Consider the following 461373-nt stretch of genomic DNA (forward strand, 5'->3'; position numbering starts at 1 on the left):
GTCGCAGCGTGCGAGAGACGCTTCAGAAGAGAGCCTGCATGGCGGACGTCATGCGGGCTTTTCTGCTTTTGTCTTCGCCCCGCGGAGCTGCGCCTCGCTGGGCTGGCCGGCCGGGGCGCCCGAGGGGGCCTCGTTCTTCGCGCCACGTACAGGCCTCGGTGAGCTGACCGGCCCGAGGAGACCGTGTTTGACGCCCGACGAGACGGGGCTTCCCGCGCGCGAAGGACCGGGGCCCGGGTCCGATGCGCGCCTCGGCGCCGGACGCGGCCGCGCACCGCCTCGTGCTGCGCGGGGCAAGTTTTCCACGCCGGTTCCGGATGTACGGCGCGCTGCAGGTGCGACTATGGTCGACGCATGCGACCTCTGAGGCAGTGGCCCACGCAGACGGCGCAACGCGTCGAGCCGCGATGGGAATCCGAGCGCCGCGAGCCTTCCAACGGCGCTCGCCTCGGTGACGCGAACCCTACGGCGGAAGCGGGGCTTCCGGCCGGAACCATGTAGTCGAGGGCGCGAAGCACGATGACGACGCACGTAGAAACCACGCTGCCGGAGGAGCAGCGAGCTGAACCGTCCGCTGGGGCATCGGCAGGGCAGGGCGCGGCGGAGGACGCCGTGGAGCGCGCTCCGTCGCTGCCACGTGAGGCGGTGCGCAGGCTCGCCTCGGTCTGCTTCTGGATCACGATGGCGCTCTGCTTCGCGCTGCTGGCGTGCAAGACGGTGGTGCGCTTCGACCTGACGACGCTCTGGGACGACGCGTACATGTTCCAGCGGTACGCGCACAACATCATCGCCGACCACAGCATCGCGTGGAACCCGAAGGGGCCGCCGTCCTACGGGCTCACCTCGCTCGCCTTCATCGTCGCTGCCGTGCCGTTCCACCTCATCGCCGGCGGCAACACGAGCCTCGCGGCGATGCTCCAGAGCCTCGTCTGGGGTCCCGTGCTGCTCGTCCTGCTCGCCCTGCTCGTCCTGCGGGCGGCCGGCGACAGCAAGGTCGCGCGCCTGTCCTGCTTCGCCCTCGTCGCGTTCTGCGCCGCCCGGTCCACGCTGACCGACCACTTCGTGAGCGGCATGGACACGTCGTTCGGCCTCTGCTTCCTCACGGCGTACCTGCTCCTCACGCTGCGGCTGCTCGGCACGGCCCGGCTCGCCGGCGGGGTGGCGCTCGGGGCGTTCGGCGGCCTCGCCTTCTCGGTGAGGCCTGAGCTCACGGCCTACGCCGTCCTCGTCCCGCTCGCGCTCGTCGCGCTCGAGCGCGACCGTGACCGCCGGCGCTTCGGGCTCGCCGCCCTCGCCGCGACGGCGGGTGTCCTCGCCATTCACCTCGCGGCCGCCAAGCTGTACTTCGGCTCGCCCCTCCCGCTCCCGTTCTATGCCAAGTCGACGAACCTCTACGGATCAGGGATCCTCCGCGCCTACCGCGGCCGGCCGACCATCGATCTCGTCGACTGGCTCGAGTTCTTCTGGCCGCTCGTCACCGTCATCGCGCTCGACGTGCTCGTGGGCCTCGGCGCGCGGCAGGCGAGCCCCGGCGCGCCGGCAGGCGAGGGGAGGAGGAGCGGCCCCAGGGCCTTCTGGGCGGAGTCCTCGGCGTTCGACAAAGGGGTCCTCGCCGCGACGCTCCTGTGCCTCGCCTACTCGTGGCTGTTCGTCGTGCCGATCATGGGGTTCTCGCAGAGGTTCTATTACGCGCCGCTGCCAGGCCTCATCTACCTCGCTTGCCGGAGCGCCGCCCGGCTCGCGCGGACGCTCTCCGACTCGATCGGCCAACCCGCGCCGGCCGCCCTGCCCCTGGCCGGCGTGGCCGCGCTGGCGATCCTCTGGCTCCAGCTGTCGACTCCCCTCGCCGCGGCTGGCAGGGACCTCGCCGGCGCCGTCGCGGCGAAGCGGCTCGGGCATTTCAACATCGTCAAGCACGGCAACACCTCGGGACCGCAGAAATACTGGTTCGCGATCGATCGCGTCTCGAAGCTCCCCGACGACCTCGTCATCGCCACGACCGAGGTCGGGATGCTCGGCGCGATGAACCTCAACAAGACGATCATCGACATGGCCGGCCTGAACGACCGGCGCTTCGCGCTCGAGCCGTTCTCCGCGGACAGGTTCTTCGAGGCCTACAAGCCCGATCTCATCTACATGCCACACCCGCATTACGTGCAGATGACCGAGGATCTGACGGCCCACCGCGAGATGTCCGGCTATGTCGTCTACTCGAAGTCGAAGCTCGGGACATCGCAGTTCGGCATCGCCGTCCGGCGTGACAGCCCGTATTTCGATCGGTTGCAGCAGATCGTGAAAGAGAAGATGGGCTCGAAATGACGTCGCGCGCCGCGCGGTGCGCGCGGTGGGGGACAGCCCGCCCGCCGGCTGGCGACCACGCATGCCGCCGACCGTCTCCGGCGAGGCGATCGACGCTCTTCCCGCGATCCGGGGCGTCTGATACCATCGCTCCCGACCGCGGCGGACGCCGCACTGGAGCATGACGTGAACTGTCCGAAATGCACGGGCTCGATGGATATCGTCACCTTCGGCGGGATCGATGTCGACCGGTGTACGGCGTGCGGCGGGATCTGGTTCGACAGCCGCGAGAAGGAGTCCCTCAAGGCCATGGACGGCTCCCAGCAGATCGACACCGGCGACCCCTCGGTAGGGCGGAAGAACAACCAGATCCGGCGGGTGCCGTGCCCGCGCTGCTCGACGCCGATGGTGCGCATGGTCGACCCGCAGCAGTCGCACATCTGGTACGAGAACTGCAGCGTCTGCGGCGGCGTCTACTTCGATGCCGGCGAGTTCCGCGATTACAAGGAGCACACGCTGAGCGACTTCTTCCGGGACCTGTTCGCGCGCCCGCGCAGCTAGAGCGGCGGTCACCCGCTTCGGATACGGGCCCATCTCGTCGTTTTCGGTGCTCAGCGCACAGGAGTGCGCTTCCGCGCCGAAAACGCCGATCTGGACCCGTCTCCTGTGCGGGAGACCGCCGCTCTGCGTCGCGTGCACCAGAGGCGGGGGCGGGAACCGCTCTAAGGAGCCCGTCCGTCCGCTCCCGGGAGCGTGCTCGGCCCGGGGAGCTCGGGGCCGGAGCCCTCGCGGGCCTCGGGGAACGTCGCCAGGAGCTCGCCGGCGCGGAAGACCCACAGCGTGCCGGGCGTCGCCTTGAGCCAGAGCTCGTCGCGCGTGAGCGGCTCGGTGGCCACGACGGCCATCCGCGCGTCGGGGCCGACGCCGTGGAGGTCGTTGAAATTCACCTTGAGATCCGCGTCCACGAGCGTGGCCTCGCCGAACGGGGCCTGGCGCAGGATGCAGGACAGGTGGTCGCCGCAGCGGGCGAAGAGGTGCTCGCCGTCCGCGAACAGGAAGTTGAAGACGCCATCGGCGCCGAGCTCGTTCCCGAGCTCGTACAAAAGGCGCCCCAGCTCCCGCGCGTCGCCCGGGTACCTCTCGCCGAACGCGCTCCGGATCGCCTCGAGGAGGATGCAGAAGGCGTGCTCGCTGTCGGTGTCGCCGACCGGCGTCTCGACGTGGAGCTTCCGATCCCTGACCGTGGGCAAGGTGCCGTTGTGCGCGAACACGATGTGCCGGCGGTGGAGGACCCGCATGAAAGGGTGCGTGTTCTTCAGGGCTGCTCCCCCGCGCGTCATCTTGCGCACGTGCGCGATGGCGAGGGCCGAGTGGATCGGGTTCTCGCGGATGAACCGCGCGAGCGGGCTCGAGAAGGCCGGGTGAGGCTCGAGGAACGTGCGCGCGAACAGCCCATCGTACAGCGAGACGCCCCAGCCGTCCGCGTGCGGCCCCGTCTGCCCGCCGCGGAGCGCGAGCCCCGTGAACGAGAACACGATGTCCGTCGGTACGTTCGACACCATGCCAAGCAGCTCACACATGACGGGCACCCTCCCGAGGCGCGCGCGCGCCGTCGACGATCACGAGCCCCGTGACCCCGCCTCCCGCGGAGACGTTGCTGACCTCCGAGGCCGAGAGCCGGACCATGGCGCCCTCCATGCGCGTGGTGAAGGTGGAGAGCGGGCCCTCCACGCCGCGGGCGAAGACGAAGGGGCAAAGGTCGAAATAGACCTGCTCTTCCTCCACGGCGCCGCCGCGGAACGTCGGCATGCGCGCTGTGCGCGGGCGGCGCCGCTCCTGCACGATCCAGGGCTGATCCGCGGCGGCCCGGACTGCCTCTCTCCAGGCCCCCGGCGTCGCCGTCCACCCGAGCATCACGCCTTTGCCGCCGTACTCGTCGTTCGGCTTCAGCACGAAGCTCTCCTGCTCTCCGAGGAGGAGCTCGACGAGATCCACCTCGCGGCCCCGCCACGCGGCGCGGCCCGCGGTCACCCGGCGCGTCCAGGGGACGTGCTCCGCGATGGCCGCGCGCTGCTCGGGCGTGAACAGGCCCGAGAACATGGGGTTGCTCAGCACGGCGAACGCCGCCTTCTTGTTGAGGGGCCTGATCCGGAACGAGTTCGCCACGTACGCCGCGCGATCGCAGTAGGCGCGGATCAGGGGGTGATTGAGGCCGCGCCGCCCGACGAGCTCCTGCGTGATCACGCGCCGGTAGACGAGATCGATCCGCTCCCCGCCCGCTCCGAGGCGGCGGCCGTCGTACGTGAGCTCGTCCGGATCGACGATCGTCGTCCGGTGCCCCTCGGCCGAGAACAGGTCGGCGAGCACCCTGAGCTCGGCCGAGGTGTCGACCGTGGTCCAGTCGACGATGGCTATCGCGGGCCGCGCCTCGCGCCCGCCCCACGCGGCGTAGCCCTCGCGCAGGGCGCCGAGGAGCGCCCGGTGCGGCGCCGGCGTGCGCAGGCCATGCCCGTCCCGGAGCGGCGCGAGGTGGGGGAGCGCCATCAGCGTCCGCTCGACGAGGATCTGGTCGGTGAGGCCGGCGGGGGAGTCGGCGTTGTACTCGATGAAGGAGAAGCCGCCGTCGGTGATCAGCATGTCGAGGCGCCCGACCGAGTGGAGCGGCCCCGGACCCGGCACGATGGCCGCGAGGGCGCGCTCGTCCGCGGAGAGCCCGACCTCCTCGGCCAGGAAGTCGTCCCGGATCGCGCGCTGCGCGACCCTCTCCAGCGCGGAGGCGATCTGCTCGGCCGCGCGGGCGATCGCGGCGAGGTCCTGCTCGGCGATGAGGTAGGGCCGCAGGTAGCGGCACAGCGGGCGCGCGCCGTGGACCAGCCCGAGCCGCCGCTGGGCCTCGAGGAACGCCTCGAACCGCGCCGCGTCCATCGCCCCCGGCGCGGCGAGCCGGGCGTCGAGCTGCTCCGCGAGGGATCTCGTGGCGTCCTGGCTCATCGGCGACCTCATGTCGCGCCCGCGCGCGGGGTCCCCCAGGCGTGCACGGGCGCTCCGGAGTCGACCTCGGCCATGTACCGCTCCAGCATCTTCTTCAGCGCCTCCTCGCGCGACGCGGAGCCCATCTCCAGCGCCGAGAGCGCGCGGAGCTGCCATGTGGCGCCGGTGATGCCTTTGGCGACCCGCGCCTCGAAGATCTGGAGATAATGGCGGACCTCGTCCCCGTCGACCCCCGCGGTCACGAGCCCCTCCTCGACCCGCGGCAAGAGCGAGAGGAGGAGATCGCGAGCGCGGACGCACCTCGGCGCGGCCCCCGGTACGGCCGGCCAGACGAGCTCGGCGTCGAGGCCGTAGTGCGCCGCATGGTAGAAGTTCCTCACGGCGAGCTCGAACGGGAACGACGGCAGGAGCTCTGCGATGGAGGGCGCGAGCGCGAGGATGCCCCCGAGCAGGAAGCTCCCGTTCGCGAGCATGTCATCGAGCGTGGGCCCGGACGGCAAGGCGCGAAGCTCGATCCGCAAGTGGCCGTCGCCGGCCGGATCGTACACGGGTCGATTCCAGTTCCAGACGGTGCCGTGGTGCAGGCGGAGCTCGTGGAGCTGCGGTATCCCCCCGGCCCGCGCGCAGCCGACGACGTCCTCGTCGCCGCACACGGGGAGGATGGGCTCGTGCAGCGCGACGCTCTCCATGAAGAGCTCCGCCGCGCCGTCGCGCACCCAGCCGGTCCCGAAGCCGATGCGGGCCGGCATCTTCCAGTCCGCGCCGGGCGCCGGCGGGCGATCGTCGCCGGCCTGCTTGAACACCGCCACCCGCGTCTCGTGCCACAGCCTGTGGCCGAGGAAGGTGGGCGAGTTGCACGAGGCCGCGAGCGCGGGCGCGGTCATCATCATGGCGGCGTTGAACAGCCGCGCGAAGGCGTCGGGCGTGGCCCGGAGGTGGATCTGAAAGGCGGTGTTCGCCGCCTCCATCGCGGGGTCGTCCGACGTGAGCTCCAGCGGCTCGGCGCCGTCGATCTGGATATGGAAGGGCGCCCTGCGCAGCCTGCAGAGCCCCGCGGCGAGCGCCCGGTACCGGGGCAGGTTCGTGATCGTCGCAGGGCTGAAGTCGCGCCGCTGGAACGTCGGCAGGATGCTGACCGGGACCACGCGCGCGCCTCGCGCCGCCGCGCGCTCGCGGATTGCCTCGACGGTCGCGCGCATCTGCTCGCGCAGCGCCGAGAGCGGCCTGCCAGCGAGCGGCACGGGCTGGGTGCTGAGCTCGATGTCGAACGCGCCCATCTCCGGCGTGATCATCGGGCTCGCCGCGGCGCGCGCGATCTCCGCCCCGATCGGCACGGGGCGCGCCTCGCGATCGACGAGGAACATCTCGAGCTCGGTGCCGATCGTCGCTTCTCCGTGGCCGAACCCCGGCCGGGCGAGCACCATCTCCAGCGCCGCGAGGTTCTGCTGGAGCCGCGTCTTGAAGAGCCGATAATCGACGGTCTTGAAGTGGTCTTGCTGGATCTCGATGCCCAAGGGACCTCCCGCTGCGATCCCGGCGAGGGTCCGTCCTCCAGCACGGCGAGCGCCGTGGGCTCCAGGAGAGCTCGCCGCCGGGATCGCGATGTTCCCGCGCCCTACGCGCCGCGCAATGCAAGCGCAGGGCCACGGACGGCGGTCTCGACATGAAGGCGGCCGGAGACCGCCGCCCGCTCACGTAGAGCTCGAGCGGTGTGGCGCGGATGCAGCCTGTGGCAAAACGCGCCGTGGGCGCTGTGGGAAGGTGTTTCCTGGGTTTCGCGCGGGTGTCGGGGAGGTTTCATCCCGAGCGCCGGCTCATCGGTCGATGTGCGGGACGCGCTCGACAACACACGCGCCCGCCTTGCAGCGAGCGACCGAGTCCTCCTTCGGCGCCATGCACTTTGCGACCGGGCAGCTCTCGGCGGCGCAGCTCGCGGCGCGCCACTTCTGGAGCTCCGCGAGCGCGTCGCGGTGGAACGCCTGGTCGCACGGCGGGCACAGCTGGTCGCAGCACTGCCCGGCCCGCGCGCAGGACGCCACGCAGTCGGCGTCGGCCTCGCACCGAAGCTCCGACGCAGCAGCGCGCGGCTCGCCGCCGGCAGCCGGCGGGGGCTGCGCCGCAGGCGAGGTCTCCGCCCCCGACGGGGCCGCCGGCGGAGCCTCGACTCCCGGGGCCTGCGGCGCGGGTTCCTTGGTACAGCCGGCGAGACAGGCGAGGCCAGCGAGCACGAGCGAGCGAGAGGGCAACGAGATCTTCATGCCGGCCAATATGGCACGGGGCGAGCCCGCGGCGCGCGGGGAGATGGCCGATCCAATTGTTCTTTTGCGCCTTTGCGCCTTTGCGCCTCTGCGCCTTTGCGTTGAAATCTCCCTCCGGATCCCCGGCCGGACTCCTGCCAGGAATGCTAGCAGAACGAGAGCGGCTGCCCCGTGGCCTCCACGACGGCCATCCACAGGTCGTCCGTCGGGTCGACCTGCTTGCGCATGCGGACGGCCAGGGGCATCGGCACGTGCACGAAGCGGCCGTGCCACCGGCCGATCAGCATCTCGGTGTTGCCCGCCATCGCCGCGTGGACCGCGTTCCGGGCCATGTTCCAGCAATACACGCTGTCCGACGGGGACGCGGGGACGCTGCGGATATGATAGCTCGGGTCCAGGTACTTCAGCGTCGCCTCGACGCCGCGCGCCCGGAAGTGCGCGTTGATGCGGTCGCGCAGGAAGAGGCCGATGTCCTTCAGCTTGAGGTTGCCGCTGAGATCCGTCGCCATGGGCTCCGCGCTGGAGGTGCAGTGTTCTTGCATGGCGCCCTCGGCGACGACGATCACGGCGTTGCCGTGGCGGGCGAGCCGGCGCTCGAGGTGCGCGAGCAGCCCGCTCGGGCCGTCGAGCTCCGCGTGGACCTCGGGGATGAGGACCACGTCCACGTCCGCCGACGCGAGCGCCGCCGCGCACGCGATGAAGCCCGAGTGGCGGCCCATCAGCTTCACGAGCCCGATGCCGTTCTTCGCCCCCGAGGCCTCCACGTGCGCGCTGCGGATGACGTCGACGGCGGCGGCGAAGGCGCTCTCGAAGCCGAAGCTGCGGTCGATGAACTTGATGTCGTTGTCGATGGTCTTGGGTACGCCGACGACCCCGATCGACAGGCGGCGCTCCTCGATGGCCCGGACGAGCGACATCGCGCCGCGGATGGTGCCGTCGCCGCCGACGACGAAGAGGACGTTGATGCCGAGGGCCTCGAGCGTGTCCACCATCTGGTGCGGGTCCTGGTTGCCGCGGGAGGTGCCGAGCACGGTGCCGCCCATGCGGTGGATCTCCTCGACGCTCCGGGGATCCAGGCGCATCGGGGCGTGCCCGAAGCGGGCGACGAGCCCCTCGTAGCCGTAGCGGAAGCCGAAGATCTCCGGCACGCCGTAGCTCTGCGCCATCGTGAGCACGAGGCCGCGGATGACGTTGTTGACGCCGGGGCAGAGCCCGCCGCACGTCACGATGCCGGCGCGCACCTCCTTCGGATCCCAGAAGACGCGGTTGCGCGGCCCGGCCAGCTCGAACGCCGGCGGCCGCGCGCCGGAGGCGTCCGCGAGGACGGCGGACAGGCGATCGTTGAACAGCACCTTGTCGGCCTCGCCGACGTACACCGTGGCCTTCTCGCCGAGCTTCTCGGCGACGGGCGAGGGGTGCCGGCAAGGGCCGAGATCCTTGATGGCGAGGTCGGCAGGGGTCACCACGCGCAATGCCTCCAGGTGGGGAGAACAGCGCCCCTCCGGCGAGCACCGCCGCGGGGACCCTGCCATGATCGGACGGCGCGTGTTTCGGCCGCTTTTCGGGAGCGATAAGCTATCGTAACGCCGCGCGGTTCCGTTCCCACGCGAAGAGCAGCGCGCTACGCGCAGCTCCCGCTCCTCGTGAACCAGGCCGCCACCCTGTCCAGAAAGACGCGGGTCTTCGGGACGAGCGCGCCGCCGCGGGGCTCGCGCAATGGCCGAGGGTCGCCGTGCCGCCGGGCGACCAGCGACGGGGCGTCGAGCGGGCCGACGCGGATCTATTGCCACCAAGGACGTTCGCCCGCATCGTGCGGGGCACGCGAGCCGCGTGACGCCGCTGCGAGGCGCGCCGAGACCCGCGTTATCAGGAAGGAACCACCCATGATTCTCGTGACGGGAGCCGGAGGGACTGTCGGAGGCGCCCTCCTCGATGAGCTGAAGTCGATGGGCGTGAAGCCCCGCGTCGCCCACCGCTCCAGCGACAAGGCCGAGAGGGCGAAGGCCGCGGGGCACGACGCCGTGATCCTCGACTTCGCGAAGCCGGAGACGCTGCGGCCGGCGCTCGACGGTGTCGATGCCGTGTTTCTGCTGGGGTCCGGCGGCGCCGGGCAGATCGAAGCGGAGATCCGGGTCGTCGAGGCGGCCAGGGCCGCCGGGGTGAAGCGGCTGGTGAAGCTCTCGGTCTGGGGCGCCGGGGACGAGGCGTACTCGTTCGCGAAGATCCATCGACCGATAGAGCGCGCGGTGGAGGCGTCGGGCCTCGCCTGGACGTTCCTCAGGCCGAACGGCTTCATGCAGAATTTCGTGACCTACATGGCCGATTCGATCAAAGCGCAGGGCGCCTTCTACCTGCCCGCGGCCGACGCGAAGATCAGCCATATCGACGTGCGCGACATCGCGCGGGTCGCGGCGCTGGCGCTGACGAGCTCGGGCCATGAAGGCAAGGCGTACGAGCTCTCCGGCCCATCGGCGTTCTCCTACGGCGAGGCGGCGGACATCCTCACGCGCGTGCTCGGCAAGGAGGTGCGTTATGTGGCGGTGTCCGACGAGGCGGCGAAGGCCGGTATGGTCGCCGGCGGGATCCCCGATCTCTATGCCGATGCGATGATCGACCTCAACCGGCTCTACCGGAGCGGCGCCGGCGCCGGCGTGACCTCGGCGGTGAAGGACGTCACCGGGCGTGAGCCGATCGGCTTCGAGCGGTTCGCGCAGGACCACGCGGCCGCGCTCCGCTGAGGTGCGCGCGTCGATCGTCCGGTGCTCTGGATCTAGAATTCAGCCATCAGCCCTATCGTCGGGTTGACGATGAAGCTGTCGAGATCGAGCGCGACCGCCTGCTGACCGAGCACAGATGACCGTTCTCTAGAGGCGCGCCGACGAGGGCGCGCCGGTCCCGGACACCGGCCTCCATCTGTGCGATGACGGCGAGATCCGCGCGGTGGTGCGGACGGGGACGGTCATCCCAGGTCGGGGCATTCTGGCCGGTCGTCGCGCGGCAGGCCGGCTATCACAGGCGTCCAGGCGGGCGGGTCGCTGGCAGGGAACGATTGCTGACAGGCCTCGTCCACGACATCACCCACAGCCGCGGCCGGGGCGACCCGCGCCGCGGCTCGCACCGCGCGCAGCCCCTTGGCCGGGCGCGCCTCGTCGCCTGGCTCTCTCGATCCACTCCGGGTCGCCCGCGCCTGCGCGTGTCCCATGGTGCGTCCTCCGCCGGCGGACATTGCGCCTCGCCGCCGCCGTGGCAAGGTCCTGCGCTGCGCTGACGATCTCGGACGACCGAGCAGGTCGCAGCTGGCGGAGGGCCGCGCTCGACGTGACGGCGCGGCGATCGAGCGGAGGCGCTCGCGGGAGGAGCCCACGATGGACAAGGCGAACCAGCCGTTCCGGGTCGGGATTTCAGGGTCCTACGGCGGCATGAACCTCGGCGACGAGGCCATCCTCGATGGCATCGTCACGCAGCTCCGGGCGTCGATACCAGCGGAGATCACCGTGTTCTCGCTGTGCCCGGAGGACACGAAGATGCGCCACCAGGTGGAGCGCGTCGTCCCCGTTCGTGACCTCACACGAATGGAATCGACCGCCGAGATCGAGCGCTTGGATCTCTTCGTCCTCGGCGGGGGAGGCATCCTGTACGATCGGGACGCGCCGGTCTATCTGAGAGAGGCGCTCATCGCGGAGGAGCGCGGCGTGCCCGTCGTGATCTACGCCGTGAGCGCCGGGCCGCTGTCGGACCCGAGCGCGAAGCAAGCCGTGCGGGCGGCGCTGAACGCCGCGGACATCGTCACCGTACGAGACAAGCAGGGACGTCGCCTCCTCGAGGAGGTGGGGGTGAATCGCGAGATCCGTCTCACGGCCGATCCGGCCCTGCTGCTGCGCGAGGAGGCGCTGCCCATCGAGGCCATCCGGGCCGAGGGGGTCGAGTTCGAGCGGCACCTTGTCGGCTTCTCCGTCAGGGAGCCGGGCCCGGCGGCGCCCGACATCGACCCTGACGAGTACTATGGCCTGCTCGCCAACGCCGCCGACTTCGTCGTCGAGCGCCTCGACGCGGACGTCGTGTTCGTGTCCATGGAACGGACGGACGTGCAGCACAGCCACGCGGTCGTCGCCCACATGAAGAACGCCGAGCGGGCAGAGGTCTTGAGGCGACGGTACACGCCGCAGCAGATCCTCAGCCTCGTCGGGCACCTCGAGTTCGTGGTGGGCATGCGCCTCCACTTCCTGATCTTCTCGGCGCTCCGCGAGACCCCGTTCGTCGCGCTGCCCTACGCGTCCAAGGTCGCGGGGTTCATCGAGGACCTCGAGATGGAGACCCCGCCCCTCGGGAGCATCAGCTCCGGGCAGCTCATCGCCAGGCTCGATCGCTCGTGGGACACGCGTCACGAGATCCGCGCGAAGATCCGCCGGCTGCTCCCCGGCCTGAAGGCCAGGGCGAGGGAGACCAACCAGCTCGTCACCGAGCTCCTCGCGCGGCGAGCTCCGGCGGCGCAACCCGCGCGGAAGAGCGCGTGAGCGCGGGGAGCTGGCGATGGACGTGATCCGGACCGACGTCGCCGTCATCGGCGGAGAGCTCGGCGGCTGCGCGGCGGCGCTCGCGGCGGCCCGGACGGGGCGCCGCGTCGTCCTGACGGAGGCGACTCACTGGCTCGGGGGCCAGCTGACGAACCAGGCGGTCCCTCCGGACGAGCACCCGTGGATCGAGGACATGGGGGCGACCCGGAGCTACCGCGCGCTGCGCCAGGGGATCCGCGAGTATTACCGCAGGCATCTCCCGCTCACCGCGTCGGCCAGGGCGCTCCCCGAGCTCAACCCCGGCAACGGCTGGGTCAGCCGCCTGTGCCACGATCCGCGGGTCGCGGTGGCGGTCCTGCACGAGATGATCGCGCCGTATCGGCTCAACGGGCGCCTCGTCGCGCTCCATGCTCACCGGCCCATCTCGGCGTCGACGCACGGCGATCGGGTGACCGGCGTCGTCGTCCGAGGGCTGGAATCGGGCCGCGATGTCCTCCTCGTGGCCGACCTCTTCATCGACGCCACGCCTCATGGCGAGCTCCTCTCGCTCGCGGGCGTGGAGCACGCGCTCGGGGCGGAGTCTCGCGCGGAGACCTGCGAGCCGCACGCCCCCGAGCGCGCGGATCCGGGGGCCCAGCAGGCGATCACCGTCTGCTTTGCGATCGAGCACCACCCAGGAGAGGACCATACAATCGACAGGCCCTCTCAGTACGAGCGCTGGCGCTCCCTCGAGCCGCCCGGCTGGCCGGGTCGGCTGCTGGACTGGACGGCGGTTCGACCCGATACACTCGAGCCTCTGACGCGAGGTCTGTTCGCCGCGGAAGACCGGCATCCCTGGTGGAGCTTCCGGCGGATCCTCGACAGGACGGTCTTCGAACCGGGGTTCGCGCCGAGCGACATCACCATCGTGAACTGGCCACAGAACGACTACTGGTTCGGGCCCGTCTGCGGCGTCGACGAGGCGGAGGCCGCGCGGAACCTGGACGCAGCGCGGAACCTCAGCCTGAGCCTTCTGTACTGGATGCAGACCGAGGCGCCTCGCCCGGACGGCGGGGTCGGATATCCAGGCTTGCGCCTCCGCGGGGACGTTGTCGGCGGCACGGTCGACGGCCTCGCGCCAGCGCCCTACATCCGCGAGTCCCGCCGGATCCGGGCCGAGCTCACGGTGCTGGAGCAGCACATCGCGTATCCGCTCCGGCCCGACGGCCCCGCGACGTTCGAGGAGAGCGTCGGGATCGGGTGTTATCGCATCGATCTGCACCCGCGCGTCGGGGGCGCCGGGTACCTCGATCTCGGCTGCTGGCCGTTCCAGATACCGCTGGGTGCGCTCATCCCGGTGCGGGTGGAGAACCTGTTGCCGGGCGGGAAGAACCTTGGCGTCACGCACATCACGAACGGGGCCTACCGGGTCCACCCTGTGGAGTGGAGCGTCGGCGAGGCGGCGGGGCTGCTCGCGACGTTCTGCCTGGAGCGCCGCGTGCTGCCGCGGCAGGTGCGCGCCCGGAGCTCGCTTTGCGAAGAGCTCCAGGCGCTCCTGGTCCGCGAGGGCATCGAGCTGGCCTGGCCGGCGCTGAGGCCGGTCTGAGCGCCGCGCCACGGCGTGTGTCGGCGAAGCGACCGCGCTACGACGAGCGGGGGAGCGTGACGCGGAACGTGGTGCCCTCCTCCAGCGTGCTCGTGACCTGGATGGAGCCTCCGTGCGCGTCGGCGATCGATTTGACGATGAAGAGCCCGAGCCCGAGCCCTTTCGAGCGTTGTACGACCCGCTGGCTCTGCTCGCTCCGGCGAAACGGATCGAAGAGGACGGGCAGCAGCTCGGGCGGGATCGGGGTCCCGCGGTTCGTCACCTCGATCACGACGCCATTCTTGTGCCCGCGCAGCTCCACCTGCACCGGCTCCTCCGGCGGGCTGTAGTCGACGGCGTTGCCGATCAGGTTCGACAGGAGCTGCCCCATGCGGCCCGGATCCCACGTGCCCCGCTCGTCGCCGTGGGCCGTGAAGCGGATGGTGTGCTCCGGGTGGGCGAGCTCGAGCTCCTCGACCACGCGCTGGCAAATCGCGCGGAGATCGACGGGCTCCGGTTCGACCGGAAGACCATGGTGGGAGCGGATGCGCGTCAGGTCGAGCAGCTCCTCGACCATCCGCACCGCCCTCTCCGTGCTCGCAGCGATGCGCTGGGCGAGCCTCGCGGCGGCGGTCGTGACGTCCTCGCGCTTGAGCAGGGCGGCGGTGGCGAACCGGATGGCCGAGAGCGGGTTGCGCAGGTCATGCCCGAGGACCGCGATGAACAGCTCGTGGAGCGCGACGTCACGGCGGAGATCGGCCGAGCTCGCGCGCTCGTAGTCGACGGCCGCGGTGATCATCACCTCGTCGAGCGCCGAGTGCACGAGCTGGGCCTCCTCGCCGCCGAGCACTACCCCCTCCCGCGCGCACAGGTCCACGATCACGGCGCGAAGGAGGCCGAGCTCGCGCAGCTCCTCCGCGAGGGAGTAGCCCTCGGCGATGCGATGCGAGACGTGCACCTTGGCGGCCTCCGAGCTGCCGATCTCCGGGCCGCTGGCTCCGTCCGGCGCGCCCGGCTGCGCGAGCTGCGCGAGGGAGTCGATGAGGTCGTCGAGGAGCTTCGGCGTGTAATCTCTCAAGTCCTCATCGGTGAGCCCACGGGCCCGTGGGATTTTCGGCGCGCTCCGCACGCGCACCATCCACCGGCCCATGATCTCCTCGCTTCGCTCACGGAGCAGGACCGTGATGCGCGACAACGTGTGGCTCACGTGCGCTCTCCCCCCATCGACGTCGATGCGCCTCGTCATCCGGCGCGGCGCGGCTGGCCATTGTCATGGATCCCGCAAGGCCCCCCAGGAGAAACACGAGCCGGACGGAGCCAGGTAGCCGAGGTGGGAGTCGTCGGCGAAAGACGGCCTCGGCGGCGCTGGGGCTGCCCGTGTCGGCGTGCTCGAAGGCAGGAAGATTCCAGGCAAGGAGGCAGGGGACGCTGCGTCCGTCCTGGCCGCGCGCTCCGCCCTGGCACGTGTGGCGTGCGTGCCCGATACTCCGCGCATGCGCCCCGGGGACCTGTTTGCAGGTCGCTTCGAGCTCGATCGCGTCGCAGGATCCGGGGGAATGGGCGCGGTCTATCGGGCCATCGACCGCGCGACCGGGGAGCCGGTCGCCCTCAAGGTGGGGCTGCACGCGGAACAGGTGGAAGCCGAGCAGGCCGAGCGGTTCCGCCGGGAGGCGCGGGTCCTCGCGGGGCTCCACCACCCCGCCATCGCGCGGCACGTCGCCCACGGCGTCACCGCCGAGGGCCGGCAGTACCTGGCCATGGAGTGGCTCGACGGCGAGGATCTCGCGGCGCGGCTCCGGCGGGGGCCGCTGGGCCTCGACGAGGGCCTCGCGCTCGCCGCGCGCGCCGCCGAGGCGCTCGGCGCCGTGCACCTGCGCGGGGTGGTCCACCGGGACGTCAAGCCGGCGAACCTCTTCCTGCCGGGTGGGGACGTCGCGGCGGTGAAGATCCTCGACTTCGGGATCGCGCGGGCCCCCGACGTCACGTACACGCTGACCAACCCCGACGCGCCCATCGGCACGCCCGCCTACATGGCGCCGGAGCAGGTCCGCGGCGAGCCCGACATCGACGCGCGCGCCGACCTGTACGCGCTCGGGTGCGTGCTGTTCGAGTGCCTCACCGGGCGGCCGCCGTTCGGGGGGGTGCACGTCGTCGCGCTGCTCACCAAGGTGCTCTTCGAGCAGGCGCCCCGCCTCCGCGTGCTGTGGCCCGGCGCGCCCCCGGCGCTCGACGCGCTGCTCTCGCGCCTCCTGGGCAAGGATCGGCGGCTGCGGCCCGGGGACGCGCTCGCGGTCGCGGCGGAGCTGCGCGCGCCGGAGATCCGCGAGGCGAGCGCGGTGCCCCTCTCGCCGTCGGTCGGCCTCACGACGGCCGAGCGGCGGCTGGTCAGCGTGGTGCTGGCGGCGCGCCGGGCCGAGCCGGCGCACCCGCCGCAGCCGGCGCAGGCCGTGTCCAGCGAGGCGAGCACGGCGCCGGCGCGCGGCCTGACCCGCCAGTGCCGCTGGCCGCTCGACCTCCTCCAGGCGATCCGGAGGACCATCGACCTGCACGGCGCGCGCGTGGAGCTGCTCCGGGACGGATCGATCGCGGCCCTGCTCACGGGGGCCGAGGCGCCCACGGATCTCGCGGCGAGCGCGGCCCGGTGCGCCCTCTCGCTCAAGGCGCTGCTGCAGGGCGCCGACGTGGCGCTCGCGACGGGCTGGGAGGTCGTGGACGGGACCCAGCCGCTCGGGCCCGTCATCGACCGCGCCATCGCGAACCTCACGGCCGCGGAGCGGGGCGCAGGGGACGCGCTCCGGCCGATCGCGATCGACGCGATGACCGCGTCCCTCCTCGGCCCGCGCTTCGAGGTGGCGCACGGCGAGCGCGGGGCGGCGCTGCTCGGCGAGCAGGAGCCTCTGGAGGAGGCGCGCGCGCTGCTCGGCAAGCCGACGCCGTTCGTGGGGCGGAGCAGCGAGCTGCGCTGGCTCGAGCTCCTCTTCGACCAGTGCGCCTCGGAGTCGTGCGCCCAGGCGGCGCTCGTGATCGGCGCGGCCGGCGTGGGCAAGTCGCGGCTCCGCATCGAGCTCGCGCGCAGGATGCGCGGCCGCGAGGCGCCGCCCCAGATCTGGACTGCGCAGGGCGACGCGGTGCGGGCCGGGGCGCCGCTCGGGCTGCTCGCCCAGGTGGTGCGGCGCGCGGCCCAGATCGCGGAGGGCGAGCCCCAGGAGCGCGGCCGGGAGAAGCTCGCCGCGCGCGTCGCGCGATCCGTGGACGCCGCGGAGCAGGCGCGGGTGACGGAGTTTCTGGGCGAGGTGATCGGCGCGCCGTTCCCGGACGCGGATCGGCGCGAGCTGCGCGCCGCGCGACAGAACCCGATGCTCATGGCCGACCAGGTGCGGCGCGCCTGGCTCACCTTCCTGGAGGCGGAGTGCCGCACGGGGCCGGTGCTCCTGGTGCTCGAGGACCTGCACTGGGGCGACCTGCCGACCGTGCAGCTCGTGGACGCGGCGCTCGGGCAGCTCCGGTCGAGCCCGCTCCTGGTGCTCGGGCTCGGGCGGCCCGACGTGGACGAGGTGTTCCCGGGGCTGTGGGCCGAGCGGGGCGCGACAGCGATGCGGCTCGGGGCGCTGCCGGCCCTCGCGTGCGAGCGGCTGGTGCGCGCGGCGCTCGGGGAGCAGGCGCCCGCGGAGCAGGTGGAGGGGCTCGTCCGGCGCGCGGCGGGGCACCCGTTCCTGCTGGAGGAGATGCTGCGCGTGGCGGCCGAGGGCGCCGAGGGCCGCGACGCAGACGAGGCGCCCGAGAGCGCGCTCGCGATGGTGCAGGCGCGCCTCGAGGGGCTCGATCTGGAGGCGCGCCGGGCGCTGCGCGCCGGGAGCTTGCTGGGCGAGGTGTTCTGGTGGGGCGCGGTCGCCCGGCTGCTCGGGGTGGACCGGGACGACGCCGCGCTCGCGGGCTGCCTCCTCGCGCTGGAGCGGCAGGAGTGGATCGCGCGGCGGCCCGCGTCCCGGTTCCCGGGCGAGGTGGAGTACGCGTTCCGGCACGGGCTCGTGCGCGACGCGGCGTACAGGATGCTCACCGAGGCGGATCAGCGGCTCGGGCACAGGCTCACCTCCGAGTGGCTGGAGCACGCCGGGGAGCGGGACGCGCTGGTCCTGGCCGGGCACTGCGAGCGCGGCGGCGAGCCCGAGCGGGCCGTGCGGTGGCTCTGCGCCGCGGCGGAGGGGGCGCTCCGCGGCAACGACCTCGCGGCCGCGCTCGCGCGCGCGGAGCGGGGCGTGGCCTGCGGGGCGGGCGGGCGGGAGCTCGGCGCGCTGCGCCTGATCCAGGCCGAGGCGCACCTGTGGCGCGGCGAGCTGTCGGCCACCGAGGCGCGCGCGACGGAGGCGGTCGCGCTGCTCGAGCCGGGGTCGGGCGCATGGTACCGCGCGCTCACCGCGGCCCTGGCCAGCGCCAGCAAGCAGGGCGCCGTCGATCGCGCCGGGGCGTGGGCCGCGCGGCTCGCGGCGGCGGCGCCCGCCGAGGGAGCGCTGAGCGCGGTGGTGCTCTGCCTCTCCTGGTGCGCGGCGGAGCTCATGCTCGCCAACCAGCACGCGACCGCCGACGCGCTGCTCGAGCAGAGCCTGCGCCTCACGGGGGATCCTCCGGCCGTCGACGACGAGGCGGTCGGGGGGCTGCACCAGACCGTCGCGTTCCGCGCCGCGCTCGCGGGCGATCACGCCGCCGCGGTGGACGCCCTGGAGGCGGCGGCCGGGGCGTTCGGGCGCGCCGGCGACCGCCGGCAGGCCTGCTCTGTCCAGCTGAACATGGGCTTCATCCTCACCGAGCTCGGCGCGCTCGAGCGCGCCGAGCAGCTGCTGCGCGCGGCCGTCGCCGAGGCGACACGGATGGATCTGCACGAGATGCTCCCGACCGCGCGGCAGAACCTGGGGCACGCCCTCCTCCAGGCGGGCCAGATCGACGAGGCCCGCGCGCTGCTCGAGCAGGCCATCGACGCGTCGCGCCGGCAGGGCAACCGGCGCATGGAGGGGCTCTCGCGCGCGTACCTCGCCCGGGCGGCGCTGCTCTCGGGCGACGGCGAGGCCGCCGCGCGCGAGGCCGGCGCGGCGGCGGCGCTGCTCGACGTGGCGCCGCTCCTGCGCGCGGTGGCGCTGGCCATCCTCGCGCGCGCCCGGATGGGAGGGGGGCCCGAGGGGGCGGCCGAGGCGCTTCTCAGCGCGCAGGAGGCGTTCCGCCTCATCGAGGACGCGGGGATGGCCGAGGAGGGAGAGTCGCTGATCCGCCTGACCTACGCCGAGGCCCTGCGCGCCGCCGGCGAGCGCGAGCGCGCCGCGCAGGTCATCGAGGCGGCGCGCTCGCGGCTCCTCGAGCGCGCCGCGAAGATCGGCAGGCCGGCGTTGCGGCAGAGCTTCCTGGAGAGCATCCCCGAGAACGCCCGGGCGCTCGCGCTCGCCGAGGCGTGGGCTCTGGAGCGCCAGGGGGCTGTCGCCTGAGCGCCGCGTTACCCAGGGGCCCCGTGGGTCAGCCCTGCTCGAGCGGGTCACACTTGCCGGCAAAGTAGAAATCGATCTCGGTCAGCCCGTCGCTCGTGTGGGTCCAGAGCTCGATGCGCACGTCGCGCTTCCACAGGGTGAGTCGAGACGCATGATCGATCCTCTGTGATGGCTCGAGGAGCGGAGCGCTTCACCCGCCGCGGGTGTGCATCTCCAGGTGCGCGTCGCGCTTCAGCTGGATGGCCGGGAGCAGCGCGCCGCGTGATCGGTTGGCGAGGCGGGCCTCGGCGCCGCGGTCGGAGCGAGCGCTCCACACGCGGGCGACGATGGCCGTCATCTCCTCCAGCGAGGCGCCCTGCCGGAGCGCCTCGCGCAGGTTGGTGCCGCGCGGGGCGTAGAGGCACAGGTACCACATCCCATCGGCCGTCAGCCGGCTGCGATTGCAAGCGCTGCAGAACGGCTGCGTCGTCGAGGAGATGACGCCGAACGTCGTCCCGTCGGGGAGCGCGAACCGGGCGGCCGGCGCCGCGCCCTCGCTCGGGATCGCTTCCACGCGGCCGTAGCGGCGCGAGAGCGACCTGATGATCTCGGCGCGCGAGAAGACCTTGTCGTACGACCACTGGGTCGCGCCCCCGACGTCCATGTACTCGATGAAGCGGACCTCGGCGGGGATGGTCTTGCCGAACTCGATGAGATCCGCGAGCTCGTCGTCGTTCACGCCGCGGATCACCACGGTGTCGATCTTGGTGGCGGTGAACCCGGCGGCAGGCACGGAGCGCAGGCCCTCGAGGACCTGGGCGTGGGTGGTGCGGCGGGTGAGCGCCTTGAAGCGCTCGGGGTGGAGCGTGTCGAGGCTGACGGTGATCCGGTGCAGGCCGGCCGCACGGAGCGCGTGGACGTGCTCGGCGAGGAGCACGCCGTTCGTGGTCATCGCGATGTCGTGGATCCTGGGCTTGTCGGCGATGAACCGCACGAGCGTCCTCAGTTCGCGGCGCAGCAGCGGCTCGCCGCCCGTCAGGCGCACCTTGGCGGCGCCCAGCTCCGCGAAGACGTCGACAAGGAAGCTGATCTCCTCGAACCGGAGGATGTCATCGTGGGGGAGCCAGGCGTACTGTTCCTCCGGCATGCAGTAGGAGCAGCGGAGGTTGCACCGGTCCGTGACCGAGATTCGCAGATCGCCGATCGGCCGGCCGTGCACGTCGGCCGTCGACGTCTGGCCCTCCGATCGCCGAGCACCGGCGGCACCTGGGAGCGGCATTGTCGCGAGCATGCCACATTCCTCCTGCGTCCACCTGGCTGATTTTACACATCAACGGCAGCGCCGGGCATGCAACGCTGATGGTGTTCGAGGCGCGGACCCGCAAGGACGGCGGCCGAGTCTCCAGCTCACGAAAGGTGAGACTCGATGGACACCATCTCCTCTTGGCCACGTTCGACTCGACGGTACCCCGATCGACTCAGCACCCCACATCGGCCGGTCGCTTGCGATGACGCCCGCAGAGATCGGCCTCTTCCGCGCTCGAGCTCGAGCTCGAGCTCGAGCGTGTCCGCTACCTCAGCGGGGAGGAGGGATCGGTCGGGCATTCCGGCGTCGAGCTGCATGGGATGGTACGTTTCAGCCATGGAAAGCACCGTCAACTTGCTCGCCTTCGGGGGCGCGCGCGACATCGTCGGGGCCTCGGAGGTACGCTTCGAGCTGAGCGGCCCCTGCACGGTGGAGGAGTTCATGGGCGAGGTGTGCCGGCGCTATCCGGCGCTCACGCCGCACCGGCGCTCGATCCGCCTCGCTGTCAATGGGACCTACGCCCATGCGGACGAGAAGATCAGCTGCGGCGACGATGTCGCGCTGATCCCGCCGGTCGCCGGCGGCTAGGTCGGCTCACGGCGCCGCGGCGCGGAAGCGCAGCGGGAGCCGCGCCCGCCCTAGAAGCGGACGTGCAGCGCCGCCATCCCGCGGAGCTTGGTGTTGGGCCCCCATGTCGGCTCCGGCGTCGCGAGCTCGAGACGCGGCAGCCGGCGCAGCAGCACCGAGAAGGCGATCTCGAGCTCGGTGACGGCGAGGAAGGAGCCCAGGCACGCGTGCGTGCCCCGGGCGAACACCAGGTGCGGGTTGTGCTTCCGCGTGATGTCCAGCCGATCGGGCTCCGGAAACACCTCGGGGTCGCGGTTGGCGGCGCCCAGCACGACGGAGAGCCGATCCCCCTTGCGGATCCGCTTGCCCCCGAGCTCGAGATCCGTGAGCGCCCAGCGCTCCATCCCTCGCTGTCCAGGCGACGTGTAGCGCAGCAGCTCCTCGACGGCGGTCTGCGTCAGCTCCGCGTGGCCTCGAAGCAGCGCCAGCTGATCGGGATGCGAGAGCAACGCGTACACGCCAGCCGAGATCATCCGGGCCGTCGTCTCGAAGCCAGCGTAGAGGAAGAACGTGAGGTTCGACAGGAGCTCCGGGAGCGCGAGTCGATCGCCGTGGTCCTCGGCCGAGAGCAGCGCGCTGATCAGATCGGCCCCCGGGCGCACCTGCCGCTCGGAGATCACCCTGCTCAGGTACTCTCGCGCGGCGTCATAGGCCTCTTCGCCCTGCTGCCGCACCTCCGGCGGTTGAGCCTGGTCGAACTTCAGATGAATTCGGGTCGTCCACTCGCGAAATTGCTCTCGCTCCGACGTCGGCAAGCCCATCAGCTCACAAAGCACGAACGTCGGCAACGGATACGCGTAGTCGGCCACGACGTCCATCCGCCCGTCCCCCTCGACGAGGTCCACGAGATCGTGCGCGATCTCCTCGATCCTCGACCGGAGGTGCTGGACCACCTCGCGCGTGAACCCCTTGCCCACGAGGGAGCGCACCCGGTCATGCTCGGGTGGATCCAGCTCCATCATGTTCGGGGTCCACGGGCATGATCCGGAGCCGCGGCGCGGGACAACGGTCATGACCTTTTCACGTTGTGTGGTCAAGCGCCTGTCGGCGAGGGCGAGCTTCGCGTAGGAATATTTCGTGATCCACCACTCCCCTACCGAGGCGACGAAATGGACCGGCGCTTCTGCCCGGAGGCGTGCGTAGAACGGGTAGGGATCCCCCACAAAGGCGGGATCCAGCGCGTCGAAGCTGTCCGCTGACCATTTCTTGTGCGTGACCGCGGATGTCATCGTCTTCCTCCTGATTCCTCCTGATCTACCGGCGACCGAGCTCCGGAGCCGTCGCGCGCCGGTGGACACGCGCGTTCACCTGGCGAGGAAGTCGTCGAGCGCGCGGTGAAACCGGATGGGCCCGAGCTCGAAGCGGCCGAACGTGACGACCTGGTTCGCGCCGGAGCGCAGCCCGCTCTGGATCGACGTCACCTTCCTGAAGTCTTCGTCCAGCGTTGTCTCGAAGGTCCCTCTGTCTGTGTTGGTACGGCGCACCTCGTGCTCCGTCTGCGGGACGCGGGCGGCGCCCGCCCACGTGTGCCAGAGCGTCCGATCCGGGCTGCTCGGAAACATCGTTTGGAGGATGGTCGGGCCATCTCGCAGCATGAGGACCGTGTTTGGAAATATCAGATAGACGACGTTGGCGACGGAGAGGAGGTCCCAGCTCGCTGGATCGCGGCCCAGGCACGTATTGATCTTGTTCTTGGGGACGATCATGCGCTGGTGGGGATAGAAATCGTCATGCAAGGCGACGTTGTCGTGCACCCAGGGTGCGATCGTCTGCGCGTGCGTCTTCCGGAAGTGATAGACCTCGAACGCCACTTCCATGAGGAGCTTCCAGTTCGCGTTCGGTGAGAAGGCGAGCTGATATGCCGGCTGGAGGCGCGAGAGGTTCCAGCCGGCGAGCTCTTGCGCGAGGGGACCCAGAAAGGTGTCCAGATCCGGCCCAGGGTCGGTCCACACCATGCCGAATTTGACCCGGACAGGGAACGGGGTGAGCGCGGTGCGTTCGCAATGCCCCTCGGCAAAGCCGTAGGCGTGCGGGACGTGCAGCAGCTTGCCATCGAGCCCATAGGTCCATGCGTGGAAAGGGCACGTGAAGCTGCTCCGTGCGGCGTCCGTGGGGCCGTCCAAGAGCCGTGTGCCTCGGTGGCGACAGGCATTCAAGAACCCCCTGATCTGGCCCTCCTTGTCGACGGAGAGCAGGATCGGCACGCCCAGGCCGTCGTGGGTGACGCAGTCGCCCGGCCTTTGCAGGAGCGCAGCGCTCGTCAGGGCGATGGGGCAGCGCTGGAACAGCTGCCCTCGCTCCCTCTCGAGCCGCGCCGGTGATGTATAAATGTCCACCGGTCTCTGCTCCGGCTCCGCGGCCATGTCCGTGGTCCGTCGCCGGATCAGATCGAGCGCGCGCCGTATCAGCGTCACCTGCTCCGCATGCTTCATACAGGCCGGAGGGCGGGCTCAGGCGCTGGTGCCAGCGGTTCCAGGATCTCCCGCTGCGCGCCGGTCAGGCAGGCTGGGAAGGGTTTCGGTCCTCGGGGCTCCATGCCCCGGAACCTTGAGCCAATTCTCGGCTAAGCAAGCTCTGAGAGCTCGACCTGGCGCACCGCCGGCGCTGCCGTCCTGGAGGGCTCCTCCCTGCGGCGCGGGCTCATCAGGGCGTCGAGCTGCTCGATGAAGCACGTGTTCTCCGCCGGCAGGCCGACGGTCACGCGGAAGTAGTCGTCGTATCGCTCGTCGCCGAACGGCTCGAAGGCCTTCACCTTCACGCCTCGGGCGAGCAGCGCGTCGTGGATTTTCGCCCCGGACCACGCCCCGCGCGCGCGGCACAGGATGAAATTGGTCTGTGACGGATAGGCCTCCAGCGCGCGATGCGCTCCGATGGCCGCCATCAGCCTGGCTCGCTCCCTCGCTGTCTGATGCCGGACGAATCCGAGGTGTCCGCTGTCCTGGAGCGACGCCATCGCGAGCTCCGCGGCCAGCTGCCCGACGCGGTGCGGCGTCATCTTGGCCTCCATCTGCGCCACCACCTTCGCGTCCCCCATGGCGTACCCCACGCGCACCGACGCGAGCCCGTAGGCGAAGGAGAAGCTGCGCAGCACCATCAGGTTGGGATGGCGCAGCACCAGGTCCGCCATCCGGGTGTTCGGGCTCTCCTCGAGGTAGTGCACGTACGCTTCATCGATGAAGAAGAGGGAGCTCGGGAACCGGGTGAGCAGCGGACCGAGCTCCTGCCTCGTGATGAGGACGTTGCCCGTGGGGTTGTTGGGGTTGCAGAGGTAAACCAGGCCGTCCTGCCGCGAGAGGCGCGACTCGAGCAGCTCCACGTCGAGCGCGAAGCCGTTCTCCGGACGGAGCGGGAGCAGCTCGCATCGCAGCCCCACGCGGACGCCGGACGCAGGCACCTTGGAGTAGGTGAGCCGGGTGGTGATGATGGGATACGCCGTGCGCTTCAGCAAGAAGCGCAGCGTCCGCATCGCCGAACGCTTGATCTCGCGCTCGATCAGGAACGGGATGCAGGTCTTGAGCAGCGGGCCGCTCCCGTTGGCGACCAGCACGTTCTCCGGCCTGACGCCCGCGTCGGCGGCGATTGCGCGCCGGAGATCTGCGTTGTCCCCGGCGGGGTAGATCCGCAGGGAGATGTTGCCGGCGTGGCGCCGCAGGACGTCCGCGCACCGCTCGGAACAGTAGGTGCCGTGGTTCAGCGCCATGTCGATGGGCGGCGCGTCGGACTGGCGAACCGGGGCGATGGGTGGCTCGCTCGCTGTCGTTCGAGGCTGCATGGAGTGCTCCTCTCGTGGTGTTCAACCAGCATCAACCAGGCCGGATCGGGGGCGAAGGAGGCCACACACATGATGAGCTGTCGGCCATCGTCCGGGAAGCGCATGGCGCGGCTCCTCCTGACGTCGCGTCCCCAGGCCCGGATCGCTCACAGCCGGTGAGGTCATCCCGATGTCTGACCATTCGTCCCCGTGATTCAGGAGGCCACCTTCGCGGGTCAAGTGCAAGAAGGAAGAGCGAGAGGCGCGGGCCCAGAATGTGTGTGCGAAGGCGGGCGATCAGGGAGAGGATGGGCCGTGGTGCGAGCTCAGCTCACGGAGCGGATGTTCTCCACCGCAGGCACTCGTGGGCTGGCCTGGCGCGCTCCCTCACGCCGGCTGCCGCCATGGAGGCGTCACATTCGCTATCCGCCGTCGAGCTGATCGATGGCACGCTCGAAGTCGATGCTGACCTGCATCGCCTCCTTAGCGCGGGGTAGATCTCCCAATTGCTCATAAGCGAGCCCCAGGTTCCTGCTTGCTACCGCCTCCTCTTCCCCATTTTTTACCTGGCGAGCGATGGCGATCGCTTGCTCGTAGCACTCGATCGCCTTGGATAGCTCTCCCAGGCGGGCATAGATTAGCCCGAGGTTACCGAGCGTCTCGCCTTCCTCTTTCCGGCTCCCGCTCTCCCGCGCTATCGCAAGGATCTGCCCGTAGTAATCGATGGTTTTCCTCTCCTTGCCCACGCGAAGATTGAGGTGCGTCAGGCTTCCGAGCGCCTCCCGTTCGCCTTGGCTATCGCCGAGCTGTCGAGCGATGGTGAGCCTTCGCTCAAAGAGCTCTATAGCTCTTTGCCAGTCATCGAGCGCGGCGTAGGCGTTGCCTAGCTCTGCGAGGAGCCGGCCCTCTTCGGGGCGTCTACCCAACTTCCGTGCCGCGACGAGCCCAGCCTCGTACCATGGGATCTGCTCGAGCACTGGCTTTTGGGTGCGGAGCGAATACGGGATCAGCAGCAGAAGGTCACAGCAGACGTTCGCCGCGGCGTCATCGTGCTCCGCGTTCGCGGCAGCCCAGCTGAGCGTCGCGCTGATGTTGCCCCACTCACGGTCGAGCAGAGCAAGCACCTCGAGGAACGTTGTATCGCCCCGCTGGTGAGAATGATCCGCAGCCCGGACGACGTGGAGGAAGTATTCTGCGTGTCGCCGCTCGGCGGCGAACCGTTCCCTGTGCTCCAGGTGCGAACGCGCGTAGTCGCGAGCGAGGTCGTGGAACCGGTAGCGCTCGGACGCTCCGTCCCACTCCACCAGGCTCCGTTGGACGAGCTCGCCGAGGGCATCGGCGGCCACGTCGTGCGTGGTACCAGCAACCGCAGCGGCGCCCTCCACGTCGAAGTCGCCCAGGAAGACGCCTATATGGAACCAAAATGTGCGAACGCCGGCATCCAGCAAGTGGAGGCTCTCCGACAGCACCGCATCCACGAGCTCCCGCCGGTTTTGAATGGAACGGAGCCGCTCGATGTACCGAGCGGGTCTGAGATCAACGCGTTCAGCCAGCGCGCTCGCGGTGGTTCGGACGGCCAGCGGCAGGTAGCCGCAGAGCCTCGCCAACTCGGCAGCCGCAGCTTCGTCGAGGCGAGGCGCGATGCTGCGGACCAGCTCAACGGACTCACCAGGGTCCAGCGTGCCGAGACGCCGGGCGTAGAGTCCTGGCAGGGTGAAGTGCTGCCTGGACGTGACGAGCAGGAGGCTTCCGGGCGGTGGCATCACGGGCTCGACCTGGGCGCGGTCACGCGCGTTGTCCAGCAGGAGGAGCACGCGTTTGCCGTGGAGCACAGAGCGATACACTCGTCCGAGTGCCTCCGGGTCATCGGGCAGCTCCGCCGTGGGATCGAAAGCGTGGATCACTTCCGCCATCACCTGGGCGGGCGTGAGGGGGTCGAAACGAACACCGCGCAGGTCGATGTCGATCTGAGCGTCGGGGTAGCGAACCTGGAGATCGTGCGCGAGCTTCAGGACGAGCGCAGTTTTTCCCACGCCGCCCTGGCCTGTGACTCCCGCGACGATGGCGCCGCCTGGGCCGAGCTTCGCGCGCAGGTCGGCGAGCTCCTTTTCGCGCCCGGTAAAATCTGCCGGTGGCGAACGAAGCTGGTGCAAGGCCGATCCCGGAGCGGGCAGGACCGGGGCTTGCGCAACGGACTGCGCGAGAGGCGCCGGGGGGCGGATCGCCGCGGTGGCCGTCACGTCGCCCACGAGCCGGCATGCGGCCCGGATCCCATCGACGATGTGGGCCCAGGCTTCGTCGCGGTCAGGCCAGCTCGCCACCGCTCGCCCACCCACGGGGAGCACAGCCAACCGAGACCATGGGGCGCCTTGCCAGGAGCATGCCCGCGCGATGAGCGGGATGACGTGCGCCACTCCCGCCGCGTGCCGCGCGAGTGCCCGCTCGGCCTCGGTGCGGCAGACGTCGCATGCGAGGTAGTCTGCGCTTACGAAGAGCAGGATCAGCCGAGCCGCCGCGAGCTGGGACGCGGCCTGCCGTTCCGGCTCCTCGCCGCCGGTGACCCGCCCGCGGTGCCATAGCGAGACGTCGGGCCCAAGCGCCGAGAGGTGCGCCTCGATCGCTTGGAGGAGCTCCTGATCGGCACGCGCGGGCGCACAGGAGATGAAGATGTCGAGGAGTGCGGGCGCGGTGGCCACGGGCGGAGGGTACCAGGACGGCGCGCTTCTGGACCATCGACGGTTCGCTACGTCTGGGCACCGCGAACTCGACCCGATGGTGAGAGCTGGTTCGCCTTGCTCTCGAGAGCGCCCTCGATTCGGTCGCGGCCTCGCGCGACCGCTCAGCTCGCGCGGAGCGGCGGCGCCCGCAGCGGGGCGCTCTCTCGCTCGAGCGCTAGCGCGGCGCGCAGGACCAGCGCTTCCTCGAAGTGGCGCCCCACGATCTGCAGCCCGAGCGGCAGGCCGGCGCTGGTGAGGCCCATCGGCACGCTGATCGCCGGCTGGCGCGTCAGGCTGAAGGGCGCGGCGAAGGAGGCCGGGAGCGCGCCGCCGTCGATCAGGGGCGCGGCCCCGGCCGACGTCGGCGTCACCAGCAGATCGAAGCGGCGATGGAACACGGCCATCGCCAGGGCCAGCTCCGCGCGCTGCCGCTCGGCCTCCAGGTACGCCACCGCGCTCAGCGCCTCTCCCTGGGCTGCCGCGCTCTGGACCGCCGGATCGAGCAGCGCGCGCTGCTCCGGCCCGAGCTCCCGCACCGTGTGCGCGGCGCGCGCAGCGAACAGCGTCCGCAGCACGCCCCCCGGGTCCGCGAACGGCGGCGCCACCTCCTCTACGTCGGCGCCGAGCCGTTGCAGGTGCGCGACCGCCGCGTCGAAGCAAACCCGCGTTTCTCTCGGCAGATCGACGTACCCCAGCGTGGCGCTCACGCCGACCCGCACGCGGCGGAGGAAGCGTACGTCGGACGGGTCGAACGCGCCGGACTTGTCGTGCGTGTCGAACGCGTCGACCGCGACGAGCGCGCCCAGGTACAGCACGTCCTCGCGCGGCGGCGGGGCCCGGAACGGATCGCGGTCGTCAGGACCGGAGAGGACCGAGAGGAGCACCGCCGCGTCGCCGACCGTGCGCGCGATCGGCCCCACGTGCGGGGGCACCCCCACCACGCTCGCCGGGTGCGCGGGCACGCGACCGAACGTCGGCTTGCACCCCACCACGCCGGAGAACGCGCTCGGCACGCGGATCGAGCCGCCGCCGTCCGTTCCGACGGCGAGCGGCCCGAAGCCGGCCGCGACCGCCGTGACGGCGCCGGCGCTGCTGCCGCCCGGCGTGCGCCGCGGGTCCCACGCATTGCGCGTGATCCCCGTCAGCGGGCTGTCGCCGAGGCCCTTCAGGCCGAACTCGGACGTCGTCGTCTTCCCGAAGAGCACGGCCCCGTGCTCCCGCAGGCGGGCGACGGCGGGCGCGTCCTCCGTCCAGGGGCCGGCCGCGTCCACGGTGCGCGAGCCCCGCCGGGTCGGCCAGCCGCGCGTGAGCAGGAGGTCCTTCACCGAGACAGGCACCCCGTCCAGGCGCCCCACCGGCTCGCCTCGAGCCCAGCGCGCCTCGGACGCCCGCGCGACCTCCAGGGCCCGCTCCTCGTCGAGGAGCGCGAACGCGTTGAGCGCGGCTCCGTGGCGCTCCACATGGGCAAGGACGGCGCGGAGCGCCTCGACGGGGGAAGCGCTGCGGGAGCGATAGAGCGCGAGGAGCTCGACGGCGGTGGCTTGCACGAGTGAGGCGGGCGGCATGCGTCCACTATAACGGATGATGTGTCCTTTGCAACGGATGTGACGAATGCGACGGAAGTGCGCGTGCGCCTCGGTGTCCCCGCCATGGTCGTTGTCGTGTGGAGAGTCGTGCATCACAGCCGAATGCGACGTCGGGCAAAGCTCGAGCTCAGCCGCGACTACGTGGTCGCATCCACGGAAGCACAGAGGCTTGCGCTCCGGGGGGGCCGGCGAGGCCCTGCCCGCCAAGGGGGCACACGGGAGCGTGGGCGCGTTCGTGGGCTTTTTCCTCTCGAGCGCTGGCGCGCTGTTCGTGAGCGCCTGCGCTCTTGAATCCATCGGCTCGGGGCAGCCCCCACGCGCGTAGGTGTCCCGAGCTCGCGCAAAATCCGTTTTGACCGACTTCCCCTGGACGCTGGCGCCCATCGAGTAACTCGCTTTGCGGCGTTGTCCCCCGACGAGCTCGCTTCTTGTAGTAACCCGCCCAGCCCGGATCGTCGCCAGGCGGACGCAGCGTCAATTCAGGGACGAGCTTCGGGAATGATGCTGTACCAGGATGGGTCGACGCCGACGCGACGAGGTGGTAGACGTGCGATCTTCAGGAGTGCAACATGACGCCGACACGTACGCGAAAAGTGAGTCTCTGCGGCAAGGAGCTGCACGGCTTGCAGCACATCTGCGCGTTCTTCGATTCACGCAAGGAGATGTACGACGTACTCAACGTGGATTTCGCGCCTACGGGGCACGAGTGGGCCGACGGCGACGCGCGAGTGGCGTTCCGCCGACGAATGCGACGTCGATTACAATCGGGTGCGCTCAGCGCGGCGCAAAGGCACACGCCCCCCTTACCCCCCACCATGATTTCGGCTGGTTCTGGGCTCAATTGAGCCGGCGAGCGAGCTGCGAGCGCTCCGGCACGTGCAGCTTCGTGCACCGACTCGAGCGGGCCAACCTTCCAGGGACGAGGATCAGCGCGCGCCGCAACCACGGCGTTCGCCAGGTCGCGAGGTGCGGAACATGGTCGAGGACATACCGGCGCATCAGGTTGGCGGTCAGCAACTTCAGCAGCAGCGCGGCATGATTGGCGTTGAAGCTATGGCTCGGCACGCGACCGCATCCCCATCCGTGCTTGAGATCGCCGATGAGTGGCTCGATGCCCGCGCGCAGGTCATACCGCGCCGCGACGTCTTCCGGCGCTTCGACCGGCTCGTTGGTCAAGAAGACCTGCACCGTGTAGTCGAGGCCCTCCCAGAGGTAGATCTGCTTGCCGTTCTCCCGATCGCGTGTGCGTACGGCGATCACGCGGACTCCATTCGGCCAACCGCTGCGCCGGAAGGGGACCTCGGTCACCTGCCGTCGAGGACGACCGTCGGCATCCCGGTCGATGGTACGCCATCCGGTGGCGTACGCGACCCTGCCGACCAGATCAGGGCTCATCCGCGCCTTGGTCAGGAAAAAGCATTCCTTCGTGGCGACGGCGTGCATCAAGGCGCTGCAATCCCCCGCGCCGTCGATCCGCACGTAGATGGCCGCGCTCGGCGCTGCGGCGCGCGCCCGGTCGATGCACTCCTCGACGAAGGGCACATCGGCTTCGCCGAAGCTCGTGTCGCCCGGTCGCAGCTTGGCCCCGACAATGGCCTCGACCTCGGCGATGCGCGCCAGGATCGGATGATAGCTCGGCCGGCCACGGTAGCGTGGGTTCGGGCCCGGAAGTGCCCCCTCTTGCATCCCGAAGAGCGGCTCCACGGTCGTGTCGACGTCGATGTGCACGAAACGGTGCTTTCGGCGAGCAACGAGGGCGAGCCCGTGGTCGACGACCATGCTGTGCAGCGCTTCGAGCGCCTCCTCATCGAACCGGCACAGGTCCCGGTAGACGGTGTCGATGCTCGGGACGACGCCGCCGGCGAGACGCACGAAGAGCGGATCGACGGCGAGCGCCTCGATGCCGAAGACGCGCTCCTCGCCGGCGAGCGCGCTGTCCATCAGCAGGCGCATCTGCGCAGCCATCGGGTAGATGACCGTGCGGCCGGTCTTCAGCCGGGAGAACCAGCGGCTCAGGGCCGCGTCGATGCCGAGCTCGCGGATGAAGGCGCCGAACGGGGCGAGCCCTGCGACGCCCGTCAGGTTCTTCTCCGTGGGCTCGACGTGAATGCTGCGAGGGTCTGGCCGCCGGATTCGCTCTTGGTGCCGTCCGTCGCCTTTCCTCTTGAACCCGAGCTCGCGTCGACGCACCTTGGAGGTGCTCGGCGTGTGCCTTCGTTTGGTCATAGCAACCCGGACGGGTCGCCACGCCGAGCCTTTCTTTCAAGGACTTCCGTTTACGACGGCGGATTTCTCACGCCTCGGATCGGTTTCGTAGGCGCGAAATCCACGCTCAATCCGTACTTCCAGGAAGGGATCGATACCGGCGACGAGGTGGTGACCATCCTCGAGTCGAGCGTGCATGACGACCATGTGAATCGGATGCAAAAGGGCGGCGTGCCCGTGCAGGACGCGATTCAGCGTGGCCAGCTCAAGGTCGTGCCTTCCGAGCAGACGTACCTCCAGGACAACGTGTTTGTCGCGGACCGCATGTACTCGACCGTCGAGGGCGTGCTCGAGGGCGCGGCCGAAGGCGAGTTCAAGTCCGTTCGCACCTGCGGCGACATGGAATGGGCGCTGAAGAACCTGCCTGGCACCGAGGACCTGATGGTCTACGAAGCAAAGCTGAACACGCTGGCGCTCAAGCACGACTGCACGCTTCTTTGCTGCTACGACGTCAATCGCTTCAGCGGCCGGGTGATCGCCGATGTGCTCGCCACGCACTCGCACGTGGTCATCGGCGGGCACGTGCACGAGAATCCGTACTACCTCGACCCGGTGACGTTCCTGAGGAAGCTCGCGCTGCGGCGGGCGCCTGTGTCTCTCGCGAGCGCGGGCTGACCCTCTTCGCCGCCCGCTCCGCGTGGTATACCGCCGGGTGTGGGACGCTTCGATCATCTCGCCACAACGCCCGCGCGCGGCCCGGCCGACGTCCTCAAGTGGAAGCTCGGCGCCCGCGAGAAGGCCATCGCCGACGGCTTCGTCACGCCGCACCGCGCGTACGACCGCTCGCTCGTCGAGAGCGGCCGCGCCTCGCTCACGTGGATTGGGCACGCGTCGTTCCTGCTCGTGCTGGGCGGCCTGCGCATCCTGATCGATCCCATCCTCGCGACAGGCCTCGGCACCACGAAGCGGCTCGCCCCGGCGGGCATCCCGCTCGAGGACCTCACCGAGATCGATCTGGTGCTGATCACGCACAACCACCGCGATCACCTCGACACGCCCACGCTGTCGCGCATCCTCGCGGCGCACGCCGTGCACCCGGGCAAGCTCGGCAAGAAGAACGCGCCGCTCCGGCCCCGCTTCGTGGTGCCGCAGGGCAACGGCGCGCTGCTCGCGAAGCTGGGCGCGGGCGCGATCGACGAGCTCGCGTGGTGGCAGTCTGTCCACGTCGGGCAGGTCGAGATCACGCTCGTGCCCGCGCGGCACTGGTCGATGCGCATGCCCTGGGACAGGAACGAGGCGCTCTGGGGCGGCTTCGTGATCCGCGGCCCCGAGGGCGCCGCGTACCACTCGGGCGACACCGGCTTCTTCGACGGCTTCGCCGAGATCGGCCAGTGCAGCGGCGGATCCATCGACTGGGCCATGTTGCCCATCGGCGCCTACGCCCCGCGCTGGTTCATGGAGCCGCAGCACATGGGCCCGGAAGAGGCCGTGCAGGCCGCCGAGCTGCTCGGCGCGCGCACCTTCGTCGCGATGCACTGGGGCACGTACAAGCTCACCGACGAGCCGATCGGCGAGCCGCCGGTCCGCGCGCGCGAGGCCTTCCTGAAGAGCCGCGGCGACATGGAGCGCCTCTGGATCCTCGACGTCGGCGAGACCCGCGGGCTCTGAGAGCAGTCACCTCTTGACGGCGGGCAGGCCCGGCAGGCCGTCGATGCTCGTCGTGTTCTTCTCCCGCCGATAGCGCGAGAGGCCCTCCGGCCCCTTGCGCTTCGCCCATTTCGACAGCGTGTCCCGCTCGCCCTCGTAGGCCATGAGCGGCACGGCGTAGCCGCACGACGTGGCGATGCGCTCGAGCGCGACGCGGATCACGGAGCGAACGCCCTGGAACGGCGGGAAGAGGTCCGCGAGCGCGCCGAAGCGCGGGTCGCCGGGGAAGATGGGCTCGCCGCGGCCCTGGAGGCGCAGGATGCGGGGTGGGCCGTCGAACGCGCAGAACATCAGCGTGATGCGGCCGTTGTCGCGCAGGTGCGCGATGGTCTCGACGCCGCTGCCGGTCAGGTCGAGGTAGGCCACTGTCCGCGGGTCGAGCACGCGGAAGGTGTCGTGCCCCTTCGGCGACAGGTTGACGTGCCCGCCGCTGCCTGAGGGGGCGGAGGCCACGAAGAAGAGGCGCTGCTCGGCGAGGAAGCCGATGAGGTCGTCGTCCAGCTCGGAGAAGGTTCGTCCCATGGGTCCTCGTGGGCGGCGGGTACGCGCCGCGGAGCGGCGCGGCACTGCCGTTGCCGCGCCGCGATCGGCCGCCAGCTATGTGATGAGCGGACCTCGACACCAGTCAGCGCGGCCGACAGACGTCACGCCCATGCCGATCGCCCGGGCAATGCTGACATAAACGTCGTTGTGATTGCGCCCACCGGCGTCGAGCAGGCGCCCGGTCGTCCAAGCACCTCCACAGCTGCCGGCAACCACGAAAGGTGCGTGTTGGGGCGGGTGGTCGGTCTCGGCGAAGTTCTGGCCGGAGCCCAGCTGGCTGCTGCCGTTCTGGGTGCAAAGAACCGCTGCGGTGTTGTCGAGCACCGAGAACTCGCCGTCGGAAAGGCCTTTCAGCTTTTCGATGAAATAGCGGAACTCTCCCGCGAAATAGGCCTGGAGCCGAGTGATTTGTTGTCCAGGAGCGCCGTCCGGATCGCCGTGTGAGACGGAGTGCCAGGCTGAGATATCGATGTCACCGAACTTGACGGCTTCGTTGTTTTCGCCGCCGCCCCACATCATGGTCGCCACGCGAGTGATGTTGCAGGCGAAAGCCATCGCCATGACGTCGAGATACAGCCGGCTGTGCTCCGGCATGTCGTTCATCATGGTGTCCTTGCTGAGCAGCGTCGACCCGATCTGCTTGCACGAGTTCTCTGTGGGGATGCTGCCGCCGACATCGCGTTCGAGCGTGCGCAACGACTCGAGGTAGAAGTCCATCTTGGCGGCCTCCTCCGGCCCGAGCCGCCCGCGGAAGGACCGGACATCGTCCTTGACGAAGTCGAGCACGCTCTGACGGCGGAGCAGTGCCTGCTCGGCGGCGTTCGGCGTGTTCATGGACATGCCGCCCCCGCTGATGCGGTCGGCGATGCGCTGATACGCAGCCAGCGGGTTTTTCACGCTGGGGATGAACCTGCCATCGACCTGAGACAGTCCGGGGATGACGCCGCCGTCGCCGGACGTCTGACCGACCGCGATCTCCAGCGATGCCAGGGGGGTCGTGTCCTTGAGGAACCTGGCGAACTCCTGGTCGATGCTGGTCCGCGCGCCGAGGCCGAACACCGAAAACGACGCCGAGCGGTGCGCGTTACCGCCGTCGCGTTTGAGCGTCAGGTTCTTGAACACCAGGATGTCGTCGCGCACCGCTTCGAGCGGCGCCATGTGCGGCTTGAGCACGAAATTTCTTTCGCCTCCGGTCGGCTCCGATTGATACTGAGAGCCATTTGCGTAGCCGAACATGGCGACGCGCGTGATTCGCGGAACGGTTTGTGCGTAGAGGTTGTCGGCCAGCCCAGAACAGAAGAGCGTTCCGTAGCCGAGGCCACGAAGCATCGTACGCCGGGAAAATTTCACGTTGCGCATGGCGAGCTCCTAGTTCCTCCGGTCGATGAAGCTGGGCGACGCGATCACGCTCAGCACCAATTGATCAATCCCGTGCTGCGAGCGCGCAAATTCGTCCACGAGGCGCTCCTTCTCACAGGCGTCGAGCTCCGGCAAGTCGTATCCTGAAGCGTAGGCGGCGAACTGCTGGGCGAAGCAGCCGTAGACATCCGGCTTTTGCGCCAACTCGTCCACGAGCTCCACGAAATTGGAGAACACGATTCCGGGAAGCGCATTCTCCTCGCTCGGCAGCGGCAGGCTGCCGCTTGCATCGATCGGCTGCTCGTGCTCCGTCGTTCTGTAGCGACCGATAGCATCGTAGTTCTCGAGCGCAAACCCGATTCCATCGAACAGATCGTGACAGACGGCGCAGCCCGGACTCGCATGAATGCCGAGTCTTTGCCGACCCGTGGCGTCCGGCTCGGCAAAACGGCCGGGATTCGGAATACCGCCGGGCGGCAGCGGCACGCGGTGGCATAGGACCTCTGCGCGGACGTAGGAGCCGCGCCCGACGAGGCCCGTATCTTGGCTGTGCGCGTGGCCCCAGAGAAACGGCAGCGAGGTGAAGATGCCTCGGCGTTCCGTCGGATTGAGCTCGCGACGCACCATGGCGTCGCCGGTCACCCCGCTCAAACCGTAGAGCGGAGCGGTGCGCTCGTTCACGAACGCGTACGTGCCCGTGAACAGCGAGTCGAAGCGACGATCCGCTCCCTCGTCGAAGAGTACGCTGTTCGTGAACAGGCGCAACTCTTCTTTCAAATCGGCGGTCAGCTCGGGCGTTACCATCGGAAAGACGCTGGCCTCTTTCACCGAATTCGAGAGATTCTCGAGCTCCAGCCACTGCTCGAAGAAGTGGTTCATGGCCGGCGCCGCCTTGTCGCGCGCATCGAAAAGGCGCTTGGCCTGGGCCAAGAGCACTGTACGGTCGCGCAGCTCCCCTTGATCTGCGAGCGCGGTGAGCTCAGCATCCGGCACGCTATCCCAGAGCAGGTACGAGAGCGCCGAAGCGATCTCGTGGTCCGTCAGCGTCGTCACCGCTCCGGTATCCTTCACCGTGCCGAGCTCCGTGCGGTGCAGGCTGTTCGGCGACATGAACAGCGCCTCCACGACGCTCTTGACGCCTCCGGCAGGACCTTCGCCCTGCGCAGCGGTCTTGGCGAAGAGCGCGCTGAAGGAGGTGACTTCAGTCGTCGAGAGCGGGCGGCGCCAGAGCTTTTGCCCCGTTTCGGTGACGAAACCGTCCAGGCAAGGGCCAGGCGCCAAGCTGTCGACGTCGCAAGCGATCCCAAACTTGTCGGGGTTCTGCAGCGCGTGCGCCCCGAGCTCTTCACCGACGGCGAAATATACGTCCGCGAGGAGCGGCGCGATTCGCAGGTCTGAGGCCTGGTTGGCGAAGCCGTCGAGCCTGGCCTCGCTCGGCAAGTTCGCAAGCGCTGCCGGCTGGATGTCGAACTCGTCGCGCAAGGTGTTGGCAAGCTGGGTGTTGGTCAACCGCCAGATGCGCGGTTTGGCCAGCGCAGGGGTGGCGCCACACTCGGCCGCCGGCGGCGTCTCGGTCGCCGGCGCCGCCTCGCCCTCGACTCCCAAGACGCCCGTGCACCCGCTGGCCACGACGACCGCGAGCGGCGCCGCAAGGCCAAACGAGCGGCTCATGAGTGAACGTAGTACACCGATTCGTTTTGCGATTGGCATGAAACGCTCTTGCTAGGATGAAATGTTAGAGGAAGCTGGGGGAGGCTAGGAAAACCAAACGCGATCCGAACATCGAGCTCCTTGTAGTTGCGTCTCCGTTTATTGTTACAATGGCGGCGTTCGGCGTGTGCAACAAGGAAGGCAAGAGAGGAAGGGTTATGGTCACCCTTGCAGGAGCGAGGAATCGTCGGCGTGAAAGGCGTCCACTGGCCATGCGGACCTCCCGTGGCGTACCACCACATCACGAACGCCGCGCCGCTCGGCGTGAACGTGGTCGCCCCACCGCTGGTCGTTCCATGGGCGCCGTCGCTCCCCGCTCTTGCCCGAGACGGGGTGCTCCACCTTCCCGGGGCCGGCTCTGGATCCGACGAGCCGCATCCCACCAGGCTCAATCCAGCGAGAGCGACGATTTGTCGCTGCATTTGAAGGCACGGCAGCCTCGACGATGTTGGTTATCTACGGCTGAAAGCTGAGTGAACCGGTGCGCGTGCGGATCGCAGGTGAGGCCTCGCGCTCAGAGCGCGGCATGGCGCGAGCGATGCCCCCGCGAACGCGCCGCTGCACGCGTGCTCGACGACCGAACGAACGCACCCGGTGCCGAGATCGATCCCGATCCCGGGGACGAAGGGCCGGCGCGCACGACGGCCTGTCCAGGGCAAAACAAAAGGACACCCCGAGAAAGTATTGTGAGCGTTCACATTGTCGGTGTCAACCAGAAGTGGAGCGGCGCGCGGGCCTCCTCGATCCCGAGGGTGGGCAGACGATGACCACGAGACCCCGCCTGCCGGGCACCTCTGACCAGGGCGCACACGCACCTGCCACGCAGGTTCCAAATCTCCGTTTGGCGGAACCGCTCGCACGGAGCTCTCCGGGCCAGTGTTCGCCTCGGCCCGGCGGGTACGGCCGGGGCTGCCAGGAGAGCGCGCGCCCGGCGCGAGGAGCGGCGAGGGGGATAGCAGAGAGAGGCGCCTCAGAAGGCGGCGTCGCGGAGCTTCGCCTTGTACTCCGCCTTGTACAGATCGTGGCAGGCCTTGCAGCTCGCCTTGGCGCCGTCGATATCGCCCTTCTTGGCCTTTTCCGCGCCATCCTTCGAGATCGCGACCCACTTGGGCATCCCGGGCGGCGGCTTCGACGCCACGTATTCCAGCGCCGACGCGATCTTCGCGCCGTCGCCGCTCGTGGTCGCCGACTGCATCACCGTCTTCATCCAGCCCTGCATCGGACAAGCCTTCTGTCCTTTTGCACCGCAGCCAAAATCCTTCCCCTCGGCAACAGAACCGGGGACGTCCGCGGTCCCGTTCGCGGCCCATGCTGCGCCCGCAAAACCAATGCCGACGCTCATCAACACCGCACTCATCAGCTTCATGCTCATCGACATCCGACATCTCCTGTCATGTAAGAAGCAACCTCAGCCAAGTTATCGCAGCTCGGAGAATCAAATTGTGAACGTTCACATGCCTGGCGTCAACCAGGTTCGGCCGACGCGCGGCTATCCTCGATCCCGATGGGCGCGCAGCGGCGGCCGGCCGCGGCGCCCGAGCTCGGAGAGGTCCGGCGAGCGCAGGAGCAGCGGGCGAGCTCGCGCTGGACCGCGCGTTCGAGTCACCGCGCACAAGATCGCCGCGCACAAGAGGCGGCGCCCAGGCACCGGCGGGCTCGCAGCGTCGAGCGCCAACCGGCGATGCGCTGCTCGGCTTCGAGCGCGTCGGGCGGGCCGGCGATCAACGCGGTCCGGCCTCCGCCCATGTTGACGCGGCGCGCTGGAGGAACCCCGCCAGCCTTGCCCTCCCTCGGGCTCGGGGATATCCCCGAGGCCCATCAATTGGCGTTGACACCGGCCATGTGATCGTTCACATTCCCCTCGACAGGTATCCTTTTGTTTCGCTTCGGGTGGGGTCTCATGCGCACCGAGACCTTCGTCATCTGATCGGTTTTGGCACCGATCCCGTTCGGTCGGTCATCACGGAAGCGATCGCCGATCGATGGTGCTTGGCCTTTTGTCAATTTCAATGCACTGGAGACCACGGCGAGCCTCGGTTCGGCTGTCGTGAGATCTATTGTCCACCGGAATTCTCCGAGATCCGGCAAGGCGGCCGGACGGCGACTTTGGGTGCGGCGTGACCTATGTTGCGGCGGGCTCTGGTCAGCCCCTCCTCGGGTGCACGGTGTCATCACATCGGCCCGTCCGGGATCAGGTGCTCCAGGTTCCGTGACACTGCGGGACCTGCTCTGGGTTGACAGACAAATTTTCTATACGACCCCCCTGGAAAAGCGACGCTATGCCAGGAACTTATCCATGCATCGAAGGGGCCGCCTTCACTCCACAGCCTGCGGGAGCTCGTCCAGGTCCCCTGTAGGCTGACGCGCGTGCAAGCCCCGGTTGACGTCTCTGCCGCTAGCGAGAGGCCCGTGCGCAAACCCATTAGAACTACAACGCTGTTCCTTTCCATGAGCCTCTGCGGGCGGATCCTGCTCGGGCTCTCCGCCGCGACCGCCGCGACGTTCGCGCTCGCGCCCGCCACGCTCGCCGCCCCCAAGGCGTCGAAGTCGATCGCGGTGCGCATCGAAGGCCCCAACGCGGATGACATCCGCGAGGACATCCTCGCCCTCGTGCCGGAGACGCTGGGGGTCGTGGACCCTGACGCGTTCTCGGAGTCGCTGAAAGGCGCCGGCCAGACCAAGCCCGTCGGGGACACGCTCGTGTCGAAGGCTCAGCGGAAGAAGGCCCTCGACCGCATCCGCAAGGCAGGCAAGGCTGCGAAGGCAGAAGGGGTGATCTACGGCGTCTCGCGGACCAACAAGAAGAAGAAAGAGGTCCACCTCGTCTACGTCGACGAGAACGCCGGCGACCTCGCCGTGGACAGCGCGGTGCCGCTGAGCGGCTCGCGGGACGACCGCAAGAGGGCGCTGGAAGAGCTGCTCGGCCCGACGCTGGCGCAGATCGCGCCGCCGCCCGCGCCGCCGCCCGCCGAGGAGGACGAGGCGAAGGGCGACCGGGAAGGCGAAGGCGAGGATGGGAACGGGGGGGACGAGGAGAAGGACGAAGGCGGCGAGGGCGGGAAGGGCGGCGAGCGCGAGCCGCACGAGGCCGGCTCGGCGCTCTTCTCGATCGAGCTCGGCGTCGAGTTCGTCGGCCGCTGGTTCGACTACTCCGATCCGCGCACGCAGAACCTCCCGCCCTACAGCGTCTTCGGACAGCCCGCGCTGTCGGTCTCGGGCGAGCTGTACCCGCTCGCGTCGACGGACATCGCGGTGCTCAAGGGCCTCGGGGTCACCGCGGGGTATGCGCGGGCTCTCGGCCTCGACTCGGCGGTGGGCAGCGGCGACCCGATCAGCACCACCTACGAGCGCATCAACCTGGGGCTCCGGGAGCGGCTGTCGCTCGGCGAGGCGTCCGTGCTCGGGATCTCCGCCGGGCTCCGGTTCCTGACCTTCGAGATCGACGCGCCGGCGGACCTCGCCAGGACGGTGCCGAACGTCTCGTACACCCTGTTCCGGGCGGGCCTCGACGGGCGCTTCCCGGTCGGCCCGATCGCGCTGGCGCTGGGCGCCGAGTACATCCTGCCGCTCTCGTCAGGCCCGGTCTACGAGCGGTTCACCGGGGCGAGCGTGCAGGGCGTCGGCGCGCTGGCCGGGGTGATGATCCCGGTCGCGACCGGCATCGAGGCGCGCCTGCTCGTCGAGTACGCCCGGTTCTTCTCGTCGTTCCAGCCCGAGCAGGGCGACGCGTACATCGCAGGCGGGGCCATCGACCAATACCTGGGACTGCGGCTCGCCGGAGCCTACGTCTATTGAGAGAGGTAGCACGTGACGTTCATGACTTCCTTTTACGGGCGCGCCGCGCTCACCGCGGCCGCCCTGCTGACCGGCGGCGCGCTCCTCCCGAACTGCGCTGGGACCTTGGACGAGGACGAGTTCCCCCTGGACGACCAGGGGGCCGGCGGCGGCTCCGCCGCGGTGACCGGCAGCGGCGGCGCCACGACGGGCGGGGGGTCGACCGGATGCTCCGAAGCGCCGGCGCTGGTCGCGATGAAGTGCGCCACCGCCGGCTGCCATGACGAGAACTCCAAGCTGGCGGGCCTCTCGCTGGCCGCCGGGTGGGAGAACACGCTCCGGGGCCAGGCGTCCGTGTGCGGCAACGGCAGCTCGGTGCTCGTCCCGGGCGACCCGGACGCCAGCGCGATCTACACGAAGGTCACGCCGGACCCGCCGTGCAACGAGCGGATGCCGTTCGGCGGCGCGGCGCTCAGCGACACCGAGATCGCGTGCATCCGCGACTTCATCACCGCGCTCCCGCCCTGAGGAAGTGAACGACAGTGCGGGTACCGCCCATCGTGATCACGCAGATCGCGCGATCGTGGCGAGTCTGATCACGCCCCAATCGAGCTCAGCCTCGGGAACATGTCGGCGATCCTCGAGCGGCGGAGCGGCCGCACCGACCTCCGGCTCCACGAGCCGACGTGGTCGTCGCTGAGCTTCGGGCCCGCGCCTGCGATCGGCGCCTCAGCCGCCGACCTGAGGACGCTCCATGTCGTCGGACAGCCGACGGGCCTCGACAACGTCGCCGACACCATCACGACGACGGAGGCGTTCACCGGTCCTCCGCGCTCGCGCTCCAGGTCACGGGACGACCAGTACTGGAGCGCCCTTGCGAACCACGTAAGATATGACGAACTTGAGCGGCTTCGTGGCGCTCGTGTTCTTGAACATCACGTGGGACACGTTCGGCAAGTCCCGAAAGCTCTGCCCTTCGCGGACCTCGACGGTCTTGCCGCCCTCGAAGGTGGATTCGAAGCCGCCGCTCACGACGTACCCGACGCCAGCCGCCGGGTGGTGGTGCGGCGGCGCCGCGACGCCGGGCGCATACTCGATAAGGTACATCCGCGTCTCCCACCCGGGAAGATCCTGCAAGTCCGACTGATCGAGCAGCGTGCGCGAGATTCCCTGGGCAGTCCTCGGCTCCTGGGCGCGCTCCGCGCTTCCTGCGGAGCTTGGCGCGGTTGTCGCCGGAGCTTGCGCATTTGGGTGCGTTTCCGCTGCAGGCGGGGCGAGTTGGTTGGCGTTGGCCGCCGGCACGAAAGCCGCGCTGCCCTCGGTCTCCTGCGCTCGAGCGACCGGCGTCGCCTCCGGCCCGTTCAGCGGGAGCTTCGAGTCAGCGGACACAGGCACCGGGGACGGTTGCGTCGCACAAGCGCTCACCAGAAAGAGCAACAACGCCGCACCGCCGAACAACGTCGAGGGAAACTTGCAATCGAGCACGCTCTTTTTCATGGCACTCCTCTTCTAAGTAGAACCGTCCGGGGCGAGCTCAGAGCTGCGTGGCGATCGCGGCAACTGCCGCCGCCGAACGCGTCTTCACCGCACAGTTCCTGACAGAGCCCTCACGCATCTCCGCATCAGGAGAGGTTCTTGGAACGCCCCCCTCAAGAACTACATTTGTAGTTTACTGCTTGCCCCTTGTCAACGATCGAGAGCCGGGGGGACACGGCCCGGCCAGGGGCAGCGTCTCGGAAAAGGCCAGCAGTCAAGCCGGCTGCAACCAATCGCCGGCAGGCCGACGGCTTTGATGCGAGCGCGTCGCATGCTTCGGCGTAGCCGCTCCGCGGAGCGCGTTCCGAAGCGTCCTTGTCGGAGACAGCCGAGTGCGTGGAGTCGCCTTGCGATGGCGAAGCGACGGAGGTTTCCCGTCGGCCTCGGCTGCATGGCGATGTCCGGCGCCTGGGGCCCGGCCGAAGACGCCGAGAGCGTGGCGGCCCTGGATCTCGCGCGCGAGCCGGCGCAGGAACTGGGTAGAATGGCGAGTTTCAGCTCAGCCAACCCGTGACGCAGGGCCTCCGCCCGGCGGCGCGCCCGAGGCGCCTTCCTGGCGCGACGCGGATCCGGTAGTCCTCGCCCCGCCTCCGGTCCGCGCATGCCCCCGTCGCTCACGCCTCCCCCCGTCGCCCAGCGCCTCGCGCGCGCCCTCGAGGTGCTCGTGCCGGCGCTCGACATCGTCGAGGCCCGCGTCGACGAGGGGCCGCCGCCGGCCTGGTGCGAGGCGCGGGGCTGGACGGGCTTCCTCCTGTCGCTCTCCGACGCCGAGCTCGCCCGCTGCGAGGCCGAGGGGCTCGCCGCGTGCATCGACGGCCTCGATCGCCCGCCCCCGAGCCTCGTGGCCCTGGCGCGGGCCGCGGACGAGGCCGCAAAGCTGCCGCGGCGGCCGGTCGAGCCGCTCCCGCCGGCGTCGCTGGACGAGCTGCGGGCGGTGCCGGCGCGCAAGCGGCTCCAGCTGGAGGCCCTGCTCGGCGCGGTGGCGCCCATGGCCGCCCGCGCCCGCCGCCTCGTCGACGTGGGGGCGGGGCACGGCCACTTCACTCGCCTCGCCGCCGCGCGCTTCGACCGCGATGCGGTCGGCCTGGAGCGCGAGCCCGACCGCGTGGCCACGGCCTCCGCGCTGGCCGCCGGGGGGCGGGCGCGCTTCGTGGCGTTCGACGCCTTCGAGCAGGCGCTGGCGTTCGCTCTAAACGACCTGGCGGTCGGACTGCACGCCTGTGGCGAGCTCGGGGACCGCACGGTGATGGCGGCGGCCGAGGCACCCTGCGATCTGGCGCTCGTCTCGTGCTGCCTTCAGAAGATCGGCGCGCCGGCCCGCGCCCCGCTCTCGGCCGCGGCCAGGGCGGCGGGGCTCGTCCTGAAGCGCGAGGCGCTGGGGCTCACCAACCTGACGGCGCGCCCGGTGGGTGTCGAGTCCAGCCTGGACGAGGAGCTTCTGGCCCGCGAGCGGCGGCACGCGCTGCTGTCGCTGCTCCGCGGCCGCGGGCTCGACGTCGCCCTGGGCGAGGAGATGCGCGGGATCAACCGGCGGCGCGCGCACGGCGGGCTGCGCGAGCTCGCGGCCAGGGCGCTCGCGCTGCGGGGCCTCGACCCGGCGACCGAGGCCGAGCTCCGCGAGCGCGAGGTCGCGGCGCGCGCGGCGTTCGGTCAGATGCGCCGGCTCACGCTGCCGCGCGCGCTCCTGGCCCGGCTCACGGAGGTCGCGGTCGCGCTGGATCGCGCGAGTGCCCTCGGCGAGCGAGGGCACGAGGTCGAGGCGGCCATCGTGTTCGAGCCCGAGGTGACGCCGAGGAACGTCGCCATCTTCGCGAGCGCCCGGCCGGGAGGGCTCGGCGGCTGAAGCGACCCCGCGGCGGGGTGGGGGCCTCCGCCATGGGCCGCTCGCCAGCACCCCTGCGGATCGGGTGCTTCCCTGGCAACAGCGCCTCGCGGCAGCCTCTTGATTCCAAGCGTTTCATCGAATGGCACGCACGGTGCACATCACGGCGCCATGCAAAGACGTCAGTTCTTGGGAGGCGCCGCAGCAGCGGTGTCGGCAGCGCTTCTGGCAGGCAGGGCCCGGGCCGCCGGGCCCAGCGTGATCCGCGTCGGGGTGCCCGGTGTCGGCGTGGGCAATCGCCCCGTCACCGGAGGAAGCTTCTTCTCCCTCTTGCACCTCCAGGGGACCCTGGCCGAGGAGTTCAAGAAGGACGGCATCGAGGTGAAGTGGAACTTCTTCCGCGGCGCCGGCCCCGCCGTGAACGAGGCGGTCGCGAACAACCTGCTCGACATCTGGACCCACGGTCACCTGCCTTCCGTCGTCGGTCGGGCGAGCGGCCTCAAGACGCGGCTCCTGGCCAGCGCCAGCCGGCGCGGACACGCCTACCTCGTGGTGCCCGCCGACTCGCCGATCACCGGCGTCCGGGATCTGCGCGGCAAGAAGGTGGCCTTCCAGAAGGGCACGGCGTCGCAGCTGTCCGCGAACCGGATCCTCGAGGGCCACGGGCTGAGCGAGAAGGACATCCGGTCCATCAGCATGGATGCCTCCACCGCGAAGGCGGCGATCGCCACGAAGGACATCGACGCAGTGTTCGGCGGCACGGACTACCTCTCGCTGCGCGACCAGGGGATCGCGAAGATCGTCTACACGACGAAGGGGGATTCCCCGACCTACCCGAGCAATTCAGGCATCATCGCGCGGGAGGACTTCATCAACGAATACCCCGACGTCGTGCAGAAGATCATCACGCTCGCGGTGAAATCAGCGTCGTGGGTCGCGGACGAGAAGAACCGCACGCAAGCCTTCCAGCTCTGGTCGAAGTCCGGCACGCCCTTCGCGAACTACAAGGAAGCGCAGCAGGGCGAGGACATGAAGCAGAACGCCAGCCCGCTGCTCGACGAGTACGCCATCGCCCGGTACAAGTCGGCGGTCGCCGACTCGAAGAAGTACGGCCTGATCAGGAGCACGTTCGAGGTCGAGCCCTGGACCGATCGGCGCTTCCTCAACCGGGCGCTGAAGGACACCGGACTCGAGCGCTTCTGGGCCGAGTGGGACGCGAACGGCAAGCCGAAGGGCTGACGGCCTGGGGGCGCGGGCCGCGTGGCGCGGCCTGCGCCGCCGACTCGCTGGAACCCACCACGCTGCAAGGAATGACCTGATGGAGAAGAGGCGGATTGGATCGCTCGAGGTGTCCGTCGTGGGCCTCGGCTGCAACAACTTCGGCGGTCGAATCGACGAGCAGAGGACGGCGGCGGTCGTCGGCGCGGCGCTCGACGCCGGCATCAACTTCTTCGACACGGCGGACGTTTACGGCGGCACGCGGAGCGAGGAGCTGCTCGGCAAGGCCCTCGGGAGCCGGCGGAGCTCGGTGATCATCGCGACCAAGTTCGGCGTCGCGCTCGACGACGAGCGCAGGGGCGGCGCGCGGCCGGCGTATATCCAGCGCGCCGTGGAGGACAGCTTGCGCCGGCTGGGCACCGACTGGATCGATCTCTACCAGCTGCACCGCCCCGATCCCGAGACGCCGATCGAGGAGACGCTGGAGGCGCTCGACGCGCTGGTCCGCGCCGGCAAGGTGCGCGAGATCGGCAGCTCCAACTTCTCGGCCGCGCAGATCCGCGGCGCCGAGGAGGCCACCCGCCCGGGGAAAGCGCGCTTCGTGAGCGTCCAGAACGAGTACAGCCTGCTCCAGCGCGAGCCCGAGCGGGAGGTGCTCTCGGACAGCAAGCGCCTCGGGATCGGCTTTCTGCCCTATTTCCCGCTGGCGAGCGGGCTGCTCTCCGGCAAGTACCGGCCCGACGGCCCGGCGCCCGTCGGCGCGCGGCTCTCGTCGCAGGACACGGCGCTCTCCGCGCGCTTCCTGACCGAGCGGAACCGGCAGACCGCCGCGGCGCTCGACGCCTACGCGGCGTCCCGGGGCCACACGCTGCTGGAGCTGGCCTTCTCGTGGCTCGCCAGCCGGCCTGCGGTGGCCTCCGTGATCGCCGGCGCGACGTCGCCGGAGCAGGTGCGCGCGAACGCCGCCGCCGTGGGCTTCCGGCTGACCGGGGCCGATCTGGAAGAGATCGATCGACTGGCGCCGCTCCCGGCCCGCTGAGCGAAGAGGGATCCATGGCTGTTTCGACATCCACGTTGCGTGTTCAGGCTGCCGTCGAGCAGCTCCGGTCCGGTGGCATGGTGATCCTCGTCGACGACGAGGCGCGCGAGGACGAGGGAGACCTCGTCGTCCTGGCAGAACATGCGACGCCGGCCGCCATCAATTTCATGGCGACCCACGGCCGGGGGCTGATCTGCCTCGCCCTCGCCGAGGACCAGGTGGACCGCCTCGGGCTGCCGCTCATGGCGACCCGGCCCGGCGAGCGCCGGTCGACGGCGTTCACGGTGAGCATCGAGGCGCGCGAGGGCGTCACGACCGGCATCAGCGCCCGCGACCGGGCGCGCACCGTCGCGGCCGCGATCGCGCGGGACGCGTCGCCGCGGGACGTGGTGTCGCCAGGGCACGTGTTCCCGCTGCGGGCGCGCCGAGATGGGGTGTTCGAGCGCGAGGGGCACACGGAGGGCGCCGTCGACCTGGCGCGGCTCGCCGGGGCGCTGCCGGCCGCCGTCATCTGCGAGATCCTGAATGACGACGGGACGATGGCGCGCCGCCGGGACCTCGCGCGCTTCGCGGCGCGGCAGGGGCTGCCGCTCGTCTCCATCGACGACCTCGTCCGCCACCGGGTGCGGAGCGAGGACGTCGCCGCGCGCGTCCGGAGCGCCCCGTTCCGGCCCGCAGGCCTGAGCGGCGAGTGGCGGGCGCACACGTACACGATACGTCGCGAGAGGCAGCTGCTCCTCCTGACGCACGGCGCGCCGGCGCACGCCGGTGACACTGCCATCGTGTACACCCACCGCGCCGCGCTCGTCTCGGACCTCCTCGGCGACGCCCACCTGTTCGACGCCCTGCGAGACATCGAGGCTGCCGGCGCCGGCGCGGTCGTCTATGTGCCCCCGCCGGCCGAGCCGACCGCCGCGGGAGCCGACGTCACCCTGGGGCTCGAGCTCGCCGTGGCCGCGCGCGAGCTCGTGGCGCTCGGGGTTCGCCGGGCGACGCTCCTCGACTCGAGGGCGCCCTGGCCCGACGGGCCGAAGAAGGAGATCGACCTCGAGACGGGCGAGCCTGTGACGCAGCTGGGGGGCCCCGGCGCGCCGCCGCCGCGGCGTGGGCGGGCAGGGATTTCGGGGCACGGCGGCACCTCGTCGGTGATCCAACCCAGCGTGGATGTCTCCGTTGTGAGCTAGGCTCTGCCCGATGAACCGCCGCTCCGCTCGATCCATCGGTCGATCGCGAGGAGAAGGACCATGAGCGGGCAGAAGCTCATACCGGAGCTCGACGTGGCGGATCTCGGCGCCTCGCTCGGCTTTTATGTTGGTGTCATCGGCTGCACGCTGCGGTACGAGAGGCCCGAGGAGCGATTTGCCTTCATCGACCTCGAGGGCGCGCAGCTCATGCTGCAGGAGGCGGCGGGGCCGGGCCGCAGATTCCGCACCGCGCCGCTGGAGCATCCTTACGGACGCGGCGTCAATTTTCAGATCGAGGTCGCCGACGTCACGCCGCTGTACGAGCGTGTGCGCGCAGGCGGCTTCCAGATCGTGATCCCCTTCGAGGAGAGGTGGTACCGCGAGGGCGACACGGAGCTCGGCAACCGCCAGTTCGTCGTCGCCGACCCCGACGGCTATCTCCTGCGGTTCTTCACCGACCTGGGCCAGCGCCCTCTGCGCTCTTGATCGCTCTCTCCGCGTGTCAGAAATCCGGCCATGGATCTGTCGCGCGAGCGAAGAGAGATTGCGCTGCGGGGTTCGACGTGGACCAGGAGGAGGCGGACGACATGGCCACGCGCCATGGGGTCGTGGCGCCGAACCTGAGCAAGGGCGGCCCTCCGCCCCCGCGCGCTCGAGAGGCCCCTCCGTCGCCGCCTCCGCCACGCCGGCGCCCCGGCATCGGACGCCTGACGGGCGACCTCGACAGGATTGGCACTGTATAGTAGACAACGTGCCATGGCAGATCTTGACTCAATCGGTGTGCCGCCGGATGGGGAGGAGTTCGAGCTCCCCGATCCCATCCCGGCGGAGGGTGTCGATGCTCGATGTCGCGCGATCGAGATCGTCGAAGGTCCGCAGCTCGGAGTCCTGGCGGTCATCACCGAAGGGGCCGCGGGAGCGACGCGCACGTGGACCAACGTCGGCCCGGGCTGGGAGCACGCCTGTCAGCTCGTGCGGAGCGACACGTGAGCCTCGCGTACCCCGCCGGGCTGCACGTGGATCGGAACTCGCTCGGCCCCGGGCGACTCGAGTCGATGGCCTGGCACGTGGAGCGGCCGCACCTGGCCCCGCGGTGCCTGCCCCTGGCGGGGGTCGACGCCGACGGGCAACGCAGCCTGATCTGGGTCAACCACGACCAGGCTGCGCCGGACGGCGCGATGAAGGAGCGCTGGTTCGCGGTCCCGTCCGAGGTCCCCGCGGTGCGCCTCGAGCTCGACAGGGTGTCGCTCCCGTCCGGGGTCGGGAGCTCCGGCGCGTTCCAGCTCCAGATCCTGGACGCGGTGGGCTCCTCCGTCCTGATGTCGGCGTCGTTCACGCCCACGAGCACCCCGACGGACTGCATCACGCCATCGCTCGCGGTCACCGCGGGGCTGTCGTACCGCGCGCGGGTCGTCGTTCGCAGCGGCGCGACGCAGGCCACGTTCCTGTGCGGCAGGCTCCGCATTCGCCCGGTGGACGCCACGGGGGTCCTCTACCCCGACTTCTACCGTCTGGACGTGCACCCGGCGCTGCTCCACGGCTCCAGCGAGGCGGGGTACGAAAAGCTCACTGCCTGGCGCAACCCTCGACATCTCCAGATGTCCAACCTGGCGTATTACGCGTTGTCCACCGACGCCGACGTCTTTGACGTCGAGTATTACGACACGGTGAACCGGCGAAACGGAAACCGGTCGTATCCGTCCGTCTGGGCCGACGGCGAGCCCATCGATCCGGTGCTCCCCGTGGCGTGGAACTCGATCACGTTCAGCAGGGTGAGCGTTCCGGCCGCACGCAGCGCCGTGCCGCGCAAGATCAGAGTCTATTCTGGTCCTCAGATGGCATCACCGTACACGGCGTCGCTGGTCGCCATCCGTGGCGAGAACATCGGCGTTTTCCCTGGTGGGATCTACGTGCCAGGCGCATCGATGTTCGATGTCACACCTCCCCGGGCTCGCGTGGTCATCGCCATCGTCGATTCGAAGGGCGCGGGCGCGTACACCGCGTTCTCTGGCATGACGTCGTGGCAGCTCCAGATGCAACGCAAGGGCCTCGAGTTCATGACCCATGGCAGCGGTGGGGATGGCCTCGTGCATCTTACCGGGACGGCGACGCCTTCCGTTGCTGCGTGCCGTGCGCTCGCCAGAAAGATTCTGGCGAACCGTCCCGACGAGGTGATTGTCCAGATCGGAAGGAACGACTTCGCCAACCAGAAGACGACGGCCGCGAACTTGGTTCAGTTCAAGGTCGACCTCGCGAACGCGATCAAAGAGGCCGATCCGCGCGTGGTGGTGCGCGCCATGACCTACACGCGCGAGGTGACCGAGAACGACGTCGTCGGCACGTCCTGGGACTCGCAGCGCGACGCGGAGGCTGCGGCGGTCGCCGCGCTCGCTCCGTGGGGCGAGGTGATCTATGCCGATTCCGCGTGGACGGCGGAGGCGGCGGCTGCGCACAACGCGGCGGACACCGTTCATCCCAACGAAAAAGGGCAGGAGAAGATGACGGCGATATGCGCCGGGGACGCCTTCCCGTTCAGCCCGAACCATCTTCCGGGGCTCTTTACCTGGGTCAAAGCTGGGTTTGACCTCCCCGGTGGAGCCGTGACCGGGACGCCCACCGGGTTCGGCTCCGCGCCGCCTGCCCTGACCGCTGCCGGCACGTCGACGGTCACTGGCTTGCTGCATGTCGAGATGGTCCTGGGGGGGCCGCGCGGTACCGCGAGGTTCGACTGGAGCATCCACGGCGGTGGCGTGTGGGCAGAGAATCATGTCCTGGTGCCGTCGAGCGGCGTTGTTGCGCTTGGTACGACTGGGATCACGCTCACGTTCCCTTCTGCCACGTACAGCAACCTGCATTATTGGAGGTTGCCGCTCGGGATTGGCCAGGCCGTTGACCGGAGCGGGAACTCGAGACACTGGACGATCCAGTTCCCAGGGAGCCCCGCAGCGTTCGAGATCGACGGCCTCAACCACGCACCGGCAATCTCGTTTTCTAACATCCTGCAGCAGTATCGACTGAACGGGATTTCTCTCGCCGCGCCTTATGCCCTGTTCGCCGTGTTCAAGAAGAATTCCACGGCTCTCGGTGCCATCATCGGAAGGACGAGCGCTAGCTCAGGGGCGCTGTTCTACAACAACACGGCCACCTCTTTGGCCTTCAGCGACGGCGTGGTGACCAGACAGGTCGCCGGGTATAACCCACTCGTGGCGCACGCTGTGGGCGTGATCGTGAATGGGGCCAGCTCAGCGATCCTCATCGACGGCGCTTCGACCACGGTGTCGCTGAACAACGTGACGGTGACCGGGCTTACGCTCGGCGGAGACAGCCAGAGCAGCTTCCCGCATGACGGCACCATCCTGGAGGCGCTCGCGGTCTCCGGCGTCCCCTCGGCGAGCGCGGTCAGGAACCTGTTCCGCCGCTTCCGGCACGAGTACAGCACCCCGTAACGGCGGCGCCTGGCAGACCGTTCGCTCTTTTCCGCGTGGCTCGAGCGTGTCCGCGTGGTCAGCATCTCCGGGCCGCTGCAGACCCGCGCGCAGCAGCACATTCGACGCGCGGAGCTATGGATAACTGACGGTGATCTCGGCGAGGAAGGTCCTGCCGTTCTGCCGGCTCGTGGCCGAGAGGTAGCTCTCCGCGGCCGGGTAGTCGTACCGCGTGTCCATGGCGTTGTAGATGCCGATCACATAGCGGCTGTGGAAGCGCTGGAGCTCCCCTGACACCGTGAGGTCCGCGACGATCGCGCCCGCCGTCTCGTCGGCCGAGCTGCGGCCGATGCGCCGGGGCGCCTCCAGGTTGATCCGGAGCGCCGCGGCGGCGAGCCGCTCCACCACCGGGACGACGCCGCGAAACGACGCGAGGTGCTCCGGCGCGTTGATCAGCCGCTCGCCGCGCTTGAGCTCGCCGCGCTGGTAGCCGTACGTCGCCGCGAGCATCCAGCCTTGGCGCCACTCGCGGCGGAGCTCGACGTCACACCCCGCCACGAACGCGTCTCGACGGCTGTTCACGTAGCGCACCACGTCGGGCTCGCCGGGCCTGTCCTCGGCGGAGGTGATCCTGTCCGACAGCTTGCTCGCGTGAACGGCGCCGAGCGCTGTCCAGTCGTCGCCGACGCGCTGCGAGTACTCGATCTCGGCGGAAGCGATGGACTCGGGCTTGAGCACGAGGCCCCGCTCGGGGTCGACGGCGGGCACCTGCGTCTTGCCGTCGGTGTAGAACTGCTCGGAGATGCTCGGTGCGCGGAAGGCGCGCCCGCCCATGATCTTCAGGACCCCTCCCGGCGCGGGCCGGAGGATGATGGCGGCGCGCGGCACGACGATCGGCGCGAACGTGCTGTAGACGTCGAGGCGCGCGCCCCACGAGAGGCGGACCCACGGGGCGGGCGAGCTGTCGAGGATCAGGTAGCCGGCGCCGAAGCGGTACGGCACGGGCTTCGTGCGCGCGCCGCCGTCCGCGAACACGCTGCTCAGCGTCGCCTCGGGGTGCGCCTGCACCTCGCCGCCGCCGGTGACCCTCAGCCAGGGGAGCGGCGTCCACGCCGCCCTGAGCTCGCCGCCCAGCCAGGTGCCGTGCTGCTGCTCGAAGATCGTCCCCTCGTCGAACGCGTAGGCGCCGTGCCAGACGAAGCGGTTCACGTGGGCGCGCGCCATGAGCTGCAGGTCGGGCGTGAGCCGCGGCTCGAAGCGCACCTCGGCCATCATGTGCGCGTCCTCGTAGCTCGTCCCGAGGTCGTTGAGCCGCGTGCCGACGTAGCCGATCGGGACGAGCTGCTCGCGCGCGTGGTACATCCACTGCGCCGTGAACGGCCCGTACCAGGCGCGCCCGGACGTGCCGCCGGCCCGGAAGGTCTCGGCGCGCTCGGCGATCTGCACGCGCGGGCCCTCGCCCGGGTCCCGCAGCGCCACCGGGACGTCGAACCCGTCGGAGCGCGCCCCGGAGACGCTCGCCTGCACGCCCGCGTCCCTGCGGGCGTTGTAGTGGAACCCGGCGCGCGCGTGGCCCACGCCGTCGTAGTAGGTGCCGACCGCCGCGTGCGCGCTCGTGGGCTCGTCGCGCCCGCGCGGGACGAGGTTGACGATGCCCGAGAGCGCGCCCGTGCCGTAGAGCAGCGAGCCAGGGCCGCGGACGACCTCGATGTGATCCACGTCGTGGAGGTCGTCGCGCGCGTCGGAGCCCACGAACGAGGCGTTCAGCACGTTGTCGTTCGTCGAGTGGCCGTCGGAGAGGACGAGGAGCCGGTTGCCGTAGTCGAGCGGCTCGCCGAGCCCGCGGATCCCCGCCGAGTAGACGACGTGATCGTTCGAGAGGTAGATGCCGCGCGTGCCGCGCAGCGCCTCGGCGATGGTCGGGTACCCGAAGGCGCGCAGCTCGTGCTGCTCGATGACGCTGATCGATGCGGGCGCGTCCTCGAGGCGCTCGAGGACGCGCGAGGCCGACGACACCTCCCGGAGCGGCGCCAGCGTGACGTCGCGCAGCTCCGCCTGCTGGCCGGCCGTCACGTCGATCGTCCGCTCGACGGGGGCGAAGCCCCGCAGGCTGACGCGGACGCGGCGCCGGCCCACGGGGACGCCCTGGATCACCGACGGCGTGAAGCCCATGGGGCGGCCGTCGATCTCGACGAGGGCGTCGGGCTCGTCGGCGCGCACGAGGATCGAGCCGGTGAGCGGGCTGAGCGTCGCCGTGATCGGCACCGTCTCGTGCGCGGCGACGGTCAGCGGCTGCGGCGCCGCCTCGAAGCCCGGGCGCGAGAAATGGAGCACGTGGCGGCCCGGCGGCAGATCGAGATCGCACGGGGCGGTGCAGGCGGGCGGGGCGCCGTCGTGATCGACGTGCACCGTGGCCTCGCTCGCGCCGCGCACGTCCACCCGCACGGTGCCGACGATGCGGCGGAGCACGATGAGGACCTCCTTGCTCTGCCCCAGCTTCACCGGGACGTCGTCCACGGCCACGGGCTCGTAGCCCGCGAGCTCGACGAGGATCCGGTAGCGCCCCTCGGACATGGCGAGCCGGCGCGGCGCCGTGCCGCGCGCGCCGAGGTCCTTGCGATCGACGTAGATCCTGGCCCCCGGCGGCGACGTGACGATCTGGAGCACGGCCACGCGCGGCGCGATCCGCTGGAGCGCGGCCTGGAGCTCGGCGACGACCTCCGGGTCGGCCTCGCCCTCGAGCGCGTCGTCGTAGTACCGGTGCGCGTCCGCGAAGCGGCCCAGCTCCTCGTAGGTGAGCGCGATGTTGAAGACGACGTTGCGGTTCGGCACGAGCCGGTTCGACGCGAGGAAGTGCTCGAGAGCGGTCTGGAACTGCCCCTGCTTGTAGAGGTCGCGGCCCAGGTCGAAGTGGAGGTCGGCCTCGTCGGCCTGGCCCTCGCCGTCGGCGCGGGCGGCGGGGGCCTGGAGCAGGGCGCCCGCGAGGAGGGGCACCGCGGCGAGCCTCCACCGGCGAGCGCGCGTGCTCGAGGGCGCTCGACGCATGCCGCTAGCGGTGCTCGCGCAGGCGCGTCGCCTTCGTCGGCGCCGGCTCGCTGCTGGCCGGGTACGGCGACGACGGCGCGAGCACCGCGCGGGGGCGGCCGGCCCTCGCCGAGCCGAGCGGCGCGAGCGCGGCGCCGGCCGTGGCGAACCCGCTCGCCGCGGCGGCCGCCGCTGTGGGCGGCGAGGCGACCTCCGACGGCGCGAGGGACGAAGGCCCGGGATCCTCGATCGAGGGCGCGGGAGGCTCGCCCTGCGCCGGCGCGACCTGCGAGGCCGCCTCGCCGGCGGGCGGCGCGCCCGGCGACGCGCCGCGCCCGAGCCACGCGGTCGCCGCCATGCCCCCGAGGAGCGCGACGAGCGCCGCCGCCGCGAGGGGCGCGATCAGGCTTCGCCGGCGCCGCCCCTGTGGATCCCCCGCGGCGAAGCGCTCGCCCCGTCTGGACGGCGCCGCCGTCGGCGCCAGCGACTCGTCCGGGGGCAACGCGTGCACGGAGGGAGGTCCGGCAGCCGACGTCTGCGGGGGCGGCACCGACGGCGAGGCCGCCGCGGTGCGCGTGAGAGGAACGACCGACACCCGCGCGGGCGGCACCGACGGCGAGGCCGTGGCGGTGAGCGTGAGAGGAGCGACGGACACCCGCGCAGGCGGCATCGATGGCGAGGCCGCCGTCGCGAAGGAGGGTGGAGCGACGGACGCTTGCGTGGGCGGCATCGAGGAGGCGCGCTCCTTCGCCTGCTCGCTCAAGCTGTGCCGGGACCCACGCGTGGGGCCGATCGGCCCGGTCAGGGTCTCGGCTTCCTCGTCGATGGCGCGCGGGCGATCCGGTGGCGGCGGCGCGTCGACGGCCTCGTTCCCCATCGCCCTGCGCAGGATGCGCGCCACCGTCTGGCGCGCGGACTCCGACGCGAGCGGATCGAGCAGCGTGGCCAGCTCGGCGATCGTCTGGGGACGGCGCGCTGGATCCTTCTCGAGGCACATCAGGATGATCCACTCGAGCGCGAGCGGGATCTCCGGCCGGTGGCTGCGCGGGGGCACGGGCACGTCGGTCACGATGCTGACGAACAGCGCCGAGACGGACTCGGTCTCGAACGGCAGCCGTCCCGTCAGGAGCTGATAGAGCGTCATGCCGAGCGCCCAGATGTCGCTGCGGGCGTCCACCGTCCGGGTGCTGCGGATGTGCTCCGGCGACATGTAGCGGGGGGAGCCGAGCACCACGGCGGATGCGGTCAGCTGGGCGTTCAAGCCGAGCACGCCCTCCTCGGACGCCTTCGAGATGCCGAAGTCGAGCACCTTGATCAGGTTCGAGCCGTCCTTGCGGCTCGCGAGGAAGAGGTTGCCCGGCTTGAGGTCGCGGTGGACGATCCCGAGCGAGTGCGCCTCGGCGAGCGCCTCGCAGGCCTCGATCACGTAGCTGACCGCCTGCTCCACGGGCAGCGGGCCCCGCGATTCGAGCAGCGCCTCCAGATCGATGCCATTCAGGTACTCCATCACGAAATAGGGCAGATCGTCGTCGGTCTGCCCCACATCGATGACGCGGGCGATGTGCTCGCTGGCGATCGCCGCCGCGGCCTGCGCCTCTCGGAAGAAGCGCTCCGTGGCGCCGGGCGTGGTGCGCCCCTCGGGCAGCAGGAACTTTAGCGCGACGCGGTGGCGCAGCGAGATGTGGTGCGCCGCGACGACGATCCCCATGCCGCCGCGGCCGAGCACGCGCTCGACGCGGTACTTGCCGCCGACGACATCCCCGACGCGCGGAATCCTGCGCCATGAAGCCGGTTCCGCCGCGTCCGAGCCTGCGTGGGCCATCGGCCGTCAGTATACACCAGCACCTCTGGGACCCGGCACAATCTCGGCCGTCCGCCGGCGCCGTGTGCGATACGCCCGCTCCCAGCCCCACCCGCTCTGTCGGGCGGCGATCCAGGCGGGGTGTGGCGCCGCGCGCTCGCAGCAGCGGTGGCGCGGCGAGCGGTGGCGGACGCGGCAGGGGGCGCGCGAGCCGGCGGGGCCGGCCGAAATACGCCGAGCGGGCTCCGGCTTTGCGCACCGCGTGGTGGTTCGTCTTCCGTGGATGACGCGCATTGCTATGCTGGCCACCGGTTTCTCAGCGAGGTCTCATCGTGAATGAATTCACCGTGATAGGCCCCCTCATCGGCGGCGCCCTCATCGGCGTGGGGGCGTCTCTCCTCCTGCTCTTCAACGGGAGGGTCGCTGGCATCAGCGGCATCGTCGGAGGGCTGCTCTTCCGGAAGCCAGGAGATACCGCCTGGCGCGCGGCGTTCGTCGCGGGCCTCCTCCTCGGCGGCCTCGCGCTCGTCGCCGCGCATCCGGTCGCCTTCCCCTCGGCGGGGGGCGGCGGCTCGCTCGGCCTCGTGATCGTCGCCGGGTTGCTGGTCGGCTGGGGCGCGCGGCTCGGCAACGGGTGCACGAGCGGCCATGGAGTCTGCGGCCTCAGCCGTCTGTCGGTCCGGTCGCTCGTCGCCACGCTGACGTTCATCGCGACCGCGGCCATCACGGTGTACGTCAGCCGGCACCTGCTCGGGGGGGCGCGATGAAGCAGGGCGCAGCAGCGTTCCTCGCCGGCTTGCTGTTCGCCGTGGGGCTCGGCGTCTCCGGCATGACCCAGCCGTCCAAAGTCATCGGCTTCCTCGACGTGGCCGGCGGCTGGGACCCGAGCCTGGCGTTCGTGATGGCCGGCGCTATATCCGTGCACTTCCTGGCCTACCGCGTCCTTCGCTGGCGGCGGCGCGGGGGCGGCGCCGACGCGGCCGGCCTTGCCCGCGCGCCGCGGTTTCCCCTCCTGGCCGATCGCGCGGACGTCCCGACCCGCGCCGACATCGACGCGCGCCTCGTCGCTGGCGCCGTGCTGTTCGGCGTCGGCTGGGGTCTCGCCGGGTACTGCCCGGGGCCGGCGCTCGTCTCGCTGGCGACCGGATCGAGCGCCGTGCTCGCGTTCGTCGCGGCGATGGCCGCCGGCATGGCGCTCGAGCATTTCGCCTCGGCCAGGGCGAGGGGCGAAACGAGCGAGCAGACGACGCAATGAACGGCAAGTGAAACAACGCGTGTGACGGGCGGAGCGGCGCACAACGCGCGTCGCGCCGGACGGAACATCGTGTGTCGCGCCGGGCGCCGAGCGTCACGGGTGTGCCGCGAGCCGATCGGGATCTGCAGGCCAGAGCAGGCGGCGCGCGTTGTCGCGGTAGATCTTCTGCAGCACGGGCGCGGGCAGGTGCATACCGTAGATCCTCCAGGACCCCTGGCGGCCGTTCGCGGCCTCGGTGCCGAAGTAGTCGTCCTCGGTCTCGAGGAAGCGCGCATAGACGTCGTAGCCTGCGGCATTGGCGCTCTTGAGGTCGGTGCCGAAGAGCACGCGGTCCTGGTAGCGCACGAAGAAGCGGTGCGCCGCGCGCGGCTGCCGGCCCAGCTCGCTGACGCTGGCCGACATGTCGACCTGCAGATTGGGGAAGCGATCGAGCCAGCCCGCGAGCTGCTTCAGGTCTTCGGACGAGCTGGCCATGTGCGCGCCCACGAAGGTGACGTCGGGGTGGCGTTCGATCACGCGGTTGCGCTCCTCGAAGAGCCGCGCGCGGGTTGGAAAGCGCGTCCGGTCTGCGAACGACCAGCTCGGGAACTCGTGCAGCTCGTGCCAGCGCTCGTTCTTCGCGTCCAGCGGGGCGAAGAACGCCGCCGGGTCGGCCACGTGCCAGAGCACGGGCCGGCGGTAGCGCGCGCACGTACGCCAGACCGGCTCGAGCTCCGGGCTGTCGAGCGCGACGCGCCGGCCCTCGGGCGTGCGCACCGTGAGCCCGAGCTCCTTGAAGATCTTCAGTCCCTTGGCCCCGGCCTCGAAGTCGGTCGCGAGCTGCGCCGCCACGCGCTCGCCCCAGCCCGGCGCGCCCACGAGCGTGAGGTCGAGGTTGGCATAGGTCAGAAAGCGCCCTGGATAGGCGCGGTCGAAGCGCTCGAGCTCGCGCACCAGGCGCTTGCCCGAGAATCCATCGAGGTTGACCATTGTCTCGACGTGAAACGCGTCCATGCGCGCGACCTCGGCCGCCACGTCCACGACACGGTGCAGGTGCGTGTGGACATCGATGGCGGGCACGGCCAGGTGGGTGATCGCGGTGCGCTCGAGCGCCAGAAGCGGTATGGGCTGCCAGTCCGCGAGCCGCAGCGCCCCGATGTCGGCTGGCCGCGACGGCGCCGCGGATGGCGCGGCCGGGCCGTGAGCGCACGCGGCGGGCAGGAGGAGAACGAGGAGGAGCGATGCGATGTCCGCGCGGGACATGAGGCGACCTCTGGACGCGAGCATGACCGAGCATAGCGCGCAGGAGGCCGCTCTCGGCGAGGAGCGCCTCGGGGCAGATCACCGAATTGACATGATATGCTGCGGGGCGCAGGCGGAACGGAAGGAGGCAACGTGCTTCGACTCCACGTGGCTCTTGGTTGCGCGGTTCTCATGGTTGCAGCGTGCGGCAACGATGTGCACGAGGTGGACGCGACGGGCGGCGCTGCCGGCAATGGCTCTGGCGCCACCGGCGGCGGCGGTGCCGGCGGATCCGTCGCGAACAGCGGCGAGGGCGGCGCTGTCGGCGGAACGGCCGGCGCCCAGGGCGGCCACGACGGCACCGGCGCCGGCGGCGACCCGGGCGGCGCCGGGGGCAGCGCCGCGGGCGGGGGCGTGGACGGTGCGGCCGACCCGTGTCGGGGAGCGCTACCGATCACGTGTGGCGATCGTTTGAATCACAGCACGACGACCCAGGGGCGCGCGAACGTGTGGACGGGATACGACCGGACCGCTCGTGCCGAGTCGGGGCGTGAGACGGTTTATGCCTTCTCCTCGACGACCGAGTGCATCGTGGTCGCAAAGCTCGAGAACCTCGCGACGGACCTGGACCTGCTGCTGCTGTCCGCCTGCGACCCCATCCGGTCGAACGAGATGGCTTCCTCGACCCCGCTGGATCTACAGACGGTCGAGACCGTGAGCTGGACGAGCGCGCCAGGCCAGACATCCTACCTGGTGGTGGACGGCTATGCCGGGGCCGAAGGCAGCTACACCCTCTCGGTCGACTGCGCGTGTCGATGATTGGACCGCTCCCATCGCGCCGGTCCTGCCCGTCGCGCAGCGATCCGCGAAGCGCTCCTCGGCTAGCGGGAGGGCGCTCCCCCGGCGGCCGCGTCGGCACGCACCGGCGAGAGCTGCCTCTCTGCGCTCATCTTGCGGATGCAATGGCCGAGGGCAGCCCGAAGGTTCTGCTGGGTGTTGATCTGCGAGAGGTCGAGCCCCAGCGCGACCATCGTCTGGGCGACGTTCGGCTTGATGCCCGCCACGATGCCCTCTGCGCCGAGCAGCCGGATCGCGGTGACGAGCTCGATGAGGTGGCTCGCGACCTGCGTGTCGACCATCTCGACGCCGGTGAGATCCAGGATGGCGAACCGCGCCTGCTTCTCGACGATGCGCCCGAGCAGGCTCTCCATGATATCGGCCGTCCGCACGCTGTCCACGATGCCCACCATCGGGAGCGTGAGCACGCCGCTCCACACCTCGATGATGGGCATCGACAAGGTGCGGATCACCTGCCGCTGGTTCTCGATCTGCTGGAGCTGCGACCGGAGCTCTGCTTCGGCGTTCTTTGCCTCCGTCACGTTGAGCGAGATCCCGAGCACCCCCTCGATCTCGCCGGCGTCCCCCCGGAACGGCACCACCCAGCTCTCCCAGTGATAGCCGTGCACCTCCTCGTAGGAGTGAGTCTGCTCTCCGACGAGCGAACGCCGCACGCTGTCGGTGATCGGGTAGCCTTTGTACAGCTCGAAGACGCTCATCCCGACGAACTGGTTCGGCTCGATGTTGCACTGCCTGAGGCCCTTGCCTTCGCTGAACAGCAGGACTCCCTCCCGGTCGGTCGTCCAGATGCCGATGGACACGTGCTCGGCGAGGTGGTCCAGGACGCGCGCCTTGAGGTTGCTGCGCGGGCTCGTCTCCGGGGTGCGGGTGAGGACGCCGCGGAGCGAGCCGTACACCGCGTCGCCCGACGGCGACCGGGTCGCGCTGCACGCGAGCGTCCTGCGGCCGCCGTGCGCGTCGCGGAAGCACACGGCCAGCTGCACGGGATCGCCGGACGCCTGCAGCCGGCCCCAGGCGGCCTCGAACGATCTGGCGTCGGCCTCGTCATCGACGAGCGACGCGAGCGTTGCCCCCCGCGCGGCGACAGGCCCCAAGGCGCGCTCCAAGGCGCCGCTGGTCCGCCGCAGCCGGCCATCCAGCTCTGCCACGAACAGCATGTCGGGACAGGACGAGAAGAACGCCTGGAGCGAGTCTATCGGAGATTCCGGGTCTGCCACATGACCTCCCGCCCTAGGGTCGGCAACATCCCATGGTACTTACCAGAGGCCCATCGCGCATGTGAAGCGCGTTCGAGCGAGCATGCCGCGAGCTCGCCTGCCCCGTCGGTTCTCCTGTACAGGCACCGTCGGCGCACCGGGCCAGGGCATCAGGCGCATCAGCGAGGCCGGCTGGGACCTCCCGGCCCACGCCCGTGAGCCGCCGCTTCTTCCGGGCGCAGCCACCAACTCTTCGGAACTCCTCATCATTGTATTTGCGAGTGGACATTGTTCTCCCCTGGCGGAAAGGCGGCCTCGACGCGCTGCATCCACGCGCAGGCGCGGACGTGAACGTCGCGGTGCGCCTACGTCGTGCGTCGACCCGCTCTCATTACAGCGACAGGAGCGCCGATCCCGGTGTCACGTGACCGATACAATGAAGCGGTTGACAGCGACCGATCTCTTCTGATTTAGGACATCGGGGGGATCATCTACATAGGGAGGGCGGGACGTGCTGTTGAAAATTGACACGGCGCTGCGGACGGACGCCGGCGCGGTGGCCGCCGATGACGGCTATGATGCCGTGATCGTGGGCTCCGGGATCGCCGGCGCGATCGTGGCCAACGAGCTAAGCCGAGCAGGCAAGCGGGTGCTGCTGCTGGAGGCGGGGGCGGGGACGAACCGGTCGATCTCCGGCTATGAGTCCTACCTTGCCAACTTCTTCGCGGCGTCGTCGAAGGACAACCAGGCGCCGTTCCCCGAGAACCCGAACGCGCGGATGCCGCGCAGCCCGGAGCTCCGCAAGCTCCAGCCCGGCGAGACCGACCCGGCTCCCTACGTCGTGCAATCAGGCCCCTACGTCACCGACACCAACTACACGCGCGTGTTCGGCGGAACGACCATGCACTGGGAGGCGAAGACCCCCCGCATGCTGCCGGACGACTTCAAGGTCCGCACGCTGTTCGGACAGGGCATCGACTGGCCGCTGAGCTACGAGGACATCGAGCCCGACTACCAGGTGGCCGAGCGCGAGGTCGGTGTCTCCGCCGACGTCGGGGAGCAGACGTACCTGGGGCTCCGCTTCCCCGAAGGCTACGTGTACCCGATGAAGGGCCTGCCGCTGTCCTACCTCGATCAGAGGGTCGGCAAGGGCGTCGACGGCACCGAGGTCAAGCTGCACGACCAGGCGTATTCGATCCGGATCCGCGCGTACCCGCAGGCCCGCAACGGAGTTCCCAACCCCGCATACGACGGCGGCAAGGGCTACGTGCCGGTGGGCGCCGTCAACACCCATCAGGTGGAGGAGGGGGAGCGCTGCCAGGGCAACACCAACTGCGTGCCGCTCTGCCCGGTGCAGGCGCGGTATCATTCCGGCAAGACGCTGGCGAAGGCGCTCGAGACAGGGCGGGTCGACCTGATGGTCCAGGCGGTCGCCTCGAAGGTGGTGATCGATCCCGAGAGCGGGCGCGTCACCGCGCTGGAGGTCAAGGTCTACAAGGACCCGCAGTCGTCAGAGCACGAGACGGTGACCGTCAAGGGCAAGATCTTCGTGCTCGCCGCCGGCGCCATCGAGACCCCGCGGCTCCTGCTGGCCTCCGGCGTCCGGAGCAGCAGCGGGCTGATGGGCCGCAACCTGATGGACCACTCCTATCTGCTGAGCTGGGGGCTGATGCCCGAGGTCTGCGGGACCACGCGCGGCACGAGCTGCACCGGTGGCATCATCGACCTGCGCACGGGGCCATTCCGGCGGAGTCAGGCGGCCTTCAGCGTGGACATCCACAACGACGGCTGGGGGTGGGCGACGGGCTCGCCCTTCACGGATCTGGCCGAGCTCGTGGACCAGCACAACCACTTCGGGGACGAGCTGCGCCGCGGGCTCGTCGACCGCATCTCGCGCCAGCTCCTGTTCGCGTTCATGCTCGAGGTGCTGCCGAGCGAGAGCAACCGCGTCACCGTCGATCCGCGCTACACAGACCGCCTCGGCAACATGCGCCCGGTGGTCTCCTTCACGGTGCCGGAGTACACGATGCGCGGCGCCGCGTACGCGCGGCAGTTCGCCAGGACCATGTTCGCGCGCCTGGGCGTCGTGGATTTCTCCCGGTACGACCCCGGCGACTACGGCTATGTCGCCTACGAGGGCGAGGGCTATGCCATCCGGGGGGGCAACCACCTGGCCGGCACGCACATCATGGGATCGGACAAGCGCACTTCGGTGGTCGACACCGATCAGCGCTCCTGGGATCATGAAAATCTGTATCTGGTCGGCGCCGGCAGCATGCCTTCGGTCGGCACCGCCAACGTGACCCTCACCCTCGCCGCGCTCTGCTACCGGAGCACGCGCGCGATGCTCAAGCAGCTCCACTGACGCGAGGTCCGCCCATGATCAACTCCAGACGATCCGAACCCCCCGCGCCGCGCAACAAGATCGAGACCCTCACCGAGCTGCACCATTACCTGCAGCACGCGCTCCAGCTGGAGCACGCCACGATCCCGCCGTACCTCGCGGCGCTCTACTCGATCAAGCCGGGGACCAACCCGGATGCCGTCCACATCCTGCGCGTGGTGGCGGTGGAGGAGATGCTCCACCTGACCCTCGCGGCGAACCTGCTGAACGCCGTCAAGGGCACGCCCGATCTGACGGTCAAGGGCTTCGTGCCCAGCTACCCCGCCTACCTGCCGGACGGCGAGACCGACTTCCAGGTCCACATCGCCCCCTTCGGCATCGAGGCGATCGAGACCTTCAAGAAGATCGAGCGGCCGAAGAAGGCAGGCGGGCGGCTCGTCCGCCGCGCCGCTCCGGCCGGCGCCACGGTGCTGGGCGCGCACCCCGAAGACTCCGAGATGCAGTACTATAGCATCGGCGAGTTCTACGCGGCCATCGAGGACGGCCTCGTGCGCCTGGAGGCGGAGGCGCAGGCCCGGGGCGAGACGATCTTCACCGGCGATCGCGGGCGGCAGATCACCTCGGAGTACTACTATTCCGGCGGCGGCGCGCTGCTGCCCGTGATCGATCTGGCCAGCGCGCGCCGGGCCATCACCCTGATCATGGAGCAGGGCGAGGGCACCGAGTCCAGCATCTACGACCGGGAAAAGGAGCTGTCGCACTATTACCGCTTCGAACAGCTCACCCAGGGGCGCTACTACCAGCCGGGTGACCAGCCGGGCCAGCCGACCGGGCCGGCGTTCACCGTCGACTGGAAGGGCGCGTATCCCATCAAGACGGACGTCAAGCTGGCCGAGCTGCCGGCCGGCTCCGAGCTGCACGACATGGCGGTGGCCTTCAACCGCGCATACGCGAAGTTCCTCGAGACCCTGACGCGGGCCTACAACGGCGAGCCGGCGCTGCTGATGAGCGCCGTGCCGCAGATGTTCGAGTTCCGCAACCTGATCACCCAGCTGATCCGCAACCCGCTGCCGAACAGCGAGTTCACCGCCGCGCCGACCTTCGAGCTCTACCCGGACGCGGACGCCCCTGCCGCGGTCGCCGGCGCGAGCGCGGCGTCGAGCCGCCTCGATCGATTCCTCGCCTTCTCCGCGGAGGTGACCGCCTTTGCCGTCTTCGATCTGCATGGGACAGGGCAGGCCGAGGCGTATCTGAAGTCCGCCGATGATGTCGTCGGCGCCGCCGTTGTGGACGAGCTGCTCGCGATCCACGGCGGGGCGGGGCAGGGGAGCGACCGCCTGGCGCGTGACGCCTTTTTGCGCCGGGAGATCTTCGGCCACGAGAAGCTCGGGCCGATCGCCCGCAACATCATCAAGATGTGGTATTCCGGCGTCTGGTACGAGCTGCCCACGGCCTGGACCGAGGCCTACGGCCCCGCGCCGAAGGACGTGACGTTCGTTGTCTCGCCGTCCTCGTACGTGGAGGGGCTGCTGTGGACGGCGATCGGCGGTCACCCCGCCGGAGCCAAGCCGCAGGGGTTCGGGTCGTGGGCCGATCCGCCGCGCATCCCGTCCTCCGAGGACACGCCGGCGCGCCGGTCGCTGCCTGTCGTCGGCGAGCGATAGCGCGCCGCGGGGGCGGCAACGTGGTGTCGGGAGGGATCGGCCGAGTGCGAGGCCGGCCGAGGGCCCGTCGGCGAATTCGAGGGTTGCGTCGAGCCGGTTCGGTAGGCGATAGAAGTCCCGGAGGAGGAGCGCATGGTCGGGATGGGGAGGGAGATCTGCGGCGACCTGAGGATCGCCGAAGACCGCGAGTGGCTCGTCACCAACGGCATCGGCGGCTATGGCTCCGGGACGGTGGCCGGCTCGCTCACGCGCGGCTACCACGGGCTGCTCGTCGCCGCCCTGCGGCCGCCCGTCGATCGGCGGCTGATGCTCGTCAAGCTCGACGAGACCGTCACCTACCGCGGCGCGGCCTGGGACCTCGCGACCAACCGCTGGGCAAGCGGCGCCGTCGCGCCGAGCGGCTTCGTCAACATCGAGCACTTCGCGCTCGAGGGGTCGATCCCTTGCTGGCGCTACGCCTGCGCCGACGCGCTGCTCGAAAAGCGCGTCTGGATGGAGCACGGCAAGAACACCACGTACGTCGCTTACACCGCGCTCCAGGCGCGCGAGCCGTTGCGCCTCACCGCGCGCGCCATCGCCAACAACCGCGTCTTCCACAACACAGGCACCGTCGCGTGGCCGGCCGAGGTCAGCGCCGCTTCGGGCGGCGTCCGCGTCGTCACGGCCGGCGACGCGCTGCCGCTGTTCCTCAAGCTGGAAGGCGGCGCGGCCACCCCCGCGACGGAGCTCTACCGCGGCTTCGCGCTCCCGGCGGAGACGGCGCGCGGGCTCCTCGACCGCGACGACCACCTCCACGTCGCGACCTTCGAGGCGACCCTCCTGCCCGGCGAGACGGTGGTGTTCCTCGCCGCCGCCGGAGACGGCGCCACCGCTGTCGATCGGGAGGCCCTCCCGCGCCGCCGCGCGCGCGATCGGGCCCTCCTCTCGGCGTGGAGCGGGGCGCGGCCGTCGGCCGCGGCCGCCGCCCCCGGCTGGGTCTCGCAGCTCGTCCTCGCCGCCGACCAGTTCGTCGTGGACCGCGCGCTGACCCCCGGCGGCACCCCCGGCAAGAGCGTCATCGCCGGATATCCCTGGTTCGAGGACTGGGGCCGCGACACGATGATCAGCCTCCCCGGCCTCGCGCTCTCGACGGGACAGGCGAGCATCGCCGCGCCGATCCTCCGCACGTTCGCCGCCTTCGTGGATCAGGGGATGTTGCCCAACCGGTTCCCCGACGGCGCCGCGCACCCCGAATACAACACGATGGACGCCACGCTCTGGTACTTCCAGGCCATCCGCGCCTGTCACGAGGCGACCGGCGACGACGGGCTCCTGCGCGATCTGTTCCCGGTGCTGCGGGGCATCGTCGACTGGCATATCCGGGGCACGCGGTATGGGATCCAGGTTGATCCGGGCGATGGCCTGCTCCGTGGCGGACAGGACGGCGTCCAGCTCACCTGGATGGATGCCAAGGTCGGCGATCACGTGATCACGCCGCGCATCGGCAAGCCGGTCGAGATCAACGCCCTCTGGTACAACGCGCTGCGGGCGATGGTCGTCTTCGCCGCCCGGCTCGGCGAGCCCGCCGAGCCGTATCAGGGGATGGCGGCGAGGGCCCTCGCGTCCTTCGAGCGCTTCTGGAACGCCGCCGCGGGCTACTGCTATGACGTCCTCGACGGGCCTGCGGGCGCCGAGACGGCGCTCCGGCCGAACCAGATCTTCGCCGTGTCGCTCCCCGAGAGCCCGCTCTCCCCCGAGCGACAGCGCGCCGTTGTCGACGCGTGCGCGCGGGCGCTCCTGACCTCGTATGGGCTGCGCTCGCTCGCCCCGTCGGATCCGGCGTATCAGGGGTTCTACGGCGGCGATCAGGAGCGCCGCGACGCCGCTTACCACCAGGGCATGGTGTGGGCCTGGCTCATTGGCCCGTTCATCGAGGCGCACCTCCGCGTTTATGGCGATCCCGACGCAGCGCGCCGGCTGCTCGCGCCGATGGGCGACCACATCAACGCCGCCGGCCTCGGCTCGATCAGCGAGATCTTCGATGGTGACGCCCCCTTCGCGCCGCGCGGCTGCATCGCCCAGGCGTGGAGCGTCGCCGAGGTGCTCCGCGCCTTCACGCTCCTCGACCAGGCAGCGTTGCCCGTCCGGGAGCCCGCTTGACCCGACGACGCAACGAGGTGATCCAGGGAGGGAAGCAGAACACGAGACCGAGCTGAGCCGGCGCCGGGCGAGCGGTCTGTCGTGCCCCTTCAGTCGTCGTCCGCTCCTCCGCGCTGATCGCCCTCCCGCGCGGGCGAAAGCCGCCCCTCGCGGAGCTCTTCCAGCACCTCCGCGAGGCTCGACGCGACGTCGGCGAGCGCCGCGTTCACCCGGTCCGCGTGTGTCCTGAAGCTCAGGATGCAGATCCGCAGCAGGAACCGGCCCCCGGCCACCACGCCCGTGAGCAGCACCCGCTGCTTCGCGTTCACCCGCGCGAGGAGGCGCCGGTTCAGCGCGTCGAGCGCCGGCCCGCCGTCGACGCCGGGCGGGCGCGCCCTGAAGGCGAGGAGCGACAGCTCGGGCTCCGCCAGGACCTCGATGTGCGCCATCTGCCGGAGCGCGTCGGCGGCGCCGCGCGCGAGCGTGAGCTTCTCGTCGAGCTCGGCCCGGAAGACGGAGGCCCCATGCATCTTCAGCGGCAGCCACACCCGCAGCCCGCGCGCGTCGCGCGACAGCTCGGGGCTGATCGCGCAGAAGTCCACGAGATCGTCCTCTGCTTGCATCGGCGGCATGTACGAGGCGGAGAGCGCGTGCGCGCGCCGCAGCGCCTCGCGATCGCGCACCGCGAGGCAGCCCGTCCCATACGGCAAGAAGAGGCTCTTGTGCGGGTCCAGCGTCACCGAATCGGCGCGCTCGATCCCCCGCATCGCCGCGCGCCCTCGCTCGGTGAGCGCGAAGAAGCCGCCGTACGCCGCGTCGACGTGCAGCCAGAGGCGCTCGGCCTCGGCGAGGCCGGCGAGGGCGGGCAGATCGTCGATCGCGCCGGTGCCCGTCGTGCCCGCGGAGGCGACGAGGAGGAAAGGCGAGAGGCCGCGCGCCCGGTCGCGCGCGACCGCCTCCGCCGCCGCGTCGGCCCGCATGCGAAAGCGCCCGTCCACCGGGATCTCGCGCACGGCCTCCGGCGGAAAGCCGGCGAGGAGCGCGGCCTTCGTCACCGAGTGGTGCGCTTCCTCCGAGGCATAGAGGGTCCCTCGCAGGAAATCCGGCGGGAGGCGCTCGCGGCGCGCGGTGATCACCGCGACGAGGTTGGCGAGCGAGCCGCCCGTCGTGAGGATCCCCCCGGAGCCCTCGGGCAGGCCGAGCATGGCGCAGAACCAGGCGATCACGTTCGCCTCGATCTGGACGAGCAGGGGGGCGGCCTGGAAGACGCCCACATACCGGTTCACCGCGTCCGCGATCAGATCGGCCACGGCCGCGTGAAAGAGCCCGCCGCCCGGGATGTACCCCATGTAACCGGGGGACGCCGTGTTCAGGCTCATCGGGATGAGCTTGCCGAAGAGCTTCCGGAGGAGATTTTCATAAGGCACGCCGCGCTCCGGCAGCGGCTCGCGGAGCGAGCGCGCGACCCGCTTGCCTCCCCGCGTCGCGTGCATCGGCTGCTCCGGCAGGCTCTCGATGTGCTGGACGATGCGGTCCATCGCGAGCTCGACCATCTCGCGCATGGCGTCGCCCGGCAGCTCGAGCGGGTGGGGGCCTGACGGCGGGCGTTTCGGGCGGGCCAACGCGCGCCATCCTACGTCATCGCGCGCTCCACGGCGGGCGGCGTTCGGGGCGAAGACGTCGCGAAAACGTCCGGCGAGACGAGCCGGCTCGTCAGGAGGGCGCCGGCCTGCGATCGACGCCCGAGCTGGGTCCTCCGCGGGCTCGCAGGAGCGTCACGCGCGTCCGTACCCTCGTTGTCCATGAACCACCACGGCGCGCATCTCGCGCTCGGCGTCTTGCTCCTTGATGGTCTCGCGCTTGTCGTGGCTCTTCTTCCCCCGTGCCAGCGCGATCTCGACCTTGGCAAGGCCGCTCTTGAAGTAGAGCCGGGTCGCGACGGCGGTCATCCCCTCGCGGGCGATCGAGAGGTCGATGCGCTCGATCTCGCGCCGGTGGAGGAGGAGCTTGCGCGCGCCCTTCGGCACGTGGCCGAAGGCGGCGCTGGCCATCGCGGCGATGCTCACGCCCTGCAAGAACACCTCGCCCCGGAGGACCGTGCAGAACGAGTCGGTCAAGTCGGCCTTGCCGGCGCGAAGCATCTTCACCTCGCTCCCCTTGAGGACGATGCCCGCCTCGAACCGGTCGCCGAGATCGTAATTGAAGCCAGCGCGCTTGTTGCGCCCGATCAACGTCTCGCCAGGCCTGGCCTTTTCCTTCGGCACGACGGCATCTTAGCACGACACCGCCCGCGCCCCGGCGACCACGCTTCCCGCCGGCCTCTGTCAATCGCAGCGGCAGTAGAGGCACCCAGGGTGGTGGGAACCGGTTCCGCAATATCCAGCCCACCCGGTATTGCTGCACGTGCAGGGGTCATGAGGGCGGAGACAGTTGTCCAGCTTGCACGACTGGTCTGGCGTTTCGAACGGCGAATCGACGCTCGGGGTGTCCGCCGATGCGCCGTTCGCCGGAGCTTCGGCGGGTGCCAGATTGTTCGTCGCAGGCTCCTCCACGTGTGCTGCGCGGCCCGCGGCGCCCATCCCTATCGAGGAGAGAAGCGCCACAATCGAGATGATCCATCGCGTGTTCATGGTCAGATCTCCTGCGCACGGCGTTTGTCGCTCATCGGTGCGCGCGATGGGAAACGTTGATAATCGCCGCGTTTCAGCGACGAGCGTGCCTCATCGACGCTGAACAAGTTGAGCGATGGCTCCCTGGTCGCAAGTGGCCGCGCGAGCGCGGAGGGCGTCCGAGGGCGGATCGAGAGGGCAAAAGGGCTCCGCCGGGAAGACAGGGAGGATCCACGCGGACGATGGGTCGCGAACTGGCGATGCCACAGCGCAGCCGGGCCTGTTCACTCACCCTTCGATCCCCAGCGCGGCGAAGCGCCGGGCGAACGAGAGGCCCGACGGGAGCAGCGGGCGGGCCTCGGCGAAGGCCGCGCGCGCATCGGCCTCCCGGCCGGCGCGGCGGGCGGCGCGCGCCAGGAAGTAGAGCGCCTCGAGCCGCTCGATCGGGAGCAGGCCGCGCGACCGCGCGAGCGTCTCCTCCCAGCTCGCGCCGCCGGGCGCGCCGATCGCGAGCGCCACGGCGTCCAGCAAGGTCTGCGCGTTCGGCGCCGCAGGGCCGGGCGGGCAGCTCGCGCGGATCCACGCGACCGCCGCCGCGGCCTCGGCGTCCTCGCCGCGCGCGGCGTGGAGCCGGGCGAGCATCAGCGAGAGCTCGACCACCGGGCGCTCCATGAAGCGCTCCTCGAGCGCGCGGCCCCGGCGGGCCAGCTCGAGCGCCTCGTCGTCGCTCCCGTTCCAGAAGAGCTGCTCGGCGAGGTTGCCGGTCGCAGCGCGCTCGGGCCACGGGTTGCCCACCTCGCGCGCCAGATCGACCGCGCGCCGGAGGTCGTCGATCGCGCGGTCCAGGGCATCCCTCGCGGTCCACAGGAAGAACCGGTTGCAGTAGGCGACGCAGAGGTGGACGCTGTCCTTCGCCCCGGCCGCGAGCGCGATCACCTCGTCGAAGCGGGCCTCGGCCTCCGCGAGCCGACCGGCCACCACCAGCGCGCACGCGAGCAGGAGGAGCGCGACGACGCGCGCCTCGTAGTCTCCGTCCGCCTCGGCCATCGCCGCGCCGCGGCCGAGCTGCTCGACCGCCTCGGGCACGCGCGCGTGGCGCCAGGCGCAGCGCCCCTCGGCCACGAGGAAGCGGCGCGAGAGCCGGCGGTCGCCGAGGCGCGCGACGATCGGCCGCGCCTCCTCGACGCGCGCCGCCGAGCCGGCGAAGTCGTTGTCCCAATCGAGCGCCGCGGCCTCCTCGAGCAGGGCCTCGCAGAGCAGCGCCTCGGCGCCCATCGCGCGCGCGGAGGCGGCCGCCGCGGCGAGGTCCTCGAGCGCCTCGCGCGTGCGCGAGATCGGGTAGCGCGCCGCGCCCCGCAGCGTGAGCGCGCGCGCCCTGACCAGGCCGCCCGAGCCGCCGAGCGCCTCGCCGGGCACACCTCCCGGCGCTTCTCCTGGCGCCTCGATCACGTCGATCGCGTCGAGCACGTCGAGCGCGCGCGTTGCATGGGCGTCCGCGGCCACGTGCTCGTGCGCCGCGAGCGCGGCCTCGGCGAGCCGGATCGACGCCGCCGCGGCCTCCGCGCGCGCGCCCACCGCCGCGGCGTGCAGGGCGAGGCGCTCGAGCGCGTCCGCGCCTGGATCCTGGGCGTCCCGCCACACCTCGAGCGCGGCCTGGTGGACGCGATCCCGGTGCGACGGGTCGAGCATCCCGTAGAGCGCGTCGCGGAGCGCGGCGCTCCGGAAGGCGAACCGATCGGGCGCGCGCTGCTCGAGCAGGCCGTGGTCGCGGAGCGCGCGCAGGCCGGCGCGCGCGTCGACGGGCGTGGTCGCGCCGCCGCCGCGCTCGAGCGCGCGCTGGACGCGCTCGACCTCGGCGGCGCTGAAGGTGACGCCGAGGACCGCGCACAGCCGGGCGCACGCCGAGATCTCCCGCGGCAGGAGGTCGAGCTGGCGGGTGGCGAGCCACTGCCACGCGGGGGAGGGCGGGATGCGGTCGAGCGCCGCGGTGGCGAGGTAGAAGCTGCCCGTCCGCGCGCGGCGCACCATGCCGGCCTCCTTGAGCGCGGCCGCGAGCTCCACGAGCGCCGCGGGGTTGCCGCCGGCCCACCCGTGGAGCCGCTCGAGCGCGGCCGCGGGCGGGTACTCCGCGGGCGCGAGGAGCGCGGCGGCGAGCCGGACGCCGGTGGCCGCGTCGAGCGGGGCCAGGGTGAGCGCGTCGCTCCGGGCGGCGCGCGCGCCGAACCCCCGGCGCGCGGCGGCGAGCCGCGGATCCGCGGCGACGAGCACCCAGCAGGGCCCGCGCTCGCCGTCCAGGGTGGCGACCTCGAGCGCGTCGAGGAGGCCGTCGGGCGCCCAGTGCGCGTCGTCGAGGACGACCGCGATCGGCCCGCCGCGCGCCCGCGCGCGCAGCGCGGCGGCGAGCGCGCGCGGGCCGTGCTCGTCGCCCGGCGGCGCCCCGGCGAGCGCCTGGCGCAGGAGCTCTTGCAGCGGCCGCGCCGGGTCCCCCGCCGCGGGCGGCTCCGCGGCGGCAGCGATCACCGCCGCGTCGGGCCGGAGGCGCCGCACCAGCGCGGCCGCCTCGGCGAGGAGGCGGGACTTGCCGAGGCCGCGCTCGCCGAGGAGCGTGAACAGCCCCGGCGCGCCGCGCGCGAAGCAGGCGCCGGCGCTGCCGGCGAGCGCATCGAGGACGTCGTCGCGGCCGACGAGAACGAGCGGCGGTCCCGCGCGCGGCCGCAGGAGGTCCACCTCCGCGCCCGCGCCGGCGCGGGCCGCCGGGAGCGCGCGGGCGGCTGCCTCGGTGAGCACCACGGGAGCCCCCGCGCCCCCCGGGATCCAGGTCTCGGGCTGCTCCACCGCCGCGCCGTAGACGGCGGGGGGGCCGTCGCTGCGCGGGCGGCTGCGGAGCGGGGCGAGGTGGACTGCGGCGCGCGCCTCCCCGCCGCGGGTGAGGTCCTCGGCGGCGGCGAGCGCGGCCGCGAGCGGCGCCTCGACGTCGGCGCCCGAGAAGACCGCGACGAAGCGTCGACCGCGGCGCCGCGCCACGAAGCCCGCGCGCCGCGCGACGGCGGCGCTGACCTGCGCGGCGTCGGCGGTGGTCTCGACGGCGACGAGCGCCATCAGCCGGCGGCCCTCCGCGATGAGCGCCGCGGCCGGCGCCTTCGCTGTGGCCGCGGCAGGCATCTCGGCCGGCGCGGGCGCGGCGGCGGCCATGGGAGCGGCGGCGGCCCCGGGCGCGGCGGCGGCCCCGGGCGCGGCGCCCGGCGCTCGGCGGCGCGCATCGTCCAGCCCGCGCGGGAGCGCGGCTTCCAGCGCACGCCGGAGGGCGTCTGCGCTCGGCGGGCGCTCGGCCGGATCCTTGGCCAGGCAGGCGAGGACGAGCGCCTGCACCGCGTCGGGGACGCCCGCCTCCTCCGGCAGGCGCGGCGGGCGCAGGTGGAGGTGGCCGTGCTCGATCGCGCTGCGATCGCCGACGAAAGGCGGCCTCAGCGCGAGGAGCTCGTGGAGGATCACGCCGAACGCATAGAGATCCGTCCGCGCGTCCGCCGCCGCCTCGCCGCGGATCTGCTCGGGCGCCATGTACTCGGGCGTCCCCACCGCGAAGCCCGCGCCGGTCCGCTCGGCGCGGGCCCACGCCGCGCCGTCGCCCGTCGCGGAGGCGGCGCCGCCGCCCAGCGTGCAGGCCCGGCCGAAGTCGAGCAGCGTCGCGCGCACGGCGGGCCCGGTCGCGTCGATCGCCACGTTGTCCGGCGTGAGATCGCGGTGCACGACGCCGCGCGCGTGCACGGCGCCGAGCGCCTCGAGCACCGCCGCGGCCACGGAGAGCGCGCCGTCGGGGTCGGCCGCCGCGCCTGGGCGCGCGGCGCGCTCCTCGATCCATCGGGCGAGCGTCGGCGCCCGCACCCGCTCCATCGCGAGGTACGGCCGCCCGTCGTCGAGCTGCCCGCGCGCGTGGAGCGCGGGCGCGGGCGGCGCGCCGGCGCGCGACATCGCCGCTGCCTCCCGCGCGAAGCGCGCTCGCGCGAGCTCGGTGCTGGCGCGCGCCACCTTGATGGCGGCGGCCGCGCCGTCGTCGCGGCGCGTCGCCTCCCAGACCACCGAGAACCCGCCGCGGCCGAGCTCGCCGCCCACGGCGAAGCCCTCGATGCGCGACGGCGCCCCGGCGCCCGCCTCCGTGACCGCGGCCGCGGGCGCCGTGAAGCCGTCGCGGGGACACGGGCGCGAGGCGGACACCCGGATGTGGCAACGTGGGCAGCGGGGCAAAGGACCTCTCGAGCGGCGGCGTCCAGCGCCGCGAGGGCGAGGGGCGAGTGCGATGAGCAGGAGAAGCCGAGTCCGGAGCGCGCCCGGCGGTGCTCCGCGCGCCCCGGCCGCGGCCCGCATGCTACGCTGTATCTCTTGTGAAGTGCGACGCCGCCGAGCCTGTGCCGATCACCACGGTCGTGGCGCGGGGGTGCTCCTCCGGGGACCGGCGCGCGCTCTCGCCGGGGGATCGCGTCGGCGGCTACATCGTCGTGTCGTTGCTCGGCCACGGCGGCGCGGGCGCGGTGTATCGCGTGGTCCCGGCGGAGGGGGGCGGCGCCGCGCGCGCGCTCAAGGTGCTCCACGCCGATCTCGTCTCCAGCCGCGAGGCGGCGCTCCGCTTCGCGCGCGAGGTGCGCGCGATCGGCCGCATCCGGCACCCCAACGTCGTCGCCGTCCACGACGTCGGCGAGCTCCCGGACGGGAACCCGTACTTCGCGATGGATCTGCTCGACGGCGTGGACCTCCGGTCGCACCTCGCGGCCGCCGGGCGCCTGTCGCTCGACGAGACGCTCTCGATCCTCGAGCCGCTCGCGGCCGCGCTCTCGGCGGCGCACGCGCAGGCGATCGTGCACCGCGACATCAAGCCCTCGAACGTGTTCCTCGCGGACGAAGGCGGCGCGCGTCGCGTCGTGCTCCTCGACTTCGGCGTGGCCAAGCTGCTCGACGAGCCGGGCCCGGGGATCACCGGCTCGCGGCAGATGGTCGGGACGCCGGCGTTCATGGCGCCCGAGCAGATCCGCGGCCTGCCGACGGATCAGCGCACCGACGTCTACGCGCTCGGCGCGCTCCTCTACGCCCTGCTCACCGGCGAGCCGCCCTTCCCGGCGAAGTCGACGCTGCTCCCGCAGCTGCACCTCCACGCCCGCCCGGCGCGCCCGAGCGCGCGCGCGCCGGTCGCGCCCGCGATCGACGAGGTGCTGCTGCGGGCGCTCAGCAAGGACCCGGGGCGGCGCCAGCAGGGCGCGGCGGCGCTGCTCGCCGAGCTCCGGGACGCGGCGGGCCGCGCTGGCCTCCCGTCCGGCGCCGAGCGGCTCGCGATCGCCCTCCACGTCGAGGCGCGCGCCGACGCGGCGGCGCTGGAGGACGCGGATCCGGGCCTGCTCGACGACCTGGAGACGATCCTCCCCGCCGCCCAGGCGTGCCTCGCCGAGCACGGCTTTCGCGCCGCGGTCGAGGCCGGCCACGCCGCGCTCTACGTCGCCGAGCCGGGCGCGCTCCCCGGCGGCGATCGCGCCGCGCGGCGGTCGGCGATCGACGCGGCGCGCGCGCTCCTCGGCGCGCTAGAGGCGCGGTCCGCGCGCGATCCGCGGGTCCATGTCGCGCTGTGCCTTCACGCCGCCCCGGCGCGCTTCGACGGCGCCGCGCCGGCAGGGGGTCCGCTGCTCGACGTCGCGGCGTGGCTCCCGGACGGCCTGCCCGCCGGCCTCTTCGCGACGCCGGCGCTGCTCGACGGGCTCGGGATCGAGGCGGCGCCGGCCGGGGCCGTGGCGCGGCTCTACGCGCGCGCCCTCCCGGCGATCACCAACTCCCGGTGATGGGGACGTCGCCGGGGAGGCCGAACTGGAGGGCGCGGTCAGCGCCGTCCCAGCCGTTGCCGTTCATGTCGAGGAGCCACATCCCGTCCGACGGCCGCCATGCGCCGACGAGGCTCCGCGCGGTGCCGCTCCAGCGCCCGACCACGGGGATATCGCCTGGCTGGCCGAGCAGGATGGGCACCTCGCCGTCGTATCCGTTGCCGTTGAGATCGAGGTGGAATTCCCCGTTCCGGAAGACGCCGACGCGCGTCTTGCCGGAGCCGGTCCAGTCGCCGACGAGGGGCACGTCGCCGCGCAGGCCGAACTGGAGCACGCGGTAGGAGCCGTCCAGTCCATCGCTGCTCAGGTTGAGGAACCAGTACATCAGGCCATCGGGCAGCACGCGGACGACGCCGGGGCGCGCCTTGCCGCTGCCGTCCCAGCTCCCGACGACCGGGGTGTCCCCTGGATTGCCCCATTGGAGGACGCGATCGGACGTGTCGTAGCCGTCGCCGTCGAGATCGAAGTACCAGACGCCGGCCCGGAAGACGCCGACGCGTGTCTGGCCTTCGCCGGTCCAGTCGCCGACCACGGGCACGTCGCCGGGGAGCCCGAACTGGATCTGCCGATCGCCGCGGGGCGACCAGCCGTTGCTGTCGAGATCGAGGAACCACATCCCGTCGGCGTCACGGAACACGCCGGTCTTCGCGTGCCCGTCTCCGGTCCAGTCGCCCACGACAGGCGTGTTGCCGGCGACGGAGAAGCTGATTGCGGCGTCGCCGTCCCACCCGTTGCGGTTGCGATCGAGCACGAAGCTGTTCAGCCCCCGGAAGACCCCGACGCCCGTCCGAACGCGCGAGATGGGCGGCAAGATCGGGCTGTCGCTCTCGTCATCGCTCTCGCCCTCGAGCGCGCCGTCCGCCTCGCCGACGGAGCCCTCGATCGCGTCGGCGCCGTCGATCGGCGCTTCCCCGCAGCCCGCCGCCGCGGTGACAGCGGCGATCAAAAGAAGCAGCGTAGTGGACTTGGCCGACATCGAATTCATAAATTTCATCCTTATTTCTACGGTCCATCGGTCATGGCGCGGATCGCCGGCATGACGACACACGCCTATCTGCTAACAGCGATCTCCCCGCGTCAGCGCGGCCCCGAGATCAGCTGTCCCAAATCAATTGTTCTAAAGCGCCGATCTCTCCGCCCAGGCACCCCGCGTCACAGAGCGGCGGTCACCCGCACAGGAGACGGGTCCAGATCGGCGTTTTCGGCGCGCAGGCGCACTCCGGTCTCAGGATCCTACATATCTCGCTTGATGTGTGCTGGGCGACGTGATCAAAGCTGCGGATGGGTTCACCCGCAGCAGAGCACGCAGCGGCACTCGCCGAGGAGATGAGCGACGCGCACTTCGGCGATGCGCGGCTTTCGAAGCGCCAGACCAAGCTGGTGGAGAAGCTGGCGCAAGCGCCGGACAAGAGCTTCCCTTCGCTGCTGTCCGACAGCGAGCTGGAGGCGGCGTACCGTTTCTTCGGCAACGACGCCGTCACGCCCGCGGCGATTCTGGCGCCGCATGTTCGCGCCACCCTCGCGCGCATGGAGGCCGAGCCGGTCGTGCTCGCCATCCATGACACCACGACCCTCTCCTTCCGCTCGGACGGCCAGCGGCAAGGGCTCGGACGTCTGCGCTCCTCGGGGCAGACGTTCTTCGCCCACTTCACGCTGGCGGTCAGCGGCGATGGAACGCGCCGCCCGCTCGGCGTGCTCGATCTGAGCACGCACGTGCGCGACGACGGCACGACCGACAACGAGCACGATCGCTGGGGAGAGCAGGTGGAGCGAGTCGCGGCCTTGGGCGCTGCTCCGCACGATGTGGTGCACGTCATGGACCGCGAAGGCGACGACTACGGCCTGTTCGCGCAGCTTTTGAGCGCAGGGCATCGGTTCGTGATTCGGCTCGCGCACAATCGCCTCGTCGAGGCTGACGCCCTCGGAGAGGAGGCCAAGCTCGAGCAGGCGCTCGCGCAGGTTCAAGCGGTGGCCGTACGCGAGGTAGAGCTTTCCCCACGGCCGGCGGGCAATCGCAGCCCTCAACAGAAACGGCTGCATCCTCCGCGCGCAGGACGCTTGGCCAAGCTCGCCCTTGGAAGCACGCGCGTGACCCTGCGGCGACCGAGATCCCAGCCGCGCGAGCTGCCGGCGACGCTCTCGCTTCAGGTCGTACGCGTCTGGGAGATCGAGCCGCCGCCGGGCGAAGCGCCGGTCGAGTGGGTGCTGCTGACGAGCGAGCCGGTCGAGTCCGTCGAGCAACTGACGCAGCTGGTCGACTGGTACCGGGCGCGCTGGATGGTGGAGGAGTTCTTCAAGGCCCTGAAGACCGGATGCGCCTACGAGAAGCGCCAGATCGAGGACCTGCACGGCTTGCGCAACGTGCTGGCGCTCTTCGCGCCCATCGCCTGGCAGCTATTGCTGCTGCGCAGCGAGGCTCGGCGCGCTCCGGAGCAGCCCGCGACCGCCGTGCTCACGCCCACCCAGCTCCAGGTGCTGCGGGTCTTCGCGCGCAAGCCCCTGCCCGAGAACGCCACGGCCCGCGATGCCTTCCTGGCCATCGCCGGGCTCGGCGGACACCTCCGGCGAAACGGCGAGCCCGGCTGGCAGACCTTGGGCCGTGGCTACGAGCAACTCCTCACCCTCGTCCAGGGCTGGAGTGCCGCGAGGGAGGTGGGGAAAATATGATCAATCCTGAGACTCCGGTGCGCCGAGCACCGAAAACGTCGAGATGGGCCCGTATCCGAAGCGGGTGCCCGCCGCTCTCGCTCACCAGGAGCCGGTGAGGGGGACGTCGCCGGGGAGGCCGAACTGGAGGGCGCGGTCAGCGCCGTCCCAGCCGTTGCCGTTCATATCGAGGAGCCATGTCCCGTTCGATGGCCGCCAGGCGCCGACGAGGCTCCGTGCGGTGCCGCTCCAGCGCCCCACGACGGGGATATCGCCTGCCTGGCCGAGGCGGATGGGCAGCTCGCCGTCGTACCCGTTGCCGTTGAGATCGAGGTGGAACTCCCCGTTGCGGAAGACGCCGACGCGGGTCTGGCCGGTGCCGGTCCAGTCGCCGACGAGGGGCACGTCGCCGCTCAGGCCGAACTGGAGCTCGCGGTAGGTGCCGTTCAGACCTTTGCCGCTCACGTCGAGGTACCAGTACATCATGCCATCGGGCAGCACGCGGACGAGGCCGGGGCGCGCCTTGCTCCTGCCGTCCCAGCTCCCCACGACCGGGGTGTCCCCCGGACTGCCCCAGTGGAGGACGCGATCGGACGCGTCGTAGCCGTCGCCGTCGAGATCGAAGACCCAGACGCCGGCCCGGAAGACGCCGACGCGCGTCTGCCCGGAGCCGGTCCAGTCGCCGACCACGGGCACATCGCCGGGCAGCCCGAACTGGATCTGTCGATCGACGCCGGGCGACCAGCCGTTGCCGTCCAGATCGAGGAACCACATCCCGTCGGCGTCGCGGAACACGCCGGGCTTCGAGTGACCGTTGCCGGTCCAGTCGCCCACGACAGGCGTGTTGCCGGTGACGGCGAAGCTGATCCCGGCGTCGCCGTCGTATCCATTGCCGTTGCGATCGAGCGCCCAGGCGCCTGCGCGAAAGATCCCGACGCCGGTTGCCCCAGGCGTGGTCGGGGGGCGATCGTTCTTCGATAGGTTGTGGACCGTGACGACCTCCCGGTACGTGACGTCGTCGTCCCCGCACTGCCCGAAGATGTCCCCGTCGCTGGAGCAATGCGCGGCGCAGCGGCCAAGGACCTGGAACTCGCACTCCTCGTTGGACTCGTGGCAAGTCCGCCCTCCCTCTATCGCCGTCTCGTTGATCGTCGCGCCGATGCACGCGAACCTCTTCGGCTCCAGGCCGAAGAGGTCGCCGAAGTACGTGGCTTCCTGGGCTGTGTAGTCGATCGCTTCCTCGGGGGTGATGGTCCCGCGCCGCGCGCGCAGCGAGAAGCGGACCGGTCTGCCGAGTTTGTTGGCGTGCGCGAGCAGGCAAGCGCTCACCCAGCGCTGCTCTTCATCGGTGAGCTCGCGGTCGCTCCAGGACGGGGCAAGGCCGTGGAGACCGTCGAACTGATAGAACGCCTTCTGTCGCGGATTCTCTACGACGAGGCTTTGCCCCTCGCCCAGGGCGCAAGACGTCACGTACGCCATCGCTCTGCTGAGCAGCGCGCCCTTCTCGCCGGTCACGCTCTCGAGGATCAACTCGGACCCGTCGGCGAGGCGGGCGCGCTTGAGGCGGTCGAGAAGGCGGAGGAAGTCGGGGTCCCGCGTGACGCTGGCTTTGAGGCCGTTCAACGAGATGACGTGAGGCTCCGGAGCGCTGCCGCCCGGCTCCGGATCGGGGGCCGGCGCCGGCGCCGGCGGCTCATCGCCGCTGAGCACGGCTTGCGCCGCTTCGCCGAGCGCGGGGAAGTCTTCGTCCGCCGCCGCGACGCAGCCGAGCGCAGCGGGGCTCGATCCGAGGAGTGCCAGGAGCAGGTACCGGGGCGTGCCTTGCATTGTCATGGTGTCGCGGATCTCCATTGCAGCGCCCGTGCCGAGCGCCGTGCGCAGGTGCCGGGCGGCGGGCCTCGCGGATCGCCGGCGCTTTGGTCCTCCTCGCGGCGGCGCCTTCCCGCGGCGCGCCCTGTCCCTGTAGGGGCGCGCCCACAGGTGTAGGCGCGCGCCTACGCGCCTACTCCTCGCGCCCCGACAGGTCGTGCCGGCGGAGCAGCTCGTGGAGGTGGCTCCGGTCCATGCGCGCCGCGCGCGCGGCCGCCGAGAGGTTGCCCCCGTGGGCCCGCAGCAGCCCCCGGAGGTACGCGCGCTCCCAGCGCGACGTGGCCTTCTCCTTGGCGGCGCGGAACGAGAGCGCCGGGTCGAAGGCGTCCCCGGCCGAGGGCGGCGCGGCGCTGTCCGGCGCGCCGCCCTCGTCGTCCGCCCCGTCGCGCCACGGCGCCGCGTCGCCGAGGAGGACCGCGCGCTCCACGGCGGCGCGCAGCTCGCGCACGTTGCCGGGCCAGTCCTGCTGCGCGAGCGCCTGGAGGAGCTCGGCGGGCGGGCTCGGATCGCCGTCCGTGACCAGCTGCTCGTAGAAATGGGCGACGAGCAGCGGGATGTCCTCGATCCGCTCGCGCAGCGGCGGGATGCGGATCCGCACCACGTTGAGGCGGTAGAAGAGATCGGCCCGGAAGCGGCCGCGGTTGACCTCCTTCCGGAGGTCGCGGTGGGTCGCCGCGACGACGCGCATGTCGAGCGGCACCGGATCGAGGCTGCCGACGCGCTTGACGACGCGCTCCTCGAGCGCGCGGAGCAGCTTGGGCTGCATGTCGAGCGGCAGCTCCCCGATCTCGTCGAGGAAGACGGTGCCGCCGCGCGCCGCCTCGAAGGCGCCCGGGCGCGACGCGACCGCGCCGGTGAAGGCGCCCTTGACGTGCCCGAAGAGCTCGGCCTCGATGAGGTTCGGCGGGATCGCGGAGCAGTCGACGACGACGAAGGGCCCGCCCGCGCGCGGGCTGCTCTGGTGGATGGCCTCGGCGACAAGTCCCTTGCCGGTGCCGGTCTCGCCCTCGATCAGCACGGTGGAGGTGCTCCCGGCGATCCTGGGCAGGAGGGCGAACAGGCGGCGCATGGCGGCGCTCTGCCCGAGGGCGCGGCCGTAGCGCTCCTCGTCGCTGAGCGGCTGGCGGACCTCCTCGTCGAGGTGGTCGAAGCGCAGCGAGGTCTCGCCGACGCCGAGCACGGTCCCGGCCTTGAGGTAGGCGGAGCGGACGCGGTACCCGGCCATGGTCGTGCCGTTCTTGCTGTCGAGGTCGCGGAGCAGGAACCCCTCGGCCGTGGCGGTGATGGCGCAGTGATGGCGGGAGACGGTCGGATCGGTGAGCGTGAGGTGCGTGCCCGGCGCGGAGCCGATGACGAGCTCGGGCTCGTCCGAGTCCCGCGTGAGGCCGCGCTCCGGGCCCTCCAGGACCTTGAGCCGGAAGCGCCTGAACACGAGCTCCGTGGAGCGGGACACGAGCGCGCGGGTCTCGTCGGACGAGGAGGGCGAGGGCTGGCCGTGCGACATCGGGCCGAGGCTACCACGGCGCCGAGCGGGGGCTCTGCGAGGCCTCGCCCTGCCGCGGCGCCGCCGCGGAGGCGCTCGTAGGCGCAGGCCAACTGGTGTTGGTCCCCGCCTACAGCCCGCGGCCGGCGCCTGGGCTCAAGGGCGCGCCTGCGCGGCCAGCGGAGCGCAATCTCCTCCCTGGTCTGACGCGTGCATTGGTCGCGGTCGAGACGCGCGAGCCGTCCGCTGGCTGCTCTCGACCAGCAACTGCCGAGGGATGCGCGCGGTCGTCTTGAACCAACACGATTGGAGAGGTTCTCATGCGTAGGATCGACAAGGGGAACTCATTTGCGCTGTCGCGCCGCGCCTTCATCTCGGCGACAGCGGCCGGCGTGGCGGGGGTCGTGACCGGGATCGAGCGTGAAGCCGGAGCGCAGGCGGCGTTCACGCCGCGCGTCTCCGGCCTCACCCTCACGGAGGCGAAGATGGGCCACCTCAAGGACGCCATCCGCCGCGGCGGTTATCAGACGCTGAAGGTGGTCACCGGGTGGGGGCTGCACGACCGCTCGATCACCGATCCGGCGACCATCTCGGAGCTCTGCTCGTTGACGCCCATCACCCTCGTCCGGACGACCACCGGCGACAGGTACCATGTCGATCCGAACAAGGTCGAGGAGGAGATCGCCCCCTGGTACGCGGCGAAGGAGAGGAAGAGGGATCTCATCATCGAGCTGGGCAACGAGCCCAACACGGTGAACGATCCGGGCGGCACCGGCGCGTTCTGGGCCGGCCAGAGCCGCGCGTGGAAGGAGAGCTACATCTGGGAGAATCGGTACTATCTCGCGGAGGCCATCGCCCGTTGCCGGCGGCGGTTCCCTCAAGCCAAGATCGTCACCTGCTCGCTCGCCCCGCGCGTCAACCTCGATATCGAGTGGTTCTTGCAGATCTACGCGCAAGGCACGGACAGCCCACTTCACAACGCGGATTACGTCGCCGTGCACGCGTACAACGGGCCAGGCGAGACCTGGTATCATGGCCACGATCTCCCGTTGGTGCTCGATCTCTACGGCCGTTACGCGCCCACGAAGTCGTGGATCATGACAGAGGTCGGCCTGCACACCGATGAGACGATGGCGCAGAAGGGAGAGCGCATGGCGGGGCTCATGCACTATGGCGAGAGCAGCCTTGTCCTTCCCTGGAACGTCTGGGGATTCTGCTATTTCCACCTGAAGCTCGACCGCGACGGCAACCCCTTCCCGGGCGACAGGGCCGCGGCGTATTACGGGGATGGGGACTCGGCCTATGCGCAGCGGGTCAACGCGGGGAGGCTGCGGCAGACCCCTGTGGGTTGGCTCGACCGCATCGATCCGACGACCGGGGTGGCCTCGGGGTGGGCGGCCGACCCCGACACGCCGGCCAGCGTGGGGGTGCACTTCTACGCGAGCGGACCGGGCATCAACGGCATCCAGTTCGTCGGCGGCACGGGCGCGGACCTGCCGCGGCTGGACGTGAACACCCACCTCAACATGGCGGGGCATCACGGGTTCTCGTTCCGGATTCCGGACGCGTGGCGCAACGGGACCGAGTACCGGCTTCACGCGTATGGCCTCGACGCCACCGGCGACCTCAACGCGGAGCTCTCGGGCTCGCCGAAGGCGTTCCGCCTCTAAAGGACAGGAGGCGCTTCACCTGGCCCGCGGATGTGGCGGTCTCCCGCGCTATCCACGGATGCCCGGCGGACCTGCTCGTCGTCGCGCCGAGATCGGCGCCGCCGTCTCCCGGCCTGGACGGGCGCGAAGGCGTTGAACGAAGATCGGTCTGTCAGGGCGCTTCGGAGAGCCGCGGCGTACACCTGCCCTCCGAGCACACAGCCGTCATTCCTTCCGGATACACGGGCGCGCAGGGAGGGCACGCGACGATCTCTTCGGGGCAAACGAGGGCGCCGAGATCCCCGCTCTGGTTGAGGGCGACGATGCCTCTTCCGTCGCACGACTCGCAGCACCCGACGCCGTCGCGCAGGGCGCAGTCCGCGTCTTTCGTGCATTCCGTCAGCGGGGATTCGCGCACGTCGACGACGACGCAGCGCCCGCTCTCGCACGTGGCGGCGAAGTACTGGGAGGTGCTCTCGGCCTCGCCGACCTCCGGGCATCGCTCGCACTGCGTATCCCCGCACTCGCTGGCATTCCAGAAATCCGCCACCGCGTCGCGGTGGAGGGCGACGAACGCGCTGGCGTCGACCGGGTCGCAGGAGGCGCAGCAGCGCGGCGGCGCGAGGACGCAATCGCCCGGCGCCGCGCACGCATCCATGTCCGTGGTGGTGCCCTGACAGGTCTCCAGGCACGCCGCGAGCGACTCGAACCGGTTCGCGTTGCCCTCGCAACCACCATAGGTGAACGGAACACACTCGCCGGTGCTGGGGTCGTGCCAGTAGCTCGGGAACGCCGCGTCGCAGGGCCCGGTCTCCTGCGGGAGCGTACAACGGTCCGGCGCTTCGCCGCCGGCGCCGCTGCTCGCGACCGAGCCGCCGCCGGTGCCAGCGACCGAGCTGCTGGCGCCGCCGCCGCTGCCCGCGACCGGGCTCCCGCCGCCCGGGCCTCCGCCGCCCGATCCGCCGTCGTTCCCCGCGCCGCTGCAGCCCGCCGCGGGCAGGAGAGAAGTGAGCAAGGCCAGACCGAGGGCCAAGCGCCGGTACATTCCAAGGACATCGCAATCGGCGCGCCGTCGGTCACCTGAGCATAAGACAATCGATCGTAGGATATGCATCCGTAGTCGATGGCATGTCAGGCGCTGGTGTGCCAGGCGACGCTGCGCGCCGTGACGACGTGGTCGAGGTGCGGCGCATCCCTCACCGGCGCGCGGTCTGCGTGGAGGCGACCGTGTCCCACCTCCCGACCGATCCGCCAGCCGGAGGGCTCGCTCGCGGTGAGCCAGAGATCGCTTCCCTCTGCTGCTCACTTCCTCGGCGCGACGGCGATGGTGCCCTTGATCATCCCCATGCCGCACTCGAACTTCAGCTCCCCTGCCTTCAGCTCGGGGAGGTCGATGGTCACCGGCTGTCCGGTCGGCAGCTCCTTGCGGACGCCGAGGCTCGGGAAGACGACCTCCTTGGTGCAGCCGCCGCTGTCGTGACGGACGAGCCTGAGCTGCAGCCGCTCCCCCTCGACCGCGGCGATCTTGTCGGGCACGAAGGCGCCGTGGACCATGATCTCGACCACGCGAGGGGCCTTCTGTGGCTCGGCGCTCGCGGGCTGCGAGCAGCCGAGCGCGGAGGCGACCGAGGTGATGCCGAGCGCGATCGAGAAGATTGCGTGCGTGACCTTCATGAGAAGCTCCTTTCAGGTGCCGCGGGAAGACGCGCGGGTCTCCGTCGCATTACAGTCGAGCGTGGGAGCTCGGCTCGCCTGCCGGGACGGGCGGCGCGCGCCCCCGCCGGGCCCTCGTCGGGGAGATTGACTTTCGGACCGCGTTTGGATTTCTTAGCCCCATAGCCGGGCGACACCGTCCGACCCAGGGGGAGGCGACGTCTTGCCGTACCGCGACAAGCTGGATGCTGCTTCGGGCACGGGGAAGCTGATCACGGTCCGCCGCTACCTCGATCCGGTCGCGGCCCAGATGGACCGCACGCTGCTCTCGGCCAACGGCATCGAGTCCCACGTGTTCGAGGCGGCGAGCTATAACCCGATGCTGAGCGGCGCCGCCGGCGGCACGCAGCTGCAGGTGCGCGAGGGCGATCTCCGGCGCGTGGAGAGGCTCCTCGAGGTCCACCCCGGGGAGGCGGCCACCAACGACGACGAGGAGGCTGCCGCGGTCCGCTGCCCGCGCTGTGAGCTGCCCTACTGCTTCCACGAGCGCCTGCGCCTCGAGGGCTCGAGCGCCGGCACCGCGCTCGCGATCCTCGCCGCGCCGCTCATGCCGTTCCTGCCGAGGCGCTGGCACTGCCACAAGTGCGGCCATGTCTGGGACGATCCGAAGGAGGGGCCTGCCGCGATGACGAAGCTCGAGGAGGGCGATCCGCGGCCGGTCTTCCGCCTGCGGCGCGCGCACTCGGGCATGGGCCTGTTCCTCGGCCTGCTCGCGGGCTTCTGCGGGGCGATCCTGGTCGGGGCCGCCCTGCCGCGCGGCGCCGATGGGGGGCTCGCCTTCGCCGTGCTCGTCGGGGCGCCCTTCGTCGGCTGGGCCGTCGGTCATTGGTGGCAATACGATCTCTGCTCCGAGCCGGGCTGCCGCACGGCGCTGGCGTCCGATCGGAGCGAGTGCCCGCGCTGCGGCGGCGCCATCGCCGGCGTCGTTCGGTCGGCTGACGCGCACCACGCGGCGGCCGCGGATTTCCGGCGCGAGCTCAGCGCGCTGCGGGCGGCGGACCGGGCGCGCGAGGGCGAGAAGAAGAAGAGAAGGAAGAACCGGCCAGCCGGCGCTGCCGGTTGAGGGCGAATGGCCCTTGCCCCTTGAACGCCTTGGCCGCTTGGAGGATGTCGCCCGCATGCCTGACAGCGCTCTCACCGCCGTAGTCGACGACAGGATCTGGACCCTGGACCGCCCCGTGTGGTTCAGCGGGGTACGGATGCGCGCCCGCACCACGGTCGTACGCCTCGACGACGGCAGTTTGCTCCTGCACACCCCGGCTCCTCCCAACGATGCATTGACAGAGCAGCTACGAGCCCTGGGCCCCGTGCGCTGGCTTTTGGTGCCCAACTGCTGGCATCATCTCGGGACACCCGCGGCGGCGGCCCATTTCCCCGAGGCGCGGGTGGTGGGGCCGGCGTCGGCGCTGAACAGGAACAAGGCGTTGAGACTCCACATGGATATCCACGACGCCCAGTTCGGCGAGCAGGTCCCCGAGCTCGAGGCCTTGCCGCTTCGGGGCGTGCCGTTCTGGGACGAGACGGTGCTCTACCATCGGCCGACGCAAACCCTGCTTGGCGCAGACATCGTCCTTTGCGCCTGCGCCAAGGACCACTGGACCTTGCGTTACGCCGCGCGCCTCACTGGCTTCTACGAGCGGGTGCGTGTGCCCCCCGACGCCAGAAAGAAGATTCCGGACAAGACCGCGGCCGCGCGCTCCATCCGCGCCATGCTGGAGCGACCGGCCCAGCGTCTCATCGTGGGGCATGCCGAGGTCATCGAAGAAGGTTGGCGCGACGGCCTCGCACACGCCTGGCGACTGGAGGGCGTGGAGGTATAGGTCGACATCGCCGCTTCCAGGCGGCTCTCGCCGGGCGAAAGCCCCGTCGCCCCGTTGATGGCGCGCCCACCATCAGGCGCATGGTGAAGCGCTCGGGTCCCAGCGAGCGGAGCGCGACGCTGGCGACCGTCTCGTCGCCACGAGTGACAAAGCTCCGTCAGCGAGCTCACGCGCGGACGATTGGCGCCCGAGGCGGCTCGGTCATCCCTTGACAAGGTGCCGTTCGATCACGCCCACTGGTGTAACGTCCGCGCCGTCGTGGGGGTGTTGCGCGGACGTGAGGCGCATGATCACCGGTCTCGATCTTCATGCAACGCTGCATCGCATCGTGACGGACGCCGTGGGCGCCGTGCCGTCCGCGCAGCGAGCGAGCCTCCTGGCCCGTGACGGGGAGCAGCTGGTCCACAAGGCCTCTGTCGGCCTCGCTGGCGTGCTGGCGAGCCCGCAGGAGGTCGCCGGCGGCGCGGTGCCGGCCACCGTGATCGCGACGCTCTCGACGCTCTCGACGCTCTCAACGCTCTCAACGCCTGATTCCGCGGACAGCCCTCGGGTCATGGCGGCCGCCGACTGGTACCGCGAGCAGCTGCCGGGCGCGTCGGCGCTGCACCTCGTGCCCGCGGGCGCGGTCGTGATCCTCACCCCGGTGCACGTGCAGGGACAGACGATCGGCGTGCTCGCCGTCGAGCAGCCGGGCGGGCAGGCGCCTTCCGCCGAGGGCTGGGCGCGGCTCCGCGCGCTGGCCGCGAGCGCCGGCGCGGCGCTGGAGCGGCGAGAGCTCTACAACGACAAGGCGCGGTCGGCCCAGGAGGTGCGCGTGCTCGAGGGGGTGCTGAACGCGGTGGCCGCGCGGACCAGCACGCATGAGCTCGTCGAGATGATCTCGAAAGGCATCAAGAGCGTGCAGCTCGGGCCGCAATGGCGCTCCGTGCACCTCGTCCTGCTGAGCGACGCTCCCTCCGGGGGCGCGCGCGGCGACGCCGCGGCCCGCGAGATCCGCGTCTACCACGTCCCGCACCGATCGCCGCTCGCGTTCTGGAACAACGTGCGTGACGGCGCCCTCATCGCGGGGCGCAGCGTCGGCATCCACGTGGACGTCCGCAACGCCCCCGCCCACAGCGCCGTCGAGCAGCGCGGGATCCTCGAGGACGCCATCGACCGCGGCGTGCACGGTATCGCCGTGGCGCCGATCACCCCAGAGGTCCTCGAGCCGGCGATCCGCCGGGCGGCGCAGGCCGGGGTCCCCGTGGTCACGATCGACACGCCGCCCGCCGAGGGCAGCTGCGCTCAGGCCTATATCGGCACCGACAACGTGGCGGCAGGGCGGCTCGCCGCGGAGATGATGGCCCGGCTGCTCCCGGGCGGAGGCAAGATCGGCGCGCTGACGTTCTGGCTCAGCGCCATGAACAGCCGCGAGCGCATCGAGGCGTTCCGTGCGGCGGTTTCGGGCACGCGCGCGCCCTTCGACCTGCAGCCGCCGGCCGAGGACAGGTTCGACATCGAGCTCGGGATGCGGATCGCCCGGGAGGCCGTGCAGACCGGCGAAATCGCCGGCGCCTTCGGCGTCTGCGCCGAGAACGGCCTGTCGTGGGGCGCGGCCGCGAGGGCGCTGGGGCGGGCGGGGGAGCTCAAGATCGTCGCCTTCGATCTGCTCACGGACACCCTCGAGATGCTCCGGGAAGGGACCATCCACGCCGTCCTGGTCCAGCGCGAGCACGAGATGGGCTATCGCGCGGTGCGGGTGCTCCACGACATGGTATCGAGGGGCATCGACGCGACCCTGGCCGGGCTGCCCACGCGCGCCGGCTCCGGGGGAGGGTCCGCGCTGCGCTTCATCGACACCGGCATCGACGTCGTGACCATCGAGCGCACGCCCTGGTCGCTCCCCCTCTCCGACTACCTGCCCCTCGACGCGAACCGCAAGGCGGCGAAGCGGAGGGAGCAGCTCCCCTACGAGAGCCGCGCGAAGGAGCTCCTCCTCGTCACCGTGGACGCGGGGAACGAGGGGTACCGCGAGGAGCGAGCCCCCCTCGACGCGAGGTCGATGGTCGGGCGGGTGCTGAGCGCCGCCCGGCCGCTCATCGTCGACACGCACTCGAGCGAGCTCCACGACGCGCCCGATGTCGTCGAGGCGCGCGGGAAGGGGGCGCATACCCTGGTCGGCGTCCCGCTGCTCGCCGGCGGGTCCGCCTTCGGCGCCCTGGTCCTGGAGAGCGGGCGCCGGGCGGCGTGCTCGCTCGACGATCTCACGATGATCGAGCGCATCGTCGACACGATGGCCGTGGCGATCGAGAACACGCGGCTCGTCCACCGGATCACCGAGCGGACCCATGAGCTCGAGCGCGCGAACCGGCACCAGGAGTCGCTGCTCGACACGATCCGCGAGCTCTCGAGCCCGGTCGTGCCCATCGCGCGGGACATCCTCGTGATGCCGATCGTCGGGACGATGGACGCGCAGCGGTCCGGCCGCTTCATCGAGTCGATGCTGCAAGACATCACCGAGCACCACGCGCGCGTGGTGCTGGTCGACGTCACGGGGATGGCGGTCGTCGACGCCGCGTCGGTGGAGCACCTCCTGCGGGCGGCCCGGGCAGCGCGGCTGCTCGGCGCCGACGTCGTGCTCGTCGGCGTCACGCCGGCGGCGGCGCGGCTGATGGTGGAGCAGGGCGTGGACCTCGGGAGCGTCATCACGCGCTCGACCCTGGAGCTCGGGTTCGCTTACGCGCTGTCGAAGACCGGCGGCCAGATCGTCTATCGCCGCTCACCGCACCCCCAGCCCTTCTGAGCCGAGCCGATACGGGGCGACCAGGAGTCGGACCGCCGGGGGACCGGGCTACTTCTTCATCTCGGCGAGCGTGGCCTTGAACTGCGCGACGTTGTCCTTGTTGATCACGTCGACCCCGGTGTCGATCACCTTGCTCGGGGGGATGGCGGCGATGGCCGCGTCGCCCTCGGTCGCGAGGCGGTGGAGCCACTTGCTCCCCAGGTAGCCGAACTGGAACGGTTTCTGCACGACGGTGCAGGCGACAGTGCCGTTCTCGATGCCGGCGAGCGTCGCGTCCTCCTCGTCGAACACGGCCGGCTTGACCTTGCCCTTCTTCCCGAGCGCCTCGACGGCGGCGACGATGGCCGGCCCGTTGTACGACCAGAGGCCGGTCGCGACGTCGAGGTCCGGGTGGGCGTTGATGATGTCCTCCACGTTCGTGCGCGCCTTGGCGAGGTCGGTGTTGTCCTCGCGCTTGTCGACGAGCTGGATGTTGTGGGGAGTGACCACGTCCTGAATGCCCTTGAGGCGCTGGGTGGCGTTGTCGACCGCGAACATGCCGACGAAGGCGGCCATCTTCCCGCCGTTCGGCAGGAGCTTCACGATCTCGTTGCCGAGCACCTTCCCGGCCTCGTAGTTGTTCGTGCCGATGTAGAGCAGCCGGTTCGACTTCGGGGCGTCGGAGTCGAACGTGATCAGCTTGACCTTCTGCGCGACCTTGTTGAGCACGGTCACCTGATCGTCCGGCGCCAGGACGCTCACGCCGACGGCGTCGTAGCCCTGGCTGGCGAGGCTCTCGAGGATCTGGTTCTGCTCCGTGGGCGTGCTGTTCTGCGGCACCTTGAGGTCAACTTGAATCTTGGCCTCTTGCTCGTACTTGCGCACGCCGGCGAACGCGATCTTCCAGAAGTCGCTGGAGCCGTTCGTCACGAACGCGACCTTGATGACCTTGGCCGTGGCTTCTTTGCCGTTGCCTTTGCTGCTGACCTCGCCCCCACCTCCCTGATCGCAGCCTGCGATCAACGCCATCGACAGCATGGTGAACGCCGCACATGCGAGCTTCCAGAGACCCATCTGATGGTTCACGGCGGTTCTCCTCCGTTCGTCCGTGCGAAGCGTGCGTCCAGACGACGTCGCTGCTCCGCGACAGCGGTGATGCCCCAGAGCGATGCTAGCGACTCACCTCGCCGATGTCGCGCCTCGCGTGAACGACCCGGGCTGATCATCGAGGTGACGCGCAGGTTCATCTGTTCCGGCAGGGGCCGAGCGTGTGCGAGCCCACCCGATCTGGATAACAAGTGAGGCGAGGCACATGGGATGTGCGGTGTGAACCTCATGACTGCGGGGTTGCTGCTGAGGATGTGTCCGCAAGGCGGCGAGGTGGTGCGCGGGAGGCGCACTGGCGGCCAGCTCGGGAGCGCGCGGAGCGGCGGTGGAGAGCTGGTGTCCGAGCCCGGACTCGGCTGCTCGGAGGCTCGGGCTGCCCGTCCGCCAGCGACCCCTGCTGCTCGCGGGGGAATCCGGCCGCGGTGACGCGGATCGATCGCTTTTTGGATGATTCGCTATTCCCCGGCGGCGAGTCGACGCGAGCGGCGGGCTCGACGTTCGGCCCAAGCTCGCTCACCCCTCCGGTGCCACCGGCAGCCCGAGCAGCCTCCCTGTCGCCTCGTGAGCTGGTACCAGTACCTCGGGTCGGAGATCCTGCCATGGACCGGGGGACCGGCGTCGCGAGGGGAGAAAGCGTTCAACGCAAAGGCGCCAAGTCGCAAAGGCGCAAAACTGCACAAAATCTGTTCTTTTTTGCGGCTTTGCGGCTTTGCGGCTTTGCGTTGAAATCTCTCCCCGGATCGCTGGCCGGACCTCTGGCGGGCGGAACTAGCCGGAGCGCCGGAACAGGCCCAGCAACCGCCTGAGCAGCCCCGGCTTCGGGGTCGGCGCGTCTGCCGCCGGCGCCGGCGCCGCCTGGTTGCGGCGTGCTGACCTTGGCGCCGCGTCGCGGGGCTTCGCCACGGCGGCGTCGCGGGGCTTTGCTGCAGCGGGAGGCGCTCCGGGCTCCTCACGGGCGGCCTCCACACCCTGGTCCGCGGTGGGCTCGGCCGCGCGGCTCGGCGCCTGCTTCGCTGCCTTCTTTTCGGACCGCGCCTGGACTCTGGCCTTCATTGCCTCCTTGGCGGTGAGCGCGGGCTTCTTCTTCCGTGGGAATGCGGCGCTCGGCGGAGGCACCCACACGGCGTCCCGGCGCGGCTCGGGGGTCGCCGTCGTCTCCGGCGCCGGAGCCGGCGCCACGCCGCGCGTCTCGGCGGGCTGCGGCTGCCGCGACGCCTTGGAGGCGTTCGCCTCTCCCGCGGCGGGCGCGCGCTTCGCCTCGGCGAGCGCTGCGTTGCGCTCCGCCTCGCTCTGCGCGGGGTCCGCGGCGGGGTCCGCGCGCTGCTCTCGCGTGGCGGCGCCCGGCGCTGGATGGGCCGCGGGCGCGCGGGTCTGGGCAGCGCCCCCGGCGCCTGTCCGGCCGCGCGGCGTCGCCCCATCCCGCGCCCCCCTGGCGTTGTCCGGCGAGCGGCGCTCGGCCGCGTTGCCGTCGCGTCCTGCGCGCGCCGCCGGCCCGCTGTCGCGTGCTGCGCGCTCCGCCGGCCCGCGCTCGCGCGCTCCACGGTCGGCAGGTCCGCGCTCCGCTGGCCACGCCGGGCGCCGCGGCGGCGGCTCCTGCGCGGGCGCTGGCGTGCGCGGCCGGCGCATGTCGATGACCCGCGGTGGCCGCGATCGAGCCGGCGCAGCGGCGGCGGGCGCAGCGGCGGCGGGCGCAGCGGCGGCGGGCGAATCGGCGGCCGGCGCCACCACGGCGTCTGCCGCGCTCGCTGCGCCCGCCGTCGTGGTCGTCGTCGTGCCGCCGGAAGAGGCCTCCGCGCCCGCCTCCGCCGGCCCTCCGGCGGCTTCCGTCGCGCGCTCCTCGACGGGCCCCGCGCTCTCCGGTTGCCCCTCTCCGTTTTCCGCTGTGCTTTGCTCGACCATGGGGCTCCTCCATAGCGTTGTCGGGCGCTCCGCGAAACCGGATCTCACCGGCTCCCACGCGCGGCCCGCGCGGTGCGTATCGTTCGAAGAGGGAAAAGAGGGATGAGGCGGCCGCGCCGGGCGGAGCTGCGCGCCGCGCGCCATTGCGGCAAGCCGGCCCGGTGCGCTCGGCCCCGGCCGGCTTGCCCAGCGGCCCGGCTACTCGCCCAGGTAGGGGACGAGGTTGACGGCCTCGCGATCGAGCTGGTGAATCCCGAAGCGGCGGGCGGCGAACAGGACCTCCTCGCCGCTGGTCACGAACGTCTCGGGCCAGCCCCAGAGCGGGAAGAACGCCTGTGCCTTCGGCGCCTCGGGCTCCTCGAGGGAGATCGCCAGGGCGCCGCCCGGCACCTCGAAGAGCGCCCGCATGTCGGCCGTGTGGCGCAGCGACGCCCACGAGGCGAGTCGGACGGTGGAGAGCACGTCGAACTCGGGGATCGCGGGGCTCTCGTTCTCGTTCTCCGGCTCGGGCGGCGGCGCCTCACCCGCCGGCGCGAGCGTGGTCAGCTTCTGGTTGGGATCCCAGCCGGCGTACCACCCGCTGCGCGGGCGCCAGATCAGGCTGTGGGACAGGACGGGCAGCCCGCGGCCGTCGATGGAGATCGCGTTGACCTGGCGGTCCGGGAACTTCTGGTACTCCTGCAGGTACGCCAGCCCCTCGTGCACCTCGAGCCGCGCGATCGCCGTCTCGATGAACTGCTGGCCCCACACCCTGTCCCTCGCGAAGATCGACGCGCCCTGGATCGCGAGCACCTCGCCGGGCACGTTGATCCCCGGAGCGAGCGCCGGCTGCGACGGGTTGGTCAGGTCGAGGTGCGTGAGGAAGTACTGCGTGCGCGGGCGCGGGTCGTCCGGCGCGCGCCCGCTGATCGAGCGCTTGATGTTGAAGTAGAGCTCCCCGTCGTCGTTGAGGACGTTCACGGTCTCGTTGTCGTCCGGCAGCGCGACGGCCGGCGCCACGGTCGGGTGGTCCGGGTCGGAGAGGTCGACAACGTGGACCTCCACTTGTGCCCAGCTGCGGCGCGGGACGTACTCATAACAATACGTCGACGTGATCCCCACGATGTCGTTCCGGTCGACCTCGACCGGCGTGCAGCTCGTGTCCGCGCCGGGGTGGTCCGTGCACTCGGCGAACCCGCCGTTGCAGTACTCCTCGCCGCCGATGTTGCGGCACGTCCGCTCTCCGGCCATGTACGTGCAGCCTTCCTGCCCGAAGCAGCCCGGATCCTCGACCGAGCTGGTCCGGCACGCCCAGCCGACCCCGAGGTCCTCGGAGTGGCCGATGACGCGCAGGAAGGCGAGGGCATCGCGCGCGGGGTGCACGGTCGAGAACGAGCTGGCCCCGCCGTGGTAGCCGCCCGTGGCGGGGAGATCGCTCGTGTCGAGCGTGCCCGCGCGCCGCGGCGCGGTCGGATCGGACAGGTCGATCACCTCGAGGTGGGTCACCTTGCCCACCCAGTTCTCGAAGGTGGTGGTCAGCGACACGAGCAGATCGCCCACCTGATGGAGCTCCGCGTCGGCCGGCAGATCGAAGGCGGCGATCGGCTGCGCGAGCTGGGTGAGCCCGGCGCTCGGCACGACCTCCGCCTTGACCTTCCGGTTCTCGGCGGGGGTCCAGTAGAGATCGTAAGGCATCTTCACGCGGACGCGGTGCTCGCCGAACGCGAAGACCTTCACATAATCCGGGGCGAGATCGAGGTGTCCGAGCTTCTCGGGCGTGTCGAGCTTGTCCTGCGCGTAGAGGGTGAGCTCCTCATCGGAGACGTTCGCGGTGGCGATGTCCTCGGCGCGGAACGTGCGGCGCGCGGGGGTCCCGTGCTCCATCACGCCGCGGCGGGTCAGCGTGGTGTCCGAGAAGGTGAAGATCTGCACGCCGGAGAACGGCCGCCGGGTGTTGTCCACGACCCTGCTCGCGGAGAACGGGAGCAGCACGAGGCCCGTCTCGGGCTCTCCGCTCGCCGCCACGGCGTCCACCGCGTCGTCGAGCACGGTGAACGCGCGGTGATCCCAGTCGGCCTCGGACCAGCTCCAGCCCTGGGCGCCGCCGTCGATCTCGGCGCGCGCCACCAGGGGATCCTGGCTCGTCAGATCGGTGATGTCGTAGAGGCTGGCCGCGAGCTGCCGGCCGTTCTGATCGTTCACGCCGATGCCGATCAGGCGGGTCGCGCCGAAGACCGGGCGGAAGAAGTTGTTCCACCCGGACACGATGAACTCGCTCTCCTCGGTGACGTTCCCGCTCGGATCGATGGAGAAGGCGTGGAAGGGGTCCTGGCGCCGGTAGGTGACCGCGAACGCCCTGTCGTCCAGGAAGATGGCGCCGTAGAGCGACTGCTCGGCGCCGAACTCCTCGCTGTCGATCGGCACGATGTTGTCGGGATCGGCCGCGTTCCACGTCTCGAGGTAGCTGGGCGTCCCGTCGGCCCACTGCGGACCGGAGAAGACCCGCAGCATGTTGTCGCGGAAGTCCATGTGGAACTGGGAGCGCACGTAGCTGGCCGTGCTCACGCTGTCGCGCAGCACCATCGACCCGTCGCGGTTCGAGATGTCGATGATCGAGATCTCGCTGGGATCCTGCGACCAGCTGCCGCCGTTGCGCGCCACGAGGAGCACGTCCGCCTCGGCGTGGATGGCGGTCACGGCGTCCCCGAGCTCGATCTCGCCGCGCTCGATGAGCGCGTCGGCGCCGACATCGAAGCTCTGGACGAGGGTCTTGTTGACCCACTGGAACTGCCCGGGGTTGATCTCCTCGAGCTCCGAGCCGTTCGAGGCGATGTAGAGCGAGCTCGCGCTCTCGCCGCGCGCGAGGCGGCTCGTCATGATGGCGCCCGTGACCGGGTATTGCGACAGGAGCTTCGGCGCGGCGCGGTCGGCGATGTCGATGAACAGCACGGTCCCGCCGGTCCGCCGCTCCACGGTCAGGCCGTCGGCCTTGAGCTGGTAGCCGGCCCAGTCGTTCAGGAGCACGACCGCGCGGTCACCGACGACGTACATCTCGACCGGGGTGCCGGCGATCTGCATCTGGCCCAGGAACTTCGGGTCCGACGGGTCCTGGATGTCGATGACCTGCAGGCCGCGGAAGGTGTTGAGGTTGAGGAGCTGCCCGTCGCCGAGGACGCGGTAGATGTCGCCTTCCTCGAGCTCGCGGCTCTCTTCTTCTTCCTCCTCCTCCTCTTCTTCCTCTTCTTCTTCCTCCTCGCCGAGGTACCCCTCGGTGAACGGATCATCGGCCGACACGAAGTCGGTGGGCCCCTCCGGGGTCTCGGGCTCTTCGGGCTCTTCGGGCTCTTCCTTGGGAGGATCGGGCTCCTCCTCCTCGGGCGGAGGGTTCTCGTTCTCTTCTTCGGGTGGGGTCTGCTCCTGGGGCTCGGGCTTGTTGTCGTCGCTCCCGCATCCCTGTCCGAGCAGCAAGAGGAGCGCGGCCATCACGCTGGCCTGCGCTGACAGCACACCTCTGAATAGTGCTCTTCTCTTCGCCACAGCTACTCCTCCCTGGCACCTCGCATGAGGTGCGGAGACTGCGCACATCGATGTGTCCTACACGGTTCAACGTGGTCGGAACGTCGCGGTCCGAGGGCGGCGGTGCGGCGAGTCTCCGGCGAGCGGTCGAGGGCGCGTCCGGCACGGCGCATCCCGCGATCGAGCCGGTCTTCGCGGCTTCGCACTACCGCGGACCGTGAGCTTGCATCCAGCGGAGTATCCACCTTCTGGAGGAGCCGCTCAACGCGGAATGCTGTGACGGAACGGAGGCAGAGCGGATGGCTCTGCGCGGCGCAGGATGGGTTCTTGGGTGGAGCGGAGCGCCGAACGCTCACACGTGGCGGCGTCTGCCCACACAACGGTTCGGACAGCGCTGGTTGCCGTCGGCTCGTGCCGGTCTGCGGGGCACTCGACGCCTTCTATCGTGACGTCGAGCGGCGCGGGACCCGCGCTCGCCCGCGCCCCCGTCACGCGGCCTCTTCCTTCTCCTCCGCCCGCGCCACCGGCAGCGCCACGAAGAACGTCGATCCCTTCGAGACCACGCTCTCCACCCAGATCCGCCCGCCATGGCCCTCGACGACCCGCTGCGCGATCGCCAGCCCGAGGCCCGTCGAGCGCTCCCCCCCGGTGCTGACCGTCCTCGCCCGCCCGAACGGCCGGAAGAGCTTCCCGAGGTCCTCCGCCGCGATCCCGGGCCCTTCGTCCTTCACCGACAGGATCACCTCGGCCCCCCCGCCGGCGTCCTCCCCCCGGCCGCCGTGGACCCGGACGCGGATGGTCGTGCCCGGAGGCGAGTAGTGAATGGCGTTGCTGATGAGGTTGTTGAGCACCTGCTCCAGCTTGTGGACGTCGACCTCGACCCGCGGGACGCCCTCGTCGCTCTCGACGACGAGCTTCATGTTCTTCTGCCCAGCCAGCACCAGGTTGAGCGCCACGTTGGACTCGACGAGCTGGACGATATCGGTGCTCTTCCTGTCGAGGTTCAGCTTGCCGAGCTCGATCATCGACACGTCGAGCAGATCGTTGATGAGCGAGAGCATGAATTTGCTCGAGCTCCTGATCATGTTGACGATCTCGACGCCGCCCTCCTTGAGCAGCGACGACGGCTCCCCGCGCCGGTGGCTCATCAGCATGAAATCGCTGTAGCCCAGGATGACGCCGAGCGGGTTCCTGAGGTCGTGGGCCGCCATGCCGACGAAGCGGTTCTTCTCCTCGTTCAGCCGGACCAGCTCCGCGTTCTTCGCCGCGAGCTCCTCGTGCATCTGGACGAGCTGCCGGTTGCTCTCCTCCAGCGTGTCGGCGTACTGCTTGAGCTTGAGCTGGCTCCGCTTGTGCTCGATGGCGTAGCGGATCGTGCGCTCGAGGATCTGCGCGTCGAACCTGCCCTTCACCAGGTAATCCGCGACGCCCGCGCTCATCGCGGCCATGTCGATCTCCTCGTCGCCGACCCCCGTCAGCATGATGATGGGGATCGCGCAGCCGAGGTGGTTGGCCTCACGCACGACGTCGAGGCCCGTCCGGGCGTCGAGCCGGAAGTCGAGGAGGCAGACGTCGTAGCCGCCGGCGCGCAGCGCCCGGATCGCCTCGTCCGAGCTGCTCAGCCACGTCACGTCGTACCGGGTGCGGGGAGCGTCGCGGAGGAGCCGCCGCGTGACGAGGTGGTCGACCTCGTCGTCATCCACAAGAAGGACCTTCATCGCGCTGTCGTTCATCGGAAGCCTCGACCACGCCGGACATCGGCGCTCTCCCGCCGGCAAGCTTCGCGCCACGCCGCCTGCTCCACCCCCGCCGCGGCGGAGGCCAGGGTCTTCGCCCCGCCCCTCATGGCCGGCGCTTCTGCTCTTCGGCGACGCCCACGAGCGCGCGCGCCAGGGTGATGAGCTGCCCCGCGTCGAACGGCTTGACGAGGAACGCCGACGCGCCGAGGCGCGACAGGCACTGCCAGTCGGCCGCGCCCCCGGTCCCGGTCGCCACGATGATCGGGAAATCCCCTTGTGGGAGCTTGCGCACCGCCGCCGTGAGCGCGATGCCGTCCAGCCCGGGCATGTCGAGGTCGAACACGCCGAGCGACGGGCGGTTCGCTTCGATGGCCGAAAGCGCCACGGCGCCGTCGGGCGCGGTCTCGATGGCCGCGCCGGGCAGCGCCTCCGCGAGGACGCTGGCGAGGAAGCTGCGGAACGACGGGCTGTCGTCGGCGACCAGGACGCGCGTCGTGCGCGCGTACGCCGGCAGGGCGCCGCGCGCGTCGAGCAGCGCCTCGCGCAGCGCCTCCGCGCTCGCCGTGCGCTCGTCGGGCTCCTTGGCCAGCGCCGCGAGCACCGGCGCGTCGAACGACGGCGGCAGATCAGGGCAGATCTCGCTCGGCGGGATCGGGGGCTGATACGCGTGCTGCATGACCAGATCCACCGTGCTCGTGCTCTGGAACGGCAGGCGGCCGGCGAGCAGGTAGTACGCGACCACCCCGAGGGCGTAGACGTCGATGCGCGGCAGCAGCGCGGGATCGAGCTGCCGGCCCAGCGCCACCTCCGGCGCCAGGTACGCCGGGGTGCCCGAGAAGGCGAGCTCGATCCGATCGCCGCGGGGGATCCGCTTCGCGAGCCCGAGATCGGCCACCACCACGCGGAGGGCCTGGCCGACGAGGATGTTGCTCGGTTTCACGTCGCGGTGGGCGATGCCCGAGGCGTGGATCGCCGAGACGCCGAGGCAGACCTGGTCGAGGACGCTCAGCGCCTCGTCGAGGCCGAGCCGGCCCCCCTTGCTGTGGACATGGGTGTCGAGCGTGACCCCCGGCACGTACTGCATGACGAAATACGGCGCGTTCTCGTACTCGCCGAACGCATAGATCTCGACGACGTTCGGGTGGTGGACGCGCGCCATCGCCCGCGCCTCCGCCAGCAGGCGGGCCTGCATCTGCGCGTTGTCGAGCTGCTCCGGCCGGAGCAGCTTGATGGCGACGTCCCGCTGGAGCTGCTCGTCGCGCGCCAGGAGGATGACGCCCATCGCCCCCTCTCCGAGGCGACCGATGACGCGGTAGACCCCTCCGAGCAACGTGCCCTCGGGCGGCACCTGAACCGGGCTGCCTCCCTCGTGCAGGCTCGAGCGCGCCGCGGCCTGCCAGAGGTCCTCGTCGCTCAGCGTCGAGCCGTCGCCGTTCCGCTCGGCCGGCGGCTCGGCCCGCGTGGGGGGACGGTCGCGCACCACGGTGTCGACGCCCTGCAGCGTATCCGCGGCGTCGGGCGCGAGCGGCGCGGGGGGATCGCCGCCGTTCGCGCTTCCAGAGCTGAAGCTGGGCGAGCCGTCCGCCGCGTCTGCCATGGTGCGCATGATACGTGCCCTGCGCATGCCTATCAACGGAGAGCGACACGCGCTCCAGCTGCGAAGCGCGGTGCACGCGGCGGTCTGACGGCGCCTCGCGGGCGCGTCACGGTCAAGCGGGATGTCGCTGCTGTGGCAGGATGCCACGCTGCGCGGCGACCGTGGCTTTGCGCCGCGCTCGCCGGACGGCCCGCGGCGAGGCGCGGCGCCGCGCGGGGGGGGGCCGGGCGGGCGGCTGGCTCACGCGGCTCGGGGCACGCCGAAGAAGCGATGGCCTTGACGCGTGTCGCCGGCCTCGATTGTTTCAGCCTTCCAGCAGCGATCCCTCTCGTCAATCCATGGCGAGCTTCGCCTTTCCCCGCCGAGCATGGCGACGGGCGAGCCAGCACGGCGGCCGGGTCGTCACGATCACCTCGGTCGTGGGCTTGCAGGCAGCGCCAGGCCGCATGCCTGCCGTCGGACCTGCCTGTCGGCGGAAAGGCGGTTGCCGAGGGAGTAACCGCCCGGCGATGAGGGGCTTTCTGAAGGCTGACGTGAATCGGAATGGCTATACTCGAATGGCCATGAGGACGCTCTCGGTCGAGTCCGTCTGTGCCGGCGCGCCAGGAGCGAGGAACGGCTGTACAGTACATTACAGTACAGAAAATGAGTGCTGATGGCTGACGGCTGACGGCTAGCGGATCGATATTGAAGAGAGCTCGACGGAGTCATCGGGCTCCCGCCCTGAGTGAACGGAAAGGTGGCCTGAGCCCTATCGGTCACTCTGGGGGCCATGGAGATCGAGGTGACGATGAATATTCTCGTTGCGGAAGATGACGACGACCTGCGCGAGCTCGTGGCGATGACGCTCTCGGTGGAGGGATTCCATGTGCAGACAGCGCGGCACGGACAAGAGGCTCTGGAGAGGATAGGTGAACACATGCCCGACCTCATCCTGCTCGACATGAAGATGCCGGTCATGGACGGCCGGACCTTCGCGCGGGAGTTTCAGATCCGATACGGCCGGTCGGTGCCCATCATGGTCCTGACCGCGGCCGAGCACGCCGCCCTTCGAGCCCAGGAGATCGGCGCCGCAGGGTGGATCGCGAAGCCCTTTCACTGCGACCAGCTGGTCAGGATGGTACGGTCGCACCTTCGCATGTGAGGGGCAGGCGGACGTGGAACGTGCTGCCACGGCCTTCCTCGCTCTCGAACCACATCTCGCCTCCGTGGCGCACCACGATCGCGCGCGACAGGTACAGCCCCGTCCCCATCCCTCCGTAATCGTGGGGCGTATCGGTGTGGGCGCGATGGAAGCGCTCGAAGATCCGCGCCCGCTTCTCCACGGGGATCCCCACCCCCTGGTCGCGCACGGACATCAGGACGTCGAGCGCGTCCGCCATCCGCACGTCCAGCTCCACCTCGCCGCCATCCGGTGAGTACCGCAGGGCGTTGTCGAGCAGGTGCGCCACGACCCGCTCCAAGAGCTCGCGGTCCCCCTGGAGCACCACGGGCTCGGCGCACGTGACCCGGATGCGGCGCGACCGCGCCCCCTGCTCCAGGCGCGCCGCCATGCGTTCGACGAGCTCCCCGAGATCCACGCGCTCGAGCACCAGATCCAGCCGGCCGAGCTGGACTTGCGAGAGGAACAGCAGATCGGCCACGATCCGCTCGATCCGGTCGGCGCCCCGCAGCAGCCCGTCCAGGATCCGGCGCTGACCCGGCGGCAGCTCCGCCGCCGTGCGCAAGAGCATCTCGGCATAGCCCATGATCACCGTCACGGGCGTCTTGAGCTCGTGCGCGGCCACGCGGAGAAACTGGTCCTTGAGCCGGTCGAGCTCCACGAGCTCGGTGACGTCCCGCACGACCGCCACCGCGCCCACCACCTGCCCCCCCGCATCGCGCATGGGCGACGCGCTCGTGTGCACGTAGCGGGTCCGCTCCGCGCCGGGGAGCGAGATCGTCCCCTCATCCAGGGCCACCGTCTCGCCGCCGAGCGCGCGCATGAGCGGCGTTTGCTCCGCTTCGTAGGGCGTCCCGTTCGGGCGGTCGAAGCGGAGCCGCTGCACCAGGTCCGCGATGGGCCCGCGCGCCTCGTCCGGGCTCGCGAGCCCTGCGAGGCGCGCCGCCGCATGGTTGGCCAGGGTGACGCGCCCGTTCCGGTCGACGACGAAGACGCTGTCGACCATGTTGTCGAGCACCGCTTTGATCTCCAGCTGGCTCTGTTCGAGGTCGGCGTAGAGCATGGCATTGTCGAGCGAGATGGCCGTCTGGGCGCCGAGCAGCTCGAGCACCCGGATCGTGCCGGCCGTGAACGCCCCCGTCGCGACGTTGTTCTCCAGGTAGACGAGGCCGCTCAGGCGCGCCTGCCGTACGATGGGGAGGCACAGCAGCGAGTGCGGCCGTCTCCGGGTGAGGTGCTCGTCCGAAGCGAACCGCGTCGCCACGGCGGCCTCGTCCAGGATGACGGGCTCACGCGTCCGCGCGACGTAGTGGAGGATCGACATCGGGAACGCCGCCGCCGAGGCCGGGACGCCCTTGTGGCTCGCGACGCGGATCTCCGTCCCGTCGGTCGTGGCCTCGGCGTAGACGGCGAGCTCGCCGTCGCGGACCAGGATCAGCGCCCCTCTCTGCCCGCCCGCCTGCTGGAGCACGATCTGCAGCAGCGTCTCGCTGAGCTTCGGCAAGAGGATCTCGGACGAGATGCTCTGCAAGGCTTTGACCACCGAGAGCAGGTCGAGCTGCTCGGGCGCGGCCACGAACGTGGCGGTGAGCGCGACCGATGGTCGCTCGACGAGCTCGGGGTAGCATCGGTCGAGGCGCTGGACTTTGCCGTCGGCGCCCCAGCGGACATAGCAGGAGCGGGCCTCGCGCAAGTAGGTGTCGGCGAAGCGCACGAACCCTCGCGCCCGGTAGAACCGAGATGCGAGCTCGAAGGCAAGCGCTTCCACGTGGACGAAGCCGCTGTCGCGCGCCGAGTGGACGGCCTCTTCATAGAAGCGCATGGCGTCGAGGTCCCGCCCCTCGGTGCGGGCGACCTCGGCTGATACCAGGGCGTAGCGGGCCCGGAAGTTCTCGGGGCAGTTGTCGGCCCAGAGCGCCAGCTTCTGCAATTGCTTCGCGAGCGTCTGCGCGAACTGCCGCTGCTGCTCGGCAGGGGCTTGCGCATAGAGCGCCGTCAGCGTGAGCGCGTGGTAGAAGTGATGCGTCGCCTCGATCGCCATGGATGCCACCTGGTGCAGCGTCGACGTGGCGCTGGTCGCGGACTCCAGCGCTTCGGCATGGCGTTCATGGGTAAATGCCGCGATCTGCTTCATGACGTGGTAGTATGTAATTCCAAGGCCGAAGCCCGCCTTCATGAGGGCCGCGATGGAGCTCTCCTCGTCGAAGGCCCCGTCGCTGAAGCTCGTGGGCGCCTGCGTCGCTCCCTTCAGGCTCGCTGCAAACTGCTCTTCGAGCCGGAGGACATGGTACACCACGTCATTGTGGGTCTGCCGGGCGAACGCGATGTGCTTCCGCGCGACATCGATGACATGAACGAGCGGCTCTCCGCTCTCCAGGAGAAGCCATGTCATGTTGTAGGTCAAGTAGCCGGCAAAGACGAGATCTCCGATGTCGAGGCAAGCGAGGAAGGCCCGCTCCATGAGGGGGAGGCTCGCCGCGAAGCGCCCGCACCAGACCCTGACGACGCTTGCGTTCTGGAAGAGCAGCTTCCCTTTCAGTTTCGCCGTGGCGCCCTTGAATCTTTCATTCAGCCTGAGCGCCATCTCGGAGAACTGAAGCGCGCGCGGGATGTCGCGGTAGAACGAGACCAGCACCATGCTGTAATTGCTATAGATGAAAGAGGACTCTTCGGCGTGCCCGCGCTGCAGGGAGACGCTCACCCCCTTGGCGGTGAGCAGGACCCAGAGCGCCGGTCGCGAGGTGTATACGATGGGGAACGATTCGGCGATCAGGCCGATGAGCGCCCGCGCGCCCTCGTCGGTGGCTACAGGCGCATCGACGAGGTCGGCGATGGGGCGCCCCTGCAGGGTGATCGAGACCTGCCGGATCTCGGCCTCCGCGGCCATCTGGATCTCCTCGTCGGACTCCGGGAGCATCACCCCGTAGAGCTGCAGGGCCTGGATCATGACCGCCACGGCGTCGCGGTGCCGTCCGGCGATCTGGTAGAGCCGCAGGCGCGATCGGTACGCCCTGGATCGGTCGGGCTTGGCGCTGGCGTTCTGGAGAATCAGGTCGAACAGCTCGTCGGCCTGCTGGAAGCGGCCGACGAGGTACTCGCATTCAGCGAGCTCCAGGTGGAGCGTGAATGTATCCTCGTACCGTGCGCTCCAGGCGTCCGGTGGCAGCAGGGATGTCGCCTGGGCCAGGTAGCTGCGAGCCGACGCGTAGGCCACCGAGGCTTTCGCCTTGGTCCCCGCCAGGAAGTTGAGCCGGCAGAGCGCCTCCTTCTCGCGCGGGTCGGTGAGGAGGTGGGCGCCGTGATTGAGCTGGTTTGCGACATCGAAGACCCGCTCTGCGATCCCCTGCTCTGGCAACCGAGACAAAAGGAGCCGGCCGAGCTGGAGATGCATCTCGGCGCGCAGCTCCGCCGGGATGAGCGAATAGGCCGCTTCCTGGATGCGGTCGTGGAGGAACTTGTATGTGCTGTCCACGCGGATGACGAGGCCCGCGCGGACGGCCTCCCAGAGGTCCGCGTGTACGTCGTGCTCCACGCTGCCGCGAACCATCGCCAGGAGGGCGACCTCGGCGGTATTTCCCAGACAGGCGAGCTGCTTCAGCGCTTCCTGGGTCTTCGCGGGCAGCCGCCTGAGCTTGCCGACCATCAGGTCGACCACGTTATCGGTGTAGCCCTTTTCGCGGATCTTCGCGACGTCCCACCGAAAGGCTTCCGTGCGCTCGTCGAACTCGATCAGGCGCTCTTCATGGAGCGAGAGGAGGAACTGAATGGCGAAGAAGGGGTTGCCGGCCGTCTTCTCGTAGGCGAGATCGGAGAGCGGCGCGCCGTCTTCGATGCGGCAGCGAAGCGCATCGCCGACGAACGCGGCGAGGTGCTCGCGCGGTATCGGGCCGAGCACGATGTTCGAGACGCGCGCGCCGTCTCTCCGCACCTCGTCCAACGTCACCAGGAGCGGGTGGGTGGGGGACACCTCGTTGTCGCGGTAGGCGCCGATGATGAGGAGATAGCGCGTCTCAGGGTGGGCCAAGAGGTCCTTGAGCAGCCCGAGGCTGGCCGCATCGACCCACTGGAGATCGTCGAGGAAGAGCGCGAGGGGGTGCTCCTTCTGGGCGAACACCCCGATGAAGTGCCGGAGCACCATGCGGAAGCGGTTCTGCGCCTCGGTCGGCGGCAGCTCGGGGACCGGCGGTTGCCGTCCGATGATCAGCTCGACCTGCGGGATCACCTCCACGATGAGCTGGGCGTTGACCCCCAGGACGTCGAGCAGCTGCCGTCTCCACGCCGCGATCCGCTCCTCGCTCTCGGCAAGGAGCTCGATCGCGAGCTCCTGGAAGGCCTGGACGAGCGTGGCGTAGGGGATGTCGCGCTTGTATTGATCGAACTTGCCCGAAAGGAAGAAGGCCCGCTCCCGGATGATCGGCTTGTGCAGCTCATGGACGAGCGCGCTCTTGCCGATCCCGGAGTATCCGGAGATGAGCAGGAGCTCCGGCGTCCCCGTGGCGACCACGCGGCCGAAGGCCTGCAGCAAGGTGGCGACCTCCGCCTCTCTGCCATAGAGCTTCTGCGGGATCTGGAGCCGGCCTGTCGTGTCTCGCTCGCCCAGCGCAAACGGCTCCACCCGCCCGCTCGCGCTCCACTCTGCGAGGCACCTCTCCAGGTCGCGCTGGAGGCCGCGAGCGCTCTGGTAGCGATCCTCGGGCATCTTGGAGAGGAGCTTCAGGGTGATGCGCGAGATCGTCTCGGGCACCTCGGGGACGAGCTCCGACGGCGACGTGGGAACGCGGGCCACGTGGCAATGGACCCATTCGACCGGGTCGCGCGCCTCGAAGGGGAGCCTGCCGGTGAGCATTTGATTGAACGTCACGCCGAGCGAGTAGAGATCGGTGCGGTTGTCGATGGCCCGGCTCGTCCGACCTGTCTGCTCCGGCGATAGATAGGGCAAGGAGCCCTCGATGAGCCTGGGGGGCTGCGCGCGCTGCTGCTCGCGGGGGAGGCGGGACGCGAATCCGAAGTCGGCGATCCTGACCTCGCCGGAGGCGGGGTTGACGAGGATGTTGCCGGGTTTCAGGTCCTTGTGGATGATGTCCTGCTGGTGAACGTCCGCGACCGCCGCCGCGATGCGGATCGCGAGGGGAAGGAAGCGCTCGATCCCCATGGGCGTCCCGAGCAGGTGATCGAGGGACTGGCCGCCGAAGTCCTCCAGGATGAGGGCCGGCATGCCCTGGTACGTCTCGAGGGCGAGCGGCTTGATGACGGCCCGGGCGTCGAGCAGCTGTCCGAGTTCGTACTCGTGCTTCAGCCGCTCGCGGTCCTTCGGGCGGCTGCGCCGCGGATCGAGCACCTTGAGGATGACCGGGCAGCGATCGGCGCTCCTGACCGCACGATAGACGACGGCTCTGCCATCGAGGGAGAGAGGCATGGTGATCGTGTACGGGGAGGCGAGGGGCATGGAGAGGGTTCCTGATGCGCGACACGCTCGGCGAGGGCGATGAGGCCGCGTGCGCGGTGCTCCACGGGGCTCGGGCATCGTCGGCCGGGCCGCCGAGCCGGACCGAGAACGTGATTGAGCGCATCACGCGGGCTCGAATCCATACCAGCCGGGCTCGGCGCCCCGTGCCGGCAGGACCCTGTGAAGACGTGACGGAGCGTGATGCCATGCGCTGTCGACATGAGTGTGGATCTTGTGCCTCACGTCGCAGGCGTCATGAGTCTGCGTTCCAAAAAAGGAAATGCAGCCAACCAGGCAAGGCGGGTCCGGCTACGCTTGCCCGGACGGCGAGCGCTGACGGGCCTGAGCGGCGGCGACGGCGCCCCCGGTACAGCCGGCGGCCGTGGTCAAGGCGGAGGTGGAGGCGGCGGAGCGAAGGCGGGGCTGTTCTGCGAAGTCGGACCGGACACCGTTGACGGCGCGGGGCCAGCGGCGGAGGCGGCGGAGCCGGGGGCTGCGGAGGAAGGGAGGCGGGGGCGGGCAGGCGGGCGGTTCGAGCATCGGGATCGTGAGCCTGGGCAACCGGCTGAAGCTGACCGGGGTGACGGTCGCCGTGGGCAAGGCCGGTGACGGAGGCGCGGGATCGGCGGGGCAAAATGGGGCCGCTGGAGGCAATGGCGCCGTCGGCGGGACGGCATCGACGCGATTCGACGAACGCTGAGCGCGAAGGAGAGATCGATAGGGAGATCACGACCGCGCAGTCTTCGCGCCTCTCCAAGACGAGGCCACGCACCGTCGCGGGGCGGCGGCGTCCTGCGCGCGCATGAGGCCGGGATCAGGGATTGTAGCGGCGGCCGCTGCGGTAGCTCGCGATGGCCAGCTCGACCGGGCGGAACAGCGGGCTGGGCAGCGCGTCGAGCGGGTACCAGCACCAGCCGGCGATCTTGTGGGGCTCGCGCTCCTCGGGCTCGCCGTCGAACTCCTCCGCGAGGAGCTGGATGTCCACATAGTGCTTGTCGTAGGCGAGGATGTTGCTGAGGCACAGGAAGGAGAGCTTCTTGACGACAAGGCCGCTCTCCTCGCGCACCTCGCGGATAGCGCAGTCCTCGAACGACTCGCCGAGCTCCAGGTGGCCGCCGCACCACGAGTAGCTGCCGTCGCCGTGGCTCCCGCGGCGCCGCGCCAGCAGCACGCGCCCGTCGCGCACCAGCATGACGCCCACGCCCACCAGCGGCCGCTCCGCGGCGTTCCCTCCGACGATCGCCTCTCCCAAGGACACCTCCCCGCACGCGACGCCGCCGTGCGTGGAGCGCGCTCTAGCACGGCGCGCTCCACGCACGGCGCGCAGCGGCGCCGCTGCGCGCCGTGCGTGGAGCGCGCCGGGTGGACCCGCTGCGCCAGCCGCGCCGCGTCGCGCACGGCGCCACCTCGCGCATGTGCAAGCGCCGGTACCGATTGACTTTTCAGTGAACACGCGTACCGTGCCAGACACGATGGATGCGTCCTTGCCCTGGGAGCTGAACCCCGTCCTCCAGCAGAGCCGGCTCGTCCTCCTGGCGCAGACGGCGGTCGATGTCCGCAACAAGGCGTTCAGCGAGGCGAACCGCGAGGAGGGCGATACAAGCTGGGGCATCGGCTGCAAGGCGCACGAGCGGTTCGGTCATTCCCTCTGCAAGCTGGCAGAGAGCGGAAAACATCCGTGGCTGTCCGTCCATCGAGACGGGCTGTACTTCATGCCGCACATCGAGGGCGTCGCCGTGCGCGTGTACCGCGGTCCGGCCGACAAACCCTCGCAGCGGCACCTCGAGGCCGCGCGCAGCGAGCACGGTCGCCGCTCGGAGTCGCGACAGATGGCCTTCTCGTTCATGGGGCAGGAAAACGAGCCGGATGGCCCGTGGTTCTGGATGATGGCCGTGGAGACGGACGTCGAGGGGAGGGCGCTCCGCGCCGTGTTCTTCCAGGCCAACGAGGCCGGCGGGACCCGACACGCATGGGAGGCCCCGGTCGAGTGCATGTCCGCCGAGCCTGCGCCTGCGCCTGCGCCCGAGCCTGGAGACAAGCCGGCGCGCCCGGCGCGACCGCGCGCGGCACAGGGCCAGCAAGCGAAGGATGCGCTCCTGTCGCGCGACGGACGGCCGCTGGTCCGCGCGCAGACGATGACCCTTCCGCTCGTGTCACAGCCGAGCTGACGGCCCGCGAACGAGGCAGAGCCGCTGGAACGAGGGCTGTCCTGTCGCGGAGTGCAGATTCGTGCGCTCCGCGACAAGGCGGTGAGCCCCCGCCGACACACCCGCGCAGGAGCCCGGGCTATACCGGCATTCCCATCGTCCGGCGGAGCGCGTCGAACTCCTCGGTGAAGCGCCCATTCCCGCCCCGCAACACGAGCGGCGGCTCGACATGGCACGACACCACGGCCTCGGCGCGGCGCAGGGCATAGACCGAGAACAAGGCCGCCTTGCCCTCCTTGGGCATGACGTCGCGCCACGCCTCGAGCGCGAGCCCGGCCGCCGCCGCCGCCGCCTCGACGCGAGGCCGCTGCCACGCCGCCGCGCAGGCCACGAACGGCGCGCCGGGAGCGAGCAGCCGCGCGGCCGCGAGGCAGTAGTCCTCCACGCCGCCGCGGTGCTCGAAGCGGCACGGCCCGCACTGGACCCGATAGGACTCGATGCCGGTGCCGACCGGCAGGTACGGCGGCGTCCCCGTCACGAGCTCCGCAGGCGCGAGCCCGTCGAGCACCGCCGGATCGCGCAGGTCCCCCCACCGGACCTCGCCGCGCGCGTCGACGCCGTTCCACGCGACCGAGCGCCCCGCCATCGAGGCGCTCACCTCCTGCGCCTCCACGCCCGCGCAGCGCGCGTCCGGGAAGCGCCACGCGATGAACAGGAGCACCGTGCCGATGCCGCAGCCGAGGTCGACCGTGCGGCGCGGGGGCGTGCTCGCGACCCGCTCGGCCGCGAACCAGGCGGTCACGAGGTCGTCGGCCGACCAGCGGTGCCCGTCGAGCCGCTGCAGGATCCGGAAATCGCCCGAGAGATAGCAGAGGTCCTCGCCGGGGCCGGGCCAGATCTCCGGGCGATCCGGCGTCGCCGGCGGCGGCCCAGGGGCGATCCACCCGGGCGGCCGGCGCGCAGGGCGCACGATCCCGCCGCGCGGCGCGAGAGAGGGCTGGACATCAGGAGGAGCGATCATCGACCCCGTGTACCACGCCCCTGCGGCGCCGGGGGCGCGCCCAATGCCGCTGGAGCGCGGCGGCCTCGCGGCGTCAGCGGTCCGGGGGCGGGGTCACGCAACCGTCCTGGAGTGAGGGATCATCGCAAAAGAGGCAGGGGGTGGCCTTGCAATCCATCGCAGGGCACGACGCGGGGCAGGCCGGGTCATTCGGGTCGCAGTGGATGAGCTGCCATGTGAGCGAGCTCATGTCCTCCGGGTCCGTCGGGCAACGGCACTCGGTGAAGGCGTGCGACGCAGTCACGGTGAGCGTGTGGCACTCCTTCTCGGGCGTCACCCCGTCTGTCGGGAGCGTGAAGTTGTCGAAGTCCAATTCGATCGTGAAGGCGCGCTGTCCGCCTTCGATGGTCCCGGCCGCGATGAACTTCGGGGACACCTCCCCTCTCCGGTACGGCATCCCGAAGCGGCTGCGCCTCCCATAATCGATGTACTGGGCAATCTGCACGGGGTCGCCGTTGTCCTCGGACAGAACCGTCACGCTGAAATTCAGGATCCCCTCCCGCCCCGGGACGATGTGGATAGGGAGGTGGGGAGGAGGGAAGACCGCAGAGAGCACCGGCGCGGTCTGCTCGGGATGCTCGTACGTCGGCGGCTCGAGCACGAGGCAGCCCGTGGTCGAGGTGACGAGCGCTGCCGCCGCGAACGAGCGGACGAGCGCCGCGGAACAGCGCGGGCGCGCCGCGAGGACAGGGGCACGGCGAAGGGGAGGGCGGGACGGGGCGATCATGGTGGCGCTGTGCAGGGGCCGATCGGGTCGGGGGCCGTGCTGGATGCTGGGACTTTACCCGCTGGGGCGACGCGAGGTTGATCTAGCTGGAATCTGGCGGCCGCCGCCCGCGGAGGCGCGCCCGCGGCCCCTCCGCGCGCGCCGCGGCGTCACTTGCGCGGGCTCGCCGGCGCGCTCTCCAGCGCGTAGACGACCTTCACCTGCGTGCCGAAGGGGACCTCGCCGGACGACACGGGCGTCCCCATGTCCGCGGAGTACCCGCCGGAGGCGAGCGCGGCGCGGGGGGCGTAGATGGGGCCGTGCTCGACGACCTCGCTGATCGAGACGACGCGGCCGAGCGAGACGCCCTGGAGCCTGGCGAGCGCCTCGGCGCGAGCCCGCGCGTCCGCGATCGCCTTCTCCCGCGCGCGTGCCTCGAGCGGGTCGGTCTCGTCGAGGCCGAACGAGACGCCCCAGACGTTGTTCGCGCCGGCGGCCACGGCGGCGTCGAGCACCGCCCCGACCTGATCGAGGTTGCGGATGACGACCATCACGGTGTTGCTCACCTGATAGACGTGCGACGGCGGAGGCGGCGCTGCCGGCGCCAGGTCGGCAGGCGGCGGCTTCGGCGCGGGCGGCTGAGGCGCCTTCGGTCCGCGCCCCGCGGGAGCCGCGGGCGCCGCGGCCGGGGCCGCCGGCGCCGGCGCGACCGCCGGGGCGGGCTGCGCGTAGCCCGTGGCCATCCAGGGCGGCACGTCGGGCTGCCGCACGAGCTGGATGGAGTAGTTGCTGGTCTGGATGTCCTTCTCGGCCAGGCCGGCGTTCTTGAGCGCGGCGAGGATCTCGGTCATGCGCGCCGCGGCGAGCTTCGTCGCCTCGTGCACCGTCGGCGCCATCACCTCGATGCCCATCTGGGCCCGGGCGATGTCAGGCCTCGCGCTGACGTCGCCGCGGCCGACGACCGTGATGGTGTTGACCTCCGGGGCGGCGGCCACGGCCGGCGTCGCCTGCGCCGCGCACGCGGCGAGCAGCGGTGTGACGGAGAGCATGAGCCCGGCGAGGTACGCGCGGGACAGGGAGCGCTGGTTCTTCATGCCCGTGCAACGCGCGCCGCCCAGGTCGGCTTACAGGGGGCGCGCGCTTCGGCGCCCGCGCGCTCGCCGCCGCGAGCAGACCGACGGGCCGCTTGCCGAGCCGCTCCGGCGGCGCGCCGGCGATGCCCGAGGCGGCGGCGTGGCTCCCCCCCCGGCAAGTTGTTCCACGCCGCGCCGGGTGCGCTATGGTCGTTCACGTGCTCACAATACCCAGCGATGAAGAGGCCCTCGGAGGTCTGCAGGGTGCCACGATCGGCAGCGACCTCTCGCCAAGCATCGGCTACCGGATCGTGTCGCGCGCCGGGGCCGGGACGATGTTCGTCTCGTTCTACGCGGTCCGCACCGCGCCCGAAGGCGAGACGCCCGTGGTCGTCAAGATCCTCCGGCCGTCGCTCTTCAGGCAGATGGGTCCGTCGGCGGCCGTCATCGTGAAGAAAGAGGCGGTGTCCCTCGGCCGCCTCAACGAGCAGGTCCCTCCGACCCCCTTCGTGGTCCGGCTCATCGACACCGGCACGTTCGAGGTCCGCCGCGGCACGAAGGCGCTCAACCTCCCCTGGATCACCATCGAGTACGTGCACGGCGGCGTGCAGGGCGTGACGCTCCGGCAGCGGGTGCAGGGGACCATCCAGGCCACGGGCCACGCGTTCGATCCGGCGCGCGCGACGCGCGCCATCGAGTGCATCGCGAGCGGGCTGTCGGCGGTGCACGACGTCGGCGTCGTCCACCGGCAGCTCACGCCGGAGAGCATCCTCTGCTGCGGCTCCGGCGACGACGAGCTGTTCAAGATCAGCGACTTCGGCATGGCGCGGCCGCGCGGCATCCGCGAGACGATCATGGCCGGCGTCGTCGGCAACGCCGGGGTCGCGCCGCCGGAGATGCTGTCCGCCGATCCGAGCACGATCGGCCCGTGGACCGACATCTTCAACCTCGCGTCCGTCATCTTCTTCCTGCTGACGGGCGAGGAGTACATCATCGCGGAGTCGCAGGCGCAGGCGCTCATGGCCGCCATGGCGCGCACGCGCCGGAGCATCGTCGAGACGCGGTGGCTCCACCCGGCGCTGCGCGGCAACGACCAGGCGTGCAAGTCGATCGACTTCGCCCTCCGCTGGGCGTCCACCGGCGAGGCGCAGGAGCGCCTCCAGGAGGCGGTGGCCGTGGCCGCGATGCTCTCGCCGTACCTCCGCCCCGCGTCGCCGATCTCCGCGCTGGAGCAGCGGATCGTTGCGAGCGCGGGGGAGCAGCGCGTGCGCGCCGCGGAGGAGGTCGGTCCGATGACCGTCCCGTCCACGCACATGAACGCGCCGGTGCAGCTCAAGGGGGAGCTCGGCCAGACGCTGCTGTCGCCGCGAAGCGCCAAGGCCGCCGAGCGCCCGAGCCAGGACCGTCCGATCGAGGCCGAGATCATCAGCGCGCCCCCGCGCGCCTCGCGGGAGCCCGCGCCGCGCCTGTCGGCGGTCGTCGAGCGCTGGACGTGGAGCGTGCTCCACCACCCGAGCCTCGATTCGGTCATCCGGAGCGTGGCCTGGGACGGCTATGGCCGGTGCCTCGCGGCGGCCACGGGGGGGCTGCTCTTCTGGAACGGGACGAGCTGGAGCGAGGCGTCGTCCGGCGGCCTCCCGAGCCCGCAGGGCGTGCGCTTCGTGCACCGGATCGGGCCCGGCCGGTGGCTCATCGGCGGCGACGCCTCGACGCTCGCCGTGTACACGACGGGCGGCGTGACGGGCGTCTTCCAGCTGCCGGGAGAGCCGCAGAGCCACGTCGCGCTGAGCGGCGACCTCGAGGACATGGGCATCCTCGTCTCGACGACGCCGAACGATCCGCGGCCGCTCCTCCACGCGTTCATCGCCAAGCGCTGGCTGCGGCCGATGCCGGCCGACGGCGTCGCGCTGCTCGCCGCGGTCGCGCGCGTCGAGGACGAGCGGTGGCTGGTCGTCGGCCGGTCGACCAAGGGCGAGGGGCTGGTCGCGCTCTACGCGCCGCTCGACTGGCACCTGGAGCGCATCCCGGCGCCGCCGGCGCGGGCGTTCGTCGCGTGCGCCGGGCGGCCCGATCTCGGCGTGGGCATCGCCGTCGGCGCGGAGGGCAGCGTCGTCTGGCGCTACGGGCAGAGCGTCTTCACGGAGATCATCGAGCCGCGGCGCGCCCTGTCGGCCGCGACGATCGACGCGGAGGGGCGCGCCTGGGCGGGCAGCGCGGGGCGCATCTGGGTGCGGCGCGGCGGCATCCCGCCGATGGCGGGGGTGTGGGAGTGCGTCTGGGAGAACGACGCCTGGGTCGGCCCGGTCGTGTCGCTGTTCGTCGACGGCGAAGTGGTCGTCGCCATCACCGCGGACGGCGGGATCATCGAGGGCCGCGTCACCGGCTGACGAGCCCGGTGAGCCGCCATCACCGCGGCGCGCGGTACCTGCCCACGACGATCGTGATGTCGTCGTCCGGGCTGGGGCACCAGCCGTCGACCTCCCGCAGGATCCGGTCGCGGATGTCGTCGACCGGCGCGTCCTGGGCGGCCTCGACGGTGGCGCAGAGCCGCGAGAGCCCGAACTGCTCCCGGTGCGCGTTGCGCGCCTCCGTCACCCCGTCGCTGTAGAGCACGAGCAGGTCGCCGTCCTCGAGGAAGAGCTCGGCGTCCGTGGTCATCGCGTCGATGGACGGCAGGACGCCGACCCAGACGCCGGAGCTCGGGATGCACTCGCTCCTCCGCGTCCTCGCGCGGCACACGATGATGTCGTCGTGCGCGCCCGCGAACGTCACCCGCCCGCCGCGCTCGTAGCGCAGCAGCAGCAGGGTCGCGTGCTCGTCGCGCTTCAGCCGGTCGCGGATGTTGTCGTAGATCGCCCGGTTGAGCGCCGAGACGACCTCGCCCGGGCGGGCGCCCGGATCCCTGCGCGTCATGGCCGCGACCATGCTCTGGATCATCAACATGACGAGGCCCGCCACGAGCCCGTGCCCCGCGACGTCGCCGATCCCGAGCCACCCGCCGTCCCGGGTGGGGAGCACGTCGTAGTAGTCGCCGCCGACCTCCGCGGCCGGCCGCATCATCGCGGAGAGCTCGAGCCCCTCCACATGCAGGTGCGTCGGGACGAGCGTGGTCTGGATGTGCTTCGCGACCAGGGTCTCCTGGTGGACCCTCTCCTGCTCCAGCCGCTCGCGCACCTCGACGTGCCGGACGATCTCCCGGTGCATCGACACCGCCTTCATCGCAGAGCCGATCTGGAGGCGCGCCGCGTCGTAGACCATCTCGTTCGCGCCGCTGTTGACGAGCGCGACGCCGTAGTCCTCCGTCTCGCCGAACGTGAGCGGCATCGCGACGACGCTCCAGCGCTCCGACGAGCTCAGGAATCCGGGCGGCGCGAGGCGCGAGGACGCGAAGCTCGCGGGCGGCGGCTCCACCTCGCGGCTGTTCTCCATCAGAAAGAGCGACTGCAGGGTGGCGCGCCGGGGATCGTCGAAGAGCGATATGGCGACGTGCGTGAGATCCAGCTTCGGCAGCTCCGCCGCGAGCGTGCGCCGGAGCGTGGGCATGCCGAGGCAGGTCGAGAAGAACATGCCCGTCCAGCTGAGGTTGACCGACGCGCGCTCCAGGTACAGCCGCTTCTCGCCCTCGGCGCGGACGGAGGCGTGGCTGATCAGGATGCGGCACGTGTGCCAGAGCCGCTCGAGGCGGTCCTCGGAGGCGCCGCCGGGCGCCCGGCCGATCCTCGAGCGGAGCAGCGTGATCGCGCCCTGGAACTGGTCGAGGGCCACGCCCTCGCGCCCCGCCGCGTCGAGGAGGTCCTGGAGCGCCGTCAGGAAGCGGCCCTCCCGCCCGCTCAGCTCCTCCTCGAGCGCGGAGAGCAGCTCCCGGGGCCAGGCCTCACGCGACGCCGCCGGGACGGTCACGCACCGCGCGAGCGCGCGCTCCAGCGGCTCCCGCTGCGCGGCGATGGAGAGCGGCTCGCGGCGCGGAGGCGCCCCGGTCGCGCGCGGGAGGGCAGCGTAGTAGCCGCAGCCGCACGACTCGCGCCGCGTGAGCTCGACGGGGAGGAGGCTGCACTCCGGCACGCGCTCGCCGCGGAGCTGGCGCACGACCGTCTCGACGGCGAGCGCCCCGAGCTCCTTGATCGGGTGGCGGACGGTCGTCAACGACGGCCTGGTGACGCGCGAGACGGCGACGTCATCGAACCCGCACACGAGGACGTCGCCAGGGACGTCGATGCCGTGCGCCTTCAGCGTGTCCATCGCGCCGAGGGCCATGTTGTCGTTGCCGGCGACGACGGCATCGAACTGGACCCTGCGCCCGAGCAGCTCGCGCATCGCGCGGCGGCCGCCGTCGATCAGAAAGTCGCCGTACACGAAGAGGCGCTCGTCATAGGGGAGCGCGCGCGCCTCGAGGGCCCTCCGGTACGCCACGGCGCGCAGCTTCGCCTCCTCGTTGTTGGCCGGCCCGCTGATGTAGGCGACGCGCTTGCACGCGTGGTCGTCGAGCACGTGCGCGACCGCCGCCTCCCCCCCGACCGCGTTGTCGACGATGACGCTCGGGATGCCGTCCAGCGCGAGCCCCACGCTGCACACGGGCAAGGGCGCGAGCGATCGGCAGAACTCGTGCGCTCCGTCGGGGCCGACGTGGTTCGTGAGCGCCGACGACATGATCACCGCCCCATCGACCGTCGTCGCGCCGATGAGCGAATAGATCCCGCCCCGGGCGTCCAGCGTGTAGCCCTGGCGGGCGCGCGTCTCGCCGAAGGCCACGATGAGGTTGACGTCGTGCGCCTCGGCCGCGCGCTCGACCCCGAAGCGCGCCTCGGACTGGTACTCGCCGCAGAGATAGTCGGTCAGGAGGGCGATCGTGTGGCGCTTCGCCGCCATGATCTATCGCTCCCCGTTCACTTGTCGTGGATGGAGACGAGGCCGGGGGACATGCGCTCCAGGGCCGCCAGGCTCCGCCGCTGCCACCCGAGCCTCGCGTCCGTGACGAACCGGATCTTGCAGCTGGGGCCCTGGCCGGTGACGCCGGAGATGAAGGCGATGAACGCCTTCAGGCAGCTGGAGTTCAGGAAGTACAGGGCGCGTATGTCGAACTCTACCGCTGCGAGCGAGAGGCGCCGGACCTCGTGCTGGACTTCCTTGCAATAGGCGCCGAGCGGGGCGGCCGCCGCCATGTCGCCCGTCCCGGTGAGCTTGATACTCAGGCGATCGCCGAGCAGCGCCGGCTCGATGCCGAAGCTGTCCGTGGTGATGCGATCAACCCTTAGGCTGTCCATTCATCCTCCACCGCTCGAGCGGCGCGTGCGCGATGATCGTGAGCTCGTTGCCCTCGATCTTGTAGTCGACGTCGAGCCCTCCCTCGGCGCGGACGCGCGCGAGGCCGAGGCCGGAGACGCCCTCGACCATCGCTGTCTCCGTGATGAGGTCGTCGTAGTGCTTCAGCGGGTCGCTCGCGGTCTTCAGGTCGAGCAGCCGCTTCTCGACCTCTCGCAGCCGCTCCGGCGACGCCTCGTTGCGCGCGCGGATCTTCATGATGTGCGACGTCTCGTCCTCCTCCAGCGCGAGCTCGAGGCTGACGCGAGGGCCGGTGGAGTATTTGGTGATGTTCTCGGCGAGCTCGTGCGCGGCCATGTAGAACCGCGAGCTCACATTCGCGTCGTCCAGCACCGCGCCGCAGAAGCTGGACACCAGCCGCAGCACCGCCGTCGCCAGGCGCTCGCTCGGAAAGAAGGTGATGCAGAGGAATAGCGAGGCGCTCTGCGTGGGTTCGGGGGATGACACAATCTGTTATGTTACGCCGCCCTCGCGCAGGATCCAACCACTAGTTCTGCTGGCGGCGCGGCTTCTTGCTCGGCTCTCGTGAGAGCGTGAGCGCGGGCGACGAGCGCGGAACAAGCAGGGCACCCGGAGCGAGCTCCGCCATCGCGCCTCCGATGTGATGCGGTTCTCACCTAGGAATGTGATGCGCTTCGCAGTTCGCGCGACGAGCGCGCTTTCCTCCAGGGCATAACGCGACGCGTCGCCCGCGGCGGAGTGGCATGCTCGTTGATGACGAACGTGGCGTCCATCGGTGCCCAGGTGTGTCCATGGATCCGGTGCGGCCACCGCGCGGCTCGCGCACATACGCCTTCACCTGAGGGAAACATCCGGCCGGGCGACCCAGCAAGGAGGGTATTGCTGTATGGAACAACGATGCTTCTCGCTCGGGCCGCCCTGGCCACTCGGGCCGTCGCGCCGCCGCCCACGTCGCTTGGCGGCGATGACGGGCGTCCCTTTTCTCGTGATGCGCGGCGTCCTGGCCGGCGCCGCTGCAGCGGCGGCGATCGGCTGCAGCACCGCGCCCGGGACGGAGGGCGAGCCCGGGCGCCCCTCCGGCGCGATTCACGGCGTCGGAGAGGGGGATTCGGCGGCGCTCGGAGCGGCCTCGGCGGCGCTGTCGAGCGATGGTGCGGTGTGCGTCACCATCCAGCGTGGAACGCTCGGCACGGTGAGAGACGCGACACTGTGGCAAAACGCTCCGGGGTGGAACGACTCCGCATCTCCGAACCTGTCGACGGGGTGGGCCGCGGGCGCCGGCCGCCGCCGGTCTGTCGTGTACTTCGGGCTCTCTCCCGTGCCCGTCGGCGCGACGGTCCTCTCTGCCTCGCTGGTCTTCCATCAGACGTACGCGGTGGAGAGCAGCGCTGTGAGCGTACACCGCGTCACGGTGCCGTGGGACGAGCGCACCGTCACCTGGTGGAGCATCGGGGACAGCGGCTTTGAAGGCCAGAGCGCGGCGACCCTCGCGGCCGAGGCCGGCGTCGGCGCTCGCGCGACGGACGTGTCGGCGCTGGTGCAGTCGTGGGCGCTCGGGACGGCGCGGAACGACGGCGTGCTGCTCGACGAGGATCGCGCGCACACGACCTACCTGAGGAGCAGCGAGATCGGCAGCGCGCAGGAGCGCCCGAGGCTCGACGTCTGTTACGTGACCTGCTCGGACGGGGTGATGAACGGCCTCGAGGTGGGCCTCGACTGCGGAGGGCCGCGCTGCGCTCCCTGCGCGGCCGCGTCGAGCGCCGCCGCGTCGAGCTCGACCGGCGCGTCGAGCGCGGCGGACGATGAGCCGTGCGCCGACGGGGCCGCGCTGCCGCCCGATCCGCTGCCGCCCGCGCGGCTCTCCCAGACCGGGCTCTACGCCGACATCACGACGCGATCGCGGGCAGCGCGCACACGCGAGTTTCGTCCTGCTTACGAGCTCTGGTCGGACGGGGCGGCGAAGCGGCGCTTCGTGTACCTGCCGCCCTGCTCCACCGTCGACACGAGCGACATGGATCACTGGTCGCTGCCGGTGGGCGCGCGCTTCTGGAAGGAGTTCCGCGCGGAGGGCGTGGCCGTGGAGACGCGGTTCATCCACCGGTTCGGGCCGGGCATCGACGACTGGCTGTTCGCCGCGTACGCGTGGGATCCGGCGAGGAACGACGCGTTCCTCGTCGAGGCGGGCGTCGAGGACGCGCGCGGGACCGCGCACGACATCCCGCGGACCGCGGACTGCTGGGAGTGCCACGGAAAGCTCCCGGAGCGCGTCCTCGGCTTCAGCGCGCTGCAGCTGAGCCACGATGGACCGGGCGAGACGATGGCGTCCCTGAGCGACGCCGGGTGGCTCACCGTCCCGAGGCGGGGAGGGGTGCGCCCGCCGGGAGACGCCCGGGCGGCCGCCGCGCTCGGCTATCTCCATGCCAACTGCGGCAATTGCCACAACAGCACCGGCGTCGCGACCTTGCGGACACGCCTCCTCGCGGCGAACACCACGGTGGAGAGCACCGATACGTACACGACCGGCGTGGGCGTGACACCCAGCTTCTGGGAGCCCGGCGCGCTCTACCGGATCACGCCGGGAGATCCCGAGTCGAGCGCCGTCGTGCGGCGGATGGAGCACCGCGGCTCCAGGACGCAGATGCCCCCGATCGCGTCGGACGCCGCCGACGCGGCGGGCCTGGCGGCTGTCCGCTCGTGGATCGAGGGCCTCGGGCCGCCGCCCGAGGCAGGGAGCGGCGGTGGCAGCGCGGGCGGCGCCGCAGGCGGCGCGAGCGTTGGCGCCAGCAGCACGAGCGCGAGCTCCGGCAGCGGTACCAGCGGCAGTGACGGCTCCGGCAGCGACGGGTCCGGCAGCGTCGGCTCAGGCGCCGGCAGCGACGGCTCCGGCTCCGCGTGCGCCGGGGTGCCGCGCCTGAAGCTCACGCAGGTCGCGGCCGGCCTGGCGACGCCCGTCTTCCTCGCGAGCCCGCCGGGCGACCGATCGAGGATGTTCGTCCTCGAAAAGGACGGCGTCGTCCGCCTGATCAAGGACGGTGTCCTCCGGTCCACCCCGTTCCTCGAGCTCCGCGGCGGGACATCGTGCCCGCCCTCGCCGCCGGCGAGCGCGAACCCGCTCGTGTGCGCGCCCAGCCCGACCGCGGAGGGCGGGCTGCTCGGGATGGCGTTTCACCCGGGCTACGCGGAGAATGGCAGGTTCTGGCTCTTCTACACCGCCGCGCCCAGGGGCAACGTCACGATCGCCGAGTTCCGCCGCTCGGCCTCGAACCCCGATGTCGCCGACACGTCGGCGGGGAGCGTGCCTGTCCGGACGCTCCTTGACGCGAGGCACGGCGGCTGGAACCACGTGGGCGGCACGCTCGCGTTCGGCCCCGACGGCTACCTCTACGCGTCCGTCGGCGATTCGGCCGTCACGCCGTATTCGGCCTCTCCGGCGAAGGATCTCTCGTCTCCGCTCGGCAAGATCCTGCGGATCGACGTGGACAGCGGGCTCGGCCCGCCAGGCAACCTCTCCGGCGCGGGCGTGAACCCGCTCGTCTGGGACTACGGACTGCGCAATCCATGGCGCATCAGCTTCGACCGGAGCACGGGGGATCTCTACATCGCCGACGTGGGACAGAACGCCTGGGAAGAGCTCGACATCGAGCCCGCGCGCACCGGGCGGCGCAACTACGGATGGCCTGCGATGGAGGGCGACCACTGCGTCGCCGCCGGGTGCTCCCGCGTCGGCGTCGCGCCCGCCGTGGAGCACGGCCACTCTAGCGGAGAGGGCGGCTCGATCACGGGCGGCTACGTCTATCGCGGCTCGGCGATTCCGTGCCTCCGGGGAAGGTACGTTTACGGCGACTACGGGACGCACCGCTTCTGGACGTTGCGGTGGGACGGATCGAGGGTGCGGGATCACGTCGAGATCACGGCGGACCTCGAGTCGCGCCTGCCCGCGGCCTCGTTCGGCGAGGACGCCGCGGGCGAGCTTTACGTCGTCATGCTGACCGGCGAGGTGTTCCGCGTCGATCCGAGGTGAAGGCCCCGCGCCCCGGCGTCGCTACCCCGCGAGCTGCCCGTCGCCCGCCCGGAGCTTCGCGAAGCGCGGGCGCCAGGCCCGGCTCTGGGCGAGCAGCGGCGCGGTGCGCGCGAGGAGCAGCGCCAGATCCTCGGGGCGGCCGGCGTCGAGCAGGGCGCGCGCCCGCCAGTAGAGGAGCTCGACCCGCTGATCGGCGCTGAGGCCACCGCCCAGCTCGCCGGGCGGCTCCCCCTCCTCGCGCGCCGTCGCCCGCGTGCGCGTGCTCTCCATGCCGGACCTCGGGTCCTTCACGGCGAGCTGCATGACGCCGAGGAGGGCCTGGGCGTACGGCGGCAGATCCGCGACCGCCCCCTGCGCCCTGAGCCACCGGAGCTGCCGGCTCGCGTCCGCGTGCTCGTCGCGCATCGCGTGGATCCGCGCGAGCAGGAGCGCGCTCCTGTAGGCCGGCCTGTCCTTGAGCTGATCGTCGAGCGAGCGCGCCTGCCGCACCAGGGGCAGCGCCTCGTCCTCGTGCCCCCAGAGGTAGAGCAGCTCCGCGAGCTTGATCGTCGCGTCGCGCTCCGCCAGGGCGCTCGCCTCCTCGCGGGCCAGCTGGACCGCGCGCCGGAGGTCCGCCATCGCGCGATCCGGGGCGTCGAGCGCCGGCCAGAGCTCCGCGCGGCGGACGAGCGCCGCGCAGAGGTGGGCCCGGTCGCCGCGCTCCTCGCAGCTGCGCACGGCGTCGTCGAAGCGCCGCTCCGCCTCCTCGAGCTGGCCGGACCGCGCGAGCACGCAGGCCAGCAGCGTGAGCCCGGTCACGTACGTGTCGTGATCGGCCTCGCGGACGCGCTCCACGCCGTGCTTGAGCCGCTCGAGGGCGTCGTCCAGGTTGCCCTTGCGGAAGGCCGAGCGGCCGGCCGCGACCTCGAAGCGCGCGGCGAGCGCGGCGTCGGCGCGGCCCTCGCGGGCGTCGAGCAGCGGGATCACCTCCTCGACGCGCGCCGCCGACTCCTCCCAGGCGCCCGCCCAGTCGAGCGCGGTCGCCTCCTCGAGCAGCGCCTCCGCGATCATCCGCGGGTCCTTCATCGTCCGGGCCAGCGCCCCCGCGGAGCGGAGATCGTCGAGCGCCTCGCCGGTGCGCAGGACGCGGTAGCGCACGCGCGCGCGGCCGAGGAGCGCGAGGTACCGCTGGCGCTGATCGTCGCCGTCGGCCCAGAGGAGCGCGGACGCGTAGTGGCCCTCCGCCACCGCGTTGTTGTGCTGGTCGCGCTGGAGATCGCCGAGGAGCAGGTACGCGTGCGCCGCGCGCGCGCGCGCCCCGGCGGCCGCGGCGTGCCGCGCGATCGGCTCGAGCAGATCCGGCGCCCTCGGCCGGGCCTCGGCCATGAGCTCCCAGACGGCGAGCGCGTGCCGGTGCATCGCCGCGCGCTGGTCCTCCGCGAGCAGCGCGTAGATGGCCTCCTGCAAGAGCGCGCTCCGGAAGGCGTAGCTGGCGCCGCCGCAGAGGGTGCCCTCGCCGTGCGCGGCGCCGTGCGCGCCGCGGGGGACGAGGAGCCCGCGCGCCACGAGCGCGCGAAGCGCGCTCGGTACGTCGACGAGCGCGCGCAGGGCGCTCGGGACATCGACGTGGTCGACGCTCGCCGCCGCCGCGTCCTCGCGCTCGCCCTCGCGCTCGAGCGCGCGTTGCACGCTCGCCGCCACGTCCTCCGAGAGCTCGAAGCCGAGCACCGCGCAGAGCCTCGCGCACGCGGCGAGCTCCGGCGGGAGCGCCTCCAGCTGCCCCGCGGCGAACCACTGCCACGCGGGCGACGGCGGGAGCCTCTCCAGCTCGGCGGTCGCGAGCTGGTGGCCGCTCGATCTCGCCCGCAGCCGCACGAGGCCCGCGCGCTTGATCGCCCGGGTGAGCTCCACGAGGGCGCGGGGGTTGTAGCCGGCCCACGCGCAGATGCGCCGGAGCATCGCGCTCGGCGGAGGCTCCGCGGGCCGGAGGAGCTCCGCGCAGAGCAGGAGCCCCGCGGCGTCGTCGAGCGGCGGGAGCGCGACGTGATCGCGCGCGTGGCCGCGGGCGCTCAGCGCGTGGCGCCGCGGCGCCAGCGAGCAGCGCGCCGGGGCGCCGGCGAGCAGCACCCAGAGCGAGACCGACGCCTCGCGCCGCGTCGCGAGGTCGAGCGCGTCGAGCGTGGCGCCGTCGGCGAGGTGCGCGTCGTCGACGATCACGATGACGGGCCGATCCATCGCGCTCCGGCGGAGCCCCTCGGCGAGCGCCCGGATCACGCTCCCGCGGCGCGGCGGCGGCCGGCCTGCGGAGCCGCCCGGCCAGCCGAGGATCGCGGCCACGGCGGGCCACACCTCGCCGCCGAGCGGCTCTCCGAGCCGCTCGACGCAGAACGCGCGCGGGTCGCCGGGCGCCGCGAGGGCGCCGTCCCTCGCGCCGAGCACCTCGGCGAGCAAGGCGGCCGCGGTCCGGCCGTAGCCGCCCCCGGGGCGTGCGCCGAGCTCCGTCTCGGCGCGCAGCGAGATCACGAGCGCGCCGGGGTGCGCGCGCCGGCTGCTCTCGGCGATCTCCTCGGCGAGGCGCGACTTGCCGGCGCCGCGCTCGCCGATCAGCGCGCAGAGGCCGGGCCCGAGGCCCGCGAGCGCGCGCTCGCGGCTCTCCTCGGCGGCGCTCTGGGCGTCGCCGCGCCCGACGAGCGGCGGCGCGGCGCGCGCGGCGTCGCGGTGGCCCGAGGGCGGGGGCGCGTCCGGGGCGAAGAAGTAGCGGCCGTCCTCGCTCGCCGCGGCGACGTCGAACCCGGGATGGGCGGTGACGAGCTCGGCGCTGAGCGCGATGCCGCGCCACGTATACGAGGGGAGCCACGACTCGGGCCGCTCCACGGCGATGCCGGCGGCGTGGGCGCCCTCGGCGTCGCGGCGGAGCTTCAACGGCGCGATGTGGATCGCGAGGGGCGCGCCGACCGAAGCGACGATCTCCCGCCCCGCGAGGAGCGCGCGCTCCGCGGCCGCCTCTTTCGGGCCGGGGAACATCGCGACGAAGCGGTAGCCGCGCTGCCGCGCGAGGTGCCCGTCGTGGCGGGCCACGGCGGCGCGGACCTCGGCCTCGGCGCCGCGGGCCTCCAGGGCGAGCACCACCGTGTCGTGCCGGTCCGTGGAGCCGGTGACGGCGTCGTCTCCCGCGGTCGCCGCGGCGCCGGCGGCGCCGCCGGTCAGGGCGAGCGCCTCGGCGCCCGCCGACGCGAGCGCGGCCCGCAGGCCCGCGGCGTCGGCCGGGCGGCGCGCGCGCTCCTTGGCGAGGCAGGCGAGGACGAGGGCCTCGATGGACGGCGGGACCGGGGCGATCTCGCTCGGCCTGGGGGGGATCCGGCCGAGGTGCCCCTGCGCGACGTTCGCGGGATCGCCCGCGAACGGAGGGCGCAGCGTGAGCAGCTCGAAGAGGAGCGCGCCGAAGGCGTAGAGATCCGCGCGCGCGTCGAGCGGCTCGCCCCGGAGCCGCTCGGGCGACGCGACCTCGGGCGTCCCGAGCATGGCGCCCAGCGTGGTGAGCGCGCTGTCGGCCGGGTGGCAGACGACGCCGCGCTCGCGCTGCGTGAGGCCGAAGTCGAGGAGCCGCACGCCGCCGTCAGGCTCGAGGAAGACGTTCTCGGGCGCGAGATCCAGGTGGACCAGGCCGCGCTCGTGCACCACCTGGAGGCAGCTCAGCACGCCGAGCGCGACGTCGAGGGCGGAGCGCAGGTCGGGCGCGGCGCGCAGGCCCTCGAGGTGGGCCGCCAGCGTCTCGCCGCGGAGCCGCTCCATCGCGATGTACGCGCGGCCGTCCTCGAGCACGCCGTTCTGGAACAGGCGAGGCGAGGCCGGGGGACCGAGCTGCTCGAGCGCCCACGCCTCGCTGCGGAACCGCTCGCGCGCGAGCAGCGAGTGGGCCCTGCTGATCTTCAGCACGGCGGGAGCGCCGTCCTCCGACCGCGTCGCGGCCCAGAGGACCGAGAAGGCGCCCGCGGCGAGCGGCGAGCCGACGCGGAAGCCCGCGACGGACGGCGGCGTCTCGGTGTCGAGATCGACCGGCGCCGGGCGGGACGGCGCCGTGGCTCCGTCCGTCGAGCAGGAGGTGAGCACTGCGAGTCGGCGATGGCAGGAAGGGCAACGCGGCAAGAAGACCTCGGATGACCTCGGGTGGGGCCCGGCGCGATCCGTGACCGATATTACCGGTGTTGCGGGTTGTCACGAGCAGGAAAACCGCATTGCGCGACACCTCCTTATGCCCATGGCGAAAGTGGGTGCTCGGTCTGCTCGGGTCTGCTCGGTCACCCGCGACATCGTGGGTGTCGTGTCGACACCGGAGGACAGCGGCGTCCCTCGCGCTGCGCGAGAGGGACCGCGGCTGTTGTCCTCCGAGCAGCTGTGCGAGCGATCGGCAGGGGTGAATCTCCGTCGAACACCCACCTTCGGAGAGGTGGAGTCGGGTCCGCGCGTGACTGTCGCGCACGGACGTCGGCGGGGCTCGGCTGAGCCGCGCCGGTCCGCGAGCTGTGGTGTATGCTGTTCCGAGCGGTCGGAGGGCTGGATGATCCATCGACAGACGGGCGAGATCGAGCTCACATCCGGGCTTCGCATCGGGCCCTCGTACTCGGAAGCGCAGTTCTTGTCGTCGCCGCTCGCGCGGATGGCCAACGCCCTGAGCCAGGCGCAGCCGTGGAGCGGATACCGGACGTCGCGCCAGCGCATCGGCTTCCGGACCTTCCGCATCACGCTGCACTTCTGCAGCGGCAAGATCGCGTGGGTCGAGCTGTTCGAGGTGGGCGCCGAGTCGAAGGCGTTCTGGAACGACTGGTCCGAGAAGGAGGAGGCGGAGCGCAAGGCAAGCCACGACGCCTGGCTGGCGTCGATCCTCGGCGCGCCGCCGTACGAGTATCCCTGGGGAAAGATCACCTCCCAGTACGACCCGCGGGGCGGTTACAGCAGCATCGTCGTGCGCTTCGGCTAGCGCGCCGGGGCGCTGGGGCTCGATGCCGTCGCTGGCGCACGGGCCGGCGCCGCCCTCGGCGTGGGATCCGGGGCGCTACAGCGCTCGCCGGTAGCGGATCTCCGGGAGGCTGCCGGCGCCGACCCGCGCCCACCGCCGCGCGCCGTCGTGGGTGAAGCCGGAGAGCTCGTAGAAGCGGCGCGCGCGGGTGTTCCCCTCGAGGACCCAGATCGTCATGGTCCTGTGGCGGCGCCGGGCCAGGTCGTCCTGCGCCGTGTCGAGCAGCGCGGCGCCGAGCCCGCGCCCCCACGCGGCGGGCAGGAGGTAGATCGTGTAGAGCTCGCCGACGTCACCCGGGTCGTCGTCGCGCGTCGGCCCGGCGCTCGCGAAGCCGAGCCCGGCGTCCTCGGCGCAGAGCACCCAGGTCCGCGTCCCGGTCGCGGCGTCGCGGCTCAGGACGCGCTGCCAGCTCACCTCGCGCGCCGGCACGGAGAGGGCGTTGAGATCGGCCGCCGGCACCAGGCCCAGGTAGGCCGCCTGCCAGGAGTCGACCTCGATGTGCGCGATGACGGCCGCGTCGGCCGGCCGCGCCCTGCGGATGACCGCCCCTGTGATCCGCTCTGACATGGTGTCTCGCACCCCAGGTTGGCTTTCGCCGCGGCGCCCCGCCAGGGCGCGCCGCCCGGCGCGCTCGCCCGCCGGAGGCGCCATCAAGCGGTCCCCGACGCCGCATTCATCATGATGCTCCATCCCTCGCCGGCGATCGTCCCCTAAGGTCCTTTTGTGCGCGGTGACGCTGCCGAGCGCTGCAAACGGAACCGAAGGAGGGAACCATGCTGTGCAAGGAGATCATGAAGCAAGACATCCAGAGCGTCCTGGCCGACGACACCATCCAGACGGCCGCGTGCAAGATGCGCGACGCGAACATCGGCTTCCTTCCTGTCTGCGACAGCGCCGGGAGGGTGCTCGGGGCGCTGACGGACCGCGACCTCGCCATCCGGGTGCTGGCCCACAGCCGGCCGCTGAGCACGAAGGCGGGCGACGTCATGACGCGCGGGGTGGTCGCGTGCCGGCCCGACGACGACGTGCAGCGCGCGGAGCAGCTGATGGGGCAGCACCACAAGTCGCGCGTCCTGTGCACCGAGGCGGACGGCCGCCTGGTCGGCATCATCAGCCTGTCGGATATCGCGCAGAGCGAGGACGACAGGCACACCGCCCAGACCATCCGCCGGGTGACCGAGCGGGAGGCGGTGCAGCACGAGAGCACGCGATAGCTCGCCGGGCGCTCGCCTGAGCGCCTCGCGGCGCCTTCACCCCGGCGCTCCGCCGCCGATCGCGCCTGTCGCCTCGGCCGTGAGCAGGCGCGTCCTCCGGCCCGACGCGAGCGTCAGGTGCTGTCCCCAGCTCGTCTGGTGCGGCATGTCCCCCTCGACGAGCTCGCTCGCCCGGATCTCGAAGCCCGCCGCGCGGTAGGCGGGGCGCAGCGTGTCATCGACCCACGCGTCCGAGAGCTCGGGGAGCCCGAGCCGCGCCGCGTAGGGCCGGTCGTCGAAGACGCTCTGGTTGAGCAGCGCGATGAGCTCCCCGCCCGGCCGGACGAGCCGGCGCAGCGCCTCGAGCACCGGCGCCTCGGGCAGCACGAGGGCCGAGAGCAGCGAGGCCCAGGGGAAATTGAGGGTGAGGGTGTGGGCGAGCCCGGTGAGCTCCTCGGGCAGCGCCTGCACGGACGCGACGACGAAGAGCGCGTTCGGCCGCCCGCCCCGGGCGACCTTGCGGCTGGCGCGCCATGACACCTCGCGCATCCGCTCCCCCGCGGGGTCGACGCCGATGCAGTACGTATCGGCGTTGGCGCCGGCCGAGCGGTACACGAAGCGGCCGTCCCCCGTGCCGACGTCGATGAGGACGCGCGCGTGGCCGGCGAGCTTCGCCTCGAGGTCCGCGCGCGTCCACGTGACGGACGTCTTCCCGAGCTGCACGATCATCGTCGCCTCGAGCGCCGCTCTCCCCGGTTCCTCGCTCAGCCGGGGGCGCCCCCGCCCCCCGGGCGGTGCCCCTCGGCGCTCGCCGCCGCGAGCTCCCGGCAGGCGAGCGCCCGCGCGAGGTCGTCGCTCGCCTCGCGGAGCATCCGGACGAGCATCGGCAGCCGCGGCGCCGCCGGCGCGCCGTCCGGGGCCCGCCCGAGCGCCGCGGTCCGCGCCTCCGCGCGGGCGACGAGGTCCCGCTCGACGCGGTACGAGGGGAACAGATGCGTGAAATACGCGGACGCGAGCTCGTGCGTCCGCGTCTCGAAGACCTGCTGCACCTGCTCGAAGAACGCCTGCGCGTACGGCTCGAGCAGCGCGCGCTGGAACGACCAGTTGAAGCCCGACATCGCCGCGCTGGTGAGGTGCAGCGAGCCGTACCCGTCCTCGTGGAAGCGCGCCCACGCCGCGGCCTTCGCCGCCGGATCCGGGCGCGCCGTCTCGGCGCGCAGCGCGGCGCGCTGGCCGCGGTCCGACGGGTCGCGCTCGCGCTCGGCCGCGAGCCGCTCCTCCGCGCCCTCCATGCCGCGCGCGATCCACTTCACGGCGACCGTCCAGCGCATCTCCTGGTCGATCTCGAGGCCGTCCACCTCGATCTCGCCGTCCGCGAGGCGCGCGGCCAGCGCGAGATCCGGCGCGGAGTACGCCGCGTTGAAGAGCGCCCGCGCCCACACGATCTGCGCGTCGCCGCGGGGGGCCGACCGCAGGGCCGCGAGGGCGAGGCCGGTGAACGCGCTCGCCTCGGCCTCGCGCAGGGGATCCGGCACGTAGCGCGCGAGCGCCGTCGCCGCGTTCGTGAGCACCGGGTCGACGAGCGAGAGGTCCGGCTCGGCGGGCAGCTTGTCCCTCACCAGCGCGAGGTACGCGGGGGAGGCGAGCTTCTGGTCGCGCACCATGCTCCAGAGCGACGACCAGAGCAGCTGGCGCAGGAGCGGATCCTCCACGCGGCCCATGTGCTCGCGCACGAACGCGAGCGAGGCCGGGTCGAGCGCGATCTTCGCGAACGTGAGGTCGTTGTGGTTGGGGAACACGAGGAGCGGCGCCCGCTGCCCCCGCGCGGCGGCGACCTCGGTCGCCGCGCCGTCGATCTCCGCGGGCACCGAGTCGACGACGAGCGCGCCGCCCTCCTCGCGCGCGAGCGCGACGTCGATGCGGTGCGGCCGGAGGGTCGGGTAGTCGGCGGGCGCCGTCTGCAGCACGCGGAGCCGGCCGATGCGGTCGCCGTCGGGCTCCCACTCGGCCGTCAGCGTGTTGAGGGACGCCTGCTCGAGCCAGAGGCGCGACCACGCGCCGAGGTCGCGGCCGGAGCCCTCCTCCAGCGCGGACAGGAACTCGCGCAGCGTCGCGTTGCCGTACTGGTAGCGCTTGAAGTACCGGCGCATCCCCTCGCGGAAGGCCGGGAGGCCGATCGCCGCGACGAGCTGCTTCATCGCGGCGGCGCCCTTGCCGTACGTGATGCCGTCGAAGTTGAGGAACGTGTGCTCCGTGTCGGCGAGCTCCCCGGCGATGGGGTGCGTCGTCACGAGCTGGTCCTGCCGGTAGGCCCAGCTCTTCATGACGTTGAACGCCTTCCACACGGCCGGCTGGAACCGGGTCGCCTGCTCCATCGCGAGGAAGGCCATGTACGTGGCGAAGCTCTCGTTCAGCCAGAGATCGTTCCACCACCGCATGGTCACGAGGTTGCCGAACCACATGTGGGCCATCTCGTGGAGGAGCACCTCCGCGCGCGTGAGGCGCTGGTGGTCCGTCGGCGGGTCCCGGAAGATCATGCGCTCGCTGTGGGTCACGGCGCCGACGTTCTCCATGGCGCCGGCGTTGAACTCCGGGACGAAGACCTGGTCGTACTTGCTGAAGGGGTAGGGGTAGTCGAAGAACTCCGGGTAGAAGTCGAAGCCCTGCTTCGTGATCGTGAAGAGCTCCTCGGCGTCGAGGTGCCTCGCGAGCGACCTGCGGCAGTAGAGCCCGAGGGGGATGCCGCGGTGCTCGTCGCGGACGCCGCTGTACGGGCCGGCGATCAGCGCGAAGATGTAGGTGCTGAACCGGGTCGTCTCCTCGAACACCCGCGTCGTGCGCCCGAGGCCGGAGCCGAACGTGCGCGCGACGCGGGCGTTGCCGATGACCTCCCAGTCCTCGGGCGCGGTGACGGAGAGCCGGTAGCTCGCCTTGATGTCCGGCTGATCGAAGCAGGGGAACACGCGGTGGGCGCTGAACGGCTCGAGGTCCGAGTAGACGTAGTCCTCGCCGTCCTCCGGGTCGCGGAAGTGATGGAAGCCGTCGCCTGTGTGATCGTAGTCGTTCTCGTAGACGACGCGCACGCGCGTCTCCGGGGCGAGCAGCCTCCCCGGGAGGAGGATGCGGCAGTCGGACCACGCGGGCTCGATCTCGACGCCGTTGATCTCGAGCCGCTCGATGCGCCCGCCGCGGAAGTCGATGAACGTGTCGCCGTGGCCGCGGACGTCGAAGTACGCGACCGCCTCGCCTCGGTAGCCGCTCTCGCCGCGCGAGAGGTCGAGCGAGAGCTCGTAGCGCGCGCTGCCGATGCGCGCGGCGCGCTCCTCGGCCTCGCGCTGGGTGAGCACGTCCCGTCCAGGGCCACCGGTCTTCTCCGCCATCATGCGCGCACACCCTAGGCCGAAGGGCCGGAGGGAGGCCAGCGATCTGCCGCTGTCGCGGTCGCTGCGCGGTCGGGCGACCGCCGCGCCTCCGCGCCCATCGGCGCCCACCGACCATCGAGCGCGCGCTCGGCCGAGCGTCCGTGAAAGCGGCGAGGTCGCGAGAGCAAATTCTTGTATATTGGAAATTTGTACTATCGGCCACCGCGAGCGGCTCAGGGCGCCGGGGGGCTGCGGCGCCACACGAGCGCGACGGCGATCCCCGCGAGCGCGAAGGCCGCCTGGAGGAGGTGGACGAGCAGCGAGATCGCGACGGCGGAGCTCGCGGTGAGGCCGAGCAGCGAGGCGGCGAGCGTGAAGGCCCCGTCGGTGGCGCCGATCTGGCCCGGGATGAGGTCGCCGGCGGCGGTGCCCGCGGCGCCCACGCCGTACGCGGCGAGCGCGCGGAGAGGGCCGCTCTCGGCGCCGACGACGGCGAGCAGCACGCCGTACTGCACCGCCTGGAGCGCCCGGCCCGCGAGGCAGGCGGCGAACGGCCCGGCCGGGACGGGCGGGCGCTCGTGGACGGCCTCCTGGAAGGCGGCGGCGAGCTGGCCGGCGCGGGCGAACCGCCGGGTGATCCACGCCGAGGCGGCGCGCTGCCGCGCGGCGAAGGCGACGCCGAGGCCGCTCGCGACCAGGAGGGCCGCGTGCGCGAGCACGCCGAGGGCGAGCGGGGAGGCGCCGCCGATGTGGAAGAGGGCGATGGCCGCGAGGAGCGAGAGCGGGGCCGAGGACAGGAGCGCGAGCGACTGGTTCGCCGTGGCGATCGCGGCCGCGCGCGCGGCGCCGACGTGGGGGGAGAGCAGCGCGGCCTTGACCGCCTCGCCCGCGGGGCGGCCGGCCGGCATCAGCGTGATGACGGGGTAGGCGACGGCGTGGATGCGAAGGAGCTCCGCGGCCGGGACGCGCCGCGGCGCGCAGAGCACGCCGGTCGCGAGCGCCTCGCAGCCGACGCGCGCCGCCTCCAGCGCGATCAGGAAAGGCACGAACGGCGCGGCGCGGGTCACCGCGGCGAGCATCTCGGCCGCGCCGACGTGGTGGATGAGCGCGGCCAGGGCGGCCAGGCCGAGGCCGCCGAGCGCCGCGTGGAGCAGCGCCTTTCGCCGCGCGCGGCGGGCGGCGGGCGCGTCCGGGGCGGCGGGCGGAGCGGCCGGGGCGCGCGCCTCGCCGCCGGGCGCGGGACTGGGATCGCTGCCGGCGCATTCCGCTGCCGCTCGGGCCGGAGGCAAGGGAGCCATGGGAAGTGGGTGCGCTGCGAGGAGCGTGCCGGCGCCGTGTGGGTGCGGCGTGCGCACGCGGCTGTGAGCTGCCTCGCGGAGCGCACGCGCCATGGGCATGCAGCGCGCGCACGCGGCGGTGATGCTTCGAGCTCCTCGGCGAGCGGGAGCTCACGTGGGACCTCCGGACGAGCCGCGGTGAGCGCCCCGGTGCTCGCGGGCGCGGCCGCTCACGCCGGATCGAGCGGGGCGTGGAGTCGCGTGCCGGGTACGACGATGCCCCCGCGGTCGCCGGGGGTCAGCGCGCCGTAGCGCTCGCGGAACACCGGCGGCAGCGGCCGCGCCATTCGGCGGTTCAATTTCCTCCTGCCTCGCCGCCGGCGCGCTCAGGACGCGCTCGTCCTTCCCGAACGGCGCGCGCGAAGCACGGCGTCGGCGCTGAACACCGCGAGCCCCGTCCAGATGCAGGCGAAGCTCACGGCCTGGGCCGTGCTGAACGGCTCGTCGTAGACGAGCACGGCCAGCAAGAACTGGCCGCTCGGCGCGAGGTACTGGAGGAAGCCGACGGTGGTCAGCGACAGGCGGCGCGCCGCGTTCGTGAACCAGACGAGCGGCAGGGCCGTGATGATGCCCGTCGCGGCGAGCAGCAGGTGGGTCCGCAGATCGGCGCGGCCCGCGGCGCCGGCGCCCTCGGCGTGGAGGGCGGCCAGGTAGGCCGCGCCGAGCGGGGCGATGAACGATGTCTCCAGGGTGGAGCCGGGGAGCGAGCCGACGGCGGCGACCTTCCGCAGCAGGCCGTACACCCCGAACGTGCTCGCCAGGCCCAGGGCGATCCAGGGGATCGAGCCGGCGCGCACCGCCAGGTACACGACGCCCGAGGCGGCGAGGCCGAGCGCGAGCCACTGGGCGGGCCGCAGCCGCTCTCGCAGGAAGAGCATGCCGAGGAGCACGCTGAGCAGCGGGTTGATGAAGTAGCCGAGGCTGGCGTCGAGCAAGCGCCCCACCGCGACGGCGTAGATGAAGAGGACCCAGTTCGCCGACACGAGCGCGCCGGTCACCGCCATCGCCGCGACGACGCGCCGGTCGCGCAGGGCAGCGCCGAGCGCGCGGCCCTGCCCTGTGGCCAGCGTGAGCGCCACGAACGAGAGCAGGCTCCACACGGTGCGGTGGGCCAGGAGCTCGACCGCGCCGACGTGCCGGAGCTGCTTCCAGAAGACGGGGACGACGCCCCAGGAGCTGTAGGCCGCGATCCCGTAGGCGACGCCCCACGCGGCCTCCTTTCGGCTGTCGCGAGCATCTTCGGGCGTGCGCATCGGGGTCGTGCTTCCTCGGCGGCGTCGCTCGACGCCGCCCGTCGCCCGGCGCCGCTGCTGCGAGGCGCCGCTCGCGTTCGATCGGACGGCGAACATGGCGAACCAGCTCGGCCATTTCAAGCCCTCCCTGAGAGCGCCGGGCTCGCAGGCTCGCCGCGAGGCCGCATGGCATCCGCGTTGCTGGATGCGGGGCGCGGCGCTGGAGTCCGCAGCGAGCACAGCGAGGTAGGTATGCGAAGTGTCTACGCTTCAGCAGGGTTATGTGCAGCGATGATGGTCGCGTGCACGGGAGAAACGACCGGCGAGACGCGGCCTGGAGGCGCACAGCCTGAAGACATGGGGTTCGTGACCGTCCAGTGGTCCATCGAGGACAAGACCGACGCCGCTCAGTGCAAGGCGCGCGGCGCGACCGCGGTCGAGCTGGTCCTCATCAACACGAAGAGCAACGAGGTCACGCGGCAGGTGGTCCCCTGCGAGCGGTTCGACGCGAGCGTGCAGCTCGTCGCCGACGACTATGTCGGGACGCTCTCGCTCGTCGACGACAACGGCAGGCCGGTCAGCGATCCGCAGGCGGTGGGGCCGTTCGAGGTCTCCGGCGACGAGTCGACGACCCGCAAGGTCAGCTTCCCCGCCGCCGAGAGGCAGCGCGGTCCGCACCGGCAGCCCGAAAGGCCACGGCGGTAGGCCACAGGCGGATCGCGCCGGGCGCCGGATCGCGCCGGGCGCGCCAGAGCCCCTTCACGGGCCGATCGCGGCCGCCCGCCCGCGGAGGAGCGCTATCGAGCCGCCCTCACGGCGGTGAGGGTGCTCGGTCCCTCCCCGCGCCGCCGGGGAGCCCGCCCCCTTCGATCAGCCGGAGGAGCTTGTCCTTCGTGGTCAGCCCCACGTGACGAGCCACCTCCTTGCCCCCGGCGAACGCGACGACGGTCGGAAAAGCGCGGATGCCGAGGCGGCGGGCGATCCCCGGGCACCGATCGCCGTCGACCGCCACCACCTTCAGGCGCCCCGCGCCTTCCTCCGCCAGCTTGTGCAGGATGGGCGCGAGCGCGCGGCACGGCGGGCACCACTGCGCGGTCAGCTCGACGAGGACGGGCACCCCGGCCTCCAGCACCTCGGCGTCGAAGCTCGCCTCATCGATCTCGCGGACAGGATTCGTGGACATGGCGTGAACCTCCATGCCCTGGCAGGTCTCGAGGGCGGCATCCATTACAGCGCTTACCCGTTGTAATGTGGGGGCGGCTCGACACCTGACCTCCTGGACCATGGGCGCCATCAAGGACGCGGACGATCTCCTCAACCATGTGTCGCACCTTGTGCGCTCCGAGCGTTCGGCGCTCGCGGCGCTGGCGCGCGCGGAGGGGGTGACACCAGAAGACGCGGTCGACTGCGTGCAGGAGGGCCTCTGCACGCTGCTCACGCTCGCGCAGCGGGGCGCCCTCCCGGAGGACGTCGGCGCGTGGGGGGGCGTGCTCGCCGGGACGGTGCGGAACGCCGCGCGCAACCGGCGCCGCCGTCACTTCCGCGCCCGGCCGCACGACGACGTGGACGCGCACCCGGAGGCCGCCGGGGACGTCCCGGCGACCGACGAGGCGATCGCGCGCGCCGAGGAGCACGTCCGCCTGCGCGCGTGCGTCGAGGAGCTCTGCGAGATCCAGAAGGCCGTCGTGACGCTGCGCATGCTCGAGGAGCAACCCGGAGAGGACGTGGCGCGCGCGCTGGGCATCTCGGCCGGCCACGTCGCGGTGCTCCTGCACCGGGCCAAGCTCGCGCTGCGCGCGTGCATGACGTCGCCGCACTGAGCCCGCGCGCCGCGCGTGCCGCCGCGCGCCCTCGCGAGAGCGCGCGCGGCGCGGGCGCGCCGGTGTCTGCTATGTCTTGGGCGAGACGTCATGAGCTCTTCTTCGTCCGCTTCGCCAGCCTTGCGCATCCTCGCGCCCGATGAGCCGCCCGCGTTCGAGGTGGTGAACCCCGAGGGCCGCTCCAGCGCGGTCCTGCTCTGCGACCACGCGTCCAACGCGGTTCCGAGGAGCCTCCCCGAGCTGGGCAGGCAGCACGAGGCGCTCCGCGAGCACACCGGCTGGGACATCGGCGCGGCGCGCCTCTCGCGCCGCCTGTCCGCGCTCCTCGACGCGCCGCTCGTGCTCTCCGGCTACTCGCGGCTCGTCATCGACTGCAACCGGCCGCTGGGCGCGCCGACGTCCATCCCCGAGATCAGCTGCGGCGTGCCCATCCCCGGCAACGCCATCGACGCCGCGGAGGCCCGCGCGCGGGCTGACGCGTGCTTCTGGCCCTACCACCGCGCGATCACCGCGCTCCTCGACGCGCGGCGGGACCGCCGGGAGCGCACGGCGATCCTCAGCGTGCACAGCTTCACGCCCGCGATGCCCGGCGAGGACCGGCCGTGGCACGCGGCCGTCCTCTACGGGCGCGAGCGCAGGCTCGCCGCGCCGTTCCTCGAGGCGCTGCGGCGCGAGCCTGGGCTCTGCGTCGGCGACAACGAGCCCTACCGCGTGACCGAGGGCGGCGACTACGGGATCCCCACGCACGGCGAGGCCCGCGGCCTGCCCTGCGTGCTCCTCGAGATCCGCCAGGACGGCCTGCTGAGCGACGAGGGCGTGGAGGCCTGGGCCCAGCGCCTCGCGGCGAGCTACCGGGCCATCGAGGCGAGCGGCGTCGACCTGAGCGCCCTCTCCCCGGACGCGCCCGCCGGTCGGTGACGTAGGCGGGGCTCGAGGCCCGGCGGCGAGGGGATCGCGCCCCTCGCCGTGGCGGGGAAAGTACGGCCTGCGGTCATTGACAAAAAAAATTGTCAATGATACCCACGGCGGTGTGCTCGACGTCGACGTCATCGAGGATCCGGCAGCGGCAGCGGCAGCGCTCGAGCCTGTCAGGAGCCGGCTGCTCTCGGAGCTCTCGGCGCCCGCCTCCGCCGCCACGCTGGCCACGCGCCTCGGGATCGCGCGCCAGAAGATCAACTACCACCTGCGCGCCCTCGAGGCGCACGGGCTCGTGCGCATGGCCGGGACGCGCAAATGGGGGGGGCTGACGGAGCGCCTGCTGGTCGCGAGCGCGGCTTCCTACGTCGTGTCGCCCGGCGCGCTCGGGCCTGTCGCCGCGGATCCGGAGCGCGCCTCGGACCGCCTCTCCGCGACCTACCTCATCGCCCTGGGCGCGCGCGTCGTGCGCGAGGTCAACGATCTCCTGCGGCGCTCGCGGGAGGCCGACAAGCGCCTCGCGTCGCTGTCGATCGACGCCGAGGTCCGCTTCCGATCTCCGGCGGAGCGCGCCGCCTTCACCGGCGAGCTCACCCGCGCGGTGACGGCGCTCGTCGCGCGCTACCACGACGACGCGGCGCCAGGCGGGCGATCGCACCGCCTGGTGATCGTGGCTCACCCCACACCCACACCGAACGAATCACCAGGAAAGGAGTCATCATGCCCGTGAGAAAAGACGCGTCCGGCCGTCGCAGCGTCGAGGCCGAGGTCGAGGTCCCCGGCAGCCCCGAGGAGGTGTGGCGCGCCATCGCGACCGGGCCCGGGATCTCGTCGTGGTTCGTGCCGAGCGAGGTCGAGGAGCGCGAGGGCGGCACGACCGTCTCTCACTTCGGCCCGGGCACGAGCATGGATTCGGTCGCGACCATCACGGCCTGGGAGCCGCCTCGCCGGTTCTCCGCCGAGGCCCCGGAGGACATGGGACCCGGCGGCCCCAAGGTCGCCACGGAGTGGATCGTCGAGGCGCGGTCCGGCGGGACGTGCGCCGTGCGCGTGGTGCACAGCTGGTTCGCGAGCACCGACGACTGGGACAACCAGTTCGAGGGCCACATGCACGGCTGGGCGGCCTTCTTCCGCATCCTGCGGCTCTATCTGGCCCACTTCCGTGGCCAGCCCTGCGCGGCGTTCCAGCTGATGGGCGCCGGATCCGAGCCCAGAGCCGCGACATGGGGCGCGTTGCTTGGCCCGCTCGGGCTCGCTGGCGCCGCGGAGGGACAGCGGGTGAGCTCCGCCGCCGGCGCGCCGCCGTTCGCCGGCGTTGTCGAGCGCGTCGGCCCGAGCGAGCACCCGGAGCTGCTCCTCCGGCTCGAGGAGCCGGCGCCGGGCATCGCCCACCTGTTCGCCCTTCCCATGGCCGGGCAGATCTTCCTGCCGATCCGGCTGTATCTGTACGGCGACCGGGCGCCCGCCGCGGCGGCGCGCGACGAGCCCGCGTGGCAGGCGTGGATGGCCGAGCGCTTTCCAGTGCGCGCGCCCGGTTGACCCTCCGAGGCACCTTGTCTCACGTGTGACGGCCTGACGCAGGCGAGCCTCCGCCGGGGGCGGCGGAGAGCGTCACTACGGGACGGCGCACATCGCTGCGAACAGCCTGATTCCCATCGGTTTCCGGCAAACTCTCGGGGCGGCACCGTTCGTGTATCGCCAGGCCCAAGGCAGCGCTCGGCCCTCGCGCCGGCGCTCGTTCAACGGAGTCGATGGAGGTACCGATGAACCATGCAGTCAATCCGAGGTGGTGGGATGATCACAAGACGTCCGGCTGGGACCGCGTGAAGGAGGCGCTGCGCCGCGACTGGGAGCAGACCAAGGCGGACTTCACCAGCACCAAGGGGCAGGAGCTCAACCAGGACGTCGGCGATACGGTGAAGCAGGCGCTCGGCAAGCAGCCGATCCCGCCGCGCTACGCGCCGAACACCGACTGGGATCAGGTCGAGCCGGGGCTGCGCTACGGCTGGGGCGCGGCGGGCCATTACAGCGATCACACCGACTGGGACGATCGGGTCGAGAGCAAGCTCAAGGAGGAGTGGAACGACCTCAAGAGCGGGCGCACCTGGGACGAGGCGAAGAGCGCCGTGCGGCGCGGGTGGGATTCGGCGCGGCGTAAGGTCTCCTGAGCCGCGCCCTCGACCGGATCACCGCCTCGACGGCGGGAGCAGCTCCCTCAGCGCGTCGTGCAGGCGGCGGTACGTCACGACGTCGCCCCGCGCCACGCCCTCCCGCACGAGATCCCGGGCGACGTCCGGGCCGATGCCGGCGAGCACGCAGGTGCTGCCGAGCAGCCTCACCGCCGTCGCCACGCGCAGGAAGAGCGCGAGCGCGCTCGCCTCCATCCGGTCGAGCCCGGTGACATCGATGACCACCGCGCGCGCCCGCCTGGCCGTCACGGCGGCGAGGAGCCGCTCCATGAGGAGCGCGCACCGCTCCTCGTCGACGAAGCCGATCACGGGGACGCAGAGGATCCGGCTCCAGACCTCGATGATGGGCATGGATAGCGCCCGGATCGCGGCGCGCTGGTGCTCGATGAGCGTCAGCTTCTCGGTGATCTCCCGCTCGTACGCGAGGTCGCGCGCCCGCGCGAGCTCCTCCTCGGCGCGGGCGCGCGCGAGCGCCTGCGACGCCGCGGGCAGGAGGCGGCGCACGAGGCTGACGTGGCGCGCGTCGAAGAAGGCGCGGTCCGGATGGACAAGCACGAGCAGCGACCGCAGGGGGCCGGCGTGGAGCGGCGCGTGGAGCGCGGAGCCGTAGCGCGCGAGCACGGGCTCCGGCTGGCGCTGCCACTCGGCGAGCTGGCGGAGGTCGAAGCTGGCGACCGGCCGGCCCTCGAGCGCGCGCGAGAACGCGGGCCCGGCCTCCCATTCGGTCGCCGAGAGGCCCGGATCGGTCGCGACGAGGGCGCGGCCGTCCGCCCCCTCATCGAACGCGATCACGAGCCCGGCGGCGGCCCCGAGCCGCTGCGCGGTCGCCTCGACGACGCGCGTCAGCGTCTCCGTGAAGCTGCCCGGCTCCGTGAAGCGCAGGAGCACCTCCGCCAGCCCTTCGGCCTCCAACCGGAGCGCTCGCTCCTCCTCCAGCGCGCGTAGCAGCTCCGCGATCGTCTCGTGGGCAGCCTCGTCCATCACATCTCAGTCTCCGAGCAGGACGACGCTGATGGAGAGGTTCGCGTGCTGGTTCTTGCCCCGGGTGAAGCACCCCTGCTCGCCGAAGGTGAACCTGCCGAGGAACGGCGTCTCCCCGAGCGACGCGGCCACCCCCTGGACGACGCGATCGAGCTCGCCGCGCACGGCGAGCATGCACCCCGCGCAGAAGATCACGAGCGCGCCCTGCGCGCGGAAGGAGGGCGGCGCGGCCCCCAGCGCGGCGTCGACCACGGAGCGGACCCGGCCGATCACGCTCTCGCGCGATCCCTGCATGAGCACGAGCTCGTCGCCCTCGTGGATGTTGGCGCCGAGCGTCATGGAGTTGTCCTTCTGCACGGTGTCCGGGTGGATGAGCAAGAACTGGGGGACCTTGCCGATCCAGCCCGAGGGCCGCCCGAGGGGGTGGAGCGCCGTGTGCTCCAGGATCGTCCCGCCGCCGAGCTGCGCGGAGATCAGGCCGCCGGTCCAGCGGTTGTAGACCTCGGCGGCCGGGAGCCCGTCGATCTCGGGCAGGCGCCTGCCCTCGGCGCGGGTCACGCGACAGCGGTGCTCGGTGGGGGCATAGCCGCTGCTGAACGCGTAGGAGATCTCCCCGGACGGGTAGAGGGCGGTCAGCAGCACCGCGCCCTCGTGGGCCAGCCCGCGCTCCATCTGCGATTGCCTGCCGACGATGGAGTCCGCCGCGGTGGAGCCGCCGAACACGGGCACGTTGGGGCCCACGACGTCCTCGATGCCGAGCAGGACGTCCTCCTCCGCGCCGGTCTGCACGCTGAGCCAGAGCAGGGCCGGGAGCTCGCCGGAGCGCCCGGCGTCCTCGATCGCACGCGCCGCGGCGCGCGCGCCGGCGGCCCGCGGGGCGCCGCCGATCCGCTCGGCCGCGACGCCATAGGCGCCGTGCGCGTCGGCGACCCCGAGCAGGGCGAGGCCGGGGCCGGGGGCGCCATGAACGCCGGCAGCGGTCATGACCGACTGGCACGAGCTCGATCCGTGGACGCGAACCGGCGGCGGCAGCGCCGCGGTGGCGCGCGCGAGCGCGTCGACATCATGGGAGGCCGTGTAGCTCAGGAAGACGTGATCGGGCTCCGCGCCGAGGCCCGCGCGCAGCGCCGACATGGCCTCGGCGAACGCGGCGCTCGCCCCCGCAGCGGTCGACGACGACGTGGCGATCTTCATCCCCGCGGCCCTCCCGTGCCCGCGGTCCGTGCCGCCGGCGCCGGTGCGCTCCACAGGCCGTCTGTCGCGTTCATGACCTTTTCCTTCATCGGCGTTCTTCCCGCTTGCGAGGCGCCCGGTGATCCCCTGCGCCGGCGCTTATACACAAAACCGCACCACGCCGCCCCTGCGCTCAGCCGCCGATGAGGTGCCGCGCGTAGCCGTACACGTAGACCGTGATGATCGCGGCGGCAGCCACGTTGAGCAGGAAGCCTGTCCGGATCATCACCGGGAGCCGCACGTATCCGCTGCCGAACACGATGGCGTTGGGCGGCGTGCCCGTCGGCAGCATGAAGTCGCAGGACGCGGCGATCGTGGCCGCGAACAGCACGCCGAGGTCCTGCGGGAGCACGTTGAGCGCCACGTTCACGGTGGCGGTGTTGGAGGCCAGCGCCGACAGGGCGATCGTGCCGGCGCTGGCGAGCCCGATCTGCGCGAGCAGCGGCGCCTCGGCGACCACCGCGAGCTTCGCGGCCATCCACGCCGAGAGCCCGCCGCCCTCGATTCCGGCCGCCATCGCGAAGCTGCCGCCGAGCAAGGCGAGCGTGCCCCAGGGCATCCTGCGCAGGGAGGCGAGCGAGAGGGCGCGCAGGGCGAGCAGGCCGAGCGCCGCCAGGACGGCCACGGTCGCCTCGTAGTGCTTGCCCTGCACCTTGAAGCCGGCCGCGGCGCCCGAGCCGAGCGCGGCGCCCAGGCCCTCGAGCGCGGCCTGGACGCGCGGCGCGAGCGCGGCGCGCAGCGGATCGCCGAGGATCCATAGCGCGCTCGCCGCCGCGAAGACGGCGGCGACCGTCTTCTCGCCGCGGCTCATCGGGCCCATGGCCGCGAGCTCGCGGTCGAGCGCGTCGCGCGCGCGGTCGGGGCCGAGCCCGTCCCGCTTGCCGACGCGCCACAGGGCGAGCCAGAGCAGCGGGACGAAGAGGACAACGAACGGCAGGGCGATCGCCATGTACTGCAGAAAACCGAGATCGTGGCCGAGCTTGTCGGCGAGGAAGCCGCAGAAGATGGAGTTCGTCCCGGTGCCGATCTTCGTGCCGATCCCGCCGACGTTGGAGGCGTAGGCCACCGCCAGCATGATGGCCGTCCCGTAGTGCGTGAGCCTGCGCCCCCCGGCGGCCGACTCCAGCTGCGCGAGCAGGGCGAGCCCGATGGGGACCATCATCACGGCGGTCGCGGTGTTGGAGATCCAGAGCGAGATGGAGCTCGTCGCGATCAGCATGCCGAGCAGGAGGCGCTTCGGGTCCGTGCCGACCGCCCGCATGATGTGGAGCGCCACCCGGCGGTGAAGGCTCCACTGCTCCATGGCGGCCCCGATCGCCATGCCGCCGAGGAAGAGGAAGATGTAGGCGTCGACGAACGGCGCGGCGGCGCGGGCCGCGTCGCCCGCGAGCCCGCGGCCGAAGACGCCGAGCAGCGGGAAGAGAACGAGCGGCAAGCAGGCGGTGAGCGCGACGGGGAGCACCTCGAAGAGCCACCACAGCGCCATCCACGCCGCGACCGCGGCCGCGTACGCAGGGCGGTCGCCATAACCAGGGACGGCGTGGAGCCCGCTCGGGACGAGCGCGATCGCGAGGGCTGCGGCCGGACCGGAGGCGACGCCGAGGCAGCGAAGCAGGCGGAGCCGCGCATGCGGCGGGTGGCCTCGGTGAGGGGCGCCCGGCGGCGCGGCGGCGTGATCAGGGGGGCCCTGCATGGCGACTCTATCGCACACGCGCTCCTCGCCGGCAGGCCGCGCCCTGCGCGCGGCGCGGCGGGCGCGGCGCGCGCGTGCTAGGCGTCAGCCGCTCCGCACGGCGCTCGCGCCGCCCGCAGGGCAGGAGAGCCGCCGTGTCCGATCCCCTCGTCGTCAACGATGCGCTGACCGCCCCGGCCGCGCTCCTCAGCTGGAGCGCCGTTCGCGCGTCGGGGCCCGGCGGTCAGAACGTCAACAAGGTCGCCTCCAAGGTGGAGCTGCGCTTCGACTTCGGCGCGTGGCCGGAGCTCGCCGACGACGCCAAGGCGAGGCTGCGCGTGCTGGCGCGCGGTCGGCTCGACGCCGAGGGGCGGCTGTTCATCGTGAGCCAGCTGACGCGCGACCAGCTGCGCAACCTGGACGACGCGCGCGAGAAGCTGCGCGCGCTGATCCTGCGCGCGCTCGAGGTGCCGGTGCAGCGAAGGCCGACGCGGCCGACGCGTGCGTCGAAGACGCGGCGGCTCGACGAGAAGCGGCGCACGGGCGAGAAGAAGCACGTGCGCCGCGGCGGGGGCGAGCACGAGTGACGGGGCGCGCGGGCGCGCGGGCGTCCAGCGCGCGCCCGCGCCGCGGCGGCCCTCGCTCAGCGCTTGCGCCGGGAGCCGGCGACGACCTCGGCGGCGGTCGTCGCGGTGGCCGCGCGCTTGATCCATCGCCGTAGCTTGCCCAGATCCTCGCAGCCGGCGATCGCGCGGGCCACCTCGGCCGGCGTGGCGATCCCGCGCGACTCGAGCACCGTGAGGATGGCCTCCTGCGCCATCCTGATCTCGCCGCGCGCTTCGCCCCGCGCTTCACCGCGCGCCTCGCCCCGTGCCTCGCCGCGCGCTTCACCGCGCGCCTCGCCGCGCGCTTCACCGCGCGCTTCACCGCGCGCCTCGCCGCGCGCCTCGCCCTCCGCGAGCGCTGCCTCGAGCGCGGGCACGCGCTTGTCGAGCAGCGCGCGCGCCACGGCGTCGTCCGAGGACGCGGCCTCGAGGAGCGCCTGGATCGGCAGCGGGCGCACGAGGCAGGGATCCTCGATGACCGCATCCTTCGGCAGCGGGCGCCAGCCGTCGGTCTCGCGCGACCACTCCATCACCCGGCGCTGCTTCACCAGGATGCAGAACACCCGCCGCACGCCGCGGGCGATCAGCAGGCGCGCCTTGGTTGTCGGGACGGCGAGGGCCTGCTTGTCGCTGACCTCGAACGCCAGCTCCTCCAGCCGCCTCCGGCCCGCGCGGTCGGGCTTCTGCGCGAAGACGCTGGCGTCGGCCGCGTAGTCGCTGCCGAGGTCGGTCCGGGTCAGCATGTCCACGGCGCCCCGGTAGCCCTCGGCGACGTGGGCGCCGAGGACGTAGGTCAGATCGAAATGCTGCGTCGCGTGCGGCGGATCGGCCGGGGCGGCGTAGACCTCGACGCCGTGGAGGTACTCCACCCGCGTCTCGGGCGGCGCCAGCCGGTCGTCCACGTGCGGCACGTGCGGGCGCGCCCTGCCGGCCGGAGGCGCGTGGACCGTGCGACCGGAGGCGCCGGCACCGGGAGCGAGGAGGACGTGATCGTGCCTGCGCATGAGCTCCATCCTAGCGCACCCAGCGACCGGCGGGCATCGCGGCGCCGGCGTCCGCGCGCCTCCGCCGCGCTGCCGCGTGGCGAGGCTCAGGCGCTCGCTCTCAGACAGCCCAGCTCGTAAAGCCCCATCCACCCGACCTCCGGGTCGGTGCAGGCGCCCTCCCTGAGCTGCTCCACGAAGTCCTCGATCGGCTTCTCTACCACGTCGATGAACTCCGTCTCATCCAGCGCTTGCGCCCTGTCGCGCGCGCAGTCCACCGCCAGGAACGCGTGTCGTTCGATGGTCGAGTAAGCGCACTCCAGCGGGCGGCCGAGCGGCACGAGCCGCCCGGCGACATACCCCGTCTCCTCGAGGAGCTCGCGCGCCGCCGCCGCCTCCGGGGCCTCGCCAGGCTCGACGCCGCCGCCTGGGAGCTCGTCGAGGATCCGATCGGGCCCCGGCCTGTACTGGCGCGCCAGGATCACCCTCTTCTCGCGGGAGATGGCGAGGACGCAGACGACTCGCCCCTCTTTCTTGAGCGAGAACGTGCGGACCTGCCCGTCCGGGAGCTCGAAGGTGACGTCCTCGATCCTCCGCCACGGCGAGTGCTGGACCACGCGCCGCTCCAATGCCTTCCACCGTACGACCGTCATGATCAACCACCTTGGAGCCGCGACCGCTCCGGCGCCGCCACGCGGAGGGGCGAGGCGCACGGACGGCCGCGCGGCGAGCACGGCTACCAGGCGCGACAGCCGAGTTCAAGAGAGCACATCCGAGGGCGCTCATCGCGCGAGCCTGTCCGGGCCTCCGGCGCTCTCACTCAGGCGGGGGCCGGCCGGGCGCTCATGGGAACGGCCTCCCTCGCGACGGCGAAGTGCCGCCGGATGAAGTCGTTCGCGAACATGCCGATCGGGTCGAGCTCCCTCCGGACATCGGCGAAGTCGACGTACCGAGGATATGCCCTCTCCGCGTACTCTCGATTCGTGAAATTGATCTTCCCCCAGTGCGGCCGGCCCTGATGGCGCTCGATCATGAAGGTCTCGATCTCGGCGAAGACGGCCTTCCAATCTTCCGCCTCGGAAGGGAAGTGCGCGAAGGTCAGGAACACCGAGTCGCGACCGTGGGCGGGGCTCATCCACGCCGTCTCCTTGGTGACCGTCCGCGCGAGGATGTACCCGTTGATCTTGAACGTCCTCCGCTCCATGAGCTCGAACAGCGAGGTGACCGCCGGTCCCAGGCCCTCGATCGGGATCGCGATCTCGGACTCGATGTGGCCAGCGACGACCTTGAAGCGAGGATCGTGAGCGAAGAGCAGGAGATCGTACGATTTTCCGACCTGGTAGGAGCTCGTGCTCACCGCGGCCAGCGCCGCCCTCAAAAAGCGTGGCTTCAGGTCGATCGGGACCCGCCGCGCGGCGTTCATCAAGACGCTCAACGTGAGCCTGTCGCCCACGGCGAGGAGCGGGTTGCGCAGCCTGTCCCAGAGGGACGGCTCTGACAGCTCCTCCCTCTTCGCGGCGTAGATGTGCTGCCTGCCGTACGGAAAGAAGAACACCTTGTTCATCGCGTACGGGTCGGAGAGCGAGAGAAAGTGAGCGGCGTTCGCGATCGCCGCCTCGGTCTCGAAGACCTTCTGGTGCTTCAGCACGTTGAACGACTCGCGGACCGCGAGCGTCGCCTCGACGACGATCCCCAGGCAGCCAAGGTTGGTCCTGACCGCATCGAGGTACTGTGCGTTGCGCGCGCTGGATATCTCGATGACCTTGCCAGACGACAGCAAGAGCTTCGCGGCGAGCACGGCGCTGGAGAACGAGCCGGTGCTTCCGGAGCCGTGGGTCGCGGTCGCGATGACACCTCCGACGTGCTGCGCGTCGACCTCTCCCAGGTTGACGAGCGCGAGGCCGGCGGCGTCGAGGTGATCGATGAGGTCCGCGACGCGCATCCCTGCCTGGACGGTGACTGTCTTGTTCTTCCGATCGAGCTCGATGAGCTCGTTGATGCGCGCGAGGCTGACCATCCATTCGTCCGTGCACACGATGTCGGACCAGGAATGTCCCGCGCCGACGATCCGGATCTTCTTGGACCTGGCCCTCGCGCTGTCGACGATCGCCACGAGCTCGTCGATCGACCCGGGCTCATGGAAGCTCTCGGGTTTGCACTGATGGTTGGCTCCCCAGTTTCGCCACGTTCCATCCGGACGAAGCGCATTGGACGTGGCGAAGAACCTCCTGATGCCCTGTGTGATCGCGCTCGGAAGCTGGACGTTCCCGAGACGTTTCCGGTTTGCTTCCACGAATCTCAGCTGCATGAGACCTCCGCGAGATGCCCTCGGGCTCACACACCCGCAAATAGTTGAGTGGCGAGTGGCCGGCCAGCGAGAACCTTGGGCACAGCGGGAGATCGAGATGAGCTATGTCCAGGACGCTGTTCGCGCAGCGCATGGCAGGTGGATCGGAGCCGGGCGCCCGCGGCGTCGAGCCGCCGCGGAACCTGCTCCACGGCCAGGCGGCGCGCTCGGTCAAGACATTGGCGTCGCCGGTCAAGGACGGGACGCGCGCTCGGCATCATCCTCTCTGGCATGACCTACCTCATCCCGAGCCAAGAACAGGCGCACGCGGGTCTGCGTGCCATCAAGGTCGTCCTTACCTCGGCCGGCCCCCTCGACGGATCGCGGCGCGACGCGATCGCCGCGGTGCAGCGGCACCTCCTCCGCACCGACGTCGACATCGACGCGCTCGCCCCGATAACGCCCGAGGAGCTCGCGCGCGCCGTCGAGCACCCTGCTTTGCGCGAGCAGCTCATCAACGGTCTCTGCGCCATGACCCTGTGCGGCGAGCGCGTCGATGAGCGCGAGCTTCTCGAGGTCGAGCGCTTCGCCGCGGCGCTCGGGGCGCGGCCGCAGGCGGTCCGCCAGCTCCACCACCTCTACGAGCGGCGGCTGCTCCTCCTGCGCATCGACATCAGCCGGAGCTCGCTGCTCGGCAAGAACGTGCGGCGCATGCTCGATGAGGGCGGCCTTTATGGGCTCGCCAGGAACGTCGCGAGCTTCGCGGGCATCCTGGAGAACGAGCCAGTCGCCGCGCGCTACCGCTCGCTCGAGGCGTACAGAGAGGGCACCCTCGGCAAGGCGCTCTTCACCTTCTATCGAGAGAACGGCTTCTCGTTCCCCGGCGAGAAGCGCGGCGTGCCCGAGGGCGTGCTCACGCACGACCTGAGCCACATCCTCGCCGGTTACGGCACGGACCTGCGCGGAGAGGCGATGACGATCGCCTTTCAGGCGGGGTATCGCCGCGAGAACCCGTTCGGCATCCTCGTGTTCCTGCTTGTGCAGCTCCAGCAGGGCGTCCAGCTCACCGTGCTGGCGCCGTCGCAGCAGGGGATGCTCGCCACGCCCGGGCTCGCCGACGAGCTCGTGCGATCGTTCGTTCGCGGAACGAAGATGAGCATCGACCTGATGGACGACTGGGACTTCTGGTCCGACATGGCGGTGGATCTCGACGAGCTGCGCCGCCGCTATGGCGTCGTCCCCTGGGAGGCCGCGGCCTGATCCGGGTCCTCCGCCGGAGCAGCCGAGAGGTGTGGAGGGCTCGCCGCCGCGCGGGGAGGCGCGCGGCGAGCCAGAGGCGCGCGCTTCACCCTCCGAAGCCGCCCGCGACCGTCTTCGAGAACGACGCGCCGCCCTGGCTGGCGCGCACCGCCGACTGGGAGAACAGCGCGAACGCCTTGCGGATGTCCGCCGCGTCGCTCTTCGGCGTCAGGATCCAGCGGTCCTCGATCCCCATGTCGCGGAAGACGGCGCGGAAATCGGTGTTCCCGTCGTCGATGCCGATCGCCGCTACGATGTGGGCCTCGGCCCGCCGCATGTCACGGACGAGGGCGCACACGTCCTTGGCCTTGGCCCACGTCGAGCCCGCGTCGGCGCCGTCCGAGATGATCAGCGTGACGGTGCGCGCCGGGACGCCGCTCAGCGCGAACTCCTGCGCCTTCGCGATCACCGTTCCGAGCAAGACCACCGTCTGATCGTAGAGGGGCGTGCCGAGCATGGGATCGTAGTTCTTCGTGTCCATCTTCACGGCCTGGGCGATCGGGCAGTACGGATAGAGCACCGCCCCGTTCAGGTAACGGTTGTGCGCCAGGATCGAGTCGCGCTGCCTGGAGTCGGAGAGGGCGCCCACCACGAGGTTGTGCCCGTCCCTCACCGACGGGGCGTTGCCGGCGAATTTGATGGATCCCGAGTCGTCGGGCATCACCGTGACAAGCACCACCTCCGACGACGCCACGTCGTCCACCTGCACGCCGAAGCCGGCCTGGATCTGCGCGCCCAGGTCGGTGATGTGCAGCGCCTGCATCGCCTCGGGCGAGAGCGCGCCGTCGTCCCGCGCTGCCTCGAAGAGCTGCTCGATGTCGAGCGAGCCATCGCGGCTCGTCCCGTTGTTGTTCTCCTTGTTCTTGCTCATCGGATCCTCCACGGTCATGCGCCCAGGCACGGAATCGGGTCGGTGCTCTTCACGAGGTTCATCCCGGCGGCGGCGAAGCGGGCGAGCGCCTTGTCCGCCTCGGCGGTGAAATCGACGGCGAAGCCCCCCTTGCCGTCGGGCACGGTGACCGGCGACATGCAGTCGGTCATCACGTAGATCTTCTTGGCGAGCGCGCGGTCGGTGAGCGCGATCTCCGTCAAGATGTCCTCGATCGAGCTGCGGACGCAGTGGCTCGCGGCCTGGCCGGCGATGATCACCGCGTCGGCGTGGAGCAGCGTCCTCAGGAAGCCCGTGCTCCGCTGCGCGAGCGGCTGGCCGTCGTGCCGCGTCAGCACCTCGGGCTGCATCACCGAGTAGTTCTCGGTGAGCGGGTTGCCGCCCTTGACCTCGACCCACGACTGCACCCCGCGCGCGAACGCGTGGAACATCCGCGCCTCGTGCACGACGCCAGCGAGCGCGTGGCCGTCGCTCCCGAGGATGCAGTGCGGCGGCCACAGGTAGAGCTTGTATTTCCCGGCCTTTTCGAGCTCCTCGCAGTAATACCGGACCTGCTTCATGAGCCACGGGTAGCTCCCGCCGCAGAGCCACTTCGCCACCGCGGGGTTCGGCCGCACCTCCCCCGCGTCGATCTGCGCCGTCGTGATCTCGCGGTGCGCGGTCAGCGGGCGGTCCTCGCGATCCACCCAGAAGGCCGGGAAGAAGATCTGGTAAGCGAAGTGGGTGTCCATCGTGACCGTCATGTTCGTGATCGACGCGAGGTTCCTGTAGATGAACTCGGCGATGCGGCGGCTGTCGTCGACGGCGCCCGTGCCGCTCCTGCCGGCGACGTAGAGCGAGCCCTGCGGGAAGCAGAAGTCCTTCTGCACGTCGATGAGCAGGAGGTGGACGTTCTGCGCGTCCGCGGCCGACGGCTTCACGCCATGCGCCTTCCGCCACGCGGCGGCGGCGCCGTGCAGCGCCTCTTCATTGGGGTGAAAGCCCCACCGCTCGGCGTTCTTGGCGTCATAGAAGGCGGGCAGGGGGAGCTCTGTCGATTTCATGGTCTCTCTCTCTCCTCTCGATCGGCCCGCGAGCGCGGGCCGTCAGCTCAGCGTGGATTCACGAGATACGAAGCAAGGTGATCGCCTGTGCGTCGACGACGAACAGGCCCTCTGGGCCGACGAGCAGCCGGGAAGCCTGGGTGACGAACGGCTCGGTGCCCGGGAACTGCCGCGTCTCCACGAGCGCGCCCCCGCGGACCTCGACGCGGACGACGCCGCTGTCGGTCGCCGAGAGCAGGAACCCGGAAGCCGCGCACTTGCCGGTCAGCGCGCCGAGCCACGAGCCGCCTTCCCCGTCGCCGTCGGCGACCGCCTCGACCGCGCCGTCCTCGCGCACGACGACGCACCGGTGCACGGTCCGGCCGGCTTGCTCGGCGGCGAGGAACAGCCATGCGCGCCCGGCGCGGGGGCGCCCGCGGCCGTCGTTCGACGACGAGCTCGGGCCGGCGTCGAAGACGCAGGTCGCCGCGGTGAGCTTGCCGCCCGGGAAAGGCAGCTTGACCGTGTCCTTGAGGCCGGGCCGATCGGCGTCGAAGACGAACGCTATCGAGACGTTCCCGGCGCGGTAGAAGCCGAGCCCGAAGGTGGGACCCACCCAGAACAGCGTTTGCCCGGCGAGCACCTCGCCCATCGGCACGGCGTCCGCCTCGCCCGAGAGCGCGGCGGCGCCCGGCTTCCCGCTGCGCAGGAGCTGCCCGCCGCGCGTCCAGTAGCGGGCGCGCGCGTTGACGTCGAAGATGGGCCTCGTCCCGACGCAGTCCACCTGGATCCGCTCGGGCGCGGCCCCCGGCGAGAGCACCACGAGATCGCCGCCCCGGCCGATCAACGTGGCTTTGCCGTGCACCGCGAAGCGCGTCGCGGGGTGCGGCGCGCCGGACATCACGACGGACCGGTCCTCGCGCAGGAAGCGGCCGCCCTCGTTCACGAGGTACGAGAGCCCGCCCGGGCCGAGGGCCGCGGCCAGGATCACCCCGCGCGTGCTCAGGATCCGCGTCGCCAGCACCTCGCCGTGGACGACCGTCGACTCCTTCACGACGGCCGGCGCTGCGCCCGCGCAGGCCTGGCAGGCAGGGCGCGCGTGCTCGACGCCGCACGAAGGGCACCTCGTCCAGGCGAGCGCGTCGAGCAGCCGGCGCGGGAACACGCCGCGCCGGTCCTCGACGAAGACGCGGTAGAGCGCGTCCAGGAGATCGTCCGGCAGGACGCGGTACGGGATGGCCGGCTTCGGATACCGCACCTCGCGGTCGAACACGGTGATGCGGCGGAGCGGCCTCGCGCTCTCGGGCACCCGCGCCGACGCGGACCGCGGCCGGAAGACGCCGCCATAAGGCCCCACGCAGAGCAGGCTCTGCATGACCATCACAGAGAACGCGTACCAGTCGGAGTCCTGCGAATACGGCCTCGACAGGAGCGGCCGGGGGAGCGAAGGGTCGCAGAGCAGCGGATCCACGAAGCGCTCGGTGAACACCTGGCAGAGGTACGGGCCGAACTGGAAGCTGTCGGCGTCGATGACGAACACCTCGCCGCCGGCGACGAGCACGTTGAGATCGTTGAAGTCGCCGATCACGACGCCCCGGTCGTGGATCGCCGCGACCGCCCGGTGGAGCCGCGCGAGCACCTCGGACACCGCGGCCGACGAGAGCCCGCCGTGGCGCATCGACGGCTCGCCGTAGCGCAGGAGCGGCTCCGCGCCGCGCACGAGGCGCATGGCGTAGCCCACGACGCGCTTCCTGGTTTTATCGGTCGCGAGCTCGAGGGGCGCGATCACCTGATCGGGCAGCGCCGGCGGGAACGCGCGCAGCTTGTCCTGGTGGCGCTCGATGCGCACCTCGGCGGCGCGCTGCTCGGCGTCCTGCCCGGCGTAATCCGGGTGATCGGGCGTCTTCCAGACCTTGAGCGCGCGGCCGTCTCCGAGGTCGAACACGTCCGCCTCCCCGCCTTTGCCGATCGAGGCCCGAGGGTCGAGCCGAACCCGCTTTGAACCAACATAAACGTCCACAGTCGCCTCCTCCGGACGCAATCGAACCGAATCAAGCGCAATCAAGCGCAATCAAGCGCAATCAAGCGCAATCAAGCGCAGACGCCCTGTCGTTTCCCTCCGCGACTCCTGCGATCCCGCGCAGGGCCGCGCCTCAATCGCGGGCGCCCTGCGCCCTCCGCACGACGACCACCGTCGTGTCGTCTCGGAGCAGCCCGCCCTCGCGCTCCATCCGCTCTTCCTTCCACACGGGCCGCGTCACCGATCGGTTGATGAGCGCGAGCCGCCGCCTCACCGCGTCGGGGTTCCGGAAATACCGGTCGTCTTCCCAGAACCTCGACAGCGGGCCGACCTCGCCGCCCCCCGGGATCTGCCGTGACGACGACTCCAGCAGATCGATCGCGCCGTCGGTCCCGAGCAGGGCAGTCCGGAGCGCGCTCGACGGGAAGGCGCGGTGCACGGTGAAGCGCGGCGCCTCGCCGCCGGGCGGCCGATCGAGCAGGCCATACGCGAGGTACGGGGGCTCGTCCCTCGGGAAGGGGCCGAGCCGCAGGAGCTCGTCGCCGAGCGCGATGAGCCCGTCGCCGAGGGAGAACGCGCACGCCCTGTCGCCGGAGATCGCGAGGCCGACGACGGTGAAGAGGAAGAAGGTCGACACGACCTCGGTGAAGCTGCCGCCCATCCCGGCGGCCACGTCGCGGAGCGGCGCGAGCGCCCCGCGCCGCACCTCTTCCCACGTCGCGGGCGAATCGAGGTCTCCGCCGCGCCGGAGCGCGCCGAGCACCTGCTCGGTCACGATCCGCGCCCCGAGCGCCGCGCCCACCTCGCTGCGCGCGCCGCTGCCGCAGCCGTCGCAGACCACCGCGACGAGAGAGCCGCCCTCGGCCCGGAAGGCATAGGCGTCCTGGTTGGGCCGCCCCGCGACGAGGTGATCGGTCCCGAGCACCGTCCCTCCGGCGACCTCGAAGGCCGAGCCCCCTCCCATGTCAGCCAAGAAAGCGACGTCGCGAAGCATGGAGTTCCCTTCTGCGCCCGGCGAGGGCGCGCTGCGGCCGGACCCGGGCAGACGGAGGCCGGGGCGCGCGGTCCTTCCCGGCGCCGGAGCTCCACCGTCCGCGCGGCGGTCAACGCCGACCGTCAGCGCCCGCGCCCGGCGAGCGCCCGAGCGTTCGTGTATCTTGCACACCAAGCTTAGTGTTCGTCGTACACGTTGTCAACCCGGGCGCCGGCGTTCCGGCCGCGCTTCCTGGAGGAGACGGCCACCGCAGCGTCGACCGAACAACGCCGGAGACGGAGAGAACTGCGCGGAGCTGGCGGACTGGGCCGGCGGTGCCTGGAACGACATGCCCTGCGACGTCGCGCTGCCCTACGTCTGCGAGCTGCCTTGACGAGGACAGCGCGATCGCCGACAGACGAGCCCGCGCTCCGCGTCAGATCTCGAAGCTGAAGCCGTCCTTCTCGAGCCGCTCGTACTTCCGACGGTCGAACCGGTAGAGCCGCGCCGCGCGGTGCGCGACGTCCTGCTCGACCTCGTCGAGCTCCACGAGCAGCCCGGTGCCGAGCGCCTTCTTCCGGAAATTGCGCTTGTCGAGCGGGCGCTCGAGGATCGCCTCGTAGAGGCGCTGGAGCTGCGACAGCGTGAACTTCGGCGGCAGGAGCTCGAACCCGAGCGGCCTGTATCGCACCTTGCCCTTGAGCCGCTCCAGCGCGACCGGGAGGATCTCGTCGTGATCGAAGGCGAGCGCCGGGGTGTCGTCCACCGCGAACCACGCCGCCTCGCGCGCGTCGGTCGCTGCCTTGACGCGGTGATCCCGGAGCTTCACAAGCGCGTAGTACGCGACCGAGACCACGCGCTCGCGCGGATCCCGCCCAAGGGCGCCGAACGTGTAGAGCTGCTCCAGGAACACCCCCGAGAGCCCCGTCTCCTCCGCGAGCTCCCGCCGCGCGGCGTCGTCGAGCGCCTCGTCGACGCGCACGAACCCGCCCGGGAGCGCCCACCTGCCGCGGAACGGCTCGAGCTCCCGCCGGATGAGGAGGACCTTGAGATCCTCCTCGTCGAGGCCGAACACGACACAATCCACCGTCAGCGCCGGCCGCGGGTGCTCGTAGGAGACCGACATTCAACCCTCCGTGTAATTTGCACACGAATCTTGGTGTCGATCGGACACCATGTCAACCAGCGCCGCGGAGCTCGGCTCCTCGGCGCGGTGGAAACGTCATCGACCGGCCGACAGCCCCTCGACGGCCAGCGCGCGTGCGCGGTAGAAGGCTCCCATGAAGGGGGACGCGGAGTCGGGCACCGTGGGAGCGGAGACGAGGGAGGAGCTCGAGGCGAAGCTCCGTGAGGCGCAGCTGCTCCTCCGCGCGATCCTCGACCACATTCCGATCACCGTGTGCAGGTACGACCGCCACGGGGTCTTCACGTTCCACGACGGCAGGGGGCTCGAGGCCGCCGGCGTGAAGCCGGGGCAGTTCCTCGGCGCGAACGTGCTCGATCTCTTCGCGAATGACCCGGAGGCGCTGGAGACGAGCCGGCAGGCGCTCGCGGGCAAAGGCGCATACAACATCTACGAGGCGTACGGCGCCGCCTGGGAGACATGGCACATCCCCGTGCGCGGCGGGAACGGGGAGCCCGACGGCATGATCACCCTCAGCCTGGACGGCTCCGCGGCGAAGCGACGTGAGCAGGAGCTCCGGGCGAAGATCGAGCTCATCGAGACGCAGCAGGAGGTCATCCGCGATCTCTCGACGCCCATCATCGAGGTCTGGGACAAGGTGCTGACCCTCCCCATGGTGGGCGTTGTCGACAGCCTGAGGATCTCCGAGGCGATGGACAACCTGCTCTCGGCGATCGTGAGCAAGGACGCGCGGTACGCGATCCTCGATCTCACCGGCGTCGACGCTGTCGACACGCGGACGGCCGGGTACCTCATCGAGATGATCAAGGCCATCCGGCTCCTCGGCGCGGAGGGGATCATCACGGGGATCCGGGCGAACGTGGCGCAGACGATGATCGCGCTCGGACTCGACCTCTCCGGCGTCACGACCGTCGGCAACCTCCGCGCCGGACTCAAGCTCTGCATGCGGCGCATGGCCGCGGCGGGCGAGGGGGGCGAGCGCGCCGAGGCGGCCAGCGCGCCGGCGAAATAGCGGCTTCCGGCAGGCGCGCGCGAGGCGCGGGCGCGCTCCCGCACGCGCTCCCCCGCGCCGGGCGGCGGCGGCTCAGCGATGGATCACGACGCGCGTGGACGGGTCGTCGCGCGTGGCCTGGACCGCGTACCACTCATCGGGCACGGCGGGCTCGGTCCAGTGGAAGAGCCATTTCGCGTCGACCGGCGAGAGGTTCACGCACCCGCCGCTCTGCCCTTCTCCCCAGCGGTCGTGCCAGTAGGCCGCGTGGAGGAGGTACTTGCTGAAGAAGTGCTGGCTCCACGGCACCTCCGCCTCGATCCAGTCGTCCGCGTCGACGTGGGGCGTGATGAGCGTCTTCGTCACCCATTTGCGGCCGATGCTGTACTGGCCGAGCGGGGTCGTGGACGGCGGCACGAACGGCTCGGCCTTCTCCGGCTCCTCGGCCCCGTTGCGCCCGGCCGAGATCAGCGTCGCGAACACGGGGCGGTCGTCCTCGTACGCGATGAGCCAGCCGTCGAGGGCGGCGATCTCGACCCACGTGTTCCTGCGCCCGTCCGCCGGCGCCGAGGGAGGCTCCCCGCCGAGCCGGATCGGGCGGCCCCACGGGTTCCGCGCCCTCCGCGGCTGGACGACCACCGCGTCGCGCTCGAGCACCCAGTGCCCGTCGTCCCGGGTCTCGAGATACGTCAGCTCGCCGACCCGCTTCGATCGGCCCGTCAGCCCGACCCGGGCGAGGCGCTCCCACACGGCGTCCGTCTTCGCGGGCGGGCCTCCCTCCGTGAGGCGGTACTTCGGGCGCGCCTTGCGGCGAAAGAAGGCCATCGGCAGGCGCGCCTCGGCGCCGAGGTACACCCCCTCGAAGGTGGCGGGCTCGTAGGGCTTGACCTTGTCCTTCGGTATGAACGTCAGATCCGACGCCCAGAGCCAGGTCGCCCCGCCGGCCTCGACCTCCTCGGTCCAGGCGACCGACGAGCGCGGGCGGACCTGCATGTGCCGCAGATCGTGCAGCCCCTCGGGCCACGCCGGCGCGTCGATGCCGTCCACGCGGAGGCGGCGCTTGAGGCCGAGCGACTCGCCGTAGCGGTACGGGAGCGGCAGATCGGCGCGCGGGGCATGGGGGATCAGCGCCTGGCGCACGGGATCGGCGGTGTCCAGGGTGGCGCGCTCGCCGTCGACGCACACGTAACCGCGCGGCTCCACCGCGTAGAACGCCGGGCAGCCGCCGGCGCCGCGGATGGGCTCGACGCTCTTCAGGCGGACCGAGCCGCCGATCGAGAGCATGCCGATCCACTGGGCCTTGGGCCGCGGCGCGGACCGGATCCACACCTCGCGGCCCTTGGAGTACACGCGCGCGGATCGCGCCCGCGCCGCCTCCACCTCCGGGACCGGCGCGGCCGGGGCCGAGGCCGCCAGCGCCTCGGGCGGCGGCTCCGGCGCGCTGGCGCGCGCGGAGGGCGCGCTGGAGGGCGAGGGCTCCGCGACCGCCACGCCCGCGCTCCCGGCCGCGTCTGCGCGCGAGCCGGCGTCATGCCGCGACGGCGTGCACCCGAGCCAGAGGGCGCCGAGGGCAGCGAACCACGAGCGGCCAGACATAGGCACGGGACCCTAGCACGTCGAGCCCGGCCGGCGGAACGACGCGCCCGTCTGGACGAAGGCGCTCGCGCGGCGAGCGGAGAAGAGGTCGTCGCTCGTGCGGCGATCTGCAGCGATGGCGCCTGGCCGCCGGATTTCGATCGCCGCGGGTGTCACGCTCGCCCCGCTCGCGCCTAGAGCCAAGGAAGGCCGGCGAGGACAGCCGGTCAGAGAAGACAAGGAGAGATCCCATGCGTCGTTGGCTCAAGGTGACCCTGATCGCGGCCGTCCTCGGAATCCCGGCGGTGGCCTATGCTGGGACGCAGCTCACGGGCGGCTGTCCGTGCGCCGATTGCCCGTGCCCCGACTGCCCCTGCGGCTGAGCACCCAGCGCCCTTGGAACCGCGCGCGCGATCGCTGCTCAACGCGTCGATGAGACGCCTCGCCGACGGCGATCGCGCGGCGTTCGAGCCTGTCTACGCCGCCCTCTGGCCGGCGATCGGCGCGTTCTGCCGCCGCATGCTCGGGGGCGGCGCGGACGCGGAGGACGCGGCCCAGCAGGCGCTGCTCAAGGTGTTCGACCGCGCCAGCTCGTTCGATCCCGACGGGGACGCGCTGACCTGGGCGCTCGCCATCGCGACGTGGGAGTGCCGCACGACGCGGCGGCGGCGGTCCCGGTCGAGGGAGGCGCCGGACGAGCATGTCCCGTCGATCGCGGCCGACGCGCCCACGCCGGAGGAAGCCGCGATCGCCCGGGATCTGGACAACGCGGCGCGCGAGGTGCTCGGCACGCTGGCCGAGGCGGATCGCGAGACGCTGAGGGCGACCCTGCTGGAGGTCGATCGCGATCCGTCGGTGTCGAGCGCGGCGCTGCGCAAGCGCCGCGAGCGCGCGTTTGCGCGCCTGCGGGAGGCGTGGAGGAGGATCTATGGAACGTGAGGCGCTTGCGGGCCTGAGCCTGAAGGAGAGGGCCTATCGCGCGTACGAGCGGGGGAGGGCGAGGAGGGCCGCCTGGGCAGCGGCGCCGACGATCGCCGTGGCGCTCGTGGCGACGCTGATGAGCGACCGCCCGGTCACCACCGCGATCCTCGGCGCGGCGCTCTACGTCGCGGCGGCGCTGCTCTCGTGGCGCGGGCAGCAGCTCGGGCGAGGCGTGCTCCCCGGCGTCGCGGCGGGGCTCGTGCCCTTCGCAGCGGCGCACGCGGCGCGCATTTACGGTCACCTGTGCACCCCGGAAGGGTGCGTATCCATCTGCGTCCCTGCCTGCCTGGCGGGCGGGGTCGCTGCCGGCGTGCTGCTCTCGCGGGTGCTGCGCCGGTCGGAGCGGCTCGGGGCGTCCTGGGCCTCGGCGTGCGGCGTCGCCGCCCTGACGGGCGCGCTCGGCTGCGCCTGCGTCGGCTTCGGCGGCGTGGTCGCCCTCGCGGCGGGGCTGCTCACCGGCACCGCGCCCCTCGCCCTCCGCCCTGCGCGCTAGAGCGACGGTCACCCGCTTCGGATACGGGCCCATCTCGGCGTTTTCGGTGCTCAGCGCACCGGAGTGCGCTTGCGCGCCGAAAACGCCGATCTGGGCCCGTCTCCTGTGCGGGTGACCGCCGCTCTGCTGGCGTTCTGCTGGCGCTCTGCTGGCGCTCTGCTGGGTGCAGAGGGGGCGGAGACCGCTGTAGGCTCTCCGCATGGCGGAAGCCGCTCGCAAGCGCGTCGCGCTGGCCCTGATCATCGTGGCGGTCGTCCCTGTCGGCCTGATCACCCGGTTCCACGGCGGTCCGGTCTGGTTGCGCAACAGCGCCGGCGCGGTGCTCTACGAGGTCGTGTGGATCGCCGCGGCGCAGATGGTGTGGATCTCCGCGCGCACGCACCGGCTGGCGCTCGCGGTCTTCGCCGCGACGTGCGCGATCGAGCTGCTCCAGCTGAGCCAGGCGCCGTGGCTGTGGGCCGCGCGCAGCACCACCCCGGGGCGGCTTCTGCTCGGCGCGAACGGCGGATTCGATCCCGCGGACTTCGCGCTGTATGGCCTCGGTTGCGTGCTGGGTTATGGGCTGTGCCGGCCGCTCCGGGCCTCCGCCTGATGCCTGCGCCGCGCCGGGGGCGTGCGCCGGTTGCCGCGCGTGCCGCGAGAGGCCAGGCTGGCGATCGCGAACTCCAGGAACCAGGAGGCGATGGCCATGTCCGAGGCTCACCACACCGGCGGCTGTTTGTGCGGCGCGATCCGCTACCGTGCGCGCGGCGCGCCGGTGAGCGTCAACATCTGCTACTGCAGCCAGTGCCGGCGCCAGTCCGGCGCGCCCATGCCGGCGTTTGCCACCTATCCCGACGAGCAGTTCGAGCTGCTCTCCGGCTCGCCTGCGACGTATCGGTCGTCCAGCTTCGCTGTCCGCCAGTTCTGCTCGACCTGCGGCTCGTCGCTCTTCTGGCGCCGCGATGGCGCGCGGGAGCTCGATATCTTCCTCGGCACCATGGACCGGCCGGGCGACCTGCCCCCGCCGTCTTTCCAGCTCTGGACGGCGCACCGCGTGCCGTGGCTGCCCGCCATCCCTGGGGCCACCGAGCATCGCGCCGACAAGACCACCGTCTAGGCGAGAGCCTCGATCGCGTTGATCGAGAGTGAATGAGGCGCCAAGGACAGAGCGAGTTCGATTCTCGCTCGACTCAGCACTTCGTGGGCGCAGGCAGGCTCGCGCCCGTGGGCTCCCGTCGCGGGCTCGCCCGTCCCACGGCGGCGGCCGCGATGGCGGCGAGCGCCCCTACGATGGCGAAGGCATAAAAGCCCCACGGGTACGCCACCCCGGCGTCCAGCAGCGTGCCACCGACGATCGGACCGCAGATGGCGCCGAGTCGCCCGACGCCGGCCGTCCAGCCAAGCCCGGTCGCCCTGCTGCCGTCCAGGTAGACGCGTCCAACATAGGCGTACACCAGGGCCTGCGCGCTGAAGACGAAGCAGCCGGCGAGCAGCACGGCCCCATAGACGCCGGCGCCGGGGAGTCGGACGCTGAGCAGCGCAAGGAACACCGCGGCGGCGCTGAACCAGCCGATGACGGACGGGCGCACGCCGAGCCAGTCCGCCACGTGGCCGGCGAGCACCAGGCCGATCACCGCGCCCACATTGAGCGTCAGCAGCATGCTCAACGCCGCGCCGAGCTCGTATCCGGCCTGCCGCATCATCGCCGGCAGCCACGTGTTGAGGCCGTAGATGAGCAGCAGGCCCATGAACGAGGTCACCCAGAACGCCAGCGTCGGGCGCATCAGGCCGGGCCGGAACAGCGAGGCGACCGGGCCTAGAACGTGGCGCAGCGACCGGCGCGGCCGCGCCACCTCGAGGAACGATCCGGATTCCGGCAGGTAGCGGAGCATGAGCGGGATCACGACCAGCGCGGGCGCCGCGCCGATGACGAACATCGCGCGCCACCCCAGCGGCCTGATGACGACGATGCCGAGCAGCGCCGTCAACACGGCGCCGACGTGGTACCCGGTCATGATCGTGGTCGTCGCGCTGCCGCGTTTGCCGGCGCGCGCGTGCTCGGTCACCAGCGCGATCGCCGTCGGCAGGCAGCCGCCTAGCCCGAGGCCGGCGAGGAAGCGGAAGAGCCCGAACACGAACGCGGACGGCGCGAACGCGCACAGGAGCGTGAAGAGGGAGAACTCAAGGACGGCCAGGAGCAGCGCCTTGCGCCTGCCGATGACGTCGGTGACGGTGCCAATGGTCATCGCGCCGATCGCCATTCCGATGAGACCGACCGTCGACAGCATCGCCGCGCCGTCCGGGTCGAGGTCCCACACCTCGAGCTGGAGCAGCACCGGCAGCACCGTGCCGAGCACCACGAGATCGAATCCGTCCAGCAGAACGGCCGCCCAGCAGAGCGGGATGACCCAGCGACCGCCGCTCGGCTCGCCAGTCACTTCACCGATAGACATGGTTTCCTCCGCTGCCTCATCGCCCCTTCAGCGCGCTCTCGGCGCCGCATGGCGGATGTGACGGGAGGTACAACGTGGCGGGGAGACGCTTCTGGGTCGATCAAAATGAACATCGACGACATCGAGTCACACCGATGGCTCCCGCGTCCCCGTCCTGACCGGACGTGGACGACGGCGCCGGGGACTCAGCCTGGAACGGCCGCGCGGGCGCCCCCCAGCGTCAACGAGGCCATCGACCAGGGCGCCACGGGGATCGAGGCGCCGGCGTCGGCGCCGCCCCTGCGGGCAGCGTTCTCCTCAGGGGCCTTCGCCGGCGTCGCCTCCGCCGGCGGCCTCCTTCGCTTCGTCCTCGGCGATCTTCGCGCGCACCTCGTCCATGTCGAGCGAGCGCACCTTCTCGATCACCTGATCGAGCGCCGAAGCGGGCAGCGAGCCCGCCTCCGCGAACAGGAGGACCTTCTCGCGGAAGATGAAGAGCGTCGGGATGGAGCGGATGTTGAAGGCCTGCGCCAGGTCCTTCTGGTCGTCCGTGTTGATCTTCCCGAACACGATGTCCGCGTGCTTCTCGGAGGCCTTCTCGAAGACGGGCCCGAAGACACGGCAGGGGCCGCACCAGGGCGCCCACCAGTCGACGAGGACGATGCCGTTCGACTCGACCGTCTTCTCGAAATTCTCCGCGCTGAGCTCAATGGTACTCATCGGCGGAGCATACCCCCGAGACCCGCCCTTGTCGCCGAGCGAGCGGCCAGGCGCCGCCGGCGCTCAGGGCGCGTTGCAGACCATGATGTGCTCGATCGCCTCGACGAGGAGCTGCTCGACGCGCTCGGGCCCGACGTCGGCGGCGCGGGCGAACCGCTCCAGATCGAACGGCGTGGGGTTGACCTCGAGGTAGGCGAGGATCTGGAGCGGGTGGCCGGCCCAGCGGATGACGCAGAAGCCGACCACGTTGCGGCTCGCCTTGGCCTCGCGCAGGCCGAGGGCGAGCTCGACGCTCGGCGTGTCGTGCCCCTCGTCGAGCACGATGCGCGGCGCGTGCCCCGCCTTGCGGAGCTCGGCGGCGAACTCCTCCATCGGAGGGCGGAGCAGGCGCTCGCGCAGGTCGTCGAACTCGCGGAGGAAATCCGCCTCCGCGGGGGCGCGCGCCTCATCGAGGCGCCGCGCATAGCGGGCCGCGAGGCGCTCGATGCGGAGCCGGTTGTGTTCCTTCACGAGCGGCCTACGGGGCGAGGAGGAGCACCTTGACCTGGCTCGGGACGAGGCTGACCCCGGGGGAGTTGACCGTGTTCTGCAGCGTGATGCTCGTCATCCGCGTGGCGGGCGCGCTGCCCACGAGCACGGTGAACGCCGCGGTGATGTGCCGCGAGGGGCCCATCACCGTGTGCGAGACGACGCCCGTCTCCAGGCCGGGGTTGTCGCCGTTCGTCAGCGGCACCTGGGTGATCATGTTGTGCGCCGGCGCGCACATGAACAGCACGTTATAAGCCGCCGGCACCCCCATCGGCTGCGCCGACAGGTTGGGATAAGGCACCGGCAAGTGCGCCGGCGGCGTCAGGCACACGTCAGGCCCGCCCAGCGCCAAGCCTCCCATCTGCGTGTTCGCGAACATCGGGGCCTCCTGTCAGCCGAGGTGGATCTGCCCACCGTCGATTTTGGTCAGCTCGCCGCTCGAGACGAGCGTCGCCTGCGCCTTGATGTTCACCGCGGCCTTCGCGGTGACCTCGTAATACTGCGTCCGCACCTGCTCCGACTCGGCGATGAACCTGTACGCCCGGTCGAGCCGCTGCACCCAGCGGTCCGCGATCGACTCGACCGACCGCGCGACCGTCTTCACGCGGTCGACCTGCGCGACGAGCCGCTCGCCCACGTACGTCATCGCCCCGACGGCGAGCGAGCCCTCGCCCGCGGCGACGCGCACCTTGCCCGCGGCCACCGCGGCCTCGGCCGGCGTGACGAGGCGCACGCCCTCGCCCGCGGTGACCGTGACGCGCCCGGCCGGGGCGCTCAGCTCCAGGTCCCCCTCGGCCACGAGGCGCGTCGGCGCCTCGCCCTCGCGGTCGAGCACCGCGAGCACGTGGCACCCCGCGTCGTGCAGCGCGACGAGCACCCGGTCGCCGAGCTCCGGCTCGACAAGGCAGCTCACCGCGCGCTTCGCCGCGTAGTCGCCCGACCCGACGCGCACCTGGAACGACCGGTCCATCGCGCCGATCACCGTGCCGATCTCCTGGATCGCGAAGGTCTCCACCCGTTGTCTCGCCAGATTGTCTCGCATCGTCTCTCTCCTGCTGTCGGGAGGGGCATCCCCTCAGGGCGTCCAGCGCTCGGCTTCGAGCAGCTCCGGGTCGTCGCCGAGCGCGGCGGACCGGCTCGTGAAGGTCGCGCCCGCGTCGCGCGTCTGGTGGAAGCGGGCGCGGAACAGCTTCGCATCGGAAAGGTCCGCCTTCTCGACGCTCGCGTGCGAGAAATCGGCGTAGGTCAGGTCCGCGTCGCGGAAGCTCGCGAGCGGGCAGACCGCCCGGTGGAAGATGGCCTGGTAGAGGTCGGCGCCGGCGAGGTCCGCGGCCTCGAGGTCGGCCTCGGAGAAGATCGCCTGCCGCGCCTTGAGGCCGGCGGCCGACACGCCGGCGAGCCGCGCGCCGATGAAGAGGCCGCGCTCGGCGTCCGCGCCGTCGAGCTTCGCCGCGGTGAGGTCCGCGCCCTTGAAGTTCGTCTGGACGAGCCGCGCGCCCCGCAGGTCGCAGCCGGCGAGGTCGGCGTCGACGAGCTGCGCCAGCGTCAGGTCCATGCCCGACAGGTCCTGCCCGCGGAGGCTCGCCCGGATCAGCACGGTGAGGTGCATCGTCGCGCCGCGCAGGCTCGCGGCGGACAGGTCCGCCTTGATGAGGCAGGCCTGCCTGAGCTTCGCCCCGTCGAGCGCGAGGCGCGCCGCCTCCGTCTCCACGAGCGAGAAGCGGTCCAGGTTGGCCTCGCGGAAGCTCACCTCGTCGGCGCGCCCCTTCGCCATGCTGCCGATCGTGAGGTTTGCGCGGTCGAAGCTCGCGCGCGACACGTCGCACTCGGCGAAGTTCGCGGAGACGAGGTCGCAGCCGTCGAGGCGCGCTTGGAGGAGCGTGCACTTCGTCCACACGGCGTGGCGGGCCCGCGCGCCGGACAGGTCGGCGCCCGAGAGGTCGCAGCCGTTGAACATCGACTCGCTGATCTTCGCGCCCTTCAGCTGGGCGCCGCGGAAGCTCGTCTTCTCGAAGACGACGCCCGACAGGTCGAGCCCCGACAGGTCGAGCCCCGACAGGTCCTCCCCGGCGACGACCTCGCCCTCGTCCACCCTCGCGAGCAGCTCGTCGCGCGTCATTGGCTCTGCCCCGTGAACACGACGTTCTTGATGTGCGCGTCGGAGAACGTGGTCCGCTGATCGCCCTTCGCGTCGAGCAGGTTCGCGCGGAAGAGGTTCGCCTTCTCGAAGCGGGCGCCGGACACCTTCGCCTTCTGCAGCAGGGCGTCCATCAGGTTCGCGCCGGTCAGATCCGCCTCGGTCAGGTCGGCTCGCATGAACCGGGCGCCCTTGCCGCCGAGCTGCCCGAGGCGCGCGTTGCGGAGGTTCGCCTCGCTGAAATCCGCGTTGTCGGCCGAGGCGCCCTCGAAGACAGCGCCCTCCAGGTCGACCCCGCGCAGGTTCGCCCGCGCGAGCTCGGCGCCGGAGAAGTCCGCGCCCGGCAGCGCGGAGGCGGAGACCACGCGCAGGGCCGCGGCGCTCGCCTTCCGGAACGAGGCCTTCTCGCCCTTGAAGTCGACGAAGGCCGCGTCCTCGAGCGCCGCCTCGCCGAAGTCCGCGCCGGCCCCGGCGCACTGGAAGAACGTCGCCCTGCGCAGGCTCGCCCCGGTGAACCGCGCGCCCGCGAGGTCGAGCTTGAAGAAGAGGACGTCGTCTGCCAGGGCGCCGCTGAAGTCCGCGCCGGCGACCCTGGCCTCCAGGAGATCGGCCTCGGCGAGGTAGGCCCCGGAGAGCTGCGCCCCCTCGAGCCACGCCTTGTGGAGGACCGCCTTGCGGAGGTCGGCCCCGTCGAAGCTCGCGCCCGAGGCGCGCACCTCGCCGAGGTTCGCCCCGCGGAGCGTGGCCTTCCCGAGCCGCGCTTTCTCGAGCCGCGCGCGCGTCAACACCGCGTCCGACAGATCGGCCCCGCCGAGCTCGCAAGCCGACAGGTCCGCGCCCTCGAGGAGCGCCTCGCGCAGATCGGCGCCCGCGAGGCTGAGCTCGTGCAGGTCGGCGCCGGTCAGATCGCGCCGGGCGAGCGACTCGCCGGCGGCGAGCGCCCGCTCGACCTCGGCGCGCAGCCCGGATTTCGTGCCCTGGTCCGCGGGCTCGCCCGGCGGGAGGAGGTGGGCGAAGGCGCGGTACGTCGCGCGCACGCCCTCCTCGGTCGCGCGGAGGCTCGCGACGAACGCCGGGTCGGCGAGCCTCGCCTCCAGGTCGTCGAGCGGCGCGCCCGCCTTGCGCCCCGCCCCGGCGAGCTCGCGCAGGCGGGCCAGCTCCTCGTCGGCGCTGAACTTCGGCGGGCCGCCCCCCTCGCGCTTGCCCTTCGCGAGCAGCGCGTCGAAGTCGATCCCCTGCTCCGCGCAGAGCTTCCGCGCCTCCGCCTCGGCATCCTTGCGCTGCGCCTCGGACCCCTCCTGGAGCTCCGCGGCCTCGCGCTCCATCCGCCCCGAGAGCTCCGCGAGCTCGTCGGGCCTCGGCTCCGCCGGCCGCTGGATCTCCCGCGGGAGCCTTTCGTCCGGGTTCATCCCGAGCAACCGCAGGGCGAGCCGCGCGTTGTCGAGCTCGCGCTGCGCCCGCGTGAACGACCGCCGCTCCATCGCCCCTTCGCGCCGGATGAGCTCGTCCATGTCGCTGATCACCTCGTCCGGGAACGACGGGGCGTCGGGGTCGGGCTCGGGGAGGAGGTCCTTGTCGTTCAGGGCGTGGAGGTGCCCCTTGTCCTTGTCGAGCCGCTTCTCCACCACGGCGCGGTAGTGCTCGACCGGCCTCGGCGCGTCGGCCCGCTCCAGGCCGGCGACGAGCAGCCGCACGTCGTCGGCGTCGTCCTCCGCGACCGGGACGACGCCGCGGAAGATCGCGACGCCGCGCTCCAGGTCGGGGAACAGGAGCACCGTCTCCAGGCGTGTCGCGACCTCCCGGAGGCTCTCCTCCCCGTCCGCCTTCGCGTCGGCGTCCGCCCCGCCGCGCTTCCGTACGAAGCACCGGGCGCGGATCCTCGGCACGTGGGTCCCGAGCTGCGGCCGCGTCGGGTGGAGGTGCTTGAGGCCGATCGGCTCGCCTCCCTGGAAGTAATCCGGCAGGCGCTGGTCCTCCGGGGCCACCTGGAAGTACTCGGGGTCGAGATCCCGCGCGAACCCGGGGAAATCGTGCTGCAGCCACTCGGGCCCGTACGTGCCGAGCTTGGCGATCCGCGAGGCGAGCGTCGGATCGAGCGCCCCGAAGCACGCGGGAGGCGGCCTGTCGCCCGGCGACTTGAGGAGGCGCTTCGGGTCCTCGAGGTGCGGCAGGTAGTGCACCTTGGCCCCCTCCTCGTCGACCGGCGCGAGCCCCATCCCCTTCGGGTTCAGCGGGTAGTCGGGGCCGCCAAAGGCGTTCTCCCACACGAGCGGCATCTCGGTGATCGGCTCCGGCTCGGTCGGCGCGCCGTGGTGCCACCGCCGCTTGCCGACCACGGCGATCGACTTGTCGACGAGCGGCTTGTCGGCCGGGCCGACCGTCACGCCCGCGGCGAACGCGGGCCGGGGCTCCCCCCCGGGCGAGAACGCCTGGCCGAAGACGAGGACCTCGCCCCGCGGCTTGGGCATGCCCTCGTCCAGGAGGGCGTCCTTGCCGAGCGACGGCATCACCCGCTGCCACATCGAGACCTCGGGCAGCGGCACCTCCGGGGCGTCGAGCGGGAAGAACATGGCGAGCCCGACGCTCAGGTGGTGGCTGCGCCGGATCGTGAGCACGCGCTGGAGGACCGAGAGGCGAAGGGGCTTGATGACGCGCATGTGGCTCGAATCGTGGGTTATGGCCGGAGCGCCTGGCGAGGACCTCGGGGCGGGTGGGCGCCGGCGCCCCGCCGGCGAGCGTGGGTGAGCGCGCGGCGCGGCTCACCCGGGCTTCAGGTGACCATGTAGATGCCGCTCCTGTTGATGTGGGCGGCGACGTTCTTCAGCGTGAAGACCCCGTTCCTGATCCTGACCGTCTCGGCCTCGAATTTGATGTTCTGGAGGGCCAGCTCCGGACCGTTCTTGATGGTCACCGTCGGACCCATGTTGAGGGTCAGCGCGGCCGCGAGGTTCGCTGTCATCTTGACCCCCATGACGACCTCCGCGTTGGCGGCGCACGACATCGACAGCTTGGTCCCGACCGTGAACTCGAGGGCCCCCGACAGCTTGGCGTCCACGGTCGCCCCTTGCGTGAGCGTCGTGAAGGTGCCCTTCTTGTGATCGTACGTGCTGCCGTCCGTGATCGTCGTGGCGTCGCTGTGCTTGAAATCCTTCGTCGTGCCGAACGTGTGCGACTCGAACGTGCCCATCTTCTCGTCGGTCGTGTTCCCGTGGACGACGCTCTTGAAATTGCCCTGCTTGATCTCCTCTGAGTTGGAGTAGTTCACCGACTTCACGTTGCCGACCGTGTAGGTCGTGCTGTCGCCGTATGTCGCCGTGGTCACCGATCCGCCGGTCCAGACCAGGAACTCGCCCATGCGCAGCAGGGTTTGGTTGCCCCAGATCAAATCGGTCTTGTCTCCCCGGATGGCCTTGCCCTCGCCGGCGTTCTCCCAGGTCACCTTCTGCGCCGCGTAGAACTCCATTCCCCCCGCGTTCGCCTTCGCCTTGTAGTTGCCCGCCTCGATATCCATCGTGACGTGGTCGCGGACGTTGACCGACCAGTTGCCGCCGCCCTGCTTGCCGACGTTCACGTCGAAGTTGCTCCCTGAGTCCCACACGCTGTTGGCGTCGGTCTTGGCGATGAGCTCGTGGCTGTCGTTGGGGGCGCCCATCCGCAGGTACGTGTTCGAGTAAGGCGTCGACAGCGTGATGCGCTGCGCCCCGGCCTGATCCTCCAGCTCCAGGCGGTTCCTGCCGCCGGTCTGGATGACGTTCTTCGTGTGGTTGCCGCTCGTCACCGGGCTCGGCGTGAGCACGTTGGGCACGACGCCCGAGATCACGGGCCGATCCGGATCGCCGCCGAGGAAGCTCAGCACGACCTCGGTCCCCCGCCGCAGCGGGAAGTGGAACCCTTCGACGCCGCCGCCGTGCGGCTGCATCATGCGCACGTACGTGGACCCGCTGCCGTCGCGCGGGCTCGCCTCGTCGAACTTGAGCTTCACCAGGTAGCGCCCGTGGTCGTCGATCTGCGCGTACTCGCTCGACGCGGAGCCGTCGACCGTGCCGTTCTCGTAACCGTAGATGCGCGGCCACGCCGTCCGCGACTCCGCGCGGAACTGCGTCGCCGCCGGGATGGCCGAGACCTCGACGAAATAGGCCTCCTCGTGCTCGAGCCCGGTGAGCTCCGCGAAGTCGTCGTGCCCGGCGGACTGGTTGCCGTGGTGGCGCAGCTCGACAGCGAGGTACTTCGCGTTGAACCGCGCGCGCGGGTGGTCCTCGAGCTCGAACGTGGTCCCCGAGCGCAGGTGGAGCCGCGCGCCGGCGGCCCGGTAGACCGCCTCCCGGGCGAGGTACTCCTCGGCGCGCAGCTGGGCCAGCCGCTTGCCGGCGTCGGCGCTGAAGAAGCGCTCGCCGTGGAGGCTGATCTCCCCGGTGCCGTACTGGGACACCGGGGCCGCGCCGGTGAGGGGGAACTGCGGCCGGACATAGTCGTAGTCCTTGAGCTTCACCCGCGACGGCAGCGCCCCGTGCTGGCAGGAGAAGGTGCGGAACGAGCCGGAGGCGCTCCGGTCCTCGCCGGTCTGCGGGTGGTAGCGGACCGGCGCGCCGAGCACCTCGGCCGGGTAGCTCTTGTCGTCGCAGAGGACGAGCTTCTCTCCGTCCTCGGTGTGTTCGAAATAATAAAAGATCCCCTCCCGCTCCATCCAGCGCGAGATGAAATCAAAGTCGCTCTCGCGGTACTGGCAGATGTGCTCCTCGGCCTCGTAGCTGCCGAGGTTGAGCTCGACGTCGCCGCCCGTGATGCCGTTCTCCTCGAGCACGAGCCTGATCACTTCGGGCACGCTCTTCTTCGTGAAGATGCGGCTGTGCTTCGACAGGGTGAGCCCCCAGAGCCGCGGCACCAGCACCGCGCGCAGCAGCGCGCGCCCGCCGAACTCGTGCAGGAGATCGACGCCGGCGAGCACGCCGGCGAACACGCAGGGCGGGGTCGTGTCGGACTGGCGATCGATCGAGAGCCGCGCCTTGGCCCCGACCATCTCCGCAAAGTCCGTGTCATCGTCCCCTTCGCTCGGGATGGACAGGAAGATCTCGAACCTGTACGGGCGCGAGATCGCCTCCACGCCGCGAAATCCGACGACGCGCGCCGGGCCCTCCAGGATGCTTGAAGAGAAGTTGATGAGGTCGCTCATGGTGGTGTCTCTTCCTGGCGCGAGGAGGTGAATCAATCCGCCTTGAACATACCTAGGCGGCCCGTCCTGTGGAGTTAGGCAAAAGAGAGCCTGGGCGTCAACCTTGTAAAGAAACGTTAAACTCCTCTTCGGGTTCGGGCGGTGGGGTCTCGACGATGTCGCGCAAGATCGCGCCGCTCGACTTCGCGTTTGCGAGCGTGACGCCGTAGAGGTTGGCGCCCGTGAGATCCGCTTCGCGCAGATCGGCGCCATCGACGTTGGCGCAGGGGAGCCTCGCTTCCTTGAGCTTCGCCGCGCGGAGGATGGCGCCGGCGAGGTTGGCGTTCGCGAAGCTCGATCGCGAGATGTCCGCCTTGCTCCCGTTGACGTCGGTGAGGCTCGCCCGGTCGAAGACCGCCTCGATCAGGCGCGCCTGCCGCAGGTCGGCGCCGTCGAGCGCCGCGCCGTCGAAGCGCGCGTGCGAGCCTCTGGCCGAGGTGAGGTCCGCGCTCGTGAGGATCGCCGACGAGAGCGCCGCGCGGTCGAGCGTGGCGCGGGAGAGATCGGCGCGCGTCAGGTCGGCCGCCTGGAAGCTCGCGCCGGTGAGATCCGCGCCGCTCAGGTTTGCCCGGGCGAGGCGCGCGGACGCGAAGTTGCACCGGGCGAGCCCAGCGCCGGCGAGGTTGACGCGCTCGAGCGAGGCGCCGCTCCAGTCGATCCCCTCGAGATCGGCGCCCGCGAGATCGAGGTCGTAGAGCGGCTGGCCACTCCTCAGGCGGGCGAGCACCGCCGCGCGCAGGCCGCGAGCCTCCGGCTCCGGCTCGGGCGACGCGGCGGCCGGAGGAGGCGGCAGCTCCGGCGGAGGCGGCTGCTCCGCCACGGCGGCGGCCTCGTCGGGCGCGGTTGGCGGCGGCGGGTCCACCACGGGGGGCAGGTCGACCATGGGGGGCGGGTCCACCATGGGGGGCGGGTCCACCACGGGGGGCAGGTCGACCACGAGGGTCGCCTCGTCGAGCCCGCCGAGCGGGGGCTGCACGCGCGCCGGCGGCTCCGGAGGAGAGGCCTCGGGCCCGGCATGGGCGAAGGGCATCGCAAACGGCACCGACCCCGGGAGAGGCGCCGGGCGCGGCGGCGGCTCCGGCGCCGTCAGGAAGGGCAGGGGAGGCGGCGCGAGCAGCGGCGCGACCTGCTGTGTGACGCCGCTCCAGTGCGCCTCCTGGGGCCGCGAGAAGGGCAGGGGAGACGGCGCGAGCAGCGGCGCGACCTGCTGCGTGACGACGCTCCAGTGCGCCTCCTGGGGCCGCGAGGCGGGCAGGGGAGGCGGCGAGAGCAGCGGCGTGACCCGCTGCGTGACGGCGCTCCAGTGCCCCGCCGGGAGCGCCGTCTCCCCGGCGGCGGGCGCGCCTTCCGGCGCCCCGATCGCGAGAGAGCCCTCCGCCGCCGGGGGCCACAGGACGGGGCGCCCTGCCATCTCGACGCCGGCGACAACCCGCATCCGCGCCGGCTCGTCGCCCGGCAGCAGCGCGACGTTCCCGCGGAAGATCAGCCAGCAGAGCAGGCGGTCCGCATCGATGGTCAGCGTGTCGGCGACGAGCTCGATCGGCTGCCCGTGGTCGTCGCCTCCAGGCCCGAGCCGGTGGAGCCGCGCGAGCCCGCGGGCCGAAGGCAGGCAGGACTGGATCCGCGGGCAGTGCGGGTGCAGCCCCTCCAGGAGGATCCACTCGTCGCCGCGGAGGAACTCGATCTGCTGGTCCGCGGGCGCGGCGACGAAATAGCGGAAGTCGAAGCTGCCCCCGAGCTCCGGAGCCGGGAGATCGGGCGCCTGATCCCGCGCGAGGAAGGCTCTCCTCGGGGCCCAGTGCCCCGCGACCGGCCCGAAGCCCGCGGGCCTCGTGGGATCGGCCGGATCGACGATGTTCGGAAGCACCGCCCCGGCGCCGACGCCCACCGGGTTCGCGTCGATGTGGGGGCCGCCGTAAGCGCGCTCGTACGCGAGCGGCATGAGGCCGAACGGACGCGGATCCGGGGCCTCTCGCGTGCGGTCGCCGTAGACGTGGAGCACCTTGTCGAGGACCCAGCGATCCTCGCGGAAGAGCGCGACCCGCACCGAGAGCGCCGTGGCGGTCGTCCCCGCCGGCGCGGCCGCGTGCCCGCGCACGAGGACCCCCGCGCACGGCAGGTAAGGGGCTGTCTCGCTCGCCTCCTCCAGGCTGCCCCAGCCGTCTCGGAGCCGATCGGCGCGGATCAGGCCCGACGGGGCGGCGAGCTCGGCGCTCCTGTCGTGGACGAGGGCAAACGTGGCCTTCACCACGACCGTGAGCCGCTCCGCGCCCTGCGCGCGCCACAGGACGGCCCCGCAAGAGGCCGGTGTCAGGGCGACGACGGAGACAGGCCAGGACGATTGCACGGGCGTGAGCTCGACTGGCCCGCGCGCCTTCACCGCCGCGGAGGGCTCTCAGGCAACGGACGATACGCGGCGCGTCGCTCGGGCGCAAGCGCGGGAGTCGGCGGTGACGACCCCTCGTGTCGAGTCTCCTCACTCGACCATGTCGCTGTGAAGATCTCCCGGCGAGCGACGCATCGGGCGTGCTCGCTGGTGCGGTGCAAGGACACGAGTTCTCCACCACCGACGGAGATCTCCGCGTCCCGGCGCCGCGCGGGCGCCGTGCTACACCAACGGCAGCTCACCGTCGAAGGAGCGCGCGCCATGGCCGATGCGTCTGTTCAAGCCCTCGCCGATGCGATGGATCTCGGGTCGTTGCTGCAAGAAATCCGGGATCGACATGGCGAGTTCGATCTCCTCGCCCACTGGAAGCAGGGCGAGTTCCACCACGACGTGGTCCTCCGGGTGCACCGCTTCGCGCCGCTGCCGGCGCCGGTGCTCGTCGTGAGCACGAACTGCAACGGCGGCGTAAAGGAAGTGCTCTGCTTGGGCGACGTCCCGGAGCGTTATGCCCTCTGGCACCATCGCTGCCCCGGGGTGCCGGAGTTCTCTGGCGAGCTGCCGCCCATCGCCGCGCAGGCGCGGACGTCGCACTACTTCGATCCGTGCGAGCTGCTCGCGGCCGACGCGCGCAGCGAGCTGCGCCCCGAGTTCCGCGAGCGCGACGTCGGGGGAGGATGGCGCGCGCGGTGCGGACAGGCCGGCTCGCCGTTCGACGCCGAGCCCGGAGGAGCGCGCGGGTCAGGGCCAGGGGAGACGTGCTCGTGATGTGCCGGTGATCCCGGCGGCGCGAGGCCTCTCCGGCGGGCGAGCTCGCTCAGCGGCGCCTGTCGCGTATCGCGCCGCGGGCCGCGCAGAAGGCCGCGTCCAGCCGCCAGGCGGCGCGCGTCGCCTCGCCCGCCGTCGCGCCGCGCGCGCCCGCGGCCGCGGCGATCGCCTTTCTGAAGTGCGCGCCGGCCCTGCGGCGCTCGATCGCGACGAGCGCCAGGCAGAGCGCGACGAGCAGCACGTCGCGGGCGCTCGGCTCCGGCAGCGTCCACGCGAGCCAGCCGGTGGCGATCGCGAGCATCGCGGTACAGAGCTCCCAGGACGCGGCGCGCTCGGTGCCCTCCGACTCCGCCGTGGCGGCCAGCGCGCGCGTAACGCTGGGTGGCGGCTCGAGCTCCCCTCCGGAGAGCTCCGGCGCCCCTGCGCCGGGATTAACGCTCGCGCCGGCGCTCGCCGCGGGGCGCGCCAGGGACGCTGCGACTGCGTTCGTTGCCGCACCGGGATGGATTGAGCTCATACAAACACCCTCCTCGCCTTGCCGTCCGGGCCTGCACGATCCCCAGGCTCGCACGTTGCGCGCCAACGTGAAAAGAGCGACCCGACGTGCTCTGCGAGGCTGGATCACGAATCACGTGCGCATCTGTTGTGCAGGACACGCAAACGGTGCACCTGTTATGCAGGACACCCAATCGGCTCGTGCCGCTCGAGGCTTGCTCGCACCGGGGGCGTAGGGGGGCTTGTCGCTCTATATCGCACCTTGGTGGGGCTGGCGTGAGGCGCGGGCTTTCCTGGCGGGGAGGACGGACGCGGCGGCGTCCATCAGGGCAGGGAGATCGGGAGTGCCGTCGCCGCCGCTCGCGCGTCGCCGGGCCTCGACGGCGCGGCCGGGGGCTCCGGCGTGGAGGGCTGCGCGATCTCGCCGGACTGCAGGAGGCGCGCGCGCACGAGATCGCGGCTGACGCCGAGCCGCGCCGCCGTCAGCGCCAGGTTGCGGTCGCAACGGCGGTAGGCGGTGCGGATCACGATCTCCTCGACCCGCTCGTGCACGTTCGGGAAGTTGGCGTCGAAGAGGGCGGCGACGGTGTTCTCGAGCGTGGCCATCAGCCCATCGATGCTGTTCGGCGGCTCGAGCGCGGCCGCCTTCGGGCGGAGGCTCGTGAACCGCAGATCCTTCCCTGTCACGCGGCCCGCGCGGCAGACGAGGAGCGCCTGGTGAATGACGTTCTCGAGCTCGCGGATGTTGCCCGGCCACGTGTGCGCGAGCAGGCGGTCCACCGCGGACGACGTGAGCACGCACGGCGTGGGCCCCAGGCGGCGCCCGTACATGCCCAGGAAATAGCGCGCGAGCGGCAGGATGTCGCCCGGCCGCTCGCGCAGGGCGGGGACCGCGATCGCCGCGCCGCTCAGCCTGGAGAGCAGGTCCTCACGGAACCCGCCGACGGCGACCACGTCGTGCAGCGGGACGTTCGTGGCCGCGATGATGCGCACGTCGACAGGCACCGGGGTCCTTGAGCCGAGCCGGACCACCTCGCGGTCCTCCAGCGCGCGCAGCAGCTTGACCTGCACGCCGAGCGGGAGATCCCCGATCTCGTCGAGGTAGAGCGTGCCGCCCTCGGCGGCCTCGAGCAGGCCGTGCTTCATGGTGAGCGCCTTCGGGGACGCCCCCTGCTCGTGGCCGAAGAGCTCGCTCTCCGCGAGCGCGGGCGACAGCGCCGCGCAGCTCACGGCGAGGAAGGGTCGGCCGCGGCGCGCGCTGAGCTCGTGCACGTGCCGCGCGATGATCTCCTTGCCGGTGCCGATCTCGCCGGTGATGACCGCGGCCGCGTCGCCGGCTGCGACCTGCCTCGCGCGGCGTAGCAGCTCTTGCGATCTCGGGTCCTCGAAGAGGAGCGCCTTGGCGCGCTCGGTCGGCGCCGTTGTCGATTCGGGGGTGGGGAGCGTGAGCAAGCGCATGGGGGTACCGGCTCTCAGGCAGCCACCTCGCGCGCCGGCAGCGGGAGGCCTTCCCGGATCACGCTGTCGATGAAGGGCCTCACGATCTCTTCCAGCTTGCTCCCGAGCTCGTCATCGACGTCGAGCAGCCCGTCCTCCCCGAGCCGCAGCGCCTTGTCGAGCAGGAACAGCCCCGCGACGACGTGCCGCGCCCCGAGCGACTGGAGCACCGGACGGAGCGCGTAATCGATGGCCAGCACGTGCGCGAGCGTCCCGCCCGTCGCGAGGGGGAGAGCTGCCTTCCCCGCGAGCCCGAACTGCGGCAAGAGGTCGAGGAACGCCTTGAGCGCCCCCGTGTACGAGGCCTTGTAAATGGGCGTCGCGATGACGACCCCGGCCGCCTCCGCGACGACCCGCGCCGCGTCCACCAGGGCGGGGGAGTCGACGCGGCCGAACAGGAGATCTTCGGCCGGGAGCTCGCGGACGTGGATGGTGGTGACGCGAAACCCCTCGCGCACGAGCCGCGCCGCGATGCGGGCCGCGAGCGCCGAGGTCTTCGAGCGCGCAGAGACACTTCCGGTGATGATGGCAATGCCTGACATGCGCGCAGCATACCAAGGCCCGAGAGTGGTGTCTACTATAACGGATGAATCATCCGTCGAGGCGGATTCGCGGTCAGTTCTCGAACCGCACGTTGTCGAGGTAGTACGGACCCGAGTTGCTGTTCACGTTGAGGTTGAACTGCAGCTTCACGTCGCTGGCCCCTGCGTTCAGCGCGTTCTTGGTGGCCGTCTGCAGCTGGGCGAACTGGATCCTCACGAACTGGCCCCGGGGGAGCGGGGTGAGCGGGACGTTGCCGGCCCACTGGTTGTGGATGCCGGCCGAAGGGATCGAGATCAGCACTTCGATGTTCCCGACCCAGCTCGGGTTCGGCTGGACGGGAGACACGAAGAGATCGAGCGTGATCTTGTTGCCCACCGGCGCGAGGTTCGCCGAGCTGAAGCTCGGGCTGACGATCGCGTTGAACGAGGAGGGCGTCTTCACCTGGAGCGACGAGATGCCCTCCACCACCCGGCCCGAGTGGAGCGACAGCTGGGCCTGCGCCGACGTCCACGCGCCCGGCTTCTCGAACCCGAGGATCGGGTCGTTGAGGAGGAACTCCGCCATCACGTTCTTCCGGAACGGGATGAACACGCCCGTGAGGGCCTCCGAGATCTTGAAGCGCTGCCCGCCCGGCTCGTCCGGATCGGCCTCCAGCTGCTCGGAGGTCTGCGTGAACGGCCTCAGCTTCGCCAGCGTCGCGGTCGTGCCCAGATCGAGCTCGACGGTCGGAGAGCCCGTGGCGTCGCCGATCGGCTCATGGCACCCGCTGCACGAAAGGGAGAACGCGCGTCCCACGACCTGATCCGGGGTGAGCGCGCTGCCCATCGCGGTGAGCTTGCTCTGGATGCTGGTCCTGAGGGCCGAGGGCCCGGCGCCGAACGTCGCGAAGTAGTTGTTCTGGAGGCCGATCATCTGGCTCTCTCCGGCGTTCATCGTCGTCGGATAGCTCGGCTCCAGGGCGAAGCGGTTGATGTCGTCGGCCGCGGCGAGCCGCTCCACCAGGCCCGGGAACGACGTGCTCCTGAAGGCGACGGCGCGCGCGTCGGTCGAGGCAGGATCGAAGAGCGGCGCGGCCGGGTTGTCCTTCACGAACGACGGGGTCACGACCAGCGTGGCGCTGCTCCCCGAGCCGCTGTGAAGGAGCCTGAACTCCCGGAGGTTCCACGTCGTGAAGGGCTCGGGCGGATCGCCGTCGACCTCGGGGGCGAAGAGAAACTCGTTGGTCCGGATCTGGCCGCCGAGCGGGCCCGCGTTCTGGCCGTAGTGATCGATGTGAATGGCGGGCTCGAACCCCCCGGGCAGGCCGTCGAAATAGAAGGCGAGCAGCGCGTCCCTCCGCTGCTCCAGGGTCTTCCCCGGATCCGACAGGTTGTACCAGAAGTCGACGACCGGGCGGCACCCTTCCCGGCCAAGGCTCGGGGTCGGGTTGGGCAGCCGGCCCTCGAAGATGATGAAGTTGCGCATCTGGAACGCGCTCTCCGGGATGCCCGAGCGCCTGGCGAAGACGACGCGGTATTCACCGCAGTTGGCGCCGTCCGGCGGGGCGAGGTCGAAGCGGTTCGCCAGGGTCGTGGCGACGTAGGCGTTCGGGGCTTCCTCGTCGGCGAAAGGATCCCTGTCGGCCTCCTCGCCCACGACGCGGGGGCAGTCGATCGGCCACCCGTTGATGGACCCGGCCGAGCCGGGGATCACCACGTCATCGCAGTGCGGGCCGAGGCCGATCCCGTCCGCGGCCTTCCGGTTCGTGTCCATGAACTGCCGGAAGAGCTGGAGGGGCGTCAGGCTGACGCCCGCCTGATCGATGAGCTGCTGGAACACGTCCTTCAGCTTGAAGGCGCCGAGGATGTCGGTGTTCGTGACGACGAGCGATTTCCGTTCTTTGATGGGGAAAGGAAGCGAGAGCGCCTGGCCGGCCTCCGCGATCTCGCCCTCGGCGAGATCGGCCGGAGCGCCGTCCGTGGGGCCGAGATCCGCGCAAGAAACCGGCAGTATCGCGAGCGCGGCCAGCGCGGCGCGCCGCGCCCCCTGCCACACGCCGGGGGAGGCAAGATCAGAATGAGAGCGCACCGGACTGCTCGAACTCGATAGCTTCGACGACATGAAACCTCCTGAAATGAGCCCGAAGAACGGTGGAGCCGCGCGAGAGCGCGAGCGCGCGCTCGCGGATGGACGGGGCGGCCCGAGGAGGACGACCGCCGGCGAGCGCCCGCGTCGGTCCGCAAAGAGACGACGCCCGGCGCGCGCCGCATGGGCGACGTGCCTCACCGAGGCCAATCGCTGCCACGGCAGCCTGGCCTCATCGAGCCGCTGAATCCACCGTTCTGCGATGAAACGCCAGGGCGCCGCCGCCTCTCGGCGCGGCCGCCCGTGAACGCGGGACGTATGTTAGTACTGTTTACGTACAGGGCAAGCGATATGGACGCTCGTGTTTGTGCTCGCGTTAATTTTTCGCGGTCCGTGCGAGCGTAGTTTTCGTGTCCATTTCATGTCGTCCGCGCGAGCGTCGATGTCGTCGCCGCTGGCGCAGGCGAGGTGTTCCCGCTCGTGTGCTCGAACGTGGTGTGGAGTTTGCCGGTCTTGCTGGCGGAGCCGCGGTCGTGGAAGCAATCACCGAGCCGCGCCGACGATCCGGCGCAGCGGGTCGGCGAAGGAGCTCGATGGATACCGCGCGAAGAACGCCGCCGCGCGCGCCCGCGCCTCGTCGGCGCGCCCGAGGCGCACCAGCGCGCGGATCGCGATGAACTCCCGCTCTTCCGCGAGCCGCCCCTTCGGGAACTCGGCCTGGTGCCTCTCCAGCGCGGCGAGGGCGGCCTCCGGATCCTGCGCGAGCGCCGCTCTGGACGCGTCGACGAGGTTGGACTCCCGGACCAGGTCGTCGCCGTCCGCCGCGGCGGTCGCCTCCGGCGCTGGCGCCGCCGGTCGAAGGCTCCGCGGCGCCTCGCGGCGGAGGCCCGAGGGGGTCGGGCGCGGCGCCTCGGCCGCCGGCGACCCGGCCGCCGGCGCTTCGGCCGACACGCGGCCTTCCGCGCGGGAGAGCAGCCGCTCCAGCGGCAGATCGGTGAGCACCGGAGGCGGCGCGATCGGCGCGGCGGCGCTCGGGGCCTCGCCCAGGACAGCGTGGAGCCCTGCCCCGCCCGCCCCGATGCCCGCCACGAGGAAGATCCCCTTGATCCACGCCGGCATCGTCGCTCCGGCGCCGGCGGCCGCGCCCGCGGCCGTCTCGAGCGGCGCCACCCGGGCCGCGGTGCGCGCGAGCTCGGCGGAGGTCATCGGTCGGATCGGCGCGGCGGCGCGGAGCAGCTCGCGCGCGCCGGGCGGGGCGCCTCCTCCTTCCTGGTTCCATCGCTTCGGATCGCTCATCTGGCCCCCCTGCGCGCGCGCTCGGCCTCGGACTTCTTCAGGAGCGTCGCGAACTCCTTCCGCGCCGCGTGGAGCCGTGAGTAGACGGTCCCGACGGGGACGCCGACCAGGCGCGCGATCTCGTCGCACGGCATCTCTTCGATCTCGAACATGACGAACACGGCCCGGCGATCGAGATCCATGGCCTCGAGGATGCCCTCGAGCTGCTGCCGCGCCTCGCGGCTGGAGGTGATCTCTTCCGGGCCGCGCGCGGAGTCCGGCACGTCGTCCACCACCTCGCCGAGCCGCTCGCGGCGCGTGTGGGCGCGGCGGCGGTGAGACGAGGCGACGCGGCGGCTGATGGCGAAGAGCCAGGTCGTGATCGGGCAAGCCCAGTCGAAGGACGGGAGCCGCTGCTGGACGACGACGAAGACGTCCTGGAAGGCATCCTCCAGGTCAGGGTGCTGGATGCCAAACCGCTGGAGGGTCGCCCAGACGAAGTTGCCGTGCTCGGCGTGCAGGGCGACGAGGCTCCGCGGCGGCTGCTTGGCGTCGCGCAGGACGTCGGCTCGTAAGCACTGCTCCACGGAAAACTGAATGCCGGCAGCCCGGGGCTCCTTCATCAAAATGTGAGGCCGACCCCCCCGAACACCGCGGCGGCGAGCGCGGCCTGCTCCAGGCCCGTCGGCAGCCCGCCCTCGAGCTGGAAATCGTACCGTGTCACTGGAACGAAGAGGTCGATACCTGTCTCGAGCCGCAATGGCCCGAGGACTCGGACGCCGAGCCGCGTGCCGGCCCCGAGGCTGAGCCACGCGCGGGAGCCGACGTCGGTCGGCAGGATCGTCGGCGGGACGTCGTCGTCCCCGTGGATGACGGCGTAGATGGCGCCCGCCACCGCCCGGCCGCAGAGCCCGAAGGCGACCGAGCGGCTCCGGACCATTTCAAAGCACGCGCCGAGCCAGCCCGCCGTGAGCCCGAAGGCGAACGTCCGCCGGGTCGCGTGCTGCTCCGGGAGCCACAGCGCGCCTGTCTCGAGCGTCCACCGCGGCAGGATCGACCACTCGCCCGACAAGGCGACGCCGAACCCGGGCGAGGGGACGATGCCCGTGGAAGCGAACCCGCGCCAGGAGACCGAGAGCCGGGGCGGCGGCGGGCCCTCGGCCGGGGGCGGCGTCGCCTTGGCCTCCGCCGGCCAGGGGAACGGCGGCTCCGGCGCCCGCTCCGCCGCCGGAGGGCGCGCGGGCAGCGGCGGGGGACGCGGCGTCTCGGGGGCCTGCGGGGGGCGCGGCGCCTCGGCGGTCGGGGGGGCGAGGCCGGCCTCCGGATCGGTCGCGAGCAGGATGTGCACCGCCGCAGCGGCCACGATCCCGTCGCAGCTTTGCCGGTCGTCGGAGAGCTCGCGGACCGTCGGCGGGGCGCCGTCGCACAGCTCGGTCCGGATCGTGGCCGACCAGGCCCCGGGCTGCCCCTGCACCACGGCCTCGATCGAGGCGGCCTTGCCCGTCGTGACGAGCTCCCGCCCGAGCCGCCGCGAGATCTCGGCGCGGAACCGGGACGCCGACGGGCACCGCCCCTCCGCGCCCGCGAGGCGCACCCAGGACACGTCCGCGGCCGCGCGATCGCACTCCGCCCGCGCGCACGGCACGCCGGTGAGCGTGAGCGCCGCGCAGGCGCCCAGCGCCGAGACGAGCGCTCGTACGGCCGGCGCGCTCACCGTCCGCTCCCTTCCTCTCGCCCGATCGATCCCTCTGCGGAGAAAGGCGCGGGCTCGTACGGCGGGCGCGCCATGACGGCGAGAAGGGTTCGATCGAGGGCCAAACGGATCGGCGATGCTGTACACCCGGACGATTCGCGAGTCACAGGAATTTCTGGCGGGTGGCGGTGAACGCCGTCGGTGAGCGAGACGGAGATCCGGTATTCATCCATTCGCGAGCCCGCAGCCCATGCACTCCCGCCCGACCACCATCGGCGTCCTCACGCCCTTCCTCGACGGCTTTTATTTCACCTCGGTCCTCAGGGGGATCCATCAGGCGGCGCAGCAGCGCGGCCATCGTGTCTTGGTGGTGCGCGGCACGCCAGCGTACGTCCAGGCGCCCTCGCTCGCCCGGGACCAGGTGGACGGGTGGATCGTCGTGCTCGCCACGGATGGCATCGAGCTCCTCGCGCAGGCGGGTGTCCCGCTCGTCACGGTCAGCTCCTGCGCCCCCGAGGCGGGCTGTCCTACCGTCATGCCGGACAACCGCGAGGGCGTCCGGAGCGCGGTGCGCCACCTGATCGAGCATGGACACCGGCGCATCGCGTTCGTCGGTTGCATGGATCAGGACGACATCCGCGCGCGCTTCGACGGGTACATGGAGACGCTCGTCGAGAGCGGGATCCCCTTCGATCCAGGCCTCGTCTTCGACGCCGACAACAACTGGCACTCCGGCGGCCAGCGCGCCGCAGAGGCGCTCATCGCGCGCAGGGGAGAGCTCACGGCCGCGGTCGTCGCCACGGACAAGAACGCGCTCGGTATGATGTCGGCCCTCCAGGCCGCCGGATACCGCATCCCCGACGATCTGGCGATCATCGGCTTTGACGACATCACCGATGCGCAGTGGTCGACCCCTCCGCTGACGACCGTGCGCCAGCGCTTCGACGCCCTCGGGGCGCTCGCGTACGAGCTCGTGCTGGCGCGGCTCGCAGGCCAGGTCGTGCCGTCCGGGCCCGTGCTCGCGCCGACCACGTTCGTCAGGCGGCGGACGTGCGGGTGCGACCCGCTCCGTGGCGTGCTCCACCGGAAGGGCGCGGCGCCCGACGACGACCTCGGCGCCATCGAGCGGCAGATGGTCGAGCTGCTCCTCCGCCTGCCGCTGCCGCCCGAGACGCCCCCGACGGCCGTTTGGCCCGGCGTCTCCGCCGTGATCGCTGGATATGCCGCGGCGCTCGAGGGCGCCGCGCCCCCGCCCGCGGCCGAGATCGACGAGGCCTGTCAGCAGGCCGTCCGCCTCACGCCTGACGTGGAGAGCCTCATGGGGGTCGTCCGCCTTCTCGGCCGGTCCGGAAAGCGACGCCGCGCGCGCCTGGACAGGGAAGCAGCGGAGTCCGCGGAGGAGCGAGCCGAGGAGTTCCAGGAGCGGCTGCGCCTCTCGCTCATGCTGGCTCGCGTCGAGATGGAGCGGCAGTTCGTCGACGAGCTCGGGGCGCTCACGCGGTCCGATCACGAGGTGAGCCTAGCGCTGCTCGGCGGCACCCAGGAAGACTCGCGCTCGCTCTCCTGGCTCGACTCGACCGCCGCCGTCTGGGGCTGCCTCGCGCTCTGGGAAGACCCGGCGACGCGCGCGCGCCTCGTCATCGCCGGCGCCTACAGCCGCGATGGCAGCCCGACTCCCTCGCTCGGCGCCGTCTGCGCGCGGGAGGATTTCCCGCCCGCCGAGCGCTTGCCAGCGTCGACCGCCGGCGGCCCGTTCATGGTGACGCTCCTGCCGATCCGCACGCTCCGCCACGACTGGGGGGTCCTCGCGATCGTCGGCCCGAGCTCGATCGAGGTCGCCGGCGACGAGGGCACCATCTCCATCTGGGGGGCGCTCCTCGGCGCCGCCCTCGAGCGGGACGCGCTCGTGGAGTCGCTCTCCGAGCAGCACGCGAGCCTCCAGGAGGCCTATCGGCGCGAGCGCGCCCTCTCGGCCGCGGTGCGCGAGCTCGGCTGCCCGCTCATCCCGCTCATGCCCGGCGTGCTGCTCGTCCCGCTCGTCGGCGAGCTCGATGGAGATCGCGCCCGGCAGATGCTAGAGCGGGTGGTCGATGGGGTGAGCCGACACGGGGCGCGCTGCGTGCTGCTCGATATCACGGGCGTCCCGAGCATCGACGCCCAGGTGGCCCACGCGCTCGGGCAGACGCAGCGCGCGGCCTCCCTGCTCGGCGCCCGCGTCCGCCTCGTCGGCGTGCGCCCCGAGCTCGCGATGCGCCTCGTCGCCCTCGATATCCACCTCGGCGATCTCTCCAGCCACCAGTCGCTGGCGTCGGCGCTCGAGGACCTCGTGTCGACAGGAGTCCCCTCGCTCCGCACGAGACGGAGTGACGCGGCAGAAGCGACGCCGCGTTCGTCGCGCAACGCGATCTCCGATATGCGGCGTCGCGGAGGATCGGAGTGACGCTCCGCGCGTCGCGCTGAGCGCGCGCAGCGCTCTGTAGACCCCCCAACCACTGCGCGCCGCCCGCGCTGGTCTCGTCTGGCGCTGAGCACGCCTCGAACGTGCATGTCGTCTCCCACGGTTGGACGGCGAGACGCGCAAGGTGCTGTGCGCGGTGAGCGTGTTCGGCGACGTCTTCTGCAAGGGGGAAACAATTTCTACACGCAAAAACAATGCTGAGGAATTCCGAGTAGTTGGCGGATGTGCCCGGCATGGACGGCGGCCAGCGGGCGGACGCCGTCGAGGCTGCGCGCGGGCCATCGGGGCGTGCCCGTACGATCCCGGCGGTCGCGGGTCGTCAAGGGCGCGGCTTCGGATCGCTGCGCCTGGGGCACGCGTTCGGGGCTGCGGTCGTTCACCATCCAGCAGCTCAACGAGGAGGAACTCGGCGCGGCCGCCGTTGAGTACATGGCGCCGGAGCCGATCGGCGTGGTCCCTCGCCGCAGCGCGGGCGTCGGTCGGGGGGCCGCGCCACGCCTAGCCGACGTCGAGATCCCCGGGCACGAACTCGGAGGGCCGCGGTCGTCCACTTGGGCACGCTCAGGGCCGTCGCAGATGTCGAGGTGAACGTCGGCCAGCTCTGTGCAGTGGCTCTCCACCTGGCCGAGTGCAGGAGCGACGCTGGCAAAGGGCGAGCGTGGCGCCGTCGCCCATCTGGCCGAGTACAGGAGAGGCGCCAGCGACGAGGCGCGCGGGCGCGAGCTCGGCTCCTCTCCGCCGCTGCGGTCGTAGAGGTCGAAGCGCATGCCGGGCAGCACGGTGCGGCCACCATAGTCAAGCGGAATAGTCGCGGCGCTGCGAATTTACGGCGAGAGCCGTTCGCCAACCAATTGGTTGACGAACAGCCAGGGGGAGAAGCGTTCCAGCAGCAATGGACGCACTGGCGAAGGACTTCGCATCGTCGCAGGCGCTATCCGATACGCCCTATTCCAGCCTGTCGCCCGACGATGCGGTGTCAAATCGGCTTAGGTAAGGTGTGCCTTGTGCATCAAATTGGCATACCCATACGTGGTCAGGATCATACGCGGTAGCACCTCCAATAGATACAGGTGGGGCCGCTTGCACACTCGGCAGCGCGTCGAGGATCTCCTCGCTCCCCGCACGCCATCGAAAGGACCATCTCGTCATCTCGGAAGGTCTCGGGTGATGCGCGTTCCGACGTTCGATGATGCGGCCTCGCGTATGGCGATACCACTCATTGAGCCGTTTGGCTATGTACAGATCTCCTGTGTGTGGAAACCATGCAGCGAGCTCAGATCCGGCGTTGAGTGCGTTGGCATACACTTTAACTGGCGAGAGCCACTCTTGCGATAGCTGTCGCAGGAGGAGCTCGTCAAAGAGCGACGGTAATAGCCCATTGCCTGCCCGTCGGGGAAAGAGTCCGGCATGATAACGCCCAAGGTTGGCCAACTGCGGGTGGAACATGCTCCCAGATGCACAGAACCTAGAAAAGGCAACGGGCGAGCGGCGGCACCACAGTTTCCAGAGCGTAGCCGCGAAAGTTGTCTCGAGCTTCGACCATTGGACCACGGGCGGCTTGCGTAGCAGAGCATCCGCGGCATAGATGGATATAGCCATGCCTGGGCCGGGCCCTTGCGGAAATGTTCCGGCGGTCTCTGGGCTGAGATCAACGACGAACACCGTACGCCCGCGCTCGACTACGGAAGCACAGATTCGACAGAGGCTCATCAGGCCGCCTGGTGTCGGCGGAAGCGCCACGCAGATCGGCGGCCCATCAGAACGCGCAAGCTCTTCATTGAGATCGGTAGACGGCTCTCCCCCCCAGTATCTAACGCGCGCAGCACGATGACGTTTCGGATCGACTCTTGATGGACCCAGCAGGAGATTGTCATCGTCGGCCACGACCGGGGATGCAACCTTGGCTAGAGCCGCTCCGGCAACCCTGCCAACGGCAACATGTATTGCGCCCTGTATCGGAACATTCATCATCTGAATCCGCACGATCTGCATTTGCATGCTGGCGGGTATTGTGTTTCCTTTTGGCAGGCGTCGCGGCAACTTTCACACGGTGTGTGGCCCCATTTGTCGCAGCCTGGATATCCCGTGATGCACTTGCCGCCGATCTTTTGGCAGTCCACGAACATGTCTGTGCATGTCTTGTCGGGCGTGCACCCTGCCATCTCTTCAGTGGCGCCGCTCCCCACGTCGTCACCATTTCCGAACCGGTCTCCCGCAGCTGCTGACCCCGGTGGGTATGGTCCTCCGGCCCCTGTGCCTTCCGTCCCCCTAAGATAGCACTCGCCCACGTCGTAGTTGCACGCCCACACCGTGAGACCGAGAGGAATAAGAACAGGGATCGCCTTCAACTTCAGGCTGTGGCGCATGTTCATCCTCCACGTTTTCCAGATGCGTGTGCGGAGGGGTGGCGTCAACTGTGATTCAGGGCATGGATAGCGTTCCTGCCGCTACGGCTGGTTAACCTCGCCCCGGTCCGAAGCCGAGCTCGATCTGAGCGAAGCGGGTTGCACATCGTCGCTGCCGAGTTCGGCGCGGACCATCGGAGGTCGAGGCGCACGTCGACGCGGCCTTGAGCCTTGAGCCTGCTCCGCGCGTTGTGACGCCCGGGGCGGGAGGTCTCGAGCGTGAGCGCGGCGCAGCCCCCGCGGCGGGGTGGGGCGGTCGAGGTGGACGGACATCGGCGAGCGCGGCGCGACCTCCGTCCAGCTGGTCGAGTTCGGGCGCATCGCCAGCGACGAGCAGATCGAGCACGAGCCCCCCGTGGCATGGCGCGGCGCCACCGCCACCCTCGGGCCGTTCCTGGCGATCTACTCGATGCCTGTGTGCGGTGCCGTGATCTGCGACCGCGTGGTGGGGGTTGCTCCAGGCGGCCGCGCCCAGTCCGACTGGTACTTCGCGGGGCCCTGGGGCGCGTCTACCAGCGTCCATGTGGACTGGGCTGGCGGCAGTAGTCGCGTTCTCCCTGGAAGTCTGGTCGTGATGCTGACCACTGGACCAATTCGGAGATTCGAGGTGAAGTCGAAATGAAACAGGCTGGCTATTGTTGATGGTACTTTACTCCGCTCCTCCTTCCGCCTTGACGTCTGAGCTCGCGAACGCGGCGGACTCGCCGGTGTCTACCTGGAGCGGCCACGAAGGGCGAGGGACAAACAGCGCTCAGCTTCCACGTATCCCTTCTCGGGCCATACGTCGGTATCCACCTCTCCGGCATCCCCGAGGAGGAGCCGGTGGCGCGCGAGATCGCTCGGGAGATCGAGGCCACCTACCCCGGTTACCGACCGATCCCGGCGCAACTCGGAAACGAGGTGGTGCCGGATGTGGCGATGGACACGGTGTTGATGGGCGAGGCGACGATCTACATGTGCCTCTTCTCGGTCGTGTGGACTTGGGTCGAAAAAGTTCCGCTACCCGGGAGCACGTGGGCGAAGGCGCTGCTGTCCTCGATCCTGCTCGCCGCGGGCGCCAAGGAGCGGCCGGCGGGCGGCTCGCTCCGCCGGACCGCCGCGCCCTCGCGCCCTGGCGCGCAGGCACGCCGGCGTATGGTAAAAATGTCCTGTGCCTTCCACGAACCCGGTGCGTTCCCCTCGGCTCCACCCCGTCTCGGCGGGATTGCGGCGATGGCTTCCCCGGGCGCTGGCAGGCGCGTGCTGCGCCTGGGCGATGGGCTGCGCGGAGAGCGCGCCCTCCTCGACGGCGCCGGCGGCGCGGGTCGCCTCGACGGCGCGGGCCGCTGCGCCGGCGCCCGCCGCGAGCGCCGCGCCCGCCGGCACGCCGCCGGCGTCTCCGCCGACAGCGGGGGCGCCATCTGGCGACGCACCGGCGCGCGAGCGCTGGGTCGGTACGCTGGAGCTGACGAAGGGCTCGCAGCCCCTCATCGCCGGGAGGATGCTGTCGAGCGAGGACGCCGAGCGCTGGCTCGGCCCCGAGTGGCGCGCGCTGACCGGGCAGCGCGTCCGCGTGCTGGCGGTGCTGCGGGACCACGTCTGCGAGCCGCACGCTCAATGCATGATCGGGGGGATCATCCCGCTGCTGGAGCAGGTCGCGTCCGTCGAGCTGTGCAGCGGCGCGGGCTCCTCAGGCAGCGCAGCGGTCGTCGATTGCGCGCCGTCGCCCGCCCAGAAGGAGCGCTGTCAGGACGAGTGCCGCACGTTGAGCGAGGACTGCGGTCGGCGCGCCGACGGCGACCGCGGAGGGCTGCGCCGCTGCGGGTGCGCCAAGGTCACGTGCGAGCACGGCTGCGAGGAGACCGGCGAGCCCGCCTTCACGTGCAGGTGATCGCCTCCCTGCCGGGAAGGGCAGGGGGCCAAGGGGACAAAACGACGAAGGCCGCCTGGCACCCGCCAGGCGGCCTCCGCGAGCGAGCCTCCGCTGCGCTGGATCAGGCGCTTTCGCGCACGAGGACCGGCGCCGCCGCCGGCCTGGGGCTCGGGGGCATGCTCTCGGCGGCGTGGACGCCGCCCTCGCCGAGCGAATAGGCCTCCTCGCCGTGGAGGACGCCGTCGAGACCCTCGTCCTCCGTCTCCTCGTCGACCCGGAAGCCCATCACCACGGTGATCCCCTTCACGAGCACGAAGGTGACCACCGCCGCGTAAGCCGCCGCGACCGCGGCCGCGATCGCCTGCTCGGTGAGCAGCGCCGAGTTGCCCTTGATGAGGCCATCCTGGCCGGCCGAATTCCACACCTTGGAGGCGAACACGCCGGTGAGCAGCGCGCCGAGCAGACCGCCCACGCCGTGGATGCCGAACGCGTCCAGGCTGTCGTCATAACCCAGCTTGCCCTTCAGCATCACGGCGCCGTAACACACCCCGCCCGCCGCGAGCCCGATCGCGACAGACGCCATCGGGCCGACGAAGCCCGCTGCCGGGGTGATGGCGACGAGGCCCGCGACGAGCCCCGACGCCACGCCGAGGAGCGACGGCTTGCCGAAGCGCACGGCCTCGATCAGGGCCCACGCGAGCGCCGCGATCGCCGCGGCGATGTGCGTGTTCACGAACGCCACCGAGGCGAGCCCGTTCGCCGCGAGCGAGGAGCCGCCGTTGAAGCCGAACCAGCCGAACCACAGGAGGCCGGCGCCGAGCAGCGTCATTGTGAGGTTGTGCGGCACGATCTTGCGCGTCGGGTAGCCCTTGCGCTTGCCGAGCATGATCGCCATCACGAGCGCGCTCACGCCCGAGGCGAGGTGAACGACGGTGCCGCCGGCGAAGTCGAGCGCGCCGCGCGCGAGGAGCCACCCGCCCGGGTTCCAGACCCAGTGGCAGATCGGGCTGTAGACGAGGAGCGACCAGAGCAGCGTGAACACCACATACGACGAGAACTTGATGCGCTCCGCATAGGCGCCCGAGATCAGCGCCGGCGTGATGATGGCGAACATCATCTGGAACGCCATGAACAGGAGGTGAGGCACCGTCGTGCCGGCGCGCGGCTCGGTGCCAACGTTGTTCAGGAACGCGTAGTCGAAGCCGCCAATGAACCCGCCCTTGGATTCGGCGAACGCCAACGAGTACCCGAGCGTCACCCACGCCAGGGTCACGATCCCCATGGCGAAAAAGCTGTGCATGAATGTGCTGAGCGTGTTCTTCGTTCGGACCATGCCCCCGTAAAACAGGGCCAGCGCTGGCGTCATCAGCAGAACCATTGCCGACGAGACCAGGAGCCAGGTGGTGTCCGAGGCGTTGATTTCGTTCACTGGTGGCCTCCTCGACGGCGACACTAAGAGAACGCAGTTTTCCGGAATGTTTCGTCGGCATATACTTCGCGACAGCACGAAACATACCGCGACGACGCAGCGAGTCAGCGCGTGGGCGCCTCCGCGGTCAGCGCGCCGGCGGACTCGCTCCTACAGCGGGTCGATGGATTTGCAGTGAGACTATATCGCCGGTGGGCCCGAGGGGCCGTGAGACGGCGGGAGATGACGCGTTATCCGCGCCCGCTGGCCTCGATGCTCTCGCGCACCCGATCGAGCGCGGCCCGCACCTCGGGATCGCGATCGAGCGCAGACGGCGGCGCCGGCAGCCGGAACGACCAGTTCTGCGGCCCCACCGTCCCCGGGACGTTGATCCGATCGCGCGTGGCGAGCACGTCCTGGAGGAGCAGCAGCACGAGCTCGCTCGTCGCGCCGAGGATCAGGTCGAGCAGCGCGCGGTGGGTCTCCTTCGTGAACTGCGGGCCGAGCTCCTGCCGGCGCGGCGCGAGCTGCGGCAGCTCGAGGACCCCGGCGCGCTCCCGGTCGTCCCGCGACTCCCACCACACCACCACGGAGTCGGTGTCGTGCGTCCCGAAGCAGGCCACCGAGAGCGCCGGATACTCCGCCGGATCGCGGAACACGACGTCGTTCTTCTCCCAGATCAGCACCTTGTAGCCAGGCACCCCGAGCTCCGAGAGCGACTCCCGGACCCACCCTGGCACCGCGCCGAGATCCTCCGCCACGAGCTGCGCCCCGGTCTCCGCCGCCCCCGCCAGCATCGCCCGCACGACCCGATTGCCGTGGTCGCGCTGCTCCGCCTCCTCCGCGGGATCGAAGGTCGCCCTGGGCCGCTCCCCCCCCGGGGGCGTTTGCCCTTGCTCCGGGAAGATGTACGTCCGGTAGAAGCCGACCAGGTGATCGATGCGGAACCGGTCGTAGAGCAGCCCCGTGTAGCGGCAGCGGCGCCTGAGCCACGCGAAGTCGTTCTCGCGCATCCGGGCCCAGAAATACGGCGGGAGCCCCCACCGCTGCCCCTCGGTGTCGAACTGGTCGGGCGGCGCGCCGACCGTCATGTCGTGCCGGAACTCGCCCTGGTGCGCCCACACGTCGGCGCTGTCGCGCGACACCATGAACGGGAGATCCCCCATGATCTCCACGCCCTTGCCCCGGAGATCCGCGCGCGCCGCCTCCCACTGCGCGTGCGCGAGCCACTGGACGTACTCGTAATAGAGGATGTCCCGCGCGCGCTCGCGCCGCAGCGCCTCGAGCGCCTCCGGCCTGCGCTCGCGGATCGCCTCGGGCCAGTCCCACCACGCCCTGCCCTCGAAGGCGTCCTTGAACGCGCGGAACTGCGCGTAGTCGGGCAGCCAGTCCGACTGCCGCTTCACGAACTCGCCGAGCTCGGCCGCGCGCGGCGTCTGCTTCGCGTGGTGCTCGCGCTCGAACACGTCGAAGGCGAAGCGCAGCGCCCGCCCCTTCACGCGGCGCACGAGATCGTAGTCGACGCGCGCGCTGCTCCGCGCGCGATCGAGCGCCCCGAGGTCGTCGCCGAGCGCCTCGCCGAGGCGCTCGGCCGGGAGCTCGGGCACGGCGGACAGCGAGATGAACATCGGATCGATCCCGAACGCGGAGAGCGCCATGTACGGCGACGTCTCGCCCCCCGACACCTCGCCGAGCGGCAAGAGCTGCACGAGGCGCAGGCCCGCGGCGCGCATCCACGCGGCGAACTCGGGGAGATCGCCGATCTCGCCGATGCCCCACGAGCGATCGCTGCGCAGGGAGAAGAGCGGCACCGTCACGCCGGCGATGCGGCGGCGCGCGTCGGAACCGGGACCGGAAGGGGACGGTGAGCTCTGGGACTGATTTTCAACAGAGGGGGAAGACATGGGCGTTTTTCGCTTGGCTCCAGGCGTTCGGGGGCGAAGTCTATCCCGGGTCGCGCCGCCCTGGATGCTCCTTCTGCGCCCGTGCGGTAGCGCCGCCGCCGCCGCTGCCGCGCTCGCCAAGGGGCCGCGACGTCGCGCAGGGCGCGAGGGCGGGTCCGCCGAGCGGCCCGGCGGCGGGCGATCCCGGGGGCGGCGACCGAAAAATCAGGCCGCGCGCGCTTGTGTCTCGACAGCGGCGCCGATCTCGCGAATAGGGCGGCTTCACAGGTTTTTCAGATGACCAGACGCATATGGCCCGGCACGCCCACCCCACTCGGCGCCGTCTTTGACGGCGAGGGGGTCAACTTCACGCTGTTCTCCCAGTCCGCCACCAAGGTCGAGCTCTGCCTCTTCGAGGCCGTCGACGATGTCGTGGAGCGCGAGCGCATCGAGCTCCCCGAGCGGACGGCCCACATCTTCCATGGCTACGTGCCGGGGCTCAAGCCCGGCCAGCTCTACGGCTACCGGGTGCACGGGCCCTACGACCCGCGCTCCGGGCAGCGCTTCAACCCGGCGAAGCTCCTCGTCGATCCCTACGCGTACGCGCTCTCCAGCGAGCCGAACTGGAAGGCGCCGCTCTTCGCCTACGACCGCGGGGGACACCCCGAGCGCGGCGAGGGCGGCGCTGGCCGGCCCAAGGAGGCGGGCCGGGACGGCGCGGCGCCCGAGAAGGGCGAGGGCGGGCGCGGCGGCAAGACGGCGAGCGATCGCCGCGCCGCCGAGGCGCGCGGGAAGGACTCCACGCCGCCGCCCCCGCCGGCCCCGCTCGACGACCTGGAGATCTGCCACCGCGACAGCGCCTGGGGCGCGCCGAAGTCCGTCGTCGTCGACCACCGCTTCGCGTGGGACGGCGACCGGCCGCCGGCGACGCGCTGGCAGGACACGATCATCTACGAGGTCCACGTCAAGGGCTTCACCCAGCGGCACCCGGGCATCCCGGCGAACCTGCGCGGCACCTACGCCGGGCTCGCCTCCGAGGCGGCGATCGCCCACTTCAAGAAGCTCGGCGTGACGGCGATCGAGCTGCTCCCCGTGCACGAGATGGCGAGCGAGCGCGAGATCTGGGAGCGCGGCCTCGTCAACTACTGGGGTTACAACACGCTCGCGTACCTCGCGCCCGCGGGCCGCTACTCGTCGAGCGGGCGGCTCGGCCAGCAGGTGACCGAGTTCAAGGCGATGGTGAAGGCGCTCCACGCCGCCGGCATCGAGGTGATCCTCGACGTCGTGTACAACCACACAGCGGAGGGGAACCACCTCGGCCCGACGCTCTCCCTGAAGGGGATCGACAACTGGACCTACTACCGGCTCGTGCCGCACAACCCGCGCTACTACATGGACTTCACGGGCTGCGGGAACACGGTGAACACGCGCCATTACCAGACGCTCCAGCTGGTGATGGACAGCCTGCGGTACTGGGTGACCGAGATGCACGTCGACGGCTTCCGCTTCGATCTCGCGTCGGCCCTCGCCCGCGGTCACCATGACTTCGACCGCCTGAGCTCGTTCTTCGACATCATCCATCAGGATCCGGTCCTCTCGCGCACGAAGCTCATCTCGGAGCCGTGGGACGTGGGCGAGGGCGGCTATCAGGTCGGCAACTTCCCGGTCCTCTGGACGGAGTGGAACGACCGTTACCGCGACTCGGTGCGCCGCTTCTGGAAGGGAGATCTGCTGGCGGCCGACCTCGGCTATCGGCTCACCGGGTCGAGCGATCTGTACGCGTCCAGCGGGCGCCGCCCTTACGCGAGCATCAACTTCGTGACGGCGCACGACGGCTTCACGCTGAACGATCTCGTCTCGTACAACGACAAGCACAACGAGGCGAACGGCGAGGGCAACCGGGACGGCACGAACAACAACCACAGCTACAACCACGGCGTCGAGGGCCCCTCCTGCGACCCCGTGGTCGTCGAGCTGCGCGAGCGCCAGAAGCGCAACCTCCTCGCGACGCTCCTCCTCTCGCAGGGCGTCCCGATGATCAACGCCGGCGACGAGATCGGAAAGACGCAGCTCGGCAACAACAACGCCTACTGCCAGGACAACGAGCTCTCCTGGCACGACTGGGACCTCGACGAGCGGCGGAAGCAGCTCTTCGAGTTCACCTGCCGCCTCATCGCCCTGCGCCGCAGCCAGCCCGTGCTGCGCCGGCGGATGTTCTTCTCGGGCGGTTACGTGCACGGGAGCGGGCTCAAGGACATCGTGTGGTTCCGCCCCGACGGCGCCGAGATGACGCCGGAGGACTGGACCCACCCGAACGCCCGGGCGGTCGGCTACCTGCTCGGGGGCGACGCCCTCTCTGCGCTCGGTCCGCGCGCCGAGCCGATCTCCGGCGACACGCTGCTCGTGCTCATCAACGCGAACCACTCGCCGCTGGAGTTCGTGCTGCCCGCGATCGAGTTCGGCGAGCGGTGGGAGGTGCTCATCGACACCCGCACCGCCGGGGAGCCGGCGCGCACGGTGCCCGCGAGGGCAGGGGGAGAGCGCTACCTGCTCGTCGACCGGTCCGTGGCGGTGCTGCGGCTCCTGGAGCGCAAGGAGAAGAAGAAGGTCAAGCGGGTGAAGGCGCAGCGGGCGTAGTCGTCCCGACGCGCGCGCGCTCTCTCTCTCTCTCTCTCTCTCAGACGGCGATGGGTCGATGTCACCCGTGAAGCGCTGTTCGAACCCGTTCTCGCCACGCGAACCCGCGTCGCGCGACCGGTGTCGTGCGGTGCAACCGATGTTGGGTCGCGGCCCGGACGCGCACATCGGCGGCGGAGCGGGGTGCATGAGGGGGCGCTGCTGCTTCGGTGCGGCGCGCTGTGTCCGGTGGCCCGCGCCCTCGGCGCCGACCATCAACAAGTACAGCAGCGCTGCGCCTCGCGACGCTGCCGCGCGGGCCTTCACGCGCACGTGCGCGAGGAGGGCGGGGGGTTCGCCGTTCAAAGGCATGCGCATTCGCGATACGCTGAGATCATGTCGTCGCCTCTCTCCTCAGGTCGTTGTCCCATGGACGCATCGACCGGTCCGGGAAACGGCGGCGGCACGAAGATCACCGGCGTGTTGCAGCCGCCCTCCCTGGGTCGACCGCCCGATTCCTCGGCGAGAGACGCCGCGCGCGACGCCACCACGCTGGGCGGGCAGCCTTCGCCGCTCGGTCCTCCGGCTGCGGGCGGCGCAGGGCGGGACGAGGCGCGCTGCGCGCTCCTTCCGGGCCGCGTCGTGGCTGGGCGGTACCGGCTCGTGCATCCGCTCGGCCAGGGCGCGATGGGCGAGGTGTGGTGCGCGCACGACAGCGTCCGGCGCTTCGATGTCGCGCTCAAGTTCCTCGTGCTCCCGCGCCAGAACCTGGCCATCGACGCGATGGAGCGCTTCCGCTTCGAGGCGCAGGTCGCGGCCCAGCTCGGGCGGAAGACCGATTTCATCGTCACGGTGCACGACGCCGGTGAGGATCCCGAGGCGGGCCCGTACCTCGTCATGGAGTACGTGCGCGGCCGGTCCCTCCGGCAGCTGATCCACGAGCGAGGGCCGGTGCCCGCGGCCGAGCTGGCCGCGCTCCTCCGTCAGATCGGAGAGGCCCTCTCGGTGGCGCACGGCCTCGGGATCGTGCACCGCGACATCAAGCCGTCGAACATCCTGCTCCGCGAGGGGCGCGACGGGCGCCTGCGCGCCAAGGTCGCCGACTTCGGGATCGCCAAGTGGATCCGCCAGGATCTGGCGGCCGATTTCCCCCGCCAGACCGCGGAGGGCGTGGTGCTGGGCACGCCGGGCTACCTCAGCCCGGAGCACACGTGCGACGGGCACGCGGATCCGCAGCTCGACATGTGGGCCCTCGCGGTGGTCGCGCACGTGGCGCTCACCGGCGAGCAGCCCTTCGCCGGCCGCACCATCGCCGATGTGCTCGCCTCCATCCTGGGGAGCGCGCGCCCCCCGCTGTCGACGCTGTGCCCCGGCGCGCCGCCGGAGCTGGAGACGTGGTTCGCGCGCGCCTTCGCGCTGGATCCGGCGGAGCGGTTCCCCTCGATCGAGCCGATGATCTCCGCCTTCGTGGCCGCGGTCGGCCCTTCGGCTGCGCCGATCGCGCCGGCGCCCGCTGCGGCGGCGCGGCGGACCGGGCTGCACCTCGCGGCGGCTGGCCTCGTCGTGGCGCTCGGGCTGGGGCTCCTGCTCACCACCGCGCTGTCCTCGCAGCGCCTGGAGGCCACCGCCGAGCTGCGGGTGATGAGCGGCGAGGTGCTCTCCGCCGCCCGCGGCGCTCTCGTGGCGCAGGCGCCCGCGGCACCCCAGGCGGGCGCGACCTCGACGGTTCCCGCGGCCGGGCCCGCGACGGCGCCGCCCCCCGTCCCGCAGCCTCCGGAGCCCGCGCCGCTGCCTGCCGCGGCGCGCCCCGCCCAGACGCCTCCGGCGTCCACGCTGCGGTCAGCCGCGGCGCGCGCCGTCCCGACGCCTCCGGCGCCCGCGCTGCGGCCAGCCGCGGCGCGCACCGTCCGTGCGCCCGGCGCGCCGGCGAGCACAGGCAAAGCGCCCGCGCGAAAGCGAGACGCTGGCACACAGAAGAGCGCGATCTTCTGAGCGTCGACTCGCGCAACAGATCCTTTGCCACGCGAGTCCGGCGGCCAGGGCCCCTGAAGGAAGCCTTTGCCCGCGGCTCCGGGGGGGCGAGGCGCGGTATAGTCCGCGCCGGATATGAGCCTCCCGTCGCGTCCTCCCGAAGCCATCCTGCGCGCCGATGAGGACCCCGACGACCGCGGCGCCCCTGGGACGTCGCGGGGCCTCGACAGCGACAGCGAGGAGCAAGAGCGGGCCCACGCGCGGATCGCCGGCGAGCAGCGCCTCCTGGAGATGCTCGCCCGCGGCGAACCGACGTCCGCCATCCTCGAGGGCGTCGTCCGCCTCGTGGAAGGCACCGAGAGCGGCCTGCATGCCTCGATCCTCCTGCTCGACGAGGACGGGCGGACATTGCGGCACGCCGCGGCGGTGACCTTGCCGCGGAGCTACACCGAGGCCATCGACGGCGCCGCGATCGGCCCCGAAGCGTTCTCGTGCGGCACGGCGGTGTGGCGGCGGGAGCGGGTGGTCATCGTCGACATCGAGACGGATCCGCTCGGGGCTCTCTTCCGGGCGCAGGCGCTGGCTCACGGCCTTCGCGCCTGCTGGTCGGTGCCCATGCTGTCGTCCGACGGCCGGGCGCTCGGCGCGTTCGGCATCTACGCGACGGAGCCGCGGACGCCGACGACGGCCGACCTCGAGCTGCTCGAGCGGTGCGCGCACGTGACGAGCATCGCGATCGAGCGCAGCCAGGCGGAGGAGGCGCTCCGGCGCAGCGAGGCCTACCGCGCCGAGGCAGAGCGCCTCAGCCGCACCGGGAGCTTCGGTTATGACATCGAGACCCGGGAGTTCACCCTGTCCGACGGCGCCTGCGAGATCGTCGGCTTCCCCCGGAAGCGCCGACCCACGCTGGCGCAGCTGGCCAGCCGCATCCACCCGGGCGACCGCGAGCGGGTCGCGGACATCGTGCGGCAGGCGCTGCGCGACGGCGCCACGTTCGACCACGAGCACCGCCTCGTGATGGACGACGGGTCGGTGAAGCTGGTCCGCGTCCTCGGCGGGACGCGGGTCGCCGCCTCCGGAAGGATCGAGCTCGTCGGCGCCGCGACGGACATCACGGCGAGCAGGCGCGCGGCCGACGAGCTGCAGCAAGCGCAGGCGGCCCTCATGCACGTCACGCGCGTCACGACCCTCGGGGAGCTCGCGGCCTCCATCGCCCACGAGGTGAACCAGCCCCTCGCGGCGATCGTCGCGGACGCGAACGCCGCGCTGAACTGGCTCGCGGCCGATCCGCCCGATCTAGGGAACGTGCGCGCGTCACTCAACGCGATCGTCGGCGACGGCGAGCGCGCAGGCCAGGTGCTCCTGCGGATCCGCTCGCTGCTGTCACGATCGGCGCCCCATCACCGCCTGTGCAACCTCAACGACGTCATCCGCGGGGTCGTCCCGCTCGTGGCCCCGGAGCTCGGGCGTCACGGCATCTCCGTCCGGCAGGCGCTGCTCCACGATCTGCCGCAGGTGCCGGGCGACCCCGTGCTGCTGCAGCAGGTGGTCGTGAACCTGCTGCTCAACGCGGGCGAGGCCTCGAAGGACGTGCCGCCGGCGCGGCGCCGCGTGGTGGTCAGCTCGCTCGTCGAGCGGCGATCGAGCGGGTCCTTCGTGCACGTCGCGGTCGAGGACGCCGGCGTCGGGTTCGGCGGCGGGAACGACAGGGCGCGCCTGTTCGACGCGTTCTACACCACCAAGGAGAACGGCCTCGGCATGGGCCTGTCGATCAGCCGCTCGATCATCGATCGGCACGGCGGCAAGCTGTGGGCGAGCGAAAACGAGGTGTTCGGGGTGACGTTCCATTTCGCGATCGAGGTGCCGGCATGATCACGGAGGCGTCCGTGATCCTCCTCGTGGACGACGACGCGTCGGTTCGCGAAGGGCTGGGTCGCCTGCTCGCCGCGCAGCTGGCGGACGAGGGACCGCGCCTGCCGCGCCGCCCGCGCGACCCAGGGAACGGGGCCTGACCTCGACACCCGACCTTGGTCGGGTTCTCTGCGCTCGCCGTGTCGCGATACATCGCCAGCTCCGAGGACCGACGTCAAGGAGCTGTGCCATGAATGCAATCGTCAGCGCCGTCACCGCGCCCAACCAGTTTGTCGAGTCAAACGGCCGGAAAATCGCTTATCGCTCCGTGGGAATGGGAAAGCCGATCGTGCTGTGCACGCGCTTCCGCGGCAACATGGATGTCTGGGATCCCGCCTTCCTCGACGCCCTGGCGGCTCACGGCTTCCGGGTGATCACGTTCGATTACAGCGGGCTCGGCCTCTCGACGGGCGAGAGGAGCTACGCCCCGCCCTCGCTCGCCGGGGACGCGAAGGACCTGATCGAGGCGCTGGACCTGAGGGACGTGGTGATCGGCGGCTGGTCGCTCGGCGGGCTGGCTGCCCAGGTCGTGGTGGCCATGTTTCCGGAGCGGCTCAGTCACGCTGTCCTGATCGGCACCTCGCCGCCCGGTCCGAACGTCAAGCCCGCAGAGCAGCTGTTCTACGACACGGCGGTGCTCCCTTCGTACGGCCTGGACGAGGAGACCATCCTGTTCTTCGAGCCGCGGTCCCAGGCGAGCCGGGAGGCCGCGCGGCGCTCGGTCGAGCGCATCGCGCAGCGAACGCAGGATCGCAGCGTCCCCGTCCCCGTCGACTGGGCCGCTGCCCACCTCGGCGACAGGCCGCGCAGCCCGCTCTTCCCCGCCGATGCCGTCCTGGAGGCCTTGAAGGTCACCCACCTGCCGATCCTGCATGTCGGCGGGGATCACGACATCATCTTCCCGGTCGAGAACTGGTACGCGCTCAACGAGCAGCTGCCGACCGTGCAACTCTTGACCTACCCGCGGGCCGGCCACGGGCCGCACCACGAGCACCCGGAAGCCACGGCCCAGCACATCGCGGCCTTCGTGCGCACCACGTCGTGACGGACGGCCGCGGCGAGCGCCGCGGCGCCCGCGGGTCGCTCTCCGCCGGGTCCTCCGGCGCGCCGTGATCGCCGGGCCGGCCCGTCATCCGGCGGGCGCGCCGCCAGGGGTCGACCGCGGCCGAGCGAAGAGGCGGAAGAACGTGCGAGCCAGGCGCCTGTCGCCCTGGAGCTCGACCGGCGCGTCCGCGAGCTTCTGGTCCCCGAAGACGACCGCCCGCAACGTGGCTGGGTCGGTCGCGATCACGGCGTCCGGCGTGCGCGGAGCGCCCCGCGCGAGGGTGATGGTCGCGCGATCGACCTCGATCGAGAACCGCTCTTCGCCGAGCCGAAGCTCGTAGGTCGCGCGGAGGTCAGCCGCCTCGCCCGCGACGAACGTCGCCTCGAGCGCGATCATCAGCGCGTCGACGCTCAGGGCGCCCGCGGGCCGGACGGGCGATCGCGCGCCCCAGCGGCCGAGCTGCACGAGCAGCGGATGGAGCTCGCGGCCCCAGTCCGTGAGCTCGTACGTCGGCGCGCCGACCTTGTGCCGCCGCACCACGCCGCCGCCCTCGAGCTCGCGGAGCCGCTGCGACAGCACGTTGGGGCTCGCGCCGGCGAGGCCGTCGCGGAGATCCGTGAACCGCTTCGGACCGAGCAGGAGCTCGCGCACGATGAGGAGCGCCCACCGCTCGCCGACGAGATCGAGCGCTCGCGCGATGCCGCAGGGATCCCCGTAGCTTCTCAGACCGGTCATGGCGGCCACATCCTACCGCACTTGCGCAGCACTTGCGAAAGAGGACCAAATAGTCCTAGAATAGGACTAGCGTAGACGCGGACATCAGGAGGAACAGCATGCGCAAGCTCACCGTCTTCAACCAGATCTCGCTGGACGGTTATTTCTCGGACGGCCACGGCGACATGAGCTGGGCACACAAAGCGGACGCGGAGTGGGGCGCGTTCGCTGCGGAGAACGCGCGCGGCGGGGGCGAGCTCGTGTTCGGGCGGGTCACCTACGAGCTCATGGCGAGCTTCTGGCCCACCCGCGCGGCGCTCGAGGCGGCCCCCGCCGTCGCCGAGCGGATGAACAGCCTGCCGAAGGTCGTGTTCTCGAGGTCCCTCGACAGCGCGTCGTGGAACAACACGCGGCTCATCAAGGGCGATCTCGCGGAGGAGGTGCGCAAGCTGAAGGCGGAGCCCGGGCCGAACATGGTGGTCATGGGGAGCGGCAGCATCGTCGCCCAGCTGACCGACGCGCGTCTGATCGACGAGTACCAGCTCGTGGTGAACGGGATCGTCCTCGGCAGCGGAAGGACGCTGTTCGAGGGGGTCAAGGAGAGGGCGAACCTCCGGCTGAAGAAGACGCGCAGCTTCAGCAACGGGAACGTCGTGCTCTGGTACGAAGCGACGGCGTGACAGGGCCTGATGGCGGCGCGCCGCGCCCGCAGGCCGGCTGCGCTCTCCAGGACCTGCGCCGACGCGAGGACGTCGTCGCTCGGATCTGTCCGACGGACCGATCTCAGCGCTACCGAGGGTTTCTCGGCACCCGGAACAACGTCACCGTATGCTGGAAGAACGCTGGCACCGCGACCACCCTCCGGGCCGGATCGAGCCCGATGTCGTTGATGGCGGTGAGGCCGTCGTCCCTGAAATCACGCACCAGGGTCGAGCTCCTCGACGTGACCCAGTAGATGGCCGGGGGCGCGTTCACCGACACGAGGTATCCATCCCTGGTTCGCTCGATGCCGTCCAGCTTTGCCTCGAGCGTCCCGAACCGCGTGAGCTCCTTGCTCTCGAGATCGAGCATCCAGACCTTGCCCAGCGAGGCGGGATCCCTGAAGGTGCCGAGCGTGACGATGGCCAGCTTGTCGCCGTCCACGAGCAGGCCGTTTGGAACGTTGAGGAGCGGGGACCAGAAGAACGGAGCGCATTGTTCGTCCTTGCAGCGCCACACGGTGCGGGTGAAGCTGTCGCTTATATAGACGGTGCCATCCTCGGCGAGCGCGAGATCGTTGAGGAAGATCGCGCCGAGCGCCGGGATCCTGCGCACGTCCTTGGTGGCGAGATCGATGATCAAGAGCTCATCCATGTCGGAGGTGTAAAGCTTGCCCTGCGCGACGCGGATGCCCTTGGGCGCGTTCATCCCCGAGAGCCACTTCGCCTCGACGATGTTGCCGCACCGGTCGAGCTTGCTGATCCAGCCGCGACCGTCCTTGAACCTGGGCCTCTCGAGCATCTCGTCAGGGACGCCGGCCATGTTGGCGACGTACCACGCCTCCGTCCCCTCGTCCCAATAGGCGCTCTCCGGCGCCTCGAAGCCGGCGTCCAGGCCGCCCACCGTTCGCGGGAAGCGCAGGCAACCGTCGCCCGAGGCATCGCCGTGCGAGAGCGGGGCAGCGGCGGGCGGATCCTCCGCGCGGACAGGCGGATCGTCGGCGGAGCATGCAGGGAGAGCGAGCAGCGGCAGGAGCGCGATCGCGGCGAGCGGAGAACGGTTCGCGGGCATGGGTTGCCTCCTCGCGGCGGCGCATCGTCGCGAACACTCGCGGCGATCGCGCCATCACAATGCCCGCCAGGGTAGGCGACGCGACATCAACTCACCTGTCAGGATGGACCGCAATCCAGTCTACGGAGAGCCGCTGTGGCGTCTGCCTTCGTCGAGGGTGGAGTCGCCGCCGTTCGTTGCGCCCTGGATACCGCACGTGGCGGCGGACCAGCGCTCGTAGGTGAGCTCGGACGAGGCATCGCGCGCGACGGAGCTCACCGGCGCCGGAGGAGCGCAGCCGCGCTGGGCGGTGCTCGGGGGATCTTCATGCCGCCTCGTGCTGTCGTCGTGGTTCGGCCTTGACGTCCTCGGGTCGTTTTGGTCTTCCTTCTCGCACGGGGATTCACGAGGAGAGCGCCATGTGGAAGCAAGCTGGTTTCGGGTTGACGTTGGTCGCGCTGGCCGGGGCCTGCCTGCCCCGGACGCAGCCGCGCGACCCCTTCGCGGCCGGCGCGGAGTCCGCCGGGCCGGAGTTCGTGTCACCCGCTTTCAACGAGAGCCGGGCCGATCTGGACGCCGCGATCCAGAAGGCGACGGAGGGCTACGCGCCGGGCGACAAGCTGAGCGGCAAGCTCGACGGCTTCGCGCCGCACGAGATCCCGGTGTCGCGCGGCACGTGTTACGTCGGAGCGCTCGTGCTGGACGACGGCGCGGCGTTCGGGGACCACGCGCGCAAGGGCGCCACCGTCGAGTCGGTGCTGCCGGGGGGGCTTAAATCCAGCCACGCCGATGCGATCCACGGCCCCGGCGCGGTGTTCGATCTGGGCTGCCCCGAGGCCGCTGGAAAGGCGACCGTCGACCTGATCGCTGTCTACGGCTCGGCCATGGACACGAGCCAGATTCACGAGCTGGGCAAGGGGGGATACACGCTGCAGATCTACGGTAAGAGTATCAGCGAGGCGGATCTGGTCGCGCTGAATGCCAGGAAGAAAGCGCTGGCGGAGCAGCAGGCCGAGGAGCGACGTGCCTTTGCAGAGCAGGAGCGGCAGCGCGACGAGCAGCGAGCGCGGGACAACGCCGAGCTCTCCGCCGCGCCGGCCGCCCGCGCGGGCGGGGCGGATGGCTCGGGATCGCAAGGCCCTCACGTGGTGTCGGTCAGCCTGCGCAGCCGGTGCGGGAAGACGGTGAAGGTCTTCTTCGGCAAAGAGCCGAAGTTCGGCAGCGGCACGACCTCGTCGATAGGCGGCAACTCCGTGCAGAATCACAGCTTCAAGCCGGGCGACATGGTGTGGCTCGTCGACGACTCCGGCAACGGCATCGCCAGCGCGACGGCGTCGCCCGGGATGCGCGAGATCGAGATCACGAGCTCCTGCGCCGGCCTCACGTCGCGCTGATCCGGCGACGGGGTGCTAGCCGGCCAGCGACTCCGTCTGTGCTGCTGCGACCCACTCCGCGAGGCCAGGGTGCCGCCACATCGTCTCGGCGTACTCTGCCGCGGCGCCCGCGAGCGGGACGGCGTACGTGCGGAAGCGCGTGACCACCGGCGCGAACATGGCATCGGCGATCGTGAAATGCCCGAAGAGGTACTCTCCCTTCTGGCCATGGGCCCGCCGGCACTCGGTCCAGATCGACGTCACACGATCGATGTCCGCGTCCACGGCGGCGTCGCGCGCGATCGGGGCGATCTCCCGGCGGAGATCCATGGACATCGCGTTGCGCAGCGCCGTGAACCCGGAGTGCATCTCGCTCGACACCGACCGGGCGAGCGCGCGCGCCGCGCGATCGCCCGGCCAGAGCCGCGCCTCGGGGAAGAGCTCGGCGACATACTCGCAGATCGCGAGGGAGTCCCAGAGGACAAGGTCACCGTGCCGCAGCGCTGGCACGCGCCCCGAGGGGGAGCGCCGGAGGAGCGCCTCGCGCGACCCCGGCTGGTAAAGGGCGATGACCTCCTCCGTGAACGAAGCGCCGGTGTGCCTCAGCGCGAGCCAGGCGCGGAGCGACCAGGTCGAGTACGTCTTCGTACCAAGATACAGCACCAGCGGTTCCATGACACCTCCCGTCGGCTCGCCGTCGGACGACGAACGCGCCGGCTTCTAACTCAGGCGCTGGCGTATGTCTCGTCCGATCTCGCGGTGACCTGTGCGTCGCCCACGAGCTGGCCGAAGTCCATCTTGAGGACGCGATCCGCCAGCCCGAAGTACCTGTCGTCGTGGCTGATGACGAGGATCGTCTTGCCGCTGGCCCTGAGCTCCGGGAGGATCTGGCGATAGAAGACGTCCTTGAACACCGGATCCTGGTCCGCCGCCCACTCGTCGAACAGGTAGACCGGCCGGTCTTCCAGGTAGGCCGTGAGCAGCGCGAGGCGCTTTCTCTGCCCCTGCGACAGCGACGTCGTGGAGAGGACGCCGCCCTCGACAGACACCTTGTGATCGAGCTGCAGGCGAGAGAGGTAACCCCGGGCGCGCTGGGTGAGCTCGGGAGAGTCGAGCCCGATCAGGCTCTCGAACAGGTGGAAATCGAAGAACACCACCGAGAAGAGCTCCCGGTACGCCTGCCGGTTCCGGTCGGTGATCACCTCGCCGTCGAGCCGGATCTGGCCCGACTCGGGCTCGTAAAGGCCCGCGATCAGCTTCGCGAGGGTCGTCTTGCCGCTGCCGTTGCCTCCGACGAGGAAGATCAGCTCGCCGCGCCGCACGCTGAGGTGGATGGGGCCCAGCGTGAAGGTGTCGTCCTTTCCCTCGGACCTGTAGGCGTGCGTGACCCCGGCGAGCTCCAGCCGTTTCCACCTCTCGGGGAGCGGGGCCTCCGCCTCTGCCCCGCTCGCCTCGGCCCTGAGGGTCGCGCCGAGGTCCTCGACCTTTTGCACGGCGATGCCCGCCCGGCTCAGGGCCGGGAGCGCGCCGATAAGGACCTGCATGGGCGTCATCAGGTAGAGGAGGACGAGGGCGTAGCCGATCGACGCCTCGGCGCTCGCCTCCTGGAAGAGCGGCACGATGAAGAGGGTCACGCCGATGATGGTGAACACCATCGCCTGTCCCCACCCGTTCGCGGCCGTGAGCGCGACCATGCCGCGCAGGTTGCTCGCCTGGACGACGCCGGCCTCCCCCTCGAGCGACGTCGCGAGGAACGCCTCGCGGCGCCGGGCGTGGAGCTTCAGCTCCTTCACGCCGCGCGTGAGCGCGCGGAAGGTCTTCATCAGCTCCTCGGTCGCCTCGCGCGCGCGGCGGAAGTGCCGTGTCGCTCGGCTCATCGGGAGCTGATACCCGGCGATCCCAAGGACGATGAGCGCCAGCACCGAAGCCAGCATGATAGGAGACATCCACCCCATGTAGAGCAGGCCTCCGACCACGATGACCAGGTTGATGCAGACGATCGGGATCTGCATCAGCGCCGTGGTGATCACGGGGACGTCGTCCGTGAGCGCGGTCAGCGCCCGTGACGGGCCGATCTCCTCGATCTGGCGGAGCGGCGCGCCGAGGATCTTCCGGCAGATCTTCACCCGGAGATCGAAGAGCGCCCCCTGGCTGAGGCGCGTGAGCAGGATCTCCGAGTGGTAGCGGGCGAACGGGAGCAGCAGGCACACCGCGGCGAAGCTCCACATCACCGCGCCGCGCTTGCGCTGCAGCGCCTCGTTGATCAGCACGAGGAGCGCCGTGTTGCAGGCGCCGCAGAGCGTCCCCGCGAGGATCGCGAGGACGAGGATCCGCCGGGAGTAGCCGGCGACGAACGCGAGGAGCTTCATGGGCGATCGGTGGTGGTGGGGCGCTCCCCTCGCGCCGACGGGGCGCGGGCGGCCGCGACGAGGATCTGGCCGAGCGATATCCCGCCGTCGTTCGGCGGGACCAGCCGGTGGCAATACGGGGTGAGCCCCTCGCTCTCGAGGCGTCGGAGCGCGTTGATCAGGACGAACTCGTTCATGAAGACTCCGCCGCTCATGACCACGCGGCGCACGTCGAACTTGTCCGAAAGGCGCAGGCACACCGCGGCGATCACGTCCACGATCGTCGAGTGGAACCGGCGGCTGAGGTGCGCGGGCGTGGCGTCCGGCTGGTCGAGGGCGCGCAGGAGATCCCGGACGAGAGGCCGGTAGTCGACAACGAGGCGGCCGTCCCGCTCGTCTATCCCGTACTGGAGCGGCGGCGCCGTCCGGAAGTCCCTGTCGAGCAGCGCCTCCATCTCGATGGCGGCCTGCGCCTCGTACTCGACCTCGTGGCAGATGCGGAGGAGCGAGGACACGCCGTCGAACAGCCGGCCCATGCTCGTCGTGGCCGTCGCGTTCAGCCTCCGCTGCGCCATCTTCACGAAGACGTCGCGGCGCTCCTCCGCGACGTCCATGAGCGCCGGGACGCGGATCCCGCCGAGCTCTTCGCCGAACGTCTCCACGAGCAGGGAGATCGCGACGCGGATGGGCTCCTTGACCGCCTTGTCGCCGCCGAGGAGGTACATCGGCCGGAGGTGGCCGGCGCGCACGAATTCACGGTAGTCGCCGACAAGGAACTCGCCGCCCCAGACGGTGTCGTCGAGGCCGTAGCCGGAGCCGTCGAAGATGACGCCGATCACCCGCTCGTTCAGCCCGTTCTCGGCCATGCACGCGGCCATGTGGGCGTGGTGGTGCTGCACCGTCGCGACCTCCGCGCCGGCCTGGCGCTTCGCCGCCCGCGTGGAGCGGAACGCCGGGTGCATATCGCAAGCGACCGTGTCCGTCTGCACGGACAGGAGCCGCTGGACGTGCGACGAACAGTCGATGTGCGCGCCGAACGTCGCGTCGTTCTTGAGATCGCCGATGTGCTGGCTGATGAAGACTTGGTTGTCCTTGCCGACGGCGACGGTGGTCTTCAGCTCGCCGCCGAGGGCGACGACCGCGCCGACGTCCTGCGGGAGGTGGATCGGGTAGGGGGCGTAGCCCCGCGAGCGCCGGATGAACGAGACGAGCGGCGCGTCGAGCCCCTCCGCCTCCGTGAGCCGGACGACGGAGTCGTCGACGCGGGTGCGGATATCGCGGTCGTGAAGGACGAAGTAATCCGCGATGTCGCGCAGCTGCGAGAGCGCCGTGTCGTTGTCGAACGCGATGGGGTGTCCGGAGAGGTTCCCGCTCGTCATAACGAGGACGTCGAGCGCCGGGTCCTCGAGAAGGAGGTAGTGCAGCGGCGTCGAGGGCAGCATGACGCCGAAGCTCGGGTTCCTCGGGGCGATCGCCTCGGACAGGGCGCCTGGCCGCCTGCGCAGGAGGACGATGGGGCGCTGCCGGCTCTCGAGCAGCGCCCGCTCCGGGTCGCTGAGCGAGACATGGCGGCGCGCCGCCTCGGCGTCGGCCACCATGATCGCGAACGGCTTGGCGTCGCGGCGCTTGCGCCGGCGCAGCTCCCGCACCGCCGCCTCGTTGCGCGCGTCCGCCACGAGGTGGAAGCCGCCGAGGCTCTTCACCGCGAAGAGCGCGCCCTCGCGCAGCCGCTCGATGGCGAAGCGCACCGGATCGTCGGCCTCGATCGGCGCGCCGAGCCGATCGGTGAGCGTGAGCCGGGGGCCGCACGCGGGGCACGCGTTCGGCTGCGCGTGGTAGCGCCGATCCTCGATGTCCTCGTACTCGCCGGCGCAGGCGGGGCACATCGGGAAGCTCTTCATCGTGGTCTGCGGCCGGTCGTACGGCATGTCGCAGATGATCGAGTAGCGCGGCCCGCAATGGGTGCAGTTGATGAACGGGTAGCGGTGACGGCGGTTCGAAGGGTCCCTGAGCTCCCGCAGGCAGTCGGCGCAGACGTCCGAGTCGGGCGGGATGAGCGTGTCGGTGCTGCGCAGATCCACGCTGCCGCGGATCTGGAAGTCGTCGTATCGAGGGGCGGGCTCGGCGAGCGCCTCCTCGCGGACGCCCGTGATCCGGGCGAGCGGCGGCGGCGATTCGACGAGCGCGCGCAGGAACGCCTGGATCGCCTCGTCGCCGGCCTGCAGCTCGAGCAGCACGCCGCGGGAGTCGTTGAGGACCCAGCCGCGCGCCCCGACGGCGCGGGCGAGCCGGTGCACGAAGGGCCTGAAGCCGACGCCCTGGACGATGCCCGAGACCCGGAATCGGCGGGTCACGAGCGCCGGCCGCGCGTCAGCAGAGTCGGGGGAGTTCGGCTCCATAAAGCTCCTCGAGCAGGGTTTGAGTCCCATCGGGCTCGGTCATGGACACGACGGGCTCCGCCGCGGCCTTGACCTCCCCGATGACCGCCGCGTTGCGGCCGTAGGGGTGCGCGCGGAGGATCCCGAGCACGTCACCCGCCTTGTCCGCCTCCACGAACAGGCAGAGGCACCCCTCGTTGGCGAGGTGGATGAGGTTGATGCCGAGCATGTCGGCCGCCATGACGGCCTCCGGCAGCACGGGCAGCGCCGCGCGCGCGAAGGAGAGCTCGGCGCCCGACGCGCGGGCGAACTCGTGGAGGACGGCGCACAGGCCGCCGCGCGTCACGTCGCGGATCGCCGCCACGGCGCCCTGGGGCACGCCCTTGAGGACCGCGTCGATGAGCCCGTTGAGCGGCGCGCAGTCGCTCTGCACCCGCTTCTCGAAGCCGAGCCCCTCGCGGACCGAGAGCAGGTGGATGGAGTGGTTGCCGAGATACCCGCTCACGATGATCTTGTTGCCGGGCCGCACGGCGCGGCTCACGAGCGGCGGGCGCTCGAAGACGCCCACGCCGGCCGTGTTCATGAAGAGCCGGTCGGCCTCGCCCTTGCCGACGACCTTGGTGTCGCCGGCGACGATCTTCACGCCGGCCTCCCTCGCCGCGTCGCGCGCCGACTCGAGGGCGCGGAGGAGCAAGGGGATCGGGAAGCCCGTCTCGATGATGAGGCCCAGGGTCAGGTAGAGGGGCCTCGCGCCGCTGACCGCGAGATCGTTGACGGTGCCGCAGACGGCGACCTTGCCGATATCGCCGTTGCCGAAGAACAGCGGCGTGACCACGAAGGAGTCCGTTGTGACGGCGATCCGGCCGGTGGGCACCTCCAGGATGGCGCTGTCCTCCATCGCGCCGATGTACGTGTCGCCGAGCGTCGCGGCGATCCGCTCGACGAGCTCCCGGCTCAGGCGGGCGCCCGTCCCGTGGTCGAGGACGACCTCTTCGTTCTCTTTCGCGTGTTCTTTCGTCATGTGAGGCTCCAGCGTTGGCACCGCAGAGCTGCGGTGAGGGTCGTGAAAGAGACGAGGCCGCCCGGCTGCACGGCCTCGTCGTGCCTTGTCAGCCGAGCAGCTCTTCCCGGCTCGGCAGGTCGTCGCTCTGGCGCAGGCGCTTGATGATCTCCGCGCCGGGGGCGATCGCCGCGCAGTACGACGCCATCCATTCGAGGGAGCGCTTCTTGTCCTCCTCCTTGAGGGAGAACACGCCATCCTCGGGGACCCAGACCTTGTACCCGCGGAAGAAGCCGTCCGCCGCCGTGGTCTGCACGCAGATCTGGGTCTGGATGCCCGTGACGAGGATCGTCTTGACGCCGAGCTCCTTCAGCTTGTCGTCGAGGGGCGTCTCGTAGAACCCGCTGTCGCGGTGCTTGACCATCACGATGTCGGACGGATGGACGAAGTCCTTGATCAGCTCGGCGTTGGGCGTGCCCTTGATCGCCGGGATCTCCTTCCCGCGGAAGCGGCGCTGGATCTGCGGATCGGCCGGATCGTTGATGAGCTGGAGGTGGACGACGACGTGCCCCAGGGCGCGGATGGCGCCGAGGAACATGTTGAACTGCGGCGCCACCCTGGAGAGGAGCTCGCGACCTCCCGGCATCTTGTCGATGAACTCGTACTGAAGGTCGTTGGTGAGCACTGCGATGTTGGGCATGATGTTCCTCTTGGATTCGGTTGATGGATTCGAGACGAGTCAGTCAAAGGCCCTTGCCTGGCAACGAGCGCGGCAGAGCGGCGAAGCGCGGTGGCGAGAGCGCCGATCACCCCGACGGCCGGGCGGCTCCGGCGTCGGTGGGCGGCGCGCCGGGGTCCGCCTCGAGCAGCGCGGCCCGGATGCGCTCGGCGAGCGCGCCGACGTGCGGCTTTCGGAGCAGCGTGTAGTGGTCGCCGGCCGCGACGTGGCTCCGCAGGCCGGGGGCCCACTTCGCCCACGCGGGCCGCGGATCCCTCCGCGGTGAGGCCTCGGCGCGGAAGAGCTCGACCCGGGCCGAGACCTCGCCGGGGGCGTAGCGCGCGAGCAGCGCCGCGTTCCGCTGGAACGCGTCGAGCAGCGCCTCCAGCTCGCCGAGCGCCGTCCCGCGGGGCAGCGCGCCGAGCTCCTGCGCGCGCTCTAGCAGCCACGCGGCGTCGGCCGCGCCGCCGTCCGGCCAGGCGAGCGCCGCGGTGGCCGGCGCGCCCGCGATCCGCGCGAGATCCGCGGCGAACTGCGCGATCGGCGGGAGGTCGTCGCCGGGCTCGTCGAACGGGGGGAGGTACGCGTCCACGAGGACGACGGCGGCCACGCTGCGCCCGCCGCGCTCGAGGACGCGCGCCATCTCGAACGCCACCACGCCGCCCATCGACCAGCCGCCGAGCAGGTACGGCCCCTCGGGCTGGACGCGGCGGAGCTCCTCGCAGTACGCCTCGGCCATCTCGCCGACGCTGGCGAGCGGCCGCGGGGGGGTCTCCAGGCCGAACGCCTGGATGCCGTAGAAGGGACGATCCCGCCCGAGCTCGCGCGCGAGATCCGCGTAGCAGAGGACGTTGCCGCCGATGGGATGAACGAAGAAGAGCGGCGCGCGGGCGCCCCCTTCGTGGAGCGGGACAACGACGGAGGCGCGGCCCCGCGGCGCTCCCCGATCCTCGCGCAGGAGCGCCGCGAGGCCCTCCACCGTCGGCGCGCGGAACAGGCTCGTGAGCGGCAGATCGCGGCCGAAGCGCCCGCGGATCTCGGCCATGAGCCGCACCGCGAGCAGCGAGTGCCCGCCGAGCGAGAAGAAGTCGTCGGTCACGCCGACGCCGCCCTCGCCGAGGAGCTCCTCGAACAGCGCGCAGAGCTCGAGCTCGAGCCCGGTCCTCGGCGGGACGCGCGCTCCGCCGGCGAGCGCCGCGAGCGCCGCGGGCACGGAGGCGGCGAGCGCCCGGCGATCGATCTTGCCGCTCGGGGTCTGCGGCCACCGCTCGACCGGCGCGATGACCGGCGGGACCATGTAGTCGGGCAGCCGATCGGAGAGGTACCCGCGTAGCGCGTCGCTCGCCGCGGCGCGCCCGCCGCGCGGGATGAAGAAGGCCGCGAGCCGCACGTCGCCCGGGGCGTGCTCCCGGGTGACCACCGCCGCCTCGGTCACGTCGGGGTGCGACGCGAGCACCGCCTCGATCTCGCCGAGCTCGATCCGGAAGCCCCGGATCTTGACCTGCTCGTCGAGCCGGCCGAGGAAGTCGATCTCGCCGCTCGGCAGCCACCGCACGAGGTCGCCCGTGCGGTAGAGCCGCGCCCCCTGCGCCTCGGGGAACGCCGCGCGCACGAAGCGCGCCGCGGTGAGGTCGTCGCGGTTCAGGTAGCCCCGCGCGAGGCCGATCCCGCCGATGTGGAGCTCGCCGGGGATGCCGAGGGGCGCCGGCTGGCCCCGCGGGTCGAGCACGTACGTCTGCGTGTTCGGCAGCGGGCGGCCGATCGTGGGCCGCGCGACGTCGGGCGCGTACTCGGCCGCGGTCGCGAGCACCGTCGCCTCGGTGGGGCCGTATCCGTTGACGAACCGCCGGCCGCGCGCCCACCGCCGCGGCAGCTCCGCGGGGCACACCTCGCCGGCCACGCACAGCACGCGCAGGTCCGGCAGCGTGTCGAAGCCGACCGCCATGAGCGCCGAGGGGGTCAGCGACGCCACCTGGATCCGCTGCTCGCGCAGGAGGTCGACGAGCCCGGGCCCGGGCATGAGCGCCTCGGCGCGCGCGAGGCAGACGACGCCGCCCGCGGAGAGCGGCACGAAGATCTCCATCACGGAGACGTCGAAGCTCAGCCGCGTGAACTGGAGGACGCGGGTCCCCGGCTCGACGCCGAGCAGCTTGCGCTGCGCCACGGCGAACGCGGAGAGCGAGCGGTGCTCGATGAGCACCCCCTTCGGGCGCCCTGTCGAGCCGGAGGTGTAGATGACGTACGCGAGGTCCTCGGGGAGCGACCCGGCGTCGGGGGCGTCGCTCCGCTCTTGCGGGAAGGCGTGCTCGCTCTCCCCGAGCCGCACGACCGGCGGCAGCGCCGCGGGCAGCGCGGCGAGGAGCTCCGGCTGGGCGACGAGCAGCGCGGGGCGCGCGTCCTCGATCATGAAGGCGAGCCGATCGCGCGGGTAGGTCGGGTCGAGCGGCACGTACGCGCCGCCGGCCTTCAGCACCGCGAGCAGCGCGACGATCATGTTCGGCGAGCGCGGCAGGCACACGCCGACCAGCGCGCCGCGCCGCACGCCGCGGGCGCGGAGGTGGTGCGCGAGCTGGTTGGCCCGGCGGTCGAGCTCGCCGTAGCTCACCGTCGCGCCCTCGAAGAGGAGCGCGGCCCGACCGGGCGCCTCCCTGGCCTGCGCCTCGAACAGGCGGTGCGCGCACGCGGCCTCCGGGGCGGGCTGCGCCGATCGGCCCCCGCTGAACGCGTGCAGCACGAGGTCGCGCTCGTCGCGCCCGAGCAGCGGCAGGTCGCCGACGCGCAGCTCGGGCTGCGCGGCGCTCGCCGCGAGCAGGGCCTCGAGGTGGCCCCGCCAGCGCTCGATCGTGGCCCTGTCGAACAGGTCGGCGCTGAACTCGATGCCGCCGGAGACGGCCTGATCGTCCTCCTCCAGCGCGAGCAGGAGGTCGAACTTCGCGGTCGCTGTGTCGACCTCGAACGGCGAGGCGTCGAGCTCGCCGAGCTTCCGCGGGCGCTCCGGCGCGCCCTGGAACGCGAAGGCCGCCTGGAAGAGCGGGGTGCGGCCGAGGTCGCGCTTCACCTGAAGCGCGTCCACGACCTGCTCGAACGGGACGTCCTGGTGCTCCTGGGCCTCGAGCGTCGCCTGCCGGACCCGCCGCACGAGCTCGACGAACGTGGGGTCGTCGTCGACGCGGACGCGCAGGACGAGCAGGTTGACGAAGAAGCCGACGAGCGGCTCCACCTCGACCTGCGTGCGGCCGGCGACCGGCGAGCCGACGGCCACGCCGGCGCGGCCCGTGTAGCGGTGCAGGAGGGCGACGAAGCCGGCGAGGAGCACCATGAACATCGTCGCGCCCTCGCGCCTGCCGAGCGCGCGGAGGGCCTCGACGAGCGGCGCGGGCAGGCTCACCGGGACGGTGTCGCCGCGGTGGGAGAGGGCGCTGCCGCGCGGCCTGTCGGTCGGGAGCTCGAGCGGCTCCAGGTCGGACAGCTGCCGCTTCCAGTACTCGAGCTGCCCCCCCCACGCGTCGGCCTGGGCGCGTTGCCAGATCGCGACGTCGGCGTACTGCACCTGGAGGGGCGGCAGATCCGCCGCGCGGCCAGCACGCGCGGCCTCGTAGAAGGCGGACAGGTCGCGGAACAGGACGGGGATCGAGCCGCCGTCGCAGGCGATGTGGTGCGCCGTGACGAGCAGCATGTGCGCCTCGTCGGAGAGGCGGAACAGCGCCGCGCGGATCGGCAGGCCCGAGGCGAGATCGAACGGCCGCCGCGCCTCCTCCTCCGCGGCGCGCTGCGCCGCCCGGTCCCGCTCGTGCCGGGGGACGGCGGACAGGTCGACGAGGCGCAGCTCGAGGCGCGCCTCGGGGAGCACGACCTGGAACGGCTGGCCGTCGCGCGCCTCGATCCGGGTGCGCAGCGCCTCGTGGCGCGCGACCACCCGATCGAGGCTCCGCTCGAGGGCGGCGCGGTCGAGCGGCCCGCGGAGCAGGACCCCGATCGGCATGTTGTAGACCGCGGTGCCCGGCTGGAGCGCCTCGATGAACCAGAGGCGCTGCTGGGCGTGGGACAGCGGCGCGTCGCCGCCCCGGGGCGCCGGGCGGAGCGGCTCGGGCGCGCCGCGGCGCCCGTCCAGCCTCGCCCGATCGATGCGCTCGGCGAGGGCGGCGACCGTCGGCGCGTCGAAGGCGGCGCGCAGCGGCAGATCGACGCCGAACAGCCGCCGCGCGCGCGCGATCACCTGGACCGCGAGGAGGGAGTGCCCTCCGAGCGCGAAGAAGTCGTCGGTCGTCCCGATGCCGCCGCGGCCGAGCACCTCGCCCCAGACGCCCGCGAGGGCCTGCTCGGTCGGCGTCGCCGGCGCGCGCCGCGCCTCGCCCGCGATGTCCGGCGCGATCTCCGGGGCGATCTTCGGTCGACTGGGCGCCGGGAGCGCCTTCCTGTCCACCTTGCCGTTGGCGTTGAGCGGCCAGGCGTCGAGCTCGACGAAGGCGGACGGGACGAACGGCTCCGGCAGCCGCTCGGCGACGAGCGCCCGCAGCGCCTGCGCGTCCACGGGCCGCCGGACGAGGAGGTAGGCGACGAGCCAGCGGCCCGAGGGGCCGTCGTCCCGCGCGAGCACGAGCGCCTCGCGCACGTCCGGGTGCGCCGCGAGCGCGGCCTCGGTCTCCGCCGGCTCGACGCGGAAGCCGCGGATCTTCACCTGATGATCGAGCCGCCCGAGGTACTCGAGCTCTCCGCTCGCGAGCCAGCGCGCGCGGTCGCCGGTGCGGTACATCCGCGCGCCGCGGGCCTCCTCGAGCGGGCAGGGGACGAACCGCTCGGCCGTCAGCTCGTCGCGCCCCAGGTAGCCGCGCGCGACGCCCGCGCCGGCGATGTAGAGCTCCCCGGCGACGCCGATGGGCACCGGCTGCAGCCGCGCGTCGAGCACGTAGACCTGGGTGTGGTCGATGGGCCTGCCGATCGTCGGGCGCGCCGCGGCGGTCACGGTCGCGCCTGTCGAGTACGTCGTGGTCTCGCTGGGGCCGTAGAGGTTCAGGAGCCGCTCGACGTGCGGCAGCGCGAGCACGTCGCGCGCGAGCGAGGCGCGGAGCGGCTCGCCGGCGAGGCACACGGTCCGCACCGACCCGGGGATGCCCGACACCGCGAGGAGCGCCGCCGCCGCGGAGGGCACCGTGTTGACGAGCGTGACCTCGTCGCGGCGCCGGTGCGCGGGCAGCGCCAGCGCGTCGTCGGCGAGGACGATCTTGCCGCCCCAGCAGAGCGGGACGACGAGCTCGAAGACCGAGAGATCGAAGCACGTGGACGTGGACGCGAGCACGCCGGCGAGCTCCTGGTCCGAGAACGTCCGCCTGGCCCACCACGCGAGCGCGACGGCCTGGCGGTGCTCGATCACGACGGCCTTGGGCCGGCCCGTCGAGCCGGAGGTGTAGATGAGGTACGCCGCCTGGTCCGGCCGCCCAGCCGCCAGCGCGTCGCCCGCCCCGCCCTGCGTGCGCTCTACGTCGTCTGCGCCCGCGACGATCTCGTCGAGCAGGAGCACCTCGGCCGACCCTGCCGGCACGAGCCCCGACAGCGCGCTCTCGGTCACGAGCAGGTGCGCCGCTGCGTCCTCCAGGATCACCTGCAGCCGCTGCCGCGGGTAGCCCGGGTCGAGCGGCACGTGGACGCCGCCGGCCTTGAAGATGGCCCAGAGGGCCACGACCATGTCGAGCGTCCGCCGCACGCACAGGCCCACGCGCGTCTCCGGCCGCACGCCGAGCGCGCGCAGCCGCCGGGCGAGCGCGTCGGCGCGGCGGCGGAGCTCGCGGTACGTGAGCTCGCCGGCCTCGGACGCCACGGCCACGGCCCCGGGCGAGCGCTCGGCCTGCGCGTCGAAGAGCTCGTGCAGGCACGCGGCGGGCGGCGGCGGCGCGCTCGTCGCGTTCCACGCGATGAGGAGCTCGCGCCGCTCGCCCGCCGTGAGGAGCGGGAGCTCGGCGACCCGCGCCCCCGGGTCCGAGGCCACGGCGCGGAGGATCGTCTCGTAGTGCCCCGCGAGCCGCGCGGCGGTCTCGGGGTCGAACAGATCGAGATCGAACTCGAGGGCGCCCTCGATCGCGTCGCCCGACTCGGTGAGGAAGAGCGTGAGATCGAACCGCGCCCGCTCCACGTCGAGCGGGACCGGCGACGCCTCGACGCCCGGCAGCGTGAGCGCCGGCGCGGGCACGTTCTGGAGCGCGAACATCACCTGGAACAGCGGGTTCCGGCTGAGATCCCGCTCCACGGCGAGCGCGTCGACGACGGCCTCGAACGGCAGATCCTGGTGGGCGTACGCCTCGAGCGCGTCCGCCTTCACGCGGCCGACGAGCTCCGCGAACGTCGGGTCGCCGTCGAGCCGCGCGCGCAGGACAAGGGTGTTGACGAACAGCCCGATGAGCGGCTCGAGCTCGGTCCGCCCGCGGCCGGCCACCGGCGTGCCGACGCAGAAGTCCTGCTGGCCGCTGTACCGGTGGAGCAGCGCCTCGAAGGCGGCGAGGAGCGTCATGAACAGCGTGGCCCCGAGCTCCTGGCTCCGGCGCCGGAGCGCGGCGGCGAGGTCCTGCGGCAGCGCGAACCGGTGCGTGCGCCCGCGCGACGAGCGCGCCGCGGGGCGGGGACGGTCCGTCGGGAGATCGAGCGGCGGCGCGCCCTCGAGCCTCCGGCGCCAGATCTCCCGCTCCGCCTCCAGCGCCTCCGGGGCGAGCTCCTGCCGCTGCCAGGCGGCGTAGTCGGCGTACTGGACCGGCAGCGGGCGGAGCGCCGGCGCCGCGTCTCTCGCGAACGCGGTGTAAGCCGCCGTGAGCTCGTGCGCGAGCACGCCGAGCGACCACCCGTCCGAGGCGATGTGGTGGAGGGTGACGACCAGAACGTGCTCGTCGGGCGCGAGCCGGAAGAGCGTCGCGCGCAGGAGCGGCCCCTTGTCCAGGTCGAACGGCCTCGCGGCCTCCCGCGATGCGTCGCTTTGTAAAGCCACCTCCCGATCACCCGCGGGGATCTCCGAGAGGTCGACGAGGGGGAGGGGCCACGCGTCCGGCGTCTGGGCCGCACCCTGAAAGCGCTGGACAGGGCGGCCGTCGACCGCGTGGATCGTCGCGCGCAGCACCTCGTGCCGCCGCACGACCTCCGCGATGGCGCGCGCGAGCGCCGTGAGGTCGAGCGCGCCGCGCAGGCGGAGCGCCGCGGGCACGTTGTACGTGGCGCTCTCGGGCTCGAGCTGATCCAGGAACCACAGCCGCTGCTGCGCGAAGGACAGCGGCGCCTCCTCGCCGACGCGCGGCGCCGGCGAGAGCGGCGCCCGCCCCCGGCGCGCCTCCCCGCGGGTCGACCGCTCGACGTGCGCGGCGAGCCGGGCGATGGTCGGCGCCTCGAAGAGCGACCGGACGCCGACGTCGACGCCGAGCACGTCGCGCAGGCGGGCGGCCGCGCGCGTGGCCGAGAGGGAGTGCCCGCCCATCGCGAAGAAGTCGTCGTGGACGCCGACCCGATCGAGGCCGAGGACGGCGCGCCACACGTCGCCGATCGCCTGCTCCAGGCCGGTGCGCGGCGCCGTCTGCGCCGCGAGCTCGCCCGGGGCGTTCCACGCGGGCGGGGGCAGCGCCTTGCGGTCCACCTTGCCGTTCGCGCTCAGCGGGAGCGCGTCGAGCGCGACGATCGCGGCCGGGATCATGTAGCCCGGCAGGCGCGACGAGAGCTGGTCCTTGAGGGCGCCCGGCTCGAAGGACGGCGCCTCGGGGACCACGTAGGCGACGAGCCGCGGATCCCCCGGCGCGTCCTCGCGCGCGACCACGACGACATCGCGGATCCCGGCGCACCGCGCGATGACCGCCTCGATCTCGCCGAGCTCGATGCGGAAGCCGCGGAGCTTGATCTGGTGGTCGATGCGCCCAAGGAACACGAGCTCGCCCCCGGGCAGCCGGCGCACCAGATCGCCCGTCCGGTACAGGCGCGCCCCCGCCGCGGTGGAGAACGGATCCGCAAGGAACGCCGCCGCCGTGCGCTCCGGGTCGAGGAGGTACCCCCGGCCCACCCCGTCGCCGCCCACGTACAGCTCGCCGGCGGCGCCGAGCGGCACGGGCTGCCGCCGTCGATCCAGCACGTAGAGCTGCGTGTTCTGGATCGCGCGGCCGATCGGCACGTACGCCGCGCCCTCCGCCGGGGGCTCGGCGAGGACGTGCTGGGCGACGTCGTCCGAGCACTCCGTCGGGCCGTAGGCGTTCATCAGCGGGATCCGCGGGTAGAGCGAGAGCCACCTGCGCGCGAGATCGGGGGGGAGCGCCTCGCCGGTGAGCACGAGCCACCGCAGGCCGTCGAGGCGCGGCCGCCACGCCGGGCGCGCGTCGAGCTCGTCGAGCGCCCCGCGCAGGAGCGACGGCACGATCTCCAGGACGGTGATGCCGAGCTCCCCCACGGCGTCGAGCAGCCGCGCGGGGTCGGTCGCGATCTCGTCCGGCACGAGGCGGCACGTCCCGCCCGCGAGCAGCGGGGAGAGCAGCTGCCACACCGAGATATCGAAGGTGATCGGCGCGGTCTGCGCGACGACGTCCTCGGGCCCGATCCCGAGGGAGCGCACCTTCGCGAAGAGGTGGTTGAGCATCCCCCGGTGCTCGACCATCGCGCCCTTGGGCGCGCCGGTCGATCCGGACGTGAAGATGACGTAGGCGAGGTGCTCCGCGCGCGCGGCCGGAGGCGCCCCGCGCTCCGCCGCGGCGTCGGCGAGCAGCGCGCCGGCCGGGAGCACCTCGATCGCCCCGGCGCCCGCCGCGGCGATCTCGTCCAGCAGCGCGCCCGGGATCGCGGCGCCCACGAGGAGGGGAGGGTCGCCCGCCCGCGCCAGGATGTCGGCGTTGCGCCGCGCCGGGTGCGCGGGATCGAGCGGCACGTACGCGCCCGCCGCCTTGAAGGCGCCGAGCGCGAGCAGCATGAAGTCGAGGTCGCGCCGCGTCAGCAGGGCGACAAGGCGATCGGGCCCGACGCCGCGCGCCGAGAGCGCCCGCGCCACGCGGTCGGTGGCGCTGTCGAGCTCCGCGTACGAGAGCCGCTGCTCGCCGCACGCGACGGCGATCCGCTCCGGCGTCCGGGAGGCCTGCTCCCGGAAGAGATCGTGGAAGCACGCGTCCCGAGGGAACTCCGCCGCGGTGTCGTTGCAGCCCGCGAGCAGGTAGCGCTCCTCCTCGGGCGGGAGCAGCCGGAGCTCGTCGATCGGGCGGTCCGGCTCCGCCCCGGCCGAGCGAAGGAGCTCCCCGAGGTGGCCCGTCATGCGCTCGATCTCGTCGCGCGCGAAGCGGTCCGCGCGGAACTCCAGCGCGGCGGCGAGCTCGCCGTGGAGGCGCGCGACGCTCAGCCCCAGATCGAACTTCGCCGTGCCCTCCACGGCCCCGTCGGGGGCCCAGAGCACGGGCCGCCACAGCGCCCCCTCGACCTCCGCCGGCGGCTCCGAGGCGCTCTCCAGCACGAAGCTCGCCTGGATGAGCGCGTCCCGCTCCCCGTCTCGCCCCGCTGCCGGGGCCGCGGCGCGCGCGACCTCGTCGAACGGCAGCTCGGCGTGCTCCATCGCCTCGGCCATCGTCCGGCGCACGCGGCGGACGAGCTCGCGGTACGTCGGCCTCCCGCCGAGATCCACGCGCAGGACGACCGTGTTCGCGAAGAAGCCGACGACCCCCTGGTGCTCGGGGCGGCTGCGGTTGGCGACGACGACGCCGATCCCGAGGTCCTCCTGCCCGGTCGTGCGGTGGAGCAGCGCCGCGTAGACGGCGGCCAGCGCGACGAAGAGCGTCGCGTTCTCCGCCCGGGCGACGGCGAGCGCCGCCTCGACGTGCGGCGCGGAGAGCGCGAAGCGGACCGTCCCGCCCGCGAACGGCGACGCTGCCGCTCGCCGGCGCTCGGCGCCCAGCTCGAGCCGTGGCAGCCCCTCGAGCTTCGCTTTCCAGTAGGCCCGCGCCGCGTCCATGCGCGCCAGCGAGGCCCGCTGCGCGCGCGCGTAGTCGGCGTACCCGTACGCGAGCGCCGGCGGCGCGCCCGCGCGGCCGGCGCCGCCCGCGGCGTAGCTCGCGGCGAGATCGCGGACGAGGACCTCGATCGACCGGCCGTCGGTCACGAGGTGGTGCTGCGCGAAGAGGAGCACGTGGTGGCGCTCGCCGAGCGAGACCAGGCACACCCGCAGCAGCGGCCCCTCCTCGAGCGCGAACGGCGCCTGGCCCCACGCCGCGGCGAGCTCGCGCAGGCGCTCCTCGCGCTCCTCCGCGCGCGCGGCGTCGTCGACGACCCGCGCGCGCGCGAGGGGCACCGCCACCTCCGGCAGCACGATCTGCCGGGGCTCCCCGGCGATCTCGCGGAACACCGTGCGGAGCGCCGGGTGCCGGCGGACGACGGCCGCGAGGCTCTCCTCGAGCCGCGCCTCGTCGAGCGCCCCCACGATCCGCGCGCCGAACACCACGTGGTAGAGCGGGCTCTCCGGAGCGAACCGGCAGAAGAACCACAGGCGGAGCTGGTGCGACGAGAGCTCCGCCGGCTCGCCGTCCGCCGCGGCTGGCGCGGGGGCCGGCCCGGCGGCCGGCGCGTCGACCGCCGCCGAGAGCGCCGCCGAGAGCTCCTCGACCGTCGTCGCCTGCCAGAGCAGCTGCGGCGGCACCGCGGCGCCGAGCAGCTCCTCGAAGCGCGCCTGGAGCTCGACGCTCGCGAGCGAGTCGAGCCCCAGCGCCATCAGCTTCGAGGTCGGGGTGACGCTCCCGAGATCCACCCGCGCGAGCCGGGCGAGCTCCTCGCGCACCACCTCGACGAGCAGGCCCACCCTCCCCGGGGCGGGCACCGCGCGCAGCGCGAGGCGCAGCACCCGCGCCGGATCGGCCGCCGCGCGCGCGCCCTCGGCCCCCGCGGGCGCCGGCGCCGGCGCCTCCTGCGCCACGGACACCGCGAGCGTGTCGAGCGTCCCCTCGCGGAAGCCCTGGGCGCACGCGTGCCGCTGGACCTTGCCGCTCGACGTCTTCGGCAGGGTCCGGGGGCGGAGCAGCAGCACCGCGTGCGGCTGCACGTCGTGCTCCCTGGCGACCGCCGATCGCAGCGCCTCCACGACGTCCGGCGGCGCATCGCCGCCGCGGCCGTCGAGCTCGGCCGCGACGCCGAGCCGCTCTTCACCGCCGACCTCGATCGAGAACGCCGCGCAGCAGCCCGGGCGAACGCGCGGGTGCGCCGCCTCCACCGTCCGCTCGATGTCGTCGGGGTACAGGTTCCGCCCCCGGATGACGATGAGGTCCTTGATGCGCCCCGTGACGAACAGCTCGCCTCCCGAGAGGAAGCCGAGATCCCCCGTCCGCAGGTACGACGCCTCGCCGTCGCCCTGGAGGCGCGCGCCGAACGCGCGCGCGGTCTCCTCGGCGCGGCCCCAGTACCCCCCCGCGACGCTCGGGCCGGCGATCCAGATCTCGCCGATCTGCCCGTCCGCGACCCGCTCTCCGCGCTCCGGCGACACGACGGCGACGCGCGCACGGGGCGCCCCGGACGACACGAGCCGCCGCGCCCCCGCGGCGGCCGGCTCCACCGGGAGCGAGACCCCTCGCGCGAGCGCGCCGGCGTCGACGCTCACGCAGGCGGGCGGCGCGGCGCGGAGGCCCCCGGAGGCGAACAGCGTCGCCTCCGCGAGCCCGTAGCACGGGTAGAACGCCTCCCGGCGGAAGCCGCAGGGCGCGAACGCCGCCGCGAACCGGTCGAGCGTCTCGGCGCGGATCGGCTCGGCGCCGTTGAACGCCACAGTCCACGAGCGGAGGTCGAGCGCCGCCAGATCCTCGCGCGTCGCCTTGCGCGCGCAGAGGTCGTACGCGAAGTTCGGCCCGCCGCTCGTCGTGGCGCGGAAATGGGAGATCGCCTTGAGCCACCGGAGCGGCCTCTCCAGGAACGCGAGCGGCGACATGTGCGTGCACGGAAAGCCGACGAAGATCGGCTGCAGCACGTTCCCGATGAGCCCCATGTCGTGGAAGAGCGGCAGCCACCCCACGCCCGACGAGCCCGCGTCGTGCTCGAAGCCGGCGCGGATGGCGCGCTCGTTGGCGATCACGTTCGCGTGGCTCACCATCACCCCCTTGGGGTGCCCGGTGGAGCCCGACGTGTACTGGAGGAACGCCAGCGTCTCCCCCGAGATCTCCGGCGCGCGCCACGCCGAGGCCGCCCCGGGCTCGAGCGCGTCCGTCGCGATCCAGCGGAGCTCCGAGAGCTCGGGCGCCTGCGCCCGGAGGGCCTCCGAGAGGGAGGCGATCAGCCCGGTCGTCAGCACGAACCTCGCGCCGGCGTCGCGGGCGATCGCCCGGAGGCGCGGCAGGGTGCGATCGAGCTGCGCCGGGTTCGGCGGGTACGTCGGGACGGCGACGACGCCGGCGTAGACGCAGCCCATGAACGCCGCGATGAAGTCGAGCCCGGGCGCGTAGAGGAGCAGCGCGCGGTCTGCCGTGCCCCCCACCCCGGCGGCCCCCGCCGCCTGCAGCGACGCGGCGATGCCCATCGCGCGGAGGTGGAGATCTCGAAACGTCCACTCCTCGGAGCCGCCGTCCACGTCTCCGGTGGTCAGGAACCGAAAGGCGAGGGCGTCGCCCTGGGCCTCCGCGCGCAGCCGGAGGAGATCCACGAGGGTCTCGCAGCGATCCAGATCGCCCAACAACACATCACCGTTCATCGAATCTCTCCAGCGCCCTGTCGCGATCTGCGAAGCCCGCCCGGCGTCAGCGCGTCATGTCGAAGAAGTCGTCGATCCACACCACGTCGCCTGCCGCCTCGGCGCGCGCGTAAGCCCACCTCGCCACGGCGAGGTCGAGCGTCCCCATGCCGAACGGCGAGAACACGATCGGCTTCGTCCGCGGCGCCGCGCGCTGCCCGAGGAGCACCTCGGCGAGCGTCCCCGTCACGAACTCGCGCCCGCCGGACTCCTGCTCTGCGAGGTGCAGCGACGTCCCGGCGCTCATCACGTGCTCGACGCTGTCCACCACGTTGAACGAGGAGAGGACGACGCGCGGCGACAGGTCGCGCAGCGAAAGGTGCAGCACCACCGGCGCGTGCGAGAACCAGCCCGGATCGTGGACGTGCGGCGTGGCGGCCGAGGTCGTGAAGACGAGGAGATCGCTCCGCCGCACCACCGACTCCAGGTCCTTTGCCACCTGCACGTCGCGGCGCCGCTCCGGCGCGAAGGCGGCCTCGCGGAACCGCTCCGGCTCCGCGGGGTTCGTGTCGAACAGGAGCACCTCGGGGATCTCCCAGCCGAGGCGCGACAGGAAGGACACCACGTACCGCGCGATGAGCCCCGTCCCGACGATGCCGAGCGTGCCCGCGCGCCGCCCCCCGGAGAGCGCCGCCGCGGCCGAGACCGCCGACGCCGCGGTGCGCGCCGCCGAGATGATCGAGCCCTCGAGGCACGCGAACGGATATCCGTTGTCCGCCCGGTTGAGGACGATCACCGCCGACGCCCGGGGGATGCCTCGCCGGATGTTCGCCGGATAGCTGGCGATCCACTTGATCCCAGACACGGGCTCACCACCGCCGAGGTGGGCCGGAAGCGCGATGATCCGCGCGTCTGGACGGTCGGGGAAGCGGAGGAAATAGCTGTTGGGACAGACCACCTCTCCCCGGTGGCCTGCGAGGTACACGTCCTCGACCGCCTTGACGCACTCCTCGGGGCTCTCCTCGATGAGGCGGCGGATGACATTGCCAGATACCACACCAAAGCGCATCGCTCATCCCTCGGCGTAACGCGACGCCCAAGCAGGGTTGTAAACAGTGTCCAGATAAGGCACGCCGCGGTCCGCGCAGAGGAACAGGACCTTCGGCCTCACGAGGCCGGTCGCCCTGCTGAAATAGCGCTGGATCGCGGCGTAGACAGTCCCCGTCGAGCCGCCGACGAGCAGCTTGTGGCGGTCGAGGAGGGTCCGGCACGCGGCGATCGACTCGACCTCGGGCACGATCACCACATCGTCGATCAGCGCCTCGCGGAGCAGATCCGGGACGACCCCCGCGCCGATCCCCGGGATGCGCCGGGGCCGCGGCGGGCCGCCGAAGATCACCGAGCCCTCGGCGTCCACCGCGACGATCTTCACGCCCTGGAAGTGCTCCTTCAGGCGCCGCGAGAGCCCCGCGATCGTCCCCGCCGAGCTCACGGCGACGAACACGAAATCGAGGGCCGTGAACGCCTCGCAGATCTCCCGCCCCGTCGTGTGGAAATGGGCCATCATCCCGTCAGGGTTCTTGTACTGGTTGGGCCAGTAAGAGCTGGGGAGCTCGGCGCAGAGCGACTGCACCCGGGCGAGCCGCGTCTTCAGGAATCCGCCCGTGTCATCGCGCTCCTCCACCTTCACGACCCTCGCGCAGAGCGAGCGGAGCACGTGCTCGTTCACCGCGGAGATGTGGGGATCGATCACGGGGATGTAGTCGAGCCCGAGGAGCTGAGCGTACGCGGCGAGCGCGATCGCGAAGTTGCCTGACGACGACTCCACGATCGTCGTCCGCGGGTCGACCTCGCCGCGCTCGATCGCCGTCTTCAGGATCCAGAGCGCGGGGCGGTCCTTGATGCTCCCGACCGCGTTGCAGTACTCGAGCTTCACGGAGAGCTCGAGCCGCTCGTGATCGAGCTGCACGACCGGCGTCTCACGGAGCATGCTGGCGAGCGTGGCCGCCCGCGCCAGGAGTTGCTCTTGTCTAAGCATGCAAGCTTCACCACCCTCAAGACAACGGACAGGCGACGCGCGAGCGGACGAGGGCGCTCGCGCCACAGGGTCATCACGAGACGACGGACAGGCGCTCTCCGCTCTAGGCTCCTCGCGGGCGCAGGGAGACGAGCCGCTCCGCCCAGAGCCCCTCGAGCTCCTGGGCAGCCCTCTGCGCGCGCGCGGGCTCGTCCACGCCGGCGTCCGCGAGCAGCTCGGCCAGAGAGCGCGTCCCGTCCGCACGCATCAGCGCCTCGCCAAGGTCGGCCGACACGCTCGACCGCACGCCGGCGTCGTACGTGTTCCGCAGCTCGAAGGCCGTGGCCGCGCGATCCATCGCGACGAAGCGGCGGATCTGGTCCACGCGGACGTGCCTCGGGATGTCGACCGCGAGCGTCGCCACGTCCTCCCACGTCCACGCGCGCTTCTCGACGAAGAAGCCGCCGATCGCGAGGTAGCTGAGCCCGGTGGTCAGGAAGCTCGTTACCACGTCGTGCGCGGAGTCGACGATCGGCTCCACGTTGTTGTTGAACGAGGTGTTGAGCAGCACCGGCACGCCCGTCTTGTCCTTGAACGCCTTGAGGACGCCCCAGAAATGCGGGTTCGAGCCCCGCGCCACCGTCTGGACGCGGGCCGTGCCGTCCACGTGCGTCGTCGCCCCGAGGACGCTCCGCTTGTCCTCTCGGACCTTCAGCACGAAGATCATGAACGGGAACTCGTCCTCGCCGGGCGGGAGCTCGAAGAACTCGCGCGCGTCCTCCGCGAGGACGGCCGGCGCGAACGGCCGGTAGGCCTCGCGCTTCTTGACCATCGCGTTCACGAGGTCCTTGTTCGCGGCCGGCCTCGGGTCGGCCAGGATGCTCCTGTGCCCGAGCGCCCGGGGCCCGAACTCCGATCCTCCCTGCGCCCAGCCGACGGCGGCCCCGGCGGCGATCACCTCGGCGACGCGCCCCGGCAGATCCTCGGCGCGCTCGTGGCGGAGGAAGCGGGACCACCCCGAGAGCTCGCGCTCGATCTCGGCCTCGCCGCCCACGTCCCTGCCCCAGAACACGTGCTCGATCCGACGCCGCGACTTCAGCGCTCCCGCGGCGAGGGTCGTGTGCAGCGCCGCCCCGAGCGCGCAGCCCGCGTCGTGCGCCGCCGGCTGCACGAAGACGCGCTCGAACATCCCTGAATAGAGGATCTTCCCGTTCATCGTGCAGTTGTGCGCGACCCCGCCCGCCAGGCAGAGCCGCGTCTTGCCCGTGGCCTCGCGCTCGTGGCGGATCACGTGCAGCGCGAGCGCCTCCAGCGCCTCCTGCAGCGACGCCGCGACGTCGCGGTGCTGCTGGGTGAAGGGCCCGCCCTTCCTGCGCACCTCGATCGCCTGCGCCAGCGCGCCCACGCGGTCGCGGTGGATCTCGTAATCTCCGTCCGGCAAGAGCGTGTAGAGCGAGCTCATCAGCGCGCGGTACCTCGCCGGATCGCCGTAGGGCGCGAGCCCCATCACCTTGTACTCGTCGAACACCCCGTATCCCAGGAGCGCGATGACGGAGACATAGAAGTTCCCGAGCGACTTCGACTCCGGGATCGTCTTCAGCACGTCGATCCTGTCGCCCGAGCCCACGGCCACGAGGCCGGACAGGAAGTCTCCCGACCCGTCGATCGCCACGATCAGGCTGTCGTCGTACCCCGACAGCAGGTACGTGCTCGCCGCGTGCGCCTGGTGGTGCGGCACGAACACGATCTTGTCGCGATCGATCGGGCGCCCCATGCCCTGGCCGAGCTTCGCCGCGAGCAGCGTGCGCGCGTCGATCCGCGGCAGCGCGCCCCCGGTCAGGAGCCGCACCCGCCCGAGGAGCGCATTGCAGTACTCCTCGCTCGCGTAGAACGCGATCCGGTCCACACGATCGATGTCGACGCCGCCCCGGGCGAGGCAGAAGCGGATCGCCTCGATGGGGAACTTGTTGGAGTGCTTGATGCGGTTGAGCCGCTCCTCCTCGACCCCCGCGATGACCTCCCCGCTGTCGACGAGCACGGCCGCGCCGTCGTGCGTGAAGCTCTTCGGGATGTCGTACATCTCCTCGTGGGCGAAGCTCAACCCGCCGGAAAGGCCCAGCGTCAGCATGTCTCCTCCTTGCCGCTCGCGCTCATCGCGCCATCGAGCCACGGCGACGACGCCGCGCCGTCGAACTCGCCCTCTCCGAGCGCTCGTCGCCCGTGGGCGCGCTCGATGACGGCGTTCACCTCCGGCCCGAGCGGGCCGAAGACGACCTCCTTGCACAGGCGCTCCAGGGCGCCGTCCCCCGCGTACGCGCGCGCGCCGACGATGCCGCGCGCCGCCGCGACGGTCTCCTCGGCGCACCGTGTCCCCGTGTACTTCGCGGCCCCGGCGAGCTCGTAGAGCCCCGGCAGCCGCTCGGCGCGGTCCCTCGCGGAGGCGATCGTGCCCATCGCCTCGCCCGCCTCGCGGACCGCCGCGCACGCGGCGCGGTAGCGGATCACGAGGCGGCCGATATCCACGACCATGCCGTCCAGCTCGGCGAGCGGCGCCCCGTCCCGGCCGCGCACCGCGCGGAGGAACCGGCGCGACTCGTCGATCGCCTGCGCCGCGGCGCCGAGGTACAGCGATGGAATCAGCACCTGGTGCCACACCATCTCGAACAGGAGGAGCTGCACCACCTCCGGCCCGGGGCCGCCGAGCAGGAGGTCCTCCTCCGGCACGAAGAGATCGTGGAACACGATCCGGCGTGTATCGGAGTCGAGCATCGCGTCCGGGAACAGGTACGGGCCTATCTCGACGGCCGGGTTGCCCCGCGGCCGCACCATGAAGACCGCGGGGAAACCCTCCTCCAGCGCCGTCGTGAAGATCAGGAGATCTCCCTCGGTCGCGAGGGACGTGTACGACGCGGCGCCGCTCACCACGTGGCCTCCGGGCACCTTTCGCGCCCGCGTCCCCACCGCGTTCACGCGGTCCGCGTGGACCCGCGAGTTCGTGTTGGCCACGAGCCGGCGCCCCTCGACGACCTCCGAGAGCAGCGCGCGCCGCCGCGCGTCGAGCCGCGCGTCGTCCGCGATGGGGAAGGTGGCTATCGCGGAGGTCACGTAGAAATGGTTCTCCACCGCGAGCGCTACAGCAGGGGAGATCCCCCCGAGCCGGTGCAGCACGTGCGCGCACGCGCGGAACAGGCCTGCTGCGTCTCCCTCGTAGATGCGCCCCAAGAAGGGCAGATCCGTCGACCGGAACACCCGGTAGAAGGCCGGCAGATCCCGGTCCGCGAGCGCCTTCTTCAGCGCTTCTGCCGCGAGCTGCGTCTGCCGATCGAGGTCGATCCTGGGGCGCGCCTTGCGTCCAGCGCTCATGGTCATGTCATCCGAGCTCACAGCGCTCTTCTCCTTGCACCCGTCGTGTCCCGAGCCCCGCGGCCACGCAGGCCCGCGTCGTCTCTTCCCTGTGCGCCCGGCCGGCGCGCTCACTGCACGTCCGTCAGGCCGGCGCGCGCCCTTCATGCGCGTCTGGTTCGCTCTTCACCCGCGCTCGGCCGGCGCGAGCCGGACGAGCCGCTCTGTCCAGAGGGCCCAGAGCTCGCCCGCGACATCGGCCCCCGCGCCGTCGAGCAGCGACGACAGCGGCCGGCTCCCGTCGGCCTTCACCAGCGCCTCGTACGCGGAGCGCGAGATCTTCCGGCGGATCCCGCGGTCGTAGCTCGTCCGCAGCTCCCACGCGTCGCCGATGCGCGCGCCGTCGAGCCACCCGCGCGTGCGGCACACCTGGGTCGAGCGCGGGATCTCCACGGTCATGGCGAGCCTGGCCTCCAGCGACGGGGCCTTCCCGCGGACGAGCACGTCGTCCACGAAGGCGGCCTCGAGGCGGCTGGTGACGAGCAGCGCGACAACGTCGTCGACGGTCTCGGCGGGCGGCTCCGCCCCGTGATCGAGCGACGTCGCGAGCAGCGCCCCGACCCCGGAGATCTCCTTGAACGCGCAGAGCAGCGCGAACAGCCGGGGATCCGCCTCCTTCAGCACCACCTGCGCGCGGACCGTGCCGTCCGCGTGCAGCGCCGCGGCGAGCGCCGCGCGGCGCTCGCGCCTCACGCGGAGGGCGAAGCTCTTCCAGCGCAGCTGCTCGGCCGGGCACGGCAGCATCAGGCACTCGGCCGCGTCCTCGGCGAGCATCGCGACCGACAGCGGCCTGTGCGGCGCGCGCCGCTTCAGCTCGTTCAGCGCCTCCCGCCGCCGCTCGTCCCGCGGATCGGCGACGATCGCGCGGCGCCCGAGCGCCACGAGCCCCATCTCCGAGCGGCCGTTCGCCCAGCCCACGGCGGCGCCCCCGGCGATCAGCTCCGCGGCCTCGCGGGCCGGATCGGCCGGGCGCTCGGCCGTCACGAGCGCGCCCCAGCGCCTGAGCGCCGGGAGCACCGCGTCCGCGTTCCCGATGTCCGTGCCCCAGGCCACGTGGTCGAGCGGGGCGCGGCGCGGCGGCGCGTCGCTCGCGAAGAGCGCGGCCCCGAGGGCGCAGCCCGCGTCGTGCGCCGCGGGCTGCACGAACACCTCGTCGAACAGGCCGCTCGCGAGGACGCGCGAGTTGACGGCGCAGATCTGCGCGCCCCCGCCGGCCAGGCACAGCCGCCGGAGCCCGCTCTTCGTGCGGTGGTGGCGCAGCACGTGGAGCACGATCTCGGAGATCGCCTCTTCCAGCGCGGCGATCACGTCCTTGTGCGCCTGCTCCACCGGATCGCCGCGCAGCCTGCCCGGCGCCCTCGAGAGCACGGCCGCGAGGTTCTGGAAGGCGAGATCGTAGTCGCCGTCCGGCAGCAGCCTGTACACATCGCGCATCGCGCCGCGGAGCGCGGCGGGGTCGCCTTGCGGGGCGAGCTCCATCGCCTCGGCCTCCTCGAACGGGCTGTATCCGAGCGCGCGGATCGTGCGATGGCACAGCTCGCCGAGCGACCTCTGCGGTGAGAACGCCGCGAGCGACGTGAGGCACGACCGGCTCCCGCTCGCCGACGTCCCGGCGAGGACCCCGCCCTCGTTGTCGATGACGTAGACGAGCGCCTGATCGAAGCCCGACACCGCGATGGCGCTCACCGCGTGCGTCATCATGTGCGGCACGAAGACGAGCCGCGCCGGATCGATCGCGCACCTCATCTCCCGCTGGATGGCCGCGTGCAGCAGCCCGCGCGCGTCCGGCACGCCGGCGAGCTCCGGGAACGCCGCGCGCAGGCGCCCGACGAGCAGATTGGCCGTCTCCTCGCCTGAATAATAGGCGATCCGGTCCACGTCCGAGAGCGCGACGCCTCGCTGTCTCAGGCAGGCGCGCAGCGCGTCGAACGGGAACTTGTTCGTCCGCCGGACGCGGTTCAGCCGCTCTTCCTCGATGGCGGCCACCACCTGCCCGTCCTCGACCAGCACGGCCGCCGCGTCGTACGTGAAGAATTGCGGCGAGTCGTAGCGGCAGTCGTAGACGGGATCCAAGCCTCCTGCGAGGCCCAGAGTCAGCATGCGCTCCTCCATCCTTCTCGGTCGGGACGTCCACCGCCCTCCCGGGTTCCGTCTCAGCCGTTTCGCAAGGGTCGTTCCATCGAACGACGCGACGGTTCCGGCGGCGCCCTCGGGAGGGGGTGATCCGTTTTGTTAAGATTCTTTAAGAAGCTGGAGAAATGTGGAGCGATAGGGGGCGAGCGCGGCGCGGATCCTCGCCGACGCGCGCTCGAGGATCTCGGCGCTCTGGAGGTCCTTCGGCTTGATACCGAGCTTCGCGAGGCGGCTGTAAACGTACGGCAACGAGCGATCGATCCGCCGCGACAGCTCGCGCGCGTTCCTCGTCTCCCTGGCCCACGTCAGGAACAGGAGGTCGTAGAGCTTCTCGACCTCTTGTGGGTGTATCTGGGATATCGCCGCAGCGTCGTCGTGGGGGGGCGCGCCTTGCTGGGCCAGGAGGTCGAGCGCGCACGCGGCCCGCCAGTTTTGCTCGACGGTGCGCTCCGGGTCTCGCACGAGGAAGTACCGCTCGACGGCGTTGCGGAGCTCGCGGACGTTGCCCCTGTACACTCCGCAGCTCGCGAGCTCGCCGATGGCGCTCACCTCGCGCGCGGGCAGGAGCGTGCGGTAGCGCTCGCCGAGCTCCACGGCGAGGACCCTCGAGAGGCTGCGCAGGTCCTCTCGGCTGGGCGGCGGCACGACGATGGTGAGCACGCTGAGCCGGAAGAACAGGTCGGCTCGAAACGTCTTGTCGAGACCGGCGGCGACGTCCCGGTTCGTGGCGGCGAGGACGCGGACGTCGACGCTCTTCTCCTCGCTGCCGCCCACGGGCCAGAACGAGCCGTCCGCGAGGAAGCGGAGGAGCTTCGCCTGCGCCTCCGCCGGCAGCTCGCCGATCTCGTCGAGGAACAGGCTGCCTCCGGACGCGAGCTCCACGACGCCGCGCTTCGATACGGTCGCCCCCGTGTACGCGCCGCGCACGTGGCCGAACAGCTCGCTCTCGAACAGCGTTTGCGTGAGGGCCGCGCAGTTGATGGTGATGAGTCGGTGCTTCGAACGCTTGCTGTGCTGATGGATGTCGCGCGCGAGGATGTCTTTCCCCGCTCCGGTCGGCCCGACGATCAGGACCGAGCAGTCTGCGGACGCTGCCTGTTTGGCGAACCCGAGCGCCCTGCGCCGCGCCTCCGAGTGCGCGACGAATCTCCAAGAGCTGGTCATCAATGCCTCTCCTGATTCTTCATGACGGAAACAGTTGTTGTCTCACTCCGCCCGCGAGTACGGGCATTTGGCAACATATCGTTTCCCGAGCGTGCGCCCCCGGCCGCGCGCCGCCGCGCATGCGCCGGCCGAGCCATCTCGACGGCGGGCTCCAGGGGACACGCGACGAGCGCGCGCGGGCGGTGCAAACGAACACCGGAGCAGGAATGCGCGCGCCGTGATGTCCGCGGGGGCGGCTCCGGAAACATGCAGTCGGCCGCCTGAACGGCGCTTGCTAGTCGGGTATCGGTGCGGCCATGCACGAAGGGGTGGAACAGCAAAGGAGAACGGCGGCGATGAGGGGGTTCCGCGTTCCCCTGGGAAGCGCAGCGCGCTGACGGCGACTCCTTCGACGACGGCTGAGCCTGGCGCGCGCCCGACAGCGGCTGAGCCCGTCACCCCTCCATGCCTGATGCCAGCGCTGCTGCGTTCCCCGTAGGCGCATCAGGCCATTCCTTCGTGCCGCACGCCGAAACGACAGGAGCCGCGCGAGCTGCGCCGATCCGCGGGTGCTCATCGCTTCGTTCGCAGTAGATTCTGCCGCCGGAGGCAACCGAGGGATGACCGGAACGTCGGACGAACAGCAGACGAGCGGCCATGTGGACGGCGCTGGCCTGCAGGCGATGGCTGCGCGGCTCGCCGACGCGGCGTGCGAGGGCGTGGCGCCTCGGCTGCCGCGCGCCACCTACCGCGTGCAGCTCAACAAGGACTTTACCTTCGAGCAGGCGCGCCAGGTCGTCGCCTACCTCGACGCCCTCGGCGTCAGCGATCTCTACTCGTCGCCGTTCTTCAAGGCGCGGCCAGAGAGCATGCACGGCTACGATCTCGTCGACCACAACGCGCTCAACCCGGCGATCGGCGAGCGCGCCGACCTCGACCGGCTCACCGGCGAGCTCGCGGCGCGCGGCATGGGCCTCCTGCTCGACTTCGTCCCCAACCACATGGGCGTCGGCACCTCCGACAACGCCTGGTGGAACGACGTCCTCCAGAACGGTCCGAGCTCGCTCTACGCGCCGTTCTTCGACATCGACTGGGCGCCGCTCAAGACGGAGCTCAAGCACAAGGTGCTGCTCCCCGTGCTCGGCGACCACTTCGGGCGCGTGCTCGAGCGCGGCGAGCTCAAGATCGAGTTCGACAGCGGCGCGTTCGTCCTCCGGTACTTCGATCACGTCTTCCCGGTGAACCCGCGGACGTACGGCATGATCATCGGGCCGCTCGTGCCCGCGCTCGTCGCCGCGCTCGGCGAGGAGAACGACGCGCTCCTCGAGCTGCAGAGCATCCTGACCGGGCTCCGCAACATGCCGCCGCGGACCGAGACGCAGCGGGCCAAGGTGATCGAGCGGCGCCGGGAGAAGGAGATCCTCAGGCGGCGGCTCGCGTCGCTCGTCGCGGACTCGCCCGACGTCGCGGCGGCGGTGGCCGAGGGCGTCCTGCGCATCAACGGCAAGGCGGGCGATCCGCGGAGCTTCGACCCGATCGAGGCGCTGCTCGAGGAGCAGGCCTACCGCCTCAGCTTCTGGCGCACCGCCGCCGAGGAGATCAACTACCGCCGGTTCTTCGACATCAACGACCTCGCCGCGATCCGGATGGAGCACCGGCCGGTGTTCGCCGAGGCGCACCGCCTCGTCTTCGAGCTCTGCGAGCGGGGTCAGGTCACGGGGCTGCGCATCGACCACCCCGACGGCCTCTGGGACCCGATCGGCTACTTCGAGGAGCTGCAGCAGGGCTACCTGATCGAGCGCTGCCGGCGCCGCTTCCTCGCCGAGGCCTCGGACGAGCCCGAGCAGAAGAGCCTCCTCGACCCGCGCCGCCGCCCCGAAGCCCGCTTCGCCCGGCTGGAGCCGGCCCTCCGCGCGGCCCTCTCGGAGCGCGGCGCGCTGGACACGCGGCCGCTCTACGTCGTCGTCGAGAAGATCCTCGCGCGCGGCGAGACGCTGCCCGAGGCCTGGCCCGTCCACGGGACGAGCGGCTACGACTTCACCGCGCTCGTGGGCGAGCTCTTCGTCGACGCCTCGAGCGAGGGGCAGATGACCGCGATCTACGAGCGGTTCATCGGCGGCCGCATGGCGTTCGAGGCGCTCGTCTACGCGATGAAGAAGGTGATCCTCCGGACGGCCCTGGCGAGCGAGCTCAACGTGCTCACCCACGCCCTGAACCGCCTCACCGAGCGCGACCGCCGCTTCCGCGACTTCACCCTGGGCTCGCTCAACGAGGCGCTGCGCGAGGTCATCGCGTGCTTCCCGGTCTACCGCACCTACATCAACGACCGGACGCCGGCGATCTCCGATCACGACCGCGTCGCCATCGGCCGCGCCGTCGCCCTCGCGCGCCGGCAGAACCCGACGATGGAGGCCTCCATCTTCACGTTCGTGCGCTCGGTCCTCATGCTCGACGGCACGGATCTCTTCCCCGAGGAGGACCGGCACCTCTTCTGCGACTTCGTGATGAAGTTCCAGCAGCTCACCGGGCCGGTGATGGCCAAGGGGCTCGAGGACACGTCGTTCTACATCTACAACCGGCTCGTGTCGCTGAACGAGGTCGGGGGCGAGCCCGAGCGCTACGGATCGAGCGTCCTCGCGTTTCACCGCGGCAACGTGCAGCGGCACAGGGCGTGGCCGTGCTCGATGCTCGCGACGTCGACGCACGACACGAAGCGGAGCGAGGACGTGCGGGCGCGCATCAGCGTGCTCTCGGAGCTGTCGTCGGCCTGGGAGGAGGCGCTCCACCGCGCCGCCGCCGCCGCCGCGCCGCTCAAGGCCGAGATCGAGGGCCGCCTCGCGCCGGACAGCAACGAGGAGTACCTCTTCTACCAGACCCTCCTCGGCAGCCTGCCGATCGAGCCGCTGCTCGGCGCCGCCGCCGACCCGCGCGCGCCCGAGGGCGACGCGCTCTCGGCGTACGCCGACCGCCTCGTGGACTACATGCGCAAGGCCACGAAGGAGGCGAAGGTCAACACGTCCTGGATCGACGCGCAGCCCGAGTACGACGCCGCCGTCGAGGCGTTCGTCCGAAAGGCGCTCTCGTCCGCGGAGGTCCTGGGCGCGCTCCTGCCGCTCGCGCGCGTTGTCGCGTACCACGGCATGTGGGGCTCGCTCTCGCAGACGCTCCTGAAGCTCACCTCGCCGGGCGTGCCCGACATCTACCAGGGCAACGAGGTGTGGGACTTCAGCCTCGTCGATCCGGACAACCGCCGCCCTGTCGACTACGCCGTGCGCGAGCGGGCGCTCGCGGAGATCAGCGCGCGCTGGCGGTCCCGCGGCGGGGGCCGCGCGCTCGCGCGCGAGCTCTGCGCCGAGGCGCGCGACGGCCGCGTCAAGCTGTTCGTCACGCACGTCGCGCTCGAGCTGCGCCGGCGCCACCCGGCGCTCTTCGGGGCCGACGGGGACTATGTGCCGCGCGTCGTGATCGGCGAGCGCGAGGCCCACGTCGTCTCCTTCGCGCGCCGCGCGCCGGACGGGCGCTCGATCGTCGTCGTCGCGCCCCGGTTCAGCGCGCGGCTGCTCGGCGGCGCCTGCTCCGCGCCGATCGGCGCGGCGTGGGCCGGCACCTCGGTCGAGGTGGAGCCCGGCCTCTACACGGATCTCTTCACCGGCGCCGAGATCGAGGCGTCGCCGTCCGCCGCTCCGCCGCGCGGCTCGGACGCGCCGCCCGAGCCGGGCGAAGGCGCGTCGCTCCCGCTCGACCGCGTGCTCTCCGATTTCCCCGTCGCCCTGCTCCTGCGGGCGGCGCAGCGAGGCCAGTGACATGAAGGCGATGCGCACGATGGGCGCGTGGCTCGAGGGCGGCGCGGTCCGCTTCCGCGTCTGGGCGCCCGACCACGATCGGATCGAGATCGTCACCTACGGGGCCGACGGCCAGGAGGTCACGGGCGCGCTGCCTGCGGCCCCGACCGGCGGCGGCTACTTCGAGGCGACGGCGCCGGGCCTCGGGGCCGGCGCGCTCTACAAGGTGCGGATCGACGGCGAGGGGCCGTTCCCGGACCCGTACTCCCGCGCGCAGCCGCTCGGGGTCCACGGCCCGTCGGCGGTCTTTGACCCCTCGTTCGCGTGGACCGACGCGGGGTGGCGGGGCGTCGCGCTCGAGGATCTCGTCCTCTACGAGGTCCACGTCGGCGCGGCGACCCCGGAGGGCACGTTCGACGCGCTCATCGGGCGGCTCGCCGAGCTCCGGGAGCTCGGCATCACGGCGATCGAGCTCATGCCGGTCGCGAGCTTCCCGGGCGAGCGCGGGTGGGGCTACGACGGGGTCGACCTCTTCGCGCCGCTCGCGGCCTACGGCGGCCCGGCGGGCCTGCGCCGCCTCGTCGACGCGGCCCACGCCGCGGGGGTCGGCGTGATCCTCGACTGCGTCTACAACCACTTCGGCCCCGACGGGAACTACCTCCGCGCCTACGCGGGGCGCTACTTCACCGATCGGCACGAGACGCCCTGGGGCGACGCCGTGAACTACGACGGCGCTGGCGCCGAGCAGGTCCGCGCGCTCGTCCTCGAGAACGTCGAGATGTGGATCCGCGACTTCCACATCGACGGCCTCCGCCTCGACGCGACCCACGCGATCGTCGACGACTCCGATCCCCACATCCTCCGGGAGATCGGCGAGCGCGCGCGGGCGTCCGGCGAGGGGCGGCGCGTCCTCGTGATCGCCGAGGACAGCCACAACGACGCGCGCCTCGTGACGCCCGTCGAGCAGGGCGGGTACGGCCTCGACGCGGTGTGGTCCGACGACTTCCACCACGAGCTGCGCGTCCTGTTCGCCGGGGATCGCGACGGCTACTTCGAGGATCACACGGGCACCGCGGAGGACATCGCGGCGACGATCCGCAAGGGGTGGCTCTACGAGGGGCAGATCTCGAAGCACACGGGCAAGCCGCGGGGCACGCCCGCGGATCCGGTGCCGCCGCCGCGCTTCGTGCACTGCATCCAGAACCACGATCAGATCGGCAACCGCGCCGTCGGCGATCGGCTCGGGGACAAGGTGAGCCCGGCGGCCTTCCGGACGATGTCGGCGCTGCTCCTGCTCACGCCGTACACGCCGCTCTTGTTCATGGGCCAGGAGTGGAACGCGCGGACGCCGTTCCAGTACTTCACCGATCACGAGGCCGAGCTCGGCCGGCTCGTGACCGAGGGCCGCCGGCGCGAGTTCCAGTACTTCGCGGCGTTCGCGGGCGCGGAGGTGCCGGATCCGCAGGATCCGCGGACGTTCCAGCGCTCGAAGCTCGACCACGCCGAGCGGCGGCGGCCCGAGCACGCCGGCGTGCTCGCGTGGTACCGCGAGCTCCTCCGCCTCCGCGCCTCGCACCCCGCGCTGCAGAGCCGCGCGCGCGGCGCCTTCTCGGCCGACGCGCTGACGCCGGACGCGATCTGCATCGAGCGCCGCGGCGGCGGGGCCGCGGTGATCGCGCTCTGCGCGCTCCGGGGCGCGCTCTCGCTCGACCTCGGCCGCCCGGAGGCGCGGGCGCTCGCGTTCAGCGAGGAGCCGCGGTTCGGCGGCGCGGCGCGGCGGCCCCCGATCGAGCGCGGCTGGGTGGAGCTCGAGGGGCCGTCGGTCCTGATCGTCGAGGTGCCCGATACCTCCGGGGCGCGATGCTGAAGCCCGTCACGTTCACGCCCATCGGCGTGGTGCGCACGCCGTTCTCCGACAAGGTGAGCGCGCCGCGGCAGCCCCACGCCGCGGGCAGCGCGGAGGGGACCATCGAGCTCGTGCCGGGCCTCGGGCTGGAGCACGCGCTCTCGGACATCGAGGGGTGGGACTACCTCTGGGTCGTCTTCTGGTTCCACCTCAACGAGGGCTGGCGCCCGAAGGTGCTGCCCCCGCGGAGCGCCGGCAAGCGGCGCGGCGTGCTGTCGACGCGCTCGCCGCACCGCCCGAACCCCATCGGCCTCAGCGCGGTGAGGCTCCTCGCGGTGGACGGGCTCACCCTGCGCGTCGGCGGCGTGGACATGGTCGACGGCACGCCGGTGCTCGATCTCAAGCCCTACGTGCCGTACGCGGACGCCCACCCGCACGCGCGCACCGGCTGGCTCACGCCGCTCGCGGAGGAGCCGGGCGGCGGGGCGCCTGTCGACCCCGAGCCCGGCTTCGAGGTCGCGTGGGGCGCGCGCGCCGCCGAGCAGGCCGCGTGGATCGAGGAGGCGCACGGCTTCGCGCTGCGGGAGCGCGTCGAACGCGTGCTCGCGCTCGGCCCGCAGCCGCACCCCTACCGCCGGATCCGCGCCGACGGGGACGCGATGCGCCTCGCCGTGACGTCGTGGCGGGTGCGGTTCAGGGCCGAGGGGCGGCGGATCGACGTGCTGTCGGTGGCGACAGGCTACCGCGAGAAGGAGCTCGTCGGCGGCGAGGGCCCCGATCTCGAGGCGCACCGGCGGTTCGTGGAGCGGTTCGGCCGCGGCTAGCGGCGCGGTTAGCGGCTGCCGATCGACCAGCGCGCCGCCTGCTCGCGCTCGCCAGGTACGCGCAGATCGCCTGGTATTCCCCGGATCTCGCGTGACGATTCACGCTCGCGCCGCTTGCAGCACGCGCTCGAGGCGGACAAATGCTGGGTGTGATCATCGGGGACATCTGGCCTGGGTTTCGAGCCGGCGCGCTCGACGGAGATGTCTGCTGACGGTGCGGTCGGAGCATTGCTGCGGGCTGGCTGGCCAGGCGGTGCGCCCCCTCCTCTGCGCGCCCTCGCCGGTCCCGAACGCTGCCTCGCCGGAGGACGGCCGCGGCGACAGGGGGCGGGCCGCGGGGGAGCTGCAGCTGAAGGCGGCCCTCCTGGATCGGCTCGGCGAGGCGGCCCTCGCGTGGGAGCTCGGCGGCGCGAGCGCCGTCGTGTACTTCGGCGCCGGGGCCGAGCAGCTCTACGGCTTCCCGGCGCGCGACGCCCTCGGGCGGTCGAGCCACGAGCTCCTGCGCACCGTCCTGCCGGCGCCGCTCGCGCAGATCGAGGCGGCGCTCGCGCGCGACGGCCTCTGGGACGGCGAGATCCGTCGCACGACCCGCGACGGCCGGGAGATCCTCGTCGAGTGCCGCCTGCGGCTCGTGGAAGGGGCGGAGCGCGGGCGGCTCGTCCTGGAGACCGGGCGCGAGAGCACCGCCCAGCGGCGCGCCGAGGCCGAGCTCCAGCTGCGGGAGCGGGAGCAGGGGCTGCGCCGCGCCATCATGGCGACCTCGTTCCCCATCATGATCTACGCCGAGGACGGGCACGTCGTCTGCGTCAACAGCGCGTGGACGAGCGTCAGCGGCTATACCCGCGAGCAGATCCCCACGGTCACGGCGTGGCTCGACAGGGCGTTCGGGGCGAGGAGCGCTGCCATCCACGCCCGTGTGGCGTCGCTGTTCGACATGGATGAGGCCTCGGGCGAGAACGAGCTCACCCTCACCACGGCGAGCGGCGCCGAGCGCACGTGGGTCTTCAGCTCCGCTCGGCTGGGGAGGGACGCGGCGGGCCGGCGGCTCCTTGTCACCATCGCCTACGACATCACCGAGCGGAAGCGGGCCGGCGACGCCTGGGAGGCGACGCTGAGGGAAGCGGACCAGCGCAAAGATGCTTTCCTGGCGATGCTGGCGCACGAGCTGCGCAATCCGCTCGGGCCCATCCGCAATGCGGTGGAGATCCTGCGGAGCACCGGGATCGAGGAGCCGTCGCTCCTGCGGGCGTGCGGCGTGATCGAGCGGCAGGTCGCGCACATGGCCCGGCTGGTGGACGACCTCCTCGACGTGTCCCGCGTGGCGCGCGGGAGGATCCAGCTGAGAGCGGAGCGCTGCGACCTTCCCCGGCTGCTCCGGCAGACCGCGGAGGACTACCGCAGCACGCTGGAGGCGAGCGGCCTGGAGCTCCGGCTGGATCTGCCGATCGAGCCGCTCTGGGTCTCCGGCGATCCCACGCGCCTGTCGCAGGCGGTCAGCAACGTGCTCCACAACGCCAACAAGTTCACCGACGCCGGCGGTCGGGTGACGGTCGCGCTGTCGGCGACGCCGGACGGCTCCGCCGTGATCCGCGTCCGCGATACCGGCATCGGCGTGGAGCCGGCGACGCTGGCGTGCATGTTCGAGTCGTTCAGCCAGGCCGAGCGCAGCCTGGATCGCAACCGGGGTGGGCTCGGGCTGGGGCTGGCGCTCGTGAAGGGTCTTGTCGAGCTCCACGGCGGCGCGGCGTCGGCCGAGAGCGCGGGCGTCGGCCACGGGACGGAGATCGTGCTCCGCCTGCCGCTCGCGCGCGGGCCCGAGGCGTCCCCGGAGCGCGCCGGGCCGCCGCCGGGCCCCGACTCGATGTCGGCAGGCGCCGTGAGGTCGCTGCGCGTCCTGATCATCGAGGACAACGAGGACGCCGCCGAGATGCTGCAGGCGCTCCTCGCGATGAACGGCCATCAGGTCGAGGTGGCCCTGTCGGGGGCCGCGGGGGTCGAAGCGGCCCGCTCGTTCCAGCCGGAGGTCATCCTGTGCGACATCGGCCTCCCCGGCGGGATGGATGGCTGCGGCGTGGCGCGGACCTTGAAGGCCTTGGAGGAGAGCGCGGACATCGCCCCGTCGCTGATGATCGCGCTGACGGGTTATGGCCAGGAGCGGGACCAGCGTCGTGTCCGCGAGGCCGGCTTCGATATACACTTCGTCAAGCCGATCGATCCGGGCTCGCTGCAGAGCCTCCTGGCCTCCGTGGCGACGCGGGCGTGACGGCAACGAGGGCGCGGGCGTGACGGCAACGAGGGCGCGGGCGTGACGGCAACGAGGGCGCGGGGGCGCCGCCGCGCCGGCCCGGCGGCTCGATGTGGCTCGCTCGCACACAGGCGCTGGCTCGACCTTTGAAAAGGCCTCCGCCTCAGCGCGGAGGATCATGGAGCGTCGGGGCACGGGCTGGATCGATCTTCGTGGCGGGCGCAGGGGCCGCGGCGGCGGCGCGCGGCGGCGCGCTCGCGCAGATCGCACGCCTGCGCGCGATCTGCACGGGCCCGCCGGGATCGCGCGGTTGCGCGCGGAGGTGGCCGGCCTCTTCGGAGACGCTGCGCGCGCCGCGCGCATCGAGCGCGACCTCGCGGCGATCCCCGGCGTCGTGTCCGCGCGGGCGAGCGCGCGCACCGGGCGGGTGCTCGTGCGCGTGGGGGAGGACGCGGCCGACGAGGCCGCGCTCGTGCTTGGCGCCCACGCCGTGCCCGGCGCCCCGCCGCCGCCGTCCGCGCGCCGCGCCGTGCGGGCCATGGCCGAGGGCGTGGGCGCGCTCGTGCGCGCGGCGCGCCGCTGCGCGCGCCCCCGCGAGGGCGCGGCGGGCGAGGACGAGCGCCGCGCGTGGCAGGCGCGGGCCTGGGGCAGCCAGGTCGCGCCGGCCGGGCAGGGTGGAGGCGCGCCGACCGGGCAGGGTGGAGGCGCGCCGACCGGGCAGGGTGGAGGCGCGCTGACCGGGCAGGGTGGAGGCGCGCCGACCGGGCAGGGTGGAGGCGCGCGCGCCCGCCGCGTCGACGTGGCGCTCTGCGCCCACGCGGAGGACGCGGGCGAGGTCGCCCGCGCGCTCGGCGTCGATCCGCGCGAGGGGCTCCCCGCCGCCGAGGCCCGCCGCCGCCTCCGCGCGCTCGGCCCGAACGAGCTCGCCGGCGTCGCGACCCGCTCGTCGATCGAGATCCTCGCCGGGCAGATCTTCACGGTGCCCACGGCGATGCTCCTCGGCGCGGCGGGCGTGTCGCTCGCGCTCGGCGACACGATTGACGCAGGCGCCGTCCTCCTCGTCGTCGGCGCGAACGCCGCGATCGGCACGTACACGGAGTCGCGCGCCGAGGAGCTCCTGCACGCGTGGGGCGACCTCCGCGTCGGGTGGGCGCGCGTCGTGCGCGACGGGCGCGAGCAGCGGCTCGCCGCGTCGGAGATCGTGCCCGGCGACGTGCTCGCGCTGCGCGCCGGCGAGCCGGTCGCGGCGGACGCGCGCGTCCTGACCTCGCGCGCCCTCGCCGCCGACGAGAGCACGCTGACCGGCGAGAGCGAGCCCGCCGAGAAGTGCGCCGCGAGGGTCGACGGCGGCGCGCCGCTCGCCGAGCGCCGCGGCATGGTGTACGCGGGCACCACGATCGCCTCGGGCGAGGGGGCGGCGGTGGTCGTCGCGACCGGCCGGTGGACCGCGCTCGGGGACATCCAGCGCGCGCTCTCCCGCGAGTCCGAGCGCACCCCGCCGCTCGAGCAGGAGCTCGCCTGGATCGGCCGGCGCCTCGCGACCTTCGCGCTCGCGAGCTCGTCGGCGGTGATGGTCGTCGGCCTCGCGCGCCGGAGGCCGCTCCGCGCGCTCTTGCGGAGCGCCGTCGCGCTCGGCGTCGCCGCCATCCCCGAGGGGTTCCCCACCGTGGGCACCACGGCGCTCGCGCTCGCGAGCCGCCGCCTGCGCGGCTCCGGCATCGTGATCCGCCGCCTCGCCGCGGCCGAGACGCTCGGCGCCGTGAGCGTCGTCTGCGCCGACAAGACCGGCACGCTCACCGAGAACCGGATGCAGGTGGCCGAGATCTTCCTCCCCGGCGAGGGCGCCCTGCGGGTGGAGCGCGCCGCGCGCCGGGGCGGCGGCGCGGGGCCTGGGCGCGCGATCGCGCTGATCGGCGAGGACGGGCGCGAGGTCGACGCCGCCGCCCCGCGCGTGCACGCGCTCGCGCGCATCGCCGCCCTCAACGCCGACGTCGAGCTGAGCGAGGCGGGCAAGGTCGTCCAGGGCAGCGGCACCGAGCGCGCCCTCGTGGAGTTCGCGCTCGCCGCCGGCTACCCCGTGTCGGCGCGGCGCCTCGCGGCGCGGCGCGTGAGCGAGGCGCGGCGCTCGGCCGAGCGGGCGTTCATGGTGACGGTCCACGACCACCCGGAGCTCGGGCACATCGAGCTCGTGAAGGGCGCCCCCGAGCAGGTCGTCGCGCGCTGCGACGCGCCGCCCCGGCGCGAGGGGGCCGGCGACGAGCGCGGCGAGGTGCTCCGGCACAACGACGCGATGGCCTCGCGGGGGCTGCGCGTGCTCGCGCTCGCGTGGCGGCAGAACGGCCGGCCGGACAACGACGCTCCGCTCGAGTTCGCCGGCCTCGTCGGCCTCCGCGACCCGCCGCGCCCCGGCGTGCGGGAGGCGCTCGAGGCCCTCTCCGGCGCCGGCATCCGCACCCTGATGCTCACGGGCGACCAGGAGCGGACCGCGCGCGCGATCGGCGTCGAGCTCGGCATCCCGCCGGACGCCGTGCACAGCCGGGTCACCCCGGAGGCCAAGCTCGACATCGTGAGGGCGCTCCAGCAGGGCGGCGCGATCGTGGCGATGACGGGCGACGGCGTGAACGACGGGCCCGCGCTCAAGGCGGCCGACGTCGGCGTGGCCATGGGCAAGCGCGGCACGGATATCGCGCGGGCCGTGGCCGACGTGGTGCTCGCCGAGGACGATCTGCCGAGCCTCACCGAGGCGGTCCGCGAGGGGCGGCGGCTGCACGACAACGTCCGCCGGGCGATCGCCTACTTCGTCGCGACGAACGCGAGCGAGGTCCTCACGATGCTCGTCGGCGCCCTCTGCGGCGCCTCGCCGCTCACGCCGCTGCAGTTGCTCTGGATCAACCTGCTCACCGACGTGGCGCCGGCGCTCGCGCTCGCGCTCGAGCCGGCCGAGGCCGGCGTCATGCGGCGCCCCCCGCGCGACCCTGCGGCGCGGCTGCTCGGCGCGGCCGATCTCCGCGCGCTGGGCGTTGACGCGGCCGCGATGTCCGGCGCGTCGCTGTCGGCGTACGCGCTCGGCGGCCGGGCCACCGCGGGGACGAGGGCGTTCACGGCGCTGGTGACCGCGCAGCTGCTCCACATCCTGGCCTGCCGCGCCGGCGCCGGGGAGGGCGCAGCGGCGGCCGCGCTCCGCCGGGACAGCCCGCACGTGGCCCGCGCGCTCGCCGCCACGTCCGCGCTCCAGGCGCTCGCGCTCGGCTCCGGGTCCCTGGGCCGCCTGCTGGGGGCGCAGCGCCTCCGCGCCGGCGAGATCGCGCTCGCCGTGGCCGTGGGCGCGCTGCCCGCGCTGCTCCGCGGTCCTCTGGGGCGCTCCGCGAGCGCTGGCCGCGAGATCGTGATCGTCAATGGCAGGCGCGCGGAAGCGGAATCGGAATCGGAATCGGAATCGGAAGCGGCGTCGGAGTCGGAAGTGGAATCGGAGTCGGCGTCGGGCTCGGCGTCAGAAGCGGAATCGGACGTGTCAGCCGAAGCGGAAGCAGCAGACGCGAGAGCGGAAGCGGAAACGGACCAGGGCGCAGGCGAGGATGCGGGGGCGGCCGCGAGACGCAAGCAAGGCGTGCGCGCCGCGCGCGTCGCCGGGCTGCGCAAGGGAGACATGGCATCATGAAGTTCCATCCACCGTCGTTCGCCCTGGGGGTCGGCACGGCCGTCCTCCTGATGGGCAAGAAGCAGCACCTCCGGCCGGTGGTCGTCGAGATCGCGGCGCTCGGGCTCCACCTGGGCAGGCTGGGCCTTGGCTTGCTCGAGCGCCAGCGGGAGCACGTCGAGGATCTCTTCGCCGAGGTCGCCGAGCGGGTGCGCCAGAAGGCCGCGGGCGGGGCGCGCGGCGAGCGGGCAGCGCGCAAGAGCAACGGCGCCTCGGAGCTCCACGGCGAGCCGTCGTCATGATGTCGCCGGCGGTCCTCGTCGTCCACGCCCTGGAGCGGCGCGTCCGCCTGCGCGCGCCGGCGCTGGCCGGCCATCGTCGGGTGTGCGAGCGGATCGCGGAGCAGCTCGCGGCCGATTCGGCCTGCGAGGTCGTCTCGATCCGTCCGATGACGGGCTCGGTGATCGTCGAGCGCTCCGAGGGCGGGCTCGATCCGGAGCGGCTCCGCGCCCGGCTCGCCGGGCTGGTCGACGGGGCGCGCGAGGACGACGGCCACCCGCTCGGCGCGCCGCGGCCCGAGGGGCACCCTGGTCCGACGCGCGTCGCCCGCGCGGTCGCGCACGCCTTTGCCGGGATCAACGCCGATGTGCGCGAGGCGATGGATTACCGCGCGGATCTCGGCACCATCTTGCCGGTCGTCTTCGCGGCGGCGGGGCTCGCCGAGGTCGGGGCCACGCGCAGGCTGCCTGTGCCGGCCTGGTTCAACCTGCTCTGGTGGTCGCTCCGGTGGTTCATGACGTTCAACCCCGGGGCGATCTCGGAGGAGCTGAACAGCGGCGGCGGGGCGCAGGGCCAGCCGGGCGTCGCGGGCGAGGGGCCCGGTGAGGCGGGCCCCGTCTGCGACGATCTTTAGAGCGGCGGGCACCCGCTTCGGATACGGGCCCACCTCGGCGTTTTCGGTGCTCAGCGCACGGGAGTGCGCTTGCGCGCCGAAAACGCCGATCTGGGCCCGTCTCCTGTGCGGGTGACCGCCGCTCTGCACATGGCAGAGGTGGGCGGAAAGCGCTGGAGAGAGGCATGTCCGCTCTGCAGACGCACCGCCGGTCGGGGCGCTCCGGGCGCGGCCGAAGGCGGGCCCATCGGCTGGCGCGTGGGGGCAGCGCTCGGCGGGAGATGCTACCGCGCGCTCGCGGGGAGGGCAGGAGAGCGTGAGACGAGGGCATTCCGCCGGCGGGGCCGGGATTCTCGGCGTTCAGCTCGCCTCGGACATCGCCTTGCGATCGCGGCGTGAGCGTGTCGGCGCGCTTTCGAGCCCGTGGCGCCGCCTGTCGACCCCGACGTAAAGCGGCGATGTATCACAATGGCTCGGGAATAGATTGAACCTTGGTGGCCGGGCGCGTACCTTCCTGGTCCGGATCGTAAGCCCCGGAAGCAGAGGGGAACACGTTGATGGCGCGACTGCAATTCCCGGTGTGGCTAGGCTTGACTGTTGCATCGCTCGCCGTGTCTCCGGGCTGTAGCTGCGGCAGTCCCGACGTGTCCGTGGCTGGGGCCGGGTCGGGGGGTGAGGGTCTCGGGGGGGCTGGCGGGGCCGGTGCAGGCGATCCTGTGGCTTCGGCGGGCGGGGGTGGGGCAGGTGGGCGTCCCGAGGTGGGGGATCGGGGCATCGCCGCGGGCGAGATGGTCAGCGCGGGGAAGGTCGTGAGGAGCCCGAGCTATCGCATGGTCTTCACGCTCGGTCAGCCGACGCAGAATCAGGGAAAGACGACCTCACCGAGTTACCGCGTGCAGGGCGGTCTGGTCGGGGCGAACGGGAGCGTGCCATGAACGGGATGGGACGGCGTGTCCTCGCGATGGGTGTTTTTCTCGCCGCCTCCGTCGGCCTCGTGCGCGGCGCCGCCGCCGCCGTGCCGATGCAGATCTCGCATCAGGGGCGGCTCTTCACAGCCAACGGCGAGCCGGTCAATGACGTCCTCTCGGTGACGTTCGCCATCTACGCCGCCGAGGACGACGACGAGCCGCTCTGGAGCGAGGAGATCGCGCTCTCGTTCGACGAAGGCTTTTTCTCCACCGTGCTCGACTTCACCGAGGAGCAATCCGCGAAGGTCTTTGACGGCTCGGTTCGCTACATCGGAATCACGGTCGGGGACGATCAGGAGATGGAGCCCCGCGCTTCGATCGGGAGCGTCCCGTACGCGATGGTCGCGAACAACGCTGTTGGTGAGATCACGCCGAAGCTGGTGAAGATCGGCGGCAGGGTCGTCATCGACGAGAGCGGCAACTGGGTGGGCAACTCGAGCGGAATCGCGGGTCCCATGGGACCGACGGGTCCGACAGGGCCCCAGGGGCCGAAGGGGCCGGAGGGACCGACAGGGCCCCAGGGGCCGAAGGGGCCAGAGGGGCCCGTGGGCGCGACAGGGCCCGAAGGGCCGGCGGGGCCGGCTGGCCTGCCCGGCGAGAGGGGACCGATGGGGCCCGAGGGGCCAATGGGGCCCCAGGGCCCGATGGGGCCCGAGGGCCCGATGGGGCCCGAGGGCCCGATGGGACCCGAGGGCCCGACGGGACCCGAGGGCCCGATGGGACCCGAGGGCCCGACGGGGCCCGAGGGACCGACCGGGCCAGTGGGCGCAACAGGGCCTCAGGGGCCGACGGGTGTGGTCGCGACGATCGCGATTGCGGGCAACGTTGCTCCCCTTTTTGATGGTGGCAGCGCCGCGTATGTCTTCGTCGGCCCCCCGGGGTCGGTGACCATCACCGGCAGCCAGCGCGTGACCGGATCGGCCTCTGCGCCGCTCGGGCTGCGGCAGTCCAGCGCTGCGTTCGTCGCCCCGCTCGGCCTCTGTTACCAGCGGCGCGGCACCGGCGAGCTCGTCAACTTCTTCGGAGGTACCTTCGCGAGCCACTACTTCACGCCGACCCGCACGACCTACTCGGTCTCTGCCACGACGGTGCTGCCAGAGGGCGAATGGAATGTCGGCATGTGCCTCCGCAACGAGGGGACAAGCCCGATCCAGGGATCGACCTCGTCGACCGGCAACGGCATGGTGAACGGCTGGTTCATCGTCACGAACGACTGAGGGCGAGCCCGCCGTCTGGGTTCGTGCACCCACCTCTGCTCTGATGAAGTCGGCAGGCCCCGTGCGGGGGCATCCGTCGCGGGGCGCGACGAGGGCCGGTGTTGGTTCTGCTCTCAGGAGGGCAGCCGGCCCCCTGGGGGGTGTCCGTCGCGGGGCCGGGCGGCTCGGTACAACCTCCCGAGCCACCCGGAGCCGCTCTTCGCCGCGCTAGCGCTTCAGGTCACCGGAGCGCCACCGGGCTCCGCGCGAGGTACTCGTCGTAGGACAGGGTCCGCAGATCCTCGATCCGCTTCGCGCGCATGGCCCCGATGACCGCCCGCGCCAGCTGGAGGTCCGTGAGGAGCGGGATGTTCGCGTCGACCGCGCGCCGCCGGATCAGGTAGCCGTCCGGACGGCCGAGCTGGTCGTACTCGCGGGGGATGTTGATCACGAGATCCACCTTCCCCTGCTCGATGGCGCTCATCGCCGTCTCCCCCTCGTCGGGCTGCTTCGCGAGGCTCGTGCACTCGAGCCCGAGCGCCCGGAGCGCCTCGGCCGTGCCCGGCGTCGCGAAGATGGGGAGCTTCAGGTGCTCGGCGATGACGCGGGCCTCGTCGGCGAACCAGTACTTGTCCTCGAGCGGCCCGAGCGACAGCAGCACACCCTTCTTGGGGAACCTGAAGCCGGTCGCGAGCAGCGAGTGCAGGAGCGCCTCGTGCATGTCGTCGCCGAAGCAGCCGACCTCGCCGGTGCTCGCCATCTCGACGCCGAGCATCGGATCGGCCCCCACGAGGCGCGAGAACGAGAACATCGGCGCCTTCACCCCGACGTAATCGAGGTCGAGCCCGCGGTTCTCGACCGGCTGCGACACGCCGAGCATCCTGCGCATCGCCTCCCGGACGAAGTTGTTCCCCGTGACCTTCGACACGAAGGGGAAGCTCCGCGACGCGCGCAGGTTGCACTCGATCACCTTGACCGTGTTGTGCTTGGCCAAGAACTGCATGTTGAACGGCCCGGTGATCGAGAGCGACCGCGCCACCTGCTGGGCGATCTGCTTGATCCTGCGGATCGTCGCGATGTAGAGCGACTGCGGGGGCAGGACGAGCGTCGCGTCGCCGCTGTGGACGCCGGCGTTCTCGATGTGCTCGCTGATCGCCCAGAGGATGATCTCCCCGCGATCGGCGACCGCGTCGATCTCCACCTCGCGGGCGTGGGTCTCGAACTTGGACACGACAACGGGGTAGGTGGGGGAGACGGCCTTGGCCCGGGCGAGGATGCGATCGAGCTCGTTGGGCTCGTGCGCCACGCTCATGGCCGCGCCGCTCAGCACGTAGCTCGGCCGCACGAGGACGGGGAAGCCGCCGAGCTTGTTCACGATCTCGCCCGCCTGGCCCGCCTCGACGACGTGCGCCCAGCGCGGCTGGTCGATCTCCAGCCGGTCGAGCAGATCGCTGAACTTCTTCCGGTCCTCGGCGGTGTCGATGCTCCCCGGGCTCGTGCCGAGGATGCGCGCCCCCGCCTCGTGCAGCCGGAGCGCCAGGTTGTTCGGGACCTGCCCGCCCATGCTGACCACGATGCCGTAGGGCTGCTCCCGCTCGTAGATGTCGAGCACCGTCTCGAAGCTGATCTCGTCGAAGACCAGCTTGTCGCACGTGTCGTAGTCGGTGCTGACCGTCTCCGGGTTGTAGTTCAGCATCATGGTCTCGTAGCCGAGCTCCGAGGCCGCGCGGATCGCGTTGACGCAGCACCAGTCGAACTCGACGCTCGATCCGATGCGGTAGGCGCCGGAGCCGAGCACCATGATCTTCTTCCGCCAGGACGGCGCGACGTCCGTGGCCGACGCGTGGTAGCTCGAATAGAGGTAGTTCGTCTCGGCGGGGAACTCGGCCGCGAGCGTGTCGATCTGCGCGAGGTGCGGCACGACGCCGTGCCGCTTCCTGGCCTCCCGGATCGAGCCCCGCGGCGCGCCGGTCAGCGTGCCGATCATCCGGTCGCTGAAGCCGAGCTGCTTCGCCTCCCGGAGGGTCGCCTCCTCGAGCGCCGGCTCCTGCGCGGCCTTGTCGGCCTGCGCCGGGACGGCGACCTTGAGCGTCTTCAGGTCCCGGTGCATCCGGACGACCGGCTCGATCTGGTTCAAGAACCACCGGTCGATCTTGGTGAGGTTGTGGATCTCGTCGACCGACATCCCCTCCTGGAGCGCGCGGGCCACGGCGAAGATCCGGAGCGGCGTCGCGTTCTGCAGCTCGTCGCGGAGGTCCTTGAAGGTGAACGCGTCGGGGTCGAGCCCCTTCACCCCGATGTCGAGCATGCGGAGCGCCTTCTGGATGACCTCGGGGAACGTCCTGCCGATGGCCATGACCTCGCCGACGCTCTTCATCTCGCTGCCGATCCGCATCGACGCGCCGCGGAACTTGCCGAGATCCCAGCGCGGGACCTTGCAGACGAGGTAGTCGAGCGCCGGCTCGAAGAACGCGGTCGTCCTGCGGGTGATCGCGTTGGCGATCTCCGGCATGGTGTAGCCGACGGCGATCTTCGCGGCGACGTAGGCGAGCGGGTAGCCCGTCGCCTTGCTGGCGAGGGCGCTCGACCGGGAGAGGCGCGCGTTCACCTCGATGACCCGGTAATCGGCGCTGTGCGGGTCGAGCGCGTACTGGATGTTGCACTCGCCCACGATGCCGAGGTGGCGGATCGTCTTCAGCGCGACCGAGCGGAGGAGCTGGTACTCCTCGTCGTTCAGCGTCTGCGACGGGGCGACGACGATCGACTCCCCGGTATGGATCCCCATCGGGTCGAGGTTCTCCATGTTGCAGACGGTGATGCAGTTGTCGCGCCCGTCGCGGACGACCTCGTACTCGATCTCCTTCCAGCCGCGGAGGCACTCCTCGACGAGCACCTGGGGCACGCCGCCGGCGAAGCCGCGGCGCACGGCGTCCTCGAGGTCGCGCTCGCTCTCGACGATGCCGCTGCCCTTGCCGCCGAGCGCGTAGCCGCCGCGGAGCATCACGGGGAACCCGATCTCGCGCGCCGCCACCATGGCCTCAGCCGCCGAGCGGCAGGCGCGGCTGCGGGCGGTCTTCACGCCGATCTCGTCGAGGCGCTCGATGAAGAGCCGCCGGTCCTCGGTGTCGCGGATCGCCTTGATCGGCGTGCCGAGCACCCGCACGCCGTACTTGTCGAGGATGCCCGAGTCGTGGAGCTCGAGCCCGCAGTTGAGCGCCGTCTGCCCGCCGAAGGAGAGGGCGATCGCGTCGACCTCCTCCTTCACGATGATCCGCTCGACGAACTCCGGGGTGACCGCGCAGAGGTGGATGCGGTCGGCGAGCCCCTCGCTCGTCTGGATGGTGGCGATGTTGGGGTTCACGAGGACAGTGGCGATCCCCTCTTCCTTGAGGGCCTTGATCGCCTGCGACCCCGAGTAGTCGAACTCGCCGGCCTGACCGATCTGGAGCGCGCCGGAGCCGAGCACGAGGACGCGCCGGGGTTTCTTGGGGAGATACGCGCCGTACATGGCTCAGCTCCTTCCTGCGGTGGGGGTGGCGCGGGGATCTGCGGCAGCGGCCCCCGCGGTCTTGAGTCGCGAATCGGAGGACCCCTTCATCGCGCCGCAGAGGCGGAGGAAGTCGTCGAACAGGTAGCCCGCGTCCTCGGGCCCGGGCGTCGCCTCGGGGTGGAACTGGACGCTGAAGAAGGGGCGGAGCCGCGAGCGAATGCCCTCGTTGGTGCCGTCGTTGATGTTGACGAACCAGGGCTCCCACTCGGCGGGCAGCGACTCGTGCTTCACCGCGTACCCGTGGTTCTGGCTCGTGACGTAACAGCGGCGGCTCAGGAGGTCCTGCACCGGCTGGTTCACGCCGCGGTGGCCGTACGGCAGCTTGAAGGTGTCGCCGCCGGCGGCCAGCGCCAGGATCTGGTTGCCGAGGCAGATGCCGAAGATCGGCTTCGTGTAGGTCCCGAGCAGGCCGCGCACCGCGGCGACCAGCTGGCCGAGGTCCTTGGGGTCGCCGGGGCCGTTGCCGATGAGGACGCCGTCGGCGCTCTCGGCGAGCTCGGCGATGGGCGCGTGGTACGGGGCGCGGATGACGGTGACCCCGCGCCGCAGGAGCGAGCGGACGATGTTGTCCTTCGCGCCCGCGTCGATGAGGAGCACCTTCAGGGGGCCGCCCTCGTAGGTGATGGGCTCGCGGGGCGAAACGAGGCGGAACACCTCCTCGCGCATGTCCACGGCCTCGGCCGAGCGCTTCACCCGCTCCAGGTCCATCTCGGCCGGGCACAGCCAGCCCTTCATCGTCCCGACCTCCCGGAGCCGCCGCGTCAGCGTGCGCGTGTCGATCCCCGTGATCGCCGGGATGCCCTCGCTGGCGAGCCAGGCGCCGAGCGAGCGGACCGCGGCGTGGTGGCTGTAGCGCTCCACGTAGCTCTGGACCACGAGCCCCTGCACCTGGATGCGGTCGGCCTCGTAGGGCCCGTCGACGCTGCCTGCTTTGCGCGGCGCGGGCACGCCGTAGCTGCCCACGAGCGGGTACGTGATCGTCAGGATCTGGCCTCTGTACGAGGGATCCGTGAGCGTCTCGACGTACCCCGTCATGCCGGTGTTGAAGACGACCTCGCCGCTCACCGCGCGCGGGGCGCCGAAGCACCGGCCCGTCATGGTCGTCCCGTCTTCGAGTACGAGCTTCATCCGATTCGCATCCATCCTCTTTGACCGCCTGGGCCGCCGCGGCGCGGACCCTTACGCAGGGGGGGCCGTGAGCGCATGCAGCGCCGTGGGCCCATGGGGTACCAGGTCCGCGCGCACGCCGCGCGGCGGGCCGGCATCATGCTCGAGGCAAGACGTCCAAGCACCCCCGGTCGTCGGAGCCGGTTGCTCCGGCGCTCCGTCGAGGTGGGGCAGGGCGCCCGGCGTCCCGTTCTTCCACATGCCGGGGACGCCCATTTGCCGTCCCCTCGCTCCACGTCAACCACGAACTTTCGGCCGCGCCGCCACGGCCGCTTCCGGCGGGCTTTTCGCGGCCTGCCCGGAGCGCGCGCGGTCTGCCTAGAGGGCCGGCGCGCGCTCGAGGTAGGCCCGCTCGAGCACGAGCACGTCCATCTTGGTCCGGAGGAAGCAGTCGAGCGCTTCCTTTGGGGTACAAACGATCGGCTCGCTCGCGTTGAAGGAGGTGTTCAGGAGGACGGGCGTGCCCGTCTGCCGGCCGAACTCGCTGAGGAGCGCGTGGTAGCGCGGGTTCTCCTGGGCGGTCACCGTCTGGAGGCGCCCCGTGCCGTCGACGTGGGTCACGGCGGGGATCTCGGCGCGGCGCTCCGGCTTGACCTTGTAGACCTTGACCATGAACGGGTCCGGCGAGGTCTGCTCGAAGTAGTCGCCGACGCGCTCGAGGGGCAGCGCCGGCGCGAAGGGGCGGAACATCTCGCGGCGCTTGATCCGCTCGTTCATCGCGTCCTTGATGTCCGGCCGCCGCGGGTCGCAGAGGATGCTGCGGTTGCCGAGCGCGCGCGGGCCGTACTCCATCCGCCCCTGGAACCAGCCGACCACCTTGCCCTCGCTGATCGCCCTGGCGACGCGGGGGATCAGGTCCTCGTCGGGGAGGGTCTCGAACGCGACCTGCTCTTTCCGGAGCAGCTCGTCGATGGTCTCCTGCGAGAAGGCCGGGCCGAAGTAGCTGTGCGTCTGATGGAAGCCGCGCGGGTTGTCGAGCTTGTGGTGGTGGACGTAGAGCGCCGCGCCGAACGACGTGCCCGCGTCGCCGGCCGCGGGCTGTATGAAGACGTCGTCGAACAGCCCCTTCGGGCGGATCTTCCCGGCGGCCACGCTGTTGTAGGCGCAGCCGCCCGCGAGGGCGAGGCGCGGCGAGCCGGTGAGGTGCTTCGCCGTCGCGAGCAGCTCGAAGTAGACCTCCTCGAACGCCGCCTGCGTCGAGGCGGCGACCGCCATGAAGCGATCTTCCATCCCGCTCTTCGGGCTGCGGGCGGGGCCGAGCAGGTCGATCAGGCGCTCGGAGTGGATGGGGCCGTAGCGGGGCTCGCCCTCCCAGGTCATCGCGATGCCCTTCGTGTGGTGCTGGAAGTACTCGAGCCCGAGCTCGAACGCCCCGTCCTTGACGCGCACCACCTGCCGGAGCTTGTCGAGCAGATCCGGCTGGCCGTAGGCCGACAGCCCCATGACCTTGTACTCGTCGCCGAACTTGGGGAACCCGAGGTACTGCGTCAGGCCCGAGTAGAACAGCCCGAGCGAGTGGGGGAAGCCGACGTGCCGGAGGATCTCCAGCTTGTTGCCGCGGCCGCGCGCCCACATCGTGCTGACGAAGTCGCCGAAGGCGTCGATGGACAGGACCGCCGCCTCGTCGAAGCCCGAGGGGAAGAACGCGGAGGCGAGGTGCGCGCGGTGGTGCTCGACGTTGTGCGACGCGGCGCGGATGCGCTTCGGGTCGACGCCGAGCGCGGCGCCGAGGTGCACCTTCGGGTCGCTCGCGCCGAGCGAGCCCTTGAGGAGCCCCGCCGGCGAGCGCCGCGTCAGCGCGTAGAGGAGCTTGTCGCCGAGGTGCGCCCTCGTGTCGCGGCTGATCGCGATGTGATCGATGTCCTCGACCCGCGCGCCGGCGGCGCCGAGGCAGTACTCGACCGCCAGCCGCGGGAAGCCCGCGCAGTGCTTGATCCTGCTGAACCGCTCCTCCTCCGCCGCCGCGACGAGCTGGCCGTCGACGAGCAGGGCTGCCGACGCATCGCCGTGGTAGGCGTTGATCCCGAGGATGAGCATGGCTCCGCCATCTTCCGGCGCCCCCGCGCGAGGGTCAAGGTGAGCCCTCCGCCCGAGCGCGGCGTGATGGAGCGCGGGTTCGTGACGTAAATTCGCCGGCCGCGTGGCAATGCCGCGCGCTGGAGGCAATGCCGCGCGCTGCGGGCAATGCGCGGCATTGCGCGGCGCGCGATCAGATCTCCGCGAGGCGGATGGCCTCGAGGCGATCGCCCTCGTCGATGCGCTCCCGATCGGCGGGCACGAGGACGAGCGCGTCGGCCTCGGCGAAGCTCGTGACGGCGCCCGACGCCTGGTTCGCGGCGATGCGGGCGACGAGCTCGCCGCTCGAGGCGTCGAGGCGGGTGCGGAGGAACTCGGCGCGACCGGTCTGGCGCCGGAGCGCGCTGTCCGCGCGGACGATCACGCGGGGCGGCCGCGGCGCCGCGTCGCCCTGGAGCGCACGGAGCAGCGGCACGCCGAAGAGGACGAACGTGAGCGAGGCCGAGGCCGGATTGCCTGGCAGCCCGAGCACGTGGACGACGCCGCACCGCGAGAGCTCGGCGCGCCCCACCGCGAGCGGCTTGCCCGGCTTGATGGCGACGCGCCAGAAATCGAGCGACACGCCGGCTGCCTCGAGCGCGGGGCGGACGATGTCGTGGTCGCCGACGCTCACGCCGCCGACGGTCACCACGAGATCGGACCCGCGCAGCGCCGTCGACACCGCCTCGGCGGCGCGCGCCGCGTCGTCGGGGACGAACGGCGCGATGCGGACCGCGGCGCCCGCCGCGCGCGCGGTCGCGGCGATGAAGTAGCTGTTCGACTCCGGGATCGTGCCGGCGGGGCCGGGCGAGCCGGGCGCGCGCAGCTCGTCGCCGGAGCACATCACCGTGACCACGGGGCGGCGCGCGACGAGGACGCTCGGGCGATCGAGCGCGGCCGCGAGCGCGACCTTCCCCGGGGTGAGCCGCGCTCCTCTGCGCAGCGGGACGGCGCCCTCCGCGAGGTCCGCGCCCCGGCGGCGCACCCAGGCGCCCGCCCGCGGCGCTTCCTGCAGGGTGATCTCGTCGCCGCTGCGCGCGGCGTCCTCCTGCGGCGCGATCGTGTCGGCGCCGGGCGGCAGCCGCGCGCCGGTGAAGATCCGGCACGCCGTGCCCGGGTGGAGCGCCGGCAGCGGGCGGCCGGCCGCGCTCTCGCCGCGGACGGCCAGCCGGAAGGGCCCGCTGCCCGCGAGGTCGGCCGAGGCGATGGCGTAGCCGTCCATCGCGCTGTAGTCGAAGGCGGGCATCGCGTCGGCGGCCGCGATGTCCTCGGCGAGCACGCGCCCTGCCGCGTCGTCGAGCGGCACCCGCTCGGGGCCGACCGGGGCAGCGGTCGCGAGCAGCCGATCGAGCGCCTCTTCGAAGGGGATCATCCGCGCTGCTCCTCGCCCTGCACGGGCTGCGGGGGCCGGTGGTGGTGGCCGCCCCTGCCGGACGCCAGCGTGACCGCGTGCGCGAGGACGGGGCCGATGATCTGCGTGACGGCGAGCTCCACGGCCTTCGGGCTGCCGGGAAGCGCGATCACCACGAGCCCTCGCGCGACGCCGGCCGCGGCGCGCGACAGGATGGCGTTCGGCCCGATCGCGTCCCAGCTCAGGCGCCGGAACGCCTCGCCGAAGCCGTCGAGCGTCTTCTCGAAGAGCGGCGCGAGCGCCTCGAGGGTCCGGTCGCGCGGCGCGATCCCGGTTCCGCCTGTGGTGACGACCGCGTCGGCCGAGCCCGCGTCCGCGATCTGAGCGATCGCCGCTCGCAGCAGCTCGGGCTCCTCGCGGAGGACGGCGTGGGAGGTCACGGAGAAGCCGGCGCGCTTCAGGAGCTCGCCGAGGAGCTGTCCGCCCTCGTCGTCGTCGAGGGTGCGGGTGTCACTGAGCGTCAGCGTGGCGACGCGCACGGGGGAGCGGCTCATGCGGCAGGTTTACGCCTGTCCCCCGCGGTTGGCGAACTCTTCCCGCGGTTGGCGAACTCTTGACGACACCGGCGCGACGTCGCGGCGGACTTCGCGCGGGCGCGGTGGCCTCGTGGCGCGGCGGCGCGGCGCTCGACCGGGCGAAGGCGGCCTCGCGTCTCTGGCGCCCCCGCCGCCCTCAGCGCGCCCCCGCCGCGCGTGGCGCGGCCTTGTCGCTCCGACGTCATCGACGGCGGATGGCTTTCGCCTCGTCGCTGCGCTAGGGGAGCGACGTGTCAGGCCCTCTGATCCCTTACATCGAGCTCCCCGAGATCCCGCTCGCTTTCCTGGAGCACATCCCGCTCGTGGGGCAGCTCATCGATCCGGCGAAGCCGCCCTCGATCAAGCCGTTCGGCACGCTGGTGGCGCTCGGCGTCTACATCGGCGCCGTGGTCGCCACGCGGCACGCGCGCGAGCGGCGCCTCGACGAGAAGAAGATGAGCGAGTTCATCTTCTGGGTCGTGGCGGCCGGGTTCATCGGTGGGCACGTCCTCGACGCGATCTTCTATCACCCGCAGCGGGTCGCCCGAGATCCTCTCTACCTCTTCGCGCTCTGGGACGGCCTGTCGAGCTTCGGCGGCTTCACCGGCGCGCTGATCGGCGCCTTCGCGTGGCGCTTCTATCGCCGCGAGCGGATCATGCCCTACTGCGAGGTCGTCAGCAGCGCGTTTCCGCTCGCGTGGGTCTTCGGGCGCGCGGGCTGCGCGTCGGTCCACGATCATCCGGGCCGTATTTCCGACGCATGGTTCGCGGTCCAATACCCGCTCGGGACGGGACACGTCGGCCGGTTCGATCTCGGCCTATATGAGTGTGTGCTCGCGATCCCGCTCGCGATCGCGTTCGCGGTGCTCTGGCGCCGGAACCCCCATCGTCCGCTCGGTTTCTACACCGGGATCATGTGCACCGCCTACGCTCCGGTGCGGTTCGCGCTCGATTTCCTGCGCGAGCGGGAGGGCACGGTCGTCGGCGGCGATCCGCGTTATGCCGGTCTCACTCCCGCGCAGTGGGCATGTTTCGGTCTGTTCGCGGTGGGGCTCTATTTCCTGCGCATGGCGGCGCGCGGCGAGCCGTCGAGCGCCGAGGCGAGCCCGCTGGACGGCGCTTCGCGCGTCGCGGACGACGATCCGTCCGACGAGGACGATGAGGCCGAGGCGCCTCGGGCCTCCCGCGCCCGGGCCGAGAGGTGATCCCGCACCTGGGCGCCTTGGACCGGTCGTTTCGGGTTTCGGGCAGATCCACGCCGCGCGATGCGCTCATCCGCTGGGCGGCGCTGGACCGCTCGGCCTTCCCGAGCGCTGGGTTTCCCGAGCGCCGGTCTGGCGACGCCCGCCTGTGACGGAGCGCGCGCTGCGGGGTCCCTGGTCGCCTGGACCGGCGCCCCGGTCCTCCGGACCGGCGCTCGCGTGAGGGGTGAAGGCGCGGAGGGGCGCGGAGGGTCCACGGACGGCTCCTTCCGGGCCTTCATTTTGGCTCGCCCGCCCGTGGCGGGTCCCTTGACGCGCCAGGGGCGCCAGATATCGTGGGGTGGAGTTTGCACCAGAGGGTCGGCCCGCCGACCTTCGCTCGATTGAGCTCGGTCGCTCCTTCCGCCGACGGAGGAGCGACCGAGGCGCGCTCGCGAAAGGCTCCGCGTCATCGATATCGATCACGGAGCGAGTGGACCAAATAAGAGGGAACGCAGGGGCCAACCCCAGGTTTTTCTACAATGGCTGAAGATTCGCGTAAGTTGTTCGTGGCGGGCTTGCCCGACTCCATCACCGAAGACGTTTTGCGGCAGCTCTTCGAGGCCACCGGCGGCAACGTCGTCGAGGTCAGTCTTCCGAAAGATCGCGCGACGGGTCGTCCGCGCGGGTTCGGCTTCGTCACACTCTCGACGACCGGCGAAGCCAACGCCGCGCGCGAGTCGCTCGACGGTTCATTTCAGGGCGGCAAGTCCATCTCGGTCCGCCCCTTCCAGGCCGAGCCGCCGCGGCGCGAGGGGCGCCCGATGGGCCCCGGCGGTGGCCCCGGCGGCGGCGGTCCAGGTGGCCCTGGCGGCGGTGGCGGTATGGGCGGCGGCGGCGGGCTGGCTGCAGCGCCCGATCGCACCCTCTACGTCGGCAATCTCCCCTACGACGCGAGCGTCGAGGAAGTCGAGGGGCTCATCGGCTCGACCGGCGCCGGTCCGGTGGTGCGGGTCCACCTCCCCATGGATCCTGACGGTCGCAAGCGCGGGTTCGGCTTCGTGACGATGGCGAGCGCCGAGGCGGCGCGCGGCGCGATCGATGCCCTGCGCGGCGTGGACGTGCGTGGCCGGCGGCTCGTCGTCAACCTCGCTCACCCGAAGGGGGAGCGGCCAGCGGACCGTCCGGGCGGCTTCGGCGGCGGTGGCGGCGGCTTCGGCGGTGGTGGCGGCGGCTTCGGCGGTGGTGGCGGCGGCTTCGCCGGCGGAGGCGGCGGCGGCGGCTTCGCCGGCGGCGGTGGTGGTGGTGGTGGCGGCGGTGGTGGAGCTCCTCCGCCGCCTGCGCGCAAGACGTTCGATGATCGCCGGCGGCGCGGCGCTCACGACGGGGACGGTCCTCCCGGGGCCGGTGGCGGCGCTGGTGCTGGCGGCCGGCGCAGCAACAACAAGAACTGGGATCGCGGCCGCACCGGTGACGACTGGGACGACGAATGAGCGCTCCCGGTTGACAACTGCATCGTTTCTCGTAGGGTAGCGCCCTCCAGACGGGCGGTCGGGCGTCGCTGATCCGACACACGTCCTCTGGTGCCCCCCGCCGGTTGCGGTGCTAGCGCTTCCCGTGCTGCCCGTGCCTAGGTTCAACCAGGGCCGCCTGTGGAAACAGGTCGGCCCTGTCTTCGGAGACCTCCGATGCGCGACATCATCAAGCTGACGTGCGGCAACTGTGGCCGCGCGAACTACCACACGACGAAGAACAAGCGGACGATGACGGACAAGTTCGTCATCAAGAAGTTCTGCCCGACCGAGCGCAAGCACACCGAGCACAAAGAAGGCAAGATCTCGAAGGGCTAAGCCACGCTGCACCGCTGGCCGCTGCCGCCGGGCCCGCGCAAGCGGGCGCCTGGTCGGGTTGCTGCATCCTCCGCGGTGCTCGGCTTAACCTCTTTCCTTTCTAGGGCGAAGCGATGATCTTCGACTGGCTCTACGGCCTGTTCTCGAACGATCTCGCGATCGATCTCGGCACCGCAACCACCCTCATCTACGTGAAGGGCAAGGGGATCGTGTCATGCGAGCCCTCGGTGGTCGCCGTCCAGCGCGATGCTCGCGGCGGCAAGAAGGTGCTCGCCGTCGGCCGCGAGGCGAAGGAGATGCTCGGTCGCACCCCCGGCAACATCCAGGCGGTGCGGCCGCTGCGCGACGGCGTCATCGCCGACTTCGAGATCACCGAGGCGATGCTCCGGTACTTCATCGCGCGCGCACACAACCGCCGCACGCTCGTCAAGCCGCGCATCATCATCTGCGTCCCGTTCGGCATCACCGAGGTCGAGAAGCGGGCGGTGAAGGAGAGCGCCGAGGGCGCTGGTGCGCGCGAGGTCTACCTCATCGAAGAGCCCATGGCGGCCGCGATCGGCGCCGGGCTGCCGATCACCGAGCCGAGCGGCAACATGGTCGTCGACATCGGCGGCGGCACGACCGAGGTCGCCGTGATCTCCCTCGCCGGCATCGTCTACTCGCAGAGCGTGCGCGTCGGCGGCGACAAGATGGACGAGTCGATCATGGCCTACATGAAGCGCAAGTACAACATGGCCATCGGCGAGCAGACCGCGGAGCGCATCAAGATCACGATCGGCAACGCGTACCCGCTCGAGCAGCAGCTCACGATGGAGGTCAAGGGGCGCGACATGGTCGCGGGCATCCCCAAGACGGTCGTCGTCAACTCCGACGAGATCCGCGACTCGCTGAGCGAGCCGACGAACGCCATCGTGGACGCCGTGCTCATCGCGCTGGAGCGCACGCCGCCCGAGCTGGCGGCCGACATCGTCGACAAGGGCATCGTGCTCACCGGCGGCGGTTCGCTCCTCAAGAACCTCGACGTGCTCCTCCGCGAGGAGACGGGGTTGCCCGTGATGGTGTGCGACGACCCGATCAGCGCCGTGGTGCTCGGCAGCGGCAAGGCGCTGGATCACCTCGAGCTCTTGAAAGAGGTCACGATCAGCTGAGGGTCGTCTTCGTGTCCCGCCCGTGAGCACGCCGGCGGGGGTGTTTGCGGCGCGCGGCGAGCCGCCCCGCGCCGGGGTGGGCGCCGCGCGCGGCGTCGAGAGGGGTGGCCTCGCGGGGCGCCTCGTACTACCTGGGTCCGGGAGCCACGGTGAACCTCAAACGCTACCGCGACTTCGTGATCGTGCTGTTGGCGCTCGCGGTGCCGTTCTGGTTCCTGCGCGCCAGCATGCGCGACCCCAAGCAGAACACGGGGGCCGACCGGATCATCATCAGCATCGCGGCGCCGATCCAGTACGCGGCCGCGACGCTGGCGCGCGGGATCTCGAACCTCTGGGGCGACTACATCTACCTGGTCGACGTCAAGGAAGACAACGCCAGGCAGGGCTCGCAGATCTCCCGCCTCCGAGAGCGGGTGCGGAAGCTCGAGGCGCTCGAGGAAGAGAACCGCCGCCTGCGCAGGCTGCTCGACCTGCGCCAGAGCCTCCGGACCGACGTGGTGAGCGCCCAGGTCGTCGGCAAGAGCACCAATGATTTCTTCCGGGTGGTCCGCGTCACGCTCGATCGCGAGGCGCGGGACATCGGCTCCAACTTGCCGGTCCTCTCCGCGGACGGCGTCGTCGGCACCACGCTGAAGAGCGCCGGCGACACGGTCGACGTGCGGCTCGTCGTCGACGGGGGCAGCGGCGTCGACGTGGTGGTCGAGCGCACCGGCGCGCGCGGCTTCGTCCGCGGCACGGGCGACGAGAGCAAGTACTCCTGCAGCGTCGAGTACGTGCAGCGCACCGACGAGATCGAGGTCGGCGATCTGCTCGTGACGAGCGGCGTCGGCCGGCGCTTCCCGAAGGGGATCCCCGTCGGGACCGTGACGCAGGTCGTCCGCCGCGACTTCGGCATCTACCAGCAGGTGTACGTCGCGCCGGCGGTCGATTTCTCCCGGCTGGAGGAGGTGCTCATCGTGACGACGACGCCTCCGGAGGAGACGCCCCCCCAGGCGCAGCGGAGGTGACGCGATGAGAAACTCCGCGTTCCTGGCGATGGGGGCCGCCCTGCTGATCCTTCAGTCGAACCTGTTCCGGCTCATCGGCAAGCTGAACATCCCGGGCTCCACGCCGAGCCTGCTCCTGCCGCTCGTCGTGTTCATGGGGGTGCACGAGTACTCGATCGCGCGGGGCGCCGCGCTCGCGTTCCTGCTCGGGTACCTGCTCGATCTCTTCACCGGCGCGCCGGTCGGCCTGTTCACCTTCATCACCGTCGCGACCTTCGTCGTCTCGCGAGCGGCCGGCGTGCGGCTCTCCGCGCAGACGCTCCTCACGAAGATCGCGCTGGCCTTCGTCTTCGGCCTCGTCGAGGGGGTGCTCATCGTGATCCTCACCGCCATCTTCGGGGGCGACGCGGCGCGCACCCGCGCGCTCGCCCGGCTCGTCGCGCCGCACGCGGTCTCGACGGCGCTGTTCGCGCCGTTCGTCTTCCGGCTGGCCGAGCGCGTGCACCAGGCGACGATCAACGTCCCGCGGCCAGGGGAGAGCCCGCGGTGAGCCTGCTCGTCCAGCGCTCCGACGTGAGCGAGTTCCGCCGGCGCTTCCGGTGGATCGCGCTCGGCATGGTCGTCGGATTCATGGTGCTCCTCGGGCGCCTGTTCTACCTGCAGATCCTCGAGGTCGACGAGAACAAGGCCATCGCTCGCGAGAACATCGTTCGGCGCGTGACGCTCGCGACCACGCGCGGGATCATCCGGGACAAGAACGGCAAGGTGCTCGCGGCGAGCCGGCCGTCGTACAACGTCTACGTCGTCCCGCGGCGCCTCGACATGGAGACGATCTGGCCGAAGCTCGTCGAGTACCTCGGCATCGGGATCGAGGAGCGCGCGCGGCTCGAGGCGCTGATCACCTCGATCCGCGCTGACGAGGGCCCGCGCAAGAACCAGCAGATCCTGCTCAAGGAGGACATCTCGCGCGACGCCGTGGCGACCTTGGCGACGCACGACGCCGAACTGCCCGGGGTCGACGTGGTGCCCGTCCCGGTGCGCTACTACCCGTACGAGGAGGTCGGCTCGCACGTCCTCGGCTACATGGCCGAGGTGGACGCCGAGCGGCTCGCGTCGCTCCGCAGCGTCGGGTACATCGAGGGCGATCGCATCGGCGTCACCGGCATCGAGCGCGCCTGGGAGAGCTACCTGCGCGGCACGCGCGGCTGGGAGAAGGTGCTCGTCGACGCCAAGGGGCGGCGCAGGACGGGCGGCGACGGGATCATCGAGGAGCCGCGGCGGGTGGACCCGATCCCCGGCCGCGATCTCCGGCTGACGCTCGACGCCGACATCCAGAAGGCGATCGACAAGGCGATGCGCGGCGAGCTCGCTGGCGGCGTCGCGGTCATCGACGTGCGCACCGGGCGGATCCTCGGGCTGTACTCGAAGCCCGGCTACAACCCGAACGCGCTCTCCGGCGGCTCGGGGAAGCAGGTCATCCGCGACGCGTTCCGGAGGCTCTACTCGGATCCGCTGAAGCCCGCGCTCGACAAGACGCTGTCCGGGGCCTACCCGCCCGGCTCGACGTTCAAGCCGTTCACCGCGCTGGCGGCGCTCGAGAAGGGGCTCATCGATCCCCGCCAGTCCTCTCGGTGCCGGGGCGCGCTGACGTTCGGCAAGCGTACCTTCCGGTGCACGCACGTGCACGGGCCGGTCGCGATGCAGCAGGCGATCGCCGAGTCGTGCAACGTCTACTTCTACCGGCTCGCGGCGGAGTACGGCGTCGGCATGGACGTCATCGCGGAGATGGGCCAGCGCTACGGGCTCGGCGCGCGGACGGGGCTCGGCATCAACGCCGAGGCGGGGGGCAGGATGCCCACCCGGGCGTGGATGACGCTCCGGAACAAGGGCCAGTTCCGCCTCGGGTTCGGCCTGAACGCGGCGATCGGCCAGGGCGCGACGACGGTCTCGGTGCTCCAGCTCGCGCTCGCGTACGCGGCGCTCGCGAACGGCGGCACGCTGTACCAGCCGCAGATCGTGCGGGCCGTCGAGACGAGCGCCGGCACGGTCGTCCAGGAGTTCACGCCGCGCGTGCGCCGCCAGATCGACATCCGGCCGGAGAACCTCTCCCTCGTGCACCGGGCGATGGTCGCCGGCGTGAACGAGGAGGGCGGCACGGCGTTCAAGGCGCGCGTCGCGGGCGTGGAGATGGCGGGCAAGACGGGGACCGCGCAGGTCTCGCACCGGCTCACCCGCGGCGTCGAGGCCGAGCGGGTCTGGTACTTCAACCGCGAGCACGCCTGGTTCGCCGGCTACGCGCCGGCGCGCTCGCCCGAGGTCGCCGTGGTCGTGCTCGTCGAGCACGGCGGCACGGGCGGCAAGCACGCGGCGCCGGTCGCCTTCGAGGTCGTCCGCGCGTACCAGGAGCTCGCGAAGGAGCGCCGCGGCGGCCCGAACGAGGGGCCGCGCGCGGGCAAGAGCAGCGCGGGCCGCGCGCCCGCCGCGTCGGGGCGCACGCCATGATCCGGGGTGACTCTCTCTCCTCGCGCGATCGCGATCATTTCGACTGGCCGCTCTTCATCGCCGCGGTGGCCATCGCGGTGCTCGGCGTCGTCAACCTCTACAGCGCGACGAGCGTCTACTCCGGCGCGCGCGCGGAGCTCTACATCAGCCAGGTGTACTGGCTGTTCATGGGCGGCATCATCGGCGGCGTGCTGATCGCGCTCGACTACCGGCACCTCGAGCGCCTCGGCTACGTGTTCTACACGTTCGGCGTCTTCTCGCTGGCGCTCGTCTTCGTGCTCGCGCGCGACGTGCGCGGCTCCGCCCGGTGGATCGAGTTCGGCGCGTTCCGGTTCCAGCCCAGCGAGTTCATGAAGGTGTTCCTGGTCATCGCGCTGGCGAAGTTCCTGCACGACGACCCGCGCAACGAGGGCCGCACCCTCCGCGATCTGGCGATCCCGGCGGCGCTGACGGCGGTCCCTGCGCTCCTCGTGCTCAAGCAGCCCGATCTGGGGACGGCGCTCATCCTCGTATTCGTCTTCCTGACGATCGCGGCGGTCACGCGCGTGCGGTGGAGGAGCGCGGCGCTGTTCGTCGTGTCCATCGCGGTGGCGATCCCGATCGTCTGGGAGTACGTGCTGCTCGACTACCAGCGCGCGCGCGTGCTCGTGTTCCTCCACCCCGAGGAGGATCTCCTGCACCGCGGCTGGCACGCCCACCACTCGCGCGTCGCGATCGGCAACGGCGGCCTGTTCGGCAACGGGTACCTGCGGGGCACCCAGAACCAGTTCCTCTTCCTGCCGGATCAGTTCACGGACTTCCCGTTCCCTGTCTTCGCCGAGGAGTGGGGGTTCGTCGGGTGCATCGTCCTCGTGTGCCTCTACGCGTTCCTCGTCGTGTGGGGGATCCGCATCGCGTCGATGGCGAAGGATCGCTTCGGCGCGGTGCTCGGCGTCGGCTGCGCGGCGATCATCTTCTGGCACGCGGTCATCAACCTCGGCATGACGTCGGGCGTGCTGCCCGTCGTCGGCGTCACGCTGCCCCTGTTCTCGTACGGCGGATCGAGCGTGACCACGGTGATGGTGGCGATCGCGCTCCTCATGAGCGTGTCGATGCGCCGCTACTCCGGCGTCGCCTCGCTCGATCGGCTCTGACGGCGCGGCGAGCGTGCGCCCGCCGCGTGGGCTCAAATCGCGCTCTCTGCGAGCCGCGCCTCGAGGACGAACGCGAAGGCCTTGAGCGCGTCGCGCTCGGTGATCTCGCCGCCCGCGCGCGCTCTGCGGACCACGGCGCGAAAGCCGAGGTAGCGGCGCCCGTCCAGGCCGAGCAGCGCCGGCACCGTCGCTGGATCGCGCGCCGCGCCGCTCGAGCCCGCGAGCTCCGCCGCTTTGTCGAAGATCCCCGCGACGAGCGCGTCGCAGCGCTCGAGCGCGACGGCATACCGCTCCGCGGCGATCGTCGCCTCGATCTCCGCGATCGCCTCCCGCTCGGCGGTCGGCCAGAGCGCGACGAACGAGAGGCCCGGCTGGGCGAGGTGCCTCGTCGCCGCGGACGGGCCGTCCGCGCGCGCGGTCGCCGGGGCGTCCGCCGGCGCGACCAGCCTCCGGGCGGCGAGCCGCAGCGACGACGGGAGCCCGCGGCTCACCGGATCCCTGACGCCGGCGCTGCGCGGCGCGAGCTCACCGCCAGGTGACACGGCTACGCCGGGCGCGGCGGCGCCCTCGCTCGGATCGCCGATCGTCGAGTCTGGCGGCATCGTCGACCACGGCTTGCTGGGCGGCGCGAGCCGCGAGATCACCGCGTCGAGCGGCGCCGACGGCGGCGGCGACGCGTCACGCAGGGCGGTGGCGAGCCCGCCTTCGATCGCGTCGAACCCGCCCAGACCTCTCCCCATCGCGTCGGGCAGGCGGCTCTCGAAGGCGCGCAGGACCGCGGCGCTGATCTCCTCGAGCCCCTCGTAGAGGCCGAGCCCCGTCTTCGCCGACGTGGCCAGCGAGAAGACGCGGGACGGGTTCAACATCGCGTCGAGCTCCGAGAGCGGCAGCAAATCGGGCAAATCGCGCTTGTTGTGCTGGAAGATGTGCGGGACATGCTCCAGCGCCCGCCCCTGCTCGGCGAGGTTCTCGCGCAGGTTCTCCATGCTCTCCATGTTGGCGTCGGCGCGAACGGCCTGCGAATCGCTGACGAACACGATGCCGTCGGCGCCCGTGAGCACCAGCTTCCGGGTCGCGTTGAAGTAGACCTGCCCTGGCACCGTGAAGAGCTGGAGCCTCACGTTCATCCCGCGCAGCTGCGGGAGCCGGACCGGCAAGAAGTCGAAGTAGAGCGTTCGATCGACCGGCGTCGCGAGGGAGACGAGCTTGCCGCGGTACTCGGGCTTCGCCGTGGCGTGCAAGTACTCCAGCGTGGTCGTCTTGCCGCCCAGGCCGGGCCCGTAATAGACGATCTTGAAGACGAGCTCGCGCGACAGTGGGTTCACCGACGCCATGGGCGGCGGCGACGATACACGAAAAGGCGAACGAGAGCGTCGGGGTGTGCGCGGGCGCATGAAAGCCAGCCGCGCGCCCGCCAGGGCGGGGCACCGGAGGCGCGGCCGGCGCGGCGCGCCGTCAGCGGAGGCCGACGAGCGGCTCGAACTTGTCCTTCTGGCCGATCTGGAGCGTGAGCGCGACCTGGCCGCGCTGCGCCTGGAAGTAATCGAGCCGCAGCCGGTGCGTCCCCTCCGTGAGGCGGGCCTCGCCGTCCACGGTCTTCGCGCTGTGGACTCCGTCGTTCGCGACCACGCGCTTGTCGTCGATGTAGAGGACCGCGCCGTCGTCCGAGGTGAGCCTGAGCTGGAACACGCCTTCCTGGGGCGCCTTGAACTCGCCCTCGAACCGGAGCGCGAACCACTCGTTCTGCGCGAGCGCGCCCGGGAAGCCGCCGGAGAAGTCCTGCGACTTCACCTCGAACTTGTCCGTGAACAGCACCGCGAACGGCACGAGCCCGTCGAAGGTCGGGAGCTTCTGGGTGTTCTCGGGGATCACGTACGCGAGCCCCCGGAAGGCGCCGCCCTCCCCGTTGCCGAACACGTTCGGGGCGGTGATGCGCGGCGCGTTGTTCGTGGGCAGGCGCCACTTCGGGGTCCTGCGCCGCTCGGGCTCCGGGTCGGGCTTGGCCGGCTTGCGCGTCCGGGAGGCCTTCTTGGCGGGCGGCGGGGGCGGCGGCGAGGCCTCTGTCGGCGTGTTGCCGCTCTGGATGGTGACATGGCAGCCGCTGAGCAGAGACGCGGCAAGCACGCACGAGGCGATGTGCGACGAGGTTCGGACCATGACGTCTCCTGAGAGGGAACGGACGGATTGGCCCGCCCCCACGTGAATGCGAGGATGGCGCTTAGACGTTCGAGCCGTGCGCCGCAATCAGCGTCACGTCGCGTCAGGAGCCCCCGGCACGAGCGAGCCCGCCGGTCGAGCCCCGAGCGCCTCGAGCGCGTCCTCGGGAAGCCCCTTGGCTTGGCCGTGCAGCGCGGGCCCGGGCGCCTCCTGCCGCGCGTTCCCGTCGAGCGATTCCGCGGCGCGCCAGACCGGCGAGCGCTGGGCGAGCGCGAGCGCGGCGAGGCAGGCGAGCACGCTGGCGAGCGCGCCGGCGTTCATCACGCCCTCGTACCGGCCCCGCGCGGGGCCGGCGTAGGTCAGCCCGAGCAGCGCGCCGCTCACAAGGCCCCCGATGTGCGCGGCGTTGTTGATGCGGACGCCCGTGCTCGACGCGTTCACGACGAAGCCGAAGAGGACGATGTAGAACACGGCCTGGAGCGCGAGGTCCTTCCATCGCGGATCGCGGCGGCGGAGCAGCCAGCCGAGCAGGAGGCCCATCACGCCGAACACGGCGCCGCTCGCGCCCGCGGTGCACACGACCTCGGGCTGCACGAAGAGGTTCCATGCGGCGCTCGCGCCGAAGCCGAACAGGCCCGTGAGCACGTACGCGATCGCGAACCGCGCCGAGCCGACGGCGGGCTCGGCGGCGCGGGCGAGCATGCCGAGCGTCACCATGTTCATGCCGAAGTGGAGGACGCCCATGTGGACGAAGACCGCGGAGAGCAGCCGGAACGGCTCGAAGGGCACGCCGGGCGCGAGGAGGAGCGCGCCGAAGCGGAGGTAGCTCGACGTGTCCCACGCCGAGAGGAGGCCGAGATCGCGGGAGTGCGCGGCCATCAGCTGGCCGACGAACACGAACGCCGTGAGCCCGCCCAGGATCTTGGTCGCGAGCAGGCTTCGCCCGTCGAGGCGTCCTCGGGTGGGCGCGGCGTGGGCGGGAGGCGCGAGGAGCGGCGCGCCGCAGCGGATGCAGCGGCTGAAGTCGCCGCCGTTGAGGGCGCCGCAGCGCGCGCAGTGCTGCGAGCGCCTCCGTTCTCCGGACGGCCCCGCCGTCACAGGGCGGTCCCGAAGCGCTGCCCGGCGCCGGGGTGTGGGGGGGACCTGAACGCTGTATCGAGGGTCACCTGGGCTCCTTTCACGCCGGACGCTCGGCGTGGAGGCCGGCACAATGTGGCGGCTCCTGGCCGTAAGGTCCACGGGTTTGGGCCGTTGTCGAGGGGTGAATGCCGTGGCCCTCCCGCGTTCGGTTCCGCCTGCCGCTGGCGAGCCGCCGCGCGCCCTCCTCGCGGGGGGCCCGCGGCGGCTCGCCGGCCGCGCGCAGGCGCTCCTTCCCCGCGGGGCGCGCCGGCCGGAGAGGGGCGCGAGGCGGACACCGGTGCGCTCCGTTCTGCGTCCGGGTATCGTCGCCGCTGTGACGGCGGTGGCAGCAGCGAGGCCCGATCTCGAGGCGGAGCGCCTGCTGTGCGAGCGCGCGGCGCAGGGCGATCGCCTCGCGCTCGGGCAGCTGCTCCGCAAGTACGGGCCAGCGCTGTACCGCGCGGTGCTGTTGCCCCGCCTCGGCTCCGACGCGGCCGCGCAGGACGCTCTGGCCGAGACGTACGCGCGCGTGATCGAGCGGTTCTACCAGTTCCAGTGGCAGAGCTGCGGCATCTATCCCTGGCTCCGCGTCATCGCGCTGCGCATCGCGCTCGACATGCTCCGCGCGCGCCGCCGCGAGGCGCTCTTCGAGCCCGAGGATCTCCAGCGCGAGATCGACGCCGCGGAGACCGACCTCACCGCGCGCGGAGAGGCCGAGCTCTGCGAGAAGCGCGATCTCGCCGACGCGCGGGCGCGCGTCGAGGACGCGCTCGGGCGCCTCAACCCCCGTTACGCCGAGGCGATCCGGCTACGGGTGCTCGACGAGCGGCCCCGCGACGAGGTGGCCCTCGCGCTCGGGGTCAGCGTGGCGACGTTCGATGTCGTCCTGCACCGCGCCATGACCGCGCTGAAGAAGGCGCTCGCCGCGCCGCGCGCGGAGCGCAAGGAAGGCGCGCGATGAAGCCCCGGCCGCCCTCGGATCCGCGCTCGCCGCCGGCCGGCGACGGGCCCCTGGAGCGCCGCGCCGGCGCGGATCGCGGCCGGCGGCTCGCGCTCGTCGTGCCCGGCGCGGAGCCCGTCGCGCCTGCGTCCGACGACGAGCTGGGCGCGGCGCGCGCGCTCGCGGAGGCGCTCGATCGCGGCGAGGTCCCGCTCGCGGACGCGCTCAGGGCGGCGGCCCGCCCGGCCGGGCTCGACAGGGCGGACCACGAGGCGCTGCTCGCGCGCGCGCTCGGCGACGAGGGCGCGCCGCCGACCAAGGCCGAGCTGCGCGCCGCCGAGCGCCTGCGGGAGGCGCTGGAGCCCCGCGCCGCGTCCGGCGGCGGACCGGGGCGCGGCGGCGGCTCCGGCGGCGAGGGGGCGCTCGGCTCGCCTGACTCGCGCGACGAGCTCGCGGAGCTCGCTGTCGCGCTCCGGGCCGCGTGGCGTCCGGCGGCGCTCCCGGAGCTCCCGGGGCGCGCGCTCATCGACCGGGCCTTCCGCGCCTCGCCCGCGCGCGGCCCCCGGCGCATCGCGCCGGTGACGATGGCGGCGCTCTCGACCCTCGCCGCGGCCGCGGCGGCCGTGGCGCTGATCGTCGGCCAGATCAGGGAGGAGCGCGCCTCCCTCGCGCGCGCGCCCGGGGCCGCTGCTCCGGCCGCGGCGCTCGCCGCGCGGCCCCTGCTGATCGAGGCGCGCTCGACCGCCGCGCTCTTCGATCCGGCCGCGCCCTTTCCGCGGGAGGGCGGTCAGACGGAGCGGATCGATCGCATCGCCGCCGCGCGCGCGTCCGATCTGCGCCAGAACCGCTACGCCGCGTGGGGGGTGCGCTGATGCGGGGCCCGCGCCTCGTCGCCGTCTGCCTGGGGCTCTTCGCGGCGGCGCACCTCGGGTGCGCCCCGGGGGACGAGCGGGCGCGCGCTGCCGGGGGCCAGGGCGATCCGGCGTGCGCGTGCGCCCCGGCCCAGGTCGTCGATCCCACGCTCCTCGCCTTCCTCTCGAGGGCGCGCGCGGCGCACCATGCCGCCGACGTCGCGCTCGGCGCGGGCGATCGCGCCGCTGCGCTCCGCGCCCTGGAGGGGATCATCGCCGCGCCGAGGCCGCCGGGGGCGCCGCCGGAGGTCGCCGAGGTGACGGCGGACACGTACGCCCGGCTGGCGGAGCTCCGGAGCGAGGCCGGCGAGTTCGACGCCGCGGCGCGCGACATCGACGCGGGCCTCCGGTTGGCGCCGGCGCCTTCTCATTATCAAGGCCACCTCTACGAGGTCGCGGGCGTGGTCGAGGAGCGCCGCGCGAAGGCGCTCGAAGCGAAGGGGGATCGCGAGGCGGCGACGCAGGCCCGCGCGCGGGCGGTCGGGCTGCTGGAGCGGGCGATCTCGATCCAGGACCAGGTGATCACCGAGGCCCTGGCGGGCCCCGGGGAAAAGCCGCGCTGAAGGGCGCGCTCGCCGTGGTCTGCAATTGCGACGGGCGCGCGTTCGTCGCTAGACTCGAGCGCGAGGGGGCCGCTGCTCGACCCGATGACGTTCCGTGTTCCAAGGCCGAAGCCCGGGTACGATCTCAAATCGCTCCCGCTGAAACCCGCGGAGGCGTTTCTCCTGTCCCGCATCGACGGCGTCCTGACGGATCGGGATCTGTCCTTGATCACGGGAATGTCGCACGTCGATACCGTCGAGGCGCTGCGCCGCTTGCGCGACCTCGGCGCGATCCTCCTGGACGGGGAGGCTTCCGGACAGCCTCCGCCGCGGGACGCCGCGCGGCGCGCGGCCGCGGTGGATCCGGAGAAGACGATGCCGTCCGGGGCCGAGGCCGCTCCGCTCGGCCGGGACGCGCTGCAGCAGATGGAGTCCCTGCCGCTCTACGATCCCGCCGAGCTCGATGAGCCGGTCGAGCTCGCCCCCGACCGGAAGCGGCGGATCCTCGACCTCTACTACCGCCTCGAGGATCTCAGCTATTACGCGCTGCTCGGCGTCGCGGATCAGGCGGACAAGAAGCAGATCAAGAGCGCCTACTACCAGCTCGCGCCGGAGTTCCATCCGGACACCTACTTCCGGAAGCAGCTCGGCTCCTACAAGCCGAAGATCGAGGCCCTCTTCACGCGCATCACGCTGGCGCACGACACGCTGACGTCGAAGCAGCGGCGCGCCGAGTACGACGCGTACCTCGAGCAGACCCACAAGAACCGGACGATGGCGGCGCTGATCGAGCAGACGCCGCGCGACATCGCCACGATAACGACCGCCGTCGACGCCACGGTGCGCGCCGCGTTCGCCGATCCGCGCGACATGGGCGCGTCGCCCGGGCGTTATTCCTCCGATCGCGCGCCCGCAGGGCAGGGCGCGTCCGCTGTGTCCTCCGGTGCCGCCGCGCCGGTTCAGCCGTCGCCGGCGCAGCCGCCCGCAGGAGGAGGCTCGCCCGAGAGCGGAGGCGCGCCGGCGCGGAGCGCAGCGCCGGCCTCGCCTGTCGCGCCTGCTCCCACCGCCAAGGACCGGCGTGAGACGTTCGCGCGCAAGCTCACCGGAGGCTTGAGGCGCCCTCCGCCGGGGGCGCCCTCTGCGTCGGTGGCCGCTGCGTCCGGGGCGGCTGCGACGCCGGCCGCGGCGACCGCTGCGCCTCGGGCGGCCACCGCGCCGGCTGCGCCTGGCATGGCCGCCGTGTCGGCCGCGGTGACCTCTGCGCCTCGGGCGGCCACCCCGCCGCCTGTGGCGACGGCTGCGCCTGGAGCGGCCGTCGCGCCGGCTGCCTCGGCAGGCGCCCCCGCGGCGCCGCCGAAGACCCCTTCCGGCGTGCGTTCGCCGGAGTCGATTCGGGCGGTCGAGGCGCTCAAGGCGCGTTACGAGAACGCCCGCAACGAGGCGCTCCGGAGCCAGATCGCGCGGTACTCCGACGTGGCTCGCGCCGCGCTCGATCGGAGCGAGTTCGCGAGCGCGGCCAACGCGTACCGGATCGCCGCGTCGCTGGCTCCGGAGGACGCCGAGCTCCAGAGGGCGTCGGCCGAGGTGGAGCGCCTCGCGGCGGTGGCGCTGGCGGACGGGTACCTCAAGCAGGCCGAGTACGAGGCACAGAACGGCCGCTGGGTCGAGGCGGCGCTGAGCTACGTGAAGGTGTGCAACGGCCGCCCGGACGACGCCGGCGCGCACGAGCGGGTCGCGCACGCGACGCTCCAGGCCGGGGAGAGCTCGCGGCGGGCGGTGGAGTTTGCGCGGCGGGCGGTGGAGCTCGTGCCCACCTCCGTGGAGTACCGGATCACGCTCGCGCTGTCGTATGCGGCCGCGGGGCTCGCGAAGAGCGCGGCCGGCGAGCTCGAGCGCGCCGCCGAGCTCGCAGGGAACGATGGTAGGCTGCGCGGTCTCGTCGCGCAGGCGCGCGAGCAGGCCAAACAGCAGGGGAAGCAAGTCTAGCGCCGGCCCTTACAGAAGGCGCGCCGGCCTCGGGCAGGCCCGGGGCGGCGCCTTCCGCATGGGCGGCGCACGATTGGCCCGCTCGGCTCCGCGAAACGGTCTAGCATCGTGGCCTCAGCGGCCGTTCGGGCCGAAGATCACAAGAGGAGCAGCGGCATCGATGGAGCGTGTCATCGGCATTGACCTTGGCACCACGAACTCGTGCGTTGCCATCGTCGAGGAGGGCGTCCCGACCGTCATCCCGAATCGCGGTGGGTATAAGACGACGCCGTCCATGGTCGCGATCACCGAGGCCGGCAAGCGGCTCTGCGGGCACATCGCGAAGCGGCAGGCGATCACCAACGCCGAGAACACGGTCTACTCCGCGAAGCGGCTGATCGGCCGGAAGTGGTCGTCCCCGCAGGTGAAGAACGCGATCCTGACCGCCTCGTACAAGATCGTCGAGGGGCCGCACGGCGACGTCCGCATCCAGCTGCGCGACAAGACGTACTCGGTCCCCGAGATCAGCGCGATGGTCCTCCAGGAGATGAAGCTGTTCGCCGAGGACTACCTCAACGAACCCGTCTCGAAGGCGGTCATCACGGTCCCCGCCTACTTCAACGACAACCAGCGGCAGGCGACGAAGGACGCGGGCCAGATCGCGGGGCTCGACGTCATCCGCATCGTCAACGAGCCGACGGCTGCGGCGCTCGCGTACGGGTTCGGCAAGAACGTCGAGAAGACGATCGCCGTCTTCGACCTCGGCGGCGGCACCTTCGACATCTCCGTGCTCGAGATCGGCGCGGGCGGGGTCTTCAAGGTCATCGCCACGGCGGGGGACACGTTCCTCGGCGGCGAGGACTTCGACGCGCGCGTCATCGACTGGCTGGTGCAGGGCTTCAAGGAGCAGCACGACGTCGATCTGCGGCAGGACCGCATGGCGCTCCAGCGGCTCAAGGACGCGGCCGAGAAGGCGAAGTGCGAGCTGTCCAGCGTCCTGGAGACCGAGATCAACCTGCCGTTCATCATCTCGAGCGCGCGGAACGAGGCGCTGCACCTCCAGCGGACGCTCTCGCGGGCCACGCTGCAGGAGCTGTGCGAGGACCTCGTCGAGCGGTGCGTCGAGATCTGCAGCCAGACGCTCGAGGACGCGCGGCTCGACCGCGACGAGATCGAGGACGTCGTGCTCGTCGGCGGCATGACGCGCATGCCGAGGGTGCAGGAGGCCGTCCGCGACTTCTTCGAGCGCGAGCCGTGCAAGGGGGTGCACCCCGACGAGGTGGTCGCGCTCGGCGCGGCGGTGCAGGGCGCCGCGCTCGTGGACGAGACGAAGCAGATGATCCTGCTCGACGTCACGCCGCACGCGCTCGGCATCATGACGTTCGGGTCGAACTTCGAGGAGCTCATCCCGCAGAACACCACGGTGCCCACGAGCCGGTCGAAGATCTTCACGACGAGCCGCGACAACCAGACCGCCGTGAAGATCCTGGTCATGCAAGGCGAGCACCAGAAGGCGACGGACAACGAGCTGCTCGGCGAGTTCATCCTCACCGGCCTGCGCCGCGCGCCGAAGGGGCAGGTCGAGATCGAGGTCACGTTCGAGATCAACAGCGACGGCATCGTCTCGGTGAGCGCGAAGGATCTGGAGACGGGCCAGCAGCAGTCGATCCAGGTCACCGCGTCGAGCGGCCTCACGAAGGAGGAGGTCGGCGAGATGATGGAGGCGGCGAAGGAGTACCTCGTCGATCGCCGCGCGAGCGACCAGTTCGAGGGCGTCCGGCAGGAGGCCGAGAAGCTCATCGCCGAGATCGAGCGGATGTTCCCGCAGGTCGAGCAGATCGTGGCGTCCAGCGACTTCGGCCGCGACGCCATCGGCAAGGCGCGCGGGATCGTGGACCGCTCGCGTCAGGCCATCGGCCGGCGCGACGCGGCCGCGGTCAAGGAGCAGATGGAGGCGCTCTCGCGCACCCACCGGATGTTCAAGGGTGTCGTAGCCAGGCCACAGGGGTGAGGGGTGGCCGCGATGAGGGAAGATGATGCGGTCGGTGCCGCCTGACTCCAAGACCCTGGACTCCTCCTGGGGGCTCGACGAGGTGGACGAGCTCGAGGACACCCAACCGGTCGCCTCGAAGGAGCTCCTCGCGCTCGCCGCGCTCGCCCGCGAGGAGAAGGGCTCACCCCGCATGGAAACCCCGCCCGCCGGCACGCCTCTGCAGCCGGACGGCGAGGGCAAGATCACGCTCCCGCCGCCGATCCCGGTCAGCGACTACGTGGCAAAGATGATGACCCGCCGCTCTCACTCGAGCTCCGAGATCACCGCCCAGCGGCAGCGCCCTCCGGAGACCTTTCCGCCGGAGGGGTACCCGCCCGTCCCGCCGCCGCGCAGGACGATCCCCTGGGAGCCGCCGCCCGGCTCCTCGTTCTCGGGCAAACACGGCGCTTCCGGCCGAGAGGCGGCGCGGCTCGGCCTGGAGTGCGACGAGCCCGGGGTCCCGTCGCGGCCCGGCGGGCGGATGGGGTTCGGATCGCTCGACGCCGAGCGCGACTTCGGGTCGGAGCTCGACGACGATCTCCTGCGCGAGCCGAGCCCGTCGTACCCGCGCAGCTTTGGCGAGATCGACGTCTTCGGTGGCCCGCCGGTCGATGCGCGGGACGTCCACGTCCCCCCGGCGGCGAAGGGGCGCGTCCCTCGTCCGGACGACGGCGGGCCGCTGGGCATCGATTTCCGCCTCGATCTCGGGTTCGAGGAGCCGGGCCCTCCGATGGACGAGCCGCCGATCACGCCGCCGCCCGGCACGCTCCGTTACGGCCTGCTCGTGGAGGACGACGAGCCCGCGTTCCGCGGCGGGACGGGGGCGCTCGCCGGTTCGACCTCGTACAGGGTCTCGGGCGAGGCGCAGGGCGCGGCGCGCGCTCCGCGCCGATCCGAGACCGAGCGCGCGCCTGCGGCCGTCGCGAAGGTCGACAAGGGGGTTCATTCACGCGCGACCGAGCCCCAGCTGAGCGCCCAGGGGCCGCGGGAGCAGATGCAGCACCGGTTCGATCAGGGCGATTTCGGCGGCGCGCTCATCCTCGCGGAGGGCCTGCTCGAGGAGAACCCGAAGGACTGGATGGCGCGGCAGTACGCGGACAGCTGCGTCGAGATGCTCCGGCAGATGTACCAGTCGCGCCTCGGGGACGGCTCGCGGGTGCTGCGGCTCGCGGTGTCGCCGGATCAGCTCCGCTCGCTGAACCTCGATCACCGCGCGGGCTTCCTGCTCTCGTGCATCGACGGCTACAGCTCGATCGACGAGATCCTCGACGTGTCGGGCATGCAGTCGCTCGAGGCCTTGCGGCTCCTGTACGAGCTCGTGCAGGAGGGGATCGTCTGCAGCGTCTAGGCGCCGGCCTCGCCTGACGTCGCGGCGCCGCCTCATCGTTCCGAGCGGACCGCCGCGTCCCCAGACCCGCCTTTCCGTGATGCCGCAAGCTCGCTAGGTTGCACCGGTGCGCACGGCTCTCCAGGCCGCTGTCGGTCTCCTCCTCGCGCTGCTCGCCGGCCGCATGGGCGCGTCGCTCCTCTCGACGGTCCAGCCGATCGAGCCCGACGCTCCGGCGCGGCGGTCGCCGGCCGCTCCCTCCGGCGCGAGCGCCGCGAAGGCGCTGGCAGCTCCGGCGCCCGCGCCTCCGCCGGACGCCGAGCTCGCGGCCCACGCCGATCCGATCGCGAGCTACACGCTGCGCGCGCGCCTCGATCCGGCGCAGCACACGATGCGCGGCGAGGGCACGCTGGTCTGGCGGAACGCGTCGCGCGAGCCGCAGCGCGAGCTGTTCGTCCACCTCTACCTGAACGCCTTCAAGGACCCGCGCACCGTGTTCCTCCGCTCGTCCATCGACGGCTTTCGCGGTGGAGAAATGCTCTATGATTACGGGCATATCCAGGTGACCCGCTTCGCGGTTCGCGAGATGGAAGGCGCGGACGTCTGGCCCCGCGGGAAGCCCACGACGCCCGGCGATCCCGACGACGAGACCGACATCCGGGTGGAGCTGCCGCGGGCCGTAGCGCCGGGCGAGGCGATCACGATCGATCTCGCGTGGGACGCGGAGCTCCCGTCGCTCGCGCTCAGGACGGGTCACCACGGGAGCTTCCACATGGTGGGGCAGTGGTTCCCGAAGATCGCGCGCCTCGATCCCGACGGGCGCTGGGCGCACTTCCCTTACCACCGGCTCTCGGAGTTCTACGCCGACTTCGGGGCGTACGACGTGACGGTCGACGTCCCCGAGCGCTTCGTGGTCGGGGCGACCGGTCGGCTCGTGGAGGAGCAACGGGCCGACGGGCGAGCGATCCGCCGGTTCGTGCAGGAGGACGTGCACGACTTCGCCTTCGCCGCGTGGGACCGCTTCCGCGAGCTGCGCGCCACGACCGGCGACGGCGTCGCGATCCGGTGCCTCTTCCCCGAGGGGAGCGAGCGCGAGGCGGCGCTGGAGATCGACCTGGTCCGGTTCGGCCTCGAGCGCTTCGGCGCGGCGTTCGGCCGCTACCCGTACGGCACGCTCACGATCGTGCACCCGCCGGAGGGCGCCGAGGAGGCGGGCGGCATGGAGTATCCGACGCTCATCACGACCGGCGGCAGCTGGCTCTGGCCCGCCGTGGGCGTGCGCTTCGTCGAGGCGGTCACGGTGCACGAGCTCGCGCACCAGTGGTTCTACGGCCTCGTCGCGACGAACGAGCACCGCTACCCGTTCCTCGACGAGGGCCTCACCACCTACGCGGAAGCGGACGCGCTGCGCGCGCGCTACGGCGACGGCTCGTGGGCGCGCCTGCTCGGGATCGAGATCGACCTCCGCCCGCAGTACCGCGCCGACGCGCTCACGTCGGGCCACAACGGCGCCGTCGCCCAGCCGGCCGCGGGCTTCGTCGATGGAAAGGACTACCTCGGGCTCGTGTACGGGAGGCCCGCGGTGCTCCTCGCGACCCTCGCCGGCGTGTACGGCGAGGACCTCGTGCGGCGAGCCGTCGGCCGCTACGCGCGCGAGAACCGGTTCCGGCACCCCGGCCCCGAGGCGCTGCTCGACGCGGTGCGGCGGGAGGTGGGCGACGAGGCCGCCGAGGCGCTCCGAGCCGGGCTCTTCGAGCGCGCGTGGGTCGACTACACCGTCGAGGCGTTCGACGCATGGCCCGCGGACGGCGCGGCGCCGGCGCAGGGCGAGGCCGGGATCGAGGCGGCGGGCTACCGCGGTCGCGTCGTCGTGCGGCGCCGCGGCTCGCTCGTGCTCCCCGTCGACGTCGCGCTGCACGGCGAGGACGGGAGCGTGCAGCGGGCGCGGTGGGATGCGCGCGAGAGCACCGCCGCGATCCCTTACGCCGGCGCCTCTCCGCTCGTCGCGGTGGTGATCGACCCCGACCACCGGGTGCTGCTCGACGAGGACCTCGCGAACAACGCGCGCCGATCGCGCCCCGACCTCCTCGCGCCCGGCGTGCTCTCGCGCGCGAGCTTCGCCGTGGGGCTCGCGCTCACGCTCCTCGGGCCATGAGCGCGCCGGCGGAGCGGGGCGCGAGCGATCCGGGATCGCAGGGGGCCGCGGTGGCCGAGCCAGGGCGCGCGGCGGGGCGCCCCGCCGCGCACGAGCGGCCAGCCGCTGTCGCGCTGTACTTCGGCTACCGGGCGCTCGCCTCGCTCGTGGTCGCGGCGCCGCTGTCCGTCTTCGTGGCCCAGATCGTCGGCGGATACCCGCGCGGCGACGCGATCCTCTTCGATCCCGGCGGCCTGATGCTCAGCGAGCTCGCGCGTCTCTCGGCGCACGCCGCCGCTGCCCTCGCCACGCAGCTCGGCCTGGGAACCCTGCTGGCCGCCGCGCTCGGGCTGCTCCCGCTCGCGGTGCTCCTCGCCGCGCTGAGCCAGAAGGGACCGCTCTCCGCGCAGGACCTGGGAGGCCGCGCGGCGCGCGCCCTGGGCCCGCTCGCGCTGCTCTGGGGCGTCGCGCTCGCGGCGCAGGTCGCCGCTGCGGCGCTCGTCCTGCTCCCCGGGACGAAGCTCTGCGCGGAGCTCCCGATCCTGCCGCGCGGCCGCGACCTTGCGGCGATCGCCGTCGCCGTTGTCGCGCTGGTACCGGTCGCGGCCATCGCCCTGCTCCACGATCTCGCGCGGGTCGCCGTTGTCGGTGAGCAGCGGGGCTTCTACACCGCCGTCTCCAGAGGGCTCGACGCGCTGCGTGGTGCTCCGCTCGCGGCCGTCTGGGCCTGTGCGTCCCGGGGCGCCCTCGCGGTCGTCGCGCTCGCCGGCGGGGCGTGGGGCATGCACCTCGCCGGGGTCAGCACCGGCCCGCGCGTCGCGGCCGCGTTCGCCGCGCAGCTCGCGGCGCTCGCCGCCGCGGCCTACCTGCGCGCCTCGTGGCTCGCGGCCGCCTTCCGGCTGCTCGATCGCTCCGCGGAGCGCGCCTAAGAATTCCTTGACATTCGGCTACATCCGCGTAACGTAGCCCGCCCGTGACCGACGCTTCCAGCGTAAGCGCGGGGCCCGCAGCAAGCCCAGGTAGCTCAGTTGGTAGAGCAGAGGATTGAAAATCCTCGTGTGGGCGGTTCGATTCCGTCCCTGGGCACTACCGTTCTTTTGCGTAGGCCGGCGAGCAAACGCCGCCGTACAGTCCTCGTCCTCACACGCGAGCGTGAGCAGCCGTTCCGCACGGCGCAGCCGCTTGTCTTGGGTTCGCAGGTTTGCATTTAACTCCTCCTCTCGCCAGCTGGCCTCGGCAGCTCGCTGCGGGTGAGCGCGCAGCGGTCTGTTCAGGAGTACTTTCGCGGGTTTGGCCACATCGGGTGACAGTGGAACTTGGTTCCGGTGCGGTAGCGATCCTGATAAGGTGACGGGGGGATCACTCGTTGCAACCTGAACACTCCGGAGGCGCCCCAGGGAACGGCGCCTCCTCATGGAGGCTCCCTCATGGCCGATCGTCGTGTCGACTCCTCGCGAAAGAGCTCTCCGGAAACGGCCTCCGCTTCCGACTCGGCGCCGCGGAGCCGGCCGTCCGCGCCAAGTAGCCAGGCCAGCGAGACCGCTCGAAAGAAGAAGATCCTCGTCGTCGACGACTCGCTGACTTCGCTGCTGTCACAGCAGCTGACGCTCGGCGTGGACGACTACGACATCATCATCGCGCGCAACGGCAAGGAGGCCATCGCGAAGGCGATTGCGGAGCGCCCCGATCTCATCCTGATGGACGTCGTCATGCCGGCGATGGACGGCTTCCAGGCCTGCAGGTGGCTCCGCGCGTTCGATGCGACGAAGACCGTGCCGATCATCATGATGACGACGAGGAGCGATCAGACGAGCATCAAGATCGGCTTCGCGAACGGGTGTACCGACTACCTCATCAAGCCTTTCGACAGCAATACGCTGCTCACGAAGGTCCGCACCCACCTCGGCGAATAAGCGATCTCGCCCTCTCGGCGCGCGCCAGGCGCTGCTTCGACCGAACCCTGGCGACCGGAAAGGCCCTCCGCGCGCGGGAGCAGCTCGCAGGAAGATGGGACGGCAGGCGCCGCGCGAGGCCCGCCGCGACGCCTACGCGAGCGCGCCTCGCGCGAGGTGCCCTGTCACGAGGGGCGCAGAGCAGCCACGCGGGCGCGCGACAGGCTTGGCGCCGGCCGTCGATCAGAAGAAGAACTGGGCCACGACGGCGCCGGACACCGGCAGTCCGGCGCATTCGCGCAGGTTCTCTATCACCGTGTTGCACCCGGCGATGGCGACGTCGTTGCCGTCGCACACGAACTCATCGTCGATGCAGGAGATGGCCTCGTCGAACTGGTCCTCGCAGCCGTCGTACTCCGCGGATCTCTCGGCGTCCTCGAGGGCGTCAACGCACTCCACCTGGTCTCTTTCGCTGCACGAGCCAGTGCAATCGCACTTGTCCTCGCACAGGCCGGACAGCGAAGCACCACAGCCCGGAAGCATGGCGAGCGCGAGGGCGATCGTGAACGAGGGGGCGAGCTTCAAGGGGTATCCTCCGACCTGGACGCGCAGCGCGCGAGCTACGATGACGGTGGCCCTCTTATCGCGTCCGCGGAGGAGGCACAAGCCGCACGTGCGCCAGGGAGCTGGCCAGTGTGCGATCCCGCCTCCCTCTCAGTTCCGCTGGCCCCGTTTTGCTCCTTCGGACTGCGCCGGCCAGAGCCGGCGGAAGCCGACGCCGAGGAGGGTGCCGTCGTCGCGCCGCACCAGGCCGCCGAAGCGGCACTTCTCCACCAGCGTGCCTTCGGCGAGATCGCCGCCGTCTTGAAACCGGATGCGCTGGCCCTCGCTCAGGGCCGCGAAGACGCGCGCGTCGGCCGCGATGGCGATCAGCGACTCGGGCGCAGCGACGCGCAACGGCGCGAGGTCGGCAGGGCGCGCTCGGTGAACCACGCCCCGGCGGGTCACGGCGCTCGCGAGGCCCAGGCCTCGCGCTTCGTCCGGGGTGGATGATGCCGTTGTGGTGGTGTCAATCCACACATCGACGGTGGTGCCACCCCTGCAAAGGACCACGCCGGGGAGCGCCTTGCCCGTGGCGGTGGTCAGCAGGACCAGCTCGCCCACGCCGGGCTCGGTCGACGCGCGCCCGCCGAGGCGCTCACGCACCGCGTCCACGGTGGGCGTGGCCGACGCAGGCGCCGTCGCGCGGTCGGCGCGGGCCAGGCGGAGCAGGGGCAGCGAAAGCTTGCGCGTCATCGGCCCCAACCATTCTACGCGAACCGACGCGCCCTCGCTCGGGCGCGGCCCCGGAATCCGCGCCTGAAGCCGCCTGCGTGTCTCCCATCAGGCCGACGCTCGCGGCCCCCGGTTACAGGCCGATGGCGCCGCGGTACATCCACCCCGTCTTGCCGCGGTGCTCGATCTTGTACCAATCGTTCTGCCGGCCAACGAGCTTGACCCGAGTGCCACGCACCAGCCGCATCACCACATCACCCTCCTTGGGCGCGCCGCGGACGAGCGCGGTGTCCCAGCTCACCGTGGCCAGGCCGCTCACGGCGGTCTCGCTCGTGGTCGTGCCGGCGGCCTGCTCCTGTTCGCCGCCGCCGGCCTCTGCCTTCGCGGGGTCGGCCTGCGCGCCCGGGGGATAGAAGGTGGCAGTGTAAACGAGGGAATACCGGCGGTACTTGTGCGGGACTTCCTCGAGGGACACGTTCGAGAACTCCCGCGCTGCGCACTGGAGAATGCTGCTGACCGTCGAGGCCGGCAGGCTCGTCTTCTTCCCCTTGACGACCTGGACCTCCTTCTTCTCGAAGTTGAGCTCGAAGCCGATCGGGAGCTTGCCGTCCACGCCGAGCGCCGCCGGACACTGGGCGAGCTCCTTCAGCCGGGGCAGCGCGATCGGATCGAACTGGAGCTCTCCGCAGTCCTCGACCTTCTTGTTCTTCTTGTCGGAGCAGCGCGTGATCCTGCCGGGGCCGACAACGACCTGCTGCTGGTTCTTCGCGGTGGCCTCGGGAGGCTTGGCCTCGGGCTCCGCGGTCCCGGGCGCCGCTGCCGCGGGGGGAGGGGACGCCGGCGCCGCCGTGGCCTCGGCCGTCGCCTTGACGTCGGAAGGCACGCTCGGGCCGATGCGGACGCCGGCGAGCTTGGGCCACGCGACGCCGACGACAAACCCCACCAGCGCGATCACCCCCACCCGCGACCAGACCGGCTGCTCATCGCCGGGACGGGGGATGTCGACCGTCAGCGGGCGCTGCCTCTTCGCCATGTCCGCCTTCGCCATGTCCAGCACGTCGCCTAGCACAGGTGAGCCATCAGAACGAAATAGTCCGTTCGATCGGGCGGCGGACCGCTCAGTCGCCCGCGATGCCCGCCGCCTCGAGGAGCGGTCGCACCCGGGACTGCGCGATGGCGTAGACCGCGCGCACGCCGTCGCGCCGGGCGTAGACGACGTTCGTGCCGCGGAAGGCGTCGCCCGCGCCGATCGCGATCGTGAACGACCCCGACGGCGCCCGCGGCGGGACCGCGTCGCTTTCCTCCGCCGGGGCGGCCTGCGGCCGGGAAAGCTCGACGCTGACCCGGAGGCGCGGCGGGCCGAGGCCATGGCGCCGCTCCGGCTCGCCCAGCGCGGCGGCGCCCTCGGCCCGAAGATCGGCCAGCGCGTCCCGGACGCTCGCGGCCAGCGCGGCGGCGCTCGCCTGATCGGCCGCTCCCGCGATCGTGAAGCCCTCCGGCGAGCGCTCCATCACGACCGGCTTCGCGCCCCGAGGGGCCAGCGTCACCCGCGCGATCTCGTGCGGTGGGACGAGGAAGACGTCGCGGCGGAGCAGCAGGCGACCGGCCGCGGCCTCCAGCGCCGGCGGCGCGACGAACACCGCAGCGCCGTCCCCGGCGCGCGCGAAGGAGCCCGCGCCGGCGCGCGCGCCGAGCGCCACCCGGGCGGCGCGCGTCGCCGCGCCGGTGCTTCCGCCCCCGGGCTCCGGCGCGGGGTCGAGCTCGGCCTCGACCACGAGCCGGGGCGCGCCGAGCCCGTAGCTCTGGCCAGCATCCTCGGCGATCCAGCGCTCGGCCTGGAGGCCGGCGAGCAGCTCGGCGAGCTCGTCCGCCAGCCCGCTGTCGGCCTCGAGGCCCTCGCCGGTCGGCTCGACGAGCCGCCAGGCGCCCTCGCCCGTCCGGCGGAGCCGCTGGACCAGGCCGGGGCGCTCGATCCGCAGCGCGCTGACCCGATCGGGGGTGAAATCGAACACCTTCATGGAGCGCAGCGACACCTCGGAAGGGAGGAGCGCGCCGGCGGCCAGGGCCGGGATCTCGGCGATCGCGCCGTCCTCGAGCCGCCGGACGTGCACCACGCCGGCCTGCTCGGCGCCGATCTCGAGCGTCTCGATCCGCTCTTGCGGCTCGCCCTCGGCGATCGCGCCCGGCGGCGTCGAGACGACGCGGAGGGTGGCGCGAGGCGAGGCGAGGCCGAGCGCCGTGAGATCGCTCGCCCCGGGCAGGAGGCGCGTGGCGCGGATGTCGAGGATCGCCTGGACCAGGGCGCGGCCCGTCTCCGTCGGGACAGGTCGGTCCTGCGGGGCCCGCAGGTGCCACTCGGTGCCGGCGCGCGCGAGCTCCAGCGAACGCTCGCCGGCGGCGAGCTTCACCTCGGCGACCTCGTCGAGCGGCGCGGCGACGAGCGCGAGATCGACGAAGCGCGACGCCTCCTCGGTGAGCGGATCGAGCACGCTCGCGGGCACGCAGGCGGCCGCGCGCGTGGGCTCGCGCCGCGCCGCGACGACGTGATCGGGCCGGCCCGGGCAGGCGCCGCCCACGTCGAGCACGCCGCGCTTCGCGGCGGGATCGCTCGGCTCCAGCGTCAGCGTGACCCGGGGGCCGCCGGAGGACGCGGCCTGCTGCGCTTCCGCCTCGGAGAGGAACGCCTCGGCCTGCATGCGGCCGAGCGCCGAGAGCACGAGGTCGAGCGCCGGTGCGCTGACCCGGACGCCGCTGCCCTCGGGCGAGCCCTCCGCGAAGCGGAAGCCGGCCCCGCGGCCGCCGCCCCAGGGGGCGCGCGAGAACCGCCGCGAGCCGCCGTCGCCGTCGAGCGTGAGGCCCGAGAGCTCGGCGGCGACGTAGGGGACGAAGCTCCGCGAGCGGAAGCGATCCGGCGCCACGTCGAGGGCCGAGGCGAGCTGCTTCGTGATGACGAAGACGCCTCGGCCCGCGACCTCGGCGTAGACCGCGCCGGGCGGCGTCGGGGCGCCGCCGCCGAGCAGCAGGCGCTCGCGGCGCGGGCCCATCGCGAGCGCGATCGAGAGCCTGGGCGAGGCCAGGCCGAGGGGGGCCGGGTCGCTCGCTTCCGCGGAGACGCGCCGCTCCGCGGTCGCGAACTCCAGCGTGCCGAGGAGCTGGTCGACCGTGGGCTCGTCGGCCGGGTAGCGCTGCCCGTCGATCTCGACGTTCCAGGGGCGCTGGCCGGCGTCGTCGACCTCGCCGCGGGTGAGCCGCGCGGTCTGCGGCGCGCCGGGCGCGGCCATCGTCACGGTGAGCTCGGTGATCTCGTCGGGCCGCCACGACTCGATCAGGTGCTTCTTGCGGCGCTCGGCCTCGTCGGTGGACACCGAGCCCCGGTCGAGGACGAGCAGCGCGATGGCCGCCGCGGCGGCGAGCGCGACCAGGAGCAGCGTCGTCGCGTGCCGGCGCAGCGGCCGCATCACGGCGATCCTTCGCGCTCGGCCTCGGCCGACGCGCCGCGTCCGGCCGGCGCGCCGGGGCCCCCTTTGTCGCCGGGGCGGCGCTCGGAGCCGCGCCGCGCCAGGTACACGGCGAGGCCGAGGAGGGCCGCGGCGAGCGGCATGTACACGATGACGTAGCGGAAGATCCCGGCGAGCGAGTCCTCGCTGATCCGCAGGCCCGCCGTGAACGCCGGTTTGTCCGGGATGTCGAGCATGGGCGGGCTCGCCGCGAGCCAGGACAGCGCGCTCTCGACGAGCACGGCGGTCCCGCGGAGCTCGGGGCTCTGCCAGTTCGCGCCGTAGAGCACGCCGGGCGAGCCGACCACCACGACGCGCGGCCCGTGCGCGGCGCTGGACCCCGCGGGCTTCGGCAGCTCCGAGGCGCAGGCGACCGTGAGCGGACCCGGGTGATCGCCGTCGCGCGGCTTCGGTTCGGACGGGTCCCGGGCCCAGCCGAAGAAATCGACCATGCCGAACGCCTGGTCGCTCGTCACGAGCAGGGGCGCCGGGACCACCGGCCCGCTCGCCGTGGGCGCGAGCGAGCTCGCCACCGTGAGCACCGGGCCGAGCCCGAGATCGGCCGCCTTGATGAGCCCCTCGGTGATCGGGTGCGGCCTGACGATCGGCGCGAAGGTCTCGCCGAAGCCCTGCGTCGACCGGAGCTTCGGGTCGAGCTCGAACACGAAGTCCGACCGGAGCTCGACCCCCGCCACGGCGAGCAGGCCCGAGAGCCCGAGGTCCACGTACCGCTGATCGCTCTCGTCCGGCACGGGCCCGAGCGCGATCAGCGCGCTGCCGCCCTTCTCGATGAACGCGCGGTAGCGGGCCACGTCGCTCGCCGGCACCGGCCGGCTCGGCCCGGCGAGGACGAGCACCCGGCAGCGGTCGAGATCGACCTCCGGCGCGGGCTCCCGCGGCGCGGCGAAAGCCTCCTCCTCGTCGCTGTGGCCGTCCGCGCCGTGGCCATCCGCGCCGCGGCCGCCGCCGAGCGCCACGACCTCGTAGTTGTTCTTGTTGAGCCGGTCCTTCAGCGCCGCGAGCCCGCCGGCGCCGCCGGCCTCGATCGACTTCTCGCCGTGCCCGGCCGCGAAGCAGATCAGCGGCCGCTCGCTGCGCAGGACGCTCCGGAGCGCGCCGGTGAGCGCCTGCTCGAGCCGCGGGCGCGACCGCAGGTCGTCCTCGTCCTCGACCTCAACCAGGTCGCTCGCCGCCAGGAAATGGGGCCGATCGCCGCGCGCGACGATGATCGCCGCGTCCGTGACGATGCGCCCGTCGTCCGTCTTGCCCGCGACGACGCCGTAGCGCTGCTGCACCGCCAGGAACTCCGCCGGGCGCCGGTCGGGATCGGTCACCTCGACCTCGATCCGCGGGTTCTCGGCCCGGTACGCGTCGAGCAGGTGCCGCACCGAGAGCGTCAGGGGGTCGCCCTCCGAGAGCAGGACGTAGACGCGGATCGGCTCCTCGATCGAGCGCAGCGTCGAGACGGTCGCGTCGCTCAGCGTGTACAGGCCGCCCTGCGTCCAGTCCCAGCGCCTGTAGTGGCGGGCGACGAGCAGGTTGACGAGCACCGCGAGCACCATCGCCGCGATGATCCCGACGCTCGTCGAGAGCTTCTCGCCGAGCGAGGTGCCCGGCGGCGGAGCCCCGGCTTGCGCGGGCCGCTCTCCGGACATCAGCCCCACCTCCACGCGTCGACCGCGCGCACGGTCACGAACAGCGGCAGCGCGACCACCGTCCCGTCGAACACGAGGCGGCGCAGATCGACGATCCCGCGGGAGAAGTCGTTCATCTGCGTCCACACCGAGACGTAGGCGCAGAGGTCGTGGGCCGGGCCGTCCGGGAAGATGAACTCGCCGATGCCGAGGATGAACATGCCCATCACCGCCATCGTGCTGAGCACCGCGGCCATGAGCTGGCTCTTCGTGAGCGCGCTGGTCATCGTCCCGATCGCGAGGTAGCCGGCGCCGACCGCGAAGACGGCGAGGTAGCTCGACCCCACGACCCGCCAGTCGAGCTCGCCGGTCCTGCCGATGAGGACGACGTAGAGCACCGTCGGCGCCCACATCGCGACGTACGTCACGAGGGCCGCGGCGTACTTCGCCAGCACCACGCCGGCGGAGCCGACCGGCGCCGTCAGGAGCGCCTCGATGGTGCCGCTCCTGCGCTCCTCCGCGAAGAGCCGCATCGTGAGCAGCGGGCAGACGAAGAGCAGCGGCAGGTAGATCAGGATCGTCTGGCCGAAGAAGACCTGCACCGGGCCCGTGTCGGCGGAGAGCTCCACCTCGCCGGCGAACTGCGTCGCGATCAGGAAAAAGTGCACGCCCTGCACCAGCAGGAACGTGGTGATCAGCACCCACGCGAGCGGCGTCACGAAGAGCGAGAAGAGCTCCCGCTTGAAGATCGGCCAGAAGCCCCTCACCGCCGCTCCTTCCCCGCGCCGCCCTCGCCGCGCGGGGCCGCGCTGCCCTTCTTCTTCCGGCTCCCGGCCGCCGGCCGAGGCGCCTCGCCGCCGCCCGCCCCGGGCTCGGCCGGCTCTCCGGCGCCGCCCCGCGCGCCGGCGTCGTCGGCCGCGGTCAGCTCGGAGAAGACCTGCTCCAGCGAAGGGGCCCAGGGGACGAGCTCGCGCACCCCGAAGCCCGCGGCGACCAGCGCGGCGACGAGGCGCTCGGCGGCCTCGCCCGCGTCGGCGCCGGCGTCGAACTCGACCGTGAGCCGCGCCGCCTCGCCGGCGTCCTCCGCCTCGGCCGAGCGGACCTGCGCCGCGCCGCGCGCCACCGCGAGCGCCGCGTCCGCCGCCCCGCGCACGACGACGCGCGCGCCGGACGACCGGCGCATCGCGCGGAGCTCGTCGATGGATCCCTCCGCCACGAGCCTCCCGCGGGCGATCACGAGCGCCCGCGTGCACGTCGCCTCGACCTCGGAGAGGATGTGCGTCGAGAGGAGCACGGTACGGTCGCGGCCGAGCCCGCGCACGAGCGCGCGCACCTCGCGGATCTGGTTCGGATCGAGGCCCGCCGTCGGCTCGTCCAGGATGAGCAGCGGCGGGTCGCCGACGAGCGCGTCCGCGAGGCCGACCCGCTGGCGGTAGCCCTTCGAGAGGTGGCCGATCAGGACGCTCGCGACGTCCTCGACGCGCGCGTCGCGGAGGGCGCGCGCGACGGCCTCGCCGCGGGCGCGCCGCGGCACGAGCTTCAGCTCGGCGCGGAACGCGAGGTACTCCGAGACGCGCATCTCCGGGTAGAGCGGCGAGGTCTCGGGCATGTACCCGAGCGAGGCCCGCGCGCGCATCGGCTCCTCGGTGATGTCGTGGCCGGCGATCCGCACCCGGCCGGACGTCGCGCCGAGGAACCCCGCGAGGATGCGGAGGGTCGTGCTCTTGCCTGCGCCGTTCGGCCCGAGGAACCCGACGACCTCCCCCTGGCTCACCTGGAATGAGAGGTCGCTCACCGCCTGGTGGGGACCGTAGGACTTGGAGAGGTGCTCGACCTCGATCATCGTGGCATCGGGCGCAGGGGGTCAGGGCCGCCGGCGCGGTGCGCGCGGGCAGGCCGGTCGATCGCGCGGAACGCTTAGCGCACCGGGCGGGGCAGGGGAAGCGCGCGCCGGGCTCTGGCGGTGGTCTGGCGACGAGCGGCGCCGGCGAGTAGCCAGAGCCGCGCGTCTCTGGTAACCCTGCGCCGTCGCGCCCGGCGGCCCGGGCGCTCACGCCACGGGCCCTTCTGCAAGGCGACGCACCCGGTGCGCCGAGCGCCGCGGCCCCCTCACACCACCGCTGCACGATGGATCAGACGCTCCTCCGGTCGTATTTCTCGACCATCTACGAGTTCCCCACCCCGGCGGGGACGCTGCGCGTCTCGCTGGACGGCGAGATCGTCCAGGATCAGGCCGGGCTTCCCGAGCTCCTGACCCGCAAGTTCGCGGTGCTCACCGCCTACAACCCGCGCTCGATGCTCATCCCCCGCCGGGTCAACGATCAGCGCCACCACGTCCTCCGCGATCTCCTGATCCTCGGCTGTTACCGGGTGGAGCCGTGTGTCGGCTCCGAGGCGGAGCCGGAGGGCATCTGGCGCGAGCCGGCGTGGCTCGTCCACGGCATGGACCGGGACGAGGCGATCGCCTTCGGCCGCGTCTTCCGGCAGAACACGATCGTGTTCGCGCAAGGCGGCCGGCCGGAGCTCATCATCACCGATCCGACAGCCGACGACATCGGCCGAACTTTCCAGGGGAACTGGCGGGTGCGGTCCTGACCCACGCGGCGGCCGTGGACGCGGATCGCCGATTCCATGTTGAAACGTACCCGCAAAATGTGGGTTCATGCCTAGGCGTTTAGGGATGGGCGGACCGGCCTCGCTCACCACATGAGGAGACACAGCAGAATGCGCACCCAGGTCACCCTCGCAGCGCTCGTCGCAGCGCTCGGGCTCGTCGCCGGCGCTGGCGGCTGCGGCCAGAACAAGGTCTCGGAGTGCAACGCGCTCATCGAGGTCATCAACAAGGGCGTTCAGAGCATCGAGAAAGGCACCAAGGCCGGCACCGACCAGGGCGGGTCGAGCGAGCTGAAGGCGATGGCCGACGCGATGGACAAGGTGGCGGCCGACGCGGCGCAGGTGAAGCTGACCACCCCGGAGCTGCAGAAGTTCTCGGGCGAGTACCAGGCCATGGCGAAGGACGTCGCCAAGGCGGCGCGCGATCTCGCGACCGCGGCGGACGCCAACGACGCGGAGAAGAGCAACGCCGCCCAGGCGTCGATCGAGAAGGCGATCAAGCAGGAAGATCCCCTCGTCGACAACATCAACAAGTTCTGTCAGGCGCCCTGACGGAGCGCGCCCCCCGGAGCGCTCGCCCTCCGATCACCGCGGGCTCGGGCCGCCCCGCAGCGCGGCGCCGCCTTACAGCGGTTTCCGCCCACATGCCCAACAGAGCGACGGTCTCCCGCACAGGAGACGGGCCCAGATCGGCGTTTTCGGCGCGCAAGCGCACTCCGGTCTCAGGATCCTACATATCTCGCTTGATGTGTGCTGGGCGACGTGATCAAAGCTGCGGATGGGTTCACCCGCAGCAGAGCACGCAGCGGCACTCGCCGAGGAGATGAGCGACGCGCACTTCGGCGATGCGCGGCTTTCGAAGCGCCAGACCAAGCTGGTGGAGAAGCTGGCGCAAGCGCCGGACAAGAGCTTCCCTTCGCTGCTGTCCGACAGCGAGCTGGAGGCGGCGTACCGTTTCTTCGGCAACGACGCCGTCACGCCCGCGGCGATTCTGGCGCCGCATGTTCGCGCCACCCTCGCGCGCATGGAGGCCGAGCCGGTCGTGCTCGCCATCCATGACACCACGACCCTCTCCTTCCGCTCGGACGGCCAGCGGCAAGGGCTCGGACGTCTGCGCTCCTCGGGGCAGACGTTCTTCGCCCACTTCACGCTGGCGGTCAGCGGCGATGGAACGCGCCGCCCGCTCGGCGTGCTCGATCTGAGCACGCACGTGCGCGACGACGGCACGACCGACAACGAGCACGATCGCTGGGGAGAGCAGGTGGAGCGAGTCGCGGCCTTGGGCGCTGCTCCGCACGATGTGGTGCACGTCATGGACCGCGAAGGCGACGACTACGGCCTGTTCGCGCAGCTTTTGAGCGCAGGGCATCGGTTCGTGATTCGGCTCGCGCACAATCGCCTCGTCGAGGCTGACGCCCTCGGAGAGGAGGCCAAGCTCGAGCAGGCGCTCGCGCAGGTTCAAGCGGTGGCCGTACGCGAGGTAGAGCTTTCCCCACGGCCGGCGGGCAATCGCAGCCCTCAACAGAAACGGCTGCATCCTCCGCGCGCAGGACGCTTGGCCAAGCTCGCCCTTGGAAGCACGCGCGTGACCCTGCGGCGACCGAGATCCCAGCCGCGCGAGCTGCCGGCGACGCTCTCGCTTCAGGTCGTACGCGTCTGGGAGATCGAGCCGCCGCCGGGCGAAGCGCCGGTCGAGTGGGTGCTGCTGACGAGCGAGCCGGTCGAGTCCGTCGAGCAACTGACGCAGCTGGTCGACTGGTACCGGGCGCGCTGGATGGTGGAGGAGTTCTTCAAGGCCCTGAAGACCGGATGCGCCTACGAGAAGCGCCAGATCGAGGACCTGCACGGCTTGCGCAACGTGCTGGCGCTCTTCGCGCCCATCGCCTGGCAGCTATTGCTGCTGCGCAGCGAGGCTCGGCGCGCTCCGGAGCAGCCCGCGACCGCCGTGCTCACGCCCACCCAGCTCCAGGTGCTGCGGGTCTTCGCGCGCAAGCCCCTGCCCGAGAACGCCACGGCCCGCGATGCCTTCCTGGCCATCGCCGGGCTCGGCGGACACCTCCGGCGAAACGGCGAGCCCGGCTGGCAGACCTTGGGCCGTGGCTACGAGCAACTCCTCACCCTCGTCCAGGGCTGGAGTGCCGCGAGGGAGGTGGGGAAAATATGATCAATCCTGAGACTCCGGTGCGCTGAGCACCGAAAACGTCGAGGTGGGCCCGTATCCGAAGCGGGTGACCGCCGCTCTAGGGGACGAAGCGATAGCCGACACCGCGCACCGTCAGCAGGTGGCGCGGCGTCGTCGCGTTCTCTTCCAGCTTGTTGCGGAGCTGGAGGATGAAATTGTCGATGGTGCGCGGGGTCCCGTGGTGCGTCGGGCCCCAGACCTTGGCCTGGATCTGCTCCCTCGACAGGACCCGGCCGCCCGCCTCGGCGAGGCAGAACAGCACGTCGAACTCGGTCGCCGTGAGCTCGATCAGCGCGTCGCCGCGGCGGACCTCGCGCGTCGCCGCGTTGATCACGATGTCGCCGGCGCGCAGCTGCGCCCCGTCGGCGCGCGCGATCGCGTCGCGCCGGAGCACGGCCTTCACGCGCGCGAGCAGCTCGGCCAGGCTGAACGGCTTCGTGATGTAGTCCTCGGCGCCGAGCTCGAGGCCCATCACCTTGTCCATCTCGGCGCCGCGCGCGGACAGCATGATCGCCGGCAGGGTGCGCCGCTCGTTCCGGAGCATGCGGAGCAGCTCGAAGCCGTTCAGCCGGGGGAGCATCACGTCGATGATGATGAGATCGATCCCGCCGCCGCGGGCCAGCGCGAGCCCGCGCTCGCCGTCCTCGGCCACGACGACGCGGTACCCCTCGGCGCTCAGGTTCATCTCGAGACCCATCGCGATGCTGGGGTCGTCCTCCACGAGCAGGACGGTCCGCGCCGGTGTCTGAGGGGTTCGGCTCATGCTGAGGAGGTCCTCTAGCATGTTCATGTCCAGACCGGCGCCGGCCGCGCTACGGCGGCGCGCTCGCGTCGGCGCCGTGATCCGACGCGTCGTTGTGCGCCGCGGCGCTCGCGGGCGCCGCGTCCTTCGCGCGTCGCTCGGCGCTCGCCTTGGGCATGCTCCGGAGCGGGAGCACGAGGGTGAACGTGCTGCCCTTCCCGGGCTCGCTGTCGACGAGGATCTTGCCGCCGTGCGCCCGGATGACATGCTTGACGATCGACAGCCCGAGCCCGGAGCCCTCCTGCTGCCGGGCCAGGAGATCGTCGACCCGGTAGAACTTCTCGAAGATCCGCTTGTGCTCCGCGCGGGCGATGCCCTTGCCGTTGTCGCGGACCGTGAGCAGCGCCGACCGCTTGAGGAGGTGGGCGGAGACGCTGATCTTCCTCGGCTGACCGGCGTACTTGTAGGCGTTCGAGAGGAGGTTCACGATCGCGTCGACGAGCGCGCTGCGATCGCAGAGCACGGGCGGGAGGTTCGCGTCGATGGAGACGTCGAGGTCGACGCTGCGCTTCTCGCGGGTCGGCTCGAAGGCGTGGATCGCCTCGTCGGCGATCTCTCCGAGGTGGTGCTCCGAGAGCTCGTAGACGCGCCGGCCGCTCTCCATCCGCCCCCAGTCGAGCAGCCGATCGATGAGCTGCTGGAGGCGGGCGCTCTCCTTGGTGAGCGCCTCGATGCAGCGATCCTCGCTGATCGTGTCGCCGCGCCGGAGCGTGAGGGTCTCGGTGAACATCCGGATCGACGTGAGCGGGGTGCGCAGCTCGTGCGAGACCTTGGACACGAAATCGGCCTGGAGCTCGGACAGGTTGCGCTCGCGCCGGAGGAAGACCCACACGAGGATGACCCCGGTCGCGAGCGTCCCGCAGAACGTGAGGACGATGATCCCCATGATGAGGTTGTACTGGGCCTCGCCGAGGACGAGCAGGAGGAAGCCGACGCCCGACAGGAGCACGCCGGGGATGATCACCAGGTAGACGAGGAGCTGGATGATCCGCCGGTAGCCGAGCGTGGTGAGGTCGCGCCTCGGGGTCCGCATGCCGGCAGCTTAGTGGGGCCCCGCGCCGCCGGCGAGCCGCCGCGAGCGCCCGCGCGCGGCTATGCCTCTATCCGCTCCAGCACGAGCGCGGGCGCCTCGGCGGGCGCCGGGCCGATCCGGAAGGCGGCGCGGACGCGATCGGCCGCGGCCCGCGCGTCGTCCGCCCGGCGCGCGTGGATGCGGGCGAGGGGCGCGCCGCGGTCCACGCGATCGCCGCGCACCGCGGCGAGCTCGATCCCCACGGCGGGGTCCACGCGCTGGTCGGCGCGCGTCCGCCCGGCGCCGAGCGCGACCGCCGACAGGCCGATCTCCAGCGGATCGACGGCGGCGACGTAACCCTCGTCCTGCGCGGCGACCTCGACCACGACGGGGGCGCTGGGCAGCCGGCCGGCGTCGTGCACCACGGCCGGATCGCCCTTCTGCGCGGCGATCATCCGCGCGAGGACCTCGGCCGCCGCGCCGCTCGCGATGGCGGCCTCGAGCTTCGGCCGCGCCTCGGCCGCGCTCGCCGCTGCGCCGCCCGCGATCAGCATCTCCTCGCCGAGGGCGAGCGTGCACGCGACGAGGTCGCCCGGCCCGCGGCCGTGCAGCACCTCGATCGCCTCGCGGGTCTCGATGGCGTTGCCGACGGTGCGCCCCAGCGGCGCGCTCATGTCGGTGAGCAGCGCGGAGACGCGCTTGCCGGCCGCCGTCCCGACGCGCACGAGCGCGGTCGCGAGGGCGCGGGCGTCGCCGAGGGTCTTCATGAACGCGCCGCGCCCGACCTTGACGTCGAGCACGAGCGCGTCGATGCCCTCCGCGAGCTTCTTCGAGAGGATGCTGGCGACGATGAGCGGGATCGACTCGACCGTGGCGGTCACGTCGCGCAGCGCGTAGATGCGCTTGTCCGCGGGCGCGATCCGCGCGGTCTGCCCGATCATGCACGTCCCCACCTCGCGGACGATGCGCGCGAACGCGTCGGCGTCGAGCGCGACGTCGAACCCCGGGATCGCCTCGAGCTTGTCGAGGGTGCCTCCGGTGTGGCCGAGGCCGCGGCCGGACACCATCGGGACGGGGACGCCGCAGGCGGCGACGAGGGGGGCGAGGCAGATCGAGACCTTGTCGCCGACGCCGCCGGTCGAGTGCTTGTCGACCTTCCGTCCGGGCACGCCGGACAGATCGAGGACGTCGCCCGAGTGGAGCATCGCGCGCGTGAGCGCGACGGTCTCGGCGTCGTCCATGCCGCGGAAGAAGATCGCCATGAGCAGCGCGGCCATCTGGTAATCGGCGAGCTCGCCGTCGCTGAGGGCGCGGACGATCCGCGCGATCTCGTCCTCGGACAGCCGCCCGCCGTCGCGCTTCTTCGCGACGAGCTCGACAAGGGTCTGCATCGGCGTCGAGCTTACCCGGGTTCGCCCCTATTTGTCCCTGGCGCGGGCCCCCCTATGGTCGGCGGGAGCGCGCGGACCGTCCCCGCAGGAGAGCGGACACGGCGTCGGTCACGGTCGCGCGGGAGAAGGGAGCCGCAAAGGGCCTCATGAACAGCCTCCTCTACGCCCGGGCCCAGATGGGCCTGTCGCTGGCATTTCACATGATCTTCGCCGCCGCCGGGGTGGCGTTGCCGCTGATCATGGTCATCGCGGACGCGCTCTGGCACCGGACGGGCGATCGAGACTACCTCGAGTTCTCGAAGCGCATGGCGAAGGGGACGGCGATCCTGTTCGCTGTGGGCGCCGTGTCGGGGACAGTGCTCTCGTTCGAGCTCGGGCTCCTGTGGCCGAGCTTCATGGGGACGTTCGGAGAGGTGATAGGGCTCCCGTTCTCGCTCGAGGGGTTCGCGTTCTTCACGGAGGCGATCTTCCTCGGCATCTATCTCTACGGGCGCGGCAAGCTCTCGCCGAGGCTGCACCTGCTCTCGGGCGCGATGGTCGCGCTGAGCGGCGCGCTGTCCGCGTTCTTCGTGATCCTTGTGAACGCGTGCATGAACGACCCTGCCGGGTTCACGATGGTCGACGGGCGCCCGGCGAACATCGACCCGGTCGCGGCGATGTTCAGCCCGCCGTGGAAGCACGAGACGCTGCACGGCATCCTCGCGTGTTATCAGGCGACGGCGTTCGTGATGACGGGGATCCACGCGCTGGTGCTCCTGCGGCACCCGTCGAGCCCGCTGTTCCGCAAGGCGTTCGCGGTGACGCTCGTGGTCGCCGGGGTGACGGCGCTGGCGCAGCCGCTCGTCGGTCACTACGCGGCGGTGGAGGTCGGGAGGGGGCAGCCCGCCAAGCTCGCGGCGATGGAGGCGCACTTCGAGACCTCGGCCCGCGCGCCGCTCCTCGTCGGCGGCCTGCCCGACGTGGAGCGGGGCGAGGTCGACTACGCGATCGAGATCCCGGCGGGGCTCTCGGTGTTCCTGCACGCGGATCCTGACGCGGTGGTGCCGGGGCTGGATGCGGTCCCGCGGGACGAGTGGCCGCCGGTCACGGCGACGCACCTCTCGTTTCAGGTGATGGTGGGCGCGGGCTCCGCGATGGCGCTGCTCGCGGTGGTCGGGGCGGTGCTCGCGTGGCGCCGCAGGGGGATCCCGGATCAGCGCCCGTTCCTCTGGGCGGCGATCCTGGCGAGCCCGCTCGGCATCGTGGCGATGGAGGCGGGCTGGCTGGTGACGGAGCTCGGTCGCCAGCCGTGGATTGTGCGGGGCGCGATGCGCACGCGCGACGCGGTGACCCCGTTCCCGCACCTCGCGGCGCCTTTCTGGACGTTCACGGCGCTCTATGTCTTCCTCGGCGTGGTGGTGGTCTACCTGCTGGTGCGCCAGCTCCGCGCGGCGCCGCTCGGGGTGACGGGCGGCGGCGGCGCGCGGCTCGGGGGGACTGGCGGCGGCGGCGCGCCGTTCGGGGGGACTGGCGGCGGCAGCGCGCCGCGCGCGTCCGGGGGAGGCGAGGCCGATGCGCACTGAGTGGTTCATCGGCGGGGTGATGATGGCGGCGCTCGTGCTCTACGCGCTGCTCGGGGGCGCCGATTTCGGCGGCGGCGTGTGGGATCTGCTCGCCTCCGGCCCGCGGAAGCGGGAGCAGCGCGCCCTCATCGAGCGGGTCATCGGCCCGATCTGGGAGGCCAACCACGTGTGGCTCATCCTGGTCGTGGTGCTGCTCTTCACCGCGTTTCCTCCCGCGTTCGCGGCGATCTCGATCGCGCTGCACGTCCCCCTCACGCTGTTCCTCGTTGGCGTCGTGTTTCGCGGCTCGGCGTTCAGCTTTCGCAGCTACGACTCCCGGGGGGATCGGCGGCAGAAGCGCTGGGGGTTCGTCTTCTCGCTCGCGAGCGTGATCGCGCCTGTGCTGCTCGGCATGATCGTCGGCGCGGTGGCGTCCGGGCGGATCCGGGTGGCGTCGGGGGTAGTGACGAGCGGCTTCTTCGCGCCGTGGCTCTCCCTGTTTCCGTTCGTGGTGGGGCTGTTCGCGCTGGCGCTGTTCGCGTTCCTGGCGGCGGTGTACCTGACGAACGAGGCGAAGGAGCCTGCGCTGGTCGACGATTTCCGGCGGCGCGCGCTCGTCTCGGGCTGCGTTGTGGCGGCGCTCGCGCTGGCGTCGTTCGCGGCGTCGTTCCGGGGCGCCCCGCTCATTCGAGAGGGGCTGACGGATCATCCGATCACGTGGCCGCTCCACGTCACGACGGGCCTCGCGGCCACCGCGGCGTTCTTCGCGTTGTGGACCCGCCGTTTCCGTCTGGCGCGCTTCGCGGCGGCGGCGCAGGTCACGCTGATCCTGCTCGGCTGGGCGGCCTCGCAGTACCCGTTCCTGGTGGTGCCCGACGTGACGCTCGAGGGGGCGGCGGCGAACCCGAGGACGTTGCGATTGCTTGTCTGGGTGCTCGGCGTCGGATCCGTGCTGCTGTTCCCATCGCTGTACGTGCTCTTCCGCGTCTTCGGCAGCGGCCGGGCGGGGGCTGCGTCGGACGGCGACGACGACCATTGAGCCGGAGTGGGGCCGACGTACGTGGAAGTCGCGGTGGCCAAATCTGATGCACCACCTCGACCTACCCGCAGGAGAGGCGTGAGGACGGCTGGCTGAACAGTGGCTCTGTGTCCGTCCGGGCGCTAGGGGGCGATGGGGCGATGCTGGTCGCCCATTGCATTCCTGGGACCTGCAACCCGCTCTCGCGGCGCCCCCGAAAAAATGCGAACGCTTTCGCGGGCCTCCCCACGGCGGTCGAACCGTGTTACGCTCGAAGGCGCGAAGTTTCAGGATGCTTGTGGGGGAAGGAGCCCTGTAGAGATGGCGAACATGGCTAGATACCGTCGACACGCGATTGTGGGATTACTTGCAGCGACAGCCGGTGTGACGGGCTCGTTCGCCGCGTGCACGGACTCGTACCGTGAAGGGCTCACCGGCTCCGGCTCGGGCCCCACCGGGACCGGCGGCGGCGCCGGCACCGGCGGCGCGGGCGGGGAGGGGGGGAGCACGGGGACCTTCGGAGAGGGGGGGCGGTGCGATTCGACGTGCTCCAATGATCTGAAGAAAGTCATCAGCTGCAACGGCGTTGCGCTGGAGACTTGCGGCCCAAAGGAGGGCTGCGTCAACGCCGAGTGCGTGCCCAACCCGTGCGAGGCGGCGGAGAGGTCGAAGAGCTCGTATGGATGCGACTACTGGGCGTTGAAGACGGCCCTGATGCCGACCACCAAGGGCGCGTGCTTCGCCGCGATGCTCGCGAACACATGGGAGTTGCCGGTCAAGATCAACGTTGGACGCGACGGACAGCAGCTTCCGGTCGAAAACTTTGCCTACATTCCGACGTGGAATGAGGTGGAGAGCAAGGTAGATTACCAAAAATACAATGCGAACGACGGGCTTGCTGTCGGGCAGGTCGCGGTCCTTTTCCTTTCAAGGAAGTCTGCCGCGGCGAGCGTTGAAGACTGTCCCATGGAGGGAGCTCTCAATCTGGACAGCGGTGTGGCAGGGACCGGACGCGGAAGCGCGTTCCACATCACGACGGACTATCCCGTCGTAGCTTATCAGATGCTTCCCTATGGTGGTGGGAAGGCGGCCTTTACCTCAGCGACGTTGCTTCTGCCTACGAGCGCCTGGGCAACGAACTATGTTGCGATCAATGGGTACTCGGAGTCGGAGTCAGTGTCACCAGAGGACTACGCGGGCGCGTACCCATCGCTGGCTATCGTCGCCCACCAGAACGGTACCGACGTGACCATCCTGCCGAAGGTCGACGTCGTGGGTGGCACGAACGTCGAACCTGCCAGCAGCGGGGTAGCGAAGACGTACACGTTGAACGCCGGCGAATTCCTGCAGATAACTCAGAAAGAGGAGTTGACCGGGAGCCCCATCGAATCGACCAAACCTGTGGGCGTCTTCGGCGCCCATGCTTGCATGGTCGTGCCGAACACCACCGGCGATTGCGATTCAGGACAGCAGCAGATAGCGCCTGTCAGGGCCACTGGCAACGAGTATGTGGGGGTTCGCTATCGGAACCGCATCGCGGATCGCGAAGAGTCTCCCCCCTGGCGAATCGTGGGCATGGTCGACGGTACGGAGCTCACCTGGAAGCCGTCCAAGCCGGAGGGCGCTCCGGATGTCGTCAATCTCGGCGAGGTATATCAATTTGAATCCGGTGAGCCGTTCGTCGTCAAGAGCCAGGGGGTGAACGCTCCGTTCTATGTTGGTCAATACATGACGGGCGGGGACGCGTACATGACGATCGGCGATCCAGACTGGATCAATGTGGTTCCGCCGTCTCAGTTCCTGGATTATTACGTGTTCTTTACAGATCCGACCTACCCGGAAACAAGCCTTGTCGTCACCCGTACGCGGTCGAAGGTGAATGGCGAGTTTGCCGATGTGGATCTGGATTGCGTAGGCACTCTCAGCGGGTGGAAGCCTATCGGCGACTACGAGTACACCATCGTCGACCTCACGACGGGGAACTTCGAGCCGGTCGGCGGCTGCGTGAACGGCCGGCACGAAATGCGGAGCGATCTTCCGTTCGGGGTCACGGTCTGGGGGTGGGGAGCAATCCAGCAGAATTACCGTGTGTCGTACGCTTACCCCGCCGGTGCTGGGTTCCTGCCGATCAACGACGTCGAGATACCTCCGACGGCAAACTAGTCGTGGCAGGTGTACCCAGCCTGCATCGGCATCAGCGATCGTTCCATTCTACAACGTACGACCGCCGAGCGATTGTCAGTTGGCCGAGCAAGCAGCCCTTTCTGCTCGAGCCAAGAGCGTCGGACACATTCATTCTGTGAAAACTGGGATGGCGCCTGCTTCTTCTGCTTGCGCAATACAAGGGACTGTGTTCCTCCTTGATTTCTATGGAAGCACGCAGGCGCGATGGCCATCTGTTCTCGATGAGCCTATCGATCGCGGTAATCATCTCCGTGTCCGGATGCGGTACGATCCTCGGCCTGGATGAGTTCTCTGATGCCGACCGCTCATCAACGGGCACCGGCGGCGGCGCGATGCAAGGATCCGGTGGTTCCGGTGGTGGAGCAGGGACGTTTGAGGCACCGACAATGCCGATCCTCCGGCTTCCGCTAAATGATGCATATGTAGGCACCATGCGGAAGAATGGGTCCAGGCGGCCCACGTTCGTGTGGGAGGCCTCGACGGTGGCGGGCGACGTGCCCATCGAGTACGAATTGCAGTACAGCAGCGATCCGGCGATGACTCACGCCGTGTCGGTCGTTACTGAAGAGGTCGTACACAGGCCGGAGGCGGACTTGGAGGGGTCGCTGCTTCCTCCTGCCGGCCAGCGTTACTACTGGCATGTGCGCGCTTGCTCGCAGCGGCGGTGCTCGGATTTTTCTCCTGCTCGCTGGATTAACGTTGGCCGAACCAAATGCGATTTCAATGCCGATGGGTTCGATGACGTCGCGGTGGGCGCAGTCGGTCTGACCACGACGGCAGGTGCGACCTATTTCTACTACGGGGCGGCTGAGTCTCAGTTTGGTGGGCAGCCCAGCGGGGTAGTTTTCAGCCCCGATGGGGCGGGGGATGGCTTCGGCGCTTCTCTTGCGTGTGCAGGGGATGTCGATGGAGATGGCTACGCCGATGTCGTCGTAGGAGCTCCCCGTGGGGAATCCGGCAAGGCGATCGTCTACCGGGGGAGCGGTCGTGACACCTTTCGCGGAGAGATCATCGCAACGCTTCCTGCTGCGGGGACTTACCTCGCCTCCGCCGGTGACGTCAACGCCGATGGTTTCGGTGATGTGATCGTCAGCAGGGAAGATCCTCCCTCCGGGTATCTCTATTTTGGCGGACCATCGGGGATCGAGAATCTGTCGAACCCCGTAATTTTGGAGGTCGACGTTGATGCGGGCACACAACTATCCGGGGTAATCGTGTCGGCGGCGGGAGACGTCAACGGTGATGAATTCTCAGATGTGATCCTGGCGGTCGCAGCTCATGGACTTCGCGTCATCCGCCTGTATTTCGGGCATCCAGGTCAAGGGTTCGATGTCTCGCCGGCCGTCGAGCTTGAGGCGCCCCCTGACGATCCCGAGTTCTTTTCGTCGATCGCCGCGGCGGGTGATGTTAACGGTGACGGCTTCGGAGATGTTATCGTTGGGTCTTCAACGGCCGATCGCGCATACCTCTATTGGGGCGGCCCCGAAGGCATAGCCTCTACCCCGGATGTCACGCTTGTCGGGGGAGCCCGTACTCGCTTTGGTACTGCTGTGGCCTCGGCGGGTGACATGAACATGGATGGCTTTGACGAAGTGGCTGTGGGGTCGTCTGACGCTGCATCTCGTCCAGGTGTCGTGTATGTGTACGAGGGCGGCCCTGGGGCAGCGTTTGATGGTGTGCCAGATGTTGCGATGTACAGGCCTGGTGACACGCAGCGGGGCTTTGGTAGCGTTCTGGGCTCGTCCGGCGATGTGAACGGCGACGGCTACGCGGATCTCACGGCAGGGGCTCCGTTTGCCAGTGTCGCGTATATATACTTCGGAAGGTCGGATCTCGTGGCTACTCCGGAGGCAGACGCGTCAGTGTCGCAGCCTCATGACTCTAGCCGGCCCTTTGGCGTGGCGGTGACGAAATGGTGACGCTGTAACTGCTGGACCAGCGATGGCCTCTCGCTGCTGGTTGCTCAGCGCTTCGGGGTCGACCCGCTTGGTGCGTAGCTACCTGTGTTCTGGCTCCGGAGCGGCTCCTGGACTCGTCTGATCACTCTCCCTGGAGCTTTCTGGCGCAGCGCACGCCCTGGGTCCGGGTCGTGCGAGCTTCCCTGTTTCTGAACGCTGTATCGTAGAGCGGAGCGATGGCATTCCCGCCGCGAACCACGTATCCTGTTGAGCCCGAGCAGCCCTGGTGCGAGCAGTCCTCGCACGGCATCGGATAGTCTCCGCTGCAATCCAGGGTCCACTCCGAGACGTTTCCTAGCATATCGGCGTGGCCCCACCTCGCATCGCCGGACGGCGAGAACGAGCCAACAGGCAGGAACGCGGCGACGCTGCATCCGCTGGAAGAACCGTTCCCTCTGCACTCGTTGGCAGCGAACCCGCGCTCTCTCGACTCACCCCACGGATACATCCGCTGCTCCGCGCCGCCGGCGGCGGCGTAGTTCCACTCGGCCTCGGTGGGCAGGTAGCCCCCGTCCCATACGCAGAATGCGAAGGCCTCATACCACGTGACGCAATGGATCGGCCGGCGTTCGTTGGGGCCCGGCGCAGCGGTCCATGTCGGGTAGTAGTCGCATTCGAGCTGTGCTTTGAGCTCCTCGGTGTTTGCAGAGAGCGAGGATGTCCAATCGAACTTCCACCCGCTACTGGTCACACCAGGGCGCTCCCCGGCTCCGAGCGCCGGGGGATCCCTCTGCGTCCCCTTCAGCGCCTCCACGAACGCCCGAAATCGCCCTACCGTGACCTCGTATCTGTCGAGCCTGAAGTCGCTGACGGTGGCTGGATAGCTCTCATCATTGCTCCGGTAGAACGTTCCTCCCGGCACGACGTCAGCGGCGCAGCAATCCTTGTCCCGGTCGGCCCCGCAGCTCACTCCCGTACCAGGCGCGTCGCCGCCCTGGCAGCTCGTCGGGACGCAGACCCCGTCGCGGCACCCCGGGAACGGCGTCGCGCACGGCGCCTCCTCGACCCACGCGCCCCCGTCACATCGCCGCGGTTTCTCACCGGAGCACCCGCGCTCGTCCTCGGTGCATGGTACACATCGGCCCTTTGCACAGACTGGCGTCTCTCCGCTGCAAGGCCGCTGGTGAACCCACTCCCCGTCTGCACACTGCCGGGGCGTATCGCCGACGCAGTCGCGCTCGGCCTGCGCGCAGCCTCCGGCGCCCGAGCTCGAGGCGCTGTCGCCGCCGGCTCCGCCTCCCCCAGCACCCGCCCGCGGAGCGTCCTTGAAGTCGTCAAGCCCGAGCACCAGGCCGCAGCTCGTCATCCCGGCCGCAATCGCCAGCGGAGCCATCCGCGCGCCCGCGCCGAAGCCCGTTCGCCGCTCTTTCACCGTCGCCACGCGGCCCACGCTACACACCGTGCTGAGGACGCGGAAGCACCGCGCGCCAAGCCCGCCGCCCCAACCCCGCGCGCCCTGGACACAGCCGCCCGCTTCCGCGGCGGTCCTCGCACCTCCTGGTTCGACCCAGGAGACATCCTCCCCCGGCCCGAGTAGTCTCCCGCCCGGACGCCGGCCCGCATGCGGCGGAACGCCCGCGTCAACCTCGTTTTTCGAGCGTTGCTTGGAGGACAGCTCACCGTGATGGATCGACGAAACCTGCCGGGCCGTGCGCCGCGACGCCCGTCGCGCCTTCGCTGCGCGCTGACCGCAGCGGCCCTGGCCGCACCGGCCCTCGCCGCGCTGGCGCCCTCCGCCGCCCGCGCGCAGGACCGGACCTTCTACCTCGATCGCCTCAGGATGGCCGGCGCCCCCGACGACGGGATCGGCGTCTGGCGCCCGCACATGGGGGAACGGACGCGCTTCTTCGGGCAGCTCGGGCTGGGGATGTCGGTCCACCCGCTCCGCGACGACAACTACGTTGACAACCTCGCCATCGAGGAGCGGGTCGAGGGCGACGGGCCCGTCACCTCCCAGCTCATCACCTACCTGAACGCGGGCGTCGAGATCCTCGGCCGCGGCGCGCTCCAGGTCTCGTTCCCCATCGTCCTGTTCCAGGACGGCAACCAGACCTACCACCGCGAGCTCGGCCTCAACCAGAGCGTCGACCTGAAGACCGCCACCCCCATGGACCTCCGGGTCGACGCGCGCTTCGTCGCCCTGGAGCTCGACGAGCGCCGCTTCCGGCTCGGCCTCACCGGCGCGGTCTTCGTGCCCATCGGCAACAACTACTCCTTCGCCGGCGACCGGGGCGTTAGCAGCTCGTTCGGCCTCGGCGCCGAGTACGACTTCAAGGATTTCTTCGTCACCCTGAACACCGGCGTCGCCATCCGGCCGCGCGTGGCGATCAACGAGCTCGTCGTGGGCAGCGAGCTCACGTACGGCGTCGGCGGCTACGTCCCGCTCCTCGACGGCAAGCTCCGCCTCGGGGCCGAGATCTTCGGCTCGTTCGGCCTCCTCAAGGAGACCGCGGGCGAGCTCGATGCCTCGCCCATCGAGTGGCAGCTCAACAGCAAGATGTTCCTCACCAAGGACAAGGCGGTCTACGTCGGCGCCGGCGTCGGCACCCGCATGAGCGGCGGCTACGCGCCCGATTTCCGGGGGGTCGCCCTCGTCGGCGGCTCGTTCGGCATCGCCGACTCCGACGCCCGCTCGCCCGGCTTCAACTACGTGATCACGGCGGAGAAGGACGCCGACGGCGACGGCTACCCCGACGTCATCGACCTCTGCCCGGAGGACCCCGAGGACGGCAAGCAGCCCAAGCCGAGCGACGGATGTCCGGACATGCCCGACCGCGACGGCGACGGCATCCCGGACGTCGTCGACAAGTGCCCGGACGACCCCGAGGACAAGGACGGCATCGACGATCGCGACGGCTGCCCCGAGGAGGACGCGGATCAGGACGGCATCCCCGACGCGCAGGACAAATGCCCGAAGGAGCCGGGGCAGGTCGTCGTCGAAGACCCGGAGAAGAACGGCTGCCCGTTCTACATCCGCAGGATCACCGGCTCCGCCGAGATCGAGATCATGAAGCAGGTCGAGTTCGAGTTCGACAGCTCCAGGATCCTCCCGCAGAGCTATCCGATCCTCGACGAGGTCGTGCGCCTGCTCAAGGCGAACCCCGAGATCAAGCTGCTCAGCATCGAGGGGCACACCGACAACCAGGGCACCATCGACTACAACGACCGGCTCGCGCACAACCGCGCCATCGCGGTCAGGGTCTACCTGATCAACAAGGGCGTTCAGTCGGAGCGGCTCACCTCCGTCGGCTATGGCTCCCGCCGGCCGCTCCTGTCCAACGACACGCCGGAAGGCCGGCAGCGCAACCGGCGCGTCGAGTTCCATATCAAGTCGCAGACGATCGAGGGCCGGTAAGCTCCAGCCGGAGCGGCTGGCCGATCCTCCCCCCGGGATCAAGCGACGTTTGCGTGCACGTGCCCCGGCATGTGCACGCAAACGTCATCTCCTGAGAGCCGGCCGGGTTCGGCCCGGCCACGCGGGCGCGTCCCACGCAGGCGCGCTCCCGGGGATCGGCGTTCAGTCGTCGCGGTGCGCGAGCGCCGCGCGACGATGGTCGCACTTGCCGGGGATCGGAAAGCCGCAGACCGCCTCTTCCGTCAGGCAAACCTGCTCCGCGGGACACTGCTCCGGATCGAGGACGCCGGGATCGCAGGGACGAGAGCAGAAATCGGGCCTCGCCAGCGGGGCGTCGTAGCGGCCGTTGCCGTCGACATCGATGGTGATCGGGTTGGTGATCGCGTAGGGCGGGACCGGCGACCAGTCGGGCACCGTCGGCGTGGGCGCGAACAGGGCGCTGAGCGCGGGGATCCGGCCGAACGCGTCGCCGGCCAGCCGGGAGAGCTGGATCTCACCGAAGGGCACGTCCAGGGAGACAGGGCTCATGAGGTTCCTGTCCTCGAGCCCCATGGCGATGATCACCACCCAGGAGTCGCGATCCGGCGCCGTGAAGGTGACCTTGCCGCGCACGTCCACGATCGCGCTCGGCGGCATGGCCGGCTCCAGCAAGCGGAGCATCCCGCCGTTCAGGTAGATCTCCACCCGATCGACGCCGAACCAGCTCGCCGTCTGGACATCGAACAAGAGCTCGAGCGGCTCCCCCGCGCTCGCCGCCGCCACCTCACCATACGTCTTGCCGCGGATCGTCGCGCGGATGAAGGGGCCGTACGTCGCGAAGGCGTGCGCGCCCCGCAAGCTCTCGACCGCGGCCGGCGTCTCGAGGGCGGCCGGGGAGTCGGTCGCGCTCCGGAAATAGGTCCGCGGGAAGCCCGGCTCCTTCGACCCGTCGTGGCTGTCGCTGCTGGCGATCTGCGCCGGGGCGAAGCCCCGATCGAGGTAGCGGAAATAATCGTCCACCTGGCCCGCGCGGTACGTGCACGGCGCGTCGCGCGCGTCCTCGGGGACCGGAGCGCCGCCGAGCGCCGCGGGTCCGCAGAGCTCCTGGCTGTCGGAGGTCGTTCCGGAGAAGGTCCAGTTGTTCGCCTGCTCGTCGGGCGTCCGGGCGAGGATGCGCTTCATCAGCGCCCATGCGAGCTCGGTGCGGGCGCGGCGCTTGCAATCGGAGAATGCGATAGCGGCGGCAGCCGCGCCTGCGCCGGGGGCGCCGCCCGGCGCGGACGTCGCCGCGCACGGCGCGCGCAGCCAGCCCGCCACCTCGGGGCACGCGGCCTCGATCTCGGCGGCGCTCCCGGCGGCGTTCAGCCGCGCGAGGCAGCGGTTCCAGTCGACGACCTCGGCCACGCTCGGCGTGCGCACCAGATCGAACCGCTTGCCGTTGATGACCTCCATCGCGTCGAACGCGCAGCTCGCGGTCCGGAAGACGGGGTTGTTCTCCTCGAGGAACGTCGGCGTCCGGCCCATCGTGTAGGTGTCGACGCCGAGCTGGTCGATGTAGCCGAAGAAGCCGTCGCGCGGGTGCGCGACGATCGTCAGCGGCGCCACGGTGCCGTCGCCGGAGGCCCGGATGGCGTCGAGGATCGCCCCGCCGGGCTCGCACGTCCAGTCGTGCGCCCCGTGGCCCGGGACATCGAGCTCGTCGTACTCGAGCGGGAACCCGATGAAGTGCCCCTGCTCCAGCGTGGTGATCTCCGCCCCGATCGCCGTGGCGAGGTGAGGCGCGAGCCCGAGCGCGCGCGCTGTCGGCTGGTAGTCCGTCTCGACGTCGTGGTCGGTCGACACCGCGAGCTCCACGCCCTCCGCCGCCACCGTGGCCACCCGCCGCGGCAGCGCCATGCCGCTGTCGAAGCTCGGCTCGGAGTGGAGGTGCATGTCGGCCGACATCCACCCGCTCGTGTCGACCTCGCGCACGAGCGTGGCGTCGAGCTCCAACGTGCGGCCCGGCGCGAGCGTGACGTCGCGCTCGACGTAGATGCCGTACTCGATGCCGCGCGACACCGTGATCTGGTATCGCCCGGGCTCGATCTCGACCTCTCCCTCGCCGGTGGCCGTGATCTCGACGGCGCGGTTGCCGTTCCCGAGCCGGCCGTCGCCGAGGTAGACCCTGCGCTGGCCGTCGCCCGGGAGCCTCCGCCCCGCCTCGTCGAGCGAGGCGAAGGCGAGCTTGGCCGGCACCCGCTGGCCCGCCTCGTCCGCGACCCGGTAACGCACCCTCGCCGGCGCGGGGAGGCGCGGCGACACCACGACCTCCTGTCCGGCCCGGAGGCTCACCCGGAGGGGCGCCGACATCGCCGTCCCCGCAGCGTTCCTCGCCACGAGCAGGTAGCTGCCGGGCGGCAGGGCGCCGCGGAAATCGCCGTCCTCGGACGGGTCGAGGCCGAGATCCGCGTCGATCTCGTCGACGAGGCCCACGTCGCCGCGCGCCTCCCGGTTGGCCGCCACGAGCTCGTCCAGCGAGGCGAAGGGCCGCGCGGGATCGGGATCGGCGAAGACGAACACCCGGGCGTTCGGCGCGGCCTCGAGGGTGTCTTCCCACAGCACGTGGCCGCTGACCGCGCCGGTCGCGGTCCCGCGGAGCCGGTGCATCACGCCCGTCACGCTCGAGACGTCGCCGTCGCCCACGGCCAGGTAGCGCTCGTAGCTGAACGCGCGGTGGGCGTCGCACGCCTCGTCGTCCTCCTCGCTGAACAGGCACGATCGGCTGGCGGATACGAACGCCGTCGCCGCGCTGGCGAAGAGGGGCACGTTGACCACCGATGGCGCCGCGCCCTCCGCTGCCTTCGTGAAGTAGCCGTAGCTGACGTCCCCGCCCGCCGCGGCCACGAAATCGAAGGTGAGCGGCGCCTGGAAGGAGTTCCGCCCCGCGTTCCACGCGTCCTGGACCGCCGTGTCCTCGTCGAAGCCCGCGCCGGGCGCGAAGACGTCGTTCTGGTTGCCGAAGAACACGAAATCTCCGGCGACGATGCCGGCGCGGCGCGACGACGCCTCCTGCGCGGCCTCCGGCGGATCGCCGAGGACGCCGCCGAACACCGAGACCGGGGCCGTGGCGTTGTCCAGCGGCAGGACCTCGCTGCACGCGCAGGTCAGGCAGCCGCCCGGATCCTGCCGATACCCGTCCGGGCACGGCTCGCAGCTCCTCTGGGGCTCGCAGCCGGGCGGCGGCCTGTCGTCGAGCAGGAGGACCGTGCGCACCGTCACGAACCGATCGCCCGGGTGAAGGAGGTAGTCTGTCCGGAAGCGGATCCTGGAGCGGACGCCGGGGAAGAAGAGGCCGAGCAGATCCTCCTGCGCCCGGAGCAGGCCTATCGCCTCGAACAGGAACTCTCCGTCTCCCTCGACGCGGATCCCGGCCTCCGCGCCGTCGGAGCCGTCCGCGAGCACGGAGACGTCGGTCGCCGTCGGGTCGGGCACGATGAGGTTGGCGAGCGAGAACATCTCCGCGAACCGGTCGCGCCCCTGTCCGCCCTCCTCGCCGATCCGGCCGCGCCGCCGGTCGACGTCGACGATGGCCCCGCCGAAGATCCCCGGCCCGGGCGAGTCTCGCCCGCCCAGGATCGCCACGCGGATCTGGTCGTTCTCGAGGAGGAAGTCGCCTATGTCCGCCATCGCCACAGGGCCGCCGACGAGCTCGGCGCGCTGCTCTATCCGCTTGGCGCGGAGCAGCCGATCGCCCCCGCAGCTCGGCAGCGCGGGGGCGGCGAGCGCGGCGGCGGCGAGCGGGACGAGCGCTACCCGGGTGAGCCAGCGGTGGGTTCGCCGCACAGAGATCTCTCCTACAGCGAGAGCTGGAGTTGCAGGAGGAGCACGTCGTTCGAGAGCGACAGCCCGCCGAGCTCTTCCCGGTGCGTGTATTCGAGCTGCGCCTTCACCAGATCGTCGTACGCGTGGTAGCTCGCGCCGCCGGTGAGCACGAGGTTGTCCCCTTCATCGTCGATATCCAGGTTGGGGTCGATCCACTCCACGCGACCCGATACACCGAGCTTCCGGGCGATGAGCATGTAGCCTGCCTCGAAGACGAGCGCGAGCGACGAGATCGAGGTGATCTGCGCGATTGGCTGGGTGGGCACCGCCTTGGGGCTCGCCCCGGTCCAGAGCACCTCGCCGAGCGCGTGAAGCCCCGCGGCGTGCACCAGGACATCGGCGCTCGCGCCATAGAGCGTGCGCGCGCCGCCGTCGCTGAAGAAGCCGTCGGCGCCGACCCCGAGGCGGAAGGGCGAGCGGGCGACGTCCTGGAGCGTACGGCCGAGCGGGCCCCGCGGCTCGGTGGCGACCCGGCCGGCGACGGCGATCCCCTCGAAGCGGTTGCCGAGGGGAGCGAGGCTCTCGGAGGGACCTGCGTAGAACTGATCCGATCGCTGGAAGGCGTTGTAGACGCCCGCGTGACAGCTGAAGGCGCGGTCCTGGAAGTGCCCTTCGGCCTGGATCCCGACCTGCGTGAACGGGGCGATCGCGCGGACGGCGAGCGGCCGCTCGGCGAGGGCGCCGTCGCCTGCGCCGGTCATCGCCGAGCGAGAGAAGGGCACGGTGCGCGCGCCCGCGATCACCTCGAGCGGGCGCGCCGCCGTGACGCCGGCCCACGCCTCGTGGATGCGCGCCGTCCCCGCGTCGTCCCCGGCGAGCTCCGTCGAGATGGCGAACCGCACGAGCCCCGCGACGTCGCCGCGCAGCCCGGCGCGGACCCGGCGCAGGCGGAAGCCGGGCTGCTCGGCGCTGTCGCCGGCCTGGCCCAGCGCGTCTTCGCCCACGTAGGGCGCGGCTTGCAGCGCGAGCAGCGCGATCGGCGCGATCTCGAGCGGCCCGAGCGCGACCCGCACCCGCTCCCGGAAGCCCGGCGGCAAGAGGTCGCCGCGGTCGCCGCCGCTCGCGGGCGCCGGAGACGCGGGCGCTGGCGCCTCGCGCGGCCGCGGCTCCCGCGCCTGCGCGCTCGCCCGATCGGCCTGCGCCGCTGCGCCTTCCGGCTCGGCGGCCGCCTCGACCCCTTCTGCCTGCGCGTCGCCCGGGCTCGCGACCGCGGCGGCGGGCTCCGCTGCGGCGGGCTCGGGCTCCTGCGCGCGCGGCGTGGCGGCGGCGAGCAGGACTGCGGCGCCGCCTGCGACGCGAGCGAGGTGCCTCATGGATTCGGGTCTCCTGGAGCGCCCCTGCCGCTCCGGCTGGCCAGTGGTCGTCACCTCGTGCCGTGTCCACCCGGCGAGGTGCCCGGGAAACTAGAGGAAGACACGCGGCGCTGCAATCCGCGCGGCGCGCTGTGCTAACGCTCGCGGCCTACCCGAGCCTCGCGCAGCAGCGCAGGGAAGGGGAGCGCCACACTTCTCATGGAAATGCCCGGTTCGAGCCCGTCCGACAGTGATCCCACCTCCCGGGCCGGCGCGTCCGCCGCCCCGCCGCCTCGACCTCCTGGCGCGGAGGCGCCTCCCGCGGTCGAGAGCGGGAATCGCTGGCCCTGCGACAGGGTGTTCGTCGCGACGTTCGTGCTCCTCGCCGTCGCAGCCATCGTGCCGATATGGCGGGTGCGGTTCCTGCCGTTGCTCGATCTGCCGAACCACCTCGCGGCCGTCCATATCTGGCACAGCTTCGACGAGCCGTGGACGCGCTTCAGGGACTTCTACGAGCTCAGCCTCCGTCCGGCCCCCTACGGCGCCTATCACATCCTGACGCACGTGATCGCCTATGGCGTCGGCCTCGAGAACGCGAATCGCGTCGTGCTCTCCGGTTATGTGCTCGCCATCCCCGCGGCGGCGCTCGGCTGGGCGCGCCGGACGCGGCGCAGCCCCTGGCTCTCGGTCCTCACCTTCCCGCTGGCCTTCACCCTCTCCTGGGCGTGCGGCTTCCTGCCGTTCCTCGTCGGCGTCGCGCTGCTGCTCGCCGGCGTGCTCGCGCTCGACGCCTACCTCGATCGGCCGAGCCCCTTGCGCGGGGCCGCCGTCGCGCTGCTCAGCGTCGGCTGCGGCCTCAGCCATCCGCTCATCCTCTTCGGCTATTACGTCTGCGTCGCCGTGTTGATGCTCTGCCACCTGCCCCGGTGGTCGCGGATCGCCGTCGCGCTGCCGCTCTTCGCTCCCGCCGTCGCGCTCGTCCTGTGGCAGCTCGTCGCCTTCAAGAGCCCCATGGTCGATCTGCGGAGCGGCCCGCGGTTCCAGGGCGTCTGGGTGCCATGGCACGAGATGCTCCGATCGTTCCCCGAATACACGCTCGACTCGGTATCGGGCGATCTCGACACCCGGCTCTTCTGGGTGCTCTTCGCGGTGGCGTCGCTGCTGGGCCTCTCCGGCGCCGCCCGGCGCTTCCTCCCTGGCAGTAGCCTTCCCGCGCGCGAGCCAGCTGCGCCTGTCGGCTCGCTTCTCGACCGGCTGCATCGCCATCGCTCTCTCGCCCTCTGCGCTGCGATGGCGATCTGCTATTTTCTCGTGCCGCTGCATCTGGCTCGCCCCTTCGACTGGTGGTTCGTGAGCGGGCGCTTCTCGCCGTTCATCTGCTTCTTCGGCTTCCTGGCCATCACGGCGCCGCTCCAGGGCCGCTCGCGCCTCCTGATGGCCCCCGCCGTGGCGGCGGCGCTCGTGCTGCCGCTCCACCTCTCGGAGAAATATGCGCGCTTCGACGAGCGGGTCGCGCCGTTCGCCCGGATGGTGGAGCGGATCCCGCCGGGCGCCGAGGTCCTCTTCTTGACGCTGCCTCCGCGGACCGATGAATCGCTGATCATCGAGGGCACGAACCACTTCTCCTCGTGGGTGCAGATCATGCATGGGGGCTTCAGCGCGGACGGCTGGCACAATGTGGGTTTCCCCTTCACGCTGAAGCGTCGCCTCCCCGCGCCGCCGTCGAACCGCGGTGAGTGGTTCAAGCCGGATGTCCATGGCGTCGCGTACGATTACGTGATCCTCCGGAACGAGCGGCCGGACAAGCCGGTGTTCACCGCGGCGCACCCCTCGTTTCGCCGGATCGAGCGCGATGGCGCCTTCACGCTCTACGAGCACACGCGTTGAGCGACGCCACCGACCGGGTAGTCTACGATCCTCGCGGTCGGCCACCCCTCGGGTGCGTCGCGCCGAGGAGGGGAGCCGCTTGCCGATGTCGACAAGAACCCGCGCAGTCCGTCGCCGCCCGCTGGCCTGGAGCGGAGGGCTCGCCGCCGTGGTCTGGCTCGCGCTGGCGTCCGGCGTGGCGCCGTCCTGCGCCGGCGCGGCAGGCCCCGACATCCCGCGGGGTGCGGGAGGCGAGGGCGCTTCCGGCTGTCCGGCGGACTGCGCCGCGGACCCGAGCGCCCCGCTGTGCGACCCGGAGACGGGCGACTGCGTGGCCTGTCTGCCTGGCCCTCTGGCGTGCCCGCCCGGTCAGTACTGCGATCCCGAGGCGAAGCGCTGCCTTCCGGGCTGTGAAGCCGAGTCCGACTGCGCAGCTCCGTTCACCTGCGATCCCGCGAAGCACGCCTGTGTTGCTTGCCTCGTCGACGGCGACTGTCCCCTGGGCGCGCTGTGCACCGGAGAGGGCGAGTGCGTTCAGGGCTGCTCGGCGGCGCACCGGTGTGAGAGCGGCGCGGCGTGCTGCGATGGTGTCTGTCGGGATCTCCAGACGGACGCGCTGAGCTGCGGCGCCTGCGGTCGCGCCTGTCCGGAGCTCTCGCACGCCGGGATCGCCTGCGTCTCGGGCGCGTGCGCGCTCACCGCCTGCGAGGACGGGTTCCTCGACTGCAACCACGATCCGGCGGACGGGTGCGAGCACGACGAAGCAGCGCGCGGGCCCTGCTCGTGCGCGCCGGGCGACACGAGGGTGTGTTACGAGGGACCGCCGGGCACCGAGGGGGTCGCTCCCTGCGCCCCCGGGGTCTCCACCTGCAGGTCGAGCGGCCTCTCGTGGGGGCCATGCCTTCACCAGGTGCTGCCGGCGCTCGACGTGTGCGCCGACGGCGTCGACAACGACTGCGACGGCACCGCCGACAACCCACCCGATCAGGACGGCGACGGGTGGACGATCTGCGATGGCGATTGCTGCGACTCGCCTTCGGACGGGTGCGGCACCCCGGCCCTCGTGAACCGCGGCGCGTTCGAGGTGGAGGGCAACGGGATCGACGACGACTGCGACGGCGTGGCAGACAACACCGCGCCTTGCGACGCCGGGCTCACGAGCGACTCGCCGACCGCGCTCGACTATGCCAAGGCGATCGACCTCTGCGTCACCACGACGGCGAGCCCGCCGTCGCGCTCGCAGCGCACGTGGGGTGTCCTCTCCGCGAGCTTCCACCGCGCCGACGGCGCAAGCGCGCCGGCCGCGGCCCAGCGGTCGATCCGCCAGGGCTTCGGCTCCGGCATCACGCCGCTCCAGGGCGCGCGGCTCGCGGTGCTCTCGACCGGCGTCGCCGCGGCCGAGGCGGCGCCGAACAACACGAGGCCGAGCTTCGCCCCGTTCCAGGGCGGCCAGGACATGGGGACGTCGAGCAGGGTGCCCGCGGACTGGCTCGACGCGAACGGCGACAACCTCCCGAACGCGCCCGGGTGCCCTGACCCGCAGGGTGGCGCGACGGCCCACGATCCCGTGATGCTGAAGCTGCGCGTCCGCGTGCCGACGAACGCGAGCGCGTTCAACGTCTCGACGTTCTTCCTCTCGTCCGAGTATCCGGAGTGGGTATGCAGCCGGTTCAACGACTTCTTTCTGGCGCTCCTCGACTCGACGTTCGAGCCCTTTCCGGGCGAGACGGCGAACCCGGCGGACGGGAACCTCGCCTTCTATGACCCGCCGCCCGCCGGGGCGCCGGTCTACCCGCTGGGAACGAACCTCGCGTTTGGCGGCACCGGGCTCTTCACCCAGTGCGTGAACGGGCCGACCGGGTGCGGCGGCGGCGCCACCCCCGGCACCACGACGACCTGCACGAGCATCACCCAGCTCCGCGGGACGGGGTTCGATGCCACCAGGCCGCCCGCCCACGTCAGCGGTGACCCTGGCTGGTGCGGATCGAGCGAGCGCGCGGGCGGCGGGACCGGATGGCTGGTCATGAACGGCAATGTCACCCCGGGTGAGATCATGGAGCTGCGCTTCGTACTTTGGGACACCGGCGATCCCTGGAACGATTCCGTGGCCCTCCTCGACAACTTCCAGTGGTCGACGTTTGCCTCGACGCCCGGCACGCGCGAGTGAAGCGCCGCGCGGGACGATAGCGCGCGACCGCAGCGGACGGACGGCGACCCGATTACACTGCGCGGCGCAAAGAGGACCGCGGCACGCATCCCTCGGCCTCGCGCTCGTCAGGAGCGCTTCCGTTCATCACCCAAGGAGACTGCATGAGGAGAACGATCACGCCGCTCGCGCTGTTGCTCGCGAGCCTGTCTTTCGCCACGCTCGGCTGCGATAGCAAGGGGAGCGACGCGACGGCCCCCGGAGCGGTGGCCGAGGGCAAGCCGACCGAGAGCGCCGCCCCTGCGGCGACGACGGCCGCGCCGGTGGCGACGGCGGCCGTGCCGGCCGCGGCGACCGCCGAGCCGACGGCCGCTGCGTCGGCCGCTCCGGCGGAGACGGCCGCGGCGACCGCCGAGCCGGCGGAGACGGCGGCGCCGAAGGCGACGGCCGCTGCGTCTGCCGCCGCGGCCGCGGGGCCAGCGTCGACCGGCGCCGCGCAGGCGGGCGAGAAGAAGTTCGAGTGCGGGGCGAAGGGCCAGAAGATGTGCCCGATGCAGGCCTGGATGAAGAGCACGATGGCCTCCGCGACCTCGAGCGGCGACGCCGCGAAGATCGCGACGGCGCTGCAGTACGTGGCCAGCAAGCCGCCGCCCGGCATGGGCAGCTGGGTGGCGATCACGAAGGCCGGCATCGCCAAGGCGAAGGCCGGCGACGTCGACGGCGCGAAGGCGAGCTGCAAGCAGTGCCACGACCTCTACAAGGAGCAGTACAAGAAGACGATGCGCGATCGTCCCTGGTGAGCCGCCCGCCGGCGGCGCGGCGGATGCGCTCCGGCTCGCGCCGCTCGCCGCTGCGTCCCCGCGGCTCGCCGCGGCGAAATTCCCGTAACCAAACGATATTTTCGCGGGCTCACGGCGCCGTGGCGAGCGCCGAGCGCCGCTTCCTGGAGCGCCGCGAGCGGCGAGCGTCGCCGCCGCGCGCCCGGTCGGCGATCGCTGCTCGGTCGGCAGGGCGCGGGACAAACATCTTGGACGGGAGGGGGTGATGCGATACAGCGCTGAGCTGATGGCGCGCGCTGTTCGCACAGGCCCTGGGGGTGCCCATGCGCCTGCCACCGCGTCCACTCGCGCGCGGGGGGCCGGCAAATCGAGCGGGGCAGCGGCTGCTCCGCGCCCGCGCGTCGGCCAGACCGCCGACCCGTTCTCGAGCGGCGCGACGCCGCCCCCGAAGCCGCGCGCGGGCGCGGCGCCGCGGCTCACCGGGGACGCGGCCCTCGACGTCAGGTCGAGCACGGCGGCCCCGAGCGTGCGCCCTCCAGCGGCCCCGTCCGCGCCGAGCGTGCGCCCTCCAGCGGCCCCGTCCGCGCCGAGCGTGCGCCCTCCAGCGGGCCCTCCGCGGGCGGAGGCGGGTGCTCCTGCGGCCGCCTCGAAGAGGCCTCCTCCGCCGGACGAGGACGACGACGACGATGACGACGACGCGCGGGGCGGCGCGCAGCGCGGCCGGCCGCGCGGCCCGTTCACCCAGCACCGGCGGCTCGACTCGCTGCGCAGCCTGCTGCAGAAGCACCCTGCTGGCCTGACGATCTACGATCTCGCGCGCGAACTCAACGTCACGCCGCGCTCGCTCCGGCGCTACCTTGTCGAGGTCAAGCGCGAGCTCGATCTCGTGTCGGTCGCCACGCGCCCCGGGGGCCCTCGCCTCTGGCGGCTGTCTCCGAGCGAGGCGCCCCGGCGCGTCGAGGTGCGGCGGACGCAGGCGTACGCCCTGCTCGCCGCCCGCCGGCTGTTCGAGCCGATGCGCGGCTCGACCCTGTTCGAGGAGATCGACCTCGCCGCGCAGCGCCTCCTCGGCGTCGCGCGCAGACCCGGGCGCGGCCCGAACGCCGGCGTCGCCGACGCGCGGCTGGAGGAGCGCTTCCTCTATCTCCCGTTCGCTCCGAAGGACTACGCCGCGCGCACCGAGGAGCTCGACGACCTGTTCCAGTCCGTCGCCGACCTGCGCCCCCTGCGGTGCCGCTACCGCCGCTCGCGGGACGGGCGCGAGGAGCGGGTGCTCATCCACCCGTACGCGCTCGTCCTCTACAAGGACGCGATCTACTGCGTGGGCCTCCACGTGGGGCGCGGCGAGGTGCGCACGTTCCTGCTCGATCGCATGCGCGACACGGAGTGCGCGGTCACCGAGCGGTTCGAGCTGCCCCCGGATTTCTCCATCGACGACTACTTCCAGGGCCAGTTCGGCATCTGGCGCGGGGGCGAGCCCCGGCGCGTCGTGATCGACTTCGACGAGCGCGTCACCGAGTTCGTGCGGACGCGCAAGGTGCATCCGTCTCAGGAGATCACGCCGCTTTCCGGCGGCGGCGTGCGGCTCACGATGCTCATCGGCGACATGACGGAGCTCGCGACGTGGGTCCTCGGCTTCGGCGAGACCGCACGCGTCGTCGAGCCGCCCGACCTCGTGGACCGCGTGAAGCGCGAGCTCGCGGGCGCGCTCGCCCGCTACGAGGATCCGCCGGCCGAGGCCTAGCTCCCCAGTCCAGCGATCCCGGGTGGGATCGCTGACCCACGGAGCTGGCCCGCCTCAGCGCGAGGCCTGGAGCGCCTCGTCGATCATCTTCTGGTGCTCCGCCGGGTCCGCCCAGCGGGCGCGCCCCTCGGCCGGCAGCTGATCGATCGGATCGAAGTACGTGTACCGCTGCCCCGGCTTGACGCTCGGCGCCTCGAACACCGAGATCCCGGTCGTGCGGTCGTAGTGCTCGAACGAGTGCGCGTCGCGCTTGCCTCCGCCGCCGGGCGCGTCGACGACGAACGTCGGCGTGTTGAACCCGGCGGTCGAGCCGCGCACGTACTTCTCGATCGTGAGCCCGGTCGCCAGCGTGGTCCGGAGGTCCTCCACGCCGCGGACGAGGTCGTGGATGTAGACGTAATAGGGGTGCACGTGCACGTGCCCCAGGCGCTTCACGAGCAGCTTCATCGTCTCGGGCGTGTCGTTCACCCCGCGCTGCAGCACGGACTGGTTCCTGACCGTGATCCCCCGCTCGAAGAGCTTGTTCATCGCGTCGCGGGTGACGCCCGTGATCTCGTTCGGGTGGTTGAAGTGCGTGTGGATCACGACCTCCTTGTGCAGCTTCCGGCCGAGCTCGACCGTGCGCGTGACCGCGTCGATCCACTCGTCGTCGGTCAGGATCTTCTGCGGCATCACGGCCGGGCCCTTCGTGGCGAGGCGGATGCGCTGGATGTTCGGCATCCTGAGGAGCGTCTCGCCGATCGCGCCGAGCTGCTCCGGCCGCAGGTTGTACGCGTCGCCGCCGGAGACGACGATGTCCTCGAGCTCGGGGCGCGACGCGATGTACGCGTACGCTCGCTTCCAGCGCTCCTCGTCGACCTTGAAGTGGGTCTTCTCGACCTCCTCCGTGTCGATGCCCACCGCGTAGCTGCGCGTACAGAAGCGGCAGTACACGGGGCACGTGTCGAGCGGCAGGAAGAGCGCCTTGTCGGCGTACCGGTGCGTCAGCCCGGGGACGGGCGCGTCCGCGCGCTCGTGCAGGGAGTCGAGCCCGAGCTTCGGGTGATCCGGCAGGAAGCGCGAGGCCAGCGGGATGAACTGAGTCCGGAGCGGATCGGTGTACGGATCGTTCCAGTCGATCAGAGAGAGCATGTACGGCGAGACCCGGACGCTCATCGGCGCGCGCGCGAAGCCCTCGGTCGCGTCCCGGATGAAGTCGTCCGACACCATCCCGCGCAGCGTGTCGAGCAGCTTGTCGGGGCGGGTGATCGACTTCTTCGCCTGCCACCGGTGGTCATTGAACTGCTCGTCGGTCACGTCGGCGTAGGCCGGGATCCTCCGGAAATCGGGCAGCTCGAGCAGGTTCGCGTGATGGAGGGACGCCGGGTCCACCGGCGGCTTGAGGGGCGCGATGTCGTGGCTTCGCTTGCTGAGTTCGATGAGGCTCGAGGTGGTCGTCATGTCGTGGACCCTTGCTCGCGCGGAGCAAAGAGAGCGTCGAGGGATGGCCGCGTGCCTGCGCCTGCGCGTCTCGGGGCCTGCCCGGGAGAGGCTGCGGCAGCGGTTCCTGGGAGCGTAGCATCGCGGTACCCCGTCGGGGGCGATGTACGCCGCTTGTCGCCGAGCGGCGCCTCTGGCGGGCGGGCGGGGGGCTGGCGAGCGCGCTCGCTGTTGGCGGGCACGATTGGCGGGCGCGCGGGCCGGTCAGGGTTCGATCGACGCGACCGTGGTGTCCCGGGTAGTGCGGTAGCGCGCGTAGTAGGTCCGGACGCGCGTCACGTAGGCCTGGGTCTCTTCGTACGGCGGGATGCCGCCGTGCCTCATGACCGCCCCTTCACCGGCGTTGTAGCCGGCGATGGTGAGATCGAGATCTCCGTTGAAGAGGTTGGCCAGGATGCGCAGGTACCGCGTTCCACCGAAGATGTTCTCTCGCGCGTCGAACGCGTCGCGCACCTGCATGCGGAGCGCGGTCTCTGGCATCAGCTGCATCAGCCCCTGCGCGCCGACGGGCGAGACGGCCCGTGGATCGTAGTCGCTCTCGCACTTGATCACCGCGCGGACGAGCTCCTCGGGGATCTGATAGAGCGCGGCGGCCTGCCGGATCCACGCGTCGTAGCGGCTGAAGCGATCGAGCGATTTGTCGCTCGGCGCGACCGGCGTCACCCCCGCGCGCGTCGTCGAAGAGCGGCGCCCGTCGCCCTTGATGTACAGCTTGAACCGCGCGTCGCCGGTGGGGCGGTTCGCGAAGTGCACCGTTCCATCCGCATCGGTGTACGTGAAGATGTCGGCGAGCGCGCTGCCCGGGTGCAGCGCGAGGACGGCGAGCCCGAGCGCGGCGGCGAGGGCGCGCAGGGGCACGCGAAGGGAAGGCCCGGAGGTCGACGGGGCAGGCATCTCTCGGTTCAGCATAGGTTGCGATCGTCCGCTCGCGCAAACCGCACCGTATCGGCGGAAATCGTGCCGGTGGAATCGGAGGAAGCTGAAGCTGAATTGGAGAGCAACGCTTCGGGCACGCGCCGTCATCCCGAGGACGCCGTCGTGAGGCGATCCGGCGCACCGCCCCCCGTCCTGGAAGCTCGGTCTGGTGAGCACGTCCCGGGCGCTGTAGTAAGGCGGGCGCCATGGACATCGGCTGGCGGCATGTGCTCGCGGGGGTTGCGGCCCTCTTCATCCTGTTCCTCGTCGTCAAGATGCGCCCTGCCCGGCGGCGCCGGGACGCGCTGAGCGCCGAGGTGCAGGCCGCGCGGGAGCGCGCGCGGCGCGCCGCGACCCCGCGCGAGCGGGCCGAGGCCCTGTGCGACGCTGGCGTACAGGCGATGCACGGCGGCCGCCGCGTGACAGCGGCCGTGGGGTTCTTCGTGCGCGCGATGCGCGCCGACCCGACCTCGGCTCGGGTCATCGAGCTCGCGAGCGGCGCGCTGGCCAGGCGCAAGCCCCGGCTCCTCGAGAAGATCCTCTGGCGGAGGCTCGCGGTGCTCCCCTGGGACGGCGAGCACCGCGACGCGGTGCGCGCGGCCGCGGGCGGGCTGGAGGCGCTCTACCGGCGCGGGATCCGTGACCGCAGCCGGGCGGAGATCATGCGCAAGCTGACCCAAACGCTCGGCTGAGCCAAGGCGCGAGGGCGCGTCATCGGGCGCGCCGCCGGCTGGCCGCGAAGGCGTGCGAAGGCGTCAGAAGACGTCACGTCCCCCAGAACGATCGCGGCAGCGCGCCGCGGTTCGACAGCGCGACGAGGTCCATGAGCAGCGCGATCGTGACGTGGACCAGGAAGCCCGAGTAGATGCTCTTCGTGCGCATCGCGAGCGAGCCGAGCGCGATCCCGGCGACCACGGCGCCGGCCGCCTCCAGGTACGGCTTGCCGAAGTGGATCATGCAGTAGGGGACGATCATCGCGAAGATCGCGCCGGAGCCCAGCGTGTGCCGCAGGCCGGCGAGCCAGAAGCCGCGGAAGAAGATCTCCAGCGCGAAGAACTGGGCGAAATACATCGTCTCCCAGGCGATGAGGTCGAACCAGGAGCGGGAGGACTGCTTGTAGAACGGGTAATAGGTCCCGAAGTCGGGCGCGCTCGCGACGACGAACACCGCCGGGACGACGACGGCGAGGCAGAGCAGGTAGATCCACGCGTGCTTCGCGAGCCCCCGGACGCGCAGCCCCATGTCGAGCAGGCTGTCCTTCGGGAAGCAGGCCTTCCACGCGACCATCGGGATGGCGACGTAGCCGAAGACGCGGGTGAACGACCACCAGACGTAGCCGTAGAGCTCGTCGTAGCGGCGGAGCGAGATGGGCAGCAGCGTCCCGGCCGGCGAGAGCGTCTGGGCGAGCTCGAGCTCGCGCAGCCACGGCCGGATGTGCTCGTCGTAGACGGCGCGACCGCCGTAGTACTGCTGCAGCATGAGCACGACGGCGGTGATGGTGAACAGGACCGCGGGGCGGCGGTCGTAGCCGCCGGCGGCGAGGGTGCGCCGCTGGTGCTCGTGGGCCTCGACGTCGAGCTCCCGCCAGGTGCGCCGGAAGAAGAGCCAGAGGACGGGCGCGAGCGCGATGAACGCGACGACCGGGAACAGGGCCTTGAGGACGGTGCTCCCCAGGGCCGACGAGGGCGCGGCGAGGCGGGAGCCGACGTCCGAGAGGGGCGGCTGCAGCGGCCGGAGCCGGTCGACGTGCGCCACGAGCCAGCTCCCCAGGTTGAGCATCGGCGCGCCGTGTACCACGATCCGCGGCCCAGCACAGCGGCGACACTCGGGCGACGCGGGATCTCGACCGCCGCCGGCGCCGCCCCTCCGCAGCGCGCCCTTGCGGCGCCCCGCCCTGCTCTGCTAGATCGCGCCCCTCTTCAAAGCCGCGCGAGTCATCTCGCGCATGTCCGGCGCAGGCCTCGCCTGCCCGTGGGAGTCTCAGCAATGGCCAGCAAAAATCCGCTTGCGATCGTGAAGGAGCGCTTCGGCGACAAGGCGAAGCTCGTCGAGGCCGTGAAAGGGTTCGCGACCGAGGACCTCTGGCTCGGGCGCGTCAGCTCCGATCGGGGCGGCACGAAGGGCCTGGATCACGTCTCGAACGCCAAGCTCCTCCGCCTCCACGCGACGTTCAGCGTTGTAAAGGAGAAGTTCGGGACGCGGGCGAAGCTCATCGACGAGACGCTGACCGTCCTGAACCGGTCGAAGGACCAGGGGTACAAGAAGCGCCTCGAGGCGTACCCCGTCCCGCGCCTCTACGACCTTTACCAGTCGGCCTCGAAGCGGGCGAAGGCGGCCTCGAAGGCCCAGGCCTGAGCGCGCGCTGCTCGGAGCCCCCCTCCCGCCGGTTGTGACCGGGCTGCCTGCCCTTGAAGGTCAGGCGTTCCTATCGTAATGAGCCGCGTCGCCAGCGCGCGGCGTCCAGCCGTCCTGCGTCGGACCGACGATCTGACGTCCCCCTGATGAGCCAGAAGCCCCCTCGTGGGGGCACTCCCAGAGAAGGTGTGGGTGCCGCCGGCCGCGGCCCCCGCCAAGGAGAACGACCGTGAGCAGCGCGCACGAGACCGAGACCGACGTCTGGACGACCGAAGACGCCAAGTCGCTCTACATGATCGACCGCTGGGGTCGTGGCTACTTCGACGTGAGCCCGGACGGCAACCTCACGGTCGCGCCGCTCCAGGAGCGCGGCAGCAAGATCGCGATCCGCGACGTCGTCGACGCGGCGCTCGAGCAAGGGCTCCGCACGCCGCTGCTCATCCGCTTCCAGGATCTCCTCCATCACCGGGTGCGGGCGCTCAACGAGGCCTTCAACAGGGCGATCGCCGAGAGCAAGTTCCGCGGGACCTACCGCGGCGTGTTCCCGATCAAGGTGAACCAGCTCCGGGAGGTCGTGGAGGAGATCCTCGACGCGGGAAAGACCTACCACTACGGCGTCGAGGTCGGCTCCAAGCCCGAGGTGTTCGCCGGCCTGTCGGTCCATACCGACCCCGAGTCGCTGATCGTCTGCAACGGCTACAAGGACGACAACTTCATCCGCACGGCGCTGATCGGGCGCAAGCTCGGCAAGAAGGTGATCCTCATCGCGGAGAAGCTCTCCGAGGTGCGGATGATCACCCGCGTCGCCAAGGAGATGAACGTCGAGCCGATGATCGGGCTCCGGGTGCGGCTGCTCACCGAGGGCGCGGGCAAGTGGAAGACGTCGGGCGGAGAGAACGCGAAGTTCGGGCTCTCCACCGCCGAGATCCTCGCGGCGATCAGGATCATGGACGAGGCGGGCATGAGCTCCTCGTTCAAGCTCCTGCACTTCCATATCGGCTCGCAGGTGCCGGACATCCTGATCATCAAGCGCGCCGTGCGCGAGGCGACGCGCTACTACGCGAAGCTCCGCAAGATGGGGCAGCGCATCGAGTACATCGACGTCGGCGGCGGGCTCGCCATCGACTACGACGGCTCGCGCTCGACCTTCCACTCCTCGATGAACTACTCGGTCGAGGAGTACGCGCGCGACATCGTGCACAACATCGCCGACATCTGCGACGAGGAGCGGGTGCCTCACCCCAACATCGTCTCCGAGTCCGGGCGAGCGATCGTCGCGCACCACTCGGTGCTGGTCGTCCAGGCGTTCGGCTCGATCGAGAAGACGCCGATGTCGCCGATCGACATCCAGACCGAGGAGCACAAGCTCATCCAGAACCTCCTCTACATCAAGGACAACATCTCCGGGCCGAACCTCGGCGAGTCGTGGCACGACCTCCTCCAGATCAAGGAGGAGGCGCAGAAGATGTTCGAGCTCGGCCTCCTCAACCTCGACGTGAAGGCCCGGGTCGAGATCCTCTTCTGGGAGATCGCCGAGGGCATGCAGAAAATCGCGTCGTCGCTCGAGCCGGAGGAGGTGCCGGACGATCTCGGCGAGCTCCGCAAGCAGCTCGCCGACCAGTACATCTGCAACTTCTCGGTGTTCCAGTCGCTGCTCGATCACTGGGCGCTCGGCGCGCTCTTCCCGATCGTGCCGATCCACCGGCTGAACGAGCGCCCCGCGGCGGACAGCACGCTCGTCGACATCACCTGCGACTCCGACGGCAAGGTGAGCAAGTTCATCGATCTGAACGACGTGAAGGACACGCTCCCGCTGCACCCGATCTCGGGCGACCAGCCGTACTACGTCGGCATCTTCCTGACCGGCGCGTACCAGGACATCATGGGCGACATCCACAACCTCTTCGGCCGGGTCAACGAGGTGCACGTCTTCCTCGATGAGGACGAGGAGAGCGGGTACTACATCGAGGAGACGATCGCCGGGAACAAGATCCACGAGGTGCTGGCGCTGACCCAGTACGACAACCGCGATCTCGTGGGGAAGGTGAAGGCCCAGGTGGACGGCGCGATCAAGCAGGACCTCCTCAAGCCGACGGAGGGCATGCGGCTCCTCGCCGACTACGAGCGGGGGCTCAAGGACCAGACGTACCTGAGCCTCACCTCCACGCCGTGATCTCGGAGAGCACGGCGCCCTCGGTCCGCGCGTCGCTCCCCCGGCGCCGGCCCGGCTGGGCGCGCCAGGCGGCGCTCGTCGCGCGGAAGGACCTCGCGATCGAGCTCGCCACGGGCGAGATCGTCACCACGAGCGGGTTCTTCGCGGTGCTCGTCGCCGTGATCGCGTCGCTCGCGTTCTACGCGGGCCAGGACGCGGCCGAGCGGGTCGCGCCCGGGGTCATCTGGGTGAGCGTGGCGTTCGCGTCGGTGCTCGCGCTGAGCCGCACGTGGCAGCGGGAGCGCGAGGACGGCGCGCTCTCGGGCCTGCTCGTGCTGCCCATCGCGAGGAGCGCGCTCTTCGCCGGCAAGGCGCTCGGGCTCTGCGCGTTCGTGTTCGCGGTCGAGGTGATCATCATCCCGGTCGCGGCGCTCCTCTTCGCGGTGGATCTCGTGAAGACGGGCCCGGGGCTCGCGCTCTTCTGCCTCGCGGCGACGCCGGGCATCGCCGCGAGCGGCACCCTCTTCGGGGCCATGACCGTGCGCACCCGCGCCCGCGACCTCGTGCTCGCGAGCGTGCTCTTCCCGCTGCTCGCGCCCACCTTGCTCGCCGCGGTCGCGGGGACGCGGGAGCTCTTCGGCGGCGCGTCGATCGGCGAGCTCACCGACTACGTGGCGCTCATGGGCGTGTTCGACGTCGTGTTCCTCGCGGGCGGGCTCGGCCTCTTCGATCTGATCATCGAGGGCTGAGCCGCCGCGCGGGTCGATCTCGACGCGCGCGCCCGCAGGCTCACGCGGGCGCGCCGCGCGCCGCGCGCACGTCGTCGGCGAGGATCGTCGCCGCCCGCTCGATGCCGGCGAGATCGAGCGAGGCGCCGGTGCACTCGCCGATCGCCCACAGGCCGTCGCCCGCCTTGCAGCGCGCGTCGGCCTGCACCGCGTACCCCGCGCGCGGGTCGATCTCGACGCGCGCGCCCGCCTGCGCGGCGACCTCGAACGCGGGCGCGGCCGGCGCGTCCACCGCGACGGCCACGACGCGGACGTCGCTCGTCGGGCTGTCGGGGGCGAAGGGCGCGTCGCGCACCGTCACGCTCTTCACCTGCGAGATCCCGTTCACCGCGGCGAGCGCGGCGAGCGGGATCCGGACCGCGATGCGGTCGCCGAGGGCGCTCGCGAGCTCGTCGGCCCAGAGGCCCTCGCCCGCGAGCGCGACGGGGCCGGTCGGCTCGACGCCGCACGCGAGGAGCCGGCAGAACGCGCGCGCCGAGAAGACCCCGGGCAGATCGTTGTTCGGGAACGCCGCGACGCCGTCGTGCGCCCCGGTGGCGAAGACCTTGGCGGGCGCCCTGATCACGGTCGCGCCCGCGTCGCCGGCGACCAGGAGCTCGCCGAGGTAAACGCCGGCGGCCACGTGACGGCGGAGCACGCGGACGCCGTCGAGCGGGTATCGCGCGAGGAGCTCCGCCGCGCGGCGCGGCGCGCCGGCGAGCGACCCGCCGGGGGCGAGCCCGTCGTCGACCAGCGCCACGCGGAGGCCGCGCGCCGAGAGCGCCGACGCGGCCGCCACGCCTGCGGGCCCGGCGCCGATCACGGCCGCGTCCACGTCGAGCCGCGCGGCGCGCTCGGGGGGGAGCGCCGCGCTCGGCAGCTGCCCGAGCCCCGCCAGCTTGCGCGCGATCGACTGCATGACCCCGGACAGGCCGGGGACGCCGGCCATCAGGTGGTGGTGGTCGATCCCTTGCGGGAAGAACCAGTCGGTCACCTGGAGCAGGTCGGCCTGCCGCGAGCCCACGACGTTCTGCACCTCGATGCGCTCTCCACCGGCCGCCGGTCGCAGGCAGGTCATCACGTTGGGCACGCCATCGACCCGCGCGAGGCAGCCGTCACAGCCTCCGCGCAGGCAGGTCGGCGCCCTGGGACGGTGCAGCTTCGGGCTCCGCGCGAGCGTCACGCGCCCGGAGGCGATCAGCGCCACGGCCAGGGGCTCGCCCCGCTCCGCCGGGACGTCCGCCCCGTCGAGGGTGATGGTGACCGGATGCTGGAGCGCGCGAGCTCGCCGAAACATGGGCGGACGCTAGCAGACGCGCGCAGCGCCGGCAGAGGAGGGCGCGGGAGCAAGCAGGAGGAGAGAGACGGAGAGAGGCCGGAGCAGGGAAAGACAGACGATCGCCGGCGGCAGGAGCCCGACGCGCGGAGGCGCGCAATCACGGGAGGCGCGGGAGGCACGGGAATCATGGGAGGCAATGGGAGGCCATGGGAGGCAGCCGAGGCGCAGGAAGCGCGCGGAGCGGGCGGAGTGGAGAAGGTGTCCTCACCTTCGCGCGGTGATCTATGCTGTGCCCGATGCGCCTCGGCGTCCTCGGCCCTGCTCAGGGTGATCTGCCCGCGCTCGCTCGCGGCGCGCAGCACCTGCTCGACGAAGGCCACGCCGAGCGGGTCATCTACGTCGCCGAGGACGACGCGCTCGACCGGGTCGTCGTGGGCTGGGCGCAGCGCCTGGTCGGCGCGGACCCCACCGAGGGCGCGTTGTTCGATCGAGCCGCTCGGTGCGCGGCCGCGACCCCGGACCAGATCGACGCCTTCGTGGCGTCCGAGCGCGCTCGGCTGCGCCTCCGGGTGCTGATGAGCCTGCCGTCCGGCCGGCGCACCATCGAGATCCTGGACGGGCGCGTCGCGCTCTTCGTGTTCGACAAGGCCGCGCTCGACGAGGAGGACATCGTGGCGGCGTCGCTCCTCGTCTTCGGCAAGAGCCCGGAGCCGCTCATCAAGAAGGTCGGCTCGCGGACGTTCTTCTCTCCGGGGCCGATCGGCTCCGACGGCGGCACGGCGCTCCTCGACGACGGGCAGGGCGGCGTGCGGATCGAGGTGATGAACGCGAGCGGCGCGGTGACGGCGCGCGAGATCGTGGGCCCGTCCGCCGCCGGCCCCAGGCTGAGGGTTCAAGGTGGCTCGCACGGTTGATGCGCAGGCCTGCGCCCCGGCTGCGCGCGCGCCCGAGGCGCGCCGCGTCGCCGTCTTCGGGGGCAGCTTCAACCCGCCCCACGTCGCGCATGTCCTCGCGGCCACCTACGCGATCTCCATCGCGCCGATCGACGAGGTGCTCGTCGTCCCTGTCTACCGCCACCCCTTCTCGAAGGAGCTCGTGCCGTTCGAGCATCGTCTGGCGATGTGCCACCTCGCGCTCGGGTGGCTCCCGGGCGTGTCGGTGTCGCCCGTCGAGCGCGATCTCGGCGGCGAGAGCCTCACGCTGCGCACGCTGGAGCACCTCGCCGCGGCGCATCCGGACTGGGCGATGCGCCTGCTCGTGGGCGCCGACGTGCTCTCCGATCTACCGAGGTGGCATCGCTTCGACCGCATCGAGCAGCTCGCCCCGCCGATCGTCCTCGGCCGCTCCGGCGTCGTCGCGCCCGCCGCGGAGCGCCTCGACGCGGGGCCGGCCGATGATCGTCCTCTCCTGCGACCCGCGGACGTGGAGCTCCCTCGGATCTCGAGCAGCGACATCCGCCGGGCGCTCGCGGCGGGCAATCACGAGGCCGTCCACCAGCGCGTGCCGCGCGCCGTGCTGGACTACGTGCTCGCGCACCGCCTTTACGGGAGCGGCCCATGAGCGAGATGGACAGCACGCGCCCGTCGCCGGTGCACCCGGAGGACAACGCCCTCCTGGAGGTGTTCATCTATGGCGGCGGCAAGGTGGGCCGCGGGCTCGCGCGCGCGATCCGCGACGCGGGGCTACGGGTGACCCTCCGGCCGGCGCGGGACGGCCTGCCGTCGGAGCGCATCGAGGCGAACTTCGTGATCCTCGCCGTGCGCGATCGGGATATCGCGCCGTGCGCCGAGGCGCTGCGCGACCGCGGGCTCGTTGGCCACAGGGACGTCGCGGTGGTGCACTGCGCCGGCGCGCTCGGCCCGGAGGCGCTCGCGGCGGCGCGAGGCGGCCGCGTCTCGGTCGCGCAGATGCACCCGATGATCTCGTTCGCCTCGCCCTCGTTCGCGCCCTTCCTCGAGCGTGGCCAGCTCCACATCGACGGCGATCCGACGGCCGTGCGCGCCGCTCGCTCGCTCGGGGTGTGCCTCGGCATGACGCCGCGCACGTTCTCCGGTCTCGACCCCGTCGCCTACCACGCGGCGGCGGGCCTGGTCGCCAATGGCGCTGCCGCGCTCGCCGCCGCCGGCGTCGACCTGCTCGAGCGCGCGGGCATCGATCGGAGGACGGCGGCCGAGATGCTCGGCCCGCTGCTCCGCACGGTCGCGGACAACGTCGAGGTCCTCGGCGTGCCCGACGCGCTGACGGGGCCGGTGCGCCGCGGCGACGCGGTCGGCGTCGCGCGGCACCTCGAGACGCTCTGTCGGCTCGCGCCGCACCTCGTACCGTTCTACGTCGCCGCCGCGGCGACGCAGCTCCCGCTGGCCCGCGCCCTGGGCGAAGCACCTGCGGATGCGTTCGACGCCATCCAGCGGGTCCTGGACGGAACACGGCAATAGTACTGTAATTTTCTTATGGTGAGGTGGGCGCCTCATTATATTCAACGGCGGGATCCATTGATGCGAGGTCCGGCGGAGAGGTACGCTTTTGTTGCCTTGGGATCCGTTGCCGCAGCCCGCGTTCCTTCTGTCATCACGAGCGACTCCGGGGGGTTCCGGGCGCTCGATGAGCGCGTCCGTGATGCCGCGTCACGTGGGGTGCTCCACGTCCATGGACAGCGGCCGGTCCTGGACGCCGTTTGTTCCCACCTCGCGCGCCGCGCTCGAGGTGCGGGACGCTCGCTGATCTCGGCCGCACACGCCGCGGATCGGGATCCCTGGCGCGATCTCGCGCTTCGCTGCGCTGTCACCTCTGCCGATCCGGCCGCGGCCGCGCAGGGCATCAGCGCCGCCGCGCAAGGCGCGATCCTGCTGGTCGCCGAGGGAGAGGCCACCAGCTGGGGGAGCCTGGTGCTGGATGAGGTCACGCGCCTCATCGCGGAGGGGTCGTGCTCCGCGCTGGTGATCGTGTGCAGCGACGGCGCGATGCGGCCCTGGACGAGCGCGCTCACGATCGACGGCATCGCGTCGCCGGACGATCTGCACCGCTTCTGGGAGGCGTTCGCGGCGGACGCGGAGCGCCGGGTCGTCGCGAAGATCGAGCGGCTCGACGCGCTGGAGGGCTGGTGCTCCGCCGTGCTGGCCGCGCCGCCGGAGCAGCGCCCCGCGCGGCAGCCGCCGAGCCGAGAGGCCGCGCGCCTGCTCGACCGGCTCGCGCTGAGCCAGCGACCCTGGCCGTCCGCGCAGCTCCGCCAGCTCGCGGCGCGGCGCGCGGAGCCCGGGCCGGGGGACGCGGCGTGCCAGGGGGGCGCCCAGGAGCTCGCCGCCCTCGGCCTGATCGAGGTCGACGATCGAGGGTGGGTCGCCGCGCGGCGCGCGATCGTCGACCCGGCCAACGTCGACCGCGAGGATGTGTTCGCGATCGCGGAGGCGCTCGAGGAGCAGTCGTCCGACCCGTGGAGCCTCTCGCGCGCGAGCGAGCTCCTCGCCTCGCTGGGCCAGGACGACCGGGCCGAGGCCGCGGCGATGCTCGCGATCTCCTCGGTCGGCGAGCCGTCGGCGCGCGCCGATTTCTGGCAGCGCTGGGCCCGGACGATGCGGGCGCTCTCCGGCGGGAGCGCCGGGTCGGGCGAGCGGCTGCTCCGCGCGGCGGAGCTCGCGCTCCGGCTCGGCGACATCGAGTTCGCCATCGACTTCTCCTCCGCGGCCCAGCGCGAGCGGGAGACGTTCGCCGCGCTGCTCGTGCGCGGCCGCGCGACGAGCGCGCGCGGCGACCTCACGACCGCCGCGATGGTGCTCTCGCGGGCGCTCTCGCTTGCCGCCACGCCCGAGGAGCGTGCGCGCGGCGCCGTGGAGATGGCGGAGCTCTGCTGCAAGACGGGCGACCTCGCGGCGGCCAAGGCGCGCGCCGAGGAAGGGCTCGCCGGCGCGGGGGAGATCGCGACGCGCCTCCAGGCGCGCAACATCCTCGGCAAGCTGCTGCTCGCGCAGCAGGCCTGGGCCGAGGCGGAGCTGCACTTCGCGGCTGACGCGTGGGAGGCGGCGTGCGCGGGCGAGCACGTGAGCGAGCTGCGCGCCCGGCTGAACCGCGCCATCGCGCTGCTCTCCAGCGGCCGCCTCGACGAGGCGCGCACGATGCTGGCCGGCGTGCTCGAGGAGGGCGAGCGGCGCGGCGAGCGCGCGGCGACCGGCTATGCGCTCACGAACCTCGCGGTCATCGCCCACCTGAAGCACGAGTACCCGGAGGCCTTGCGCCTCTTCGAGCGCGCGATCGAGATCTTCCGGAGGATCGGCGACAAGGTCGCGCTCGTGAACCTCATCACGAACCTCGCCGAGATCCGGCTGCAGCTCGGGCTGATCGAGGAGGCCGAGCAGGCGCTCGCGTTCGCGCGGAAGGCCTGCGGCCACGTCATCCCTGGCGTTCGGATCACGCACGTCGCCTACGTCGCGGCGCAGATCCACCTCGAGTGCCGCCGCACGGTGGACGCCTGGTCCGAGCTCACGGCCGCCTTCGCCTGCGGCGCCGGCTCGAAGCTCGGCGAGTGCTACGCGATCGCCGCGCGCATCGCGCTGCACGACGGCGACCTCCTGCAGGCCGGCCAGATGATCCAGCGGGCGCGCGCCGAGGCGACCTCCGACCGCCACCGCGCCGAGATCGCCCTCCTCGAGGCGATGTGCTCCCGCGCCGCCGGCGCGCCGTTCGGGAAGATCGCCGCGGAGGCGCTCGCGCTGTCGCGCCGGGCCCACAGCCACGAGTGCGCCCTGGAGGCGCACGTGCTCCTGCACCACGCGTCGTCCGCCGGGGACCGCGCGTCGCGCGCCCCCGAGGACGAGCCCACGGCGGCGCGCTCGCACCTGGAGGCGGCGATTGACCTCCGCGATCGCATCGCCGAGTCGCTCCCGCCCGAGATCTCGCGCAAGTTCCTCGCGCGCCGGAGCTTCACCGAGCTCGCCCGGCTGGAGGCGTGCGCGCGCAGCGCCGCCGAGGCGGAGCCGAGGGGCTGCGAGCTCTGCGGCTCCAGCGCGTGCGCCGGGTGCGCCAGGGGGGCGGCTCGCGCCCCGAGGCCGGCGAGCGTGGGCCCCGCGATCAAGCGGATGGTCGGGACGACGCCGGCGCTGCTCAGCCTCATCCACCAGATCGAGAAGGTCGGCGCGAGCGACGCGACCGTGTTGATCCACGGCGAGAGCGGCACCGGGAAGGAGCTCGTCGCCGAGGCGATCCATGAGGTGAGCGCGCGGCGCGCGGGCCCTCTGATCAAGGTCAACTGCGCCGCCCTGGTCGAGACGCTGCTGCTCTCGGAGCTGTTCGGCCACGAGAAGGGGTCGTTCACCGGCGCGGCGTCGCGCCGTCGCGGGCGCTTCGAGCTCGCCGAGGGGGGAACGCTCTTCCTCGACGAGATCGGGGACATCTCGCCGCGCACGCAGGTCGCGCTGCTCCGCGTCCTGCAGGACAAGACCTTCGAGCGGGTCGGGGGTGTCACGCCGCTGCGCGCGAACGTACGGATCCTCTGCGCGACCCACCGCGACCTGCGTGCGATGGTTGCCCGGGGCGAGTTCCGGGAAGATCTCTATTACCGGCTCCGGCAGGTCGTCCTGGAGGTCCCCGCGCTGCGCCATCGGCCGCGGGATCTGCCCGCGATCGCGGCCGCGATCCTGGGGAGGATCGGCGGCGAGCGTGGCGTGGCGCCGAAGCGCCTGTCCAGCCGGGCCATCGAGGCGCTGTCGCGGCACGCCTGGCCGGGGAACGTGCGCGAGCTCGAGAACGCCCTGCGCGCCGCGGCGATCTTCGCGGACGGCGAGGTGATCGATCTCGAGGATTTCACGACGAACGTCGAAGGGCTGCGGGAGCTCGACGCCGCCGAGCTGGTGAGCGCCCCGATGACGCCGAGGGCTGGCATGCACCCTGCCTTAGAATCGTTAAAAGAATCGTTGAAAGACTCGTTCAGAGAATCGTCGAGAGAGTCGTCCAGAGACGCACCCAGAGAGCCGTCCAGCGGGCCACGCGCGTCGGCGCCCGATCAGGCGACGCTGGTGGCACATCCCCCGTCGATGCCCGTGGATCGCACGCCGCTGGAGCTCGCGTACGCTCACGTCCGCGGAGGGGTCAGCCTCAGCGACATGAAGCGCGAGATCGAGCGCGAGTGCGTTGCCAGGGCGCTCGACGAAAGTCGTGGGAACATCACACGCGCCGCCGTGCTCCTGGGCATGAAGCGCCCGCGGCTTTCCCAGCTTGTCAAACAGTATGGCTTTGGCGGGACTTCGGAGGATTGAAGTGATGCGAGGTTGCTGGAGGAGTTGGCTCTCGGGGGGCTTCGCGGCGCCTTTGCTGCTGGCGGGCTGCGCGATCGCGTCCCCTGAGCACGAGGAGCAGAGCGTCGAAGCGTGGAGCGATCTCGACCCGATGATCTCCGAAGAAGCGTCCGGATCGAGCGAGGGCGCCGACGGCGATGTCGTCGTACCCGTCTCCGACTTCGTCACGCCTGCGTCGCTCCCGCCGCGCGACGTCGCGTCGCCGTCCAGCGGTGACGGCGCGCCCACGACGATCGAGGTGCGATCGCAGGAACGCTGCAACCCGGACCCGCTCCCGTGGAGCCCCAGCAGCGCGGACAGACACGACACCGTTCCCTTCGAGAGCGACGGGACGCGCTGAGCCGCGCGCCCGGGCGGCCTGAGCGCGTCCGCGCCCCGGCGCCGCCCGGCGCCGCTCCCCGGCGCGTTTTGCGGTCGCCGCGCGGCTCGCCGCGGTAGCCTTCGCGCGTGGCGCCGCTCGGGATCGATCTCCGCACACGGACGACCCTGGTCTGCGGGGCACTCGCCCTCGCCATCGCGGCGTCGACGCTGCTGCGAGGTCGCGTCCGCCGCGTCCACCTCTTCTTCGCCGCGTTCGCGGCTGACGTCGGGCTCTGGTACCTCTCGCAGTCGCTCTTCGGCTTCTTCCAGGCCTCGATCTGGGAGCGCTTCACGGCGATCCTCGCCGTGCTGCTCCCGCAGTTCGCGCTGCAGCTCTTCGAGGCGATGATCCCCCATGACCCGGATCGGCGCTCGCGGCTGCTCCGGTTCGCGGGGGTGCTCGTCATCCCGCTGTTCGTCCTCGTGCTGGTGAGCCGGGAGCCGGGCTCGTGGCTCGACTGGCTCACGCGCGGGTGCATTTTCCTCTACGTCTTCGCGCTGCTCACCGCGGGGCTGTACACCCTCGGCCAGCGCGGCAAGCAGAGCTCCTCGCGCGCGACGCAGCGCCGCGTGCGGTTCCTCGTGGTGATCGGCGCGCTCGCTGGGCTCGCCAGCGTCGCCGACTTCGCCTGGTTCCTCGGCGCGGAGCCGCCGCCCGTGGGGGCGGCGCTCTCGATCGTGTTCCTGTTCGTCCTCGCCCAGGCCCTCCGTCACGAGCGCCTGCTCGACGCTTACGAGATGCTCGCGCGCCTGCTCGTCGCCACGGCGGTCGCGTTCCTGATCGCGCTGATCTTCTATCTCCTGCTCACGTTCATCGGCGGCTTCAACACGATGTACCTGAACGCGGTGCTCGCCGCGATCGTCATCCTGGTGCTGTTCGACCCGCTGCGGGAGCGCGTCGAGGAGCAGCTCCAGCGCGTCTTCTTGCGGGAGCGGTTCGATCTCGACCGCTCGCTCGCGGAGGCCCGGCGGCGCCTCGTGCACACGCTCGAGGTGGACGAGATGGGCTCGATCGTGATGAGCGCGCTCGAGCAGTCGCGCCGGGTCACGGCGGCGGCGCTCTACCTGCGCGATCTGGACGGGACGGGCTTCGACCGGCTCGCCTCGCTCGGGCCGCGGGTCCCCGAGCGGATCGAGGTGGCGACCGCGAGGGCGCTGCTCGATCGCCTCGACCGCGGGCCGCTCGCGATGGAGGAGCTGGAGCGGGAGGCGCGCGAGCGGCGGGCGCGCCGCAGCCAGAGCGACGCGGACGACGACGGCAACTTCGCGCGGCGGACGGAGGTTCGGCCCCAGGTCCCCGAGGACGCGGTGCTCGCGGCGGCCGAGGTGCTCGGCAGCCTCTGCTCGGGCGTGGTGCTGTGCGCGCGCGACGAGCAGGGCGAGCCGATCGGGCTCCTGGTCGTGGCGGACACGCGCGTGCGCGACGCGTTCTCGCCCGAGGAGCTGACCCTGCTCGAGACGCTCGCCGCGCAGATCGGCGTCGTCCTGGAGAACTCGCGGCTCTACGCGCAGATGAAGGAGCGCGACCGGCTCGCGCTCCTCGGCCAGATGGCGGCCGGGCTCGCGCACGAGATCAGGAACCCGCTCGGCGCGATCAAGGGGGCGGCGCAGCTGCTCGCCGATCCCGTGCCGGAAGCGCAGATCGACCCGGCGTCGCGCGAGTTCCTCGGGATCATCCTCGAGGAGGTCGATCGGCTCGATCGCGTCGTGGGCTCGGTGCTCGATCTCGCGCGGCCGGCGCAGGGCTCGGCCGTCCCGACCGACGTGAACGCGATCGTGCGCCGCACCCTGCAGGTGCTCTCGATCGAGCGCAGGAACGACCAGCTCGAGGTCGAGGTCACGCTCGATCCCGACCTCCCCCGCGTCGCCATCGATCCGGAGCAGCTGCGGCAGGTGCTGATGAACCTGTTCCGCAACGCCGTTCAGGCCATGAAGGGCCGGGGCAAGGTGGTGATCTCGACGCGCGTCCGCTTCGGCCGCGGCACGCGGCCCGGCTCGGGCTCGGACGAGCCGTTCGTCGAGCTCAACGTCACCGACAACGGCCCCGGGATCTCCCAGAAGGTGCTCGCGAACATCTTCCTGCCGTTCTTCACGACGAAGGACAAAGGGACCGGGCTCGGCCTGTCCATCAGCCAGCGCATCGCGCAGAGCGCCGGCGGTCGCATCGAGGTCCGGTCGTACGAGGGGAAGGGGAGCACCTTCGCCGTGATCCTCCCCGCCGCCGTCGACAAGCTGAGCGCGCCGCAGCCGTCGCCCTCGGCGCTGGCGCCCGCCGAGCCGGCCCCTCAGGAGCGGCCCGGCTGAGGCCGGTGACCCCAGAAGCGCCCGCGGCGTCTGGGCGCGTGCGCGCTGCGCGCGTCGCGTCGAGCGGGGCGCTCAGCCGTAGCGCGAGGTCATGAGCCGCTCGAGCGCGGGATGCTCGCGCACGAGCGCGAGCGTGTGCTCGGCGTGTCCGTGGGCGTAGCCGTTGCCGATGTAGAGGTCCACGTCCTTGCCGATCCCCTCGGCCCCCAGGGCGGCGGCGGTGAAGCTCGTGCTCATCGCGAAGAAGTACGTCTTGCCGCGATCGCGCGTGGCGACGATCGCGCTGAGCTCCACGCCCGGGACGTTCACGCACGAGAGCGTGAGGTCGGCGCCCGCGTCGCCGGTGAACGGGAGCACGGCGTCGCGCACGGCGAGGGGGTCGCGCGCGTCGAGGACCGCGACATGGTCGCAGATCGCGAGCGAGCGCAGATCGGCGGCGAGCCCCGGCGACGCCTCGATCCCGATGACGCGTCCGGCGCGGCCGACGCAGCGCCGCGCCTCGGCCGCGCACAGGAGGCCCGATTTCCCGCCCGCGCCGAGCACCACGACGCTGTCGCGCGGGCCGGTGAGGCGCGCCACCTGAGGCGCGGCGCCCGCGACGTCGAGCAGCGCGAGGGCGAGCCGCTCGGGCATGTCGGTCGGCATCCGGGCGAGCGGCGCCGACCCGAAGAGGATCGCGGTGCCCTCGACGTCGATCTGCGCGGACGCGGGCCGCACGGCGATGATCCGGCGGAGCGAGAGCGGCGTGAGCGAGAGCGACGCGAGCGTCGCGATGCGATCGCCGACGGCGACGCCGCGGTGCTCGGCGAGCGAGCCGACCCGACGCACGACGCCGAGCAGCATGCCGCCCGAGCCGGTGACCGGGTTGTGCTGCTTGCCCCGGCGCGCCACCGTCTCGAGGACGAGCTGGGTCACGCCGTCCGGGCTGCCGCCGGAGGCCTCCTCCATCTGGCGGAAGCTCGCGGCGTCGATGTTCAGCGTCTGCACATCGACGACGATCTCGGTCTCGAAGTGGCGCGAGGCGTCGGCGTCCAGCCGCTCTGCCGGCTGCGGCATGGCCCCCGGTGGATCGAGCACGCGGTGCGTGCCCAGCGGATCGCCTGCGGAGAGGGTGGGTCGCGTCGCTTCGGAGCTCACGCCGAGGCCGTTCAACATGCCGGGCTCGAAAGCAAGGGCAATGAGCCGAGCGACCGCAGGATTCCCCGCTGAGGCGGCCCGGCGCACCGCCCCGGGCCCGGGGGCCTCGGAAACTGGCGGTGCCGACGGTTTCGACGGAGCCAGTCGCCCTCTTTCCCTCAAATTGGATACACTCGCGTGCGCCGAGTACGTTGGCCCCTACCCCCGCGGCGCGCCCCTGTGGCGGCCGAGGGAGGGGGGCCGGCGCGTTGCGTCAGGATCGGACGAGCCGACTCATTTGAAAGAACGGACCGGATCTCTTGACCACCTTTGCTCGGTGAAACTAAGCTTTGCCCCCTGCTGGCGCTCTCGTAAGCGCACGAAGGTTTTTACTCCCTGCGATGGATAACCACGCTCCCAAGGTGTCGGCAACGCGGCAACTAGCGTTGCGCTTCATCTCCGGGAAGTACCAAGGCGGCGAATTCCCCCTCGGGGAGCAGCAGGAGATCGTCGTGGGTCGCTCCAGCGACCTCGACATGGTCCTCGTCGAGGACATGGTCTCCCGGCGCCATGCCCGGATTGCCTGCACCGAACAGTCGATTGTGATCGAGGATCTCGGCTCGACGAACGGAACGTTCGTCAACGGCGAGAAGATCAAGAAGACGACCCTGAAGGAGGGCGATCGGGTGCTCATCGGCACCAGCATCCTCAAGGTCGTCTCCACCGACCCGGGCGCGCCACCGGCGCGGAAACGGATGGACGAACCATCGCTGAGGAGCGGTCAGACCCGGTCGATGTCCGGGTCGATCGACGAGATCCCGCTCCCGGATCTGCTGCAGCTCTTCGGGACATCGAAGAAGAGCGGCGTCCTCGTGGTCCGCTCCGACGACGATGTCGGCAAGATCTACCTGCGCAAGGGCATCGTGACCTTTGCGACCATCAACGATCTGACCGATGTCCCGCCGCTGAAGAGCGTCTACCGGATCCTCACCTGGGCCGGCGGGACGTTCGACCTCGAGGCGGCCGAGGAGCGGGTCATGACCGGCGAGATCAGCGCGACGGTGCAGGAGCTCCTCATGGAGGGGCTCCGGCAGATCGACGAGCTGAACAACATCCGCCACCAGCTCCCGGACCTGTCGGCGCGCCTGGTCATCCCCCAGCCGCTCAAGCCGCAGCTCCGCGATCTCTCGCCCGTCGATCTCGACGTCCTCCAGGTGGTCTACAACCACGGGCACCTCGCGATGGTCCTCAACAAGAGCCCCGCGACGGATCTGGAGACCGCGCAGTCCGTGTTGAAGATGATCAACGCGGGCTACCTCCGCGCCGAGTGAGCCTGCCGGGGGCGTACGGCGCCGCGAAGCCGCGCAAGGCGGCCGATCGCGGCGGCGCGCGCGCGGCGCTCGGCTGAACCGAGATCGATAGGTCAGGGGAGCGCGGTCGACAGCGCGTCGTCGCGCGCCGCGCTCCCGAGGGCGCGGCGCGCCGGGCGGCAGCGCGGTGTCAGGACTGCGACGCGCCGCGCTTGGCGGGGTCGGTCGCCTTGCTCGCGAGGCGGAGCGACACGGCGCGGGCGTGCGCCTGCAGGCCCTCGGCCAGGGCCAGCTTCTCGATGATCGGGCCTTGCGCCCGGAGCGCCGCGCCCGAGTACCGGATGAGGCTCGCGCGCGTCACGAAGTCGTAGACCCCGAGCGGCGCGCCGAAGCGGGCTGAGCCGCCGGTCGGGAGGACGTGGGACGGCCCCGCGAGGTAGTCGCCCGCGGCGACCGGGGTGAGGTCGCCGAGCAGCGCGGCGCCGAGCGTGCCGATCTCCGAGAACAACCCCTCGGCGTCGGTGACGTGGAAGGCCACGTGCTCGACCGCGAGCTGATCGGCGATCTCGGCGAGGCGGGCGCGCGAGCCGACGACCAGCGCCGCCGCGTGCGTCGAGAGCGACGCCTGCACGATCGTGCGACGCGTGAGCTCGGGGAGCGCCGCGTCGAGCTCGCGCGCGACCGCCTCCGCCAGCTTCGCGGAGGTCGTCGCGAGCAGGGCGTAGGACGCCTCGTCATGCTCGGCCTGCGAGAGGAGATCGGCGGCGACGAGCCGGGGATCCGCGGATTCGTCGGCGAGCGCGAGGATCTCGCTCGGTCCGGTGATGCCGTCGATCGACACATCCCCGAAGACCAGCTTCTTCGCGCAGGCGACGTAGGCGTTGCCGGGCCCCACGATCTTGTCGACCGGCGTGAGCTCCGGGAGCCCGTAGGCCATGGCCGCGATCGCCTGCGCGCCGCCCGCGTCGAGCAGGGTCGTCACGCCGGAGAGGTGCGCCGCGGCGAGCGTTGCGTCGTCGGCCGACGGGCTCGCGAGGACGATCTCCTGCACGCCGGCGATGCGCGCGGGGATGGCCGACATGAGCACGCTGGAGGGGTAGCGGGCCTTGCCGCCCGGCGCGTAGACGCCGACCCGGCGCAGCGGGCGCACGCGCATGCCCAGCAGGACGCCCTCTTCCTCGTAGCTGAAGCCGGCCTGCAGCGCGGGCCCGTTCGCCGCCACGTTCGGGGGGCCGAGATCGCCCGCGTCGCGCTGCCGCTCATGGTAACGCGCGATCCTCGCTGCCGCGGTCTCGAGCGCGGCGCGGACCTCCGGCGAGAGCCTCGCGAGCGCCTCGGCTCCGCCGAAGCCGCCCTCCGCCTCGGGGCCTGCGTGGCGGACGAGCGCCTTCGACGTCCTCCGCTCGAACTTTTCGATGTAGCCGAGCACGGCGGACGTCCCCCCACGCCGGACGTTGTCGATGATCTCGGTCACGGCCGGCGTGACGTTCGCGAGGTCGCCCGTGCCGCGGGTGCGCAGGGCTGACAGGGTGGACTCGAACTGAGGCGAACCTTCGATGTAGATGGGCAGCATGGCTTGATATGGACCGGCGCGGTGGAATCTCCGCGTCGACGGCGACACCCCGTACCACACCACCCCGGCCGCCGGTACGTCGGCCGCGCGGCGCGCGCCGCGGCCGCGGCAGCGCATCGCGGCGGCTGCCGCGCGTCGCTCCCCGAGTTCCCCGGCCTGAGCGGATCGAGTAGGGTCGCCCGATGCGGTCCGGCTCGTTTGGTCTCGCCTCTACCGCGCTCTCGGTCGTGCTCCTCGCGCTGGCGCCTGCCGTGCTCATCGGTTGCCCGGAGAACTCCTGCTTCCTCAAGATCTGCCAGGGCAGCAGCTGCCGCTGCTCGATCTCGTCGTGCAGCGACGGCGCCGGCTTCGACACGAAGCAGAACCGCTGCCGATGCCTGAAGGGTTATCTCTCGGTCGCGGGCCAGTGCCTCACGCCCCAGGCGGCGAACGCCTACTGCGGCGTGGGTCGCCACTACGAGGCCGGCGGGTGCGCTCCCGATCGCTGCCGGCCCGGCGACGAGATCGACCAGAGCACGGGCTACTGCGTCTCGCGCGAGCAGGTGGCGACCAACATCGGCGTCGCGGTCGGCGCCGGGCAGAAGCTCGGATGCCCGCCCGGCCAGGAGCTCGTCGTCGACGGTCCGACCGCCGCGTGCGTGCCCCTCTCGCAGACCTGCGCGCGCGACGAGGTCTGGACCGGCCAGGCGTGCGCGAAGGTAGGGCGCTGCCCAACGGGCGCGATGTGGGATCCAGCGCTCGCCCAGTGCGTCCAGTACGCGCAAGGCTCGGGTGAGAGCGGGCTCACGGTCAACGTCGGGCAGTGGGCATCGGCGAACTACGGGCCCGACGGTGGCATGGGTACGAGCGGCTTCTGCGGCGCTTTCGCGAAGAAGCCGTACAGCTTCGGGATCGTCGAGGGCTCCTCGGCCTACGTCCGCGCCACGGTGATGATGTCCTTCCCGGAGGGCGAGATCGCCCGCGGCGTCGTGCAGGCGGTGACGGTGTTCGACGCGAGCGGGAACCCGGTGCCGCCGCGCGGCGCCGCGGAGGTCGATGCGGCGGCGCGCAACATCTTCGGCACGCTCGTCCTGGGTGGCGGGCGGGCGAGCGCGCCGACCTCGTCGACGACCGTCCGTTGCGCGGTCATCCACGCCGGAAAGCCGCAGCCGGTGCCCGCAGTCGGCGGCTTGTGAGCGGCGGCCACCCGCTTCGGATACGGGCCCATCTCGACGTTTTCGGTGCTCAGCGCACCGGAGTGCGCTTCCGCGCCGAAAACGCCGAGCTGAGCCCGTCTCCTGTGCGGGTGACCGCCGCTCTGGAGCGGTCTAGCCCGTCACATCCTCGACAGCGTGCTGACGACGCGCGTGGCGGGGAGGGCGCTGAGGCCGACGCAGCTGACGACCTTGCCGCGCTCCACCACGAAGTTGCTCGTGGAGGGCTCGATCTTCGCGAACTCGACGCTCAGGCGGGCCCCGTCGAAGCTCGCGCGCAGGGGGTGGCCCTCCACCGCGCTGCGGACGTCCTGGCAGGTGCCCCTGGAGCGGGCCGGATCGAACTTGCGCGACTCGGGGGCGATGAAGCGGAGCCGGTCCTCGACGGCGAACACCCCGGTCTCGCCGGGGATCTCGTGCAGCGAGAAGCGGGCCTCGCCCTCGGCATAGTCCTGCGGCGCGAACTGCTCCGGGCGGCGGACCCGGAACTCGAGCGACTCGCCGGCAAGGACGGCCTCGAGCTCGCGCCCGTTGCCGACCCACAGCCCGGTCAGGTTGGCGAGCGGCGACGGCTGCGGCTGCTCCGCGCTGGCCGCCGGGGTGGTGCTGCTCGCGCTGGCTGCCGGGCGCTGCTCCCTCGGCGAGACGGCCCGCCGGCGACCATCGCGCGGCCTGTCGAGCACGCCCAGCCCGAGCAGCGCGGCGGCCCCGCCGAACATCACGAGGGCCCCGGCGCCGATCGCGAGCCACGAGCCGCGTGCGCGCTGTGGCCCCCGAGGCCCGCTCGCCAGCGGCGCGCCCGACGGCGACCGCAGCCCCTCGCGGACCTCGTCGACCGTCGTGGCCGCGGGCGGCGGCGGGCGGCTCGACGCGCCGAGCGGCGCGGCGGCCGCCGCCGGCGCAGGATGGGCGATCGCGTCGAGCGCGGCGAGCAGCTCCTCGCAGCTGGCAAAGCGATCCGCCCGCTCCTTGGCGCACGCCTTCTGGAGGAAGGCGTCGAGCGCCGGAGGGACATCGTGACGCACGGCGCTGACCAGGGGGAGCGGCACCTCCGCGTGCTGCCGCATGATCTCGATGTCGCTCTCGGCGTCGAACGGCACCTGCCCCACCAGCATCTCGTAGAGCACGACGCCCAGCGCGTAGATGTCCACTCGCTTGTCGAGGTCGCGGCGCCCGAGGACCTGCTCCGGCGACATGTAATAGAGCGAGCCGATGATCCCCTTGGTCAGCCCGCGCCCCGCGAGCGCGTCCGCCTCGGCCTTGGCGATGCCGAAGTCGGTGACCTTCGCGACGCCGTCCTTGCCGCGGATGAGCACGTTCGCCGGCTTGAGATCGCGGTGGATCACCCCCTCGCGGTGCGCGGCCGCGATGCCGGAGGCGATTTGGCCGAAGATCGAGAGCGCCTCGGGCAGGGGCATCCGCCGGCTCTCCTCGGCGTACCTGGCGAGCGTCTGCTCCAGGCTCTCGCCGTCGATGTACTGCATGACGAGCCAGAGGTCGTCTCGCTCCGCCACCACCGCCTTCAGGTGGACGACGTTCGGATGATCGATCTGCGCGAGCGCGCGGCCCTCGGCGAGCGTCCTCGCGCGCACGTCCGGCCGGTGCCCGAGCTCCTGGCGCACCGCCTTCAGCACCACGTGCAGGCCGGTGTGGACGTCCCGAGCGAGGTAGACGACGCCCATGCCGCCCTCGCCGAGCACCCGCTCGACCACGTACTTCTGATCGACGAGCGTCCCCGCCGGCAGGTGGCCGCCCGGCGCGCGCCGCGGCAGCGAGCCCGCCAGCGGCGCGGGGACGACATGAGGCGCGTGGACGTTCGCCGCGGGCCCGTTCGCGCCGCCGGCCGCGAGGGCCGAGAGGCTGGCTCTGTGCGCCGGATCCTCGGGTACCAGGGCGCCCAGCAGCGGCTGCCCAGGGACGGTCGTCCGCGGGCCGGGCGCAGGACGCGCCGAGGTCGCCGCGCCGATGCCCGCCTCGTTCGCGGTCAGCGACGCGCCGCACGCCACACAGAACCGGGCGGAGCCCGGGTTCTCGGCGTTGCATACGAGGCACCTGGCCATGGCGCGGTCAGCTCGATCCGCGGCGCGCCCGGTGAGCGGCGCGCCGTGGAGGTTACGTCAGGTCCAGTGGCCCGCGCGGAGCGCCGCGGAGTCGATGGTCTTGATCTTCGGCGCGAGCGCCTCGCGGAAGATGGCCTCATCGTCGTCGTCGAGGCCGCTCTCTCCGAAGCCGGACGCGACCTCCATCGAGGTAGCGAGGATGCGCAGGAACTGCTGGAAGCTCGACGCGCAGAGCTCTGGCTTGAGCGACTCGGTCCCCGTCATACAGCTGAACACGGGGCAGTCCCCCTCGGCGTCGAGCTTCGAGATGTCGAGGAAATAGGGATCTCCCAGCAGGGCGCTGCGAGCGATGAGGATCCAGCTCTTGCGCCAGCCCGCGAGGGAGCTGTCGCCGCCGTTCGCTAGCTGCTCGGCCGCGAGCTTCTCGGAGGGGATGAGGCGTACACGCTCGACCGGGGTCACCGTCTCGACGTCGAGCGGGTCGGCCTCCTGGAGGAAAGCGCGGTACCTCGCGGGCACCCGCAGCGTCTTGCGCAGCTCTTCCACCGCCGCTGGAGCCGCCTTTCCGAACCTCGCAGGGATGCCTCTTCGGACAAAGGCATCCTTGAGCGCCGCAACCGACTCGGCAAGGTCGCTATCCACCGAACATCCCTTCCTTTGCAAGTCCACCGGGACAGCCCGCTGGGCGGGCGCCCTCATCGCTTCGAAACCACTCCGCTCCCGGGGAGAGCACCGGCGCGCACCCGGAGGAATACCCCGCGCCGGGCCAGGTAGTGTAACAGAAAAACGATGGTCGACGTTGCGTACGCTGAGAGTCGATTCCGGCCCCCCGAAATCGCCCACCGGTACGGTCCGGGCGTGCACCTGCTCGATGACCCGCTCGCATGGACTCTGCTGGCTCGAGCCTGCTCTCCGGAGACGGTCCAGCCCGACGTCGGGCGTCTCGTCGGCGTTCTCTACCAGAACCTGGCGCGCGCCGTCCTCGCCGCCGAGCTGGGGCGCGCGCGCGTCGACGTCCCGACCCGGATGATCTCCTCCCACCCGGAGGCCGTGTATCGCGGCGCCGCGCTGTCGCGCGCGACCAAGGCCGTCACCGTGGGCATCGCGCGCGCCGGGACGATGCCTTCCCAGGTGGTCTACGAGCTCTTGAATGAGGTCCTCGACCCTGCGCTGGTCCGGCAGGATCACCTGTTCATGAGCCGGCAGACGAACGAGCAGGGCGAGGTCGTCGGCGCGACCTGGCACGACGCCAAGATCGGCCGCGACGTCGACGGGCGCCACGTGCTCTTCCCCGACCCGATGGGCGCCACCGGCTCGTCCATGGTCAGCGCCATGACGTACTACAAGACCGCCCTCGAGGGGCGGCCGGCCAAGTGCATCGCCATGCACCTCATCGTCACGCCCGAGTACATCCGCCGCGTCACCGAGGCCCACCCGGACGCGATCATCTACGCGCTCCGGCTCGATCGCGGCCTCTCGCCGGCGCGCGTCCTCAAGACCGAGCCGGGCACGCACTGGGACGAGGAGCGCGGCCTGAACAGCATCCAGTACATCGTCCCGGGCGCCGGCGGCGTCGGCGAGATCCTCAACAACGCCTGGCTGTGAGCGCGAGGGCCTCCCCGCGGCGGCGCCCCGCGCCGACGCCGGGGCCGGCGCGGCCACCTCGCACGCCCGCTGTCAGCGGCCGCGCTTCGAGCGTCGGTTGTGGCCGGCGGCGAGCGCGCGGTAGTCGATGTCCGCGTGCGGCCGGCTCACGGCGGGGCGCAGATCGCTGCAGAGCCGCGTGAGCTCCGCGACCATCGCGCCGAGATCGCTCGCGCCCGCGGCCCTGCGCTGCGCGAGCTCGCCGTAGGCGGCCGCGAGGGACGCGATGCCCTTGCCGGAGACGTGCCCGCGGCGCGACAGATCGACGTAGCTCCGCGCGAGCGCGACGCTGTCGAAGTTGTGGGCGACGACCAGCGACTGCGCGACGCGGAGCACCGCGTGCGCCGCGATCCGGCCGTCCTCGTGGAGGACGAACGCCGCCTGAAGGTAGTTGTAGAAGGGGACGACCCGGTCGCCGAAGATCCGGAAATCCGAGGGCGAGGACTGGCGGTCGAGGTGGATCAGGATGCGCTCGACGACGGGGCCCTTCTCGACGTAGCTCGCGAACCGGATCGCATCGACGATGGTGTCGTCGTACGCGTGCCCGAGCCGCATCACCTCGCCGAGCTCCAGCGGGGTGACCCGGCCCTCGCAGACGTCCGCGTACAGCGAGTAGACGAACGCGTCGGCCTCCGCGTCGTCCCCGAGCAGCACCTCGCGGATGAGCGCGCCGCTCGGGTCGCGCTGCTCCGCGAGCTCGCAGCGCCGCTGGAGCAGCGCGGGCAGCTTGTAGCCGAGCTGCCCGCGCAGCGCGCGGAAGCGCAGCCGGAGGATGTTCTGCAGGTTGGGCTTCAGCGTGAGCGACGCCCAGCGCGCGCCGTCGAGCCGCAGCTTCTGCTCGATGCGGGAGCGGAGCTGCTCCGGGCTGCCCGAGAGGATGTGCGTCTCGACGCCCGCGCGGCCGAGCTCGCGCAGGAGCGACCCCGCGCCCGGCACGGTGCGCTTCTGATCCGGCCGCTCGATCGCGGTCCGCACGAGGTCGCGCAGCGTGTCGAAGTCGGTCCGGAGGTAGGTCTTGTCGAGGTCCCATCGCGCGATGAACGGCGCGCGCGGCGGCGATGCCGCTGCGTTCGCCGGCGATCCGGCCCCTCGCGATCGTTCCTCGTCGTTCACCGTCTCTCGCTCAGCGCGCCATCCACTCGCGCCGCATCTTGTCGAGCGACTGCACCACGTCGCTGTCGGCGCCCTGCCGGGCGAGGTCCATCGCCTCGCGGAGGTACATCGACGCCTCGCCCGTGCGCTCGCGCTGGTGCGCCACGTGCGCGAGCGCGCCCAGGACGAGCGCGCGATCAGGCCCGCCTGGGCCGGCGAGGTCGAGCGCCTCGCGCAGCACGCCGTCGGCGTCGGTCAGATCTCCGGCGCGCGCGAGCGCCTCGCCGAGCTTCCGGCTGAAGATCAGGACGGCGCGCACCGGATCGTCGAGCTCGCCACGGAAGATCTCCCGCCGCGCCAGATCGAGGCCGCGGCGCAGCGCGAGCACGCTGCCGGCGCTGTCCCCGCGCGCGGCGGAGCGGTCCGCCGCCTGCTCGAGGAGCATCAGCGCGACGAACGCGTTCTGCGCGTGGTAGGCGTGGATCGCCTGCACCTCGAGCGGCAGCGCGAGCGGGTCGCCCGCGCTGTCGAACGTCGCCTTGGCGTGCAGATCGCGCCGGACGCCGGCCGGGATCGTCGCGAGCGTCACGTCGCGGAGCAGCGGGTGCGCCGTGCGGATGCCGCTCGAGTGCTCCTCGATCATGCCCGCCGCCGCGAGCTTGCCGAGCAGGTCGTCGAAGGCGCGGATGTCCGGCAGCAGGCGCTGCAGCGTGGCCCGGTCCGCCGCGTCGCCGATGACGGCGAGCGCCTGCAGCGTGCGGCGCGCGTCCTGCGGCAGCCGCTCGATCCGCGCGGCGACGAGGTCGGCCATCCGCGCGGGCGGATCGCTGCCCCCCTCGAGCGTGTAGCGGACCAGCTGGTCGATGTAGAGCGGCGGCACCGTGGCGGCCTCGCCGCCGAGGACGGCCGGGCTCGCCGCGCTCGGCGGCAGGGCCAGCGGGGTTTGATCGGCGGCGCCGTCCGACGGGTCGCGCCGCGGCGACAGCCGCAGGCCGCCCATGCTCGGCGGCGTCTTGCGGGCGGCGCGGTGGTCCAGGCCCACGCTGCTGCGGAGGAGCGAGAGCGCGATGTCCTTCGGGAGGCCGCCGAGCGCGCGCACGGCGCCGCCCCACTCAGGCTCGAAGCCCGGCGTGTGGCTGGCGACGATGAGCAGCGCCGCGAGCGGCGGCTCCGCGATCACGTCGGCGAACGCGTTCCGGCTCGCGCCGTCGACGGCGTGCAGGTCGTCGATCGCGAGCAGGACCCGGTGCGGGAAGGCGGTCTGCTGCGCTCGAGAGAGCGCCCAGCGCAGGGCCTCCGCGGCGATGAAGCGGCGATCGTCGGGCGAGAGGCCGCCCGCCGTCGGCTTGTTCCAGGCGTGCCTGCGCACGTCGCTCCCGCGGTCGCCCTTGCCGAAGATCTCGAGCAGCCCGCGCCGCGCCTCCGGCGTCGCGCCGCTCCAGTTCGACGCGTTGCCGCCGTCGGGCGGGAGCTCGGCGAGCCCGGCGATCGCCCAGCGGAGCGCGTAGTAGCCGACCTCCGCGCCCCACGGGTCCGGGCCGGTCTGGATGACGATGTCGCCCCGGCTCGCGGCGACGTCGAGGAACTCGCGGAGGAGCCGGGTCTTGCCGACGCCGTGCTCGCCGACGATGCGCGCGGCGACGACCGAGCCCTCGACGTCGGCGAGGCAGGTGTCGAGCCACGCGAGGTCGTCCTCGCGCGCCGCGAACGGGAGCGGGAGCGTGGGGGCCGAGGGGGCGCGATCGCGCCGGGCGGCCTGGGGCGCCGCGCGCGGCGCAGGGGCGGGCGAGTGCGCCTGCGCGATCCTGGCGCCGCACTCGCCGCAGAACTTCTGGCCGCGCGGCACGATGGCCCGGCACGAGCCGCAGATGACCGTCGCGTCGGCGAACGAGAAGCGCCCCGAGGGGGTGTCGAACGTCCCGAGCGCCGCGCGCAGCGCCGCCGCGAACTCGTCCGCCGACTGGTAGCGCCGCGCGGCGTCCTTCTCGAGCGCTCGGAGCGTGACCTCGACGAGCGGCTCGGGGATCTCGCGCTCCGGCGCGAGCAGGGCGGGATCGGGCGGCGGCAAGGAGAGGTGCATCAGCACCACCTGCGTCGGCGATTCCGCCTCGAACGGGAGCCGGCCGGTCAGCAGCTGGAACAGGATGACGCCGCACGCGTAGAGGTCGCTCCGCGCGTCGATCGGATCGCCGCGCCCCTGCTCCGGGGCCATGTAGTCCGGGGTCCCGCAGACGATGCCGGGGCTCGTGATGTTCGTCGTCGCGACCTCCCCCTTCAGCTTCGCGAGGCCGAAGTCGACGACCTTCACGAAATCGCCGCCCGAGCGCATCGGCTCGAGCACGATGTTCTCGGGCTTGAGATCGCGGTGGATGATGCCGAGGTGGTGCGCCTCGGCGAGCGCCGCGAGCACCTGGCAGAGGATGTCGACGATGCGGCGGAACGGGAGCGGGCCGTCCTCGTAGACGACGCGGGCGAGGTCGCGCCCGCGCAGGAACTCCATGACGAGGTAGAGCTGCCCGCCGTTCTTACCGAAGTCGATGACGCCGACCGAGTTCGGGTGGTTGAGGCGGCTCGCGGCGCGCGCCTCGGTGATGAACCGGACCGACGCGCTCTCGTCGCCGAGCAGGTGGGGATGGATGATCTTGACGGCCACGGTGCGCCCCAGGGCCTTCTGCTCGGCCCTGTACACGCGGCCCATGCCGCCAACCCCGACGAGCTCCAGGATCACGTAGTTGCCAGGGAGCGTCGTCCCGATCAGCGGATCGTCGGACGTCCGGTTGAACTCCGAGATCGGGAAGCCGCACACCGGGCAGAATTTGTGCGCCTGCTCGCACGGATTCGCGCATTGCGGGCAGACCACTGTGGACACGCGCGGGACCTTACCACGTTCGGGATAACGATTGGAGTCGAGGTCTCCCTCGGCTCGCGGGGGCGCCGTCTGGAGGGGGCGGGGAGGCTCGTCCAGCCGTCTGTTAGGTCCTGGATCCTTCTTGGGGTAACCTCGGGCGCGATGGTTACGCCTCGCCTACGTCTCGGTCAGCTCCTGGTCGACGCGCGGATGATCACCCAGGACGCCCTCGAGAGGACCCTGGAGCAGCAGCGTACGGATGGCCGGCGGCTGGGGACGCTCCTTGTCGAGCAAGGGCTCATCAACGAAACCCAGCTGACGCAGATCCTGTCGCACCAGCTCGCTGTCCCCTGGGTGTCGCTCCTGCACATCGAGTTCTCGCGGCAGCTGCTCAACCTCGTCCCGCACGACGTGGCCGAGCGCTACTGCCTCGTCCCGATCTACGTTCGCCACGTCCGCAACCAGGGCGAGACCCTGTACGTCGCGATGGACGATCCGACGAACGAGGACGGCATGAAGGAGTGCATGGCGTTCTCCGGCCTGCCCGTGCGCGCGATGATCGCTCCGCCGAGCGACATCCGGAACGCGATCCGGGTCTATTACGGAGCGCGCGCCCGCTCGGCGCCGCCGCCCGCGCCCGCGGCGAAGCAGGCCCAGGTGAGCGAGCCGCAGTCGCGGGCGCGCCCCGCCGACCCGCCGCCTTCGTCCGAGCTCTCCGGAGCGCCCGAGACGGCGCGCCTTGCCGATGAGCCATCATCGACGTCGACACCGATGCCGACGTCGACGCCGGAGCCCTTGCTGCTCACCAGGCCCGCCATGCGATCCGGGGCGCGGCTGGTCGAGGACGCGGGGCCGGCGATCGAGACCTCCGACGTCGACCCCTCCGACGTGGGCGTCATGGATGACGAGCTGGCGTGGGAAGCGCCTCGCCCCGCGGCCAAGGAAGTCCGCAGCTCCCCGGAGGAGCGGCAGATCCGCGGCCGGCCGGACGAGCGCTCGCGGCCGACGTTGAAGGTCGCGCCGACGCCCGAGCTGCTCGCGGCGGCGCAGGCAGCACGATCCGCGCAGCCCGCGCAACCTGCGCAGCCAGCGCAGGCGCAGTTCACGCAGGCGGCGCAGGCGCCGTCCACGCAGGCGGCGCAGGCGCAGGCAGCGCAGCCGGAGCGCCGGAAGACGATGCGCCCGAGCTCCGCGCCGGGGCCCGTCGCGGCGTCCGCCGGCGACGCGGCGCCGAGCATGGACGGGGCGCCAACGTCGAGCACGCCAGCCGCGGCCCTCCTCGGCGCGGTGCTCGGACGCGCCAGCGTTGCGGCGCGCACCGTCCCGGAGAGCGTGCCCGACTACGGCGACGAGCCCCCGAGCGAGCGCGAGGTGCGCAACATCCCCGCGCCGCAAGGCCGCGGTCGCCGGCGGATGGTCTCGCTCACCCTGCTCGACGGGACGACGATCACGCTCCCCGCGCGCGGGTCCAAATCGCAGCAGCAGCAACCGCAGCAGCGGAAAGAAGCCCCGTCCCCCCGCGCCACCGCGCAGTCGGAGCCGCCTCCGCCTCCCACGGCGGACGATTCGGGCCTCACCGCCCGCGATCTGGTCTCCGCGCTGCGCGCGGTGTCGCACGGCGCCGACGCGAGCGAGATCCTCGGCAACAACGTGCGCTGGGAGGCGATGTTCGCCGCGCTCCTGTCGCTGATGCTGAAGAAGCACCTCATCGCCGACTGGGAGTTCGTCGACGAGCTGAAGAAGATCTGACGGGAAGCAGGAGCTCGGTCGCCGCTGCCGGCGCGCCGCGCGCATCTTCGACGTGGCACGTGGCACGTGGCGCGCTCGCGAACGGCGGCCGTCAGCGCGCCTCCCGCGCCGCGCCAGCGCGGATCAGCGCGTCGATGTCCCCTTCCGAGAAGCCCGCGTCGCGGAGCACGGCGCGCGTGTGCTCGCCGGCGCGAGGCGCCGGCGCGAACGCGACGCCCGCCGGCGTGACCGGCGTCCTCAGCTGGGGGATCCGGCCGCGTGGCGAGGCGATCTCGAACAGGAGATCGCGCGAAGCGAGGTGGGGATCCGCCGCGGCGCTGCGCGGATCGAGGACCGGCTCGAGGCAGCAGTCGCGCTCGGCGGCGAAGGTCTCCCACTCGGCGCGCGTCCGCTCCCGAACGACGGCGGCCAGCTTGCGCTTGAGCTCGGCCTGGTGCGGCCCGGGGACGAGCGCGCTCGGGTCGGGATCGAGCCCGGCGCCCTCGCAGAACGAGGCCCAGAACTTCGGCTCCAGCGCGGCGAGGGCCATCGCGTGCCCGTCCTTCGAGAGGTAGGTGTTGTACGGCGCGAGCCCGCCGGTGAGCGGCTCCCCGCCCGCCCCGCGCGCTGTCTCCCTGGCCGCTTCTCCGCGGCTCGCGAGCGCGGCGGCGAGCGTGGGAAGGGCGAAGCCGAGCACGCCGTCGGTCATGGCGATGTCGAGCACCGCGCCCTGCCCGGTCCGCTCCCGCTCGCGCAGCGCGGCGAGGATGGCGATCGCGCACCACATCCCGCCGCTCATGTCGGCGACCTGGAAGCCTGGTACCTGCGGCGGCCCCTCGGCGGGCCCCTGCGCGCCGAGGATCCCCGCGCGCGCGATGTAGTTCAGATCGTGCCCCGCGCGCGCCGCCAGGGTGCCCGTCTGACCGTAGCCGGTCAGCGCGCAGACGATGAGCCGCGGGTTGTCCGCGCGCAGCGCCGCGTGACCGAGCCCGAGCCGATCGAGCACCCCCGGGCGGAACTGGTCGAAGAGCACGTCGTAGCTGGCGACGAGCCGGCGGAAGGCGTCGCGACCCTCAGGCGTCTTCAGGTCGAGCAGGGCGCTGCGCTTGCCGCGGTTCAAGAGCTGGAACGCCGCGGACTCTCCGGCGACCTGCGGGGGGAGCTGGCGCAGGAAGTCCCCGCCGGCGACGTCCTCGATCTTGTCCACCGTGGCGCCGAGATCCGCGAGCACGAGGGTCGCGAAGGGGCCTGGCAAGAGCCTCGAAAGATCGAGGACGCGCGTGTCGGTGAGGGGGCGCACGGCGGCTTTGCTGTCGTTGCGCGAGATCCGTCGAGGGATCGAGCGATCGAGGAATGATTGAGCGAACGGCGCGCCGTGCGCAGAAGGCACCCGAGGTTGGCTCGGGCGGACGCACGGGCCGCGATCCACCAGTGAGCCGTTCGCCCGCGCCGCCCGCGCCGCGCGCGGCGGCGCAGGTGGGCTCGCCCCCGCTGGCGCCCGGATCAGCCCGCGTTGAGCTGGAACAGCTTCGGGAGCTTCATCGCGAGCATCTGGTTGCCCGTGACCTTCAGCTTGCCCGCGAAGAAGAGCTGCATCGAGTTGGCCTGCGGGTTCTCGTGCAGCTTCTGGAAATCCTCGCTGGTCAGCGAGATCGTGACATCCGCGTTGCCAGGGTTGCCCGAGGAGAGCTTGGGCCCGCTGTCGGACAGGTCGATCAGCCACTCGCCGCCGCCCTCGCCCGTCACGTTGATCTGGTACTTCCCGCCGATCTGCTTGGCCGCGTCCGAATGCTTCACCAGCGCAGCGGGCAGCTCCTCGTTGAACAGTTTCTGGATATCGACGGCCATGGATCGCCTCCGGATGTCGTGTGGGACGTGGTGACTCGAAATCACCTGGATACCGAGCGGTTTACCCGTGCCCGCGCGCGGGAGTCAAGCGAAGCACGATGCCCGCGTGCTGTCTCTTCGCTCCGTCAGGGCAGCCCTGGCGCGCCGTCTCGTCGGCCCATAAGGACAACCCTGGCGCTGGGTTCACGGTGGATGCGTCATGCGCGCGCGCGCGGCGCCTGCGCGGCGGGCCGGGGCGCCTTGTCCAGCGCGGATCGGATCGGGACCATCAGCAGGCGATCGATGGCGACGCGCTGATCGGCGGGCGGCGGGCTCTCCGGTATGCCCTGCATCAGCCGGAGGTCGCGGAGCGCGCCGCGATCGAGCGGGCCGAGCGATGCCCCCAGTCCGTCGAGCGGCGGCGTCATCGCGGGGAGCAGACAGACGAGGGAGATCTCGTTGGTACCCTGGCGTACCCACGTTCCCTGGTACACCGCGATCGCCTGCCCGAGCGCCTCCTGGAACACGAACGCGCGCCACTCGAGCGGCGCCGTCAGATCGAAGACGCGGCCGCCGGCGCGGAGCTCCCGGCTGTCGAGGCCGAGGGCGGCGCCGCGCGCGTCGGTCAGGAGGAAGCGATCGAGGCACCCAGGAGAGCGCAGCGTGAGCTCCTCGAGGAGCGCGGCGAGCGCCGCGGGGCTGAGCGAGATCGGCTCGCCGTCCGGGCCGATCGCCTCGAGCCCGACCTCGTCGGAGCCCACGACGGACGCGTGGTCGAGCAGCGCGGCGAAGGTGCGCCGCGAGGGGCCGTCGAAGCCGGCCCCGATGGAGGACATCCCGGCGCTGGAGCTGAGCAGAGCGACGATACGATCCCGGCGCGGCGTCGCGAGGAGCGTGACGCCGAACCGCTCGCGGGTGGTGAGGAGCACGTGCTGCGCAGCGCTGCCCTGGCTTCGAAGGAGCAGCTGATCGCCCTCGAGGCTCAGCCCGCGCCGGCTCACCTGCGGAGGGGGCACGAGCTGCCGCCGTCCCCGCGCGAGCAGCGCGACCGCCGCCGTCACGAGGGCGACCGGCAACAGCGCACGGAATATCAGGCCGCGCGCGGTCACGACCAGCACGAGCGCGGCCAGGAAGAGCGGGATCGCCCAGCGCCGCCGGGTGTCCGTGCCCCTCGCCGGCGTCACGTCGGGAGCGGTCGCGTCGAACCACCGAGCCCGTGGGAAAGGCGTCACCGCGGCGTCGCTCGCCGGCTCGCCCGCGCGCTGCGTCGCCGGCCTGCCTGTCGCAGAGGGAGGCTCGTGGGCTCGGACCTCGATCGACGGGAGCATCGCGACGGACCCAAGCGGGTCCTTCTGGCCCTTCGCCTCGCGTCCCATCGCACCTCCACCCCGGCCGAAAGTTGGCGGTAGAATAGCATTGACCGAGGCCGGAGCGAGGGGACTTTAGGACAACGCGCTGCGTAGGGTGCTGCGCGTTGTTGAAGGCCCGCTCTGTTACAACTGGTTACGACCGGTTACGACCGGTTACGACCTGCCGAGGACGTCCCCGGCAGGTCGCGGATGGCGCGCGCTGCGCCGTGTCACGCCGCGTGGCGACCCCTCCTCGGCGACGAGGAACCCGACGAAGTCCGCTCGCATGCTTCCTCGAACTCGCGGTTTTCCGTACCCGAGATGGATAGCGCTCGCCCCGGAACGCCTGGTGACGCGGCGGATCCGGTCGAAGCGGAGGTAGCTCTCGGCCATAGGTGCGGGGCCGATGGCGTACGACGCGCTCGCGAGGCGGACATGGAGGTTGTCGACGCCTGCGTCGCTGCAGACGGCGATGCCCTGGAGGCCGGCCTCATGCAGCGATCGGAGGACTCACACGGCGATCTCGCCGCGGTCGGGGAAGAGGACCTTGCGGATCACGAGCCGGCCCTCTCACACGAAATCGCCTGCGCGAACGGCCCGTCGCTCCGCCGCTCCGCGCCGAGCCTCGCCGCGCGCCCGACGGCGGGCTCGCCTGACGCGGGATCAGGCCCGCGAGAGTCTTTCCACAGGCCGAGCAAAAGGGTACGTCTGCCCTGTGCAGCGCCGCGATATCCCGCCCGAGCTCTCGTTCGCGGCCCTTCCCGTCGCCGAGCCTCGCGAGCTCACGGGCCCGCCGCCCTCGCGCCGCCAGCGGGGCGCCGAGCCGGAGGTGGTCTCGGTCGCGGAGCTGGATCGCCGGCTGAAGCGGATCCTCGAGGGGTCGACCGCGGACGTACGCGTCGAGGGCGAGATCTCGGGCCTGCGCATCGTGGGCAGCGGCCACGCCTACTTCACGCTCAAGGACGAGAGCGAAGAGGCGGCCATCGACTGCGTGATGTACAGGACCGCGGCGCCGCGCGCGCGGAAGCTGCTCGCCGACGGCGCGCGCGTCGTGCTCACGGGGCGCGCCACGGTCTACGTGCCTCGGGGCCGGCTCCAGTTCTCCGCGGACGACGCGCGCCTCGCCGGCCGCGGCGCGCTCCTGGAGGCGCTCTTCCGCCTCAAGGAGAAGCTCGCCGCCGAGGGGCTCTTCGCGCCGGAGCGCAAGCGCAAGCTGCCCGTCGATCCGCAGATCATCGGCGTCGTCACGAGCGGCGACGGCGCGGCGATCCACGACATCGTGACCGTCGCGTTCCGCCGCGGCGGCGCGCGGCTGATCCTGGCGCGCACGCCGGTGCAGGGCGCCGGCGCAGGGCAGCGGATCGTGCGCGCGATCGCGCTGCTCGAGGAGTTCCCGGGCATCGAGGTGATCATCGTGGGGCGCGGGGGCGGCTCGGCCGACGACCTCAGCGCGTTCAACGAGGAGATCGTCGTCCGGAAGGTCGCGGCCGCGCGCGTGCCGATCGTGAGCGCCGTCGGGCACGAGATCGACGTCGCGCTGACCGACCTCGCCGCCGACGCGCGCGCCGCCACGCCCTCGCAGGCTGCAGAGATGCTCGTCGCGGACGCGGCGGCGCGGCGCGCGGCGCTGGAGCACCTCGAGGCCCGCATGCGCCGCGCGATCGCCCACCGGCTCCGGGGCGCTCGGGCCGATCTCGACCGGCAGCGCGCCCGGCTCGGCTCGCCCGCGCAGATCCTGGCGGAGCCCCAGCAGCGCATCGACGACGCCATGGCGAGGCTCCGGCGCCGCATGGAACGCATCCTCGTCGAGGACCGCGCCGCGCTCCAGCGCTCCGAGCGGAGGCTCGCCGCGCGCCACCCGCGCGCGGTGCTCGCGGGCGCCCGCGGGGCGCTCAGGCCGCTGTCGGTGCGCCTCGCCGCCGCCGCGCACCGCCACGTCGCCTTCCTGCGGGAGGGCTTCGCGGGCGACGTGGCCCGGCTCGAGGCGATGTCGCCGCTCCGCGTGCTCGCGCGCGGTTACGCCATCGCGACGGACGCGTCGGGGCGCGCGGTCCGCGATCACCGCGAGGTCGCGCCGGGCGATCCGATCGCGGTGCGCGTGCACCACGGCGCGCTGCTCGCGCGGGTCGTCGTCACGGCAGGTCCGGACCAGGCGCTCGTCGAGGGCCACGCGCACGCGCACGCGCCGGCAGCGGCGGCCGCGGCGGCAGCGGCGGCGCCCGCGCCGCCTTCGCGCCAGGGCGGCGGCCCGCGCGCCGCGTCCGGCCGCGCGCCGAGGCGCAAGAGGACGCAGCCCGGCGCGCCCGCGTGCGAGCAGCTCGGGCTCGGCTTCGCGGCCGAGGAGCACGCCCCGACCCTCGGTCGCGCGGGCGCCGCCGGCCAGGTCTCGGTGGGGCAGGGCGGCGCGGAGGCCGGCCCTGAGGAGAGGCACCATGTCGAACGCTGAGCGGCGAATGTTCGGTCTCGTGGGGCACCCGGTGGGCCACTCGGTCTCGCCGGCGATGCACTCGGCCGCGTTTCGGGCGCACCACCTGCCGCACATCTACAGCGCGTTCGACGTGCCCACCGGCGCGGAGCTCGCGCGCTTCGTCAGCGACATCCGGAGCGGCCTTATCTCCGGCGCGAACGTCACGATCCCGCACAAGCGCGCGATCATGTCGATGGTCGACGACGTGGACGCGAGCGCGGCCGACGTCGGCGCCGCGAACGTCCTCTGCGCGACGGAGACGCGGCGCGTGACGGCGTACAACACCGACGTGGTCGCGCTCCGCGACGAGCTCGCGCTGCTCCTGGGATCCGCCCCGCCCCGCGGGGACGATCCGGAGGGGCCGTACGGCGCGCGCTCGAGCCCGCGCCAGCGCGCGGTGATCATCGGCGCGGGCGGCGCGGCGTTCGCGGCGATCGCCGCGTGCAAGCTGCTCGGCTATCACCTCATCAGCGTGACCACCCGCTCGTGGACCGGCACCGAGGCGATGCTCGAGTCGCCCGCGGGGCAGCGCGCGTCCGAGCTCGGCGCGCTCACCGCGCCCTGGCCGATCCCGACCGACAGGTCGATCAGCAGCAAGTCCTCCGTGGCGCTGCGGCTCAACTGGAGCGAGTTCACCGTCGCCGCCGACCTGATCATCCAGGCCACGAGCGCCGGCATGCTCGGGGGGCCGCCCGGGGAGGAGGTCACGGGCATCATCCCGTGGGACGCGCTCTCGCCGAGCGCGTGCCTCTACGACCTCGTCTACAACCCCCCGGTGACGCCCTTCCTCCGGACGGCGCGCGAGAGAGGGCTCCGCGCCGAAGGCGGGCTCGGGATGCTGGTCGGCCAGGCGGCGCAGTCCTTCACGCTCTGGACCGGCCTCCCGGCGCCGGTCGAGGTGATGCGCGCCGCCGCCGAGGATTCGCTCAGGAAGGCAACCGGCGGTCGATGAGCTCGGACGGATCCCGGCGGAATTTTCCGACCCACGACGCGCTCTCGTCCACGCCCGCGGCGCCCCGCGGGCAGGGCGCCGCGCTCGAGCACGCCTCGCCGTGGCCGCACGTCGAGGTGCGGGGCCAGCTCGCGATCGCGCGCAAGGAGTGGCTGCACACGAACGGCGCGGGGGCCTACGCGAGCTCGACGATCGCCGGCATGCACACCCGCCGTTACCACGGCCTGCTCGTCGCGGCCCTCGACCCTCCGCGGCGCCGGCACGTCATGCTCTCGCACGTCGACGTCTGCGTCCGCCCGGTCCGGCAGCAGGGCGCGCCGTCCGAGCGCCGCGCCTCGTGGCCGCGGTGGGACCTCGCCAAGCACCAGTTCCCGGGCATCGATCCGGAGAGCAGCTCGTTCTACCTCGAGCGCTTCGATCAGGATCCGCTCCCGCGCTGGGCGTACGCCGTCCCGGGCGGCGAGCTCGAGGTGACGCTCGGCCTCGTGCGCGGCGAGAACGCCGCCGTCCTCCGCTATGCCTGGAGCGGGGCGGATCCGGTGATGCTGACGCTGCGCCCGCTCCTCGCCGCCCGCCACATCCACCAGCTGCTCCGCGAGAACGGCGGGATCTCCCAGAAGGTCGAGCTGCGCGCAGGGGCGGCGCGCGGCGAGCCCGGCTCGGGGCGCGACCGCCCCGTGATGGGCGAGGTCCGGGTGCAGCCGAACCGCGCGCTGCCGAGGATCTGCTTCCGCTACCAGGGCACGTTCGTCGGCTCGCAGGACTGGTGGCGACGCTTCGAGTACCTCGGCGAGCAGGATCGGGGCCTCGACTTCCTCGAGGATCTCTGGACGCCGGGCCATTTCGAGACGGTGATCGGCGCCGAGCCCGTTCACCTGCTCGTGGCGGTGGGCGCGCTGCCCGACGACGAGCCGGAGAACCTCCTCGCGGCGGCGAGCGCGGCGATCCGCGCCGAGGACCCGGGGCCCCGGCGCCCGCTGCTGGAGCGGAAGCTCTCCATCGCGGCCGAGGCGTTCCGCGCCGACGCGGCCGCGCGGCCCAGCGTCATCGCGGGCTACCCCTGGTTCGAGGTGTGGGGCCGCGACGCGCTCATCTCCCTGCCCGGCCTCTACCTCGTGCCGCGCAAGACCGAGGCCGCGATCCGCGTCCTCCGCGCGATGATCGACGCGATGCAGGACGGCCTCGTGCCGAACCGGCTCCCCGACGCGGGCGAGCCGGCGGACTTCCACGCGGCCGACGCGACCCTCTGGCTGTTCGAGGCGGCTCGCCTGCTCGCGGACGTGGTCGGCGACACGCACCCGTTCGTGGCGGGCGAGCTGCTCGGCGCGCTCCGCGACGCGTTCGAGGCCGCCGTGCGCGGGACCCGGAACGGGATCCACGTCACGGCCGACGGCCTCTTCGCCGCCGGGCGCCCGGGCGAGGGCGCCGTCGACGGGCTCACGTGGATGGACGCGCGCGTCGCGGGCCGCGCGGTGACCCCGCGCGCCGGTTGCCCGGTCGAGCTCACGGCGCTGTGGGCGAAGGGCTCGGAGACGCTCGCGCGCCTCGCGCGGGCCGCCGGCGACGCCCGCCTCGCGGGGCGGGCGGAGGCGGCCGCGAGCGCGGCGCGCCGGGGCTTCGCCGCCCGCTTCTGGTGCGAGGAAACCGGCTACCCGTACGACGTCATCTCGGAGCACGCGGCGGGGGAGGGCGCGTTCCGCGACGCGTCGATCCGCCCCAACGCGCTGATCGCCGTCGCCGTGGATCCCGCCTGCTTCACGCCGGAGCGAGCCGCGTCGCTGCTCGATCGGGTCCGACTGGAGCTCGTGACCCCCGCCGGCGTGCGCACGCTCTCGCCGGCCGATCCGGCCTACGCGCCCCGGTACCAGGGAGGCCCCGAGGCGCGCGACAGCGCCTACCACCAGGGCACGGCCTGGCCGTTCCTGCTCGGGTTCTACGCGCGCGCCGCCCGGCGCTTCTCCACGCTCGGCGAGCACGTGATCCCGCTGCTGCACCGGCTCGCTGCCTCCGCGGCCGCGAACGAGATCGCGCTCGGCCAGGTGCCCGAGGTCGCCTCCGGCGAGCCGCCGCACCACCCTGGTGGCAGCTTCGCGCAGGCCTTCAGCGTGGCGGAGCTCCTGCGCATCATCGCCTGGGATCTCCCTGCGCCGGAGCCAGGCGGCCCCGCCGGCGCGCCGCCGCGCTGATCCACGCTGGCCCGCGCCGCGCCGGCGCGGGCCGTCAGCCTTCGCGTTCCAGCGCCGATTCCTCGCGCAGCGCCTTGCCGCCTCGGGCGGTGAAGCGCAGCAGCTTCCCCGGATCCTCGGCCTCCATGGCGAAGGCCTCGACCTGCTCGAACAGCGCCTCGAGCTTTCGCGGACCACACGTGGGCAGGAAGCCACGGAGCACGCGTGGATCGTAGAACCGGAAATACTGCTGCTTGCCTGTTCTGCTCTCGACCAGGAGAAATCTGTGGAGGTGCTTCCGCACGTCGCTGAACGGGCGGTCGCTCGTCAGGAAGACGCCCCAGCAGTCGCCCCAGCCGCCGTCGACCAGGGCGTCGAGCAGCCTGGACCCGTTCGGGAGGCGCACCAGCGTGGGGCCGACGTCGGCGAGGATCTCGCCCTGGAAGCCGGTATAGAGCGAGGCGCTCTGCTCGCCCGCCTCGCCGAGCAGCAGCCGGATGCGCGGGTCCCGGGCGGCGTCGACCACCGCGAAGAGGGGCGAGCGCTCCTGCCGGAGCCGCGCCCGCGCCGACGCAGCGAACGGCGCCCCCGTCGCCCGCGCCGCGGTCCTCCGCGTGCGGCGCGAGGGCGGGGCGGGCTCGGTCGGCGCGCAGCGGCGGTTCGCCTCGCGGTGCATCACCGCGAACAGGGTCGCCCCCGCGCGGATCTCGTCGCCGTCACGGAGCGACACCTCGCGCGCCCGCTCGCGGTTGACCTGCGTCCCGTTGCGGCTCCCCAGATCGCGGAGCAGGTAGCTGCCGTCGATCTGCTCCACCGAGAAATGCAGGGCAGAGAGCTCACCGTCGCTCGTGATCGAGAGATCCGATTCAGGCGCGCGGCCAACGAGCAATGGACGGTCGCCAGGGATGCGGGCGCTCTGCCCGGCCAGGGGGCCGGAGATGACCCGGAGGACGAGCCCTGCTTCCTGGTCTTCGCTCATGGTCGTCTCCATCGCACAAGGCGCCGATGAGGCCGGCAAGCAAGCGTAGAACACCGATCGGCGGGAAATCCACACGAAGGCGGGAGCCACGCCATGGACGATCGGAAGACTATCAAGCATTTCCCGTGTTCCAGGCGAGGCCTTCCGGCCGAGCCGCGCTTTGAAGCGGGCATGCGCGGATTCCGCGTCCGCAGCCCTCGTGTCGCCGCCCGAGACAGCGAGGGTGCGACGCGCGCGGACGCATCAGCCGTGGCGCCCGCGCAGCGGATCGAGGCGGAGCCAGCGCGCGACGAACGCCCGGTCCTCGGGGGCGAGCAGGCCGGTGATCCGCGCGGCCACGAGGTAGAGCCCCGTATAGAGCGGGGCGCCGAGCGCGAGGCAGAGCGCGGGGCGCCTGTCGGCCGCGCCCGTGAGCAGGAACGCGGCGAGCGGCGCGGCGGCCACGATCGCGGTGGCCGCGACGCGCCCGTAGTGGCCCCACGGGAAGACGCCGCGGAGGCCGACGCCGGAGAAGCGCGCGATGCAGACCACGGTCGAGGTGATCACGACCACCTGGGTCAGGACGGCCGAGAGCGGCGCGCCGACCATCCCGATCGTGGGCAGGAGGGCCAGGTTCGCCGCGGCGTTGAACACCATCGACAGCACCTGGACACGCAAGATCATCGACGTCTTTCCGAACGCCATCAGCGGGATCGCGTACGCCGTCACGCGCAGCGGCAGGAGCGCGGAGTAGATGCGAAACGGGACGGCGGCGCCGGCGTAGGCGTCGCCGTAGATGGTGCGCATGAGCGGCTCGGCGAGGAGGAGGAGGAACGCCGCGACCGGGAGCATGATCAGCGTCGTCTTGCGGATGCCCGAGTGCCACAGGTCGATCGCCGCCCTCGCGCCCTCCGCGGGCGTCCGCCCGTTCTCGACGCGGGCGACGAGGTCGGGGAGCATCGTCGAGGCGACGGAGTAGGCGAGGACGCTGACGAGCGGGAGCTCCTGCGCGCCGACGGCGAACTCCGCGTAGAGCCCCGCGCTGAAGAAGAGGCCGATGACGAACTTGTCGAGCTTCTGGTTGAAGAGGCCGGCGAAGCGCGTCACCGAGAGCGGGAACGCGTAGGCGAGCTGCGCCTTGACGCCGCCCGGGAACGGAGCCGCGGTGACGTCCTGGAACAGCCGCGCATAGAGCCGGTACGAGAGCCAGAGCCGGAGGGCCTGGGTCGCGCACTGGGCGGCCAAGATCCAGGCGATCGAGCACCCGAACGCCGCAGGGACGATCGCGCCCGCGGCGTTCGAGAGCGTGACGACCAGCGCGACGCCCGCGGACTTGCGGTGGTTGTTCGTGGCGATGAAGAGCGGGCCGAAGACGCTCGCCGGGTAGGCGATCATGCTCATGAGGCCGATGAGCAGGAGGAGCTGCGTGACGCCCTCGCGGCCGTCGAGGAAGACGCTGGGGACCACGGCGAAGGCCGAGAACGCGAGCGCGGAGAGCGCTCCGAGGCCGAGCAAGAGCAGCATGCTCTGCCGCACCAGCCCACGGAGCTCGGCGCGGGTCACCTTCGGCGCAAAGTAGAGGAACGACTCCGGCAGGTAGAGCTGCGCGAGATCGCGCCCCGTCATGAACAGCATCGTCGAGAACGCGAGCGTGCCGTATTCGGCCTTGCCGAGCAGGCGCACGACGAGGACACCCTGCACGAGGATGATGAGGGTGCTCACGAACTGCCCTCCGACGATCATCCCGATCCGGTCGGCGAGCGACGTCCCCTGCGCCTCGGCGGGCGCCGGCGCCTCCCGGGCGGCCTGCGGCGCGCTCGACGGCGCGCCTGGATCCACCCGGGCCGGCTGCTGGTGCTGCATGGCGGCTCGGTAGCACATCCTTGCCTGCGCGGCGGCCGCCGTGGCATGCGTGCCGCGATGCCTGATCAACTTCTCCAGGACCGGGAGGGCGGCGGCTTCGAGCGGGATCTCGAGGCGATCAACCGGTACTACGCCGAGCGCTTCCTGCCGGCGAACCCCTGGGCGAGCCTGCTCAATGCGTACCCGTACCTCGTCGCGCGCCAGCGGCAGCGCCGTATGCGCGAGGCGCTCGTCGCGTGCGGCGTGCGCACGCCCGAGGCGCTGCGCGAGATGTCGGTGCTCGACGTGGGCTGCGGAGCGGGCTCCAACCTGGCGTGGCTGGTCGAGCTGGGCGCGGACCCCTCGCGCCTCACCGGCATCGATCTCATCGCGCAGCGCACCGACGTCGCGCGATCGCGCTTCGCCGGTATCCGCTTCATGGCGGGCGATTTCCTGAAGGCCGATGTCGGCGGGCCGTTCGACATGGTGATGATGCTCGCCGTGCTGTCGTCGGTGACCAACGCGGAGCTCAAGCGGCGCCTCATGGACAAGGCGATCGCCCAGCTCAAGCCAGGCGGCATCTTCTTCTTCTACGACGTGATCTCGCGGCGCCACGTGCCCGGCACGCCCGAGTACCAGCGCCTCACGTTCGCGGAGCTCGAGGGGTACGTCGCACCACGAAAGATGCGCTACTTCCGCAAAGATCTCCTGAGCCGCGGCGTCGCGGAGCGGCTCCTGCCGCGCGTGGGCGTGACCGTGACCGAGCTCGTCCAGGCGACCCGGCTGTTCAACATCGACGGGACCTTTGCCTATATGCGCGGCTGATCCCCCGGATCGAGGGGTGGGGCAGCGCTCCGCGGCGGAGGCCCGGCTGGCCTCCGGCGCGTCGGGGGCGCCACGGCAAAGTGGCGAGCCGGGGCCGTGGCACCTCGAGAGCGGCGCCATCGCGCGGGGCCGTGTGTTATCACGCGCGCGGTTCCGACATGCCGCAGCGCCGCTTCCTGTTGATCAGCTACTTCTACCCTCCGCACGGCGGCGCGGGCGTGCAGCGCGCGCTGCACCTCAGCCGGATTGCCCCCTCCCTCGGGTGGGAGCCGGTGGTGCTCGCGTCCGGCGAGCGCGGCAAGACAGCGATCGATCGCTCGCTCCTCTCCAAGGTCCCGCAGGGGGTCCGCGTGGAGCGCACGCGCGCCGCGGTCGGCCTCGGAACGCTCTTCGGCGCCCTGCCGGTCGACGCCTACCTCGGCTGGTTTCCCTTCGCCCTGCAGCGGCTCTCGACGATCCTCCGTGAGGAGCGGTTCGATCTCGTGTTCAGCACGTCGGCGCCCTTCACGGCCCACCTCCTCGGGGACCGCGCGCGGCGCGCGCTCGGCGTCCCCTGGGTGGCCGATTTCCGGGACCCGTGGACCGACAACAACTTCCTGCCGCTCTACCGCGGCGAGGGCCCGATCGCCCGGATGCGCCAGCGCGTGGATCGGCGCGTCGAGGAGCGCATCTTCGCGGGCGCCGACGCGGTGCTGGTCACGGCGGACCCGTTTCGCTCGCTGCTCGTCGAGCGGCGCGGCCTCCCTGAAAGCAAGGTGCGCCTCGTGCGGAACGGCTTCGACGCGGAGGATTTTGCCGAGCCGTACGCGCCCCGGCCGGACCGGGGCGGCCGCTTCCGCCTCCTGTTCGCGGGCAACATGTACGGCGACTACAACCTCGCCTCGGTGTTCCGCGCGGCCGAGCGGCTCCTGTCGCGGCGCGCCTTGCCGGGCTTCGAGCTCTCCATCGTGAGCCGCGCGGTCGCGTGGGCGGAGCGGGAGGGCAGGAAGTACCCGCACCTCCGGCCGCACCTCCGGATCGAGGCGCCGGTGCCGCACGACCAGATCGTGGCCCGCTACCGGGACGCCGACGCGCTCGTGCTGTGCGCGCTGGATCCGCTCTCGACGCCCGGCAAGCTGTACGAGTACATCGCCGCAGGCCCGCCGGTGCTCGCCTTCGTGGTGCCCGGGACCGACGCGGCGCTCGTGCTGTCGCGGACGGGGGCAGGGGAGGCGGTCCCCACGGACGACGTCGAGCTGGGGGCGCTGGCGATCGAGCGCGCCTACGATCGCTTCCGCCGCGGGGAGCCGCCCGCCCGGCGCGAGGACGAGATCGCGAAGCTCACGCGGCAGACGCAGGTCGCCGAGATCGTCGCGCTGTTCGAGCGCCTCGCCGAGGGGCGGCGCGGGGCGCAGGCGCGCTGAGCGCAGCGCGCGCCGGCACGCTACGCGTGCTGGCCCGAGGTCGCGGCGGCGGTGGCGACGGCGGCGCGGTAGAGCGCCTCGAACTGGTCGACGCACCGCTGCCAGTCCGCGCGCTCCACCGCCCACGCGCGCCCGCGCTCCGCGAGGCGCGGGCCGAGCTCGGGCTCGTCGAGCAGCCGGTCGAGCGCCGCGACGAGCGCCGCGTGGTCCGCGGCGGGGACCAGGAGCGCGCGATCGTGAGCGAGCACGCCCTCGTAGGCCGGCAGATCGCTCGCGACGATCGGCACGCCGAGCGCCGCGAGCTCGCAGAACGTGGACGGCACGCCGTCGACCTCCAGCAGCGAGACCGCCGCGTCGGCCATCACGTAGAGGCCAGGGAGCTCGCTGTACAGGCACGGCTCGGCGAACCTCACGCTGTCGCTGACGCCGAGCTCGCGCATCATCGACGTGAGCGTCTGCACGTACGGGAGCTCCTCGGATCGGCCGTGCAGCTTGATCACGAGGACGCCCTCTTTCGCCCAGCGGCTCGCGGCGAAGGCGCGGAGGATGCGATCGACGTGGTAGTGCGGCTTCGTCTGCCGCGGGCTCAGGAGGACGCGTTTGCCAGGCTCGATCCCGAGCGCGCGCCGGAAGCGCGCCGCCCCGGCGAGCGACCTTTGCCGCTCGTACGTCGCGAGATCCACGCCCCAGAGCACGATCTCGCAGGGGACGGCGCCGGCGCGCTCACCCATGCGCGCCCGCGCCCTCGCCAGCAGGGGCACGCTGTCGGCGCTGACGGCCGAGGCGTGGGACAGCACGTGGTCGACCCTCCGGACCGTCCGCCGCGACTTGTGGAGCACCTCCGGGTTGATGTCGGATCCCCACGCCGTGGCGACGATCGGCGGGCCCCCCCGCATCCTCGACCAGAGGTCGTGCCAGGGGCGCAGGAAGTTCAGGTGCACCACGTCGACGCCGAGCTCGCGCACGCGCCGACGCGCCCAGAGGCGCCGGATCGCCTGTGGGATCAGGGAAGAAACGAGCCTCAGCTCCTCGCAGCGCTCCCCGTACTCGCGCTGGATGGCGGCCGCGACCCCGGGCGCGTCGCAGACGATGACCCGGTGGCCCCGGGCGGCGAGCGCGGCGCCGAGGCGGGCCTGCTGCGGGGCCCTTGGATCGCCGTGGAGGAGCACGGTCAGACGCACGCGGCGCGTGTACAGGACGGCCCCGCCCGCGTAAAGCGTCGCGCCGGTGCTCGGTCACCCACGACTACCCACGACGCGCTGGTCGTCGTGGGTGACGCCAGCGTGCTCGCTGGTCGATTGTTCCGCGCGCGGGCGAGCGCTGGCGAGACAAAATTCCCCACCCGGGTGAAAAGGTCCCGCGGAACGTCGGTGCGCGTGCCGCTCAGGGCGCTGAACAGCCCGGTTCCGCCCCGGCGTGGTCTGGCATGAGACGTGCCAAATGGCAGGGGAAACCAAGCGCCAGCCACGTGCAGACCACGTGATGAGCAGCCACAGCCGGTCGGAACAGCGCGCACAGCGCGGCTGCCACCGCAGGAGATGACTCCATGTCTCAACGCGTCCTCCCCCCGTCGGTCGCGATCGCCTGGCACAGCCTGCCTGCCCCCGATGTGCTCTCCAGGATCGAGAGCGCCGAGGCCGGCCTCGCGGGCGACGAGGCCGCCCGGCGGCTCAAGGACGTCGGGCCCAACGTGATCCAGCGCGCGAAGGGCGACGGCCCGCTCAAGCTGCTCTTCCGTCAGATCAACGACCCGCTCATCTACGTGCTGCTCGCGTCGGCGGCCCTCGCGATGGCCATGGGCGAGGCGATCGACGGCGCGGTCGTGCTGGCGGTCGTGGTGCTCAACACGGCGATCGGCTTCGTCCAGGAGCTCCGCGCGGGCAAGGCGATCGAGGCGCTCGTCGACATGGTGCCCCAGACGGCCACGGTCGTGCGCGGCGGCCAGCGGAGCGTGATCCCCGCCGCCGACGTGGTCCCCGGCGACGTGGTGGTGCTCGACGCCGGCGACAAGATCCCCGCTGACGCCCGGCTGCTCTCGGTGAAGAACCTCCACGTGGACGAGTCGGCGCTCACCGGGGAGTCGGTGCCGTCGGACAAACACGTCGCGCCGGTCCCCGAGGACGCCGGCGTCGGCGACCGCAAGAACCTCGCCTTCGGCGGGACGCTCGTGACCAGCGGCGCGGCCACCGCGGTGGTCGTCGCCACGGGCGCCGCGACCGAGCTCGGCCGCATCTCCTCGATGCTCCACGAGGCGACCGAGATCGAGACGCCGCTCACGCGCTCGATGGCCAAGGTCGGCCGCGTGCTGACCATCGCGATCGTCGCGGTCGCGCTGCTCATCGTCGGGGTCGCGCTGCTCCGGGGCTACCCGCCGGTCGACGCGATGCTCGCGGGCATCTCGCTCGCGGTCGCCGCGATCCCGGAAGGGCTGCCCGCGATCATCACCATCTCGCTCGCCATCGGCGTGCAGCGGATGGCGCGGCGCCGCGCGGTGATCCGGAAGCTGCCCGCGGTCGAGACGCTGGGCAGCACGGGCGTCATCTGCTCGGACAAGACCGGGACGCTGACGCGGAACGAGATGACGGTCCGGGCCCTGTGGACGCCCGCCGCCGGCCCGCAAGGGGAGGCGGCGATCGAGCAGGCCGGAGCCGTGCTCGAGGTGACCGGCGTCGGCTACGCGCCCGAAGGTGAGCTCCGCCGCGACGGCGCGCCGGTCGGCGAGGTGCCCGAGGCGGTGCGCGCGCTGCTCCGCGCGGGGCTGCTCTGCAACGACGCCCGCATGACGCGCGAGGGGGACGCCTGCGGCATCGAGGGCGACCCGACCGAGGGCGCGCTCGTCGTCGCGGCCCAGAAGCTCGGCGTGGACGTCGAGGGGACGCGGCGGGAGCACCGCCGCGTCGATGTCGTCCCGTTCTCGTCGGAGCGGCAGCTCATGGCGACGCTCCACGAGGCCCCCGGCGGAGACCGGGTGATCTTCATGAAGGGGGCGCCCGAGGCGGTGCTCGGCCGCGCCGCGATCGGCGAGGCGGGGCGGGCCCAGGCGATGGCGCAGGTCGAGCAGATGGCGGCGCAGGGCATGCGCGTGCTCGCCGTGGCCTCGCGGCCGGCGGGCCGCGACGTGGCCTCGCTCGACGAGGAGCACCTCCCGGAGGGGTTCGAGCTCCTCGGCCTGGAGGGGATGATCGACCCGCCGCGGCCCGAGGCGATCGACGCGATCAAGGCGTGCCACGCGGCCGGGATCACCGTGAAGATGATCACGGGCGACCACCTGGCGACCGCGCGGGCGATCGGCGGGCAGCTCGGGCTCGTGCCCGACGGGGCGCGCGCGATGAACGGCACGGAGCTCTCGCGGCTCTCGGAGGGCGAGCTGCGCGCGGCGGCGACGTCCACGCACGTGTTCGCGCGCGTCGCGCCGGAGCACAAGCTCCGCCTGGTGAAGGCGCTGCAGGCCGAGGGGAAGGTCGTCGCGATGACCGGCGACGGCGTGAACGACGCGCCCGCGCTCAAGCAGGCGGACATCGGCGTGGCCATGGGGATCACGGGGACCGCGGTGTCGAAGGAGTCCGCCGACGTCGTGCTGACGGACGACAACTTCGCGAGCATCCGGGCGGCGGTCGAGGAGGGGCGCCGCGTCTATGACAACCTGGTCAAGGCGCTCGCGTTCGTGCTGCCGACGAACCTGGGCGAGGCGCTGATCCTGCTCGTGGCGGTGATGACCTTCCCGATCGTCGGGGGCGCGCCGCTCATGCCGATCACGGCCGTCCAGATCCTCTGGGTCAACCTGGTCGCCACGGTGGCGCTCTCCCTGCCGCTCGCGTTCGAGGCGATGGAGAAGGACGTGATGAGCCGCCCGCCCCGGGATCCGGGCGAGCCGATCCTGAGCCGGTTCGTGCTCGTCCGTACGGCGATCGTCGCGGTCCTCATGACGGCCGGGGCGATCGGGCTGTTCTTTTACGAGTACATCACGGAGGTGCGCGGCGGCGTCGTCTCGGAGATCGCCTACCGCGAGGCCCAGACCGCGGCGGTCACGACGGTCGTGCTGTTCCAGATCTTCTACGTGCTCAACTGCCGGTCGCTGCGCGATTCGATGCTGAAGATCGGGCTCTTCTCGAATCCCTGGGTCTACGTCGGGATCGGCGCGCTGCTCGCGCTGCAGCTCTGCTTCGTCTATGCGCCGTTCATGCACACGCTGTTCGGCTCGGCGCCGCTCTCGCTCGACGCGTGGGTGAAGTCGACGCTGGTGGCGATGTCGATCTTGCCCGTGATGAGCGCCGAGCGGTGGTGGCGCACACGCCGGGCGCGGCGCTCGGCGGAGCGCGAGCGCAGGTCCGACGCGTCCGACGTGGGCGGCGTCGCGGGCGCGATGGCGAACCGCGGCGCGTAGGTGTCGTAATCGTAAGCAGTGACGATACCGAGCGCCGCGCCCGCGGCTCCGTCAAAACGCTGGTGCTGCGCCGAGTACCACGGCATCATCCTCGGTCGAGATGATCTACCTCGTCGCCGCGACGCGCCCGAACTTCATGAAGCTCGCCCCCATCTGCCGCGCCCTCAAGGCGCGCCGTCTACCGATGCGGCTGCTCCACACGGGGCAGCACTTCGACACGACGATGAGCGATGTGTTCTTCCGGGATCTCGGCCTGCCGACGCCGGATCACACGCTCAAGGCAGGCGGCGGCTCGCACGCCCAGCAGACCGCGGCGGTCCTCGTCGGCGCCGAGGCCGACATGATCGAGCACCGGCCCAAGGTGGTTGTCGTCGTCGGGGACGTCACCAGCACCCTCGCGGGCGCGCTCGCGGCGTCCAAGCTCGGAATTCCCGTCGTCCACGTGGAGTCCGGGCTGCGCTCGCGCGACTGGACGATGCCCGAGGAGATCAACCGCATCCTCACCGACCAGCTCTCCGATCTCCTGCTCACCCCCTCTCACGACGCCCACCCCAACCTGCTCGCGGAGGGGATCCCGCCCGAGCGAATCCGGTTCGTCGGCAACGTGATGATCGACTCGGTCCACTACGCCCTCAAGCGCCAGACGGACGCGCTCTCGCGCTTCGGGCTCGAGCCGAAGAAGTACGCGATCGCGACGCTCCACCGCCCGGCCAACGTCGACAGCGCCGAGCGGCTCGCCGAGACGCTCGACGCGCTCGAGGCGATCGCGCAGCGCCTGCCGACCGTGTTCCCCGTCCACCCGCGCACCGTCGCCCGCGCCGAGTCCTTCGGGCTGTCGGCGCGCCTCCGCGAGACGAAGGGGCTCCGGATCATGGAGCCGCTCGGATACGACGATTTCGTGACCGTGATGGGCAATGCGCTGCTCGTCGCCACCGACTCCGGCGGCATCCAGGAAGAGACGACCGCGCTCGGGATCCCGTGCCTCACGATGCGTCAGGGCACCGAGCGGCCCATCACCGTGACGCAGGGCACGAACATCGTCGTCGGGCTCGACGCCGCGCTCATCGCGCGCGAGGTCGACGCCATCCTCGACGGCCGCGCCAAGAGAGGCTCCGTGCCCGAGGGGTGGGACGGCAAGACCGGCGAGCGCATCGCCGACGCGCTGGAAGCGTTCCTCGCGGGGGATCCGCCGCCCAAGACCGCTGGCCCGCGCGCCTGAGCTCACCGCCCACCCGCGCTCACCGCGCAGCCACATCGCTTCTTCCGTGGCCTACGTGGGAGTCGCGCCGCCCGCACGACCACACTCCCCACAACCCCCGACCAAACAACGTTCCATGGCCCGGAGCGCTCTGGGTTGTGCTTGTTTATCGATGAACAGCCCCGGTATATAGTTGTATCGTGGCAAGAAATTTTCGACCTGGCGTGGAGTGGGCGGATCGAGGGCGAGGTCAACGAGGTTTCTCGCTCGTCGAGGTGATGGTCGCGGGCGGGGTCTTGGCGATCCTGGCCGCCCTGGGGACCCAGGGGGTGTCCAGGTACCTCGTGTTCGCCAAATCGGCCGAGGCCAAGCAGACGATCGGCGGCATCGCCAGGGCGGTCGTCGGTTCGGCCGAGCGCCTCCAGGCGATGTCGGGCACCACGGCGACCCAGCCGCTGTGCAGCGATGCGGTCACGGTGCCCAACGGGTTCTCTCGTGTCCAGGGGAAGAAATATCAGCCCGACCCCGGCCCGGGTGTTGACTACAACACCGGCAGCCCGACCGTTGGCTGGAAGTGCCTCGCGTTCTCGATCAGCCACCCTCAGTCGTACCAGTATCGATATCGACTCGGCGGCTCTCCGATGCCCGTCTCCGTCAACCACTTTCCGGCGGACGTGCCGGAGGATCGCAGGTGGGCCGCCTATGCGCGAGGCGACCTCGACGGCGACAATATTCACGCGTGGTTCGCGCTGGACGGCTACATGAAGGACGGGCAGGTGGTGTTCGCCAGCACGATCGGCACCATCGACCCGGACGAGTAGGCGGCGCCGCCATGGACACCGCAGCTCTCCACACGCTCTTCGGTGCCCTCTCGTCGCGCCGCGGCGGCGAGAGCACCGCCATCGAGCTCCCCGGCGCGGACCTCGCGGCCGCGCACCTGCGCTGCGCCGACCTCCAGGGCGCGAACCTCGCGGGCGCGCGCCTCGACGGGGCCAAGCTCACCGGCGCGAACCTCGGGGGGGCGCGGCTCGACGCCGCGTCGCTCGTCAACGCCGACCTCACCGGGGCCGACCTGCGCTGGGCCGATCTCTCGGGGGCGCTGCTCGGCGGGGCGCTGCTCGCGGCCGCGGATCTGCGCGGGGCCAAGCTCCCGCGCTCGTTCTCCTCGGCGGGGTCGCTCGTTGGCGCGCGCGTCGATCCGTCGGCGTGCGCGCGCTCCGGCTTCGACGAGGAGGCCATCCTGGCGCTGGCGAGCGCGGGCGCGTCCTTCGACGACGTCGCGTCGTTCCCTTCGCCGCTGCGCGACGCCCTCGCGAGCGCCGACGCGGTCCCCGAGAGCGCAGCGCGGAGCCGTCGCCCCGCGGCGCCGGACTCGCGGCAGATGGAGGCGGCGCCGGACTCGCGGCGGGTGGAGGCGGCGCCGGACTCGCGGCGGGTGGAGGCGGCGCCGGACTCGCGGCGGGTGGAGGCGGCGCCGGACTCGCGGCGGGTGGAGGCGGCGCCGGACTCGCGGCGGATGGAGGCGGCGCCGGACTCGCGGCGGGTGGAGGCGGCGCCGGACTCGCGGCGGATGGAGGCAGCGTGGTCATCGCAACGGGTCTCGGCGCCACCCGAGTCGCAGCGGATACCCGAGTCGCAGCGGATGCCCCCCGCGACCGACGGTCCCCGCCAGGGCGTGGCGATCAGCGCCTCGCGCCGCGCTGCCGGTGAGCGCGAGGCTCAGGCGGTCCGCCGCGCCGCCGTGTCCGGTGGCCCTCGGAGGGCGCCGGACGCGTCCCAGCTCGCGAGGTCGACCGAGCTGCGCCTCGCGCTCGCCGGCGGCGCATTGCTCCTCGTCCTCGCGGCCGCCGTCGCCCTGGCGAAGATCCCTCCGCGCGGCCTCCTCCTGGCAGCGCACGCCGGCAGCGCGCTGGGCGCGGCGCTTTTGACGTTCGCGCTGCCTCTCGTCGGCGCCGAGCGCAACGCCCCGCGCTCCCTGGGCGCCCGCCTCGTGCTCGCCGCGTTCGCCGCGACGCTCGTCTACGGCCTCGATCCGTCGCGCCTCGCGGTCTTCCGGCTGCGCGCCACGCTCGTCTCGGGCGACGCCGCGCAACGGTCCACGGCCGTACGCCTCCTCGCGCGGAGCGGTCACCGCAGCTTCGACGGGCTGGATCTGTCGGGACTCGATCTCTCCCGCGCCGATCTCGGCCAGAGCAGCTTCCGGAATGCGCGCCTCGCCGGGGCGGACCTCTCGGGCGCCGCGCTGATGGAGTCGACCTTCGGGACCGCCGATCTGACCGCTGCCAACCTCCGAGGTGCAGACCTCACCGGGACCGACGCCGAACAGGCGACCGGCTGGGAGCTCGCGGTGTGCGATGCGGCGACGGAGCTGCCCGAAGAAGGCGTGTGCCTGCTCGGACACCCGGTGCGGGCAAATCAGCCCTCGGGCGACACCACCGCGCGCTCTGCGCACGAGGGCGCCGCGCCGGCGGGGGCGCTGTAGCGAGCGGCGCATCGACGTTCGCGGGCCGGATCGCTCGGGAGGTCGGGCGCCGGACTGGCCAGACGTCTGGCGGTCCCTGGCCAGGCGCCCGCCCGCCCCGTCACCGCACCGTCGTCAGCCCGGACGCCGCGCCGCCGCGCGGGCTGCGCGTGCCGCCGCCGCGTCGTCGACCGCGAGCGCCTCCTCGGCGACGGCGGCGAGATCGGCGAACGAGGCGCCGGCGAGCGCGTCCTCCACCGCGTCGAACGCGGAGGCGCACATGCTGAGGCGCGTGATCCCGAGCCCGACGAGGAGCGGCGCGACACCGGGATCGCCGGCGGCCTCGCCGCACACCGAGACCGGCCGCTTCGCGGCGTGCCCCGCCTCCACCACCCCGCGCACGAGCCGCAGCACGGCCGGGTGCGCCGGATCCGCGAGCGCGTGCAGCCGCGGGTGACCGCGCTCGGCCGCCAGCGTGTGCTGCGTCAGATCGTTGGTCCCGATGCTGAAGAAGTCGGCCTGGCGCGCGAGGCGCTCCGCCATGAGCGCCGCCGACGGCACCTCGACCATGATGCCCGTGGCCACGGGCCAGCGGTGCGCCGCGCCCGTCGCCGCGAGCGTCGCGTGCGCGCGCTCCAGCGCGGCGCGCACGGCGCTCACCTCCGCGGCGGTCGAGACCATCGGGACAAGCACCCGGATGTCATGGCCGCGCCCCGCGACCAGGATCGCGCGGAGCTGCGCCTCGAGCAGCGCCGGCCGCGCGAGGGAGAGGCGGACGCCGCGGACGCCCAGGCTGGGGTTCGCCTCGGCGTCGAGCTCGAGGTACGGCAGCGCCTTGTCCCCGCCGGCGTCGAGCGTACGGACCACGATCGGAGCGCCGGCGAACGCCGCGAAGATCTCCGCGAGCAGCTCCGCCTGCTCGTCCTCGCCAGGCTCGTCCACGCGGTCCAGGAACAGCATCTCGGTGCGCAGGAGCCCGATCCCGAGGGCGCCAGCCTCGCGCGCGGCGCGCGCGTCCGCGGGGCCAGCCACGTTCGCCCAGAGCTCGACCTCACGGCCGCAGGCGAGGCGCAACCGGCCGTCCCTGGCGCCTGGCGGCCGCCGTGACGCGCGGAGGGCCGCCTGTCGCCGCTCGATCTCGATCGTGGTCTCGGGATCCGGGTCGAGCCACACCTCGCCGGTCGCGCCGTCGAGGCCGGCTCGCGCGCCGCCCGCGTCCGGCACCAGCGCCGCGGCCCCGGCGACCGCGGGGATGCCGGCGCTCCGCAGCAGGATGGCCGCGTGCGAGGTGGGACCGCCGCGCCGGTCGATGACGCCGAGCACCCGCCTCGTATCGAGCCGCGCGGCCTCCGACGGCGTGAGGTCCTCGGCCACGACGACGGCCGGCGGCCCGTCGGGCAGCACCGCCGCGGCGCCGCCGAGCAGGGCGCGCACCACGGCGTCGCCCACGTCGTGGACGTCGGCCTCGCGCGCCCGCAGGTACGGATCGTCGAGCCGCCGGTAGATCGCGGCCGCCGCGTGGATCGCCTGGCGGAAGGCCCAGGCGGCGTTGCAGCGCTCCCGTTCGATCCGGGCGATCGCCTCGTCGACGAGCGCCGGATCGCAGAGGAGCGCCTGATGGGCGTCGAGGATGTCGGTGCCGCGCAGCGCGGTGCCGAGGTCCTGCGCCGCCAGAACGAGCGCCCGCCGCAGCCGCTCGGCCTCGGCCGCAGGGTCGTCGACCGTGGTCTCGGGGACCTCCGGCATCGACCGCACCAGCCGGACCATGGGGCCGAGCGCGACGCCGGGCGCGACGGGGATCGCGTGGCACGACGCGGGGGGCGCCGTAGGAGCGGCCGCCGGCGCGTCGCGCTGCAGGAGCGCAGCGAGCGCCTCGACCGCCTCGGCCGCCTGCCGCCCGGTCGCGCGCAAGCGCAGCACGTCGCCCCGGCGCGCCCCGAGGGACGCGAGCGCGATCAGGCTCGAGGCCGGCACCGGACCGCGCGCGGTCGTCACGTTCTCCAGGGTGATCGCCGCGTCGAAGGCCACCGCGCGCGTGATGAGCCGCGCGGCAGGGCGGGCGTGCAGGCCGCCCGGATCGGCGATCGCGAGCTCGACCGCCGCGGCCGGCGCGGCCGCATCGGTGGCGGCCACCGCCGCCGCAGCGGCCGCATCGGTCGCCGCCACCGCCGCCGCGGGGCGCTCCGCCTCGCCGAGCTGCTCGGCCTTCGGCACGAGCGCCTGCCGCGCCTCCGCGGCGACCTGATCGAGCGTGCCGCCCGCTGCAGCCCGCACCGCCGCCGCGACCGCCCCTTCCACGATCGGCCCGCCGGAGAGGCGCGTGCGCGCGGCGATGGCCGGATCGATGAGCTCGAGCGCCGTCTCGGCGCTCAGGATCGCGCCGCCGATGTCCATCAGCACGACGGCGCCGGCCGGCCCGCAGACGCGCTCGATCGCCGCGGCGATCGCGGTCGCGTCGGTGCCGAGCTCCGCGCCGCCGTCGCCCGCGCCCGCCGCGCACGCGATGGCGACCGCCTCGCCGATCATCTGGCGGGCCAGCGCCTCGGTGGCCTCGGCGAGCACGCGGCTGTGCGAGACCAGGACGAGCCCGACGCGGCCCGCCGCCCCGCTCATACGCCTGCCGTCGCGGCCAGGCTCCGCAGCAAGAGCGAACACGACGTGGCGCCGGGGTCCTGGTGCCCAGCGCTGCGCTCACCGAGGTAGCTCGCCCGGCCCTTGCGAGCGATGAGCGGCACGGTCGCGAGCGCGCCGGCCTGCGCCGCCTCGGCGGCGCGAGCGAGCCCGTTCATGAGCGGGGAGCGCGCCGGGTCGCCCGTGGGCGCCGGCGCGCTCAGCGCGGCCTTGAGCGCGTCGACCGCAGGGGAGAGCGCGTCGACCATCGTCTTGTCGCCGGGCGACGCCTTGCCTCGCCGCTTCACGCCGTCGAGGCCCGCCTCGAGGCACCCGGCCAGGGCCGCGAGGTCCAGCGCCGCCGCGCCGGTCGCCCGCTGGCCCGCGTCGCGGAACAGCGTGCCGTAGAGCGGGCCGCTCGCCCCGCCGACGGTCGACAGCAAGATCATCCCGACGCCCTTCAGCAGCGCGCCGACGTCGCCGTGATCGAGATCGCCGAGCCGGCCGCGCACCGCCGTGAAGCCGCGCGCCATGTTGGTGCCGTGGTCGCTGTCGCCGATCGCCGCGTCGAGCTCGGTCAGGAGCACCTTCTCGCGCTCCATGACGTCGGCCGCGCGCTCGATCCACGCGGCGATGTGCGCGCCGTTCAAGGCGTCCATGGCTCAGGTCCCCCAGCGCAGCGCCGGCGTGTGCACCGGCGCGTCCCACCAGCGGAGCATCTCGTCGTCGAGCTTGAGCAGGGTCGCCGACGCGCCGGCCATCTCGAGCGACGTGATGTACGACCCCACGAGGCTGCGCGCGACCTTGAGGCCGCGGCCCTGCGCGATCGCGCGCGCCTTGCGGTACAGGACGTAGAGCTCGAGGAGCGGCGTCCCGCCCATGCCGTTGACGAACAACAGCACGTCGTCGCCCGGCTCGAACGGCAGGTCGTCGAGGATCGGCTGCATCAGGATCTCGGCCACCCGGTCGGCCGGCTCCAGCTTGGCCCGCCGCCGGCCGGGCTCACCGTGGATGCCGATGCCGACCTCCATCTCCCCCGGGCCGAGCTCGAACGACGGCTTGCCGGCGTGCGGCACCGTGCAGGCGGAGAGCGCGACCCCCATGCTGCGGCCGCGCGCGTTGACCCGTCGGCCGAGCGCCGCCACCTCCTCGAGCGGGCGGCCCGCCTCGGCGGCGCCGCCGCAGATCTTCTCGACGAGGACGGTCGTCCCCACGCCGCGCCGTCCGGCCGTGTACAGGCTATCCTCGACCGCCACGTCGTCGTTCACGAGCACGCCTTCCACCGGGATTCCCGCCTCGCGCGCGAGCTCGGCGGCCATCTCGAAGTTCATCACGTCACCGGTGTAGTTCTTGATGATGTGGAGCACGCCGGCGTCGCCGTCGACTGCCCGCGTCGCTTCGAAGATCTGGTCGGGCGTCGGGCTCGTGAAGACGGCGCCGGGGCAGGCGGCGTCGAGCATGCCGCGTCCGACGAACCCGGCGTGCAGCGGCTCGTGCCCGCTGCCGCCGCCGGAGAGGAGCGCGACCTTGCCCTTGCCCTTCGCCTCCGCGCGCGTGACGAAGCGCGGCGCGGCGTTCACCCGGAGGAGCTCGGCGTGCGCGAGCGCCATCCCCTCGAGCGCCTCATCGACGAGATCGTCCGGCGCATTGATGAGCTTCTTCATCCTGCCTCCGCTCCGTACCCGTTCGGCCCGCGCGCAGGATATCCCCATGCCATTGCCCGCCGCGAGAGGAGATCTTCTGATCGCGCCGTCCTATGATGAGGTCGCCGTGGATCGAATCGCCCCCACGCTCCGCCCCCCTGGCCGTCCGGCAGGCTTCCAGCGCTGGAGAGAGCTGCTCTTCCTGCACTGGGAGACGCCGATCGCCGCGCTGCGCGCCGTCGTGCCGCCTGCGCTCGAACTCGACACCTTCGAGGGCAGGGCCTACGTCGGCGTCGTCGCCTTCACCATGCGCGACGTCAGCCCCTGGTGGTCGCCGAGCGTGCCCGGGATCTCGAACTTCCACGAGCTCAACGTCCGCACCTACGTTCACCAGGAGGGGCGAGCGCCGGGCGTCTGGTTCTTCAGCCTGGACGCGGCCAAGGCGATCGCGGTCGTCGCGGCCCGGGTCGGCTGGCACCTGCCCTATCACCACGCCTCGATGGATCTCGAATCGAGGGACGGGGAGGTCCGTTACCGCAGCGAGCGGCGCTGGCCGGGCCCCGTGCCTGCGCGCTTCGAGGCGCGCTATCGCGTCGGCGCGGCGATCGACGGCGGGGCCGCGGCGCCGGGGACCTTCGAGCACTTCCTGGCCGAGCGTTACCTGCTGTTCGCCGCGAGCGGCGGCGCGCTCAGGATCGGGCAGGTGCACCATGCGCCCTATCCGCTCCGCCGGGCCGAGGTGACCCACGTCGAGGAGAGCGTCGTCGCCGCGGCCGGCCTGCCCGCCCCGGCGGGGGCGCCGCACGTGCTCTATAGCCCGGGCGTGGACGTCGACGTCTACGCGCTGACGCCCGCCGCGCCGCGCGGGTGACGCCGCCGCGCCGCGGCCGCGCCCGCGCGTTAATGCCTCGTGAGCCAGTGGATGACCTGGGACTCGAGGCCGGGCGCCGCCCCGAACCCGAGGCTCAGCGTCCGCGGGAAGCCCACGTGCCCGCCGTGCCGGAGCCACTGCACGTCGAGCAGCGGCGAGCGCGGGCAGGCCTCGATCGCCGGCCGCACCGTGTCGAGCGGCACCATCGGGTCGGCCTCCGCCGCGACGATCAGCGATGGGACGGCGATGTCGCGGAGGCGCGGGGCGGCGCTCTCGCTCGCGTAGTAGGCCTCCGCGCTCTGGTAGCCGAAGCGTCGCGTCATGATGCGCCGGTCCCATTCGCGGATCGTGCGAATGGCGAGCGCCTCGTCGAGGGGCACGGGCACGGCGCGGCGCGAGGCCACGGCGGTGTACATCTCCTTCAGCCCGGCCATCACGTGCCTGCGGTAAACCCACCGTTCGGGCTGATCGATGGCGGCCACGGCTCGCTCCAGGTCGAGCGGCGGGCAGACGGCCGCCACGGCGTGGACGCGCCCGTCGAGCGAGCCCGACGCCGCGTAACGGAGGGCGATATGCCCGCCCAGCGAGTAGCCGAGGACGAGCACGCGCTCGTACCGGTCGAGCTCGGGGGAGGTGATGGCGGCGTGGAGATCGGAGAACAGGCCAGCGTGGTAGATGTCGTCTCCGTCGCCCCCGGCGCCGCGCAGGTTGATGCGCAGGCAGGCGAGCCCGGCGCGCTCGGCCCTCAGGGCGGCCTCGACCACATAATAACTCTCGCTCGTGCCGCCGAGCCCGTGGACGACGACGAGGATCGAGCCCGCGCCTTCTCGGTGGCGGATCCTGCCGAGCAACCGGACGGGCCCGGCAGGAGTCTCATCGACGTGGACCGAGAAGGGGGAAGACGGAGCGAGCCGCGGGGCGCGAATCTGATGCTTGAGCCAGGGAGCGACCGTCCAGAAGTGGCCGTGGAGGATGCGCTGCATCATCCCGTTCGTAACACGGGTGACGCAGCGTTTCTATTTCACCCGCTCGCTCAGCGACACTCGACCTCCGACGAGCCGCTGCAATCGTTCCGGCACACGTCGCAGTGGGCGCACTGGAGTATCGCTTCGTAGAGGGCCGCGCTGGCCGCGTCTGCCGTCCTGCAGGCCGCCTTGCAGGCGTCCGTGTCGCACGTACGGAAGCAGCTCACGTACTCCATGCACGGGATGCTGTCCGTGCACGCCGAGAGCTCGTCGGCGCAGCTGGTCTCGAGCGCGCACTGGGTGCACCCCGAGCTGCCGTCGCCGCAGGTGCCCGAGCCGTCGCATACCGGCGGCGGGACGGCCCGCTTCACGTGGAGCGTGAACGCGCCGTCGCTGGTGTCGGTCGAGCCGTCCACCACGACCACGACGGTCTGACCCGCCGCGAGCGTCACCGTGACCTCTGACTGCTCGACGTCCGTGTCGTCGTTGCACGCGAGCTGAGCCCCCCTGCAGGTCGCGTCGTGCACGTGGAGCATCGTGTCGAACGCCGATCCGAACGTGTCGAAGGTGTAGTCGCCGGCGACCGGCGCCGTGAACGCGTATCCCGCGTCGGGGCTGCTCGATTGGCGGCAGGCCGTCGTCACGGTCGGCCGCACGCTGTTGGGTCGGCCGATCGTGCTGCCGGTGATCGTCTGCGGCACCGACGAGGCGAGGGTCCCCGCCGGGCAGCTCGGCGCGCTCGCCCGCGTCACGCTCAGCTCGAAGGTGCCCGCCTGGCCCTCCGCGCCGTCGACCACGATGTAGACGGTCTGGCCCGTGGCGAGGTCGGCCGTGATGACCGCGCTCGGGTCGGCGCTGCACGCGAGCTCGGAGCAGCCCGTCGCGTCGAGGAGGGCGAGGACGACGCTGTAGCCGGAGTTCGTGCTGTCGAACGAGTAGACGCCCGCGGTCGCGGCGGTGAACGAGTAGATGCGCTCGCCCGAACTCGCGGCGGAGCACGTCGGGGAATACGTGTTCGCCTGGCCCGCGGTCGTGCCGTTGACGATCTGCGGCACGGCGCTGCCGAGATCGTTGCCCGGGCTCACCGTGCACGCGCACGCCCCGGACTGGCAGACCTGCGAGTCGTTGCACGCGGCGCCGCACTCGCCGCAGTGATCGGCGCTGGTCTGGAGGTCGACGCAGACCTCGACGCCGTTGCAGGCCGTGAGCCCGGAGCCGCAGCCGTCCTGGCATTCGCCGGCGACGCACGTCTGGTCGTCCGTGCACGCGGTGCCGCACTCGCCGCAATTCCCGGCGTCGTTCTGGAGGTTGACGCAGGCGCCGTCGCAGTCGGTGAGCCCCTCCGAGCATTCGCCGTCCTGGCACTCGCCGGACTCGCAGGTCTGGCCGTCCGTGCAGGCGACGCCGCACTCGCCGCAGTTGCCCGGATCGGACGCGACGTCGACGCACGTGCCGCCGCACTCGGTGCGCCCCGCGGGGCAGCCGCCCTCGTCCTGGCACTCGCCGGCCTCGCAGGTCTGCCCCTCGTCGCAGGCGTTGTTACAGCGGCCGCAGTTCGCCTCGTCGCTCTGGGTGTCGACGCAGCTGTCGCCGCACGACGCGAGGCCGTCGTCGCACGCGGCCACGGCCACGCACTCGCCGTCGCGGCAGGTCTGATCGCTGTCGCACGCCGTGCCGCACGCGCCGCAGTGGCTCGTGCTCGTGCCCGTGTTGATACAGATGCCGTCGCACTCCGTCTCCGGCGCGACGCACGCGCGCGTGCTGGGGCCGCCGTCCGAACACGATGCCACGGAGGCGAGCGCCGCCGCAGCGAGCCAGAGCAGGGTATACGTCGGCGCGAGCCTGAAGCGCGATTTGAGCTTTTCCATGAACCTTCCCTCGGCAGAGTCGCCGACGACGGGGGTCGTAACGCGGAGCTACCGGGAGGATACGACGATGGCCTTCCAGGATGTCAATGCTTGCAGCCTGAATCCCGCGCGTGGATCGTCGATCGTCATCTGCGTCGGCGCGTGCGCGCGCCGTTTTGCCACCGTCGCACACCTTGACCACAGGGTGCGCTGCTCGGGCTGGCCTAAGCCGCGCGTGGCCAGGCCAGCCCGCGCCGGCGCTCTCCGGAGGGGAGGGAGGCAGCGCGGATTGCCCTGGCGCGGGAGGCGGTCTACGGAGGGATGGCGCGCGCGAGGGCCTGCCATGACGCAAACCGCTCCTAGCACTAGCACCGACCGATTTCCCCCTCAGATCAAGTACATCATCGGAAACGAGGGGTGCGAGCGCTTCAGCTTTTACGGGATGAAGAACATCTTAACGTTCTTCATGATCAACTACATGCTGATCCACGAGCATGTGGCCAAGGCCAATTACCACCTGTTCGTGAGCGCCTGCTATTTCTTCCCGCTCCTCGGGGGATTCCTGTCCGACCGCTTCCTCGGGAAGTATCGGACGATCCTCTGGCTCTCGCTCGTCTATTGCGCGGGGCACGCGTGCCTCGCGGTCTTCGAGAGCCGTCCGGCCGGCTTCTACGCGGGGCTCGCGCTCATCGCGCTCGGCTCGGGCGGCATCAAGCCCTGCGTCTCGGCGCACGTCGGTGACCAGTTCTCCGAGGAGAACAAGCACCTCGTCAAGAGCGTGTTCGCCCTCTTCTACTGGATCATCAACTTCGGCTCGTTCTTCGCGTCGGCGCTGATCCCGAAGACGCTGGAGTGGTGGGGGCCGAGGGTGGCTTTCGGGATCCCGGGCGCGCTCATGTTCATCGCGACGCTCGTGTTCTGGATAGGGCGCGACCGGTATGTGCACGTGCCGCCGACGGGCAAGAACCCCCACTCGTTCCTCCGCGTCCTCTGGGACGCTGTCCGGGTGGGGCGCGACGCGCGTGGCAGCGCCGCGCGCGGCCACTTCCTCGACGCCGCGCTCGGCAGGCACCCCGAGGGCGCGATCGACGGCGCCAAGGCCGTCCTGCGGGTGATGACGATCTTCGCCCCCATCCCGGTGTTCTGGGCGCTGTTCGACCAGAAGGGGTCGACCTGGATCGTCCAGGCGACCCGCATGGATCTCGAGGTGCTCGGCCACAAGCTCGCTCCGTCGCAGCTCATGGCGCTGAACCCCCTCCTCGTGATGCTGATCATCCCCTTCAACACGATGATCCTCTACCCCGCCCTCGAGCGGCGCGGCGTCCGCCTCACGGCGCTCGGCCGCATGACGGCCGGCATGGCGATCGCGGGGCTCTCGTTCGTGGCGGTCGCCGCCATCGAGCTCGCCATGACCTCGGGTGAGCGCCCGAGCGTGCTCTGGCAGGCCGGGCCGTACCTGCTCATCACGCTCGCCGAGGTGCTGGTGTCCACCACGGGCCTCGAGTTCGCCTACTCCCAGGCGCCGCGGGAGATGAAGAGCACCATCATGAGCTTCTGGAACCTCACCGTGACGGTCGGCAACCTGATCACCGCCGGGGTGGCGGCGCTCAACGTGTTCACGGGCGCGCTTCAATACCTCTTCTTCGCGGCGCTCATCCTGATCGCGGCCGTCGTCTTCGGCCTCCTCGCCCGGCGCTACGTGGTTGTCGACTATTTCCAGCGGAGGCCCCCGGGCGCGCCCGCCGCTGCGTCCTGACGCGTCGCGCCGGTTCAGCCCTCGCCGCGCCGCTCCTCGTCCTCGGGCTCGTTCGGATGCGCGGGCGGGATGCGGACCCGCACCGTGCGGATCTGCCGCGGGCTCGCGTCGACGATGTGGAGCTCCGCCCCGTCCGGGGTCGTCACGACGTCGCCGGGCGCGGGGATGCGCCGGGCGAGCCCAAGGCAGAGCCCCGCGACCGTCGACCAGCGGACGTCGTCCGGCAGCGCGATCGCGAGCTGCCGGCTGACCTCGTGGACCGGCATGTCGCCGGGCACGAGCGCCGACCCGTCCGGCTCGCGCCGGATCGTCTCTGCGTGGGGCGGGTGCGCCTCGTTCTCGGCGAAGATCTCGCCGACGAGCTCCTCGACGAGGTCCTCCATCGTGATGATGCCGATCATGCCGCCCTGCTCGTCCACGACGACGGCGAGCTGGAGCCGGCGCCGCTTCAGCTCGGCGAGGAGATCGACGGCCGGCATCGACCCGACAACGAAGTACGCCGGGCGCAGGATGCTCTCCAGCGAGAACTGCCCGTCGCCCCACAGGAGCGCGAGCACCTCCGGCATCGTGACGTAGCCGATCACGTTGTCGTTCGACCCCTCGTAGACCGGCATCCGTGTGTGGCCGTGCTCCAGCACGGCGCGCTGCACCTCCGGGGCGGCCGCGTCGCGCGGGAGCGCCACGACGCGGCCGCGAGGGAGCATCACCTGGAGCGCGGTGAGCCAGCCGAAATCGATGGCGCGGGACGCGATCTCGCCGGCGCGCTTGTCGACCGAGCCCGCCTCGGCGGCCTCGTCGACGATCTGCTGGATCTCCTCCGGGGAGAGGCGCGCCTCGACGAAGTTCGTGCGGTCGCCGAAGAGCCTCAGCACCAGGTTGGAGCTGGCGGTGAGCAGCCAGACGAGCGGGCGGGCGAGCGACGAGAGCCCGCGGAGCGGCGGGCCGACGAGCATCGCGTACCGCTCGGAGGCGCGGAGCGCGAGCGACTTCGGGACGAGCTCGCCGAGGACGAGCGACAGGAAGGAGACGAGCGCGACCACCGCGGCGAACGCGAGCTCGTCCGCCGCGTCCCCGACCCACGGCACCGCGCGGAGGACCGGCGCGAGGTCCTTCGCAAGGGTCGACCCGCCGAAGGCGCTCGCGGTCGCGCCGACGACGGTGATGCCGATCTGCACGGTGGCGAGGAAGCGCTCCGGGTTGCCCCGCAAGCGCTTCACCGCCCACGCCCGGCGGCTCCCCGACTGGACGAGCTGGTCGAGCCGCGTCTTGCGGACCGTGACGATCGCGATCTCGGCGCCCGAGAAGACGCCGTTCACGAGCACGAGGGCCAGGATGATGAGGATTTCCGAGAGAATGGCGGCTCCCTCCGCGGCGTTCCCGGGTGCAGGCATAGCGTGTCGCTCGCCCGGACGGCAGCGGCGCCGGCCACGCGGCGCACGAAACCCAGGCGGCCGTGGCTGCAGCGTGCCGCGGGCCGTGAATTGCGCTTATGATGAAATTTTCTGAAGGGATCCGCCACGCGCGGCGGCCGCCGCGCCGTCACGCACGGCCGCAGGCGCTGCGCGGAGGGCTCACGCCGCCTTGCTGGCTCGCCGGTCCCGCACCGCCTGCGCGAGCAGCTCGAGCACCGGAACGGTGTCGTTCCACCCGAGGCAGGCGTCGGTGATGCTCTGGCCGTAGGTGGGGAGCTTGCCCGGCGCGAGATCCTGCCGGCCTCCCACGAGGTGGCTCTCGATCATCACGCCGAGGATGTCCCGCGAGCCCGAGCGCAGCTGGTCGGCCAGGCTCTCGGCCACGATCCTCTGGCGCGCCGGATCCTTCTGGCTGTTGCCGTGGCTACAGTCGACCATCAGCCGGCGCGGCAGGCCTGCCTTGGTCAGGCGGTCGGCCGCCTCGCGGACGTGCTCGGCCGCGTAGTTGGGCCCGCGCTGCGAGCCGCGCAGGATCACGTGACACGACGCGTTGCCGCGCGTCGCCACGATCGCCGAGATCCCCTGCTTCGTCACGGAAAGGAAATGGTGCGCCTCGCGCGCGGCCCGCACGGCGTCGACCGCGATCTGGACGTCGCCCTCGGTGCTGTTCTTGAAGCCGACGGGGCACGAGAGCCCGGAGGCGAGCTCGCGGTGGATCTGGCTCTCGGTCGTGCGCGCGCCGATCGCGCCCCAGGAGATGAAATCCGCGATGAACTGCGGCGAGATCGTGTCCAGGAACTCGGTCGCGCTCGCGAGCCCGAGCTCGGCGATGTCGCGGAGCAGCCCGCGGGCGACGCGGAGCCCCTTGTTGATCGAGAAGCTCCCGTCGAGATCGGGATCGTTGATCAGCCCCTTCCAGCCGACCGTGGTGCGCGGTTTCTCGAAGTACACGCGCATGACCACGAGCAGATCATCGCTCAGCCGGTCGCGCGCCTCCCGGAGCTGCGCGGCGTACTCCAGGGCGGCCTTGGGGTCGTGGATGGAGCAGGGGCCCACCACCACGATGATCCGGTCGTCGTCGCCCGAGATCACGCGCTCGGCGGCCTTGCGCGTGAAGGCCACGGTCTCGGAGGCCGCGGGGCTGACGGGGATCTCTTCGATAAGGATCGCGGGGGGGATCAAGGGCCTGAGCCCTGCAATACGAAGGTCGTCGGTCGAGTAGTACATCGTTGAGGCTCCAGCATAGCGCGACGACGTACGCCCCGACTACCCGCGCGTGGGCCGGAGGAGCTTTCCGGGCGGCGTACGGCGCCCCGTACTCGCGTATCCCGTGCGGCTTGCGATCGGCCTGAAGATTTGTCTCGCAGGCGCGGGCGGGCTATCGGGTCATGGGGGGCCGTCGGATCCGGGCTGACGCTGGCGTTCGGGCGAGCGCTCGCCCGAACGCGCTGGCGGCCTCCGTCGGTCATAAGCGCGCTGGCGAGTGCGCCCGCTCCCCGCCCGGTCGCCGCAGGAACGGGGCGCCCTTCGGCTGCGCGCGGCAGGGCGCCGCCGGCCGCTTCGTGCCCGCTGTGGTCGAGCGGACGGGTCGCTCTGCCTGCGCCGTCCGGCGTGGGGGGTTCGCCGAGCGTGCGGCGCTCGCCGAGCGCGCCGCCTCGGTGACGTCGCTCGCCGTCGGTCGCGGCGGTCGTTGCTGCCTGCGCTCTGCGCGGGGCTCCTCGAGCAGCGCGCGCAGCGACGCGAGCGCGCGCGTGCGCCACTTGTACGCCGTCGACAGCGGGATCCCGTGTTGTTCGGCGACCGTCGCCATCGGCACGCCTTCGATGTCGTGCGCGATGAGGATCTGCTGCTCCTCGGCCTGCAGCGACCTGAGCCGCGAGAGGATGAGGGAGCGCGTCTGCTCTGCGTCGATCTGCTCCTCGGCGTTCGGGCGCTCGTCGGCGACGCGGCGCGGGGCGTGGCCGGAGGACAGCTCTTCGCGCCGGTGGTGCGCGCGGTCGCGGTAGTGGGCGGCCACGTGGACCGTGATCCTGTTGAGCCACCGCTCCGGTCGCGCGCGGAGCGGATCGTACGATGGGAAGCTCTGGTATCCGGCGAGGAACACATCCTGGAGAATGTCTCGCCGATCACGGCGTGGGACCCCGAGCCGCCTAAGCCAATTCCATACGGAGTCGTAGGTCTTCCCCCGAAAGAGCCGGACGAAGGCCCGCTGTCTATCCAGCGGCATCGACGGTGCGAGAGTGCGATGCGGTTGTCCCATGCTCGCTTAATTAGGAGGACCTGATCTCCCATCTCAAAAAAAAGCCATCGGCTCTGAAAAATGATCTTCTGTGCGCGCGCGATCCACTGCATCTCGCCCCCGAGCGCCAAGGACGGGAGAGCAGCGCTCGGCGGCGCTCGGGATGGAGCGTCTCCTGTGCAGGAGAGCAGTAGTCGGCGGCGGTCGGGATGGAGCGTCTCCTGTGCAGGAGAGCAGCACTGAAGTCGTGGGGAACTGAACGGGGGAATCGCTCTCGGCCGGGCTTCGGCTTCGCCGTGCCCCGGCGGTACCGATAGGAGAGGCGGACGAGAGGTCTAGAGGGGCGAGGGCTCCAGTCTCTTGGTGTCCTCGGCGGTTCAAATCCTCGCCATCCGCGCAGTGCTACAGCGGTTTCCGCCCACCTCTGCACCATGCAGATACATGGAGAGCAGAGCGGCGGTCTCCCGCACAGGAGACGGGCCCAGATCGGCGTTTTCGGCGCGCAAGCGCACTCTGGTGCGCTGAGCACCGAAAACGTCGAGGTGGGCCCGTATCCGAAGCGGGTGACCGTCGCTCTACAGGAGCGGGCGGGGCCCGGCGGCTGCCGTTCTCGCGCGGAGCGCGCGCAGCGCAGCGTTCCTCTCGGCGGTGAGGCGGCCAGCTGGGAACCTCATCCGGTGCTCGATCAGGCGGCGCTTCGCCTCCGCATAGCGACCGCGCGACAACGCCGTGATCGCGCCGTCGATGAGGGTGCGCTCCGCCGCGATCTCCTGGTCATTCGACGCCCCAGACGGCCCCGCGGGGGGCAAGGTCGCTCTGCCCGACGGACGGCGCGCGGCCTTCTGCGCGGGCAGCGCCGCGCTTGTCGCTCGCGGGTTCCCGGCGGCCGCGATCCGGCCGTCCTGCGGGGCGTCCGCCGCTGCAGCTGCGCCGGGCGGCGGCGGCAGCGCGGCCGGGGACGGCGGCACCGCGGCCGGGGAAGGCAGCGATGGCGCGGCCGGGGACGGCGGCGGCAGCGCGGGCGGGGGCGGCGGCGTCCGGATGACCGCCATGGCGAGCCCGGTCGCGGCGCGCGTTCCGGCGGCGGCCGGCGTCGAGGCGGCGCGCAGCGCGCCGAGGGTGAGCGCGATGACGGCGGCGGCGCTCGCCAGCGGGACTGCGATGCTCGCTGCGATATGGAGCGAGCCTGTCCGCGTCGGCGCGCCGCCCTCGATCGGGAGCTTCCATGGCCACGGAGAGAACACCCCGCGGACTCTGCGGTACAGCCTCGTGAGCAACGTCGGCGCGCCCTCGCCTCCCGTGCGCGCCTCCTGGACGAGCGCGCCGGCGCTGAAGGGGATGAGCGCGAGGCCGCGGCCGCGCTGCCGCGCCTGCCAACGGCGCATCGCCGCCTCGATGTCGACCCAGGCGAGCCGGTGCCGGCTCCACGCGGTGCTCAGGGGGATCGACAGCTGCTGGGCGATCTCGGCCATGTCGATCTCCTCGAGCTCATGGGCGACGAACACGCAGCGGCGCTCCATGGGCATCTCCTGGAGCAGCTTGTCGAGCACGCAGCGCCGGTCCCTCGCGATGGCGTGCTGCTCGGAGTCGGGGGTGACGTCGGGCAGCGCCGCGAGATCGTCGAACGGCCGGAGGCGCTCGTGGCGGCGGTGGGCCCGTCGGAAATGGTTCGACGCCTGGTGGGTCGCGATGCCCATGAGCCACGACCGCACGGTGCCCCGGCTGGGATCGAACCGCGGCAGCGCACGGTAGGCGCCGGCGAGGACCTCCTGGGTGACGTCCTCGATGTCCTGCGCGCGAACCCCGAGGCGGGCGAGGTAGCGGGCGATGAACGAGAAGTGCTCGTCGGCGATCTCCGCCATGCGGGCGTGGGAAGGCTCTGCGGATGTGTTTTTGCGTGGTTGTGACCCCATCTCTGTTCCCCCTCGAGCGTGGCGACGGCGTCGTCGCGAAGCTTGTCAATGCGCTGCCTCGGCACCCCGAGGGAGGGCAGCGCGACGCGCAGGCGCCTCGCTCCGCGGATCGAGGTTGACGTCCAGGCGGAGGCCCACGAGCCCGCCGTAGGCGGGCGGGGTCCAGAGCACACCTTCCTGGCTCTCGACGCGGAACTCCGAGAGGCGGAGCACGATGTCGCCATAGAACTGGATGGCGAGCCGATCGGAGATCGGCATCTCGATGCCTGCGCGCGGCCCTGTGGCGAGCCAGAGCGACGAGGTGTCGATGATCCTGGCGTCGGTGCTGGAGGTGGTCACGACCCCGACCGACGCGACGGCACAAGCGAAGAGGTGACGGCGCTGCGAACACGGCATCACGTTCGCCGCCACGAGCCAGGTCGAGATGCTCGTCGCCTCGTCGAGCTGAATCGTGACCGGCAATTGAACGTGGCCTTCCACGCCGAGGGTGAAGGATGGATAGCGGAGCGCGACATGGAGCGCCGTCCCGGCGGTCGTCTCCTGCAGGGTTCCGAACACCGCGGACGCCGCAAGGCCGACCCTGACGTCGGGCCACGCCCGTCCCGCGGGCGCGGCGGCAGCGGCGTCGGGCGGGGGCGGGGCAGGGGAGGGCGGCGGTGGGGGCGCGGCGGGCGGCACGTGGAGGCTCGGATCGAGCGCGACCCGGAGCGAGAGCGCCATGTTCATGACAAGCTCTTTGCAGTCGTCGTGATAGACGACCAGGTGCCGGGACCATGCGATGGATCCATCCGTGTCGTAGAGATCCATGGTGGCGTGTATCTCCCTCCCTGGACCGCGGAAGACAAGGGCTTTGGCCTGCGCGGCCGCCTCGGGCTCCACCGGGTCATAGCCGAGCTGCCTGGCCATCTCCTCGCGCAGGAGCGCCTCGCCCGGGCAGCGCTCGGCCCCTGGCGCGCGCCGGTACTCGAGCTGCACTGCGGCGCGGGGCGGCGCGGCGCCGGCGCGCCAGGGCGACAGCAGGGCCGCGGCCGCAGCGACGAGCCACCACGGCGCTCGGACGCTGGTTCCGCCCGCCCGAAGTCCGGCCAGGGATCGCCGATGCGCGGAGCCGGGTCGGTCCTGCGTCGCCGCGTCAGCCCCGGTGTCTCTTGCTGATGCTGCTGACATGGTGCTCATCGCGGCGTGGTGACCGCTTGTTCAGGCCAGGTGTCATTGGCCGCATTCCCGTCCAGGGGGCGGCCAGGGTGACTCGCTCAGAAGGCATCCACGGGGAGCACGAGCCCCACGCCGACCACGCCGGAGAGCGGAGGGACCCGCCATACCTCCCTGTTGTTCACCCAGAGGGACGGACGGCTGTGGTTCGTGTGCATCTCGGCGAACCCGCGCAGGAACAGCTGCTCGGAGAAGCGCCAGTCGCCGGCGACCCGCAGGCCGACCGAGCTGACCCACGGCTGGCGCGCTTGAATGCTGACGCCGGGGTCGCTCGTGATCCGCAGCTCGCCGGCGTCGAAGACGGCGCACACCGACAGGACCCCGCGATGACCGCAGATGTCGAGCGTCGGCATCGCCAGGCTCGCATGGACCAGCACGCCGTCCGCGAAGGTGTCCGCCAGGGAGGTGAACATCCGCGCCTCGACGCCGATCGACAGGCTGGGCCAGCGGAACGTCGTGGCGAAAGAGGCCCCTCCGCCGAGCGCGGGCAGGAGGCCCACCGCGAGCAGCGGTGACGCGGAGATCTCGCCGCGGAACATGTGGTCGTCCTCCTGAGTCTCCCGTCCCGATTCAGACCGAGGCGTATCCGCGTGCACCGGGGTCGTCGCCATCAAGACAACGAGCACGGCGGCACAACCGGCGCGTCGCATCGGCGTCCCGGCTAGGGCGGGATCGGTGCGGTACGGAGCGGAGTGTACACCTCGACCCGATGCACGCCGCTGTCTCCCGTCCGGCCGCAACACCCCGCCATGTGGCCCCCCTCTTCAACGTCTCCGGCGCCCGTAGGACAGTGCACCTCTGCCGCGTGACGGAGGCCGGCTCGACGTCGCCGCTCCCACGTCGTGATCCTGTAGATACTGACTTTGGAGCGCACGTAAAGGCTTTTGTGTGCGCTCTCGAGCGCGCGGGTCGCATTGCCTTTTGGCTTGTCGATTTCTCCCTATCGAGAGATTTTTCCGTCATGCCACGGATCCATCTACTTGGCGCCTTTGCCTGACATCGCAGGTTCTGGTCAAGCCCGACCGTGGTTCAGGAGAAGCCCGAATCGTGTGGCACGGGCGGCGCTGCGCCGCCCTTCGCGGCGCGTGACCGTCACCCGTTCTCGCCTGGACGTGTTTGGCAGCAAAACGTGCTCGGACCGGTGAGGACGATCTCGCCTCGCAGCTCTCCGCCGCTCGGCTCGCAGCTTCCGGGCTGGTTGACCTGCCAGATAGCCTTCATGCTCTTGGGCGTTTTCCCGGGCACGGCGGCGACGCAGCCCGGGGCATGGCTCGAAGCGGTGCCGGCGGTGATCAGCTCGCCGCACGCGCCGTCCCGGAAGGAAAGGAGCGCCAGGGAACACTCGCTGCCTGTCGGAGGGCCGCACTCACACGGCGTGCAGTGGCGTTCGTCCCTCATGCCGTCGTAAAGGACGACGTCCTCCGGGTAATCTTCCGGGCAGGTCACCTCGCCCTCGCCGAGGTACATGATGCACTGAGCGAAGCCGCGTTCCTGATCGGGCGACACGCACGTCTTCGACGGAGAGGCGCACGTGCGTTCCTGGGGGATGCCTCCGCACGCCACGCCGGAGCGATACCACCGCAAGGTGAACTGTGGCACCGGGGGGGGCTCGATGCTGGCTTCGCAAGGCGTCACCCGGGGCGCGCCGAGGACGATCGATTGATGATCGTTCACAAGGACGTCGCTGGGCACCACGCAGGTGCCGTTCAGCATGTCCCGGGGCTCATGCACCGAGACCGCCGAGCCACCGCACTTCAGCGAGGCGGCCGTCCTGAGATCGTCGGGCAAGGCGCAGGCTGGCTCGCCGCACCGACATGGGCTGCACGCGAAGGGGAAGTCAGCGGTCTCGTACCCCCTGTACACCCTGGTCGGGGCGCTGCCGGGGCAGTTCGGCTCGTCCACCGTCCTGCCGACCCAGAGCAGCGCTGGGCCATAGAAGCCCTCCGGAGCCGGCTCGACACACTGGTCGCCGCTGCAGGTGCCGCAACGCGAGATGCACGCGTCGCGGTCGGGCTGGTTTCTACACACTTTCGCGCACGTCCGGCATTCCGCTATGCAATCCCAACGGTCGGGCCCGAAGGGCTCGCTGTTACATTGATCCACGCACGTCCGGCATTCCGCTAGACACGCGTCCTGGTTGGGCACGTTCTCACACTCGGTGTCGCATGTTTCGATAGTCTCTCTGGTGTAGAACGAGCAGCCTGGGAGGCACACGGCGAACAGCAGCGCAAGCGCGAGAACGGTAGTCTTCATAGACCTCCTGTCGGGAAGAGCTCGCAGCCCGCTTTACTACAGAAGCGACCGTTTCAAGCGAAGATGGGCCGGAATACACCAGGAATGACCTCTCTGGACGCATTGCGATCAGCGCCGGCGAATTCCAAGAGAACGCCAACAGCGGCGATTTTTGTCAGCGCAGCCCGGGCTTGAGCGCAGCGACGCACCTCGTGAAATGAAGACACGCCGGGCCACGTAAGCGCTCTGTGTCGGAGTGCACCCTCGACCCAACTCCTGGGTGACCGAGCGCGCTCCTGCGCTACCCTGCGCGACCGAGCGCAGGCCGCGGCGCTCGGGCGCGAGTCAAGGCGACCGGGCGCACCGCGTCGCGTCGGAGGAGCTCGGTTGGCTCGGATGTGCCCGCGCCCGATCGCAGGAAGGCGAGCCGCGTGTCCCCAGGCGGCGTACTGGGACCGGGCTCAGACGCTTGAACCAGGCGCCGAAAGCGTCGAAAGCGCTCGCGGGGCGTGCGCTTGCTGCGTTAGGCTCCGATCCTGATGAGTGGGGATCCACCCGATAGCGAGCGCGGGCTCCGTCCTCAGGAAGAGATGGGCTCGCGGGGGGCGGCGAGCGGCGCGCCGAGCCCCTCGGCGACCGTCTCGCTCTCCTCCGGGCGGCGCTACGAGATGGAGGTGACGCCCGCGGGTGATCGGCTCGTCGTTCGCGGAAGGACGGGTGAGATCATCCTGCAGATGGAGATCACCGACGCCGGTCCGGTGCTGTCGTTCGCGGCGCCCGACGGCGAGCGCGCCGGCTCACGGCGAGGCGGCCGGGGGAGCGCCTCCTCCGCGCCGCCGCGGCGCGCGGCCTCGTCGCCGCAGTCGGTGATCGTCCCCATGTCGAGCGGAAAACGCCCCCCCTCGGAGGGCGAGGCCGACGAGACCGTCGAGGTGCCGCGGGCCCTGCCGCTGCCCTCGATCAAGCTCCCGTCGGACGCCGAGCCGCTGGAGCTCGATGGCGGCAACGCGCGGTCGGGGGTCACCCTCCGGCGATCTCCCGGCGAGCTCGACGCGAGCGGCGCCGTGCCGGCCGCGTCCGGGGTGGCGACGCCGAGCGTTGCGGCCCCTGCGCCCGCCTCGCGGAGCGACCTTCCGGGCGCGCGGAGCGCGCTGCCCTCGCTCAGCCTTCAGCAGTACGCGGTCCTCTGCGCCGAGTCGTCGATCGGCGCGGCCTCGTCGTTCGACCAGGCGCTCCTGCGCCACGGCATCGCCGACCGCGACCTGTGGAAAGCCGTCGATCGCAGCTGGCAGGATCGGCTCGAGCGCGAGCCGATCCTCACGTTGCGCTGGATGGAGCTCACGACGCGCTACCGCGAGCACCTGACGCGTCGGTGAAGCTCGCCGCGTGATGCCGCGCGGATACCTGCTACAGCAGCGCCCCGCTCATGCCGGGCAAGCTCCCGGAATCTGGAGGACGAGGCAGCGGAAGAAGAGGAAGAAGACGCCTGAACCTCTTTCCGTCATCTTCGTCTTTCTGTGAACATCCCAAGAAGTGGCGCTGGTCCCGGGAGAGCGCGTGAGCTACCGCGGCCAGCCGTCGGTGTCTGGAGTCTCAGTGCAGGGTCTTCTCGAAGCCATCAGGAAAGCCTGTCTTCCGGGCCTCTGGTCCCAGGGCGTCAAGCTCGCCCGTGAGGGCGCTGCCTTCGGACGGGAGGATCGCGGCGATGCCATCGTGGTCCGCATCAAGGCGGCCGGGCAGCCCGTTGCGCCAACCGTCACCCTCTACCCAGCGGACGCCGAGTGGACGTGCGACTGCGGTGGAAAAATCGACCCCTGCGCGCACGCTGTCGCGGCGACGCTGTCGCTCTCGCAACCGGTCGCGCAAGGCCAGCCGGCTGCGCAAGGCCAGCCGGCTGCGCAGGGCCAGCCAGCGGCGCAGGGCCAGCCGGCCGCGCAAGGCGGCGCGACCGGCGCGGCTGCGCCGCCGGCGCGGCTGCGGTACCGGCTCCGGCGCAAGGGGCTCGTGCTCGCGCTCGAGCGGATGATCGTGCACGCGAGCGGCGCCGAGGAGCCGCTCCGGGTCTCGCTCGCCAGCCTCGCTGGCCGCGCCGTGCGGGCTCCAGCGAGCCCGGAGCGGCCGGGGCCGAGGCTGCCCGAGCTCTACCCGACGCACGAGGACCTGGCGATCGACCGCCTCGTGGGCACGAAGCAGCACGGCTACTTCCCCTCGGATCGCCAGCCCGAGCTCTTCGCGGCGCTGGCGGGCGTCGCGGACGTGGAGCTCGACGGCGCGCCCGTGCGCGTCTCGAGCGAGGCGATCGGCCCTCGCGCGGCGGTGCGCGATCACGACGATGGCGCGGCGCTCGTCGTGGAGCGGGACCCGCGCGTCGACGAGGTGATCGCGTCGGGCGTCGTGCGGTGCGGCGGCACGCTGCACCTGCTCCGGGAGATGGACCTCACGGGGCCGAAGCTCGAGCGGCTGCCGCTCCGGCGGGTGTTCCCGCGGGGGGACCTCGGCAAGCTGGTGACCGACGTCCTCCCGGAGCTGACCAAGCGCGTACCGGTCACGATCCAGAGCCAGCGCCTGCCCCGCGCGGGCGGCGCGTCCCGGCCGCGGATCCTCCTGGAGCTCAGCCAGAAGGAGCACACGCTCTCCGTCGTGCCCAGCCTCGTGTACGGCGACCCGCCGGAGGCGCGCATCGAGAACGGCCGGCTCGTGCACCTGTCCGGCGCCGTGCCCGTCCGCGACGAGCCCGCGGAGCGCATGTTGCTGGTCCGGCTGCGCGACGAGCTCCACCTCATCCCGGGCCGCCGGGTCGACTTCGACGGCGTCGAGGCGATCCGCTTCGCGTCGCGCCTCGAGTCGTGGGACGCCCGCGCCTTCGCCGACGCGCGCGGCGAGATCTTCGGCAAGGCCGCGCTCGTGCCGCGCTTCGTCATCCAGGACCGGGCCTTCGACGTCGAGTTCGAGCTCTCGGCGGGGCGCGGCGACGGCGCGGGCGACGAGGGCGACGGCGCCGGCGCGCCCCCGAAGCGCGCGGACGCGACGGCCGTGATCCGCGCGTGGCAGGACGGCCTGCCGCTCGTGCCGCTCCTCGGCGGCGGGTGGGCGCCGCTGCCCTCGGAGTGGCTCGACAGGTACGGCGCGCGCGTCGCCGATCTGCTCGCGGCGCGGCGCGAAGACAAGGAGGTGCCGCCCGCGGCGCTCCCGGCGCTGGCCGCGCTGTGCGACGAGATCGAGTACCCGCGCCCGTCGGGCTTCGACAAGCTCATGCCGCTGCTCGACGGCTTCGCGTCGCTCCCGGAGGCGCCGCTGCCCTCCGACCTGACCGCGACGCTGCGCCCCTACCAGCGACGCGGCGTCGACTGGCTGTCGTTCCTGCGCGACGCCGGCCTCGGCGCGGTGCTCGCCGACGACATGGGGCTCGGCAAGACGCTGCAGACGCTCTGCTCGCTGCGCGGGCGGACGCTCGTCGTGTGCCCGCGCAGCGTCGTCCACAACTGGGCCGACGAGATCCGGCGCTTCCGCCCGGGCCTCCGGTTCGCGATCTACCACGGCACGCGGCGCGCCCTCGATCCTGCGGCCGACGTCACGCTGACGACCTACGCCGTGCTCCGCAACGACGCCGAGCTGCTCGCGACGCAGGCCTGGGAGGCCGTGGTGCTCGACGAGGCGCAGGCGATCAAGAACCCCGACAGCCAGGCGGCGCGGGCGGCGTTCGCGCTCCGCGCCGAGCTGCGCGTGGCGCTGAGCGGCACGCCGGTCGAGAACCGGCTCGAGGAGCTCTGGAGCCTGCTCCACTTCACGAACCGCGGCCTGCTCGGCGGGCGGAGCGCCTTCCAGGAGCGCTACGGCCGGCCGATCGCCGAGGGCGTGCAGGGCGCCGCGGCCGAGCTGCGGCAGAAGATCCGCCCCTTCGTGCTGCGGCGGCTGAAGGGCGAGGTGGCGCCGGAGCTGCCGCCGCGGTCGGAGATGGTGCTCTACTGCGAGCTCGAGGAGGCGGAGCGCGAGCTCTACGATGCGGTGCGCGCGGCCACCCGCAAGGACGTGGTGGAGAAGCTCGCGGAGGGGGCGAGCGTCATGGCGGCGCTGGAGGCGCTGCTCCGCCTGCGCCAGGCGGCCTGCCATCCGGCGCTGATCCCGGGATCGAGCGCCGGCGGCGCGGCGCCGGCGGCGCGGACCACGCCCTCCTCGAAGGTGACGCGGCTGATCGAGGCGCTCGAGGAGTGCGTCGCGGACGGCCACAAGGCGCTCGTGTTCTCGCAGTGGACCTCGCTGCTCGACCTCGTCGAGCCGCACCTCAACGCGGCGGGGATCCCGTGGAGCCGCCTCGACGGCGGGACGCGCGACCGCGCCGGGGTGGTCAACGAGTTCCAGTCGCCGGGCGGCCCGCCGGTGATGCTGATCTCGCTCAAGGCGGGCGGCACCGGCCTGAACCTGACCGCGGCGGATCACGTCTTCCTGCTCGATCCCTGGTGGAACCCGGCGGTCGAAGATCAGGCGGCGGATCGGGCCCACCGTATCGGACAGCACCGGCCGGTGATGGTCCACCGGCTCGTCGCGAAGGACACGGTGGAGGAGGGGATCCTCGCGCTGCAGGAGCGGAAGCGCGCGATCGCGGGCGCCGCGCTGGGCGAGGCGGACAGGGCGGCCTCGCTGACGCGGGAGGATCTGCTCGCGCTGCTGGGGTAGCGCACGTCGATCGCGGCCTTCCGCGCGGCGCTCCCCGCCGTGTCGTCGCTTGCGGGGCGGGCGCATCGCCGCGGCCTCCGGCGGTCGACGCGTTGCGCGTGTTGAGCCGCCATGGGATGAGCGGGTGTGATGCGAACGTTCATCCTCCCCCTCGCCGCGCTGCTGGCGCCGCTCGCTGCGTGCACCGTCAACGGTCCGCGCGAGCCGGCGCCCGAGCCGTCATCACCCGCGGAGCCGTTGTCCACCGCGGCGCCGGGCACGCCCGCGCCGCAAGCTTCGGCCACGGTCACCGCGACGACCCAGGCGCCGGCCACGACAGCGCGGACCGCGACCACCGCGCCCGGCGAGGAAGCGCTGTTCGGCACGTGGAGCTCCGCCGCGTGCGGTCCGCGCAGGTACGAGCGCCGGCTCTCCCTCGCGAAAGACGGCAGCTTCGTCGCCGAGGATCGCGTCTCTCCCTGCCCGCCGAATGTGGCGTGCGTCTGGTCGGGCATCGTCCATCGCAAGGGGGCGTTCAAGCGCGCCGACAGGACGATCCTGCTCTCGGTCTCCGAAGGGTCGCAGGGGCCGGGCGCTCACCCGTTCCCGACCGCGCTCACCATCGATCCTTCGACGGGCGCCCTCGCCGAGACCGGAGAAGGCGGCGCTCCCTGCCCCTACGCGCCCGCCGGCAAGTAGCGTCCTCTGTGCGCGAGCGCACCGCTCTCAGCACCCGCACGCCTTCTGGACCGCTCCGAGGAGCGCCTCGTAGCGGATCGGCTTCCTGAGCAACGGTGTTCCGGGCGGCGGGGACGTGATCGACGCGGCCGACAGGACGACGACCGGGATGCCCGCGAACCGCGCGTCGCGCCGCATCCGGTCGATCAACTCCACACCGTCCATGACGGGCATCAACAGGTCGATGAGCATCATATTCGGCCGCTCGCCGCGCTCGAGCAGCGCGAGCGCCTCCGCTCCGTTTCCAGCCGTCATGACGCTGTAAGCACCGTCTTCCTCCAGCGCGTCGCGGAGCGAGATCTGAATATCCTCGTTGTCCTCCACCAACAGGATGTGCTTCATCGTGTCAGCTTAAGGAGATTTGGTCTCGGTGTCATCGAGGTTCCCACGTTGTCGAGGCAACTCCACAGTAAAGGTCGAGCCGACGTCTGGTTCACTCGCGACGGACACCGTCCCACCCATGGCCCCGACGACCTGCCGCACGATCCACAGCCCGAGGCCCAGCCCCCCGTAGTGCCGCTCCGAGACCGCGCGCTCGAACTGGTTGAAGATGATGGCCTGGTGCTCGGGCGCGATGCCGATGCCCTGGTCCGCGATCGTGAGCCACGCGCGGACATCGCTTGACCACACGGTGATCGTGATCGGACGTCCACGGCCGTACTTGAGCGCATTGGTGAGGAGGTTGTTCACCACCTGGTCGAGCCGCCTGCGATCCCAGCCGCCCCTGGCGTCGGCGGCGAGCTGGAGCGACATCGAGTTCCTGGCGAGGTCGTATTTGTGTTGCTCGACCACCTCGCACACGACCTCCGCGAGGTCGACCTCCTGTATCTGAAGCTCGATCCGTCCAGCGGCGATGCGCGAGACGTCGAGCAGGTCGGAGACCAGCCGTTCCAGGCGATCGATCTGCCGCTCCACGACCGATAGCTTGATGACCAGGCGCTCGGGCGTGAGGCGGTCTGCGCGCGCGGCGCGCGCCGCGCGCAGCACGCTCTCCACCTCGGCGCGCAGCGGCGTGATCGGTGTCTTGAGCTCATGGGCCGCGACGGCGAGGAAGATCTCTCGCGCCCTCACGGCCTCTCGCGCCTGCTGGAGCATCACCTCGCGCTCCTCGGCCGCGATCTTCTGCTCCTGGATGTCGGTGCAGGTGCCGAACCATTTCACGATCCGCCTGGTCGTGTCGTGCAGGGGCAACCCGCGCACGAGGAACCAGCGGTAGACCCCGTCGCTGCGCCGAATTCGGTACTCGATCTCGTAAGCGTCTCCGCTGGCGAAGCTCTCCTTCCAGCGCGCCACGACCCGATCCGCGTCCTCGGGGTGGATGGCGGCCGTCCAGGCCGCGCCGCTGGGCAGACGCTCGCCGACGTACTCCGCAAAGCGCCGGTTGACGTAGTCGAACTCCCCGTCCGGCGTCGCGGACCATACGAGCTGGGGAATGGCCTCCGCGAGCGCCTCCCGCGTGCTCTCGTAGAGCGCCGAGAGCTGGCGGTTCAGCTCCTCCCTGCGGAGCTCGTCCTCGCGTGTGACACGCGCCGCGCCCGCCAGCGCGACCACCTTGGGGAGCAGCGGAACGAGCAGGATCGCGGTGCCGACGGAGGCGATCGCCGTGATGGCCCGGAGGGCCCCATCCAGCCAGTACAACGGCTGCCAGATGACCCACACATCCATGAAGTGCGTGAACCCACAGGCAACGATGAAGGTGCCGAACGCGAGGTACACCCACTGGAAGGGGATGTCCCGGATGCGCCGGACCAGGTGGGCGAGGGTCAGGGAGATCGAGAGATAGGCGAAGCCGATCGCGAGGTTGGTGATGACCTGCAGCCAGACCATGCCCGGCTGCCAGAAGTAGCAATGGCCATGGGGCATGAATTCCGTCGCGAACAGACTGTGTGCCGACTCGAGCATAAGATCCTCTGCTGGAGTTTCCGAGGGCTCAGGGGGATGTGCGGGCATAGTGTACAATCGTCAGCCGGCGAACAGGACGCGGCTCGCGCGACTCGTCCACGGGGCTCTGGGCGCGGCGCGGCGCGGCGCGGCGTGATGGGGCGCGGCGCGATGGGGCGCGATGCGGCGCGGTTATTAGAGGCGTGCCGGCAGGACCCGAAGCGCCCCTGCGGTTCGCGCGCGGTCTCCCGCGTGCTATGCACGCACGCTTCGATGAGTCCCGACCGCGAAGCCGCCGGCGCAGGCCGGCCGTTCACTGCCGCCGATCTCGACGCTTGCCTCAAGGTGCTGGAGGCCCTGGCCCTCGATCGCGCGCAGCTCGCCGCCATCAGCTCCGAGGACCGCCGCCGGCTCCTCCTGGCCGCCGGCCGCGTCTCGCGCCCCGAGCGCGCCGAGCAGCGAGAGCTCGCCAGGGCGTTCCGCAAGCGCGACCGGCACGCGCAGAAATCCGCCGACGCCGCCCTGCTCGATGCGGTCGGCATCCGCGTCGCCCGTCGAGAGCCCGTGTTCCGCACGCCGGACGCGCTCGCCCCGGCCGCGCCCCCGCTGTCGTGGGCCGACCCCGCCGCGGAGCCCGCGTCGCCGCCCGAGGCGACCGAGGAGCCCGGGCCGCCGGCCGAGCCGGGCGCGCCGGAGCTCGCGCGGCCGCGCAAGTGTTACGTCTGCAAGGCCGAGTTCCGCAAAGTCCACTTCTTCTACGACGCGATGTGCGCCGCGTGCGGCGACTTCAACTACCGCAAACGCAGCCAGACCGCGCCGCTCGACGGCCGCGTCGCGCTCGTCACGGGCGCGCGCGTGAAGATCGGTTATCAGGCGGCGATCATGCTCCTCCGCGCCGGCGCGCGGGTCATCGTCACGACCCGCTTCCCGCACGACGCCGCTCGCCGCTTCTCGGCCGAGCGCGACTTCGACGCCTGGGGATCACGGGTCGCGATCTACGGCCTCGATCTCCGACACACGCCGAGCGTCGAGCTCTTCACGCGCCACCTCCTCCACACGCTCGACCGGCTCGATTTCATCATCAACAACGCGTGTCAGACCGTGCGGCGACCGCCGGGCTTCTACGGCCACCTCATCGAGGGCGAGACCGCGCCCGTCCGCTCGCTCCCGCAGGGCGCTCAGCCCCCGCTCCGCGAGTACGACGCGCTCCGCGCGTGCGGCACGCTCCCCCTCGTCGCCGGCGCCGACCCCACCGCGGGCCTGCGCGAGCCCGCCTTGCTCTCCCAGATCCCGGCTCCGGGCGATGAGCGCCTCGACGAGCTGCTCTTCCCCCAGGGGCGCTACGACGCCGATCTCCAGCAGGTCGATCTCCGGACGCTGAACAGCTGGCGGCTCACCCTCGCCGAGGTCCCCACCGTCGAGATGCTCGAGGTGCAGCTCGTCAACGCGGTCGCCCCCTTCGTCCTGAACTCCCGGCTGAAGCCGCTCATGATGCGACGGCCCACGTTCGACAGGCACATCGTCAACGTCTCGGCGATGGAGGGGCAGTTCTACCGCCGTTACAAGACGGACAGGCACCCTCACACCAACATGGCGAAAGCCGCGCTCAACATGATGACGCGCACGTCCGCGCCCGATTATGTGAAGGACGGCATCTTCATGAACAGCGTCGATACGGGGTGGGTCACCGACGAGGACCCCGCGGCGCTCGCCGCCCGCAAGCTCGAGGAGCACGGCTTTCATCCGCCGCTCGATATCGTCGACGGCGCCGCCCGCATCTGCGACCCTATCTTCGCCGGGCTGCTCAGCGGCCAACACGCGTACGGCCAGTTCTTCAAAGACTACATGCCGACCGACTGGTAGGCGCCGCCCGCGCCAGGGCGCGCTCCTCTTCGTCCAACAACCGCCCGCGAGAGGCACCCGGCGACGAGCTGGTCCGGCTGGGCTCGCTCGTCCGCTCACGCGGTGCACCTGCTCGCTCGCTCGGCCTGTCTGACGCGCCTCCGACGTCCTGTTCAGGTCGCTTGACGCTGCGCATCCCTTTCTTGACAGTCGAGACAGCCCGCTGATAAGCGATAACTTAACACTTACCACCAGGAGGGAGCGCTCCCAATGGAGATTCTGATCCACAACCCGCTGACCCGCTTCCTCATCCAGGCGTTCTTGATCATCGCCTGCTCGCGCCTCGTGGGCCTGGTGGCCCGCCGGATGGAGCAGCCGATGGTCATCGCCGAGGTCACGGCGGGCATCCTGCTCGGCCCGTCGCTGTTCGGCTGGCTCTTTCCCGATACGTCGGCGGTCCTGTTCGCAAAGGATTCGTTGCCGCTCCTGAAGCTGGTGAGCGAGGTCGGCCTCATCGTCTTCATGTTCCTCATCGGGCTGGAGCTCGACCCGAAGCTGTTGCGCGGGCGCGGCCACGCCTCGGTCATCATCAGCCACACGAGCATCGTCGTGCCGTTCGCGCTGGGCGGGCTCCTCGCGCTCTACCTGTACCCCCGGCTCTCCGACAGCTCCGTACCGTTCTCGTCGTTCACGCTGTTCATGGGCGTGGCCATGAGCATCACGGCGTTCCCGGTGCTCGCGCGCATCCTCACCGAGCGGCGCCTGCTGCGCACGAAGGTCGGCGCTCTCACCATCACGTGCGCCGCCGTCGACGACGTGACCGCCTGGTGCATCCTCGCGTTCGTCGTCTCGATCGCGCGCGCCACGGGGCTCGTGGGCGCCGTCTGGACCACCGTCTTCGCCGTCGCCTACATCGCCGGCATGCTGTTCCTGGTCCGCCCCTTCCTCGTCCGGCTCGGCGAGCGCGGCTCCAGCAAGGAAGGGCTCTCGCAGGACCTCGTCGCCATCACGCTCCTCCTGCTCATCGTGTCGAGCTGGATGACCGAGATGATCGGCATCCACCCGCTGTTCGGGGCCTTCATGCTCGGCGCGATCATGCCGAAGGGCACCGGCTTCGCGCAGAGCCTCGCCGAGAAGCTCGAGGACTTCGCCGTGGTCTTCCTGCTCCCGCTGTTCTTCGCCTACAGCGGCCTGCGCACGCACATCGGGCTGCTCAACTCGGCCGACGGCTGGATGATGTGCGGCCTCATCATCCTGATCGCCTGCGTCGGCAAGTTCGGCGGCAGCGCCGTGGCCGCCCGCTTCACCGGCCAGAGCTGGCGGGAGGCCAGCGCGGTCGGCATCCTCATGAACACCCGCGGCCTGATGGAGCTCATCGTCCTGAACCTCGGCTTCGATCTGGGCATCATCTCGCCCAAGCTGTTCACGATGATGGTGCTCATGGCGCTGGTCACCACCTTCATGACCTCGCCGCTCCTGCGCTGGATCTACCCGCCGGAGGAGCTCGCCAAGGAGCTCGCCGACGTGCCGGAGCGGACGCCTCTGCCCACGGCAGCAGAGGTGTTCACCGTGCTCATGTGCGTCTCGTACGAGCGCTCCGGCCCCGGCATGGTGACGCTCGCGAGCGCCCTCGCCGGCACGGGCCCCGAGGCGAGGCGCCTCTACGCCCTTCGCCTCATCCCGCCGACCGATCGCGGCTCGTTCTACCTCGACCAGGGGCCCGAGCGGCAGGGGACGGCCGCGCTCGCGCCGCTCCTGTCGCGGGCCAAGGAGCTGGGCGCCGAGGTCCGGCCGCTCTCCTTCGTCTCGCCCAAGCCGAGCCACGACATCTGCAACGTCGCCGACGTGAAGCAGGCCGACCTCGTGCTGGTCGGATGGCACAAGCCGCTCCTCAGCCAGACCGTGCTCGGCGGCACCGTCTACGAGGTGATGCGCGGCGCCCACACCGACGTCGGCGTGCTCATCGACCGCGGGCTCGCCGCGGTCCAGAAGCTGCTCGTGCCGTTCCACGGCACGTTGCACGACAAGGCGGCGCTCGCGCTGGCCCGCAGGCTCGCGCAGCAGGTCGGCGCCGACGTCACCATCCTCCACGTGGTCAAGCCGAAGCGCAGGTCCGACGATACGCTCGGCGCGCAGGAGGCGGTCGACGAGGTGTTCGAGGGCGAGGAGGGCGGCGCGCTGCGGAAGTCCAAGGTGCTGCTCAAGGTGGTGGAGCACGACTCCCCCGCGGACGCGGCCCTCGAGGAGGCGAAGCGCGGCTACGATCTCGTCCTCGTCGGCGTCGGGCCCGAGTGGGGCCTCGCGCAGCGCCGGTTCGGCATCCGCGCCGAGCACATCATCCAGGGGTGCCCGACCTCGCTGCTCGTCGTGCGCCACTACGAGCCCGCCGCCGTGTCCGCCCCAGCCACGGCGCCCGTCCCGAAAGTCCTCCCCGCCGCCCTCGCGGTCGAGCCCGATCGCTCCTGAAGCCCCATGCCAGCGATGTCCGACGCTGACGGCGCCGCGCGCGCCCGCGCGGTCGCCGAGTTCGGGGCTACGCTGCGGCTCCTCCGCGTCGAGGCGGGCCTGAGCCTGCGCGCGCTCGCGCACCGCATCGGCGTCTCCAGCGCCTACCTGAGCCGCGTCGAGCATGGGCACGACGCCATCCCCACGCCCGACCGGCTCACGGCGATCGCGGGCGCGCTCGATCTCCCGCCGGCGGTGCTCCTCGAGCTAGGCCACCAGGTCGAGCCGCTCGTCTCCCGCTACCTCGACCGCGTCCCGTCGGCGAAGGCGCTCTGCGTGGAGCTCGCGCGGCGCAACCTCACCGGCCCGCAGCTCGCGCGCGTCAAGGCGTTCATCGACGCCGAGTTCCCGGCGAGCGCGGCCTTCGGGGGGCGGCCCGCGCGGCGGCTCTGCGAGCTGCTCACGCCCGAGCGCGTCGTGCTGCACCTCTCGTGCGCGGACATCGAGGACGTCATCGACGTCGCGGCGTCCCGGCTGGCGCCTCCCGGCAGCGTGCTCGCGGCGAGCGCGCTCGCCCAGGAGATCCTGCGGCGCGAGCGCGAGTCGCCCACGGCGCTCGGCAACGGCGTCGCGGTCCCGCACGCGATCGTCCCCGGCGCGTGCTTGGCGGCCGCGCTCGCGACGCTGGCCGAGCCGCTCGCGGTGCCGACGCCGGGCGGGGCGCCGCTCCGGTTGTTCGTCGTCCTCGTCTGCGCCGAGGGGGGCCGCGCGCACCTCGAGCTGCTCGCCCAGGCGGCCAGGCTCGCCAGGCTCGGGGCCGCCGATGCGCTGTGTGCCGCGCGCGACCCCGCGCAGCTCATCGACCAGCTCTCGCAGATCGAAGCGGGCTGCGGCTGATCGCCGCGGCCCCCGCCGCGGGCGGCGGGAGGGCCCGCCCGTCACTCGACGCGGACGAGGCGCTGCACCACGGACGAGCCGCCGCGCGCGTCGCGCAGGACCGCGGTGATCGTGGCGACGCCCGGCTCGGCAGGCGGGATCCACCTCACGGCGTGATCGCCGATGTACCCCTTATTCGCGTCGCTCACGAGCTTGATGCTCCCGTCGAGATCGCCCAGATCGGCGAAGTAGTCGACCCAGACGATCTCCTTCAGCGCCTGCTGCTGCGCGCTGGGATCGTCCTCCGCCACCGTGTCGGGGTCGACGATCGCGTCGAGCTCGTAGGCGTCGCACTCGACGAACGGATCCTCCGCGCTGCAGCCGGCCTCGCGCCGCGCCTCCGCGCTCACGCGGCAGCGCGAGACGGTGGGGATGTCGGCGAAGTCCTCTGGCAGGGGCTCGCCGTCGAGCGTGAGCCCCTGCATCTCCGGGTTCGCGTTCTCGCGACCCCCCTCGAAGGCGTAGATCTGCGTGTAGCCGGGCACGAAGCTGTCCGGGCCGAGCCGGCGCCCGCCGCTGAAGCAGGCGGCGGGGAACGTCCCGGCGCGGCCGGTGCCCTGGTCCTCCACGAGACCGAGCTCCCCGGTGCAGGCGACGAAGAAGACGAACGCACTCCCGAAGGCCGGACCCCCGGTGGTGGGCGGCTTGCGGCCGGTGAGGATGTCGTCGCTGATCGTGATCGTGTACGTGTCCCCGAAGCCGGGGCGCACGCCGTTGAGGTCGGGCAGCGGGACCGTCGGGTCGCCTCGCTCCACCCACGCCTCGATCTCGGAGGCGATGCCTTCGAGCTGCGCGTAGCAGCCGTAGTAGTCGTCCCCGACCGGGTTCTCGCACCCGCCGAACCAGTAGACCGAGACGGGGCGCGACCCGTCCTCGGGGCCGTCCAGCCCGTCCTGGTAGTGGATCCGGAAGGTGACCTGGTCTCCGGGGTTGGCGTACGGCTTGTCGGCGACCACCGCGAGGACGCGGAGCCCGCTCACGAGGCTCGGCGCATCGAAGCCCGCGACGCACCCCGAGGCGATCGCCGGCGACGCGATCGCCGCGAGCGCGAGCGCCCCCAGGACCGCACGCCGCCACCGGCGCCCGCGGCGCTCGGGACGCTCGCGCTTCGCCGCGCCGTTCATCGCCTGCGCCCCGCGCATCTCAGAACTCTCCTCGCATCCCGAAGCTCGGCAGGATGGGCAGCCCCGTGACGTACTGCCGGGCTGTGTAGTTGTAATTGTACTGAATCGCCTCGCTGTTCGCGTTGTTGTAGACGTTCTGCACGTCGAGGTAGGCCGAGAGCCGCCAGGTCTTGAACTTCCACGTCTTGTCCAGGCGCAGATCGAGCTGGTGGAACGCCGGGAGCCGCTCGCTGTTCGGGCCGGAGAACGGGATGGGCGTATACGTCCCGGTGGGCGCGTAGAAGAGCGCGTTGGTGCGGTACGGGTCGCAGCTCTGCTCGTTGACGTTGCACACGTTGGGCGTGACCAGGTTGCCGGAGACGAGGCGGAACCGGGCGCCGAACTCCCAGCCGTCACCCAGGCGGTAGCTGCCGAGCACCGTCAGGATGTGGGTCTGATCGAAGGGGACGAGCCGCTCCGGCTCGCCGGGCTCCGGCACCCGCGTGCTGCGGGACAGCGTGTACGCGGCCCAGCCGAAGAAGCGATCGTCGGGCTTGTACTTGAGCAGGAACTCGCCGCCGATGACCCTGCCCGATCCGACGTTCTGGTAGTCGAGCTGGATCGACCCGGGTCGGTTCACGCCGACGACGAGCTCGTCGAGCTGCTTGTAGAACCCCTCCGCCGACGCCTCGATGTGCCGGGTCAGCTCCTGCTCGACGCCGGCCGCGTAGTGCAGCGCGCGGGTCGACTTCAGGCCGGGGTTGCCGAGCGGCGGGATCACCTCCTGGAACTGCGGCGGCTGGTGGAACACCCCGAGGCCGCCCTTCACCGTGGTCCGCGGGAACCCGGGGACGACGTCGAAGCGCCCGTTCACGCGCGGGCTCACGGTGACCTGCTGGTTCAGGTCCTGGTAATCGACGCGCAGGCCCGGGACGATCTTCGCCCGAGGGGTCGGGGCGAGCTCGAGCTCGGCGTACGCCGCGGGGTAGAAGAACTCGCCGTCGCGCGAGACCTCCTGGAGGGTGCGCGTCGAGAACGGCTGGTTCGGCGGCTCGCCGGGGCGGTTCGGCCCGGGGGCGCGGAGGTTCACGGCGTAGAGGCCGGCGAAGACGTCGAGCCCCGCGTTGAACACCGTGCCCTTCGAGATACGCCGCGCGTACTCGAGGCGGCCGGAGATCGTCTTGAGATCGAGCTGGAAGTAGATCGGCCCGATCCCGAAATCGGCGTCGTCGCGCGCGATCGCGAGCACCCCGTCGAGCCGGTCCTTGTCGGTGAGCTCGTGATCATAGCGGAGCTGGAGCCGCTGAAACGCCGTGTGCAGCCCGACGTTGCCGGAGAGGGCCGGCTCGTTCGGCGCCGGGTCGCTGAGCAGCAGCTCGAGGGCGTCGTCGGAGCCGAAGAACGTGAGGCGGAGCCGCGCGGAGGGCGTGGGCTCGGTCTCGAGGAGGACCTGGTAGTCGTAATAGACCGGCGCCTGCGTGACGCCTGCGCCCGCGGCCTCGAGCACGGGGCCGAACGACTCGCCGATGTAGCTCCGCCGTCCTGCCACCATGAAGCGGGTGTTCTCGAGGAACGGCACGGGGCCCTCGAGCAGGACGCGCGCGTCGATGAGGTCCATCTGCGCCAGGCCGTGGAGCTTGCCGTCCTCCTTGGGCGAGCGGAGGGCGACGTCGACGATGCCGCCCTGCACCCGGCCGTACTTGGCGCTGAAGTTGCCGGGGTAGAAGTCGATCCGATCCAGCATCTCGGTCGGCACGACCGAGGAGAGGCCGCCGAAGTGGTAGATGAGCGGCACCTGCGTGCCGTCGACGAAGGTCTGCGTGTCCTGCGGGCCGGAGCCGCGGACGATGAGCAGCCCCGCGATGCTGGGCGGGCGGGCGACGCCCGGCAGGTTCTGCAGCGAGCGCAGGGCGTCGCCGTTCGTGCCGGGGATGCGGTTGATCTCGCGCTGCTCGATCGTGCGCTTCGTGACTTCGCGCGGCGGCCGCTTGCCGCGGACCGTGACCTCGAGGCCGTCGCCTTGCGGCAGGAGCCGGTACTTCACCTCGAGCTGCTCTCCGGGGGCGAGCGCCTCCTCGACGGAGAGCGGCTCGAAGCCGGGCGCCGCGATGGTGACCTGGTAGCGCCCCGGCGGCAGCGCGGCGAAGGCGAAGGCGCCGCCCTCGTCGGTCGTGAGCCCCGGCGGCGCGGCGGCCGTCGCTGCGCCAGCGCCCGCGCCCGCGACGCGCGCGACCGAGATGGTGGCGCCGGCGAGCGGGACGTCGCCCCCGCTGGCGAGCACGGTGCCGCGGAGGCTCTCGGCGGGCTTCGCGGGCTCGCCGGCGGCCGGCGGCGGCGAGGCCGTCTTCAGGGTGAACGAGTAGCGGTACAGGATGCGGGCCGGGGCGGGGGTCCCGTCGGCGCGGCGGGCGGGCTCGAAGTCGAGCTTCTGGGCCGCGGCGAGCGCCGACTCATCGAACCCGTGCCCTGCGCTCTCGACGACGACGGCGTGCTTCACGCGCCCGTCGCGGTCGATGTCGAGCTGCAGGGTGACCGACGCTTCGCGCCCCTGCTTCTCGGCCTCCGGCGGGTACTCCGGGGGCGTGTAGTTGAGCGCCCGCGGCGGCGTCGCCTTCCCCGCCGGCGCGGCCGTGGAGGCAGGCGGCGTGACGATCGCGCCGCCCGGGCCTCGGGGCACGGCCGCACCGCCCTCGGGCGCCTGTGGCGCCGCCTGCCCCTCCTGGCCTGGCTGTTGCGCCCGCGCCGGGGAGGGCGAGAGGGCGGCGAGCAGCGAGAGGAGCGCCGCGGCGGCAGGCCTGCGGTCGCCTCGCGCGCGCAGGCGCGGGCGCAGGTCACCGATGCGGATGGAGGCGGCGGGCTCCTGCGTGGTCACGGCGTCACACCGGGTCGCGCCGCTTCAGCACCGCGCAGAGCGTGACGAGGAGGATGAACGTCATGCCGGCGAGCACCGCATAGGGCATCCAGGTCTGATCGTACGTGGTGAAGCCCCACGCGCCCGCGTAGTTGTCGGCCGCCATCTGCGCGATGGCGCACTTGAACTTGCCGCCCTCGATGAAGTCCGCGGCGCTCGTGTCCGTGCGGTGCAGATCGATGACCCACGCCGGATCCTCCGCGGTCGCGAGCCGCTCCGGCGCGATCGCGCCCTCGAAGCCCCAGCGCGCCGGGATGATGTACATGAGCGGCCGGAGGTGCGGGACGGTCGTTATCGGCACCATGAGCCCGCCGAGGACGACCTGGGGGATGAGCGCGATCGGCGTGAGCGCCATGGCCGCCTCGGACGAGGCGACCACCGTGGAGAGCAGGAGCCCCATCGCGACGGCGCTGAGCGAGGTGGCGGTCAGCGCGGCGAGCTGCATGCCGAACGCCTGCATGCCGCCGTGGAAGCCGAGGGCGAAGAACACGATCGCGAGCAGGACGGTGCACTGGACGAGGCAGAAGCCGGCGAGCAGCAGGTACTTGGAGAGCACGTAGTTGACGAGCCCCAGGTTGACCATGCGCTCGCGGAGGTAGATGGCCCGCTCGCTGACGATCTCGCGCGCCGCGTTCGAGGTCCCGAACCAGACCGCGGCGACGACGAGGAAGAAGATCGCCGCGGTGTGGTCGGTGGTGACCTCCATGCCCTTGATGACGTCGGTGCTCTTGTCCGCGCCGCCGGCGCGGCGGCCGAGCTCCTGGAGCGCGCCGAGGCACCACGCCGGGATCGCCTTCTCCTGCCCGCCGAAGACGATCGCTAGCAGGATGCCGATGATCGGGGCCTGGAGGAGCATGATCAGGGTGCCGCCGATGTCGCGCTTCTTCACCTTGAAGTAGCGCGACAGGAGCAGGCCGAGCTGCCCCTTGGTCGTGGCGCGCCCGGCGGGGATGCCGCGCTGCCCCTGGCCGGTGCCGATCTCGCGCCGGCCGGAGTACATCCGGCGGTACGTCGGGTTGCCGTCGCTGAAGAACTCCTTGCGCCACTCGATGGCGGCGAGCTTCCTGGCGTCGCCGCGCGACGCGTTCGGGTTCCGCGCGCGGAGCTGATCGAAGATGGGCCGCTCGCGGAGCGCGAGCATCTCGAACATGTCGCGCGGGTTGTCGACGTCGTTCTGCTGGCCGTGCCGCTCCTTCCAGCTGCCGAAGAAGCGGTACGCGTCGGGCCGGGTCGGCCCGAAGAACATCGGGATGCCGCCGTAGCCCAGGATGAGCGCGTGGCTGAACTTCTCGAACTCGTCCTTCGCCGGCTGGTGGATCGTCATGATGATCGTCTTGCCGGTGGCCTTCGTGAGGTCATGCAGCAGGCTGATCAGCGCGGTCGTGTCGTCGGCGGCGAGGCCCGAGGTCGGCTCGTCGAGGAAGAGGATGACGGGATCGGTGACGAGCTCGAGCGCGATGTTGACGCGCTTGCGCTGCCCGCCCGAGAGGATCTTGTTCTCGGGCTTGCCGATCTGGAGGTTCTTGACGCCCTCGAGGCCGAGATCCTTGATGGTCTGCTCGACGCGCGCGTCGATCTCGGCCTCGGTGTAGTCGGGCGGGAGGCGGAACTTCGCGCTGTAGCGGACGGCCTCGAAGACGGTGAGCTCCGGGTGGACGAGATCGTCCTGCGGCACGTAGCCGATGGATCCGCGGAGCGTGTCGTAGATGTTGTAGAGGTCCTCGCCGTTGATGCGGACGACGCCGCTCGTCGGCGGCAGGTAGCCGTTCAGCGTGAGCAGGAGCGTCGTCTTGCCGGCGCCCGACGGCCCCATGAGCGCGATCATGTCGCCCGGCAGCGCCTTGAACGACACGTTGTCGAGCAGGGTCTTCTGCTCGTTCGGGTTGTCCCTGTCGGGGACCTGGAGGACGAGGCTCCACGCCTCGATCTCGTAGAGCGGGCGCCCTGCCCACCGATCGGCGGAGTACTCCTCCTGGACGACCTCGACGGCGCCCGCGCCCCCCATCTCGATCTGGAGGGGCATGGGCCCGATGTAGATCTTCTCGCCGCTCTGCACGGCGATCTTCTGGCCGGGCGCGATGCGGTTGCCGCGGACGTAGGTCCCGTTCGCGCTGCCGCGGTCCTCGACGTAGAGCTGCCCGCTGATCGAGTGCAGGAGCGCGTGGTGGCTCGACACCTGGGGGTGGGCGAGCACGATGTCGTTGTCGGGCGTGCGGCCGATCTTCTTGACGTTCGATCCGCCGCCGGAGAAGTCGAGCTGGCCGAGGACCGTCTTGTTCTTCCTCCCGGGCGCGCCGGCGGCGGGCACCGAGGACGCCGCGTGCGCGGGCTGCTGCGGCGGCGCGTAACCGCCGGCGACGCCTGGCGGCGCGTGACTCATGGCGCCGGGCTGCTGCTGCGGCGCGTAACCGCCGGCGCCGGGCTGCTGCGGCGGCGCGTAGCCGGAAGCGGCAGGCTGCGGCGGCAGGACGCTCGCCGCGGGCGGGGCGCCGGAGGCGGCCGGCAGCGCGGATTGCCGGGCGGCCTGCGCGAGCTGGACGAGCAGGCTGATCTGGACCGGGACGGGCCCGAAGGCGATGGCGCCTTGTGGATCGATGGGCGTCGGCGAGCCAGCGGCGATGCGCTGCGCGCCCACGTACGTGCCGCTCGTCGAGTTGTGGTCGATGACCATCATGCGATCGAGCGTGACGGTCGCGTGCTGGCTCGAGACGCTCGGGTGCTGGAGCACCAAGGAGGCGCGCCCGGGGTCTCGTCCGATCACGACCTGGCCGGGCGCGGGCGCGAGGCTCCCGGGCGACGCCAGCATCAGCGTGATGGCCGGATGGTTCAGCGGGACCGGCGTCTGCGCGACCACGAACTGGGTGCGGAAGTCGAACGGGACCTGCTCTCCCGGCGAGAGGGGCCGCCCGTTCGCCGAGGCCGGCCCTTGCCCGCAGGAGAAGAGCAGCTTGCCACCCCCCTGGTTGACGATGCGCGCGTGCTCGGGCAGGACGCCGGGAGCGACGAGCACCACATCGCAGGTGGGGGCGCTGCCGATCGTGATGCTTTGTTTGCCTAGCCCCGGGATCATGCGGGCCGCGTTTCACCACAGGCCGTCGGGGAGGGCAAGGGAAGAGGCGCGTCCCGTGCGCCGCCTCGCGCCACGCTGGCGCGGTGCCGCTCGCGGGAGAGGAGCGCGCTTCTGCACGCGCGCGGCCATGGGCGCCGTTCGGCGGGAGGCTCTCGCCCGCTGGACGAACGGATCGTCGGCGCGGAGCGTCGTGACTTCCGGGAACAGGGGGTTCAGCGGGTCACAGATCGAGCAGCATGAAGCCGGCGCGGGCCTCCTCGAGAGAGGGTGTACGGGTCGACTCCGCCACCTCTTCTTCCAGATCCTCAGGCGCGCCATCCATGTCGTCGCCGTGCTCGATCTCTTGGTCGCCAGGCATGGAGGGACCTCCAGAAAGTTAGGCTAATCCGGAATCCCGTCTTTCTTCAATCGCATTCGGCGAGCGGGGCCGGTGCGCGGTGGTCGTCTGAGTTGAGCGAGCCGAGCTCGGTCCTCGTTCTCGTCTCCGTCGCGGGTTCCGCTCATCCGTGCGGGGCGGTGGGTGGGGGCGGCTTTCCTGCGTTTTCCCGCGTTTTCCCGCGCGCTTCCGCTCCGCGCTCAGCTGCCGAGGAGCTTCCAGAGCAGGAAGACGAACAGCACGAGGAGCACGGCCGAGGCCGAGGCGATGAGGGCGATGTAGACGCCGCGCGGGGCGCGCACGGTGCTCGGCACGCTCGATGCCCCGGAGGACGAGACAGGTCCGGAGAAGCTCGGTGCCGGCGCGGGGCGTGGGCCGGTCGCGGCGTACGCGTGAGCATGCAGCGGCGCGGGCGCGAGGTGTGGGGGCGGGGCGGCGGCGACCGGGGGACCACCGGGCGCTGCTGGGTTGTGCCCCGGGAAGGCAACCGAAGGCGGCGGAACATCCTGCTCGGTCGCGTGAAGAGGTGCACCATAGGCGGCGCCGACGTGAGGCGCTGCGCCGTACGCGGCGCCCGGATGGTGCGGCGTACCGTAAGGGACGCCAGGAGGGGGCGGCGCACCGTAGGCGGCGCCAGGAGGATGCGGTGCGCCGTAGGGGACGGCGGGGTGGGGCGGAGCGCCGTAAGCGGCGCCTGGGTGAGGCGGCGCTCCGAACGAACCAGGCTGAAGGGCCGCGACGCGGCCCATCGGAGGCGGCGCGGGAGCGCTCAGGGGAAGGGGAGACAGCACAGCGGGCGCGTCGGGCGCGTTCGGGTAAGCCACCGGGGGATGGGCGCCTGGCATGGTTGGAGGCAGCGCCAGCGCGGAGTCCAGCGGCGTGGGCGTCATGGCCGACCCGCCGTCGGCCGCCGTGGGGCTCACGGCCTTCGCGCTGGGGGCAGCGGCCGGAGCCACGGGAGGCAGCTCGTCGGTGGCCGTGGGGCTCACGGCCGGCGCGCTGTCGACGGTGGTGGGGCGAAGCGCCGGCGCGCCATGCGCGGCGCCCGGTGCGACGGCCGGCACGTTGTCGGTGGCTGTCGGCGCGACGGCCGGCACGTTGTCGGTGGCCGTCGGCGCGACGGCCGGCACGTTATCGGAGCCCGTCGAGGCCGCGCTCGCCGCGGAGCGGGGGGACGCTGGACGCAGCCCCGGCGCGCCGGTGGAGCCTGCCGGGACCACGGTGACGGCGTCGCTGGTGGACGCAGGGCGCGGCGTGTCGGGGGAGCCCGTCGGGACCACGGTGATCGCGTTGTTGATGGACGCCGGGTACGGCGCCGGGGCGTTTCCCGCGGCCGCCGTGCCCACCGCCGCGCCGCTCGCGGCCGCAGGAGCGCCATGGCCGTGGGGGAGCGGCGTGCTCGTGGCGAGCTGCTGGCCGATCGCCCCCGCCTCGGACCGGGTCATCGCGACGGTCTCCTGAGGCCGTGAAGCGCGCGCAGGATTGACGCCGTCGCCCGGGCCAGCCGCCCCTGGTGGCCCGTGCGCGATGGTCAGCGAGCGGCTGCCCGTCTCGAGCACCCGGACCATCTGGACGGTGATGTTGTCGTGACCGCCGCGGTGGTTCGCGAGCTGCACGAGCATCCGGCACGCGTGATCGACCGAGCCCGATGCGAGCGCTTGCCGCGTGCACCCGAGGATGTCGCCGGGGAGCACGAGATCGGTGAGCCCGTCGCTCGACTGGATCAGCACGTCTCCCGGGTAGAGCTCCATCGGCTCGGGTCGAACCTCGACCTCCACCTCCGGCTTCATCCCGAGCGCGCGCGTGATCTTGTTCGCGTCGGGGTGGCCGATCGCCTGCGCCTCCGTGATCATGCCCGCGTCGATCATCCCCTGCACCATCGAGTGGTCGCGCGTGAGGGGGTAGATCTGGTGGCTCCGGATCACGTACGCGCGGCTGTCGCCTACGTGTGCGACGTCGATGCCGCGATCGTGGAGGACCATCGCGACGACGGTCGAGCCGGGCCGGACGCGGTTCTCCGGCGGCCCGCCCAGCTGGTAGACGCGGCGCCCCGCTTCCTCGATCGCGGCCTTGAGCGCCCCGCTCGGATCCACGGTGGCGGGTGTGCGCTCGATCATCTCGAAGATGGTCGTGATGGCGGTGCGGCTCGCCTCGCTGCCGCCATAGTGTCCGCCCATGCCATCGCACAGGACGCACAGGTAACCGAACTTGGTCTCGGCGTAGCCGCAGGCATCCTCGTTGACCTGCTTGTTCGGGTCCCGACCAGCATCGCTGGCCTGGGCGAACTCGATCTTGAGGTGCGGGGAGGACTCGGTCGGGGGCATCATGGGGGGGCGTCGCTCGGGGCGCGAGAACGGGCCCCGGACACGCTACTCCAAACGGACGCTGAACTCGACGGGGCCGAACCGCAACGACGCGCCGGGTGGCACGAGCGTCCACACGGCCGCGGCGATGCGCTGGCCGTTCACGTAGGTCCCGTTGTTGGAGTTCTCGTCCCGCACGAACAGCTGGCCGGCCTCGAGCTTCACGCTCGCATGGGTGCCGGAAACGCGCGGCTCCGACAGCGCGATCAGGCACGAGGCGCCGTCGCGCCCGGCGCGCACCTCGGCGCCGGGGTGCACGGTGAAGATGCCCGCCGGGCCCGAGAGCGTCGCCCGGCTGGCCCCGCCCATGGGAGCGCCCATCATCGGCCCGCCGCCATAGCCGAAGTCGCCCGGAGGCGGCGGCGCGGGCGCGTAGGGCGGAGGCGGCCCGCTCCCCGCCACGATGGGCCTCGGGGGCGCGGCCGCCACCGTGCCGCCGCGTCGCTTCCCGCCGCCGCGGAAGATGGAGACGAGGAGCAGCACGATGACGACGCCGCCGAAGGTCACGCCGCCAATGAGCAGGTACGGCAGCGGCGCCTCCTTCGCCTTCAGCGTGAGGATCTTGTCGGCCGTGATCGCGCTCGTCCGCCGCGCCTGGTTGTCGTAGATAATGAGGCGCGCCGTCATCTGGTCGCCCTTGCCGACGAGGAACTTGTCGGTGTCCGGGAGCTCGAACTCGACGACGCTGTCGCCGGCCGAGACCGCCTTGCCGCGCATCCCGCCCTCGATCAGCGTCCGCTGGGCCTTCTTCGCGTCCTCGAGGTTCCCGCCCTGCAGCGACTGCGGCGCGGCCTGGTTCTTCGGGACCATGTAGATCTCGGCCCGCTGCGCGTTGCCACCCCAGCAGAAGTTGCCGAAGATCTTGACCGTGCCGCCGGGATAGATCGGCGTCTTCTTCGCCGCGCGGTCGGTCGCGTCGCGGTCGATGTCGAGCGGCCACGCGGTCGGATCGATGCCGACGGGGACGTTCTGGAAGGTGGCGTCGCCCGCGATCGGCGGATCCGTGTTGATGAAGGCGAGCTTGAACGTCTGCGTGATGCTCGGCGCGACGCACGAGACCCGCCACTTCACGATGTGCATCTTGTTGAAGCGGGTGCGGATCGCGTTGACGATGTTGGCCGCGCGCCGCTGCTGGCCGTCCCGCACCACGCTGAAGAAGCCGCCGATCTCGGTGTTCGCCATCCCTTCCATGAACTCGCGGGCGTTCGCCGTGAACTCCTCGACGAGCTGGCTCGGGAACCAGATCGAGATGACGGGCACCGGCGTCTTCGGCAGGACGTCGTTGTTCTCGGGGAACCGCCCCTTCGTCAGGTACTCGCGGAGGAGGTTCGACGCGGCGGCGGTCGAGCTGGGATCAGCGCCGGCGGAGCCGTTCGAGAGGACCACCATCGCCTGGTGCATCGGCACCTGGACGCCCTGACCTGCGTTGCCGAGCTCCTTGAACGCGTCGGTCGCGGCGTTCTTGATGATCGTGAAGAGCGGGCGCGTGCGGCCCTGCGTCGGGTAGGTGCGCGCGACGCCGGCGATCGCCTGCGCCGCCGCCTGCTTGTTGCTCACCCACTTCGAGTCCTCGACGATGCCGCGATCGTTGAAGAACATCACGTCGACGATGTCGTTCGGCTGCATCGCGTTGACGAACGCGCTCGCGACCGCCTTCGCCTCGTCGAAGCGGTTGCCCATGCTCGACGCGGCGTCGATCAGGATGAGCCACGCCGTCCCGACGCCCGGCTGACCGGCGCTGTCGCCCCACCGCGCCTTCGACTCGAACTTCGCCGGCAGATCCGTGCCGTCGACCGTGACGGAGAGGATCGCGTTCTTGTCCGGGAAGTCGAACGACGAGTAGAGCGCCGACGGCTGCTCGATCGCATCGGCGACGCAATCGAGGTTCGCGTTGCCCGTGAGCGCGGCGCAGTTGCGGGTGAGGTCGCTGAGGCGCTTGTTCTGCACGACCTCGAGCACGGTCGTGAGCACGGGCGAGCCGTCCACGGTGCTCGCGCGCGGGTCGATGCGGAGCACGTGCGCCTCGGGCGCGGCCTCGGCGCGGCGCTGTCCGGCGAGGAGTGCGAGGACAGCGGCCGCGAGCGCGAGGAGCCTCGCGCAGCGCAGGGCCTTGCCCTCGCGCCTGCCGCGACGGGCGGAGGCGCTCATGGAGTGGATCGGGCGAGTCGCGTCATGAGAGGGAGTCATGCGTGGGGATCTCCAGCGGGCGCGAGGGAGCCGAGGAGCGCTCCCTGCGCGAGCGGGGCGGCCGCCGCGCGCTGGCGGCGGCTATCCGGTTGGTTTTCACGCAGCCTGGCGGGGCGCCAGGTGCCGGTCGAACGTCGCGGGGGAAGGGGGGCCAGGCTCGGCAACGCCTCTCCTCGTGCGATGGGCCCGTCAGGCCCGCGCGGCCACGCTGAGCAGGATGACGCTGAACCCGCCGAAGCGGATCTTGTCGCCATCGCGCAGCTCGCGTCGGCCCTGGAAGCCGATCGCCTCCTCATTGTGGAATGTCCCGTTGGTGGAGCCGAGGTCGGCGAGGACGAGCCGACCGCCGTCGATCTCGACCGTCGCGTGATGCGTCGAGGTCGTCCCGTGCGCTATCTCGATGTCGACCTTCTGCCCTGTCTCGGCGCGGCCGACGATGTTCTTGCCTTGCCAGAGCGGCCAGAACCTACCGAGCGTGTCGTCCTGGAAGCTGACGAGGAAGCCGGCGAGGGTGCGGCGGCTCTCCTGCCCCGCGGCCCTCGGCGGCGCCGGCGTCGGCGGGCGCACCGCGGGAGGAGGCGGGATGTACGCGGGCGGCGGGCCCGGCGGGGCGATGTTCTGCTGTGGCTGCGGCGGCTCGCCGTAGGCTCCGCTGCCGCTCGCCTGCGGCATCGGCGGCGGCGCGGATGCCCCGTGCTGGTTGGGCGCATAGGCCGTCTGGTTGAAGGGATCGCCGCTCATCTGGATGCCGTCGAGGGCGATCGGGTGGCCTCCTTCCATGCAGAACGAGCCGCCCGCCGGGATCGCGTGCCCCTGCACGCAGCGCGCGCCCTGCGGCTGCGGGGGCGGACCGAAGCCGGGCTGCGGGGGCGGGCCGAAGCCGGGCCGCGGGGGCGGAGGGCCGGGATAGCTGCCCTGCTGCTCCGGGAAGCTCGGGGCCAAGCCATAGCCGCCGCCCGGCGCGCCGTAGATCGGCGGCTCCGGCGGGAACGGCGGCGGCTTCAGCGGCACCGGAGGAGGCGGCTGGGGCGCCCCGTAACCACCAGGCTGCGGCCCGAAGGGCGGAGGCGGACCGAAGCCGGCCGGGCCGCCCTCGGGCGCCGGCGGGAACCCGGGAGGCGAGCCTGGAGGAGCCCCGAAAGGCGCCGGCGGGGGCGGACCAAAACCGCCGCTCGGCGAGCCATAGTTCGGGGGAGGCTCGGGGGGCGCCCCGAAGCCCGGAGCAGGAAACGGCGGAGGAGGAGGCGGCGGCGGAGGAGCCCCGAACGCTCCAGGCCCGGACGGGGTGAGCGGCGAGGCGCACACAGCGCAGAATTTATCGGCGGGGGTCGCGGGCGCACCGCAACGCGGACAGAGCATGGTGATCCTTCTCGGGTTTCGCGGCGCTGGGGCACCGCCGCCGCGAGCATACCGTGGCCGCTCGGCCGAGGATCAAGGAAGAAGTATGCGGGAACCCTTGCTACAGGCCGGCAACGCGGTGCGTGCGCGCGCATGCAGGCGTCACCGCCCAGCGCGCAGCTGCTTCCGCGTTGTGCCATGGATACTTGCGCGCGCGATCGAACCAGGGAGCCGGCTGTCCCCCTGGCAATCTGCGCTGCGGGAGCGCTCTCCTCGCGGCCGGTGTGCCGGCCGGCGGGATCAATCCTTTGCGTCGCGGACGCGAGCGGCCTTGCCTGCCAGGTTGCGCAGGTAGAAGAGCCGCGAACGGCGGACCACGCCACGCGAGACGATCTCGACCTTGTCGATGCGGGGGCTGTGGAGGAGGAACATGCGCTCGACGCCGACCGTGAAGCTCACCTTGCGCACGGTGAAGGTGCTCCGGACCCCGGCGCGGTGGCGCTTCAGAACGACACCCTGGAACACCTGGATGCGCTCCTTCTCGCCCTCGACGATCCGGTAGTGGACGCGCACCGTATCGCCGACCCGGAAATCCGGGATCCCCTCGCGGAACAGGGGAGCTTCGATCTTCGCGAGGATGTTCGAGGTCTGCATGGTCGGTCAATCCTTCAAAGGGTCGGGGATCCGTCTTCGCGGTCCCGTGCCCGTGCTCAAGGGGGCTGGGCCGCCGCCGTTCGTGGACTGCGTCCGGCGGAGCGGGGGCCGCGCGCGGCCCTCGTGCTTCACGCGATGAACGCAGATGGAACCCGGTTGCGGTTCCGGGAGAACATGGGCGCGAGCGCGTGCCCGCGCACCTCCCCGGGGGGTACCGGAGAGGTGCGGCATTATGCATGCGGGCGATCCGGTGTCAACGCCGGCAGCGGAGCAGTCGCGCAGTCGCTCTTGATGCGCGCGCTTCGTGCCGGGCCTGCTGCCTCAGCGGCGGACGGGGATGATTTGCACGCGGCGGGCCTCTCCCTCGCCGTCGCTCTTGGTGACGACGCCCGGGAACTTCGCCAGCGCCAGGTGGACGACGCGGCGGTCCTGCGGGTTCATCGGCTCGAAGGTGATGATCTTGCCCTCCTCGACCGCCTGCTTGCCCAGCCTGCGCGCCATGGAAGAGAGCGTGTCCTCGCGCCGCTGCCGGTAGCCCTCGGCGTCGATGATCACATGACGCCGCTTCTTGCCCGGCCGGTTGATCACGCGGTTGGCGAGGAACTGCAGCGCCGAGAGCGTCTGCCCCTTCTTGCCGATCACGCGGCCCGCGTCCTTCCCCTCGATCTCGAGCCGGATCTCCTCGGGCGGATCCTCCTCCTCGTTCTCGAGGAGGTCGACGGTGCAGTCCATGCCCATCGCCGCGAGCACATCGATGACGAAGTCGAGCGCGACGTCAGCGCGCCCGTCCTCCTCGAACTCGGCCGCGTCGCCAGCGCCCTGCGCCTCGGCATCGACATCCGCTGCGTCGATTCCCCTTTCGGCAACTTCACTATCCACGGACACGTGCTTTTCCCTTTCCGAGAGCAGGGGCCGACTTGTCGTCGTCGCCCGGAGTCTTCTTCATCGCGGATTGGGGCTCCGCGCTCGCGACCTCTCGCACCTGGATGCCGCCGGCCCGTTCGTTCTTCGCCTTCAGGTAGCGCTCGACGAGCACCTGCTGCCCGATGCCGAGCCAGGTGTTCGTCAACATGTAAACGCCGAGGCCGGCCGGGAGGAAGAGCATCATCGCGGTGAAGATGCCGGGCATCAGGTACAGCATCATCTTCTGCTGCGCCGGGTCGCCCTGCGGGGGCATGAGCTTCTGCTGGATGAAGCTCGAGCCGCCGAGGACGATGGGAATGATGAAGTACTTTCCCGGGGCCGACAGGTCCGGAATCACGGGGCCGAACGGGGTGTGGTAGAGCTCCACCGCGGTCTGGAGCGCGGTGTAGAGGGCGAACCATACCGGCATCTGGAGCAGCATCGGGAAGCAGCCGACGACCGGGTTCGCGACCTTGTTCTTGCGCCAGAGCTCCTGCATCGCGAGGCCGCGCTGGGCGGCGTCGTCCTTGTACCTCGCGTTGATCTCATCCATCTCCGGCTTGAGCTTGCGCATCGCCGCGGAGCTCTTGATCTGCTGGATGCTCAGCGGGAAGAGCAGGAGCCGGACCGTGATGGTGAGCAGGACGATCGCCCAGCCCCAGCTGCCCACGGCGCCGTAGAGGACGTAGAGGTACGAGACGAGGAGCTTCGCGATCGGCGAGAACCAGCCGAGGTTGATGACCTCGCTCGCCCCGTGGTCCACGGCGGCGAGCAGCTCGCGCTCCTTCGGCCCGGTGAAGGACAGGAGCTTGTAGGTCACCGCGCCGCCGGGCGCGAGCTCGTGCTCCGGATAGGCGAGCCGCGCGCGATAGATGTGCCCGTAGCTCGGGTCCTTGCTTTTGTCCTGGAACTTCGATGAATCCCAGACGTCCTCGATCTGCGTCTCGGCCGTGGGCTGCCCTGGCCCTTCCAGCGGGATCGCGATCTTGCTGAAGTAGCTGCTGGAGACCGCGGCGAACCGCGCGTTGCCCGGGGTGCGCCGCCAGCGCTCGGCGGTGAACTCCGGGTCCTTGAAGTCGCCGGGCTCGAAGGCGTCGGGGAGCTGGCGCTCGGTCTTCTGGTCGGTCGCGGCGACCGTCTCGGTGATCCACTCCGAGATCAGGCCGAGATGGCCCTCCGTCTCCTTCTGGGTTCGCCACGCGGTCTGCTCGACGGCGAGCCGGTGCTTGCGCGGCTCCTGCGCGAGGTTCTCGACCGTCATCTGCACCGAGAGCTCGAAGGGACGCCCCGTCGCCGCGACGACCTTCGTGAGCCTCGTCGCGCTGTCGGCGTAGGTGAACGTGCAGCTCTTGCCGTCCTGCGCCGAGAGCTTCCAGTCGAGGTCGTCGAACGGCACCTGCGGCGCGCTGCCGCCAGGCAGGTGCAGGTCCGTCCTGAGAGGCATCCGCGACTCGAGCGAGGTCGTTACCAGGTCCATCGGCCTGCGCTCGCCGTTACCCGTCGTGTATTTCGGGTCCGTCATCCAGAGGTGCCGGAGCGACCCGCCTTGCGTCGACAGCTCAGCCTTGAAGCGATCTCCGTCGATAACGCACGTCTCCGCGGGCGCGCGCTCGGCGGGGGCCGTGCTGTCGTTGACGTCGAGCGGCTGGAGCTGCGGCGCGCCCTCACCGAAGAGGAGCGGCTTGCCGAACTGGAAGAACAGGATGATGGCGAGGCCGAGGAACAGCCATTTGGCGATATTGCTGCGTTCCATGAAGTCCTTCGTCGATCCCAGGATCTCGAGCCGCGCCCTTCGCTGCGGGCGTCTCGTGACGCCTCACGACCCTGCTCAGGGTCGCTCCGTGCGGGCTTCGCTCCGCGGCGTGTCGGGCGCCGTGCCGCAGGGGGCCTTGTCGATGGCCGAGCGGGATTAGTCCATGAGGGTGACCCGGCCGCTGAAGCCCGCTCGACAAGGGGATGAGGCGTGCGAGGCGAGCTCCGCGCCAGTAGACGAACAGCGTGTCGTATCCCGCGGGTCAGCGTCCCGTTGACGCGGCATCCGGGCAGCCGCGGCACGGCGAAGACGAGGTGGTGGCGGAGGGTCGAACCCGCCTGGATGAAACGGGTGACACCTACACAGTCGCTTGAGCGAAAGCAAGCTCCCCCGGAGCGCCCCATGGTCCACGATGCAGGCGGCGGCGTAGCGCGAGCAGGAGGGCTCGAACCGACAGACCGGGCCCATCAACGCCACGATGAGCCTGGAGAGCGTCATCTGGTAGGCGCGGATCAGCGCGAGGAGGAGCGTCGCGAGCATGCGGTGAGCCGTGAGAGAGCGAGGAGCTTGGGGCCCAGCGCACCAGGGCGCAAGGTATGCCGCGCCATCTTCCTTCTAGCCGTCGGTCGGGTCAGTCTGGTCTGGCGCGGGCGCTGGCGGATCGCCTGCGCTGCGCTCGGCCATGACCTCCGTTCGCGCGCGCGACGCGGCGGTGAGCGCCTCCTTCGCCCGGCGGCGCAGCACCGGAACCACGCCACGAAGCTCCGTGAGGACGTCTTCGAGGCCGAGCGAGCCGGCGCCAGTGCGGAGGATCACCACGATGTCGACGCGCTCAGGGAAGAGCTCCGGGAATCTCCGGAACGCCTCCCTGAGCAAGCGCTTCGCGCGGTTGCGCGCCACAGCGCCGCCCACCTTGCGCGAGGCGACGAGGCCCAGGCGAGGCGCCCCCGATAGGACAGGCGCGGCAGCGCTCTTCGTGCCGCGGGGTGCCCCACCGCGAGCAGCGCCCTCGGTGGGGGCCGCGACGAGGATCAGCAGGTGGCGGGTGCTGACGCGATGACCACCGTTCTGGATGCGGACAAATTCTGCCCGCCTGCGAATGCGGCGCTCGCGCGGGAATGAGGAGGAGGACGCCGACGAGCGCGGTTGCGCTGGCGCCATCACCGCCGCGTTACTTCTTGTAGATGCTGGGCGCGAGCCGGGCGCGGCCCTTGCGGCGGCGGTTGTTGATGACCTTGCGACCGCCGGCGGTCGCCATACGCGCACGGAAACCGTGGGTCCGGGCGCGGCGGGTGTTATGGGGCTGGTAGGTGCGCTTCATGGCTGGTGGTCCCTCGGTCTGGACCGCGAACGGCGGCATCCTGGCCGCACGTCAAGCGGGCGCGCAAGAAAGCACGGCATTTGGCCCAGGTCAACACCAGACGACGAGGTGACGCGCGGTGACGTGCACGGTTGCGCGTACGGTCACGCGTACGGTTACGCGCCTTGCCCACGTTCGCCGTTCTCTCTCACCTTTCTAGAGGCCTGGGTTAGCGTGTAGCCTCCGATCGACCGCAACGGTCGTTCAAAAGCGGGTCACAGGAGGGAATTTGACGCGCACCGGAGGACATGAGGGGGAAAAGCAGCACGCGCCCGCACGGGGCGTCGAGCGACGCGCGCTGGCGGCTGCTGCGGCGGGAGCCTTGTTCTTGAGCGCGCTCCCTGTGAGCGCGCAGACGAGAACGTTCTACCTGGACCGGCTCTACATGGCCGGCGCTCCCGACGACTCGATCGCGCTCTGGCGACCGCAGGTGGCGCCGGAGACGCGCTTCTTCGGGCAGTTCGGGCTCGGGCTCGGCCTCAATCCCTTCCGGGTCGAGAACATGCTGAATGACGAGCAGGCCGCGGGGCGGTTCAGCAGGGAACACGGCTCGCCGGTGTCCTCGCAGCTCATCGGCTACTTCAACGGGGGCGTCGAGCTGCTCGACCGCTTCTCGTTCCAGGTGGGGCTGCCGATCATCGCCCTCCAGACGAGCAACCCGACGAACGACCCGAGCGTCGCCGGCGCAGAGGACGCGGCGAGCCCTTCGACCGCCGCGCTCATGGACATCCGGCTCGACGGGCGGGCGATCCTGTACCGCACCGAGGATCGCTTCTTCAAGCTGGGCGCCAACGCGACGGCGTGGGTGCCTACCGGCAGCAAGCTCTCGTTCTCGGGCGACAACGCCGCGAGCGCGATGATTGGGCTCTCGGGTGAGATCGATCTCAAGTCGATGTTCTTCGTCCTGAACACCGGGGTGCACTTCCGTCCGTACTCATCGCTCAACGACTTCGCCGTGACGAACGAGTGGAGGTGGGGGATCGGCGGCTTCCTCCCGCTGCGGAACGGGGCGCTGCGGCTCGGCGCGCAGATCTTCGGATCGACGGGCCTCGGCCGCGACACGACGTTCACCGGCGACAACACGCCGCTGGAGTGGATGGCCGAGGGGCGGCTCGCGCTCGATCAGCGGAAGAAGGGGTGGCTCGGGGTCGGCGCCGGAACGCGGCTGTCGGGCGGCTACGCGCCGGATTTCCGGATGGTCGCGGTCGTCGGCTACTCGTTCGGCATCAAGGATGTCGAGCCCGTGTCTCCTGGCAGGCGCTTCCAGGCGGTCCCGCCGCGCGCCGCGGATACGGACAAGGACGGGCTCCCGGACGACATCGATCTCTGCCCGACCGATCCCGAGGACGGCAAGCGGCCGAACGCCGACGACGGCTGCCCGGCGCTGCCCGATCGCGACGGCGACGGCATCCCCGACACCAGCGACAAGTGCCCGGATCAGCCCGAGGACTTCGACAAGATCAACGACGCCGACGGCTGCCCGGAGGACGACGCCGACGAGGACAGCATCCCGGACGCGAAGGACGCCTGCCCCAAGGAGCCGGGCCAGCCGAGCCCCGAGCCGACGAAGAACGGCTGCCCGCAGTTCATCCGCCGCATCACGGGGTCGAGCGAGATCCAGATCCTGAAGCAGGTGCAGTTCGCGACCGGCAGCGCGAGGATCCTGCAGAACAGCTACAGCATCCTGGACGAGGTCGTCCGGCTCTTGAAGGTGAACCCCGAGATCACGCTCGTCGCGATCGAGGGCCACACCGACAACCGGGGCTCGGACCAGCTCAACGAGAAGCTCTCGAACGATCGCGCTCACTCGGTCAGGACGTACCTGATCGAGCGGGGCGGCATCGATCCCGCCCGGCTCACGGCGGCGGGCTTTGGTCCGAAGCGGCCGATCGACGACAACAACACCGAGGCCGGGCGCCAGAAGAACCGGCGCGTCGAGTTCCACATCCGCGAGAGCAACACGGGCGGGAACAAGGCTGGCGGCGACAAGGGTGGCGGTACCGTCACGCCGTAGGTGGCCCATCCGGGCGGCGCGCGCGGGAGCCCTGCTGTGCGTGGTGCTCTCGTCGGCGTGCCGCCCTGAGCAGGGCACGCCCTACCGCTGCAGCTGCACCTTCGTCACGGACTTCGACGACGACTCGAGGCTCGACGTGGAGGTCTGCGCTCCGAGCGACGCCCGCGCCGAAGGCGTCGGACGTGGATGCGCGCAGACCCACGCGCCGGGCCCGGTGTCCGGATGCACCTGCGGAGGCGCCCCGGATCGCGGCCCGTGCGAGCTCAACGCGTGCCGCGTTACGCCAGCAGCGCCTTGAGGTCGGCCGCCGTCGTCACGGGCGCCGAGCACGTCCGCCCGCGGCATGCGTAGGCGACCGCCCCGTCAGGGCGCGCGGGCTTGCCCTCGGCGATGACCTTCACCGCCGCGGCGCTCTCCGGCCGAGCCGGGTCCACGAGCACGATCGCCCGGTTCGGCAGGTACGCCTTGAACGCCTCGCGCGCGAGCTCGGCCGCCGACGCCGAGCCCGCCTCGCCGACCACAACGACCGTCACTGCACCGCGCGTCAGGCGGTCGAGCACGCACACGGTCTGGCCGAGACCGAAGGCGTTCGCGAGCGCCGTCGGCGCGAGGACGTCCAGCTGCCGCTCTGCCGGTGAGAGGTAACGCTCGTCGGCGATCTCGGAGAGGCGCAGGCAGAGGAGCGCCGCCATCGAGGCGGCCGAGGGCGCGGCCTGGTCGTAGATGTCCTGCGTGCGCGCGATCAGCGCGTCGCCGTCGTCCGGCGTGAAGAAGAACCCGGGAGCGGCCTCGTCCCAGTGGTGCGCGATCATCGCGTCGGCGATCGCGCGCGCGACGCCGACGTAGCGCGGGTCGGAGGTGGCCTCGAACAGGTCGAGGGCCGCGTTCCCGAGGTACGCTTGGTCGTCGAGGAACCCTGGCCGGACGTCGCCCACGGCCGCCCCGGAGCCGCCTTGCTCGCTCTTCGCGCCTGCAGGCGCGCCGTCCTTGAGATAACGGCCGACGCGGCCGACGCGGATGAGCTTCCGCTCGAGCAGCGCGAACGCGCGCGCCGCGGCGTCGACCCAGGCGGGCTCGTCCAGCGCGCGCCCGGCGTCGGCGAGCGCCCCGATGAGCAGCCCGTTCCAGCTCGCGAGCACCTTGTCGTCGCGCGCCGGTCGAGGCCTCGCGTCGCGCGCCGCCAGCATCGCGACCCTGGCGCGCGCGAGCGCATCGCGGCACCGATCGAGGTGGGTCGAGGAGCCACCTCCCGCGCCGTCGTCGATGACCGCCGCGGCCTGCTCGAGCGTGCGGTGCTGCGAGAGCACCGTCGCGCCGCTGTCCTCGAAGTTGCCCTCCTCGCTGATGCCGAAGACGAGGCGGGCCACGTCGTACGCGAGCTGATCCTCGCCGACGGCGTCGCGGAGCTGCTCGAGCGTCCACACGAAGAACTTGCCCTCGCTCCCCTCCGAGTCGGCGTCCTGCGACGCGTAGAAGCCGCCCTCCGGGTCGCGCATCTCGGCGAACAGGTAGCCGACGATCTCGCGCGCCGTCTCGGCGTAGATCGGCCTCTTGAACGCGCGGAACCCGTCGGCGTAGAGGCGCAGGAGGAGCGCGTTGTCGTAGAGCATCTTCTCGAAGTGGGGCACGAGCCAGCGCTCGTCCGTCGAGTAGCGGTGGAAGCCGCCGCGCAGGTGATCCCAGATGCCGCCGTCCCGCATCCTGTCCAGCGTGAGCTCGACGCCCTCCGCCGCGACGCGATCGCCCTCCAGCACGCCGCGGCGGAGCAGCACGTCGAGCGCCATCGTGTTCGGGAATTTCGGCCGCGATCCGATGCCGCCGTGGCGGGGGTCGAGGCGCGCGAGCAGCTGCCGCGACGCGCGCCGGAGCAGATCGGACGACGCGGGCGCGACGACGCCTGCTGCGCGCGCCGGCGCGCGCTGCGCGCGCTCGATGGCCTCGGTGATCTCCTGTGCCTGCTGCTCGACGTCGTCGCGCCGGTTCCTGAAGGCGTCGGCGATCTTGTCGAGCACCTTCGGGAAGCCGGGCATGCCGAGCGCGTCCTTCGGCGGGAAGTACGTGCCCGCGAAGAAGGGGCGCTGATCCGGGGTGAGGAACACCGTCAGCGGCCAGCCGCCGCTCCGGCCCATGAGCTGCACGACGAGCTGGTAGATGTGGTCGAGATCGGGCCGCTCTTCCCGGTCGACCTTGATGTTCACGAAGAGGTCGTTCATGTGCCGGGCGATCGCCTCGTCCTCGAACGACTCGCGCTCCATCACGTGGCACCAGTGGCAGGCGGCGTAGCCGATGGACAGGAGGATCGGCTTGTCCTCTCGGCGAGCGAGATCGAGCGCCTCGGCGCCCCACGGGTACCACGCGACCGGGTTGTGCGCGTGCTGCAGGAGGTACGGCGACGACTCGCTCGCGAGCCTGTTCTTGTGGGCTGCCATGGGCCCCACGTAGAGCCGGGCGCGGGGGGCCGCCAGCCGTCCGCCAGCCGTGGCGCGGTCGCCGGCGCTATGCCCGCTCCAGCACCAGCGCGCAGTTGTGCCCGCCGAAGCCCGCCGAGCACTTCACCGCGTGACGCAGATCGACCGCCCGCCGCTCCCTCACGACGTCCAGGGAGAACTCCGGATCGAGCTCATCCACGTTGATCGACGGGTGCAGCAGCTGGTCGCGCAGCGAGCACACGACCGCGATCGTCTCGACGGCGCCGGCGCCGCCGAGCAGGTGCCCGATCATCGACTTGGTCGCCGAGATCGGGATGCGCGCGAGGCGCTCGCCGAACACGCGCCGCAGCGCGAGCACCTCGGCGGCGTCGCCCTGCGGCGTCGAGGTCGCGTGCGGGTTGATGTAGCCGATCGCCTCCGGCGCCGCGCCCGCCCTGGCGAGGGCGCGCTCCAGCGCGAGCGCGAGCCCGAGCCCCCCCGAGTGCGGCCGCGTGAGGTGCTCCGCGTCCGTGGTCATCCCGAAGCCGGCCACGACGGCGAGCGGCTTCGCGCCGCGCGCGAGCGCGTGCTGCTCCTCCTCGAGCACGAGCGCGCCTGCTCCCTCGCCCATCACGAAGCCCTGGCGGCGCCGGTCGAACGGGCGGCTCGCGCGCGCCGGGTCGCCGTCGACGGCCCTGGCGAGCGCCTTCGCATTGCCGAACCCCGCGACGGTGTTGAGCCGCGTCGCGGCCTCGGCGCCCCCCGCGACCATCACGTCGGCCTCGCCCGCCTCGATCATGAGGGCCGAGGTCGCGATCGAGTGCGTGCCCGTCGCGCACGCGCTCGCGAGGTTGTACGACGGCCCCATGAGCCCGTAGCGCATGGAGATGAGCGCCGCCGCGCCGTTCGGCATGACCCCCGGGATGAAGTAGGGCGACACGGCCCGCGGACCGCGCGCCGCGCTCCTGCCCACCTGCTCTTCGAAGATCTCGACCGACCCCATGCCCGTGGACATCAGGCACCCGACGCGGGTCCGGTCGATGGCGCTCGCCGGCGCCGCGGCGGCGAGCGGCGGCGCGCCCTGTGCCCGTGCGCCCGCGCGCTCCGCCGCCTCGTCCTCCGCGGCAGAAGCGCGCTCGATCGGCACGATGCCGGCCTCGCGCAGCGCCTCCACCGCGGCCGCGAGGCTGAAGTGGGTCACGCGGCCATAGATCTCCGCCTCCTTGGGCGACAGGTACTTCCCGACATCGAACCCCTTCACGCTGGCTGCGATGTCGCTGCGGAGCCTGTCGACGGGGAAATCGCGGATGTAGTCCACGCCGGATCGGCCGGCGAGGAGGTTTTGCCAGGTGGTCGCGACGTCGTTGCCCAGCGGGCAAACGGCGCCGATCCCGGTCACGACGACGCGCCTTCGCATCGGACTGCTCTTGCTCGTTGGGGGGGAGGTGGAAGGTTCAGGCGGACAGCGTCTGGGCCGCAGTGTTGTCCAGGTTGGGAGCGCTTGCGAGGCCCTCGATCGAGGGGTCACGGCGCTCACCGCCGCGGCGAAGCTCGAGCGCGGTGCGCTGGGCGGCGAGCATCTCGTGCCGGTTCACGCCGAGGTACTTGAGGATCGGCATGTAGACCTTCTGGATGAACACGTTCCGGTCGACGCCGGCCTCGCGCATCTTCAGGATGCGCGAGTCGTAGTCGGGGACGATCCCGACGCCGGGCATCTCGAAGTTCGCGAACACGTGGGCCATGTCCGTGAGCGTCCCCGGCCGGTCCTCCTCGAGCAGCACCTTGACGACGCTCTGGTAGAAGCGGCAGTGGGCGATCTCGTCGCGGGCGATGTAGTCGTAGATCGTCCGCAGGCACTCGTCGCCCTCCGTCGCGGCCCGCTCCCGGTGCTTCACGTAGATGACGAACGTCGCCATCTCCTGCACGCAGCCGTAGAACGTCATCTGCCGCGGCGTGTGGAACGGGAGGTCCCACTTCTTCGCGAAGATCTGGTGCTGCAGATCGCTGAGCTGCTCCTCCGTGCGCTTTCCGGAGCGCAGGAGGTACTGCATCAGCGTGAGCGAGTGCTTCGACTCTTCATAGGCCCAGTTGGCCTGGAACCACGCCTGGCCGAAGTACTTCCGCACGAGGTTGATGCCGTTCGCCACGTAGTCGGGCAGGTACATCTCGACCGAGCAGAAGGTCTCCGCGCACAGGGCGAGCTCCTCGCTCGCCTCCTTGTTCACGCGCTCCCACGGGATGTCCTGGAAGACGTTCCAGCGGCGCTCGCGCTCCGCCTTCTCGAAGAACGTCATGTACTCCTGGAAGATCTTCTCCTCCAGCCGGCTCATACGATCGCCTCCAGCCGCTCTCCGACCTTCTTGCAGAGGTCGCCCACCGTGATGAGCTCGACCAGATCCTCGTCCGGAATCATGATCCCGAGCTCGGTCTCCATCTCTCCCACGATCTGCATCATCGAGAGCGAGTCGATGCCGAGCTCCGTGATCACAGACGTCGCGGTGACATTGGGGAACTCGCGCTTGTCCACCCGGGCGGCAACCGTCTTGAAAATCTCGAGCAGATTGGTCTTGTCCGTCATGGTTCAGTCGATCCTGCGAAGCTCGTATTGAGCGAGGGAGCTGTAGTGCTTGTCGAACGCGTTCACGCACGTCGACAGGTAACGATCGTAGTCGTCGAAGACCTTGTCCCCCCACGTCGACCGGATGGTCTTCTCGTTCAGCTTGAGGCGGCGGAGCCACTCCGCGGTGGTGCGCTGGTAGTGCTCGCGCCGCGTGTTGACCTGCATCACCTCCCAGTAGGGGTTCGCCGCCTGAATGATGTCCTCGAGCCGAGGGTTCAGGCCGCCGGGGAAGATCTCCTTCGTGACGAAGTAGATGTCCTCCAGCTCTTTCCTCGTGCCGGCGGGGAGCCCGCCCCAGGGCGTCATCCGCGGCGTCCGGTTGCGGAGGATGGTCTGGAGGCCGAACCAGGCGCCCTTGTTCGTGAGCTCCCAGGCCTTCTTGAAGTAAGCCCGATAGATGTCGATCGCCTTGCCCTGGCGCGCCTCCTCCGGCGAGCACAGGTGATCGATCATGCAGATCGAGATGAGGCTGTCGAACCGCTCGGCCGTCGCGAAGGTCCGGAAGTCGCCGCCGATCACCTCGACGCCGGGGATCTTGCGGGCGTTCACCTCGGCGGCCTGCGCGGTGGACAGGGTGACGCCGACCGCGCGCGTCACGCCGCGCGCCGTGGCCACGTACTCGAGCGCCGCGCCCCAGCCGCAGCCGATGTCGAGCACCTTCCTCCCGGGCCCCGCCTTGGCGAAGTCCGACAGGATCCGGAGCTTGTTCAGCTGCGCGGCCTCGAGCGACTGCTCGGGGGACTCGTAGACGGCGCAGGTGTAGTTCATGCGCTCGTCGAGCCAGAGCCTGAAGAACTCGTTCGAGACGTCGTAGCTGACCTCGACCTCGGCCTTACTGGATCCCATCGATGACTCCTTCGACACGTGCCGGGGCGCCGCCCGCGCGGCCCCCTTCGGTTCGCGACACAGGGCCGCCCGCGCGGACCACGTCGCCATGGGGAGAGGGCGTCGCGCCCTCGTCAATGTCCGAGGCGACCTCGAGCTCGCCGGCCTCGAAGCGCCGCTTCATCTCGCGGCGCCGCACCTTCCCGCTCGACGTCTTCGCCAGCGTCCCCCGCTTGATCAGCGCGACCTCCGACAGCTGCACGCCGAGCTGGGCGCGCACGGCCTGGGTGATCGCCTGCGCGACGCCGGCGACGCTCCGTTTGGCCTCGGCGACGACGATCGCGCGCTCGGCCCCCTCGGCGGTGAGGCACGAGAACGCGACGCAGTGGCCGTCGCGCACCCCCTCGACGGAGGACGCGATGCGCTCGATGTCCTGGGGGAAGTAGTTCTTGCCGCCCAGGATGATGAGGTCCTTGGAGCGGCCGCAGAGGTACACCTCGCCGGCGACGGTATAGCCGAGATCGCCTGTCCGCAGCCAGCCCCCTCCGAACGCCGCCGCCGTCGCCTCTGGCTGGTTGAAGTAGCCGGCGGCGACGCTCGGGCCGCGCACCCAGATCTCCCCGACCTCACGCGGGCCGAGCGGCGATCCGTCGGGGCCCGCGATGATGAGCTCGTGGCAGGGGAGGGGGCGACCGCAGGAGACGAGCTCCAGCGAGGCGCCGCCGTTCGCCGGCCACGCCTTGCCGGCCTGCATCGCCTTCGCGTCCACGCGATCGGTGGTGAGCGGGGCCTTGAGGTCGCTGAACGTGATCGCCAGCGTGGCCTCGGCCATGCCGTACGAGGGAAGGATGCTCTCCGGGCGGAGCCCCCGCTCGCTGAAGCGGCGGAGGAACGCGCGGAGCACGTCGGCCTGGATCGGCTCGGCGCCGCACCCGAGCGCGCGCACGCAGGAGAGGTCCCAGTTGCCCGCCTGCGCGTCGGTGACGGCGCGCGTGGCGAGGGCGAAGGCGAAGTTCGGGGCAAAGGTGATCGTGCCGCGGAACCTGTGGATCGCGTCGAGCCAGAGCGAGGGGCGGCGGATGAACGCCGTCGTCGGCAGGAACATCACCGGCACGAGCGCGTAGAGCGGCGCGATGACGAAGCCGATGAGCCCCATGTCGTGGTAGAGGGGCAGCCAGCTGACGCCGCGATCCTCCGGCGTGGAGCGCAGCCCGTCGAACATGATGGCGTGGCTGTTCACCGTCAGGTTGCGGTGGGTCACCATCACGCCTTTCGGCCGCGAGGTGCTCCCCGACGTGAACTGCAGGAACGCGAGGTCGTCGAGGGACACGCGCCAGGGCTCGGCCGCGTGCGATGCCTCGAACGCGTCGAAGTCATCGCCAGCGCGCAGATCGCGCTCGAGGACGACGCGCAGGCCTGGCAGGGCCTCGCGGCTCTCTCCGTTCGCCGCGAGGTAGGCGTCGATCATCTCCTTGAGCTGCTCGTTCGTGACGAGCACGCTGGCGCCCGACGCCTCGAGGATGTGCTGCACCGTCTCGCCGTACGCCTCGAGCTTGGCCAGCGACTGCGGCGGGTACATCGGGACGGCGACGATGCCTGCCGTCAGCGCGCCCACGAAGGTCAGGACGAACTCGTCGGCCTCCGTCAGGATCAGCGCGACGCGGTCGCCCTTGCGGAGCCCGAGCTTGCGAAGCGCGTACGCTCGGCGCCTCGCCTCGAGCCAGAGCTCGGCGTAGCTGATCGCCCGCTCCTCCCCGGAGCTGCGAACGAACGTGACTGCGCGGTCGGCGTGCACCGAATTCTGCTGAAGGACTTCGACGAACGTGCGCATAGGCTCTCTGGCGGCTCAGGTCGGCCGGACGTAGTGATCCGTCCGATAAGGACAGCGGGGGGCCTGAGTGAGCGCAGCCATAAGCGAAAATCGAGCCAGGGCAAACAGAAAACACGGGAATCCAGGGTTTGGGCTTGATTCCGCCGTGAACGCCTCTGATTCCCCCGGGCGCGAGGGTCATAGGTGACGAAAAATCGTGCGCAGAGTGCGTCGAATATTCGTCACATCGGCCCCTGAGTGCGAATCGAGGTTCGCGTGGCGCGGGAGCCACACCGGGCCGAGTGCATCGACCCAGGTTGAGGTTGCCGCCGACCCAGGTTGAGGTTGTCGGTGCTGACCCAGGTTGAGGTTGTCAGGTTGAGGTTGCCGCCGACCCAGGTTGAGGTTGCCGCCGACCCAGGTTGAGGTTGCCGCCGACCCAGGTTGAGGTTGCCGGCGCTGACCCAGGTTGAGGTTGTCTCGCCGACGGGCTTCGGGAGGCGGGCGCACAAAATGCAAGGAGGCGCCGGTCTCCCAGCGCCTCCCGCTCTCATGCGCGACGTCGCCTGCTACTCGGCGTCGTCCAGGCCCATGTGGCCCGCCGCCTCATCGTCATGGGCGTCTTCGCCCTTCTTGTCGTCCTTCTTCTCGGTCTTCTCGAACCTCTTCGGCTCTGCGATGGCCCAGTCGGCCGACCACGACGACAGGACGTAGATCGTGCCGTCGCCGCCTTCCTTCGTGGCGTAGCGGCTCGATCCCTTCGCGGTCTTGCCCACCTTGACGGTGAAGTCGCCGGCGTTGTCCTTCAGCTTGATCGTGATGATGCCGCCGTTCGAGGCCGCCGCGTCGAGCCCCGTGTCCGACTTCTCGTCGCCGAAGTCCTCCGCGCCGAGGTTCTTGTAGGCGCGCAGCAGGTCCTTCACCTTGGCCTCGTCGAACTTCTCCCACTTCGCGGAGGCCGCTCCCAGCTTGCCGCCCTTGTCGCGCTGAGCGAACGTGCCGGCCCACTTGTCGTCGTTCTTCGAGAAGCTGAACAGGCCGTTCTTGTTCTCGACCGAGACCTGGATGGCGTTCTCGTCCTCGAACTTGAGGATCGACGTCTCGCGCCAGTTCTTCGGCTCCCGCGTGTAGAGGTAGCTCGAGTAGCCGCCCGCGACGTAGACGCCGTCCTGCCCGTCGACGCGCGCCATCTGCCCGCGCGAGCCGCTCTTGCCCAAGTACAGGTCGAGCGCCTTCTCCTCGCCCTTGTACGCGACGACGTGGACCGCCTTCTCGTCGGTGAGCTCGTACTGAGGGTACGTGCCGCTCGTCCGGTCGATGACCTCCTTCAGCTTGAGCTCCTTCAGGTTGTCGAGGAGGCTCCGGACGTTCGCCGCGTTCGCCTTGGCGTTGACGGGCTTCGTGACCTCCCACGTGTCGCCCTTCTTCTCGAGCGTCACGTCGGACTTGTCGGCGTTCTTGATCGCGATCTTCGTGACCTTCTCGACGTCTTCCTTCGAGACGCCCACCTTCGGCAGATCCGCCGTGGCGGCGGTCGCCGAGTGCGCGGCGAGCTCGTCCTTCTGCTTCTTCTGCGTGAAGTACACGCCGAGGCCGAGGAGCGCGAGGACGGCGAGGGCGATGTAGATTCTGTGCTCGGTCTTCATGGCTCTTTCACCCGATGGGGCTCTGGCTCAGTCGAGCGTGATGTTCTCGCGGGCGCTCTCGCGAAGCCGCCACCGGATGAGGCCGAACACGGCGAAGAGCGCCGCCGGCAGGAGCGTCAGCGTCCACTGCACGCGCTGCTGCACGGTCTTGCGCTCCGCCCGGTACTCCTCGGCCTTCTTGGCCAGGGTGGCCTCGTCGTCCGTGGCCTCCTGCTTCGGCTTCTCGATGCCCGCGTAGGTCAGGTTCGTCTCGCCGAACATCTTCGCGGTCGCGGCGAGCAGCGTGCTGTCCCCCGCCATCCAGTCGAGGGTGTTCTTGAACGCCAGGATGGTGGCGGTCAGGTACTTCTGCGCGTACGGCTGCGAGAGCATCAGGAGATCCTCGTCGCCGCCCATCCCGCCCATCATCGCCATCTGCGGCGGCATGGGGGGCGGGTTGCCGGAGCGGGCGAACGGGTTCGCGAGGAACTGCGACGCCGAGAGCACGAGGATCCGGCCCTTGTCCGCGCTCTCCGCGGGCGCGCTGATGCCGAGCCCCTCCTGGCCACCGAAGGCGCTCTTGAGCTTGCCCTCGACCGTCACCGCGATCGCGCGCTGCGCGTACTCGCCCTTCGGCTTCCAGTCGGCCGAGAACTTCATGTCGATGGCCTCGGACACGTCGACCGTCGTCTTCGGCGTCGAGCGCGCGACGACCTTCATCGTCGCCTCGGGCTGCTTCTCCGGGTGCGGCACGAGGGTCGACGGGAAGGGGAAGGAGAGCTCGGGGAGGCGGAAGAAGCCAGGGAACGACGAGTCGAGGATCTGCTCCTTCTCGTCGAAGCGGCTGTCCTCCTGGAGCTGGAGGATGCCCGGCGCGCGGAACCACATCATCTGGCCCGACTGCGTCTGCACCGGGATGGCCATCGAGCGGCTCCAGTCGAGGATCGCCTCTTTCTTCATCTCGACGCCGTAGCCGTCGAGCAGCTTCTCGAGGCCCCAGGTGTTGAGCGACGCCTTCATCGCCGGGTCGGACGCCTTGAGGTTCACCGCGCCGGCGAACACGGCGAGCGCCTTGTTGCCCAGCATCATGAACTGGTCGATGCGGCGCAGCTCCTTCTCGGTGAACTCCTTGCCCGGCTGCGTGATGACGAGGCCGGCGAGCTCTTTGTTGATCTCGCTGTCGCCGCCCTTCAGGTCGACGTCCTCGAACTTGTAGAACGGGAAGTGGTGCTCGAGCAGCGCGCGCATCGACGGGCCGCCGCCCCGGCCGCCCTGCGACGCGACGAGGTTTGCGTCCGTCAGCTTGATCTCATCCTTGCCGGTCACGACGCCGATCTTGGTGTCGATGGCGTCCGCCTTGTCGCGGATCTCGCGGATGGTGTTCGTGATCCAGAACTCGAGGCCCTGCGCCTGGTCCGGCGAGAGCATCGGGATCGCCTCCTTCTCGCTGCCGTACTTGAAGGCGATGCCCATGAACCCGCGGGTGATCGTGGCCTGATCCTGGCCGGTCTCGCTCCCCTCGCCGAAGGCGGCCTCCTGCAGGCCCGCCTCCTTGGCGGCGGCGCGCTGCTCGTCCGTCTTCGCCTCGATGATCGCGTAGTGGAGCTTGCCGTTCGAGGCCTGCTCGTACTCGTTCATGAGGTCGGTGAGGTCCTGGATGAACGCCTCGTGCTTCGGGAGCCCCCGGGTGACGTAGACGTCGATCTGGAGATCCTGCTTGAGCCCCTCGCGGACGAGGTGGGCCGAGCCCTTCGAGAGGGTGAACCTCTCGGTCTTGGTCATGTCGAAGCGCTTGTAGGCGCCGTACGAGATGACGTTGGCCGCCACGAGGATGGCGGCGACGATGGCCAGGTAGACGCCTGTCTGCGTCGCGGCTTTGGCTTTCCGTTCCATGGTTGGTCCTTACGCCCACTTCCTGCGCTCGAGCGCCCTGAACGCGGCCATGAGGGAGCCCGCGGTGATCGAGAGGAAGAAGACGATGTCTCGGGTGGACACCATGCCGCGCGCGAACGGCGTGAGGCGGGTGTCGAAGCTGATGAAGGAGAGGACGTCGCGGAAGAGCGACGGGGCGTAGTCGGCGAGGTTGTCCACGCCGTGCAGGAAGCCGAGCACCAGGAAGGTGATGAAGAACGCGATCACCTGGCTGTCGGTCAGCGACGAGATGAGGAGGCCGATCGACACCGCCGCCGCGCTGTAGAGCACGAGGCCGATGTACCCCGAGAGCACCGGCCCGCTGTCGAGCGCGCCGAGGTGCCAGGGCCACACGAACATCATCAGCGGGTAAAGGATCGTCGAGAAGACGAGCACGAGGACGAGCCCCCACGCGCCGAGGAACTTGCCGAGGACGACCTCGTGATCCTGCACGGGCAGGGTGATCAGCATCTCCAGCGTGCCGCTCCGCTTCTCCTCGGCGAGGAGCCGCATCGTGATGACGGGGATGATGAGGAAGGAGAGCCCTATCGGCGCCCAGCTGAACAGCTGCACGAGCGAGGCGCGGTCCGCCTGCCAGAAGCCGCCGTTCATCAGGAAGAAGATGACGCCGAGCGCGATCAGCCCGAAGCAGATCACGACATAGGCCAGGGGGGAATCGAAGTTGGAGCGGAACTCCCGCTTCGCGATGGTCAGGGTGGTGCTCATACCGTTCAGCCCTTCTTCTTGGCGGGCGCTTCTTCCTCTGCGCCTTCGTCCTCGTCGCCGCCGTCGCCGCCGTCCTTGGCTTCGTCGCCGGCGCTGTCGTCGTCGTCTTCCTCGTCGTCCTCGTCGTCGGCCGGTGCGCTCGCCTCGTCCTCGTCGTCGAGGTCGTCGGTGATCAGCTTGCGGCCGCGGTCCTTGCGCTCGTCGCCGCGCGTGAGCGCCTTGAACACGTCCTCGAGGCTCTGCGAGTCGCGCCGCATCTCGAGGAGGAGCCAGCCCTTCTGCACGACGAGCTGGAAGAGCTCGGGCCGGATGTCGCCGCCGAGCGCGCCGAGCAGCTGGAAGCTGTGGGCGCTGTCGCCGGTCGGCAGCTCGGTGACGCTGGTGACCCCGGGCAGACCGGAGAGCGCCTCCTGGACCTCCTGGGCCGTCGGGGGCTTGCGCGCGCCCGACCGGTAACCGTCGCCGCCCTCGAAGACCTTCTTCTCGTGGACGGTGACGACGTACCGGACCTTGCCGCTCTTGGCGCGGATCTCGTCGAGCGGGCCGTCGGCGACGACGCGCCCCTTGGAGACGACGATGGCGCGGGCACAGGCGGCCTCGACCTCGGAGAGGTTGTGGGTGGAGAGGAGGATCGTCCGCTCCTTGCCGATCTCCTTGATGTAGCGGATGACCTCCGCCTTCTCGTTCGGGTCGAGATCGCTCGTCGGCTCGTCGAGGATGAGGATCGGGGGGTCGTGGACGAGCGCCTGGCCGAGGCCGACGCGCTGGCGATAGCCGTGAGAGAGCGTGCCGATGTCCTTGCCGAGCACCTGGGCGAGGCCGCACACCTCGACGATCCCCTTCATCCGCTTCTTGAAGAGCGATTGATCGAGGCCGCGCATGTCGGCGACGAACGAGAGGTATTCCCAGACGTTCATCTCGCCGTAGAGCGGGGCGCGCTGGGGCAGGTACCCGAGCTTGCGCCGGACATCGAGCGGGTCGTCGAAGACGTCGTACCCGTGGACCCGCGCCGTCCCGGCCGACGCCGAGAGGAAGCAGGTGAGGATGCGCATCGTCGTCGACTTGCCGGCCCCGTTCGGTCCCAGGAAGCCGACGACCTCGCCGCGATGGACCTCGAAGCTCACCTTGTCGAGCGCGCGCAGCGACCCATAGCGCTTGGTCAGCGAGCTCGCCTCGATCATCACATCGCTAGCCAAAATGACCTCCTTAGATGGTTCCTTGAGAAGCGGAGCGCCCTGCTCCGTCGTTCGCCCCTGGTGATCCCCCCCCGACCTGGCCGGCGGGCGCGCCGTTGTGGCACCCTGGATCACCCATTACCCAGGCGAATGGCGGCGCCATCGTAGCGGCGGGTGGATCTCTGTCAACAGCGCCGACCCGAAGCGGCTGAACCTGGGGTTTATTCCCGGCGATCGGGGCTGCTCCGGGCACGGTTGTCCGGGCTATCCCCGGTTTGGCGGCGTCGCCGCGGTTTCTCCGCGGCGTGTCGTGCGTGGGACGGGCTCGCCGGGCGCGCGCGGCGGTCGAATTTCTCCTTGACCTGGGCATCTGTGTTGGACTAGTTGGCCACACCTCGCGTGAGCCTCATCGTCCAGAAGTTCGGCGGCACGTCCGTCGGGTCCATCGAGCGCATCCAGCGGGCGGCCGCGCGCGCGCTCGCCACACAGCAGGCCGGTCATGACGTCGTGGTCATCGTCAGCGCGATGTCCGGCGAGACGAATCGGCTGCTCAAGCTGGCGTCGGACATCGCGCCGGTGCCCGACGCGCGGGAGATGGACGCGCTCGCGGCGACCGGCGAGCAGGTCTCGGCCGCGCTGATGGCGATTGCGATCCAGGCGCAGGGGGGCAAGGCGCGGAGCTTCCTCGGCCACCAGCTGAAGATCCTGACGGACAGCGCCTATACGAAGGCGCGGATCAAGGCGATCGACGCCCAGCGGCTGCACGAGGCGCTGGCCGGGGGGAAGATCGCGGTGGTCGCCGGGTTCCAGGGCGTGGACGACGCGGGCAACATCACGACGCTCGGGCGAGGCGGCAGCGACACGAGCGCCGTGGCGATCGCGGCGGCGGTGGGCGCCGAGTGCGAGATCTACACGGACGTCGACGGCGTTTACACGACGGACCCGAACATCTGCAAGACGGCGCGGAAGATCGAGCGGATCAGCTACGAAGAGATGCTGGAGCTCGCCTCGCTGGGAGCGAAGGTCCTTCAGATACGGAGCGTGGAGGTTGCGATGAAGTACGGTGTCCCGGTGCATGTGCGGTCATCGTTCTCGGACGTGCCGGGCACGTGGGTCGTCAGCGAGGAGCAGTCTCTCGAGAGCGTGACGGTGACGGGCGTGGCGCTCGACCGGAACGAGGCGCGGGTCATGCTCGTCGGCGTCGACGACAAGCCGGGCGTGGTGGCGCAGATCTTCGGCGCGCTGGCCGAGGAGAACATCAGCGTCGACATGATCATCCAGAACGCGCCGAGCTACGGCCTGGAGACGCGCGGCACGTCCGGCGAGGTGAAGGCCGACGTCACGTTCACCGTCGGCAAGGCGGATCTCCCGCGGGCGAAGCTCGTGATGGAGAAGGTCGCCAGCGCTGTGCGCGCGATGAGCATCCGTTACGAGGAGGACATCGTGAAGGTGTCGATCGTCGGCCTCGGGATGCGGACGCACGCGGGCGTGGCGGCGCGGATGTTCCAGCTGCTCGCGGCGGATGGGATCAACATCCAGGCGATCTCCACGAGCGAGATCAAGATCTCGTGTCTTGTCTCGACAAAGTACGCCGAGCTCGCCGTCCGTGCGCTGCACGATGGCTTCGGGCTCGGCGGCAAGGCCTGACCGGCCCCGTGTCACCGTCGTGATGCGCTCGCCGTGAGCGGCCCCGACCCGGTCGGTGAGGCTGCTCGCGGCGTGTCGCATTGTGGCGTCGAGTGCACGGACATCGCTTCGCCGAGCGGGGATTGCGCCGCGGCCAATCCGATGTGCCCCTGATGCGGCCCGTGCGGTCGCCGCGCGGGCCCCTCAGGGCGCCAGCATTAGCACCTTCACCTGACTCGGCACGACGCGCACTCCGGGGCAGTTCGTGCTGTTCTGGAGCGACATGCTCGTCAGCCTGCTCGCCGGCATCCCGCGGATCAGCACCGAGAACGCCCCGGTCAGGTGGCGGCTCGGCCCCATCACCGTGCCCGACGCGACCCCCATCGCCACGCCGGCGTTGTCCCCGTTGGTCAGCGGGATCGTCGTCGCCAGGTTGTGCGCCGGCGCGGCCATGAAGAGCACGTTGTACACGGCCGGCACGCCCATCGGCCCGGCGGCGATGTTGGGGTAGGGCACGGGCACCGGCGCGGGCGACGGCGTCAAGCACACGTCCGGGAGCCCCATGTCGATGCCCATCATCTGCGAATTGGCAAACATCGCTGTTCTCCTCCCGTTCCTCTCGTGAGGCTCAGCCGAGGTGGATCTGCGCGCCGTCGAGCTTGACCAGCTCCTCGGCCGTCACGAGCGTGTTCTCGCCGCGCAGGCTCATGTTCTTCTTCGCCACGTAGTCGACGCGCTCCGCCCGGAGCTGCTCGATCTCCTCGACGAAGCGGTACACCCGCTTCAGCCGCTGCGTCACCCGCTCGAACGACGCGTCGAACGCCGCAGCTTTCACCTTCGCCTTCTCGATCTCGGCCTGCACCGCCGTCCCGAGGTACGACAGGCTCTCCACGAGGAGGCTGCCGCGGCGCGCGTTGACCTTCAGCTCGCCGGCCACCACCCCGACCTCCTTGCCCGACGCGAGGGTCACGCCCTCGGCGGCGCCGAGCACGAACCGCCCTCTCGGCAGCTTCACGTGCAGGTCCCCGTCCAGCACCACGCAGAGGTCGCTCCCCTGCCGCTCCAGCACCGCCAGGATGTAGGCGCCGCGCTCCGGCAGCACCGAGACGAGCACCACGTCGCCCGCCGCCGGCTCCACCATGCAGCTCACCGCGCGGCGCGCCTCGACCTCGGCGGAGCCGGTGGCCACCACGAACACGCCGCCCGCGGCGCGCACCACGCGCCCCGCCTCCTGCTTCGCGGCCTCGGGCTCGATCGTCTCGATCTTCCTCGCAACGTTGTTTCGCACCGTGCCTCCCGCGCCGGCTCAGCCGGTCTTGCCTCGAAGCCTGTCCTGCCACGCCTCCGCCTCGGCGAGCGGCTCGTCGTCGCCCAGCGCGAGCGCGCGGCTCGTGAAGATCGCCCCCTCGTCCCGCGTCCGGTGGAAGCGCGCCCGGAAGAGCGCCGCCCCCGTGAAATCCGCCCCTCGCACGTCGGCGTGGGAGAAGTCGGCGTACGTGAGCTCCGCGCCAGGGAACCGGGCGCGCTCGCAGCGCGCGCGGTGCCAGATGCTCTGCTCGAGGCTGGCCCTCGCGAGGTCGGCGCCCCCGAGCGCGGCGTCCACGAAGATCGCCTGCGTCAGCTGCGCTCCGCGCAGGCTCGCGCCCGTCAGATCGGCCTCGACGAAGATCGCGTTCGCCGCCCTGGCGTCGTCGAGCCGAGCGCCGGCGAGCTTCGCGCCCTTGAAGCCGCACTGCGTGAGGTTCGCGCCGGTCAGGTTCGCCCCGGAAAGATCCGCCTCGGTGAACTGGCTCAGGGCGAAGTCGAGCCCCGAGAGGTCCATGCCCGCGAACCGGGCGCCGATGAAGACGACGCTCCGGCAGCGCGCCCCGGCAAGCGCCACCGACGTCATGTCCGCCCGGATCAGGTGCGTGAACTCGAGCCGCGCGCCCGAGAGATCGAGCTCTTCCACGTTCGCGTCGACGAGCACCGTGCGATCCAGGCTCGCGCGCGCGAGCCTCGCGCCCGCGAAGCGCGAGCTCGCGAACGCCGCGATGACCAGGTCCGCCTCGGAGAGATCGGCGAGCGACAGATCGGACTCGGCGACCTGCGCCGCCGCCCAGTTCGTCCGCGCGAGCTTCGCCTGCGCGAGCGCGCACCGGTGCATCGCCGCGTGGTGCAGGTTGGCGCCAGTCAGATCCGCCCCGGTGAGGTCGCACGCGGTGAGGATCGACTCCTTGAACGTGGCCCCGGCGAGGCGCGCCCCTCGGAAGCTCACCTGCTCGAAGAGCCCGCCCGAGAGGTCGGCGCCGCCGAGGTCCTCGCCGTCGAGGCATGCGCCCTCGATCGTCTCGCCGCCCTTGATCTTCTCGATGAGCTCAGCCCTGTCCACGCGGCCTCCGCGGCACGAAGCGCACCTCTCGGAGGTTCGCCTCCTCGAAGCGCGTCCGATCGTCGCCGAGCACCTTCGCGAGATCGGCGCGGAAGAGGTTGGCCCGGGTGAAGTCTGCGCCCATGAGCTTCGCCTTCTGGAGGACGCCCTGCATCAGATCGGCGCACGTCAGATCGGCGTCCGTGAGGTCGGCTCGGACAAACCGCGCCTCGCGCGCCGCGATCCACGCCATCCTGGCGCCGCGCAGGTCGCACTCGCTGAGATCGCTGCCGTTCATCCGCGCCTCGGTGAAGTCGGCGCCGGCGAGGCTCGCCCCGCGGAGGTTCGCGCCCGTGAGCGTGGCGCCGTGGAAGTCCGCGCCGTCGAAGGCGCACTCCTTGACCATGCGCAGGTTCTCCGCGAAGGCGCCCCGGAGCACGGCGCCTCGGCCCTCCGACGAGAAGAACGCCGTCGAGATCAGCCGGGCGCCCGAGAGATCCACGCCGCCGAGCTTGCACTCGATGAAGGTGGACCGCGAGAGATCCGCGCCGGCGAGCTTCGATCCCGCGAGGTCGACCCGGAGCAGCGTGAGCAGCTGCGCCAGCGCGTCGGAGAGGTCGTTGTCGCGCAGCGTGGCCTCGGACAGGTCGGCCAGCGTGAGCTCCGCGCCGCGGAACGACGCTCCCGTCAGATCTGCCTGGTAGAGCACCGCGCCCGACAGGTCCGCGCCAGAGAGATCGGCGCCCACGAGCTTCGCCCGTCCCAGGTTCGCCTCCTCGAGCTTCGCGCCCCGGAGCGCGGCGCGGGAGAGGTCGGCGCGCGCGAGGACCGCCTTCTCCAGGTCGGCGCCCGTGAGGTCGGCGCCCGCGAGGCTCGCGCCCTCGAGCAGCGCGCCGGTCAGCGTCGCGCCCCGGAGATCGAGGCCGGAGAGATCCGCGCCGGTCAGGTCGCGCCCGGCGAGCGAGCGCCCCGCGCGGTGCGCCTCGATCACCTCCTCGCGGAGGCGCCGCGCGGCCTCGCCTGGGAGCCGGCTGGCCTCGGGGCCGAAGTGCGCGGTCTGCCGGTATCCCTCGATCACCTGCGCCTCCATCTGGGCGAGCTTCCGATCGAGGGCCGAATCCGCGAGCGTCTCCTCGATCTCGGCGTTCGGGTACCCCGCGTTCGCGAGCAGGGTTGCGAGATCCTCGAGCCGCTCGCGCTCGGCCTTCGCCGAGAACCTCGGCGGGCCGGCGGCCCGCTTCATCGCCTCTTCCTGGAGCGCGTCATAGTCCATCCCGGCCGCCGCGTAGGCCGCGCGCGCCTCGGCCTCGGCCTTCGCCCGGCGGCCCTCCGCCTCGGCTTGCTCCCGCTCCGCGCGCGCCTCGAGCTCCTCGACGAAGGGCCCCAGCTCCTCGATGTCGGGGATGGTCGGCTCCACGGCGGGCTCGTCCTCGCCGTCGAGGCCGAACTGCGCCGGGTCGAGCCCGAGCTCCACGACGGTCGCGCGCGCCTTCTGGCGGTTCTCCTCCGCCCTGCGCCGCGCGCCGCCCTGGAGGTTCTTCCGCAGCAGATCGTCGCTCTCGAGCAGCCGCTCCACGTCGGACTTGTCGCGCGGCGGCCGCGCTCCGGGCGGGAGCGCCGGCAGCAGATCGCTCTCGCGCAGCGAGGCGAGGTGCCCCGCCTTGGGGTCGAGCCGTTGCCTCAGCACCTCGCGGTAGTGCTCCGCGGGCCTCGGATCGCCGAGCGCCTCCGCGCCGATCACGATCTGCAGCACGTCGGCCGCGTCGTCCTCGTCGACAAGCGCGAGCCCCCGGAACAGGAGGACGCCGCGCTCGGCGTGGGGGAAGAGGTGCACGGTCTCGAGGCGCATCGCCACCTCCCCGAACGTCTCCTCGCCTCCGCTCTTCCGGTTGATGAACGCGCGCGCCGCGACGCCCGGCAGCGCCGCCTCGATGACGGGCCTCTCCGGGTGCATGTTCTCCAGCAAGAGCGGCTCGTCGCCCCGGAAGAACCCCTGGATCTGCTGGTCTTCCGGCGCCGCGTTGAACATGCCGAGATCGGTGTCCTCGGCGAAGCCCGGGAACCGCTCCTTGAGCCACTTCTGGTCGTACGTGCCGATCTTGTCGAAGCGCTGCGGCCACATGAGGTCCATCGGGCCGAAGCCCGCGGGCGCGGGCTGGTCGCTCGGCGATGTGATCAGCGGCCTCGGCAGCTCGATGTTCGGGAGCGGGTGGACCTCGCCCCGTTCGGTCTCGACCGGCTGGGCCCCCTTGCCCACGGGGTTCTGGGCGAACCCCGGGCCGCCGAAGGCGCGCTCCCACGCGATGGGCATCTCGGTGAACGGCTCCGGCTCGGTGGGCACCCCGCGCCGCCAGATCCGGTCGCCGATGGCGTAGAGCGTCTTGTCCACCGCGCCGAGCCGCGCCCGCACCGCGCAGGCCGGCGCGCGGCCCCCGGGCGGGCACGCTCGCCCCGAGATCAGGAGCTCCCCCCGCGGCTTCGGCATCCCCATGTCGAGCACCGCGTCCTTGCCGAGCTCGGCCGCGGTGAACTTCCAGAGGTCGATCTCGGAGAGCAGGGCTGCCGGCGGCCCGAACGAGAAGAACGCGAGGACCGTGACGGACAGATAGCAGTCGCTGCCGTCCTCGAAGACCCTGTGGAGGAGGCCGAGCTTCTGGGGCTTGATCGTCTTCATCGGGGAGGGGGGTCGCGCCGCCAGCGCGCGGGTCCACGGCCCCGGGGCCGACGTCGCCCGGGGCCGGGCGCACTGTCTCCGAGCGACTCGCGTCAGTCAACGCTCACGGCCGCCGACGCTCGCCGCGCGAGCCACGATCGCGCGCCTACTGCTGCTGCGCCATCGCCGCGGCGAAGCGCAGCAGCCCCTCGCCCCAGCCGCCGAGGATGTACGTGCGGTCGTAGAACTCGGGCACGAGCGTGTCCTGGTACCCGGCGACCTGGACCAGGAACACACGCACGTCGCGGTTCACCCGGGCGCGGTACGTCGCCACGAGCTTCGCCACGTCGATGTAGTGCCCGTTCCAGGCGAAGTCCGCGTAGTCCTTCGGCCGCGTACCGTACAGGCCGCCGTGGCCGGCCTGCATGTCGCTCATCACGAACACCGAGTCCCAGCGCTGCCGCTCGCGGATCGCGCGATCCCAGAAGAGCCACACGCCGTTCTCGGTCGCCGTCCCGATCGTGCGGGCGATGTGCTCCGCCTTCTCGAGCTGCGAGAACACGCTCTCCTGCTTGCGCACCGCGAAGGTCTCCAGCCGGTCGCCGAACACGCCGAGGTGCCCGTCGCTCGCGCGCATCCCGGCCACGACCCCCGTGAGGTTCGCGATCGTGGAGATCTGCATCGTCCCGAGGCTGCTCGTGGTCGTGCCCTGCGCGGAGCCGCTGTTGTCGCAGAGCACCATCACGCGGCCGGGGAAGTACGGCACCTGGCCGAGCGAGCGGCTCAGGCACTTCTCCACCGCGTCGAGCACGGCGCCCGGCGCGCAGCCCTTCACGGCGCGGTAAGCGCTGTAGTACCGGAACGGCAGCTGCTTGCCCTCCGCGGCCGTCTCGACGAGCTTCGGCAGGAACTGGTCGAACGGCACGCCCGCCTCGATCAGGTTGCGCAGGTTGCGCAGCAGGGCCATGTGGCCCATGACCGGCAGCGCCTTGCGCCACGCGCACCGGTTCGAGCCGCGCGCCGAGACGATCGCCTCCCAGGTGCGGCCCGTCGCGCGGAGCGCGCCCTTCGCGAGGCGGTCCACGCTGGGGCTCTTCGGGTGCACGAGGTTCATGACGTCCACGGTCTTGCTCCCCTTGCCCTCGAGCCGGTACTTCGCGAGGGCGTGATCGTCGAAGCGCTCGAGCGCGTCGCGCAGCGCGCGCTTCAGCGCGTTCGGCACCGGCTTGCCGAAGCGGTAGAGCTGGTACGCGAGGGCGACCGCCGGCTCGTCCGCGCGCTTCAGGATGCGCGGCGCGTAGCTGCGCACGAGGCCCGTCCCGCGCACGGAGGCGGTGTTCGCCGCGCGCACCAGGATGACCTGGGGCGTCGTGCGCATGTGCTCCTCCTCGCGCAGCCGCGCCGCCTCGGCGAGCGTCGCCTCCGGATCGGCCGCGAGCGCCTCGTCGATCGCCTTCTCGATCAGCGCCGCCGGCGAGAGCTTGCGCCACTCGGCCGGGTCCACGGCGCCGAGCGTCTCGCGCAGGCGCCGCACCTCGGCGTCGGAGAGGCGCGCGCGGGCGGCCGCCTTCTTCGCGGCCTTCGCCGACACCTTCGTCTTCGCCGCGTTCACGGCCTTCGCCGGGCGCGGATCAGCGGGCTCGAGGTGGTAGTACATGGGCTCGCCGAAGAAGCACGACGAGGCCGCGAGGCGCAGGCGCTTCAGCGGATCGGTGATGTCGTAGGAGCGGCCGCCCATCCAGTTCAGGTGCGAGTCGGCGCTGCGCTTGTCCTGACGCTTGAGATGCTGAAAGAACGCCATGATGACACCTCCATCCTCGACGCACGCGCGGCGAGGGGTCGAGAGCGGGGCGCAGATTCGAGCTGCGCCCCGCTCGTAGAAAACGGGCGCAGCGCGGAGGATGGTGGTCACGGGGTTGGTCGTGTCAAAACGAAGGAACCGTGACGCTCACTGCCGCGCTGCACCCTGGTGCCAGAGGCGGGACTCGAACCCGCGACCTCGTCCTGAGAAGGGAAGTAACCCCGGAGCTCACTGCCGGCGCTCATCGCGCCGGAGAACACCGTCCGGAGTTGTTTTCGCGCTCTAACCGCTGAGCTACTCTGGCGTGGACGCTGGAGGGGTATTGCAGGGCGGATGCCAAGGCGGTCTCCGAGGGGGCCGGCCGCAGAAACCCCGGGGGAACGGCCTAGAGCGAGGGCCGCTGACGTCTCCCGCCGGTCTAGTGTCTATCTCATGGGATAAAACACTAGATAGATAGATAGATCCGGGCGATCGCCGTGGTCGCCGCGCCAGAAGGGGGCGCGCAGCCGAGGACCGCGCGCGTAGCGCGAGCAGGCTGCGACGTGGCACAGGGGAGTTGGCGCAGGCTGGCTCATCGGGGGGATGAACGAGATCCTCGAAGGTTGGCTGTGTTCCGTGGCGGCACCGGGTTTGCTGGAGCCGCCTCATCGTCACGCTGGATCCGTCGGACAACCTGCTCGAGGACGCGTCTCCGCTGAATGACGTCGTATTCAACCACTGCGCGCAGGTCTCTCTCGCGGGGAACCCCGGTGACAGCTCGTTCGGCAGCGTGCTGGACGCGCTCTGTGCGAGGAATGTCGTGGTCGACGGCTACTGCATGCCCGCTGTTTGCGACCCCTGGGCGAACCTCGGCTGCGATTGAGCGCCTCGGCTCGACGGAGCTGACCCAGGGCGCCGAGCTCGGGCCGCCGCGCAAGTCAGGGTCCCCATCGAGTGGACAGTGGTACACTCCACAGCCTGCGGGGGATGCGGGGCATGTCCAGCGTGTGGAAGGGGCGAGGTGGCTCTTGAAGTACCAACTTCGTGATGGCGTCGTTTCGGCGATCGCGCTGGCTGCCCTCATCGGCGGTTGCGCGGCCGCGTGCAGCGGAAGCGACGGCGCGAGCTCCGGCGACGGCGAGGCTGGCGGCGGGGGCTCGACCTCCGGAGGGACTTCGGGGGCGGAGGGCGGCTCCGGCAGCCAGAGCAGCGGCGGTAGCAACGGCAGCTCGGGTGGCAGCGGCGGCAGCGGCCCGGCGACGGGCGCTGGCGGCGGCGACCCGAGCGACGGCTGCGCGACGCCGGGCCAGGCAACCGAAGGTTATAGGTCGATCGAGGTGGGCGGCACGACCCGCCGCTACTATCTCGTTCCCGCGACGACGACGACGACGCCCGCGCCGCTGGTCATCAGCTTTCACGGGCACAGCGGCACGGGTCAGGGAGACGTGTCCACCTTCGCCCTCCGCGACACCACGGGGGGACAAGCCGTCCTGATGTTTCCCGATGGCGTGCCGCAGGATTGGTACGGCGATGCCGTGGGATGGGACAATCGCAGCACGACGTCCCCCGACGTTGCGTTCACCAAGGCGCTCATCGACGAGGCCGCGGCGTCGCACTGTATCGATCGCTCGCGCGTCTTCCTGGTGGGCTTCAGCTGGGGTGGCTGGATGTCGGCCCAGGCGGGCTGCGCGCTGGGCGATCAAGTGCGCGCGCTGGTCTCCGCCGCGGGCGGGCCGCCCGCAGGTAACTGCGCCGGACCGGTGAGCGCTCTCATCGTCCACGGCGCGGCGGACGACGCCGAGCCGCTCGACTCCGGCATCCAGACCCGGGACAGATTCGTCGCCTTGAACCAATGCGGCTCCGGCACTTCGCCCGCGGGCTCGGGCTCGTGCGTCGCCTACGAGGGCTGCACCAAGCCGACGTGGTGGTGGCAGCATGAGCTCGGTCACACGCTTCCTGAGGACTCACAGAGAACGATCTGGGAGTTTCTGCTCGCTGCGCCGTAACTCCACGGCGTCGATTTCTTGGGCGAGCTCGCGGGGGGTGATGCAGGGGGCGCAACCAGCATCACGACGTAGGGATGGGAGCGGGTGCGGCGGGGGCCTCGGCTGCGTAGGACAGGAGCTCCAGAGCCAGCGCCGCGTCGCCAGATGCAGAGTGGGGATCCGGAACGTCGCGACCGTGGCGCGCGCTCATCACCGTCGGCGTGAGAGGGGCACGATCCAGGGCTCGGTAGAATTTTGAAGGTACGCCCAGAACCAGGTCTGCGCGATCGTCACCGCCGGCGCGCCGAGAGGAAACCGGCGGCGATCTCGGTTGTGTAGAGTGCCAGATGACGGCGCACGTGGTCGGCTCATGGTGCATCGCGGCGGACAGGTCCCTCGCGCCGAGGCTCCCATGAACCTCGCCGCGCGATCCCGGCTCGGCCCGCAGGCCGGGGCCGAGGAGCTGCTCCCCCGTCCCGCGGACGGCGAGCGGTACGACCCGCCCGAGGACATCGCTCCCATGTCGTCCCAGGATCTCCCGGCGTCCAGGGTGCGGGCCTCGGGCGCAGCGGCGCTGGACGCCGAGGCGCTGTACCGCCGCCACCATCCGCTGGTGTACCGCCTCGCCCTCCGTTACGGCCGCGGCAACGTGGCCTGGGCCGAGGATGTGACGCAGGACGTGTTTCTCGACCTCATGAAGGCACTCGCGACGCTGACCGATCGAGACAACCTCGAAGGATGGCTGTACCGGGCGACCTCGAATCGCTGCCTGAACCGCCTGCGGCGGGACCGGTTCCTCGACATCGCCCCCATCCGCTGGCTGCTCGGGCAGGACGAGGCCGATCCGCGCCCGATGCTGGAAGAGGTGGCCATCGCGCGCGACGATCTGCGTCGGGCGTTCAAGGCGCTGGGCACGTTGCCTCCCAAGGAGCAGGTGGCGTTCTCGATGTTCTATCTCGACGGCAAGGAGCAGGAGGAGATCGGGAGCGTCCTTGGCCACTCCAAAGGGTACGTGTGCAAGCTGATTCAAAGGGCCGTCGCGCGGCTCCGCGAGGCCGGGTGGGAGGTGGGGCCATGACGCGAGACCGCGACCTGCTCGCGCTGCTGCACGAGGTCGACGCGCGGCTCGCGGCGGCAACGCCGTCGCCCCGGCTCGCGGCGCGCCTCGGCGCGCGGCTTCGCGGGGAACGCCCGTCCCTCGCCCGGCGCGTGGGGCGCCCGCTCGCGCTGGCCCTCGCCGCCGGAACGGCCGCGGTCGCCCTCGGCGCCGCCCTCCAGCGCCCCGCGACCCCCGAGGTCTCCGCGCGCAGCCCGGAGGTCGATCCCGCGATCGGGATCGTCGGCGATCGCTCCCGCGCGGACGGCGGGGTCCCGGAGCGCACGCCGGCCGAGGGACACCCGCCGGCGCCGCCCCGGATCCTCGCCCCGCTCCTCCGGGAGCCGCCTCGCCGGCTCGCTCCGCCGCCGAAGCCCTCGCCCCCTGCGCCGCACAGCTCGGCAGCGCCGCCGGACGCGCGCGACGCGCCCGAAGGCCAGCGAAGCAGCGAGCTCCCCGAAGGCCGCACCCCCCCAGCCTCGCCGTCGCGCGCGCGCGCCCAGCCGCCGGCCGTCGCGCTCCCGTCGACCCCCGGGAGGGTCGACGCCCTGGAACGTCCGCCGGTCCACGCGTCGTCGTCGCGCGGCCAGCTCCCCTCGTGGAGCCGAGGCACAGGCGGCGCCAGCGCTCCGGCCGAGGCAGCGGGGCAAAAGGGCGAGCGAAGCGCCGAGAGCAGCGCCGAGGGGGTGGACGGCGCGGCGACCGCGAAGCCCCACGAGAAACCGACGGGTCCGCAGGAAAAGGCGGGCTGCCCGACGGCGGAGGATTTGACGAGTAAGGTCGAGGCGATGTGCGACGCGCAGGGCCTCGTCCTCGGCGACGTCAAGCTGCTCGATCCGTGCAGAGACGGCGGCTACCGCAGCATCGAGCACACGTGCGTCGACGGTGAGCCGACCGCGTGCTGGCGCGGCCGGCTCGGCGACGGCCTCACCTGTCATGACAGCGGCGATCTGAAGGATCAGGCCTACATCACGTGCAGCAACCAGGGCGCGGATCTCACCGAATTCACTTATGACCACGGTGTCCCTGGGTGCGGGCTCAGCGAGACGACCGGTGCCGTCTATGCGTGCTGCCCGGCGGCGGAGCCGCTTCCGTCGCGCCTGTGCTGGACGACCAAGATCGACCACGGGGACGAGTGCCAGGCGCAGTCGACGCTCGGTGACGAGGCCGGCGCCATGTGCGCAGACACCGGGCAGCAGATATTCCGCATCTGGTACAACTCCGGCACCGTGAGCTGCCCCGCGGCGCACGACACGAGCGCGCTCTTCACCTGCTGCCCGTGAGCAGCGGTCGAGGGCCTGCCCGTCCGAGGGACCGTCAGGCCGGCCAGCGCTACAGCGAGCTCGGAGAGCGCCCGACGGTGCGTGTCGTCATGACAAGGCTGCGAGAGGGAGGCTCGGTCAGGTCGCGGTCGCTGGCGCGGGTGTGAGAGGGCGGCTCGGCCAACTCGAGGCGCCGGCGGCTGCTGCGATCGCGTTGACGGCTGGAGCCACGGAAGCCACGGAGCGCGTCAGGGGAAGCGCTTCGTGCTCCGGGGCGGCGCTTTGTGTACGATGCACGCAACGCGCTCCGAGGCGCCGTCGACCCAGCATAGGATGAGCACCGCGACCGTCGAGTTTGCCGGCATCGAGCTCCTGAGCCCATGCCCCCACTGCAGCGCGCCGATGGCGGTCAACACGCTGACCGACCGGTGCCGCTGCTCGAGCTGCCTCATGGAGTCGGCGCTGCCGCCGACGGTGTGGGACGAGGCGCTGAGCGGCGTCGAGAAGGACGTTGTGCAGTTCGGGAACGGGTACCTGCGCCACGGCCCGGTGTGGGGCGAGGGCGGCCCGCCGCCGGGGCCGCACGTCGAGTGGCAGCGCGGCCACGACGCCCCGCCGTGCCCGCGCTGCCAGACGCCGATGCGCCTCGCGCCGCAGGGGGGCTGCGTCTGCCCCGCGTGCGGGGCGGGGCGGGCGATCTTGCCGAAGCCGCCGTGGCTTCCGGAGAACAGCCCTGTCCTGGGCTTCGTGAGCGACGAGCCGGCGGTGGCCGAGGAGCGGCCGCGCGAGCCCGTGCACGTCGCGTGCACCCAGTGCGGCGGGCCGCTCATGGCCGATGGGTCGAGCCGGATCGTGCAGTGCGGCTACTGCTCCGCGCGGGTCGCGTTACCGGATGCGGTGTGGGCTGCGCTGCACCCGCCGCGCGTCAAGAGGCGGTGGTGGCTCGTCGTGTACGTGGCGGACGATCCGCGGCGGGGGCCGGCCGATTCCGGGGATTTCAAGCTGCCGGCTCTCGTGACTGGTTTTGTCGCTGTAGGTGTTGGTTTTCAGCTGTGCCTTATAGCCATCATCATTCGTAATTGGGTCGTCGTCGCTGCGGGCTTGATTGTTTTCCCGATCATCGTCATCACCCTATGGCTCCGAGGGCGTTGGCGCTACCGGCGGATTTGCCGCCCCGAGAACGAAGTCGTAGGCCGTCTGGCCGGTCCTTGGCGATCGCGGCCCGGCGCTGGGGTGCGCCTGACGAAGCCGCACCAGCCGGACGTGATTCTGGCGTACACAGTCCTGCAAACGAGTGCAGAGAAGTTCGCGGAGCTCGGCGGCGATGGGGGGAAGGTTCGCGCATGGTTGGTGCCTGGAAACGCCGAACAAGCGCATGTCGAGGCGATGCCTTCTGCGCTGGAATAGGTACCTTGTTTGGTTCGGGCCGCCACCGAAGGAATGCGGCTCAGCTGGCGGACGGATGCCGATTCATACGATCGAGAAAATGCCCGTTAGCGCCGTCCAGGTCGCGCCCTTTTCGACTTTGGTGCCGATGGTCTTCATGTTGACGGCGTTGTTCTGCATCTTGAATGCGGCGAAGTCGATCTTGAAGGCGGTTATGTCCAGCTTTTGATAGCCGATGTTAATGCTCCTGCCGAAATTCTTCGTCTCGGCGATCACTGCTTTCATATCAAGGCCGATGACCGCCGACTTGTACCAGGTCCTCTCGTTCCAGCTCGCGATCACCGTGTCCACGAAGCCTTTCGTTTCCTTGTGGCTCCCGGCGTTGGTGACCTTGAACTCCGGCGAATCGATGACGAAGCTCGGCGCCTTGATGTAGCCCTTCTCACTGAGGGTCCACGTGAGCCCCTTCGTCTCCCAGTCGAGCGCGCCCACCCTCCACTCGATCTTCCCGCCCTCGAGCTTCATCGTCCCGAACTTCTCTTCGTGCAGCGCCGCGACGGTCGTCTTGAGGCTCGCGAAGTCCTCGTCCACGGCGCCGGCCTTCGTGTGCTTCTTGCCTGCCATCTCGGTGTCCTGGCTGGCGTAGCGCTCGATCACGTCCTTGGCCGTCGTCTCCTGCTTCCCGCCGATGGTCGTCTTCAGCGAGGTGTCGTAGTCCTCCTTGACTGCGCCCTCGACGTGGTCCTCGCGCTTGCCAGCGACGTGGACCTTCTGGTCGCCGCCCACGTCCACGGTTTGGTTGGCGCCGGCGGTGACGAGGTTGTCGCGGTGGGCGTGGAGCTCGAGCAGCTCTTCGCCCTTCTTGTCCTCCATCATGATCTGGTTGAAGCCCTCGCCGCCGGGCGAGGTCTTGCTCTTCCAGATGGAGCGGGTCTTCTCGGCCGGGAGCTTGAGGGGGGCGACGCTCCAGGCGTTGTGGAGGCGGCCGACGACGACGGGCTCGTCGGGGTCGCCGTCGAGGTAGGCGACGATGACCTCCTCGTTGACGCGCGGGAGCATGACGAAGCCGTAGTCGAGCCCCGCCCAGCCCTGAGAGACGCGGACGAAGCGGGTGGGATTGCCCTCGTGCAGATCGCGGCGATCCCAGCGGAACTCGACCTTGACGCGGCCGTGCTCGTCGACGTCGATCTCGTCGACGCCGGCCTTGTTGCCGACGACGAAGGCGGTCTGCGTGCCGAAGATGCGGGGCTTGGGCCGGCGCGCAGGGCGCCACGGATCGCCGGCAGGGACGCAGACGAGGACGTTCCGGCGCACCGGGCGGCCGTCGGCGCCCTCGGTCACGGCGCAGCGGGAGCGGATCACGAGCAGCTGGCCGTTCACGTCGGCCCGCGGGTGCCCCTCGACGGTGAAGCGGGCGCCAGCGCCGAGCGCGAAGCTCGTGTGGCACTCGAAGGTGCGCCGCTCCGACCGGGCCTCCTCCAGGTACTGCTTGGCCAGCGCTTCGCCCCGCTTCTCGGACGCCGCCGTGAACCGGTTCGTCGAGAACTCGTACCGCTCGAGCGTCGCCTCGCGGACGAACGCCCGCTGCGAGGTCTCGGCGCGCTGATCGAGGACGTACTCCGGCTTCTTGAAGTCGTAGTCCCGCACCGTGACCATCGACGTCTCGATCGACGAGGTGATAGCGATGAACGAGACCACCGGGCCCGCCGCGTTCATGCCCGCGTCGACCGGCGGCACGAACGGCACCCGGGGCGCGCCGTCGTCCGTGAACGCCGTGTCCTCGGCGAGGACCCAGTCGCTGCCGCCGGGCCCGTGATCGAAGTACGAGACGAGGCCCTCCTCCGCGAGCGCGCGGAAGATGAAATCGAAGTCGGTCTCCCCGTACTGGACGCGGTACTCGCGCGCTGGCCGGTCCGGCGACGCGACGAGCGAGCTCGGCGCCGGGATGCGGCCGCCGTACGCGCTCGCCACGACCTTGCAGACGCCGTCCGCCGTGAGGCCCTGGAAGATGCGGTGATCCGCGCTCCGTGTGGCGAGCCAGAGGGGCGGGACCACGGCGAGCTCGTACCGCGAGACGCCGCTGGGCTCCGCGGAGACCTGCCGCACCCGGCGCACGATGCCGTGAACCTTCTTGAGGAACGGCTCCGTGCTCAGCTCGACGACGATCTCCTCGCCCACCACGCTGGAGAGATCGATCTCCGGATCGGTGCTCACCACGTCGAGCGTCAGCTCGAAGAGCTCGTTGAGCGCGTCCCGGTACTCGATCTGGTGGACCTCGAAGCCGGTGACTCCGGAACGGGGGAACGTCAGGCTCACGTCGATGGCCATGGTCGGGTCTCCTCGGGGGGGCGCGCGGCCGGGCGCGGCGCTCATCTCGGCTCGTTGCGGCTCTCCCCGGCGGGAGCGGAGCGGGAACGGTGCTGCGAGTAAAGCTCCTGCCAGCGCCGGTGCGCGGCGGGGTCGCGCGTGAGGCGATCACGCCAGAAGGCGTCCACCGCGGCACGCTCCTCGGGCCGGCCGAGCCCGTACCGCGCGAAGAGGGCCTCGGCGTCGCCAGGAGAGGCGGCGAGATCGGCGCAGAGCGACGCGTACTGCTCCAGCGAGAGCACCGGCGCCGGGATCGAGGAAGCGGCCGGCGCGGCGCGCGGGCCGGACGCGAACGGCAACGGCGCGCCGGAGGGCGCTCCGGACGTCGGGTGCGTTCCAGTGAGGCTGGTGAAGCCGCGCATGCCCTTCGGCACCAGGGCCATTGCCGCAGCGGCATCCGCGGGCTCCGGGGGGACAGGGAGGGCGGGCAGGACCGCGGTCGGCGGGGCGGGGCGCGCAGGCTCCGGCGGGGCAGGGGGGCCGAACGGCAGCACGGACGCGCCGGAAGCGGCCGCGGAGGTGGGCTGCGTGCCACGGAGCTCGGTGAACCCCCGCATGCCCGGCGGCACCAGCGACGCTGCGTCGACCGGCGTAGGTGGCGAGCGGCGCGGCTCGGGATGCGCCATGGACGTCGAGGCGTCGCCCGCCTTGAAGGGCAGCGCCGGACCCCTGGGAGCGTCCGAGGAGCTCTCCGTCCCGTGGAGCTTGAAGTGCCGCATCCCCTCCGGCACGAGCGAAATCGACGCGGCCGCGGGCGAGGGCGCGTCCGTCGCTGCGCGCAGGTAGCTCGGCACCGCCGGCGCGCGGCTCGCGGCCGGCTCACCGGTCGGCCGCGGTGCGTGCGCCTCGCTCGGCTCGGGCGGCGCAGGCGCCTCCGCGCGAGCCGCACCGGCTGCGTCCGAGGGGGAGCGCGCCGCTGCCGCCGAGGTCGGCGCGCCAGGCCGGGGTCGCGGCGCGTTCGGCGAAGGGATCATCAGCAGGCTCTTGAGCTGTTTCGTGATCATCGCCGTCGTCGACCGCCCCCGTCGTTCCCACTCTCGCGAGGTCGACTCCTTTCGTCAACGCCGGCGACAGGTATGATGGCGCCCGCCCTGAACGCGCCCGCGCGCGGTGGAGTCGCTCCCATGCCCGATCCCTACATCTACCAGCGTGATATCGAGACGTACGGCCGCTTCACCGCGTCGCAGATCCAGAAGCTCGTCCTGCCGGTCGACGCGGGGTTCGGGAAGGCGCTGCGCACCGTCACGGCGCGCCTCGACGCCGCGACCGAGGCCGTGCGCAAGGCGAAGCTGGACGCGACGGCCGCTCCCGTGCCTCCCAGCGCGTCTCGCGGCTCGAGGGGCGGCCGAGCCAATCCGGTCGCGGCGGGCCGCGGCCTGCTGCGCCGCCTCGTGGAGCGCGCCGCCTCGCGGTCCAACGGGGTCGCGCTGGCCCGCGAGCTCCTCCAGGGCCAGTCGCTCGCCACCGTGCTGCGCCGCCGCCCCGCGGCGCTCGCCGCGGCGCTGACGCACGCGATCGAGGTGCTCGAGCAGCACGAGGGGCAGCTGCCCGAGCGCGAGGCGTGGACGGCCGACCTCGAGCGCTCCCGGGACGCCCTCGAGCCGCTCATCAGGAGCGTGCGCAAGACCCGGCTCGCGCGCCGCACCGTGACCCCGGAGATGAAGGCCGCCCGCGACGAGTGGATCAACACCTATCGCGCGGCGAAGCTCCTCGTGGAGTGTGTGCTCCGGCTCCACGGCAAGACGTCGTTGATGCCGGAGATCTTCGGCGATCTCCCGCGCGCTCCCCGCGCCGCCGCGGTGGCCGCCGCCGCGCGACGCCCGCCGGCCAGCGCGCCCGCGCACGCGTGACGATTCCGCTGCTCACGCCGGAGCTCGACCCGCGCCGACACGTGGCCTCGGGCCGGGCGGCCCGGAACACGCTCGTTTCTACCCGCCCCCGAGGTGCGCCCGGAAGAAACGCACGAGGTGCCCATACTGGAGCACCTGGTTGTCCCGCTTCTGCGCGCCGTGCCCCTCGTCGGCGAACAGGATGAGCTCGGACGGGATCTTCCTTGCCTCCAGCGCCTGCTGGATCTGCACCGACTCGCCCGCAGGGACCCGCGGATCCGACACGCCCTGCACGATCAGCAGAGGCGCCTTCACCCGATCGAGGTACGTGATCGGCGAGAGCTTGAGCAACGCGTCCCGATCCTTCTCGGGATCACCGTACTCGGAGATCCGGAGGATGCGCCGGTAAGGCGCCGTGTTCTGGAGGAACGTCACGAGGTTGCTCATGCCGACGACGGCGGCGCCCGCGTCGTACGCGCCGGCGAACATGGTCATGCCGATCAGCGAAGAATAGCCGCCATAGCTGCCGCCGAAGATGCCGACCTTCGGCGGCCGGCCCTCGTGGCCGAAGCTCGCCTTGACGAACTTCGCGGCGTCCTCGATGTCCGTGATGACGTCGAGCCGCTTCGCGCCGTCGTCGGCGTGCAGCCATGTCTTGCCGTAACCGTCGCTCCCGCGGACGTTCGGCTCGACGAACACGAACCCGGCGTCCACGAAGATCTGCGCCCGCGCGCTGAACCCAGCCCTGGTCTGGACCTCCGGGCCGCCGTGGAAATGGACGATCACAGGACAAGGCCGCTCGCACCGCGCAGGGCGGCGCACGAACATCGGGATCTGCGCCCCGTCGCGCGCCGGATAGGACTCCAGCGTGGCCGCCGAGAACGCGCCCGGCGCCACCTCGGGCATGCTCGGAGCGTGCCACTGCGAAAGCTTGCCAGTCGTCCAGTCGAGGACATGCGCCGTCGCCGGCGACGTCGAGGTCTCCAGGAGCAGCGTCGTGAACCGGCCGTCCCGCGTCGTCGAGACCGGGGTCACGTGATCCGCCGCCGGGAGCGCTGGCAGCTTGATCTCGCGGTGCGATCTCGCGTCGAGCGCGCGGAGCCGCGTGTAGCCCCGCTCGTTCACCGTGTAGAGGATCCGCTTCCTCGCCCGATCGATCGAGAACGCGCTGACGTCGAACGGGATCTCCGGCGAGATCGGCGTGAGCTTCCCCGCCTTCCAGCTGTAGAGCCGGCGATATTCCCCGAGGCGCGGCGTGAGCACGAGGACCTCGCCGGGGGCCGCGCCGTAAAGGGCCCTGTAGTCCTCGCGCTCGCCCTGCCCGAAGAGGGGAGTCAGCGCGTCGGCGCCCGGAGCGGCCTTCGCGAGAGGCGCCCACTCGAAGAGCTCGCTCATGTTGGAGCCCACGTCCTTCGCGAGCAGCAGGCGGCCGTCGCCCGTGGCGTCCACGGCGCGCCAGATTCCCTCGCGATCGAACACGACCTCTCGCTGCCTCGACGCGATGTCGTACCGGTAGATGACGTACGCGTCCTTCTTGACGTCGTTGGCCCGATAGTAGACGTGCCGCCCGTCGTCGGAGATGAACTGGAGCTGCGTCTGCACGCCGGGCATGTGCTGGATGGCGACGAGCGGGCCGCCCTTCGCGTCCTGCAGGTAGAGCCCGGGGTTCTCCTCGCCCTTCCGGTCGCGCGAGAGGACGAGGCGCGCGCCGTCCGGCGTGACGTCCGCCACGACGGTCGGATCCTCGCCGCCCGTCAGCTGCAGCGGGAAGCGCTGCGGCCCGTCGAGCCGGAAGACCTGCCTCGTCCCCGTGATCGTCCAGGTGAAGTAGAGCGCCTTGCCATCCGGCCCGAGGACGCCTCCGGAAGGAGCGCGCACGTCGAGCATGGCCTGGATCTGGCGAGAGACGTCGTCCGGGAGCGGCGGCGGCGCGTAGCGCGCCAGGATCTCCGGAGAGACGCTCGCCGCGCCGTGCCCCGCGTACCCGGGCCGCTCCGGCGCGGGCGCAGGCCGCGGCGGTCCGGCGGGCGAAGGCGGCGCCGGAGGCGCGGACGCGACAGGCCGAGGCGCAGCCACCGGAGGCGCCGGCCGGGCCGGCGTGCACGCCGCTGAGAGGGCGAGGGAGCCGAGCAAGCCGAGCAAGGAGCGCCGCGCGGCGCCATGGCGCCCGCGCCGCGTCGAGGAGGACGACATGCGGCGCATTTCGCCGGAGCGGGCGCACGCCGGCAAGGTCAAAGGCCGCGCGGCGCGGGCCCGCCTCAGTCGGGCTCGCCCGGGAGCTTCGCGCGGCCGAGGGCCGCTTCCGCCGCCGCCAGCTGCGCCGCGAGCTTCCGCAGCTCCTCGGCTTCCTCGCCCTGGAGCGAGATGTTCGGGACGAGCGCGTTCAGGGCGCGGCGGTTGTACGCGAGCCCGAGCGGCGAGCCCTTCTCGAGGTTCATCACCATCGACTCGGCCAGCACCGCCAGCGCCTCGCGGTGCAACCCCTTCGCCGAGAGCACCTCCGCGAGCGCGGCCGTCGAGCGGGCCAGGCCGAGCAGGTCGCCGAGCGCCTCCTCGGCCTCGATCGCCGCGGTCAGGCGCTGCGTCGCGCGGTCGAGGCGGCCGTTGCGGAGCTCCAGCCGGCCGATCGTCTCCCACACCCGGGCGAGCTCCCGGGCGTCGCCGAGCTGCTTGTAGGCGCGCTCCGCGGCGAGCGCGTGGTCGAGGCCCATCGACAGCGCGTCGGACTCGCGCCCGGGGCGGGCGGGGACGTGGAGCGGGATCCGCGCGAAGAGGTGGTCGGTCTCGGCGAGCTCGACGCGCGCCGACGGATCGACCCGGGCCCGCTCCTCGAAGGTCCGGCGCGACTCGATCAGGAGGTGCGTCGCGCGGACGGGATCGCCCATGCGCACGTGGACCGCCGCCTGATCGTTGAGCAGCCGGGCCGCGCCGAGCGCGTCCCCGGCGTCGAGCAGCAGGCGGCTCGCGGTGGCGAGCTCCTCCAGCGCGCGCTCCAGCGAGCGCGCGTCGCCCATGTCGTAACAGACGCCGGCGATGAGCGCGGCGACCTCGGCGTGCAGCTCCGGAGGGTCGCCCTGCGCGAGGAGAGCGCGCGCGGCGTCGAGCACCTCGAGCGCGCCCGCGAGCGTGCTGGCGGGGTCCGGGCCGGCCGCGTGCCATTGCACCCGGGCGATGCCCGCGAGCGCGCCGATGCGGAGCCGGCGGCGCGCGGGCGTGGCCGGCATGCCGTCGAGCAGCGAGAGCGCCTTCCGCCCGTAGCTCAGCGCCTGGGCGTACGCTCCCATGGCCGCCGCCTCGACCGCGGCCGCGCAGTAGCGCTGCGCCGCTTCCTCGTGCTCGCCCGCCTCGGTCAGGTGCGCCGCCGCGCGCACGTCGTGGAGGTGGCGCCCAGCGCCGTGCGCCGCCGCGCTCGCGGCGCCCGCTGCCTCGGCGCGATCGGGCGCCGCGGGCGCCGGGTACATGGACACGCCGAGCGGCGCCGCGGCGCGCAGGGACTCGGCCGCGGCGCGCCCGGCGCCGGCGTCGGCCGCCGCCGGCCAGGAGAAGGCGTGGCGGGAGCCGGAAGACGAGCGCTCGGACAGCGCGGCAGGGACGCGCAGCGAGGCCCCGCGGGCCGAGCGGCTCGGCTCGTCCGGGAAGGCGCCGCCGAGGGACGCGAGATCGCGGGGCACCCGCATCGGCCCCGGGATGGGCGCGTCGAGCGAGTCGGGCGGGGCGTCGAACATGAGGGACTCGGGCGGCTCCGAGACGCGGCGGCTCTCGGGGCTGCGATGGAACAGATCGGCGTAGGGCCACGCGGGATTGCCGGGCCCTGCGGGGGCCATCGGCGCGGGCCTGTCCTGGGTGACGCGCGGCGGCGCGCGGCGCGTGTTGCTCATGGACGCGCCGCCCGCAGGGGCCACGGCAGGCGGCGGCCTCAGCGTCTCGGCCGCCCGCGGCACCCCGCCGCGCGCCACCGAGAGCGTGGGGTCGGCGGTCTTCTCCCACTCGTCCACGTTCGACGCGCCGCCGGCTCCGGGGGTCGGCCCGCCGGCGACGGGCGCGCCGGGCGAAGCGGCCGCTGGTGACGCCGTCGCCGGCGGCGGGCCCGCCGGCGGCGGTGCGGCGGCCATCGTGCGCGGCGTCGCCATGGCGGGCAACGCGGACGGCGGCGCGGTCGAGAGCGGCGGCGCCCCGGCCTTCGCCTGCGCGGCGGTGGCCCTCGTGGTCGGGTCGTCGCCGCGAGGCACGCCGAGGTTCGCTCCGCCGATGACGTGCCGCTCGACGGTCGACGTGAGGATGGCCGCGCTCTGCGTCGGCGGCGCGGCGGCATGAGCTGCCGCCGCGCCATGGGTCGCCTGGTGATCGGCCGCGACGACGCCCGACGCGGCGCGCGGCTCGCGCGCGGCCGGGGCGTCCGGCTCGGTCCGCTCCTCGATGAGCAGCGTCGCGAGACGCCGGTGCCACACGCGGGCGAGCGACGGGAGGATCGAGCCGCGGAGCGCCTCGACGGTCTCGTGCGGAAGATGGAAGCGCCCGTCGCCGCGGTCCTCGACCGGAACACCCGCGTCCGCGGCGCGCTGCAGCGCCTCGAGCACGTCGAGCGCGTCGACGCGGAGGAGCGCGGCGACGAGCTCGCTCTCGAACCCCGAGCCGACGATCGCGCCGGCCCGGAGCACCCGGAGCACCTCGCCGGGCAGCTCGCGCACCGCGACCTGCGGCGGCGGCGGCGGGGGCGTGGTCGCGCTCGTCAGCGTGATCGCGCCGTCGGCCGGCCGGAGGAGCGCGTCGGCTCCGCAGGCGGCGCGCATCGCGTCGACCAGGCCGCCTGCGGGGCCGGTCGGCGCGTGCAGGCGGAAGGAGAGGACCAGCGCGACGCGGAGCGCGTCGGGCCGGGACACCACCCGGCGCAGCACGTCGAGCGTGGCAGGATCGGCGTGCTCGACCGCGTCGAACACGATGGCCCACGTGCGATCCGCCTGCTGCGCGAGGCGGTTGGCGGTCTCGATGAACTCGGCGTCCACCATCAGCTCGTGCACGTCGCCGAGGAGGCGGCGCCGGAGCCCCGAGGCGGCGCGGCTGCGCGCCTGATCGAGCGTCGGCTGCGCCCCGCCGGCGAGGCGCTCGATCTGGGTCCGCGCGTCGCGCAGCGGCCCGAGCGTCATCTCGGGGACGTCGCAGCGCACGCGTACGATCCGCAGCCCGAGCCGCGCCGGCGGATCCCCGGGGACGATGTTCAGCAAGGCCGTGTGCCGGCCCTCGGAAATGCGCTGCCAGAGCTGTTCCACGGTCCGCTCCTCCTCTCTCCGGGCGCACACGGCCCAGAGCGGGGCGCATCGTCGTGCGCTACGGGATCATCCGCGTCGTTCGGCTCGCTGCGGCGTACTTTTGTGCGCCTCGCTCGCCTGCCTCGCGGCTGAGCCCGTATCCTACGAGCCTGCACCCCGCTCTAGTATCCCCAGAGGAACTCCGCGCGGGCGAACGCCGTGAAATAGCTCCCCGGACCGTCGCCCGCGCCAGGGAGGAGCAGCGTGTACTTGCCGGCGAAGCCGGCGGCGAACTCGCGATTGAACGCGTAGTCGATGCCGAACGGGATGGAGACCCCGAACTGCCCCCGGTGGCAGCCCGGCTGGCCAGACGAGCCGCAGGGCGCGAGGCGCACACTGTCGTATGCGCCGGTCATGAGGCCGACGTAGGGGACCCACTGCAGAATATCGATGACGTACGTGGCGCCGGCGGATGCGCCGAGGAGCATGAGATCGCCCCCCGGGTGGGACGCGGTGTTGACCTCGGCGACCGCGTTGAAGGCGTCCGTGAGCCCGTAGGCGAGGTGCAGGCTGCCGCCGATCCCCGGGTACGTCCCGCCATCCGCGAGGAGCGCGTACCCGACGCCGGCGCCGGCATGCCATTGCCGTTCAAAGGCGTCGGCCCGCGAGGGGGCCAGGAGCGCGAGCAGCGCGAGCGCGGCGGAGGTCAGCAGGGCGACAGGGGGGCATCTCATGGTCGGTTGCGGCGAGCAGCCCGGAGCGCCCCCGCGACGAACCATGGATCGAGGGCGACGACGGCGCGCGCCGGGCGCTCGATGAGGGCGCGCGGCGCGAGGCTAGCACGCGCGCCGCAGGACATGTTCAGCGGAGCTGCTCGCGGCGACGGGGGGCCCGCGACGCCCCCGCGTCCTCGTCCTCGATCTCGTCGGCGTAGATGCGCGCCGCGGGATCGGCCGCGCCCTCGCCCGGATCGATGCGGAGCGACGGCTGGGGAAAGCGGACGGCGGCCGCCCCCGAGATCCCGGGGAAGGTGTAGAGGATCTCGCCGCGCTCGCCGATCTCGACGCCCACGTCGCCGGGGCGCTCCTTGGCGAGCTCGGTGAGCAGGGCGTCCGCCTCCGGGGCCGGCTGGTCGAGCGCGACGCCGACCTCCTGCGCCGTGAGCGGGCGGCGGCGGTGCGACGCGAGCGAGAAGATCGCCTGAACCTGGGCGTCGCGCGAGGCCTTCGCCCCGGAGCGGGAGAGCTTCCGTCCGCCCAGCAGGAGGAGCAGGCCGAAGGCGAGGGCGACGAAGCCGATCGGCAGGCCGAGCGCGAGGCCGGCGATCGACCCCGGGAACAGCGCGGCCGCGCCCAGCCCGAGGAGGAGCGCCAGCGCGAGCCCGCCGATGAGGACCAACCAGCCGAGCACGCCGGCGACCGCGCCGCCGACCCTGGACGGCTGCCCCGCCAGGCTGACCGATTTGCCCGCGAACGGCAGGCGCTCCCGACCGCACGCGGTGCAGTACGCGGCGAGCCCGCGGTGGATGACGGGCGCGTTCTTTCCGCAATGAGGACACATGAGGACTCCCCCGCGAGCAGATCTTCGCGAGCCAGGCTGTAGCGTAGGAATGAAGCCCCTCCGCCGCCAGGTGTGCGGCCGCGGGATCTCCAGGTTTTTCGCGGGCACGCCGCGCGGGTCGGCGTCGATCAGCGTCGGTCAGCGTCGGTCAGCGTCAGATTCCGAGGTAGCGCGCGATCTCGGCGCGGGCCGGGTCGGAGGCCACGGCGCGCAGGGCGTCGTACCGGCGTTGCCATGCGGCCGCGCTGCCTTCATCTCCACGCCATCGCGCCGCCTCGGCGCGGGCGAAGGCGTAGCGCCGGAGCGAGAAGCGCGAGGCGTCGAGCGCGAGGAAGGCGTCGAGCCACACCTCGGGATCGCCCTCGCCGTCGCCGAGCAGCTGGGCCGACAGCGCGGCGTACGGGACGAGCGCGGGCGGCGCGTCGCCGCGCCGGCGGAGGGCGGCGTAGCGGAGCGCGCGGCGCGCGGGCGGCGGCGCGTCGCGCGCGGCGCTCCAGGTGGAGAGCGCGCGCGAGAGCGCCGGCTGGCCGTCGCGCGCCCAGGGCGCGTCGAGGCTCGCGAAGCCGACCCACGGCCAGGCGGCGTCCTGGTCCGCGGGCAGCTGGGCGGGCGGGCTGCCCTGGCGGAGCGGCGAGTCGCCCGGAGGGAGCGCGAGGGAGAGCCGGGTCCACCGCGATCGCGCGTCGAGCTCGGCGAGCTCCGCGCGGGAAGGCATCGCCTCGCCGGCGGGGTCCACCGCGCGCGCGGCGGCGGCCTCCTCGTCGGCGAGCACGGCCGCGCGCGCGGCGTCGCGCCGGCGCCCGCTCGAGGCGAGGAGCTCGGCTCGCTGCAGGAGCACGGCCGCGCGGAGCGCGGGCGGCGCGGCGGCGAGGTCGACGCGCTCGACGAGATCGAGCGCGCGATCGCGCTCGCCGACGAGGGCCCACGCGCTCGAGTGCGCGAGCGCGCGGGCCGCCTCCGGCGCGAGCTCCGGGGCGAGCGGGCCAAGGCGATCCAGCGCGTCGACCGCCCGGGGTGCGTCGCCTTCGAGCGCGAGCTCGCGGGCGGCGCGCAGCGCGAGCGCGCCCGCGGCGGCGCGCAGCGCGTCGGCCTGGGACGGCGAGAGCTGGGGGGCGGCGGCCAGCTCGGCGGCGCGCGCGGCGGCGCGCGCGCGCAACGACCCGGCGATCGCGGGCCTCGCGAGCCCGCGCTCCGGGAGCCAGTCGAGCGCGCGCAGCGAGCTCGCAGGCAGCCCCGTCGGCGCGCGGGGCTCCGCGCGCGCCGGGGCGCCGTCGAGGCCTGCCTCTCCGGCCGCGGGCTCGTCCCCATCGTCGTCCGGCCGCGCGAGCGCGGCGGCTTCGGCTGCGTCGAGCGCCCCGTCCTCCGCCAGCACGACGGCGAGCAGATCGCCGCGGGCCTCGGGATCGAGCGCGGCCGAGGTGCCGAGCAGGTCGCGGATCGCGCGCGTCGCGCGCTGCGTCGCCTCGGCGGCGTCCTTCCGGGCGGCGGCGATGCGGGCGCGCTGCGCGAGCCGCACCTCCACGGCGTCGGCCACGCCGGCCTCGGGGGCTTCTGGCATCGGCGGAGGCTCCACGCCGGCCCGGGCGGCGCAGGCGACGAGGACGGCGCGGACCTCGCCCCAGTTGCGCGCCATGCCGGCGTAGCGCCTCGATGCCCGGTCGTCCTGGGTGAGCGTCAGGAGCTCGATGCCGCGCTTCGCCTCGGCGCTCGCGCCGAGGCAGAGGATCGCGCCGGTGGTCGTGCGCAGGTCCTCGTCGCGGGGCTCCATCGCCGCGTACCCCTTGGCGATCGCGAGCGCGCGCTGCAGGTCGCCCTCGGTGAGCGCCGCGCGGAGGGTGTGCACGCGCACGTGCCAGTCGGTCCAGCGGTCCGGCTGCGAGAGGAGCGTGCGGCGATCGCCGAGCCTCGCCGCCTCGCGGCCGAGGCTCGGCACGCCGCAGGCGGGCCCGAGCTCATCGAACGTGACGCGCCCGGTCCCGGCGGCGACCGTTGCCTGGGCCGTCACCACCGCCTCGGTCGCGCCGGCGAGCGCCGCGCCATCCGGCCGGCCGATCGCGGCGTCGGTGTAGTCGGCGATCGCCGCGCGCACGCCGAGCTCCTCGGCCAGCGCGCTCGCCGTCCTGTAGGTCCAGGGCAGCCGCGAGGGCAGCGCGAACCAGCGGATCTCGGGCCTGCAGTCGGGCAGCGCCGGGCCGCGCGGCGCCTCGATCGAGGCGAGGCACGCGGCGGCGGTGCGCGTGCCCACGAGGACCGCCGCGACAGGGCCAAGGAGAACGAGCGCGGGCACGGCCACGGCCGCGGCCGCGAGCGCCAGGGCGAGGGGGCGCCGCGCGGGCGAGGCGTCGCGGTGGAGCGGGGAGCTCCCGTCGCGCTCACGGGGCCGTGGGGTGGGCTGCGCGCACACGGGACGGCTTTTAGCCCACGGCACGGCCGAGCGACACTGCCTCCGCGACGCAGCGTGTCCCACGTCCCTGGAGCCGGCGTCACCCGCGGAGCGCGCGCCGTGCGACGTGCGACGTCGGCGCGCTCCTCGCCGCGGAGGCCGGCGCGCGTGGCTAGGGCGCGCTCCGGCCCTCGGCTGCCCCGGCGTCCGGGGCGAGGAGCGCGCCCGCGAGATCCGAGACCGCCGACAGATCCTCGACGCAGGCGACGTCGAGCTCGAGCCCGCGGGCGAGCTGCGGCGCGCTGGCGAGGGCGACCTCGGCGACGGTGAGCTTCCGCCCGGTGAGCTGGTGGAGCGACGTCACGCCGTGGTCCCGGATGCCGCAGGGCACGATCAGCTCGAACGCCTTGAGGTCCACCGCGATGTTGAACGCGAAGCCGTGCATCGTGAGCCATCGCGACAGGCGCACGCCGATCGCGCCGAGCTTCGCGATCTCGCGCGCCCACTCGGCGCCGCCCCACGCCTCCGGGGCGGCGCGATCGACCCAGACGCCGATCATGCCGTCGACCACGCCGCCCTCGACGTGGTGCTCGCGCGCGAGCAGGATCATCACCTCCGCGAGCGAGCGCACGTACCTGCGCACGTCGCAGCGGTCTGGCCTGAGATCGAGCAGCGGGTAACACACGAGCTGGCCGGGGCCGTGGTAGGTGACGTCGCCCCCGCGCCCCGTCGCGACGAGGTCGATGTCGCGCTCGTCCAGCGCGCGGGCGTCGAGGAGCACGTTCTCGGGGTTCGCTCGCGGGCCGAGCGTGATCACGGGATCGTGCTCCAGGAGCAGGATCGTGTCGCCGATCCGCCCCTGCGCGCGCGCCTCGATGAGCTGCTTCTGCAGATCGTGGATCGGGGCATAGCGGCGCCGGCCGATCCACACGGCGCGCGCGCGCCTCGGCCGGGGCGCCTCGACGGCCGTCGCCTGGCCGCTCGCGGGCTGGAGGAGGTCGCGGAGCGAGGTGGTCGGCATGGCTACTCCGGGACCTTCTCGCCCCGCGCCCGCCGCTCCTCGCGGTAGGCCTCGATGTGCGTCGTGAAGGTGGCCGCGACCTCGGGGTCGAACTGCGAGCCCGAGCACCGCTCGATCTCGGTCACCGCGACCTCGTGGGGGAGCGCGCGGCGGTACGAGCGGTCGCTCGTCATGGCGTCGTACGTGTCGGCCACCGAGATGATGCGCGCGATGATCGGGATCTCGTTGCCCCGCATCCGGAGCGGGTAGCCGCGCCCGTCCCAGCGCTCGTGGTGCAGGTGCACGCCGGGTATGAGCGGGTGCAGGAACTTGATCGGGTCGAGGATGTCGCGCCCGTAGGCGGGGTGCCGCTTGAACACCTCGTACTCGTCGTTCGTGAGCTTGCCCGGCTTGTTCAGGTTGAGCACGCACCCGATCTTGCCGATGTCGTGCATGAGCGCGCTCTGCCGGACGATCTCGATCTCGTGCGGGCCGAGGCCGAGCCGCTGCGCCAGCAGCACGGCGTAGACGGCGACCCGATCCGAGTGGCCCGAGGTGTAGCGGTCCATCTTGTCGATCGCCTTGGCGAGGCCCTCGATCGTCTGCTGGAACGTCGCCTGGAGATCCTGGTAAAGGCGCGCGTTCTCGATCGCCGCGGCGGCGCGCGAGCCGATGATGCTGAGCAGCTTGCGCTGCCCCTCGTCGAAGCGCCTCGTCCGCGTGAACGACGCGACGGCGAGGAAGCCCATGAGCCGCTTCTGGATGCGGAGCGGCACGGCGACGAGCGACTGGAGCGGGAGCGCCGGCTCCGCCGCGAAGAACCTGAGCCCCTTCATGCCTTGCTCGAGCAGCTGCGCGTCGGGGCGGAAGTGCTCGAGCACGAGCGCGGGGTCGAGCCGCCCGAGGTCGGCGCCCGCCGGCATGGACGGGCCGCGGAGGTGCTGGCGCTCGAAGAAGCCGCCCTCGCCGTCGTCGAGCCAGGTCGAGATGAGATCGCCGCACACCTCGTGGAGGCAGCTGTCCGCGACGGTCTCCAGCACCTGGTCGAGCGAGAGGCTGGCCGCGATGGCCTCGCTCACCTTGTAGAGCGACACCGCCTCGCGCAGCCGGATGTTCTCGGCGGCCATCCGTTGCTTCTCGATCCCGCGCTGGACGACGTGCACCACCTCGTCCAGCTTGAACGGCTTGAGCACGTAGTCGTAGGCGCCGCGCTTCATCGCGTCGATCGCGGTCTCGACGGTGCCGAAGCCCGTCATGATGACCGTGAGCGCGTTCGGCGCCGTCTTGCCGATCTCGTCCAGCAGCGCGATGCCGCCCATCCGCGGCATCTTGAGATCGCTGATCACGAGATCGTAGTGACCCTTCGTGAGCTCGTTCAGCGCGCTGGAGCCGTCCTCCGCCGTGCGGACGTAGTAGCCCTCCATGCCGAGGAAGTCGGCCAGCATGTCGCGGATCACCTTCTCGTCGTCCACGACGAGGATGCGAGGGCGGTCTTCTGGAAACGTGGACATGCGGCCGGTAAGCCTACCAGATCCGCTCGCAGCGCATCGCACCAAGGTGGGCGGGTCGGGCACAGGAGCGGACCCGCCCCGCCGGGGTGGCCGAGCGCCGGCGCGCGCCGCTCAGTCCTCGTCGCCGGTCGAGATGATGGGGTGCCGGATGGTCCGGGGCGACTCGTCCAGATCCGGGACGCGGATCGAGATGGGCCCGGGGCTGCGGATGGAGGGAGGAGGCGCGGACTCCGCGTCCTCGGGGCGGAGCGGGATCATCCTGCTGCTCGGCGCGGGCTCGTCGCTCGCGGTCGTCAGGACGGGCACGGCGCGCTGCTCGCCGAGGGCGTGCTTCTGCTCGAGGAAGCGCAGGACCGAGGGGCCGGTCGAGCGCTCCAGCGCGGAGCGCAGATCGCCGGGCAGCGTCGACTCGATGATCATCTTCACCCCGGTGCGGGGGTGCTCGATCTCGATGCGCACGAGGTGCACGAACGAGCGATCGAGCCCGTGCTTCTCCTCGAAGTACCGGTTCGTGGGCACGTGGCCGTAGCGCTCGTCGCCGAGGATCGGGTGCCCGATCGCGGCGAGGTGCCGCCGGATCTGGTGCGTGCGCCCGCCGTCCGGGATGACGCGGAGGATCGAGTGGCCCGAGGCGACGGCGAGGCGGCGGTACCGCGTGCGCGCCGTGTAGGTGCGCGTCCCTTCGCGGAGATCGCGGGTGATCGCGCCCTTGCCCGGCGTGACGCCCTTGGCCGCGGCGAGGTAGATGAGGCGCCCCGTCTTCGCGAGCGCCTCGCCCCAGCGCGCGGCCGCCTCCTCGCTCCGCGCGAGCATGACCAGGCCGCTCGTGCCCGGATCCAGCGGGTGCACGATGATGGGCGTCGTCGTGCTGCCCGGGATGCGGGCGCACCGGGCGAGCAGCGAGCCGAGGTACTCCGGCTGCGTGGCCACCGGCTCGTGGGGGCCCTTCTCGACGACCAGCACGCCGTCGTCGTCGTAGATGACCTTCGGCGCGGGCGGGGGCGTCCGGCGGAGGGCGGCGATCGTCTCGATCTCCTCCGTGAGCGGGATCATGTCGAGCGGCGTGAGCTCCGTCGACGAGTACCCGAGGCGGCAGAAGTGATCGAGGTCGCGCGCGAGCGTGTCGGGATCACACGAGACGTAGACGAGCAGCGGCGCGCCGAGGCGCGCGATCGCCTCGCGCGCCGTCGGGGAGACGCCGCGGCGCGGCGGGTTCACCACGATGCCGTCGAACTTCTCCGAGCTGTTGACGAGGGAGCCGACGATCTCCGCGACGTCGCCGGTGCGCACCTCCACGCGCTGGCTGAGGCCCTGGGCCTCGGCCGCGGCGCGGGCGTTCGCCGCCGCGGGCGCGAAGGACTCGACCATCAGGACCCGGTTGCCGCCCTGCGCGAGGGCGAGCGAGATCGCGCCCGAGCCGCCGTACAGATCGAGGATGCGCGGCGGCTCCTTGCGCCGGGAGGCGGGGCCGAGCGCGGCCTCCCCCTCGATGACGGGTCCGTCGTTCTCGAGCGACGCGATCTCGCGGAGCAGGAGGGCGTGCACGCGCGCGGCCTGCGCGCGGTGCGCCTGCACGAACGAGCCGAACGCGGCGATGTGGTAGGTCTGCCCGATCCGGTCCTCCGCGTGCGCGGTGCCGTCGAGCACGGTCGTCTCGGGCCCGAGGATCTGCGGCGCCTCCGCGTCGTGGAAGTTCGCCGCGACGCCGATGACGCGCGGGAGCATCGAGCGGATGGCGCGGCCGGCCTCCCGCAGCTCGTCGCGCGTGCACGCGCGCTCGCGCTGCAGGACGAACGTGACCAGCACGAACGCCGGGTTGTCCTCTGTCGCTCCCACCTCCGCGAAGAGCGGCGTCCCGGGCGCGAGGTGGACCTCGCGCAGATCGAGGGCGCGGAGCACGCCGCCCCTCGCCGGGTCGTACGGGAGGAGCAGCGGCCGGACCTCCGGCGGCGGCGACGCGATCAGCTCGCGCAGCCGCGAGGTGACGGCGGCGAGGGCCGGGGTGAGGACCCGGCAGCCCGGGATGTCGACGACCTCGTGATGTCCCGTGCGGCCGTACAGCCCGATCGCGCCGGAGGGGGCGACGATGAGCTTCGCTCGACCGCGATAGCCGGTGATCGGATCGGCCGGGATGACCGAGCTCGTCTGGAGCAGCCCGAGCGATGGATAGTGCGCGGCTGCGGACACGACCCGAGCACGCTTGGTGCCGAGCTGCTCCGCGTAGTCACCCGCGATGAGCGGACAGCCCGCGCACTCGACCGAGTGCATGCACTCGATCAGCGTGTTCGGGATCTCGCCTGCCTTCAATGTGCGTCGCACGGGCCCGGACAAAACACCGCCGCCCGATCCCTCTGCGCTGGTGCTCTCGCCCAGCCCGTGCGGTCCTTCGATACCTGCGCCGGAAG

At 71.7% G+C, this 461373-nt stretch carries 324 protein-coding genes, 2 tRNA genes and 1 pseudogene; 140 read left to right on the forward strand and 187 right to left on the reverse strand.

Annotated features, from left to right (window positions below; translation table 11 throughout):
* The first annotated feature begins 519 nt into the window (after positions 1–519).
* On the forward strand, positions 520–2319 hold the full coding sequence (locus WMF46_RS12165; protein ID WP_437985763.1) for a hypothetical protein: 1800 nt from the start codon (positions 520–522) through the stop codon (positions 2317–2319).
* 165 nt (positions 2320–2484) lie between these two features.
* On the forward strand, positions 2485–2859 hold the full coding sequence (locus WMF46_RS12170; protein ID WP_437985764.1) for a zf-TFIIB domain-containing protein: 375 nt from the start codon (positions 2485–2487) through the stop codon (positions 2857–2859).
* Positions 2860–3020: 161 nt separating this feature from the next.
* On the opposite strand, the gene WMF46_RS12175 is transcribed toward WMF46_RS12170, so the two are convergent.
* The 5 genes from WMF46_RS12175 to WMF46_RS12195 all read right to left on the reverse strand — a co-directional run bounded on the left by WMF46_RS12175 (position 3021) and on the right by WMF46_RS12195 (position 9013).
* A complete protein-coding gene (locus tag WMF46_RS12175; RefSeq protein ID WP_437985765.1) occupies positions 3021–3878 on the reverse strand; it encodes a class II glutamine amidotransferase in 858 nt (285 codons plus the stop codon).
* Entirely contained in the window at positions 3871–5289 is a 1419-nt protein-coding gene (locus tag WMF46_RS12180) for a hypothetical protein (protein ID WP_437985766.1), read from the reverse strand. The genes WMF46_RS12175 and WMF46_RS12180 overlap by 8 nt, the downstream gene beginning before the upstream one ends.
* A gap of 8 nt (positions 5290–5297) precedes the next feature.
* Positions 5298–6803, reverse strand: a complete 1506-nt coding sequence (locus WMF46_RS12185) for a hypothetical protein (protein ID WP_437985767.1) — start codon at positions 6801–6803, stop codon at positions 5298–5300.
* Positions 6804–7103: 300 nt separating this feature from the next.
* Positions 7104–7547, reverse strand: coding sequence for a hypothetical protein (locus WMF46_RS12190; protein WP_437985768.1), 444 nt, complete (start codon positions 7545–7547; stop codon positions 7104–7106).
* A 146-nt stretch (positions 7548–7693) separates the two neighbouring features.
* Positions 7694–9013: an ATP-dependent 6-phosphofructokinase gene (locus WMF46_RS12195; RefSeq protein ID WP_437717219.1), complete on the reverse strand. Its 1320-nt coding sequence runs from the start codon at positions 9011–9013 to the stop codon at positions 7694–7696.
* Between the two features lie 417 nt (positions 9014–9430).
* On the opposite strand from WMF46_RS12195, the gene WMF46_RS12200 reads away from it, so the two are divergent.
* The 3 genes from WMF46_RS12200 (at position 9431) to WMF46_RS12210 (ending at position 13646) form a co-directional block, all read left to right on the forward strand.
* Positions 9431–10285 carry an SDR family oxidoreductase gene (locus tag WMF46_RS12200; RefSeq protein ID WP_437985769.1) on the forward strand — a complete coding sequence of 285 codons (855 nt, stop codon included), beginning with the start codon at positions 9431–9433 and terminating at the stop codon, positions 10283–10285.
* Positions 10286–10912: 627 nt separating this feature from the next.
* Positions 10913–12061, forward strand: a complete 1149-nt coding sequence (locus tag WMF46_RS12205; protein ID WP_437985770.1) for a polysaccharide pyruvyl transferase family protein — start codon at positions 10913–10915, stop codon at positions 12059–12061.
* A gap of 16 nt (positions 12062–12077) precedes the next feature.
* The gene (locus tag WMF46_RS12210) at positions 12078–13646 is read left to right on the forward strand and encodes an FAD-dependent oxidoreductase (protein WP_437985771.1); all 1569 of its coding nucleotides are present in this window, start codon (positions 12078–12080) and stop codon (positions 13644–13646) included.
* Between the two features lie 37 nt (positions 13647–13683).
* On the opposite strand, the gene WMF46_RS12215 is transcribed toward WMF46_RS12210, so the two are convergent.
* A complete protein-coding gene (locus tag WMF46_RS12215; protein WP_437985772.1) occupies positions 13684–14832 on the reverse strand; it encodes an ATP-binding protein in 1149 nt (382 codons plus the stop codon).
* Positions 14833–15118: 286 nt separating this feature from the next.
* Between WMF46_RS12215 and WMF46_RS12220 the strand changes: the two genes are divergently transcribed.
* Complete coding sequence (locus tag WMF46_RS12220) at positions 15119–19096, forward strand: serine/threonine-protein kinase (protein ID WP_437985773.1); 3978 nt, start codon at positions 15119–15121, stop codon at positions 19094–19096.
* Between the two features lie 28 nt (positions 19097–19124).
* Here WMF46_RS12220 and WMF46_RS12225 read toward each other — a convergent pair whose 3' ends face one another.
* Positions 19125–19256: a 4a-hydroxytetrahydrobiopterin dehydratase gene (locus WMF46_RS12225; RefSeq protein WP_437987890.1), complete on the reverse strand. Its 132-nt coding sequence runs from the start codon at positions 19254–19256 to the stop codon at positions 19125–19127.
* A 30-nt stretch (positions 19257–19286) separates the two neighbouring features.
* Positions 19287–20366 carry a GTP 3',8-cyclase MoaA gene (moaA, locus tag WMF46_RS12230; RefSeq protein WP_437985774.1) on the reverse strand — a complete coding sequence of 360 codons (1080 nt, stop codon included), beginning with the start codon at positions 20364–20366 and terminating at the stop codon, positions 19287–19289.
* A 351-nt stretch (positions 20367–20717) separates the two neighbouring features.
* On the opposite strand from moaA, the gene WMF46_RS12235 reads away from it, so the two are divergent.
* On the forward strand, positions 20718–20969 hold the full coding sequence (locus WMF46_RS12235; protein ID WP_437915852.1) for a MoaD/ThiS family protein: 252 nt from the start codon (positions 20718–20720) through the stop codon (positions 20967–20969).
* 50 nt (positions 20970–21019) lie between these two features.
* On the opposite strand, the gene WMF46_RS12240 is transcribed toward WMF46_RS12235, so the two are convergent.
* The 6 genes from WMF46_RS12240 to WMF46_RS12265 all read right to left on the reverse strand — a co-directional run bounded on the left by WMF46_RS12240 (position 21020) and on the right by WMF46_RS12265 (position 31288).
* Positions 21020–22237, reverse strand: coding sequence for a cytochrome P450 family protein (locus WMF46_RS12240; protein WP_437985775.1), 1218 nt, complete (start codon positions 22235–22237; stop codon positions 21020–21022).
* Positions 22238–22312: 75 nt separating this feature from the next.
* Positions 22313–23422, reverse strand: coding sequence for an aromatic ring-hydroxylating oxygenase subunit alpha (locus WMF46_RS12245; protein WP_437985776.1), 1110 nt, complete (start codon positions 23420–23422; stop codon positions 22313–22315).
* Positions 23423–23571: 149 nt separating this feature from the next.
* Entirely contained in the window at positions 23572–24780 is a 1209-nt protein-coding gene (locus tag WMF46_RS12250; RefSeq protein WP_437985777.1) for a pyridoxal phosphate-dependent aminotransferase, read from the reverse strand.
* Between the two features lie 401 nt (positions 24781–25181).
* The gene (locus WMF46_RS12255; RefSeq protein ID WP_437985778.1) at positions 25182–27455 is read right to left on the reverse strand and encodes a tetratricopeptide repeat protein; all 2274 of its coding nucleotides are present in this window, start codon (positions 27453–27455) and stop codon (positions 25182–25184) included.
* Positions 27456–27598: 143 nt separating this feature from the next.
* Positions 27599–29041 (reverse strand): amidase, encoded by a 1443-nt coding sequence (locus WMF46_RS12260; RefSeq protein ID WP_437985779.1) that lies wholly within the window; start codon positions 29039–29041, stop codon positions 27599–27601.
* Between the two features lie 858 nt (positions 29042–29899).
* Complete coding sequence (locus WMF46_RS12265) at positions 29900–31288, reverse strand: IS1380 family transposase (RefSeq protein WP_437980858.1); 1389 nt, start codon at positions 31286–31288, stop codon at positions 29900–29902.
* On the opposite strand from WMF46_RS12265, the gene WMF46_RS12270 reads away from it, so the two are divergent.
* Both WMF46_RS12270 and WMF46_RS12275 read left to right on the forward strand, forming a co-directional pair.
* Positions 31271–31942, forward strand: coding sequence for an MEDS domain-containing protein (locus tag WMF46_RS12270; RefSeq protein ID WP_437985780.1), 672 nt, complete (start codon positions 31271–31273; stop codon positions 31940–31942). The genes WMF46_RS12265 and WMF46_RS12270 overlap by 18 nt on opposite strands.
* A 39-nt stretch (positions 31943–31981) precedes the next feature.
* Positions 31982–32935 carry an MBL fold metallo-hydrolase gene (locus WMF46_RS12275; protein ID WP_437985781.1) on the forward strand — a complete coding sequence of 318 codons (954 nt, stop codon included), beginning with the start codon at positions 31982–31984 and terminating at the stop codon, positions 32933–32935.
* Positions 32936–32941: 6 nt separating this feature from the next.
* Here WMF46_RS12275 and WMF46_RS12280 read toward each other — a convergent pair whose 3' ends face one another.
* The 4 genes from WMF46_RS12280 to WMF46_RS12295 all read right to left on the reverse strand — a co-directional run bounded on the left by WMF46_RS12280 (position 32942) and on the right by WMF46_RS12295 (position 37958).
* The gene (locus tag WMF46_RS12280; protein WP_437985782.1) at positions 32942–33496 is read right to left on the reverse strand and encodes a pyridoxamine 5'-phosphate oxidase family protein; all 555 of its coding nucleotides are present in this window, start codon (positions 33494–33496) and stop codon (positions 32942–32944) included.
* Positions 33497–33571: 75 nt separating this feature from the next.
* Positions 33572–34876, reverse strand: coding sequence for a DUF1552 domain-containing protein (locus WMF46_RS12285; protein ID WP_437985783.1), 1305 nt, complete (start codon positions 34874–34876; stop codon positions 33572–33574).
* Positions 34877–34885: 9 nt separating this feature from the next.
* Entirely contained in the window at positions 34886–36547 is a 1662-nt protein-coding gene (locus WMF46_RS12290; protein ID WP_437985784.1) for a DUF1592 domain-containing protein, read from the reverse strand.
* Positions 36548–37556: 1009 nt separating this feature from the next.
* Positions 37557–37958 (reverse strand): hypothetical protein, encoded by a 402-nt coding sequence (locus WMF46_RS12295; RefSeq protein WP_231864794.1) that lies wholly within the window; start codon positions 37956–37958, stop codon positions 37557–37559.
* A gap of 1076 nt (positions 37959–39034) precedes the next feature.
* Between WMF46_RS12295 and WMF46_RS12300 the strand changes: the two genes are divergently transcribed.
* Entirely contained in the window at positions 39035–40381 is a 1347-nt protein-coding gene (locus tag WMF46_RS12300) for a hypothetical protein (RefSeq protein WP_437985785.1), read from the forward strand.
* A gap of 21 nt (positions 40382–40402) precedes the next feature.
* A complete protein-coding gene (locus WMF46_RS12305; RefSeq protein WP_437985786.1) occupies positions 40403–40888 on the forward strand; it encodes a hypothetical protein in 486 nt (161 codons plus the stop codon).
* 318 nt (positions 40889–41206) lie between these two features.
* On the opposite strand, the gene WMF46_RS12310 is transcribed toward WMF46_RS12305, so the two are convergent.
* Positions 41207–41857 carry a cupin domain-containing protein gene (locus WMF46_RS12310; RefSeq protein WP_437985787.1) on the reverse strand — a complete coding sequence of 217 codons (651 nt, stop codon included), beginning with the start codon at positions 41855–41857 and terminating at the stop codon, positions 41207–41209.
* A 391-nt stretch (positions 41858–42248) separates the two neighbouring features.
* Between WMF46_RS12310 and WMF46_RS12315 the strand changes: the two genes are divergently transcribed.
* The 8 genes from WMF46_RS12315 to WMF46_RS12350 all read left to right on the forward strand — a co-directional run bounded on the left by WMF46_RS12315 (position 42249) and on the right by WMF46_RS12350 (position 50605).
* A complete protein-coding gene (locus tag WMF46_RS12315; RefSeq protein WP_437985788.1) occupies positions 42249–42410 on the forward strand; it encodes a hypothetical protein in 162 nt (53 codons plus the stop codon).
* 87 nt (positions 42411–42497) lie between these two features.
* Positions 42498–43739 carry a methyltransferase gene (locus WMF46_RS12320; RefSeq protein WP_437985789.1) on the forward strand — a complete coding sequence of 414 codons (1242 nt, stop codon included), beginning with the start codon at positions 42498–42500 and terminating at the stop codon, positions 43737–43739.
* 189 nt (positions 43740–43928) lie between these two features.
* Complete coding sequence (locus WMF46_RS12325) at positions 43929–44957, forward strand: ABC transporter substrate-binding protein (RefSeq protein WP_437985790.1); 1029 nt, start codon at positions 43929–43931, stop codon at positions 44955–44957.
* 79 nt (positions 44958–45036) lie between these two features.
* Positions 45037–45975 (forward strand): aldo/keto reductase, encoded by a 939-nt coding sequence (locus tag WMF46_RS12330; RefSeq protein WP_437985791.1) that lies wholly within the window; start codon positions 45037–45039, stop codon positions 45973–45975.
* A gap of 14 nt (positions 45976–45989) precedes the next feature.
* Positions 45990–47159, forward strand: a complete 1170-nt coding sequence (gene ribB, locus WMF46_RS12335) for a 3,4-dihydroxy-2-butanone-4-phosphate synthase (protein WP_437985792.1) — start codon at positions 45990–45992, stop codon at positions 47157–47159.
* Positions 47160–47219: 60 nt separating this feature from the next.
* Positions 47220–47645, forward strand: a complete 426-nt coding sequence (locus WMF46_RS12340) for a bleomycin resistance protein (RefSeq protein WP_437985793.1) — start codon at positions 47220–47222, stop codon at positions 47643–47645.
* A 270-nt stretch (positions 47646–47915) separates the two neighbouring features.
* Positions 47916–48149 carry a hypothetical protein gene (locus WMF46_RS12345; RefSeq protein WP_437985794.1) on the forward strand — a complete coding sequence of 78 codons (234 nt, stop codon included), beginning with the start codon at positions 47916–47918 and terminating at the stop codon, positions 48147–48149.
* Positions 48146–50605, forward strand: a complete 2460-nt coding sequence (locus WMF46_RS12350; RefSeq protein WP_437985795.1) for an SGNH/GDSL hydrolase family protein — start codon at positions 48146–48148, stop codon at positions 50603–50605. The genes WMF46_RS12345 and WMF46_RS12350 overlap by 4 nt, the downstream gene beginning before the upstream one ends.
* A 114-nt stretch (positions 50606–50719) precedes the next feature.
* Here WMF46_RS12350 and WMF46_RS12355 read toward each other — a convergent pair whose 3' ends face one another.
* Both WMF46_RS12355 and WMF46_RS12360 read right to left on the reverse strand, forming a co-directional pair.
* The gene (locus WMF46_RS12355) at positions 50720–53578 is read right to left on the reverse strand and encodes a TonB-dependent receptor domain-containing protein (protein ID WP_437985796.1); all 2859 of its coding nucleotides are present in this window, start codon (positions 53576–53578) and stop codon (positions 50720–50722) included.
* A 55-nt stretch (positions 53579–53633) separates the two neighbouring features.
* Positions 53634–55430: a protein kinase domain-containing protein gene (locus WMF46_RS12360; protein ID WP_437985797.1), complete on the reverse strand. Its 1797-nt coding sequence runs from the start codon at positions 55428–55430 to the stop codon at positions 53634–53636.
* Between the two features lie 311 nt (positions 55431–55741).
* On the opposite strand from WMF46_RS12360, the gene WMF46_RS12365 reads away from it, so the two are divergent.
* Both WMF46_RS12365 and WMF46_RS12370 read left to right on the forward strand, forming a co-directional pair.
* The gene (locus WMF46_RS12365; protein ID WP_437985798.1) at positions 55742–56176 is read left to right on the forward strand and encodes a YeeE/YedE family protein; all 435 of its coding nucleotides are present in this window, start codon (positions 55742–55744) and stop codon (positions 56174–56176) included.
* Positions 56173–56664 carry a DUF6691 family protein gene (locus tag WMF46_RS12370; RefSeq protein WP_437985799.1) on the forward strand — a complete coding sequence of 164 codons (492 nt, stop codon included), beginning with the start codon at positions 56173–56175 and terminating at the stop codon, positions 56662–56664. Before WMF46_RS12365 ends, WMF46_RS12370 begins: the two co-directional genes overlap by 4 nt.
* A gap of 93 nt (positions 56665–56757) precedes the next feature.
* Here the strand turns inward: WMF46_RS12370 and WMF46_RS12375 are convergent, their stop codons facing one another.
* Positions 56758–57930, reverse strand: coding sequence for an amidohydrolase family protein (locus tag WMF46_RS12375; protein ID WP_437985800.1), 1173 nt, complete (start codon positions 57928–57930; stop codon positions 56758–56760).
* Between the two features lie 147 nt (positions 57931–58077).
* Here WMF46_RS12375 and WMF46_RS12380 point away from each other — a divergent pair, with 147 nt between their 5' ends.
* Complete coding sequence (locus WMF46_RS12380; RefSeq protein ID WP_437985801.1) at positions 58078–58704, forward strand: hypothetical protein; 627 nt, start codon at positions 58078–58080, stop codon at positions 58702–58704.
* A 62-nt stretch (positions 58705–58766) separates the two neighbouring features.
* Here the strand turns inward: WMF46_RS12380 and WMF46_RS12385 are convergent, their stop codons facing one another.
* Positions 58767–59960, reverse strand: a complete 1194-nt coding sequence (locus WMF46_RS12385; RefSeq protein ID WP_437985802.1) for a PAS domain-containing protein — start codon at positions 59958–59960, stop codon at positions 58767–58769.
* A gap of 490 nt (positions 59961–60450) precedes the next feature.
* Between WMF46_RS12385 and WMF46_RS12390 the strand changes: the two genes are divergently transcribed.
* The 3 genes and pseudogenes from WMF46_RS12390 (at position 60451) to WMF46_RS12400 (ending at position 66086) form a co-directional block, all read left to right on the forward strand.
* The gene (locus WMF46_RS12390) at positions 60451–62304 is read left to right on the forward strand and encodes a GMC family oxidoreductase (protein ID WP_437985803.1); all 1854 of its coding nucleotides are present in this window, start codon (positions 60451–60453) and stop codon (positions 62302–62304) included.
* A 14-nt stretch (positions 62305–62318) separates the two neighbouring features.
* Positions 62319–63428 (forward strand): annotated as a pseudogene (locus tag WMF46_RS12395) (ferritin-like domain-containing protein); the annotation flags it as partial.
* Between the two features lie 651 nt (positions 63429–64079).
* Positions 64080–66086, forward strand: coding sequence for an amylo-alpha-1,6-glucosidase (locus tag WMF46_RS12400; RefSeq protein ID WP_437985804.1), 2007 nt, complete (start codon positions 64080–64082; stop codon positions 66084–66086).
* 89 nt (positions 66087–66175) lie between these two features.
* Here the strand turns inward: WMF46_RS12400 and WMF46_RS12405 are convergent, their stop codons facing one another.
* From WMF46_RS12405 to WMF46_RS12415, 3 genes are all read right to left on the reverse strand, one after another.
* Complete coding sequence (locus WMF46_RS12405; RefSeq protein ID WP_437985805.1) at positions 66176–67687, reverse strand: pyridoxal phosphate-dependent decarboxylase family protein; 1512 nt, start codon at positions 67685–67687, stop codon at positions 66176–66178.
* 153 nt (positions 67688–67840) lie between these two features.
* Positions 67841–68329: an SsrA-binding protein SmpB gene (gene smpB, locus WMF46_RS12410; protein WP_437985806.1), complete on the reverse strand. Its 489-nt coding sequence runs from the start codon at positions 68327–68329 to the stop codon at positions 67841–67843.
* A 633-nt stretch (positions 68330–68962) separates the two neighbouring features.
* Positions 68963–72886, reverse strand: coding sequence for a protein kinase domain-containing protein (locus WMF46_RS12415; protein ID WP_437985807.1), 3924 nt, complete (start codon positions 72884–72886; stop codon positions 68963–68965).
* 167 nt (positions 72887–73053) lie between these two features.
* Here WMF46_RS12415 and WMF46_RS12420 point away from each other — a divergent pair, with 167 nt between their 5' ends.
* A complete protein-coding gene (locus tag WMF46_RS12420; protein ID WP_437985808.1) occupies positions 73054–74493 on the forward strand; it encodes a serine/threonine-protein kinase in 1440 nt (479 codons plus the stop codon).
* Here the strand turns inward: WMF46_RS12420 and WMF46_RS12425 are convergent.
* Positions 74477–75517, reverse strand: a complete 1041-nt coding sequence (locus WMF46_RS12425; RefSeq protein WP_437985809.1) for a hypothetical protein — start codon at positions 75515–75517, stop codon at positions 74477–74479. The genes WMF46_RS12420 and WMF46_RS12425 overlap by 17 nt on opposite strands.
* A gap of 296 nt (positions 75518–75813) precedes the next feature.
* Between WMF46_RS12425 and WMF46_RS12430 the strand changes: the two genes are divergently transcribed.
* Positions 75814–77199, forward strand: a complete 1386-nt coding sequence (locus tag WMF46_RS12430; protein WP_437985810.1) for an IS4 family transposase — start codon at positions 75814–75816, stop codon at positions 77197–77199.
* A gap of 81 nt (positions 77200–77280) precedes the next feature.
* Here the strand turns inward: WMF46_RS12430 and WMF46_RS12435 are convergent, their stop codons facing one another.
* Together WMF46_RS12435 and WMF46_RS12440 are read right to left on the reverse strand one after the other, a co-directional pair.
* Positions 77281–79011, reverse strand: a complete 1731-nt coding sequence (locus WMF46_RS12435; RefSeq protein ID WP_437985811.1) for a hypothetical protein — start codon at positions 79009–79011, stop codon at positions 77281–77283.
* A 169-nt stretch (positions 79012–79180) separates the two neighbouring features.
* Positions 79181–80551: a sigma 54-interacting transcriptional regulator gene (locus WMF46_RS12440; RefSeq protein WP_437985812.1), complete on the reverse strand. Its 1371-nt coding sequence runs from the start codon at positions 80549–80551 to the stop codon at positions 79181–79183.
* A gap of 299 nt (positions 80552–80850) precedes the next feature.
* On the opposite strand from WMF46_RS12440, the gene WMF46_RS12445 reads away from it, so the two are divergent.
* Positions 80851–82200: a hypothetical protein gene (locus WMF46_RS12445; RefSeq protein ID WP_437985813.1), complete on the forward strand. Its 1350-nt coding sequence runs from the start codon at positions 80851–80853 to the stop codon at positions 82198–82200.
* A gap of 151 nt (positions 82201–82351) precedes the next feature.
* Here WMF46_RS12445 and WMF46_RS12450 read toward each other — a convergent pair whose 3' ends face one another.
* Together WMF46_RS12450 and WMF46_RS12455 are read right to left on the reverse strand one after the other, a co-directional pair.
* Positions 82352–83212 (reverse strand): BPTI/Kunitz domain-containing protein, encoded by an 861-nt coding sequence (locus WMF46_RS12450; protein WP_437985814.1) that lies wholly within the window; start codon positions 83210–83212, stop codon positions 82352–82354.
* Positions 83213–83481: 269 nt separating this feature from the next.
* Entirely contained in the window at positions 83482–83853 is a 372-nt protein-coding gene (locus WMF46_RS12455) for a cupredoxin domain-containing protein (protein WP_437985815.1), read from the reverse strand.
* 202 nt (positions 83854–84055) lie between these two features.
* On the opposite strand from WMF46_RS12455, the gene WMF46_RS12460 reads away from it, so the two are divergent.
* The 3 genes from WMF46_RS12460 to WMF46_RS12470 all read left to right on the forward strand — a co-directional run bounded on the left by WMF46_RS12460 (position 84056) and on the right by WMF46_RS12470 (position 88494).
* Complete coding sequence (locus WMF46_RS12460) at positions 84056–84955, forward strand: hypothetical protein (protein WP_437985816.1); 900 nt, start codon at positions 84056–84058, stop codon at positions 84953–84955.
* A gap of 55 nt (positions 84956–85010) precedes the next feature.
* Positions 85011–85712, forward strand: a complete 702-nt coding sequence (locus WMF46_RS12465; protein ID WP_437985817.1) for a DUF4336 domain-containing protein — start codon at positions 85011–85013, stop codon at positions 85710–85712.
* A 286-nt stretch (positions 85713–85998) separates the two neighbouring features.
* Positions 85999–88494, forward strand: coding sequence for a substrate-binding domain-containing protein (locus tag WMF46_RS12470; RefSeq protein ID WP_437985818.1), 2496 nt, complete (start codon positions 85999–86001; stop codon positions 88492–88494).
* A 48-nt stretch (positions 88495–88542) separates the two neighbouring features.
* On the opposite strand, the gene WMF46_RS12475 is transcribed toward WMF46_RS12470, so the two are convergent.
* The 5 genes from WMF46_RS12475 to WMF46_RS12495 form a co-directional block, all read right to left on the reverse strand.
* Complete coding sequence (locus tag WMF46_RS12475) at positions 88543–89559, reverse strand: sugar-binding protein (protein WP_437985819.1); 1017 nt, start codon at positions 89557–89559, stop codon at positions 88543–88545.
* 789 nt (positions 89560–90348) lie between these two features.
* Positions 90349–91479 carry a hypothetical protein gene (locus WMF46_RS12480; protein ID WP_437985820.1) on the reverse strand — a complete coding sequence of 377 codons (1131 nt, stop codon included), beginning with the start codon at positions 91477–91479 and terminating at the stop codon, positions 90349–90351.
* Positions 91480–91677: 198 nt separating this feature from the next.
* A complete protein-coding gene (locus tag WMF46_RS12485) occupies positions 91678–94965 on the reverse strand; it encodes a beta-propeller domain-containing protein (RefSeq protein WP_437985821.1) in 3288 nt (1095 codons plus the stop codon).
* A 497-nt stretch (positions 94966–95462) separates the two neighbouring features.
* Positions 95463–96692, reverse strand: coding sequence for an ATP-binding protein (locus WMF46_RS12490; RefSeq protein WP_437985822.1), 1230 nt, complete (start codon positions 96690–96692; stop codon positions 95463–95465).
* A gap of 124 nt (positions 96693–96816) precedes the next feature.
* Positions 96817–98310: a protein kinase domain-containing protein gene (locus WMF46_RS12495; protein ID WP_437985823.1), complete on the reverse strand. Its 1494-nt coding sequence runs from the start codon at positions 98308–98310 to the stop codon at positions 96817–96819.
* A 772-nt stretch (positions 98311–99082) separates the two neighbouring features.
* Here WMF46_RS12495 and WMF46_RS12500 point away from each other — a divergent pair.
* Positions 99083–99454, forward strand: a complete 372-nt coding sequence (locus WMF46_RS12500) for a response regulator (RefSeq protein WP_437985824.1) — start codon at positions 99083–99085, stop codon at positions 99452–99454.
* On the opposite strand, the gene WMF46_RS12505 is transcribed toward WMF46_RS12500, so the two are convergent.
* The gene (locus tag WMF46_RS12505) at positions 99423–104918 is read right to left on the reverse strand and encodes an AAA family ATPase (RefSeq protein ID WP_437985825.1); all 5496 of its coding nucleotides are present in this window, start codon (positions 104916–104918) and stop codon (positions 99423–99425) included. The two genes, WMF46_RS12500 and WMF46_RS12505, sit on opposite strands and share 32 nt — an antisense overlap.
* Before the next feature lie 547 nt (positions 104919–105465).
* Between WMF46_RS12505 and WMF46_RS12510 the strand changes: the two genes are divergently transcribed.
* Positions 105466–105618 carry a hypothetical protein gene (locus WMF46_RS12510; RefSeq protein ID WP_437985826.1) on the forward strand — a complete coding sequence of 51 codons (153 nt, stop codon included), beginning with the start codon at positions 105466–105468 and terminating at the stop codon, positions 105616–105618.
* A gap of 114 nt (positions 105619–105732) precedes the next feature.
* Here WMF46_RS12510 and WMF46_RS12515 read toward each other — a convergent pair whose 3' ends face one another.
* Entirely contained in the window at positions 105733–106170 is a 438-nt protein-coding gene (locus WMF46_RS12515; protein WP_437985827.1) for a nucleotide triphosphate diphosphatase NUDT15, read from the reverse strand.
* A 193-nt stretch (positions 106171–106363) separates the two neighbouring features.
* Here WMF46_RS12515 and WMF46_RS12520 point away from each other — a divergent pair, with 193 nt between their 5' ends.
* A complete protein-coding gene (locus WMF46_RS12520) occupies positions 106364–107086 on the forward strand; it encodes a hypothetical protein (protein WP_437985828.1) in 723 nt (240 codons plus the stop codon).
* A gap of 118 nt (positions 107087–107204) precedes the next feature.
* On the opposite strand, the gene WMF46_RS12525 is transcribed toward WMF46_RS12520, so the two are convergent.
* The 3 genes from WMF46_RS12525 to WMF46_RS12535 form a co-directional block, all read right to left on the reverse strand.
* Positions 107205–108086, reverse strand: a complete 882-nt coding sequence (locus WMF46_RS12525; RefSeq protein ID WP_437985829.1) for a tRNA1(Val) (adenine(37)-N6)-methyltransferase — start codon at positions 108084–108086, stop codon at positions 107205–107207.
* 73 nt (positions 108087–108159) lie between these two features.
* Positions 108160–108852: a hypothetical protein gene (locus WMF46_RS12530; protein WP_437985830.1), complete on the reverse strand. Its 693-nt coding sequence runs from the start codon at positions 108850–108852 to the stop codon at positions 108160–108162.
* Positions 108853–109001: 149 nt separating this feature from the next.
* Positions 109002–109925, reverse strand: a complete 924-nt coding sequence (locus WMF46_RS12535) for an SIMPL domain-containing protein (RefSeq protein WP_437985831.1) — start codon at positions 109923–109925, stop codon at positions 109002–109004.
* Positions 109926–110122: 197 nt separating this feature from the next.
* Here WMF46_RS12535 and WMF46_RS12540 point away from each other — a divergent pair, with 197 nt between their 5' ends.
* On the forward strand, positions 110123–112291 hold the full coding sequence (locus WMF46_RS12540) for a serine/threonine protein kinase (RefSeq protein WP_437985832.1): 2169 nt from the start codon (positions 110123–110125) through the stop codon (positions 112289–112291).
* Positions 112292–112310: 19 nt separating this feature from the next.
* On the opposite strand, the gene WMF46_RS12545 is transcribed toward WMF46_RS12540, so the two are convergent.
* Genes WMF46_RS12545 through WMF46_RS12555 form a run of 3 tightly spaced genes read right to left on the reverse strand, consistent with a single transcriptional unit; the run spans position 112311 to position 115670 of the window.
* On the reverse strand, positions 112311–114770 hold the full coding sequence (locus tag WMF46_RS12545; protein ID WP_437985833.1) for a SpoIIE family protein phosphatase: 2460 nt from the start codon (positions 114768–114770) through the stop codon (positions 112311–112313).
* 17 nt (positions 114771–114787) lie between these two features.
* Complete coding sequence (locus WMF46_RS12550) at positions 114788–115165, reverse strand: hypothetical protein (RefSeq protein WP_012234954.1); 378 nt, start codon at positions 115163–115165, stop codon at positions 114788–114790.
* Complete coding sequence (locus WMF46_RS12555; RefSeq protein ID WP_437745763.1) at positions 115146–115670, reverse strand: hypothetical protein; 525 nt, start codon at positions 115668–115670, stop codon at positions 115146–115148. Before WMF46_RS12555 ends, WMF46_RS12550 begins: the two co-directional genes overlap by 20 nt.
* Positions 115671–116148: 478 nt before the next feature.
* On the opposite strand from WMF46_RS12555, the gene WMF46_RS12560 reads away from it, so the two are divergent.
* The gene (locus WMF46_RS12560) at positions 116149–119205 is read left to right on the forward strand and encodes a PQQ-dependent sugar dehydrogenase (protein ID WP_437985834.1); all 3057 of its coding nucleotides are present in this window, start codon (positions 116149–116151) and stop codon (positions 119203–119205) included.
* Between the two features lie 21 nt (positions 119206–119226).
* On the opposite strand, the gene WMF46_RS12565 is transcribed toward WMF46_RS12560, so the two are convergent.
* Positions 119227–123294 (reverse strand): serine/threonine-protein kinase, encoded by a 4068-nt coding sequence (locus WMF46_RS12565; protein ID WP_437985835.1) that lies wholly within the window; start codon positions 123292–123294, stop codon positions 119227–119229.
* 448 nt (positions 123295–123742) lie between these two features.
* On the opposite strand from WMF46_RS12565, the gene WMF46_RS12570 reads away from it, so the two are divergent.
* Positions 123743–124162: a hypothetical protein gene (locus tag WMF46_RS12570; RefSeq protein ID WP_437985836.1), complete on the forward strand. Its 420-nt coding sequence runs from the start codon at positions 123743–123745 to the stop codon at positions 124160–124162.
* Positions 124163–124237: 75 nt separating this feature from the next.
* Here the strand turns inward: WMF46_RS12570 and WMF46_RS12575 are convergent, their stop codons facing one another.
* A complete protein-coding gene (locus WMF46_RS12575; RefSeq protein WP_437985837.1) occupies positions 124238–124768 on the reverse strand; it encodes an N-acetyltransferase family protein in 531 nt (176 codons plus the stop codon).
* Positions 124769–124974: 206 nt separating this feature from the next.
* On the opposite strand from WMF46_RS12575, the gene WMF46_RS12580 reads away from it, so the two are divergent.
* Positions 124975–125415: a CBS domain-containing protein gene (locus tag WMF46_RS12580; protein ID WP_437535180.1), complete on the forward strand. Its 441-nt coding sequence runs from the start codon at positions 124975–124977 to the stop codon at positions 125413–125415.
* A gap of 36 nt (positions 125416–125451) precedes the next feature.
* Here WMF46_RS12580 and WMF46_RS12585 read toward each other — a convergent pair whose 3' ends face one another.
* The 5 genes from WMF46_RS12585 to rarD form a co-directional block, all read right to left on the reverse strand.
* On the reverse strand, positions 125452–126123 hold the full coding sequence (locus WMF46_RS12585) for a class I SAM-dependent methyltransferase (RefSeq protein WP_437985838.1): 672 nt from the start codon (positions 126121–126123) through the stop codon (positions 125452–125454).
* Between the two features lie 35 nt (positions 126124–126158).
* Positions 126159–128777: an aminopeptidase N gene (pepN, locus tag WMF46_RS12590; protein ID WP_437985839.1), complete on the reverse strand. Its 2619-nt coding sequence runs from the start codon at positions 128775–128777 to the stop codon at positions 126159–126161.
* A 212-nt stretch (positions 128778–128989) separates the two neighbouring features.
* A complete protein-coding gene (locus tag WMF46_RS12595; RefSeq protein WP_437985840.1) occupies positions 128990–130054 on the reverse strand; it encodes a lysylphosphatidylglycerol synthase domain-containing protein in 1065 nt (354 codons plus the stop codon).
* 209 nt (positions 130055–130263) lie between these two features.
* Positions 130264–130392 carry a hypothetical protein gene (locus WMF46_RS12600; RefSeq protein WP_437985841.1) on the reverse strand — a complete coding sequence of 43 codons (129 nt, stop codon included), beginning with the start codon at positions 130390–130392 and terminating at the stop codon, positions 130264–130266.
* A gap of 27 nt (positions 130393–130419) precedes the next feature.
* Complete coding sequence (rarD, locus tag WMF46_RS12605; RefSeq protein WP_437985842.1) at positions 130420–131442, reverse strand: EamA family transporter RarD; 1023 nt, start codon at positions 131440–131442, stop codon at positions 130420–130422.
* A 240-nt stretch (positions 131443–131682) separates the two neighbouring features.
* On the opposite strand from rarD, the gene WMF46_RS12610 reads away from it, so the two are divergent.
* Positions 131683–132030 carry a hypothetical protein gene (locus WMF46_RS12610; protein ID WP_437985843.1) on the forward strand — a complete coding sequence of 116 codons (348 nt, stop codon included), beginning with the start codon at positions 131683–131685 and terminating at the stop codon, positions 132028–132030.
* Between the two features lie 106 nt (positions 132031–132136).
* On the opposite strand, the gene WMF46_RS12615 is transcribed toward WMF46_RS12610, so the two are convergent.
* On the reverse strand, positions 132137–132508 hold the full coding sequence (locus tag WMF46_RS12615; protein ID WP_437985844.1) for a thioredoxin family protein: 372 nt from the start codon (positions 132506–132508) through the stop codon (positions 132137–132139).
* 100 nt (positions 132509–132608) lie between these two features.
* On the opposite strand from WMF46_RS12615, the gene WMF46_RS12620 reads away from it, so the two are divergent.
* The 5 genes from WMF46_RS12620 (at position 132609) to WMF46_RS12640 (ending at position 136228) form a co-directional block, all read left to right on the forward strand.
* Complete coding sequence (locus WMF46_RS12620; RefSeq protein ID WP_044964694.1) at positions 132609–133145, forward strand: RNA polymerase sigma factor; 537 nt, start codon at positions 132609–132611, stop codon at positions 133143–133145.
* 90 nt (positions 133146–133235) lie between these two features.
* A complete protein-coding gene (locus WMF46_RS12625; protein ID WP_437985845.1) occupies positions 133236–134063 on the forward strand; it encodes an N-formylglutamate amidohydrolase in 828 nt (275 codons plus the stop codon).
* 112 nt (positions 134064–134175) lie between these two features.
* Positions 134176–134790: an ArsR/SmtB family transcription factor gene (locus tag WMF46_RS12630; RefSeq protein ID WP_437985846.1), complete on the forward strand. Its 615-nt coding sequence runs from the start codon at positions 134176–134178 to the stop codon at positions 134788–134790.
* Positions 134781–135599: an SRPBCC family protein gene (locus tag WMF46_RS12635; RefSeq protein ID WP_437985847.1), complete on the forward strand. Its 819-nt coding sequence runs from the start codon at positions 134781–134783 to the stop codon at positions 135597–135599. The genes WMF46_RS12630 and WMF46_RS12635 overlap by 10 nt, the downstream gene beginning before the upstream one ends.
* 224 nt (positions 135600–135823) lie before the next feature.
* Positions 135824–136228, forward strand: coding sequence for a hypothetical protein (locus tag WMF46_RS12640; protein ID WP_437552147.1), 405 nt, complete (start codon positions 135824–135826; stop codon positions 136226–136228).
* 18 nt (positions 136229–136246) lie between these two features.
* On the opposite strand, the gene WMF46_RS12645 is transcribed toward WMF46_RS12640, so the two are convergent.
* The 3 genes from WMF46_RS12645 to WMF46_RS12655 form a co-directional block, all read right to left on the reverse strand.
* On the reverse strand, positions 136247–137230 hold the full coding sequence (locus WMF46_RS12645) for an STAS domain-containing protein (RefSeq protein ID WP_437985848.1): 984 nt from the start codon (positions 137228–137230) through the stop codon (positions 136247–136249).
* 6 nt (positions 137231–137236) lie between these two features.
* Positions 137237–138424, reverse strand: a complete 1188-nt coding sequence (locus tag WMF46_RS12650) for an FIST signal transduction protein (protein WP_437985849.1) — start codon at positions 138422–138424, stop codon at positions 137237–137239.
* Positions 138425–138596: 172 nt separating this feature from the next.
* Positions 138597–140156 (reverse strand): SLC13 family permease, encoded by a 1560-nt coding sequence (locus WMF46_RS12655; protein WP_437985850.1) that lies wholly within the window; start codon positions 140154–140156, stop codon positions 138597–138599.
* 134 nt (positions 140157–140290) lie between these two features.
* Between WMF46_RS12655 and arfB the strand changes: the two genes are divergently transcribed.
* Complete coding sequence (gene arfB, locus WMF46_RS12660; RefSeq protein WP_437985851.1) at positions 140291–140722, forward strand: alternative ribosome rescue aminoacyl-tRNA hydrolase ArfB; 432 nt, start codon at positions 140291–140293, stop codon at positions 140720–140722.
* Positions 140723–140778: 56 nt separating this feature from the next.
* On the opposite strand, the gene WMF46_RS12665 is transcribed toward arfB, so the two are convergent.
* The 3 genes from WMF46_RS12665 to WMF46_RS12675 all read right to left on the reverse strand — a co-directional run bounded on the left by WMF46_RS12665 (position 140779) and on the right by WMF46_RS12675 (position 144031).
* Positions 140779–141744 carry a Uma2 family endonuclease gene (locus WMF46_RS12665; protein ID WP_437985852.1) on the reverse strand — a complete coding sequence of 322 codons (966 nt, stop codon included), beginning with the start codon at positions 141742–141744 and terminating at the stop codon, positions 140779–140781.
* Positions 141745–141830: 86 nt separating this feature from the next.
* Entirely contained in the window at positions 141831–142376 is a 546-nt protein-coding gene (locus tag WMF46_RS12670) for an NUDIX hydrolase (protein WP_437717309.1), read from the reverse strand.
* Between the two features lie 167 nt (positions 142377–142543).
* Entirely contained in the window at positions 142544–144031 is a 1488-nt protein-coding gene (locus tag WMF46_RS12675) for a D-arabinono-1,4-lactone oxidase (protein WP_437985853.1), read from the reverse strand.
* 270 nt (positions 144032–144301) lie between these two features.
* Between WMF46_RS12675 and WMF46_RS12680 the strand changes: the two genes are divergently transcribed.
* A complete protein-coding gene (locus WMF46_RS12680; RefSeq protein WP_437985854.1) occupies positions 144302–145270 on the forward strand; it encodes a hypothetical protein in 969 nt (322 codons plus the stop codon).
* 85 nt (positions 145271–145355) lie between these two features.
* On the opposite strand, the gene WMF46_RS12685 is transcribed toward WMF46_RS12680, so the two are convergent.
* The 4 genes from WMF46_RS12685 to WMF46_RS12700 form a co-directional block, all read right to left on the reverse strand.
* The gene (locus WMF46_RS12685) at positions 145356–146180 is read right to left on the reverse strand and encodes a hypothetical protein (protein ID WP_437985855.1); all 825 of its coding nucleotides are present in this window, start codon (positions 146178–146180) and stop codon (positions 145356–145358) included.
* Positions 146181–146194: 14 nt separating this feature from the next.
* Complete coding sequence (locus WMF46_RS12690; protein WP_437985856.1) at positions 146195–147241, reverse strand: nicotinamidase; 1047 nt, start codon at positions 147239–147241, stop codon at positions 146195–146197.
* 58 nt (positions 147242–147299) lie between these two features.
* Entirely contained in the window at positions 147300–149240 is a 1941-nt protein-coding gene (locus WMF46_RS12695) for a hypothetical protein (protein ID WP_437985857.1), read from the reverse strand.
* Positions 149241–149373: 133 nt separating this feature from the next.
* Positions 149374–150234, reverse strand: coding sequence for a protein phosphatase 2C domain-containing protein (locus WMF46_RS12700; protein ID WP_437985858.1), 861 nt, complete (start codon positions 150232–150234; stop codon positions 149374–149376).
* Between WMF46_RS12700 and WMF46_RS12705 the strand changes: the two genes are divergently transcribed.
* Entirely contained in the window at positions 150233–150607 is a 375-nt protein-coding gene (locus WMF46_RS12705) for a lectin-like protein (protein ID WP_437985859.1), read from the forward strand. The two genes, WMF46_RS12700 and WMF46_RS12705, sit on opposite strands and share 2 nt — an antisense overlap.
* A gap of 42 nt (positions 150608–150649) precedes the next feature.
* Here WMF46_RS12705 and WMF46_RS12710 read toward each other — a convergent pair whose 3' ends face one another.
* Complete coding sequence (locus WMF46_RS12710) at positions 150650–151339, reverse strand: NUDIX hydrolase (protein ID WP_437985860.1); 690 nt, start codon at positions 151337–151339, stop codon at positions 150650–150652.
* Between the two features lie 154 nt (positions 151340–151493).
* On the opposite strand from WMF46_RS12710, the gene WMF46_RS12715 reads away from it, so the two are divergent.
* A complete protein-coding gene (locus WMF46_RS12715) occupies positions 151494–152369 on the forward strand; it encodes an STAS domain-containing protein (RefSeq protein ID WP_437985861.1) in 876 nt (291 codons plus the stop codon).
* Positions 152370–152441: 72 nt separating this feature from the next.
* Here WMF46_RS12715 and WMF46_RS12720 read toward each other — a convergent pair whose 3' ends face one another.
* The gene (locus WMF46_RS12720; RefSeq protein ID WP_437985862.1) at positions 152442–153944 is read right to left on the reverse strand and encodes a L,D-transpeptidase; all 1503 of its coding nucleotides are present in this window, start codon (positions 153942–153944) and stop codon (positions 152442–152444) included.
* A gap of 230 nt (positions 153945–154174) precedes the next feature.
* Between WMF46_RS12720 and WMF46_RS12725 the strand changes: the two genes are divergently transcribed.
* The 5 genes from WMF46_RS12725 (at position 154175) to WMF46_RS12745 (ending at position 156496) form a co-directional block, all read left to right on the forward strand.
* On the forward strand, positions 154175–154306 hold the full coding sequence (locus tag WMF46_RS12725) for a hypothetical protein (protein WP_269454239.1): 132 nt from the start codon (positions 154175–154177) through the stop codon (positions 154304–154306).
* Between the two features lie 49 nt (positions 154307–154355).
* Positions 154356–154862, forward strand: coding sequence for an RNA polymerase sigma factor (locus tag WMF46_RS12730; protein WP_437985863.1), 507 nt, complete (start codon positions 154356–154358; stop codon positions 154860–154862).
* Entirely contained in the window at positions 154852–155397 is a 546-nt protein-coding gene (locus WMF46_RS12735) for a hypothetical protein (RefSeq protein WP_437717317.1), read from the forward strand. Before WMF46_RS12730 ends, WMF46_RS12735 begins: the two co-directional genes overlap by 11 nt.
* A gap of 199 nt (positions 155398–155596) precedes the next feature.
* Positions 155597–155989, forward strand: a complete 393-nt coding sequence (locus WMF46_RS12740) for a DUF2809 domain-containing protein (protein ID WP_437985864.1) — start codon at positions 155597–155599, stop codon at positions 155987–155989.
* A 96-nt stretch (positions 155990–156085) separates the two neighbouring features.
* Positions 156086–156496 carry a GFA family protein gene (locus tag WMF46_RS12745; RefSeq protein ID WP_437908736.1) on the forward strand — a complete coding sequence of 137 codons (411 nt, stop codon included), beginning with the start codon at positions 156086–156088 and terminating at the stop codon, positions 156494–156496.
* A gap of 73 nt (positions 156497–156569) precedes the next feature.
* On the opposite strand, the gene WMF46_RS12750 is transcribed toward WMF46_RS12745, so the two are convergent.
* The 9 genes from WMF46_RS12750 to WMF46_RS12790 all read right to left on the reverse strand — a co-directional run bounded on the left by WMF46_RS12750 (position 156570) and on the right by WMF46_RS12790 (position 168752).
* Positions 156570–157832 (reverse strand): MFS transporter, encoded by a 1263-nt coding sequence (locus tag WMF46_RS12750; protein WP_437985865.1) that lies wholly within the window; start codon positions 157830–157832, stop codon positions 156570–156572.
* Between the two features lie 297 nt (positions 157833–158129).
* Positions 158130–158531, reverse strand: coding sequence for a thioredoxin (gene trxA / locus WMF46_RS12755; protein WP_437552168.1), 402 nt, complete (start codon positions 158529–158531; stop codon positions 158130–158132).
* A gap of 63 nt (positions 158532–158594) precedes the next feature.
* Positions 158595–159041, reverse strand: coding sequence for a hypothetical protein (locus tag WMF46_RS12760; RefSeq protein WP_437985866.1), 447 nt, complete (start codon positions 159039–159041; stop codon positions 158595–158597).
* A 7-nt stretch (positions 159042–159048) separates the two neighbouring features.
* Positions 159049–159438 carry a DUF4150 domain-containing protein gene (locus tag WMF46_RS12765; protein WP_437985867.1) on the reverse strand — a complete coding sequence of 130 codons (390 nt, stop codon included), beginning with the start codon at positions 159436–159438 and terminating at the stop codon, positions 159049–159051.
* A gap of 12 nt (positions 159439–159450) precedes the next feature.
* Positions 159451–160101 (reverse strand): DUF3540 domain-containing protein, encoded by a 651-nt coding sequence (locus WMF46_RS12770; RefSeq protein ID WP_437985868.1) that lies wholly within the window; start codon positions 160099–160101, stop codon positions 159451–159453.
* A 33-nt stretch (positions 160102–160134) separates the two neighbouring features.
* Positions 160135–161178 carry a pentapeptide repeat-containing protein gene (locus tag WMF46_RS12775; protein WP_437985869.1) on the reverse strand — a complete coding sequence of 348 codons (1044 nt, stop codon included), beginning with the start codon at positions 161176–161178 and terminating at the stop codon, positions 160135–160137.
* Positions 161175–163853 carry a DUF2169 family type VI secretion system accessory protein gene (locus WMF46_RS12780; RefSeq protein ID WP_437985870.1) on the reverse strand — a complete coding sequence of 893 codons (2679 nt, stop codon included), beginning with the start codon at positions 163851–163853 and terminating at the stop codon, positions 161175–161177. The genes WMF46_RS12775 and WMF46_RS12780 overlap by 4 nt, the downstream gene beginning before the upstream one ends.
* Positions 163854–163966: 113 nt before the next feature.
* Positions 163967–166366, reverse strand: a complete 2400-nt coding sequence (locus WMF46_RS12785; protein WP_437985871.1) for a type VI secretion system Vgr family protein — start codon at positions 166364–166366, stop codon at positions 163967–163969.
* Between the two features lie 97 nt (positions 166367–166463).
* Positions 166464–168752 carry a DUF2169 family type VI secretion system accessory protein gene (locus WMF46_RS12790; protein WP_437985872.1) on the reverse strand — a complete coding sequence of 763 codons (2289 nt, stop codon included), beginning with the start codon at positions 168750–168752 and terminating at the stop codon, positions 166464–166466.
* 300 nt (positions 168753–169052) lie between these two features.
* On the opposite strand from WMF46_RS12790, the gene WMF46_RS12795 reads away from it, so the two are divergent.
* On the forward strand, positions 169053–169556 hold the full coding sequence (locus tag WMF46_RS12795) for a hypothetical protein (protein WP_437985873.1): 504 nt from the start codon (positions 169053–169055) through the stop codon (positions 169554–169556).
* A 49-nt stretch (positions 169557–169605) separates the two neighbouring features.
* Here the strand turns inward: WMF46_RS12795 and WMF46_RS12800 are convergent, their stop codons facing one another.
* From WMF46_RS12800 to WMF46_RS12830, 7 genes are all read right to left on the reverse strand, one after another.
* A complete protein-coding gene (locus WMF46_RS12800; RefSeq protein WP_437985874.1) occupies positions 169606–170073 on the reverse strand; it encodes a hypothetical protein in 468 nt (155 codons plus the stop codon).
* A 302-nt stretch (positions 170074–170375) separates the two neighbouring features.
* Positions 170376–171509 (reverse strand): sigma 54-interacting transcriptional regulator, encoded by a 1134-nt coding sequence (locus WMF46_RS12805; RefSeq protein WP_437985875.1) that lies wholly within the window; start codon positions 171507–171509, stop codon positions 170376–170378.
* 14 nt (positions 171510–171523) lie between these two features.
* Positions 171524–172090, reverse strand: a complete 567-nt coding sequence (gene ssuE / locus WMF46_RS12810) for an NADPH-dependent FMN reductase (protein WP_437985876.1) — start codon at positions 172088–172090, stop codon at positions 171524–171526.
* 73 nt (positions 172091–172163) lie between these two features.
* Positions 172164–174158, reverse strand: coding sequence for a hypothetical protein (locus WMF46_RS12815; protein WP_437985877.1), 1995 nt, complete (start codon positions 174156–174158; stop codon positions 172164–172166).
* A 540-nt stretch (positions 174159–174698) separates the two neighbouring features.
* Positions 174699–175451, reverse strand: a complete 753-nt coding sequence (locus WMF46_RS12820; protein ID WP_437985878.1) for a hypothetical protein — start codon at positions 175449–175451, stop codon at positions 174699–174701.
* Positions 175448–176017, reverse strand: a complete 570-nt coding sequence (locus WMF46_RS12825; RefSeq protein ID WP_437717333.1) for an RNA polymerase sigma factor — start codon at positions 176015–176017, stop codon at positions 175448–175450. The genes WMF46_RS12820 and WMF46_RS12825 overlap by 4 nt, the downstream gene beginning before the upstream one ends.
* Positions 176018–176052: 35 nt before the next feature.
* Positions 176053–177144: a hypothetical protein gene (locus WMF46_RS12830; RefSeq protein ID WP_437985879.1), complete on the reverse strand. Its 1092-nt coding sequence runs from the start codon at positions 177142–177144 to the stop codon at positions 176053–176055.
* A gap of 229 nt (positions 177145–177373) precedes the next feature.
* On the opposite strand from WMF46_RS12830, the gene WMF46_RS12835 reads away from it, so the two are divergent.
* A complete protein-coding gene (locus WMF46_RS12835; protein WP_437985880.1) occupies positions 177374–179563 on the forward strand; it encodes a substrate-binding domain-containing protein in 2190 nt (729 codons plus the stop codon).
* 3573 nt (positions 179564–183136) lie between these two features.
* Positions 183137–183856: a hypothetical protein gene (locus tag WMF46_RS12840; protein WP_437985881.1), complete on the forward strand. Its 720-nt coding sequence runs from the start codon at positions 183137–183139 to the stop codon at positions 183854–183856.
* Positions 183857–183959: 103 nt separating this feature from the next.
* Here the strand turns inward: WMF46_RS12840 and WMF46_RS12845 are convergent, their stop codons facing one another.
* Both WMF46_RS12845 and WMF46_RS12850 read right to left on the reverse strand, forming a co-directional pair.
* A complete protein-coding gene (locus WMF46_RS12845) occupies positions 183960–185267 on the reverse strand; it encodes an ammonium transporter (protein ID WP_437987891.1) in 1308 nt (435 codons plus the stop codon).
* A gap of 230 nt (positions 185268–185497) precedes the next feature.
* Positions 185498–187150 carry a 4-alpha-glucanotransferase gene (locus WMF46_RS12850; protein ID WP_437985882.1) on the reverse strand — a complete coding sequence of 551 codons (1653 nt, stop codon included), beginning with the start codon at positions 187148–187150 and terminating at the stop codon, positions 185498–185500.
* A 276-nt stretch (positions 187151–187426) separates the two neighbouring features.
* On the opposite strand from WMF46_RS12850, the gene glgX reads away from it, so the two are divergent.
* From glgX to WMF46_RS12875, 5 genes are all read left to right on the forward strand, one after another.
* Positions 187427–189766, forward strand: coding sequence for a glycogen debranching protein GlgX (gene glgX, locus WMF46_RS12855; RefSeq protein WP_437985883.1), 2340 nt, complete (start codon positions 187427–187429; stop codon positions 189764–189766).
* A gap of 408 nt (positions 189767–190174) precedes the next feature.
* Positions 190175–191737 carry a serine/threonine-protein kinase gene (locus WMF46_RS12860; RefSeq protein ID WP_437985884.1) on the forward strand — a complete coding sequence of 521 codons (1563 nt, stop codon included), beginning with the start codon at positions 190175–190177 and terminating at the stop codon, positions 191735–191737.
* A gap of 114 nt (positions 191738–191851) precedes the next feature.
* A complete protein-coding gene (locus tag WMF46_RS12865; RefSeq protein ID WP_437985885.1) occupies positions 191852–193588 on the forward strand; it encodes a GAF domain-containing protein in 1737 nt (578 codons plus the stop codon).
* Positions 193585–193728: a hypothetical protein gene (locus WMF46_RS12870; RefSeq protein WP_437985886.1), complete on the forward strand. Its 144-nt coding sequence runs from the start codon at positions 193585–193587 to the stop codon at positions 193726–193728. The genes WMF46_RS12865 and WMF46_RS12870 overlap by 4 nt, the downstream gene beginning before the upstream one ends.
* An 89-nt stretch (positions 193729–193817) precedes the next feature.
* The gene (locus tag WMF46_RS12875) at positions 193818–194672 is read left to right on the forward strand and encodes an alpha/beta fold hydrolase (protein WP_437985887.1); all 855 of its coding nucleotides are present in this window, start codon (positions 193818–193820) and stop codon (positions 194670–194672) included.
* Between the two features lie 84 nt (positions 194673–194756).
* Here WMF46_RS12875 and WMF46_RS12880 read toward each other — a convergent pair whose 3' ends face one another.
* The gene (locus WMF46_RS12880; RefSeq protein WP_437985888.1) at positions 194757–195407 is read right to left on the reverse strand and encodes a winged helix-turn-helix transcriptional regulator; all 651 of its coding nucleotides are present in this window, start codon (positions 195405–195407) and stop codon (positions 194757–194759) included.
* 98 nt (positions 195408–195505) lie between these two features.
* Here WMF46_RS12880 and WMF46_RS12885 point away from each other — a divergent pair, with 98 nt between their 5' ends.
* A complete protein-coding gene (locus WMF46_RS12885) occupies positions 195506–196066 on the forward strand; it encodes a dihydrofolate reductase family protein (protein ID WP_437985889.1) in 561 nt (186 codons plus the stop codon).
* 109 nt (positions 196067–196175) lie between these two features.
* Here WMF46_RS12885 and WMF46_RS12890 read toward each other — a convergent pair whose 3' ends face one another.
* The gene (locus tag WMF46_RS12890) at positions 196176–197156 is read right to left on the reverse strand and encodes a hypothetical protein (RefSeq protein WP_437985890.1); all 981 of its coding nucleotides are present in this window, start codon (positions 197154–197156) and stop codon (positions 196176–196178) included.
* Positions 197157–197554: 398 nt separating this feature from the next.
* Between WMF46_RS12890 and WMF46_RS12895 the strand changes: the two genes are divergently transcribed.
* The gene (locus tag WMF46_RS12895) at positions 197555–198529 is read left to right on the forward strand and encodes a hypothetical protein (RefSeq protein WP_437985891.1); all 975 of its coding nucleotides are present in this window, start codon (positions 197555–197557) and stop codon (positions 198527–198529) included.
* 15 nt (positions 198530–198544) lie between these two features.
* Here WMF46_RS12895 and WMF46_RS12900 read toward each other — a convergent pair whose 3' ends face one another.
* The 12 genes from WMF46_RS12900 to WMF46_RS12955 form a co-directional block, all read right to left on the reverse strand.
* Entirely contained in the window at positions 198545–199183 is a 639-nt protein-coding gene (locus tag WMF46_RS12900) for a glutathione S-transferase family protein (RefSeq protein WP_437985892.1), read from the reverse strand.
* A gap of 50 nt (positions 199184–199233) precedes the next feature.
* Complete coding sequence (locus tag WMF46_RS12905; protein WP_437985893.1) at positions 199234–200877, reverse strand: cyclic peptide export ABC transporter; 1644 nt, start codon at positions 200875–200877, stop codon at positions 199234–199236.
* Entirely contained in the window at positions 200874–203255 is a 2382-nt protein-coding gene (gene hypF, locus WMF46_RS12910; RefSeq protein ID WP_437985894.1) for a carbamoyltransferase HypF, read from the reverse strand. Before hypF ends, WMF46_RS12905 begins: the two co-directional genes overlap by 4 nt.
* Positions 203227–204255, reverse strand: a complete 1029-nt coding sequence (hypE, locus tag WMF46_RS12915) for a hydrogenase expression/formation protein HypE (protein WP_437977752.1) — start codon at positions 204253–204255, stop codon at positions 203227–203229. Before hypE ends, hypF begins: the two co-directional genes overlap by 29 nt.
* An 88-nt stretch (positions 204256–204343) precedes the next feature.
* Positions 204344–204934: a cysteine hydrolase family protein gene (locus WMF46_RS12920; protein ID WP_437329113.1), complete on the reverse strand. Its 591-nt coding sequence runs from the start codon at positions 204932–204934 to the stop codon at positions 204344–204346.
* A 106-nt stretch (positions 204935–205040) separates the two neighbouring features.
* A complete protein-coding gene (locus WMF46_RS12925; RefSeq protein WP_437985895.1) occupies positions 205041–217607 on the reverse strand; it encodes an amino acid adenylation domain-containing protein in 12567 nt (4188 codons plus the stop codon).
* 46 nt (positions 217608–217653) lie between these two features.
* On the reverse strand, positions 217654–218643 hold the full coding sequence (gene sbnB, locus WMF46_RS12930; protein ID WP_437985896.1) for a 2,3-diaminopropionate biosynthesis protein SbnB: 990 nt from the start codon (positions 218641–218643) through the stop codon (positions 217654–217656).
* A 15-nt stretch (positions 218644–218658) separates the two neighbouring features.
* Entirely contained in the window at positions 218659–219624 is a 966-nt protein-coding gene (gene sbnA / locus WMF46_RS12935; protein ID WP_437985897.1) for a 2,3-diaminopropionate biosynthesis protein SbnA, read from the reverse strand.
* Between the two features lie 103 nt (positions 219625–219727).
* The gene (locus WMF46_RS12940; protein ID WP_437985898.1) at positions 219728–221731 is read right to left on the reverse strand and encodes a carbamoyltransferase family protein; all 2004 of its coding nucleotides are present in this window, start codon (positions 221729–221731) and stop codon (positions 219728–219730) included.
* On the reverse strand, positions 221725–222966 hold the full coding sequence (locus tag WMF46_RS12945) for an acyl-CoA dehydrogenase family protein (RefSeq protein ID WP_437985899.1): 1242 nt from the start codon (positions 222964–222966) through the stop codon (positions 221725–221727). Before WMF46_RS12945 ends, WMF46_RS12940 begins: the two co-directional genes overlap by 7 nt.
* 165 nt (positions 222967–223131) lie before the next feature.
* Complete coding sequence (locus WMF46_RS12950) at positions 223132–225105, reverse strand: carbamoyltransferase C-terminal domain-containing protein (RefSeq protein ID WP_437985900.1); 1974 nt, start codon at positions 225103–225105, stop codon at positions 223132–223134.
* A gap of 132 nt (positions 225106–225237) precedes the next feature.
* Complete coding sequence (locus WMF46_RS12955) at positions 225238–226302, reverse strand: sigma 54-interacting transcriptional regulator (RefSeq protein ID WP_437985901.1); 1065 nt, start codon at positions 226300–226302, stop codon at positions 225238–225240.
* 599 nt (positions 226303–226901) lie between these two features.
* Here WMF46_RS12955 and treY point away from each other — a divergent pair.
* The 9 genes from treY to WMF46_RS13000 all read left to right on the forward strand — a co-directional run bounded on the left by treY (position 226902) and on the right by WMF46_RS13000 (position 241692).
* Positions 226902–230084, forward strand: a complete 3183-nt coding sequence (gene treY, locus WMF46_RS12960) for a malto-oligosyltrehalose synthase (RefSeq protein ID WP_437985902.1) — start codon at positions 226902–226904, stop codon at positions 230082–230084.
* Between the two features lies 1 nt (position 230085).
* Positions 230086–231930: a malto-oligosyltrehalose trehalohydrolase gene (gene treZ, locus WMF46_RS12965; protein WP_437985903.1), complete on the forward strand. Its 1845-nt coding sequence runs from the start codon at positions 230086–230088 to the stop codon at positions 231928–231930.
* Positions 231924–232733 carry a tRNA (N6-threonylcarbamoyladenosine(37)-N6)-methyltransferase TrmO gene (tsaA, locus tag WMF46_RS12970; protein ID WP_437985904.1) on the forward strand — a complete coding sequence of 270 codons (810 nt, stop codon included), beginning with the start codon at positions 231924–231926 and terminating at the stop codon, positions 232731–232733. Before treZ ends, tsaA begins: the two co-directional genes overlap by 7 nt.
* Before the next feature lie 214 nt (positions 232734–232947).
* On the forward strand, positions 232948–234996 hold the full coding sequence (locus tag WMF46_RS12975; protein ID WP_437985905.1) for a hybrid sensor histidine kinase/response regulator: 2049 nt from the start codon (positions 232948–232950) through the stop codon (positions 234994–234996).
* Between the two features lie 160 nt (positions 234997–235156).
* Positions 235157–238636, forward strand: coding sequence for an HAD-IC family P-type ATPase (locus WMF46_RS12980; protein WP_437985906.1), 3480 nt, complete (start codon positions 235157–235159; stop codon positions 238634–238636).
* Positions 238633–238917, forward strand: a complete 285-nt coding sequence (locus WMF46_RS12985) for a hypothetical protein (protein ID WP_437745864.1) — start codon at positions 238633–238635, stop codon at positions 238915–238917. The genes WMF46_RS12980 and WMF46_RS12985 overlap by 4 nt, the downstream gene beginning before the upstream one ends.
* Positions 238914–239528 (forward strand): HMA2 domain-containing protein, encoded by a 615-nt coding sequence (locus tag WMF46_RS12990; protein WP_437985907.1) that lies wholly within the window; start codon positions 238914–238916, stop codon positions 239526–239528. The genes WMF46_RS12985 and WMF46_RS12990 overlap by 4 nt, the downstream gene beginning before the upstream one ends.
* A 737-nt stretch (positions 239529–240265) precedes the next feature.
* Positions 240266–240442 carry a hypothetical protein gene (locus tag WMF46_RS12995; RefSeq protein WP_437299446.1) on the forward strand — a complete coding sequence of 59 codons (177 nt, stop codon included), beginning with the start codon at positions 240266–240268 and terminating at the stop codon, positions 240440–240442.
* A gap of 26 nt (positions 240443–240468) precedes the next feature.
* Entirely contained in the window at positions 240469–241692 is a 1224-nt protein-coding gene (locus WMF46_RS13000; protein WP_437985908.1) for a collagen-like protein, read from the forward strand.
* A gap of 220 nt (positions 241693–241912) precedes the next feature.
* On the opposite strand, the gene carB is transcribed toward WMF46_RS13000, so the two are convergent.
* The 5 genes from carB to WMF46_RS13025 form a co-directional block, all read right to left on the reverse strand.
* The gene (carB, locus tag WMF46_RS13005) at positions 241913–245179 is read right to left on the reverse strand and encodes a carbamoyl-phosphate synthase (glutamine-hydrolyzing) large subunit (RefSeq protein ID WP_437985909.1); all 3267 of its coding nucleotides are present in this window, start codon (positions 245177–245179) and stop codon (positions 241913–241915) included.
* 3 nt (positions 245180–245182) lie between these two features.
* The gene (gene carA, locus WMF46_RS13010) at positions 245183–246349 is read right to left on the reverse strand and encodes a glutamine-hydrolyzing carbamoyl-phosphate synthase small subunit (RefSeq protein ID WP_437985910.1); all 1167 of its coding nucleotides are present in this window, start codon (positions 246347–246349) and stop codon (positions 245183–245185) included.
* 357 nt (positions 246350–246706) lie between these two features.
* Complete coding sequence (locus WMF46_RS13015; protein WP_437985911.1) at positions 246707–248425, reverse strand: carbamoyltransferase family protein; 1719 nt, start codon at positions 248423–248425, stop codon at positions 246707–246709.
* Positions 248426–248597: 172 nt separating this feature from the next.
* Positions 248598–249815, reverse strand: a complete 1218-nt coding sequence (locus WMF46_RS13020; RefSeq protein WP_437985912.1) for a molybdopterin molybdotransferase MoeA — start codon at positions 249813–249815, stop codon at positions 248598–248600.
* Positions 249812–250348 (reverse strand): MogA/MoaB family molybdenum cofactor biosynthesis protein, encoded by a 537-nt coding sequence (locus tag WMF46_RS13025; protein WP_437985913.1) that lies wholly within the window; start codon positions 250346–250348, stop codon positions 249812–249814. Before WMF46_RS13025 ends, WMF46_RS13020 begins: the two co-directional genes overlap by 4 nt.
* Positions 250349–250620: 272 nt before the next feature.
* Here WMF46_RS13025 and WMF46_RS13030 point away from each other — a divergent pair, with 272 nt between their 5' ends.
* The 8 genes from WMF46_RS13030 (at position 250621) to rodA (ending at position 259169) form a co-directional block, all read left to right on the forward strand.
* Positions 250621–251574, forward strand: coding sequence for a prolipoprotein diacylglyceryl transferase (locus tag WMF46_RS13030; RefSeq protein ID WP_437985914.1), 954 nt, complete (start codon positions 250621–250623; stop codon positions 251572–251574).
* A 518-nt stretch (positions 251575–252092) separates the two neighbouring features.
* The gene (locus tag WMF46_RS13035) at positions 252093–253043 is read left to right on the forward strand and encodes an RNA recognition motif domain-containing protein (protein ID WP_437985915.1); all 951 of its coding nucleotides are present in this window, start codon (positions 252093–252095) and stop codon (positions 253041–253043) included.
* Between the two features lie 195 nt (positions 253044–253238).
* Positions 253239–253400, forward strand: coding sequence for a 50S ribosomal protein L33 (gene rpmG / locus WMF46_RS13040; RefSeq protein WP_012235039.1), 162 nt, complete (start codon positions 253239–253241; stop codon positions 253398–253400).
* A 113-nt stretch (positions 253401–253513) separates the two neighbouring features.
* A complete protein-coding gene (locus WMF46_RS13045; RefSeq protein ID WP_276598056.1) occupies positions 253514–254548 on the forward strand; it encodes a rod shape-determining protein in 1035 nt (344 codons plus the stop codon).
* 149 nt (positions 254549–254697) lie between these two features.
* Positions 254698–255555: a rod shape-determining protein MreC gene (mreC, locus tag WMF46_RS13050; RefSeq protein WP_437985916.1), complete on the forward strand. Its 858-nt coding sequence runs from the start codon at positions 254698–254700 to the stop codon at positions 255553–255555.
* A gap of 4 nt (positions 255556–255559) precedes the next feature.
* On the forward strand, positions 255560–256084 hold the full coding sequence (locus WMF46_RS13055; RefSeq protein WP_437717395.1) for a hypothetical protein: 525 nt from the start codon (positions 255560–255562) through the stop codon (positions 256082–256084).
* Positions 256081–258036, forward strand: a complete 1956-nt coding sequence (gene mrdA, locus WMF46_RS13060) for a penicillin-binding protein 2 (RefSeq protein WP_437985917.1) — start codon at positions 256081–256083, stop codon at positions 258034–258036. Before WMF46_RS13055 ends, mrdA begins: the two co-directional genes overlap by 4 nt.
* Entirely contained in the window at positions 258033–259169 is a 1137-nt protein-coding gene (gene rodA / locus WMF46_RS13065; protein ID WP_437985918.1) for a rod shape-determining protein RodA, read from the forward strand. The genes mrdA and rodA overlap by 4 nt, the downstream gene beginning before the upstream one ends.
* A 32-nt stretch (positions 259170–259201) precedes the next feature.
* Here the strand turns inward: rodA and WMF46_RS13070 are convergent, their stop codons facing one another.
* The 3 genes from WMF46_RS13070 to WMF46_RS13080 all read right to left on the reverse strand — a co-directional run bounded on the left by WMF46_RS13070 (position 259202) and on the right by WMF46_RS13080 (position 262424).
* Positions 259202–260503 carry a GTP-binding protein gene (locus WMF46_RS13070; RefSeq protein ID WP_437985919.1) on the reverse strand — a complete coding sequence of 434 codons (1302 nt, stop codon included), beginning with the start codon at positions 260501–260503 and terminating at the stop codon, positions 259202–259204.
* A gap of 121 nt (positions 260504–260624) precedes the next feature.
* On the reverse strand, positions 260625–261326 hold the full coding sequence (locus tag WMF46_RS13075; RefSeq protein ID WP_437985920.1) for a PA14 domain-containing protein: 702 nt from the start codon (positions 261324–261326) through the stop codon (positions 260625–260627).
* A 93-nt stretch (positions 261327–261419) separates the two neighbouring features.
* Positions 261420–262424 (reverse strand): rhomboid family intramembrane serine protease, encoded by a 1005-nt coding sequence (locus tag WMF46_RS13080; RefSeq protein WP_437985921.1) that lies wholly within the window; start codon positions 262422–262424, stop codon positions 261420–261422.
* A gap of 319 nt (positions 262425–262743) precedes the next feature.
* On the opposite strand from WMF46_RS13080, the gene WMF46_RS13085 reads away from it, so the two are divergent.
* From WMF46_RS13085 to WMF46_RS13130, 10 genes are all read left to right on the forward strand, one after another.
* Positions 262744–263406 carry an RNA polymerase sigma factor gene (locus tag WMF46_RS13085; RefSeq protein ID WP_272103245.1) on the forward strand — a complete coding sequence of 221 codons (663 nt, stop codon included), beginning with the start codon at positions 262744–262746 and terminating at the stop codon, positions 263404–263406.
* Complete coding sequence (locus tag WMF46_RS13090) at positions 263403–264257, forward strand: hypothetical protein (protein WP_437985922.1); 855 nt, start codon at positions 263403–263405, stop codon at positions 264255–264257. The genes WMF46_RS13085 and WMF46_RS13090 overlap by 4 nt, the downstream gene beginning before the upstream one ends.
* Positions 264257–264859, forward strand: coding sequence for a hypothetical protein (locus tag WMF46_RS13095; RefSeq protein ID WP_437908826.1), 603 nt, complete (start codon positions 264257–264259; stop codon positions 264857–264859). Before WMF46_RS13090 ends, WMF46_RS13095 begins: the two co-directional genes overlap by 1 nt.
* Positions 264860–264943: 84 nt before the next feature.
* Complete coding sequence (locus WMF46_RS13100) at positions 264944–266824, forward strand: DnaJ domain-containing protein (RefSeq protein ID WP_437985923.1); 1881 nt, start codon at positions 264944–264946, stop codon at positions 266822–266824.
* Positions 266825–266984: 160 nt separating this feature from the next.
* Entirely contained in the window at positions 266985–268814 is a 1830-nt protein-coding gene (dnaK, locus tag WMF46_RS13105; protein ID WP_437985924.1) for a molecular chaperone DnaK, read from the forward strand.
* Between the two features lie 34 nt (positions 268815–268848).
* On the forward strand, positions 268849–270183 hold the full coding sequence (locus WMF46_RS13110) for a hypothetical protein (RefSeq protein WP_437985925.1): 1335 nt from the start codon (positions 268849–268851) through the stop codon (positions 270181–270183).
* A gap of 106 nt (positions 270184–270289) precedes the next feature.
* On the forward strand, positions 270290–272317 hold the full coding sequence (locus WMF46_RS13115) for a M1 family metallopeptidase (RefSeq protein ID WP_437985926.1): 2028 nt from the start codon (positions 270290–270292) through the stop codon (positions 272315–272317).
* Entirely contained in the window at positions 272314–273225 is a 912-nt protein-coding gene (locus WMF46_RS13120; protein ID WP_437985927.1) for a hypothetical protein, read from the forward strand. The genes WMF46_RS13115 and WMF46_RS13120 overlap by 4 nt, the downstream gene beginning before the upstream one ends.
* 84 nt (positions 273226–273309) lie before the next feature.
* A tRNA-Phe gene (locus WMF46_RS13125) sits at positions 273310–273382 on the forward strand.
* A gap of 341 nt (positions 273383–273723) precedes the next feature.
* A complete protein-coding gene (locus WMF46_RS13130; RefSeq protein ID WP_437552260.1) occupies positions 273724–274209 on the forward strand; it encodes a response regulator in 486 nt (161 codons plus the stop codon).
* Positions 274210–274431: 222 nt separating this feature from the next.
* Here the strand turns inward: WMF46_RS13130 and WMF46_RS13135 are convergent, their stop codons facing one another.
* The 7 genes from WMF46_RS13135 to WMF46_RS13165 all read right to left on the reverse strand — a co-directional run bounded on the left by WMF46_RS13135 (position 274432) and on the right by WMF46_RS13165 (position 282437).
* Complete coding sequence (locus WMF46_RS13135; RefSeq protein WP_437985928.1) at positions 274432–274773, reverse strand: hypothetical protein; 342 nt, start codon at positions 274771–274773, stop codon at positions 274432–274434.
* 129 nt (positions 274774–274902) lie between these two features.
* On the reverse strand, positions 274903–275484 hold the full coding sequence (locus tag WMF46_RS13140; RefSeq protein WP_437985929.1) for a hypothetical protein: 582 nt from the start codon (positions 275482–275484) through the stop codon (positions 274903–274905).
* A 112-nt stretch (positions 275485–275596) separates the two neighbouring features.
* Entirely contained in the window at positions 275597–276511 is a 915-nt protein-coding gene (locus tag WMF46_RS13145) for an SH3 domain-containing protein (protein WP_437985930.1), read from the reverse strand.
* A 70-nt stretch (positions 276512–276581) separates the two neighbouring features.
* Positions 276582–278921 (reverse strand): DUF4340 domain-containing protein, encoded by a 2340-nt coding sequence (locus WMF46_RS13150; RefSeq protein WP_437985931.1) that lies wholly within the window; start codon positions 278919–278921, stop codon positions 276582–276584.
* Complete coding sequence (locus tag WMF46_RS13155) at positions 278921–280615, reverse strand: GldG family protein (RefSeq protein ID WP_437985932.1); 1695 nt, start codon at positions 280613–280615, stop codon at positions 278921–278923. Before WMF46_RS13155 ends, WMF46_RS13150 begins: the two co-directional genes overlap by 1 nt.
* Positions 280615–281361 carry an ABC transporter permease gene (locus tag WMF46_RS13160; RefSeq protein ID WP_437908836.1) on the reverse strand — a complete coding sequence of 249 codons (747 nt, stop codon included), beginning with the start codon at positions 281359–281361 and terminating at the stop codon, positions 280615–280617. The genes WMF46_RS13155 and WMF46_RS13160 overlap by 1 nt, the downstream gene beginning before the upstream one ends.
* Positions 281358–282437: an ABC transporter ATP-binding protein gene (locus WMF46_RS13165; RefSeq protein ID WP_437985933.1), complete on the reverse strand. Its 1080-nt coding sequence runs from the start codon at positions 282435–282437 to the stop codon at positions 281358–281360. The genes WMF46_RS13160 and WMF46_RS13165 overlap by 4 nt, the downstream gene beginning before the upstream one ends.
* 284 nt (positions 282438–282721) lie before the next feature.
* Here WMF46_RS13165 and WMF46_RS13170 point away from each other — a divergent pair, with 284 nt between their 5' ends.
* The 3 genes from WMF46_RS13170 to WMF46_RS13180 all read left to right on the forward strand — a co-directional run bounded on the left by WMF46_RS13170 (position 282722) and on the right by WMF46_RS13180 (position 285371).
* Positions 282722–283189 carry a DUF3293 domain-containing protein gene (locus WMF46_RS13170; protein ID WP_012235064.1) on the forward strand — a complete coding sequence of 156 codons (468 nt, stop codon included), beginning with the start codon at positions 282722–282724 and terminating at the stop codon, positions 283187–283189.
* A 129-nt stretch (positions 283190–283318) separates the two neighbouring features.
* A complete protein-coding gene (locus WMF46_RS13175) occupies positions 283319–283759 on the forward strand; it encodes a hypothetical protein (RefSeq protein ID WP_437299476.1) in 441 nt (146 codons plus the stop codon).
* Positions 283760–283985: 226 nt separating this feature from the next.
* On the forward strand, positions 283986–285371 hold the full coding sequence (locus WMF46_RS13180) for an IS4 family transposase (protein WP_437985810.1): 1386 nt from the start codon (positions 283986–283988) through the stop codon (positions 285369–285371).
* Between the two features lie 76 nt (positions 285372–285447).
* Here the strand turns inward: WMF46_RS13180 and WMF46_RS13185 are convergent, their stop codons facing one another.
* From WMF46_RS13185 to WMF46_RS13195, 3 genes are read right to left on the reverse strand one after another with little or no spacing between them, the layout of a single operon-like run.
* A complete protein-coding gene (locus WMF46_RS13185; RefSeq protein WP_437985934.1) occupies positions 285448–286152 on the reverse strand; it encodes a response regulator transcription factor in 705 nt (234 codons plus the stop codon).
* A gap of 49 nt (positions 286153–286201) precedes the next feature.
* Complete coding sequence (locus tag WMF46_RS13190) at positions 286202–287224, reverse strand: sensor histidine kinase (protein ID WP_437985935.1); 1023 nt, start codon at positions 287222–287224, stop codon at positions 286202–286204.
* 59 nt (positions 287225–287283) lie between these two features.
* Positions 287284–288594, reverse strand: coding sequence for a thymidine phosphorylase (locus WMF46_RS13195; RefSeq protein WP_437985936.1), 1311 nt, complete (start codon positions 288592–288594; stop codon positions 287284–287286).
* A gap of 146 nt (positions 288595–288740) precedes the next feature.
* On the opposite strand from WMF46_RS13195, the gene WMF46_RS13200 reads away from it, so the two are divergent.
* The 4 genes from WMF46_RS13200 to WMF46_RS13215 all read left to right on the forward strand — a co-directional run bounded on the left by WMF46_RS13200 (position 288741) and on the right by WMF46_RS13215 (position 295256).
* A complete protein-coding gene (locus WMF46_RS13200; protein ID WP_437985937.1) occupies positions 288741–290156 on the forward strand; it encodes a cytochrome ubiquinol oxidase subunit I in 1416 nt (471 codons plus the stop codon).
* Positions 290146–291174, forward strand: a complete 1029-nt coding sequence (locus WMF46_RS13205; RefSeq protein ID WP_437985938.1) for a cytochrome d ubiquinol oxidase subunit II — start codon at positions 290146–290148, stop codon at positions 291172–291174. Before WMF46_RS13200 ends, WMF46_RS13205 begins: the two co-directional genes overlap by 11 nt.
* Positions 291175–291474: 300 nt before the next feature.
* A complete protein-coding gene (locus WMF46_RS13210; RefSeq protein WP_437985939.1) occupies positions 291475–293316 on the forward strand; it encodes an IgGFc-binding protein in 1842 nt (613 codons plus the stop codon).
* A gap of 206 nt (positions 293317–293522) precedes the next feature.
* Entirely contained in the window at positions 293523–295256 is a 1734-nt protein-coding gene (locus tag WMF46_RS13215; RefSeq protein WP_437985940.1) for an integrin alpha, read from the forward strand.
* Between the two features lie 121 nt (positions 295257–295377).
* Here WMF46_RS13215 and WMF46_RS13220 read toward each other — a convergent pair whose 3' ends face one another.
* On the reverse strand, positions 295378–296205 hold the full coding sequence (locus tag WMF46_RS13220; RefSeq protein ID WP_437985941.1) for a formylglycine-generating enzyme family protein: 828 nt from the start codon (positions 296203–296205) through the stop codon (positions 295378–295380).
* Positions 296206–296919: 714 nt separating this feature from the next.
* Here WMF46_RS13220 and WMF46_RS13225 point away from each other — a divergent pair.
* Complete coding sequence (locus tag WMF46_RS13225; RefSeq protein WP_437985942.1) at positions 296920–298650, forward strand: OmpA family protein; 1731 nt, start codon at positions 296920–296922, stop codon at positions 298648–298650.
* Between the two features lie 162 nt (positions 298651–298812).
* On the opposite strand, the gene WMF46_RS13230 is transcribed toward WMF46_RS13225, so the two are convergent.
* Both WMF46_RS13230 and WMF46_RS13235 read right to left on the reverse strand, forming a co-directional pair.
* The gene (locus tag WMF46_RS13230; RefSeq protein ID WP_437985943.1) at positions 298813–302451 is read right to left on the reverse strand and encodes a PHP domain-containing protein; all 3639 of its coding nucleotides are present in this window, start codon (positions 302449–302451) and stop codon (positions 298813–298815) included.
* A gap of 11 nt (positions 302452–302462) precedes the next feature.
* The gene (locus WMF46_RS13235) at positions 302463–303803 is read right to left on the reverse strand and encodes a porin (protein ID WP_437985944.1); all 1341 of its coding nucleotides are present in this window, start codon (positions 303801–303803) and stop codon (positions 302463–302465) included.
* 198 nt (positions 303804–304001) lie between these two features.
* On the opposite strand from WMF46_RS13235, the gene WMF46_RS13240 reads away from it, so the two are divergent.
* The 4 genes from WMF46_RS13240 (at position 304002) to WMF46_RS13255 (ending at position 310317) form a co-directional block, all read left to right on the forward strand.
* A complete protein-coding gene (locus WMF46_RS13240; protein ID WP_437985945.1) occupies positions 304002–305669 on the forward strand; it encodes a hypothetical protein in 1668 nt (555 codons plus the stop codon).
* Positions 305670–305754: 85 nt separating this feature from the next.
* On the forward strand, positions 305755–307815 hold the full coding sequence (locus WMF46_RS13245) for a MopE-related protein (RefSeq protein ID WP_437985946.1): 2061 nt from the start codon (positions 305755–305757) through the stop codon (positions 307813–307815).
* A 143-nt stretch (positions 307816–307958) separates the two neighbouring features.
* Entirely contained in the window at positions 307959–308594 is a 636-nt protein-coding gene (locus tag WMF46_RS13250; RefSeq protein ID WP_437552281.1) for a hypothetical protein, read from the forward strand.
* A 244-nt stretch (positions 308595–308838) separates the two neighbouring features.
* Positions 308839–310317: a WYL domain-containing protein gene (locus tag WMF46_RS13255; RefSeq protein ID WP_437985947.1), complete on the forward strand. Its 1479-nt coding sequence runs from the start codon at positions 308839–308841 to the stop codon at positions 310315–310317.
* 54 nt (positions 310318–310371) lie between these two features.
* On the opposite strand, the gene WMF46_RS13260 is transcribed toward WMF46_RS13255, so the two are convergent.
* Positions 310372–311757, reverse strand: coding sequence for a KamA family radical SAM protein (locus WMF46_RS13260; RefSeq protein ID WP_437985948.1), 1386 nt, complete (start codon positions 311755–311757; stop codon positions 310372–310374).
* A gap of 243 nt (positions 311758–312000) precedes the next feature.
* Entirely contained in the window at positions 312001–312705 is a 705-nt protein-coding gene (locus WMF46_RS13265) for a transglycosylase SLT domain-containing protein (RefSeq protein ID WP_437985949.1), read from the reverse strand.
* Positions 312706–312917: 212 nt separating this feature from the next.
* On the opposite strand from WMF46_RS13265, the gene WMF46_RS13270 reads away from it, so the two are divergent.
* Positions 312918–313403: a hypothetical protein gene (locus WMF46_RS13270; protein WP_437985950.1), complete on the forward strand. Its 486-nt coding sequence runs from the start codon at positions 312918–312920 to the stop codon at positions 313401–313403.
* Between the two features lie 73 nt (positions 313404–313476).
* Here WMF46_RS13270 and WMF46_RS13275 read toward each other — a convergent pair whose 3' ends face one another.
* Positions 313477–314490: a CPBP family glutamic-type intramembrane protease gene (locus WMF46_RS13275; protein WP_437985951.1), complete on the reverse strand. Its 1014-nt coding sequence runs from the start codon at positions 314488–314490 to the stop codon at positions 313477–313479.
* A gap of 207 nt (positions 314491–314697) precedes the next feature.
* Between WMF46_RS13275 and WMF46_RS13280 the strand changes: the two genes are divergently transcribed.
* The 3 genes from WMF46_RS13280 (at position 314698) to WMF46_RS13290 (ending at position 317967) form a co-directional block, all read left to right on the forward strand.
* Entirely contained in the window at positions 314698–315066 is a 369-nt protein-coding gene (locus WMF46_RS13280) for a hypothetical protein (protein WP_437985952.1), read from the forward strand.
* 229 nt (positions 315067–315295) lie between these two features.
* Positions 315296–317239 carry a biosynthetic arginine decarboxylase gene (speA, locus tag WMF46_RS13285; RefSeq protein WP_437552288.1) on the forward strand — a complete coding sequence of 648 codons (1944 nt, stop codon included), beginning with the start codon at positions 315296–315298 and terminating at the stop codon, positions 317237–317239.
* The gene (locus tag WMF46_RS13290) at positions 317236–317967 is read left to right on the forward strand and encodes a heme exporter protein CcmB (protein WP_437985953.1); all 732 of its coding nucleotides are present in this window, start codon (positions 317236–317238) and stop codon (positions 317965–317967) included. The genes speA and WMF46_RS13290 overlap by 4 nt, the downstream gene beginning before the upstream one ends.
* 40 nt (positions 317968–318007) lie before the next feature.
* On the opposite strand, the gene WMF46_RS13295 is transcribed toward WMF46_RS13290, so the two are convergent.
* Entirely contained in the window at positions 318008–319282 is a 1275-nt protein-coding gene (locus WMF46_RS13295) for a (2Fe-2S)-binding protein (RefSeq protein ID WP_437985954.1), read from the reverse strand.
* Positions 319283–319560: 278 nt separating this feature from the next.
* On the opposite strand from WMF46_RS13295, the gene WMF46_RS13300 reads away from it, so the two are divergent.
* The 6 genes from WMF46_RS13300 (at position 319561) to WMF46_RS13325 (ending at position 328212) form a co-directional block, all read left to right on the forward strand.
* Positions 319561–320178 carry a hypothetical protein gene (locus WMF46_RS13300; protein ID WP_231864811.1) on the forward strand — a complete coding sequence of 206 codons (618 nt, stop codon included), beginning with the start codon at positions 319561–319563 and terminating at the stop codon, positions 320176–320178.
* A complete protein-coding gene (gene nadD / locus WMF46_RS13305; protein ID WP_437985955.1) occupies positions 320162–320824 on the forward strand; it encodes a nicotinate (nicotinamide) nucleotide adenylyltransferase in 663 nt (220 codons plus the stop codon). Before WMF46_RS13300 ends, nadD begins: the two co-directional genes overlap by 17 nt.
* Complete coding sequence (locus tag WMF46_RS13310) at positions 320821–321699, forward strand: DUF2520 domain-containing protein (protein WP_437985956.1); 879 nt, start codon at positions 320821–320823, stop codon at positions 321697–321699. Before nadD ends, WMF46_RS13310 begins: the two co-directional genes overlap by 4 nt.
* A 198-nt stretch (positions 321700–321897) precedes the next feature.
* Positions 321898–325509 (forward strand): sigma 54-interacting transcriptional regulator, encoded by a 3612-nt coding sequence (locus WMF46_RS13315; RefSeq protein ID WP_437985957.1) that lies wholly within the window; start codon positions 321898–321900, stop codon positions 325507–325509.
* A gap of 4 nt (positions 325510–325513) precedes the next feature.
* Positions 325514–325888: a hypothetical protein gene (locus WMF46_RS13320; RefSeq protein WP_437985958.1), complete on the forward strand. Its 375-nt coding sequence runs from the start codon at positions 325514–325516 to the stop codon at positions 325886–325888.
* Positions 325889–325995: 107 nt separating this feature from the next.
* On the forward strand, positions 325996–328212 hold the full coding sequence (locus tag WMF46_RS13325) for an ATP-binding protein (RefSeq protein ID WP_437985959.1): 2217 nt from the start codon (positions 325996–325998) through the stop codon (positions 328210–328212).
* 72 nt (positions 328213–328284) lie between these two features.
* Here the strand turns inward: WMF46_RS13325 and WMF46_RS13330 are convergent, their stop codons facing one another.
* Positions 328285–329367: an L-erythro-3,5-diaminohexanoate dehydrogenase gene (locus tag WMF46_RS13330; RefSeq protein ID WP_437985960.1), complete on the reverse strand. Its 1083-nt coding sequence runs from the start codon at positions 329365–329367 to the stop codon at positions 328285–328287.
* 362 nt (positions 329368–329729) lie between these two features.
* Between WMF46_RS13330 and WMF46_RS13335 the strand changes: the two genes are divergently transcribed.
* Entirely contained in the window at positions 329730–330659 is a 930-nt protein-coding gene (locus WMF46_RS13335) for a DUF4388 domain-containing protein (protein ID WP_272103306.1), read from the forward strand.
* 169 nt (positions 330660–330828) lie between these two features.
* Here WMF46_RS13335 and hisD read toward each other — a convergent pair whose 3' ends face one another.
* Positions 330829–332211 carry a histidinol dehydrogenase gene (hisD, locus tag WMF46_RS13340; protein WP_437985961.1) on the reverse strand — a complete coding sequence of 461 codons (1383 nt, stop codon included), beginning with the start codon at positions 332209–332211 and terminating at the stop codon, positions 330829–330831.
* Between the two features lie 182 nt (positions 332212–332393).
* On the opposite strand from hisD, the gene WMF46_RS13345 reads away from it, so the two are divergent.
* Entirely contained in the window at positions 332394–333386 is a 993-nt protein-coding gene (locus tag WMF46_RS13345) for a hypothetical protein (protein ID WP_437985962.1), read from the forward strand.
* Positions 333387–333526: 140 nt separating this feature from the next.
* Here the strand turns inward: WMF46_RS13345 and WMF46_RS13350 are convergent, their stop codons facing one another.
* Entirely contained in the window at positions 333527–335464 is a 1938-nt protein-coding gene (locus WMF46_RS13350) for a protein kinase domain-containing protein (protein ID WP_437985963.1), read from the reverse strand.
* A 57-nt stretch (positions 335465–335521) separates the two neighbouring features.
* The gene (locus tag WMF46_RS13355) at positions 335522–336010 is read right to left on the reverse strand and encodes an SMI1/KNR4 family protein (RefSeq protein ID WP_437985964.1); all 489 of its coding nucleotides are present in this window, start codon (positions 336008–336010) and stop codon (positions 335522–335524) included.
* Between the two features lie 243 nt (positions 336011–336253).
* Here WMF46_RS13355 and WMF46_RS13360 point away from each other — a divergent pair, with 243 nt between their 5' ends.
* Positions 336254–337069 carry a uracil phosphoribosyltransferase gene (locus tag WMF46_RS13360; RefSeq protein ID WP_437985965.1) on the forward strand — a complete coding sequence of 272 codons (816 nt, stop codon included), beginning with the start codon at positions 336254–336256 and terminating at the stop codon, positions 337067–337069.
* 72 nt (positions 337070–337141) lie between these two features.
* Here WMF46_RS13360 and WMF46_RS13365 read toward each other — a convergent pair whose 3' ends face one another.
* Together WMF46_RS13365 and WMF46_RS13370 are read right to left on the reverse strand one after the other, a co-directional pair.
* Positions 337142–338221, reverse strand: coding sequence for a hypothetical protein (locus tag WMF46_RS13365; RefSeq protein ID WP_437985966.1), 1080 nt, complete (start codon positions 338219–338221; stop codon positions 337142–337144).
* Positions 338222–338231: 10 nt separating this feature from the next.
* Entirely contained in the window at positions 338232–341069 is a 2838-nt protein-coding gene (locus tag WMF46_RS13370) for a protein kinase domain-containing protein (protein ID WP_437985967.1), read from the reverse strand.
* A 141-nt stretch (positions 341070–341210) separates the two neighbouring features.
* On the opposite strand from WMF46_RS13370, the gene WMF46_RS13375 reads away from it, so the two are divergent.
* Positions 341211–342797 carry a hypothetical protein gene (locus tag WMF46_RS13375; RefSeq protein ID WP_437985968.1) on the forward strand — a complete coding sequence of 529 codons (1587 nt, stop codon included), beginning with the start codon at positions 341211–341213 and terminating at the stop codon, positions 342795–342797.
* 91 nt (positions 342798–342888) lie between these two features.
* Here the strand turns inward: WMF46_RS13375 and WMF46_RS13380 are convergent, their stop codons facing one another.
* The 4 genes from WMF46_RS13380 to WMF46_RS13395 all read right to left on the reverse strand — a co-directional run bounded on the left by WMF46_RS13380 (position 342889) and on the right by WMF46_RS13395 (position 346450).
* On the reverse strand, positions 342889–344076 hold the full coding sequence (locus WMF46_RS13380; protein ID WP_437985969.1) for a CaiB/BaiF CoA transferase family protein: 1188 nt from the start codon (positions 344074–344076) through the stop codon (positions 342889–342891).
* 203 nt (positions 344077–344279) lie between these two features.
* Entirely contained in the window at positions 344280–344624 is a 345-nt protein-coding gene (locus WMF46_RS13385) for an SCP2 sterol-binding domain-containing protein (RefSeq protein WP_437985970.1), read from the reverse strand.
* A 197-nt stretch (positions 344625–344821) separates the two neighbouring features.
* Entirely contained in the window at positions 344822–345979 is a 1158-nt protein-coding gene (locus tag WMF46_RS13390) for an IMP dehydrogenase (protein ID WP_437985971.1), read from the reverse strand.
* Positions 345980–346126: 147 nt separating this feature from the next.
* Positions 346127–346450 carry a biotin carboxylase N-terminal domain-containing protein gene (locus WMF46_RS13395; RefSeq protein WP_437987892.1) on the reverse strand — a complete coding sequence of 108 codons (324 nt, stop codon included), beginning with the start codon at positions 346448–346450 and terminating at the stop codon, positions 346127–346129.
* Positions 346451–346667: 217 nt separating this feature from the next.
* Between WMF46_RS13395 and xseA the strand changes: the two genes are divergently transcribed.
* The 3 genes from xseA to WMF46_RS13410 are packed head-to-tail and all read left to right on the forward strand — an operon-like array spanning position 346668 to position 351557.
* Complete coding sequence (gene xseA, locus WMF46_RS13400) at positions 346668–348398, forward strand: exodeoxyribonuclease VII large subunit (RefSeq protein ID WP_437985972.1); 1731 nt, start codon at positions 346668–346670, stop codon at positions 348396–348398.
* Positions 348385–349371, forward strand: coding sequence for a shikimate dehydrogenase family protein (locus WMF46_RS13405; protein WP_437985973.1), 987 nt, complete (start codon positions 348385–348387; stop codon positions 349369–349371). Before xseA ends, WMF46_RS13405 begins: the two co-directional genes overlap by 14 nt.
* Entirely contained in the window at positions 349368–351557 is a 2190-nt protein-coding gene (locus tag WMF46_RS13410; RefSeq protein WP_437985974.1) for an amylo-alpha-1,6-glucosidase, read from the forward strand. The genes WMF46_RS13405 and WMF46_RS13410 overlap by 4 nt, the downstream gene beginning before the upstream one ends.
* Positions 351558–351591: 34 nt before the next feature.
* Here the strand turns inward: WMF46_RS13410 and WMF46_RS13415 are convergent, their stop codons facing one another.
* Complete coding sequence (locus WMF46_RS13415) at positions 351592–352515, reverse strand: DUF4123 domain-containing protein (protein WP_437985975.1); 924 nt, start codon at positions 352513–352515, stop codon at positions 351592–351594.
* A gap of 243 nt (positions 352516–352758) precedes the next feature.
* Positions 352759–354357 (reverse strand): lipopolysaccharide biosynthesis protein, encoded by a 1599-nt coding sequence (locus tag WMF46_RS13420; protein WP_437985976.1) that lies wholly within the window; start codon positions 354355–354357, stop codon positions 352759–352761.
* 57 nt (positions 354358–354414) lie between these two features.
* Here WMF46_RS13420 and WMF46_RS13425 point away from each other — a divergent pair, with 57 nt between their 5' ends.
* Both WMF46_RS13425 and WMF46_RS13430 read left to right on the forward strand, forming a co-directional pair.
* On the forward strand, positions 354415–355161 hold the full coding sequence (locus tag WMF46_RS13425; protein ID WP_437985977.1) for a class I SAM-dependent methyltransferase: 747 nt from the start codon (positions 354415–354417) through the stop codon (positions 355159–355161).
* Between the two features lie 158 nt (positions 355162–355319).
* Positions 355320–356564: a glycosyltransferase family 4 protein gene (locus WMF46_RS13430; protein ID WP_437985978.1), complete on the forward strand. Its 1245-nt coding sequence runs from the start codon at positions 355320–355322 to the stop codon at positions 356562–356564.
* Positions 356565–356584: 20 nt separating this feature from the next.
* Here WMF46_RS13430 and WMF46_RS13435 read toward each other — a convergent pair whose 3' ends face one another.
* Positions 356585–357745, reverse strand: coding sequence for a glycosyltransferase family 4 protein (locus tag WMF46_RS13435; RefSeq protein ID WP_437985979.1), 1161 nt, complete (start codon positions 357743–357745; stop codon positions 356585–356587).
* Positions 357746–358110: 365 nt separating this feature from the next.
* Between WMF46_RS13435 and WMF46_RS13440 the strand changes: the two genes are divergently transcribed.
* From WMF46_RS13440 to WMF46_RS13455, 4 genes are all read left to right on the forward strand, one after another.
* On the forward strand, positions 358111–360948 hold the full coding sequence (locus WMF46_RS13440; protein ID WP_437985980.1) for a cation-translocating P-type ATPase: 2838 nt from the start codon (positions 358111–358113) through the stop codon (positions 360946–360948).
* A gap of 100 nt (positions 360949–361048) precedes the next feature.
* Positions 361049–362167, forward strand: a complete 1119-nt coding sequence (gene wecB / locus WMF46_RS13445; RefSeq protein ID WP_437535334.1) for a non-hydrolyzing UDP-N-acetylglucosamine 2-epimerase — start codon at positions 361049–361051, stop codon at positions 362165–362167.
* A gap of 179 nt (positions 362168–362346) precedes the next feature.
* Entirely contained in the window at positions 362347–362967 is a 621-nt protein-coding gene (locus tag WMF46_RS13450) for a pilin (protein WP_437985981.1), read from the forward strand.
* An 11-nt stretch (positions 362968–362978) separates the two neighbouring features.
* A complete protein-coding gene (locus WMF46_RS13455) occupies positions 362979–364628 on the forward strand; it encodes a pentapeptide repeat-containing protein (protein ID WP_437985982.1) in 1650 nt (549 codons plus the stop codon).
* 114 nt (positions 364629–364742) lie between these two features.
* On the opposite strand, the gene ptsP is transcribed toward WMF46_RS13455, so the two are convergent.
* Genes ptsP through dhaK form a run of 3 tightly spaced genes read right to left on the reverse strand, consistent with a single transcriptional unit; the run spans position 364743 to position 368881 of the window.
* Positions 364743–367220 (reverse strand): phosphoenolpyruvate--protein phosphotransferase, encoded by a 2478-nt coding sequence (ptsP, locus tag WMF46_RS13460; RefSeq protein WP_437985983.1) that lies wholly within the window; start codon positions 367218–367220, stop codon positions 364743–364745.
* On the reverse strand, positions 367217–367876 hold the full coding sequence (gene dhaL, locus WMF46_RS13465) for a dihydroxyacetone kinase subunit DhaL (protein WP_437985984.1): 660 nt from the start codon (positions 367874–367876) through the stop codon (positions 367217–367219). The genes ptsP and dhaL overlap by 4 nt, the downstream gene beginning before the upstream one ends.
* Before the next feature lie 3 nt (positions 367877–367879).
* Positions 367880–368881: a dihydroxyacetone kinase subunit DhaK gene (gene dhaK, locus WMF46_RS13470; protein WP_437985985.1), complete on the reverse strand. Its 1002-nt coding sequence runs from the start codon at positions 368879–368881 to the stop codon at positions 367880–367882.
* 106 nt (positions 368882–368987) lie between these two features.
* On the opposite strand from dhaK, the gene WMF46_RS13475 reads away from it, so the two are divergent.
* Entirely contained in the window at positions 368988–369731 is a 744-nt protein-coding gene (locus tag WMF46_RS13475) for a YqjF family protein (RefSeq protein WP_437985986.1), read from the forward strand.
* 29 nt (positions 369732–369760) lie between these two features.
* On the opposite strand, the gene WMF46_RS13480 is transcribed toward WMF46_RS13475, so the two are convergent.
* Together WMF46_RS13480 and WMF46_RS13485 are read right to left on the reverse strand one after the other, a co-directional pair.
* A complete protein-coding gene (locus tag WMF46_RS13480; protein WP_437985987.1) occupies positions 369761–370717 on the reverse strand; it encodes a YheT family hydrolase in 957 nt (318 codons plus the stop codon).
* Between the two features lie 47 nt (positions 370718–370764).
* On the reverse strand, positions 370765–372564 hold the full coding sequence (locus tag WMF46_RS13485; protein WP_437985988.1) for an MXAN_6577-like cysteine-rich protein: 1800 nt from the start codon (positions 372562–372564) through the stop codon (positions 370765–370767).
* 322 nt (positions 372565–372886) lie between these two features.
* Between WMF46_RS13485 and WMF46_RS13490 the strand changes: the two genes are divergently transcribed.
* Positions 372887–374299, forward strand: coding sequence for a POT family MFS transporter (locus WMF46_RS13490; protein ID WP_437985989.1), 1413 nt, complete (start codon positions 372887–372889; stop codon positions 374297–374299).
* Positions 374300–374313: 14 nt separating this feature from the next.
* On the opposite strand, the gene WMF46_RS13495 is transcribed toward WMF46_RS13490, so the two are convergent.
* The 7 genes from WMF46_RS13495 to WMF46_RS13525 all read right to left on the reverse strand — a co-directional run bounded on the left by WMF46_RS13495 (position 374314) and on the right by WMF46_RS13525 (position 383103).
* The gene (locus WMF46_RS13495) at positions 374314–375690 is read right to left on the reverse strand and encodes a hemolysin family protein (RefSeq protein ID WP_437985990.1); all 1377 of its coding nucleotides are present in this window, start codon (positions 375688–375690) and stop codon (positions 374314–374316) included.
* 180 nt (positions 375691–375870) lie between these two features.
* Positions 375871–376938 (reverse strand): 3-deoxy-7-phosphoheptulonate synthase, encoded by a 1068-nt coding sequence (locus WMF46_RS13500; protein WP_437552326.1) that lies wholly within the window; start codon positions 376936–376938, stop codon positions 375871–375873.
* Between the two features lie 238 nt (positions 376939–377176).
* On the reverse strand, positions 377177–377971 hold the full coding sequence (locus tag WMF46_RS13505) for an RNA polymerase sigma factor (protein ID WP_437985991.1): 795 nt from the start codon (positions 377969–377971) through the stop codon (positions 377177–377179).
* A gap of 554 nt (positions 377972–378525) precedes the next feature.
* Complete coding sequence (locus WMF46_RS13510; protein ID WP_437985992.1) at positions 378526–379812, reverse strand: RNA polymerase sigma factor; 1287 nt, start codon at positions 379810–379812, stop codon at positions 378526–378528.
* A gap of 96 nt (positions 379813–379908) precedes the next feature.
* Positions 379909–381030, reverse strand: a complete 1122-nt coding sequence (locus tag WMF46_RS13515; protein WP_437985993.1) for a hypothetical protein — start codon at positions 381028–381030, stop codon at positions 379909–379911.
* Positions 381031–381116: 86 nt separating this feature from the next.
* A complete protein-coding gene (locus WMF46_RS13520) occupies positions 381117–381614 on the reverse strand; it encodes a hypothetical protein (protein WP_437985994.1) in 498 nt (165 codons plus the stop codon).
* A 553-nt stretch (positions 381615–382167) separates the two neighbouring features.
* On the reverse strand, positions 382168–383103 hold the full coding sequence (locus tag WMF46_RS13525; protein ID WP_437985995.1) for a hypothetical protein: 936 nt from the start codon (positions 383101–383103) through the stop codon (positions 382168–382170).
* A 794-nt stretch (positions 383104–383897) separates the two neighbouring features.
* On the opposite strand from WMF46_RS13525, the gene WMF46_RS13530 reads away from it, so the two are divergent.
* The 3 genes from WMF46_RS13530 to WMF46_RS13540 all read left to right on the forward strand — a co-directional run bounded on the left by WMF46_RS13530 (position 383898) and on the right by WMF46_RS13540 (position 388659).
* Positions 383898–384683: a hypothetical protein gene (locus WMF46_RS13530; protein WP_437985996.1), complete on the forward strand. Its 786-nt coding sequence runs from the start codon at positions 383898–383900 to the stop codon at positions 384681–384683.
* A 220-nt stretch (positions 384684–384903) separates the two neighbouring features.
* Positions 384904–387981 carry a DEAD/DEAH box helicase gene (locus WMF46_RS13535; protein WP_437985997.1) on the forward strand — a complete coding sequence of 1026 codons (3078 nt, stop codon included), beginning with the start codon at positions 384904–384906 and terminating at the stop codon, positions 387979–387981.
* Positions 387982–388110: 129 nt separating this feature from the next.
* Positions 388111–388659, forward strand: a complete 549-nt coding sequence (locus tag WMF46_RS13540; protein WP_437985998.1) for a hypothetical protein — start codon at positions 388111–388113, stop codon at positions 388657–388659.
* A gap of 27 nt (positions 388660–388686) precedes the next feature.
* Here the strand turns inward: WMF46_RS13540 and WMF46_RS13545 are convergent, their stop codons facing one another.
* Both WMF46_RS13545 and WMF46_RS13550 read right to left on the reverse strand, forming a co-directional pair.
* Complete coding sequence (locus tag WMF46_RS13545) at positions 388687–389040, reverse strand: response regulator (protein ID WP_437908911.1); 354 nt, start codon at positions 389038–389040, stop codon at positions 388687–388689.
* 9 nt (positions 389041–389049) lie between these two features.
* The gene (locus WMF46_RS13550) at positions 389050–390561 is read right to left on the reverse strand and encodes a PAS domain-containing sensor histidine kinase (protein WP_437985999.1); all 1512 of its coding nucleotides are present in this window, start codon (positions 390559–390561) and stop codon (positions 389050–389052) included.
* Positions 390562–390852: 291 nt separating this feature from the next.
* Between WMF46_RS13550 and WMF46_RS13555 the strand changes: the two genes are divergently transcribed.
* From WMF46_RS13555 to WMF46_RS13565, 3 genes are all read left to right on the forward strand, one after another.
* Positions 390853–392442 (forward strand): SDR family NAD(P)-dependent oxidoreductase, encoded by a 1590-nt coding sequence (locus WMF46_RS13555; protein WP_437986000.1) that lies wholly within the window; start codon positions 390853–390855, stop codon positions 392440–392442.
* A 249-nt stretch (positions 392443–392691) separates the two neighbouring features.
* Positions 392692–394887: a cation:proton antiporter domain-containing protein gene (locus tag WMF46_RS13560; RefSeq protein WP_437986001.1), complete on the forward strand. Its 2196-nt coding sequence runs from the start codon at positions 392692–392694 to the stop codon at positions 394885–394887.
* 6 nt (positions 394888–394893) lie between these two features.
* Positions 394894–395763: a PTS sugar transporter subunit IIA gene (locus tag WMF46_RS13565; RefSeq protein ID WP_437552340.1), complete on the forward strand. Its 870-nt coding sequence runs from the start codon at positions 394894–394896 to the stop codon at positions 395761–395763.
* Positions 395764–395804: 41 nt separating this feature from the next.
* Here WMF46_RS13565 and WMF46_RS13570 read toward each other — a convergent pair whose 3' ends face one another.
* From WMF46_RS13570 to rpmH, 13 genes are all read right to left on the reverse strand, one after another.
* Entirely contained in the window at positions 395805–396944 is a 1140-nt protein-coding gene (locus tag WMF46_RS13570; RefSeq protein ID WP_437986002.1) for a hypothetical protein, read from the reverse strand.
* Between the two features lies 1 nt (position 396945).
* Positions 396946–399777, reverse strand: a complete 2832-nt coding sequence (locus tag WMF46_RS13575; RefSeq protein WP_437986003.1) for a TonB-dependent receptor domain-containing protein — start codon at positions 399775–399777, stop codon at positions 396946–396948.
* Positions 399778–399781: 4 nt separating this feature from the next.
* Entirely contained in the window at positions 399782–402886 is a 3105-nt protein-coding gene (locus tag WMF46_RS13580; protein WP_437986004.1) for an FHA domain-containing protein, read from the reverse strand.
* 220 nt (positions 402887–403106) lie between these two features.
* A complete protein-coding gene (locus WMF46_RS13585) occupies positions 403107–403244 on the reverse strand; it encodes a hypothetical protein (protein WP_437986005.1) in 138 nt (45 codons plus the stop codon).
* A gap of 218 nt (positions 403245–403462) precedes the next feature.
* Complete coding sequence (locus WMF46_RS13590) at positions 403463–405589, reverse strand: protein phosphatase 2C domain-containing protein (RefSeq protein WP_437986006.1); 2127 nt, start codon at positions 405587–405589, stop codon at positions 403463–403465.
* A 42-nt stretch (positions 405590–405631) separates the two neighbouring features.
* Positions 405632–407773, reverse strand: a complete 2142-nt coding sequence (locus WMF46_RS13595) for an FHA domain-containing protein (protein ID WP_437986007.1) — start codon at positions 407771–407773, stop codon at positions 405632–405634.
* A 228-nt stretch (positions 407774–408001) separates the two neighbouring features.
* The gene (locus WMF46_RS13600; RefSeq protein ID WP_437986008.1) at positions 408002–409171 is read right to left on the reverse strand and encodes an FHA domain-containing protein; all 1170 of its coding nucleotides are present in this window, start codon (positions 409169–409171) and stop codon (positions 408002–408004) included.
* 279 nt (positions 409172–409450) lie between these two features.
* Positions 409451–409804 carry a 50S ribosomal protein L19 gene (gene rplS, locus WMF46_RS13605; protein WP_012235149.1) on the reverse strand — a complete coding sequence of 118 codons (354 nt, stop codon included), beginning with the start codon at positions 409802–409804 and terminating at the stop codon, positions 409451–409453.
* 321 nt (positions 409805–410125) lie between these two features.
* Entirely contained in the window at positions 410126–410683 is a 558-nt protein-coding gene (locus tag WMF46_RS13610; protein WP_437768639.1) for a protein jag, read from the reverse strand.
* Positions 410676–412460: a membrane protein insertase YidC gene (gene yidC / locus WMF46_RS13615; RefSeq protein WP_437986009.1), complete on the reverse strand. Its 1785-nt coding sequence runs from the start codon at positions 412458–412460 to the stop codon at positions 410676–410678. Before yidC ends, WMF46_RS13610 begins: the two co-directional genes overlap by 8 nt.
* A 156-nt stretch (positions 412461–412616) precedes the next feature.
* Positions 412617–413000, reverse strand: a complete 384-nt coding sequence (yidD, locus tag WMF46_RS13620) for a membrane protein insertion efficiency factor YidD (protein WP_276598071.1) — start codon at positions 412998–413000, stop codon at positions 412617–412619.
* A gap of 75 nt (positions 413001–413075) precedes the next feature.
* Positions 413076–413621: a ribonuclease P protein component gene (rnpA, locus tag WMF46_RS13625; RefSeq protein WP_437986010.1), complete on the reverse strand. Its 546-nt coding sequence runs from the start codon at positions 413619–413621 to the stop codon at positions 413076–413078.
* Between the two features lie 10 nt (positions 413622–413631).
* Complete coding sequence (rpmH, locus tag WMF46_RS13630; protein ID WP_061605775.1) at positions 413632–413781, reverse strand: 50S ribosomal protein L34; 150 nt, start codon at positions 413779–413781, stop codon at positions 413632–413634.
* A gap of 367 nt (positions 413782–414148) precedes the next feature.
* Between rpmH and WMF46_RS13635 the strand changes: the two genes are divergently transcribed.
* Positions 414149–415834: an OmpA family protein gene (locus tag WMF46_RS13635; protein WP_437986011.1), complete on the forward strand. Its 1686-nt coding sequence runs from the start codon at positions 414149–414151 to the stop codon at positions 415832–415834.
* A gap of 278 nt (positions 415835–416112) precedes the next feature.
* Here the strand turns inward: WMF46_RS13635 and WMF46_RS13640 are convergent, their stop codons facing one another.
* The 10 genes from WMF46_RS13640 to WMF46_RS13685 all read right to left on the reverse strand — a co-directional run bounded on the left by WMF46_RS13640 (position 416113) and on the right by WMF46_RS13685 (position 428955).
* Entirely contained in the window at positions 416113–418263 is a 2151-nt protein-coding gene (locus WMF46_RS13640) for a thioredoxin domain-containing protein (RefSeq protein ID WP_437986012.1), read from the reverse strand.
* A gap of 67 nt (positions 418264–418330) precedes the next feature.
* Entirely contained in the window at positions 418331–419659 is a 1329-nt protein-coding gene (locus WMF46_RS13645) for a beta-ketoacyl-[acyl-carrier-protein] synthase family protein (RefSeq protein ID WP_437986013.1), read from the reverse strand.
* Positions 419660–419696: 37 nt separating this feature from the next.
* Entirely contained in the window at positions 419697–420572 is an 876-nt protein-coding gene (locus WMF46_RS13650) for an acyl-ACP desaturase (protein WP_437986014.1), read from the reverse strand.
* On the reverse strand, positions 420569–420820 hold the full coding sequence (locus WMF46_RS13655) for an acyl carrier protein (protein ID WP_437717497.1): 252 nt from the start codon (positions 420818–420820) through the stop codon (positions 420569–420571). The genes WMF46_RS13650 and WMF46_RS13655 overlap by 4 nt, the downstream gene beginning before the upstream one ends.
* Before the next feature lie 3 nt (positions 420821–420823).
* The gene (locus tag WMF46_RS13660) at positions 420824–421708 is read right to left on the reverse strand and encodes a class I SAM-dependent methyltransferase (protein ID WP_437717498.1); all 885 of its coding nucleotides are present in this window, start codon (positions 421706–421708) and stop codon (positions 420824–420826) included.
* The gene (locus WMF46_RS13665; protein ID WP_437986015.1) at positions 421695–423482 is read right to left on the reverse strand and encodes a fatty acyl-AMP ligase; all 1788 of its coding nucleotides are present in this window, start codon (positions 423480–423482) and stop codon (positions 421695–421697) included. The genes WMF46_RS13660 and WMF46_RS13665 overlap by 14 nt, the downstream gene beginning before the upstream one ends.
* A gap of 584 nt (positions 423483–424066) precedes the next feature.
* Positions 424067–425143, reverse strand: coding sequence for a DUF4340 domain-containing protein (locus tag WMF46_RS13670; protein ID WP_437986016.1), 1077 nt, complete (start codon positions 425141–425143; stop codon positions 424067–424069).
* A 27-nt stretch (positions 425144–425170) separates the two neighbouring features.
* Positions 425171–427015, reverse strand: a complete 1845-nt coding sequence (locus WMF46_RS13675) for a GldG family protein (RefSeq protein WP_437986017.1) — start codon at positions 427013–427015, stop codon at positions 425171–425173.
* 9 nt (positions 427016–427024) lie between these two features.
* Positions 427025–427759, reverse strand: coding sequence for an ABC transporter permease (locus tag WMF46_RS13680; protein WP_437986018.1), 735 nt, complete (start codon positions 427757–427759; stop codon positions 427025–427027).
* A 5-nt stretch (positions 427760–427764) separates the two neighbouring features.
* Positions 427765–428955: an ATP-binding cassette domain-containing protein gene (locus WMF46_RS13685; protein WP_437986019.1), complete on the reverse strand. Its 1191-nt coding sequence runs from the start codon at positions 428953–428955 to the stop codon at positions 427765–427767.
* Between the two features lie 378 nt (positions 428956–429333).
* Between WMF46_RS13685 and WMF46_RS13690 the strand changes: the two genes are divergently transcribed.
* Positions 429334–430581 carry an aspartate kinase gene (locus tag WMF46_RS13690; protein ID WP_437329235.1) on the forward strand — a complete coding sequence of 416 codons (1248 nt, stop codon included), beginning with the start codon at positions 429334–429336 and terminating at the stop codon, positions 430579–430581.
* A gap of 183 nt (positions 430582–430764) precedes the next feature.
* Here the strand turns inward: WMF46_RS13690 and WMF46_RS13695 are convergent, their stop codons facing one another.
* The 6 genes from WMF46_RS13695 to WMF46_RS13720 form a co-directional block, all read right to left on the reverse strand.
* The gene (locus tag WMF46_RS13695; protein ID WP_437535381.1) at positions 430765–431157 is read right to left on the reverse strand and encodes a DUF4150 domain-containing protein; all 393 of its coding nucleotides are present in this window, start codon (positions 431155–431157) and stop codon (positions 430765–430767) included.
* A 31-nt stretch (positions 431158–431188) separates the two neighbouring features.
* Complete coding sequence (locus WMF46_RS13700; protein WP_437986020.1) at positions 431189–431848, reverse strand: DUF3540 domain-containing protein; 660 nt, start codon at positions 431846–431848, stop codon at positions 431189–431191.
* Positions 431849–431866: 18 nt separating this feature from the next.
* A complete protein-coding gene (locus WMF46_RS13705; RefSeq protein ID WP_437986021.1) occupies positions 431867–432931 on the reverse strand; it encodes a pentapeptide repeat-containing protein in 1065 nt (354 codons plus the stop codon).
* Positions 432918–435584, reverse strand: coding sequence for a DUF2169 family type VI secretion system accessory protein (locus WMF46_RS13710; protein WP_437986022.1), 2667 nt, complete (start codon positions 435582–435584; stop codon positions 432918–432920). The genes WMF46_RS13705 and WMF46_RS13710 overlap by 14 nt, the downstream gene beginning before the upstream one ends.
* 145 nt (positions 435585–435729) lie before the next feature.
* The gene (locus tag WMF46_RS13715; protein ID WP_437986023.1) at positions 435730–437364 is read right to left on the reverse strand and encodes a TROVE domain-containing protein; all 1635 of its coding nucleotides are present in this window, start codon (positions 437362–437364) and stop codon (positions 435730–435732) included.
* A gap of 166 nt (positions 437365–437530) precedes the next feature.
* Positions 437531–437668, reverse strand: a tRNA-Arg gene (locus WMF46_RS13720).
* A 703-nt stretch (positions 437669–438371) separates the two neighbouring features.
* Here WMF46_RS13720 and WMF46_RS13725 point away from each other — a divergent pair.
* The 4 genes from WMF46_RS13725 (at position 438372) to WMF46_RS13740 (ending at position 443093) form a co-directional block, all read left to right on the forward strand.
* On the forward strand, positions 438372–439349 hold the full coding sequence (locus WMF46_RS13725) for an alpha/beta hydrolase family esterase (protein WP_437986024.1): 978 nt from the start codon (positions 438372–438374) through the stop codon (positions 439347–439349).
* Between the two features lie 391 nt (positions 439350–439740).
* A complete protein-coding gene (locus WMF46_RS13730; protein WP_437986025.1) occupies positions 439741–440406 on the forward strand; it encodes an RNA polymerase sigma factor in 666 nt (221 codons plus the stop codon).
* Positions 440403–441707, forward strand: a complete 1305-nt coding sequence (locus WMF46_RS13735) for a hypothetical protein (protein WP_437986026.1) — start codon at positions 440403–440405, stop codon at positions 441705–441707. The genes WMF46_RS13730 and WMF46_RS13735 overlap by 4 nt, the downstream gene beginning before the upstream one ends.
* Positions 441708–442088: 381 nt before the next feature.
* A complete protein-coding gene (locus WMF46_RS13740; RefSeq protein WP_437986027.1) occupies positions 442089–443093 on the forward strand; it encodes a hypothetical protein in 1005 nt (334 codons plus the stop codon).
* Positions 443094–443156: 63 nt separating this feature from the next.
* Here the strand turns inward: WMF46_RS13740 and WMF46_RS13745 are convergent, their stop codons facing one another.
* Together WMF46_RS13745 and WMF46_RS13750 are read right to left on the reverse strand one after the other, a co-directional pair.
* Positions 443157–445400: a type VI secretion system Vgr family protein gene (locus tag WMF46_RS13745; RefSeq protein WP_437986028.1), complete on the reverse strand. Its 2244-nt coding sequence runs from the start codon at positions 445398–445400 to the stop codon at positions 443157–443159.
* Between the two features lie 41 nt (positions 445401–445441).
* Positions 445442–446443 carry a hypothetical protein gene (locus WMF46_RS13750; RefSeq protein WP_437986029.1) on the reverse strand — a complete coding sequence of 334 codons (1002 nt, stop codon included), beginning with the start codon at positions 446441–446443 and terminating at the stop codon, positions 445442–445444.
* A 120-nt stretch (positions 446444–446563) separates the two neighbouring features.
* On the opposite strand from WMF46_RS13750, the gene WMF46_RS13755 reads away from it, so the two are divergent.
* Positions 446564–447289, forward strand: a complete 726-nt coding sequence (locus WMF46_RS13755; RefSeq protein ID WP_437986030.1) for a hypothetical protein — start codon at positions 446564–446566, stop codon at positions 447287–447289.
* A 78-nt stretch (positions 447290–447367) separates the two neighbouring features.
* On the opposite strand, the gene WMF46_RS13760 is transcribed toward WMF46_RS13755, so the two are convergent.
* The 8 genes from WMF46_RS13760 to WMF46_RS13795 form a co-directional block, all read right to left on the reverse strand.
* Positions 447368–449461, reverse strand: coding sequence for a S9 family peptidase (locus WMF46_RS13760; RefSeq protein WP_437986031.1), 2094 nt, complete (start codon positions 449459–449461; stop codon positions 447368–447370).
* 65 nt (positions 449462–449526) lie between these two features.
* Positions 449527–452535, reverse strand: coding sequence for a hypothetical protein (locus WMF46_RS13765; protein WP_437986032.1), 3009 nt, complete (start codon positions 452533–452535; stop codon positions 449527–449529).
* Between the two features lie 161 nt (positions 452536–452696).
* Entirely contained in the window at positions 452697–453248 is a 552-nt protein-coding gene (locus WMF46_RS13770; protein WP_437299583.1) for a hypothetical protein, read from the reverse strand.
* A 127-nt stretch (positions 453249–453375) separates the two neighbouring features.
* Positions 453376–454074, reverse strand: a complete 699-nt coding sequence (locus WMF46_RS13775) for a hypothetical protein (RefSeq protein WP_437986033.1) — start codon at positions 454072–454074, stop codon at positions 453376–453378.
* Positions 454075–454228: 154 nt separating this feature from the next.
* On the reverse strand, positions 454229–456478 hold the full coding sequence (locus tag WMF46_RS13780; protein WP_437986034.1) for a hypothetical protein: 2250 nt from the start codon (positions 456476–456478) through the stop codon (positions 454229–454231).
* A gap of 151 nt (positions 456479–456629) precedes the next feature.
* On the reverse strand, positions 456630–457478 hold the full coding sequence (gene lipB / locus WMF46_RS13785; RefSeq protein WP_437986035.1) for a lipoyl(octanoyl) transferase LipB: 849 nt from the start codon (positions 457476–457478) through the stop codon (positions 456630–456632).
* Between the two features lie 2 nt (positions 457479–457480).
* On the reverse strand, positions 457481–458968 hold the full coding sequence (locus WMF46_RS13790) for an HD domain-containing phosphohydrolase (RefSeq protein WP_437299587.1): 1488 nt from the start codon (positions 458966–458968) through the stop codon (positions 457481–457483).
* 111 nt (positions 458969–459079) lie between these two features.
* Positions 459080–461287, reverse strand: coding sequence for a pseudouridine synthase (locus WMF46_RS13795; protein ID WP_437986036.1), 2208 nt, complete (start codon positions 461285–461287; stop codon positions 459080–459082).
* Between the last annotated feature and the right edge of the window lie 86 nt (positions 461288–461373).

It is taken from the genome of Sorangium sp. So ce117 (assembly GCF_051524395.1).
GTDB classification, from domain to species: domain Bacteria; phylum Myxococcota_A; class Polyangia; order Polyangiales; family Polyangiaceae; genus Sorangium; species Sorangium cellulosum_B.

What these genes read in the sequence shown, in the direction of transcription:
- WMF46_RS12165 (WP_437985763.1), top strand. Translation starts at nt 520, where the DNA reads ATGACGACGCACGTAGAAACCACGCTGCCGGAGGAGCAGCGAGCTGAA.
- WMF46_RS12175 (WP_437985765.1), bottom strand. Translation starts at nt 3,878, where the DNA reads ATGTGTGAGCTGCTTGGCATGGTGTCGAACGTACCGACGGACATCGTG.
- WMF46_RS12180 (WP_437985766.1), bottom strand. Translation starts at nt 5,289, where the DNA reads ATGAGCCAGGACGCCACGAGATCCCTCGCGGAGCAGCTCGACGCCCGG.
- WMF46_RS12190 (WP_437985768.1), bottom strand. Translation starts at nt 7,547, where the DNA reads ATGAAGATCTCGTTGCCCTCTCGCTCGCTCGTGCTCGCTGGCCTCGCC.
- WMF46_RS12200 (WP_437985769.1), top strand. Translation starts at nt 9,431, where the DNA reads ATGATTCTCGTGACGGGAGCCGGAGGGACTGTCGGAGGCGCCCTCCTC.
- WMF46_RS12205 (WP_437985770.1), top strand. Translation starts at nt 10,913, where the DNA reads ATGGACAAGGCGAACCAGCCGTTCCGGGTCGGGATTTCAGGGTCCTAC.
- WMF46_RS12210 (WP_437985771.1), top strand. Translation starts at nt 12,078, where the DNA reads ATGGACGTGATCCGGACCGACGTCGCCGTCATCGGCGGAGAGCTCGGC.
- WMF46_RS12220 (WP_437985773.1), top strand. Translation starts at nt 15,119, where the DNA reads ATGCGCCCCGGGGACCTGTTTGCAGGTCGCTTCGAGCTCGATCGCGTC.
- moaA (WP_437985774.1), bottom strand. Translation starts at nt 20,366, where the DNA reads ATGCTCGCGACAATGCCGCTCCCAGGTGCCGCCGGTGCTCGGCGATCG.
- WMF46_RS12235 (WP_437915852.1), top strand. Translation starts at nt 20,718, where the DNA reads ATGGAAAGCACCGTCAACTTGCTCGCCTTCGGGGGCGCGCGCGACATC.
- WMF46_RS12240 (WP_437985775.1), bottom strand. Translation starts at nt 22,237, where the DNA reads ATGACATCCGCGGTCACGCACAAGAAATGGTCAGCGGACAGCTTCGAC.
- WMF46_RS12250 (WP_437985777.1), bottom strand. Translation starts at nt 24,780, where the DNA reads ATGCAGCCTCGAACGACAGCGAGCGAGCCACCCATCGCCCCGGTTCGC.
- WMF46_RS12260 (WP_437985779.1), bottom strand. Translation starts at nt 29,041, where the DNA reads ATGCCGCCCGCCTCACTCGTGCAAGCCACCGCCGTCGAGCTCCTCGCG.
- WMF46_RS12265 (WP_437980858.1), bottom strand. Translation starts at nt 31,288, where the DNA reads ATGACCAAACGAAGGCACACGCCGAGCACCTCCAAGGTGCGTCGACGC.
- WMF46_RS12280 (WP_437985782.1), bottom strand. Translation starts at nt 33,496, where the DNA reads ATGGGACGAACCTTCTCCGAGCTGGACGACGACCTCATCGGCTTCCTC.
- WMF46_RS12285 (WP_437985783.1), bottom strand. Translation starts at nt 34,876, where the DNA reads ATGCGCAACGTGAAATTTTCCCGGCGTACGATGCTTCGTGGCCTCGGC.
- WMF46_RS12290 (WP_437985784.1), bottom strand. Translation starts at nt 36,547, where the DNA reads ATGAGCCGCTCGTTTGGCCTTGCGGCGCCGCTCGCGGTCGTCGTGGCC.
- WMF46_RS12295 (WP_231864794.1), bottom strand. Translation starts at nt 37,958, where the DNA reads ATGAGCATGAAGCTGATGAGTGCGGTGTTGATGAGCGTCGGCATTGGT.
- WMF46_RS12300 (WP_437985785.1), top strand. Translation starts at nt 39,035, where the DNA reads ATGAGCCTCTGCGGGCGGATCCTGCTCGGGCTCTCCGCCGCGACCGCC.
- WMF46_RS12305 (WP_437985786.1), top strand. Translation starts at nt 40,403, where the DNA reads ATGACTTCCTTTTACGGGCGCGCCGCGCTCACCGCGGCCGCCCTGCTG.
- WMF46_RS12310 (WP_437985787.1), bottom strand. Translation starts at nt 41,857, where the DNA reads ATGAAAAAGAGCGTGCTCGATTGCAAGTTTCCCTCGACGTTGTTCGGC.
- WMF46_RS12315 (WP_437985788.1), top strand. Translation starts at nt 42,249, where the DNA reads ATGGCGAAGCGACGGAGGTTTCCCGTCGGCCTCGGCTGCATGGCGATG.
- WMF46_RS12320 (WP_437985789.1), top strand. Translation starts at nt 42,498, where the DNA reads ATGCCCCCGTCGCTCACGCCTCCCCCCGTCGCCCAGCGCCTCGCGCGC.
- WMF46_RS12330 (WP_437985791.1), top strand. Translation starts at nt 45,037, where the DNA reads ATGGAGAAGAGGCGGATTGGATCGCTCGAGGTGTCCGTCGTGGGCCTC.
- ribB (WP_437985792.1), top strand. Translation starts at nt 45,990, where the DNA reads ATGGCTGTTTCGACATCCACGTTGCGTGTTCAGGCTGCCGTCGAGCAG.
- WMF46_RS12340 (WP_437985793.1), top strand. Translation starts at nt 47,220, where the DNA reads ATGAGCGGGCAGAAGCTCATACCGGAGCTCGACGTGGCGGATCTCGGC.
- WMF46_RS12345 (WP_437985794.1), top strand. Translation starts at nt 47,916, where the DNA reads ATGGCAGATCTTGACTCAATCGGTGTGCCGCCGGATGGGGAGGAGTTC.
- WMF46_RS12360 (WP_437985797.1), bottom strand. Translation starts at nt 55,430, where the DNA reads ATGGCCCACGCAGGCTCGGACGCGGCGGAACCGGCTTCATGGCGCAGG.
- WMF46_RS12370 (WP_437985799.1), top strand. Translation starts at nt 56,173, where the DNA reads ATGAAGCAGGGCGCAGCAGCGTTCCTCGCCGGCTTGCTGTTCGCCGTG.
- WMF46_RS12375 (WP_437985800.1), bottom strand. Translation starts at nt 57,930, where the DNA reads ATGCTCGCGTCCAGAGGTCGCCTCATGTCCCGCGCGGACATCGCATCG.
- WMF46_RS12380 (WP_437985801.1), top strand. Translation starts at nt 58,078, where the DNA reads ATGGTTGCAGCGTGCGGCAACGATGTGCACGAGGTGGACGCGACGGGC.
- WMF46_RS12400 (WP_437985804.1), top strand. Translation starts at nt 64,080, where the DNA reads ATGGTCGGGATGGGGAGGGAGATCTGCGGCGACCTGAGGATCGCCGAA.
- WMF46_RS12425 (WP_437985809.1), bottom strand. Translation starts at nt 75,517, where the DNA reads ATGAATTCGATGTCGGCCAAGTCCACTACGCTGCTTCTTTTGATCGCC.
- WMF46_RS12430 (WP_437985810.1), top strand. Translation starts at nt 75,814, where the DNA reads ATGGGTTCACCCGCAGCAGAGCACGCAGCGGCACTCGCCGAGGAGATG.
- WMF46_RS12435 (WP_437985811.1), bottom strand. Translation starts at nt 79,011, where the DNA reads ATGACAATGCAAGGCACGCCCCGGTACCTGCTCCTGGCACTCCTCGGA.
- WMF46_RS12440 (WP_437985812.1), bottom strand. Translation starts at nt 80,551, where the DNA reads ATGTCGCACGGCCAGCCCTCGCCCTCCTCGTCCGACGAGACCCGCGCG.
- WMF46_RS12445 (WP_437985813.1), top strand. Translation starts at nt 80,851, where the DNA reads ATGCGTAGGATCGACAAGGGGAACTCATTTGCGCTGTCGCGCCGCGCC.
- WMF46_RS12455 (WP_437985815.1), bottom strand. Translation starts at nt 83,853, where the DNA reads ATGAAGGTCACGCACGCAATCTTCTCGATCGCGCTCGGCATCACCTCG.
- WMF46_RS12465 (WP_437985817.1), top strand. Translation starts at nt 85,011, where the DNA reads ATGCCTGACAGCGCTCTCACCGCCGTAGTCGACGACAGGATCTGGACC.
- WMF46_RS12470 (WP_437985818.1), top strand. Translation starts at nt 85,999, where the DNA reads ATGATCACCGGTCTCGATCTTCATGCAACGCTGCATCGCATCGTGACG.
- WMF46_RS12480 (WP_437985820.1), bottom strand. Translation starts at nt 91,479, where the DNA reads ATGGTCGAGCAAAGCACAGCGGAAAACGGAGAGGGGCAACCGGAGAGC.
- WMF46_RS12490 (WP_437985822.1), bottom strand. Translation starts at nt 96,692, where the DNA reads ATGAAGGTCCTTCTTGTGGATGACGACGAGGTCGACCACCTCGTCACG.
- WMF46_RS12495 (WP_437985823.1), bottom strand. Translation starts at nt 98,310, where the DNA reads ATGGCAGACGCGGCGGACGGCTCGCCCAGCTTCAGCTCTGGAAGCGCG.
- WMF46_RS12500 (WP_437985824.1), top strand. Translation starts at nt 99,083, where the DNA reads ATGGAGATCGAGGTGACGATGAATATTCTCGTTGCGGAAGATGACGAC.
- WMF46_RS12505 (WP_437985825.1), bottom strand. Translation starts at nt 104,918, where the DNA reads ATGCCCCTCGCCTCCCCGTACACGATCACCATGCCTCTCTCCCTCGAT.
- WMF46_RS12525 (WP_437985829.1), bottom strand. Translation starts at nt 108,086, where the DNA reads ATGATCGCTCCTCCTGATGTCCAGCCCTCTCTCGCGCCGCGCGGCGGG.
- WMF46_RS12530 (WP_437985830.1), bottom strand. Translation starts at nt 108,852, where the DNA reads ATGATCGCCCCGTCCCGCCCTCCCCTTCGCCGTGCCCCTGTCCTCGCG.
- WMF46_RS12535 (WP_437985831.1), bottom strand. Translation starts at nt 109,925, where the DNA reads ATGAAGAACCAGCGCTCCCTGTCCCGCGCGTACCTCGCCGGGCTCATG.
- WMF46_RS12545 (WP_437985833.1), bottom strand. Translation starts at nt 114,770, where the DNA reads ATGGCGGCGAAGCGCCACACGATCGCCCTCCTGACCGACTATCTCTGC.
- WMF46_RS12550 (WP_012234954.1), bottom strand. Translation starts at nt 115,165, where the DNA reads ATGGACAGCCTAAGGGTTGATCGCATCACCACGGACAGCTTCGGCATC.
- WMF46_RS12560 (WP_437985834.1), top strand. Translation starts at nt 116,149, where the DNA reads ATGACGGGCGTCCCTTTTCTCGTGATGCGCGGCGTCCTGGCCGGCGCC.
- WMF46_RS12570 (WP_437985836.1), top strand. Translation starts at nt 123,743, where the DNA reads ATGATCCATCGACAGACGGGCGAGATCGAGCTCACATCCGGGCTTCGC.
- WMF46_RS12575 (WP_437985837.1), bottom strand. Translation starts at nt 124,768, where the DNA reads ATGTCAGAGCGGATCACAGGGGCGGTCATCCGCAGGGCGCGGCCGGCC.
- WMF46_RS12580 (WP_437535180.1), top strand. Translation starts at nt 124,975, where the DNA reads ATGCTGTGCAAGGAGATCATGAAGCAAGACATCCAGAGCGTCCTGGCC.
- WMF46_RS12585 (WP_437985838.1), bottom strand. Translation starts at nt 126,123, where the DNA reads ATGATCGTGCAGCTCGGGAAGACGTCCGTCACGTGGACGCGCGCGGAC.
- pepN (WP_437985839.1), bottom strand. Translation starts at nt 128,777, where the DNA reads ATGATGGCGGAGAAGACCGGTGGCCCTGGACGGGACGTGCTCACCCAG.
- WMF46_RS12595 (WP_437985840.1), bottom strand. Translation starts at nt 130,054, where the DNA reads ATGGCTCCCTTGCCTCCGGCCCGAGCGGCAGCGGAATGCGCCGGCAGC.
- rarD (WP_437985842.1), bottom strand. Translation starts at nt 131,442, where the DNA reads ATGTTCGCCGTCCGATCGAACGCGAGCGGCGCCTCGCAGCAGCGGCGC.
- WMF46_RS12610 (WP_437985843.1), top strand. Translation starts at nt 131,683, where the DNA reads ATGGGGTTCGTGACCGTCCAGTGGTCCATCGAGGACAAGACCGACGCC.
- WMF46_RS12615 (WP_437985844.1), bottom strand. Translation starts at nt 132,508, where the DNA reads ATGTCCACGAATCCTGTCCGCGAGATCGATGAGGCGAGCTTCGACGCC.
- WMF46_RS12620 (WP_044964694.1), top strand. Translation starts at nt 132,609, where the DNA reads ATGGGCGCCATCAAGGACGCGGACGATCTCCTCAACCATGTGTCGCAC.
- WMF46_RS12625 (WP_437985845.1), top strand. Translation starts at nt 133,236, where the DNA reads ATGAGCTCTTCTTCGTCCGCTTCGCCAGCCTTGCGCATCCTCGCGCCC.
- WMF46_RS12635 (WP_437985847.1), top strand. Translation starts at nt 134,781, where the DNA reads ATGCCCGTGAGAAAAGACGCGTCCGGCCGTCGCAGCGTCGAGGCCGAG.
- WMF46_RS12640 (WP_437552147.1), top strand. Translation starts at nt 135,824, where the DNA reads ATGAACCATGCAGTCAATCCGAGGTGGTGGGATGATCACAAGACGTCC.
- WMF46_RS12645 (WP_437985848.1), bottom strand. Translation starts at nt 137,230, where the DNA reads ATGGACGAGGCTGCCCACGAGACGATCGCGGAGCTGCTACGCGCGCTG.
- WMF46_RS12650 (WP_437985849.1), bottom strand. Translation starts at nt 138,424, where the DNA reads ATGAAGATCGCCACGTCGTCGTCGACCGCTGCGGGGGCGAGCGCCGCG.
- WMF46_RS12655 (WP_437985850.1), bottom strand. Translation starts at nt 140,156, where the DNA reads ATGCAGGGCCCCCCTGATCACGCCGCCGCGCCGCCGGGCGCCCCTCAC.
- WMF46_RS12665 (WP_437985852.1), bottom strand. Translation starts at nt 141,744, where the DNA reads ATGCGCAGGCACGATCACGTCCTCCTCGCTCCCGGTGCCGGCGCCTCC.
- WMF46_RS12670 (WP_437717309.1), bottom strand. Translation starts at nt 142,376, where the DNA reads ATGACGGTCGTACGGTGGAAGGCATTGGAGCGGCGCGTGGTCCAGCAC.
- WMF46_RS12675 (WP_437985853.1), bottom strand. Translation starts at nt 144,031, where the DNA reads ATGCAGCTGAGATTCGTGGAAGCAAACCGGAAACGTCTCGGGAACGTC.
- WMF46_RS12680 (WP_437985854.1), top strand. Translation starts at nt 144,302, where the DNA reads ATGACCTACCTCATCCCGAGCCAAGAACAGGCGCACGCGGGTCTGCGT.
- WMF46_RS12685 (WP_437985855.1), bottom strand. Translation starts at nt 146,180, where the DNA reads ATGAGCAAGAACAAGGAGAACAACAACGGGACGAGCCGCGATGGCTCG.
- WMF46_RS12690 (WP_437985856.1), bottom strand. Translation starts at nt 147,241, where the DNA reads ATGAAATCGACAGAGCTCCCCCTGCCCGCCTTCTATGACGCCAAGAAC.
- WMF46_RS12705 (WP_437985859.1), top strand. Translation starts at nt 150,233, where the DNA reads ATGGAGTTCCCTTCTGCGCCCGGCGAGGGCGCGCTGCGGCCGGACCCG.
- WMF46_RS12700 (WP_437985858.1), bottom strand. Translation starts at nt 150,234, where the DNA reads ATGCTTCGCGACGTCGCTTTCTTGGCTGACATGGGAGGGGGCTCGGCC.
- WMF46_RS12710 (WP_437985860.1), bottom strand. Translation starts at nt 151,339, where the DNA reads ATGTCGGTCTCCTACGAGCACCCGCGGCCGGCGCTGACGGTGGATTGT.
- WMF46_RS12715 (WP_437985861.1), top strand. Translation starts at nt 151,494, where the DNA reads ATGAAGGGGGACGCGGAGTCGGGCACCGTGGGAGCGGAGACGAGGGAG.
- WMF46_RS12720 (WP_437985862.1), bottom strand. Translation starts at nt 153,944, where the DNA reads ATGTCTGGCCGCTCGTGGTTCGCTGCCCTCGGCGCCCTCTGGCTCGGG.
- WMF46_RS12725 (WP_269454239.1), top strand. Translation starts at nt 154,175, where the DNA reads ATGCGTCGTTGGCTCAAGGTGACCCTGATCGCGGCCGTCCTCGGAATC.
- WMF46_RS12730 (WP_437985863.1), top strand. Translation starts at nt 154,356, where the DNA reads ATGAGACGCCTCGCCGACGGCGATCGCGCGGCGTTCGAGCCTGTCTAC.
- WMF46_RS12735 (WP_437717317.1), top strand. Translation starts at nt 154,852, where the DNA reads ATGGAACGTGAGGCGCTTGCGGGCCTGAGCCTGAAGGAGAGGGCCTAT.
- WMF46_RS12740 (WP_437985864.1), top strand. Translation starts at nt 155,597, where the DNA reads ATGGCGGAAGCCGCTCGCAAGCGCGTCGCGCTGGCCCTGATCATCGTG.
- WMF46_RS12745 (WP_437908736.1), top strand. Translation starts at nt 156,086, where the DNA reads ATGTCCGAGGCTCACCACACCGGCGGCTGTTTGTGCGGCGCGATCCGC.
- WMF46_RS12750 (WP_437985865.1), bottom strand. Translation starts at nt 157,832, where the DNA reads ATGTCTATCGGTGAAGTGACTGGCGAGCCGAGCGGCGGTCGCTGGGTC.
- trxA (WP_437552168.1), bottom strand. Translation starts at nt 158,531, where the DNA reads ATGAGTACCATTGAGCTCAGCGCGGAGAATTTCGAGAAGACGGTCGAG.
- WMF46_RS12765 (WP_437985867.1), bottom strand. Translation starts at nt 159,438, where the DNA reads ATGTTCGCGAACACGCAGATGGGAGGCTTGGCGCTGGGCGGGCCTGAC.
- WMF46_RS12770 (WP_437985868.1), bottom strand. Translation starts at nt 160,101, where the DNA reads ATGCGAGACAATCTGGCGAGACAACGGGTGGAGACCTTCGCGATCCAG.
- WMF46_RS12775 (WP_437985869.1), bottom strand. Translation starts at nt 161,178, where the DNA reads ATGACGCGCGACGAGCTGCTCGCGAGGGTGGACGAGGGCGAGGTCGTC.
- WMF46_RS12780 (WP_437985870.1), bottom strand. Translation starts at nt 163,853, where the DNA reads ATGCGCGTCATCAAGCCCCTTCGCCTCTCGGTCCTCCAGCGCGTGCTC.
- WMF46_RS12785 (WP_437985871.1), bottom strand. Translation starts at nt 166,366, where the DNA reads ATGAGCGACCTCATCAACTTCTCTTCAAGCATCCTGGAGGGCCCGGCG.
- WMF46_RS12795 (WP_437985873.1), top strand. Translation starts at nt 169,053, where the DNA reads ATGGCCGATGCGTCTGTTCAAGCCCTCGCCGATGCGATGGATCTCGGG.
- WMF46_RS12800 (WP_437985874.1), bottom strand. Translation starts at nt 170,073, where the DNA reads ATGAGCTCAATCCATCCCGGTGCGGCAACGAACGCAGTCGCAGCGTCC.
- WMF46_RS12805 (WP_437985875.1), bottom strand. Translation starts at nt 171,509, where the DNA reads ATGCGCTTGCTCACGCTCCCCACCCCCGAATCGACAACGGCGCCGACC.
- ssuE (WP_437985876.1), bottom strand. Translation starts at nt 172,090, where the DNA reads ATGTCAGGCATTGCCATCATCACCGGAAGTGTCTCTGCGCGCTCGAAG.
- WMF46_RS12820 (WP_437985878.1), bottom strand. Translation starts at nt 175,451, where the DNA reads ATGAGCGATCCGAAGCGATGGAACCAGGAAGGAGGAGGCGCCCCGCCC.
- WMF46_RS12835 (WP_437985880.1), top strand. Translation starts at nt 177,374, where the DNA reads ATGCACTCCCGCCCGACCACCATCGGCGTCCTCACGCCCTTCCTCGAC.
- WMF46_RS12850 (WP_437985882.1), bottom strand. Translation starts at nt 187,150, where the DNA reads ATGTCTTCCCCCTCTGTTGAAAATCAGTCCCAGAGCTCACCGTCCCCT.
- glgX (WP_437985883.1), top strand. Translation starts at nt 187,427, where the DNA reads ATGACCAGACGCATATGGCCCGGCACGCCCACCCCACTCGGCGCCGTC.
- WMF46_RS12860 (WP_437985884.1), top strand. Translation starts at nt 190,175, where the DNA reads ATGGACGCATCGACCGGTCCGGGAAACGGCGGCGGCACGAAGATCACC.
- WMF46_RS12865 (WP_437985885.1), top strand. Translation starts at nt 191,852, where the DNA reads ATGAGCCTCCCGTCGCGTCCTCCCGAAGCCATCCTGCGCGCCGATGAG.
- WMF46_RS12870 (WP_437985886.1), top strand. Translation starts at nt 193,585, where the DNA reads ATGATCACGGAGGCGTCCGTGATCCTCCTCGTGGACGACGACGCGTCG.
- WMF46_RS12875 (WP_437985887.1), top strand. Translation starts at nt 193,818, where the DNA reads ATGAATGCAATCGTCAGCGCCGTCACCGCGCCCAACCAGTTTGTCGAG.
- WMF46_RS12880 (WP_437985888.1), bottom strand. Translation starts at nt 195,407, where the DNA reads ATGACCGGTCTGAGAAGCTACGGGGATCCCTGCGGCATCGCGCGAGCG.
- WMF46_RS12885 (WP_437985889.1), top strand. Translation starts at nt 195,506, where the DNA reads ATGCGCAAGCTCACCGTCTTCAACCAGATCTCGCTGGACGGTTATTTC.
- WMF46_RS12890 (WP_437985890.1), bottom strand. Translation starts at nt 197,156, where the DNA reads ATGCCCGCGAACCGTTCTCCGCTCGCCGCGATCGCGCTCCTGCCGCTG.
- WMF46_RS12895 (WP_437985891.1), top strand. Translation starts at nt 197,555, where the DNA reads ATGTGGAAGCAAGCTGGTTTCGGGTTGACGTTGGTCGCGCTGGCCGGG.
- WMF46_RS12900 (WP_437985892.1), bottom strand. Translation starts at nt 199,183, where the DNA reads ATGGAACCGCTGGTGCTGTATCTTGGTACGAAGACGTACTCGACCTGG.
- WMF46_RS12905 (WP_437985893.1), bottom strand. Translation starts at nt 200,877, where the DNA reads ATGAAGCTCCTCGCGTTCGTCGCCGGCTACTCCCGGCGGATCCTCGTC.
- hypF (WP_437985894.1), bottom strand. Translation starts at nt 203,255, where the DNA reads ATGGAGCCGAACTCCCCCGACTCTGCTGACGCGCGGCCGGCGCTCGTG.
- hypE (WP_437977752.1), bottom strand. Translation starts at nt 204,255, where the DNA reads ATGACGAAAGAACACGCGAAAGAGAACGAAGAGGTCGTCCTCGACCAC.
- WMF46_RS12920 (WP_437329113.1), bottom strand. Translation starts at nt 204,934, where the DNA reads ATGCCCAACATCGCAGTGCTCACCAACGACCTTCAGTACGAGTTCATC.
- WMF46_RS12925 (WP_437985895.1), bottom strand. Translation starts at nt 217,607, where the DNA reads ATGAACGGTGATGTGTTGTTGGGCGATCTGGATCGCTGCGAGACCCTC.
- sbnA (WP_437985897.1), bottom strand. Translation starts at nt 219,624, where the DNA reads ATGCTTAGACAAGAGCAACTCCTGGCGCGGGCGGCCACGCTCGCCAGC.
- WMF46_RS12940 (WP_437985898.1), bottom strand. Translation starts at nt 221,731, where the DNA reads ATGCTGACGCTGGGCCTTTCCGGCGGGTTGAGCTTCGCCCACGAGGAG.
- WMF46_RS12945 (WP_437985899.1), bottom strand. Translation starts at nt 222,966, where the DNA reads ATGAGCGCTGGACGCAAGGCGCGCCCCAGGATCGACCTCGATCGGCAG.
- WMF46_RS12950 (WP_437985900.1), bottom strand. Translation starts at nt 225,105, where the DNA reads ATGCTGACTCTGGGCCTCGCAGGAGGCTTGGATCCCGTCTACGACTGC.
- WMF46_RS12955 (WP_437985901.1), bottom strand. Translation starts at nt 226,302, where the DNA reads ATGACCAGCTCTTGGAGATTCGTCGCGCACTCGGAGGCGCGGCGCAGG.
- treY (WP_437985902.1), top strand. Translation starts at nt 226,902, where the DNA reads ATGACCGGAACGTCGGACGAACAGCAGACGAGCGGCCATGTGGACGGC.
- treZ (WP_437985903.1), top strand. Translation starts at nt 230,086, where the DNA reads ATGAAGGCGATGCGCACGATGGGCGCGTGGCTCGAGGGCGGCGCGGTC.
- tsaA (WP_437985904.1), top strand. Translation starts at nt 231,924, where the DNA reads ATGCTGAAGCCCGTCACGTTCACGCCCATCGGCGTGGTGCGCACGCCG.
- WMF46_RS12980 (WP_437985906.1), top strand. Translation starts at nt 235,157, where the DNA reads ATGGAGCGTCGGGGCACGGGCTGGATCGATCTTCGTGGCGGGCGCAGG.
- WMF46_RS12985 (WP_437745864.1), top strand. Translation starts at nt 238,633, where the DNA reads ATGAAGTTCCATCCACCGTCGTTCGCCCTGGGGGTCGGCACGGCCGTC.
- WMF46_RS12990 (WP_437985907.1), top strand. Translation starts at nt 238,914, where the DNA reads ATGATGTCGCCGGCGGTCCTCGTCGTCCACGCCCTGGAGCGGCGCGTC.
- WMF46_RS13000 (WP_437985908.1), top strand. Translation starts at nt 240,469, where the DNA reads ATGGGTGTTTTTCTCGCCGCCTCCGTCGGCCTCGTGCGCGGCGCCGCC.
- carB (WP_437985909.1), bottom strand. Translation starts at nt 245,179, where the DNA reads ATGTACGGCGCGTATCTCCCCAAGAAACCCCGGCGCGTCCTCGTGCTC.
- carA (WP_437985910.1), bottom strand. Translation starts at nt 246,349, where the DNA reads ATGAAGCTCGTACTCGAAGACGGGACGACCATGACGGGCCGGTGCTTC.
- WMF46_RS13015 (WP_437985911.1), bottom strand. Translation starts at nt 248,425, where the DNA reads ATGCTCATCCTCGGGATCAACGCCTACCACGGCGATGCGTCGGCAGCC.
- WMF46_RS13020 (WP_437985912.1), bottom strand. Translation starts at nt 249,815, where the DNA reads ATGATCCCCTTCGAAGAGGCGCTCGATCGGCTGCTCGCGACCGCTGCC.
- WMF46_RS13025 (WP_437985913.1), bottom strand. Translation starts at nt 250,348, where the DNA reads ATGAGCCGCTCCCCCGTGCGCGTCGCCACGCTGACGCTCAGTGACACC.
- WMF46_RS13035 (WP_437985915.1), top strand. Translation starts at nt 252,093, where the DNA reads ATGGCTGAAGATTCGCGTAAGTTGTTCGTGGCGGGCTTGCCCGACTCC.
- rpmG (WP_012235039.1), top strand. Translation starts at nt 253,239, where the DNA reads ATGCGCGACATCATCAAGCTGACGTGCGGCAACTGTGGCCGCGCGAAC.
- WMF46_RS13045 (WP_276598056.1), top strand. Translation starts at nt 253,514, where the DNA reads ATGATCTTCGACTGGCTCTACGGCCTGTTCTCGAACGATCTCGCGATC.
- WMF46_RS13055 (WP_437717395.1), top strand. Translation starts at nt 255,560, where the DNA reads ATGAGAAACTCCGCGTTCCTGGCGATGGGGGCCGCCCTGCTGATCCTT.
- rodA (WP_437985918.1), top strand. Translation starts at nt 258,033, where the DNA reads ATGATCCGGGGTGACTCTCTCTCCTCGCGCGATCGCGATCATTTCGAC.
- WMF46_RS13070 (WP_437985919.1), bottom strand. Translation starts at nt 260,503, where the DNA reads ATGGCGTCGGTGAACCCACTGTCGCGCGAGCTCGTCTTCAAGATCGTC.
- WMF46_RS13075 (WP_437985920.1), bottom strand. Translation starts at nt 261,326, where the DNA reads ATGGTCCGAACCTCGTCGCACATCGCCTCGTGCGTGCTTGCCGCGTCT.
- WMF46_RS13090 (WP_437985922.1), top strand. Translation starts at nt 263,403, where the DNA reads ATGAAGCCCCGGCCGCCCTCGGATCCGCGCTCGCCGCCGGCCGGCGAC.
- WMF46_RS13095 (WP_437908826.1), top strand. Translation starts at nt 264,257, where the DNA reads ATGCGGGGCCCGCGCCTCGTCGCCGTCTGCCTGGGGCTCTTCGCGGCG.
- WMF46_RS13100 (WP_437985923.1), top strand. Translation starts at nt 264,944, where the DNA reads ATGACGTTCCGTGTTCCAAGGCCGAAGCCCGGGTACGATCTCAAATCG.
- dnaK (WP_437985924.1), top strand. Translation starts at nt 266,985, where the DNA reads ATGGAGCGTGTCATCGGCATTGACCTTGGCACCACGAACTCGTGCGTT.
- WMF46_RS13120 (WP_437985927.1), top strand. Translation starts at nt 272,314, where the DNA reads ATGAGCGCGCCGGCGGAGCGGGGCGCGAGCGATCCGGGATCGCAGGGG.
- WMF46_RS13130 (WP_437552260.1), top strand. Translation starts at nt 273,724, where the DNA reads ATGGCCGATCGTCGTGTCGACTCCTCGCGAAAGAGCTCTCCGGAAACG.
- WMF46_RS13140 (WP_437985929.1), bottom strand. Translation starts at nt 275,484, where the DNA reads ATGACGCGCAAGCTTTCGCTGCCCCTGCTCCGCCTGGCCCGCGCCGAC.
- WMF46_RS13145 (WP_437985930.1), bottom strand. Translation starts at nt 276,511, where the DNA reads ATGGCGAAGGCGGACATGGCGAAGAGGCAGCGCCCGCTGACGGTCGAC.
- WMF46_RS13150 (WP_437985931.1), bottom strand. Translation starts at nt 278,921, where the DNA reads ATGCGGCCGCTGCGCCGGCACGCGACGACGCTGCTCCTGGTCGCGCTC.
- WMF46_RS13155 (WP_437985932.1), bottom strand. Translation starts at nt 280,615, where the DNA reads ATGTCCGGAGAGCGGCCCGCGCAAGCCGGGGCTCCGCCGCCGGGCACC.
- WMF46_RS13165 (WP_437985933.1), bottom strand. Translation starts at nt 282,437, where the DNA reads ATGATCGAGGTCGAGCACCTCTCCAAGTCCTACGGTCCCCACCAGGCG.
- WMF46_RS13170 (WP_012235064.1), top strand. Translation starts at nt 282,722, where the DNA reads ATGGATCAGACGCTCCTCCGGTCGTATTTCTCGACCATCTACGAGTTC.
- WMF46_RS13175 (WP_437299476.1), top strand. Translation starts at nt 283,319, where the DNA reads ATGCGCACCCAGGTCACCCTCGCAGCGCTCGTCGCAGCGCTCGGGCTC.
- WMF46_RS13180 (WP_437985810.1), top strand. Translation starts at nt 283,986, where the DNA reads ATGGGTTCACCCGCAGCAGAGCACGCAGCGGCACTCGCCGAGGAGATG.
- WMF46_RS13185 (WP_437985934.1), bottom strand. Translation starts at nt 286,152, where the DNA reads ATGAGCCGAACCCCTCAGACACCGGCGCGGACCGTCCTGCTCGTGGAG.
- WMF46_RS13190 (WP_437985935.1), bottom strand. Translation starts at nt 287,224, where the DNA reads ATGCGGACCCCGAGGCGCGACCTCACCACGCTCGGCTACCGGCGGATC.
- WMF46_RS13195 (WP_437985936.1), bottom strand. Translation starts at nt 288,594, where the DNA reads ATGCAGACCCTTGTCGAGCTCGTCGCGAAGAAGCGCGACGGCGGGCGG.
- WMF46_RS13200 (WP_437985937.1), top strand. Translation starts at nt 288,741, where the DNA reads ATGAACAGCCTCCTCTACGCCCGGGCCCAGATGGGCCTGTCGCTGGCA.
- WMF46_RS13205 (WP_437985938.1), top strand. Translation starts at nt 290,146, where the DNA reads ATGCGCACTGAGTGGTTCATCGGCGGGGTGATGATGGCGGCGCTCGTG.
- WMF46_RS13210 (WP_437985939.1), top strand. Translation starts at nt 291,475, where the DNA reads ATGGCGAACATGGCTAGATACCGTCGACACGCGATTGTGGGATTACTT.
- WMF46_RS13215 (WP_437985940.1), top strand. Translation starts at nt 293,523, where the DNA reads ATGGAAGCACGCAGGCGCGATGGCCATCTGTTCTCGATGAGCCTATCG.
- WMF46_RS13225 (WP_437985942.1), top strand. Translation starts at nt 296,920, where the DNA reads ATGGATCGACGAAACCTGCCGGGCCGTGCGCCGCGACGCCCGTCGCGC.
- WMF46_RS13235 (WP_437985944.1), bottom strand. Translation starts at nt 303,803, where the DNA reads ATGAGGCACCTCGCTCGCGTCGCAGGCGGCGCCGCAGTCCTGCTCGCC.
- WMF46_RS13240 (WP_437985945.1), top strand. Translation starts at nt 304,002, where the DNA reads ATGGAAATGCCCGGTTCGAGCCCGTCCGACAGTGATCCCACCTCCCGG.
- WMF46_RS13245 (WP_437985946.1), top strand. Translation starts at nt 305,755, where the DNA reads ATGTCGACAAGAACCCGCGCAGTCCGTCGCCGCCCGCTGGCCTGGAGC.
- WMF46_RS13250 (WP_437552281.1), top strand. Translation starts at nt 307,959, where the DNA reads ATGAGGAGAACGATCACGCCGCTCGCGCTGTTGCTCGCGAGCCTGTCT.
- WMF46_RS13255 (WP_437985947.1), top strand. Translation starts at nt 308,839, where the DNA reads ATGCGATACAGCGCTGAGCTGATGGCGCGCGCTGTTCGCACAGGCCCT.
- WMF46_RS13260 (WP_437985948.1), bottom strand. Translation starts at nt 311,757, where the DNA reads ATGACGACCACCTCGAGCCTCATCGAACTCAGCAAGCGAAGCCACGAC.
- WMF46_RS13265 (WP_437985949.1), bottom strand. Translation starts at nt 312,705, where the DNA reads ATGCTGAACCGAGAGATGCCTGCCCCGTCGACCTCCGGGCCTTCCCTT.
- WMF46_RS13270 (WP_437985950.1), top strand. Translation starts at nt 312,918, where the DNA reads ATGGACATCGGCTGGCGGCATGTGCTCGCGGGGGTTGCGGCCCTCTTC.
- WMF46_RS13275 (WP_437985951.1), bottom strand. Translation starts at nt 314,490, where the DNA reads ATGCTCAACCTGGGGAGCTGGCTCGTGGCGCACGTCGACCGGCTCCGG.
- WMF46_RS13280 (WP_437985952.1), top strand. Translation starts at nt 314,698, where the DNA reads ATGGCCAGCAAAAATCCGCTTGCGATCGTGAAGGAGCGCTTCGGCGAC.
- WMF46_RS13295 (WP_437985954.1), bottom strand. Translation starts at nt 319,282, where the DNA reads ATGTTTCGGCGAGCTCGCGCGCTCCAGCATCCGGTCACCATCACCCTC.
- WMF46_RS13300 (WP_231864811.1), top strand. Translation starts at nt 319,561, where the DNA reads ATGCGCCTCGGCGTCCTCGGCCCTGCTCAGGGTGATCTGCCCGCGCTC.
- WMF46_RS13310 (WP_437985956.1), top strand. Translation starts at nt 320,821, where the DNA reads ATGAGCGAGATGGACAGCACGCGCCCGTCGCCGGTGCACCCGGAGGAC.
- WMF46_RS13320 (WP_437985958.1), top strand. Translation starts at nt 325,514, where the DNA reads ATGCGAGGTTGCTGGAGGAGTTGGCTCTCGGGGGGCTTCGCGGCGCCT.
- WMF46_RS13330 (WP_437985960.1), bottom strand. Translation starts at nt 329,367, where the DNA reads ATGTTGAACGGCCTCGGCGTGAGCTCCGAAGCGACGCGACCCACCCTC.
- WMF46_RS13335 (WP_272103306.1), top strand. Translation starts at nt 329,730, where the DNA reads ATGGATAACCACGCTCCCAAGGTGTCGGCAACGCGGCAACTAGCGTTG.
- hisD (WP_437985961.1), bottom strand. Translation starts at nt 332,211, where the DNA reads ATGCTGCCCATCTACATCGAAGGTTCGCCTCAGTTCGAGTCCACCCTG.
- WMF46_RS13345 (WP_437985962.1), top strand. Translation starts at nt 332,394, where the DNA reads ATGCGGTCCGGCTCGTTTGGTCTCGCCTCTACCGCGCTCTCGGTCGTG.
- WMF46_RS13350 (WP_437985963.1), bottom strand. Translation starts at nt 335,464, where the DNA reads ATGGCCAGGTGCCTCGTATGCAACGCCGAGAACCCGGGCTCCGCCCGG.
- WMF46_RS13360 (WP_437985965.1), top strand. Translation starts at nt 336,254, where the DNA reads ATGGTCGACGTTGCGTACGCTGAGAGTCGATTCCGGCCCCCCGAAATC.
- WMF46_RS13375 (WP_437985968.1), top strand. Translation starts at nt 341,211, where the DNA reads ATGGTTACGCCTCGCCTACGTCTCGGTCAGCTCCTGGTCGACGCGCGG.
- WMF46_RS13385 (WP_437985970.1), bottom strand. Translation starts at nt 344,624, where the DNA reads ATGGCCGTCGATATCCAGAAACTGTTCAACGAGGAGCTGCCCGCTGCG.
- WMF46_RS13390 (WP_437985971.1), bottom strand. Translation starts at nt 345,979, where the DNA reads ATGGGACGCGAGGCGAAGGGCCAGAAGGACCCGCTTGGGTCCGTCGCG.
- WMF46_RS13405 (WP_437985973.1), top strand. Translation starts at nt 348,385, where the DNA reads ATGTCGAACGCTGAGCGGCGAATGTTCGGTCTCGTGGGGCACCCGGTG.
- WMF46_RS13410 (WP_437985974.1), top strand. Translation starts at nt 349,368, where the DNA reads ATGAGCTCGGACGGATCCCGGCGGAATTTTCCGACCCACGACGCGCTC.
- WMF46_RS13415 (WP_437985975.1), bottom strand. Translation starts at nt 352,515, where the DNA reads ATGAGCGAAGACCAGGAAGCAGGGCTCGTCCTCCGGGTCATCTCCGGC.
- WMF46_RS13420 (WP_437985976.1), bottom strand. Translation starts at nt 354,357, where the DNA reads ATGCAGCACCAGCAGCCGGCCCGGGTGGATCCAGGCGCGCCGTCGAGC.
- WMF46_RS13425 (WP_437985977.1), top strand. Translation starts at nt 354,415, where the DNA reads ATGCCTGATCAACTTCTCCAGGACCGGGAGGGCGGCGGCTTCGAGCGG.
- WMF46_RS13430 (WP_437985978.1), top strand. Translation starts at nt 355,320, where the DNA reads ATGCCGCAGCGCCGCTTCCTGTTGATCAGCTACTTCTACCCTCCGCAC.
- WMF46_RS13440 (WP_437985980.1), top strand. Translation starts at nt 358,111, where the DNA reads ATGTCTCAACGCGTCCTCCCCCCGTCGGTCGCGATCGCCTGGCACAGC.
- wecB (WP_437535334.1), top strand. Translation starts at nt 361,049, where the DNA reads ATGATCTACCTCGTCGCCGCGACGCGCCCGAACTTCATGAAGCTCGCC.
- WMF46_RS13455 (WP_437985982.1), top strand. Translation starts at nt 362,979, where the DNA reads ATGGACACCGCAGCTCTCCACACGCTCTTCGGTGCCCTCTCGTCGCGC.
- ptsP (WP_437985983.1), bottom strand. Translation starts at nt 367,220, where the DNA reads ATGAGCGGGGCGGCGGGCCGCGTCGGGCTCGTCCTGGTCTCGCACAGC.
- dhaL (WP_437985984.1), bottom strand. Translation starts at nt 367,876, where the DNA reads ATGGACGCCTTGAACGGCGCGCACATCGCCGCGTGGATCGAGCGCGCG.
- dhaK (WP_437985985.1), bottom strand. Translation starts at nt 368,881, where the DNA reads ATGAAGAAGCTCATCAATGCGCCGGACGATCTCGTCGATGAGGCGCTC.
- WMF46_RS13480 (WP_437985987.1), bottom strand. Translation starts at nt 370,717, where the DNA reads ATGATGCAGCGCATCCTCCACGGCCACTTCTGGACGGTCGCTCCCTGG.
- WMF46_RS13485 (WP_437985988.1), bottom strand. Translation starts at nt 372,564, where the DNA reads ATGGAAAAGCTCAAATCGCGCTTCAGGCTCGCGCCGACGTATACCCTG.
- WMF46_RS13490 (WP_437985989.1), top strand. Translation starts at nt 372,887, where the DNA reads ATGACGCAAACCGCTCCTAGCACTAGCACCGACCGATTTCCCCCTCAG.
- WMF46_RS13495 (WP_437985990.1), bottom strand. Translation starts at nt 375,690, where the DNA reads ATGCCTGCACCCGGGAACGCCGCGGAGGGAGCCGCCATTCTCTCGGAA.
- WMF46_RS13500 (WP_437552326.1), bottom strand. Translation starts at nt 376,938, where the DNA reads ATGTACTACTCGACCGACGACCTTCGTATTGCAGGGCTCAGGCCCTTG.
- WMF46_RS13505 (WP_437985991.1), bottom strand. Translation starts at nt 377,971, where the DNA reads ATGGGACAACCGCATCGCACTCTCGCACCGTCGATGCCGCTGGATAGA.
- WMF46_RS13510 (WP_437985992.1), bottom strand. Translation starts at nt 379,812, where the DNA reads ATGGCGGAGATCGCCGACGAGCACTTCTCGTTCATCGCCCGCTACCTC.
- WMF46_RS13515 (WP_437985993.1), bottom strand. Translation starts at nt 381,030, where the DNA reads ATGTCAGCAGCATCAGCAAGAGACACCGGGGCTGACGCGGCGACGCAG.
- WMF46_RS13520 (WP_437985994.1), bottom strand. Translation starts at nt 381,614, where the DNA reads ATGTTCCGCGGCGAGATCTCCGCGTCACCGCTGCTCGCGGTGGGCCTC.
- WMF46_RS13530 (WP_437985996.1), top strand. Translation starts at nt 383,898, where the DNA reads ATGGGCTCGCGGGGGGCGGCGAGCGGCGCGCCGAGCCCCTCGGCGACC.
- WMF46_RS13540 (WP_437985998.1), top strand. Translation starts at nt 388,111, where the DNA reads ATGCGAACGTTCATCCTCCCCCTCGCCGCGCTGCTGGCGCCGCTCGCT.
- WMF46_RS13545 (WP_437908911.1), bottom strand. Translation starts at nt 389,040, where the DNA reads ATGAAGCACATCCTGTTGGTGGAGGACAACGAGGATATTCAGATCTCG.
- WMF46_RS13550 (WP_437985999.1), bottom strand. Translation starts at nt 390,561, where the DNA reads ATGCCCCATGGCCATTGCTACTTCTGGCAGCCGGGCATGGTCTGGCTG.
- WMF46_RS13555 (WP_437986000.1), top strand. Translation starts at nt 390,853, where the DNA reads ATGAGTCCCGACCGCGAAGCCGCCGGCGCAGGCCGGCCGTTCACTGCC.
- WMF46_RS13560 (WP_437986001.1), top strand. Translation starts at nt 392,692, where the DNA reads ATGGAGATTCTGATCCACAACCCGCTGACCCGCTTCCTCATCCAGGCG.
- WMF46_RS13565 (WP_437552340.1), top strand. Translation starts at nt 394,894, where the DNA reads ATGCCAGCGATGTCCGACGCTGACGGCGCCGCGCGCGCCCGCGCGGTC.
- WMF46_RS13570 (WP_437986002.1), bottom strand. Translation starts at nt 396,944, where the DNA reads ATGCGCGGGGCGCAGGCGATGAACGGCGCGGCGAAGCGCGAGCGTCCC.
- WMF46_RS13580 (WP_437986004.1), bottom strand. Translation starts at nt 402,886, where the DNA reads ATGATCCCGGGGCTAGGCAAACAAAGCATCACGATCGGCAGCGCCCCC.
- WMF46_RS13585 (WP_437986005.1), bottom strand. Translation starts at nt 403,244, where the DNA reads ATGCCTGGCGACCAAGAGATCGAGCACGGCGACGACATGGATGGCGCG.
- WMF46_RS13590 (WP_437986006.1), bottom strand. Translation starts at nt 405,589, where the DNA reads ATGATGCCCCCGACCGAGTCCTCCCCGCACCTCAAGATCGAGTTCGCC.
- WMF46_RS13595 (WP_437986007.1), bottom strand. Translation starts at nt 407,773, where the DNA reads ATGAGCGCCTCCGCCCGTCGCGGCAGGCGCGAGGGCAAGGCCCTGCGC.
- WMF46_RS13600 (WP_437986008.1), bottom strand. Translation starts at nt 409,171, where the DNA reads ATGCTCTGTCCGCGTTGCGGTGCGCCCGCGACCCCCGCCGATAAATTC.
- rplS (WP_012235149.1), bottom strand. Translation starts at nt 409,804, where the DNA reads ATGCAGACCTCGAACATCCTCGCGAAGATCGAAGCTCCCCTGTTCCGC.
- yidC (WP_437986009.1), bottom strand. Translation starts at nt 412,460, where the DNA reads ATGGAACGCAGCAATATCGCCAAATGGCTGTTCCTCGGCCTCGCCATC.
- yidD (WP_276598071.1), bottom strand. Translation starts at nt 413,000, where the DNA reads ATGCTCGCGACGCTCCTCCTCGCGCTGATCCGCGCCTACCAGATGACG.
- rnpA (WP_437986010.1), bottom strand. Translation starts at nt 413,621, where the DNA reads ATGGCGCCAGCGCAACCGCGCTCGTCGGCGTCCTCCTCCTCATTCCCG.
- rpmH (WP_061605775.1), bottom strand. Translation starts at nt 413,781, where the DNA reads ATGAAGCGCACCTACCAGCCCCATAACACCCGCCGCGCCCGGACCCAC.
- WMF46_RS13640 (WP_437986012.1), bottom strand. Translation starts at nt 418,263, where the DNA reads ATGGCAGCCCACAAGAACAGGCTCGCGAGCGAGTCGTCGCCGTACCTC.
- WMF46_RS13645 (WP_437986013.1), bottom strand. Translation starts at nt 419,659, where the DNA reads ATGCGAAGGCGCGTCGTCGTGACCGGGATCGGCGCCGTTTGCCCGCTG.
- WMF46_RS13650 (WP_437986014.1), bottom strand. Translation starts at nt 420,572, where the DNA reads ATGAGCCGGCTGGAGGAGAAGATCTTCCAGGAGTACATGACGTTCTTC.
- WMF46_RS13655 (WP_437717497.1), bottom strand. Translation starts at nt 420,820, where the DNA reads ATGACGGACAAGACCAATCTGCTCGAGATTTTCAAGACGGTTGCCGCC.
- WMF46_RS13660 (WP_437717498.1), bottom strand. Translation starts at nt 421,708, where the DNA reads ATGGGATCCAGTAAGGCCGAGGTCGAGGTCAGCTACGACGTCTCGAAC.
- WMF46_RS13670 (WP_437986016.1), bottom strand. Translation starts at nt 425,143, where the DNA reads ATGAAGACCGAGCACAGAATCTACATCGCCCTCGCCGTCCTCGCGCTC.
- WMF46_RS13675 (WP_437986017.1), bottom strand. Translation starts at nt 427,015, where the DNA reads ATGGAACGGAAAGCCAAAGCCGCGACGCAGACAGGCGTCTACCTGGCC.
- WMF46_RS13680 (WP_437986018.1), bottom strand. Translation starts at nt 427,759, where the DNA reads ATGAGCACCACCCTGACCATCGCGAAGCGGGAGTTCCGCTCCAACTTC.
- WMF46_RS13695 (WP_437535381.1), bottom strand. Translation starts at nt 431,157, where the DNA reads ATGTTTGCCAATTCGCAGATGATGGGCATCGACATGGGGCTCCCGGAC.
- WMF46_RS13710 (WP_437986022.1), bottom strand. Translation starts at nt 435,584, where the DNA reads ATGAAGACGATCAAGCCCCAGAAGCTCGGCCTCCTCCACAGGGTCTTC.
- WMF46_RS13715 (WP_437986023.1), bottom strand. Translation starts at nt 437,364, where the DNA reads ATGGCGTTCTTTCAGCATCTCAAGCGTCAGGACAAGCGCAGCGCCGAC.
- WMF46_RS13730 (WP_437986025.1), top strand. Translation starts at nt 439,741, where the DNA reads ATGAACCTCGCCGCGCGATCCCGGCTCGGCCCGCAGGCCGGGGCCGAG.
- WMF46_RS13735 (WP_437986026.1), top strand. Translation starts at nt 440,403, where the DNA reads ATGACGCGAGACCGCGACCTGCTCGCGCTGCTGCACGAGGTCGACGCG.
- WMF46_RS13740 (WP_437986027.1), top strand. Translation starts at nt 442,089, where the DNA reads ATGGCGGTCAACACGCTGACCGACCGGTGCCGCTGCTCGAGCTGCCTC.
- WMF46_RS13745 (WP_437986028.1), bottom strand. Translation starts at nt 445,400, where the DNA reads ATGGCCATCGACGTGAGCCTGACGTTCCCCCGTTCCGGAGTCACCGGC.
- WMF46_RS13750 (WP_437986029.1), bottom strand. Translation starts at nt 446,443, where the DNA reads ATGATCACGAAACAGCTCAAGAGCCTGCTGATGATCCCTTCGCCGAAC.
- WMF46_RS13755 (WP_437986030.1), top strand. Translation starts at nt 446,564, where the DNA reads ATGCCCGATCCCTACATCTACCAGCGTGATATCGAGACGTACGGCCGC.
- WMF46_RS13760 (WP_437986031.1), bottom strand. Translation starts at nt 449,461, where the DNA reads ATGTCGTCCTCCTCGACGCGGCGCGGGCGCCATGGCGCCGCGCGGCGC.
- WMF46_RS13770 (WP_437299583.1), bottom strand. Translation starts at nt 453,248, where the DNA reads ATGAGATGCCCCCCTGTCGCCCTGCTGACCTCCGCCGCGCTCGCGCTG.
- WMF46_RS13775 (WP_437986033.1), bottom strand. Translation starts at nt 454,074, where the DNA reads ATGTGTCCTCATTGCGGAAAGAACGCGCCCGTCATCCACCGCGGGCTC.
- lipB (WP_437986035.1), bottom strand. Translation starts at nt 457,478, where the DNA reads ATGCCGACCACCTCGCTCCGCGACCTCCTCCAGCCCGCGAGCGGCCAG.
- WMF46_RS13790 (WP_437299587.1), bottom strand. Translation starts at nt 458,968, where the DNA reads ATGTCCACGTTTCCAGAAGACCGCCCTCGCATCCTCGTCGTGGACGAC.